Source organism: Prochlorococcus marinus str. SB, assembly GCF_000760115.1.
Lineage (GTDB): Bacteria > Cyanobacteriota > Cyanobacteriia > PCC-6307 > Cyanobiaceae > Prochlorococcus_A > Prochlorococcus_A marinus_D.
Genome location: NZ_JNAS01000002.1, coordinates 861225 through 1237529, shown reverse-complemented (window position 1 = coordinate 1237529; position 376305 = coordinate 861225). Strand labels below are relative to the sequence as shown.

Here is a 376305-nt window from a genome sequence, read left to right as displayed (position 1 = left end):
CATGACATCATCAACAGCTGTTGTACCTGCGTTACCACCAATGACAGCTACAGCCAATGAATCTTCACCAGTGAATGATGTACTCAAATCCATTGCGAAATCATAGGTGAATGTTGTTACTCCACCATCATCTCCTTCGTCAATAGTACCTACGTAGAATGTAGAACCGAATTCTGCTGTGGTTGTATCAGAGAAAGAACCAGCTTCAATATTGTTGAATCTAGCTTCTAAACCGTCTATACGGCTGTTTGTAACTGCAATTTCTTCTGCAGCATTGAAGTCATTAATAGTGACTTCGTTCGCAGTTACTGCCATAGGCGCTAAAAGGCCTAATGATGCAGGAGCTACGAGCAAGCTCTTAAAAAGCTTCATAAATTTCCTCACACGAAATTTAAAGGACACTTTAAGATAGTGTATTTAGGCATACAAAATCAAGTATCAATGAATACATTTTTGTATAATTTGTGCCAGTTTCTAAAGTTATACAATCAGTTTTTCTTTAAGGAAAATAAATTATTCAGCTTTTACCTGCATTATTAATTATGTGATTTAAATTTTTTTTGAAATTTTGAAAGAAACTTTTTGTGTTTTATATTTTTTCTTTTTTTTACTATCAACTGCATCAACGTACCATCCAGAAGCCAACCTAGTATCAATTTCCTCGTAACTTTCTTTTTGATTTAATTTGTTTAAGGATTTCTTTTTATAATCCATAAATTATCAAATTTTGACATCAATAAAAAAAATATAGCATTTAAATACAATTTGAGCAGTAAATTAATTGGCTGAAAATTTTAATAGAGTTTTAAAAATTATTTATGGTGGTTTTTCCTTTCCCGAAATCTTTAGAAAAAAGAAAAAAAAACTTTTATTTCCCTCGACGGAAAAAATAATTAGTTATATTTTTAAAAATTAAAAACCTGAGGAGCACAAGGTCAAATGACTCACTTAAATCTTATCGTCAATTCTCTACCTAGAGATTTACTCGAATTTGTTTTTTTTCTTGCAGTAGGTTTCACGGCAGGATCAGTAGGAATAATTTAAATTTACTTTTAATAAATATCTTCTTAATTCACTCAAATTAGAACTTGAAAAAAAATTAAAATAAAAAACAAACGAAATTTTTTTTCAACAATTATTTTTTTCAAATAGAAATAATTGAATGAACGGGAAAACCAATTTTTGATCTGCCTTTCAATTTATTCAGTTCAACAACGGTTATTAAACCCATAACCTCCTTCCTTTGTTCTTGTAGCAACCTCGAGACACAATTAACTGTACCTCCTGTAGCTAACAAGTCATCTATAATTACGAAAGAATTGAATTTTTTCAGGGCTTTTTTTTGTATTGAAAGAGAATTTTTTCCATATTCCAAATCATATTCTCTAGTTAATATATTTCCTGGCAGTTTTCCTGGTTTTCTTGCGACAATCATGGGTTTTGATGATTCTAGAGCAACTGCAGAACCAAAAATAAATCCCCTCGCATCTATTGAAATTATTGCTTCAGCATTTTTTAACAATTGATTTGAAGACATTTTTAAAATAAGTTCCTTAAAAATATATGGATATTGAAGAATTTCTAGAATGTCTTTAAAATCGATACCTTTTTTTGGAAAATCCTCATAGGTGATAATCAAATCTTCTAATTTTTTCATACTTCTAAGTCTCGAAAGCAATTCAGATGGAAATCCTTTTGGAATTCAATTTATATTATAGATATGTCGTAATTTAAAAAATTTCAAACTCACTCTAGGTAATTTCTTGGTTTGGATAAATTAATTTTTAAAATTCATAAAACTTTTTTTTCTGAAAATACTAAGATCATTTTCTGGCCTAAAAAGCGATTTTTTTGTGAATTATAAGAATTTGTTCTTTTTAGATGACTGTTATGAAGTAAGTTATGAGCGCAGCTTGATAGCAACGGTACTTTAGGTGCACTTTTTGATTGAGTTCAGAAGTATTACAAAATCTTGAAATTACTATCTTAAAAAAAACAAATCTTGTTCTCTTAGTGTTTCTGTGACAACAGCAAAGGTGCTAAAACTGGTGCTAATACCTTTCTTATTTGAATCATAAAAGTGCACTTTTCTTAAATTACTAATCAATAAAATATAAATTTTTGAAATTCTTGTAGCAATGTAGAAAAATTCCTGTGGATAACAAAAATTCAAAAATCTCTTGATCATTTCTAATTTGTTGAGTAGTGGAAGCCCAAGAAATATCAAAGTAAAAATAAAAAAGTGCCACAAATAAAAAGTATAAAGATAAATCTTTACTTGGAAAAGCCTTTATATTTTTAAATTTCCTCCATCCAAACCATCCAAGAAATATACAGCTTATTTCAAAAATTGGATCCAACAAATAATTGTGAAAAAAAGGTAAGTTATGAAAATTAGTTTCCCCTTGAACATTTATGTAAGAAATAGAGTTGATTCCAATCCCAGTTATTCGCTCTCCCCAACTAATTTCTTCGCCTGCTATTACAAATGACAAAAAAGCAATCAAAAGCCAAATAATTGAATTTATGTTTTTCTTTCTTTTTGTTCTTGCATAGATCGATAATGCCAGAATAGAGGATATTGCATATTCAATAAACTGAATCCATTCTAATGGGCCATCTTCACTTCTTAGCCAGTCAAACCAACTTATACCAATTAAATCCCTACCATATGGAAGAATATAAACAAAACCATAAATAAATAGTAAGTAAAGAATTGGGAAAAGGCTTACTTGAGGAAAAATAACTCCCCAAGGAGTTTTGATCTCTTTATTCATTTAAGATATAAATTAAAAAGTTTAATATAAATTTAATATAAGTTGAAAAATAATATCGAACCTCAAATGTCTAGGCTTTAGTAAATTTTTTTAAATTCGAAAAAAATTATTTAATTAGTTCTTTTATAGATGACTACTATGAGTTAAGATCTTATGTGCGGGGCGTGGCGCAGCTTGGTAGCGCGGGTGCTTTGGGAGCACTAGGTCGCAGGTTCGAATCCTGTCGCCCCGACTCTTAAAAACCAAGTCATACTAGAGAGTTACCCAAACTCTCTTTTTTTATGTTTATGTCTCAAAGTGAGAAAGGGGAGCTGTAGGGGGAGCTCACAGGATGTACTTTGATGTATTTAGTGCCTAGAAATAGCTCCTGAAGATACTTGTTTTCTTCCAACCCTCATCCAGTAGTTGTTTGTATTCCTTCCGAGCTGCTTCGATAGTTTCAACTCTGCTTCCTTTCATAACTGGTTTACTACTTCTCTTATAAACACAACCATAACTAATCATCATTGCATCAATACTAGGACTAGGCTTCGATACATCTTCAAATGGTTCAAATACTTTTATCCTATTTCTTTCATTATTTATAAGAATAAATCTCTCCATTACTTGCCTTTAGATAAAAGATAATTTAAAAAAATACCTCCTGAAACTAATAAACATCCCATAGCAACAAATCCAAGTAAATCTATTAATGATTTATCAGTATTTATTTTTAAAAAAGTTAAAGCAAAAGCTATTGGAGGGAATAATAATATTGCTTTTGGAATGAGCGCCTGATTCCATTTCTTTATATTTGTATCTTCTTCGTTTAGCTCTTGATACATCTTTTCCAGTTTTTTTCTTTCTTCTTCCATTAAATAAGCAATAACCACATGATTGCTCCCATACTAAAAATTAAGCTCCACCCTTGCGAGTTAATTTTCACTGATAAATATCGAGTAATTTTATATAAATTCCTAACAGTACTAATATTGCTAAACCTCCTCCAATAAGTATATTTGGTTGATTATTCCAAAGATTAGTTAAATATTCCATAAAAAAATTACTCATTATACATAAAGTAATTTATTTGAAATATTCAATCAGTGCTGATTTTAATCTCTTCTTTTTCTTCGGTTAACTCCTTTAATTCCTCTTTAGGTTCTTCAGGCCATGCAATATCAAATCTCGCAATCTCTTCCGTCTCGAAGCCCTCAGGATGACGAGTACAAATTTTCTTTCTTCTTACAAAAATATGATCAACTCTTTTTTCTTCATCAGGAGTTACTATCCTTTCTAGTTCTATCACTTCTGTGAAGGGAGTTGATTTAAGTTCGTTAGTGGGTTTTGCCATTTTTTTGCGGGATGTAAAAGCTTTTTACCTGATTCTGCGTAATTTCTCGTGTTCCATAACAAGATATCTTGAAGAAATTAAAGATGAATATTTTAAATAACTCCAGGAACGATTTGTCCAGTTGTTATGTATGCTCCCACTAAAGCAATTAGACCGACGAGAGCAAATCTGCCATTTAAATTCTCTGCTCTTATTTTTTGAGGATCAATATTTCTTGATTGATTTTTATTTTCCATTTAAAAAACTCCTGGGATAAGCTGACCTGTTGTTAAATATGTCCCCACTAAGATCATGAAAGCCATCATTGCTGGTCTTCCAATAGCTCTGTTGAGAATATCTTTATTTGAATCCATTGTTAATTAAAGAACTGGTTTCTAAATATTACTTAATGTAAACAGATGCCGAGATATGGTTGTATCAAATGATTCACCTGACACAGAAATGCGTTAAAAATGTTGCAAGCTTTAGTTATTCAAACTATTGAGTTACGTTTTTGAGATTTTTTTAGTTTAAATTTATTGCTTTGTAAAAATGGCATTTTGATTAGTCAACCAAAATAATAGAAAAATAAAGAATGATAATAATGCTCCAGGAAGGATTGCTATGAAGAAGAATTCTGTTGTTAATTCTGCATCAAAAAAATATAAATACATTTATATCTACTCAGTGAATATGTTCTGCCTCATTATGGTTGTGATGATTGTGACCATGAGCAATACCTAATTCATGCATCCTTGCATGCTCTTTAATGGTGTCTCTTAACTTATAAGATGATGGTCCAACTGTTGTATAAATCCCATATCCAATTGAGCCAAATAGTAAAATTCCAACACTACTCAAAAGTAGAAATAAAGTTGGATCTTTGATTGTTCCTAGCATTTTCAATAAATCAATTACTAAATAACCCTAAATATCTTGAAAGATTTATTCAAGTTCAAAATTTATAAAATAAAGCAGAAAAAAGCATTCTTAAATATAAAGATTAAATGGCTAGATTGTATATAAAACAATAAAAATCAAAATTTTTAATCACAAAATAATACTTATTAAATATTTGCCAAAGTAAAAAAATAACACTTTAAGGTTATTATCTTTTGAAATAGATTGATATAAAAGGATTTTATATTTTAAATTTAATCGCACGAAATTTACCGTGACTTGTATTATTTGATATTGATTAAAATTAGACCTCTAAACTAGTTTGGATTTAATTAAATGGTATTAGCATATGGAAGTTTTGCTTTTTGCACTTTTTTTTATTAGTGCTCTTATTTTTTTTATTTCAGGTAAGGATGATTTTGGAAGAACCAAAAATAAATTAATTATTCAGGAAAAGGAAACGTTTAAAAAAGAGGAAAGCATCGAACCCTCTTTAGAAGTCAAAAAAGAAGCATAATAAAAGCAAATTAATCAAGTTATTTATGATTTATGGGTTTGCCTATTTAATGATGGTTCTTGCTATTAGTGCAGGTTGGATTATTCTTGCAGTCTTAAAAAAACCTGGTTTTATTGAAAAACCACTTAATGAAGTGAAGAATAAAATAAGACCTTTTCTAAATCCAAAAGATGATCAATGAAATCATTTCATCGACCTACTTCATAAGAGGCACTAGGTCGGATAGGGGGGAGCTACAGGGGGAGCTGAGCATATGTATTAAGTATGTAGGAGTATGTACTTTGTACAACATTGAGACTCAAACTCATTTGTACCACTAACCTAAACCCTAGTTATAGCAGGAAAATATTGATAAATCTCATTTAATAGATCGAGTGCTTTGGGAGCACTAGGTCGCAGGTTCGAATCCTGTCGCCCGAACTCTTAAAAACCGTGTCATACTTAGGAGTTACCCAGACTCTCTTTTTATTGGATGTAGTCTCATATTGCGAAAGGGTAGCTAGAAGTGTAGCTCGTGGTAAATACTTTGATGTATTTAGTGCCCACTTTTGCAGAAATAATTATCCCCAAAAAATTTTATTTTTAAGTAATTACGAGTCCTACAGCTCTAGAAAGTGTTAATCCAAAAATATCAAGAACGACAAACCCGTTGAGAATTCTAATAGCTCTAGCAACATCTGTTTCGCAAACACCATGCTCTGTCGTATCACTTACAACAACTGAGGCAGTTTTTGCAAAATAACTAAATGGAGTTGGCTTTTTATCAAAAGTGATTGCTTCTTTACCTATACCTATTCTTGATAAGTGATTTAATCTCCAATACCACCATGAAAATCCAATTAATACTATTGGTACAAATAAAACTAATTCAACTAATAGTAACACTGGATCTTTAAGCGGAGAAACTAAAAGCAAATTCATCGATACAAGTTCCAAAAACCATGCAAAACTCAAGATGATGCCATAAATATCACTTGCTCGTCTTGATTCCTTGCCCAGAAGACCCCAAATTATTAACCCAATAATAAAAATTAAAAATATAGCACCTAAGGGATGTTCATAATTAGTAAATGAATCCAAAATTAGATGAATATTTTCCAACAGTTTTTTAACTGGAGATTCTTCAACATCTTCAAGATTTAAATTTCTGTCAAAAGAGACTGAAAAGAAGAAAGCTACAGTGAGGATATATATCTCAAGAGGTTTAAGTATTCTTTTTATCATTATTTAATGCACTATTATCAAACTATCTTAAAGAAAAGGTTTTAATAATTAGAGTAAATTTATACAATTTAGAATTGCCATATAGAACCTCCACCGTTGGAGTTCTCATCACCATATGTTGCTAAGCCATATTCGGCATTTAAATTAAAAATACAATATTTATAAATTATTAAAAATACCTCCTTTAAGGTCTACCATCATCAGCAGTATGTTCAATATATCTTGCAACTCTTGATGAAATGATCAAAGAAAATATTACAAGTATAAGGAATAATACTAATAAGCTTTCTAAGGAAGAAAAATTTTATACATAAATGGATTATCCATGAAGTATTTACATAAAAGAAGCTGATTGTTTCAGAGTTTTAATCAACTCTATAAATTATACTTACCTATATAAATTTTATATCTAAGGTGTTAATTACAAAATTTAAAAACTTTTCACAATTTTAAATTCTTAATAAAGACAATCTTTTATAGTAATTTTATTTTTAATTATTCAGTATGCGTTATAAAATTTTTGCTGCATTGACTTTTTTAATTGTATTTTCAGGCAGCAATGCAACTTTTGCAAGGAGTCAGCTTTATCAAGGAAAATGTGGCTTCCTTTTATCTAACTCTTTTACGGATAGATGTAGTGCTCTTTTTAGTAAGGGTATATTGACACTAATGCCAAGTGGAGGACCACAAGAAAGAATTTATCCTACCCAAGTCGAGAGTTACTCTCTTTCTAGCGAAGAAACAATAAAAGTAAATGAAGATATTGATAAATGGCAAAAGCTATTCCCTGAGCAAACTAGGGGATTCTTATTCTTTAAAAAAAAGACTGGAATACCGAAATGGGTAGTCGATGCCACCTCAAAAAAAGTGACTCAACATAAATTTATAATAAATTACATAGACAGTAATCTTCTACCTAGAAAAGCATTATTTGTTTTAAATGATGAGGGTCAAGCAGCATCAATGCAGTTGTCCTTAAGAAAGACCACAAGTTTATATTTGGGACAAAAAAGGGTCCCAGGAGGACCTTTAAGTCCTGCTTTTTCAAGAAAAATTACTAGAGAAGTAGAGAGAAAATCTGAAAGATTAACTGGGCTTTGTGCAGCGGGTATGTATGAGGATTCCCTACCAATCATTTCAGAACTAAATTCTTATGTGGATAATACAATTAATGAAATTTCAATTTTTGAAAATTATGAAATAGTTGCTGATAAAATTGAAGGAGATGCAAACGTTGCTGTTGCTTTTTGTGAAAATAAAAAAGTTCAAGACATAGCTGATGCAAAAGAAGCCGAGAGGATAGCAAGAGAAGCAAAGATTGAAGAAGAAAAAGAGAAAAGAATATCAGCCTTTGAGATGTTAAGTTCTTACTAAATTTAGAAAATTATAACTTTTAAAATCATTATGAGATTATCAATTTTAAAACTTAAATTCCTATTCTCTATTAAGTCTTATGTATAAGAAATTTTCTTTAGTTTCATTATTTCTTTTGTTTCCTTTGGTCGCCATCGCCAATACGCACAAGTCTGAAACAATTAATATCAATTCTCGTTCTAATGATATTAATATCAAATCTGGTTCAAATAACATCCAGTTATATGATAATGGAATGGTTGATCAAGGGACTAAGGATATAATTAGTTCTGAATATAATTTTCAAGGAAATTTAATTAACTGTACTATTGGTAAATCTTCAAAAAGAAGAGATTTACCTTCTTGTAATGAAGTAATAGAAAAAAGGACAAAAGAAGAAGAAAGAATTAGGAGAGCTGAAGAAAAAAAATTTGAAAAGCAAAGACAAGAAAAAGAAAGATCTAATAAGTTATTTGCTAAAAAAAAGTCAACAACCAAATCTTTCACATTTCCAGATGGATTAAAAATTAATACTGTTACTCAAATAAGATTTAATCCTGAAACGAGTGAGATTATTGTTAATAGTGAAGTTTTGAAGCAGTCAGGACAACGTGAAGAATTTATGAAAATTTTTATAGAAGGAAACTCAAAACTAGAAATTGCTTTCTTTGATAAAGAAAATTTTGAATTAGTAGATCCTATGATTTTTCCATTAAATATTTACGAAGGTCAAAATGAAGGTTTTAATTATAGAAAAAAGGTTGGCAAAGATACTTCCGATTTCAAAGGTATAAAAATGGTGGGCAGAGCCAGAATTGAAGGATTATCTGAATTTAAAAAAATAAGCTCTATTGGTGTTGCTTTAAAAATATAGTTCTAAAACATTTCAAGAGCATCATTACTTCTTTTTCTTCTTTCTTCTTTTGCTTCGTATTCTCCAATGCATTCATCTTTTAAATAGAGAACACAGTCAAGATATTCAGCAATTTCAGTAATTGCTGCTCTTATAGCTCGAGTAGGAACCGTTTTTTTTACAGTTACTTGTTGTTCACGAAATTTAAAATTGTTTGTATTAATGGATGTATTTTCAGTTTTAATTTCATTTGATATGGTTCCTTCAATGGACCGACTATAAGCTATTGCAGAGGTTTTTGTACTGATAACTTTTAAGTCAAATGATACATAATTATCCTCATAATCACTTAGATAAGCCCTAATAATATATTTTGGTTTTGCCATCTGAATATATGGGTCCTCTCCTCCTTCTCCAGTTATAAGTGATTCATTTCTTATATCAGCTAAAGCTTCACTATCTCTTTCTATAACAAGGAAATGTCCCGCACTTGAAAGTTCAGTGGATAGAATTGTCTTTAGCTTTTCCTCAAAACGCTCTTTCCACCATGGTGCTCCAGACCTATCAGTAACTTTTGTAACAGCAACAGAAACAGGACCCGCTTGATAAGCATAAACCTTAGTTCTAATTCCGATATCGAAAAAACTTATTCCACAAATAAAAAAAATTGTGGAGAATTTTAATTTATTTAAAAGTTTCATATTTCGGAAAAATCTTTAGAACAGATCTAAGGAGTCATTACTCTGTTTTCTTTTCTCATCTTTAGCTTCATACTCAGCAATGCATTCGTCTTTAACATAAAGAACACAATCAAGATATTCTGCAGTTTCAACCATAGCAGCCCTAACGGCTCTTGTAACAGGCAGTTTAGTTTTCTTCGTTTCAGATTGACCCAAAGAGATGCCTTTCACATTCCCACTAATTGCAGAGCTTTCTGATTCTTCTTTAGCACTACCTTCAATAGAACGACTGTAAGCAATAGCTCCTGTTTTTACATTTATAACTTTTAAATCAAAAGAAACATAATACTCTCTTTTAGACTTTTTCTTACCCATTTTAAAGCCTTTAAAGCCAATACCACCCCCAGAACTTTCGTCTGAGACTTCAGCAAAATCACTTAAAGCAGCAGAGATATAGTACTTAGCTCTTGTCAAAGCTTTTTGGTCTTCGTCTTTCCAGATTCCAAAATTTTTGACTTCTTGTTTTAGTTCTTTTAAAGTTGATGCATCTCTCTCTAGAACAGTAAAGTGACCTGCGCTAGCAAGTTCAGTAGATAATATTGTTCTCAATTTATCTTCATAACTAGGTTTAAACCAAGGTGCATTTGAATTATCTTTCACTTTAATAACGGCTACTGTTATTGGCGATGGGGCCGCATAAGCTGAAGGATTTTGAAGCAGAGAGGAAGTTGATAATGCTAAGGCTGTACCCAAAAATGCAGATTTTTTTTAGAAGATTTAAATTTTTCACTTTTTATTATTAATTTTTGATAATTTAGCTAGTCACGGGTACGGTTAATCTATTTACCTAAAATAATTATTTGAATTGTATTAAAACTTAATTGAGTTAAGGCACTATTAAGGCACTAAGTCTACTTTCAACGATTATTTAGCGATTTAATGTACATTATTAATAACCGTGTATACCTATAGTGTAATACTGAGACTCATATTAATCCCTGTCATGCTAACTAATAAGCTATAGCCTCACTTGATTATTTAACCTACTGTCCCAAATTGGAGTACGGATGCTTTGGGAGCACTATCGCAGATTCGAATCCTGTCGCCCCGTTTCAATCAAATCCAAGTCATAGGCAGCCATCCCAAGGTTGCCTTTTTTATTTCTTATTTGTCTCAAAAACGTTGCGGACGAGGAATGGGCGAGGATTTGTATAGCTTTGGATAACTTTGGAGGTTAGCTCGCCCGTTATAACTCCCATTTTGACTCAGTAACCTTATCTATAGTCTGTATGCAAATCAAAAAATAATATCAGATAGTTCTACGTCGGATAAATTTTGGCCATAGACTATTGCCAGCAAATCATTTTTCTCTTGATCTAAATAAACTTTTAGATTCTTGCCACTGTCAAAGGCTCCGAGTTGCAATATATCAAAGTTTCCAAGAAAAATTCTATCTTCTCCCTTTTCAAAATCTCTAATTCTGTCATAACCACTTCCTGCAGTTAATACAAAAATATCATTTCCACTTCCACCATATAAATCATCTTTACCTAAACCTCCAGTTAAAATGTCGTCTCCATCTTCTCCTTTTAATAAGTCATCGCCACTTTCTCCATATAAATAATCTCCATCATCTCCGCCTCTTAGATAATCATCGTCTTCTCCACCATATAGATAGTCAATTCCAGAATGTCCTTTCAGGTAATCATCTCCACTTTCTCCTTCTAAAAGATCAGACCCAGCACCGCCATAAAGTTTATCTGCACTTGTTCCTCCATACAGATCATCATTACCATTACCTCCATAAAGTGTATCTTTACTACTTTCACCTTCTAAATAATCATCTCCATCTCCGCCATAAAGTTTATCTGCACTTGTACCTCCCCAGAGAATGTCATTTCCTGCTCCGCCATAAAGTTTATCGGCACTGGATCCGCCATCTAAATAATCATTACCATCTTCTCCATATAATTTGTCGGCACTGGATTCTCCATATAATCTGTCATCATCATCTCCTCCTCTTAGATAATCTTTACCACTTCCTCCCCAGAGGATGTCATTACCAGAATGTGCTTTTAGATAATCATTACCGCTTTCTCCATAAAGAGTATCTGCTCCTTCTGAGCCATATAATCTGTCATTACCTTTTCCTCCATATAATGTGTCATCACCACTTTTACCGTAAAGTTTATTCGCTTTGTCATTTCCAGTAAGCGTATTATCTAAATCATTACCAGATCCGGAGATATTGCCTTTACCAGTAAGGGTTAGATTCTCTACATTGGCAGAGGCTGTAAATGTAACTGATGAATAAATTAAATCAGTTCCTTCATTCTCTTCTTCTGTGACACTGTCACTTTTGCTGCTGACATAAAAAGTGTCATTATCATCTCCTCCATACATTTTATCGCTACCGGATTCTCCTTTTAACCGGTCATCTCCAGCACCTCCATAAAGTTCATCAGAACTGGATCCTCCTCTTAAATAATCATTACCATTACCACCATAAAGTTTATCGGCACTGGAATGTCCTTTCAGGTAATCATCGCCATCTTCTCCATAAAGAAGGTCAGAACTGCTGCCGCCATAAAGCTTGTCATTATCATCTCCTCCATAAAGAATATCTGTACTTGTTCCTCCATATAAAATATCTGCTCCCGCATCTCCATACAATTTATCAGCACTAGATTCTCCATATAATTCATCATCACCATCTCCTCCATAGAGCTCGTCGGAACTTGTGCCACCCAATAAAGTATCATCGCCAGCTCCTCCATATAATTTATCTTTGCTGTAATGACCTTTTAAATAATCATCTCCATCTTCTCCGTAAATAATATCTTCTCCTTTCCAGCCATAAATTTTATCATTACCATCTCCTCCATATAGTTCGTCATCTCCATCTTTTCCATAAAGTTTATTGTCTCCAGTATTTCCTCTAAGCGTGTTATCTAAATCGTTACCAGATCCATTGATATTGGATGATCCCGTAAGAGTAAGATCTTCTACATAGGAAGAAGCAGTATATGTAACTGAGGAATAAATTAGATCAATACCTTCTCCTGATTTTTCTGTAACACGATCATCTTTGCTATCAACGTAATAAGTATCATGTCCTTTACCTCCAGTTAGAACGTCATCTTTTAAGCCTCCATTTATAAAATCATTACCATCTTCACCAGTTAATATATCTTTTCCCTCAGTTCCAAGATAAGTTTTACCTATAAAATCAGATGCAGTAGGTGTTTCTGACCATCCATTAGCAAGCATTGCATCTGATTCTTCGAACATCGAAGAAAAATCAGTTACGTTACTTGCGTTCCAAACGCTTATATCTTGATTAAATGAATCTGCTTTAGAAAACATATTAGAGAAATTAGTTCCATTACTTACGTCCCAACTACTAATATCTTGATTAAAAGCAGATGCACCAGTAAACATATACCTAAAATTAGTTCCACTACTTACGTCCCAACTACTAATATCTTGATTAAACTCATCTGTCCCAAGGAACATAAATTCAAAATTAGTTCCATTCCTTACGTCCCAATGACTAATATCTTGATTAAATGCTTCTGAGTATAAAAACATAAAGCCAAAAGAAATTCCATTACTTACATCCCAACTACTAATATCTTGGTTAAAAACATAGGCGTTAGAAAACATATTAGAAAAATAAGTTCCATTACTTACATCCCAACTACTAATATCTTGATTAAAAACATGGGCGCTAGAAAACATATTAGAAAAATAAGTTCCATTACTTAAATCCCAATCTCCAATATCTTGATTAAATGCTGACGCGCCATAAAACATACTTGAGAAATCAGTTCCATTACTTACATCCCAGTTACTTACATCTGAGTTAAAGGTAGACTTATCGCGAAAGAGGCTAGAAAAATCTGTTATTGCACTCACATCCCATTGATTAATATCTCCATAAAGTTCTTTCGCCGCATCTTGATCATCTATCCATGCATCAACGGCAGTTTGAAGAGTGGTTTTATCTGGGAAGGGATTAAAATAATAAATAGATGGAGTATCGCCAACCCCCTGTTTAGATTGCATGAGATCGGCGCCTTTAAATATCTCTTCAAAATAGGCATTCTCATTTAGTGTCCAGTTTCTCAAGTCTTGATTAAATGAATCTGCATCTTTAAACATTTGCTTGAAATAAGTTCCATTACTTACATCCCAATCACCTATATCTTGATTAAATGAATCTGCATCTTTAAACATCCCTGCGAAATATATTCCATTACTTACATCCCAATCACTAATATCTTGATTAAATAAATCTGCCTCATAAAACATATCTGAGAAATTAGTTCCGCTACTTACATCCCAATTACCTATATCTTGATTAAATGAATCTGCCTCATAAAACATCAACCTGAAATCAGTTCCATTACTTACATCCCAATCACCTATATCTTGATTAAATGAATCTGCGTGATAAAACATCTCCATGAAATTATTTCCCTTACTTACATCCCAACCGCCAATACCTTGATTAAATGAATTTGAATCCAAGAACATTTGAGAAAAGTCGATTCCGTTACTTACATCCCAATCCCCAATATCTTGATCAAACACATATGCTGACCTGAACATGTAGCTAAAGTCAGTTCCATTACTTACATCCCAATTACCTATATCTTGATTAAAGTTTGGAGTATCATGAAACATCTTCGAGAAATCAGTTCCCTTACTTACATCCCAATCACCAATATCTTGATTAAAAAATCTTGCACGATAGAACATCCATGAGAAATCAGTTCCCTTACTTACATCCCAATCCCCAATATCTTGATTAAATGCCTCTGTGTTGTAAAACATTTCAGAAAAGTCAGTTCCGGCACTTACATCCCAATCACCAATATCAGAATTAAATGATCTTTTGTCTTTAAATAATTCAGAAAAATCAGTTATTTGACTTACATCCCATTTATTAATATCTCCATAAGTTTCTCTGGCGGCATCTTGATCATCTATCCATTCATCAACAGCAGTTTGAAGAGTAGTCTTATTCGTAAATACATAGGGATAAAAGTAGTAAATTGAAGGTGTATTGCCAACCCCTTGGTTAGATTGCATGAGATCTGCGCCCTCAAACATGGATGTAAGAGAGGCATTTTCACTCGGTGTCCAGCTGCTTAAATCTTGATCAAAACCCGAGGCATAGGCAAACATAAATTTTAAATCACTTCCACTACTTACATCCCAATCACCTATATCTTGATTAAATGAATCTGCCTCATAAAACATCTGCGCGAAGCTAGTTCCATTGCTTACATCCCAACCGCCAATGTCTTGATTAAATTCAGGGGTATAAGCAAACATCAATGAGAAATCATTTCCTTTACTTACATCCCAATCACCTATATCTTGATTAAATGAATCTGCCCCAGTAAACATTGCCCCAAACTTCTTCCCGTTACTTACATCCCAACTGCCAATATCCTGATTAAATGAATCTGCGTTGAAAAACATTCTAGAAAAATTAGTTCCATTACTTACATCCCAACCTCCAATATTCTGATTAAAAGAACTTGCAGATCTGAACATGTAACTAAAATCAGTTCCATTACTTACATCCCAATTACCTATCTCTTGATTGAAGTCTTCTGTCTTATCAAACATATATGAAAAATCATTTCCTTTACTTACATCCCAATCACCTATATCTTGATTAAATGAATCTGCCTCATAAAACATCTGCGAGAAGTTAGTTCCGTTGCTTACATCCCAGCTGCCAATATCTTGATTGAAATCAGAGGCAAGAGCGAACATATCTAAAAAATTAGTTCCATTACTTACATTCCAATTACTTATATCTTGATTAAATTCAGTAGCGCCTTCGAACATTGAATTAAAAAATATTCCATTACTTACATCCCAATTACTTATATCTGAATTAAATGTATCTTCATCTTCAAAAAGACTAGAGAAATCTGTTATTTGACTTACATCCCATTTGTTAATATCTCCATAAAGTTCTTTTGCAGAATTTTGATCATTTATCCATGCATCTATAGCAGTTTGAAGAGTGGCCTTATCTGGGAAAGGATTAAAATAGTAGATAGATGGAGTATCTCCAACCCCCTGATTAGATTGCATGAGGTCAGCACCTGCAAATATGTTTAGAAAATAGACATTCTCATTTACTGTCCAGTTACTTAAATCTTGATTAAATGCAGAGAGAGCAAACATTCTATACAAACTAGTTGCATTACTCACATCCCAATCACCAATATCTTGATTAAAGGAATTCGCATATTGGAACATCCATGCAAAATCTGTTCCTTTGCTTACATCCCATTTGCTTATATCTTGGTTAAATTCCCTTGTGGAATAAAACATAACAGAAAAGTCAGTTCCATTACTTACATCCCAGTTACCAATATCTTGATTAAAATCTTTGGCCCCACTAAACATCCATGAAAAATTATTTCCTTTACTTACATCCCAAGTGCCGATATCTTGATTAAATTCAGATGCATTATGGAACATCTGCGAGAAGTTATTTCCCTTGCTTACATCCCAATTGCTTATGTCAGAATTAAATGATGTTTTGTCTTTAAATAATTCTGAAAAATCAGTTATTGCTCTTACATCCCAAGTATTTATGTCGCCATAAGTTGCTGTCGCAGCATCTTGATCATCTATCCATGCATCTACTGCAGTATCAAGTTCTGATCTATTAGTAAATATATGAGGATCCCAATTATCAATATTAAAACTAGATTGCATACTTGAATGAGCAGTGCAATAAAAGGTTAATTCGCTGATTTCTGTCTGTTCTTTATTAAAAGTTATCGTGAATGTTTCATCTCCTCTAATACCTGAGGTGGCGCTCCCATCACCACTAATTGATATTGATGAACTTGAATTATTTCCAACACCACTATCACTTACATAAAATGGATGTGAATTAACACTATTTAATCTTCTAAAAGTATAAGTTAAATTTGAATTTAAATTTAAAGATGATATTTCATTATTTCCACTTGAATCTGAATAAAATTGATAATAAGGATTAGAAAAATTACCTCCTGAAACATAAATTTCAATGTTAGAGGCCATTCTGATATAAATTTACTACTTAGAAATATAGAATTATCTTATCAAAATAAAAAAAACATTCGAGGCATTTAGTGGTAACTGCAGGAGATTTGAGTGAGATTTTGCTTATTTATGCCACACCTTGCTATTTCTTACAAAATTCTGAGACTCAAATATTTTTCTTTTATACCAACTAATAAGCTATAGCCTCACTTGTTTCTCATAGGGGCTGTCGCATTTTGCTTAGCAGGTGCTTTGGGAGCACTAGGTCGCAGGTTCGAATCCTGCCACCCCGACTCTTAAAAACCAAGTAATCCTAGCAAGTCTCCCAACTCGCTTTTTTATTGTCTGCATTCTCAAATGAGAAAGGGGCTCTAGGGGAGGCTCTAGGATCTTCGGAGATTCTGAAAAGGTGCACAATCTTTAAAAGCCCTTTAAGTTATAAGCGCTTGATTAAATGATTAATAATCTCCTTTTTCATTCTCTGGAATACCTAATCTAATTTAAAAAATAAAATCAGATATTAATCCATCGTCTATGTTGTTGTTATAAATTATTGCCAGCAAATCACTTTTATTTTCATCTATATAGACCTTCATATTTTTACCACTGTCAAAAACTCCTAATTCCCTAAGATTAAAGTCCGCTTTATCGATTTTATCTTCTCCTTTTTTAAAATCTCTAATTCTGTCATAACCACTTCCTGCAGTTAATACAAAAATATCATTTCCACTTCCACCATAAAGATCATCTTTACCTAAACCTCCAACTAAAATATCATCGCCATCTTCTCCTTTTAATAAGTCATCTCCACTTTCTCCAAATAAATAATCTCCATCATCTCCACCTCTTAGATAATCATCATCTTCTCCACCATATAGATAATCAATTCCAGAATGTCCTTTCAGGTAATCATCTCCATCTTCTCCTTCTAACAGATCAGACCCAGCACCGCCATAAAGTTTATCTGCACTTGTCCCTCCATATAAATCATCATCACCATTACCTCCATAAAGTGTATCTTTACTACTTTCACCTTCTAAATAATCATCTCCATCTCCTCCATAAAGTTTATCTGCACTTGTCCCTCCCCAGAGTTCATCATTTCCTGCTCCGCCATAAAGTTTATCGGCACTGGATCCTCCATCTAAATAATCGTCACCATCTTCTCCATATAATTTGTCGGAACTGGATCCTCCATATAATTCGTCATCATCTTCTCCTCCTCTTAGATAATCCTTACCACTTCCTCCCCAGAGAATATCATTACCAGAATGTGCTTTTAAATAATCGTTACCACTTTCTCCATAAAGAGTATCTACTCCCTCTGAGCCATATAATCTGTCATTACCTTTTCCTCCATATAATTTGTCATCACCACTTTTGCCATAAAGCTTGTTAGCTTTGTCATTTCCAGTAAGCGTATTATCTAATTCATTACCAGATCCTGAGATATTGCCTTTACCAGTAAGGGTTAAATTTTCTACATTGGCAGAGGCCGTAAATGTAACTGATGAATAAATTAAATCAGTTCCTTCATTCTCTTCTTCTGTGACACTGTCACTTTTACTGCTCACATAATAAGTATCATCTCCATCTCCGCCATACATTTTGTCACTGCCGGATTCTCCTTTTAACCGATCATCTCCAGCTCCACCATAAAGTTCATCAGAACTGGAGCCTCCTCTTAAATAATCATTACCATTACCACCATAAAGTATGTCGGCACTGGAATGACCTTTTAAATAATCATCGCCATCTTCTCCATAAAGAAGGTCAGAACTGCTACCGCCATAAAGCTTGTCATTATCATCTCCTCCAAAAAGAATATCTGTACTTGTTCCACCAGATAAGGTATCTTCTCCAGCACCACCATAAAGAATATCAGCGCTGGATTCTCCATATAGTTTGTCATTACCTTCTCCTCCATAAAGCATGTCGGAGCTTGTTCCACCCAATAAAGTATCATCGCCATCTCCTCCATATAATTTATCTTTACTGTAATGACCTTTTAAGTAATCATCTCCATCTCCTCCGTAAATTATATCTTCTCCCTTCCAGCCATATATCCTATCTTTACCATCTCCTCCATAGAAAATATCATCTCCATCTTTTCCATAAAGTTTATTATCACCAGAATTTCCTCTAATCGTATTATCTAAATCATTACCAGAACCATTGATATTAGATGTACCTGTAAGAGTAAGATCTTCCACATAAGAAGAAGCAGTATATGTAACTGAGGAATAAATTAGATCAATACCTTCTCCTGATTTTTCTGTAACGAGATCATCTTTGCTATCAACATAATAAGTGTCATGACCTTTACCTCCTCTTAAAACATCATCTTCTGAACCTCCATTAAAAACATCATTACCATCTTCACCAGTTAATATATCTTTTCCCTCAGTTCCAAGATAAGTTTTACCTGAAAAGTCAGATTCAATAGGGGTTTCTGACCATCCAGCTGCAATCATTGCATCTGCCCTCAGGAACATATCCCTGAAATCAATTCCGCTACTAACGTTCCAAACGCTTATATCTTGGTTAAATGAGCTTGCATCATCAAACATATAAACAAAATCATTTCCAGAACTTACATCCCAAGAAGAAATATCTTGATTAAATGCTGATGCACGATAGAACATATCTACGAAATTCGTTCCTTTACTTACATCCCAGCTTCCAATATCTTGATTAAAAACTTCTGCTCCAGCGAACATCGAATTAAAACCAATTCCATTCCCTACACCCCAGCTACCAATATCTTGATTAAATGCTGATGCGCCATAAAACATACTTGAGAAATCAGTTCCATTACTTAAATCCCAATCTCCAATATCTTGATTAAATGCTGATGCGCCATAAAACATACTTGAGAAATCAGTTCCATTACTTACATCCCAATCACCAATATTTTGATTAAATTCTGATGCACCACTAAACATCCCGCCAAAATCAGTTCCATTACTTACATCCCAATAGCTTAAATCTCGATTAAATTCTGATGCATTAAAGAACATTCTTGAAAAGTCAGTTCCATTACTTACATCCCAATTACTAATATATCCGTTAAATGTTGCTTTATTTTCGAATAAACCAGAGAAATCAGTTATTGCACTTACATCCCAAAGACTTATAACTCCATAATTATCTATCGCAGCATCTTGATCATTTATCCATTCATCGACAGCAGTTTGAAGAGTAGTTTTATCTTTAAATACGTAAGGATAAAAGTAGTTAATTGAGGGCGTATCACCAACCAATTGAGAATCAAGAACTGGTATAAAAGAATCTGCAAACATATTTGTAAAATTCGCATTCTCATCTGGTGTCCAGCCAAAATGAAATGAATTAAATTGAGTGAATGAAGTTGCCCCCTGAAACATTCCTACAAAGTCAGTTCCATTACTTACATCCCAATCACCAATATTTTGATTAAATACTGATGCGTTATTAAACATATACGAGAAACTAGTCCCATTGCTAACATCCCAATCTCCAATATCTTGATTAAATCTCCGTGTGTTACCAAACATACTATAAAAATTAGTTCCATTCCCTACATCCCAGCTACCAATATCTTGATTAAAATCTTCTGCTTTATAGAACATATAAGCAAAATAAGTTCCATTACTTACATCCCAATCACCAATATCTTGATTAAATGATTCTGCATATCCAAACATCGAATGAAAATCAGTTCCATTGCTTACATCCCAATAACCAATATCTTGATTAAATGAGGATGCATTCCTAAACATATATGAGAAATCAATTCCATTGCTTACATCCCAATCACCAATATCTTGATTAAATGATTCTGCATATCCAAACATCGAATGAAAATCAGTTCCATTGCTTACATCCCAATAACCAATATCTTGATTAAATGATTCTGCATATCCAAACATCGAATGAAAATCAGTTCCATTGCTTACATCCCAATAACCAATATCTTGATTAAAATCTTCTGCTGCATAAAACATATAAGAAAAATCAGTTCCATTACTTACATCCCAATCACCAATATCTTGATTAAATGCGCTTGCGGCATCAAACATATGAGAGAAATCAGTTCCACTACTCACGTCCCAGTTACTTATGTCGGAATTAAATGTTGTTTTATTTAGGAATAAACTAGAGAAATCAGTTATTGCACTTACATCCCAAGTATTTATATCTCCATAAGTATCTATCGCAGTATCTTGATCATTTATCCATTCATCGACAGCAGTTTGAAGAGATGCCTTATCTTCAAAAGGATTAAAATATGCTATTGATGGTGTCGCGTCAACACCCTGGTATGATTGCATAAGATCGGCACCATAAAACATATCTGTCAAATTCGCTTCATCATCTATTGTCCAGGTACTTATATCTTGATTAAAATATTTCACTCCAAAAAACATCCCACCAAAATTAGTTCCATTACTTACATCCCAGCTACCAATATCTTGATTAAATGCGTCTGCCTTCTCAAACATCCCATCAAAATTAGTTCCATTACTTACATCCCAGCTACCAATATCTTGATTAAAATCTTCTGCTGCATAAAACATCCCATCGAAATAAATTCCATTAACTACATTCCAATCACCAATATCTTGATTAAAATCTTCTGCTGCATAAAACATAAGCCCAAAATCAGTTCCACTGCCTACATTCCAACCTCCAATATCTTGATTAAATGAGGATGCATTCCTAAACATCCCATCGAAATAAAGTCCATTAACTACATTCCAATCACCAATATCTTGATTAAAATCTTCTGCTGCATAAAACATAAGCCCAAAATCAGTTCCACTGCCTACATTCCAACCTCCAATATCTTGATTAAATTCTGATGCACCATAGAACATCGCATAAAAATCAGTTCCATTTCTTACATCCCAGCTACCAATATCTTGATTAAATGAGGATGCCTCCCTAAACATTCCTGGAAAGTCAGTTCCATTAACTACATTCCAATCACCAATATCTTGATTAAATGAGGATGCATTCCTAAACATCCCATCGAAATAAATTCCATTAACTACATTCCAATCACCAATATCTTGATTAAATGAGGATGCATTCCTAAACATTCCTGTAAAGTCAGTTCCATTACTTACATCCCAATTGCTTATATCAGAATTAAATGATGTTCTGTCTACAAATAATTCTGAAAAATCAGTTATTTGACTAACATCCCAAGTATTTATATCTCCATAAGTATCTATCGCAGTATCTTGATCATTTATCCATTCATCGACAGCAGTTTCTAGAGATGTTTTATTTCCGAAGACATGAGCACCCGTTTTGAAATTTAAAGTTTTTTTATCATTTATACCTGCAAATGAATTACCGAAACTATCATCAAAGGCATTGGAATCAATCTTGACATAATATTCACTAAAAGCCTCAAAATTTTTGCTGGGATTTATTGTTATTTGAGTAGAACCACTTCCTGATATAAGACCACTAGATGCAACATTAAAAGTTTCTACTTCAGAATCATCTGAGGATTTATAAATAACGATATTTCCAGTTCCTACATCTACTGCTTCTGAAAAATTGAGCACGATATTACTATCTGTCGCTACTGCCGTGGCATTATCTGCTGGAGATACTGATGAAATTATTGGATCTATAGTATCAACCTGTTGATAGATACGCGCATGACCACTGTTGTCTCCATTCCCATCATTTCCATAAGCCCCAATGGCAACTATTGATCCGTCAGCAGAGAGACTAACAGAATATCCCGAGAAATCGTTAGCAGCTTCCCCATCAATATCAGTGCCAAGTTTAGTCCATGTCTCATTTGCATATTGATAGATACGCGTATGACCACTGTAATTTCCATTCCCATTATTTCTATAAGCACCAATTGCAACTATTGATCCGTCTGCAGAGAGACTAACAGAATATCCCGAGTAATCGTAAGAAGCTTCCCCATCAATATCAGTGCCAAGTTGAGTCCATGTCTCATTTGCATATTGATAGATACGCGTATGACCACTGTAAGTTCCATTCCCATTATTTCCAAAAGCACCAATTGCAACTATTGATCCGTCACCAGAAAGACTAACAGAATATCCCGAGTAATCGTTAGCAGCTTCCCCATCAATATCAGTGCCAAGTTGAGTCCATTTCCCAATTGCATATTGATAGATACGCGTATGACCACTGTAACTTCCATTCCCATTATTTCCATCATTTCCAAAAGCACCAATTGCAACTATTGATCCGTCATCAGAAAGACTTACTGATCTACCCGAGTAATCGTAAGCGGCTTCCCCATCAATATCAGTGCCAAGTTGAGTCCATGTCTCATTTGCATATTGATAGATACGCGTATGACCACTGTAAGTTCCATTCCCATTATTATAATCAGCCCCAATGGCAACTATTGATCCGTCAGCAGAAAGACTTACTGATCTACCCGAGTAATCGTAAGCGGCTTCCCCATCAATATCAGTGCCAAGTTGAGTCCATGTCTCATTTGCATATTGATAGATACGCGTATGACCACTGAGACTTCCATTCCCATCATTTCCATTAGCCCCAATGGCAACTATTGATCCGTCTGCAGAGAGACTAACAGAATATCCCGAGTAATCGTTAGCAGCTTCCCCATCAATATCAGTGCCAAGTTTAGTCCATGTCTCATTTGCATATTGATAGATACGCGTATGACCACTGTAACTTCCATTCCCATTATTTCTATTAGCACCAATTGCAACTATTGATCCATCATCAGAAAGACTTACTGATCTACCCGAGTAATCGTTAGCAGCTTCCCCATTAATATCCGTGCCAAGTTGAGTAAAACCAATTTCGCTGTAACTACTGGACATTAGATGATTTCTGCTTAAGATAATAGTAATTTATTTTTAAAGATAGAACATAATTTTTTGTTCAGATTCATAAAAAATTACTTATGGGCGTTAACCTCATTGGGCAATAGCTATTAAGTATTACAAGAATATTAGAGGAGATTTAGCAGAATCATCATGATTCAGCCCATGCAACTTTTGGAATAGTTGGAGTAATAGTATTGTTGGTATTACATAGTCTCTTACTCAATAAATATCAGTAACAAGAAACCCCTCCAGAAATTCCAACTACTGAAAGGGTTATTAAATCGACTCGCAACTATATTGAATCAATCTATGTCTTGCAGCAAACGTAGAGTGTGCTGACGAGGTTTGGCCTCAATTGATTTATAGCAAAAATTTTTAAACTCCCGCTACTTTTCGTTCCGCTCGTCGTTTTTTTAGAATTGAATAAGTTTTTGCAGCCCATTTTCGAGAAATATCAAATTCAGCATCTAACTTCTCTCTAAGTAATCTGCCAATTTTAAATACTTCTACGAAGCCTAGATAAATTATTACCAGCACCTTAGTTATGTTTACTGCAACAGCTGCTATCTTTTCAATTTTTTGATCTTGCATTTGAACTTATCCAGGTCCACTAAAATTACCAGCTGTAAGAAATTATGCAAATGCAATGGCCTAGAGATTAATATTGACAGTAGATTTAAATTAGAGGTTATAACTACCCTCTTTTTTAATGTCCATCAATACAATTCTTCTGCTGTTATTAGTTGTCGCAAATTACACAAACTTATTTTTAAATATAAAAAACAGAAGAGGATAGGATGCTTATCTACTTGCACTACTAGCTGCTATCGCTTTACCTACTGCTGTTAATGCAGGTGATTTAGAAGCCACAGATTTTGAAACTCCTGAAGCTAACAGTTATGAAATTACAGAAAAAACTGAGCGAGCTTTGAGCGAGATTCTGATTTACCTTGCATAACCTTGCCGGATGGTATCGCTCAAAATGATTATGACAATCACAAAATAATCACAAAAATTCCTATGATTAAAGAAACAATAATCATAATGAAATCCCTTCTTTCAAATAAAAGAACAAATGCAATATTAGGAATTGGAGTAATAGCTATTGTTATTGGTGCAATTTCAAAAAAGGTTATTAGCTATCCAACTGGAGGATGTATGAAAGGTACTCAAGAATTGACTTTAAATAAAGAGATAAAAAACAAAATCTTTATTTAATTAGTAAGTGTTTTACTTACATAAGTAATTACTATGCCTTAAAAATTCTGACTATTTATTACTATCTAATCCCACAGAGACAGATCTGAATCACCTGTTGATCTTTGCATCCAATGGATTTTCCAAATCCCATTGATCTTTTTGAAGATAGAAGTCACGGTTGGCAAATCATCATTAGGAGTTCCTTTGTAGGAGAATTTTGCCCCAAGAGTAAAAACACACATTGCGACATCGGCAGAGAGAAATTCAAACTTATGAATTTTTGTAATTTCTGCTTTTTCCTGAACAACATCGCCTGAATTCATCATTTCCTCAAATCCCTTTGCACTTATTGGATTCCCACTAGGTCTGATAAATAAAAAATCTGAAGTGGCATTATTAACAAAAAATGAACCCATTTTCTGCGGTGTTGCCAACTCATACAACATCGATTCAATTGTTTCTCTATCTGTCATAAAAATAAGAGTTTTATTCCTCTCAGTTTAGATCGGCTGTCAATCAATAAATAAATTTATAAATTCTACAATTTAGTGCTCATAGGGCACTAAGTTGCTTGCGAGAGAGATTTGAGCGAGGATTTGCTATGCCTAGCATAAGCTTGCCTCCTAAAATAGTTCATTATTTTAATAATTTTATTAAAAACATAGAATCTATGAATAGAAATTCTTATAAAAAGTATTAATAAATTTAAGAGAAGAGTTATCAAATACTAGTCTATAGATCCATTCAAGAATTAAGGTTAAGAATAGGTTAAAATCTTAAAAATAAAAAATTATGATTAAATTTCCAAATAAATTATTTTATTTTTCAATATTACCTTCCACAATTTTATATCTAGCAATTTTATTTATATCGAACCTTTATGATATCAAACTTAGTCTAGTAGTTCGAGACCTTGCTCAAACCTGTGGATATCCAATTGGAGTTGGAATGATTTCAAATATAGGAATTTTGTTATGGGGAGCGGCTGCATCTATTTGTTTTTTTACAACATTCTTAGAGCGCATTAATAAAGAATCATCTAAATTACTTCTACTTGGGGGCATATTCTCAAGCCTGCTTTGTATTGATGATTTATTCCTACTTCATGATCGGTATATAGGGCCAGACTTTCTGAATTTAACATACATAGCAATTTCTATTTTTTTATTAGTAAGATTTCGAAGGATATTAAAAATAATTGGACTTTTTAACTTGTTAATTTCAATTTTATTTCTTGGCTTATCTGTTTTTTTTGATGGAGTAATACAACAGATATTTAATCAAAATTATGAATTTACTCAGTTATTTGAAGAAGGGTTTAAATTTATAGGTATTGCATGTTGGTTGAATTTTTGGTGTAAAGCTTCATCTAATGCATTGAAATTTGGAAACTCTTAAAGTAAAAGAGATTTTATTAAAAAAATTTTTCAAAAATCTTATTTTTTTTCATAAAGAATTCTTAAACAATAAAGAAAAATAATTAATTTCCAAAATTATTAAAATCATTAGCCTTAATAAGTTTTTTGATCATACTATTTTCTTTTGAGGAAGATTTTGCTTATTTATGCATAACGTTGCTGTATCTATCTACTTTTTGAGACTTATAAATATTCAAGTAGTAATAATTAATAACTATTATTTAGACTACTGTCGCAATTTCGTAGCGGGTGCTTTGGGAGTAATTGTTGGATTTACTCCTATCAAATAGCCCTAAAAAGATAAAAAAGATTTGATTGATGAAAAACCTTTTAACCTATTTAGCTTTTTTATTTTTTAAAGTATATAGGAAATTAATTTCTAACCAAAATGAGTAAATTTAAAGATAACTTTTCGAGTGAAAGCTTTTACCCAGATAGTAATTATTATCTTGAACAAGAAAATACTACTAAAGAGGAAACTATTTCAGAAGATCAAAAATCCAATATGGGCGGAAATTTTGAATGGCCAAATACTTATTGGTTTATTGCTGAAAGAACAAATGGAAGGCTCGCAATGATAGGTTTCATGGCTGTCGTTATTAACTACACCTTATTTGGATGGATAGCTTATCCAATCCTTTAAATGACTAATTCTAATTTTGACAAAAATGGTTTAGATAAGTCTGGAACACATTGGCTTCAATATGCTGCGTTTGTAGTAACTGCATTTGCTATTTATTTTGGATGGGCATTTTTCAATGATGCTAATTTCCATCATTTCGCTGCAAAAATATTCAAGTTCTGGAATTGTAATGGATATAACCCATTAAGTTATTGCGTGATGCGTTGGAAAGTAGACTTTTACCCTTAAAAAAGTAATAGCTAGATTTTTTTAGTTGGTTAATTCAAATAAATCAGGCATAAAAGGTTTATCGAAAATACAAATAATAAAAATCAATTTATTAAATATATGTTCATTGATTCTGGGAGGGTTACTTCTACATAGGGCGAAGAACCACCTTTCATGACAACTAAAGAAGAATTAAAGATAGATCCAGCTAGAGAAGAATGGTAAAAATTAATTGCTCAAGGTTAGAGAAGAACTCAGGAAAATTGGACCAAAAAAAGAGAGCTAGGGTTGCTAATCTTAATAGTTGATCTAATAATACTCAATAACTAACTAATAGCCTTGCAGTTAAAAAGCGTTTCGCGCTATTTAAATTATTTCTTCCAAAGTCGAAACGTATAAATCTCGCATTTTTGCGAGCAAATTCACTTTAACTTCCCAATTACTTTTCTGGTTTTTGATTAGTCATATGTTTTTGAGGAGTTTTCAAGTAATCCATTTAATTCTAAGAGTTCTTCTTTACTAAGTTCTCTATATTCTCCTGTTGGCACGTCTAACTTAATATTCATAATTCTTGTACGCTTTAATGACCGTACTTTATATCCTAAAGCCTCACACATTCTTCTAATCTGGCGATTAAGTCCCTGTGTGAGAATTATTTTAAAATTTCTTGGTCCCAATTGTTTTACGAAACAATTTTTAGTTATTGTGCCTAATATTTCAACTCCATTACTCATGCTTTGAATAAAATCGCTATTAATAGGACGATTAACTTTTACAATATATTCTTTTTCATGATTATTTCTTGCTCTAAGAATCTTATTTACGATATCTCCATCATTGGTTAAAAAAATCAATCCCTCACTGAGCTTATCTAATCTTCCGATGGGAAAAATTCTTTTAGGATATTTAATAAAATCTATTACATTATTGGGTTCTACTTTTCTATCTGTTGTGCAAACAATTCCCACAGGTTTATTAAAGGCTAAGTATATGTTTTTTTGTTTCTTTGATTTTTCTATTCTTTGACCTTTAACTTCAACTTGGTCACTATCTTCTACTTTAGTTCCAATTTCTGGAATTTTGCCATTAATGGTTACCTTTCCTTTTAGGATTAATCTATCAGCTTCTCTTCTAGAACAATAACCTACTTCACTTAAATATTTATTTATTCTGGTAGCCATTTTGGATGTTTAATTTTTATCTGCACTAAAAAAAAATTTACTAATCTCCTAATATTTTAGATCGGATGTCAATTTTCGTTAATATTCTCATTATTGAATTTCAGATTATTTTCATCAATAATTTATACCCCAGAGATCTATCTCTCTTTTTAATTCCAATTTTTTTCAATTTTCCTCCATCCCTTAGAAAGTAATCTTTCATAAATTTCTCTAGCTAAATCTATTTCAACAGAAACTGTATTTGTCATTACTGGTGGTTTGTTTCCTAATACCCCCACTATTTTTCCAGTATCTATAAACATATATTCAAAAACTCCATCAATACTCTTATCGTTTTTCATAAATCTTTTAACTTCTGAGCTATTTGAATTAATCAACCAATAAGATTTAGCCATTAATCTAACCTTGGAATTAGTAAGCGTTCCATTTAAAACAAACTCATTTGACCAGTTTCTTTTTTCTTTACATCCTCTACTAGCCAACCATCAGGGGACCAACTCATCATGATTGCAAATAGTCCTTTTAATTCATCTGCATCTTTAACTTGCTCTGTCCATTGTTCCTCATATCCATTAGGAATGATCACAGGCATGCGGTGATGTAAAGGTTTAATTAAATCATTTGGTTCAGTTGTTAAAACGCAGCAACTCTCAAGTTCTGCACCATCTGGTGAAGTCCACTTACTCCAAATTCCGCCCAACCAAAAAGTCTCATAATTCGATTTTCGAACACGATATTTTTTTTCAAAAAAACCGCTCGCAGGTATTAGGCATCTTTTATGTTTCCAACTTCCACTAAATAATTTTTTTTCTTCTACGGTTTCTGATCTTGCATTAAATGGTCTTGGTTTCCCTTTATCAAATGGGTCTCTGGCCCAAGGAGAAATAAAACCCCATGTCATAAAAGTAGTTTTAATTCTTCCTTCGTTTTTAATTACAAGAACAGGATCATTAGGTCTTATTAGACTTTGAGTATCATATTTAGAATCAAGTCCAATTGGATAGTCTTGTTTCAAAACCTTTGGCAACTTCTCAAATTTAGTTTTCAGCTCAAATCTTCCGCACATTGATTTTTAAAACTCACTTAAAAAAACAGTAAATTTACCTTATTTTAGATCTACTTTCAGTTTTCTCAAATAAAAAACAATTTTTTGAAGGTAGAAAGTTTTTTATCCAAATAATTAAAAGAAAATATAGATATTAAAAAGCTTCCTCAAATTTAATTTGAATGTTTCAAACTTAAGTTATGACAGATCCAATTCTCTATATATCGATATTGCTAGGACTTGGAGGAGTTTATGTATTAATCTCTTCCTTCCATGATGATGACGATGGTGATGATGATGGAGAAAAATACATTTATAATCTCGAACACACTAATTTAGCAAGATAGTTGATGTGTTTATAAAGTCAAATTATCTGCAAAAAGTTTCTGTAAAATAAGCTTATACTGAAAATAGTTTTATAGAATTAACGGAAATATTGTCTTTCACTGCGAAGTCTATTTGAGCATTATATTTATTTTTAAATTAAGTTGTTGGTCCTCTATCCGTATATGTTTGTGCCTTAAACCGTACATTTTTATAAGTCGATTGATAAGCATGCCTAGTTAGAAATTAGTGGTACTGTAGATAAATTAAATGCCTTCAACACCAATAAAATCTTGTAATAAATATCTGTTGAGTTACAAAGATTCAACAAATAAGACACATGAAGTTGGCTTCTACGCGCGCGATGCATACGATTGCCTAATGCTTGCGAGAGAATTCAACACTTACGTACATGACAATCCAGGATCTGTAATCAGAATCCAACAAAAATTTTGAGGAAATTAATTATGAATTTAAAAAGATCACCATTCGCAATTCAAGATAAAAATGCAAGAGATCTTGATAATGCAAAAGATTATCCAACAATCGCAGATTTAATGAGAGAACAGAAAGTTCCACAAGATTACCCAAATACAGTTCACCATCGTAGAGATTTAGACTCTCTCGGTTAGTTTACGAGAATGGCTATTTACTAATTTTATAAATTAACGATTATGATGATAGCCATTTAAGATTTATTCATAAGATAATATTTTCTTCCTTAAGTTTTTTTTTAAGCTCTATAGGCATATATGCAATATCTTTTTTTATTGCATCAATGGCATCTCTCTACTTATCAGGTTCAGCTAAAAGCATTTTTATTAAATTGTATTGACTTTCAATTTCTTCAGAAGAAAATTTTCCCATAAAAAATAACAAATACCATTTTATTTTAGATCAACATTCAAACACCAAAAAAAATTAACTATTAGTTAGAGGCTGCTGCAATTTCTTTATGGACGGAAAGAAATTCTTTATCCGTTAGAACTGGTGTAACTTCAATTTCTACGCCAAAGTTATCGACCCAGATACTACTCCATTTCCAAATGTTCTGATGGTTTGAAGATTCAACTATTGCCCAACCATTAGCTCCCTCGGGATTCACTACTCGATTAAGAACTTTAAACCCATCAAATTCATCACCTTCGCATCCACCTTCAACGAAACCTGCAAAAGCTTCGGCCCCTTGCATATGACTTTCTTGATCTGGAAATTGCCAGTGAACGATGTAAGTTTGCATGAATAAAAATATTTTTTTAATTATTAATTATCGAATTTAAAAATTAAATAAAAAGTCTTTAAACACTAATTAAAAAGGGCTTAAGCCTAAAAGGAAAAATAGCAAAAAAAAAAGACTCTTACGAGCCTAGGTGATGGGGACTCCTATAATGACAAATTAAACAGAAACAAACAACCCCATCAATAGGTAATTTTAAATACTTACAAACACCATATGTAGTGCTAAGATTTTAAAAAGGCTGGGTGATGGGGATTATCCCGCTTTTTGATTGGGGCGAAGCTAACGCCCTTTTTTTATGGAAAAATTTACTTTAATCAATAAAACCAGATCAAGGATTAAAGTATTTGAACCTTTTGAAGAAAGTTCTAAGAACCCTTCTATGGTTAATGCAATTTTAATCTCTTATGGTTGTGTGCTTAAGCGATCAAGTAAGCCAGTTTTGAAAGGCTCTAGGGTTGAATCTATCGAAGAAGCGAGACAAGAATATAAAAAACTATTAGAGGAAGGGTGGGAAAAAACTTATAGATTCAACAGTTTTTTTTAAAAAAATGGTGAATAGGTACTTTACCTAAAATTTGACATTATTAAAAATTAATTGCTAGATAAGCTTCAGAATGGAAGTTTAACCATGCATAAAGAAATTTATTCAAATATTAATGATTCCGATGCTTTGGAAAGTTTTTTTGAATGTATAACTTCTTGTAGCATCAATAGTGAGGGAGTAGATTGCACAACAGCTTGTTATTTAAAACATTTAGAACCAAACAATATCGATTACCCCTTAAAATTTTCATAAGCAAAGCTTATTGATAATTGTTATATTTCATTGATGTTATTTCCTCCTCCTCAAGTTATTTTTGGTCTATTGCTTTTATCTATAGCGGTCGTTCTAATCTGAGATATTAGATACAATCCTTTTGGAGAAGACGAAGACGGAATTTAATTTTCAACTAGGAAGCTGATTTGTAGGTGGTGCGTGAAATTGCCGTTTCTTTCTTTTGAGTCTTTTGTAAGCAACTAAAGAGCCTAATAATAACAATGTAATAGCTATTGAGTTAATCATATAAAGTAGTTTTATATATATAAAAACAAATATGTTCTAAATATCAATGACTAAAGTTATTTTTTTTAAGTAACTAATTATGGATTAATTTTTAATATTTAGCTTTTTATTAGGTAGCTAAAACAACCAAAAGAGAATGCTTACCTGACCAAAAGTAATCGCTATACAATACTAATCACTTTTTATTATTTCTCATTTGATACTGCAGAACAGCTTTTAGATGTTGTACTTCTTTTTCTAAAGTCTTAATTCTTTTTTCTAGTTCTTCATTAGTTGCCATTTTTTTTAAAGATAAATTCCTTGATATTTATACTATTAAAAAACGACTTGCTACTAATGGTAAATGTCTAATAAGTAATAGAACCTATTGATGTGCATAATCTCTCTAGATAAATTATGCAGAGTATAAATTTAGGGGTAATTTATGAGTGGAGATTATGAGACACTAGAAATAAATCAACCTAAAATTTCATATTTTCAGAAAAGATCCGAAAATAATACAGAATGGTTAGATGAATTAATAAATCAAATTGAAGATATGAAAAATAATATATCCAAATCTGCTTAATGAAAGAAAAAGAGTTGAAGGAACTAGAGAAATTTGCAGAAGAAAATGGATACAATGATGAGCTAAAAGATATATATTTAAGGGAAGTTATTGACAGAAATAAAGAATACGAATGAGATCTAATTTTCGACCAAACATTCGACTAGCCACAAACATTCTTTTAGTTATTGGTACTTTTGCTATTGCTTTAAAGATTGCTCCAATAGCAGAGGTATATCAGGAAAAAATTTATGTATTAATTATTTAAAACATCAAATAGATCGAGACAAACTTATCAAAAGACTAAAAATAATTAAACAAGCAAATCCATCTAGTATTTGTGACTCCATCCTTAAAAGTTAAAAATGAAGATTAAGTCATTTACCCCGTTAATTGCAGTCTTTGGTACTTCATTTCTGATAACTATTTCATTTCTTAAAAGTTTCCAAATTTTTATGGGGATATCAATTTGCCTTTTAGCTATGCTCAAGCTTATGGATATTGAAGCTTTTGGAACAAGTTATAAGAAATATGATTTAATATCTTCTAAATTTGATGGCTGGATATATATTTATCCTTTTTGCGAAATATTAATTGGAATAAGTTTTCTTAATTCTTCTCCACCCTCTTTAATTATTTTTATTGCTCTAATTTTAGGAATTTCTGGCATGATTTCGGTATTTAAGGCTGTTTATTTGGATAAATTAAAATTAAATTGTGCATGTATTGGTGGATATGCAAAAACTCCTTTGGGAATTATTAGTTTTATCGAAAATCTTTTAATGGCAATTATGAGTGTCTTAATTCTTATTAAATAGCGATTTAATAAATTTTCATTTATGGTTAATTTAAATATTAAATTTAATCGTCGTAATTAGTATGGCACTTAATAAAATATTTATTAAAAGAGGATTTTTAAATTATCTAATTTTTTCTGGAATTCTTTTTACAAATATAATTAATCCATATAAGAGTATTGCTTTAACTCAAGAAAATATAGATATCCCAAAAGTTGTTTCTTACAGATCAGCATCATGTGGTTGTTGCAAAAAATGGATCAATCATTTAAGAGCTAATGGATTAGAAGTTGTTGATAATATAGTTGAGGATGTTTCAGTAATTAAAAACCAATATCAAATTCCCAATAACCTGAGATCATGTCACTCTGCTCAAATAGCTAACTATACGATTGAGGGACATGTCCCGATTGAATCAATAAACAAACTTTTTAGAGAAAAACCAAATATCAATGGGATAGCAGTTCCGGGCATGCCACTTGGCTCTCCAGGTATGGAAATACATTCTCACGACTCTCACTCTCATGATTATGAGAACTACAAAGTAGTTTCATTTAGTAGTACTGGCAAAACAAAAATATTTGATAAAATTTCTCCTTAATACAAATACTTATTTGAAATAATGCATATTTTTCTTAGAAATTATAAATTTTTATTTTTTTTATTTTTCTTATCTCTAAATTTAAATAGTTATTCGCATGCACATATGAGGGGTACATTTCATTCTGAAGAGGAGGCCGAAAATAGATCTTTAGAACTTGGTTGCGAAGGAATACATAAGAATCAAGATAAATGGATGCCATGCAAAAACGAAAAAGAATTACATATCTATTTGAGGAAATAAATGGAAAAATTAAAAACAACTCAAAGAAAAATTCACAGAAAAATAACCGCGATTTCAGCAATCCCCTTACTAATTACTATTGTATCTGGGACTATTTATAGTATTCTTCAACCATTAGGAGTAGATGCTTTTTGGTTAATAAAATGGCATACGGGTAATTTTGGCATTATTAATATGCAACCTTTTTACTCGATATTTCTTGGTATATCTTCAATAATCTCAATAATATCTGGCGTTAAACTATTACAAAAAAAATCTTAGATATATTCTAAGCCAAGCCAAAATCAAACTAATTAATACTATTTGCGCCTCCACTTACTAAGAAAATTATCGCTCCCAGTGCCATTGTTGCTACACCCATGTAAGGGTATTTCTTAATTCTTGATTTAGTAATTGGAAGCCATGAAAAGTACCTATCAGATTTATTTAATTCATTTTTTTGTCTAGGTGGCAATCCTAATTCTTCTCTTCTTTTAGCTTCGCCCATAATCTTAAATTTGTATATGTATCAATATTAAAAATTATGTTCTACACCTGCGAGTTAACTTTTTTCAAAACAGAGGTCCTTTATAGATAAACAAATTATTTAAAATTTATTTTGCCTTCTTTAAATATAGATTTTTTGTATTTGCCTGATCTGATGTAAATAACAAAATCAAGATAGTTCCAACTAGAAATGAAAAAATCATTGTCAAACCAACAACTTCAACCATTTCACTAGGCAGATAATTTAGAAACATTAATGAATAGATCTCTTATCTTAAACTTAGCAATTGTATTTTTTATGTAAAGTAAGTATTCCTCCTTAAATTTCGAAAAGAACTTTCTGAGACTTTTTAATCTTTAATTATTTTTATTTGCGGGATAAATCTAGTTCTAGCCGATCACAATTTTCTTACTTAGCTATTCCTATTTTCTTAAGCAATTTCAGATAAGGCAAGGCCCAATTACCAAAGGTAAAAGAGATTGTCGTATTTTTTGTAGTTGGTAATAATGTTTTAGAACGTGTAGAGGCTAATTTTGAAAATATCTTAATAGTCTCTTCTTCTAGATTATCTATATACAATTTTTTTTGAACCCCTTTATCTTTCTTTTGGGGCAAATAATTTTCTATAAACCATAAAACTTGATCTAAATTTGATTTATTGGGTGAGGTTTTAATTTGTTTATTTTTCTTTTTAAACATATTTATTTACCTCTTAATTACTGAATTAAATTTGCCATTTATATAAATTTAATCAATAGTAAAAGCATCAAAATTATGTAATTTTTAATAATCCATAATCTAAAAAATAAATAAATAATTACGTTAATTTTATAAATAAAAAGAGAGGGATTAAACCCCCTCTTAATTGATCAGTTTCAAAAAAGAATCTAATTTTTTGAATCTTCCAATTTGATTTCTTTTTGTGTTTTCCTGATTCTTTCTTCAAAGACGGATCTTCTGTATTGGGTAATTTCTCCACTTTTAGTTGCCAAAAGTTGGGCTTCATGTAGCCTATTGGCTCTTTTAATTTTTTCTCTTATTTGTAAGAGGTTATTCATAGTCTTTTGCAGTTAATGAGAATCCCGTTCCCTACTCCCATATCATGCGTCCAGAGAAATAAACTTGGATGAACGTTAATGAACGATAACATCTTCAAAAAAATTCCGCGAGAGTAATTTTTACTAATTTTTCACAAAAAAATTTGCATAAATTGTATAAATAAGCTTTTAATAATACGCAAATTAAGATAAGAAAATTGTTTGCGACCCATCATTATTATGATGAATCATTATTTTTTTATTTGGGAATATATCTGATAATATTCTTTTCAAATTTGAATTATCTGAAGGAATAATATTACTCATATTTTTTGAATTAATTTTCCAATTTTCATCTAAAATAGTTCTTTATCATCACCTTTTTTATACTCCAGTGATCTCTTATTTAGAATCTTAAGTAGCAGTTCTGAATCATAATCTTCAAATTCTTCAGGGCTATCTTTTAAATTTTCAATCATTATTTAGAAATCTAATGTTTCTAAATCTTGCATTAGAAATTTGAAGAATACAAGGTATTAATTACCTAAAAATTTCTCTCAGGATAAAAAAATCCGAGTTCTATTATAATAATTTTTTTTAGAAAATTTAATTCCAAAATAGCCAAAGAATTCTATTTAAAAAGATTAATTAATCATTTACACCATTTATTTACTTGTTAAGTTGCAATTAAGGGATTTAGAAAAGATGCCAAGAGTAATTAACAAAAAAATTAGACTTTTAAGATGGTTAAACTCAGGCATGATACTACCATTTATCATTATGGCAGCATCCTCATCAATCATTCTTTATGGTGTTTTATTTATCCTAATAAAATAGTTTTCTAACTTAAGCAGCTAAGTTTTCCTCAGATTTAGACATTATCATTGCAGCTTTTTTTAATAAACTAACTACTTCTTTTCTTCCAACTGCATTATCAGCTTGACGCATTAATTCAGCATATTTTTTATTTATTTTTTTCATAAATATTTTTAATTTAATCTAAAATTACTGCACCTCAAGATGGTGTCAATCGTAAATAATTATCATCTATTATTTTTCATAATTCATTACACATTTATTTTTGATAATTTAATATCCTTAAAAATTTTTTTTATAATGGTTACAAAGAGTCTTCAATATCAAAATTCACAACCCTATCAATTAAGCAATATTAAAGGATTTAAAAACATAAAATAAACCTCCGATTAGGATCACTACGGCGACTCCATAAAAAAGAAAAGGTATTATTGGATATTTATATAGTGTGGACCTAACTTTTTGCTGTATGGCTTTTTTATCGAGTTGAGGAAACTTTATGTCTTCATTTTTTTCTCTAGGCGGAATACCTAAATTTTTTCTTCTCTTTGCCTCTCCCATAATTAATACAGAGGTATTCCCATACATTTTAAATAATTGTTATCAGCTAAATCTAAAATTTGATTCCATTCTTCATGAGATGTTTCCAAATGATTTTTAAAATCTTTTTCAAATTTAAGAATACATCTTTTTTCTATATTTTCTGGAGAATTATAATTTCTTAAAAATGTAATACACAAATAAGATAATGATGAAAAAATTATAATTATTTTAGCAATTCTAAACTGATTCATATCCAAGATGACTCTTCCATGCTTGAGAAATCAACTTTGTGACTTTTTATCCATTCACTATTTGCTTGAACAAACTTTTGAATATTTCCTTCAGGAGCCTGCTTTATACAAATAACTTTTTTAGGATCATCTTTACTGAATCCTCTAAATAGTGGCTTAATATCAAATTCAGAATGTCTTAGATCTGCTTCTTTACTATCAAAAATTTTTACCCATTCTTCAAATGTACTTTCAATTTTAAAAGAAATTACTTTTGTTATTTGCCTAGACATAAAGAATGAACTACTTTTTCTATATTAAGAGGTATGTCAAGCATTCTCAATTATTGAAACTATCTAATTTTAAATAGAAATAATTCTAATATAAACAATTTCATCTTAATCTTTTAAGTAATTATAAATAGAACTTTAGAAGAAAAATAATATAATTTTAGTTATTCTAAAAATTAAATAATAGATTTTAGAAATAATTAATTAAAAGGTGTAGTGTTATTCGTAGGAGCTATTAATAATATTTCAAAAACTATCCCAGTTAGGGCAATTGGTAAAACCCAAATACCAATAAATCTATGATCAAAAAATCTCAAATGATCTTCACCCTTAAAAACATTCCTCAAAGCAGTAAATAGTGTTTCTGGTTGCTTATATGATGGACCATTTTCAGAGGGAGAATATGGTTTAACAAAAGCGGATGAGGAAGAAAACTTTGCAAACTTTCTAATGAAATAAATTGGTAAAACCCATATAGCAACAAATCTACCTCCTAACCATTGCCTAGCATTAGGAAGGGCATACTCCTTTATAGATTTATTCTCTGGCATCCCAGATTCTAAATCTCTATAAATATTTTCTAAAGTACCTTTTTTATTTAATTCATTAATCATTAAATTCTCCTATTAATGAGATAAATTCTCTAAAATTTAAATATTTAATAAAAATATTCCTAACTACTAAAATAACTAAAACGTAGTTAGGAATATTTTTTTGGCTAGGTTCATAAAGACGGATTGTAAACCGTTGCAGATGCGCCAAATATCTACATATTCTTTATAAATAAAAAACTATTTTTTTAAAAGTAAATAATATACAAAGGCATAGATATTTTTTTAATTGAAAGAGTTTATTTTTGATACTGACCTCTAACCTAATATTATTTTCTATTCTAAAAATATTTAAACCTCATTTTCTAAGATTGCGAAAAAGAAAATGAGGTTAAAGGAAGGTTCTCATTACAAACCGTACTTATCAAAGCTAACGGCTAGTAGATTGCCCTAATATCTACTTCTATATTTATATAATAGTTTTCTTAATTTAGAAAGATTAATTTTATACAAATAAATGTTTTATATTTTATGTAATTTTATTTAGGAAAAGCTAATTAAGGCACTTACTATTCTTATTGAAAGATGAAAAAAAGCGTAAAGAGAAACTGCAAAAAATAAATACTGTTCTATTGGAATCATGACAATTTAGTAAATAAAATAAATGAATTTAATTTAATTTTTTGTTAAAAAGATATTTTGCAAAATATAACTTTGCTCTGCTGATTGATTTTTTAAAGTCATTTTTTTTGACAAAATATCATGAGACAATTTAAAAGCACCCCATTTTCTGAGCCAAAATAAGGTATAGAAAAAGGCAATTACGAAGGGGGCTCCAACAATAAAGAATCTTATATCCATCAAAGTACCTAATTAATAAGATTTGAACTGCATTGCCAAAATTGCTCCTAGAAAGAAAACAGTTGGGATTCCTAAAGCGTTTACAGCTGCAGTTCTTACTGTAAATACAGGATAACCTTCTGCTGGTCTGCCTGTATCAGGAACTAGTGCAGAATCTTCCCAAACTTGAAAGTTTTTGAAAGGAGCAACTCCCTTCTTAGGTAGTCCAAGTGGTGTCAATCTAAATACATCCCATCTACCTAACCAAAAAACTGTAAATATCCATGAAAATACTATTGGTGTAATAACAAGTAAAACTCTAAAATCCATTTCTATAAAGTAATAATAAATTTGGTAATTATTTTGACCTTTTAAAATTAATAATTGATTAAATCATTAACTTATATTTATACAAAAACACTTAATAACATTATTTTTAATCATTAATCACAACCAATTATGATTAATTGATTTTTTTTAAGTATATTTTTTAAATAAAAATATTTGAATATTTAGTTTGATGTAGATTTAATTTAATTAAAAAATTAAAAAAATATGGAAAATTTTAGATTTTTACTTTTTGGAATAGCAGGTGTAAGCCTTCTTTTTTGGTTTGCAGTAATAACATTGTGGCATACTTATATGTTCCCAAAATTCTTTAATGAAGATAAAGGTTTAAATTCAGTTATCAATCAAGAATTGAATATTTCAACCGAACCCATTTTAGGCAGCTTGGTTAAAAGTAATAATTTCAAAAGTAGGGATAAATATTCAATGAAAAATTTAGTTGTGGCAGATTTTTCATCAAGCAATAATTTCACATTAAATAAACTCTATACAACAGTAATGATTGGAGTAACATTTGCAAGTTTTATATTTCTCACTTATGGATTAAGTAGTTCTATTACATCGATTAGTTAGTTAAATGGATTCTATATATGTAATTGTTTTCTTAATTTGCTTTCTTTATTTTATTTTCGACTCTTTAAAAAATACATTTATCAAATAAATTACTAATGCTTTTCACCCTTCAACAAAATTTTTCTCCTTATATAAAAGAAAACTAATGTAGTTATTATCATCACCGGGGGATGAAATGAGATTGAATTAAGATATTCATAATAACTAAAGTTTTCCAAATTCTTAAAAACAAACTCTTAAAACTATATCTTTTTTCCCAATCTCAAATTGATATAAATAAATCATTCTCGTGTATAAATTGTTTATTTAATTTATATATTTATTTAAAGTTTTTAGTAAATAAAGATTTTTAAATAGGATGATAATCTAATCCTTCTCTTAAAAGAACTCAAAGTAAGTAAAAACCAATAAGTAAATAATTCTGTATGTGGGTTTATAATTTTTAATCTATTATTTACAATGATAAAATGATTAGTTCTATTAATTTAAAAGATTTGCCTATTCAGGATTTGGCTATCGCAGGGCTAATAATATTTATTATGTCGACAATTATTGCCAATATTTATGACCCATTATTAGGAATAAGTTATGCATTTGGTAATATACTTACTCTTACTTTTTTGAGCTGGTTATACAAAGAGACATGGAGTGATCCAAGGAAATAAATCTAATTAAGACAAAAGATAAATAAGAAACTACTTCTGTATTTTTAGTTTTGATGAATACTTTAAATTAACAATGTAAGTTGCAACAAGAGAAAGTATCAAAAAAAATAATAAGCTTTCCAAGGTAGATTGGGGCATAACCATGAGTAGTACTAAAAATGATATATCTTTAAAGAAACGAATTCTGAAAAAAAAATCAACCCTTTCATTATTTATATTTTCAAAATTATAAATTTGAATTGTCTTATAAAAACTCTTAGTTTTATATTGATTTTAATTTGAAAAATATTTTTCTGCCCTTCTAAAGGCTTTTATTGCTCCTTTATAATCAAGAATTTTTAATTTTTTCTTACTTTTTTGTTCAAGCATTTTTACTATTTGATTTCTCTTTATTTCATCAATTTTCAGCTTATGATCGAATATAAGATCAAATTTTGAGGAATACAATCTAGATAATTCTTCTCTATATTTTTCAATAATTTTTTCATTACAAGATTTGGATTTCAATATTGCATTAGCCTCCATTCTGTCATCTATTGCACCTTTAAAATTTCCTAGTTTAAATTTCGTTTCACTTGATCTGGTTAGCTTAATAATATTTCCCAATATCAATTCAGTAGAATCTTTCATTTATTTAACTGACCCTAGATTAATGCTATCAGAATAAAGAAAAAACAACTTATTTTTTTAATACTCAAATAATTAAATAATTATCCAATAACAAGTCCTTTTTCAAGAAGTAAATCGAAAACCTCAACACTTTTCGTTTTCCCAAATTTGGGGGGCTTGTGTAAATCTAATATTTCAGCAAGGCACATTATCCAGTAAGTATCTTTTTTTAAATTAAGACCTTCGCAAATATGGGAGGGAGCCGAATTAAAACAACCAAATTGTGTTGATATATTAATGTTCATTATTTGAGTTTCAAGTTCAAGACTTAAAAGTTCTATTTCTTGATCAGAAAGGGATGTCCCAAAAGAATATGATTCAATTAAAAGTTGATAATTCATAAAAGATTTATTTTCTCAAGAAATCCAACGAGATATTTTTGTACCCTTATAAATATGGCCTGAAGCTTCAACAATAGGTTTTGTTTCAGGATTCATAAAAATATCATATAGAACATTTTCTGGTCCTTGAAAAATTACAGTTGCCCTTTGAGGATCATCTAATGATTTACCAATATAAAATGTTTTAACTCCCATTTCTTTAAACATAGACTGTTGTTCCTCAGCATTCATATGAGATTCATATTGTTCAAACGTATTACTTATTTGAAAATCAAGAATAGTCGTTTCAATAGTCATAGTAGAAATAAGATGTTTTTTAGATTTTAAATCTTTTTCCTAAAAATGTTTTACTGCAGACTTTTTTTGGCAAATATTAATTTTTCATTTCTATCTAATCTCAAAATTATAGCCAAAAAGCCATCCCTAATAAAATCTATATAAGATACAATTAGGTGTTTAATTTAAAGAAATTAGAACGCCTATAAGAATAAATAACAAATTTGATGCCAACAAAATCTGATTCATCAAAAGGAAAGCTTACAGAAAATTTTTATGAATTTTCTCAACTATCTGACTATTCTTTTATGAATTCTCTTAAAGCAGATCCTCAATCAACAGAAGATGGAAATGATCATAAGCCGCGTTCAGTATATTCAGGTCATTACGTACCAGTTGTTCCAACTGCTATTCCAGAACCAGAATATATTTCCCATAGCGACAAACTTTTTAAAGAACTAAGACTAAGCTCAGATCTTACTAAAGACAAGAATTTTTGTCGTTTTTTCTCAGGTGATATTTCTGTTGCTAATTATCCAATGAGACCTTTTGGTTGGGCAACAGGTTATGCATTATCAATTTACGGGACTGAATATACCCAACAATGTCCCTTTGGTACTGGTAATGGTTATGGAGATGGCAGAGCAATTTCTGTTTTTGAAGGTTTATTCAATGGTAAAAGAATGGAAATGCAACTTAAAGGAGGAGGTACAACTCCCTACTGTCGTGGAGGAGATGGTAGAGCTGTCTTAAGGTCTAGCGTTCGAGAATTTCTTGCACAGGAATTAATGGATTCCTTGGGAATCCCTACCACAAGATCTTTAACACTTTTTGTCTCACGTTCAGAAATAGTTAGAAGACCGTGGTATTCCAAAGGGTCCAGATATTTTGAACCTGACATCATGATTGATAATCAAGCGGCAATAACTACGAGAGTCGCTCCATCATTTTTACGTGTAGGCCAGATTGAACTTTTTGCAAGACGCGTTCGTAACAATGCGCATGATAAGGCCCTCAATGAACTAAAGATGATAGTTCAACATCTTATTGATAGAAATTATAAAAATGAAATTGAATATGAGATTTCAATTGAAAGTAAGGTAATAAAACTGGCTTCTTTATACAGATCAAGACTTATATCACTTATAGCCAACTGGATGCGGGTTGGTTATTGCCAGGGTAACTTCAATAGTGATAATTGTGCTGCTGGAGGTTATACCTTGGATTATGGACCCTTTGGATTCTGTGAATTATTTGATCCAAGATTTCAACCTTGGACAGGTGGAGGTGAACATTTCTCATTTTTTAACCAACCCTCTGCTGGGGCAATCAACTTTAAAACATTTTGTTCTTCTCTTAGTCCGTTACTTTCAGAAAGCACTCAAGATCAAGAAGAGTTAGAACAAATCGAAAAGGATTTTTCAGAATTTATGAACAAAGAATTGAAGAAAATGTGGGCAAACAAGCTTGGTTTAGAACATTACAGCGAAACTTTAATAAATGAATTTTTTAATCTTATGGTCATTTCAAAAGCAGACTATACAATTTTGTTCCGTAAACTCTCTGAAATACCTGATAACTTAGATTCTTTAAAAAACAGTTTCTATTTTCCAATTAATGATGAGCTCAATAATAGGTGGGAAGTATGGCTTGAAAACTGGCGATCAATCTTGAATAAAGAGGGGAATATCAAAGCGAAATCGGCTTCAATGAAATCCCTTAATCCAGTCTATACTTGGCGCGAATGGATGGTCGTTCACGCATATGATGATGCTGAAAAAGGAAATTATAAAAAAATAAAAGAGTTACAAGATGTCTTTAGCAATCCATATTTAGAACAACCCTCTGAAATAGATCAAAAATATAATCGACTAAAGCCAAGCAAGTATTTTAACTATGGAGGCGTATCTCACTACAGCTGTTCTTCATAAAAGTTCAATCCTCCTGCAGACTGAACCACTTTGAGAAAAATCATAGTTATTTTTTATATAATTTTTCTAATTGCTTAATTTCCTCTCTTAGATCCTTACCTCTCTTATTTAATTTATTATTCTTATTAACTATTGGGATAATCCACCAAGCTTGAAGACCTAAAAAGATAAATACTAGAATCAATAATTCAAAAGTTCCAGGCTGCATTTGATAGATAAACCTTCTTTGTAAATACCAATATTCTAAAAGTTATTAAATATTCACGAGATATGCAATATTTCTAGGCTGCTTCTAAATCAATATGAAGTTCAATACCTTTTGATATTATTGATTCTTTAAAGTCAATCAGTTTGCCAATAATTTTTTGCTTTTCTTGTTCGGTTTTATAGACATCCTCTACAACCTCCTGTATCGCAAGTGTTACTTTTTGTAGTTTGATTTCTAAATCTTCCCTGTAATTCATAAGCTCCACAAGATTATCTTTATTTATTAAAAAACAAAATAATTATTAGTAAATAAGTACATTGCCCTAAAATGATTGACAACAAAACATAAAGAATCTAATTTATAGTACAAATGTATTAACGCTCAAATAGTCTTTTAATGTGAAAGCATGAAGCCTAATTACTCATTTGGTTGTAGCACTAGCATGCCAAACGGATGTCTATTAAATCCCGAAGGCAGCAGAATGATCTTTTTCGAAGAATGCAAAAATTCTCCTAAACCTAATTTAAAAATTCATACTCATCTTTTCTACACAAATCATCTTGGAGAACCAGGGGGGTACAAATCCTCTGAAAAACTCAACATTGAGTCAGCCTGGGAAAAGTGGCACGAACTTCACCAAAAAGGTTGGACAGAAGTATCTCATAATTACGGATAAGTGCTCCGGCCAAGAAAAAGCCTTTATGTTTTTATGAGCTTAAGAGTTTCCTAAAATATGGAATTCGGTTTCAAAAATAAATAATCAATATTTATTGACATTTGTATATGAGGAAACATTAAATTGTCTAAAATTTTAGAGAAATAAATGAATAAAAATTAATATGCAATATTATTTAAATGATAAAAAATTAAATAAGATTGAAAAGCAAAAGGCGGAGAAAGATGGTCTGAAAATTTTTGAAGAGTTAGATGATTATGCTCTTAAAGGGTGGGAAGAGATGGATGAAGTAGATTTGCAAATGCGCTTAAAGTGGTATGGCCTTTTTTGGAGACCAAAAACTCCTGGAAGATTTATGATGAGGCTTAGAGTTCCCAATGGAATTTTAAACTCTAATCAGTTGAGAGTAATCGCGTCGATAGTTGCTAGATACGGAGAAGACGGTTCTGCAGATATAACAACTAGGCAAAATATTCAATTAAGGGGGGTTTTGATAAATGATCTACCAGATATTATTAAAAGACTTAGAGAGGTTGATATTACATCCGTTCAGTCTGGAATGGATAATCCAAGAAATGTTACTGGCAATCCACTAGCGGGAATTGATCCTGAAGAAATTATAGATACAAGAAAATATACTTCTGAATTAGAAAATTACTTAACAAATTTTGGTAATGGGAACCCGGAATTCTCGAATTTACCCAGGAAGTGGAATACTGCAGTTGCAGGAGCAAAAGATAATTTTCTTCTACATAATGATCTTATCTTTCATCCTGTTTTTAAAAATGGAATATTAGGCTTTGGTGTCTGGGTAGGAGGAATATTGTCAGCAACTTTGAATGCTTATGCTCTACCTCTAGATGTCTGGGTAGAAGAAAAAGATATTTGCAAAATAACTGGAATTATTTGTTCCCTTTGGCGAGATAATGGAGATAGATTTCTAAGAAATAAAGGAAGATTTAGATATTATTTGAACTCTATAGGTATCGAAAAATTTAGAGAACTTGTAGAAGAAAAATTTGGAACTTTGTCGAACGATCCAGGCTCAATTTTCAACGAAAAACAAAGAAGTTTATTTGGGATTAATAAACAAAAACAAAATAATCTTTACTTTGCTGGATTACATATTCCTGTAGGGAGGTTATGTGTAGAAGACATACAAGAAATTGCAAGACTAAGTGAAAAATATGGACAAAGTGAAGTAAGACTAACCGAAGATCAAAATCTAATTATTGTTGGCCTGAAAGATAATATTTTAGAAGAATTTGGTGATGAAGAAATTATTAATAAATTCAAATTAAATCCATCCCATTTTTCAGCGAGTACAGTTTCATGTACAGGGAGTAGATATTGTAGCTTTGCTCTCGCAAATACCAAAGATATAGCAAGGAATATTTCTGAAAAATTAGATCGAGAACTTGAATTATCAGAGGAGGTTAAAATTCATTGGACAGGTTGTCCAAATAATTGTGGACAAGCTCATATGGGTGGTATTGGCATGACTGGTACAAAGGTAAAAAAAGAGGGAGGTGGAACTGAGGATGGCTATAATGTCAGTATTGGAGGGAGACAAGATCACCTGCAAACCTTAGGCGAAACTGAATTTAAAAAAGTTAGTAAACATGAAATTTATAATTTAATCAAAGAAATTTTAATCAACAAGTTTAATGCAAAGTTAAAAACCTAAAAATATATTAATGAGCAAAAGTGAAACTGAAATATTAGAAGTTTTAAATGGATTAGGTTCAAAAAAATTAGATCTTGATATTCTATTTTCCTACTATTCATTGGAATTATCTTTTGAGATTCGTAAAGTTATTGCGGAAAAGATAGGAATGCAAGAAAGGAAAGGATATTTTTTACTGGAAAAGATGATAAAAAAATTTGGCCTTAAAGTTGAATTTATTGAGGCCCTTAAATTAACAAATGAAAAAAATGCAAAAGATCTTTTACTAAAAAATCTTTATCTTAATAATAAGTTAAATATTCATATAATTAATGCTTTAGAGCCCTGGGGAGGAGAAATCGAACTTACATTAATTAGAGAAATATTCGATATTTGCGAAATAGATTTTTGGATTGCAGGTCTTAATATTCTTCATTTCAAAGCTCATCAATTAACTGATCAAATATTATTATCTTTTATTGATCAAATAAAAATTTACGATGATTTCAAAATCAACTACAAGATAATCTCTATTTTAAAAAGAAGAGAAAGCGAAATAGTTTGCAAATTACTCTATAAATATTCTTTAAATAAAGAATTAGAAATCGCTAAATATGCAATTTTTTCTTTAGGGAGCATTTGGAATGATAATAGTTTTGAACAATTATCAAAATTAGAAAATGAGATAAAAGATCCTTCTCTACTTAAATGCATAAAAAATCAAAAATTGATCTCAAATCAATTTCTAATAAATAAATAAACCAGAGAATTATTTTTTTAACTTATCAATGAGATTTATTAAATTACAAGGTTTTGTATTTTCATTAAGTTGATAAGAAATTATATCTTGCCAACCTGTCATAACAGCATCCTTAGATCCTGGCAAAACGAATAAAAACTTACCATTTGCAGACCCCGCAATACACCTACTTTGTAAAGTACTAGTTCCTATCTTTTTAAATGATAAAAATCTAAAAGTCTCCCCAAAACCATCAATCTCTTTATCCAATAAAGGTCTAATAGCTTCAGGAGTAACGTCCCTGACTGTAATTCCTGTACCACCTGTAGTAATAATCACATCAATATTTGGATCTGAGATCCAATCGCTTGTATATTTTCTAATTAAATAAATATCATCTTTGCAAATTCTCTTATCAACGACATTGTGTCCTGATCTCTCAGCCTCGTGAAGGAGATAATTTCCACTCTCATCATTTTTTGTGTTACGAGTATCAGAAACAGTAAGCAAAGCTATAGAAACCACTTAAAATTAAACTATTAGTTACTAGATCACTATAGATGGAAACTGAAAAATCTAACAAAATTAAGGTGGTTTTATTATCTAGTATCGCTGAAGATCTAGGTTGGAATGAAAAATTTCTTACAATTGAAGGGTCTCAAATGAAGGTTTTTTCTTTATGGAATTTAATTAACTCTAATTTACCGCAAGATAATATTATCGTTTCTATTAATCAAGAAATTACAGATATGGATGCGATGATTAATCCGGATGATGAGGTGGCATTTATGCCAATGTTTACCGGTGGATAATTTAAGAATAAAATTTAAAATCCTAGAAGAGACTTTTAATCCTTATAAAGAATTCGAACTTTGGGAAAAGGTAAATAAAAATTCAGCAAACTCATTTTTTATTGGTAGAGTAAGGCCCTTTGATCAATTTGGAAATGATTTAAAGAAACTAGAAATTGTTCATTATAAAGGAATGACCGAAAATTATATTAAAAAATATTTAATGAAAATTGCTGAAAAAGAGGATGATTTATCTATTTTTCTCTTGCACAGGATAGGTTTCATTTACCCTTACGAGCCTATTATTTTTATAGCAGTAAGTGCTAATCATAGAGGCATTGCTAATAAATATCTCCAAGAAATACTTGAATTTACAAAATACAAAGTTCCTTTTTGGAAAAAAGAATGGACTTTCAAAGGATCCTCATGGGTAAAAAAGAATACTGACTTAGGCTTTGAATTATAAAAAATTATTTTTTAAAAGTTGTGCCCATAATAAATTTCCTTTTTGACAAAAATCAATTTCAGAGGGTATTTCTATTAATAAATCTGAATTAGATATTGAACTAATCTTTGATGAGGATTGTTCTTCAGAAATATCTGCAATTAATTCACCTTCTTCATTAACGATAAGTTTTCCTCTAAGCAATTCAGGTCTCCCTTTTCTTCTTTTCAAATCAGAATTCAGCTTAACCTTAATCCTAAGAGGGAATTCAACATTAGTAATTCCTTCAAGTTTCTGAAGTGCGGGCCAAACAAGTTGAATGAAAGTAATAGCTGCCGAAACGGGATTCCCAGGTAATCCAAAATAAGGAATTTTTTTGTTTATCAATCCAAAAGCAAAGGGTTTTCCTGGCTTTAAAAATAGTTTCCAAAATTTAATCTCTCCTATCTCGTTAATAATATCTTTTAAAAAATCTTTTTTGCCCACTGATATCCCACCAACTGAAATAACCACATCATTAAATTCAGAAATATTTCTAAGAGAATTTTTAATATTTTGATAATTATCTTTTTCTATATGAATTTCATTAATTTCAAATCCAAGATTTTTTGCAATTGATTTTATCAAAATACTATTACTTTCCCATATTTCTCCTTTCTTTCTTGCAGTTCCTGATTTGATAAGTTCATCTCCAGTAATTAGTAAACCTAATTTAGAAATTTTACTAACTTTTATAGTTTTTATCCCACAACTTGCTAATTTACTTAAAATCCCAGGTGTAATCTTTACCCCCTTCTTGATTAATATTTCACCTTTAAATACTTGATCATTTTTTTCTCTAATCCAAGAGTTATTAGATGATGTTTCTTTTTTAACAATATACTCATTTCCGTTTAAAAATTCTAATGAAACTTGTTCTTGAGGTATCACAGAAAAACAATTATCTGGCACAAATGAACCTGTACTAATAGTTAAAGCTTCACCTTTTTTAAGAAGTTCATTAAATGGCTTTCCGGGAAAAGACTCTCCGACAATTTTCCATTTATTCCCTTTAGTTGATTCACCTAACGCATATCCATCCATAACTGATGATCTATAACCTGGCATATCTTCCTCAGATAAGATTTCCTCCATAGAAACTTTTCCAAGTGCTTCTTCTAAATTGATCTCTTCCTTATGTAAAATTTCATTATTCACTATTAAAGTATCCATCTCTTCCAAGATTTTTTTAATAGCATCGTTTAAATGAAGACCCTGATTATTGATATCAATTCCCATTATTGTGAGTACTTAACTTCTTTTTAATATTCCATTTTTACCACCTTTTTTTTCTAAAAGGCGAATATTATCAATAGTCATAAAAGGATCTAAAGCTTTGAGCATGTCATATAGAGTGAGAAGACCAACTGAAACTGATGTAAGAGCCTCCATCTCAACACCTGTTTTAGAATGAGATTTGCAAAAAGCAATAATTTTAATTGCTTTCATTGATTCACAAATTTCAAAATCAATTGTGATTTTATTCAATGATAAATTATGACAGAGAGGAATAAGTTCTGAGGTTTTTTTTGCACCATTTATTGCAGAAAATCTAGCCGCTGCAAAAATATCACCTTTTTTAATTTTTTCATTTTTTATTTTTTCTAATATTTCTTTGTTTAAAGAAATATATCCTTCTGCTAAAGCCTCTCTTTTAGTTTCTACTTTATCTGAAATATCAACTATGTTCATTTCTCCCCTTTTATTAATATGAGTTAAAGATTTATCCATTTCCATTAAGCAATTTATTCAATAATACAAAAAATAAAATTTTTAATAAAGCTAATATCAATTTTTTATACTTAGCATTAATTTATTAATAAAATATCAATTTAATTTTGGTTAACAGTCAATCAAATCATTATTTTAATTTCGAGGATGATTTTATTAAAGACTTAAGATGCATTCCTTTATGTGTAAGAAGGAAACTTGATTTAATTGGAATAAAATTAAAACTTACTCATTGGCAAGATTTTAATTTAATTGAAAAAAATAAGATAGTTGATTGGCCAGATTCAAAAAACGATCTCATTGATTTAAAAACTTTTTTAAAAGAAATTACATCTAATTCAAAATATGGAGAAGCAAAAGAAATAGAAATTTCAATTAATCAACCTTGGCAAAATAAAAATAAAGTTCCTGATCAAGTTTTAAAATCGGCACTAGCAAGGGGAATTAATATTTCAGTTGAAAAATGGAGAAATTTAAACGAATTAGATAGATTTGCTTTTTGCAAATTAGTTAGACCAAGTCATGAACACAACAATTTGGATAGAGCATTTGATGAGATTCTGAAATAAGATTATTGCCTAGTTTGGAACAATTATTACTGAGCATGCTTTTAATTCCGGTTGTTTTGATATCGGGCATGACTTTTCATGCATCAAAGAGTTTACTTCACACATATTTTTTTGACTAAAACCCCAATGCATTGGTAAAAAAACTGTACCTGCTTTAATTTTGTCAGTAATCTGAACTTTTGCTTGAACTTCCCCTCTTTTGGATTTAATTTTTACTATTTCATCATTTTTGATTTTTAAAGATAAAGCATCTTTAGAATTAATTTCCAATAACGGTTCTGAATTCTTTTTTGTAAGTTTTTGAACTTTAGAAGTTCTTGTCATAGTATGCCATTGACTTAGATATCTTCCAATTGTCAAAATTAGCGGGAACTCATCTGAAGGGGGTTCAGCCAACCCTATAGGATCATCAATACAAAAATTTGCTTTGCCAGTCTCAGTTGGGAAATAACCATCTTCATATAATCTTTTTGAAGATGTACTAGGTACGCTGCCTTTAGGATAAGGCCATTGTTGAGGACCATGATTTTTTAATAATTGATATGATAATCCGCTCATATCGCATAATCTTTTTGTAGTAGTTTTTAAAAATTCATCATAAACTTCCGATGAAGATTCATATTCAAATTGTTTGAAATAGCCTATCTTCTGTCCTAATTCAGCAAATATTTGCCAATCTGGTTTTGAATTTTTATTCGATTCTCTGAAAGATGGGCAAAGGGTTACTCTTCTTTCTGAATTTGTCATAACACCATCTTTTTCGCTCCATTGAGCTGCCGGCAACACTAGATGAGCATATTTAATTGATTCACTTTGTTCATAAGATTCGTTGAGGATAATTAAAGGACATTTTAAAAGTGCTTTTTTTACAAAGTTTAAATTAGGCATGCTAACCAAAGGGTTCGTAGCTGCAATCCACCAAATTTTCACAGATCCTTTTTTTATAGCTTCTATTTGTTCAAATGCAGATAGACCCTGTTTTTCAGATATCTTTCCCTCAGGGAACCCCCATATTTTTTCAATTTCATTCCTATCTATTTTATTTTTTACAAACCTATATCCTGGAAGAAGGTGCGATAGTCCTCCTGCTTCTCTCCCACCCATAGCGTTTGGTTGGCCAGTTAAGGAAAAAGGACCAGAACCTTCTTTGCCTATTTGGCCGGTCATTAAATGAAGATTTATTAGCCCATTTACTGCTGCTGTACCCTCTTGCCTTTGATTCAAACCCATCGACCAAAGACTTAGAACATTTTTGCTTGCTCCCCATAATTTTGCAATATCAATAATTGTTTTCTCGGATATATTGCAAATTTCACTTATTTTTTTTAAATCCCATTTTTGTATATGTTTTACAAAATCAAAATAGCTTTCGGTCGACTTATCAATGAAATTTTGATCAGTTAATTGATTCTTATAAAGATAATTCGCAATCCCAATGAATAAAAATAGATCTGTTCCAGAAGAAATTTGTAAGTAAAAATCTGCTATGGATGAAGTTTCAGTTTCTCTTGGATCAATTACTATTACTTTTAAATTATCATTTACATTTCTTTTACGTTTTTTAATTCGATCAAAAAGAACGGGATGACATTCTGCAGTATTTGTCCCTATTAATAAAATTAAAGAGCAATGATCAATATCTTCATAACAACAAGGTGGGCCATCAGAGCCAAAACTTCTGTTATATCCAGCTACTGCTGAGCTCATGCATAGTCTTGAATTAGCATCAAAATTATTTGTGCCTATTGCTCCCTTGAGAAGCTTTTGGGCTACGTAATAATCTTCAGTATGAAATTGACCTGAGCCATACATAGCTATTGAATCAGGTCCATAATTTTTTATAGAACTCAAAATATTCTCTTTCAGAATTTCGTATGATTCGTCCCAGGAAATTTCTTTAAATTCTTCATTTAAATTTTTCCTATAAAGTGGTTCTTTTAATCTCCCATCTTTTAGAGTCTCACATACTGTTGCTCCTTTTACGCATAATTTACCTTGAGTTGAAGGACTATCCCTATCTCCACTTACTAACCATTTATCATCAGAAACCGAACTTTTAGACTTCATTTTTAAACCACAACCAACACCGCAATATGGGCATTGACTTTTAGTAAAATTCATAAAATTTCTTTTATAAATATCTAAATAGTTATTGGTTAAACATAATTTTCAGCTTTTTCGCCTTCATAAGCATCCGCGAATGATCCTTGAGGTTCCTTTAAAAAGAAATAACAGAAGAATCCAACTATTAATCCTGCTATACCTAAAACTTGGAAGAAGGCACTATTTGAAGCAGCAATTATTTCTGGAGAAGGATCTTTACCTCCACCCATCCATAAAGGTAAAAGGCTATAAATATTTAAATAAGTTACCGCACCAACATTTCCATAAGCCCCAACCAATCCAGCTATTTGTCCTGTTACTCTTTTTTTAACTAAGGGTACTAAAGCAAAAGTTGAACCTTCTCCAGATTGTACAAAAAATGAACAAAGCATCGTTAAAAATACAGCCATAAGAATTCCTGCTGATCCTGTAAAAGTTCCGGGTTTTATTAAAGACATCAATAGATATCCAAACCCTAATCCCATAGTTAGGAAACCCATTGTATTTTTTCTATTGCCTGTTCTGTCAGATATCAATCCTCCGGCAGGTCTAGCTATTAAATTCACAAATGCATAACATGATGCAAGAATTCCGGCTATAGCTTTAGGTAAATCAAATGTAAATTCAAAGAAACTAGGAAGCATTGAAACTACTGCCAATTCTGATCCAAAATTTACGATGTAAGTTAATTCCAAGATCGCTACTTGTTTGAATTCATATCTATCTTCTTTAGGGTAAATTTTAGTTCCATTTAATAATTCAATATTCGTTCTTATAATTCCCCAAGTTTGGAAAATAAACCAAGCTAAAACTGCGATTAAGGCTATTGGATAAGTAGATGAAGTAAGGAAACCTACTTTTTGAAGTCTCCAACATAGGACTGAAAGAATTGCTGCGAATGGGACATTCATTCCAATTAAACCCCAGAAATCTCTTATACTAGTTACTTCTAAACCAGCTGTTTTTGCAGGCCTTTGATAAGGTTTTCCTGGAGGTGTATCAGTCACACTAAAGAAATAAATAATTCCATAAACGAAAGAAATAATTCCTGTAAGAGCAATAGCTCCCCTCCAATTAAGTACAGCTCCAGTAGGTAACTCAAACCCTCCTGAAAAAGACAAGAATCCAGCTACGGCAACAAGAGAAAGAGCAGAAAAAGCAGATCCAAAATTTCCCCATCCTCCATATATCCCCTCAGCCAAACCAATTTCTTTCGGAGGGAACCACTCAGAGACCATTCTTATTCCGATAACAAAACCTGCTCCTACTATTGATAAAAGCAATCTCGCAATAACAAGTTGATTGAAGTCTTGAGCACTAGCAAATAGTAAACATGGCACGACAGAAAATATCAAAATTGTTGAGTAAGTTTTTCTTGGGCCAAATTTATCCAATAACATTCCAATCAAAACTCTTGCAGGGATAGTCAAAGCGACATTACATATTGCTACTGTTCTAATTTGAGCAACAGATAAACCTAAATCGGCTTTAACAGTAGTTGCAAGAGGTGCGAGGTTAAACCAAACAACAAAAGTAAGGAAAAAGGCAAACCAGGTGAGGTGAAGAGTTCTATATCTGCCGTTTAAAGACCAAACATCACTTAACATGAAAATTTTCTAGATTAATTTTTAAGCAATTTATATTTCGATCAATGCATTCATTTGTATTATTTAATACGAAATCTGGATTTTAAGAAATGCAACTTTTTTAAAAGGCTAGAATTAATAGTCAGCACTAATAAAATCAAAATTGGGGGAAATTAGTAATCTGATTATTGGTATTATCCGATACATAAAGTTCTCGTGGAAAAATATTGCATAAGTTATGGAAATAAAACTTAAAAAATTTAAAGCATTCATTTTGGCTGGTGGCAAGAGTTCAAGGATGGGATCTGATAAAGCACTAATTAAACATCATGAAGGAGGAAATTGGCTGACTCACAAAATAAAAATATTAAATAACCTTAATTTAGAGACTTTTGTAATAACAAATTATACTTCTCATTTAAAAGAAGTTGATAAAAGGAATAATGTTGAGTTTATTTCAGATGCCCAACCATTTGATGGACCCTTAACTTGTATAGAACAAATTTTTTCATCGTTTAAAAAAACAACTCAAAATATCCTAATTATCCCAGTCGATATGCCTAATTTGAATACAAAATTAATTTATTCACTTTTTAAATCGTGGGAAGGAAATCAAAATTTTGCGGTAATATCTCATGATGGAAATTTTGCACAACCATTATTCGGAATTTATCCCATCAATGAAGAAAATCATTTTAAATTAAAAAAAAAGTTATCCTCTGGGAAGAAAAATTTTCTCGGATGGGTTGATCAAATTCCCCATAAATATTTCTATGCAAAAAATGGAGATTTAATTAATATAAATTCCAAGGGAGAATTCTTAAATATGAATAATGAGATTTAAGCAATTGGAGGATAATAGAAAAAGAAAGTTAAAAGTTTTAAGGTTATCTCTTAAACAAAATTGCAATTTTTCGTGTATTTACTGTAAGCCTGAGAACTATAGTTTGGATGTTTTAAATATTGAACAATTTAAAAAGTTAATTTTAGTCAGTTGTCGATTAGGGGTAAATTCTTTAAGAATCACTGGAGGAGAACCTTTATTGAGTTCTCAATTAGATGAACTTCTTTATGAAATTAAATCGCAAAGATTAGAAGAATCAAATCCAGTAGCTAATTTACAGGATATTTCTTTAACCACAAATGGATATTTGCTCTCTAAGAATAAAGCTAATGAGCTTTTTAAAAATGGTTTAGACCGCATAACAGTAAGTTTAGATGCGATTGATCCTGATATTTTTTCAAACATGATTGGAGAGGAAAATAAAATCATTGGCAAAGAAAAATTATTTACTGTCCTTGAAGGAATAGATCATGCAATTAATGCTGGATTTAATCCAAAGGCGGGAAAATTAAAAATAAATGCAGTTATAAAAAAAGAGATTAATGATAATCAAATTTTTGAATTAGTTGATTTTGCAAAAAAAAGGTCTATAGAGATTCGTTTCATTGAATATATGGACGTAGGGATATCTAATGATTGGCAGCCATCAGATGTTTTTTTCTCTGAAAGAATTATTAGACTATTAAAGAAGAAACATCGATTAAAAGACTACGGAAGAAAGGAGGGCCAAACTGCTAATAGATGGTACATGAGTGATTCAAATAGTTTTGTAAGTACAATCTCTTCAATAAGTAATCCTTTTTGTTCAGATTGTAATAGATTGAGGATAACTAGCGATGGTTATGCTTATACGTGTCTTTTTTCTAATGAAGGTATAAATCTAAACCCATGGTTGTCTCTACCAATTAATCTCACTGAATTGGAAAATAAAATAAAGAGCATTTGGGAAGCCCGAGAAGATAACTATAGTGAAGATCGATTTAAAGTATTAGATAAAACAACTGACAAAAATCAAAAAATTCACCCATCAATGTCATATCTTGGGGGATAAAAAATTATTTAGTATAAATAACAACATCATATATTCTTAATTTAAGGGAAATTAGCTTAAATTTATATTCTTGGATGCGTTTAGCTATCTTGCTTGGTTTTATTTTTGGGGTAACTCACGGAACTGTTGTTTCCGAAAGTTATTCTGCAAACAATTATGAAAATAATCAATTATTTTTTTCTCAAAAAAACTCAAATATATTTTCTTCACTTTAAAATTTAATTTCTTATTTTTTAACAAGTTTTTGTATTGCCATTAACATCTTGTAAATTAAATTGTACTTATAGTTAAAATGTAGCGTAGACTACATAAACGTTCATCTCGTTTTACGAGCCGCATTAAGATTGAAGCCAAGGAACGGGGACTTCAGTCAAAAATGAAATTTAGTCACATAACTATTATGTCTAATAACGTATCTACCTCAGTAAGTAGTAACAGTATTACTGCTGTATTTGCAGGTTTTCTTGGAGCATTTATTGTTGGTTCTCTTGGAGTCCAACTTGTAAGAACCCAAAAGCCTTCCTATCAACCTCAACCATTAAAAGTTCAACCAGTTATCGCTCATCAATCAACTATATGGGCGGCTCTAGGAGAACAAGATACTCCTATTGTTAAAAATAAAGTTTCTAATGCAAAAACTACAGGAGTTGTCCCTGTTATAGGTTCTGAAGCAACTCTTTGGGCTCCTCTAGGTTTAGGTAATTAGTAAATTAGGTCTTTTAATAAACCGAAGGGGGTGTTTACCCCCTTTTTTTATTAATTTAATTAAAAAGATAATTGAAAATATAAATCCAATTCATGGATAACTATAAATTAAATCAGGGTTTGAAAACAATGTAATCGTAGATACCAACAACTTTTTTATTAATTGATTATAAATTAAAGGCACGAGTTAACCCGTTCCAATTTGTTGACTCTGAGGTTTAAACCGTTGACTCCTTATCTACTTCTAGTTGCGACTCGCTAGTTGCAAGATTCAAAAACGGTATTTATATTCCTTAAATTATGGAAAAAAAAATTGCAAAGAAATACTCTGATCTTATAGTTCAGGCTAATAATTCGACTGGCAGAAAAGAAGTTTTGTCATTGATTAAACAAGCAACAAAATTAAAAACCAAACTTGATCAATACGAAATGATGTAGTCTCTTAATATCGTTAGGAGATTCAAGATGAGATAGAAACTAGCTCCTTTTTTTTATCCATTTATACAAGTACTAAGATATGATTTAACTTCTTCTGTTTCATTAAAATTTGTGGAATTAACTGAGCTAATTAAGGATTACGTTGCCACAGAATTATTATCAAGTACTGAAATTGACTTTCTAGAAGGAGAATTATGGGAAACTACTCAACATATCGCAGAAATAAATACAGTTATCAAAGCTCCAAAAAATATATGTAAGAAATTAGAACTAGATGAAAATTCTTGTTGGCAATTATGTTGTGCAGCCGTTCTTGACTCCTCAAGGCCATTAAAGAATGGACAAAATAGAGTTGATGATTTTAAAAAATTAATTAATCGATATGAAATTAGCTACATTTAAAAAAAAAGACTCAATGATACGTTTACTTTTTGCATTAATTCTTTTTTTAATTCCACTAGGAGGTTTTGCTGATGAAAAGCAAAGAGAAATTGAGAATGAAGCTATAAATCTTGTTATTAAAAAATATGGAAAAGGATTAGAAAATAGATTAAAAGGAACGGGAGTAACTCCCAGTTATCGAAGTTGGTATGAAAATGATTGTTTTGTGAGTATTGCAGCAGGTACATACCAAAAAGATACTTGGTCGGCAATGAAGTGGTTTAGCGTTAATGTCTGTTCTGAATCAGCTGAAATAATGGAAAGTGAATGAAGGAAATAAAACGCCTATTAGTTTTGCAGCATTTAGAAATAGAGGGGCCTGGTCTTTTTGAACAATTTGCTAAAGAAAGAGATTTAAAAATAGAAATTATTCGTTTAGATAATAAAGTTGCTCTGCCGCTAACAAAAAAAGGTGACTTAATTTTAATTATGGGTGGACCAATGGGCGTTAAAGATATTGGAAGCGGAAAATATCCATGGCTCAAGTTAGAAAGAGATTTTATAAAAAAAGAATTAGAAAATGAGAGACCTATAGTCGGTGTTTGCTTAGGTGCTCAGTTGCTTGCGAGTGCTGCTGGGGGAGATGTAGAAATTCTTAAATATGGATCACCTCCAAAAGCATTACCAGAAATTGGATGGTCTCAAATTTTTATAGACAAATCGAATAAAGACTTTAAAGAAGTGTTTGAAGACCCTTTTCATGTACTGCATTGGCATGGAGATAGGATTTTATTACCTAATAAAGCAGTACTCATTGCTAGTAGTGCACGTTGTAAGGAACAGTTTTTTAGAATTGGTAATTTTGCTTACGGATTACAATTCCATGTAGAGACGACGGGGGGAATGATAAATAACTGGATTAAAGAAGATAAAGAGTTTGTCCTTAAAGGATTAGGCTTAAATGGTCAGGAAATTTTAAAAGAAGAGAATAAAAAATATATTGATAAAACTTTTTCAAAAAGAAAGCTTCTAATAAGTAAATTATTTGAATTATTAGATAATTAAAAAGGTCATAATCCAGTAAAAAAGGGCTTGATAAAGCCCTGAAAAAATTTAAAAAGGATTTTTATTAGAAAATACCTGGAAGAATTTGACCAGTAAAATAGTAGGCTCCTACAAGAGCAAACATTCCAATCATTGCTGCTTTACCATTAAGATTTTCAGCTTTTTCGGTCATAATTTTTTTTGCGAATTCCATAATAAAGTGAAGTAAATTATATCTAAAAACTAATTATTTAAATTTAAGAATGATGTAGTTTTTTCTACCAAATTGATATCTTTCTAAGGATTTAAAAATAAATACTTAAACAACAAATTGAACTCTCAATAGTTTTCGAGCCAATCTGTAAAGCGTAGCAAGCCTAAAAAACAACTATTTAAATGCTTATGTCACGATTCTGTAACAGTTATGTAGTAAATATCTTGAAAATAACTTAATTTCGGCCTAATACTTTACATTTATTAATAGTAGTGTTACATTAATTAACAATTACACAACTACAATGGCTAATTCAAACGTTACCACTGAATCAGGCGGCAGGCAGAACATGTTCCCTACTGAAACACGTCCTTACATAGATGAGTCTGTTTCATACGACAGCTACCCACAAAATGCAGAAAAAGTTAATGGTCGTTGGGCAATGATTGGCCTTGTTGCATTAGTAGGTGCTTACGTTTCAACTGGACAAATTATTCCTGGCATTTTTTAATGAGTCCACTTTCAGGTTTTTTAGCTGTAATTGTATTTTTTACAGCCATCCTCGTTGCTTATTTAACCAAGCAATTTCAAAACGAAAATTTAAACAATTCATCTTCTAATCAAATGAAAAACACAAACAAAAAAGTCAAAACAATCGAGAAAGAAAAAGTTGTTGCTGAGACTCTTAACGGCAGATTTGCAATGCTTGGATTAATTGCTGCTGTTGGAGCATACCTAACAACAGGTCAAATAATTCCTGGTTTCGTTTAAAAACCTACTATTTAACAATTCTTTAAATCAGAAAAATGGAAAATTCAAAAACAACTTATTGGCAAAACGCCGAAAGAACCAATGGAAGAATGGCAATGATGGGCTTATTCGCATTAGTTGTAAATTATGGCTTATTCGGCTGGATAATCCCAGGAATTTTTTAAAATGAACTTAGGCTTACTTTTTCTTAAAGTAAATACTTTGGGAGTAATAACTCTTTCTGAACTTGATTGGATAACTAACCATCAATCTGAATTTTCAAGGCTAGATATGGCTTTAGTTATCAAAATCGGCCGTCTTATGGATTCTGGAGTTGTGGAAATTGATCATAGATTGCCTGTTTAGTTTGTAAAAAATTGATCGTCATGAGTGTTTGTCAATAGGGATACTGACAAGCACTTTTTTGTTCGAAAAATGAAATATTAAAAAAAGAGATTTTTTCTTACCTAAAAACAATCTCTCAATCACCTCATTCTTACGTGAAAATTTCAAGTAATCTCATAGATTCGAACTGATTTTTTTATGGTAAATACGTAAAAATGCTTTTGATGTTTATCTTCCTAAACCACCTCTTTTTATCCATAGAAACCATGTAATCCAAATAGGAGGGAGAAATCTGATTAAAAAAGAAATTTTGTATATATAAAATGGGGCATTTTCACTTTTAAATAAATTTATCAAAAAAGTAGAGATAGATACCCAGAGTAAAATTATCAATATATTGGCTCCCAATAAAGCGAACTTATTTTGTTTGAATATTTTTGGCATAAGGGAATTTTTTATTTTCTTGATTTTAAATAATCACAGGAAATTAATCATACTTTTCAAAAAAACTTTAAATTTAAAATCCATATCCAAATAAAAAAAACACTAAATTTTAATCCCTCTCCAAATAACATTCCAAAAGCAATAGGAGGTGAAAATATAAAAAAAAGAATAGATAATAAACTAAATAAAGCGAATGATCCTCTTAGGAAAAAATTCTTTCTTTTTGTTCTTCTTAAAATTTTTAAGGTATTCCATTCCCATTCGATAAACCTATAGAACTTTTCTGATAATAAAAATAAATACTTCATTGAAAATATTAGTTTCTAATATCTTTTTCTATTTATAAAATTAATTTCTTTAGTTAGCAATAAACTTTTTTTCCTTTGTCAGAAAGATAATAAATCCTATTTTCTGAACTCACAAAAAAGGTTAATCCCTTATATTGTGATCTTCTAAATTTATCTAATCTAATTTTGTGTAAATCCCAATTATCTGTACTTATATCAGGATTAAATTCTTGTTCTTTTAAAAAAGATATTGGAGATGAAATATTTTTTGTTTTTAATGATCTCTTATTTTGTTTTGAATGAAAAAAGCTAAGAGATAAAAAAAGAACAACAACAAAGAGAGAAATTAATAATATGCTTGTCATTGACACCTGCTCTAAATTGAAAAACCTTAATTTACAAAAATCAAGAAAATTACACAATTCCTTTTTAAAGTAAGTAAAAAATCCTATTTTTATATTCTTGTATTTTTCAATACTTATCAAGGGTACATTTAAATCAGATTATAAAATGAGTCGCATTTTCTACATGACTCAAAATTCAATGAATACCCCTTATGCAAAAAGAGTTGCTGAAAAGTTTAGAGAAGCCCAAAACTACCTAAAAACTAATGGGTTTAGTAGATCAACTAAACATTTGCTTGAAGATATTGAAAATGCAGTTGAGAAATAATGCCAATACCTCCTCATTTTCCTCAAATTCAATATGGAGTTGACGATGGGTTTACTACCATTATCTTTGGCTTATTAGGGAGTTGTATTGGATGTGTTTTGATATTATTGATTTCATTTTTTGAATTTAAATTTAGAAAGCAAAATAGTAAATCGTAGTTTATAGAGACAATTAGTCCTTTAATTGATAATATTATCAATTAATTTTATTCAATATCAAAGTTTAAGATTTACTAAATCAAATAAGAATTATCTGATAAAGAAATTTCGTCCTCATTATAGATAATTGCTAATAAATCCTTAGAGCCTTTATACACCCTTGTATGTTTACCAGTATCAACAATTCTTAGAGATCCTAAATCAAAATCTGAGATATCAATTTTATCTTCACCTTTTTTAAAGTCTCTTATTCTGTCATATCCCTTACCAGCATTTAATTTAAAAATATCATTTCCACTTCCACCATATAAATCATTTTTACCTACCCCTCCCCAGAGAATATCATTACCAGTACTGCCATAAAGTTTGTCATTTCCAGAATGTCCTTTAAGATAATCATCTCCACTTTGTCCATAAAGTTTATCTGAACTGGACCCTCCATAAAGTTTGTCATCATCATCCCCTCCATAAAGTTTATCGGCACTAGATCCTCCAAATAAAATATCTTGGCCACTGCCCCCATAAAGTTTATCTTTACTACTACCACCTTCTAAATAATCATCACCATCTTCTCCTTTAAGCTTATCTTTACTAGATCCTCCGTATAGTTCATCATTTCCATCTCCTCCTCTGAGATAATCTTTTCCAGAACCGCCATAAAGTTTGTCATCCCCTGAATGTCCTTTAAGATAATCATCCCCACTTTCTCCATACAATATATCTTTACCTGATCCTCCATAGAGTTTGTCTGCGCTAGTTCCCCCTTTTAAATAGTCATCTCCATCCTCTCCAAATAATGTATCCTTTCCAGAACCGCCATAGAGCTTGTCAGAATTAGATCCTCCTTTCAAATAATCATTACCACTCTCACCATATAGTTTATCTTTACCTGATCCTCCATATAATTTGTCATTACCTGATTTTCCCTCAAGAAAATAATCTTTAATATCTTTAGTTAATTTTTCTTCGCCAGAATAAATTCTAAATGATGAACTTGAAGAAGTTGCTGAAATATCAACAGTAGAAGCTGTACTTAATGTTTGATGCAATGAAACATCTAATGCATGATTATCACCAACAGCAACCTTAATTGTTTTATCTACAGAGGTATTTTCATCTTCTGTTGATCTAATAACAACTACATATTCATTATCACCATCAAAACTAGTAGTATTTTCTAGAGTTGGGTTAGCAAAGAATAATTCACCACTGGAACTATCAATTCTAAATCTTGAGATATCATCTCCACTTGGTAATGACCAAGTAACTTCTTTTGCAGATAAAAATGTTGCGATAGATGTTTCATGAGCCGTTTTGAAAGAAAGACTTATTTTATCACTGATACCAGAATAAGAATTACCATTTACATCATTAAAAGCAGTATCTGCAATTTGTACATAATAAGAAGTAAGTTCTGCAAATTCTTTACTAGGTTTAGCTGTTATCTCAGTTGTCCCATCACCAGTTACCTTTGATCCTGTAACATCAATTGTCTCAAAAATATTATCCGAAGAATCATAGATAATAATATTTCCACTTTCTACATTTACAATTTCAGAGAAAGTAAATTTTATTTCAGAGTTAATAAAAATATCTATTTCATCATCTATTGGATTACTGCCACTCAAAGTAGGGAGAACGGTATCAACAGATAAAGTTAAGGTGTTATTACTATCAGATCCATCTGCATTTTCATTCCCTGCAGAATCAGAGAATTTTGATGAGTCTACACTTATTACTCCATCAGTTGTACTGTCTGCAGTCGGGGTGAATGTTGCTGTATAAACGGTGCTGGATGATGACGCAAAACTTGATAACTCTCCTCCAGAAACACTGATATCATCTTCTATAAAATCGCTTGATGCTTCAGAAAGGGTAAAGGTTACTGTTGTTGTCTCACCTGCCTTCAATGATGAGGCATCAGATGTTATCGCTATCGTTGGGGCTGTAGTATCAGAACCTATCGCATCAGATTCAGTGAGGTACATATCCCCGATAGGAATAGTTTCACTTACGCCATTTTTCGTCCAATGGAGTCTTGCAGTCGCCCCTCCCCTATTTTCAAAAAAATCAAATCTAAGAAATACTACATCTCCTGCAGTAAGTGAAATCGAACTAGTAGATCTAGTTTGGGTTCCGTGAAGATTCCAGTCAGTGAAAGAACGTAGAAGCGTTCCGCTTTGATTATTTTCATAAACTTTAAGTATTTGTCCATCATCGGTAGAAGTACTAAAGATATAAGTTCCAGTTTCTGGAATTCTTATATAAGTCTCCCAACGTATACGAAAATAGTCAATGAGCGCCGGGCTATAATTGTTGGCAAAGGTAGTATTGTTTTCATTTATAGACTTCGTGTAAGTAATAGGTGTTCCAAGAACGCTACTGTCATCACCGGGAATCCCTGAAGAGCTATTGGAAAGAGTATAGTTTCTAGTTATGTATTGATATAAACCATTAGTTAAATACTCAGGTAAATTACTTGTAAGTTTAGTTAATTTTGAATGCGTTATTCCTTCTAAACTTTTACCTTTACCTAATAGTCCATTAATTGCATTAACTTTTAGATTCAGGCATCTTTCTAAACTATCTCTAATGCCATTAACGGAGCCGCCATAACAGCTCCAAAGATTTATTTCATGTTCATTTAATTTTCTAGAGTTTTTTAATAAAGAAAGTTCTTTCTCCAAAGTTAAAGAATTATATCCATTACCAATATCAATAAAACCGGGACTTCCATGAGCAACAATATTGATTCTCTTTGGTTCATCTTCTTCTAAAAGATTATTTATTGCATCTATTAAAGTGTTCGCATAAAATTTTCTACCAACAGTATTCTTAAAATAATTAATTAATGATTTTGATGTAATTATCCATTCAGACTCTTCATTTAAGGTTTTTGCAAATATAATATCGTTCTTTGAATTCCAATTTGATAAGCTATTTCTTTTTAATAAATTGGAAAACATTATTGATTAAATAAATAGATTGAATTTCAATCTATTGGTTGTATATCTTTAAGGATATTTTTCATATCATTGAGCATAGAATTTTTACTTACCTTCAAAAGATTTATTGTATCTCCATACATCTTTAATTGAAGATCTACAGTTTGAAGCCCATTTAAAAGTGACTTTGCATTTTCCGGTAAATCATCAAAGTTATATTCATTATTGTCAAACTTAAGCTTTTTTATTTTGTTTTCTAGATTAGCCAAAATTTTTTTTAAACTATAAATATCATAATCATTAAATTTTCAAAAAACTATTATATGGTAATTCAACAATAAATTTATCTTATTTTTTAGGTATTAATTATTATTTGACAGAATATAAGTACTAATAAATAGAAAGATTAATTACTTAAAATCATGATTAATTTTGTATTAACTCCAGATTGGGTAGAAGCTATTTTGGGAACTATAGAAGGTCTTTCTTTCATTTGTTCCTCTCTCATAATTTTAAGGTTTATTATAGTAGCGCTCTCGATAGCGAATTTCTTTTTTTGTTATTGGGTTGGACTTGGAACAGCTGAGAACGTTTCTATTTTATTACTAGCAATACTTCATTTTTCCTTAAATATTTATATGATTTCTCTTTTTTATTATTCAAGATCTATAAGATGCGTACCAATAGGTTGGAGAGATACATATAAAAATTACTTTTTCTTATTTCTGCCATTTGAATTTAAAAACATGCTTAAATTTGGAGATATTATTAAACATAAAAACAAAAAGTCTTTGAAACTTGTTAGTAAAAATAGCGAATTTGAGAATCTCGCATTTGTAGTAGATGGTGAAGCTTCCATAACAATAGAAAATGACGTGGAGGTCGCAAAACTAAAGAAAGGAGATTGGATTTCAGAATTTTCTTTTATTACAGGGGATAAAACATCAGCCAATGTAATTTCTAATAATATCTTTGCTATCAGTTGGAGTAAGGCTACCCTTGAAAATTTAAAAATTAAAAAGCCTGAATTATTTGAAAAGATAAATTCTCTTATAGCCAGAAATTTATGTGAGAAGTTAATTAGATCAAATAAAAAATAGCTTAACTATTTTCTCTAAAGTATCTCAAAAACTTCTACTAAACTTTCTCTACCTTTTACTTTACAAGGTCCCCACTCCTCTAACTTATATTCTGAACCATTAGCGTAATTAAGACTTTCTTTAGAAACTAAAATTCTACAATTATTTTTCATATTATCTTTATTCAAAGATTCCAACCTTGCAGCAACGTTTACACTATCGCCAATCAGAGCATACTCAATTTTTTCAGAACCTCCCATTGATCCTGTAATAATTTTCCCACTATGAATTCCAATTCGTAATTTTATTAAAGGTAGTCCCTCAGCCTCTAAATCATCCTTAAGTTTTTCAATGGCATTTCTAATTTCCATTGCAGTTTTAATTGCTTCATTAGATGATTGCTCATAATTTTTTTTAACCGGAGCACCAAATACAGCAAGAAAACCATCACCTGTGAATTTATTTACCATGCCACCATTTTCAGAAATAATCTTTACAAATTTTTCCATACCTCGATTTAACCAATCCAATAATTCAGTAGGATTCATATTCTCTGAAACAGAACTAAAACTTACTGTGTCGCTAAATAATATTGTCACTGGAAGTTCAGTTCCAGGAAATCTTCCATTTTCTAGTAAAGAATCTTTCTGATTCCATAATTCCTTGGCTACTTCTGGAGATGTTGTTTGACCTAATAACTTTTGCATTAAAGCTTTTTGCTTCTGCTGTTCAGATGCTTTTTTAAGCCAAGATACACTTGAAAAAGTTATTGCTCCAATTACAGGCATTGCAAATTCAATCCAATATCCACTTATGAATGCTAAATAAACAGCTAAAGATAAAAATCCTAAAGCTGATACAAATACAATTAATCCAATACTTATTTTCTTTGTTTTTTCTATAAAAATACTTAAAAGAAAAACAAAAAAGATAATCCCTATAAGCTCAAAAAAAGGATTTATTGTTTTTATTTTTAGTGGTAAATCATTTTGAAGTGCTAGTAATTGATTAGCCCTATGGGCGTGAATTTCAGCACCACTTATTAATAGGCTTTTACTATCTGTTTCAAATCTGCTTGAGGGTATAGCAAAAACATCTTTTAAAGAAGGTGCAGTGGCACCTATAACAACCATCTTATTTTTTAATTTTTCTATAGAAATTTTATCTTCTAAGATTTCACTCAAACTGTATACAGGAATATAGTTTTTTTCGGGATAATTTATAAATATCTGAAAACCATTTGAATCAACATTGGTATATCCTCCCGAATAATTTTGGATTACAGAAATTTCATTTTTATAAAATTTTTCATCTAAATTAAAAATCTTTTTATTCAAGGATTGATGTATTTCTAACATTCTCATAGGCACACTTACAAACTCTTTTCCTAATTTAAATTTTCTTCTATTAACACCCACTAAATCTCTTCTAACAACGTTATCTATATCTATTGGCATATCATTAAAAGCAATTCTTTCTAAGGGGAAATCAGGTATTGATGAGATTCCTTCTGCAACATTGAAAATACTAATTACTTTTTTATTTGATATGGAATAATTAGCCAATGATTTAGCTCCTTTTCCAACTCCTACATTTCTATATAAATCTAGAACTATTGCTGAAGAATCTGCTTTATCTAGTTTTTGAATTGTATTTAAAAGATATTTATCATCAATTGGCCAACCATATTTCTCTATATCACTTTCAGAAACTCCAACTACTACCGATGGTGAATCGTATAAATATTTTTTAGGAAATCTAGTTTTTAGACTATCAAAAATTAATAAGTCTATATTTTGAGAAACTCCACTTAAACCAATAAAAGTACATCCACCTAAAGCAAAAATATAAAAAGAACTATCTATTATTTTTTTTAAAAAATTTTTAAACATTTTTTATAGACATAAATTTTTTATTATTAAAAAATTGGACAATCAACGGAAATCTCTTCCGACCAACTTTCATCAAATAACTCATTAATTTTAAATTTTTTATTAAGTTCTTGTTGAGAAATATTTTTACCACAATATTTTGACAACCATGAAATTTTATCTTCACTATTGTTACTCTTCTCAAATGATTCTGGAGCGATTAATGATATTGCAGGTGGAGAATTATCTTGTATGAAATTAAACCCAAAGCCATCAAAACTATCTTCATTATCATCACTACATTCAAATGCTGACTCCCAAGTAAAAGGGAATTGCTTCTTTGGAATATTTAAAAATATTATTTTTTCTGATGAATTCGAAATAAATAGGTCATCAATTTCTGGAGGAGGGCCGTTATAGGTTCCGTCTGGAGAAGAATATGGTTTAAAAGCAATTTTGACATCCTTTGGAGAACTTGAAGGTCCTATTATTAAAGCAATTTGTCCTTTGGAATTATGAAAGAGAATATTATTTTCAGGAACTAAATGCATTATTTTTCTTGCACTACATTCTCCTCGAGTTCCTCCTCCTAATCTCCTTCCAGGGAATGCTGAACCAATATTTATTTGATCTTGTGAAAACAAATTTGTAGGGGAAATGATAGTCGTTAAGAAAAAAAATGGAATTAATAAATTTTTCATTTTTAAGTTTCCAAAATAATGTGACGCAGGACTTACCAAGGAGAGCCCATTAGTTGAATGCCAGCCCAAAAGAAAGCATTACTTAAGCCATTTCTAACTATTCTTTTTTGTGAATTATTTAAATCAGATAGAAGTATTTTATCATCAATGCCAATAAGAGAATCATTTTCTAATCTTATTTTTTCTTGAATAAACGCCTTTCTTGTCATTTGCATCGCTTCTGCTTTTGGTATTCCCTGATCAAGAAAATTGTACATCTGAATGAAATATGCGGAGGTCATAACATCATCTACGTACCATAAAGTTCCAATAGCACTTTTGCTCCCTGACTGAAGAGCGAGACCACTAAAACCTAATTCCGTTTCTTGATCACCAACTGCTGTTCTACAAGCACTTAATACAATTAAATCAAGTGGGTTATCAATTCTTCCTTTCCTCAAAATTGAAAACTTATCTAAACTAATTGGATTAGTTCCAGAAAATAATTGTGAAGATTTAGGTCCTCCTGGTTTAAATTCAGCATGAGTAGCAATATGAATTTTACTATATTTTTCCTGTATAGCTTTCTCAAAAAAACTTTCTGGAGTGAACTCTTTATTAACAAAAATATCTTTATTAATAGGATTACTAATATTATTCAATTCTTGATTTACTAAAGGAAGAGGAGCTAATTCTTTAAATTGAGATGCTCCTATGGCTAATATTTTTTTATCTTTATTGTTAGATATATCTAAATTTGTTAGGGATAAAGATGGAGTTATAGAAAAAGCATATTTTTCACCAAAATACTTTTTACCATCATTTAGAGCTGCAAAAGGTATTGCTTGCAAACCTCTATCAGCAGAAATAAGCAGAGTCGTTATTTCCTCTTTATCCAATATTTTTTCAACGCTTTTTATTATAGTTTCATACAAAAGCCTTGATGGAGAGCTCTCGCTTTCAACCTTTAGATCTTCCTGACGAGATAATTGAGAATATAAAGATCTTAAGTTTTTCGCGAATGTCTTAGTCAATAATTCAACCCTTTTACCTGATACATTTCCATTAGCGGAAATAACTGTTATATCTAAAAAAGCATCTGCATCTTTATTTATAGTTTTACCTTTTGCATTTGTAAATCTAATATCTATTATTGCTGGATTATATTTTTGATTTTCAAAAATATAATCAGAATTTTGTAAATTTGAGTTACCTAAAAAAGCAATAAGATTTTTATTATCTATATGTCTTGAAATATTATCTTTAGTACGAATTTTTTCTCTAGCATTAATTATTGCTTGAAGTAAATCAGTAGTTGATTTTGATTTACTTTGAAATGAGCTTCCAAGATTTAATAAATTAATAGCTCTATCAGAAGAACCTAATTGAGATTTATTTAAATTCTCAATGATACTTCTCCTTTTGAGTTCAATAATATTTGAAATACCTGCAAGAGATTGTGATGCTGTAATTTTAATTTCTGGTCTTTTTTTTCTATCAACAGTATTAGCATTTTTATTAGATTTACTTGAATTCCCCTTATCGGACTTTTCAGATTCTTCTTCAGAGGAACTTTCTTCAGAGGAACTTTCTTCAGAGGAACTTTCTTCAGATGAACTTTCACTTGTTGAACTTTCTTCAGAAGAAGATGAACTTTCAGAAGAAGAATCAGAATTACTATTTTCAGTACTAGAACTTGAATTACTCTCAGAACTAGAAGTGGAAGAAGATGAACTTTCAGATGAAGAGCTACCTCCTGAGGAAGAAGAGCCTCCCCCTGTTGAAGAGGAAGATGAACCTGAAGAAGACATTGCAATCCTTGATCCCCCGCCTCCAGCATTTCCTCCGCCCCCTGTTGCTGGTGAACTAACAGGAGAAACTGCTGGAGTTTTAATTACAATTTTTGGAGGGACAAATTCTGTTCCACTCAATTTTTCCTCTAATTGCGCTTGTAAAGAAATTATTAATCCTGCATTTGAACCATAAATAACAGGACCTTTAAAATCTTTTAATTTATTAGAAAGGGATAATTCTCCTTGGCCGTTCTTATAAATTTTTGATGATTTATTACCAATAATTTCTCCTGCAAATTGTGAATCATCACTTTGATCAATAAGAAGAAAATTTGATAATTTATCTGGATTATTTTCATTTTCAATAAATTCTTTTTTAAGTGGATTTATAGAAATTGAACCTTTACCTTTTATCCCACCTGGAGCTCTAATAAGCAGGCCTCCTGGACCAGAAACAATATCTGCTTTAACTTCAATTTCATCATCAGCAAGTAAATTTAAAGTTCCTTGGCCTTTCGAGAAATTTATATTACTTAAAACTTTTATATCACCGTCCTCACTGTCTCTATCATCAGAATAATTTTTAAAAAAAGTAATTTGATCTTCCACAGGGGATAAATCAAAATTCAACTTATTGGAAGTTGTAATTATTACGTTTGTGCCATTATTTAGGGCCTCTTCAATACTTATTTTAGTAGATTTATTAATTACGAAATCAAATGGATCTAATAGCCATAAACCCTCATCACCATCTTTATTTTTAAGGCTAAGTTTTATATCTTTTACATCTAAATTTGCACCAGAAGTTTCAATACTTCCTGCTTTATTTCCGTTACTAATTAATGTACCCTTGACTCTGGTTAAACCTTTTTTATTGTTTATATCACTCCAAATAACTATAATTCCGCCATCTCCATTTTTGCTAGACACATCAATAACAGCTTTATCTTCAACGATAGTTTTATTAGATTGACTTATTTGTTTATTGGAATTTTGCCAGCTACCTCCAATTTGTATTAATCCTCCAACTTTTTCTCCCGAACTTACCAAGTGCGTATTTCCTTTGAGAAAAACATTTTTGCCTGTAATTGTTATTTCACCATTATTGATAGAAGAGGTTTTTAATTTTGAATTATCTATTTTTACTGAGCCATTTGGAGAATCAAAATATAACTTTTCATCAGCAACAATATTAGTGCCAGAGATTTCTATTTTAGATAAATCATAATTATTACCTTTACTAATTGGATTATTAATAAAACTAGGTTCTGAACTGAAATCTTTTAGGTGGTATTTATTATCTTTGAAAACATTAAAAATATTTCCTGAGAAACGTAATGAATCAGAAGTAGAAAAATTTAAATTTTTTGCATTAACAAAATTTGCTCCTTTTTCAATTTTTAATCCATATGGAGAAACCCAAAAAAGATTAGCTTTATTTTCAAATTGTATAGGCTTATTTATAAAAGTTCCTTTGCTTGAAGAAACTCCAACAATAATATTTTTTTGTTTTTTGTTAAAGAAATTAACTTCTTTAATTTCACCTCTGGTGTCAAAAGAATGAAATTTGTGAAAAAGATTTTTTCCAGATTTAGTTCCTCCATAAATATTGCATGATCCAATAGTGCAACTTTGAAGATCAGATTTATTTATTATTGTTTTTGTATCATTAATTTGATTTAAATTTATTTCTGCTTTGGAATTATTTGAAAAAAAAGAAAACCAAGTTAAGTAGATAGAAATAAAAATATATTTAATTTTTCTATTTAAAGGCATTTATTCCAAATTCAAGAAATAACTAATAATTTATTCATTATTTAACTATTATGTTAATAACTTAGGGTAAACCATTGTTAAAGGGTGTGAAAAATAAAACATTAAGTTTTAAACAATAAAAATTTTAAATTATGTTTTTCTTACCTATATTGTTATCCTATGAACCAAATAATATAGATTTACCTCTTAAATCACCCTTTGAATTAAAAGAAGATAAAAAATCAAAAACAAAGATTGAAGATAAAGATAATAATTTAAAAAATTATAATCTTGATAGCGATTTGCTTGATAAGTATATTTCAAAGTGGCTGCCAAGAATCCAAGGCGAGATACCATATTCTTCTAGTAAAATTAATAGATTACTTACCTCGTGTAAGAAGACGAGTAGGGAAGAAACATTAAATTCATGCGCAGCAAAGTTAAATGCCCAACTAATAAGTGATGGTTATACAAATAGCAGAGTCTATACATTGCTTGAAGGCAAAAATGGAACTCTTGATGTGATCATGGGTAAAATTGTTGAATTAAAAATAAGAAGTAGTAATAAAGTCATCCAACAAAAAGTATATGAAAAGCTTAAGGATTTAAATGGACAAATCCTACATCAACCCACTCTACAAGCAAAAATTTCAGAAGCTAAAGAGATAAAAAATGTAGGACAAATTTCTGGAGATATTGGAAGATTAGGTAGTGATCCGACAAAAGCAATTGTCAAAATAAATGCAACTTATATGCCATCTGATTGGCAAAGACAAATAAATATTAGAAATGATGGTAGTCCTGGAACGGGACAATTTCGAAATATTGGTACTTTCGTTAAAACAGATATTTTTACAAAGAATGATATGTATATTGGAATGATTGAATTAAATACTGACCAAGATGTAGAAGTAGGTTCTCAACTTTATTCATCGACTTATGTGCTTCCTATTAATCAAAAATTAAATCTTACAAATTCATTCGCATACAGCCGTAGTGACATGGTTGAATTTGATGGGGATTTAAAAAGTTTGAGATTTGATGCTTTGCAATTCAACTTTCAACTTGATAGAGCAATAATGAATAATGAGAATGGGACCTTAAGTACATTTGCAAGTCTAAGCAATGGCAAAACTGAAAGTTTTTTTGGAGGGGTATTAACTCCTTTAGTCACTGGAGCAAATACAGATGGATTTGTTAACACTGGTTCTATAAAGGCTGGTATAAATTTCACTAAAATTAAAAATAATAAATCTTGGAGTGGAAGTTTTTTTGGTAACCAAGGATTAGCATTTTTTAGTAAAGATATACAATTGGATGATTTTGCCCTTAACGGAATATATCCAGGAGAATCAAAGGCAATAGGATCTAATATTAATTTTTCATGGACATTAAAGCCAGGAATTGGATTGAACTTATCATCTTCAGCACAATTAGCTCTAAATCCCTTAACTAGTGGTATGAGCTTTTCATTAGGAGGGTCTTCAGGTCTCAAAGGATTGCCTAGTAGTCTGACAAGTGGAGATAGTGGATGGCAACAAACAATTGAAGCTGTTTTTACACCCTATCAAAAGGGGGTTAATGCTTTTCAATTAGTTCCTTTCTTGGGATATGGCGAAGTAAATACAAAAGTAAATAATATATCTACAGATGATTCTGCAGGATCTGGTGGGATTTTGTTAAGATCTATAAATTCCAATAAAATTTATGAATTAGGTTTTTACAAATTTATTAATACTAAGGATAACTCTGGAATATGGAATAACTGGATGTTAGGAGATGGCATATTTTCAAGCTTCACAATCAATTTTTAAATAGACTTTTTTTATTAATTTATAGTTAATGTATTTCCTAGAAAAACTTGTACCCTTAGTTTTAGGTCATTTTGTAGCTGATTTTGCTATACAAACTGATACTGTCGCAATAAATAAATGTCCAAATAATAATTCAAAAATTAATATTAACTGGTCCTGGTGGATGACAGGTCATGTATCTCTTCATGGATTAATTGTTTTTTTTGTAACTGGTAATTCATACTTAGCTTTTGCTGAGGCAATAATTCATTTCTATATTGATTATTTGAAATGCATGGGTAAGTTTAATTTGCTTATTGATCAAACACTTCATATTATTTGCAAAATGATTTGGGTTTTATTTATCATCTCAACTTAAAAAGTTTTAATCAAATACCATCTAAAATTTAGAATTGATTTTTTAAAAAGAAATTTTTAGTATCCATTATTACCATAATAAATGGTTTAAAAATTTTATTCTGTATAGATTTAGAATAAAGAAAACAAAGTTGTGAAATTATCAAGAACCAAACCTGGTTTCTTTAGGCCAGGTTCTTCAGATTTTTCTTCTATACAAACTTTATTAGGAGACTTTATAAATGATAGAACTTCTTCAAGTCTTCTAAAAAAATTACACGAAGCTAAATCAAAAGAACTGACAAAAAATTCTTGGAGTAGTGGTGAACCTTTTGAAAGAGTTATAGAAAATAATGATGATATTAAAGAAATTCTAAAAAATCCTGCAATTTATAAAAATTCAGTCTGCATTATCGAGCCAGCTGACCATGTTGGAAAAAATTTAATTGGGGAAGATGTAAGAGCTTCAAGTAATATTTCTTCTTTATGTCAATACATAGCAGACTGCGACTCAATACTTATACCTCTCTGGAAAACAGGAAAACTTAAAAAAGAATTATTAATTGAATTACTAAAAAATTCATTAGCAGTATTTGTCGAAGGTGGTCATCCTACAGTCAAGGATCACAAAAGTTTTGAAGATTTAAATATAACACTAAATGAATTACAAGAATTCACTGAAGAATTATTACTATCAAGAGGACTAAAAACTGCTCCATCAATTTTTATATGTCTTGGGCATCAATTGGCAGCGCAAGCTCATATAAAACTTATTAAAAAGGCTACAAGTGAAATATTAAATTCATTAAAACCAGAGATAATAGATTCTTCATATCATTATGAAAATCTATTAGTTACATGTAAGGAAATAATAAATACTGGAGAAAATTTATCTATATATAAAGACGATGATACTTCAGACGATATACCTGCAAAAGAGGTTGCTAAAGGTTGGGATGATCCTTGTTTCGCAGTTGCTTTAAATGAAGTACCTGAAGTTGGTAAAGTTGAATTATTACATTATTCGCATAATGGTATTCACCCAAGTAAAGATTTTTCTAAATTACTTTTACATCATGAGGTAACAAGTGAACAAAATATTGGAATAGTTGAACAATCAGTGACTTTTGAGAAAGATTTAAATATTGTTATGTTTCATAGTGATGAGGTAAATGAAGAAGCAATATTGTTTTCAAATTGGGCATATGGATTACTTCAAAAAGCAATTGCACCAATAAGAAAGATCATTTCAGTTTCTGAATATTCTTGGCTTTTAAACTTACCTGATTCAATTGAAATTGTATGCTCTACAAGTGCTGAAGGTAAGTTATGCACTGAAGTTTCAGCTACTTGTATTAACTATACAGATTATGAAACCCAGCACAAAAGAAGATCTTTTACTTTCCAATTTCATCCTGAATTGCTTGATGATCTAAGAGAATTTAATAAATCAGGAATGCCATCCTACGAGAAATTAAAAAATGATGATGGAGTTAGAATGTTGATGAGAGTTATATACGAATCCATAACTGATTAATTTTATTTTAATAATTAAAAATATATTTACTCTAAATATTCCATCGTTAATTAAAAATTTTTTTATCCTAATAAAAAAATGCTACTTTTTTACCTCCATACAAGATAACAATTGATTCGCAGACATGATGTCATACAAAAAATAAAGAAGACTTTTTTTTAATTTACTGATAATTTTTTGCAATCAATTTTGTCAAATATCAAAGTCCAAGATTTACTAAATAAGATAAGAATTATCTGATAAAGAAATTTCGTCCTCATTATAGATAATTGCTAATAAATCTTTGGAGCCTTTATACACCCTTGTATGTTTACCAGTATCAACAATTCTTAGAGATTCTAAATCAAAATCTGAGATATCAATTTTATCTTCTCCTTTTTTAAAGTCTCTTATTCTGTCATAACCCTTACCTGCATTTAATTTAAAAATATCATTTCCACTTCCACCATATAAATCATTTTTGCCTACCCCTCCCCAGAGAATATCATTACCAGTACTGCCATAAAGTTTGTCATTTCCAGAATGTCCTTTTATATAGTCATCACCACTTTGTCCATAAAGTTTATCTGAACTGGACCCTCCATAAAGTTTGTCATTATCATCACCTCCATAAAGTTTATCTGCACTAGATCCTCCAAATAAAATATCTTGGCCACTGCCTCCATAAAGTTTATCTTTACTACTGCCACCTTCTAAATAATCATCACCAATTTCCCCATACAATTTATCTTTACCAGAATTACCATATATTTCATCATCGCCTTCTTTCCCGTAAAGCTTATCCTTTCCTTTTAAACCTCTAATAATATCTTTAAAATTTGTTCCAACAAGAATATCATTTTTATTAGTACCTGAAATAGTTAAAGGTTCTTTAGTTGTAATATCTTCTGAAATAAAATTGGCAAAATCAAAATCTTGGTCAGTAAATCTTAGTACTTCTATATTTTCAAAAATGTCAGTCCCGTCATTACCCTTATTATCAATAATTTGGTATTTATTATCATTTGTTTCTGTTATGGCGTAGTTACTTTTTATTGAAGAAAAGATCGCGACATCATACCCAGATCCACCATCAATAATGTCGTCACCTTTGCCGCTATTAATTACATCATCACCATCATTACCAAATATTTGATTATCAGAACTATTACCATTGATTAAATCTGATCCATTACCACCAATAGCATTTTCGATTGTTGTTCCAGAAGCAATAGTTAAGTTCCCAATCTTACCTCCAATATTAGATGCATATAAAGTATTGGAGTTGAGATCGGTTTCTCTTAAATCAATTAATTGATCAGATATAAAACCACTGAAATCAACTGTATCAATGCCTGAACCATCTACCAAAGTATATGAAGTTTGATCTATCCAATTACTCATCTCTGCATAAATAGCACTTGTCGATAAAGAAATATTGGTATTGAAACCGAAAGTAGTATCTCCTAAAAAAGCATTTTCAGTAGAAATACCTTCTGAAGAATAAATATTATCTAAAGCAATCCAATCTACACTCATATAGGTAGATAGATATGTAAAACTTGAGTCGATTGATGTATTTTGCGTCTGCGAAAAATAAGACATAATTGACGATTGCCAACTATCGTTCCTGAAAAGAGAATTTTGAAAGTACCTTTCTGAACCGTTATATAAACCCTGATGCCCTAGGCCTAGGGAGTGACCTATTTCATGTAATATTGTTTGAAAAGTATAATCTCCAAAATTACTTTCACTTCTATTCCAGTTTGCACCAATGTTTATATTTACAAAATCCAATCCTGAAGAATAACTTCTTCCGTCAGCATAGGCAAAAGCGCTATTAATATATTTATCTCCAAAATTTATATCTGCTTGAAGATCTGTTTCTTGAAAATCAAAACCCATTGTAACTTCAAGAAGTTTAAAAGCTTCATTGACCAAGAAGGATCTTTCTGTCGATATCCCATCAGCATCAAAACTATTACCAACGGTGTTATATGTGATAGTTCCATCTTTAGGGTTTAAACCATTTTCAGAAAGGTTAAATTTTCTTGATACTGTCCCGCTATTTTCCCAAAAACCTCTTGTTAAAAAATTTGCTAGATCTTGATTAGTTCCAAGTACGGAACTAGTTAAATTATCAGAAAGATCTACCGAATGGTCATAGTCTTTGAAGTAATATCCACATTTTATGCACATATAAGTTTAGTTATCTTTAGGAAGTTTTTAATAAAAGACTATAAAGTATCTTATATTGATCTTAATTAATTTTTAAAGAAAGATATGCTATTCACTTCTTTAATTAATGAATTATGAATAATAAATATTGTAGACAAGATGTTCTTATTTATTAAAAAAAAATCAGATATTGATCCATATTTAATTTGGTCATCTTATTTAAGACATAGAAACTTAAAATAAATTACTAGTTAACTTTCCTTTGAGAATGTAATATTAAAAATATATTTCATTTTTCTTTTTGAAATAAATTATAAATTTTATTTTTGATTAAATATTTAATTTTTTATGGATAAAATATTTAATTTTGCTATCCAAGATTTGGACTATGATTTTTCTTCTCCATCATTTGATCAATTAAGGAAAGGAAATTTACTCAGAATTTATATAAAAGAACTTGTTGTTAATGAAATAACTAAAAATATTTCCATAGAAAAAAAACAACTTGAAAATGCAAAAAGTAATTTTTATAAAGAAAAAAATATAAAAGACAGTTCTCAATTGAATGAATTTCTTTTATTTAATGGAATAAATGAAAAAGATTTAGATTATCAAATAAGCTTACCTTTGAAAATAGAAAAATTATCTAAAAATGTACTTGAAGTTAAAATTGAAAATCACTTTCTTAAGAGAAAGGATGAACTTGATTTATATAAATATAATGCAATTCGGGTAAAGGATAGTGATTTAGCCCATGAAATTTATTTTCAATTAGAAAACGGAGAATCTGATTTCTTCGAGTTATCTAGAAAATATTCGCTAGATAAAAAGATATTCCCTGAAGGTATTGTTGGCCCAAAAAATTCAGTTGGCTTACACCCTGTAATAAGGGAAAAATTAAGAAACTATGGTATTGGAAATTTAATTAAACCTTTTCAAATTGATAATTGGTGGTTGATAATAAAGTTATTGGAAAAGAGAGAGGCAAGTCTTGATCAAAATACTTCTAAGCAAATGGCACTTGAATTATGTGAAATTTTTGTCCATGATAAAGTTAACGAACTTATAAAAAATAATTTTAGAAATTTATAGATAGACTTAAAAATGATAGAAGCAAAAAATTATAAGGAATTAGACTTCATAAGAAATATTTTTGAAGAATATGGCGAAGAGTTTAAATTTTCAATTGGTCAAATTATTAGTACTGAAAAATATTTACCAGGAAAAATTTATTTTATAAAAAAAGGAAAAGCTAGATTAATAACAAATTTTGATGGCTTAGATACTACTCTTAAAAAATTATTACCCAATGATTTAATTGGTATAGCTTCTCTTCTAAAGGGAAAGTCTTGTGAAGAGGTAAGAGCCTCTGAAGAATTAATTTCCTTGGGTATTTCTGATGAAAAATTTTTAAGTCTTTACAAAAAAAATTTAAATTTTAGGAAATTCTGTGATAAAAAAATTTGGGATCCAGAATTAATATTTTTTACCAAAAGATTTTTAGAGAATAAAAAAATTAAAAAAGGCGGAATACAAAAAATTTATGAAAAAATTTATAAAGAAGTTGAAATCATCCCAAGTAATTTAACAGGAATTCAAAAAGCTCTTAAAAATAAAAAAAGAATATTTCTTAGCTCATTTAAAAGTACATTTGAAGAAGGAATAGAAATTGTTTCTACAAATCAATTTAGGACAATTAAAAATACTAAAAACAATTTTTCTTTAAGGATCATTTCAATACCAGATTACTATATTGATTTTGACTACGAAGAAGATAAAAATTCTTCTGAAAAAGAAGATATATCAAAAGAAAATTTCATATCTCAAACTAATTCAAATAAATTACCGCCGGTAAGTGCTTTTAATGATTTTGATGAAGATGAGAATATTTTAGTTAGAGGCGAAGGACCAATTGATGGAACACTTGCATGTTTTAAAATGCTCTCTAATTTAATGGATTTTCCATTTAGAAAGGATTCTGTAGAAAAAGTTTTAAAAGAGTTTTACGAGGAAAACAATTTTATATCTCTACAACTATGTGCAAAGATTGGCTCTTATCACGCCCTCCAAGTAAGTATTGCAAAATTAGATCCCACTTTTATTACAAATATAAAAACTCCAGCATTAATAAAATGGAAAAACACATTTGCGATAATTATAAATAGCAATCAAAAAGGAATTAAACTTGCAACTCCAAATGAAGGATATATAAAAATTAGTTCATCTGAAATTAAAAATTTTTTTACTGAGGATATTGAAATTCTTCTTTTAGAAAGAACAAATATTACTCAAAATAAGTCTTTTGGACCTAGCTGGTTTTTACCTGCAATTAAAAAATATAAGGGCGTTCTCATTCAAGTTTTAGTAGCCAGTTTTGTGGTACAACTTTTCACTTTGGCAAATCCATTATTAATTCAGGTAATTATTGATAAAGTTATTTCGCAAAGGAGTCTCGATACTCTTCAAGTACTTGGTTTTGCACTTCTTGTAGTGACTCTATTAGAGGGTATTCTTTCAGCTTTAAAAACATTTCTTTTATCGGAAACCACCAATAGAATTGATCAAAAACTTGCCTCTGAAGTTATAGATCATCTTTTAGGTTTGCCTTTATATTATTTCCAGATGCGTCCAACTGGAGAACTTTCTTCTAGGGTTAGTGAGCTTGAAAAAATTCGTAATTTTCTAACTGGACAAGCTTTTACAACAATTTTAGATGCAACATTTTCAGTTATTTATATTTTAGTAATGCTGCTTTATAGCATAAGCCTTACTTTAATTTCGTTACTTGTTTTGCCAATTCAGATTTTTATAACATTAGTTGGAGCCCCACTATTTAGAAGACAATTTAGAGGAGTAGCAGAAGCAAATGCTAAGACAGAGAGCCACCTAGTAGAGGTGCTTAATGGAATAGAGACTGTTAAATCTCAAAATGTAGAGATCAAAACTAGATGGAAATGGCAGGAACTTTATAGTAAATATATTAATCGTAATTTCGAAAAAACTATCACAGGGACAACCTTAGTACAAACAAGTCAAGTTTTACAAAAGATTTCTCAATTATTTGTCCTATGGGTGGGTGCCAGAATGGTATTAAATGGATCTTTAACTTTAGGACAACTTATTGCATTTAGAATTATTTCTGGATATGTAACCCAACCTATTTTAAGACTTTCAACTATATGGCAGGATATACAAGAATTAAAAGTAAGTTTCGATAGATTAGCTGATGTAATAGATACTCCAAAAGAAAATAATGATCTTGAAAAAAGTAAAATTTCAATCCCAAAAATAAAAGGATCAATAGTTTTTGAAAGAGTTAAATTTAATTTCTTTAAAGAAAGCAAACCTATTTTAAATAACATTAATATTTCTATTGATTCTAAAAGATTAGTAGGAATAGTTGGCCAAAGCGGTAGTGGCAAAAGTACCTTGATGAAACTTTTGCCAAGATTATATATACCTAATGAAGGAAAGATTTTAATTGATGGATATGATATTCAAAAAGTTGAACTAGATTCATTAAGAAAACAAATTGGAATAGTCCCGCAAGACTCCTTACTATTTAGAGGGACAATTAGAGAAAATATATCTCTTACAAATTCTGAGATTAGCGAAGAGGAAATAATAAATGTAGCAAAATTGGCCAATGCTCACGATTTTATAATGGAACTTCCAAATGGATATAGTACTGAAGTAAGGGAAAGGGGAAGTTCTCTAAGTGGTGGCCAACGCCAAAGAATCACTATTGCAAGAACTCTATTAAGCAAACCAAGAATTCTAATTTTAGATGAAGCCACTAGCGCTCTTGATTATGAAAGTGAAAGAAAAGTATGTGATAATTTATCTAATAGTCTGGACGAATGTACTGTTTTTTTTATTACACATAGACTTTCCAATGTAAAAAAAGCGAATTTAATAATAATGATGCATCAAGGGATGATAGATGAAGTAGGCACACACGAAGAATTAATTGATAAGAAAGGCAGATACTATGCACTATATAGACAACAGGGAGATAACTAATTTGAGCAAGCGTAAAATATTTATATCATTTCTTAGAAATCTTCAAGATAAGGTTGAGAGAAGTTTTCCATCCTTAAAGTTAGATCAAAACTTTCTTAAGCAAAGTAATTTTTTCATAAGGACATTAACTTGGGGTTTAATCACTTCCACAGGTTTTGCAATAACTTGGCTCATATTTGCCTATACTGATGAAGTTGTATTAGTTAATGGCAAATTAGAACCTATCGGAGATGTAAAAAAGATACAAATTCCAGTCGGAGGTGTTATTAAAGAGATCTCAGTTAAAGCTGGTGATAAAGTTTCTAAAGGCCAGATTTTAATAGTTCTAGACAAAGAAATATCACAACAAAATCTCAAATCACTAGAAGACCAACTTTATCAAAAAAATATCCAATTAGAACTTAAAAAAGAAGAAAAGAATAAAACAACTGAACTTTATCTAGAGCGAATTAATATATTGCAAAAAAGATTAAATATTCAAAGAAATATTCTTGCAAAGTTTGAATCTCTTTTAGAAGAAGGAGCTGTTCCTGAATTGAGGTATCTCGAAGAGATAAACAGAGAAAACGAAATATCAGGAAAAATAATTGATAATCAGAACGATTTACAAAGACAGTCATTAATTCTAGATCAACAAATAAAAGTTATTGATTCAGAATTATCAGAACTTCTCGCAAGGAACACAGAAGCAAGAGTTCTTCTTGGATACAAATCTTTAAGAGCACCAGTTGAAGGATTAGTTTTCGATTTAAAACCTACAATATCAGGATTTGTTGCACAATCTAGTGAACCTATTATGAAAATTGTACCTTTTAATAATTTAGAGGCTGATGTTAAAATTCCAAGCAGTAAAATTGGATTTGTAAAATTAGGTATGCCTGTAGAAATTAGTATTGATTCTTTCCCTGCAAATGATTTTGGATCATTAAAAGGTGAAATAGAATCTATAGGATCTGATGTGCTTGAATCGAATAATAATTCAGATCAATTGGGGCTTTATTTTCCAGGAAGAATAAAACTTGATAGTCAAACTCTAAAATTAAAAAATGGTCGTACACTACCTTTGCAAGTAGGTATGTCTCTAAAGGCAAATATAAAACTAAGAAGAGTAAGTTATTTGAAATTATTATTAGGAACTTTTAAAGATAAATCAGATTCTTTGAAAGAAATTTAAGTTTTTAAAACCTTTAAAAAATAAAATCAGATATTGATCCATCTTTAATTTAAACAAGAATATCTGTTATTCCTACACCATTTAAATCCGATAAATTGTAGCCATAAACTATCGCCAGCAAATCGCTTTTCTCTTGATCTAAATAAACTTTTAGATTCTTGCCACTATCAAAGACTCCGATTTGATTATTATCAATACCATTTAAATTTACTTTATCTCCTTCTTCAAAATCTCTGATTCTGTCGTAACCACTTCCTGCCGTTAATTTAAATACATCATTTCCACTACCACCATATAAATCATCTTTACCTAAACCTCCAACAAGAATATCGTCTCCATCTTCTCCTTTTAATAAATCATCACCACTCTCTCCATATAAATAATCCCCATCATCTCCGCCTCTTAGGTAATCATCATCTTCTCCACCATATAGATAATCAACTCCAGAATGTCCTTTAAGGTAATCATCTCCATCTTCTCCTTCTAACAGATCAGACCCAGCACCGCCATAAAGTTTATCGTCACTTGTTCCTCCATATAGATCATCATTACCCTTACCTCCATAAAGTTTATCTTTACTACTTTCACCTTCTAAATAATCATTACCATCTCCGCCAGAAAGAGTATCAGCCCCAGTGCCACCTTTTAGATGATCATCACCATCACCGCCAGAAAGTCTATCTTTGCCAGAATGTCCTTTTAGATAATCATCGCCTCCTTCTCCATAAAGTTTGTCGGCACTAGAACCTCCATAAAGTTTATCTGCATCATCCCCTCCATAAAGTTCGTCGGCACTAGATCTGCCAAATAAAATGTCTGCTCCTGCACCTCCATAAAGTTTGTCGGCACTAGAACCTCCATCTAAATAATCGTCACCATCTTCTCCATAAAGTTTGTCAGCACTAGATTCTCCATAAAGAATGTCATTATCTTCTCCACCTCTTAGCCAATCTTTACCAGTACCTCCCCAAAGAGTATCATTTCCAGAATGGCCTTTTAGGTAATCATCTCCACTCTCTCCAAGTAATTCATCTACTCCAGAACCACCATAAAGTTTATCGGCCCCAGTACCACCTTTTAGACGATCATCACCATCACCTCCAGAAAGTCTATCGTTGCCAGAATGTCCTTTTAGATAATCATCACCTTCTTGTCCATAAAGTTTGTCGGCACTAGAACCTCCATAAAGTTTATCTGCATCATCCCCGCCATAAAGTTTATCGGCACTTGATCCGCCAAATAAAATGTCTTCGCCCGCATCCCCATAAAGTTTATCTTTACCAGATCCACCTTTTAAATAATCATCACCATTTCCTCCAATTATCTCATCATTACCACCTTTTGAATCGATAAAGTCATCATAATTACTACCAGTTATATAATCTTCTTTACTGAGTAATAGATCCTCAAAATCGTATGGATCATTGAGAAAATCCCTTACCTTAAGGCTTATATCTCTTACACTATATCCACCTAATCCATCAATTGTTAAATAAAAAGAGGTTACTTTTGATTTTTCATAAGAGGAAATAGAGCTGAAACTGAATTTACCGTAACAAATAAAACTTGCCCAATATTGTTCGTTATTAATTTCAACTAAACCTCTTCCAGATAAACTTCTACTTGAATATGACAACGAACTTTCATCAAAAATCACTGCAGGTAAATAAGTGGATTTTTCCCCTATACTTATAGCCTCAAGTAACTCTGAACAGTTGATAGTAGCCATATTTTTGGTTAACTCATATCTATGTTCAAATATTTTAATTCAAATTCTAAGTCTCAGGTAATTTTTAAACATTAAACAAAAACTCCATAACATCCCCCTCATTAACTACATATTCCTTACCTTCACTTCTAAGTAATCCTTTGGTTTTTGCATTGGCAATCGATCCTGAATCTATTAAATTTTGATATGAAATTGTCTGAGCTCTAATAAATCCTTTTTCAAAATCTGTATGAATTACACCCGCTGCTTGTGGTGCAGTCATCCCATCTTTAATTGTCCAAGCCTTTGTCTCTTTTTCACCAGTAGTGAAATAAGTTTTTAATCCAAGTAATTTATATGTTGATCTAATAAGAGAACTTAATCCCCCTTCTTCTACTCCTAATCCCATGAGGTAGTCTTTTTTATCTTCTGGTTCTAACTCTATTAATTCAGATTCAACCTGTGCTGATATTTTTATACATTCTGTATTTTCATTACTTGCAAAACTTTGAACTTTTGATGAGAAATCATTACCTTCAGCTAAATCATTTTCATTCAAATTTGTTGCATAAATAATTGGTTTTGCGGTAAGGAATCCTAATTGCTTAATTATAAAATTTTCATCTTCATTCAAAGATATTGATCTAACTGAAAGTCCTTTCTCCAGCTCTTCTTCAATTTTTTCTAATAAAGAATCTTCTTTTGCTGCATCTTTACTAGTTCTAACCTGTTTTTTAATTCTTTCCCTTCTTTTTTGTAGTTGGGATAAATCAGCTAAATTCAATTCCAAATTAATTATCTCAATATCATCCAAGGGATCTACCTTTCCGGATACATGAATTACATCACTATCTTCAAAGCACCTTACGACATGCACTATTGCATCAACCTCCCTAATATTTGATAAAAATTTATTTCCCAAACCTTCGCCTTTACTGGCTCCCTTTACTAGTCCTGCGATATCTACAAATTCAATTTTTGTTGGGATAATATTTTGGCTAGAACTTAAATCACCTAACTCTTGCAACCTTTGATCTGGGACAGAAACTATACCTTTATTAGGTTCTATTGTACAAAAGGGAAAATTAGCCGCTTGTGCTTTAGCATTTTCTACAAGTGCATTAAATAAAGTTGATTTTCCAACATTTGGTAATCCAATAATACCTGCTTTTAACATTTGAAAAAATTTATGGAGAAATTATCAAGAAAACATCTTCTAGTAATATAGTATTTACTTAACCAATCTTGGATAAGTTAATTATAATCGTCTTGATTATTTATTTAGTTTCTAAATATTATCTACTCCTGTTTTTCAAAAGATATGCTTGATTTAATAAAAAAAAATATAAATGTAAGAAGTGGAATTATATTGCTTTCTCTAGCTATATTTTTTGTTTTTATAACCAATTCCTTCAAAAAAAATAAGTCAAAAGATATTTCTGATTTTGTCGTTCAAGTAGAAAAAGGAATCCTCTCAGATTCAATTAATACTAGTGGTGAAGTAAAAGCAATAAGGACAAGCAATATTGGGCCTCGGAAGCAAGGCGTAATAAAAGAAATCAAAGTAGATGAGGGAGATCTTGTAAACAAAGATCAGGTTTTAGCTTCTCTTGATGATGAAGACTTTATCTATAAAATTGAAGAACTTGAATTAAATGTAGAAAAACAAAAATCTGAATTTTTAAGAAGGGAATATTTATATCAAGAAGGTGCGGTAAGTAAAGAAGACTATGAAAGTTATAAAAATAACTACAACATTAGTAGCGCCAAACTTAATGATGCAAAAGCTGAAAAAAGTTTCTATCTAATTAAAGCTCCTTATGGAGGAAAGATAACTGCAAAATATGCTGAGATAGGATCTTATGTCACACCAAGTACAAACTTAAGTTCAGACTCAAAAACCAAAAACTTTATTTTTGAACTATCAGAGGGCCTAGAAATTGTTGCTAAAGTTCCTGAGAGTGACATTGGCAGAATAAAAATAGGTCAAGAAGCCTCAGTAAGAATCGAGGCTTATCCCTCAAAAAAATATAGTGCCATAGTAAAAAAAATAGCTACAAGAGCTGTAAAAGATAATAACGTAACATCATTTGAAGTAACTTTAAATTTTAAAGATATTTCTGAAGAAATTAAAATAGGAATGACTGCTGATCTTGAATTTAGAGTCGAAGGTAATGAAGAAAAAATCTTAGTGCCAACAGTTTCTATTGTCACTGAAAAAGGTGAAAAGGGAATTTTGAAAGTCGATAAAAACAATTCTCCCAAATTTGAAAAAATTGAAATTGGTATTAGTAGTGGAAGTAAAACATCAGTTATTGATGGATTAGAAGCTGGCGAGCAAATCTTTATTGATATTCCCCCTTGGGCTAAGAAAAGAAAATGAGTTTAAAATCAGAAAACTCTAAAAAACCAATTTTACTTTTAGTCGATGGCCACTCACTTGCTTTTAGAAGCTTCTATGCATTTAGCAAAGGTATTGATGGAGGTTTAACTACTAAAGAGGGATTCCCAACAAGTGTCACATATGGATTTCTAAAAAGCCTTCTGGATAATTGCAAAAATATAAGTCCTGAGGGTGTTTGTATTACTTTTGATACAGAAAAACCTACTTTTAGGCATGAATTAGATCCGAATTATAAGGCTAATAGAGATGTAGCACCTGACGTTTTTTTTCAGGATATTGAACAACTAGAAATCATTTTAGAAGAAAGCCTTAATTTACCAATTTTTAAATCTCCAGGATACGAAGCAGATGATCTCCTTGGCACAATTGCAAATGATGCTTCTTCTAAAGGATGGTGCGTGAATATTCTTTCTGGGGATCGGGACTTATTTCAATTAGTAGATGATCAAAAAGATATTTATGTACTTTATATGGGTGGTGGTCCATATGCAAAAAGTGGTAAACCAACTCTTATGAATGAAAATGGAGTTAAAGAAAAATTAGGTGTTGCGCCAGAAAGAGTAGTTGATCTTAAAGCTCTAACTGGGGATAGTTCTGATAATATTCCTGGTATTAAAGGGGTCGGTCCAAAAACTGCAATTAATCTACTAAAAGAAAACGATACACTTGATGGGATATATCAAACTTTAGACAAGATTCAGGAGAAAAATGATAAAAAATATAAAGGATTCATCAAAGGTTCGGTTATAGAAAAGCTCAGAAACGATAAGCATAACGCTTTTCTTTCTAGGGATTTAGCAAAAATAAATACTGAAGTACCTTTGATATTAAGTGATAGTTATGAATTAAAAAATATAAACCAAGAACTTCTCTCAGAGTCACTACAAAAACTTGAATTATCAACACTACTTCGGCAAATTGATATTTTCAATTCAACTTTTAGTAAAGGTGGTTTTGACAAAAATAACGTGACTAAAGAGGAGGAGAAACATCCAAAGGTCTCTAATAAAATCGAATTAGAAAATAGTGAAAATAAAATCCCTAAAATCAAAGTAAATGTTGTAAATGATTTTGAATTACTTGATAAATTAATTCAAAGATTAGAAAAGACCAATGAGATAGTTTCTTTAGATACAGAGACTAATAGTTTAAATCCAATCGATGCGGAACTTGTTGGGATAGGACTATGTCTCGGAGAAGAAACTGATGATTTATTTTATATACCTCTTGGTCATCAAACAAAAAAAGAGACCCAAAATCAATTATCGATTGAAGATGTTTTCTCAAAACTAAGAACTTGGATAGAAGATCCAAAAAAGGAAAAAGCACTCCAAAATTCTAAATTTGACAGGCAAATATTTTTTAATCACGGACTTGATCTTAAAGGCGTAACCTTTGACACCTTATTAGCAGACTATCTTCTAAATAATCAGGAGAAGCATGGGTTGAGTGAAATTAGTTTTAGATTATTTGGATTTAAGCCTCCTTCATTTAAGGAAACAGTTGGAAAAAACAAAGACTTTTCATTTGTTGATATTGATGAAGCCAGTATTTACTGCGGTTATGATGTATTTCTAACTTTTAAAATTGTCAAAATTTTTAAAGAAAGATTTTCAACAGAAAATGAATTAATCAAATTGTTCGAAGAAATAGAGCTACCCTTAGAGCCGGTATTGTCTCAAATGGAAATGAATGGAATAACCATCGACACTCCTTATTTAGATAAACTCTCAAAAGAACTAAAAAGTACCTTAGAAGATATTGAGAGTAAAGTTTATGAATTAGGAGGTGAGTTTTTTAATCTATCTTCACCAAAACAACTTGGTGATATCTTGTTTGAAAAATTAAATTTGGATAAGAAAAAATCACGGAAAACAAAAACAGGATGGAGTACAGATGCAGTAGTTCTTGACCGATTAGTCGACGAACATGAAATAATCCAACATTTAATAAAACACAGAACTCTTAGCAAATTACTTAGCACCTATATTGATGCTCTTCCAAATCTTATCAACGAAAAGACAGGAAGAGTTCATACAAACTTTAATCAAGCGGCCACAGCGACTGGGAGACTAAGTAGTAGCAATCCTAATCTTCAAAATATCCCGGTTAGGACTGAATTTAGTAGGAGAATAAGAAAAGCATTTTTGCCTGAAAAAAATTGGAAACTTTTATCAGCTGATTATTCTCAGATCGAATTAAGAATACTTGCTCACTTAGCGGATGAAGAAATACTAATTAATGCGTTTCATAAAAATGATGATATTCATTCTTTAACTGCAAGATTAATTTTCGAGAAAGAAAAAATTTCTTCTGATGAGAGGAGAGTTGGGAAAACAATAAATTTCGGAGTTATCTATGGTATGGGAATTAAAAAGTTTGCACGTTCTACAGGAGTAAGTACTCCAGAAGCAAAAGAATTCCTAATAAAATACAAAGAAAGATATTCAAAAATTTTCAAATTTCTTGAACTTCAAGAAAGGCTTGCCTTATCAAAAGGTTATGTAAAAACAATTTTTGGTAGAAAGAGAGTATTTAAGTTTGATAAAAATGGACTTGGAAGACTAATAGGAAAAGATCCTTATGAAATTGACTTGCAATCCGCAAGAAGAGCAGGCATGGAAGCACAGTCACTAAGAGCCGCAGCCAATGCTCCAATTCAGGGTTCAAGTGCAGATATTATTAAAATTGCAATGGTTCAACTAAATAAAAAATTCATAGAAATGAATGTTCCAGCAAAAATGCTTTTACAAGTACATGATGAATTATTGTTTGAAGTTGAACAAGATTCTTTGGAAATTACGACGAAATTAGTAAAGAAGACTATGGAAGATTGTGTAAAATTAAATGTGCCTCTTTTAGTTGATATTGGAATTGGAGACAATTGGATGGAGACAAAATAAACCTTATGAAATACTTATTTTAAGATGATCAAACTTTTTAATACTTTAAGCAAAAAAGTTGAGGTTTTTAAGCCTATTAATGATGTAGTAAAAATTTATTGTTGTGGGGTAACTGTTTATGATTTATGTCATCTCGGTCATGCAAGAAGTTATATCGCTTGGGATGTATTGAGAAGATTTTTAATTTACAGCGATTTCAAAGTGAAGTATGTTCAAAATTTTACAGATATTGATGACAAGATCTTAAAAAGAGCGAAAGAAGAAAGCAGTTCAATGAAGGAAGTTTCTGAAAAGAATATCATTGAATTTCATAAAGATATGGATTCTTTAGGGATAATGCGTCCGGATAGCATGCCAAGAGCAACGAATCATATATGCAATATCTGCTCCTTCATAACAATTCTTGAGGACAAAGGTTATGCATACTCTAGGGATGGAGACGTTTATTATTCTGTTCTCAAAAATAAAAATTATGGAAAGCTAAGTAATCAAAATTTACAACAACAAAATATCAATCAGCAAGGAAGAATGGTTAATGAGGAAAATAGTAAAAAACTCAATCCGCAAGATTTTGCGCTATGGAAAAAAGCCAAAGATAATGAACCATTTTTTGATTCGCCCTGGGGTAAAGGTAGGCCAGGATGGCATATTGAATGTTCGGCGATGGTTAAAGATGAATTAGGAGATACTATCGATATCCATTTAGGTGGTTCTGATTTGATTTTTCCACATCATGAGAATGAAATCGCCCAATCAGAAGCAGCCAATGGCAAAAAGCTAGCGAACTATTGGTTACACAATGGGATGGTCAATGTAAATGGACAAAAGATGAGTAAATCCCTTAAAAATTTTACAACTATCAGAGAACTAATTAAGTCAGGTATAAGCCCTATGACTTTGCGATATTTTATTATGACAGTGAATTATAGAAAACCACTTGATTTTACTGAAGAAGCTTTAAGGAGTGCTTCAGAAGCTTGGAAAAATATTAATGTAGCCCTTTCTTTTATGGATCTTACAAAAGGTGTTTTTAGATCTATTGATAAAGATGAATCTATAGAAGAAGAATATAAAGAGAAAATAAGTTTTGAATTATCTCAAAAAAAGCTTAAATTTTCTGAGGCTCTGGGAAATGACCTCAATACAGCAGGTGCTATTGCAATTATTTATGATTTAGCGAAACCATTAAAAAACTTTTTAAACCAATTTCAAAGGGTTGAAGGTTTTAAAATAGACCTAAATCAAAAATTCTTTCTACTTGAAAATTTTAAAACTCTTGAAAAGTTGACTGAGGTACTTGGTCTTAAAAAAGAAGTTTTAGTAAAAGAAAGTAAGATAAAAGAAGAAGAGATATCATCTCTTATTAATGAAAGATTGAAAGCAAAAATGGAAAAGAATTTTGCGAAGGCCGATGAAATAAGAAATTTGTTAAAAGAAAAAGGTATTGAACTTATTGATCAATCAAAGGAAATAACAACATGGATAAGGGTCTAAATTTTAAGAAAAAAACCAATTTGAAATTTTTGTTTTTTAAATACACCTTTAAATGGGAAGATATTAAAAATATCAGAGAAAATTGAAATACATTACTGTGCTCGGCTCTACTGGTTCAATAGGGACTCAAACTCTCGAAATAGCTAGTGAGCAGCCTGATAAGTTTAAAGCCGTAGCTCTTTCTGCAGGAAGAAATATTAATTTATTAACTGAACAAGTTAAAACACATAAACCAGAAGTAGTTGCAATTGAGGATGAAAGTCTTATAGAAGATTTAAAAGATAATATTAATAACTTAGATTTGGATGATGCTCCCTTGGTTTTAGGTGGGAAGCAGGGGATTAACGCAGTTGCAGCATGGGATAAGGCAGATACTGTGATAACAGGGATAGTAGGCTGTGCAGGCCTAATTCCAACAATGTCAGCAATTAATGCGGGAAAAAATATTGCACTTGCTAATAAAGAAACTTTAATTGCGGCAGGACCAATTGTTATTCCTGCATTAAAGAAAAATAATAGTAGGCTTTTACCTGCTGATTCAGAACACTCTGCTATCTTTCAATGTCTACAAGGATTACCTAATTATGAAAATGCAGATTTTTCAACAGGAGATATGCCTAAAGGTTTAAAAGCCATACACTTAACAGCTTCTGGTGGTGCTTTCAGAGATTGGGCCGTTGAGGATTTAAAGCATGTCACAGTGGAAGATGCAACTTCACATCCTAATTGGGATATGGGGAAAAAAATAACTGTAGATTCTGCAACTCTTATGAATAAAGGATTAGAAGTTATAGAAGCACATTATTTATTTGGGACCTCTTACGAAAATATCGAAATAGTTATCCACCCTCAAAGTATTATTCATTCAATGATTGAGATGGAAGATTCTTCAGTATTAGCTCAATTAGGATGGCCAGATATGAAACTACCCATTTTATATGCGATGAGTTGGCCTGAAAGATTTAAAACACATTGGAAAAGATTAAACCTAAGTGAAATTGGAAAATTAACTTTTAAAGAACCAGATGAGTTTAAATATCCATGCATGGGACTTGCTTATGCTGCAGGAAAATCTTCTGGGACTATGCCTGCAGTCTTAAATGCTGCTAATGAAATGGCTGTTGAACAATTCCTCAAAGAAAAAATTTCTTTTCAAGAAATTCCAACATTTATAAGTAAAGCTTGTGAATCACATATGGAGAATTTGAATTTGAGTCCCGAATTGGAGGATATTCTTGAAGTGGACAATTGGGCCAGACTTTTTGTTAAGCAAGAAATTAAAAAAGGGAAAAAATACGTAAGTATTGGATAAAAGTGAATATAAAAAAACATCTTCTACTATGCGCAACACCCACAAAACAGAAATGCTTTAAAGGCAATGAAGGTCAAAAAGCATGGGAATGTCTGAAAAAGACTTTAAAAAAATTTGAGAATGATCCCTCTACAAAAAACATTCATATATTAAGATCAAAAGCTGACTGTTTAAGGATATGTAAGAACGGCCCAATTCTTCTTATTTGGCCTGATGGTATTTGGTATGAGAAAGTTTCTCCAGAAAAAATTTCTGAAATTTTTACCTCTCATATTATTAACGGTAAGCCAATAGAAAAATGGATTTTCAAAAAAACACCATTTCTAAATAGTCCTAGATACTCATAAACCAGTTCTTTACGACTTCGTCTGACCAGCAGCCATTAATCGAATGAAAACCATTATGACCTCCTTTTTCAGTTATAAAAATAGTGAATTTATCAATAGATTCTTTTCTTAAATTCAAAGTATCCTTATATGGAACCCAGGGATCATCCTTGGAATGAATAAAAAGCATTGGAGGTAATTTTTTTATTGAATTTTGGATTCTAAATATTGGAGAAGCTTTAATATAATAATCCTCTAAAGAATTAAAACCCCAACTAGGAGCTGTAAATTTCTGATCAAATTCTCTTATACTTTTTAAATTTCTAATTTTTATTCTTAATTTCTCGTTATCAAGGAGTTTGCCTTCATCATTAAATCCGTCCCATAACTGATTTTTTAAGCGGTGGAGTAACCATTTTTGATAGATAGAATTTCTAGGTTTTTCAATACAGAGACTGCATGAAGATAAATCTAAAGGGGTACTCACACAGGCAAGGCCATCTAAAAGTTTTTCTCCTTTGATTCCATCGTAATCTAGGCAGGCATTTAAAAGAATTGTTCCGCCTAAGGATAATCCAACTCCGTAAATTGGAAGATTATTATTCCTTTTCATTAGATCTTTGAACTCTAAATTAATTAATTTTTTAAAATAATTAATTGCTGAAATAACATCACTGGAGCATCTAGCACAATAATTTCCTTTAGCTAAATATCTCGCCGATCCAGATCCTCTTAGATTTAATTTAAGAACTCCAAAACCATTATTTGCTAATTTCCTAGATATTCTTCTTAAACCAAACCGTTTAGTTGAGCCCCCTAAACCATGTGTAAGGATTACAAAAGCCCTAAGTGAGTTTAAGTTTTCAGGTAATTCTAAAAAACCTAAAAGATAATCACATTCAAATTTTTTAGAAAGAATTTTATTAATCGGAAAGAATATTTTTTTATTTTTTTTTGATTTACCAAAATCAATAACAAAAGTATCTCTCAAAGTTTGTAAGTCTCCACCTATCCAAGGTAAGACTTCTCGAAATGGCTTATTTTTTACGTAATCTGAAAAACTAAAAGATATACTATTATTTCTCCCCAACTCCAAGATCCTTTAATTCTCCAATCAAATCATTAAGTACCTTTTTTGCATCACCAAAGACCATTGAGGTATTTGGTAGATCAAATAAATCATTTTTTATTCCGGAGTAACCTGCGCTCATACCACGTTTAATTACAAATACCGTTCTTGCTTCCTGCACATCAAGTACTGGCATGCCATATAAAGGAGAAGAGCTATCATTTTTAGCTTGAGGATTAACCACATCATTTGCTCCTAAAACTAAAACAACATCCGTTGCTGGAAAATCAGGATTTACAACGTCCATCTCTTTAAGTTGTTCGTAAGGAACATCTGCTTCTGCTAAAAGTACATTCATATGTCCAGGCATCCTCCCTGCTACAGGATGAATTGCGTAAACAACTTCAATACCATTTTGCTCTAGTTTTTTTGTCACTTCCCTTAAAGTATGTTGAGCTTGAGCTACTGCCAGACCATAACCAGGAACAATAATTACCTTGTTGGCTGCCTCTAAAGTCAATGCGCATTCTTCAACACTGCAAGAAGTTATATTTGTATATTCTCCTGAACCAGAAGAGGCTGTACTTTGTGCCGATAAAGATCCTCCAAAAAGAACTGAGACCAATGATCTATTCATACCCTTGCACATTACTTGAGTAAGTATTAGACCTGCCGCTCCAACCATTGCTCCTGATACTATCAAAAGCTGACTATCTACAACAAAACCTGCTGCTGCTGCTGCAATCCCTGAATAGCTATTTAATAAAGATATGACGACTGGCATATCAGCTCCACCAATTGGCAAAGTAACTCCAATACCTAATAAAGAAGAAACTATAACTAAAAGCCAAATAGAACTTGTATTGCCGTTTATCAAATCAAAAAAGGCTATCAAGGAAGCAACTGCAAAAACAATATTTACAAAATGTCTAACTTTGCTCTGAGTCCATCCTGGAGTTGACAACCAACCCTGTAACTTTGCCATCGCCACAATTGAACCTGTGAAAGTTATGGCACCAACAAATATAGAAACAGATATTGAAACTTCGTTAATCAGTGACTTAAAAAAATCAAGATTTTCTACACTATTAGAAATAGGAAAAATAGCTACTCCTAAGGCCACCAAAAGTGATGACATTCCTCCACAACCATTGAACAATGCCACTGTTTCAGGCATGGAGGTCATAGGTACTTTTTTTGCAAGAATTGCTCCGAATAAACTACCTATTATTGATCCAATTATTATCCAAATCCAAGACTGAATTGCAATTCCAGAAGTGCCTAAATAATAAGAAAGTAATCCTACTACTGATAGCGACATTGCAAATGCAGCTAATCTATTGGCATCCCTTGCTGATTTTACTTTTGACAATCCTTTTATTCCCAAAGCCAGTAAAAGTACTGCTAGAAGGTCAATAACAAATTTAATGATTACAGGTAGATTCATTTTAATAATTACTTCTTATTTGATGGTTTACGACTAAACATCGCGAGCATTCGATCAGTTACAAAGAAACCTCCTACAACGTTGAAAAGAGCAAATCCAAGAGAAACTGAACCAATGATTAAAAGTGGTATGTTACCTTCTGCTTTTACAATTAAAGTCAAGGCTGCAAGCATTGTTATTCCCGAAATTGCATTTGCTCCACTCATTAAAGGTGTGTGAAGAGTAGGAGGAACTTTTCCAATTAACTCGAGGCCTAATAAACTACCAAGTAAAAGAACCCAAAGAAGATTTATAAAAGACATAATTTTAAAACCTCAATTTTCAAAAACTTTATTTTGAAGAACAACTCCTTCATCGCTTAATAAACATCCAGAAATGAGTTCATCCTCTTTATCTAATTTAATTAGACCATCTTTTATAAATGGTGTAATCAAAGATGTTAAGTTTTTAGCATAAAGTGAACTTGCATCATAAGGAACTGAAGAGGGTAATTCCCCCGCTCCTATAAGTTTTACCCCATCTTTGATAATAGTTTCATTTGATTTTGTTCCTTCGCAGTTCCCTCCCTGAGAAACTGCTAAATCAATAACTACTGCTCCTGACCTCATTTTTTTAATCATGGGTGAGTCTATTAAAACTGGGGCCTTTTTACCTAGAACTTGCGCAGTACATATAGCAACATCAGCTTCAGATAAATATTTAGTTAAAGTTGCCTTCTGTTTTGAGAGGAATTCGGGTGTTACAGCTTTTGCATAACCACCTGCCTCTCCTGGCTTTTCCTCAACTTCAGGAAGTTCTATAAATCTTGCTCCGAGGGACTCTACTTGTTCTTTAACAGCAGGTCTAATATCAGATACAAATACTATTGCTCCAAGTCTTTTTGCTGTCGCAACTGCCTGTAATCCTGCAACGCCTCCACCAAGAACCACTACTTTGGCAGGTTGAACTGTCCCAGCTGCAGTCATAAGCATTGGAAAATATCTATCTAACTCACTTGCAGCCAAAAGAACTGCTTTATATCCAGCAATATTAGCCTGTGAAGAAAGAACATCAGAAGATTGAGCTCTACTGATCCTCGGAAGCAACTCTAGTGATAAAGCTGATATTTTATTACTATTTATAATCCTTAGAAGCTCCTTATTGCCATAAGGGTTAAGAAGTCCGAGAAGAACAGCGCCTTTCTTTAACTTAGTTAAATTATCCTCTGATGGAGTTTGAACACAAAATATTAAGTCCGCTTCACCCCAAATTTTTTGATCTAAGTTGTTTATTATTGTTCCGCCCGATTTTTCATATGATAAGTCACTAAATCCTGATAATTTCCCTGCTGAACTTTCAATATAAACATCACATCCAAGACTTTTTAATTTCTTTACCGCTTCTGGTGTAGCTGAAACTCTCCTTTCACCAGAGCTTGTTTCGGAAGGAATAAGTATCTTTGTCAATTTATTTATTTTTTTAACATACTAAATATAAATTGAAGAAAGTCAAAAGTCTTGGATTTTTGTTAAAAATATATTTTCTTTTCTATAAAAAATAGCTATCTAGAATATATAAGTACTAAATAATCTAATGAGTATAAAAGCAATCGAATGTCCTGATGGAGTATGCCATAGTCATCATGGTGGTCATGCTGTTCCAAGGCAAACTATGCAGAAAAATCTAGAAAAGCATGGTAAAGACTGGTGCGAGAAATTAGCAGAGAGAATTTATGAAATGTCAGTTGATACTTATTCACAGACAGTCATGCCCAGTCTCCACTCGGCAGGTTGGCAAAGAAGACATTTAGATTGGGAATTTAAGCTGGCAGAAAATGATTCTGAACCTGATGAAGCTCTTGTTGAAGGAATTATTAATGCCACAGAAAGTTTTCTAAGGAGTAGTGAGGTTCATAGATTATTTATTCAAGAATTAGTTCAGGGCACATTCGAGGAAGCAAATGATAAAAAAATAATTTCTAAAGCAATAAAATCTATCATTGAAGAAGAAATTGTTAGTTCACTAAGAGAAAAGAAAGAAACTCTTTTAAAGAAAATATCCGCAAAATTAATATCAGAAGAAAAAGTTAGCGAGGAACTTGCAATAAATTCAGCTAAAGAGGGTTTTGAGGAAGTTGAAAGGTTACTTGCAAACCACAGCGAGGCAGTCTAACTCTAATTCTTTATATTTTATTTATAATTCCCCCAAAATTTGGCTCAAATATAAATTAAAGATTAAATTATTGTTTGGAAGTACAAAGTTGTAACTTATTAGACAATACATAGGTTCTCTCATGTGTTTATCTATATACAAATTAAATCTTTCAATGGACAATTTCATTAGAAAAAGAATCGACATAGCGACCTGTTGGGCAACCAATAGAATTTCTGCAATGGACACTTTAGAAAGGTATGAAGACAGTTATGCAATCGCAGAAGAATTTAGAGAGTGGATATTACATATTGGAGAAAAGAACGAAAATTTAAAAGATTCTGTTTTAAATTTCCCCAAGGAATTAAAAAAGTTATTAGACCATAAATTCAACGATTAAGTAATAAATCTATCAAGTGAAATCCGCCCTACATTATTTGGGTTAGTTTATTATTATTAATATTGAAATTAGCAAATAAATGGAAAATAAAGAGAAGATTTCAAACATAGAAAATGTTGTAATTATAGGTTCGGGACCTGCAGGTTACACCGCTGCAATATATGCCGCACGAGCAAATCTTCAACCATTACTTGTAACAGGATTTAATTCTGGTGGAATTCCTGGTGGGCAATTAATGACTACAACATTTGTTGAAAATTATCCAGGTTTCCCAGATGGAGTACTGGGTCCTGAATTGATGGATCTAATGAAGGCTCAAGCAGAAAGGTGGGGTACGAATTTATACGAAAGTGATGTTTTATCAATAAATACTGATTTACATCCCTTCGAATTAAAAACTTTAGAAGGAACTATAAAATCCAACTCAATTATTATTGCAACTGGAGCAAGTGCAAATAGATTAGGCGTTATAAATGAAGATAAATTTTGGAGTAAAGGAATAAGTGCTTGTGCAATTTGTGATGGAGCCACCCCACAATTTAGAGATGAAGAATTAGCTGTTATTGGAGGGGGCGACTCTGCATGTGAAGAAGCAGCATATCTCACAAAGTATGGAAGCAAAGTACATTTGATTGTTCGATCAGAAAAATTAAGGGCTAGCGCAGCAATGGTTGATAGAGTAAAAGCTAATCCAAAGATAGAAATACATTGGAATACAAAAGTTGATAAAGCGGATGGTACTGAATGGCTTGAGAGAATAGAAACTATTAACTCTCAAGAAGGTAAAGGGGAAATCAATATAAAAGGTCTTTTTTATGCGATAGGGCACACACCTAATACGAAATTCTTGGGCAACAAAATTGATTTAGATAATAAAGGCTATATTGCTTGCAAATCAGGAAGGCCAGAAACATCTATTGAAGGCATCTTCGCAGCAGGTGATGTTGTTGATTCTGAGTGGAGACAAGGAGTTACCGCTGCAGGAACTGGATGTATGGCAGCATTAGCTACCGAAAGATGGTTAGCCGAGAAAAACTTAGCAAATACTATAGTCAGAAAAACTCCCGAGCCAGAAAAGAAACTTAATTCATCAGATTTTAATGAGGAAGAAGTTAATGAAGATACTTTCGATTCAAATTCTGAATGGCAAAAAGGCAGTTATGCATTGAGGAAACTTTATCACGAAAGCAAAAAACCTATCTTAGTAATTTTTAGTTCCCCAAGCTGCGGCCCATGTCATGTTTTGAAACCTCAGTTAAAAAGAGTAATTAAGGAACTTAATGGTGCAGTTCTTGGCGTTGAAATAGATATTGATAAAGATCAAGACATTGCAAAACAAGCTGGTATTAACGGCACGCCAACGGTTCAACTCTTTAAAGAAAAGCTTTTAAAAAAACAATGGCAAGGAGTCAAGCAAAGAAGTGAGTTCAAAGATGCTATAAAAAATATCCTCTAAAGAAACTTTTTACTTATTATTCCTTTTAGGATTATTTTTATTAGTTGTTGGTCTAGCATTTCCTGCGTTTCTTTCTCTATAAGTTATCCTCCCCCTAGAAAGATCATAAGGACTTATCTCAACTAAAACTTTATCTCCAGCTAATAATTTAATTCTAAATTTAGTCAATTTTCCTGCGGCTCTGCATAAACATTGATGTCCTTCAGGTTGTTCTAAGGTAACCAAATAAAATCCATTCCCCTGCTCTTTTTCTATTACACCTGAAGTTTCAATCATTAAATAATCTTTTACTAAGTACATATTATCAGAAAAAGATTGGCCAAAATTAATTTAAAAAAAATTACATACGTAAAAATATGCAATTCAATTCAAATTGAAAATTTAATTTCATTAATTATTTGAAGTTGTCCATAGTAAAAATTTGCTTTCGCAATTTTTTCAGAATCTTCTATTTGATCAAAAAAAACAAACCCCAGGCTTTCCCATAATGAAGATCCGCAAACATTATTCAATTCATTTTTTGCTTCTTTTGCAAAATTATCTAGTTTTCGTTCAAGGTTTTTAGACTTAGAAACAGACATAGGTCAAAAATGTTTAATATAGTACAAATATACTATATGGCTCTAAAATTGCAATATTAAAAAGGTAATCTCTTTTTTTCTTCAATATTAAGATCTGCTTCCATTTCCCTTAATCTTTTAAGTATTTGTTGATAGTACTCCTTTATATAACTCTCTAGTGAGGTCATATCCTCTTTTTTAAGTTCCAATATTTCGTACGTTTTGCTCATGTCTGCATCTAATGATTCACCACTACTAGTTACTTCAGCAAAAGCCAATCGCTCAGCAACATTAAGAGAATCTTGGAAAAAGGAAACTACTTTTTGAGTGACACTAATAAGGAAGGGGGAAACTCTAAAAATTTTCGCCTTTTTTTCACTAAATTTTTCACATAAAGATATAACTTCATTTGAATCCCATGCTTTGGGGCCTACTAATGGCAATGATGTTCTGTGAGTTTTTGGATTATTTACTGCTGCTACAACAACTTTCGCCATATCTTGAGTATTCATATAAGCAATTTTAGTTGGAGTCCCACTCATCCACACTGCTTGACTATCCAAGATTGGGATTGCGAATTGACCAATAACTCCTTGCATAAAAGCTGCACATTTGAAGATTGTATAGTCTAAATCAGATTTTTCAAGAAGTTTTTCAGTACAAAATTTAATGTCCATTAAAGGAACATTTCTAAACTTTTCTGTTAAGAGGATAGAGAGGAATATTACCCTTTTTACGTTTAAAGATTCGCAAGCATTGAATAAGTTAAGTTTTCCATCCCAATCAATTTCATAAATACTTTTAGGATCATCTGGCCTACTAGTCGCTGCATCAATAACTACTTCAATATCTTGCAATGCATATTCGATATCAGAAGAATTTAATAAATTTCCTTTTGTTAGCTCACAACCCCATTCTTGTAGAAAGGAAGCTTTTCTTGGATTTCTTACAAAGCATCTTACTACGTGTCCCTCTTCTATAGCTTGCTTTGCTATTTGTCTACCAAGTGTTCCTGTTGCTCCTACTAAAAGAATCTTCATACTTAAGATTTACTTAACTTTAAGACCATAACTCAAATTGTAATGTATCCGTGAGAATCAGTCTCCCTGAAACTTTAATAACAAAGCACCACCAACTAATCCTATTGGTATAAGTATCCAAAAAACTGCTGCAATACTAAAAATTTCTTTAGCCATAGTAAAATTTAATGATTACTATAATTTACATTCAAAATACATTTATTTGTTAAAAATGTAGATAATTCAAATATCTTGAAAATTTTTTAATACATGAATAATAATTTTAAAAAAAAAATAAACATTCCTAATTACTGGAATTGGAATGGTTTTAAAATTTGTTGGAGTGTTACAGGCGAAGAAAATGAGATTCCAATTATCTTTCTCCATGGATTTGGAGCAAGTCGAAAACATTGGAGAAACAATTTAGAGTATTTTGCGAAAAAGAATTTTGCCTCTTATTCTTTGGATTTAATAGGATTTGGGGATTCAGATCAGCCTGGGATTAGACAAATTGGAAAATTAAATAATGAGATTTGGTGTGATCAAGTGAAAGACTTTATTGCACAGGTAATAAGACCAAAGAATTCTGGGAAAGTAATTCTTATTGGCAATTCCCTTGGATCACTAGTTGCTTTAACATGTGCTGTTTCATTAGAGGAGCAGATTGCAACAGTTATTGCATCGCCTTTGCCAGATCAAATTCAAGAAAATAAAAAGTCCATAACAAAAAAATCATCATTTAAGAAATTTCAAGATAAATTCATAAGAATATTTTTTTTGTTTTTCCCTTTGGAGATTATTTTATTTTTAATAACTAAATTAGGGGTTATTAAACTGGGACTAAATTCTGCCTATTTCAAAAAAGATAATATTGATCGCGAACTAATAGATTTGGTAACAAAACCAGTTTTAAGGAGATCTTCAGCTAGATCATTAAGAGCAATGTGTATTGGAATGTCTTCTAGAGATGAAAAATTTAAAGCTTCTCACCTTTTAAGAAAACTTAGCGCCTCAAAAAAAGTTCCTTTTTTATTGATTTGGGGCGAAAAAGATAATTTCATACCTTTGTTTGTTGGTAAAAAGATTGCAAATTTCCATAGATGGGTAAAATTAAAAATAGTATCCAATTCAGGGCATTGCATCCATGATGAAGACCCTTCAGTATTCAATAGAATTTCTTATGAATGGATTAGAGATTTAAAAACCTTTTAAAACATGAAACATACATTATCAGTTCTTGTAGAAGATGAATCTGGAGCATTGAGTAGAATCTCAGGTCTCTTCGCTAGAAGGGGATTCAACATAGATAGCCTTGCAGTAGGGCCTGCAGAATCTAAAGGGATTTCAAGGTTAACAATGGTGGTAGAGGGTGATGATGAAACTCTTCAACAAATGACTAAGCAACTTAATAAGTTATTTAATGTCCTGGGAGTTGTAGATTTTACTAATCTCGCAGCTGTTGAAAGGGAATTGATGTTACTAAAAGTTTCATCGAAAGAAGATACTAGGAGTAATATCCTTGATATAGTACAGATTTTCCGTGCAAAAGTTGTTGATGTATCTGATATGGCCTTAACTCTCGAGGTAGTTGGAGATCCTGGGAAGTTAGTTGCTCTAGAGAAATTACTCGAGCCATACGGCATCCTTGAAATAGCAAGGACTGGTAAGGTAGCTCTTAAACGCTCTTCAGGAGTTAATACAGAAATGTTGAAAATAAATAAATATTCTCTAGAAATTTAATTAGATACCTGAACTGCCTTGATGTAGTCTTCTTTATTGATTTTTTCGAGTACGTCTAATCCTTTAATAATCTTTCCAAAAATCGAATATCTTCCATCTAGTTCTGGGATATTAGTCGTTACAAAAAAAAATTCCGTAGATGAAGACTTATTCTTACCGCTTTTAACCATAGCGATCGATCCACTCTCAAAAGTATTAACTAAATTTTCTGTTTCACTAAGATTTTTTATTTGATAGTTATATCTTGGTTTTATTTCTTCTTTGAATTTTATTTCTAAAGGTATTGTTGGACTTGTCTTATTCAGGTTTAGTTTTCGTTCTATATAAGATTTATTTTCTGGATTAATGCCGCCATGTATAAAACTTATTTGGGGATAATTTATTATTTTATAAAATTTTTGATTTACATAAATATTATTGTTTATGTTTTCCAGAAAATTTGATACTGTTACTGGGTTATCTTTACCAAATAATTTTACCTCAAAATCACCTTTTGAAGTTTTAAAATTAACTACTTTATTACTCTGAATACAACTAAATTTAAGTTTTTGGCAGTAATAATTTGAATCAATCTTATTTTTATAACTACAAGCTTGAACCAAAAACAAAACCTGTATAAAAGATAATGTTTTTAAAAAATATTTTTTTTTTATTTTAGGCCCTCCAAATTAACATCTAAAAATTTAGCTAGACGAGCTCCTTCTTCTTCAACCTGAAGCAGTGGTTTAAGTTCACCTGCTCCGCTTAAGGGGAGAGGTTTTTTTCTACCTTTTAATACTAAAGCAATTCTTCTTCTTGGATTAAATCCCTCACTTATATCCAACTTAACAGACTTAATTTCATCAAAATTTAATTTAACTTCAACATCTTTAAACAATCCCTTTCTTTTTATTTCTACAGATTTTGAGGATTTATCAAAATAATTACTGCCTGAACCAAAGTTTATATAAACCAGATACCACAAGTAAAAATTTAATAAATTAGCTATTAATCCGTATGCTCCCATTATTATTCCTTGAGGGATAAACAACAATGTTGAAGGATTTCCTAAAGGTAATAAATCTCTTCCTGTGTAGCTTGATATAGAGGCCAATAGAAAACCAATACCTCCTATAGTCAACATTCCTCCAATAATATAATTTGAAATTTTTCTTGATCCACCAATTTTTTGTTCGATTTTATCGAAAGACGTGAGGTCTGAATTCATTTTTATCTTTTTTTAGAGCCTAATTCAGATAATTTTACAAACTAAAGGAGTATTCTTACCTATTTTTTAATAAAAAAGTCAGGAAAGCTTTACAAGGCATTTCAGATATACAAATATTTCCCCACATTACTCTCAATCTTTGTTACAGTCACTGCGTATCCCGAAGCTAAAAACGATTTCTCATGACGATCGCAGTTGGTAGCGCCCCACAAAGAGGATGGTTTGATGTCCTCGATGATTGGTTGAAGCGCGACCGCTTTGTATTTATTGGTTGGTCCGGACTACTTCTACTCCCTTGTGCATATCTTGCTATAGGTGGTTGGTTTGTTGGAACAACATTTGTTACCTCTTGGTACACACACGGAGTTGCAAGCTCATACCTTGAAGGTTGTAACTTTTTAACAGCAGCTGTAAGTACCCCTGGTGATGCCATGGGACACAGTCTTCTATTTTTATGGGGTCCTGAAGCCCAAGGTAGCTTCGTAAGATGGCTACAACTTGGTGGTCTTTGGAACTTCGTTGCATTACATGGAGTATTTGGCCTAATTGGTTTTATGCTTCGTCAATTTGAAATTGCAGGCCTTGTTGGAATTAGACCATATAACGCACTTGCTTTTTCAGCTGTAATTGCAGTATTTACAAGTATTTTCCTTATTTATCCTTTAGGACAGCATAGTTGGTTCTTTGCACCTTCATTCGGTGTAGCAGCAATCTTCCGTTACATTCTGTTCATTCAAGGTTTTCACAATATCACGTTAAATCCATTTCATATGATGGGAGTTGCTGGAATTCTTGGTGGTGCTCTACTTTGCGCTATTCATGGAGCTACAGTACAAAATACTTTATATGAAGATACAAGTATTTACACAGATGGCAAAGTTCAAAGTTCAACATTTAGAGCTTTTGACCCAACTCAAGAAGAAGAAACTTATTCATTGATTACAGCGAATAGATTCTGGAGTCAAATCTTCGGTATTGCTTTCTCAAACAAGCGTTTCTTACATTTCTTGATGCTATTTGTACCTGTTATGGGTATGTGGACATCTTCAATAGGTATTGTTGGCTTAGCACTAAACCTAAGAGCTTATGATTTCGTAAGCCAAGAAATTCGTGCAGCAGAAGATCCAGAATTTGAAACTTTCTATACAAAAAATATACTTTTGAACGAAGGTATGAGAGCATGGATGTCTTCTGTGGATCAACCACACGAAAACTTTGTATTCCCTGAGGAGGTTCTTCCACGTGGAAACGCCCTTTAATAATTTATTAAGAGCTCCAAACCAGAGTATTGAGGAAACTGGTTATGCCTGGTATGTGGGTAACGCTAGATTAATCAACTTATCGGGTCGTTTATTAGGAGCTCACATTGCTCACTCTGGACTAATAGTCTTTTGGGCAGGAGCAATGATGCTCTTTGAGGTTAATCATTTTACTTTTGATAAGCCAATGTGGGAGCAAGGCTTAATCTGTATGCCACACGTTGCAATGTTTGGCTATGGAATAGGCCCCGGTGGTGAAGTTACTGATATCATGCCTTTCTTCCAAGCAGGCGTGGTTCACTTGATAGCTTCAGCTGTTCTTGGTTTTGGTGGTATTTACCATTCATTAGCAGGACCTGAAAAACTCGAAGAAGATTTTCCATTTTTCTCCACAGATTGGAGAGATAAAAATCAAATGACAAATATCCTTGGATATCATTTGATTGTTCTAGGTGTAGGCGCACTAGCATGGTCAGTAAACTGGTGTTTTATTGGTGGTGCATATGACACATGGGCACCTGGTGGTGGTGAAGTCAGACTTGTAAACCCAACACTTGATCCAAGAGTTATTCTTGGTTATCTATTCAGATCTCCATGGGGAGGAGCCGGTTCAATAATCGGTGTTAACTCCATTGAAGATATTGTTGGTGGGCATGTTTACGTGGGTATTACTGCAATCATTGGAGGAATATTCCATATCTTTACCAAACCTTTCGGATGGGCAAGAAGAGCATTTATCTGGAATGGTGAAGGACTATTAAGTTACGCTCTTGGTGGAATTTGTGTAGCAAGTTTTATTGCTTCAACGTTCATCTGGTTTAACAACACTGCTTACCCTTCAGAGTTTTATGGCCCAACAAATGCTGAAGCTTCACAGGCTCAAAGCTTTACTTTCCTAGTGAGAGATCAAAGAATTGGAGCTAACGTAGGTTCAACAATGGGACCAACAGGTCTAGGTAAGTATCTCATGAGATCTCCTACTGGTGAAATTATATTTGGTGGTGAAACAATGAGATTTTGGGATTTCAGAGGTCCATGGTTAGAGCCTCTAAGAGGACCTAATGGGTTGAGCCTTGAGAAAATCCAAAATGATATTCAGCCTTGGCAGGTAAGAAGAGCAGCTGAATACATGACTCATGCTCCAAACGCTTCTATTAACTCTGTTGGTGGAATCATTACAGAGCCTAATGCTGTTAACTTCGTTAACTTAAGACAATGGTTAGCTGCAGCTCAATTCTTCCTAGGATGGTTTACATTCATTGGTCATCTTTGGCATGCTGGACGTGCTAGAGCAGCCGCTGCTGGTTTCGAAAAAGGAATCGACAGAAAGAGTGAACCAGCTCTAGAAATGCCTGATTTAGATTAATTTCTATCTCAACTAAAAAAGCCCTATCCTCGGATAGGGTTTTTTTTTGCTCAATTTTATTATCTATATAAATTTTCTCTAAGCCATGGCAAACTTAATCCCATTACATTACTGAAGCAACCCTCTATTTTTTCTATATATTTACCCCCTATGCCTTCTAAGGCAAATCCTCCGGCGCAATATAAAGGTTCATTTGTATCTACATAACTCTTAATTTCCCAATCTTCCAAATTAGAAAAATAAACTCTTGAACTTACTGTTTTTTTTATTATTTCAGTAATTTTTAAAATTTTGGAAGTTGAATCAAAATTCCCAATTATTAGAGTATGACCAGTATGTAAAAATCCAAATTCTCCAGACATTTTTTTCCATCTATTAAATGCTTCCTCTTTATTAGATGGTTTTCCATAAGCTTCTCCTTTAAATTCAAAAATTGAATCGCACCCAAGTATTTCCAAAGGTCCATAATTAAATTCTTCGGGCAATGATATGTTTTGAATATTTTCAGATATATTATTAGCCTTTTGAAAAGATAATTCCAAAGCTAAATTAAATATATTTTTCTCTTGAATAGTAGTTTCATCAAAGTCACTTGATATTTGGATAAATTCGATTTGACAATTTTCTAGTAATTTCTTTCTAGATTGAGAAGCAGAGGCTAGAATTAACACAAATTTTTTATCAAATTATAATTCAATTTAATAATTAATAAATTTTAAAATTAATATAAATTACTAATGGAATTAGAAGCAAAATTACATGAAATAAAGAGACCAATAATGGTCCTAGGCACTTCCAGTGGAGCAGGGAAATCATTAACGGTTACTGCTATTTGCAGAATTCTTAAAAATTTAGGAGAAAAACCAATACCTTTTAAAGGGCAAAATATGAGTAACAATGCTTGGGTTGATTGGGAAGGTGGAGAAATGGCATATTCACAAGCACTTCAAGCTTTTGCTTGTGGTATTAATCCCTCTTCAGAGATGAATCCCATTTTATTAAAACCACAAGGAAACTCAATAAGCGAGGTTATTCACCTTGGCAAAAGCATAGGGACCACAACCGCACAAAATTACTACAAAGATTGGTTTATTCCAGGCTGGGAAGTAATTAAAAAAAGTTTAAAGTCTATTTACAAACGGAATCCGAATTGCCGTTTAATTATCGAAGGGGCAGGAAGTCCAGTAGAGATGAATTTGATTCATAGAGATCTGACTAATTTAAGAGTTGCTAAATATTTAAATGCAAATTGCATTTTGGTTACTGATATTGAAAGGGGAGGTGTATTTGCACAAATAATAGGGACTCTAGAATTAATGAAGCCTGAAGAAAAAAAGCTTATTAAGGGAATTATTATAAATAGATTCAGAGGAGACCTTTCATTATTTGAAGATGGGAAAAAATGGATAGAGAATAAGACTCAAATCCCTGTTATTGGAATCATTCCATGGTTAAATGATTCATTCCCTCCAGAGGATTCTTTAGATTTAATAGAAAAAAAATCACTTTCTAAAAATCCTGAAATCAAAGTTGGGATTATAAAATTACCATCTATTAGTAACTTCTCGGATTTTGATCCACTAGAAAATGAAGAAACAATATTACTTGAATGGATTAGAAAATCACAAAACCTAAGTAAGTATGACTTCATTATTGTGCCGGGCAGTAAACAAACGATTAAAGATCAAATATTTCTTGAAAATTCTGGCTTATCTCAGGACATAAGGGACTATTCAAATAACGAAGGAAATATTATTGGAATATGTGGAGGTTTACAAATGTTAGGTACTACACTTGAAGATCCTTATTTAAAAGAGGGTTCCAAAAATTATTCTGAACAAAAAATTAAAGGTATTGGATTACTACCATTAAAAACGACTTTCTTTAAAAAAAAATTAACACGTCAAATCAACTCTAAATCTATATGGCCATGCCAATCAGAAATTAATGGATTTGAAATTCATAATGGTCAAACTGTTTTAGATGACATCCAAAGTTCATTAAAGATTAATCCTATTTTTAAAGATTTAGATCTTGGTTGGTACCAAGAAAATAATAAAGGCGGAACTATTGCAGGAACGTACATTCATGGGATCTTTGAAAATGACAGTTGGAGAGAGCAATATATTAATTTAATAAGAAAGAATAAAAATCTACCAATATTAAATAAAAAATCAATATCTTATAAAGAGAAGAGACAATCCATTATTGATAATCTTGCAAATGAATTCCACAAACATTTAAATCTCAAATCATTTTTAAGTTGAAAGAAACAAAAAATATAAAAGTAATATGGCCAAACAATAAAGAAACATTTGTATCAGACGGAGATGACTGGTTTTCTTCTGCTAAAAAAGCAGGCTTAGAAATCCCTACTGGCTGTCTCACAGGGAGTTGTGGAGCCTGTGAAATAGATGTAAATGGTGAAACAGTAAGGGCTTGTATAAGTGAAATTAAAAATAATAAAAAATGTACGTTACAGGTTTCTTTAACTACAGACCCCTTTTGGGAAAAATAAATTTCACTAAACATTACCTATTACTAGATAAAGGAAAAAATAGTAAAAAATGATCCAAAAATGTATTTATTAAAATAACTGATTTAAAATTTAGATCTTTTTTATTAATATAAGATGAACATTAATAATGATTATCAAAAACGTAGAGGGCAAATAACTTCTTCTCCTGCAGGGGAGATTATAGAACCAAACAAGAAATATTTAGAAAGTAACTCATTTTCCACTATCAAATTTAATTTATAGGGAATACTTGGGGAGACACAGGAAAGTTAATAGAGGGAATGAATTTGCATAAAAAAAGACCCTAAATGGGGTCTTTTATGGTTGTACCAAAACAAGTGTTTCCTTGTTTCCACTGCTTCAGTAAAACTACTCTTTCACACACGTATAGAGTATGCCATTAAATTCTTTTTCGTGGAAGCGCCGGAAGGAATGTTTATTTACTGTCACATGTGACAGTTGCCCATTTCTGGAAATAAATAAAATAGTTGGATATCTGGTTAAATATCTATAATAATTTGATCAAATAATAGTCTTAATTAAATTAAGAATAAAAAACACCCTGCGATAAATCCACTTAAATGACCTAATAAACTTACCCCTGGCAAAAAAGAGAAAATCAAACCTATAAGGCATATTGTCTTTGACATTTTCTGAACTTCAAAATTGGACTTCAAACCGATTTCTTTACCTAAAAAATATTTCTTTCCACAAAAAGAAGTTAATAGTAAGAATCCAAATAAAGCATAAATTATTCCACTAAACCCTAAAGCGGCATATTTGGGAAAGATATTAAAATAGGATAAGATCTTTTCATAAACCCAGATAATAAAGAAATTTAAAAAAGAACAAATAAAAATAAATTTTAGATAAAAAAATCTGCTTTCGATTCCAAGTCTCATCAAAAAATATCTAGTGATGATTATTCCTCCAAGATTACTTAATAAATGATTTAGGTCTGCATGGATTAGAATTGAAGTAAAAATCCTATGGGGTTGATCACTAATTAATCTTGGTACAAAGTAAAAATATTCTTTATCAATAACGCCAATTAAATCTGTAAAAATAAAAACTGAAATTAAAAAAAATCCTGTTACAAAATACTGCCAATCATATTTAGATATTGAATTTTTAATAGACATATTTTCATTAGTTATATACTAAAAGAATATCTAATTACTTAGAAGAAAAGACCCACAAAAGGGTATTTTCAATGTCTTGGTTTATATTACCTTCAGTAAACTTTGCAATGAGAACTTGTTGGGTGATCTATGCATTCTTTTTCCCAATAATCTTGTCTTTGATCTTTTGGTAGTTGATAATTAAAATCATGCATTCTCCAAATATCTGAAGTTGCATTTCTTAGGGCAGTAAATGGAGTAGTGAGTCTCATAAACATAAAACCTCCAGTATCTTTATAATTATCCTCCTATTCAATTGAAATTAATAGAGTATTAATACCCGAACATTTTTGCTTTGTGGTTACCACGACTATCTTTTCCTATTCAGTAGGAGTAGAAATAATTCAGGAATCAAAACCACTTCATCGACTTTGTGGACAGCTGCATCAGACTCGAAGAGGGCAAATAAATGCCCTCTTATTTATTTTTAGGACTTCCAGAAACTATAAATTAACGGAGAGGGTGGGATTCGAACCCACGAATAGTTTCCTATTAAACGATTTCGAATCGTTCGCTTTCGACCACTCAGCCACCTCTCCGCCTCTTTATAAGTATGCACGTAATAAAGAGAAAATTATGAACTATATAATTATCTTAATTTTTAATTCCAACCTGCATCTTTCATCAATTTAATAGCTAAAGAATTTTTTTCTCCAAGGTCTTCAACAGTTACACTATCAGGAGTAAACTCTCCAAAGTTCTTAACTATTTCATTCTGATTAACTTCCTTTAAAGGATGTTCAAAAGTTGGATCAGCCAAACCCTTACTTCCTTCGGGAGATGCTAAGAATTCAAGCAACTGAATAGCTTCATTTTTATTTGTTGCATATTTTGCAACACCACCGGCACTAATGTTTACGTGTGCAGGATTTGGAGTTAGCACCTCTGTTTTTTTTGCATACAAAGCATCTCTTCTTCCATTAACACCAGCTAACATTCTTGCTACATAGTAATGATTAACAATTCCTACTCCACATTTTTTCTTTGAAACTGCCCTTATTATTGAAATATCCCCTGGGAAAAAAGGTTTTGAAACGTTTGAAATCATTCCGCTCAGCCAAGCTTTTGTTTCTGTTTCACCTTTGTTAATTATTTGATTAGCAACTAAAGATTGATTATATGGACTTTTTCTATTTCTTAAACATACTTTCCCTTTTAAAGAGGGATCAGCCAAATCTGTGTAATCATTAATCTTGCTAACATCTACAATTTTTGGATTGGCTATCATAACTCTAACTCTTCTTGTTAATGCATACCATTCCTTATTTGGATCTTTCAATCCAACAGGAACATCATTTTCTAAATTAGAGGATTCTATTGGTTGCAGTAATCCATCTTTAGCAGCATTAGTAATTCTTGCAGCGTCAACTAATAAAATCAAATCCGCTTGAGAATTCTTACCCTCTCTCTTCAATCTTTCAATTAAAGATATTCCAGCAGCTTCAATAAGCCTTACTTTAATCCCTGTTTCTTCTGCAAATTTTTTATAGACGCTTCTATCAGTGTTGTAGTGTCTACCAGAATAAACTTTGACTTCTTTCTCTGTTGAATTGACTGGGATATTTAGATTAATTAAAAATGTACATGTTAATGCCGTATAAAATAGTTTTTTGAGATTTTGCACTTTTTCAAATTAGTATCTATGGTTACTTTATACCCACCAAAAGAGTTCAAACTCTAAAAGCGATCTTCGATACATAAACATGTATCATTTTTTATATTCCATATGAATTATTTAACTCATCAGTTATTAAATGCTAAAGAAACAGACTATATAAAAAAAGAATTAGAAAAAGAAAATCAAAGTTGGGAGGATGGTAAAAATACTGCAGGAAGTCATGCTGCTCAAGTAAAAAATAATTTGCAACTAAAAAGAAAATCAGATATTTCGAAAAAATTATCTCTGTTAATTAAAGAAAAAATTTTAAATAATGCTTTAATAAAAAGTTTTACTTTAGCTAAACATATTCACGGTATCATGTTCACTAAATATTCAAAAGGAATGAGTTATGGGAGTCATATCGATAATGCATATATGTCATCCGGTAGGGCTGACTTGTCTTTCACAATTTTTCTTTCAGAAAAAAGCCAATACGAAGGTGGTGAACTATTAATAGAAAATCTAACTTTAGAAAAGAAATTTAGACTTGAGCGAGGGGGATTAATTATTTATCCAAGCACATATTTACATTCGGTTAAAGAAGTTCTCAATGGAGAAAGAATAGTATGCGTTGGATGGATTGAGAGCTATATAAAAAGTATTGAAGAGAGAGAGTATTTATTTGACTTAGATGCAGGTGCAAGGAGTCTACTTGCAAAGCATGGCAGATCAGACGAGCTTGATCTTATTTTTAAATCTTATTCAAATCTCTTAAGAATTATGGGTGATTGAAAAAGAATCATTTTATACATCAAAAAGAATATAGGTCTAAAATTGATTAGTATAAAAAAAAATATGGTTATCAAATGCCCAAAAAAAGTTCGATTTCAATTTTTATTGCAGCTACAAGTGCACTAGCTATTTCAACAGCAAATACCAACTCTGTTAAGTCAGGAGAAAAAGACTTGGGGGGATTAAAAGAATGGAATACCGATATGGCTTTAGATGCTGATTTTAAATTAGATAAAGATGCTCAAAGAATAGCTGATGAAGCTGCAAAATCAAGTACATGTATTCCTATTGGAGAGGGTGAAAACTGCTGGTAAATACTAAATAAAAAAATAAAAAAAAACGCCCTTTGATAGGGCGTTTTTTATTAATTTAAATCAAATTAGAATTTAAATGTTGTTTCTAGAACTGTACCAAAAACATCTCCACCTGAGACTCCATTTCTGTCAGATCCACCAAAAATAGCAGGAGTAACAGTTATAGAATCATTAGGCTTGAATGCATAATAAAGTTCGTATGCAAATGGCGTAACATCTGAGTCTTCATTTGATGTAGGCTGACCGAAAGCAGCACCTATTTTATCATCAGCATTAAAGATATCTTGCCAATTCAATCCAACAAACCAGGCATCCGCAGTTGAACTATCATAATCGGTAGTATCGTAACCAACCGAAATTGAAGGAGTAGCAGTACCAGCCGTATCAGGTCTCCACCATCCTCTTAAACCGATAGCAGTATACTCATCACCATCTTCTGCGTCACCATTGATATCCCCAGCTTTGTAGTAGCTATCACCCCAGCCATTGGACTTGACGTTCGCGATTGCTGAAACAGAGTATCTAGGTTGTGTATAACCAATTTGGGTTGCCCAACTAGTTTTTGACTCGTCGGTTAATAGACCTGTAATACCATTTGTAGTAGTTGATTTGGTTCCTATGTTTGAACTAAGGGCAAAACCATTATCAGCTTTGTAAGCCCAACCAAAACCAGTATCTGTACTTGCACCATATGCATTTCCATTACCACCTAAAGTAAATTGCTTAGTTACTGGTTTATATATAGATGGGCTAGTTCCGTGCATATAATAGTTTTCAATTTTTGGACCTACCCAAAATGTGTTGCTTTCACCAAGAGGGAATTGATACCAAATCTTGTCAATCTTAAGTACATCAGAATTGCCTTTTGCGGAACTGAGATAAGTTCCATAGTCCTTACTTGTTGTAAAATCCCCGCCATTTCCGGATTTTATTCTTACGTAAAGGTTATCGTCACCAGTGAAACTTGAATTAAGGTTCATTGTGTAACTGTAATAAGCCTGAACAGCCTCTGAATTACCAGAATCGTCGTCGTATTCAACTGCACCTATAGTGAAAATTGCTTTACCATCCATTGTTGTGGTGTCAGAGAAACCGCCAGCTTCTAATACGTTTTGCTTGGCTTCTAAGCCATCAACACGACCCTTTAGGTTCGCAATATCTTCACTAACTTCGTTAATGAATGTTTTACTGTCAATTATTGAAGAGTTTACTTGGCTACGGGTGTAGCTGTTCATTTCTTCTAAGTTGAGTACGTCGGAAGCTTGCGAAGCAACTGGAGCTAATAAGCTCAAAGATGCGCCTGCCACCAACATTTGTTGGAAGAGTTTCATTTTACCTCACACGAAAATAACCCATATAATTTGGGTATCTATACTGTATCGAGCGTAACAAAAAAGGAAAGAAATATAAGTTTCATCTCGATGTAACTTTTGATACTATTATTTTTTCTTATCTGAAATTTACTAATTTTTTATCAATGGGAAATTAAGGGATTCTCTTTCATCTACCCATGATGAAGCAACTTCTCTTGCTAATTTTCTAATTTTTTCTATATATTGTGCACGATCTGTAACTGATATTACGCCTCTAGCATCAAGAAGATTAAATGTATGACTACATTTCAGAACAAAATCAAGCGCAGGATAAATTAATTTCTTTTCTGTTAACGAAATTGCTTCAGCTTGATAAATTTCAAATAATTTCCTGAGATTATCAGCACTAGATTCAGAAAAATTATAAGAGCATTGACTTTTCTCAAATTGAAGCCAAATATCGCTATATTTCAAATCTTTGTTCCAATTTAAGTCCCAGATACTTTCTTTATCCTGCAAAAACATTGCAATCCTCTCTAATCCATAAGTGATTTCAATTGGGATTGGATTACAATCTATACCTCCGCATTGTTGGAAATAAGTAAATTGAGTAACTTCCATTCCGTCCAACCAAACTTCCCAACCTACACCCCAGGCGCCAAGTGTGGGAGACTCCCAATTATCTTCCACAAATCTTATATCATGATTTCTAGGATTGATTCCAAGAGATTCTAGAGATGTCAAATATTTTTCCTGTATTCCTACTGGTGAAGGTTTAATTATTACTTGATATTGAAAGTAATGTTGCGCCCTATTTGGATTATCGCCAAAACGCCCATCAGTAGGTCTTCTACATGGCTCTGTATATGCAACACTCCAAGGCTCAGGTCCAATGGCCCTTAAAAAAGTATGCGGATTCATTGTTCCAGCACCCTTTTCGGTGTCATATGGCTGCATAATCAAACAACCTTCTTCTGACCAAAAATTATTTAAATTTTGAATTATATTCTGAAAAAACATTAAATTAAAATAATGCAAAAATTTAGATCAATGCCAGTAACCATAATAACAAAGCTTTAAAATAAAGAATATTTTTTAATCCAAGTTTCTAAAAATGTCATCCTATAAAAAGATGTCAGTTAATTAGATCTTTACCAAAATAAATAAGGAATTAATTATGTAAAAAAATCTAATGGCATTGGTCCAAAAGTATTAGATTCTTTAGCACTATCGTCATACTGACATGTTATTAAAATTCCTTCTCCAAGTCCATTTTCAGATCTGACAAAAACATTACTAGTTTTTTGATTAGCTTTTAAAAAAACACCTCCATCAGCATGAAGGGAACCTAGATTCACAAATTCAATTGAGGAATATTTCTTAGAAATTGATTGTAATGCTTCAATAGCTTTACTATCACTAGGTGCCATGATGCCTATTGTTATCCAGTCTGCATTAAAAATATTTGCTTCTAGTTCCTCTAAAAGTTTTTTTTCTTGCCTATTACTTAATTGAGGTGCAGTTCTAAGATTATTTAAATCGACTAATTTATTTATTTCCATTAGCTCTTATCTAAAAAATTCTCAACCAAATGTTCTTCCATTCCAAGCCCACAATGAAGCTGGCACATCCTCAAAAGAAATATAAATTCTGTCTATTGGGATCCCCATTTTCTCATATACAAAATCTGATATTGGCTTTGCCATTTCTGAAGGATTTAGAGAACCTATTGATTTGATTTCTAAAAAGCAAGAAGGTGTTACATCATCAAAATACATATGGCAATTATCATCTATTTTTGCCATAACAAAACTTCTTGATTTTTTAGTTAAAGATGAAATAAGAATTGAAATTTCTTCGAGTAATTTGCCTTTATCATTTACTTTTGCGGAAGTCGAAACATTAATATAAGGCATCTCTATGCAGCAAGATAATCTTTCTTAGAATCATTTTCTAGATAAACAGTTTTATTTTTTAAATTTCTTTTTGATGAAAGATATGCCATATCGTATGAACTTATTCCGTTTTTATAAGGATTGAAAAGAGCATTTTTAGACCTGTTTTTTTTGCTCCTTTTTAACTCAATCATCATTATTAAATCATTTATTAATAATCTAACTTTTTTTGAATAGATGTCTAGGTTTTTTGAGAATTTTTAATTTTTTAAATGAAAAAATTCCTAATACACAATTAGAATTTCTTTTTACTAGATTTGAAATGTGGTTTCAAAATTAGTTGCTTTGGAAGTCTTAAATAATTATCAAAGGAAAAAACTCGATGAGAGGAATGATGAAGAATTTTATACTGATCCAAAATTTGTTTATCATCTAGATGCAAACTTCAGGCAAAATCTAACAGATTTATATGAAGGAGAAATTGATAATTATTCAACTGTTCTTGATTTAATGTCAAGTTGGGATAGTTATTTACCTAAAGGGAAAAAATATAAACAAGTTATTGGACATGGTTTAAACAAACAAGAACTTGAAAAAAACAAAATTTTAGATTCTTTTTGGATACAAAATTTTAATTTAAGTCAACAAATTCCCCTAGGGAAAGAAAGCGTTGACTATTGCTTGATGGTAGCCGCGTGGCAATATTTACAATATCCAGAGAATTTAACCAAAGAAATTGCAAGAATATTAAGCAGAAAGGGTAAAATTATTATTGCTTTTTCAAACAGAGCATTTTGGCATAAAGCTCCAAACATATGGACTTCATCTACTGAAGAAGAAAGGATCAAATATGTAAGAAAAGTATTAATCTCAAACGGATTTAATGAGCCAAAAATTATCAAAAAGTTTACTCAACCATCACTTAATATTTTTAATTTTTTAAATAAAGACCCATTTTATTGTTTGATCGCAACAAGAGAGTAATTTTTTAATTGCATTGCATTAAATAAGAACTATATGAAAAAGTTATTAACTATTTTTCATAGCCATACTTTTAAATTTTTACTAATATTGGGTAGTTAAAATTAATCATATGGGTTCTAAAAGAGAAAAATATCCTGAAAAATGTCCTTGGGATCTTGGCCCTAATCAACATTTAGCAAAAGAAGAGAATTGGACTTTAAGATTAGGAGAAGCAAATGTATGCTTTAGCAAAAATAAATTAGATAATAATTATTTTCATGTAATTAGTAATGAAAATGAAGAGCAAATTCTAGCTTTTAGAGCAAGACTCTTGTATCAAAAACTGCTTGATAAAGGGTTTAGATTGGTTGAATAAAAAACTAACTTAATAAATTTAGATCCTCGAATACAAACTTTTGTGTTTCTTCTTCTTTATTTTGGTTTAAGAATTTTATTGTCCTCGAATTTAATATCCAATAATCGTCTTTATCCATATTTAGAAATTCATCCTCATATTCCAATTTTTGAGAATCTATCTCAAATGTATCTGGATCAATTTGTTGACTACTATATTTTTTACTAAGGGAACCTGTTCCTGTATCTAAAAATTCTTCAACAAAAATTTCTATTATGGTTCCATGAATTTTTCTATAAACCATATTAATACAGTTATTTTTAACTCTATATTTATCACCTTGATTCTTACCTGAAACGCTCATTTCAATCCCACTTTCAGAATTTTTAAGAAAGTTAAAATTATTTTCTGAGTGCACTGATTCAAATTCTCTTTTTACCCTATGTATACAAACTTCAAATAACTGAGAAGCAATACTTTTAACAACTTTTTCATCTTCTATATTTTGAATATTTGCTTTAAAGTCTTTACCTAATACGAAGTCACCTTTATGAATATTATTATTATTCAAGAAAATACATTTACCTTGGTAACCATGAAAATCATTCTTCCAAGTGTAACGATTTTCATAAGCCTTTTTGAAAATCTCCTTACAATTAATTTCTTTTAGATTATCCATTAATTTTTTGAAAACGTTTAATAATTCTACAAAAAAAAACCTCCCTGTTATGAGGAGAGGTTTTTTATTTGATTAAACTAGTTTTGAGTAATTTTTGTATTTTCAATATTGTCAAAAGCTTGACCAATTTTCTTAAAGTCAAATCCCATTGCTCTTAGTGCGTGCCAAAGATGACCCTGTAAGAAAAAGAAACCCAAATAAAAATGAGTATTAGCAAGCCAAGCTCTTGAGCTATACGCTCCTGAACCTAAATCTACTGTATCAGTAAAATAAGGGGCGAATTCAAATTGTAGCTTTAAAGGTTCTCCATATAGATCAACTGGATATATGGTCGTATTTGAAGCACACCAAAAAGCAGCAACAAAAGCCATATAAGAAACACCCACAACTGAGTATGACAAAATTGCCTCAGCTCCAAGTAATCCTTTCCCTTTAAATTCAGTATATTCCCCAAATTGTTTAGTGCAAATATGGAAAACACCTCCAATAATTTCAAGGAAAGCTAGGAAAGCATGTCCTCCCATAACGTCTTCCAGACTATCTATTTTTAAAAAATCAAATTGATGATTCCAGATAGCGGCAATATCTAAATTGTAAATAACTTGTCTTGTAGATCCAATTGCTGGGTCGTAAATTCCATGAATACGAGCCCATTCAACGAACATAATTGCTCCAAGCCCAAGAAAGATTAGATGATGACCAAGAATAAAAGTTAATTTATCTGGGTCATCCCATTCGAAATCAAATTTTTGTGGCTTACTATTTTCTGGATAGTCTCCAAGATCACCTGCAAATTTGTTGGAATGTAATAATCCCCCAGCACCCAATACTGCTGAGAAAATAAGATGTAATGTGCAAATTACAACAATTCCATATGGTTCTGTAATAACACCATTTTCAACGCCACCAATTCCAATACCAGCAAGGTGAGGCAAAACAATTGCTTTCTGTGCACCCATTGGAATACTGGCGTCATAACGAGCCAATTCAAATAATCCAAAAGCTCCTGCCCAGAACATCATTAAGCCTGCATGGGCAGCGTGAGCAGCTATGAATTTACCTGAACGGCCAACAACACCAGAATTCCCTGCGTACCAGTCATAGGTGACATCAGATTTTCCGTAAGTTTGTAACACTTGATTTAAGTAAACAGCAAATTGAGCTTATTGCTTATCAGTATTGTTTTTACATATTCTTTACAGATTTAATTACTTATGTAAAAAAAACATATTTTGAAAGAACAAATGTTACAAACTAGGGAAGTAATATCTAAGAAAGCTTACGCCAAAGAAGGGATCTCACCCTTAAGTTGAGAAGCCCATGTTTCAAGACGCGAATCGGTCAAATCAGATTCACTATCCTCATCAAGAGGTAATCCACAAAAGCTTTCTCCAATAACACTTTTAGACTCATCAAATGTATAAGAAGATTTATCTACGTAACCGACCATTTCGGCTCCTGCTTTTGTGAAGTAGCTATGAAGTTCTTCCATCGCATCACAATAGTTTTCTGTATATGTAGAAGAATCTCCTAAACCGAAAATTGCAACTTTCTTTCCCGATAAACTTAGTTCACCAATATCCTCTAAGATTGAATCCCATGCAGTCCCCGATCTTTCTTCATCGGCACCAGTATTCCAAGTAGGTATCCCGCAGATAATTCCATCAAGACCTTCAAATTCTGAAAGATCATCCACATCAGATACATCTTTAGGTGCTTCTGCGGAAGAAATAAAGTTGTGAAGACGATCAGCTACGTCTTCAGTTTTTCCAGTTGTAGTTGCGTAATAAATTCCTACAGTCATAACTTCAAAATGTTTACATTAAAATAATAAAATCTAAAAACGTTAAATTAATTTCTTTAAAAACTTTTTCGTGTAAAATTTTATACTGATCAACGTAAGAAAAATTTTTTTTAGAATAATTTATAAAACATTTAAACGATCGTGACTGACAAATTCCAAAATGATATTAAAAATCTTATAGAAGAATTCAACTTTAATGGGCATAAAAAATTTAAATTAATTGTTTTATTTGGTTTATTGGGAGATTTTGATAGCTTTGAATATGCATTAAATTTGAAAAATTATATCGATAATAATCAAGATATAAATTTAGATATTTTTGCAATTGCTATTGGGAACCAAAATGGGAAAGAAAAATTTTGTAAATTTACTGGCTTTCGTAAAGAAAACTTAACAGTCGTTTCTAATAACCAAATTCATAACAATCTCAAAGTCTCAAGAGGATTAGATATTGGTTTAGGAGGTTGGATCAATATGCTTTTGATGTTATCAGGAATAAATTCTTTTAAAACAATCAAAGAAGTTATTAGAGGATATCTCGGAGACCGCAAAGCAAAGCAAATCTATTCAGAATTTGACAAAATTGTAGTTTTGAAATTTCTAAAATTTTCAGGTAATTCCTTTAAAAAGGTTTTTGGGGATGGTTATTTGAGACCATTTGAATTGGCAACATTTAGATTAAACAATATGAATGAAATAATCCAAAATTGGAGTGATTACATATTTAATGAAGAATACCTTCCACAAAGAGGCGCTTCATTCTTATTAAATGATCAAAATCAAGTAATTTATAAATTTTTTTCAAGTGATGTTCTTGGATATTCATCAAACATGAGAGATCCCTTAGGATTTTTATCTGATTTAATTAAAGAATAGTTCTTAAAAATATTTTTATGGATGTAGATATATTTGGATATTTTGCAGCGATTTTAACAACATCGGCATTTCTACCTCAATTGATAAAAACTTTAAAAACCAAAAAAGCAGAAGATGTTTCCTTGACAACATTAATAATGTTTATTATCGGTGTTTTGTCTTGGATTATTTATGGTTTTAAAATTTCGTCTACACCAATATTGATAGCAAATTTAATTACCCTGATCTTAAATCTATTGATATTAATTTCTAAAATATATTTTTCAAAAAAATAAAAATAAATAAAAAAATTTTCAAAGTAATAAATTTTTGATTTTTTTAAATCTTTATTAAAATAGAATAAAAAATTTTTAAATTTGAAAACTTCAAAATGCTGGGTTTGGTTTAAAGGTAGCTTTAATAATGGTGGATATTGGAAAGAAGGTTTTACTTGTACTTTTGATGAGAAACCAGGAGTTTTAATAGAAAGCCCTGCTTATGTAACTTGTCGGGTTCCTACATGGAGAGTTTTGACTAAAGAACCAGAAAATTTATATAAATCTCCTTTAATTCCTGACAAAGCAATTTGGAAAATAATTTAAATTCTAAATGAATTAGAAAAAACTTTTTCATTGCACTTCGGCAAGTTAATATTGCTTTAATAAATATTTAATTAATACCATTTATTCTCTTTTCATAAATATTATCCCCTTCTTGATCCTTGGTTTTCTTTTCGGAAAAAAGAATCCAAAGAATTCAAAATATATTGCAAGACCTCTAATAAGATTTGGCATTCCATTAAGTGTAATGGGTCTCCTATTAAAAGAAGGTATAGATATAAACCTAATTAAGAGTGCGTTTTTAGCATTCTCTGTAATTGGATTTTTAATAACGTTAATAAATATAGTTCCAATATTTAAAAAGAGGCTTCCTAACTATACATTGCAGCTAGCTGGTCTAATAGGTAATACATCATTTCTTGGGATACCAATTGCGATAGCTCTTCTACCTTCAACAACTATAAATTTCACTATTGGATTTGATTTAGGAACAACACTTTTCGCTTGGATATTTGGACCTTTTTTTCTTAAAGAAAAATCAAACAACGATAACATCCCGAACATCAACGGACTAATTAATGCATTGATAAATAGTCCTGCATCGAGAGGGATTATTGGAGTACTTCTTGCATATCTTTTCCAAATAAATGAAATCTTAGGAAATTATCTTTGGATTCCTGCAAGAATAGTTATTGCATTAGCAATAATAATTGTGGGAACAAGACTTGGAATAATAACAAATCAAAAGGGAGGGATTTTGGATATAAATAAAGAAATTAAATTTTCAATTTTGTTAAAATTATTTATTTTCCCTTTTATTGTTTTTTTAATGTGCAAAACTTTAAATTTTAATTTCTATCAATCATCAGCAGTAATTCTTCAGGCAGGAACCCCAACAGCAATATCAACAATACTAATGGCAGAAGCTTATGGCGTAAAACAACAAATAGCTTCAAAAATTCTTTTTACTACAACTTTAATTTCATTAATTACAATTCCTCTATTAAAAATATTTATGAGTTTATTTATTCAAACAACTTAAATGAAGCCTACAAAACGCATAATTGATGAATATTGTAAAGATTATATCCTGATAACTAAATAATGTCTTAAGATTTAGGGCATGAAGTCAGCAAACCCTGAAAATGAATATATCCCTTTAGAGCTAAGGATTTCTGTGAGGAGAGATACTCTAAGGCTTATCTCAGAAATGGCTCAAGATATGGGAATAAGCATTAATGATGTTTTTAGTTTTTTAGCCGAAGATTCTGTCATCGATCTCGAATTAATGGAAGATTTAAATAAAATCGATATCCCAAGCAAGTGCAGCATTGATGATTTAAAAAATGCTCTTCTTAAAAAAAGACTTTGTTAAAATTTTTCAACTTTTCTATTTTCCCAGTCAGATTTATAACCGCTATTCACAAGGATTTCCGAATATTTGTTCAAATCACTTTTTTGAATTCGCCATAAATTATAAATCCCAAATTTACCCAATTTTTGATGATTAATTTTTGACCATTCCTTTCGGCGAGAAGAGAATTCATCTATCACAACCAATAGAGATTTATACTCATAATCGGGTTTATCCTTATAATTTTCTCTTCTATCAGTATTTAGCCTTTCTGAAAGATTAATTAATCCCTCTTCAGTGTTTGGTTCATAAAGAACTATTTGCCTAGAATAATAGTGTAATGAAGGTTTTCTTATCCCGATCATTGCCAAAGTTTCCCTCCCCTCGCGAATATCTACAATTAATTTTGAGATATTCCTTAAAGGTAATTGTCTAGAGGTATCTGCTAATTTCCTTATTGGGGACATCAAAAAAGATTGTCCAATTAAAAGTAAAATTTGAAGATAAAGAAGGATATTTTTGGACTTTAAAGAAAATAAAATTATTGCAAGAAGTGTGAATGAAGAGAAGAATAATTTTGCTTTAAAAATTATCCCAGAGCTTATTAATTCAGATGCAAGATTAGGCATTTCAGGATCATTTATTGAACTTAACCAATTATTTGAGAAAAAGAATGCTATTGAAATACCAAACAAAATTAAAATATTTAAAATCCATAAATATGGATAACTTTTACTTGAATTTTTTAAGTTGATAAAGCTATTACTATTTAAAATTGCCGCTGCTGGAATTGCTGGCAACCAATAGCTTGGCAGTTTCGTAGCAGAAAGGCTGAAGAAAATTAAAACTGATGTTAACCAACAAAGAGAATAGGTATAAAGGGTCTCAGTGACATCGCAATTTTGTTTTGAACTTTTCAAGAAATCCTTAAAGGTTTTGAATATCCCATGGTACAAAAAAGGCGTGAATGGTAATGAAGCCAATATCATTATGTAAAGAAAAAACCAGAATGGTTCGGCATGGTTATTTACAACTGAGGTATATCTTTGGAAATTATGGTAACCAAAAAAATTTTCCCAAAAAGGCTTTCCCTCTTTTATGAGTTCTAATATGTACCATGGAAGACTTATAAGTACTGTTATTAAAAAACCTTTCTTTGGGTTTATCTTACATAGCAACGTTTTCCAATTCTTCTGACTAAACAAGAAAGATGTAATAGTCAATAATGCCAAAACAAATGCAACAGGTCCTTTAGTTAAGATTGCAAAACCTAAAAATACCCATGCTGAAATACATTGATGATTATTTTCACTTGCCATTCTTCTCCAAAATAAAAGAAGGCTTATCCCTAAGGTTCCAGTTAAAAGGGCATCACTCACGGCTGTTCTGCTCCAAATAATAATTAATGGAGACAAAGCAAAGCCTAATGATGCAACTATTGGAGTGAGGAATTTTCTATCACTATTTTGTGGCCAACAAAACAACGTATCTCCAATCATCAACATTAAGAATAATGATGCCAAAGCTGAAGGGAGTCTTGCTGAAAGAGTCCCTAAACTATCCCAAATCTCGTTTTTCGGTAATGAGTAAAAAAAACCCATTAGCCAATATATCAGTGGAGGCTTATCAAAGCGGAATATTCCATTAACTTTTGGAGTTAACCAATCACCAGATTCACTCATTGCCCGTGCTGCAGCGGCAAATAAAGGGGGAGTTTCATCTACCAAACCTGTAGTGCCTAAGCCTAAGATAAATATAATGATCCCACTAATTAAAACTATCAATAAGGTTAAAAGCCTTTTTTTTGAGTTAAGAAGAATCATTTAATATTATTTATATTCATGCATTACCTTATTAAGCCAGTTCACAACCTTGTAAGCAAATATATCTGCGGAGGCATTTTTTTCTACCCATTCTCTACATTTCTGACGCTTTATTTTTTCAATAATCTCTACATAAGAAAGCATATTTTTTTTGTCATCAGGGTCAGCAAGATAACCAGTTTGGCCATGCTGAATAATTTCACTAGGTCCTCCCCTTTTATAAGCTACAACAGGCACCCCACAGGCTAAAGCTTCAACAATAACGTTCCCATATGCCTCATTCCATTTAGGAGTATTTAGCAATCCTCTGCATTTACCAAGTTCTTTTTGTAATTCATCAGTTGATAAAAACCCCATCCAATCTATAGCTCCTTGAGGAAATGATTTTTCTATCTTTGAGGCATAATTCTCATCTTCTATAAATCCCCAAACTTTTAATTTTTCACCAAGTTGATTTGCTACATAAACTGCATCCTCCAAACCTTTCTCAGGAGCCACTCTTCCAACCCATGCCAAGGGTCCCTTAACTGAATCTTGAAAAATATAATTATCTAAATTAAACCCATTCCCAATAATTGTTGGTTTTTTTATGAATGGATAATCATTAGCTTGCATTTTTGAATGAAAAGCAAAATTATTTGGATATTTATCATATACCTTAGAGATTAAATTACTAATAACTGAACTTTCAGAACCCATACTAATAATATGTGCAATTGGGATCTCTAAATTTAGAGTCATCCAGATAGGCAGCCAATCATAGGACATGTTCAACAATACATCTGCATGTTTAGCGATATCTAATCCCTTTTCAAGCATTCCTGCTAAAAGAGAATTGTCTGGGATACTCACTGGAGAATTATAATTTTGATGCTGCCAACTAATTTGATCTTCACCTTCCACAAAATGTAATTTTACCTCTACATTACTTTGATGTAACTTAGAATTTTTTGGAGCTACAACCTCAACAGAATGACCTAAAGAAATTAAACCTGAAACTAAAGAATTTAACGTTAATTCTACTCCACCACCTTTGCCACTCCCTAGGAATCCTATTGGAGTACTAATCAAAACTATTCGCATTATTAGACTTTTTACAAAAAGAAACTAATTAAATAGTAGTATCAGAAAAATTTTTTTCCCATAAACTCTTTCTCTGGCTAACAAAAAATACTGAGATAAGAACAAACACCACTCCTATCCACTGCACAATAGTGAGTCTTTCATCTAACCAAACACCTCCACTGAGAAGAGCAAATACAGGGGTTAAAAATGCAAGTGTGCTAAATCCAGTTATTTCTTTATTATTAGCAAAGTAGAAAAATAATCCATACGCTATTGCTCCTCCAAAAATACTTGCAAATGACATAAGTCCCCAATCAAATAACGACCAATCTGGAATTATTTTGAAATTTGATTGTAAGCAGTGCTTAATAATTAAGGGCAAACTACCTAAAACCATATGCCAACCTGTAACTGCCACTGGATCACTTTTAGTGCAAGTGAATCTAATTAAAATTGTTCCTAATGCCATTGCTAAAGAAGCTGCAAGCATCCAAAGTTCTCCAAAATTAAAAGCAACATCATTTATAGACTTATCAGACATCAACCACCAATTCCCTAAAAATTCTTGTGGAACTCCTAAAAATACTATTCCTCCCAACCCAAAAAGTAGTCCTAACCATCCTATTGGATTAATTAAATTCCCAAAAATTGCCCTCGCTAAAATAGCTACCAAAAGCGGTTGAGAATCAATTAAGACAGAACCTAAACCTGCTCCAGTTTTTTCGATACCATAAGTTAAAAACAACTGAAAAAAAGTGGCATCTACAATCGTAAAAACTAAAAACCACTTCAAATCGCACTTATAAATTTTTAAATCTCTTTTAAACAAATATGTTGTTATTAGAACAAGAATCCCTGCAGGAAGTAATCTTAAAGAAGCTACAAAATCTGGCCCAGCACTAGACACTAAGGGAGTCATAGCCGCCATTGAAGTACCCCAAAGTGCAAAAGGGAGTATCATTAAAAACCAATTTAGGATTGAATTCATTAGGTCTGCTGATAGTCTTTTTAAAGTAGTTTTATGAATTTACCTTAAAAGAATGATTTGGCCTTTTAGACGAAAGTCAAAAAAAAGAATAGCTCGTATAGTAATTGATGAGCCTATTACAAGTTCAACAAGAGTTTCAGTCCTTAAAGCTCTTAAACAAATTGAGGATAGAGAATTTCCTGCTTTAATCGTGAGAATTGATTCTCCTGGGGGTACTGTTGGGGATAGCCAAGAAATATACTCTGCTATTAAAAGACTAAAAGATAAAGGATGTAAAGTCATTGCTAGTTTTGGGAACATCTCAGCATCAGGAGGTGTTTACATTGGTGTTGCATCTGACAAAATAGTTGCTAATCCAGGCACAATTACAGGGTCTATTGGTGTGATTATAAGAGGAAATAATTTATCTGAATTATTAGATAAAATCGGCATTAAATTTGAGACTGTTAAAAGTGGTGTATTTAAAGACATACTTTCTCCAGATAAACCTTTAAGTGAGGAAGGTAGAGCTCTACTACAAGGGCTTATAGATGAAAGTTACAAACAATTTACTGAAGCTGTTGCTGAAGGAAGAAATTTACCTGTTGAAGAAGTAAGAAAATTTGCTGATGGAAGAATTTTCACTGGAACACAAGCACTCGAACTTGGTCTTGTTGATAAGGTTGGAGATGAATTTGTTGCAAGGGAACTAGCTGCAGAAATGGTTAATATTGATCCTAAAATTCAGCCCTTAACATTTGGGAAGAAGAAGAAGAAAATACTTGGACTTATTCCTGGAAGTAGAATGATTGAGAAAATTATCAATATTATCTTTTTTGAGTTTGACTCATCTAATAAAGTACTTTGGTTATACAAGCCTTAAACATATATGTATAAAAAAATGGAAGATGATTATAAAATTACATTTATTCGTGGTGCTACAACAGCATCTGGGAATACTATTAGTGAAATAGAAGTTGCCGTAGTGGAATTAATTGATGAATTAATTTCACGCAACAAACTAATTAAGACGAACATATTATCCATTACATTCACAGCGACAAAAGATTTAAATGCATGTTTCCCCGCTTCAATTGCAAGGAAATTTAATGGTCTTGATTCAGTTGCGTTTTTAGACTGCCAACAAATGCACGTATCTAATGATGTTGATTTTTGTATAAGAATAATGGCTCAAGTTTTATTGCCACCAAATCATGTAATAAAGCACCCTTATTTAAAAGGAGCTGCAAAATTAAGGACAGATAGATGTTAACCTGAGTGAAAAATATTTTCCGCTTTAAACTACAGCAAGAACCAACCTTTTAATTTCCATCCTCTAAATGTTTAAAATTACAAAGAAAATCACTTTAAATCTTAAAATTTTAAGGTTTTTTATTCTACCCACAATCTTAGTCTCAACTCCTTTTTTTAATAATATTCAAGATGCTAAAGCGGGTTTGGAATTTCAATGGAACCAAGACGATAGTTTTAGACGATTAAAGTGGTTTCAAAAAGAAGATAAAAGGAAATTTAGAAATACAATTTATTTTTTCTTAAGGCCATCTGATAGAAGAACTGATCTCTTAAAAATTAATCTAGCAATTCCTAAGACCTTTAAATCCACGCTAAAAAATGAAAAAATTAGCTTTTGCAAAGTAAAAATTGGTGGTTTTGAGAGTAGAACTAAATGTTTAGAAGACATTCCAGCTGATTTCGAAATTAAGACTAATGAATCAGGTTTACGTTCACTAGATATTTATCCCTACAGCCCAATTCCCTATAACAAAGACAGTTATGCGATAGTCCTTAAAACCTTTAATCCAAAAAGATCAGGTTTATATCAATTTCATTCATATGGGCAACCTAAAGAAAAATCATTTTCAAGTTATTTAGGAAGCTGGACTATAGTGATCGATTAAATGATAAATTAAATAAGGATAAATAAACAAATGACTAAAAGAACTTTTGGCGGAACTTCAAGAAAAAGAAAACGTGTATCTGGTTTTAGAGTAAGAATGCGTTCTCATACAGGCAGAAGAGTTATTAAAAGCAGAAGACAAAAAGGTAGAGAAAAAATAGCTGTATAAATTTTAATTTAAATGGCCTTACCTAAGGATATGCGTTTAAAAGGTCATAGGACTTTTAATTATATTCACAAAAATTCCATAACATATCATGGGAAATTAATGACGTTTAAAGTTGCAAGATCAAATCCATCAATACTTTTAACCCATAAGTTCAAAATTAACTCAAACAATTTTAGGGTTGCAATTGCTATAAGCAAAAAAGTTTCAAAAAAAGCTGTAGAAAGAAATAAATTAAGAAGAATTCTTCAAGAGTGGTTATTAACAAACATCCAAAAAATTAATAACCACAAACCTTATTGGTTACTTGTTAACCTTAAATTTGGGGATTTCTGCAATGATAAGAGTAGACTTTTGGAGGAATTTCAAAACTTAATGTTCAAATCTCGTCTAATCAAATGATTAACATGAATGAAGAAACCTTTTATGAAGGTGGACCTGCTAAAAGTGATTTAATAATAAATCTACTAGCAGCAATAACTATACTTGGTTTGCCATTTACCTTTGCCGCAATAGTTAGAGCATTGTGGTTGAGATATAAAATTACAAACAAAAGAATTACAATCGATGGGGGCTGGTTTGGCAAAAACAAAACACAAGTCTCATTAAGTAACATTGAAGAAATCAGATCTATACCAAGGGGATTCGGTTCATATGGTGACATGGTGCTTATCCTTAACGATGGTTCAAAGGTTGAAATGAAATCATTACCTTTATTCAGAGAAAAGCAAAAATTTATTGAAGAGAATATAAATAAAAGATCTCAAATACCAAACCTCAACGAGGTAGAAGGATTTGCTACTAAATCCCAAATAAATTAATTACAAAAATCTTTTTTTCCTGTAAAATAAATGTTTAATAAAATTACACTCTCTTTAATATCGTGATAGGGTTCATTTCTGAAAAACTACTTATCCCGATTCTAGATTTTTTCTACGGTTTAGTCCCTAGTTATGGTTTAGCTATTGTTGCATTAACAGTTGTAATTAGAATTGCACTTTTCCCTCTAAGCGCTGGGTCTATTAGAAGCGCAAGGCGGATGAAGATCGCTCAACCAGTAATGCAAAAGAGGCAAGCAGAAATAAAATCTAAGTTTTCTGGTGATCCAAAGAAACAGCAAGAAGAACTTGGAAAATTAATGAATGAATTTGGCAGCCCCCTCGCAGGTTGCCTTCCCTTGATTGTCCAAATGCCCGTGCTATTTGCATTGTTTGCAACCCTAAGAGGCTCTCCATTCGCTGATGTCCCCTACAGCATAAATCTCAAAGTCGTCCCACAGGAGCAAGTAGCAGCAATTGATCCAAAACCTTACAAATCCCCAAGACATTCTATTTTTATTACAGAAAAATCACATTTTCCTGTAGTAGCCGAAATCCCTAGTGGAACAAAATTAGGAACAGAAGAATCCATAAAAGTAAATTTACAAACAACAAATGGCAATAGCTATTCGGAAGTTTTATCTAAATACGAAAATGGATCAAAATTCCTCCCCAGTTGGAAGGTTTCTAAAGGTTCCGAAAATCTTAAAGTTTCTCAAGACGGTACAGTAACAGCAATTAAACCTGGAGATGCAACAATCGAGGCTAAAATCCCCGGTCTAGCTGCTAAAAGTGGTTTTTTATTTATTAAAGCTCTTGGTCAAGTTGGTTTTTATGTAGATGGAGCAATTAATTGGGATATTGCTGCATTAGTAGGTGCCTTTGGATTAACCTTACTTCTTTCGCAAGTTTTATCAAGTCAAGGGATGCCTGCGAATCCACAGCAATCAACAGCAAATAAAATTACACCAGTTATGATAACTGGAATGTTTCTGTTTTTCCCACTACCTGCCGGAGTCTTACTCTACATGGTTGTTGCTAATATTTTCCAAGCATTTCAGACTTTTCTTCTTAATAAAGAAGCTCTTCCTGAGAATTTACAGAAAATTTTGGATCAACAATTATTAGCAAAAAATGAAGTAATAACAACTTCTGCTTCAACTATCTCAGATAAAAGATTACCTTTCGAACCTAACAGTAAAAAATAGTCTTAATCTAAATAATGAATTCTTGGTGCAGAAATTTAGAATTACTCATAAAATCAAGAAACTCATTAATTTGGATCAGGACTAAAGAAGAGGAAAGATTAGAAAAATTAGTTAATTTATCTTGTGAAAGACTAAATATAAAAAGATTCGTTTCCTGGGATTGTGTTAGCGGTATAAAAGGATTAATAAATGAAGAAGGTAAATTTCCTAACAATCCGTTAGGAGTACTTAATTGGCTTAAAGAACTAAATTCTGAAGTTTCAACAGCTTTATTAGTTAAGGATTTTCATAAATTTTATGATGACCCATCTATCATTAGAACTATTAAAGAACTATCACTAGTGCTTAAAAAAACTTGTCATAGTTTAATTATTAGTTCTCATTTATTTCCATCATCAGAAGAGTTGGACGAATTAATGGCAATAGTGAATTTACCTTTACCTGATCAAGGAGAATTGAAAAATCTAATCAAACAAATTGCTATCAATACCAATTCAAATTTAGAAGAACAAGACTTAAACGAACTTTCTATAGCTTCAAGTGGACTTACCGAAATAAAAGTAAAGCAAATCACTGCAAAGGCCCTTGCTCAAAGAGGGAAAATAAGTAAAGAAGATATTAAAGATATTCTGGAAGAGAAAAAACAAGTAATCGCCAGAAGTGAAATTTTAGAATTTTTCGAAGCTAAATCAAGTCAAGATGATATTGGTGGTTTAAATGTTCTAAAATTTTGGCTTAATCAAAGATACAGGGCCTTTTCTAAAGAAGCTAGAGACTATGGATTACCTATTCCCAAGGGAGTCTTACTCATTGGAGCTCAAGGAACAGGGAAATCGCTAACCGCAAAATCAATTTCTAAGAGTTGGTCGATGCCGCTGCTTAGGCTAGATGTTGGAAGACTATTTTCTAGCCTAGTTGGTTCAAGCGAAGCAAGAACAAGGGAAGCAATATTAAGAGCAGAGGCCATGTCTCCTTGTATCCTTTGGATCGATGAAATTGACAAGGGCTTTGGTGGCGATGCCAGAAGTGATGGAGGAACAAGTCAAAGGGTTTTGGCAAGTTTGCTAACGTGGATGGCTGAAAAAGAATCAGCTGTATTTGTCATTGCTACCGCTAATGCTATAGATAAACTTCCTGCTGAATTATTAAGAAAAGGTAGATTTGATGAGATATTTTTTCTTGATTTACCAAACTCTAAAGAAAGATTAAGTATTCTGGATTTGCACTTAAAAAAAAGAAGACCAAGTTACAGTTTTCCTCTTTCCACTATTATAGACAGAACAGATGGATTCTCAGGTGCAGAACTTGAACAAGCAGTGATAGAGGGGATGCATATTTCATTTTCTGAAAATAGAGAACTTATGGAGAAAGATTTAATAAAGGCGGTTTCTGAATTAGTTCCCTTATCTAGAACAGCTAAGGAGCAAATTAATTTACTAAAAGAATGGTCAACTACAGGGAGAGCTCGATCTGCATCATAGTTAAAAAATCTTATCTAAAAATACTTTGTAAGTTAGAAATCATTAATTTAGTTAATTTTTAGTCAAAAATCCCTAATATTGAATTTAGATTAACTATTTTAATTAAGGTATAAAAAAAAATAGTGTTAGATCAAAAATTAATAAGAGAAAATCCAACTTTAGTTGAAAAAAGTTTATCCCTAAGAGGAAAAGTTTTTAATATTTCCCATATACAAGAATTAACTCTTCAAAAAAAAGAAATTGATATAGAAATATCAAGTCTCCAATCTGAGAGTAAAAAGTTAAGTAAATTGATCGGTCAAGAAATCAGCAAATCTAAAAATAATGATTCTCCAGAAGTAAATACTTTAAAGAAGAAAGGAAATGCATACAGAACCAAAATTTCAGAATTTGAAGAGAAAAAAAGAACCTTAGATAAAAATATACATATTGAAATTTGCAATTTACCAAATTTACCTAGCAAAGATGCTCCTATTGGAAAAGATGAGAGTCATAATGTCCAAATAAAAACTTGGGGAGATCCGTTAAAAACAGAAAATCTTAAATCTCACTGGGAAATAGGCGAAAGTCTTAATCTTTTTGACTCTGTCAAATCAACTAAAATATCAAAAAGTCGTTTTATTACACTTATTGGGAATGGGGCCAGATTAGAGAGAGCATTAATAAATTTTATGCTCGATATGCATACTAGCAATGGTTATTTAGAGTTAATGCCTCCAGCTTTAGTGAATTCAGAAAGTCTTACCGGATCTGGTCAATTACCTAAATTTTCAAATGAAAGTTTTAAGTGTTCTAACGACGACCTATGGCTTTCTCCCACTGCTGAAGTTCCACTAACTGCTTTTCATAGAAATGATATTATTGATCTCAAGAAATTACCCCTTAAGTATGTTGCATATAGCCCATGTTTTAGGAGAGAAGCTGGTAGTTATGGAAAGGATACAAAAGGTTTAATAAGACTTCATCAATTTAATAAAGTTGAACTATATTGGTTTTGCGATCCAAGTAAATCTATAGAAGCTCATAAAAAGATCACCTCTGATGCAGAAAGTATTTTAAAAAAGCTCAATCTACCTTACAGACTAGTTGATATTTGTACTGGAGACTTAGGTTTTTCTTCAAGCAGAACTTTTGATCTTGAAGTCTGGCTACCAAGTAGTAAATGCTACAGGGAAATTTCAAGTTGTAGCAACTGTTTAGACTTTCAAGCTCGCAGATCCTCAATAAGAGCAAAAATTGATAAGAAAAATACATATCTGCACACTTTAAATGGTAGTGGGCTTGCTATTGGAAGAACTATGGCTGCTATTCTAGAGAATGGCCAACAAACAGATGGGAGCGTTAAAATTCCAGATGCTCTAGTTCCATATTTTGGATCAAATATTTTAAAAACTGCTTAAGATATTTAAATGAACGTTTTAACCTCAATTACAGTTCTGGGATTTCTCATATTTTTTCATGAGATGGGACATTTTCTTGCGGCAATATTGCAAGGTATATATGTTGATGGATTTTCAATTGGTTTTGGACCATCAATAATCCAGAAAAGATATAAAAACATAACCTATTCACTTAGAGCCTTTCCATTAGGGGGATTTGTTTCCTTCCCTGATGAAGAAATAAATAATATTGACCCTAAAGATCCAAATCTTTTAAAAAATAGACCAGTTGTTCAAAGAGTGATTGTTATATCCGCTGGGGTAATTGCTAACTTAATTCTTGCCTATACTATTCTGATCGTAAATTTAACTACTATTGGAATTCCATTTGATCCCGAGCCTGGTATTTTAGTTTTGGCTACTCAGCCCGAGAAGGCTGCTTCTCTTGCTGGATTACAAGCAGGAGATAAAATCTTAAAAATTGAAAGCAATACTTTAGGAGTTGGAGATCAAGCAGTTACTGCTTTAGTAAAGGAGATTCAAAATGCATCTGAGCGCCCTATTTCTATAACAATTGATAGAGATGGAGTTCTGAAAGATTTAACTTTGTTCCCAAAAAACATAAATGGAAAGGGTACAATAGGTGCTCAATTACAACCTAATATAAAAAAAGGGACTAAAAAGACAAAAAACATATTTGAACTTTTTAAATACACCAATAATGAGTTTTCATCACTTTTGATAAAAACAATACAAGGTTATAAAGGATTAATTACAAATTTCTCCTCTACAGCTCAACAATTAAGTGGGCCCGTAAAAATTGTTGAAATTGGTGCTCAACTATCACAACAAGGAGGAACTGGAATATTATTATTTGCAGCACTTATTTCTATAAACTTAGCAGTTCTAAATTCTTTACCTTTACCACTATTGGATGGGGGACAACTTGTTTTCACTTTGATTGAGGGCTTTAGAGGAAAACCAGTTCCAGTTAAGGTACAAATGGTAGTTACTCAATCAAGTTTCTTTCTTTTAGTTGGGCTAAGTGTTCTACTTATCATAAGGGATACTAGTCAACTTTTAATTGTACAAAGATTATTAAACCAATAAATAAATTTTTAAAATTGTTATCCAGGCTGTTAAAATAAGATTTAGTTAAAAAATTCTATTAAATGGCTAAAAAGTCCATGATTGCGAGAGAAGTCAAACGCAAAAAGCTTGTAAAGAAATATGCTGCAAAAAGAAAATCATTATTAGATGAATTCAATGCTGCAAAAGACCCAATGGAAAGATTAGAAATACATAGAAAGATACAGGGTCTGCCAAGAAACTCTGCCCCAAACAGAGTTAGAAATAGATGTTGGGCAACTGGCAAACCAAGAGGAGTCTACAGAGACTTTGGTCTTTGTAGGAATCAGTTAAGACAAAGAGCTCACAATGGTGAGCTTCCTGGGGTAGTTAAATCAAGTTGGTAGTACAAGTAATATTTTTGTATCTTTATTATCTACCGTAAGATACAAAATCTGCCCAATTAAAATTCATTTTGGAACAAATTTAAGAATTTTTATAGCTTATCTAAATAATTTACTCAATATGTCCCTATAAAATGTAAGAATAAGTCATGTATAGATTAATAATTTAAAAAGTGGAAGGACAAAATAAGTCGATCACGTTTGACGGACGAGAGATACGACTAACTACAGGACTATATGCTCCTCAAGCAAATGGATCAGTAATGATTGAGTGCGGTGACACCTCTCTATTAGTTACAGCAACAAAAAATATAAAAAAAGATCCTTCAGACTTTCTACCTCTAATTTGTGACTATGAGGAGAAACTATATGCTGCTGGAAGAATTCCTGGTGGTTTTATGAGGAGAGAAGGCCGCCCTCCAGAAAGAGCGACTTTAATAGCAAGATTAATTGACAGACCAATGAGGCCACTTTTCCCGTCATGGATGAGAGACGAGATACAAATTGTTGCCTCTTGTCTTTCTCTTGATGAAAGAGTTCCAGCAGATGTTTTAGCTGTTACTGGGGCTTCAATAGCAACTTTAGTTGGAGAGATTCCATTTTATGGGCCAATGGCTGCGGTTAGAGTTGGCCTAATAGGAGATGACTTTATCTTAAATCCAAGTTATAGAGAAATAGAAAAAGGAGATTTAGATATTGTTGTTGCAGGTTCACCTGAAGGCATTGTGATGATTGAGGCAGGTGCTAACCAATTATCGGAGCAAGATACTATTGAAGCTATAGATTTTGGTTATGAAGCAGTTACTGAACTTATTAAATCTCAAGAAGATTTATTAAAAGACTTAGGAATAAAACAAATTAAGCCATCTGCTCCTGAAGAAGATAAAACATTGCCCTCTTATTTAGAGAAAAATTGTACAAAACCGATTGAGTTAATTTTAAAGAAATTTGATCTTTCAAAGGAAGAGAGAGATCTTGAACTCGAAAAAATAAAAGTAGAGACGCAAGCCAAAATCGAATCTTTGAAAGAGGACAATCAATTAAAAGTTCTTTTATCAGAAAATGATAAGTCATTAAGTGTTGACTTTAAAAAACTTACCAAGAAATTAATGAGGTCGCAAATCATTAATAATGGGAAAAGAGTTGATGGAAGAGATCTCGATGAAGTAAGAAAAATATCTGCTTCAGCCGGAATTCTTCCCAAAAGAGTGCATGGATCGGCTTTATTTCAAAGAGGTTTAACCCAAGTTTTATCTACAACTACATTAGGTACTCCGAGTGATGCTCAAGAAATGGACGACCTCAATCCAAGCACAGAAAAAACTTATCTTCATCACTATAATTTCCCTCCATATTCAGTAGGAGAAACAAGGCCGATGAGAACTCCTGGAAGGAGAGAAATTGGCCATGGAGCATTAGCTGAGAGAGCAATAATACCTGTATTGCCTGGCAAAGAAACATTTCCTTATGTGCTTAGGGTAGTTAGCGAAGTTTTAAGTTCCAACGGATCAACTTCAATGGGTTCCGTATGTGGGAGCACGCTTTCATTATTGGATGCAGGCGTTCCTCTCAAAGCACTTGTAAGTGGTACTGCCATGGGCTTAATCAAGGAAGGTAAAGAAGTACGAATTCTTACAGATATTCAAGGCATTGAAGACTTTCTTGGAGATATGGACTTTAAAGTTGCAGGAACTGATAAGGGTATAACTGCTTTACAAATGGATATGAAAATTACAGGTTTACCAGTCTCTATTATTTCTGATGCGATTAAAAAAGCACGTCCTGCAAGATTACACATTTTAGAAAAGATGCAAGCAGCAATAGACAAGCCTCAAGAATCACTTTCTCCTCATGCTCCAAGACTATTAAGCTTTAGAATTGACCCTGAGCTTATAGGAACAGTTATTGGACCAGGGGGAAGAACTATTAAAGGAATCACTGAAAGAACTAATACAAAAATAGATATAGAAGATGGTGGGATTGTTACTATTGCTTCTCATGACGGAGCTGCTGCAGAAGAAGCTCAAAAGATAATAGAAGGATTAACCCGCAAGGTACATGAAGGTGAGATCTTCTCTGGAGTTGTAACAAGAATAATACCTATAGGTGCTTTCGTGGAAATATTGCCAGGTAAGGAAGGAATGGTTCACATATCCCAACTATCCGAAGCAAGAGTTGAGAGAGTCGAAGATGTAGTTAGACAAGGAGATGAGGTGACCGTAAGAGTTAGAGAAATTGATAGCAGAGGAAGAATTAATCTTACCTTAAGAGGTGTAGGACAAAATAATGGAATGTCTTATCCAGAACCAACCCCTACTCCAGTTGCTCCGCTCAATTAAAAACTAAAGAGGATAAATTCCGTTATCGTCGATAATTTTCTTTATTTCGAGACAGATACTCTCGTGGGTATTCCTATTACCTGTTGCGACTATAACGCCCCCTTGATGGAAACTTTTTTGCCCATAAGTAAGTTCTTGATTATTTAAATTTGTAATTGCGCCACCAGCTGCTTTCAGAATAGATTCTGGTGCAGCAAAATCCCAATCTTTTGGAGAGCTTTTCCCAAGTAAACTTAGACAAATATAAATATCACTTTCTCCATTAACTATAGATGCTATTTTGCAGCCAATGCTTCCCATTATTTCCACTTTGCAAAAATTAATTTTTTGAATTAATTTTCTCAGGATTTCATTTCTATGATTTTTACTTGTAACTAAAGTCATGTCTTTAAGATTCTTATTATTAAGAAGATTTGGTTTATGTTTTGAACCATCTCTTTTTTCGCACCATGTTTTTTCCCCATCTGTAATCCATAATTGATTTTTTTCTGGAATCAAAACAAATCCTAAATATGGTTTTTGTTTAAAGTTCAATGCCAAATGCATTGCATAGTTACCTGTTCCCTGGATAAAATCTTTCGTTCCATCAAGAGGATCAAAAACCCATATCCAATCATTTTTGGTAACAAAGTTATTTGAAGTTTTAACATTTTCTTCACTCAAAATATCCCAGTTAATATTTTTATATTTTTCATTTATTCTCTTGATAATCAATTCATTGACTTTCAAATCAGCTAATGTAACAGGATCATTTTCATTATTATTTTGGAGAATATTTCTTTTTGCCTGTGAATCTTCTAACAATTTAGAATAATAAAGCAAAATATCTGCCGCCTCCCAGCTGAAAATCCTCAGATCATCGATAAGATTATTAATATCTACACCAGAAGGTAAGTTAACCATAAAATGAAAAATAATTCCTCATTATCCCACAGAAAAGAAGAACCTGAAAACGGTACTTTATATATAGTAGGTACGCCAATAGGTAATTTAAACGATATATCACAAAGAGCATTAAATATTCTTAAAAACGTTTCTTTAGTTATTTGTGAGGATACACGACAAACAAAAAAATTAATGAATAAATTTAGTATTTCTAATAATTTAATAAGTTTTAATAAAGAAAATTCTCTAAATAAAATTTCAAAATTAATTGAGGAGTTAAAAACAGGAAAATCAATTGCACTTGTGAGTGATGCGGGTATGCCAGGAATTTGCGATCCTGGAGAAAATTTAGTAAGTGAAGTCAAATCAGAAGGAATAGGGGTTATTTGCATACCTGGAGCATGCGCTGCAATTACCGCACTAGTCTCTAGTGGCATACCATCTTCTAAATTTATATTTGAAGGTTTTCTTCCAAAGAAAAATATTGATAGAGAGAAAATTCTTTTTGAAATTAGTAAAAGTGAAAAAACTACTATAATTTACGAATCCCCCCATCGACTCAAAAAATTATTACTTGATTTATTAGAGTTTTGTGAAGGAGAAAGAGAAATCATGGTAGCTAGAGAATTAACTAAAAAATTCGAAGAACATATTGGGGACAATATTAATAATGCAATAATGTACTTTCAAGATAAAGAAGTAAAAGGTGAAATAACTCTTGTTATTAAAGGTAGAAAAAAAGAACAACAACAAGAACTTGACAAAGCTGATTTAAAAAGAGATCTCAAAGAGTTAATGAAGGCGGGGTTAAGTCTATCAGCTGCTTCAAAGTATTTGGCTAAAAAAAATGGCATAAAAAAAAGCATAATTTATAATTTAAATTAATGATTATTTATAAAAATAAATGTCCCTTACATTGAAAAAAATATTTTTTGCAATAACGTTCAATTCCTGTTTATTTTTTTTGTTGATGATTGGCATACAAAATAGTTCTAATAAAAGTAAAATTAACTTTTTAAAAAATGAGACAATTAAATTACCAATAAGTTTTATCATTGGTACCAATTTTATTTGCGGATCTTTAATAGGTACTTTTCTTAAAATTAATATAAATAAGAGAAATTTATAAATTAAAGAGCTATTAATTTCTCAGCACTTACAATTCTTGATATCCCTCTTGAAATAAGGATAGGAGATACAATTCTAAATACATCTGTATTAGGCACTTTAATAACCTTTTGTTCCTTACTACAAGCTCGTTTAGCTGATTTTGAATCAAAATGTATTTCTATTGCTTTTCTTTTTAAGTCTTCTTCTGGGAGGAATTCCCAATCAGGATAATCTTTTAATAATTTTATTTCTAATTCAATATTTTTACTAACGATCATATAGACAACATTAGGGAATTCAATTTCTTGAATTGGGACAGATGAAAGTTCCTTTCTTGAGAAATTCTCTATTTCATAATCTATAGGAGGTAATTCAACAAAATTGAATTCTTGCTTTTCAGAATTTAAAGATAACGTTTTATCTTGGTCGAATTTAATATCATTGTTGGAGTTTATTGAATTCCTTTTAGATATTCTCGAACCAATAATTTCTTGATACTTTTCATCACCTAGTTCTTTTTTTAAATTCCTAGTGATGGTTGCATTTGTACATTCAAATTTCTTAGATAATTGCTCAACACTTAATTTTTCATGAATGAACAAATTTGAGATTTCTTTTTTAATTTGGACTGAAAGACGTCTTGCCAATAATCTAATTAATGTACATTTTTTATTGTAGAAAAAAAAATTGTTAATCTCAATTAAAAAATTAAGTCTTAAAAATATTGATAAGAAATAACAACAAAAAAATAGCTTTATGAATAAATAAATCAGGTAAAATTGTAGAGAAAGTTTTTAAATTTATTGGTTAGGTGCACAGTACTGATATAAAATAGAAAAGTTATTGTTACAGTCTAGTTTTGGGCTAAAACCAAATGACAATTCTAGCTTCCTTAGCTCAGCTGGATAGAGCAACTGCCTTCTAAGCAGTGGGCCGCAGGTTCGAATCCTGCAGGAAGCGTTTAGAAAGTTTTATGAATAATAATAAATTGCAATTAAAAAAAGTTGGTAATTTTTGCTTCTCAGCCGGTCTATTTTTATTGCCAAGTGCACTTTTTTTTAGCTCAATTTTGCTTCTTATTTCTTCTTTTATAGGTTGTTTTATTTGTGAAAAAAATTATTTTAAATGCAATTGGAACAAATCATTTTTTATATGTGGTCTACTGATTATCTTTAGTAGCTTTACACATTCCTTAAACTTAAATCCTAGTTTCAAAGATTTATTAGATCCAAAACTTTCATTTATTGGGACTTTCAATTGGCTTCCATTTTTTTGGTTGTTTTGGAGTTTGCAGCCTTACTTAAATTCAGAACAAAAAAGAAAAAAATCAGCAATTATATTAATTGCAGCTACTTTTCCTGTGATTTTCAGCGGTTTTGGTCAATATTTTTTTGACTGGACAGGACCATTCGAGACATTAAATGGTTTAATAGTGTGGTATCAGCGTCCAATTACTAAGCATGGATTAACAGGTCTTTTCAATAACCAGAATTATGCTGGAGCTTGGTTAAGTTTAATTTGGCCATTTTGCATAGCAATCGTTATCGAAAAATCAAAATCCTTTTTGAGTAAGTTTTTCTCCATATCTTTTTTAATTACAGTTGGGATTGCGACATTATTAACCAACTCAAGGAATGCATGGGCATGTATATTGATTTCTATCCCTTTAGTTGTTGGAACAAGTAGCCTTTCATGGCTTTTACCTTTAGCTCTATTTGTGGGATTAATATTAGTAATAACCGTTTACCAAACTTTTTCTGGTAATGTTCAAGATATACTCAGGGAAATAATTCCAACTAAAATTTGGTTGGAATTTGCAAGTCAAGGGATTGGAAATCTTAAAGTTACAAGATTTGAAATCCTTTTAAGTGCTTTTGATATAAGTCTAATAAATCCAATATTTGGTATAGGTGCAGGAGCTTTTCCAATTATTTATGAATTACAACAAAACTTATGGAAAGGACACCCGCACAATATAATTCTTGAGTTGGCAATAAGTTATGGATATCCTGTCGCCCTATTATTTATTTCTACTATCGTTGCGTTATTGATTATGTCATACAAAAAAGTTTTTGATAAAAAAAACCAATCTAGTGAATTTAATAATTTTGAAAAAGCTTGGTGGACATCATTTTTTACTTTTTGTTTTACACAATTATTTGACATTCAATATTTTGATGCGAGATTAAGTATCGCCTCTTGGATATTATTATGTGGCCTTAAATTAATATTAGATGAAAATACTAAAAAGAAAACAAATCATGTTGAATGGGAAAACTGAATAAAAATTTATAGGTTAAAAACATCGCATATATCTTTCTTTGAAAATAAAACTGGATTATTTTTAAGTCTTTCTAGATTTACATTTTTTGCAATTTCCTGCCTTTTCTCTCTTGTAGATATTCCAAGTTTTTCCATACTAGGTTCTAGACCAAGTGCACAAACAAACTTTTTTAGATTATTAGCAATATCATTTTGACTTATGCCTAACAAATCAATTATTTCACTTATCGAAGTTTGTAAATCATCATAATTAACAATTTTTTCTTTCTCGAGAGACAAAGCATTTTTGTGAATTTCAAAAATTTTAGGTAAAGTCAACCATACAGCTTGACCATGAGGTATAAAGTATTTACTGGTAAATGCATAAGAGAATGCATGAGGAGAGGTAGTTTTAGAAATATTTATAGCTCTACCTGCCATATTAGATGCTTCGAAAAAATCCTGAAATTCATTGTTTTTTGCTTTACCAGAAACAATCTTAGGCAATTCTTTAAATAAAATTGGTATTGCTTTTCGCGAAAAAAATTTGCTTTCTTTTGTACTACCGCAAGCCCAATGGCTTTCAATTGCTTGAGCCAAAGCATCTAACCCATTGAATGCCTTTTGGCTAGGAGAATTACTTAAACAAAGTGTTCCATCTAGTATTACTGTTTTTGGAATCAAGAAATCAGCAGCGACTGAATATTTAATTTTATCAAGATAAACTACAGCGAATTTTGTTGATTCGCTTCCAGTCCCTGCAGTTGTTGGTATAGATATATGGTTTATCTGTGAAAATTTTGGTTTTTCAATCCCATTAATAATTTTTTTAAAATCCTGATCATAAGCAAAAAATGCCAAAATTAACTTTGCAATATCAATCACACTTCCACCACCAATAGAAATAATGGTGTCTATATTGTTAGTCCTAGCTATTTTAGTTCCTTTGATAGCATCCTCAATTTTTGGATTTATTTCAAAATCATTGAATTTAAAAACATTAAACTTATCAAATATGGGTTTTAGAGCTTCTGCAGAACCTGATTTAAAATAAGATTTTTTTCCAGTTACTACTAAAATATTTTTAGCATGCTCATCTTCTAAGATTTTCATCAATTTGGAAATCGAGCCTAAACCTGAAATTACATGCTGAGACATTTATAGATCTTGTTTTAGTGTTTTCATTAAAGAAATTTTATTTTGATTTGGGGTTGTAGTTGGCCTGCCAATATTAGATCTATGACCGGGACGAACTAAAATTTCGATAAAAGAAGAAGTCTTTCTTGATTGGGCTTCTCTAATAATTTTCTTAAGATTCTTCTTATCAGATACAGTTTCTGAAAACTTATATCCAATAGATTTAGCAATATTACTTAATCTAAATTTGCTAGCAACTGTTGGCTGCCCTCCAACCGATTCATGACAACCATTATTAAAAACAAGATGTATCAGATTAGATAAATTTTTAGTTCCAGTAATAGCCATTGATCCCATATGCATTAATGATGCCCCATCTCCATCAAAACAATAAACAGGTCTATGGGGTTGATTAATTGCGATCCCAGTAGCAATTTGAGAAGCATGACCCATTCCACCTACACATAAGAAATCCTTGCCATGGCCTAATTGATTATTAGCCCTAAATTCAAAAAGCTCTCTTGAAAGCATTCCAGTTGTACATACAATAACTGAATTTGTTTCGCACTCTTTAGTAGCAATTTCTACTGCTTCTTCTCTCTCTAATTCATAATTAGAGTTAATAGATTCATTATTCTTCTTTTTATAAGTCTCGAAAGTGCCTTTTCTAACTAAAATACATACGGGTTTTTTATTATCAAAAGAATCTTCAATTTGATTTTTTATCAATTCTAAAATTTGATTTTGACTTAAATTTTTGTCAATAATTGAATATGGAATACCCATCACATCCAACAAATCAGGAGTAATCCTTCCTTGATGTATATGCTGAGGCTCATCTTTAACACCTGGTTCGCCTCTCCACCCAATTACTAAGAGCATAGGAATTGAGTATACCTCTTCACTTGCTAAAGATAATAAGGGATTAACAGTATTACCAAGACCAGAATTTTGCAAATAAATTAAAGGTATTTCGCCGGTAGATAAATGATGTCCTATCCCAAGTCCAACTGCTGCTCCTTCGTTTGCTGCGATTATATGACGCGATTCTGGGAATTCGTCATCCACATAAGCACAAAAATCCTTTAATAAGGAATCAGGTACTCCAGAAAAAAAACTAATATTATTTTGTAAAAGAAAATCTACTAGGACCTTTGGGCTAAGCATTTTTTGTACCTGGAATAATTTCTAGAATATCTTTAATAGACATACAAAATTCTCTTGCTTCAAAAGCCCTTTTATTTTCTAAAATTGATTTTGCGGTTTTATACATTGCAGGATATGCTGCCCTCAGCATATGATTTGCATAAATTACTATATTAACCCCAGCATCTTCAAATTCTTTTTCAGTTATTTTATCAAATGATGAAGGAACTACTATAAGAGGTCTACCAGCTCCAAATTCTCTATAGTGACTGCAAAATTCAAGAATTTCTTTGCCATCTGATTTTCTTGAGTGAATCATTATTCCATCAGAGCCAGCCTCTAAATATGCTCTACATCTTGTTAAGGCATCATTCATACCTTGTTCCAAAATCAAACTTTCACAACGTGAAATTATCATAAAATCATCACTCACTTGTGCATTCTTACCAACTCTTATTTTATTGCAGAAATCTTCTATAGAATCTTGTTGTTGTGCTACATCTGTACCAAATAATGAATTCTTTTTTAATCCAATTTTATCTTCAATAACTACAGCGGAAACTCCTAATCTCTCCAAGTTTTTAACTGTATAAGAAAAGTGTTCTGGTTTACCTCCAGTATCGCTATCGTAGATCATAGGTTTAGTTGTGACGTTAAATATCTGATCTACTGAATTGGCTCTACTACTTGGGTCAACAGCTTCAATATCTGGCATCCCCTTAGCTGTAGAGTCTGTAAGACTACTAGACCATACTCCATCAAAACTATGTTTTCCTTTTTCATCTTCTATTTCAATATCCTCTGCTATTAAACTGGAAAGTCCATTATGAGTTTCGATTATCCGAATTAATGGTTTAGCGTTTAATAATCTACGAAGTTGAGACCTTCTTCTATCTGGAGTCGTTCCAAGATCTTTATGAGCATTAATTAGTTGAGTAGAAGAAATGCCAGGGGTATAAGCTACCTCTATAAGTTCACCATCCCAATTTGACAATGTTTCAAGAACTTGTTGCCTTACTTTTTTTTGAACACCTTCTTTCCAATCATCTCCATGTACAACTATGTCAGGTCTAATTTTTTCTAAATTTGGTCTATAATCGAGTGTTTCTTGTGGCACAACCTTATAAACCTGCTTCATATTTTCTATTACATCTTTTCTTTGTTCATATGTAAGGAAAGGAAGCCTTTTGTAGGAGGCAATAGCCTTATCAGTTAGTAAACCTACTATTACTCTCCCATGTTTAGAAGCTTGCTTTAATATATTGATATGACCCGGATGCATAATATCGGCACTTATACCAACATATACTATTTTTTCAGACATAAATTTGATCAGTACCCAATTAATTAAAGAATATATTACATATTTAGCTTTAAATGAAATTGTTTAGTACAGTAATCAAATTGATTTAATTTAATCCTAAAGTAAACAACTTAAACTAAATCAATAATTTTTCTATTTTTGTTAATTCTTCTTGATTATATTTGCCACAATATAGTTTTCTTCTTAACAAATATTCAAGCCCTAAAAAGTTATTTGTCCCGGTTAAAGAAATCATATCTCGATGAAAGTTATAATTTAATTTTTCTTTACGCCAATTACCATAAGTTTCTTTTAAATAAAGATTTGCATTTTTAGGTCCTTTCACTTTTAATCCATAAACCTCATATTCGTTTAATTCAAAAGGAGTATTTTTCCACAAAATACTAGATGTTCCATGATAAATTTTATTTCCCTCTAAAAAGTGCCAAAAAATATCTAGAGTAATACCATTTTTATGAATAATTCTGGCAAATGTTGGTTTATTTAAAAAGTTGTTAGCACTTAAAAAGTATTTTTGATATTCAATCTTAGAGATTTCAAAAAGGGGGCTTTTTCTCAAAACTTCTTTAATTTGTGCAAGAGATACATCCTCACTCATTAAGCCAATATCTATATCTAGATCATGCCTTAGAAAAGACTTTTCTCTAATAAAACCTAAAAAAGTGCCTGCCAATACAAACCACTTAATCTTATTTAATTCAAACAAACATGCCAGATCTAAAAGCACTTTTTTTGCCTTCAATGAATCAATGCCAATGTTTTTCTTAGATAATTTATTGTGGGGCTTTAATATTTTTTTAGCTGGCATTTTTTCTAAGTAATTTTTTACTTTTAAATATTGTGAAGTAAATTTTTTAGAGAGCTTTGATATGGATATATTATCTTTATTTTCTATTAAAAAATCGCATTCATAAGCTAATATTTTTAATAAATCAATTTCATAAAAAATATCTTTTTTAGAATTTTTAAGTCTTTTTAAAACATTCTTTATCTTGTTTAATTCATTTAAATTTAGCCCGCTACAAAAATCAAACATAATATCTGTTTTTAGTGAGATCGGTAAATAACTCTTCTTTAAGCACCAAATTAGTCTTCTTGATTCACTTTTCAGATCATTATTGATTAAAACTCTTATAAAAAAAAGATTCCCTAATCTAAAATCAAAAAATATAATTATACAAATAATAAAAAATAATAAACCTATGAAAAATCGACTAAATTTGCTGTAGGGCCTATTGAGTAACCAATGGAATAAACCTAATTTTTTAAAATAATTTTTCATTTATATATTCTAAATTCGGGAATTTATTTTATTAATTACTGTCATAAATAAATTGAGTTTTAGAAATGGTCTTTAAATATCTCTTCAATATAATATTTCTAAACAGAACAAGATAAAGGCCTAAGATCTCTTTAGAAATAACTAATAAAACCAAAATTAACCATAAAAATATCAAAATAATTGGAGGTATATTAATGAATTCCAGAAATACAAGAATAGTAATATAAAAAAGGTAGGTGACATGTCGAAAAAATTGTTTGCCAAATTTAAATAAACTTGATTTGATAATTTTCTTTATTTTTTTCTTTTTGTTAGGGATGAAAAACTCATCTTCAACAAATTCAATTTCATCAATTTCATTTTGAGAACTCTTATTTTTTTGATATTTTTCAAGATCATATTGTTTAAATTCTTTCTTTGTCATTAATTGCTGAACAATAGTTGTTATGAGTCTATTAACAGGATTAAAAGTACAGAGACTGGAAAAAAATGAAACAACTAAAAGTGGGAAACTTAAATTCATTGCAAATTCAGAATAGTGCAAAGTTACCGCCATAAAAATAGAAGGCATGGTTATTGCATGAGCAAACTTATCAAGAAATAGACCTTCTAAACTATCCATCTGCTTTGCTCTTGCAATCTCGCCATCTACGCAATCAAGTAAATAAGCAAAATGTAAAACTAAAACGCCAATCAGCATAGCTTCTTTAGATAAATTTACTGAGATAAATAGACAACTTAATAACCCTATGATTATTTGCAATATGGTTACGAAATTAGGAGTTATTTTTGTTCTATAAAGAAACCAACTTAATCTAAGTGAAAAAGGTCTATAGAACCTACTTAAATATGGATCAATTAATAATTTTTCTGGAGGGAAAACTAAAGATTTAAATTGAGAAAAATTTTTAATATTTCTAATTCCCATTTCCTTAAAAGTACTTTCATTAATATATATTACCAAACTTGTTTTCTAGTAAAAACTATCCTAGATGTATATATTTTTTGAATTCATGATTTGATATAGTGGAAATAAGATTTTTCAAAAAGCTATACAATCACGAAATATTTATTTTTAAAACTAAATCAATTTAAATAAGGTTTATTATAGTGAACAATTTTATTAAGAATATAAATGCATTAATAAATTTTTACTGCAAAAAGGAATCATTACCTTTCTTTATACCAGTACTAATAGGAGTACTTTACAAGCTTAATACAATTATCCTTTTTATCGTCCCTATTCAGGCAATTCAGTCTGTATCAAAGGGTAGGTTATCAAAACAAATGCAAGAAGTATTTAAAACTTTTCATTTGCCAGTTGTAAATGGGGATGGTGTATTTTTTGCATTTTCTTTAATAATTTTATTATCTGTAATTTCGCTTCTCATATTAGATAAACTCAAAATCAAATACACAATAAAAATTAAATCAATTCATTTTCCCCAAAAAGAATCTGATAAAAACCTGTTAAATAATAAAGAATTTTCTAATAAATTAAATGCAAATAAAAAAATTGATAATTTTATAAAAAACTCTGAAAATATATTTTTTTGTTTAATACTTAGCATATTTATATTTATATATGATTTTCAAATAGCTCTAATAATCCTTTTCGGGTGTTTACTTTATATAAAATTCATAAACACTTTAAATTCCAAGATTGTATATGGAGAAAAAATTAACAAAAAAAATAATCTATCGGAGCATTCAATTCTTAAGAATCAATCAGCAAATTCAAATTTTAAAAAGACAAAAATTAATTATAATTTAGTAAAGCCGATAGCAAGTTCAATAATTATGTTCTCAATAATGGCTTTAATTTATCTAAGATCAAATTCATCAATCTCAATAATATTTATCTTTCTAGTAAGAATATTTCAAAATAATATGCTGAATAGCATTAAAAGTATTAGCCAAAGTAAAAAAATAACTCTTTAAGAAAAAATTAATGCTGAGAGTAATTTTTTATAAAAATATAGTTATAAATTTTACTATTTTTATAAACTCAAAAATACGTAACTTGATATGAATCTTATATTATAAATTCAAGAAGTATTATAAATACTTAATTGTTATTTATCTGGAGTAAGAATCTTTTTTATTTATTTACATTTAACTTTATTTAGTTGATGAAGTTTGTAGTTTAAAATTAATAAATGAATATTCCTATTAAAAACATTTGTTGCATTGGCGCTGGTTACGTTGGAGGACCAACTATGACTATGATGGCAAGCAAATGTCCCGATTTAATTTTTCATGTTGTTGATATCAATAAAAAAAGGATAGAATCTTGGAATAATAAAGATCTATCAAAATTACCAATTTTCGAACCTGGTTTAGAAGAATTAATTGCAAAGACAAGAAATAAAAACTTATTTTTTTCAACAAATATTAAAGAAGCTATTGAATCATCTGAAATTATTTTCATATCTGTAAATACTCCCACTAAAAACAAAGGACTTGGAGCAGGTAAGTTAAGTGATTTAAAGTATGTTGAGGCCTGTGCTAGAGAAGTTGCTAGATACTCTAAAGGATATACAATAGTCGTTGAAAAAAGTACCTTACCTGTAAGAACTGCTGAGGTAATAAAAAATATATTGAATTCATCAGAATCAAATTCTAAAAGAGAGGAAATAAGTTTTGACGTATTATCTAATCCAGAGTTTTTGGCAGAAGGAACCGCAATAAAAGATCTAGATAGTCCTGATAGAGTTTTAATAGGGGGGGATAATAAAAAGGCAATGATTGCATTAAGTGACATATATAAAGCATGGGTTCCAGAAGAAAAAATTCTTTTCACCAATATATGGAGTAGTGAGCTTGCTAAATTAACTTCGAATGCCTTTTTAGCTCAGCGTATTAGTTCTATAAATTCCATAAGTGCTATTTGTGAAGTCACTGGAGCAGATGTAAGAGAAGTTTCAAGAGCAATTGGTAAAGACACTAGAATTGGTTCGAAATTTTTAGATTCAGGACCAGGGTTTGGCGGGAGCTGCTTTAAAAAAGACATATTAAATCTTGTATATTTAGCTGAATATTTTGATCTCCATGATGTCGCTTCATTTTGGGAAGGAGTAGTAAATATTAATAATTGGCATCAAAGACGAATTGCAGAAATTGTGATAAGAAAACTTTTTGGAACAATTACAGGGAAAAAAATTATAGTTCTAGGATTTGCTTTTAAAGCTAATACAAATGATACAAGAGAATCTGCAGCTATAAGAATTTGCCAGGATTTAATTGAGGAAGGTGCAGACCTGATAATTCATGACCCTAAAGTAAGTCCTGATCAAATTGAAAAAGACTTAAAAATTAAGCAAATTTCGGAAACAAATACTAATCCAGACAGTCTCCTCAAAAGTCAAATTGGCCAATGGAAATTTAGTAAAAATATCGACATTTTTGATGATGCTCATGCAATTTTAGTTTTAACAGAATGGGAAGAATACAAACATATAGAATGGCAAAAAGCATCAAAAAAAATGGTCAAACCATCTTGGGTTTTTGATTCAAGATCAATTGTCAATGCAGAAGAGGTTATTAAATCAGGTTTAAAATTGTGGAGATTAGGAGATGGTAGTAAAACAAAGAAATGAGAAATTACTAATAAAATTATCTCCCATATTTGTCTTCGAATCTTTTAATATCATCTTCTCCAAGATAATTACCGCTCTGAACCTCTATTAATGTCAAAGGAAATTTTGTTGGATTAGATAATCTATGTTTTACTCCTAAAGGTATATATACACTTTCATTAGGTCCAATAACTTTTTCAAAACCCCCTATTTCTGTCTTAGCTGTACCACTTACAACGACCCAATGTTCAGATCTATGAAAATGCATTTGAAGAGATAATGATGCTCCTGGATTAACCTCAATCTTCTTTATTTGCCAAGTATTGCCTTGTTCTATAGATAAAAAAGAGCCCCAAGGTCTATAAACTAGTTTATGATTCTCAGCCTCATTAAGTCTGTTTTTTTTCATTATTGATAGCGCATTTTTAAGAGCTTCAGAAGAATCCTTCTTAGCTACTAAAACAGCATCTTTTGTTTCTATAACAATCAAATTTTCTAAACCAATGCTTACAATTAATTTTTCTTCACTTCTTATTAAAGAATCTTTAGTATCTTGAATCAATACTCTACCCTTCTTACAATTTCCATCCTGATCTTTTTTAGAAATTTTCCAGAGAGATTCCCAAGTGCCAATATCTTCCCAGCCGCAATCTAGGGGCATTACAAATGCTTTTTTTGTTTTCTCAAATACTGCGATATCTATTGAGATATTTTCACAATTAAAAAATGAATTTTTATCTAGTCTTAAAAAATCTAAATCTCTAGTACTATTTTTAAGACATTTTTCACAATCTTTCAATATATCTGGATGAAAATCACTTACTTCATTTAAGATGGAGGATGCTTTGAATAAAAACATACCACTATTCCAGGAGTATTTTTTATCTTTAATCAATTTTGAGGCAGTTGAAAAATCGGGTTTCTCTATAAAACGATCAACTCTACTTGTAAGATTTTTATTAGAATTATTATTCTCTGCAGATTTAATGTATCCGTAACCAGTCGCTGGATATTTTGGGGTTACTCCAAAAATAACTAGATCACCATTTATAGCGATCTCAATACTATTTTTAATAGCATTATGAAACTTGTTAATTTCTTTAATCTGATGATCTGCTGAGAGAATTAAAAGAATAGGATCTATATTTTTGTCACTAAATATTTCTAATGCTTTTAATGCAGCAATTGTAATAGCTGGGGCAGTATTTCTACCCTCAGGTTCCAAGATAATCTCAGATGGAACAACACTTATTTTTTTCATTTGTTCCCCAACTATAAATCTATGCTCTTCATTACATATGATGATTGGCTTACTCATACCATCAAGATTCTCAATTCTTTTATAAGTTTTTTGCAACATCGTATATTCTTCATCATTTAATAAATTTAAAAATTGTTTAGGGAAACTTCTTCTAGATAAAGGCCAAAGTCTTGTACCAGATCCACCTGCAAGAATAATTGGAACGATAATATTGGTACTTTTTTTGCTCATCATTCTTTAGCAGAATGTATTGAAAAACCTTTACTTTTTAGCAAATATTCTTTTTTTGCTTCTTTAGAATCTTCTTTAATCATTTCAGAGATTAATTCATTTAAAGAAGTCTTAGGTTCCCAACCTAATTTTTTTCTAGCTTTTGATGCATCTCCTAATAACTGCTCAACTTCGGTTGGTCTAAAATATCTGGGATCAATTCTGACAACTACATCATCAGTGTCTGCTCTTATTCCTACTTCATCTAAACCACTATTTTTCCAAATGATCCCTTTTTCTCCGTTTTCTTTATTCCAACCTAGCTCCAACGCACACATCTCTATAAATTCACGAACACTTTTCATTTGCCCAGACGCTATGACAAAATCTTCTGGTTTTTCTTGCTGAAGCATAAGCCATTGAATATATACATAATCTTTTGCATGTCCCCAATCCCTTTTTGCATCAAGATTACCCATATAAATACATTTTTCTAATCCATAGTTTACTCTCGATAGTCCTCTCGTAATTTTTCTTGTTACGAAAGTTTCTCCTCTTCTAGGACTTTCGTGGTTAAAAAGGATTCCATTACATGCAAAAATATCATATGCTTCTCTGTAGTTAACTATTATCCAATATGCATATAATTTTGCTACCGCATATGGACTTCTAGGATAGAAAGGAGTTGTTTCTTTTTGTGGGACTTCTTGTACGAGCCCATACAATTCACTTGTACTAGCTTGGTATATTTTTGTTTTTTTTGTTAAATTTAGATTTTTTACAGCCTCAAGGATCCTAAGAATTCCTAATGCATCACAATTTGCTGTGTATTCTGGAGTCTCAAAACTCACTGCAACGTGACTTTGAGCTCCCAAGTTATAAATTTCATCGGGCTGAATTTTTTGTATTAATTTGATTATATTTGAACTATCAATCAAATCCCCATAATGTAGAAAAAACCTTGCATCTTTTTCATGAGGGTCTTGGTATAAATAGTCAATCCTAGAAGTATTAAAAGAACTTGAGCGTCTTTTTAGACCATGCACAATATAACCTTTATCTAATAGCATTTCAGCTAAATAACTTCCATCTTGTCCTGTAATGCCTGTTATAAGGGCTACTTTTTCATTTATAGTCATTTATTCTGTTATCATCCTTAAATTTTATATTAAAACTGGTTATTATCAATTTTAAAATTACTTATAAAAACTTTTATACCACTTAACAAATTTCTTTACCCCAATATCTAATGGTGTTTCTTGGATATCTCCCAACCAATTAATTATTTTAGAATTATCCGCTGAAGTATCCTTTACATCCCCTTGCTGCATTTCTGCAAACTCTTTAATTGCCTTTTTATTTAACTCTTTTTCGAGAGATAAAATAAAGTCCATTAGATTAATAGATTTTTGATTACCTATGTTAAAAACTCTATAAGGACTCCAACTTGTAGAAGGTTTTGGATCGTCCTTTTTAAAATCTTTATTAATTGAGGCAGGTTTCTCAATTAATTTTTCTAATGCTTTAATTACATCATCAATATAAGTAAAGCTTCTAGACATCTCACCAAAATTGAATATTTTTATTGGTTTTTCATTAATAATCGCATCAGCAAATATCATCGGAGCCATATCTGGTCTGCCCCATGGGCCATATACTGTAAAAAATCGCAACCCCGTAGTTGGAATATTGTAAAGATGGCTATAAGTATGAGCAATAAGTTCATTTGTTTTTTTTGTAGCTCCGTAAATACTTACTGGATGATCTACTCTATCTTCTTCGGAAAAAGGGATTTTAGTATTTCCTCCATAAACAGAGCTACTACTTCCATATAAAAAATTTTTCACTTCCAATTCCTTACAACACTCCATAAGATTAGTAAAACCAACAATATTCGAATTTATATATTCGCAGGGGTTTATAAGTGAATAACGGACCCCTGCTTGTGCAGCAAGATTAATTACAATTTCTGGTTTATGTTGATTAAATATAGACGTCAGATTAGTCTTATTAATTAAATCAGCTTTAATAAATTCCCAATTACTTGAATTTGGAATTAATTCTTTTAATATCTCTAACCTTTTATATTTCAAATTAACATCATAATAATCATTTATATTATCGATTCCTATAACTCTATAGCCTTTTTTTAATAAATTTTGGCAAGCATGAAATCCAATAAAGCCAGCTGCGCCCGTAATAATAATTTTTTTCATATTGAAAAAACTTAACTTTTTAATCTTACTAATAATTAGTTAAATAAATTGCTGTATTTAATTAAATATTTCTTCAAGAAAATGCATAATTTTTTTTATTCAGAATAACCATTAGGATTTTGCAATTGCCATTTCCATCCATCTCTACAAATATCCTCAATATTTCTTTTTGGCTTCCAATCTAAAATTGATTTAGCTAAAGAATTATCTGCCACAACAAATGCATTATCCCCTTGTCTCCTTTCATGAAAACTAAAGGGGACTTTCACTTTATTAGTATTCTCAAAAATCTTTATAAATTCTAAAACACTCGTCCCTTTGCCAGTTCCAAGATTAATAGTCAACATTTGAGGTTTTTGATTAGAAAGATATTCCAGTGCACAAAGGTGACCCTCTGCAAGATCAATAACATGTATATAATCTCTTATGCCTGTTCCATCATGAGTCGGCCAGTCTGAGCCAAAGATTTTAATTTCAGGTAATTTACCTATAGCTACTCGCGTTATTTGAGGATATATATTATTTGGTTTGCCCGTGGGGTCTTCCCCTATTAGTCCAGATTCATGCGCTCCAACAGGATTAAAGTACCTTAAAGAAGCAATCCTCCATTGATCATTATTTTTATTTAGATCACTTAAAATCCTTTCAATAGTTAATTTTGTAAATCCATATGGATTAACTGGTTCGCAAAAATCACCCTCCGTAAGTAATTTATCTGATTTCGCCTTATAAACAGTCGCACTACTACTAAAAACAATAGTTCTGCAATCATATTTCTCCATTACTTTTAAAAGATTTATTGTTCCAATAACATTATTTTCCCAATAACTAAGAGGGTCCATAACTGAATCAAAAACTGATTTCAAACCTGCAAAATGAATAACACCTTCAACTTTTTTAAATTGTTTAAGGCAATTTTTAAAAATTTTTTCAATGTCACTTATATTTTTTAAGTCCCCCTTTATCAAGTGTAGTTTATCTTTTAAATCATTATTAAATCTCAATAAAATCATTAAAACTTTCTCTAATGATTTTGCAGAAGAATTACAAAATGAATCTATTACAAAAATTTCATATCCTCTTTCTAAAAGTAAAAGGCATGTATGTGATCCTATAAAACCAGCCCCACCAGTCACAATTATCGTACTCATTTTTTATCAATTAACTTTTATGTATACAGGATTTGGTTGCGAAATTTTTCAAAATTTTAAATTATTAAAATTTAAAAGTCAACAAAGTTCTACTTGAAAAACTCTACTTTGGTAAGTTTTTTTTCGGTTTTTATTAATTCCAAAAGAATGTTTGAAAGTGCGAATTATTTATTTATAGATAACAAAGTTTAATACTATAAAATTAATAACAGAGACAAATTTAGTCTACTTACCAATATTCTTGCAATTTAGAAAATCCATCTTAAAAGAATTTAGAGTGTTCTTAAACTTTGTTTAAATACTTTTAATAATTTGAATATATGATTTATTATCAAATAAATTCAGATTTATTTTATTATTTGATGTTTTTTTAAATTTCCCCCTTTCTTGAAGTAAATAATATGACAAAAGAATTAAACATAAATGAAAGAATATTTGTTGCTGGGAGCGGAGGTATGGCGGGGAGTGCCATTTGTAGAGCTTTATATAAATATAATTATGGCAAAACTAATAAAGGTAAAATTCTTTCACCTACAAGAGAAGAACTTGATCTATTCGATTTAAATGCTATTAAAGCTTGGTTCAAACTACATAAACCTACTGTTTTAATAATAGCGGCAGCAAAAGTAGGAGGAATAATTGCGAATTCAAATTTTCCAGCTACTTTCTTACTAGAAAATTTAAAAATCCAATTAAATTTATTCGAGGCATGCAGAGAATTTAAAATTAAAAAAGTTTTATTTTTAGGTAGTAGCTGCATATATCCCAAATTTGCTCAACAACCTATTAAGGAAGAATATTTATTAAGTGGATTCCTCGAGCCATCAAATCAATGGTACGCGCTAGCAAAAATTGCAGGCATAAAATCTTGCGAAGCCCTAAGATTAGAACATAATATTGATGCTATTTCCTTGATGCCTACAAATCTTTATGGCCCAGGAGACAATTATCATAATTCCAATAGTCATGTTTTAGCAGCATTTATAAGAAGGTTTTATGAGGCAAGAATTAATAAAAAAAAAGAAGTCATATGTTGGGGAACTGGCTCACCTCTAAGAGAATTTCTTCATGTAGATGACTTGGGAGAAGCTGTTGTTTTCGCTTTAAATAATTGGGATCCAGATTCCCTTAATAGTCCAAGAGATAAAAATGGTGAGAAACTATTTTTCCTAAATATTGGAACTGGTAAAGAAATATCAATAAAAGATTTAGCTTATTTAATAAAAAATGAGCTGAATTATACTGGCCGAATTATATGGGATCACTCTAAACCCGATGGTACTCCAAGAAAATTACTTAATATTGATAGAATTAAAAGCCTTGGTTGGTATCCAAAAATTAAGCTTGATGAGGGGATAAGGCAAACAATTAAGGATTTTATTGATAAATATGATTCAAATGAACTTAGGTTAAATTAATTAATTTCATTCTTATTAATAATTTACTTTTAAAGTTTCAAGAAAAAATAAACCTTATCTAAGGTAAAGGGTTAACTATAATATCAAAAGAATTTATTAATTCTTTTAAAGTGTCTAATTCAAATAAATACAAATCTCGTCCTAAGTTAACCATAATTACCATATGCAAAAACTCTGAAAAAACAATTAGTGATGCAGTAAAATCTGTATTAGATATTTTAAACATAGCAGAAGGAATAGAATATATTATTCAGGATGGCAAATCAAGAGACGACACTAATCAAATAATAAAAGAACTAACCAAGGATAATAATAAAGTCAAAATTTATAGAGAGACAGATAAAGGTATATATGATGCTATGAATAAAGCTTTAGATAAAGCAAAAGGTGAGTTTATATTATTCTTGAATTCTGATGATATTTTATTAAATAATTTCTTAAAGAAATCATATGTGGATATTTTTAAAAGTGATTTTGATTGTTTAATAGCACCCGTTATGTTTTTTAAAAGGCCCTCAAAAAGAATTTTGCGTTATTGGTTAGTAAAGGAAGGAAATTTAAATTTTATTTCTTCGCTAATTTATTCTCCTTATCCTCCTCATCCTGGATTTATTTGCAAAAGAAAAATCCTTTCAAAATATAAATTCAATTTAAAATATAATATAGCTTCTGATTATTTGCAGATGAACTCTATCCTTAAAGATAGTTCTGTAAAAAGAAAATATTTAGAAAGACCAATTGTAGCGATGGCTATGAATGGAGAATCTAATAGAATTAGATCTATAATCAAGTCTAAAAAAGAAATTAATCAAATTAATAAAAAAATCAAATTTAGTGAAAATATAGCTTTAAGATACATTAGAAATTTAATTCAACATATTATTCCGCTAATAAAGCAAAAAAAACTTATGGATTTTTATTAAAAAGAATGTCTTTATTTTTTAAAATTTTTTTATTATATAGATTCTGAGCCTGCCATATTAATGACACTTTTAACTGTTTTAAAAAATATTAAAAAATCTAAAAACAAAGATTGATGTTTGATGTAAAACAAGTCATATCCAAGTTTTATAGATGAGTCAGATACAGATGCTCCATATCTATAACTGACTTGTGCATGTCCACTGATACCAGGTTTTATAAGATGTTTTAAATTATAAAAATGAATTTTTAATTTTAAATCTTCTTCTATCTCAGGCCTCTCAGGCCTTGGTCCTATTAAACTCATTTTGCCTTGAATAACAGAAATTAATTGGGGGATTTCATCCAGTCTCATTTTTCTTAAATATTTTCCAATAAAAAGAACTCGTTTATCATTTTTTGTTGACCATTGAGCCCCGTTTTTCTCAGCCTTTTTAATCATTGTTCTTATTTTATAAATATTAAAAAGGGAACCATGCTTGCCAACCCTTATTTGTTTATAAATAGTTGGGAAACCATCATTAATCAAAACTAAGAAATTGATAATTATAAAAATTGGAAATATAGTAACGAATAATAAAACGCTAAATGCAATATCAAATATCCTTTTAACTGAAACGTTTATTTTATTAAAAAGAGAATTTTTTTCTGATAAATTAAGAGTTAATTTAAATTCATTGATTCCATTAATATAAATATCATGAGGTAATATTTTAATTTCCTTTTCTAGCCACTCTTCTAAATTTAAGGTATTCCAATATCTATTTATAGTATTTTTTTGAATAGAGTAGTTTTTATAGTTCACACCATCGCTTTTAATTATACCCAGACATAAACGATAGTCTATTTTGTTTATTTCGTCGCTTGAATATATGTATTTAATTTTTATTTTCCTTTTTAAAAGACTTAATAAGTTCTTGAGATATTCAACTTCATCCCTATTGCCCCAAAAAACCCAATAAAACTTATCAATAAAAAATTTTTTATAAATTCCAAAAGAAACCGTTTTTACGAGTGACATCACTAAAGTAAGTTTCAACAATGATGAAATTAAATAAAAATAATCTGGAGAAGCAAGGATGGATGAATCAAAGGAAAAAGGTATAAAAGAAATTAGAATAAATAGTAATGAAAAAGACGAAAACTTAATTTCTGCAAGACATGTCGAAAAGAAGCCTTTTGTTGATAACTGATCATACCTTTTAAAAAGATAACTAAACAAAATCCAAGAAGAATAAATATATAACAAGATTGGAATTTCAAAAACAACATTACCGATGTCTTTACAGATCCAAATAAAGTACTTAAATAAAAATAAATCTAGGAATAGAAATATCAAAAAGAAAACAACTTTTCGATAAGTAGGTTTTATTGATTTTAAATTTGTATAGATCATACTTTGAATGAATAAAATAATTCCTTTTAAAACATTAATAAATCTATATAATCCATAAAATGTAATAAGTAAATAAAGCCTTTAATTATTAAACCAATACAAATTTACAAAACTTATATAAAGTGTGATATTATAATGTGAAATTCTTATTTTATCCAGTGTCAAGTAAATTTTGGCAAAAATTAATTTTTTTAGGAAGTTGTTTATATCTGACTAGTAATAGTCCTGCAAGGGCGTTAGTTACTTATCCTCTACAATATTCTGACAGTGGATCTATGACACTTTCTGGCTCAATAACAATTGATGAAACTAATCCGGAGGCACAACAATCTAATACATTTTTAGTTATGCCTTCATGGGTTACATCTTTAACAATTAGTTTCTTTGATGGAAGTAGTACCACTAACTTTTCAAAAAGTGATTACGCTGCTATCAGATGGGTACCCAATAATCCTAATAATGTTAATTACTCAGCAGATTTACTTCCTCAGTTTACTAACATAAACTTTATTGCTATCGACAGTGATACAACTCCTGATGACTCAGGTACTCCTAACGAAATGAATATGACTACCGGCGAATTTACATTACAATCTACACCTGGACCTCTACCGATACTTGGTTTTATACCTTTCATAACTTACTCACGCAAAATTAAACGTAAAATACAATTTCATAAAGAAATTACTGCAACAATTTAAGATTTGAGAAGTTATTTAGTTGATTTAACCTACAAGACTTTAATTTTAGCTTTTATAATAGTCAATTTCTTTAATTTTTTTCCCATAAACATTTTTAATCCAATATGGATAAATAAAATAACAAGTAATTTTGTTGATACTGCTTCTTTACCATTCCTAGGTTTAATCATTAAGGTTTTTTTCACCATAAATCAAAAAAAACAACTCGATGCAGAAGGAAAAACTGATTCTGATTCTAGTGAAATTTATTACTTAAAGATTAGAAAAATTATTAATAAATTAATTATATTTTTTATTTTGAGTTTAACTATATGTCTAATACAAGCACTAAACATCTTTAGGGGTATTACATTTATTGATTATCAAAATAATCAAGCTATAAAAGAAATCAATTCTCAAATTGACAATATGTCTGAGAAAGCAAAGCAGAACAATGAAACAAATTCTCTTAATCCTGATTATGAAACCTATTCATTTGAAATTGAAACAGTACCGGAAAAAATAGAGATTGCACGAATAAAAGCTAATAGGATGTTATCTATTAAAAGTAATGAAGCGAAAATAAAACTTTTTCAGATAACCATAAGAAATATAATTTTATCTATTTTATGGAGTACCGCTTTCTTCTTAACATATAGGAAATTAAATAGTTATGAATGAAATTAAATATTTTCTTAAAAAAAATTGAAACCTATTTTATTGCTTGGTTTCTTTTATACGCTTTTCTTGTAGGGGTGAACATTTTAATAAATTATAAACTCAAAACAACAGGTGATACCCAATTATTTAACTTATTAATTTGGATTAGCATTTTTTTATCATTAGAAGATCAAAAACGTAATCTTTATCCAGATATTTCTAAAATCAATTTTGCAATTTCACTGTTTTTTTTAGTCATAATTATTTTTCAGTTGAATTCTATAAGTATAGAAAATAACAATTATCTATATTTGCTACCTTTGGAAATAAGTTTTATGATGGCTTTTCTTAATAAAAAAATTAACAATTTAAGAATCTTTATCCCATCTTTTATTTTTACTTTTCTATATGCATTAAGGCCAGTAATTCTAAAATTATTTGATCCTATTTTTGTAAACATGACTTCATGGTCTAGTTGGATAGGATTAAATATGGTTGGATTTAAGGGGGTTTTTTTAAATAATTCAAATGAAATAATTCTAAAAACAAGCGGAGTAAAAATCTATAACGGATGCAGCGGAGTTGATATGATAGTATTCACTTTGAGTATTTTGATTGTTTGTTCAATAATATATCCTTTTCCAAAACCAAAGATTAATATTTTAATTTTTGGTTTTGGAGCAATTCTTTCATTTTTTATAAATGTAATCAGAATTTGCTTATTAGCTTTTTTTAATAACTTAGATTCAAATTTAGGTTCAAAGGCTTTTGAATTCTTTCATATATCTTATGGAAGTCAAATTTTTCATATAATTTCCATAATTTTATCTTTAACAACATATATGTTTTTTTTAGAAAGACAGCTTTCTAAAAGCTAAACTACATACCTGAAATTAAATAAATTTTTTCAACTTGCTAATGCAGTATCTTTTGCAATTCCTAAGGATAAGTTTATTAATATATTAAGCAATAATTGAACCAAAAAAGTTATAAAAGTTGCAATCGCCGCTCCTTCCGCATATAAAAATGAACATAAAATAAAAGTTAGTAAAATATTTAGAACTGATATAATTGAATAAATTTTAGAAATATAATTTGTTTTATTACTCTTTAACAAAAATGATTCGAAGATTAAACTTGTTCCATAAAAAATATATCCCAGTATTAGCCAGATAATATATTCAGATCCGCCTTGGAAATTAGAACCTAAAAAAATCCTTGTTATGGTTGAACCGTAAAAATTAATAAAAATACTAATTCCAATTAAAGAAAAAATGTAAATTGGGAGAATATATTTTATATTTTTTTTAAAATATGAAATATATGTATTATTTTTTGACTTAAAAAATTTAGGGTAGAGAATTGTAGTTAATGTCCCAGCCAAAACCAAAATAGGGAAACTGCATATCGCATAGTTTGCAGAATATTTGCCGACAATTGCAGTGTCTGAATATAAACCGAGAATAATTCTATCACTAATATTTATTATCCAAAGCATAAAACCAGAGATGTATAAGGGCTTTATGAAGTTTTTAATATCACTGTTAAATTTTACATTCAAAGAATTTTTTGTTTTAGTATAACCCTTCCTTAATTTCTGTAATATTACAATAATCAACAAAAAACCTAGAGTATAACCAATAAGAATTGATTCAACAGATTTAGCAAAAATAAAAAATAGTAATCCCGCAAACGAAAATTTAAGAACCTCTTCTAAAAGTCTTAATTCCGATGAAAGAATAAAATTTTCTTCTGAATCTATTACTGTCAATTCTAAACCTCTATCAGCAGTTAATTTGTAAAGAATAAATGAAAAGAAAAAGAGATGAATTCTAAATTCCAATATATTAGCGAAATCTAAAACTAAAAGAAAAGCTAATATTATGAAAAATGCTTTAATATTTGATTCTTTTTTAAGAGTATATAAAGTCGATTTCAGGACGTTCTTTTTAGCATTATTAACCTGTTGAGGTATCAAGCTTAGGCTTGATTGATAAAGAGGGTTTAAAAATAAATTTGTTAATAATGAAATAACTACCATTATTAAAGAAAATTTACCGTATTCAATTGGTTTTAAAATAGTAGTAAAAACCTTAGTACTAAGAACCCTTACAAAACCCAATAAAAGACGAAAGATATATAAAAGTATTGTATTTTTTAATAATTTCAATTATTCGATATATACTTTTACAATCATAAAATATATTAAATTATTAACCATTAATTTAATTATTATCCCTTAATTTATGAATAATCTTTCTATTAAAAAATTTTATTAACCAAAAAAATAAAGAAACATATAACATCATTCTTATTGCTCCCCTAGGTTCCCCGTGCATCATTGTGTAAGCAAACCCGGCTATAGCTATAGGATAAATTATACTCGGCACAATAAAAAGCAAATTTTTATTTATCTTTTGGCTTGCAATAATACGATTATAAATCAATCCAAAAAAGATCCCAGCAAAAATAAAAATAAAAAATCCAAATGAACCAAAACAATCATAAGAAAAAGGAACTAATGGAACAGGAATGCCTGAATATCCAATTGTATTGAAGTAATTTTCAAAGAAGAAATTGGGTTTGAAAGTTTTTGGGAGCAAAAATGATGGTATTGGATTTATTTGATATAAATAATCAGAGATTGGTCTTTTTACTCCTTTAAATTTCAAATTTATAACCTGAGTAGTCATAGGCATTGGTCCTCCAGTTTCCATTGTCAAAGAATATGGATTTTTCATTTTGTTTTTTATTCCATAACTTACGGCGGAAGGAATATTTAATAAGCCTGTTTTATTATAAATTCTTCCACTAGAGTTAATATTTAAGAAAAATATTAAAATCATAGGAAGTATTAATAACTTTAAAGATTTTCTAATAGAAAAATTTGACGAAAGAATAAATGATAAAAAGATTATCACAGCAATTTCTATAAACTTTCCCCTGTCAAAATAAAGTAAATTACCTATGTAGGAAATTATTAATATTATCTTGGATTGAACAGGTAATTTAAGATTATTTCTCTTATAAAAAATAGCAATTGATAAGAATCCACTTCCTATACCTGCAAATCTGGAAATTAATATAAGATTTACTTGAATATAATCAAGAGCAAATTGATTGGCAAATCTGCTTGTATCACTATATAAAATTGCAACAGGGCCACCCAGATAATAAATATACGAGAAAATCCATATTACAAAAACCGCATAGAATATCCATCTACCAAAACTATATTTTGAAAACTTTAAATACTCAAGCCTGTAATATGATTTACGAAAATATCTTGAAATAAATAAACCCAAATTAAGTGATACATAACAAAGTAAGCTGTATGCTAATGCTACGGGGATTAAGTATTGAATGTTTCTTACATAGAAAACCTGCTTATTCAATATAAAAGACTGGAAATATGGCCCAAAAATCGATGTGTAAATGAACAATAATCCTGATATTAGAGGGAAAGACCATAATTTAAGACGATTTAAAGATTTTTCTCTCCATATAGATAAAGTAAAAACTGATAAAATTAAAATTGCATAAATATGAGGACCTAAAGATAAAGCTATTTGCAATCTTACTGTACTCAATAAAGAAAAAAAGAATATTCCGAGATAAGCAATAATTATCATTTTAATCAATTAAATTTTTGTAGTATTTTTCAAAATTTCTTATTGAAAAAAGTTTTTTAAATATTAAATAGGCATTTTCGCTACAATTTTCAAAATTCTGATCAAGGTATCTAGCTGCAGAACTTAGGGCATTATTATCAAAATCATAAGGCAACAAAAGTTCTTCATTATCAATGAATTGAGAAAAGGCTTCAATTCTTCTAGCTATGACAGGGGTTCTATAAGAATAAGCCAACGGTAATACTCCTGATTGGCTAGAAGTTTTGTGAAGAATTAATATTGCTTTACTTTTAAGAATTGCAGACTTAATATGCATCTCATTCAAATTATTTTTTTTAATTATCAACAAATAATCTTCCCAACCTTCCTCAAGTAAATCAATATATCTTTTAATTGGAGATCTTGTAATTATGCAAAACTGAATTGGCCTTACTAATCCATTAATAGAGGCGTTAACATACCTTATTATTTCATTAGGATTTTTATCTTCATTAATATTACCAACAAAAGTTAAATATTTTCTTTCAGAAGATTTTACATTTTCAAGTTTATCTTCCAGTAGTATGTTTGCCTCGATATTTTTTTTTAAATGTTTCTTAAAATTTTTCCTAAGTATCTTTGTTCCATTAGGAGATACAGTTATTAATTGGTCACTTATATAGATGTTTAGAAATTGAATAATATTAGAAATTCCATAATAAAAGAACCCTAAAAAGCCATAATTCTTTAGTTCAGAGAGGGTTTTGCAAGGTTCATGCAAAACAACTGCGGTTTTAGAACTGCAAAAATATTTCACAAACAATAATAAGGGCACATTCACTGGATGACAGTTATAAATAAGATAAATAGAATTTGCATACTTGTTATTAATCTCATTTTTTATAATAAATAAAAACAATTTTGCTGGAAGTAAAAATTCAAAAATTATTCTGAGTTTACTATTACCATTTGTTAATCTGAAAATAGGAAAATTTCTTAAATAAGAAAGATCAAAAAATTTTGAAATTAAAAATGTTACATTAAAATTCTTTTTTTTAAATTCTCTTCCAATTAAAGTAAACTCTTTTTCTAATCCTGGGCTATATTTTAAGGAACAAATAAAAATTCTTTTCATAAATAATTTTTTTTAATTTGCTGATACATGATAATAGTTTTTTTTGCTACGTTTTTTATTTCATAAAGATCTTTGAACAGTTTTATACTATTAACACTCAATTCTTGAAGTAATTCTCTATTTAATATATATTCTTCCAATTTCTTTGCAATTGAAGGTGGATCCAATTCGCAAATAATACCAGCTCTATAAGCAATTATTTCTCTGAAATTAGCTAACCCGTATGAACCTAATATTGGAAGCCTTTCAGATAACGCTTCAATAACACTCATACTTACACCCTCGGTAGAACTGTTTAAAATTAAAATATCAGCCAAGTTATAGTAAAAATAAACATTATGGTGAGGAACACCCTCTAGCCAAATTATATTTGAATTCAAATTAAATTTTTTTATTAAAATCTTAACTCTTGTAGCATATTCAGAATCTTCAATATTACCTACAATTAAGAGTTTAACTTTTAGTTTCTTTTTTATTAATAAGGCAAGTGTTTTAACTGTTATGTCTAGATTTTTCTTAGGATGAATTCTTCCTAAATAAAGCAGAATCAACTCATCATTAAGAAGTTTATAATTTGACTTAAAGTTTTCAATTTCAATTTTTCTTTTAGGATCTTTATAACTAAAACAACTAGTTGTTCCATTTGATATTACAAAACTATCCCATTTCTTAATTTTATCAGATTCTATTTTTTCTCCCTCTGATAAGTAATGAATCTTAGTGGCATTCTTTATACTATTTTTTAAAAAAGTATAATAGAAAAAAATCTTAACTAATTTATTACCTACTAACCTTAGAGAATCGGCCATCAAACTTGAATGAGGAGTAATAATATAGGGAATAGAATTCTTTTTACATACTCTGGAAGCTATATAACCCGTCAACTGCCAACAAGCTGAAATATTTACAATGTCAAACTCAGAAATTGAAATTTCTAATTGCTCTATAAGATCACTAGAATAAAATGCTTTTCTATTTAAAATTGAGTTTTTGAAGTACATAATATTTATGCCATCCTTTGAAATTAATCTTTTTAAATCAACATCTGTACAACCTTTATTTCCATCAAAATTTGTAGTATAAATTGTTATTTTACTTCCTTGCCTTGCTAACTCAATACATAAATTTTTTGTTGATGTAACAACACCCCCTGCTGACCATGCAGGTTCAAAACAAGGCGTAATAAACAAAATATTCATTAAAAAATTAAATCTAATACTTTTTTTATAGTATTCTCAATTTCTTCACTAGAACTAATAATATATACATTCTCGCAAAGATAATTTTGAATAATTAATTTTTCTATACTTTGTTGCTGATATTTTATTTCTTCAAAAGATAGCTCATTTTTTCTTGATTTTATGACTTCAGGATTTGATTTTAGAAAAAATAAATAATCCGGTTTAGATAATAAATTTTTATATAAAAACTTAAAAATTTTAAAATGCTTTAAATAATATTTTTGTATGAAAAAGTCATACCAAAACCTGTCAGCAATAAGAATTGTATTTGTTCTTCTCACAAAAAAGAGAAAGAAATTTCCTAATAAGAAATCAAATAAATAATATAAAAGATAAATATTAGTCCTTAATTTTCCAATTTTATTCTTTTTTAAATGATCATTTATCTTTAAAGTGAAATCATATTTTTCATCTTTAAAAATATTGTTATTTCTTTTAAGAAAAACCTTAAGATCTGGCAAGAAAGAGTATCTTCCATGAAAATACTTCTTTTTTTTGTAAATAGTTTCAATAAAGAATGATTTATCAAGTAAATATTCTGAAATAGTGGTTTTACCAGAACCATCAGGTCCAATAAAAACTATAAACTTTCCCTTCTTTGAAATTGAAAATTTAATTTGGTAAAAAAGATACTTAGAAAACAAAATTATAGTATTAAAGACATTTTTCTTTAAATAAAAAAAGAAAAATAATCTTATTAACTTATTTGAATTTAAACTTTGATAACTTCTTGTCTTTAAAATTTCTTGAATCATATTGGATATATGACTTATCAAACATGATTGGGTAATGTTAATATCAACATTTTTTAATTTTTCTCTGAATAATGAAAATTTATCCTTTTTCAAAATCCCATTGTGCAATAATTCTTTTGTTAAGGTCACCTCTAACTCATGTAAAGGTTTCGCAATTTTTATTCCTCTATACTCAATAAAATTATTAATTATTTTTTCTAAATGAGCAAATCTTAGGCCCTTATAATCAAGTTCTGTCCATATATCAATCTTAATTACGTCAATAATTGCATTAGAAGTAAAAATTAACTGTAAAAAATTATATTTTTCATTAAATTGAATTAGTTTAAAATTAGAATTATTAGCAGCCTTATAAATTTGATCCAAAGATATATTTTTATCTCTCTTTACAATTCCTAAATCAATATCATTACTTATTGCATTTGGTAATTGTTCATATCCTCTTAGAACAACATATCCTATTTTTTTTTGGTTGAAAGAGGAAAAAATATTATTTACAAATAATTTCCCTTCCCCAGATAATTCTCTAAACTTATATTTTGTTTTCATAAACAATTTTTATTAAAGTTATTAAATGAATAAATAATTTTTTCAGATATTATTGAAGTTCTATATTTATTTCCAACTTCTAAAATAGAATTGCTTTGATTAATGTTAAATAAAATTTTTTTTATTAAATTTAAAGAAATTATAAATTCATTGCGAAAAAAATCATTGTAATAAATATTTTCCAATTTGAGATCTTTTATGCATTCAAGATTAGAAGTTAAGATAAATTTTTTGCGAGCATTAATCTCCAAAGGAACTAATGGACAATCAACAGTATTTTCTAAACTTCTGTATGGCAAAATAAACAAATCTACCGAGTCAATTAAAATCTTCAAATCATTATCTATTTCTTCAACATTCTGATTATGAATATTTGCCCTTATATATTTAATATATTCATCTTTTTTTAATTCCTCCTCTAGCTGTAGTGAAAAATTATCATTTTCCCATGGATAAGAATACATAAAAGTCTCAATATTTTTGAAGTCCGGAGAAGTGTTTATTTCTTTAAATAATTTGTATGCAATATCTGCACCTTTTGAGTAATCAAGTCTTCCTAAATAAGCGATTCTTTTTTTATTTGATTTTTTTTTCTTTGAAATTGAAGAATAAAAAGAATCATCAACTGGTAGATTTATTTCTATTGCTCTTGAAAATTCTTTTGGGAAGGATTTTCTTATCCTTTTTGATACACAAAAACACAACCCATTAAAAAAAAAGCGATTACTTACAAAAGTTAGAAATCTTTTTACATCACTTGTGATGTAATTGAACTGTACCAAATGATAGTACGTCTTTAAAAATTTTAAATTTTTTTTTATTAGTAGGCTAACTCTATCTCTTTTTTTTAAATAGATACATAAGCAATGTTTTATATTATTACTAGAAAGAAAGTCTATGGTTTCTCCAAAATCACAGAAACCATAATTTACAATTTTTTCTGAGAGATATTTACTAAAATTATACTTGCTTCCATAACTTAATAAATAGACTTTATGGCCCATTCTCTCAAACTCATAGGATATTCTTCTAATAAATGCATCTGTTCCTCCAACACCATTAAAAGATCCAGCCTCAATATGAAATAACATCGCTATATTCATTTTAATTTGTCGTTAACTTAATCAGAGACCATAAAGAAATTATTCCTGTCGCTGGTTTTGTTATTTCTGTAATTGAATCAGTTGTTTTTGCTAAAAGATTTTTAGATACCATTACTACATCTCCATTTTGAAGAGATGGATTTTGTTTTAAAGATAATCCATTAGAGTAGTTAAATTTATATCTATTTTTACTGACAGTACCGTTCCTGTTAACTCGTACAATTTCAATACCTCCTTTATTAGATCTAAAATCTTTTAACCCACCTGCATTCAATATTCCTTGAGCAAGAGGAGTTCCTCTTTTTAGTTCTATTTGACCAGTATTATTAAATTCACCAACAAATGTAACTTTTATAAATGGAGAAGAAAGATTAACAGAAGCAATTTCTAGAGATTCACTATCAATTACTTTTGCTTTACTAATTAAAATAGAATCTCCGTCAAATAAAAGAGGATTATTTTCTTGATTTCCATTAAAAATTAAGTCGTATAAATTAACTTCAGTTTCTTTAAATCCTCCTATATTGTGAGGCAATTTTCGCCTTATTTTTACATTTGTTATGTTTGCAGAATCTGTGATCCCCCCAGACACTCTTATTGCATCAACGACTGTAGGTAGTAATGAGGATTGACTATTACTTTTATTAATTAAATTGCCCGTCAAAGTATATAGGCCAGGATTATCAACTTCACCAATTAATGTTACTTTAATTGGTCTTTTTTGAATTAACATCAAGTCAACCAAAGGGTTTATTAATTGATTTTTGAGAGATTCAGTAATTAAGTTTCTTGCCTCAGGAATTGTGAGCCCTTCTAATTTAATTTTTCCAATAATTGGAATATAAATATTACCATCATTAAGAATTTGAGTAATCAAATTATCCTCAGGTGTATCAATATAAGTCAATTGAATTTGATCTCCTGGACCAAGTATATAGTAACTTTCTTGGAGAATTGAGATATCTTTTCTTACCTCTTCAAGATCAATATTTTTTTTATTTAGAGTATTAATTTCAGAAGCAATAGAGCCATTAATTATTATGAAAAAGATGCTAAAAAGAAATATTTTTATAAACTTTATTTTATAATTAAAAAAGTTAATCATTATGTTATGAATCGTAAATCAATAATAATAAATCTTTAAGATGAGTAAAATTTGACAGTATGATTAGAATAACATGATAGAAGTTGAATTTTGGAAAATATAAATAATAACTATTCTAAATATACAAAATCAAAAAATTCATATGGTAACGATTACGATAACTCTATAAGAAATAAGGAATACGAATTTAAAGATTTTCTAAAGGCTATTAATAGACGAAAAAAAATAGTTATTAGTATTTCAATAGCAGTTTTTACGTCAACATTATCAATTAGTATATTTCAAAGAATTTTTTTTCCTATTTATATAGGTGACTTTTCTATGTTGATATCTGATCCCTTAAACAATAATAAAAATAATAGTGCTAATTCAATTGGTGGTGTTTTTGAGCAACTAGCTTTAAATTCTACAGACAACGATCTTCCAACTCTCATAGAATTACTAAAAAGTCCAATATTATTAAATCCTATATCTAAAGATTATGGAATACCTTTCAACAAGTTTTCAAAAAGTTTAAAAATTTCCACTCCTGGAGGATTAAGAACGCAATCTATGGCTCAAGGAGTATTAAGAATAAGTTTTAAAGGCGAAAATCCAAGGATTGTTAATAGTATGTTAGTCAGTATCAGTAAAGCATATTTAAAATCAGCTCTAGACCAAAAGCAACAAAGATTATCTGATGGACTAATTTTTCTTAACAATCAATCTCCTAAACTAGAAGGAAAGAACAAACAAGTTCAAAAAGAACTCTCTGATTTTCGAGAAAGAAATCAACTTATAGAACCCACTGTAGAAGGACAAGAACTGAAAACAAGATTAGATTATTTAGAAAATGAATTAGATAATATTAAAAACGAAAGGGTTAAATTAAATAATCTTTTAAATAGCATTGAAAATGGATCACTTACAGCTTATGGATTTAAACAAGCAATTACAACAGACTTAAATTTAAACGAAAGGATACCCACGGAGGGAGTATCATTCATTAACCTTGATTTAGAGTTATTGGATCAATATATACTTGTGAAACAAAAACTTGCAATTGCTAGAACAAAATATTTAGAAGATTCCGAAATAGTTAAAGGTTTAAAATACAGAGTTGAACAAATAGAGCCAACTTTAAAATCTAACCAAATATCTGCACTTATTTCGGCACGAGAAATAATAGATAAAAACATACAAAATGCAAAAATAAAAATCAAATCCTTAAAAGAAAAATTTGAAAAACAACCTAAGTTAATAAGTGAATACAAAACACTGCAGCAAAAGGCTTTGTTGGCAGCAAAGAATTTAGAGGGTTTGTCATCTGCAAAAGAAAAGTTTCAACTTGAAATTGCTCAACGATCCGTACCATGGTCAATTATTGCTCCTCCAAAAGTTTATCCAGTCCCAGTTTCTCCAGATATACCTTTAAACCTATCTCTTAGCTTAATCTTTGGTCCCGTTCTCGGCCTAATAGTAGGTTTAATCAGAGATAAAGTTGATCATGTTTATCATTCACCAGATGAAGTAAAGGAAAATCTAAATTTACCGCTTCTAGCTGAACTACCTTATATTGAATCATTTGTTAATCTAAGGGAAAATAATGAATCTATATTTAACGTTGAAGATAAATTAAATGCAACTAAAAATGAGAAATCATCTGAATCATATTTAGGATATCAACGATTTTTTTATCAAGAAGCATTCAGAGGAATGTATACCTCTATTAAGTTTATAAATACTCAAAACTCATTAAAAATTTTATCTATATCAAGTTGTATACCTTCTGAGGGTAAATCACTTATAAGTACTATGTTTGCTAAAACCATATCTGAATTAGGATTAAGCGTGTTATTAATTGATACTGATCTTAGGAAACCTCAAGTTCACGCTAGATTGGGTCTTGATAATTTAATTGGCTTTTCTAATTTATTAATTGATTCCTCAGATAACTATAAAAAATATATACAATCTGTTCCAACTCAAGATAATTTTGATGTCATAACTTCAGGTTCAATTCCTCCTGATCCTACAAGGCTTCTAGGTTCTGATTCAATGAAAAAATTTATTGAGACAATTAGATCAGAAAATAAATATGATTATGTAATTTTAGATACCTCCCCCATCCTAAGCATTTCAGATTCAACTCTTATTGCTCAATATTGTGATTCATTATTAATGGTTGTAAGTTTAAATAATGTTGACATGGACTTACCATTACTTGCAAAAAACAAGCTAAAGAAAACTAACAGACCACTTATTGGTTTCGTTTCTAATCAAATCAAAAAACCAAAAACATTTTCTAAAAATAGGTATTACGGTTATTCTAATTATTCAAATAATTATGGATATAATTCAAACTACATTTCCTACTACGCTGACAATAAAATCAGAGATAAATTTACTAAAAGAAATTTAACTTTTGAAAATAGTAAAGATAATTTTTTAATCTCAAAAATTAAAAAGTTTCGTAATAAAGTTTTAGATTTCATTTCTTGGCTTGATAGATAATGGAAACTATTAAAAGAGAGTTTATATTCAATTGGCTTTTACAAAATGAGATAGCTTTGGGTAATGCTCCACTTAATAAAAAAAATATAGATTTCCTTAAAGAAAAAGGTATAAAAGCAATCTTGAATTTATGTTATTCGATTGAATATGTACATCCAACAGATATTTTTGTGGATTTTGAATATAAGCATTTAGAATTACCTGATCATAGATCAAGTCATAAAATTTCAAAAAAACAAATTTTTGAATCGATTGAAATAATAAAAGAAATAAAAAAAAAAGGGCCTACCTTTATACACTGTATGCAATCTATAGAAAGATCTCCTTTGATTTGCATGGCATGGCTTATTTGCGAAAAGAAATTACCTTTAGATAATGCTTTAGAGTATTTAATGAGAATACATAAAACAACAAATCCAACCAACGAACAATTACTATTGCTTAGAGAAATATCATTAAACAATAAAATTTGATGCAGAAAAAAATAAAACATACTGAAGCTTCAGCAAATAAATTAGTTGTTACAATTACTGATTACATATTCTTTAAATCAAATATTGAAGACCTTTTTTCATCTGAATTAAATTCAGAAGTCTTTACATCGAATAGATATTTAATTTAAATCAGATCAATGAATCAAAATTTATTTTTTAAACTTTTAAAAAATTTTAAAATATTCTTTGTATTTTTTTTATTTACTCTATCTACTTTGGTTGAATTAAAATCAAAAAATAAGTGGGAATATAATATGGAAAATTTAAAACAGCCAGTATTAAAATGGAAATATTCTGAAGATAATTTTGATAAAACCATCAATAAAAAAAATTTATCTAAAAAAACACACAAATATTCTGTTATTAAGGGAATTGGACAGGGTATAACTGTGAATAATTATCCTTACCCAGAAATTTCTAATTATGTGCCACATGGTTTTGTTGAGGATAATTTTAAATCATCTACTATTAGCATTCGTACATTGAATAAAACAAGAGGATGTCATGGTGACCTGAGCCATTGTGCGGACGCAATTTTAAATATTGATTACTTCCCTATTAAAAAAGAGAATTATAGTTTAGGTTTTAAACATACAACACAAAGCTTATCAAGTAGAGGAATAGAAAATGATAAAGGAACAAAATTTGGCGAAGCTCAAAGTCTTGGATTTAAATCTGCTTGGAAACTAAATCAAAATTGGTCTTTTGCAATTGGGGGAGAAAATGTCATTCATTTTGATAAAAAGACAGATTTAGGCAGAAATTACTACTTAATTTTTAGTACTTATAGAGAATTAAATGATTCTCAAACTCCATCTATATTATTTTTTAATTCAGGATTTGGATCTGATTTCTACGGATACAGAGGTAATGGTTTTTTGGGAAGAAGTAGTTGCCTTGGTAGTAATACTTTAACTGGTAATGAGACAAATAAATGTCAGTGGGGTCCAATTAGCTCTATTAGTCTTGCTTTTAACGATAGAATCTCAGTAAATTCTGAATGGTTTGGATACGGTTATGGGATAGGCCTAGGAATAAGACCTTTTAAAGATTCAAGCGTTTCAATTTCTATTTATGCCACTGATTTTATTCCTGGATTTCCAGACTATAATCAGAAATCATGCATAGATAACAGTTGTGATACGCGTTTATATAGCAGCTTAAGTATTTCTTTTTAAGAAAAAAAACTTCAATATCTATCTTTTATATTGTTAATAACTTAAATTAAATTTCATTAAAATAATAATAAATTATTTTTACTACATTTTTATAAACAATTAAAAAATAGACCAGTAATATTAATTACATCATTTGAATCAGAGGTCTTAGATCCATAACCTAAATTTAAAAATTTCAAGCATAGATAAGAAAAATATGTTTAAAAAAACAATTTGAAAGTTACTTTTATACATTTAATTTCAAACAATTGGATTAATAGAAATTTGATTTAAAAAAAATCTATAAGTTTTAAAAAATGCTAGAGGGATTATTATTTTCAAATTTTAAATAAAAGCAAAAATTTTATAGTTATCTAGAAATTTGTAAAATAGAATACTTAATTAGTTTTAAAAAAAATAAAATTTTCTTATTTTATATTTTGTGTTAATATTTCTTTAATTACAAAATTACAATAATGAACCTAAATAAAATTATTTTTGCTTCATTTCTTTCCTTAATACCATTCCAACAAGTATCAATTTATGCTTCGGAATTATTATTAGCAAATGGTGATGACACAATTGAAGAAGTTAAAGTAAAAAAAGTTAACAAAAGAGGTAGTTTAGTAATTAAATTTTGTAATTCCTTAACTGATTATTCTGGATACGTAGAAGTTCAAAATCAAAAATTCTTAATTTCAGATGCTGATGTAATTAAAAGAAAAAAAATAGTTTGGAAAAATACAAATTTGTCCAAAACAAAGGGTGATAGTATCAAGACAGATAATCTGTTATCTGAAGGTAAAGTTATTACAGATGGAGATTGTCCAGTTGGTATCTTACCTCTATTAGTTATAGGGGCAGGTATTGCTATTGGAGGATCTGGAGGTGGATCAGGAAGTAGTTCAAGTAACTAATCTAATTAATTTAAAGTCTCTTGCTGATAATCTTATTAAATAAGAAGATATCCAAAATCAGTTAATTGAAGGTCTATTAGGATCTTTAAATTAACCCTAATTTTTATTAAAAAAATAAATATTATTTACGAAATTTTAATTATTACATATAGTTTGTAGATTTTCTCAATACATCCTCTTTAAATTTTTTTAATCCAGCTTCCAAAAAAATTTATTGTTAGATACAGTCCTTTTATATATTTATTTCTAGCAAAATAATTATACTTTAATAAAATTTTTATAAAAGATTTTTAAGCATACTCTTTTCAATTACCTTCTATATCCACTTTGATTAATGCATTTACATTTTGTTTATATAAAGATATAAAACTTTCCATTCTTATAGATTCTACTTTACAAAAATTATTTGTGGTTTTGAATATATTTTTATGATGTGAGCCATGACTATTTTCGTGGTTTCCATATTTATTATTTTGGTATTCTGGAATGAAAAAAGTTACTTTTGGAAGCTAAGCAGTAAGCTTTTTTAAGATATTAATTTTCTTTTTTAAATATTTCTAAAAAAGAAGTATTTGCAGGATTTGCCTCAAGGATAATTGATTTTTTGGATTTTCTACCCATTAATAAATTACATTTAAAAATAAATGATCTTTTTATAGACCAAAAATCTTATTGAATATATTTGATTTTGTCAAAATATTGGCAAGTCTTTCAGCGCCAGCATAACTAAGATGCATCCCATCAAATGTATAGACTTGGCCATCCTGAGATGTTAGAATTTTTCATTCCATTTTCATCATTAAATGCACATTGAGAATCAATAAAAACTAATGGATTATTGTTTGATTTAAATTTAGTTGTTAGGACATCATTTTCTTTGCAATAATAAGAATCTATATTTTCTATTTTAAAGTTAGCTCTTTCACTCAATTGCTTTTTAAAAATTACTGGAGTTATATTCTTAGCAAATAATTCCCTAGTCTTATACCATATTATTTTATTTGAAAAGTTTTTGTATTTACCCAAAAGCTGCTCATCAACTTTGAAATCTAAATTACCTTTATTTTCTAATTGAATGATAATTATATCTGCTTCATTTAAAATCTCTTTTTCTTCAATTAATGAACGATGATAAGAATAATTAAAGTTTATTTCATCATTCCTAGAATCTATTATTTCTAATGAGTTAATCAAATCTCTAGTTATGCTATTCCCAAATAACAAAATATTTACTTGATGAACTTCATTTTTAATTTGTTCGTCATTATTAAATTTTGGAAACTTTTTTTCAAGATAAATATATGGATGATCTGTATATCCTTTCCCCCCCAGAAATCCAGCTGGAGGTTTTCCATCCAACAGCATATAAGGAAATCTCAAAACAAAATAACCTTTGTTAAAAAAAATTGGTACATTTATTAGTAAAATTATTCCTGATATTAAAAGAAGAATTTTAGGGTTAAATATAAAAATTTTTCCTTTTTTTAAAGTATAAAATATCCTTCCTTTCTCTATGAGCTCATACATCTAAAATCCTATTAAAAATGATCCAAGAACCAAGTAGAAGGTTTCTAAAGTATTTAGACCATTGAAGGAGTTTAGCCTTGTAAATGCAAGCAATGGTTGATGATAAAGATATATCGCATAACTTGATAAACCAATATAAACAAATACTTTTGAAGAGAGTAAGTATGTAGATACTGATTTGTTTTCACTAGCGCAAATAACTAAGACCCCAATCAGTGGAATTAATAAAAAAGGATTAGGTGCATATCTAGAAGTTTCTATTGGTATTGCTATTGGAATAATTACTATCAATAAAAAGCAAATATTAGTAATTGAATTTGTAATCCACTTTAAATTTTTCTTTGCTAGATAAGCAGCATATATACCAATTGCAAATTCCCAAAATCTACCTATGAGAAGTAGATAATTAGCACTTTGGAAATATATTGCACCAAAACCACTTGCAATTAAACTTATAAAAAAAGATAATAAAAAAACTTTTTTTATAAATTCTTTAGATATTTTGAAGCGTTGAAAAAAAGAAAAAGTTATAGCTATTAGAAAATAAAATTGTTCTTCAAGTCCTAAACTCCATGTATTAAATAATGGCTTAAATTCGTTGGAGAAATTCCAATATCCACCTGCCAAGTAAAGTAAGAAATTATTAGCTCCAATTAATGTTGCAATAGAACTCTGGCTAAAATTTTGAGATGATCAGGATGCATAGTCATCCATGCTACTGGTAGGCAAACCCCAACTCAAGCTAGCATTTGAGGGTATAGTCTAGTTATTCTTTTAGACCAAAATTCCTTGAAAGAAAATTTATCTTCGTCTAAAAAATATTTTTTTGATATTACAAAACCACTAATGGCAAGAAAGTAATCAACTCCTAAGTATCCATTTGGGAATGTTTTTGGAAAGGCATGATAAAACACTACTGCTATTATTGCAATTGCACGAAGACCATCAATATGTTTAATTCTTGTCAACTTATTTAATTTTTAATAACTTTACCATTAATTTTAATTACTGTATCTAATTCAGCGAAACAAATTAATTTATGAAATATTTATTTAATAATATTTATAAATTGGTTTTTCTTTAAAAAATAAAGTGTCAATTTGAAGAAGTTTTCCTTTAATGTTACCAGTTAACCCTGGATAAAATAACCAAATTTTAAATCCTTTATTTTAAAAAAAATTTTTGATTTCAATCTAATTTTTTGGGCATTATAAAGTTCTTCAATCAATAATTCGCATTAAATTCTCTTACAAATTGGCAGACTTATTACTGAATCTTCACCCCAAGGATATCCCATTCTTACCCTTGAGTATCTATTTTGACAATAAAGTTATCCTTTAAATTTAAGTCTCAAAAAATTTTTTAATCTATTTATCTTTACTTTTTCCTTATCAACATTTGATGATTCTTAAGCTGCTTTAATGTGGGCCAGTATGATAAGGAAAACTAAAGAAGAATATAAGTTTTCTGAAACGTTTATTTCAATAGTTCCCTCAAAAGCTCCAACTGTCGTCCTTGGAAAATAGTCCGTAATTTGTCAATTTTTGAATTTTGTTTTAGGAGTTTGTAGGCATTAGATATTTTTCAAAACTTTAGATTGTTCCATGGGATCCTTTTCTTTTAATTTTTATTTTTCTACTCTGATTTCTTTTAAAACTTTATCAATTATTATCTAATGAATTAAGTTTATTAATTTCCTTTTTGCTTATGATTCATTTTCAATTCTAACTCAACTTTATCTAGTTCATCTTTGTTTATACTACTTATTTACTAATTTATTTTATTCAAGTTATTAAAAATAATATTATATTTAAAAAATTTTTCTGGCCTCCATATAAAGTGAATTTGGCTTATATTCCTCACCTTGATTATTTAGGTCCAAACCATATCTTCCCCAATCAGCAATATCACTTGTTAGGAAGGAATGAACTTTAATTTCCTGAAAACTAGCATCTAACAAAAGATTTTTTAAATTAAATTGATCGTACATCCATTGATGAGTTTCTCCTCTCTTTCTTGCATCTCCAAAAAATAAATTTTCAATTTTTCTTGGAAATTTTTTCTGTTTTGAGGTGCCTGAACACTCTCTCCTAACTGATTGCTCTATTATGTCTGCTACAAAATTATCATGCAATATTCTTGAGTTGTTGCATTCAAAACATTTATTATAATTTTTGATATATTCAGAACATAAATAAGAAAAGTTCGGTACCACAATCCTGATTATACCCTGAGGTTTTAGAACCCTAAAAATTTCGTTTAAAAAACGAGGTACATCTTGCCTGTCTATATGTTCTAAAACGTGGGAAGAATAAACAGCGTCAACACTGAATTCCTTGAAAGGGATGCCTTTTCTTAAATCATGGACTTGAATATTATTAGGTAATTCTTTAAGCCTTTTTATACGATTTTCTCCTAAAAAAAATGATGCAAATCTCATAAGATTATTTTTTCTCAATCTTAATAAAATAGACCAGTCTATATTAACTATATCTTCTGAATCTGAAGTTTTAGCTCCACAACCTAAATTAAGGATCTTCATAACTTAAACTTTATAGAGACTATAAATTATTATAGATACATCTTAATTTTGCACAATGAAAAATCTTACTAATATTTTTATAGTTGTTCTTTTCTTTTAGAAATTAGAAAAAAGTTGGATAGATATTGACCTATAGATTTTTTTAAAATATTGTTCAAAAACTTAACCTTTATTTCAGTAATGGAACAAGCAAGGAGTTATTCGTGCTTTATATCTTCTCGCAATTTCTTTTTCTAAATTAGCTTTGTATAGACCGTAAGAATTAAAATACTAAATACCCCTTTTACCTATACGCAAGGGTTAAAGCTCACAGAGTTCCTCGCAGAGAACACATATTGATACATATTTAGGCACTAAGATAAATATTGTATTCTTGTTTATTTTCATAGAAACAAATTGACATAGCTAGCGTAAATCCTAATGGAGCCAAGCGGACTCGAACCGCTGACACCCTGCATGCCATGCAGGTGCTCTACCAACTGAGCTATGGCCCCACGACTTCAAATATACCAATTTAAACTTTGATATTTATATTTTCAAAATATGAATTTACCTAAAATTAAACTTTTCGCCAGACAGCTAATAATTTTCCTTGAAAAACAACTTCATCTAAATTTAACTCGATTGGTTCATACTCTGGATTTGCTGCTTCAAGAAATATTTTTCCTCCTCTCTTAACAAAATACTTTAAAGTTGTACCTAATCCTGGAACCATTGCACTAACAATAGTTCCATTCCTAAGAGAATATGAATCTTTAATAGGCTCCATCAAAACCATATCTCCATCTGCAATATATGCATCTATCATAGAATCTCCATTAACGGTAAGTGCAAAAACATTTTTCTTTTTTAAAACATCAGAAATATCCAAATTATCTTGAACATCAGAATAAGTTTCAATTAGTCCTCCTGCTGCCACAGAACCCATAATTGGTACTCCTTCTATAATTTCATCTACTATCTGCATAGTTCTTGCTTTACCCTCTTGCCAAGAGATATATCCCTTTTCCTGCAAATGTTTTAAGCGACTTTGAATTGGAGCAGGAGATTTTAATCCCATAGCTTGCATCATCTGCCTAATGGATGGGCTATGTTGAAAGTTTTTCATATAATCTTTTATCCATCCATAGAGCTCATTCTGAGCTTGGGTAAGATCGTCCTCTGAACAAGTTTCCATAAAACAAATGTACTCTAATACATTTGTACCCTTTTATTAATTTGTTCGCAAGTATTCCTACTGGAGAATGCAAGATAAAAGAGCTTGTTGAGCATGCAATCTATTTTCAGCTTGATCAAAAATTCTACTTTTATGACTTTCGAATATTTCATCAGTTATCTCTTTGGATCTATACGCAGGAAGGCAATGAAGAATAATTGCATCTTTATCAGCCTTACTAACTAAATCACTGTCAATAGTAAAACCATTAAAAACTTTTTCTTTTTCATCTTTTTGATTTTCTTCTCCCATAGATGACCAAACATCTGTATAAAGAACATTTGCTCCTGAAACAGCAGTATTGGGATCATCAGTAATCGTCAATAAATTCTTATTTTTATATATTTCATATGCTTTGTCTATCAACAACGAGTTAGGTTCATAACCTTTAGGACATGCAATCCTAATTTCAACACCTAATAAAGCTCCACAAAGAATAAGAGAATTAGCGACGTTATTCCCATCTCCAATAAATGTCAAAACTACATTCTTAATATCAATAAACTCTTCTTTAATAGTTAGAAAGTCCGCTAAAGCTTGGCAGGGATGTTCCAAATCTGTAAGGGCGTTAATAACTGGTTTTGAAGACCATTTTGCATACTCCTCCAAATCAGATTGTTTATAAGTTCTAATCGCAAGAACATCACAATATCTACTTAAAACTCTTGCTGTATCTTTAATTGGCTCTCCCCTCCCAATTTGGGAAGTAGTGGGATTCAGATCAACTGTAGTGCCACCAAGCCTTGACATTGCCACTTGAAAACTAACCCTTGTACGAGTAGAGGCCTTATCAAAAATCAGTCCTAAAACTTTATTTTTTAATTCGATATTTAAATCTTTATTTTTAAAGTTATTAGCGATTTCTAAAATATGTAAAAATTCCTCACTTGAAGTATCCAAGCTTGATAAAAAATTTTTGTTAGCAAGCTTGATTGGCTTTAGCATCTAACTTTCCATGAAAACGTAAATTCTACTATGCAGGCATTTTACTTTCTGCCAAAAGAGTTTTGAGTTCATCCCCTTCTATGACTTCTTCTTGAAGAATTTTTTGAGAAATCGATTCAAGAAGAGATAAATTATTCCTCAAAATATTAAGTGCTGTTTCGTGTGCATCATCAACTAAATCTCTAACCTCTTTGTCTATTGCTTGAGCAGTAGCATCACTTACAGATCTTCTTGGGTTGTTTCCATTCCCTAAAAACTGACCTCCACCTTGTTTGTCATAAGCAAGGGGTCCAAGAATATCACTCATTCCGAATGTACCAACCATTTGTTCTGCTATGTCAGTTGCTCTTTGTAAGTCATTTGAGGCTCCAGTAGTAATCTTTCCAAAAACAACCTCTTCAGCTGATCTTCCTCCAAGAAGTGTAGCTATTTGTCCTTTTAATTCCTCTTTAGAATTCAAAAATCTTTCTTCTGTTGGCAATTGAAGAGTATAACCAAGTGCACTCATACCTCTTGGTACAATTGAAATCTTGGCAACTTTTGAACCTCCTGGCATTAGATGACCAACTATTGCATGACCGACTTCGTGATAGGCAACAACTTTCTTTTCATCATCTTGCAAAACACGACTCTTCTTTTCCAATCCCGCCACAACTCTTTCAATAGCTTCGCTAAGGTCTTGTTGTTCTACACTTTTCCTTTTAGCTCTAGCCGCAAGTAAAGCAGCCTCATTTACCATGTTGGCTAAATCGGCTCCAGCGAACCCGCTAGTAGCTTGTGCAATAGAGTCCAAGTCAATTGAATCAGCTAGTTTAACCTTTTTGGTATATATCTCCAATATAGTTTTTCTACCAGACAAATCTGGTCTATCAACTAAAACTTGTCTGTCAAATCTTCCTGGTCTAAGAAGTGCAGCATCGAGGACTTCAGGCTGGTTAGTAGCAGCAAGTACTATAACTGGCTTATCAGCTGAAGCAAATCCATCCATTTCAGTAAGAAGCTGATTTAAAGTTTGTTCTCTTTCATCATTACCGCCAACGACCCCCATAGATCCAGAACGACTTTTACCAATAGCATCCAATTCATCAATAAAGATAATACATGGAGCTTTTTTCTTTGCTTGTTCGAATAAATCTCTTACTCTTGCAGCACCTGCACCAACAAAAAGCTCGACAAATTCAGAACCTGAAATTATAAAGAAAGGAACTTCTGCTTCTCCCGCAACAGCTTTCGAAAGAAGAGTTTTACCTGTTCCTGGAGGTCCCACAAGAAGTACCCCTTTTGGTATTCGCGCACCGATATCTGTGTATCTCTCAGGTTTTTTTAGAAAATCAACTATTTCCGTTAATTCATCCTTAGCTTCATCAACCCCAGCTACATCAGCAAATGTCACTTTTGATTCATCATCAGGCACGTAAACTTTTGCTTTACTTTTAGTAAAACTAAGAGCACCCTGAGCACCTCCTCCACCCATACTTCTTCTGGCGAAGAATTGTAAAACAAGAATAAAAATTAAAGGAGGAACAACCCAACTCAATATGGTTGAGAAAAAATTAGGTTTTTTGGGAGGTGCGGCAGCGAATTCCACCCCTTTACTCTCTAACCTTTGTGGAAGGTCCATATCAAAAATTGGGGTTGTTGCTAAAACAGAGGGTGCACCTTCTTCAGCTCCATTTAACTCATATCTAATTTGTTCTTGAGTGATATAGGCACGCTTAACCTCCCCATCATTAACCTGATCAATAAATAATGAGTAAGGGACTCTTGGTATTTGCATATTTTGGTTAGGGAACAGGCTACTAAAAAGAAGTAATGCTCCAACTCCTATCAAAATAATATTTACAATTCCAAATCTTCTATTAGGTTGATTATCATCCTGTCTTATTGGCATAGTTGTTAACAAATTTGCTTTTATTATAAACTAAACGATGAATTTCCGTATCTGTATTTTTTTTTGGGGTAAGAACCGTACGGTACTTTGACGCATAGAAATTATTGTAAAAATTAATTTTTGAATGAGCTCTTTATACATATATCACTTCCAATCAAACTAAACTGTGAATCACTTAATTTAATAATTTCATGCATATCTTCAAATTTAAAATCACCAAAAGGATTCATACTATTTTCTCCGCCCAAAATTTTTGGAGCAATAAAAGTTATAAATTCCTGAATACAATTAGATTTAATAGCGGCGGTAGCCAATCTAGGGCCACATTCCCACAAAACTTTGTTACATCCCCTTTTAGCTAGTATTTTTGAAATTAACTCTGGATTATCTGATGATACCTTTTCAACATCCACACATTTTGGAATCCTTGAGAGGTAGCTTTCATTTGCTGTTGAAGAATCATAAATAAGTAATGTTTTTGCCTTATTACAATCCCAAAGATTAGATTTTGTTGGCAAGTCTAAACTTTTTGTAAACACAACCCGCAAAGGCTCAGGATTTTTGGAACCTCTGGAAGTTAAGAGTGGATTATCTCTTCTTAATGTGTTTCCACCAATGATTATTGCATCAAATTCTGATCTAAAAGAGTGTACTAATGCCCGTGATTCTTCATTAGTAATCCATTTACTTTTTCCATTTTTTAAAGCTATTCTTCCATCAATACTCATTGCCCATTTAAAAACACCAAATGCCTTTTTAGTAATATTCCTATGAATGAAAGCCCTATTTAAATCTAGGGATTCCTTTTTACATAATCCTAAGTGAACTTGTATTCCAGCTTCTTTTAGCAGCTTTATACCTTTACCAGCGACTCTTATATCAGGGTCTTCGATAGATATGTAAGCCTTTTTTATCCCCGAGGATATCACCTTATCTACACATGGAGGTGTTCTACCCTGGTGGCAACAAGGTTCGAGATTTACATAAATTGACCCACCTCTAGCATCTTTTTTTAAATTATTAAAAGCCATTGCCTCTGCATGAGGCATCCCTGCCTTGAAATGAAACCCTTCTGAAATAAGGTTTCCATTCTTATCAATTATCACTGCTCCCACCCTTGGGTTTGGACTCGTTGTATTTTTACCTAAAGAAGCTAAAAAAATTGCTCTTTTCATCCATTTTGTATGGCTCACATTTTTATCAGTCATCTCCAAAAATCAAATTCAATTTATTGATCTCCACTCTTTAACAACAAAGGGAGGAACAGGTAACTCAGAAAAAACTCCCGACAAAGATAATCTTAATGGTCTATTTTTATCTAAATTTTTAATCAATTCATTAAGATCGAATTCTGCTGCAGCTTGTCTTCCATCATTTGCTAATTCAACATTAAGTAATGTTTTGTCATCTAAAAGCCACTGTTTTCTCCCTGATTCAACCCTCAATTGAGTGGGATGATCAATCCTAAGATTCCCTGGATATCCTATTACTCTCAAGATCAATTTATCTTCAAAAAGAGGTGATTTATAAGCTACTAATTGCCAAGTCTCAAAGTCCAAATCCCTTAAAAACTCACTGCTAGCATTCATTAATTCCCCATTTATTTCTGTTTCTGCAACTTCTGCGGATACTTTTATTGGGTTAAAAATGAAGGATAGTAGTAAAAGTAAAGGTAATATTCCTTTTAAAAATATATTTTTATTTGATTTTGTAATTTTCTTCATTTTCCGAATCCATCAGGGCATCAAGAGTAACAGCTGTTCTTACAATAGCTTGATATCTTTTGATTATTTTACGATTTTTTTTTATAACTCGAGATAAATTCAAAGAGTCTTTTTCAGAATAGTTAGATGTTAAATCGTTAGAATCTTCTTCAATAAACTCGAATTCACTATCTTTTTTTATTAAAGTTAATAATAAATCATGTAATCTCTTTCTTCTTTCAGACAATTGATTTATTATTAAAGCTCGAACAATCATAAGATAATTTAATAAAACATTCAAATAGATAAGTTTCTTTTAATTAAATATTCATGACTGAAAAAAGAAAAATTCATGTAGTAGGAATTAATTCTTATAAATTTGAGGATTTACCCCTTAAATTACAAAATCTATTTCAAGAGACAGTTTCAATTGCAGTTCCAAATTTATATTTTGAAGAAATAAAATCCTGGAGCGAAAATTGTTTAGAAAAAAAGAAATTATTTTTTTCGAGCAACAGTAATAAGGAACTTTTTCACTGGCTTAGATCACAAAAAAAAGATGTAATTTTAATTTCCAGAGGAGATCCACTTTGGTTTGGCATTGGGAGAATACTACTAGAAAATTTTTCAAAAGATGAATTAAGTTTCTACCCTTCAAATACTTGCATTCAATTAGCATTTAGTAAATTAAAGATCCCATGGCAAGATACTGTTAATGTGAGTATTCACGGCAGAGATTCAAATAGGTTAGTAGAGGCTCTTAAAACAAGGCCATCAACTTTGGCTATTATTACAGATTCAAATAACAAAAGTTTAGAAATAATCAAAAAAAACTTATCAGAATTAAATCTTATTGATTTTTATGATTTTTGGCTCTGTGAAGAGATTGGCTTCGAGAATGAAAAGATAAGAAAATTAAATCTTAAAGATTCATTACCATCTGATATATCAAGTTTGAACATTGTTGTTCTTAAAAATAAAAAGAAAAATTACTCAAATAATAATCTCCCTCTTTTCGGAATCAGTGACCATATTTTTAAGACTTTTGATGATAGACCAAACTTATTAACTAAAAGGGAGGTTCGCGTTCAAATATTAGCTGCTTTAGAGCTCCCAAGAAATGGTGTCATCTGGGATATAGGAGCAGGTTGTGGGTCAATTGGTTTAGAGGCACTAAAGTTAAGGCCTAATTTGGATTTGTTTTGTATAGATAAAAGGATTGGCTCAAAAGAATTAATACTAGAAAACTCTAAAAGGCTTGACGTCAAACCAAAATTTATTTTTGAGGAAGACATAAATTACACCTTGAATGTGAATAATTTAAGTTCTCTTGAAAAACCTAATAGATTAATAATTGGAGGATGTGACAAAAAAACTAAACTCAAGATTATTAATAAACTAGCTCAAGATATGGATATTGGAGACATTATCGTTATCCCAATAATTAATATTCAAACTATTAAAGAATTGGAAGAGGAATTAGAAGATAAAAATTTCAAAACAAATTTAAATTTAATTCAGACCTATAAAAGCTTAAGTATTACGGAGGGAATGAGACTAGAACCCAATAATCCTGTTTTTCTATTAAAAGGGAAAAAATAAATTCAAGTAATTGTTATTTATCAGGTTTAGCCACATGAGGTAAACCCCAACCTAGTTTATTTCTTAAAACCTGAAAAAATTCGTGATCTTCAAGTCTAATAAATTTTACTGAGTGTTTACTTTTTCTTATTAGAACCCTATCTTCAGGCCAAACATAACAACCGGCATTGCCATCAACAACCATTACTAACCTTTCAGGAGTTGCAGGAAAAACAGTTACTGGCTCTGAATCATTAAAAACCAATGCCCTAGATGCCAATGAATGTGGAGCAATTGGAGTTAATTGCACGACTGGACAATCAGGTGTGATAACTGGTCCTCCTGCACTTAGAGAATAGGCGGTAGAACCAGTTGGAGTAGATAAAATTACTCCATCAGCTGAAATATCCACAGGAGCATGTCGACCTATAGAAATTTCAAAGTGACACATACTTGTTAGAGGCTCTCTATGAAGAGCCATCTCATTAAGGCAAAGAGACTCCCATCTCCTCTGATCATTCCTCATTACACTAATTATAAAGCAAGTTCTTTCTTCAATATCCCAATTTCCTGCAATTATTTTATTTATAGCCTCATCTAGATTAGATAAGTAAGCTTCCGCAAGAAATCCTAAATGACCAGTATTTATTGTAAGAATTGGAATTTTAGCAGGTGCCGTTTGCCTTGCAGCAGAAAGTACAGTCCCATCTCCGCCAAGAACAATTGCAAATTCCATTGATGAATCAAACCCTTCAGGAACACAATTCGTATATCCCAAAGGACGAACATGTTGATCAGGATTTGCGAAACCAACCATCCCCCCAGAGCTACTAACTCTTACAACTTCAAAATTAGATTTTTCCAATTTTTTTTGAACAGAAGTTGCAGTTTGAACAGCTAGTTCCTTTCCATCATTAACGATTAGTCCTGCTTTACGTACCAATCAAAAAATTAAAACTAGGACTATCTTAAACTAATTTGTTGGACAATCCTAATTTAAAAATTAAATACTATTAGAACTGTTCTAAGAATCTAATATCATTTGTATAAAATTTTCTGATGTCGTCGATCTGATGTCTCACCATACAAAATCTCTCAACTCCTAATCCTGCTGCAAAACCAGTCCATTTCTCAGAATCTATTCCTAATTTTTCTAAGACCTTTGGATCAACCATTCCGCAACCCATTACTTCTAACCATTTACCTTTCCACTGGACGTCTACTTCTGCAGAAGGTTCAGTAAATGGGAAATAACTAGCTCTGAATCTTACAGGAATATCTCCAAAAAAGGCCTTTAAAAATGTTAGAACTGTTCCTCTTAAATGACTAAAATTAATGTCTTGATCGATACATAAAACCTCAATCTGATTAAATACAGGGGAATGAGTAGCATCTACTGCATCTCTCCTGTAAACTCTCCCGGGAGCAATAATTCTTACTGGAGGAGGATTATTCTCTAAGTACCTTATCTGAACAGGAGAAGTATGGGTCCTTAAAAGTCGATTTTCATCTAAGTAAAAGGTATCCTGCATATCTCTTGCGGGATGATTTTTGGGTATGTTGAGAGACTCAAAATTATAAAAATCAGTTTCTATTTCAGGGCCACTTTCAACTGAATATCCTAAACCACAAAATATATCTATTATTTCGTCTTGAGTTGAAATCAAAGGATGTTTATTCCCAGGAGGTGTTCCAATTGAAGGGATAGTTACATCAATTTTTTCTTTTTTAATCTTTTTATCTAAGGCTTCACTATTTAGTTGATTTTTTCTTTCAGTTATTAATTCCTGCAAATTTATTTTTATTAAATTTGCCTTCTGTCCAACAACTGGTCTATCAGTAGCGGATAATTGACCCATTGTTTTCAAGATAATTGATAAATCACCTTTTTTACCTAGCAAGGAAACTCTTAATTGATCCAGTTCTTCATGAGTACTAGCATTACTTATATTATTTTTTGCTGTTAGAGAAAGATTATTTAGTTTTTCCTCAATTTGACTTAATGATTCAATCTGACTCACTGATATAGTAAAAATAAGTATTGCTTTATCTTACTTAAATATCGTCCATAAATAAAATTTATTGATTAATGAAACCGTTAAATATATTAATTAGCAATGATGATGGTGTTTTTGCAGCGGGGATAAGAGCTTTAGCAAAATCAGCGCAAAAAAGAGGGCATAAGGTAAAAGTAGTTTGTCCTGACCAAGAAAGGTCAGCTACCGGGCATGGTCTTACTTTACAATCTCCATTAAGAGTTGAAAAAGCTGACGAATTATTTGGGGAAGGAATTGAAGCTTGGGGATGTTCTGGCACTCCTGCTGATTGCGTCAAATTAGCACTATCTGAACTCTTGGATAATAAACCTGATCTAGTACTATCTGGAATAAATCACGGGCCAAATTTAGGGACAGATATTTTTTGTTCAGGTACAGTCGCTGCAGCTATGGAAGGCACTTTAGAAAATGTTCCCTCCATGGCAATAAGTGTTGCTAGTTTTAAATGGAAGAATTTTGAATTTGCAGGAGAAATTGCAATGAATATTGCCGAACAAGCAATTAATGATAGTTGGCCTGCTTCACTTTTATTAAACTTGAATATACCCCCTTGCGAAAAAAGCAAAATAAAAGAATTATCCTGGACAAGATTATCAGTAAGAAAATATAAAAATCAATTTTCCAAAAGAGAAGACCCAAGGGGGGATGATTATTATTGGCTCGCTGGTGAGGTAGTTCTAGATCTTAAATCAAAAGGTTATGGTCCAAAGAAATGGCCAAGTGACGTATCGCAAATACAAGAAAATAAAATATCTCTTACACCTGTAGAACCAGATTTATTTTGGAGAGGTAACTTAGATGACTTACCTAAAATTAATAATTCATTTGTAAATCCTTCTTAAAAGCCATAAAGAAAAGCAAAGTCCAAAAAAATGAGCCGCGATAACTTGCGTGTTACTAAGAACTGATAATATTTCAAGACCAGTAATTGGGATATCAGATGTCGCTGTTATCAATTGTCCAGTTGTTTGAGAAGATGCTTGGATAAATAAGGCACCCATAAGAGCTTGATATCCAATTAATCCAAACAAAATTCCTAATAAATCAACTATTAGTCCTCGTTTTATCAATTTACTTGTTTGTCCTCTTGAGGGTCTTGCGTTACTTGCGATTGCTCTTCCTGTTCTAACTATTAACCAACCTTGCCAAAGACTAAAAAGTAGTAAAATCAAGGATACTGTTGTAAGTGATAGACCAGGCGCTAAGCTAAGCTGCCCTTCGCTATTATTCACAACATTTGAAAAAAGCAAAACAGCTGCAACAACAACACCTAAAATGGACTGAACCCAAAAGCGTATCCATCCAATGCGTCGCATTCCAAATGAAAGGGACTGAAAATCAATTTTGTCAGACATTCATTTGATCTAATAAACTATAATCTAATCAAATTTGCCATCAAAGTCATAAAATTGCACGTAATCTTTTGATCTCTTTAATATCGCCATCTGAAGTTAAGAATCCTACTTCAATAGCTATTGGAAGTTTTGATGGCCTTCATGCTGGCCACAGACAATTAATAAAAAGTGTAGTTGAAGAGAATCAATATACCCCAACAATTGCAAGCTTCTGGCCTCATCCCCGAGAAGTTCTTTATAAAGAGACTCGTCTGAGACTTGATCTCCCTTATGAAAAACTATCTATTCTTGAAGATCTAGGAATTGAACAATTAGTTCTGATTCCCTTTGATATGAAACTATCCAAATTAAGTGCAGAAAGATTCGTAAAAGATATTTTGATAAATCAATTACAAGCAAAAAACATTTCTGTAGGTGCTAATTTTAAATTTGGTTTCAGAAGAAGTGGAGACATAAATACAATAAAAAATTTGATTAAGGATACTGAAATTAAACTAAAAATTACTCCAATCTTAGAAGACAAGGAAGGTAGAATCAGCAGCAGCAGAATAAGAGATCTATTAGAGAAAAGTGATCTGAAAAATGCTTTCAAAATTCTCAATAGGCCTTATAGTTTTAATGGAAAGGTTGTTAAAGGTAAAGGAATTGGGAAAAGTATAGGATGGCCTACCGCAAACCTTGAAATAGATGGCAGAAAATTTTTACCTGGAGAAGGAGTTTACGCATCTTGGACAATCATAGAAAATTCTAACCAAAAAATTGAATCTGTTATGAATCTTGGCTCTCAACCAACAATAAATCCTTTATTGCCATCTGCAGTTGAAGTTCATTTAATAAATAAAGATATCGATCTTTATGGTTTCAATCTATCTGTAGAACCAGTTGAAAAACTTAGATCTCAAATCAAGTTTAAAAATATAGATCAACTTTCTAATCAAATTAAAAAAGATAGAGATAATGCTCTAGAAATTTTAAAAAACTACAAAAAATAAATTACAAATGCTTAATTCCAATAGTAAAGACGCTGAAGATTTAAGAATTTATCAAATTATTGATGCTAATTTAGATAGAGCTAGAGAAGGATTAAGAGTATTAGAGGATTGGGCTAGATTTGGTCTAGGAAAAGAAAAATATGTTGAAAAGATTAAAAACTTTAGACAAATTTTAGGGAAAAATCATTTAGAAGTTTATAAACAATCTAGAAATCACATAGAAGACAAATGTAAAGGATTGACTCATAAAGAGCAAATCAACAGAAAAACTTCTGAGCAAATTATAAGTTCTAATTCAGCTAGGGTTCAAGAAGCATTAAGAGTCATAGAAGAATTCTCAAGGCTGCAGAATAATGAGCTTTCAAAAATCGCTTCTGAAATTAGATATGAAATTTATACTATTGAAATTGACTTATTAAGTTATAGCAAGTGTAAGAAGTCGGAGAAAATATTAAAAGAAAATGACTTATATGTAATCACAGATCAAAAGGACAATTTATTAGAAATAGTAGAAGAGATTTTAATTGCGGGAGTAAAAATTATTCAGCATAGATTTAAAACGGGAACTGATCAAGATCATCTTCAAGAAGCAATTCAGATTAAAAATCTATGTAAAAGATATAATTCTTTGTTTATCGTTAACGACAGACTTGATATAGCTCTAGCATCTAAAGCGGATGGAATTCATCTTGGACAAGGCGATTTAGACTTTAAAACGGCAAGAAAACTTTTAGGATATTCAAAAATAATCGGCATAAGTGCAAATAATGCAATTGATATTTCAAATGCTATTAGTGAGGGTTGTGACTACATAGGAATAGGTCCAGTATTTGAAACTACAACAAAAAAGAATAAAAAACCTTTAGGTATTGAAAATATCAAAACATTGACAAAGGATTTAAATATTCCTTGGTTTGCTATCGGAGGAATCAAGTCAAGTAATATTTCATATTTAAAAAGAAATGGGTTTAAAAAAGTTGCCTTAGTTTCGGAATTAATGAATTCTGAAGATCCTAAAGAAGTCGCTATTATGATTCTAAAAGAGTTATCTCATGAAAATTAGGGTAAATGGAGAAGAAAAAAAAATAGAACTTGATCAAGAAAATGCTCTACTATCTAAAGTTCTTAACCATATGGGATATAAACCAAACACAATTGTAGTGGAATTAAATAATTTAATTATAAATTCAATGAAATGGGAAAAAGTGAAGCTTAAAGATGGTGATAATTTAGAAATCGTTTCAATAGTTGGCGGTGGTTAAAAGATAAATTCTTAAAAATTAAAAATCTTCATATTATTTTAAGTTTAGGCTTGAAACAATAACCAAATTTCTTCTTTTTTCGTTTTATATTTTTAATACTTAAATTTAACAATGAAAGAAAAAATTGATAGCAACTCAAGATCTCTAAAATGGGAGCAAAATGGGGAGTTGGCTCATAAAGATCTCTCCGAGCTGATTGAAAGATTAAAAAATGTAGAAAGTGAACATACCTCATCTGAGCTGTCTAGATTAGGTACAAAATCAAACATAAAAGATTAAATTTGTTACTTAGACCTTGTTTTTATAAAAATTTGTACCAAATTAAAAATACTGAACATAAAAATAAATGCCGAAAAGATTTCCAGAGTGGGTAAATACAGAAGTCGTGATAAAAGCAATCAAAATGAGAGAAGAAGGAATGCTATCAAAACAACTAAATTTATGGATAGAAACCTTATTAGAAATAGAAAAAAAGTGATTATTTAGGAAATACTTTTAATAATTCTGAGAGCCGCCATTGCTGCTCCATAACCATTATCTATATTCATAACTGCAATACCTGGAGAACAGCTTGATAACATACTATTTAAAGCAGTTTCTCCATCCTTGCTAACGCCATATCCTACTGAGACAGGTACTGCAATTATCGGTTGAGCTAACAATCCGCCCACAACTGTTGCCAAAGCTCCTTCCATTCCAGCACAAACTATTAATACATCATATTTATTAATTTCTTCTAACTGACTCATCAATCGATGAAGTCCCGCTACTCCAACATCTATAAAAGATTGACAATTCACTCCATAAATTTCAAGCGCTAATTGTGCTTCAAGTGTTACGGCCAAATCGCTAGATCCGCCTGAAATTATAGCAACTTTTTTATTTGTAATTATTTTATTAAAATTTTCCCCAATTGTTAGGCAATTTGCTTCTTTATAGAATCGTGCATCATCATACAAATCTAAAAGATAATTAGCTTTTTCACTATTAATCCTAGTAATGAAAACAACCTCATTTTTACTTAATACATTTTCAGATAATCTTTCTAATTGGTCGATACTCTTATCTTGCCCCCAAATAGCCTCAATGAGTCCAATCCTATCTCTTCTTTGAAAATCAAACTTGATATCAAAATTCATCTTTGTTTGTCTAACTCTCCCACATAAATCAATTCAAAAGGATTATCGCCTACATTTAGAGCAGCTTTAACATTATCTTCAAATTTTTGTTGAACTACATTTACTTCTGAGATTGGTATGCTTTTCCATAATTTCTTACTTTTCCAATTTACCAATATTAAAGCTTCTTCTTTTTCTTTATCCCAAAATAATTGTCTACCCAAAAAACCATCTTGAGAAGATAACCATGGCTCCCATATTTCTTTTTCCGCATTTAGCCAAGCTGCTTTTACATCAGCAGGTACTTTAAGTCTTAATTCCTCTATGACCATTTCACTTTGAAAATTATCCATTGTAAGAGCTTTTAAATTGGGAATATCAGATTGAAAAATTAAAACTACTAAGCAAATTAATAATAAACAAAATCTTTGAATTTTTTTTTTCAAATTTAAATTAAATCTCATTTTTTCACAAGAAGAACTACTGAATGGCAACTTATACCCTCTTCTCTCCCTTCTGGACCCAATTTTTCATTCGTGGTTGCTTTAATCCCAATTAAATTTTCATCAATATTTAAAATTTCAGAAATATTTTTTTTCATTAGTTTTATATGTGGCATGATTTTTGGCCTTTCAGCAACAAGAACACTATCAATATTATTTATTTCCCAACTATCTTGTCTTATCAAGTCAATTACTTTTGATAACAAAAACAAGCTATCAGCATTTTTCCATTTTTCATCAGATGGGGGAAAATACTTTCCTATGTCGCCCAACGAAAGAGCTCCCAATAATGCATCCATTATTGAGTGACTTAAAACATCAGCATCACTATGCCCATCTAATCCTAAACTTTCAGGGTGATGTAATTTTACACCTCCAATAATTAAATCTCTATCCTCTACTAATCTGTGAATATCGTATCCATTACCTATTCTAAATTTCATTAATTGATTATTTTCTTTTATTATTCTCTTACTTTGTGGGGATTTTTTGTAGTTTTCATTTGAAATTAAGTCACTTCTTCTCTCCAATGTTCTTTCAAAACTTTTTTTTCTTCTCCACGATTTAATCTCTTCATGATTACCGCTTACTAAAATATCTGGCACTTTCATATCTTTAAAAGTTAAAGGCCTTGTGTATTGAGGATATTCTAATAAAGAGGAATTATGACTCTCATCGACTAAGGAGTCTGGATCACCAAGAGTCCCTGGTAATAACCTAGTCAAACCATTAATTATTGATATAGCAGGAATTTCACCTCCAGAAAGGACATAATCGCCTATCGATATCTCTTCATCAGCTAAACATCTAATCCTTTCATCAAAACCTTCATATTGGCCACAAATAATTATTATTTGATCAAAAGTGGACCATCTCGCAAGATCCTTTTGCTTTAAAACTTTACCCTGAGGGGTCATCAGCAAAGTTTTACTTTTAGGTGATTTTCTAATTGATTCATATGCCTTATAAATAGGTTCAGGTTTTAATACCATTCCTGCTCCTCCTCCATAAGGCTTATCGTCTACTTGTCTGTAAGAACCTTCTCCATATTCTCTTAAATCATATAAATTTACATCGATCAAATTCTTATCTAGAGCTCTTGTTATGACCCCTAAATTATTTATTAATTCAAAAGCTTTAGGGAACAATGTAATTACATCAAAATTAAAACCACTCATCTAGAATTCTTCCTCAAAACCAAACTCAATTAACCTTGATTCTTTTTTTCTCCAATTTGGAACAACTTTCACAAACAACTCTAGGTGAATTGAACCATCAATTAATTTTGACATATTTGATCTTGCTGACTGACCAATCATTTTTAACATTGAACCTTTCTTTCCAATAAGAATTATTTTTTGAGTTGATCTTTCAACAATAATAGTAGCCAAAATAGCTGTAAAAACTTTGCCATTTTTTCTTTTCATTTCCTCTCTCTTTTCTATCTTTACTGCGACACTATGAGGTACCTCTTCTCTTGTATTTATTAATACCTGTTCTCTTACTAAATCAGATAATAATTTATCTAATGGTTGATCACAAATGGTTTCTTCGCCATAAAGTTTTGGTCCCTCTGGAAGAAAATTAAGTGCCATATCCACTAGTTCAGGACATCCTTCTCCTTTAAAAGCACTTACAATTTGAAAGTTTCTATTAATTCCAAAAAATCTTCTATATTGATCTAATCGTAAATTCCTAAATTCTTTATTAACCAAATCCCACTTATTTAATGCAACAATAAACTCAGTTTTATTTGCGAGTAGAAAGTTCAAAATATATTCATCACCTCTACCAGGTTCTTTACTTGAATCAATTACAAAAATTACCATATCAACTCCATTAATTGCAGATTTTGCGTTCTTTACTAATATCTCTCCAAGTCGATGATGAGGTTTATGAACACCTGGCGTATCAACAAAAATTATTTGCCCATTGTCTGTAGTAAGTATTCCTTTTAATTTATTTCTAGTAGTTTGCGCTATTGGAGAAGTAATTGTTATTTTTTCTCCAATCAATTTATTTATTAACGTAGATTTACCCACATTTGGCCTTCCTAGTAAAGTTACAAACCCAGATCTATAATTGGCCAAAGACTTTTAATGCATCAATAATAAAATTCTGATCAAAAATGGAAAAAAAAACCATAAATTTAAAAGAAGCTTCGTTCACGCAAGCAATAAACATATCCGCACAATGGTGCAAAGAGTGGAGTGAAGATTTACTCAGCGAAGAGGTTTTAGCAGATAGAATCGCAGAGCTAACTAAAACAAAAAATGGACTTAGAGGATTTTTTGCATACGCTTTGTCAGATAAAGATTGTTTTTTGTTAGATAAACTTCCTTTTTCACTAATTTACAAACTGAACGAAGGTGGTGATGCCGTAACAGAAATAGTAGTAAAAAATTTAATAATGAGTTCCGCTCAAATTATTATTCATCGAAGAGATGATAATCATGAATATGAGATAACATCAGAAAATATTTCAGATAGATGTAAGGCTATTTTAAGACTGCTAGAAACCAAGTCAGTTACAAAGTCTGTCAATCAAGTCCTTAGAGACTTAGATGATATGGGCAATAGTTTTGATAATTCAGTAAAATATGACTTAGAGCAAAAGGAATTTATAAAAAAACAAATTCTTGATATCGCCCATTAAACTTGATATCGCCCATTAAAAAAGCGTAGAAACAAATCTACGCTTTATGTTAGTTCTATACGTAACGTGTTTAATCTCTTCTTCCACCACCTTGTAGTGCAATCATTAATCTCAATATAAAAACAAAAAGATTTATATAAGTAAGATACATACCTAAAGCCCCTGCAAGATATTGATCATCATTATATCTTCTTGGCATTGTATAAAAATCAACAAAAGACATCGCAACAAATAAGACAGTTCCAAAACCTGCAATTATCAATTCAAGACCTGAACCTCCAAAAACTCCTGGAGCAAAGAATCCTCCAATTAATTGGACAAACATTGCTATAAGCAGACCTATCAATCCAAGACCAACTACTCCGCTTAGTGCTTGACCAACACTATCACTCATTCTTTGGCCAGTGTAAGAGGCGATAACGAAAGTTATACCAGTGGCTAAGGCAGCTGTTCCAACCGAACCAATACCAATTGTTCCTATTGCTAAAGCAACTATTCCACTTAAGGTGAATCCAGTTAACAAACTAAATCCTGTCAACAAGGGTAGGGCCTTCGCATTATTAGCATTATTTGCAGCACTTGTGGCTATAAAAAACAAAATCAATTCTGCAATTAATGCAACTATTGAAAGAGGCTGGAAAAGCCCAGGATTTGTCGCGATGAGTGAGATACCTGCTAAGACGCCTAAAGAAGTTAGAACCATTCCTCCACCTACGTAAGGTAAAGCTTTTTGAACAACATTAGGTCCAACAATTGAACTAGTTTGTGCTTCACGAATAGCTTGATTGAAATTACTACTTGCTGGCATTTTTTTTTTAAATAATAATCTTATTCTACTCGATTTTTAAAATTTCAGGGTACGGATCTCCAGAGTTATGAAGTTACTGATAAGCTGCAATAATTTTCTGAACTAAAGGATGACGAACTACATCTTCAACAGTTAAATAACAAAATTTTATACCTTGAGTTTCAGAGAAAATTCTAGATGCTTCGATGAGGCCGCTTTCCTGATCTTTTTTTAAATCAATTTGTGTAATATCTCCATTTACAACCATTTTTGATCTCTCTCCTAATCTGGTCAAAAACATTCTCATTTGAGAGCAAGTAGTATTTTGTGCTTCATCTAGGATAACTATGGAGTTGTCTAAGGTTCTGCCTCTCATAAATGCTAAAGGAGCAACTTCAATAATCCCCTTATCAATTAACGAATTTGTTCTGTCAATCCCGAAAATACTATGTAAAGAATCAAATAGGGGTCTTAAATATGGATCTACTTTTTGTTGCAAATCACCAGGTAGGAATCCCAAACTTTCACCAGCTTCTACAGCTGGTCTGGTTAAAACAATTTTTTCAATTTTTTTTTCGTTCAATAGTCGTGCCGCGCAAACAGTTGCTAAAAATGTCTTACCAGTTCCAGCTGGACCAATCGCAAAGGTAAGATCAAAGTTTTCAATTGATTCAACATATTCTTTTTGCCTTATAGTTCTTGGTCTCAAATATCTTCCTTCTTTGGAACGCGCAAGTATTTTTTTTCCTAGTTCAGCATGTGAAGATGATTCGCCTATATTTAAAGAACTTAAAGCCGCTTTAAGATCTACCTCAGGGACTTCTAACCCTTGTTCCCAAATGGGTCTTGTTAGTTCTACTAATGCTGATGCTCTCTCAATTTTAGATATGACACCGTTCATCTCCAGTTGTAAGCCTCTTATAGTTAAAGAAACTCCAGTAAGAGACTCAAATTTTTTTAAGAAAGAATTACCAGGTCCAGATAATGCAGTAGCGGCATCAGAGCTTGGCAAATCTATTTTGAAGTGACCAGTTTTGGAAACTTCCTTCATCTAGTTATTGAATAAGAATAAAAATTTATCAACTCACTAGCGTTAAGCTTCATTACCCTCGCTTTCAACTTTGCTACTATCATTTTCTTCTTCTTTAGTTTTAGCCTTAGCTAATTTTTCCTTCTCTAACTTTGCTTTACCAATTGAGATAGAGGGTCTTTCTGTTTTTTCTAATAACCCTCCCTTTTCTAATAAAGTTCTCACAACACCAGTTGGCTGAGCACCCTGAGTAAGTCTTGTTCTTAAAGCTTCTGTGTCAAGCCTAGTTTCCTTAGTTCTTGGATTATAAAAACCTAGTTCCTGCAGAGGTCTACCATCTCTTCTGGAAGTGCTGTTGCATGCAACAATTCTGAAACTTGCCTCTTTTTTCTTTCCAAAGCGCTTAAGGCGCAATTTAATCATTTTAAATTAATGCGTTTTTAATAATAATATCATTTAAAGGTAAAAATATAGAAACTACAAATCGGCAAAACCTTTTTTCTTTTTATTATTTTTTTGTTTTTTCATTGGCTTATTACCACTCATACCTCCCATTCCTGGCATTGCTGGCATTCCTCCCATCCCTGGCATACCTCCCATTCCTGGCATTCCTCCCATTCCTGGCATTCCTCCGTTAGACATTTGTTTCATAAAACCTCTCATTCTTTGAAAATCGGCTAAAACTTTATCTACATCTTTTGCTTCATAACCGCTACCTTGAGCGATTCTTTGTCTTCTTGAGGGGTGAGCCGCAAGAACTTCGGGTTTTTGTTTCTCCTCAAGAGTCATTGACGAGATCATAGATTCTATTTTCTTAAGTTGATCTTCTCCATCTTTTATCATCCCATCATCTATTTTATTCATTCCAGGAATCAATTTAATCAATCCACCAAGTGAACCCATTCTTTTAATTAATCTCATTTGCTTTACAAAATCATTAAAATCAAAAGTCGCTTCTTGAAGTTTCTTTTGCATCGCTTCTGCATCAGCAAGTTCAACTTCTTTTTGTGCTTTTTCAACAAGTGTCAACACATCCCCCATACCTAAAATTCTGCTGGCCATTCTTTCTGGATGAAATGGTTGCAATGCCTCTATTTTTTCACCTACACCTATAAATTTGATTGGTTTACCGCTTATTTTTCTTATCGATAAAGCAGCTCCACCTCTTGAGTCACCATCCAACTTAGTTAATATCGCCCCTGTGATTCCTACTTTTTCATGAAATGATTTTGTTAAGTCTGCAGCTTCTTGCCCAATCATTGAATCAACAACAAGCAAAACCTCATCAGGATTAGAAACTTCTTTAATTCGAACCATTTCACTCATCATGGAATCATCAATTTGGAGTCTTCCTGCGGTATCAATAATTATCGAATTAAAATCATTTTCCCTAGCAAAATTCAATGCTTCTTTTGCTATTTCTTCTGGCTTGCTATTTTTTTCTTTAGCTGAAAAAACTTCCAATTCATATTGACTTCCCAATGTTTTAAGCTGCTCTACAGCTGCCGGTCGATAAATATCTGCAGCCACCAAAAGAACTTTTTTATCTTTTTCCTTTAAATAAAGTCCTAATTTTCCTGTTGCAGTTGTTTTACCCGCTCCCTGAAGTCCAGCCATCAAAATGACTGTAGGACTATTTTCATTTTCGTTTAATGGAGAATTTTCATTCCCCATAATGTTAATCAATTCTTTATTTACAACTTCAATAAATTTTTGACCTGGGTTTACGCCCCTAACTACTTCTTCCCCAATAGCTTTATCTTTGACATCTGATATAAACTCTTTTACTACAGACAAACTAACATCTGCATCAAGGAGTGCTCTTTTAACCTCCTTCAAGGCATCGTTTATGTTATTTTCACTAATTTTTGCTTCGCCTCTTAAACCCTTTACTGCGTCTTCAAAGCGTGAAGAGAGTTCATCAAACATTATTAAAAAGTAATTTTAATTATTATAGATGATCTTGAAGTTTGTAATTACAAGCCGCTCACGAAATCAACCAATTTCCACGATTTATTTGAAAACCCCAAAATATATTTAACTTTAAGGGGATTTAAAGATGTTTCATTAATAAATTCTCCAGAATTCTTTACTAGCCTCTCTATATAATTCAATTCTACTAAAACAACTATCCGAGATGAAGTTTGCGATTCCAAATCAATTTTACGTATTTGGGAATTAATCTCCTTATAAATTCCTTTCTTGATATCGTTCTGTCTTTCTTCGATTGTTCGATCAATTAGACCTTTACTAACAATCTTATAAAGATTAATTTCTCCCTTTCCCGCTAAGTAATTACTTTTATTAAGAAGCCATCCATTAATTAAATTCCTTATTTCTTCTAAAGAAGGTGAAGCAGTATTAAGTTCTTTGAATTCATAGGAAATAATTGAAGTAGATTTCTCAGAAATAGAATTCAATTTACTTGAAGGATTTTTTTTTATTTCTTGAAAAATATCTTTCTCAGTAAGCTTTTGATTTTTATCTTTTGCAATTAAGGGTTTTTCAGCAATAGATTCGTCCTGAATTGATTTTTTTAAATTATTTCTTAAAAATCCAATACCAATACCAAATGCAAATAATATCAAAAACGCATAGATATAAATTAAATACGGCGACCGATTAATTATCTCTTTATCCTTTAAGAATTCCCCAAAACTAAACTTTAATTCAGCAATTTTTTCGATTAAAAAATTATAAAACTCAATTGGTTTGTTCTTAAAGTATTCCTCATTGAATTCTATCTCTTTGGCCTCAACCTTTTCATAGCCTTGTTTTATGCCACCAGGCCAAGGTAATCTTCTTTCATCAATACTCCCCAATATATTATCAAAATCTTCAGTCGTTTTTGTGGATAATTCCTTCTCAGTTTTTTGGTTTTGAAGATTTGATCTAATTACAATTTTTTTTGATTTCTTTTCTAATTTTTCAATAAATTCTTGAATTTCCCTATCTTCAAACCAAGAATCTAAATCCACCTCTTTTGAGTCAATGTCTCTATACCCAACTAAAACATCATTTTCTAACCAATTTTTACAGAAAATACATATCGCTTCTAATTTATTTCCAGGATAATTATTAAGCCAATCACGTAAATTTTCATCAGAACTACTTGAAAACCTTGCAGAGGCTTGGTCAATGTCAGCTAAAAGCAAGTCTAAACAACCCACTAGAGGCATTGAATCAAGACCTGATAAATTTAGTTTTTTTAAAATTCTCCTCGCTTCAAATAATTTTTCTGGCTTTCTTCTAGAGAAACCAATAGCTGTTAAGGATAGAAATGCTAAAAATCCTGCTTCTAATGATCCTCTTTTTTGTAATTCAAGAAACAAATCAATCTGTTCTTGCACTGTCAAAAATGGCTTAATTTGTTGAAAAAAAGCTTCAAACTCTTGCTGATTTAAATAATCTTTATATTCAGATTTATTATTACCTTCCAAACCTCCTCTTTTGATTATTAAATTTTCCAACATACTAAAGCCTTTTTTATGAGACTCTTGATCATTTAGATCTCTACTAAGTAGATCTAGAATTCTGTAAGGAAGCAAAGCAACCAAATCTTCTTCAAGTTCTTTTCTTAATTCTCCAAGCTTTCCCATTCTTTGTAGAAGTTGTATACCTTCATGTAAAAAGTCTGCCGCGTTCGAATAGGATCTAAGCTGTTGTTCTTGAATTGCAGAATCTCTAGCTGTTAAAGCAGCCAATAATGTTAAATCAGCTTCTCTACTACTTCCTAAAGCTGGAGTTTGTGGGGGTTGCAATGCTTTTCTCGTAATTTTAAAAGCTTCTTTTGGTGAACCTGATTCCCAAAGAAGTATTAATCCTGCTACTTCTCTATTTGAGGAGAAATCCAATCCAGAATTCCCATTTAATAACAAATTTTCGTACTCTCTTCTGCTTTCTGGATCTGTAAGAAGATCGGCAGTGAGCCGAAGCAGCTCAGATCTTTGGGTTAAAACTTCATAAGTAAAACCTTCATCAGGTGTTTTATCTAACCGCAATTGAAACGCCCTTAATATTTCCTCAGAAGTTGCAGAGGGGCTTACGCCAATTAAACGAAAATGGTCTAAAGGAAGTTCCAAACAAATATCCTATTGAAAATTCTTAGACAAATTTTATCAAGTTAAAAATTTTTTTCACAAGGTCTTACAGAGTTATTAAAAAAAATCATGAAAATCGCCCATCACGGCTTAGAATGTTAACAAATCAAAACTTCGTTAAGGTATTTTTCTTGGAAACACACGTAGAGAGAATCTCAAATCTTCAAGACATAAAAAAAGCCGAATTAGATCGAGAAACCGGATTATTCCTTTATGAAGACATGACGCTTGGTCGTAGGTTTGAAGATAAGTGTGCAGAAATGTATTACAGGGGAAAAATGTTTGGTTTCGTTCATTTATATAACGGTCAAGAGGCTATAAGCACGGGAGTAATTGGCGCTATGAAAAAGAAACATGATTGGTTTTGTAGTACCTATCGCGATCATGTTCATGCACTAAGTGCGGGTGTCCCCTCATTTGAAGTAATGAGTGAACTTTTTGGTAAATCCACTGGTTGTAGCAAAGGCCGAGGTGGATCCATGCACCTATTTTCAAGAGAGCATCACCTACTCGGAGGATATGCATTTATTGGAGAGGGAATTCCAGTTGCCTTAGGGGCAGCCTTTTCAAGTAAATACAGAAAGGAAGTTGCTGGAAATAGTAATAGTGATGCTGTAACTGCAGCATTTTTTGGGGATGGGACTTGCAATAATGGGCAGTTTTTTGAATGTTTAAATATGGCCCAGTTATGGAAATTACCAATAATTTTTGTTGTTGAGAATAATAAATGGGCTATTGGTATGGCTCATGATAGAGCTACTAGTAATCCTGAAATCTGGAGAAAAGCGTCTGCTTTTGGCATGCACGGCGAGGAAGTTGATGGAATGGATGTATTAGCAGTAAGAGGGGCCGCACAAAGAGCAATTGAGCGAGCTAGGGCAGGAGAAGGTCCTACACTTTTAGAATGTTTAACCTATAGATATAGAGGGCATTCTCTTGCAGATCCAGATGAATTAAGGTCTGAAAAAGAGAAGGAGTTTTGGGGGAAAAGAGATCCTATTAAGAAATTAGCTCAAGAAATTATTGACGGTAAATTCGCTACGGAAGAAGAATTAAAAATTATTGAAAAGAAAATTGATGCAGAAATATCGGAGTCAGTTAAAAATGCAATTGAAGCTCCTGAACCTCCTTCAGAAGAATTAATCAAATATATTTGGGCAGAAGATTAGATCAAATACCGCTAGGTAATTTTCTGGTTAAATTCCTTAATTTTCTTAGTGCCTTAAGTTCAACTTGTCTTACTCTTTCTCTAGAAACTTCTAATAATCTTCCAATTTCTGCAAGCGTATGCCTCTCATTGGCATCAAGTCCAAACCTTAGTTTAAGAACATGTTGTTCTTGCTCGCTTAAATGACTTAACCACTTACCGAGTTGTTCTTGATGCATTTTCTGTTCCACTTGATCTAAAGGCTCTTCATTATTACTATCTGCAATTAAATCACCTAAAAAGCTCCTGCCATCATCACCATTTACTGGAGCATCTAAACTACTTGTCGATAAAGCTTGTCTTAAAACAGAATCCAATTCTTCAACATCAATCTCCATTGCCTCTGCAATTTCAATTCTGCTTGGCATAGCACCAAGTTTATGAGCCAAATCTCTACTAACTTTTCTAATAGAAGCTAACCTCTCACTTAAGTGAACAGGTAAACGGATTGTTCTTGATTGACAAGCAATTGCTCTTGTCATACTTTGCCTAATCCACCAAAAGGCGTAAGTAGAAAACTTATAACCTCTTGTCGGATCAAATTTTTCAACAGCCCTCTCTAACCCAAGAGAACCTTCTTGTACTAAATCAAGTAATTCTAGTCCTTTACCTTGATATTTTTTGGCCACGCTGACAACTAATCTTAAATTAGCTTTCATCATTCTTTCTTTAGCTCTTCGGCCAATTTTTATAGTTCTTTTTTGCTGGGTTGTAAAATCATTAATCTTTTCATTTAATTGTCCATCTTCTGTAAGAATCATCATCTTCTGGACTTGGTTTCCCAATTCAATCTCTTCGGCAGGTGTTAATAAAGGAACTCTACCGATATTCTGCAAATACCAACTAATTGGATCATTACTTCTCCTTTTGGGTGGTTCTGCTTGTGTTGGTAATGATGAAACCATTTTTGACCTAATTTAGGTAATAAAACTCTCCTACACTTTTAAAGAAATAGCCAAATATTTAATGCGCGCTTCAGATTTCAAGTTATATTTGTACACTTATGTGTTTAAAACTATAAATAACTCTCTTAAATTGTTTCTTTCAAGATATTTGTCTCATTTTTTTATTTCTCATTAATTTTGATAATTCGTCACCAATAACAGAAGCATTTGACCCTTTTTTGCACTTTGATGCAGCAAATGAATGCAAAAGCACGTATTTAGCAAAAAAATCTGTTTTTATGTTTCTACAAAAGGTTAAATCAATCGCAGAACTACCAGCTATAAATCCAGATAAAAGATCACCCAATCCAGCTCGAGCTGTGTGTGAATCAGTCCCAAAAAGTTGCCAAGCCTTTTTATTTTCAGCGACTATGCTATTAGCTCCCTTTAACAAAACACTTATGTTAAATTCTTTAGCAGCATTAAGAGCTTTTTCAACATTAGTCTCGCATTTGATATTAGGGAATAACCTCGAAAATTCTTTGCTATGAGGTGTTATCCATGTCTTAAATCTTCTCTCTAAGAAGAATTTTGAACATAATTTAGATTCTGAAATTCTATTGAGTGCATCCGCATCCAAGATCAATAATCCTTCAAAACCAGTGAGAATGTCTTTTGCTTTTTGCCAATCATCATTATCAATTCCTATTCCTGGGCCAACAGCTACTGAATCAAATGCACTTAAATCAATATTTTTTAATGCACTAAATAAAGATGCATTTCCATTTTGATTACATTGCATAGTACCCTTTAAAACTATTTCTGGAGCAACTTGCCAAATAGATTCAGCAACTAACTCAGGCAGGACAGCCGAGATATAGCCTGCTCCACTTGATATCGCCCCTTTTAATGCTAAGTATGCAGCACCAGGATATTTTTCACTTCCAGCTATTAATAATGTTCTACCTCTTTTATATTTGTTGGAATTTCTTGGTAAAGAAGGTAAATCAATATTTTTTAAATCTTTGTAAGTAACCTTAAAAATCTTTTTATCAACTTTGGAAAGTTTACTAATAGGCACCCCAACATCTATATGGTGCAATTCTCCAATAAAAGGTAATGCAAAATCTTGCATCAATCCAATCTTATTAAGACCAATTGCCAAGGTATGGTCTGCCTTTACTGCGTCATCTAAAAAAGGCTCTCCTTTATCAGGACATAATCCTGTTGGAATATCAATACTTATTACCTTGCCATATTTGTTATGAAATTTTTTATTAAAAAGTTTAATTAATTTATTATCAACTTTTCTCGTTTGATTATTACCAAAAACAGCATCAATCCAAAGTTCTCTACCATTTGCATCAGGGGGCTCTACTAATTTTGTGACACCAATAGATGTAAGATAATTAAGGTGGTTATTTGTTAATGTTTTTTTTATAGGAAATGGACACCATACCTTTACTAAAAAACCTTTCAAAAAAAGCTCTCTAGCTATTACTGCACCATCCCCACCATTATGCCCTGGACCTATAAAAACAGTTGTTCCATACTTTAGAAGAGGTTTCCTTTTCAAGAGCCATTTACTAATTTGAATACCTGCTTTTTCCATCAATGCTTCTTGAGGCATTCCATCAGAAAACATTTCTTTCTCTAATATCAACATTTGCTTTGAATCAACAATTAAATGTTTAGAGTCAATTGTTGGCCATACAATTTCGTTCATAATTAGTACAAAGCACTTGGAGAACTGTTCAAAAATTTAAACTTCCATGTTAAAGACACAAAAGGATAAAAAATTAGAGAACTTTTTTTCTTCTAATGATAAAACTAAGAAGAAGAAAAATATTATTGTAGGTCTTTCTGGTGGCGTAGATAGTTCCCTTTCAGCTGCTCTTCTTGTAGAAAGAGGCTGGAATGTTGAGGGACTAACTCTTTGGCTAATGAAAGGACAAGGCTCCTGTTGTTCTGAAGGATTAGTAGATGCTGCCGGCCTTTGTGAAGATTTGGGAATTAACCATAAAATAATAGACTCAAGAGAAATTTTCAAAAAAGAGGTAATTAAAAAAACTACTGAAAGCTATGAGAAAGGATTCACTCCACTTCCATGTTCGATGTGCAACAAGAATGTGAAGTTTGAAGAGATGCTTAATTACGCAATAAACAAAAAAGACTTTACTTATATTGCGACCGGACATTACGCAAGGATAAAAAAATCATCTTATGCTGAAAAACTTGATTGCAAGAGCTTTGTATTTGAGGACTTTCTTCTTCTAAGAGGTGCTGACGAAAACAAGGACCAAAGTTATTTTCTTTATTCTCTCTCACAAGAAGTACTAAGCAGATTAGAATTTCCCCTTGGTGAAATGAAAAAAGAAGAAACAAGAAAGGAAGCCCTTAGATTAGGTCTTAGAACTGCTCAAAAACCAGAAAGTCAAGATTTATGTTTAGTTGAGCATTATGGATCAATGCAGAGATTTATCGACAAACACATTGAACCCAATGAAGGAGAAATTGTGCATGTAAATGGGAAAGTCCTAGGAAAACACAATGGTATTCAGCACTTTACGGTAGGTCAAAGAAAAGGTTTGGGCATCGCTTGGCCTGAACCATTGTATGTAAAAAGTTTAGACAGGGTAAAAAACGTAGTTTATGTAGCAGATAAAAGTGATCTATTTAGTAAAGAAGCAATAATTACTAAGGTTAACTGGGTTTCAATCGAAGAACCTAAGCAAGAGATACAAGTAGAAGCACAAATCAGATATAGAAGTCATCCAGTAAAAGGAACTTTAATCCCTTTGAAAAATTTAGATAATCCAACTAAAACATTTAAATTAATTTTTGAAGAAAGTCAAAGTTCAGTAACGCCCGGACAAGCAGCAGTTTTTTATAAAGGAGAAATTTTATTAGGTGGTGGATTAATTAATTAATTTTCCAAAAGATATTTAATCCCATAAAAAATAAAAACAAACACAAAATAGGTTTATCTCCAAATTTTGTGTAGAAAGTCTTTTCGGATGAAAAATTAGGAAACACTATTTTATTTTGCTCCACTTTTAAATCTAGAAGTTGAATTATTTTTCCATCATCTTGAACTAAACCCGAAGGGCCGGTATTTGATACTAGTAAATTATTTTTCTTATTTTCAATACTTCTTAATCTAGCCAAAGATAGGAATTGATTATAAAGCTTAGCTGGATATGGGTCTAAATTTGCTGAAGTTACTATTAGTTTTGCACCGCTATTAACAGCCTTTCTTATTTTTAGTCCATCACTAATTTCGTAACATATAGCTACTGCTAGTGGGGGTGTAAATTTAGGATCAAACAATCTTGAATCAGAGCCTGGTTGAATTCCTCCTACTGCAGATAATCCTCTTGAAAAACTATTTAGAAATCTAGGTATTTTTTCACCTATTGGAACAAGTCTGTTTTTATCTATAAATGAAGTAAAAGATTTATCTCCAATTTGAAATCCGAGTAAAGAACTTCTTAACTCATTATTTGAATTTCTGAAACCTCCTGCCAAGGTATTAACCTTAATGCCTTGAGATAAATAAAAATTATTAGATAGAGTTCCTTCAGGCGCAACAAGAATTTTTGCTTTGTTTGATAAAGCATATTGTTGAGCGATAGATAGTTTTTCTTTAATAAATTCATCATTTATTTTTAACTTCTCTCTTGTTGGTATATTAGTTTGCCAAATAGCTACTGGATATTCGTAATTTCTTTTTATTGGAGTTATTAAACCTCCAAATAAATGCAAGAAAATAATAACCAAAAGTCCTAAAAGAAATATTTTTTTAAAATGAAGTTTTCTTTCCCATCTACCTTGACTAAAAAAAATCCAAAATCCAATCAATATTTGTAAAACGCATAAACCACTTGCGCCAATCCATCTTGCCAAACCAGCAAGATAAATATCACCTGGGATAAGACTCTCTCCTAAACCTATCCAAAAAAAAGGTGTTTGAGAAAGTATCAATTCACCAATCCCCCAAATCAAAGATAAAAAAAATACTTTTACAGTTAAAGGCAATATTTTAATTTTAAAAACATCCTCTTTCCAGAGAATAATTTCAACTAACAAACCCCATAAATAAACTAATATCCCACCCAAAAAAGCGCAAAATAATAATATTGAAAGGGCGATTATTAAACTTGCAAGCCATGAAAACCCAAGCCATGTCAATGGATGAAGATCAAATAACCATGAATGACTTATCAAAACAAAGAAAAAACCCCACAAAAAATTTGCTATTTTTCTCTCACTTCCTTTCCACAAAATAAATAAGGATATTGGCATAAAAACCAGCCAAAAGTGAGTTGAAACAGAAATTCCTCCTAAAATTCCTCCTAAACAAGGGTAAAAATATTGTCTTAAACTTTTAACTTGAGTTGGGATTAACAATCTAAAATTACGAAATTAAATTTATAATCACTCATTTATTGTACCTTCATTCTGTAGACTTAGTTTTAGTAACTTTCAAAATTTAAGTGAAAGAAGTCTTTATTAGTTTTGCAGTTTTTGTTTTTTGTGTTTCATTAACTCTGTTCAGTCAATTTAATTCACCACAAGTTGTCAATGCTGCCGAATCAGAAATTCAGTCAGCACAAAAACCACCTGTTGCTAAATCATTAAATGTCTCAAATAATAATTTATTTGAATTAGACCCATCAGATCCAAATCCTATACTTTTCGCTATGGCAGAAGAAACATCATCAGACAGCAATTCAAGGACTACAGAAAGTGGTCTAATTATTGCAGATATCATAAATGGGGAAGGAGATGAAGCTAGTACTGGGCAAACAGTTACTGTTAATTACACAGGTACTCTAGAAGACGGGACACAATTTGATACCAGTATCGGAAGAGCTCCATTCAGCTTTCCCCTAGGTGCAGGACGTGTTATAAAAGGTTGGGACGAAGGTGTAGCAGGCATGAAAGTTGGAGGTAAAAGAAAATTAACAATACCTCCGGAGCTTGGATACGGATCGAGAGGCGCAGGAAATGTAATACCTGCTAATGCGACTTTAATATTTGAAGTTGAATTATTAAAAGTCAATTAAATTAAGTAAGAAAAATATCTAAGACTTTTCAATTTAGTTAATCTCCAAGTAGTATATATACAACATCAAATAATTGAAATGTTAAGTAAATTCATCAATTCTTTTCTAGATAAAAAATCACCTATTACTGTCCATGCTCATTGTGACGGTCCTTGTGGTGTTTACGACCCAGCATCTACGAGAGTTGCAGCTGAAGCAGTTTTATCAATGACAAAAAAACTTATTGCGTTAGAAGCTCCTTCTAGCACTGATTCAGCAGAGTGGGCTGCATACAGTAATACTTTCTCTAGATATGTCGCAGTTAAAGAAGAGCAAGCAAAAGAAACTAAGAAAGAAATTCTAATTTTATGGACAGATTACTTTAAACCTGTTCACTTAGAAACTTATCCAGACTTACATGAAACCATTTGGAAGGCAGCCAAATTATGCAGTGCATGCAAAGTTAATATTGACTTGGCTCAAGCTGAGGAACTCATGGTTTATGTAGAAAAAATTCATAGTATTTTCTGGGCTTCAAAAGGAAGATCAGACGCTTTTGTAAAAGCTAGTTAACCAGAATTATTTTCAAAAGTTTTTTTAATCTTATTTTATTTTTTTTAGGTTTAAGAAAAACTGCCATTATTAGTGGTGAGTCGATGTTACCTTACCTAAAGGAAGGGGATATTGTATTTTTTAAAAATTATAAAAAAAATAAATCAATACTTAAAAATCGACAAATAGTTATTTTTAATCATCCACTTAAAAATAAAAAAATAATAAAAAGAATAAATTCAGTGAATCAAAACAATATTGAGGTTATTGGCGACAATCTTGAATTTAGCGAAGATAGTAATAAATTTGGATTAATCAATAATGAAAAAATAATTGGGATTGTCACCTCTAAATTAATTATTCCTAAATTAAAAAATTTTTTAATTCAAAAAAATAGAAGCACTTCTTTGAATCCAAAATAATCCCAAAGAAAAGGAAAGCCCTCCTGCTACAGCTATCAATCTTTTAATAAATTTTTGACTGGCTTTAAAGGTGGTAAAAGATATTAAACAAGTAAAAAGATTCATACTTACTAGTGAACCAATCAAATATGAAATCAAATATAAGCAAGCGCTTGTTAAAGGTAGTGCTAAAGCAGGAAGGACTGCAAGAAAATGAGAACCTCCAGCTATACCGTGTAGCAAACCTAAACCTGTCAAAGCATGTGAGTGCTTATAATTTTTTTTTTGTTCCTTAACATGAAAGTGAAAGTGACGATGGGCAATTCCATTCTCATGCTTATGGGAATGCGAATGGATGCTTAATTGAAAAGAATTTTTTATAGCAAATAATCCAACAATTAGGAGAGAAATTCCAACTAGAAATTCGGCAATATTTGAAAATTTGTTTAATGGCGTAATATCCTTTATAAAAATCGCTAGAAAAGCTAACAAGAGGACACCTGAAGAGTGTCCTAAGCCCCATGAGAAACTATTTTTAAGAGCTTTTTGGGGATTATTAATTGCTGCTGGTACCATTGCAATCAGATGATCAGCGCCACTAACTACATGCACAAATCCAGCAACTATACCTGTTAAAATTACAGCCTGCATATATATTCAGTACAACTCTGTCTATTTAATTTTATAGCACGATTTAAGTCAATATTAAATCGAGTTAAATAATTTATTGAACGATTGTTCAATATCAGTTTCTCTCATAAAAGTTTCACCAATTAATACTCCCTTGATTCCAATAGATCTAAGCAATTCTAAATCTTCGGCACAATTAATTCCAGATTCACTTATAGGAATAATTTTTTGTTTTAAAAATATATCTGCATATGTATGCATCAATTCTATTGATGTTTTTAAATCCGTTTTAAAAGTCTTTAAGTCCCTATTATTTATTCCAATCAAATTAAAAGATTTTAATTTTAGAATCCTTTCTAATTCATTAGAGTTATGGACTTCAACAAGAACACTCATCTTTAAATTGTCAGCAATTTTCTTTAAATAAATTAAATCGTCATCACTTAAAATCGCAGCGATTAATAATATTGCATCAGCGCCAGATACCCTTGCTTTATAAATTTGATAAGCAGAAATAATAAAATCTTTGCAGAGTAGAGGGAGATTAGTTGATCTCCTTACAGTTTCGAGTATTGCATAACTACCTTGAAAAAATCTTTTATCGGTAAGTACTGAGATACATGATGCACCTAATCCTTCATAACAAATTGCTATGTTTTCAGGATTAAAAATTTTTCTAATAACTCCTTTACTCGGACTAGCTTTTTTTATTTCAGCAATAACTCCTGGTTTTATTTTTGATTCCAAAATATTTTTATAAAAATCTTTGGGAGTAGGAAGTTTTTCAATCTTTTTGATGAGATCTTCTAAAGAAACTATTTTTTTAAAATTTTTAATTTCAATATCCTTGTGCCATACAATTTCTTCCAGAATATTTTTTGCTTGTGCTTCTCGATGAGGTACAGCATATTCTAAATTTTCTACCCTTACTGTTGGATTTGGTGGCCTGCGTCTTATCTCCATTATTTCTAGATATTATTTTATTTGAGAAGCCGCTTGTTTATATGCGACCTCAACTACTTCACTAAGAGTAGGATGAGTATGAACTTCTTTAGATAATTCAATTACATCTTGGTTCCTTGAAATTGCGTTCGAAATTTCTTGAATTAAATCAGCTGCATGTAACCCAAAAATATGAGCACCTAATACTTTCCCATTATCTTTATTGAAAATCAACTTTAGCAATCCATCACTCTCCAATTCAGCCAATGCTTTTGAATTTGCCTTAAAGAAACTTTTGACAACTCCCAAAGTAAAATTTTCTTTTGCAGATATCTCTTTAGCTTCAACTTCTGAGAGACCAACTGAACTTATCTCTGGGTGAGTAAAGGTTGCTGCAGGGATACTTTTATAGTTAATTTCGACATTACCACCGCAAATATTATCAACAGCAATAGTACCCTGCGCTGCAGCTGTATGGGCAAGCATTAGTTTGCCCGTTACATCTCCAACAGCCCAAATGTTAGGTATTATTTTATCACCATTCTTAACTCTCATGTGATCATCGACAGGAATGAAACCTTTTACTGTTTCGATACCAACCGACTCAAGATTTAAGTTATTACTATTAGGACTTCTGCCAGTTGCAACTAGTACAGCGTCAACTTCTAATGTTTCTACAACTTCCTTAGATTTTGCATCCGTCAGTTCTATTTTTACAGGACATCCAGGATTTATTTTTGTCGCAAAGACATTTGATTTTGTATCTATATCTCTCGCTTGAATAAGGTTCTTCTTAGCAATTTTAGTGATGTCTGGATCAAATGTTGGCATAATATTCTCCAAAGCCTCGATCATGGTAACTTCAGAACCAAGAGCGGTATAAACATCCGCAAATTCTAGACCTATATATCCGCTTCCAATAATTGCTATCCATCTTGGAAGCCACTCAAGTTTAACCGCATCATCACTAGTAAATACGGTCCTATTATCCAAAGTTATTCCACGGGGCACAAATGGAGAAGAGCCTGTTGCTATAACAATATTTTGACATGTGAAAATTTTATCAATTCCGTTTTTATCTCTTATGCCTACTTTTTGATTTCCTTCAATTCTTCCAATGCCCAAAATAATTTCAACTCCACTCCTTTTCAGAGTCTTTGTTAAATTTTCTCTAACATTTAAAACTAAATTATTTGCATGATCTGCAATTTTTGATCTCTCAAACCTTACTGGTGAAGCATGTATACCAAATTTAGCTAAATGTTCATAATTAGCTATTTCTCTAACTTTTCCACTTGCAGCCAAAAGAGCTTTAGATGGAACACAACCCTTATTAACACAAGTGCCTCCCATATCAGAAGATTCTACTATTGCGACTTTCAGTCCCTTACCAGCAGCATGTTTAGCGGCATCAAAACCTCCATATCCTGCTCCTATTACGATTAAATCAAAATCAAAACTTGAATCAGTCACTTTTTATTTATTTATTTAGAGTTGTATGCGACTCTTTTTCGTTCTAGTAATAACGGAACTGCAACACAAGCCACATTCAATGATTCTACAATCTCACTATGCGGAATTGTAATAGTTTCATTATAAGCCTCTTGAATTTTTTTATTAATACCTTGACCTTCATTACCCAAAATTAATGCGGTACGTCTAGACCAATCAACTTCCCAGTAAGGTTTTGAAGGTTTTTTTGAACTCTCATTATGGCTACTAGTAGAGAAAATCTTAAATCCTACATTTGATAATTCAGACAAAGACTTAAGTAAAGAATTTAATATTTCTTCTTCAATTCCATCAAATCTTAAAAATGGCAGATGAAAAACTGCACCTGAGGATGCTCTTAATACCTTTTGGCCTAATGGGTGCGCACCTCCAGCTAAAAAAATTGCATTAACACCCGCAGCTAAAGCGGTTCTAAATAGATTACCCATATTCCCAGGATCTTGAATTCTGTCGAGAACAAGAACAAAATCATCTTTTCTATTAAATTGATAATTAGGTATTGCTGAAATCTCTACTAAAGCTGCTATCCCATCTGGATTAATTGTTGAAATCGCAGATGCCAAGACTTCCTCTGAGACAATATTTATTAATGACTCATGAAATTTTTTGCTTAGATTTTGATTCTTTCTTAGCCATTTTTCGGTAAGTAAAATCTTAGAGGGATTTTTTCCAGACTTCAGCAATTCTTCAATGAGATGTGTACCCTCTATGCAAAAAAAGTCTTGATCTTTTGGAGATGATCCTCTTTTAAATGATCTAAATCTTTTAACTAGATTATTGTTTTTACTAGTTATTTTTAAAAAAGTATTTTCTATGAGTAATTTGAAAAATTTGTTATCAACTATATCTTAATTAAATAAATATTTTGATCAATTATTTATTAAATTTTTATTTTCCAAGAAATCAAAAAATACATTTTCACTTTTAATTAATATTCATGACGTTACATAGGGTGGACTTAATATTATTAGTTTGTCATGATGAACCTAATAAATTAAGTCTGAATGATTTGCGGAAGCAAAACAAAGTCATATCTTAAATCGCAAAATTTAAAGATTCTTGGCCAAGGCAAGTTAAATGGAATAGTTGAAATAAGTGGTGCAAAGAATTCCGCCTTAGTTTTATTAGCCTCATCATTACTAACTAATGAAAAAATAATTCTTGAAAATGTACCTTTTCTCACTGATATTGAAAAAATGGGTAATATCCTAAAGAATTTAGGAGTTAATTTAGTTCGTAAAAACAACCAACTAGAAATAGATCCAACAACTATTTCGATTAAAGAACTTCCATATGAACTTGTTAAAGGATTAAGAGCTAGTTTCTTTTGTATAGGTGCACTATTAACAAAATTTGGGGAGGCTCAAGTACCGTTACCAGGTGGATGTAATATTGGTTCAAGGCCAATAGACGAGCACATTAATGGATTAATCGCACTAGGAGCAGACATTATTATTGAAGAGGGAATTGTCAAGGCAAAAACAAGGGGAAACAAGAATAGACTTCATGGCACTCATATTAAATTAAATTGTCCAAGTGTAGGTGCGACTGAAACTTTAATAATGGCAGCATCTTTAGCCAAAGGAAGAACTACTATTGAAAATGCTGCTAGAGAACCTGAAGTTCAAGATTTATGCCAAATGCTTAATAAAATGGGGGCAAAGATTTATGACTCCGGTAAAGAAACAATTATTATTGATGGTGTTAATAAGCTTTACGGATGTACCCATAAAGTAATTCCAGACCGAATAGAAGCTGGAACTTTTCTAATAGCTGCTGCTGCAACTTCTTCTTCAATAACAATTTATCCAGTAATTCCACATCATCTTGAAGCTGTTACTAATAAGCTTCAAGAGAGTGGGAGTAAAATTACGATTAAAGGTAATTCGATTTCTATCAAGAGTAAAGAGATTAAAGGAGTAGATATTGAAACAGCTCCTTTTCCAGGCTTTCCTACTGATTTGCAGGCACCATTTACAGTTCTAATGACAATCGCAAATGGTCAATCAAAGATAACCGAAACAATTTTCGAAAACAGAATGAATCATATTTATTTACTTAACGAAATGGGTGCCCGCATAAAACTAAACAAAAACGTAGCTTACATCAAAGGCGTTAAAACAATTAATGGGATGAATCTAGTTGGCTCAGATTTAAGATCATCAGCTGCTTTAATAATTGCAGGAATCATCGCAAAAGGTAGTAGTAAGATCTATGGATTAGAACATTTAGATAGAGGTTATGAAAATTTTGAATTAAAATTAAAAAATTCAGGTATCAAAATTATCAGAGAGATTAGTAAAACTACTTTTGAAGAAAATGGGTATAAAATTGAACCTAAATCTGAGAATCTTTCTAAACTCGAAGCAGCTTAAATATTTGCCAATAATATTCTAAAACTAAAAAAAGTTCATTCAAACATAAGCAATATTGATTAGTGAAATACAACCCAGAAATAATATAAACAAAACTAAAAAGCGATTAGACCAAATTTTATTTAAACCAGCAAATTTGAATTCTTTCATGCCCAAGTTCCACTATTAGATCCGAATGTTGTCAATATAGTTACTGCTATAAAAAGATAAGGGACAAATTTAAGAGATAATTTTTTGGCTTGAGAGTTAGACATTTTTGTTTTTTTAGCAAATATAACACAATATTACTATTTATGAAGCTTTCGCCTCAAAAAAAAGAGTTTTAACAGTATTTAATCACAAAAATGTATCATAAATGTTTAAATACTCTTTTTTTCCTTATTTCTTGTCAGCAAATGCAATAAATATAATTCTATGTTTTTATCAAAAAGATTAACTATTAACAAACTTAATCTTGATCACTGTTCCTTGACCAAAACAATAGTCAATAAGTTGATTTTTGTTATAATGAAAAAGTTCATTTTTTCAAAAGCCTTGGGAGCGTGGTGGAATTGGTAGACGCACCGCACTCAAAATGCGGCACCTTCGGGTATGTCGGTTCAAGTCCGACCGCTCCCACTTTGATGAAAACCTATAGTCGATTCGATATATCTTTTAAAAAAGGAAAGGGTTGTTGGTTGTGGGATAAAACAGGTAAAAAATATCTTGATGCAGTAGCTGGTATAGCAACTTGCAGTCTTGGACATAGCGATAGAGTTTTAGGAAGAAGATTATCAAGTCAACTTAAAAAGATTCAGCACATTTCCAATCTTTACAACATTGAAGAACAAGAACAATTAAGCAGAACTTTAACGAATATAAGTTGTGCCAAAAGCGTCTTCTTCTGCAACAGTGGTGCAGAAGCAATTGAATCAGCAATTAAATTAATTAAAAAATACGGGAATACAACAAATAAAGGTAAAGAATCAATTATTCTCGCAGCAGAATCAAGCTTTCATGGAAGGACGCTGGCAGCCTTAAGTGCTACTGGACAGCCTAAATATCAAAAAGGTTTCGAACCAATGATTCAAGGATTCAAATTTTTTAAATTTAATAATTTTGGTTCGGTAAAAAAATTATTTGAAGAGTGTGAAAATAATGATCAAAAAATTTCCGGCGTTTTAGTTGAACCAATACAAGGAGAAGGTGGCGTAATTCCAGGAAGTAAAATATTTTTTAAAAGCCTGAGAGATATATGTGATAAATATAATTCTCTTCTTATTTTAGATGAAGTCCAAAGTGGAGTAGGTCGAACTGGAAAAATGTGGGGTTATGAGAATTTAGGAATTGAACCTGATGGATTCACCCTTGCAAAAGGATTAGGAGGAGGTCATGCAATTGGAGCATTATTGGTAAAAGAAAAAGCTAACATTTTTTCTCCAGGAGATCATGCAAGCACTTTTGGGGGTAACCCTTTCGCCTGTAAAGCTGCCCTAACTGTATTAGAAGAAATAAATAGAAGAAATCTTATCAATAATGTTTATCTAAGAGGGGTACAATTAAGTGCTGGGTTTGAAGCATTGTCAAAAAAATTTCCAAAAATTATTACCGGAAAAAGAGGTTTAGGTTTAATACAAGGTCTTGTGATCAATGATGATTATGCTGATGCAAAAAAAATTACATTAAAAGCTTTTGATAAAGGATTACTGGTAGTTCCCGCAGGAGGGAACGTTGTAAGGATTGTCCCACCATTAGTTATATCGCGAAGAGAAATAAATATTCTTTTGGATAAGCTAAATTCAATTTTTGAAGATTTATAGCAATTTAAATTTTGAAAAATGCAAATTTAAAATTTTTTGAATTATCACCCAAATATGAAAGGGATAATATCAAATTAGGTTTATCACGAATTAAAAAAGCACTTCAAGATCTTGGTAATCCTTGCGAGAATATCCCTGCGATACAAATTATTGGAACTAATGGGAAAGGATCAATCGCGGCATATTTAGAAAATATACTTTTTGAAGCTAAAAGAAATTTTGGTGTAACGACATCTCCCCACCTTTTGGACGTATGCGAGAGGATTAGAGTTAATAAAAAAAATATTAACAAGACTGATTTTGAAAAAATCTATAGATTAATAGAAGAGAAAGTTTCAACATTTGAATTAACTCCTTTTGAAAAAATCATTTGCTGCGCACTAAATTTCTTTGACAATAAAAAAGTTGAATTGCTCATTCTTGAAGCTGGCTTAGGGGGACGATTAGACGCGACAACAGCCCATAAATCTAGACCAATAATTGCTATTGGGAATATTGGCTTAGACCACAAAGAATTTCTTGGAGATACTATTGAAAAAATTGCCGAAGAAAAATTAGCAGTTATTGAAAAAAACTCAATTGTCATCTCATGCAAACAAAATAGTCAAGTTGAAAATTTAATAACCAAAAAAGTTAAAGAGGTTGGAGCAGAAATTATCTGGAAAGATTCAATTTCGAAAAGCTATGAGCTTGGCTTAAAAGGAATTTTTCAAAAGCAAAATGCTTCAGTAGCTATTGGAGCAATAGAAGCGTTGAATAATTTGGGATTTAATATTAAGGGAACACACATATCTGAAGGTCTTAAAAAGACATCTTGGAAGGGAAGGCTAGAAATAATAAATTTTTTGAACAAAGAAATTCTTGTAGATTGTGCGCATAATTATCCTGCTGCAAAAGCTCTCTCTCATGAGCGAAATAATTGGGAGAATGAAGATAAAGGAATTTATTGGATTTTAGGTGTCCAAAGACAAAAAGATTTTTACGCAATATTAAAAACGCTTCTAAAGAAAAATGATCACTTATTACTTGTGCCAGTGCCAAACCAACCTAGTTGGCAATTAAAAGATCTTTCTCAGATTAAAGAAATTGACCTTCAAAAAACAATTGAATTTAAAAAATTTGAACTTGCCATTGATTATTTATTTTCCCTAGAAAAATGGCCAGCTAATCATCCTGTCCTAACGGGTTCTATTTTTTTAGTTGCTGAATTTATTAAATTTACAAATAAACAGAAATATTAAGTATTAAATTGTTCCTTTACTTCCCAACCTTCCAATTTCCCAGGATTTAATAGCCCTTTAGGATCAAATTTTAATTTCGCTTTTACTTGATCCGCGTCAACCACTCCTAGGCCTCCGCCTTCGACAGTTAAAACATGGGGATTAAAAATAAACGCACCAAGTTTCTTGCAATCTTCAATTATTTCATTCAATTCATCTATCCCATTCCACCTTAATACAGGCAAAGCAGCTAATCTTGGTGATCCTTGTTGAGAAACTGCCTCTAAATGCCAAAGAACTTTTCTTCCCCATTTTTTTCTCAAAAAATTAATCAATTTTAGTTCATCATTAAGTGGCAAAAGCATCTGTAAATAGGTCCAATTTTTATCCTTAGACCTCATATGAAGAGTTGTATGATTCCATACGACTTCAGAAATTCCATTGACGAGTTTTTCTTCTTCCCCAAGGAGGGTAGATTGAACTTTGAATTTTTTACAAATTAGCTCGATAGTTTTTATTCCTCCAAGACTAGATTGAATTAGTATCTTGTGAGTTCTAGAATTAGTTTTAAACCATTTTGGCATTTGATCTACAATTTCTTCTTCAAGAATTGCTCCTAGTTTCAGATCAATTGCTGCGCTGGTGAGATTTTTTAATATTTCTATTGTTTCTTCAAATTCAATACAGTCGATAACTATTGAATACCACTTACGTTTGATATCAGTAGCAAGTAGTAAAGAAGTAATTATTCCATTAGTCCCATAAGCATGATTAAGAGGTTCGGATTCTTCAGCATCAAATTTTAATAATTCAGGTTTTTCATTCATCGTTACTGCTTCTAAACCAATAAGATTTCCTGGATCTCTTAAAAATCCCCACCTAATTGAACCAATACCTCCTGATCCACCTGCAATAAAACCTCCAATTGTTGCAGTTTTCCAAGTACTAGGAAGCAACCTCAATTCCCTCCCATATTTCTCTAATTGTTTATTCAAATCTCCCATAACACAGCCAGACTGTACTTTTACAAAACCTGTATCAGGATCAAATTCTTCTAACTTATTAAAGTGACTCATATGCATTACAACTCCTTTAAACAATGGGACAGCTTGTCCATAATTACCTGTACCTGAACCCCTTAAAGTAAGTGGGATAGAAAATTCCCAACAAATTTCTGCTACTTCCTTTACTGCGTTATGATCACTAGGTCTTACCACTAAATCAGCAATACATTTGTCTAATTTTTCAGTAAGGACTGGAGAGTAGTTATAAAAATCTTTTGAAAGTCTTACTATGTCAGATTGACTTTCAATAATCTCTAAGTTTTTAACTTCCCTAAATTTTTCTATAAATTTAAGAGTATTTGATGTCATCAATTAGATTCTTATTGTTTTGTATATAAATTAGCGGATTAGCAATATAAATCGCCTTTTATAAACACTTTTCTTTTTAAGGAACTCGAAAAAACATCTGCCCATCTTTGTGCATCTAAAATCACAAAATCAGCAGGGCATCCCTTCTTAATTAAACCATCCCACTTTAAGTTTAATAATCTGCTTGGAGCTAAAAAAATAGAAGATAGAGTCATTCTCTCCCAGGGATTTAATTGAAGCATAGGTATCGAGCAAGACAACATATAAAAAGGATCAAAATTACCAAATGGGTACCAGGGATCTTGAACATTATCACTACCTAGAGATACATCCACGTGTGATTTTTGTAATTGCTTTATTGGAGCAACTGGTCTTTTTAATGAGGTACTTTGATTACTTCGATTGAGCAGCCAAAAATTTGTTAGAGGTAAAGCAACAACTTTAATATTTTTCTCAGACATTTTTTCTCCTAAATTTAAAATCTCTCTATGACTTAGAGAAATAAGACTACTCAAATGACTACAAGTTATTGGAATACTATTAATTTTTAAATTTTCGATTGTCTCCAATAAAACTTTTATTCCCGCTCCAGGCTCAATGATCGATTCGTCTATGTGCAAATCAATTTCTAATTTATATTTACTAGCTAGACGAAGCATCTTTGCGAGAAATTTACTTGTATCTTTTTTATTGAAAGGAGGAACAATTACACCTCCTAAAATACCTCCATTAGAGGAAAACATTTTTGCCAAATCTTCTCCATTAGTTGTATCCCAGAATTCCAATGGTGCTAGAGCAACGAATTGTAACGTTAACTCAGATGAAAATTTTTTTTGTAATTTAAAAAGTTCAATCCAAATATCAAAAGACTGACTTTTGTAAGTATCAATATGACTTCTAATAGCTCGGTATCCATTTTGTATTGCAAGTTTTAATGATTTCTCAACTCTTTCAAGAACCTTATCAGTAGTTCTAGTTTTATGTTCTTCAAGATTTACTGATAATGCTCCTCCATAGTTTGATTCCAGATTAGGAAAGTCTGCCCATGTAAAAGATTTATCAAAATGCGAATGCGTTTCAATAAATCTTGGGAATAAAATATTTTTTGGTTTTGTAACTTTATTTTTTAAAGGCTTTAACTCAGAAACAAATCCATACTCCCAACTAATGGAAACTGAACATAAATCCTCTAAATCGATAATGAGGTTATCTATATCTTCTATTAAACAAAGGCTTCTGGGAATAAGAACCTCAGCTGTGCCGGAATTACTCAAGTTTTTAAATTTTCTTTTATTTTAAATCATAAGAAAACTTTACTGAATTAGAAAATAATTCAAATTTCGCTAAAAGATAAAAATAACTATGAAAAATTCCCCTTGAGTTGTTAAATTTATAAATGTGAGGCGGGCGTCGCCAAGTGGTTAAGGCAGCGGCTTGTGGCGCCGCTATTCGGGGGTTCGAATCCCCTCGCTCGCCCTCAAAAATATTGCAGCAAAATTATTTAACTTGTATTTTTTAATTAAAGAATCATAAAAAATTCCTAGCAAAGTGCTAACAAAAACAAAATCAGACGAAAAAAAAACTCAAAATAACTCAACTACTGGCAGTTATTGGATAACCACATTTGGATGCCAAATGAACAAGGCTGATTCTGAGAGAATGGCTGGGACATTAGAGAAAATGGGATACACCAGAGCAGATAATGAATTAAATGCCGATTTGGTCTTGTACAATACATGCACTATTAGAGATAATGCAGAGCAAAAAGTTTATAGCTTTCTAGGAAGACAAGCAAAAAGAAAGCACAAAACACCTAGCTTAAAACTTGTTGTTGCAGGTTGTCTTGCTCAGCAAGAAGGAGAATCCTTACTAAGAAGAGTCCCAGAACTTGATTTGGTTATGGGGCCTCAACACGTAAATAATCTTGAGAATCTTCTGGAGAAAGTTGATTTAGGAAATCAAGTTGCTGCTACAGAAGAAACCTTCATTTCTGAAGATATAACAAGTGCCAGAAGAGAAAGCTCTATTTGTGGCTGGGTTAATATCATTTATGGATGTAATGAAAGATGTTCATATTGTGTAGTCCCCTCTGTCAGAGGAAAAGAGCAATCAAGATATCCAATTGCGATAAAAAGTGAGATACAAAAATTAGCTGATGATAATTTTAAAGAAATTACTCTTTTGGGTCAGAACATTGATGCTTATGGTAGAGACCTTCCAGGAACTACAAAAGAGGGGAGAAAAGAGAATACCCTAACTGATCTTTTGTATTATATTCATGATGTTAAAGGAATTCGCAGGATAAGATTTGCTACTAGTCATCCAAGATATTTTTCAAAAAGGTTGATTCAAGCTTGTTATGAACTGGATAAAGTCTGTGAACATTTCCATATCCCCTTCCAAAGTGGAAATGATGAAATTTTAAAGCAAATGTCCAGAGGATATTCTATTAAAAAGTATAAAAATATTATCGAGAACATAAGGTCATTAATGCCAGATGCTTCAATTACAGCTGACGCAATAGTTGCTTTCCCGGGAGAAACCGAACAACAATATCAAGATACTTTAAAACTAATATCAGAAATTGGCTTTGATCAGGTAAATACAGCAGCATACTCTCCAAGACCAAATACGCCTGCAGCAGTTTGGACTAATCAACTTTCCGAAGAGGTAAAAAAAGCTAGATTACAGGAAATTAATGATTTAGTCGAGAAAACTGCTAAGAGTAGAAATCAAAGATATATCAATAATATCGAAAGCGTTTTAATTGAGGGTTTAAATCCAAAAAATTCCTCTCAAATGATGGGTAGAACTAGAACAAATAGATTAACTTTCGTAGAGATTCCCAAAAACACTAACTTTAATTTTTCGTTGGGAGATGAGATAAATGTCAGGATAAATGAAGCAAGACCTTTTTCTTTAACAGGAGAACTTTCTTTATAAATTTTTTTAAATGATCGGGGGAAAGAAAAAATTTATTGGGTTAATATTTGGCGGAGATTCCAATGAACATGAAGTATCGATATCCTCTGCAAAAACAGTTTTTCAAGCATTTAATGCACAAATAAACAAAGAACGTTTTACAGTTAAAGCCTTTTACATAAACAAATATGGAGATTGGCTTGATAGTGATATTTCAGAAAAAATCCTAATTGGTAAAATTGAAGACTATAAAACAAAAAAACAAGAAATTTTTAATCAAGAAAAAATTAACTTCCTTGACGGAATTGAATTTCAAAATATTGATATTTGGTTTCCTCTTTTACATGGATTTAATGGTGAAGACGGATCAATTCATGGCTTAATTAGATTTACTAAGAAACCTTTAGTCGGGTGCGGAATTATTGGCTCTGCACTTGGAATGGATAAAATATTGATGAAAACAATTTTCTCAAATCTCAATCTTCCACAAGTTAATTATCTAGTTTTTCAAAATAAAGATCTCAACGATAAGCAAGTAAAAAATAAAATAATTAATGAAATTTTAAAAAAATTAAAATTTCCTATTTTTGTTAAACCATCGAACTCTGGATCATCTCTTGGCATCTCCAAAGTCAAAAATGAATCGGAAATATTACTAGCATTAGAAAAGGCTCGGGAAATAGATCCAAGAATCTTAATAGAGGAAGGTTTAGAGGTAAGGGAGATTGAATGCGGAATAATTGGGAATTCAAAACTCTTAACCTCTGAGATAGGCGAGATAAATTACGAAAGTGATTGGTATGATTACGATTCAAAATATAACTCAAATAATAAAATAATTATCCCAGCCGAAATAGATTCTAAAATCGCAAAAGAAATTAAAGACATTGCTATTAAAAGTTGTAGAGCACTAAATATTTTCGGTTTTGCAAGAGTAGATTTCTTTATAGAAAGATCCTCAAATAAAATTTTAATAAATGAAATAAATACAATTCCTGGTTTTACAAAAAACAGTATGTTTCCAATGCTTTGGGAAGCTTCAGGTTTAAAAATTGAACAACTTGTGGCTAAACTGGTAGATATATCTTTAGATTTGTAATTTAAATAAAATGTTGCATGGACTACTTTGGTTACCATTACTTTTAATCTTCATTTTATTAACTGCACTTGGATGGTTAGAAAGAAGGAGGCAAAATCTTTTTAGAAGTTGGGCAAGTGATTCTGAATTGTGCAAGTTAGATAGTTCAGGTGCAGCGTCCTTAAAAGATGGTGAGTTAAAGTGGAGCGCATTTGAAGCTGGTAAATTTGAAGAAAAAGATTGTTTTATAATCAAGAAACTGGAATTAGTTGAATTAATGGCTCTAACTTCAGGGGAAGCTCCTCTAACAAGTGAATCTCAAGGTAAATGCAGGTTGAGATTAGTAGGGGATGGTAAAGAGATGGATGTACCATTTTCAGATGCAGAGCGAGCGAGAGAATGGATGGATCAACTGATGGAAAAAGCTCGATGTGATTTGTGAAAAACCAAAAAAGGATCAAAAATAAAAGTTTTTTTTTTCTAATTTTATTTTTATTTTTAACAAGCATATTAAGCATAAAAACTTTCAAAAAAGTTGGTACCAAGGATATTAGGATTTCTGGTAGTGAATTTTTTTCGCAGAGTGATTTGGTAAAAAATTCATCTTTAAATTTTCCAATTAGATTAATTTTTGTTGAAACTAATTTGTTAGAAAGGGAGTTAAAACAAAATTTATCTCTTAAATATGTTTCGGTAAACAGAGAATTATTTCCTTTTGGTTTGAAAGTTTATATTACTTCAAGAATTCCAATAGCTTACGGTGAGAGGATATTGAACGACGAAACAATATTAGGCTTCATTGATAGAGATGGTTTTTTTATAAATAACCAAAATGTAGATAAAAAAAATTTGAATAAATTAACAATACAAGTTTTTGGATGGAAAGAAAAATTTAAGAAAATATTATCTAAAATTTTTATCGCTATAGAGAATTATGAATTAGAAATAGTTAAAATAACTTTTTCATCCGATGGTTTTCTAACTGTTGAGGAAGAAGATTTAAAAACGATATTCTTAGGATTTAAGCCAAATTTAATCAACTATCAACTACAAATAATCAATAATCTTAAAAATGAATTTAAGAAAAATAGCTTTTCAAAAAAAATAGATAATATTGATCTTACTAATCCAGATAAACCAAAAATAAAAGTGTTCAAACCCTAATATTTGAAAAAGTATTTTGAGTAATTTTTTTTAATTATTGTAGTGTTGATATGGGTTTTGCATTAAAAACAAAATATTTAATAAATAAATATTTTTAGGATTTTCTTCAACAAATTCCTACATATGAGCGCAGTAAGTTCATAATGCACCCAATACTAGTAAAAGATTCCTATTAAGAGATGAGCTTCGGTAACAATCCAAACTTTGATCAATCGAGAGAAATCCTTCCAAGCCAAAATGCCAAAATAGAAGTTATTGGTGTAGGTGGTGGTGGAAGTAATGCAGTCAATAGAATGATAAATAGTGATTTAGAAGGTGTTTCGTTTAGAGTCCTCAATACCGATGCCCAAGCCCTCCTACAATCTTCTGCAGAAAGTAGAGTTCAACTTGGACAAAACCTTACTAGAGGTTTAGGTGCAGGCGGGAATCCAAGTATTGGTCAAAAAGCAGCCGAAGAATCCAAAGAAGAGCTTCAACAAGCTTTAGAAGGATCTGATCTAGTTTTTATAGCCGCTGGAATGGGTGGAGGAACTGGTACAGGTGCTGCTCCTGTTGTTGCAGAAGTAGCCAAACAAAGTGGGGCTCTAACAGTAGGTATAGTAACCAAACCTTTTTCTTTTGAAGGGAAAAGAAGAATGCGTCAAGCAGAGGAGGGGATCGCAAGACTAGCTGAAAACGTTGATACTCTTATAGTTATTCCAAATGACCGATTAAAAGACGTTATAGCAGGAGCTCCTCTTCAAGAAGCATTTAGGAATGCTGATGATGTTCTAAGGATGGGAGTCAAAGGCATTAGTGACATAATTACTTGCCCGGGATTAGTTAATGTTGATTTTGCAGACGTTAGATCAGTTATGACTGAGGCCGGCACTGCACTTCTCGGAATAGGTATAGGTTCAGGAAGATCGAGAGCTATAGAGGCAGCACAGGCAGCAATGAATAGTCCTTTATTAGAAGCAGCAAGAATTGATGGAGCCAAAGGCTGCGTTATAAATATTACTGGAGGCAAAGACATGACTTTAGAAGACATGACCTCTGCATCTGAAATTATTTATGATGTTGTTGATCAAGAAGCGAATATTATTGTTGGTGCAGTGGTCGATGAGGCAATGGAAGGTGAGATACAAGTTACTGTAATTGCTACAGGATTTGAAACAACCCAACCATTAAACCAGCAAAGAATAAAAAACAGATTATCTAATCAACCCTTATATAATTATTCCGACAATAAAGAATCTGGAGCGAGTATTCCTGAGTTTTTGAGGTTAAGGCAAAATAAAAAAGATATAGGTTAAAAGGTAAAATAGAGTGACTCGGTTATCTCGCCTGCCTCAAGCATCCCTTGTGGCTGCTACCTTCCGGTCCTGACCAGGTTTAGGCGTTAAAACCGCGAAAGGCCGAGTCAGGAATATCTTAGCAATTCTTGATTAAAAAAGATACATAAATTTGTTATGTTACCTTCAGACCTAGTTAATTATAAAAAAAAATCTCGCAAAATCATTGCACTAACTGCTTGGGACTCCATATCAGGATCTATTGCAGAACAAGCAAATGTAGATCTCGTACTAGTAGGGGATTCATTAGCAATGGTCTGCTTAGGATACAAATCGACATTGCCAATAACTTTAGAAAATATAATTTATCATACTAATGCTGTTTCAAGAGGATTTAAGAAAAGAATTGAGGAACAACCTCTAGTCGTTTCAGATATGCCTTTTCTGACTTACCAATGTGGTGAGGATAAGGCTGTTGAGTATGCAGGGAAAATCATTCAGAGCACTTATGCAAAAGCTGTAAAAGTGGAGGGAGCTGAACCAGAAATACAAAAAGTTATTTCTAGATTAATAAGAATGGGAATCCCTGTTATGGGTCATATAGGTCTTACACCACAAAGCTATCTAAATATTGGATTAAGAAAACAAGGAGAAAGCAAAGCAAGCCAAGAAAAAATTAAGAAAGAGGCTTCAATTCTTGAAGAATTAGGATGTTTTTCAATAGTTCTAGAACATATTCCTGATTTGCTTGCTAAGGAAATACAAAATTCTTTAACAATTCCCACAATAGGTATCGGCGCAGGTAATTACTGCGATGGGCAAGTAAGAGTTACTGCAGATTTGTTAGGCCTCAATGATAATCAACCCCCATTTTGCCAACCAATTATCCAAGGGAAGAAACTATTGAAGGACAAATTAAAAGAATGGGTAGTCTCTGAAAGACTTAGTTAATCTCATCCCACCACTTAAACATAGAAACAAGAACTTGATTACTAAGTTCCATGCCATTAGGCTCACTTAAAAAGAATCTATTCCCCTTTCTTACAAGAAGTCCACTTTCAAGAAATTTTTCCCATTCTTCAAACAATTTACTTAAGTTGCTTTCAAATTTTTTGTTTTCCCAGTTTTGTTCTTTAAACACTTTTTTGATATCTACACCCTCTTTGAGTCTTAATCCCAACATTATTTTCTCATCAAGTTCTTTATAAACAAACTCCTTATTAGTTAAGGATGAATCTAAATTAAATTCGTCTTGTTTAGTTACCCATTCTTTATATTCCTTACTAACTCTTGGTCGAGTAAACTTTTCCCCCCAAGGTGAACTAGTGGAACCTTGACCAAAACTCCACCAGCCTAAACCACTCCAATAAACTCTATTATGTCTCGACTGATGTCGAGGAAGGCAATAGTTTGAGATTTCATATCTTGAATACCCTGATTTTTTTAAAATTAAATGGGTTGATTCACTATTCCTAAAAGCTTCTTCATCACTTGGGAGTTTTAATTTGCCTAAATTAATTAATTTTTTAAAAACAGTGCCATTTTCAATATTTAAATCGTAAATAGATAGATGAGGTGGTGAAAATGTAATTGCTTTTTTTAAATCATCTTGCCATTCTTTAAATCCACTTAGTGGCAAGTTTTGAATTAAGTCTAAACTCCAGCTTTTTATTAACCCAGAATCATATTCTCTCTTCAACCATAAACAAGATTTCTCTGCATCTTCTTTCAAATGACGCCTTCCCGACTTTTGAAGTATCTGATTATTAAAACTTTGTACTCCAAGACTAAATCTATTTATCCCAGCATTTATGAATCCGAAAAGATCATCTTCAGTAAAACTTGCTGGATCAACCTCCATAGTGATTTCAGCACCATAGTCAATTCCATAATTTTCTTTAAAAAGATCAACTAATTCTTTGATTTGAGCAGGATCTAAAATTGATGGAGTTCCACCTCCTATATAAATTGTCGATAGAGGTGATTTATGCTTAATCGACAATATTTCTTTATATAAAAATTGCAAATACTCATTAACTGTTTTGCTTCCATAACCTTTTAAAGTTTCAACTTCGTTTCCTAGTGGAATAACTGCAAAATCACAATAAAAACACCTTCTGTGGCAAAAAGGAATGTGCACATAAGCACTTTTTGGAAACTTATTCATAATCTAAATTCATTTTTAAGCGCCAAAAAAGTATTAAGGATCGAAAAAAATAAAATCCTTATTTACTCAATTAATAAATCCTAGTAGATTATAGATATGACAGATATCTTAGTATTAATTTTATTTGTATTGTCTGGGGCTGCTTCAGGGTGGCTTGGTGTTGATTTATTGCCAGTAGACATACTTAAACAGGTATCTAATGTAGAAGGTTTTAGAATTGTTTTAGCAATAATTGGCTTTTTTGTAGGTTTAGCAGCAGGTTTTGTATTCCTTCAACTTAGAAAGACTTTTCTTGATCAAATAAGAACAATGCCTACGGACTTACTAATAAGTAGGTCAGTTGGATTAATTTTAGGATTACTTGTTGCTAATCTCCTACTAGCTCCAATACTATTAATACCCTTCCCTAGAGAAGTTTTTTTCGCAAAACCATTAGCAGCAATATTAAGTAACATTTTCTTTGGAGTGCTTGGTTATAAGTTGGCAGATACCCATGGGAGGACATTATTGAGATTATTCAATCCAAATAACACTGATGCATATCTAATCAATGAAGGAATTCTCCCTGCTGCAAGTCCAAAAATTTTAGATACTAGCGTAATTATTGATGGAAGAATCAATGGTCTATTAAGTTGCGGCTTATTGGAGGGACAATTAATTGTTGCTCAAAGTGTAATTGATGAATTACAAACTTTAGCTGACTCAAGCAGTAATGAAAAAAGGTCGAAAGGCAGAAGAGGTCTCAAGTTATTAAAAGAATTAAGAGATTTATATGGTAGAAGACTTGTAATAAACCCAACAAAGTATGAAGGTAATGGGGTAGATGAAAAACTCCTTAAAATTACTGAGGATATGACAGGAACTTTAATTACGGCTGATTATAATCTTTCTCAGATCGCTGAAGTTAAAGAATTAAAAGTTATGAATTTGAGTGATTTGGTTATTGCTTTAAGGCCAGAAGTACAACCAGGAGAGTCACTTAATATAAAAATCGTGAGAGAAGGCAAAGAAAAAATGCAAGGTATTGGATATTTAGATGACGGCACAATGGTTGTTATTGATGAGGCAAAGAATTTTGTTGGAAGCAGATTAGATATTGTCATCACAGGAGCATTACAAACTCCTACTGGAAGAATGGTCTTTGGAAAACTAATAAATAATCCTGAGTCAAACAAATCTTTTAAATCACCAGCGACACAGGGCTAAATCTAGCTAGAATCAGTTCAATCTTAATTTCGTGATACAAATGACTGTATCTGCTCCTTATTACGGCGAAAACACCGTCATGAGGACCCCTCCCCCAGATCTACCCTCTCTTTTACTGAAAGAGCGAATTGTTTATCTTGGCTTACCATTATTTTCAGATGATGATGCGAAAAGACAACTAGGAATGGATGTCACTGAGCTAATCATTGCTCAACTTCTTTATTTAGAGTTTGAGGATCCAGAAAAACCAATCTATTTCTATATCAATTCAACTGGGACAAGTTGGTACACTGGTGACGCTGTAGGTTTTGAAACAGAAGCTTTCGCTATCTGCGATACAATAAGCTACATTAAGCCTCCAGTTCACACGATATGTATCGGACAAGCAATGGGGACTGCTGCAGTTATTCTTTCATCTGGCACTAAAGGACAAAGAGCCGCTCTTCCACATGCTTCTATTGTTTTGCATCAACCTATAAGCGGAGCAAGAGGTCAAGCAACCGATATCCAAATAAGAGCTGAGGAAGTTTTGAAAAATAAAAAATCAATGTTGGAGATTTTATCTCGTAATACTGGAAAGACCATCGAAGAACTCTCAAAAGACTCTGACAGGATGAGTTATCTCAACCCACAAGAAGCACTAGATTATGGAGTTATCGATAGAATACTCACAAGTCAAAAAGATCTACCAAATAAAATTTAACACTCACAAAACTATTTTAAAATCATGCCAATAGGAACTCCAAGCGTGCCTTACAGACTTCCAGGAAGTCAATACGAAAGATGGGTCGACATATATACAAGACTAGGTGTTGAAAGAATTCTTTTTCTTGGACAAGAAGTGAACGATGGTATTGCTAATAGCCTTGTTGCACAAATGCTTTATTTAGATTCTGATGATAATTCCAAACCTATCTATCTGTATATAAATAGCCCAGGAGGATCAGTAACTGCTGGCTTGGCAATTTATGACACTATTAAATACGTAAAAAGTGATGTGGTAACTATATGCGTAGGCCTTGCAGCTTCCATGGGAGCGTTTTTATTAGCAGCTGGTACAAAAGGTAAAAGAGTTGCTTTGCCCCACAGCAGAATAATGATTCATCAACCCTTAGGAGGGACGTCTCAACGCCAAGCAAGTGATATTGAAATAGAAGCTAAGGAAATTTTAAGAATTAAAGATATGTTAAACATGTCTATGGCAGATATGACAGGCCAATCATTTGAGAAAGTTGAAAAGGATACTGATAGAGATTATTTTCTAAGTGCGGAAGAAGCAAAAAATTATGGATTAATTGATAGAGTTATTACACATCCAAGTGAAGCAAATCAGTATTAAACTTTCTAAATTAATATTTTAATTTTAATTTTTTAAATTAATAATTTTTTTGGTTTATTTCCACCTTAATGTCTAAAATATTAATTATCAAATGCAAAGAAGCTACAACTAATGACCCAACTCTTTTACGACACAGATGCAGATCTAAGTCTTTTAAATAATAAAACAATAGCGATTATTGGATATGGATCACAAGGTCATGCACATGCCCTAAATCTTAAAGATAGCGGTATGGATGTAATTGTTGGATTATATAAAGGGAGTAAGTCTGAAAGCAAAGCTATTAGCGATGGTCTACAAGTCTTTAGCGTTTCTGAAGCTTGCGAAAAAGCAGACTGGATTATGATTCTCCTTCCAGATGAGTTTCAGAAAGATGTTTATCTTAAAGAAATAGAACCAAACTTAAAAGAAGGAAAGATATTAAGTTTTGCTCATGGCTTCAATATAAGATTCGGACTTATCAAACCTCCTAGTTTTGTGGATGTTGTAATGATTGCCCCAAAAGGACCTGGACACACTGTTCGTTGGGAATATCAAAATGGTCAAGGAGTCCCAGCATTGTTTGCAGTAGAGCAAGATTCTTCTGGGAGTGCAAGATCATTGGCTATGGCTTACGCTAAAGGGATTGGCGGAACGAGAGCAGGAATTCTTGAAACAAACTTCAAAGAAGAAACAGAAACTGATTTATTTGGCGAACAAGCTGTCTTATGCGGAGGATTATCAGAACTTGTCAAATCAGGCTTCGAAACTCTTGTAGAGGCAGGATATCAACCTGAACTTGCTTACTTCGAATGCTTACATGAAGTTAAACTTATTGTTGATTTAATGGTGAAGGGAGGCTTATCTCAAATGAGAGATTCCATTTCAAATACTGCAGAATATGGAGATTATGTAAGTGGTAAAAGACTAATCAATAGTGATACAAAAAAAGAAATGCAGAAAATTCTAAAAGATATTCAAGATGGAACTTTCGCTAAGAATTTTGTGGAAGAATGCGATAAAAACAAACCCTTAATGACAAAATTAAGAGAAGAGAACTCAAAACATGAAATTGAGAAAGTAGGTAAAGGTTTGCGCTCGATGTTCAGTTGGCTGAAATAAATTTATTTTTAATATTCCTTGGATCGATTGGTTTTGATTTATTAATCGGCGATCCAAGATTCTTAATCCACCCTGTTCAAGCAATTGGCTTTTACATAAAAAAAATATCTGATTACCTCATAAATAATTTTGGGGAAAATAAAAATATATTGTTTTGGGGAGGTTTAATAGTAGCTATATCCACCATAGGAATGAGTTTTGGTTTAGGTAAATTGATAGAACTCAGTTATGTGCATTCAAGAAATAATTTTTTGGGTGGATTGCTAATTTTTTTTGGACTTTCAAGTTGCATTGCGACTAAGGGACTTATTTCAAGTGTGAAAGAGATTGCAGAGCTAATAGAATGCGAAGAAATTAATGACCAAAATAAGAGAATAATCAAAGAGAAGGTACAAAGGATAGTTAGTAGGGATGTAAGTTCATCTACTTTAGAACATCTTTTGAGATCAAGTACGGAGAGTCTTACCGAGAATTCAGTTGATGGAATATTTGGGCCATTATTTTGGATTTTTATTGGAATTTTTTTTATGAAATTTTCAATTTTTCTGCCAGGGCCTTTATCACTTGGTTTTTCTTATAAAGCCATAAGTACTTTAGATTCAATGATAGGTTACAGATATGATTATTTTAGATATTTAGGTTTTTTCAGTGCAAAAATCGAAGATATTTTCACGTTTGTTCCTTCAAGATTAGTTTTAATTACATTACCTTTAGTTAGTCCCAAAATTAATGAGTATGGATCAATCATAAAAAAAAGCTATCTTGATGGTAAAAAATATGATTCGCCTAATGCTGGGATTTCAGAAGCTATATTTGCTTATATTTCTGGAATAACATTGGGTGGAAAAAGTAAATATAAAAATGAGATTATTAAAAAGCCAAAGATCAATGCGAATGGAGATAATTGCACTGGAGAAAAAATTAAATTAATTTGTCAATTAATCTTGAGATTACAATTATTATGGATAATAATTTTTGTCTTAATTTTTTTTATAATTTCAACTTTAATTTAATAATAAACTAGTTTTAAAATTACTAGAATAAAGTATAAAGACTCTATGCAAGAAAACGGCTCTCCAATAGAAAATCAAAATGATGATTTTACTGCTGATACATCATCAACTGATAATGAATACTCAAAATGGGTAGACAATCAGGGTGATGAAGTAAAGAATGTTTTTGGATTTAATAGCAGTGCTGAACTTGTAAATGGTAGAGCAGCAATGATCGGATTCTTAATGCTCATATTAACCGAGTTAGTTTTTAGCGGCAGACCTGTCACTTCTTCAATTTTTGGTATTAATTAAAAATGGAAGCAAAAAAATCTAATCCAATAAAAGTATTCTTATACATATCTGTTTGGGTTATTATTTGGGGTACTATAGGATCTTTAGTCGATTTTCCTCTATATAAAAATAAAATCTACTTAGAAGGAAGCATATATCAATATCTTACTTTCACAATTACGGCTGTTATTTCTATTATATCTGCAAAGTTTTTTTATAAGAAAATTGATTTATAAAAACTTGTACCTAAATTTCTTAATAATTTTTGCTGGTTCTTTACTTTCATTGGACTCGTAAAGTATCCACTGATGAGTCTCAGTATCATGGTCACAACCATAATTTCCAGATGGGTTATCGTAACTTGAAAGATACGAATGACAATTTTGGTCTGCCTCAAAAGCAGAGTCATAACCTGTTAGAAAATATATCGAAAATAGAACAGTTATAAACAAAAAAAATACTTTAAAAACTAAATTAACTACCTTCATGAGATATTCCAAAATTTAAATATATCATCTAATAAAATCTTTCGATCTAAAAATATAGCTAACGTCCAACATTAAACACAAAGTCATGGAATTCTTGATTCTTTAAATAAAGGATGACTAGCAATACTAAAATGATATTTAAGCCTATTACTATTGATCCAAAAATATTAATTTGTTTTTTGCCTGGCAAAGTGTAAGTAAATTTCTTTCCTTTAAGAAAACCTGCTAAGCCTTTTTTTTCTTTTATTTGAGTATTTTGAGTATTATTCTTAACTTCATTATCAGAAAAACCTTTTACCATTACAAATTAAATAACAAATTTATAATATTCCAAAAAAATAAATTATTTTAATAATTAACAATTTTTAATCACATATGGAATCATTAATGAAATTCTCTCATTTGAGAAATTATTAAAAAAATAAGCTTCAATAATTTCCGTTTGCAGCCCCAATAAACTTGACTGACATTTGAATCTATTTTGGTCAAACACTACTAATTGAAGTTTTTCTATTTCAGAAACTAATTCTTTACATATTTGGGTTCGAGAATCTTTAAAACAATCACTAGTTTGTTTTAAAATTTTAGAATTTGTTGGTATTGTTTCAGCCATAACAAAATTAGATAACAACAAAAATTTAAGGAATAAAATAGTTAAACATTTCATTACTTCTAAAGATTTCAAAATTTTGGATACATCATTAAGAGTATTGGGCATCGAGCAAATTACATCTTTTTGCGATTAAAAAAAAAGATGCCCTATAAGAGCACCCTTTTATTAAAGGAAGAAATAGATTAAAAAAATTACCCTTGAACTCTATCCTTAAAAAGTTTACCTGCAGAGAATGTTGGAACTCTTTTAGCGGGTATTGCTATTTTTTCGCCTGTCTTAGGGTTTAAACCCTGTCTTGCAGAACGATCTCTTGGTTCAAAAGAACCAAATCCTAGTAAAGAGACTTTTTTGCCTTCCACTACTGAATCAACAATAGTTTCAATAGCTGCATCAACAACTAAAGAAACATCAGTTTTTGTGAGCTCTGTACGAGCTGCTACAAGATTTACTAAATCAGCTTTGTTCATTGAAATTTAAATTAAAGCTAGGGGTTAAAAAAAGATTTAAATCGAGTTTAAACCTCGAACTTTCACATCATATGGAGCAAATTCAAATACGGCAACCGAAAATGCCGGCGGCGCAAAGCTTTATACAAATTTTAGGGACATTTTTAGCAACATTATTTATTTCTTATAACCGCGCTTTTTCATTTATAAAAAATAGCCTTTCCATTTAGAAAACAGCAAAAAGCATTGGTGGCACTAGATTTATCATTAAAAATTTAACTACATTTAGCAAATAGGGAAAATGTCAAAGGGGGGTGAATTTAAGAATTTGAGCTATTTATTATGTTTTATTAATTTTCAGATATATTTCCTTCTCATCACAGGAAAAGACACAATTTGTATTTTGAAATCAAGAAAAATCTAGTTTTCTCATAATTAAACTTTCTCTATAAATCGTTTTATTCACTGAGCAGATGGATGCATCAATTGTAATTAATTAGAAAATTAATACTCTCCAAGATCTAATAAAGTTGATTAGTGAAGCCTTAAATTTGAGTTTTTTTTTAAATTTTGCATATATTATTCAAATATCAGTAATTTAAATAAATTATCTCAATATTTAACTAATCAATGATAAAGAAAAAGTGATTCATCTCAATAAAGGTAAACCATTTCCTTTAGGGAGTTCTCTAACTTCACAAGGGATTAATTTTTCCTTAGTAGCCACAAATGCAGAATATGTAGAAATCTTATTGTTTGAGAAAGGGGACTCTATTTCACCCAAAAGCACATTCAAATTAGATCAGACTCATAATACAGGCCCATATTGGCATGCGGAAATAAAAAATCTAGATGAAGGTTGTATTTATGCTTTTAGAGTGAAACAAAAAAATAATGGGATTAATAATAACTATGAAAAAAAAGTATTACTTGATCCATGTTCAAGGGGTATTACCGGATGGAGAAGTTATAAAAGAGAAAATGCATTAAAAAATCAAGAAAATACTAATTCTTGCCTTAAAAGTGTTGTTTGCAATAGAAAATTATTTAATTTTAAAGATTATCCAAGACCGAAACATTCTTGGGAAGAAACAATTATTTATGAACTCCATATCAAAGCTTTCACTGAATCAACTGATAAAGATGAAAGTTGTTTTAAGAAATTTTTTAAAAAAATTCCTTATCTCAAAGAACTGGGTATTACAACAATTGAATTACTTCCAATTTTTTGTTTTGATCCTACTGATGCCCCAAATGGTCTAAAAAATTTTTGGGGATATAGTCCAATTAATTGGTTTACTCCGCATTTTGAATATCTTTCGAATGAATCCCCCGAAAAGAATAGAGAGGAATTCAGAAGTTTTGTAGAGGAATGTCATAAAGCAGACATTGAAGTCATCTTAGATGTTGTATACAATCACACTTGCGAAGGTGATTCAAAAGGGCCTGCAATATCTTGGAAAGGTATAGATGAAAATCTTTATTACTTTATTGGAAAAGATAAAAATTATCAGGACGTCTCAGGATGTGGTAATACTATTGCAGCAAACAGAGGATTAGTTAGAAAACTTATAATTGAATCTTTAAAATGTTGGGCGAGTGAATTAGGAGTTGATGGTTTTAGATTTGATTTAGGAATTGCCCTATCAAGAGGAGAAAATCTTTCACCGCTTGATAATCCTCCAATTTTTGAAGATATAGAATGTGAACCAGAACTTATCGATATCAAGTTCATAAGTGAGCCATGGGATTGTGGCGGTTTATATAAATTAGGTGATTTCCCATCTAAGAATACTTTCACTTGGAATGGTCATTTTAGAGATGACTTGAGGAGATTTTGGAAGGGAGATAAAGATACAGCTTGGAATATGAGCGACAAAATAAAAGGGACGCCATCTATTTATAAAGAAGATAATATTTTTCCAAAGTCGATAAATTTTATTACTTCACATGATGGATTCACTCTAAAAGACTTAGTAACTTTCAATAGAAAACATAACTTTGCCAATAGAGAACAAAATAGAGATGGAGATAACCATAACAATTCATGGAATCATGGTACTGAGGGACCAACTACGAACTTATTAATCAATGATTTAAGAAAAAGACAACAAAAAAATCTTGTTCTTAGTTTACTTATCTCTAAAGGTGTTCCAATGATACTTATGGGTGATGAAATAGGAAGATCACAAGGCGGGAACAACAATTCTTGGTGCCAAAATAATTTATTGGGCTGGATGAATTGGGAACATGGTCAAAAAGATTTGGAATTATTAGAATATTTTAAATACGTTATAAAAATTCGAAAAAAACTAATAAACATTTTCAATCCATCATTCTTCCCTGATAATCAAACCAATGAAAATATTCCAACATATCATTGGCATGGGACAAAGTTAGATAGCCCCGATTGGAGTAGTTGGTCTCACACAGTTGCCTTTAGCATTAATAAAGGCAATACTAGTCCACTGGTTTGGATAGGTTTAAATGCATATTCAAAAAGTATCGATTTCCCCTTGCCGAAATGTAAATATAATTGGTTAAAAGTTATTGACACTAGCATGTCTGAGATTTTTGAACCCTTAACTATTAATGAAAAATCTGTTTCAATAAAGAGTAGAAGCTCTTTATTAATCATTTCAGAAGAAGTATTTGGGGCAAAAAATAATTTATTCTAAAAGCGGGCGGCGGGAATCGAACCCGCATCTTCAGCTTGGAAGGCTGAGGTTTTACCACTAAACCACGCCCGCATTAAGTAATAGAATTACCATTGCAATAATACATTATCAAACAATAAACAAAGTAAAAAGATTGGAAAATTCACACTCGAAAAAAAATATTTATAGATCAACAACAAGATTAATGTTCTCTTATGGGCTAGGAGATGCAGGCACAGGTTTAGTCGCGACACAATTTGGTTTTTTTCTTTTCAAATTCTTTATTTCTGCAGGTTTACCAGTAATAATTGCAGGATCATTATTAATGTTAATAAAGATATGGGATGCAGTAAATGATCCGTTAATTGGATGGTTAAGTGATCGTACTAAATCAAGATGGGGGCCTAGAATCCCTTGGATGGTAGCAGCATCTGTTCCCCTTGGTTTCTCTTTGGCTGCGATATGGTGGACACCCACTGGTTCAGTACTAACCAAGACTATTTACTATGCCATAATTTCTATAATCGTAATGACTGCTTACACAAGTATTAATCTTCCTTTCGCAGCTCTTTCTACTGAAATTTCTGAAAAAACAGCAATAAGAACAAGACTAAACGCATCTAGATTTACTGGCTCAATAATCGCAGGACTAACTGGTTTAATAATTGCTGGAGTAGTATTAGGTTCCGAAGGATCAGCAAATAATGAATATTTTTTAATGGGTAAAATAAGCGGATGTATTGCAGTTGCTGCAACATTAATTTCTTGTTGGGGATTAGCTCCATTCGCAAAAAAAGCAAGAAGGCCTTCAGGAAAAGTTGAAGCTATAACACTTCAATTCAAAAGGATCTTCAGAAATAAAAAATTTCTAAAAGTTATTACGCTCTATATTCTTCTCTGGTGCGCCTTACAATTAATGCAAACAGTAGCGTTAATTTATGTCGAGGATGTACTGAACGTACCAACATATATTGCGAAGTGGATCCCGATACCTTTCCAAATTAGCGCTTTAGTGGGTTTACAAATATGGACCAGGGTATCAAATAAATTGAACAGGATTTCAGCGTTAAACTATGGAGCGATTATGTGGATTATTTCATGTACAGCATCTTTATTTTTACCCTCATTATCAAAAATTTCAGGAGCTGAAGATAGTTTATTCCTAAATGCCAGCAACATATTTTTGTTCATTCTTTTAATTTTCATAATCTGTCTTATTGGCATTGGAGCTTCAACCGCTTTTCTTATCCCTTGGTCACTACTTCCTGATGCAATAGACGAAGACCCAGAGAAACCAGCAGGATTATATACTGCTTGGATGGTACTTATTCAGAAGATTGGTATCGCGTTTAGTGTTCAATTATTAGGATTTTTATTGTATTTATCAGGTTATCAATCATGCTTTGTTGATAAAGATGGCCTAAATATTATTGAACAATGCTACTCAGCACAATTAACTATTAGATTATGTATTGGTTTTATACCCTCAATATTGGTAATCATTGGTCTTTTAATAATGAGAAAATGGGATCGAAAATTAATTACAAACTAATATAAAGATATGTACTATCTTGATTTTTTCAAAAGACTTCTAAGCAGCCTAGTCATTGGCGGGCAAGCAATTAATTTTATCTTTAAGGGTAAAATTTCCAAAAATGATCTCTTTGAGCAACTTATGGAGTCAGGTCCTGGCAGTTTATTAATTGTATTAATTACGGGAATTGCCGCAGGTACAGTTTTTAATATTCAAGTTGCATCACAACTTACGAGTATGGGGGTTTCAAGTGAAATTGGAGGTTTATTAGCAGTAGGCATGGCAAGAGAAATGGCTCCTCTTCTAACTGCTACTTTAATGACTGGAAAGGTTGCAACTGCCTATGCTGCTCAACTTGGTACTATGAAAGTCACAGAACAAATTGAGGCAATAACCATGTTAAGGACCGAACCAGTCCAATATTTGGTAGTCCCAAGGTTACTATCGATGGTAATAATGTCTCCAATACAGTGTCTTTTGTTTTTATCTGTAGCTTTATGGAGTGGACAAATTTGGAGCACAATTTTTTATAAAGTTCCTCCAATAGTTTTTTGGACATCTGTAAGATCAGGCAATGTGAGTTTAACCAGTGCAGACTTAACTTCAATGTTAATAAAATCTGTAGTGTTCGGATTAATTATTTCAATCATTGCTTGTGGATATGGACTTACAACTAAAGGAGGTCCAAAAGAAGTTGGAACAAGTACAACAGGTGCAGTTGTAATGACTCTCGTTACTGTATCTTTAATGGATGTATTACTAACACAAATTTTATTTGGATGATCCTATGTTTAATACTAAATCAAAAAAAGAGGAGCCAGTAATAATATCTCCTTCATTTCAATTGCCAATCATTCTAATAGTTTTAAGTTTTATGCTTTTGTTTTTGAATATTGGTTCTATGCCAACAATAGTTTTTGCTTCTTTTAGCTTTTTTTTATTACTTCAGTCATTCACCTTAAGAATAAAAATAACAAATGATGATTTTATCGTTTTACAATTAGGGAAAGAGATTAGAACTTTTCCATTCAAGAACTGGATATCATGGAAATTCTTTTTTCCTATTATCCCAGGTATTTTTTATTTTAGAGAAAAGTCCAGTCCTCATTTATTACCAATTTTATTTAATCCAAAGCAATTAAAAGATGAGCTCATAAAAAAAGTTGACTCCCTGGAAATTAAAAATTCTTAAAATTCAGACTTTGCCTAATCATCAAAATTATTTAAATGACCAATACAGAAATTTCCGACAATAATCCTGAAAAGGAATTAAAAATAGATAAGTCAATTTCAGATGATAAAACAAAACAAATTAGTAAGAAAAATACAACTCAAAATAAAAAAATTACACTGAAAAACGATAAATCAACTAAATCTTTTGATGAAATTTCTAATGAAATTTTTAGAGATCTCTTTTCAAAAAAAGATTCTTTAGTTAAAGAAATAAAAGAGTTAGAAACAAAAAAAAATGAAATAGAAAAAGATATTGAGTCTAATTTTAAAGGACAGTCAGATAATATTGCTAAAAGAGTTAAAGGCTTTCAAGAGTACTTAACTGGAGCTTTGCAGAATCTTTCACAAAACGTAGAGAAACTTGAATTAGTTTCTCAACCAATAATCGTAAAGCCTTCTCCCCTTGATGAGAAAAAGCAAGACAATAGCACAAATAATGTCGTTAATGTTCCTGCTCTTTCGGAGACATTTAAGCCAGATGAAGAGATTATAAAAAGTTGCTTTTCAAGTTTTACAGAACAACCCGACTTTTATGCAGAACCTTGGAAATTAAGACGGAGTCTTGATTCCTCAGATATAGAAATTATGGATGATTGGTTCTTTAACATGGGTGGAAGAGGTTCTCTTGAAAGTAGAGGATCTCGACAAAAAAATGCCTTGTTATCAGCTGGCTTAATATCTATTCTAGGCGAATTATATGGAGATCAATTTCAGACTCTTATTTTAGCTTCGCAGCCTGAACGATTAGGTGAATGGAGAAGAATTCTTCAAGATTCACTTGGTCTAACAAGGGATGACTTTGGACCTAATAGTGGGATTGTTCTTTTTGAAAGGCCTGAAGGTGTCATCGAGAGAGCTGATAGATTAGAAGCGAATGAAGAATTGCCATTTATTATCATTGATGCAGCAGAAACCTCTGTTGAAATTCCAATACTTCAATTCCCATTATGGGTTGCATTTGCTGGTTCAGATAATGAAATTTTCAATGATCTTGAACTAAACTAAGCTTTATGAATATCTTAATAATTTTTGCAAGTTATCTTTTAGGATCACTTCCGACAGGTTTTTTAATTGGAAAATATCTCAAAAATATAGATCTAAGAACTATAGGTTCTGGATCTACAGGTGCCACAAATGTCTTAAGAAATGTTGGGAAATGGCCAGCACTTTTTGTATTTATCATTGACGTTGGGAAAGGCCTTATTGCAGTAAAAATTGCTCAATATTACACAGATCAAGGATTAATAGAAGTTATAGCAGGGATATCCGCTATCTCAGGACATATTTGGCCAATATGGCTTAGAGGTAAAGGAGGGAAAGCTGTTGCAACTGGATTAGGTATGTTTTTAGCTCTTTCTTGGAAAGTTGGACTCGCATCTCTTGGCATTTTTTTAATAGTTCTAACAAAAACTAAATTTGTTTCTTTATCAAGTATTTCAGCTGCAATCTTACTTCCTATTTTTATGTTTTTTTTCCTAGGTAAATTTATGCACTCTTACTTTTTTATAAGTTTAATTGTTGCATTATTAGTAATCTGGAGACATAGAACAAACATAACGAGATTGCTTAAGGGAGAAGAATCCAAAATTAATCAGAATTAATAGATTTAAATATTTCTATTAGAGCTTTATCAGGATCTATAGCTTTTGAAATTGATCTACCAATGACCAACTTAGAAGCGCCATTATCTATAGCTTCATAGGGAGTCATAATTCTATTTTGATCATCTTTATTGTCAATATTTAATCTGATACCTGGTGTAATAAGTTCAAAATTATCCTTATAAATAGATCTCAACATTTTTACCTCCCAAGGGGAACAAACACATCCATCTAATCCAGCATCAAAAGACAACTTGGCAAGTCTCAATACATTTTCTTCAATTGAATTATTTCGATCAAGATCAGTTTGAAAATCTTTAAGAGAAAAGCTTGTTAAAACAGTTATTCCTAAAACCAATGGAGGTTTTACACTTACTGAGGTGGCCCCTTCTAAAGATGCTTTTTTCGAATCCTTAAGAGCTTTTAAACCTGCTGAAGCATGAATAGAAATTATATCAACCCCTAATGTTGAAACTTGGAAACATGCTGCACGCATGGTATTTGGAATATCATGAAATTTTAAGTCTAAAAAAATTTTTTTATTTAAACCTTTTAATATTTCAATAACTCCTGGACCTTCCCTAACAAAAAGTTCTAAACCAACCTTAACCCACTTAATACTAGGACATTTTCTCAAAAGTAATTTTGCTTGACTTAAATCTAATCCATCAATTGCCAATATTATTTTATCTTCTGAATTAAATCTGTTATTCATCAATTTTCAGTTTTCAAACCTCTTAATTATTTTTTTTCCAATTTGCAAAATTTTTCCTTCCAAATCATTTTTTGAATTAAAAACTAAATCGGGATTTATTAATTTTTGACTATCAATTTTTACACCCCCACCTTTAATAGATCTTTTAGATTCGCTACTAGATTTGAAAAGTTTTAGAGTACTCAATAAATAGAAAAACTTTACTGGAAAAACTACTTCTTTTAAAGAAATCTCTGGAATTTCTCCAACTTTTTCTTTGTGTCCAAGGAATAATTTTTCGCAGTTTGATTGCGCCTTTAATGCTTCTTCGGCCCCATGGAATAAAGAAGTAACTTCTAAAGCCATTCTTCTCTGTAATTCACGAGGATTTGAGTTTTCCAGAAAACTTAAATCTAATTCAGTAAGTAATTCAAAATAGGTGGGTATTATATTATCGGGTACTTTTTCTAATTTTGAATACATTGAAAGAGGATCTTCAGTTAAACCGACGGTGTTAAATTCAGATTTACTCATCTTCTTAACTCCATCTAAACCTGTCAAAATTGGCAGCAGAACACCAAATTGAGGGACTTGTTTAAAATGCTTTTGAAGGTCTCTTCCTATTGCAATATTAAATTTCTGATCTGTGCCTCCAAGCTCAATATCTGATTGAACAACAACCGAATCGTAACCTTGTAATAGTGGATATAAGAATTCGTGCAAAGAAATTGGAACTTGCGCATTATACCTTTTATTAAATTCTTCCTTAGCTAGCATTTGACTAACTGTTGCACTCCCCATTAAGTCAATTATGAAATTAAGATTTAATCCTTTTAACCATTCACTGTTATATCTAATTTCAATTCTATCTTTTGTATCAAAATCTAAAATAGATTCATTGGCTGGCTTTCCCATCCCTAGTTGGGTTAAGTATGTTTTTGCATTATCCTTAACTTGTTTTTCCGATAACTGAACTCTTGTTTTATTTTTTCCGGTTGGATCTCCAATTTGAGCAGTAAAATCCCCAATAATTAAAACTGCAATATGTCCATTATCTTGGAATGCCCTAAGTTTTTTAAACAATATGCTGTGCCCAAGATGAATATCGGTTCCAGTTGGATCGATGCCGAGTTTAACCCTTAATTTTTTATTATTTTTTTTCGCATGATCAATTATCTCCGAAAAGGTTTGATCTGTTCCCTTAATTGGAAAATATTCTTCTATTCCTCTTGACAGCCATGATGGCAATTTTAAATTATCTGTCATAAAGCTTTAACCGTTAACTTTAAGAAGTTTTATCAAGTTCATCCTTCATTCTTATTAAGGTTTTATTCATTTGATCGAACATTTGATCAGGAGTAATCCCAAATTGACTTAACTGTGTCTTTAATTGTTCTACTGTCATTTTTGCTTGAAAATCTTCAGACAATTCAAATCTCTTCATAAAAACCTTATAACGATCCATCAGAGATTCCATTTTTTTTATAAACATTTTTTTCCCTTCTCTGTCAAATTTTCCATAATCAGAGCCAAGTTTCATAAGTTCTTGGTAATCTGTAAAAAGCTTTTTAGCTTCTTCTTGAACGATGTCTGACTCAAAGAATCCCATTTCTATTTTTTTACTTCGCAGATTAAGGCTCAATTACAAGATAACAAGAATCTTTTAAATTGATTAGAAGATTAATAAATTTTAGTTTATAAATAATTCTTTGATTTATATTTTTTCAGAATTAAATTTAGTAAACATGTTTTTTAAATATTGGAAAAATTTAACGTAAATAATATTTCAAACCAAAATAGACAATTTGAATTATTTGGTTCAAATGTAAATACATCAATAAATTTTCAACACTCAAATAATCTAAAAATCAAAGGCGAAATCCTAACTGAATGGAGAAATAGAATATATAATCACCAATTCAAAATTTCAAAAGATACGAACAATAAAAATCTGCACCAAACAAGTCTTCCTATAAATACAATTTCCTATGAAAGAAAAATTGATCCGTTTTCCTTGCAACCATTATCATTGAACTTTTGGAGAACCAATCAATATATACACAATGGGCCAGCAATGTATTTTGTAATTGACTCGATGGAGAGTTCTAAAATAATCCTTTATATAGGAGAAACAAATTCAGCAAATAAAAGATGGAAGGGAGAACATGACTGTAAAAATTACCTCATGAACTATAAAGAAGCTCTAGCTCATAACAAATTCTCAAGTCACCAAGATATTCGTTTCTTCTTAGATGTACCTAAAGAATTAAAATTAAGACGTAAATTAGAACAGCAACTGATATATTTATGGTTACCACCATTTAATAAAGAAACTCGAGATAGGTGGGCAACTACTTTCACAAACAATTAAAAGTTAATTAAATCCATTTAAAAAATGCAATTTTCCACATTCCAAACAAATCTAGATAACTGGCAAGGGGCTTCATTAATTTTTGGAGTTTTAGAGGAAGAAATTGCAAGCCAACTTGAAAACATAAAATTTGTGATTGACCCAAAATTATTACTAAAAAAAGTTACTCAAAAAAAGTTTAAAGGGGAAAAAGGAAAAACTTTAAGCTTTGAATTTTTAGATCAAAAATTAGAAACTTTAATCATAGTTGGTCTTGGCAAATCAAAAGACCTTAATAAAGGTGATATAGAAAACACTATAGGAAATCTAGTTAGGAAAACTGTTGATAAAAATGAAAAAATCAGCATCTTGCTCCCTTGGGAATTTATAAATTCACAACTAGAAATAAATCAATTAGCAGAGTCAGCTAGATTATCTGCCTATAAGGACAATAGATTCAATAAGAAAAAAGATGAAAAGAAAGTTCTTAAAGAAGTTGAGTTTTTGAATTCAAAAAAATTTGAGAATATTAGCTTTGAAGAGACAGCACAAATATGTGAAGGTGTAGAACTAGCTAGAAGACTTGTAGCCGCCCCTCCAAATAGTCTTACGCCTCAGGAAATGTCTATGCAAGCTTCTCAAATAGCTAATGATCATGGCATGGAAGTAAAAATTTTAGAAGCAAAAGATTGTGAAGATTTAGGAATGGGTGCATATTTAGCTGTAGCAAAAGGATCTGATCTAGATCCTAAATTTATACATCTTACTTTAAAGTCAGAGGGGCCTATCAAAGAAAAAATTGCACTTGTTGGGAAGGGTTTAACCTTTGATTCTGGAGGATACAATCTGAAAGTAGGCGCATCTCAAATTGAAATGATGAAATATGATATGGGCGGAAGCGCTGCAGTTTTAGGTGCAGCAAAAGCACTTGGAGCAATAAAACCGAAGGGATTAGAAATTCATTTTATTGTGGCATCTTGCGAAAACATGATAAATGGATCTGCAGTACATCCTGGAGATGTAGTTAAAGCATCTAATGGTAAGACAATTGAAATAAATAACACTGATGCAGAAGGTAGACTCACATTAGCTGATGCTTTAACTTACGCATCAAATTTAAAACCGGATTCAATAATTGATCTCGCAACTTTAACAGGAGCTATTGTTATCGCATTAGGGAATGATGTAGCTGGATTCTGGAGCAATAATGATGATCTAGCAAATGACCTAAAAGCTGCATCAGCCCAATCTGGAGAAGAATTATGGCAAATGCCTTTACAAAAATCTTATAAAGAAGGTTTAAAGTCTCATATAGCTGACATGAAAAATACAGGTCCTAGAGCAGGCGGCTCAATAACTGCTGCTTTGTTTTTAGAAGAATTCTTTGATAAAGAGATTAAATGGGCTCATATTGATATTGCTGGGACTTGTTGGACTGACAAGAATAAGGGAATTAACCCATCAGGTGCAACCGGATTTGGAGTGAAAACTCTTGTTCAATGGATTAAAAATAAATAACTATATTTAAATCATTCATTCCAAATATTTTTTGATCTAGCGTTTTGGCCCCATAATTTATCCAACTTCTGATCTCTTCCACAAGAGAATCTATAAAACTTATATTTTAATTCATTTCTCTCAGCAAAATCTTGATGATATTCTTCAGCCAACCAAAATTGACCTCTAGATTTTAGTTCTACAGATATTTTTTCTAATGGCACACGCAATTCATTAGAAGCCGAAACAATTGCATCTATGGCATCACTTTCCTCAGTTGCATCTTTGAAAAAAATCACTGGCCTATAAGAATCTCCACGATCACAAAATTGACCCTTGCCATCCAGAGGATCAATATTTCTGAAATAGAGCCTAAGTATCTCGGGTAAAGTTACCAATTTAGGTTCATAGTTCACCAAAACCACTTCCTGATGTCCTTCATGATTTTCGTATGAAGGATTTTGTAAATCCCCGCCTGAATAGCCACTTTGCACAAAATTTATCCCCTTTAATGACTCTAAATCATGTTCTAAACACCAAAAACAACCTCCCCCAAGAATCAATTCCTCTGCAAAAGCGTTTAGAGGGTTAATAAATATTGAAAGAGCAATTATTAGAGGAAATAAATATTTCATTTTTTTATTATAAAGTTCAAATAATAGAATTAATTATCTCTTTAGCAGCTCTCTGGATTACGCCCTTTTCTCCTAATTCTTTTTTTAAGAAAGCATAACCTTTTTTAATTTTTATATTTTCTGACTTTCCCTCAAGAATACTACAAGATTTATAGAAAATTTTCTTATCATCAAACTCCTTTTGTACAAACTCAGGGATTATAAATTTATTAACTAACAAATTTACAGGAGAAATAAATTTTACTTTGAAATTGAGAATTTTTTTTGCAATAAAAGCAGTTACCCTACTTACTCTATAACCAACAATCTGTGGGATTCCATATAAAGCTAATTCCATATTAACTGTCCCTGATTTACAAAGAGCAATTTTTGTGAGGGAATAAATATAAGGCTTTAATTTTGCACTATCTTTTTGAGAAATCACAAGTCCTTTAACTTGATATTTTCTAAAGGATTTTTTGAATATTTCATCAAAAGCATCTCGACAGGAGGGAATATAGACAACCAAACTTGGATATTTTTTTTGTAATTTTTTAGCAGCCCTCATAAAAGTAGGTAATATATATCTCAATTCTTGAGGTCTTGATGCGGGCATTAAAAGTATAATATTTTGATCCGGGCGAAGGTTTAAAATATTTCTGGCATCCCTCTTTAATGGAAGTTTTTTTGTTAAATCAATCATTGGATGTCCAACCCAAAAGACATTTCCGCCCCTCTTTTTGTAAAATGCCGCTTCTTTCTTGAAAATTGCAAAAATCTTATCAGAAAACTTTATTAGATTTGTTGTAGTATTATTGCCAACCCTCCAAGCCCACTCTTGAGGAGCAATATAGTAAAAAATTGGAATTTTAGTGTTAGACCTTTTTAATTTAGTACCAATTTTTATATTGGGCCCCATATAGTCAATTAAAATTAAGCAATCAGGTGGATATTTTTTTAGTAACTTGTAGAACCTTTTTTGAATTATTATTGTTGGAATAATTAGAGGTAAAGCCTCCCAAATTCCTATTGCACTAATTGAAGTAGTATCTTGAAGAATTTTTACACCTTCTTTCTTCATCCTTTCCCCGCCTAATCCGCAAATTTCTAAATCTATAGATTTTTTTTTAGCTTCATCTAATAATGCTTTTGATAAAAAACTTCCGTGCAAATCTCCAGAGACTTCTCCAGTACTTATAAATATCTTTTTATTCATATATTCAATACAGGCATTGGTCCTCGTCTTTCTTTAGATATTGACTCTTTTAAAAAACTACATAATCTTGAAGATGAAATATCTAATTCACCTTTCATTACTTTTTCTAATGAATTTGAAATCGCATCATTAGATTTAAAAAGTAGATTCCAATTTCCTTGAAGTAACTTTAAGTCAAAATCTTTATTTTCAATTAAACCACTTCTCTTAATTCCAATTCTATTTAAACCTCTCAATCTTCCTGGATGCCCTTCGGCCAAACAAAAAGGAGGTACATCTCTATCTACTCTAGTCATCCCCCCAATCATTGCTAAATATCCAATATGTACAAACTGGTGAATACCTAAACAACCGCCAATAATAGCTTTATCTTCAATCTTTACATGGCCTGCAACTTGAACACTATTCGATAAAACTATCCTATTACCAAGTTCACAATTATGGCCAATATGAGTGTAAGCCATCAACAAATTATTATTTCCAATAATTGTTTTTTCTCCTTCATCAGTTGCCTTATTAATAGTTACACATTCTCTGAAAGTATTATTATCTCCAATAATTACTTCAGTTTGGGCTCCTTTATATTTAAGGTCCTGGGGATCAAGACCTATAAAAACATTTGGGAAAACTCTATTATTAATACCAATTCGAGTTCTTCCTGAAATAACAGCATTCGGTCCTATTTCGGTTCCTTTCCCGATAGTCACATCAGGACCGATAATAGCTCCTTGAGAGACAATTACCCCATCATGCAATTCGGCACTTGGATCTACAAAAGCATTTGGATGAACTTTGACTCCGCAAAAGCTTGAGTTTAATTCAGTATTTATTTGATCCATATCCCTAATCAACTAATGAAAACATTAATTCTCCTGCACAAACCAACTTTCCATCAACATGCGCCTCACCTTTAACCTTTCCAAATCTTTGTCTTTTAATAGACAATAACTCACAAGAAATTATCAATTGATCTCCTGGTACAACAGGTTTTCTGAATTTAACATTATTGATTCCAGCAAAGACGAAAAGTCCTTTAGGGAGATCAGGCATTTGCGTTACTATTATTCCACCAACTTGAGCCATTGATTCAACAATAAGAACCCCAGGCATCAAGGGTCTCTCAGGAAAATGTCCCTGAAATTGCGGCTCATTTATAGTTACATTTTTTATTGCAACCGCTTTCTCCCCAGGAATATGCTCTATGACTTTGTCCACAAGAGCGAAAGGATATCTATGAGGTAACAAACCTAGTATTTGCTCAGAGGAAAGTTGATTATTTTCACTGGATAATTTATTTTCCAAAACAATTAAAGATAAGGTTAATTTTTTAGCGATGAGGCCAACAAAGCATTTAAAGAATGTGATCCTTTATAAACTAAAATTTGTGCCTTAGGTAACCCTACCAAAGCCAAGTCCCCAATTAAGTCTAAAATTTTATGTCTTATTGGTTCATTATCAAATCTTAATGGTGGATTAACCCATTTATCACCATCACAAACTAAGGCATTTTCCAAACTTCCGCCTTTTATTAATCCAAGTTCACTTAACTCTTGAAATTGATCTTTAAAACCAAATGTTCTAGCAGGAGCAATCATTTCAACAAAACTTTTTGGATTTAAGTCAATCACAAAAGTTTGATTTCCAATTGCTTTATAAGCAAAATTTATTGTAGATATAATTGTAGTTTTTTCAGAAGGGATAGCTGCTATTACTGAGTCTTCTTTATTAAGAATTATTGATTTATTAATCTCTTGAAAGAAATTATCTGGTCTAGGTGCCTTTTTTATCCCTACTTTTTCAAAATCTTTAACCCACTGGATTGCTGATCCATCTAAAAGAGGGATCTCTTTCCCATCAACCTCAATATGAATATAACTTAACCCACACCCTGCCATTGATGATAGTAGATGCTCAATAGTATATAAATTTCGCCCTCCCAATTTAACTGCCGTACAGAGCATGGTACTACCAATTAAATCCTGAGTTAACTTAAAAATCTGGCCAGGTTTATCCCTGAAAGAGACATAATATCCTTCTTTTTCATACGGAGAAATTCTAACTCTTGTTTTTTCTCCACTATGAAGGCCTATACCTTCTCTGGAGATAACACCAGCCAAGGTAAAGCAGAAATCATAATTAGCAGGCCAAGAAAACACTTAAAACTTCCATCCAACTCCAAGGGTATATCTCCAATCTCCACTTAGGTCCTTACTAGCAATATCTAATCTTAATGGCCCAATTGGCGTTTTTACTCCAACCCCTCCTCCAAGCGAAAAACCAGAACCTGATTTCTGTAATAATTTGCCTGGTTTTCCTGGAACATCATTTTGAGATCCTAAATCACTTCCAGCATCAACGAATAAAGCTCCTGATAGCATTCTCCAAACAGGGAATCTATATTCTGCAGTACCTTCAACAAAACTTTTACTTACAGCTAAATCACAAGATCCCCACCCTCTCACTGAGGATGTTCCTCCCATACAAAATGATTCATAAGGAGGCAGTTCCCCAAGAATAGTTCCAGCCTTAAATTGAAAACCAATAGCTTGAGGACAATCTTCACTAGTAGCTTTACTAGATTTACATGCTTTGGTTAGATTGATCAGTTTTGTCGGTATAAAATAAGAATATGATGCTCTCATTCTATTAAAAGTTGGAGAATTTTTTCCTATTGAAAAAAACTGTTCAGTACCAAAGGTAAATTTATTTCCTGCAGTTGGGTTAATGGAACTGTTCAAATTATTTCTAGAAGTACTCGCGATAATACTCACTAATGTATTTTCTTCAGGGCATGAACCATCATTTGGAGTAAATCCAATACAGATAATATCATTTATATTTCCAGTTGTTGGAGTCTTATCACCGTAAGGTTTTATGTTTCCATCACCATCAATCATCTTTACTTTCTTAAAATTCATTCCTGCAAGAACTCTCCATTTACTGATCTTAAATGGATCTCCACCATTTAATGGCCTTGAGAAGGAAAATCCACCTCCTGTTTTTTCTAAAACTATTGATGAGAAAGTATCAGAAGTTGAAGTACTAGTATCATCTACTGCATATATGCGCCCATTATTTTCGCTTTTAAATTCTTGTGGATAGTCTCTACTTAAAAAAATATTTGTTCTAAAAGATGTTTTATGATTATCTCCTTTAATCCATGGATCAGATAAAGAAAAATTATAAGTAGTTGAATATTCTCCGAAATTTAAATTTAATTTTGTAGACCATGCTCTTCCTAGTGCATTTGTTTCCTGCAAACCAATTGATGCGAAGATCCCTGAACCATTGCTATAACCAAGTCCACCTGTTAACGATCCTGTTCTTTGCTCACTCAAGTCTAAAAAAATTATGACTTGACCAGGATTTAAATTATCCGGGCCAAGAGAAACCTTTACATCATCAAATAATGAGGTGGCATAGAGTCTACCGATATCAGCTTCTAAAATTTTTCTATTAAAAATGGTACCAGGTTGTGTTTTTAATTCTCTCTTTATAACCCAGTCTTTTGTTTTCCCTTTTCTAGGTTTTCCATCAATAATAAATTCACCATCAGAATTTGGGAATCTTATTTTTACGTCAGATATAATCCCCTCAGAAACTTTTAATCTTACTACTCCGTTCTCAGAGATTCTATCTGGGGGACTAATTCTAGCTAGAGAATATCCGGCTTTTTTATAACGATCTTTTATTATTTCTATCTTATTTTGAAATTCCTTTAGGTTAAGAGTTGTCCCATAATAATTTTTAAAAATATCATCTATGTTTTCATTAGAAATAAAAGAGTTTTTTGGTTTAAGTTCAACTTTCTTCAAGATTGGATTAGGCACTACTTTTACTATTAGCCTCACACCTAGTGGCCCATCTTGAGGGCTTATTTTAACTCCTGAGAACCAACCACTAGCATATATTGCATTAAGGTCTTGATTTAAAATTCGATTATCAACAATACTTCCAGGCTTTATGCTCATGGAATCATATGCAGCCAATTCAAGTTTTCTACCCTCAGGATGATTTTCCCAACCTTCAATAATTATTTCTGAGATAAGAACACTTTCTTCACTAATATCATTATTATTTTCTGCAAGAAGAAATTTTTTCTCCTTTTTAATTTCAATCCCTTGAAATAAAAAATTATTAGTATTTTGTATTTCTAAGGTTCTTTTGGATTGATCAACGTCATTTGGCAAATATTTAGCAGCCAGATCTGAATTATTTGATATCAAAATCAAGGGAGAACAGGCAACATTTACGAAAACCTTTCCAAACTTTAAAAAATGTTTTTGCATAGTACTTGTGATTAAGATAAATAATTCATTATTTGTTCAATTAGGTTTAAGAAAATCGTTTATTCTTCGGTGGATTTCACTATAAGCTTCAATTAGACCACCTAAATCATTTCTAAATATATCCTTATCAAGACTTACGATTATATCATTTTTTTGATTTAGATCCCACAATCTACAATTATCAGGACTTATTTCATCCCCAAGAATAATATTATTCCTAAAATCATAACCAAATTCCAATTTAAAATCCACGAGTTGAAGTTGAATATTTTCAAAAAAACTTTTCAAGATAACATTAATTTTTAGGGTTAAATTTATTATTAACTCTAAATCATGAGAGCTAATTATATTCATTAATTCAATTCTATCTTTTGTAATAAGGGGATCATTAAGTTCATCATTTTTTAGATAGATATCAATTAATGGTTTTGGTAACAAAGTTTTAGGTTTAATAGTGGTTTGTTTGCACAAAGAACCATAAGCAGTATTTCTTAGAACAATTTCTAATGGGATTACTTGCATTTTTTTTGCAATCATTGTGTTTTCATTTTCAAGCTCAATAAAGTGAGTTGGAATATTTTTCTTAATGAGAATCTCAAAAATTCTTGCACTTATTAAGCAATTGAGTTTGCCTTTACCTTCAAACTTTTCTTTTTTCAACGCATTAAACGCTGTAGCATCATCTTTAAATTCAATTTTTACTTTATTTGCATCATCATGAGTAAATACTTTTTTCGCTTTGCCTTCATATATCAACTCATATTTATTATTCATTAATTTAAAACCTCATTATGATTACTAAAGTGCTTTTTGTAATTAACATAATTATTAGAGATCAACTTCAAATGATTTTATTTCATTTTAACTGATTATTCATCGAAACCTCATAACCTTTAAAACAAATATATGGGAATTCATTCACCAAGTTCTAGGAGTTTAATTAGATTAGAAAATATCTTAATTATTGGAAATGGCGGAAGAGAAAACTCTTTAGCCTGGGCTATTCAAAAAAATGAATTAGTTAAAAAAGTTTATTTAATACCTGGTAACGCTGGTTCAGAAAGAATAAATAAATGTGAAAGAATAAAAATTGATGTAAATAATAAAAATGAACTTTTAGAAAAGCTTGATTATCTTAAGATAGATTTAGTTGTAATTGGACCAGAAATACCTCTAGCAAATGGATTAGCTGATTTTCTTCGCCAAAAAGATTTTAAAGTATTTGGTCCTAATAAAGATGGAGCAAAATTAGAATTTAGTAAATCTTGGGCAAAGGAATTTATGCAAGACGCAAATATTCCAACTGCAAACTTTTGGAAAGTCAATTCTGTTGAAGAAGCAAAAAAAATCATCAATTCAGCATCAATTCCACTGGTAGTAAAAGCTGATGGTCTAGCTTCAGGTAAAGGTGTTTTTATTCCTAATTCAAAAGATGAATGCTTTAAAGCAGCAGAGTCAATTTTTAATGGTAGATTTGGAAACTCTGGGAATGTAGTTGTTCTAGAAGAAAGAATTCAAGGACCAGAAGTTTCAGTTTTTGCTTTATGCGATGGAAAGAGATACACATTACTTCCCACCGCCCAAGATCACAAACGACTTAATGAGAAAGATAAAGGACCGAATACAGGAGGTATGGGGGCTTATTCTCCTGCCCCATTATTAACAGAAGATTACCTTAATAGAATTATCAAAGAGATAATTGAACCCACAATAAATGAACTAAATAGAAGAAATATTGACTATAGAGGCGTAATTTACTTTGGATTAATGATCACAGAATCTGGGCCCAAAGTTATAGAATATAATTGCAGATTTGGTGATCCAGAATGCCAAACAATAATGCCCTTGATGGATCAAAATTTTGTATTTCTTTTAGAAAAATGCTCAATGGGAAACTTAACTGGTGATGAAATAATTAATACTTTTGATAAAGTTAGTGGTTGTGTAATAGCTACCTCTAAAGGTTACCCATACGAATATAAAACTGGCTTTCAAATAAATATAGATAACATTGACACAAATGATTGCCAAATTTTTGACTCAGGTACTTCTTTAAGTGAAGATGGAAAATTATTAACTAATGGAGGAAGAGTCTTAAGCATTGTCTGCCAAGATAATGATTTCGATATGGTTTTTGAAAAAGCATATAAGAATTTAAAAAAAATTCATTTTGAAGGGATTTACTTCAGAAATGACATAGGTTATCAAGTCAGAAAAAAATTTTCTAAGGAGAATTAAGCTAATGTTAGATAGCAATAATCGAGAAAATAGAAAATATAACATCACTGAAAACGAAGGTATAAATAGTAACTATTGGATTAATGGACTCATAGCTTGGTGGGGTGGATTCAGTTTAAGAACAAAGTTGTTAGCTATAGCCACTCTTGTCGTAAGCCTCCTAATGACAGGAATAACTTTTTTTGCATTAAATAGTATCCAAAGAGATGCAGGAATGAATGATACTAGATATGCTCGAGATCTTGGCTTATTGTTATCTGGGAATGTTACAGAATTAGTCGCTAATAACCAGAAAAAAGAAATTTCAAATGTCGCTGAAAAGTTTTGGAGATCAAGTCGAAACCTCCGTTATATATTCTTTACTGATGCTGATGATGTTGTGCAACTTGGGATACCGATCAGTGCGACACCTTCAAGCTCAGATAGTCAGTTTCAGCTCACGCGAAGACTAAAACTACCTTCAGAATTAAAAAAAAGACCACAATTCCCATTAGTTAGGCAGCATGCGACACCTCAAGGTCAAGTAACAGATGTTTTTGTCCCAATGTTGTGGAAAGGCAAATATCTTGGAACTTTAGCTTTGGGAGTCACCCCCAATAAAAAAGCACTAGCCAGTGCTGCCTTAACTAGAGAGGTAACCATTGCAGTTTTTATCTCTATTTGGGTTTTAGTAATACTTGGAGCAGTATTTAATGCACTAACTATTACAAGACCTGTCAGAGAATTAGTAAGAGGTGTTAGAGAAATTTCAAAAGGAAATTTTAAATCGAGAATTTCTTTGCCTATGACGGGTGATCTAGGAGAGCTCTTAAATGGATTTAACCGAATGGCCACTCAGTTAGAAAATTATGACGAGGCTAATATAGAAGAATTAAAAGCTGCACAAATCAAACAACAATCCCTTATAGCTACAATGGCTGATGGTGCTATATTATTGGACTCACAAGGCAAGATAGTACTAACTAATCCAACAGCTAAGAGACTATTTCGTTGGGAAGGAAGATTCTTAGAGGGTAAGTATTTTTTAAATGAAATACCAGAAATTTTATCTAACGACTTACATACGAATATAGAATCTATTTTAAACAGAGAAAAGGAGAAGGACGATTTAAGATTTAGTTTAGGAGAACCAGCAAGAACCTTAAGAATTGTCTTGCAATCAGTTTTAGATACAAATAAAGTTGAATTAAAAGGAATTGCTGTAACAATCCAAGACTTAACTAGAGAAGTAGAACTGAACGCAGCACAAAATAGATTTATTAGTAATGTTTCGCACGAATTAAGGACACCACTTTTTAATATCAAAAGTTATGTAGAAACCTTACACGATTTAAAAGATCAGCTTTCTGATGAAGAACAAATAGAATTTTTAGGTATTGCAAATTCAGAGACTGATAGGTTAACAAGACTTGTAAATGATGTATTAGATTTATCAAGATTGGAGTCTGGGAAAATTGTTCAACTGGAGCAAATGGACATTAAACCAGCAATAGAACAAACTCTTAGAAATTATAGACTTAATGCTACAGAAAAAAATGTTTCATTAGCTCATGATATAGAGGAGACTATTCCTCCAATTCTTGGAAATTTTGATTTACTTTTACAGGTTCTTGATAATTTACTGGGTAATGGATTGAAATTTAGTCCAAAAAACAGCTCCCTTATTATAAGAGCTTATACTTGGCCAGATTCCTGTCCAGCTTTCCCCCCAAGTATTACTAATGATGCAGCCCCTCAATGTGAATTGGTTTCGCCACTTCCAAAAGTAAGAATTGAGATTGCTGATACTGGCTCAGGAATATCGCAGGCTGATCAAGAAAAGATATTTGATCGTTTTTATAGAGTAGAAAATTCTGTTCATACTGAGCAAGGTACCGGTTTAGGTTTATCTATAGTTCGGGGAATAATAGAAAAACACGGTGGGGAAATTCGCATGGCTAGTGAATTAGGAGTAGGAACAACTTTCTGGTTTGATTTAGCCTTAGCTCAATCTGATAAAGATGAACTACTGACAAAAGCTATAAATAATTCCGATTCTTTTTCAGGTTCTGAAATTAAAGAAATTATCTAATTATTATCTAATCCTTTAAAAACATTTTGAACATTTTGATCAGGCACAACTCTGTGAGGCGCACCACTAAATATTTGTTCAAAATTAGAAAAAGAATCCCTTATTTCTGGACCACTATTTGTAATGATAAATTCTCTTATTCGTTTATCATGCCATGATCCCCGCATTTTAAAAACATTTAAAGCTCGTGCCATCTCACCTTTTATTTCTACATATTGAAGCAACAATATGGTGTCTGTAATTGTTGAGATATGAGAATCAGTTATTGAATGACTTCCCATAAATTCCTCTGCAGTATTAGTAAAAAAGCCTGCTATTTCTTCTTGTTTTGTATAACCGGTAACAGCAATTACAAACTGTCTAAATGCATTCAAACTTACACCTCTAGCTAGTGCAGAGAGAGAATCAATTGCCATTCTTTTTGGTTTAAATTGATTAATTTGCGTTTTTATAATCTGTAAGTGATCCTCTAAACCAGTTGATTCAGGATATGCACAAATAATTTTTAATAATCCATCACTTTCCATTTTTTCAAAATCAATACCCCAGCTAGTAGCATTTCTAAGCAATTGAGCCCTAGATTCTTCATATGCAAAAAGTATTGCTCTTTCATTATTGTTATAAGCATCCTCAACAAATTTCGATACAAGCATTGTTTTACCAGTACCAGTTGCTCCAGTGGCGAGAATAATGGAATCTTGAAAATATCCTCCACCACACATATCATCAAGATCTTTAACTCCAGAGCTAATCCTAATATTTGAAGATCGCTGAGTTAATCTCATTGCTCCTAAGGCAAACACACTTATTCCATCCATTCCCATAGTGAATGGATATTCACCTTTCATATGTATAGTACCTCTTAACTTCAGAACTTCTAAAGTTCTTCTTCTCTTCTCTGACTCAAGAACATTTCTTAATAAGACAACATTATCAGATACAAATTCTTCTACACCATATCTAGCAATTGGTCCGTAATCATCAACCCTTTCTGTAGTCATAACTGTTGTCACACCTATTTCTTTTAATCTTGCTATCAATCTAAATATTTCCCTTCTAACTACGTAAATAGCATCATACTGTTGAAAGACAGCAGTTATTGAATCTATTGCAACTCTTTTAGCTTTATATTTTCTAATTGCATAACTAATTCTCTCAATAAGACCAGACAAGTCAAAGTTACCAGCCACATCTTGACCATCAGGATCAGGAGATGCGTCCAAAATAAAAAGTTTATTTTGATCAATTAATTCTTGTAAATCCCAACCAAAACTTGCGGCATTTCTAATAATATCTAAGGGTGATTCCTCAAATGTTACAAAGATTCCAGGCTCATCAAAATTACAAATTCCATGGTGTAAATATTGAAGAGAAAAAACAGTTTTACCAGTTCCTGAGGTACCACTAACGAGAGTACTTCGAGATACAGGCAATCCACCCCTACAAACATCATCAAAACCCTCTATTCCAGTTGGTAATTTTTGTACTTGCATTTTATTTGATTTGCCAATTTTCTTATCATTCATAGTTTTGTACTAGTTAAACAAAAATAAAATAAATTTTGAATTTATTTTTAATTTTAAAAGTTTTATATATATTATTTATCTCCACTATATTCAGTTTCAGTTAATTCATCAAAAAGTAGATCTAAACCAATTAAAACTTTCTCTCTATCTGAAAGATCACCTATTATTTTTCTAACTGGTGGCGGTAAAATTTTAGCTAAAGTTGGAGTTGCTAAAATTTTATCTTCTTCTGCAAGTTGTGGTTGCTTAAGTACATCGATAACCTTCAAAGCATAAACTCCTTTGAATTCATTATCTAAAATTTCTCTTAAAGTATTTAAAGCTCTCATTGAATTAGGAGTATTGCCAGCAACATACAGTTTTAAAATATATGTTTTCCTTGCTGCCATCGTTATAGTTCCTGAATTGATATAAAGGATTTAAAACAACCCTTGACTAATTACACTACAAAATAAGAAAATAAACAAATAATTATGATTGCTTATTGGGCTTAATCAAATTATTAATTTGAGCCTAGTAGTGTCTTTAAGATATGACAAATTCTAAAAACTCCTCAAACAATTCTTCTGAGAATAATGAATTGTATGCAATAGCAGAAACTTCAGGTCAACAATTTTGGTTCGAAGTTGATAGATACTATGACATAGACAGGTTAAATGCAAAAGAGAAAGACAAGATAACACTTGAAAAAGTTTTACTTTTGAAGGATAAAGACTCAATAAGTGTTGGTAAACCTTACGTTAAAGACGCCAAAATTGAATTAGAAGTGGTCTCTCATAAAAGAGATAAGAAGATTCTTGTTTACAAGATGCGTCCGAAAAAAAAGACAAGAAGGAAGATGGGACACAGACAAGAACTTACAAGAGTTATGGTAAAATCTATTACAATAGGTAAAAGCGCTCCTAAGTCTTCTTCTAAAAAGGAAACTGTCAAAAAGGAAACTAAACCAAAATCCGAAAAATCTACAAATTAAACAATTCTAATGGCACATAAAAAAGGAACAGGTTCTACTAGAAACGGAAGAGATTCAAATTCCAAAAGATTAGGTGTGAAAGCTTATGGCGGAGAAAAAGTAACTGCTGGATCAATTTTAATTCGCCAAAGAGGTACATCCTTTTTGCCTGGTATTAATGTCGGAAAAGGTAAAGATGACACCCTTTTTGCACTCAAAGAAGGAACCGTAAGTTTCGAAAGCATTAAAAGAAATTTAAGAAATAGAAAAAGAGTTAATATAGTTATCTAATTTTCTTATAAGCTCTTGTAGTTATAAGAATAGGATGAAAAACTTCTAAAAAATTTGATTGAAGAGTCTCAAAAAATTTTTCAACAATTTGAATGTCGTCGATATGAAACGGATATTCATTTTTTTCTCCTTTGAAAAAATACCAATTAAATAAAGCAATAGAATTAGGATCCATAAACTCATTGAAAATCTCAATTTATGAAGCTGGATCAGCAAGATGTTCCAAAACATCAAGGCAAATTATCGTATCAAATTTAGATATTTGTGTATCTTGAATTGTCTTGCAAAAAGTAAGTTTTTTTTCGACTCCTAATTTCTTCGCCCTGTATTCAACAAAGTTTCTATTTGTCTCATTAATATCTACAAAAAAAACATGCTCAACTTTTGAAGACATAGCGTTAGCTAAGGCATGCGTTCCAATTCCTCCTCCAAAATCTAAAACCAAATCTCTAGAAAATCTCTGCTGAAGTTTTAAAGTATCAGCGATGTATTCTCTACTCGTGAGATGCCAAGCAGCTAAATCAGCTACATGCCGATCTCCAACTATTTCAGTATAAAAATCCGAAACATCATTCAAAGCATCTCCAGGATGTGAATTTGCCAAATTCATCTTTGCATTTGCAAGGAATCCATCTAAATCACATTCTCTAATAGATAAGTATTCCATTAAATGTGATTTCAAATTAAAAGCATTGTCTAAAAACTCTTTTAAAATAAAATTATTGTTTTTCAATTTCTTTCTCTAAATTTCCAATATCAAAATCATAGGATGGTTATAAATCTTTCTCAAAGTATTCTTAATATTAAAAATGGAAACTAAAGATGGATTCTTAGTAATTAATAAAGATAAAGGATGTACTTCACATGATTGTGTTAAACAAATAAGGAAGTTACTAAATACAAAAAAGGTCGGTCACACAGGAACTCTTGACCCAGAAGTTATAGGAATATTACCAATCGCGATAGGCAGTGCAACAAGATTTATTCAATATCTACCTCAGGGTAAAACTTACATAGGACAAATTAAATTAGGGATAAGAACTAACACTGATGATATTCACGGAGAAATAATTAATCAAAAAAGTTGGCCTAAAATCAGTGATGAAAAATTAGATCAATACTTAAATAGATTTAGGGGAATTATTAAACAAATTCCGCCGAAAGTATCTAGTGTGCACATCAATGGTGAGAGGGCTTATAAAAAATCTTTCAGGAATGAAGTTTTTGAATTAGCACCAAGAGAAGTAAAAATAGACGAACTTACTTTAATGAAATGGGACCAAATAAACGGAATATTAGAAATAAAAGTTAAATGTTCAGCTGGCACATACATAAGAGCAATTGCAAGAGATTTAGGAGAAATTCTTAATTCCGAGGGTTGCCTTCTACAGCTAAAAAGAATTTCAGCTTGTGGCTTTGATGAACAAAACTCGATAAAAATATCTGATATCGAAAAAGATAAAAAAAACTCGAAAAATTTCATTATTCCAACAATTTCTGCTCTTAATCACATTTCATCATTTGTCTTAAGTACCGAAGAACAAATCAATTTTTGGCAAACAGGAAGAGCAATTAGAGTTGATATTAATTACTTTCAGGAAAATAAATCTTTTGACTACAAAAAACCCATAAAAGTAATAGATAAAAAACAAATACTACTTGGGATAGGTTTCTTAAATGAAGAGCAATCTAATATAAATCCAAAATTAGTCCTTAATGCTAAATAACTTCTATAGGTAATCTTTTCTAAAAGGTTTAACCTGCACACCCTTATAAAAATGCTTTAATATTCTTTCAGCTTTTTGGCCTCTAGACGCCAGATATTTAGCCCCCCACTGACTCATTCCGACTCCATGACCTGATCCTTGTCCAAAAACTATCAACCCTCTCTTTTGAGGAGTATTGTTGTTTAATTCTTCCTCAAAAAATTTAAATCTGATAAAATTACTTTTCAGGCCTACTCTTTTTCTAAAATCTACCCCAGATATTTGATCAGAACCATAAGCCCCAATAAGTTTTATATTTTTTACCCTCCCTGTACTAGTAATATCTAGAATCTCTATATTTTTTAAACTTCCAATCTTTGGAAATAAATTTATTAATTCATTACTCGAAATTTTTTTTTGCCATCTAAATTTTGGATTATTTTTATCAAAATCTTTCACACTTGATAAATATGGATATTTATTTTTCCATACATCTTGACTATTTTCTGTCATTCCACCTGAGCTGCTATGAAACAAAGCATTAATTAATTTATTTTTATAAGTTAAAACCAAAGATCTTGTACTTTTAACGGCTCTGATAGTTTTATAAGTTCTTGATTCCAAGCCATTATAGACTTGATTTTTCTGAGTTGAATCTATATCAAATAAATTATTTCCCTTTTGCTTTAAAGCATAAGTTCTCGAGGCAATTGCTTGTGCCTTTAATGCTTCAATAGGCCATTTTGTTGGCATTTCTGAACCCACTACGCTATTAAGGTATTTTTCTATTCCTAAAACATTTACTACCAATATTTCAGAATCAAGTACAAAGAGATTAAGCTTACCAGCAAATCTCTTCTGACCTACCCAAATACCTCTTCCATCGGAAGAACTCACTTGAAATTTTTGATTACTTTTTAAGTCATATTTTTTTTGTTTATTTCTATCAAAATATAAAATTTTTTTATTTTTCTCATTTTTCAAAGTTAGACCTTTTATTCTTTTGCGTGAAAAAAATTTACCCTCTATTGTTAAAGGAATTGATCTATCTGATCTGATCCTTAAATTGTTATTTTTTGATATCAAAACTCTAATGATTGGTTCTCTGGATGCAAAAACACTTTCACTCTGAAAAATACAAATAAATAAAATACTTATCAGGCAACATTTTCTATAGTTATTTTTAAATTTAAGTATCACTTTGTTTAAAAACAAATGCTTAATTTGCCTAAGTTTGACTAAAAGTCTAAATTTAATCCAGATATAACAATAAAAATATCATAAATAAGTGAATATCACCTTCTTAGGAACAAGCTCAGGTGTCCCATCCTTAACGAGAAATGTTTCTTCCCTAGCACTTAAATTATCACAGTCATCAGAAGTTTGGCTTTTTGATTGCGGAGAAGGAACGCAACATCAAATAATGAAAAGCAATATTAAATCTTCGCAAATCAAGAAAATATTTATTACTCATATGCATGGCGATCATATTTATGGTTTGCCTGGACTTTTAGCTACCTTAGGTTTATCAGGAAATAGTGAGGGTATTCAAATTTACGGTCCTTCAGGGTTGCGAAGTTTTATAAATTCATCACTTAAAAGTAGTTTTTGCAAATTGTCTTTTCCATTAAATTTTGTGGAAGTTGAAAATTTTGCATCAGAAAATAAAATCCTATTTGAAAACAACAAAATAAAAGTAAATTGTGCCTGCCTTAAACATAAAATACCTGCTTATGGTTATAGGGTGAGTGAAAAAGATAAACCAGGTATATTTGATATCAAAAAAGCAGAGTCTCTAAAAATAGCACCTGGACCAATTTATTCAGAACTTCAACAAGGTAAAAAAGTCGTATTAGCGGATGGTAGGACATTCGATGGGAAAGAATTCTGTGGACCTCCTAGAAAAGGTGAAAGTTTTGTTTATTGCACAGATACAGTGTTTAGCGAATCAGCTGTTTCACTATCAAAAAATGCCGATTTACTCGTACATGAATCGACTTTTTCAGTGGAGGATGAAAGTATGGCATACGAAAAATTACATTCCACAACAATCATGGCTGCCAAAACAGCATTATTATCTAACACAAAAAAATTAATTATTACTCATTTAAGTCCAAGATATACTAATAAAAACGCAATTACTCCAAGCGATTTGCTTAAAGAGGCTCAAAAAGTTTTTCCAAATACTTACCTTGCCAAAGATTTTCTAACGGCAGAAATAAAATAAACTGCAACAGTTCGTTAGCAGGAGCGTTGTAAATGACCAACCCATGAAATAATAGTCTTAGGTTTATCTATTTGATGTCGATCGAAATGGTCTCTATTTTTTCATCACTACATAAGTCTTGTAAAAGACTATTTATTTTTCTTCCATTAATTATTGGGTTACTTATTAATCCAATATCTGCAAATGCACTCTATCCTAGTGATCCTTCATCAGTTGACGTTCTAAAAGATGATCTTCACGGTGCTGACCTTCATAATACTGAATATGTTAAATATGATTTATCTAATCAAGATTTAGGAGAAGCTAATCTTCAAGGTGCATATATGAGTGTGACGACTGCAAAAAACTCTAGTTTTAAAGGAGCCAATATGACGGACCTTATTGCATATGCAACACGCTTTGATAATGCCGATTTTACAGATGCAAATCTTACCAATGGCGAGCTAATGAAAAGTGTTTTTGATGGGGCAATTATTGATGGGGCAGACTTTACAGATGCAAATCTTGATCTTTCTCAGAGAAAATCATTATGTGAAAGAGCTAGTGGAACTAACTCACAAACTGGAGTTAATACAATTGATAGTCTTGAATGCACTGGCTTAAAAGGTTACATGCCACCAAAGCCAAAAGCATAATATTTAAAGCTAACCAATTTCAGAAGGGAAGATATTACCAGGTTCTTTTGAGCCTGGTTTTTTGCTATACCACCATTCTTGTATATCAGAAGAAAATTTCTTTGAAAAAAGAGTTATTACTGTCTCAACAGGTTTTGATCCAGGCTCCAAAATCTGAACTGAGTAAGATGGACATTTTCTTGAAGCCATATCAGCAACGAACCTAGACCCTATTCTCCTCCAACTAGGCTCCTTACTTCTCCAAGCAAGCCTAGAGCAGGGCCATGGTAACTCTTCCCTATCATAAAGTCTGCAACATGGGCCAATTACCTTATAACTGTACTGACCACCATAACTTGATTGAACACTGCCAGTCTTGAAAAATTCAAATTTATCCATTCACAAAAAAAAAGCCACCTTCATAAAGGGTGGCAGAGAAATTATCAATAATCAACTTAGAAAAGTTAAATTTTTATAATTAGTACAATTCTTCCTCAGCATGAGTTGTAATTGTTACGTCAGATGTTGGATAAGCAACACAAGTAAGAACAAAACCAGCTTCTAGTTGGTCGTCATCCAAGAAACTTTGATCAGACTGATCAACACTACCTGAAGTAACTTTTCCAGCACATGTTGAACATGCACCAGCTCTGCAGGAATAAGGAAGGTCGATACCTTGTTCTTCAGCCGCATCGAGGATGTATTGGTCATCAGGTACTTCAATAGTTGAATTGAGACCTTCACCTTCGTTGATGAGAGTAACTTTGTAAGAAGCCATTTAAATAAAAAATTGTTGGTAATTAATACCTATCAAATACATTTTTAACATCGATTAGGTCGATATGTGAGATTTTGAAGTAAAAAATGACACAATAAAATGTATGAAAGAGTATCTATAAGAAAAACTTATACTTAGGTTGAATTGCTGGCTTTTTGCGCAGAAATGCATGCCCAATCTTTTCTAGTTGATACATCCAATAATTTCAAGTCATGCTGAATTAATATTTTTATAATTTCATCCTTTTGTGAATTCAGAATTCCACTGAAAATGACTTCCCCATTGTTTCTCAAGCACTTATAGATATTTGGAATCATTCCTTTTATTACTTCAGCAAGAATATTGCATAAAACAAAATCAAATTGTTCGAGTTGATTTTTTAAAATTACCTCATTAAAAGATCCCAAATATGTATTTAATTTGTTTAAATTACCGAAATTTAGTTGGAAATTAGATTTTGTTGAATTTATAGCTAAATAATCATTATCCACGGCACAAACCTCTTTAGCACCAAGTAATCTTGCGGCGACACTCAAAATCCCGCTACCGCTCCCAATATCTAATACCTTTTTATCAGAAAATAAAATATTCTCCATTTTTTCCAAGCAAAGATAAGTTGAAGGGTGACTTCCTGTACCAAAAGCTGCTCCGGGATCAATTTTTATGATTTGTTTATCTTTAAATTTTTTATTTAGATTTATCCAACAAGGCAATATTAAAAAATGATTTCCTACTAATTCAGGAGCCCAATATTTCTTCCAACTTGTTAACCAATCCTCCTCTTTGATAATACTCCATTCAAAAAATTTATTCTTAGGGGGATTAATGTTTAAAAGTTTGATAATTATTTTTTCAAAACTACTTCTAGAACTCTCATCCCAATCATCAATTGGAAGCCATATATTAACTTCTTTTTTATTTTCATTTTTAATTAAATATTCAAATGAAAAACTAAATATTCCCAGCTCATTTAATTTCCAAATAATAATTTCTTCAGAATCACTTTCTATCAGAAAAGTTAGTTTATACCAATCTTTAGTTTCCATTAACTAGTTAAAGCCACTTCATAGAGTAACTGGATTAGCGTTGGTAATCCCATCCACTTCAATAATGGTATCAAGCAACTTATTAGGTATTGGATCATCAATACTTAGAACCATAACAGCTTCCCCTCTTACAATTTTGCGCCCAACTTGCATTGAGGCAATATTTACATTATTGCTACCTAATAAAGACCCCAGCTTGCCAATAATACCAGGCATATCCCTGTGCCTAGTAACCAACATATATCTGCTTGGTGATACATTAACTGGGTATTGATCAATACTAATAATTCTTAATTCCCCATCAGCAAAAATGCTTCCCGCTACGCTATGGTCGCCGTTATCTCCATAAGTGGTTAACTGAAGCGAACCACTAGCAAATTCAGGTCTTGCCTCATCTTTATTCTCGACTACTGAAATACCTCTTGAATCTGCTTCTAGCGAAGCATTCACATAATTAATCCTATCTCCCAAAGCTTTACTTAGAAGGCCTTTTAGACTAGCTATTATTAATGGCTGAGAAGGATGTTGAACAAATTCACCTTGAAGCTTTACTTCTAGTTTCTGTATCTGTCCACCTGAAAGCTGGCTTATAAGCAGACCCATGGTTTCAGCTAACTGCAAATGAGGTTTCAGACTATCCATAATATCAGGGCTCAAACCTGGAATATTTACTGCAGTTCTAGCAGATAAACCAAGCAAGACATCCCTTATTTGTTCCGCAACATCAACAGCTACATTTTCTTGTGCTTCCCGAGTAGATGCTCCTAAGTGGGGGGTAAGAATAAGATTCTTTTCAACCTTCAAAAGTGGTGAATTAGATTCCAAAGGTTCTTTAGAAAAGACATCTATTGCAGCACCTGCAATCAATGATTGATTTAAAGCTTGTGCTAATGCCTCTTCATCAATCAAGCCTCCTCGAGCACAATTAATTAATTTTGCGCTACTTTTCATATTTTTAAGCACATCCATATTGACTAAATTCTCTGTCTCTGGTGTGCGAGGTAAATGCAAAGTTACATAATCGGATTGTTGGAATAAATCTTCTAGATCAGATAGTTTAACTTGGATTTGTTGAGCTCTTTCAGTTGAAACAAATGGATCATATCCGCAAACTTCCATCCCTAATGCATTAGCAACTTTTGCTACATGAGCACCAATTTTCCCTAAACCTACTACACCTAATTTTTTCTTATAAAGCTCATTCCCAACGAATTTCTTTCTCTCCCATTTACCTAACAAAGTACTACTATTAGCAATTGGAATATGCCTAGATAAGGCCAACATCATAGCTATAGTATGTTCAGCCGCTGCTATTGTGTTACCCCCTGGAGAATTAACAACAAGGACTCCTTTTTGCGTAGCAGCTTTAACATCTACATTATCGACTCCAACTCCTGCTCTCCCAATGATTCTCAGTTTACTTGAAGAGTTAATAATTTCTTCGGTCACTTGAGTACCAGAGCGAATCATTAAGGCATCATAATCTTCAATAATGGAAGCTAACTCAGAGTCTGAGATCCCTATCTTCTGATCAACCTGAGCAACTTGTGAAAGAATATCGATTCCTTTTTTATCAATTGGATCTGTAATGAGAACTTTTGTCATTTAAGATTGGTTCTTTAATCTTTTACTTTAACTTAATCTATAGTGTATGTATCTTATTTTATTAATTTGAATAACACACAAACATTTGAGGATTGAAATTTGACTAAAAGTATTGTGATATTTGAAGACATTAATAAATGTATCCAGCTATTTGATGTTTTCAACGAAAAATCAGTAATGCTCTCTGAAGCTATTTTGATCCCACCAATAAGTGAGAAAATATCATCAGACGAAACAGAATTGCTAAATGCGAAAGCAAATATCTTATTCAAATCTCAAAATTTTGAAGATATAAGAATCTTAAATCCTAAACTTGATAGGAAGATCAGGCAAAAAGATATGAGCAGATGGCTAATGCCGTTTGGGTTTATAGCAGGAATAGCTTTTTCTAATATGACAAATTTATCTACCTTCAGCTTTCTTGGTTTAAATAACATCGGGGAATCTCTCATTGGAGGAGTATTAGGAATGGGTTCAGGATATTTAGGAAGCATTGTCTCTTCTGCAAGTATCAACATTAATAGAAATAAAGAGTTAAGATCAATCATTAATTTTAATAAAGAGGGTAAATGGCTTGTTCTACTTGAAAATCAAATTGGAACTGAATTACCTTGGGCTTTGATAAAACAATCAGAAGCAAAAGATATAATTTTTTTAGAAGGCTAAATGATTGACTTAAAAGAAATCTTAATAAATTCAAACTACAAAAAAGAAACTGAGGAATTAATAAATATTGCTAACTTAGCTTACAAACACTGGGAAACTTATTGGACTGGGTTTAATTCAACCTATGTTTGCGAAGAGATTTTAAAAGATTTTGAAAATTTAAATGATTTCAAATTTTTTATTTATGGAGGATTCTCCTCTTCTCAAAGATCTAGGATAGCTTGCTTTAGAGGGGATAATATTCCTGAGGAGGATGCGCTAAAAAGTAATTTTCCAGCTCAAGGAATAAAAATTAATGGGAATTTTTTATTTGATAATGCTACTCAAGACGATTTTAGATCCCTCTTAATTAAAAATGGGGTTAATCAATTAAAAGTTGGGGATATATGGACTATTGGCGATAGGGGAGCACAAGGGATAATTGATAATTTAGATATTGAGCATCTAGATGAAAAGATTTTTTATTTAAGAGACGTAAAAGTAAAAATTAATGTAGTAGGTATAGATGAATTACAAATACCTTCTGGAAGATCAAAAAAACTTGTCAATACAGTAGAAGCCTCAACAAGATTAGATGCTATAGCTTCAGCGGGCTTTAGGGTATCACGAACCAAAATCATTGAAAGGATAGAAAATGGAATGCTCAGATTAAATGGAAGCAAAGTTAATAAACCAACAATTAATCTAAAAATTGGCGACAAACTAGAACTTGAAAATAAAGGATTTATTGAAATTTTAAATTTAGAAATAACCAAAAGAGAACGATGGAAAGTTAAATTACTTAGAAAATGAAACGCAACCTGCTATTTTCTTATAAGGGGAATAAAAAATTTCTTCAATTTGGGCGATTAGCTCAGTGGTAGAGCACTACCTCGACACGGTAGTGGCCACTGGTTCGAATCCAGTATCGCCCATTAAAACTTTTGACGACTTAGGTTAGATCCACAGAAAATAATTTCATTTTTTAGATTATTCAAAAAGATGAAACTTAATCAAATAATTAATCTCCATAAGGGTCTCACTGCATTTGTAGTGATAGGTCTTATGATTTTTTTTGATAATTTTACGATCGCTCCCTACGTTTATTTAGCTCTGCATGGTACTTATGGACTACTTTGGCTTTTAAAAGAAAAGATATTCCCAGATCCTTATTTTAAAGAAAAAATCAATTTTTTAACTTCAGTTACTGGTTTTATTTTCCTTGGTAGTTACTGGGTAGCTCCCTATATTCTTATCTCATCTGAGAAATCTGTTCCAAATATTGTAATAGCTGCTTCTGTATCTATAAATATAATTGGTGTGTTTCTACACTTTGCTAGTGATGCCCAAAAATATTTTTCTCTTAAATTAAAAAAAGATCTAATTAAAGAAGGATTTTTCGAAAATATAAGAAATACAAATTATTTAGGAGAAATACTAATTTATCTATCATTCGCCATCCTCTCAATGAGTTTCGTTCCATTAGTAATTCTTGCAATATTTTTCTCTATAGTTTTTCTACCAAGAATGATAAAAAAAGATAAATCGCTCTCAAAATATGATTCATTCGAAGAATACAAAAAGAAAAGTGGTCTAATATTGCCTAAATTAAATGCCTGATAACAACTTACCCAGTTGGAGGCAAGATTTAAAATCTTCTAGAAACAAAGAGGGCAAATCACCCTCTAATAAATGGATACAGCTTGCAACAGTCAGCGAAAAAAATGAGCCAAGAGTAAGAACAGTTGTTTTCAGAGGATGGCATAAAGATAGTTCAATGATAATTTTCACAGATAGAAGAAGTGAAAAAATTGGGCATTTAAAATCCAACCCTAATGCAGAAATATTATGGTTCTTTTTGAAAACCAAATCACAATATAGATTTAAAGGAAAAATACGTGAATTAAGTGATAACAAAAATTATTGGGATTCATTATCAGAAAAATCAAAATCTTCTTGGTTTTGGGGGTCTCCTGGAGAGAAAATAAACCCAAAAGTCCAATCTACTCATGAAAGATTATCCAATCTACCGAAGTCAGAAAATTTTGTGGTTCTTAATTTTGAAATATATTCAGTAGATCTTCTTAAATTAGAACAGCCTGTTCATAAACGATATCTTTGGGAAAAGGTTAAAAAATGGGAGAAAGTTGAAATTAATCCTTAAATATTTCTAAATTGTATATTTAGGTTGAAATACATATAGTGATCAGTCAGTTTAAAAAAAGAAGTAATATTTATATGAATTTCTCAGAAATTCCTGAAAACCCTTTCATTTTTCTATCTTGGGTAACTGCTATAGGGCTTTTTATAAGTCTTTGTGAAGCAACGATTAAGATAAAAATTGAGAAGAGAAACAGTTATAGAAAAAGGTTAGAACTAATAAATAGTCTTTATCCTAAAAAATTAGCTTGAAGTATCTGAGAGTATGTTCGCTTGCAGAAATTGAAATAAACCACCTTTGTTTGTTTCTTCTTTAACTTCAATTTGCTTGGAAGGTTTTGCTTTTGTTGAGGGTATAATTTCTTCCTCATCTTCAGATTTCAAAATTCTGATAATGACTTCATCTAAGGAAAAATTACCGGGACCTGTTAATGCAATTGAAGTTGCTGAAGCGAAATATAAAAGTAAAAGCTCTAGTAAGAAAATATTAAAACCTGAAGTAACAAGTGCATGATATATCGCAACAGAAATTGTTCCAACAATTGCCAAAGCTCCGAATCTTGTTGCTAAGCCGATAATTAATAACCAACTACCTCCTATTTCTGAGAATGCCGCTATGTATGATAAAAATATTGGGAATGGGAGATGTAATGGTCTTACAAAAGCATCAGCGAAATTTTCTATGTTTGCTAATTTCTCATAACCGTGATGTATAAGAACAGTTCCAGTTATAACTCTAAGAATTAATAAAGCAGTATCTTTGCTGAACGACTTGGTAAGAATTGTTGAAAGCACTATAAAAAAATTATCCTTAAGTAAAAATAACTAGTCACAGTATCCATCGTGGATTAAAGAGCAAAAGTCGCACCTAAATAAGTATTTATACTTACTTACCAAAGAGGTTATTTTTTCTGATTAGGAATTCAACTAAGTTAAAAATTATTTTTTTGAAAAATTTTCTAATATTCTCTGATTTATTTTTGGAATATTTTCTTTAAATTTAAAAAACCCTCTTTTAGCAAATTTCCAAGCAAATAAATCTTCATCCCTCACAAGATTAAAAATTTTTTTATGGTGTAAATTTTTAAACTCAGTTATGAAATCATAGTTTTCTCCCACTCCAGGATAAATAATGTCTATTTCGTTAGTATTTTTAAAAGTATTTTCCAGTGAATAAGGATCAATCTGTTCAACATTATCAAATTGCTCTAAAAATTCAGAGACCAAATCTTGTTTAAATTTCAATACAGATTCAGACAATTTAATTTGTCTTTGTTCATTTTTTAAAAGGATAATAAATACTTTTTTATAGCTTGGAAGTAAATTTTTAAGGGTTGCAAGGTGTAGATCATTTTCAAACATAATCAGATTATCTGATTTAGGATCCATATCATTTTTATAAATCTCATCTTCAAATGGTATTTGATTAGATTCTTCAAGAAAAATTTGTTGATTACTTATTTTTTCTACTTTAAATCTATTATTTGAAAACTTTCTGAGGTTTGATGATGAAAAAAGATATTGTTTTCCCTTCGTTTGCAATCCTCCGACCCATCTCCAGCTAAGGAGATTAGATGAAGCATCTCCATCAAAAAGATATTTAAAGAAAAACTTTGCTCCTAATTGCCATGGGAGGCCTAAATTAAATATCCAAGTACTCGCAAACCACATTCTTGTATGATTATGCAAATAGTTGTACTGCTTTAATTCATGTACCCAAGAATTAAAATAATCTAATTCTGTATTGCCATTAATTGCACTTTCATATAACTCATAATCAAAATCGAGATTGTTTTCTGAAATAAAATTTCTCCAAACTTTAGGTCTATTTTCCATCCACCCTTTCCAGTAAACTCTCCAAAATATTTCTTCAACAAATTTAGTTGAATTTTTGATTTTGTACTTACTTTTAATATCATGAATCAGCTCATATTCCGACAATATTCTATGAGTAATGAAAGGCGATAATTTTGAAACTGAACTTTCGTTATTTGGCCCAAAATCAAAATTCCTTAATTTTGCATAATCATTGATTTTGTATTTCGCAAAATTTTCCCAGGTATTTTGAGCTTTTAATAAAAATGACATTTTCTCATAACTTTAAAAAATTTTTTTTGTATTGATGGGAATTCTAAAAATTTGGCTTTAAATTAATCCTTAAAATTTTCTATTTCACTTTTGAGTAAATATGTTTGATTAAAGTATTTAATTTAAACGTCTTATAAGTACATTTTATACTCTTAAATTGCTCTCTGCGTAGGAGGATATTTAGTGGTCAATTACTTTTTAGATCTAATTTTAATTTCAAATCTTTATTTAAATGATTTTTTCTAAAAGATTTTTAAATATTTGTCAAAATTATTATGAATAATTTATTAGTGAGAGATGTTAAGTATCTTGATGAACAATACAGGATAGGTGAAGGCATAATTTCGGATGATGCATTTAAGCAACTTGAAAAGCTCTTTATTCCTGTTGATCAAGAGCCTAACTATTTTAATCAAAAAAATAATAAACTTTTGCCAAAATTAGCCAAAGAAAACTATAAAGAATTTTTGGAAAGTTTGTTAACGAAAACAAGATTAAGCATTCAACCAAAAATTGATGGCTGTGCTATTGCAATTAGATATCTAGATGGCAAGTTTAATAAAGCTATTACAAAAAAAGGATTTGATGTCTCAAGCAAAATTAAACAAATTAAAAACGTCCCCGATTATATTCCTATCAAACGAGATTTTCAAATTAGAGGTGAACTATATGCTACAAACCAAGTTGCCGGCATTTCCCAAAGAATTACAAGAAAATACCTCAATGATAAGAAAGGGATTGGAGAAAGTCTCCGCTTTTGCTGTTTCCAAATACTTAATGGAAGACTTAATCAATACGAAACCCTTAACTATCTTAAAAAATGTGGCTTCAGCACCCCTGAAAGTTACTTCACAAATCATACAAGCGAAATCCATATATATAAAAAAAATTGGTTAGAGAAAAAAATATTTGCGAAATATCCAACTAATGGGATAGTTGTAAAAATAAATAGTAGGAAATTACAGTTACTTAGGGAGAAAAGTTTATCTCAAAATAACGAATGGCAATATGCAATTGAAAAATAATATTAAATAGTACCTTCAATAAGAGCTCACGATAGTGACTTCCAGTATTTACAGTAGAAAAGTAATTAAATTTTGGTTAAATTCCAAAGCGATTTGCAGGATTACTAATGACTGCCACTATTTCAAGACCTAAAATCTCTAACTGGGAAACATCTAATATTCCAAACCTTACAGGCAAAACAGCGCTAATTACTGGTGCAAATAGTGGTCTTGGATACTACACTGCAAAGGCTTTAGCAGAAAAAAATGCTCATGTTGTTATAGCTTGTAGATCACTTGAAAAAGCTAATCAAACTATCAAAAAACTTAAAGGTCTTAATCCTGAAGGATTATTTACCCCTTTAGAATTAGATTTGTCAGATTTAAAAAATATTGTTGAAGTTCAGTCCAAAATTTTTGATAATTTTGAAAATTTGGATTTACTAATCAATAATGCAGGCATTATGCATCCGCCTAAAACTCTTAGTGCCCAAGGATATGAAATACAATTTGCAGTTAATCATCTAGCTCATATGCTTTTGACTCTAAAGCTACTTCCAATTATTGAAAAAAAAGAAGAATCTAGAATAGTGACGGTGACTTCAGGAGCACAATTTTTTGGCAAAGTCGGTTGGAAAAATCTGAAAGCCGAGAACTATTACAACAAATGGGAATCTTACTCCAATAGCAAATTGGCAAATGTAATGTTTGCTTTGGAACTAAATGAGAACTTAAAGCACAAAAATATACTTTCTTTAGCTGCTCACCCAGGAATTGCAAAAACAAATCTCTTTACTGCTCAAAAACCTAACCCTGGACCATTAGAAACATTCTCATTGGAATTATTTAGTCCTATTTTTCAAACTGCTGAGATGGGTGCTTTACCTCAGCTTTTTGCAGCTACTTCACCAGACGCAAGAGGCGGTGATCATTATGGTCCTAGATTTAATTTCAGAGGTCATCCAAAACTATCCCCTACTTCTCCTTTCGCTATGAATAAAAAAGAAAGAAAAAATTTATGGGAAAAAAGCCTCGAAATACTTAATAACTTTTTATAAATTTTTCATTTTTACTAACTTTAGAAAATACTTCAAGATATGTAATTCACTCTCTGAGAGTTTCATAAATTCAGTTAAAGCATCATAATTTTTTTCATCAATTTTTTTTGACAATTGAATAAAACTATCATGGTTTTCATTAACAAAGCGCTCAGCAATCTGAGACGGAGTTAAACCTTGTTCAATTAATTCACCTGGAGCATTTTTCTCCCACTTTTCATAAAACCAAGAGAACCAATATTTTGCAGTATTATCTTCCATTAATTAACTTTTCTTTGGCGAATACTATAAATACTGAAGAAAGATCTCATGATTGAATTACCCTTTAAACACAATTAATATAAATGCAATTATAAATTTAATGATAGATAATCATTCAAGTAAAAGAAATATTAATCTTGTAATTGGATTAGGTAAATCTGGATTTTGGGCTGCCAAGTATTTGAGAAGCATAAATAAGAGAGTAATTGTTTGGGAAAGTAAAGATGGGATAGAATTCTTAGAAAGAAAAACAGCATTAGAAGAGCTTAATATCATAGTTTCTCTAAATAAAGAATTTGTATTTGAAGAAATTCAACCTTTTTTGAAAGAGATCGAATCTGTTGTTGTTAGTCCATCAATACCTTATGACCATATAACTATTATTGAATTAAAAAAAAAGGGAATTAAAGTAATTGGAGAAATTAATGTTGCATGGGAAATTTTAAAAGACACAAATTGGATAGGTATTACTGGCACTAATGGCAAGACTACTGTTACTCATCTACTAAGCCATATACTCTGTGATACTGGATTATATGCGCCTTTTGCTGGAAATATTGGTACACCTTTATGTAAGTATGCTCACTCCAAAAAACATGAAAAAATTGATTGGGTTGTAGCTGAATTAAGCAGTTATCAAATAGAAATATCTCCAGAAGTAAAACCTAATATTGGAATATGGACAACCTTCACAGAAGATCATCTTGAAAGACATAAAACACTTGAAAACTATTTCAACATAAAAAAAAGCTTGCTAGAAAAATCTGATTTTAGAATTTATAATTATGACGATAAAAACTTAAGAAATCACTACAGTGCGCTATCAAGAGGTGTTTGGATAACAACTAGTTTCGATAAATCTAGTTTTATTCAATGCGATTATTGGATAGATGATCAAGCATACATAATTGAGAGAGGCAAGAGACTATTCAAACTTGAACATTTTGCGTTAAAAGGAAAGCATAATCTTCAAAATCTTTTATTGGTAATTGCAGCAGCAAGAAAAGTTGGATTATCTGGAAAGAAGATTAAAGATTCTTTATCTAATTACAAACAATTACCCCATAGGATGGAAACAATTTATAAAAATAATGATCTGGAAATAATTAATGATAGTAAAGCTACAAATTTTGATTCATCTATTGCAGGAATAAGTTCAATTGAAGGTCAAATAATAATTATTGCTGGGGGTAGATTAAAAGGCAATGAATATAGTGAGTGGATAAAAGTTTTAAAGAAAAAAGTTAAATGTGTTTTCCTTTTTGGAGAAAGCTCAAAAGTCCTAAAAATGGCGCTTATTAATGAAGGATTTAAAAAAAATATTTTTGAATTTTCAGAACTGAAAGAGCTTTTAAATTTTGTTTTTCATTATTTACAAAATAATAGGGTTGAAACATTATTATTCTCACCTTCATGCTCTAGTTTTGATCAATTTAAAAATTATGAAGAGCGTGGAGATTATTTTAAGAAACTAATAAGTGAAAAATTAAAGGTAAATAAATCCATTTTTTGTTCAAGTATCATTTCGTAATTTCAGGTCGGTCATCACAACCGTCTCCCCACTAGCAAATATTCACTTAATTAGTTAGATTTTGACTATAAATTAACTACTAGCAATGAGTGAATCTAACAATTTACCTCAAGCGATAAGCCATAAAAAATTAAGTTACTTGATGCTTAAGGCACAAAAAGATCTTCATTCTTCCGATGAATTAGCAAAAATAGAAAGCCCCGAAAAAAGAGAATTTGAAGAGTTAATAAATAATTGGGAAGCTTCAACTAGGAAAGTAGTTAATGAGTTATCAAAAAGAAAAGAGAATTTACTAAAAGATAAATCACCAAATTCTTTAATTGCTCTTGGTGCTATGGAAGTTCACCTTAATATGGCTTTGCAAGCCTTAAATGCATTTAATAAAGGAGTTGATGGTTAAAAAAGTAACAAATAAACTATAAGGAAGGCATCGAAAATAAGAGAAAATCTAGGTCTGTATCAGTATCTATAGAGACATCATCATAATAATTAACTTCAAAACCCAAGCCATCTCCAGATTCGATACATAAATTCAAATTAGAGTCTTTACTTTTTAATAAAAGATTACCTTCTATTATTTGTATCCAATTATATTTATCGATTTTTAATGGCAATTTTTTTTCTTTAATTGGCTTATATTTACAACGCCATAAAGATATACTTTGATTTAGAAAAAGCTTATTATTTTTACCGTCTTTGTAATTAAAAATAATATTGTCACACGACTTTTCATTTAATGTAATTTGATCATATCGAGGTTTGATATTTTCTTTTTGAGGGTATATCCAAATCTGGAACAACTTACAACTCTCATTTTCTTCATTCTTCTCGCTATGAGAGATCCCAGTACCTGCAGACATAACTTGTACTTCATCTTTATAAATTTTTCCAAGATTATTTAACGAGTCTCTATGAGTTATTGCTCCTTTTGTTACGACAGTAATTATTTCCATATTTGCATGAGAATGCATATTAAATCCTGCATTAGGAGAAATAATATCTTCGTTTATAACTCTAATTTTCCCAAAATTATCCCATTTTGGATCTCTATGCTCTGCGAAAGAAAATGAATGCATCGATTTTAGCCATTCTTTAGTCGTTCTAAATCTTTCGTGGGATTTTCTTACTTTAATTATTTTTAAAGACATAAATACTAAGAAATAAATATTGTGTATTTGTGTAAATTAAATATTTTTGAAAATTATAAATAAGTGAAATTACTTTTTATTTATTTGTTAATTTTACTTTGAGCTTTATTTGCTTTATCAATTATTTTTTTTGCCTCTTCTCTTGTAGAACATTTTTCTGCCTCAACATTTAAGTTTTTTAGTTTATTTAATTGCTTTGAAATTTTCATATAAGTTTAACTCAACAAATAGAAATTAACACATATTTAATGGAATAGCTAAAAATGCCGGTTTGCATTTAAGCCTTACTACCTAAAAATAAGATTGGAGGATGGAATTATCAGAACAATATAGAGGGTGTATTGGATTATCTTTGATTGTTTTCTTAATTAAAAGCGGTCCAATAGGATCATAAAAATTATTTTTCCTAATTAAGTTATATTGCATTATTTTTTTTGATATTTTTTTATTTCTATTTAAAAATTTACCTTTGTTACCCCAACCTAACCATAAATCACAATTTTTATTTTCAGACCAGTGTTTTAAGTTTTTATAAATATGATTATTGTTTAGATACCCCACAGGGTTTTTATGATTAAAAAGTTTTTCTGGTTTGCTTGAAATAAGAGCAAATAGATTGATTAATTTTACTTTGCCGTAATTATTTTTTTTCGAAATTTTGATTATCTTTTTTGTTGTATTGTCCAAGAAAACTTCATCCGATAATGAGGGATTTAAACCAATAAAGATAATCTCTTTTTTAGATTTAGAAATCTTATAACTTAAACTCCATCTATATAGTTTGTTAGCACTTATTAAACAATTTCTTTCTAGAAATAAATTTTTCAACCTAAACCTACACCTCTAGCCATGAGAGTGGCAAACAAAGGTATTGTTGCAAAGCCCACTAATTCGGTAGTAATGATTAGTCTGAACCTCTTAACTAGATTTTCAGATATTTCAGGTAATTTATTCTTACTTAATGGAATCGCCCATAAGATATAAGTTGTTGTTGGATATAAAGAAAGTAATCCCACCAGAATGTAAAGAGAAACTTTTATCCAAAAAACAGGATTACCTGTATAAAAATCACCGCCTTGACCAAAATACTTAACACGCAAAATCCCAGTAACCAATATTGCAACTCCTGCCAAGCCATAAACCACATCAGCAATTATCATTGAAATCGTCTCATTTCTATTAAGACCTACTTTGAGAGTCAATCTTTCAAATAAAAGAGAACCGAAACACAATATAATTCCTAAATAATGAACATATGCTACTAATGCACTTTTAGCAATTTCACCTGTTAATAAAGTTCCTAATAACATTTTCTAGTCAAAATTTATACAATACTAACCACCAAATAAAGAATTTGTTTAGAAAATAGATTGAACAATAAAAAGAAAGTAATTGATTCTAGGACTTTAAAAACCTTTTTTGACCATCTTCAAAAAAATCCCTTTTATTCCACACTTCGATTACATCTGGGAAATGTTTTTCCATACAATTATCACAAACCCCATGACTGAATCTAATATCACTAATTTTCGAAAGATATTTTTCTAAATGCATCCAATCTCCCTCCTTATTTTTCACTTCTCTGCAATATGAACATACAGATAAAATCCCTTCCTGTTTATGCAAATTAGATAAAGCATCTAGCAAATTTAATGACTTTTTTCTAAGCTCTAAAAATGAAACTATTTGCTTGGATAATAATTCCATAATATTAAATTGTTGTGTAGTTAGATTTCCTGGCTTTCTGTCTATTACACACAGAGTTCCAAGCTTATTACCATCACTATTTCTAAGGGGAAAACCTGCATAAAAACGAATCTTTGGATCTCCAGTTACCAATGGATTATTTATAAATCTTTCATCTTGGTAAGCATCATGAATAATTAATGGACTATTTTCTTTTATTGCATGTGTACAAAAAGACCAATCTCTTCTAGTTTCTGATATTTGAAGTCCAATTTTGGATTTAAACCATTGTTTATCTTTGTCTATCAAAGTCATTAAAGAAATAGGCACATTACAGGTTGTAGCAGCAATTTTTGTAATATCGTCATAACATGATTCTGGCTTGGTTCCCAAAATCCTATATTCTGCTAAAGCTTTTAATCTTCTTTGCTCTTCTTCTTTTTTTGATACAAGATTCTGCATTAATCTTCACCAATAATTAAAACTTTAAAATTAAAGTTTCTCCAAAAAACTTTTTCCGTTTAATACTTAATAAAAAAAGATAAACTTATTGAATTGTTACTTACTGATTTATTACTTATTAATTTATAAATGATTGATTTAACTTTGAGACTGCCATCCCAGCGATCCATCCACTTGTCCAACAATGTTGAAAATTAAATCCACCAGTAATCCCATCAACATCCAAAACTTCTCCAGAAAAAAATAACCCTGGACAAATTAAGCTCTCCATACTTTTAAAATTAACCTCATTAATTTTTACGCCCCCGGAAGTAACAAATTCCTCTCCAAATGGACCTTTGCCCGAAATTATATATTTATCCCTCATTAGAGTATTTATCATTTTCTCTCTTTCATCCGCCAGTAAATCAGCCCACTTTTTCTCTTTATTAATACCTATTTTCTTTAATATAAAAATCCATAATCTTTTTGTTAAAAGTGGAACAGGTCTACTGTTAATAAGATTCACCTTGCCTTTATTTAATCTTAAATAATTAATTTTATCTTTTAACTCCTCATAACTTAAAGAAGACCATTTAATGATTAAATTAAATTTATATTTTTGGCTATAAAGTTCCCTTGCTGCAATTGATGAAAGTTTTAATACTGCTGGCCCACTAAACCCCCAATGCGTTATTAGTAAATCGCCTCTATTTTGAAAATTCTTATTTTTTAAATTAATTTCTATATCAATGCCCTTTATCGATACCCCACTACATTCATCCAAATTTGGTTCTTTTGTAGAAAAAGTAAAAAGCGATGGTACAGGTTTAACAATGGTGTGTCCCAGATTTTGAGCTAATTTATATCCGCTTGGATTACCTCCAGTTGAAAGAATAATATTTTTTGCAGTTACCTTTGCTTTTTTAAGACTACAAATATTGAATATATTATCTGGATTTTTTGAAATTTCTTTTACAAAAAATTTTGTTAATATTTCTACGTTTTTTGATAAAGCACTTTTTCTCAAACAATCAATAACATCTGAAGAAGAATTAGACACTGGGAATACTCTTAGATCTTCCTCAATTTTTAATTTTAACCCTTTTTTCTCAAACCAATCGTATATATCTCCAGCAGCAAAACGATTAAATGATTCCAATAGCCGAATTCCACCTCTGGGGTAGTTCTCAATTAGTTCATTCGGTATCCATGTCGCATTAGTGACGTTACATCTTCCCCCTCCACTAATCCTTACTTTCTCCATAAGTTTTGAAGTTCCTTCAAGAATTATTATTCTTTTTACTCCATTTTCAGCAGCAGTTATTGCTGTCATAAAACCGGCTGCACCGCCTCCAACAACTGCTAAATCAAAAGGTTCCAAAAACTTATTATTTAATATGCTTCAATCTGATAATAGCAAGTAGTTATAAAGAAAAATTTGTCCAAAAAATATAAAAAATAAAAATAAAACTTTAAAACTACATAATAAATAGCTACGATTTGCTAATTTTTAAATTTCTAGAAAAATCAACACGGTCGTTATTTTTATGCTTTAAGTTAATTAAATGGGTTTGTTATTTTCTTACGTTAAATATTCTGAGGCCAGTTTTCCTATGACTGGGCAATATACTGCTCTTCTTTTAATAACTTCTGCTATTTGGGTTCTACTTTGGTTTGGATATAGACAAAATAAGATAAATGATGAGATCAAGAAAAAAGAAAAAGAAGAAAGAATTAATGCGAAAGTTCAAAGAAGAAAGAAGTTAGAGAGTTTGTACCCTACTAATAAAAAAACTGTTTAAGATAAACTATTTTAGAAAATATGAAAAAAAATAATTTTAAATCACTAATTCAGTACTTACCAGGGATTTTGATTCTTATTTATGTATTCTTTTTAGCATTTACTCAATTTATAAAATAAAATTTTTAAAAATTATTCGTTTTGATTGGAATCCTTTCTGCTTTTGGAGCTGCTACATCTTGGACATATGCGTGCTTTATTTGGCGCTCGCAAACTCAAAAATATAAATCAATAGATATTAATTTAATAAAAAATATAATAGCTTTTTTAATTTTTATACCTGCTTTTATCAATCTAAACTCTACAACTGAATTAAAAAACATATTTATTCTACTAATTAGTGGAATAATAGGTATAGGTTTAGGTGATACTTTCTATTTAAAATCACTGCAAACAATTGGCACAAGAAAAACGTTATCTATAGAAACTCTTTCTCCGTTAATGGCAGCTTTGTCAGGGGAATTTTTTATTAATGAAAATTTAACAACTAAATCATGGGTTGGAATAATTATAGTAACAATTTCGCTATTCATAATTCTAAGAAAAGATAACGATTTTAAAGAGGAAAACTCCTCTTTCTCAAAAAAAAATAACTTTAAGATTTTTGCTTTTCCTTTTTTATCAGTTTTATGTGCTGTTCTTGGAGGTCTTTTATCAAGGATGGCTTTCCTTCAAAGCAATTTATCTCCTTTCCTTACAACTGAAATAAGATTATTAGGAGCAATAATTTTTTTGATTAGTCTAAAAGGATTTAAGATTAATTTTTTCTTAAAAAACATAGACAAAAAACAACAAAAAAGATTTTTTATTTCAATACTTCTTGGAACAAATATAGGAATATTTCTACAACAAGTTGTGTTTAAAACCCTTCCCATAGGAGTAGGGTGGGCTTTATTAAGCATATCTCCAGTAATTTCCTTATTTTTTGCTAAGACTGAGGAAAGAGAAATTACCCAAAAAATAACATTTTTTACTTGTTTTTTATTTTTTGGCTTGACATTAATAATTCTTTAATCTCTGAGTTAATGTAAAAAATACTCATGTTAATAAAAATCAAATTAAATAAAATTACCCTATAAACACTCAAAAAAATGAAAACATTAAAGAAAAAAAGACTCGGTACATTAGAAGTTTATGTTATTTTTTTAAGTTGCATTTATGCAGGCTTTATAGGTTATAAATCACTATTAAATTTTTTATTTACTTGGAATTAATTAATTCTTTCTAGTGATTTAATCAATTTACCTCCATCTTGATCATCATCATCATTTGAAGCGAAAAATAAAAAAAATATTCCTAAAGAAGCTATAGATAGCGAAATTGACAATACAGAAAGCTCATCCATAAATTAGAAATTTTTTTTATGATAAACGAAAAAAAATAAAAGACAGTAAAGAAATACACATTCTCGAAAATAAATATTTCTTTTATTTGTAAAATGAAAAAACAAATCCGAACTATTTCGTGAAAGTTCTAATAACTTCCCCCTGTAGTGCAAGCGTAATAATTCAGTATGGAATAAAAAGTTGGCCTATTTGGGAATGTGAGCCAAGCAAATTTCAATGGAATTACGATGATAAAGAAATTTGCTTAATTATTGAAGGTCAAGCGAAAATAAGTACCCAAAACGGTGACATTTACGTGATTAAAGCTGGAGATCTAGTTGAGTTTCCTGCTGGACTTAACTGCGAATGGGAAGTAACCAAAAGTATTAAAAAACATTATCGATTAGGTAGCTAAATTTAAGAAAAAAGATTTTTTCTTCTTTACTGTTAAGTCAATGTAGATAAAATATGGTTAATAAATAATTTTCGAGAAGGAAACTAATATTATGCCTTTTACTGATGAGGAATATTTTGAGGTTATTGAAAAAAATGAAATAGTAAAAAAGGCCTTTGAAAATATTAAGCAAATTTGCATTGATTTACAAAAACAAACAAATTGTCCTGAAGAGGATCTAAAAGATTTTCTTGAATTTATTTCTAAACAATGGAATAAGTAATAATTAAAAATCCTTTTAAATACTTTATCTAAAATTTCAATTTAGTTTTCTGAGACAATAAGTTCTAATCTAATTCCTTTTTTGGTTTTGTATTGATACTAGAAGTTCCCTTAGCAGCAGAAACGAAGAAAAAGAAGCCTACGATTCCTGATATACCAAATATCGCAGCCAATGGATCAAAAGTGAAAGAAAACATAGAATTTATAAAATCAAGATAAATAATAGTTTTTGAATCAAAATTGTACAATTATTGTTAAGTATAAAAAATAACAATCGTGCGATTCATTATGTCATTATTAGTTTCACAGTAGGTTCAAAAAAATTATTATTCAAATTGATTTTAAGAATAAAATATCAACACATATCAAAGATCTATTCGTGCAAAAGAGAAAAGTTTTAAAAAAATATTTATAGAAATATTGAATAAAGCACTACCCAGAGGATCCACATTTGTTATTTCTTTAGATTATTATCTATGAATGACAGAATTTTACTCAGTTTCTTCCTCAGTAAGTCCTTTTACAGCTTTATTATGGTGTCTTTATCCAGTAACTGTACTTGTAATTATTGAATTACTTCTGGGGGGTGGGTTTGACGATGACAATAATGATGATCAAGATGGTGGAATGCTAATACCTGCTTACTCTAGATCAGACATTTGAATTTTTTGAATTTTTTAAATTAAAGTCTCATAAATAATTTAATTAAATTGGCCAACAATATTGATTCAACTCATATTTCTCTAATTACCCTTACCATCCTTATGATTTCCTTTCTAATCTGGCTCGTCTTAAGAACCCTTAAGGAAGGTAGAAAAGCTTTAACAGAAATAAATAAGGATAGATCTTTAAATAGAAAAAACATTTAAAAATGTAGAATTTGATTAGTTTTATAAAACTTTTAGATTTATAAGTTTAACTAACTAAATAGATATATTCCAAAAATTTAAAAATTTTTCCTTCTCAAAGTTTGTGAAAGCATAAAAAACTTAAATAAATACTAGAATTTATTTGATTGCTCAGTCAAAAAATTACCAATCTGTTGAAATCCCATTTTTATGAAAGGCCCTCTTTGTTATTACTTTAATAAATAAAAATGCATCTAAATTCTTTACTTTATATTTTTTCTATATCTTTATTCATTTATATAATGGCGCTGTTTTGGAGAGACTTGCCAAATCAAAAAAAGTAAATAAATAATTAATATTAAATTTATTGCTTATCAAAATAAATTGAGTTATTAATTTAATATTGGACTTAATTTTTTTATATAAATGCTGAAAGAATCTTCAAATAACAATAATAAAAATATATTCTCAGAAACTACAAGTATTGAAAAAGAAAAGATGATTTGCAAAGACGGCTTCTGTTCATTACCAAATCGAGATGAGCGCCAAAAACAAGATTCAAATGATATGAATTTATTTGATCCTATTTAGTAAATAAAAAACATTTTGAGAAATTGAAGATTAAATTGATAGTATTAAATTCTTTGAATTTTTAATATATGCTTAATAACTTTTTTAATGCATATAAAGAGTTTTGGATTAAAGCTACAGAATTCAAAGGATTCACATCTCAATCGGACTGGTGGTTAGTTCAATTAGCGAATCTTATAATTTCTTTACTGACTATCCCAATATTTTTAAAAACGTTTGGTTTCAATGCTTATGGATTAGTTTGTGTCATTCCTCAAATAGCTATTGATATAAGAAGAATCAGAGACTTTGGAAAAGATTGGAAATGGATCTTTATTAATTTAATACCTATCTTCGGATGGATCTTATGGTTCATCTGGCTAGGCTTTGGTAAGACTGGTAATGGGAAAAATAAACTTATATAGAAATTAACTCCTCATTTTTTTCTTTGTTTAAAATCTACAAATGTTACCTTATTTCTTAACTCTATTTGTTTTTCAAGAATTCTAAACACATGCATCTCGCATTCGGTTAATTTAAGAAACTGATCGAGTGTATCTTTATCTTCTTCATCAAAATTCTCGAAAACTTCTGAAATAGCAGTACTATTTCTAGAAATAAAATCTTCTGCTACATCTTGTGGATTCTTGCCTGATTCGAAATCCTGAAAAGCTTCATAAGAATTAAGTTCTCTTGTTAACCATTTAAACCATGGTTCATTTTTATTATGTTTTTTACTTATGATTTTCTTCATGAAAAATTTTTTATTAGTTTTATCATTATTAGTTATTCATTCTTTGACAGCTGTACAAATACTTATTTTTAAAAAAATTTAATTAAAAATCAACTTTATTTATTTTTTACAAAATAACTAGCATAATTCCCATAAAGCTTATTAAAGAATAAGTATTTATTACTCATTTTTTTGTTTATGAGATAGCTAGAATTTATTTTTAGTAAATTACATTGTCAATTCCATTTTACGACTTTCCTTCATCTCCAATTTTAATAATTGGTGCTCTTGGCATTACAGTAGCGATAGCAGTTTTTTTTATCTCTTACCAAAAATATTTCAATTCTCCTTTCAACAAAGAGCTGGCAGAAAAGAAAAAAGCCTTAATTAAGGAGCGAAAAGAATTAAAAGAAAGATTAGAAAAAATAGAACAAGATTTAAAAAATTTATAAAAATTTACTCTTAATAGAAATGAGTTAATGATCTCGAATTCAAGACCTTAATTTTTTAAACAGGAATTTTGGTCTATAAGGAATTATGGATAAAGATCATCTTATTGAGTTAATTTCTAATAGTCTTCTTCACGAGAGTAAAAATTCTGACTCTTACAAGAATCATAGTGACTTTAAAAATTACTTAGAAAGATTAAATCTAGATCAATTGAGAACTATGTCTAAAGAATTTATTCTTTAGTAGAATTTTAAAATTTTTTATTGTTTATTAAATAATCAATACTTTTTAAAAATTGTTAATATCAAAAAAATAACAGAACTATGCTTAAAGTAAATAGAGGTGATTTTTTAATAAAGCCATTTTTAAAAAGAAATAATATTAGAGCTTCTTATCAAATTATTTCTACCATCTTCCCAATAATTTCTATTTGGTTAATCATCTACCACATAATAAATCAACCATTTACATTGTTTTTTAAAGGATTTCTATTGATACCTTTTATAGTTCTCCTAACACTATTGTCTTCTAGAACATTCTCATTAATGCATGATTGTGGTCATAATTCTCTTTTTACAAAACGGAAATTAAACCGCTTATTTGGATTTTTACTTGGCTTGGTTAATGGTATTCCTCAGAAGTCATGGTCAATTGATCATGCATTTCATCATAGAAATAATGGAAATTGGGAAATTTACAAAGGGCCTATAGATGTTTTAAGTATTGAAGATTATGAATCCCTTACAAAAAGAGAGCAAATATTTTATAAAGCAAGTCGAAACTGGATGATGCTTTTCCCTGGTGGTTTTTTTTACTTAGTTTTAAAACCTAGATTAGGACTGGCCATTATTATTTTTAATTTCAGTAAAGATATATTAGAGGAGACTTTTATCAAAATAAAAAATAGAGAAATATCTCAACTTCTAGCTATTAATTCAAGAGTCAAACCACCTTTTTCTGATTATGGAGATAATTTCAGTGAATTATGTGAATTAATAATCAATAATATAGTAGTAATAATAGGATGGATTTTTATGTGTAAATGGTTGGGGTTTGTTTTTTTCGTTTCATTCTATTCCATTGTATTAACCTTATCAGCAGCAATTTTAATATGTGTTTTTTTCGTACAACATAACTATGAGAATACATATGCTAAAAATACAAAAAATTGGGATCTTATTGATGGAGCGATTTTAGGTAGTAGCAATTTAGATATACCTAATTGGCTAAATTGGTTTTTAGCAGACATATCCTTCCATAGTATCCATCATCTCTCTGAGAGAATACCAAATTACAACTTGAGAGCCTGTCATAAAGCAAATATTCATTTGCTCCAACAATCAAAGTTCTTAAAATTAAGCGATTTTTCAAACTGCTTCAAATATATTATTTGGGATAATAAAAATGAAAAATTAATTCCTATAAATTAATACCTAATTCAACCTTCTTCTCAATTTTCTTTTTAGAGGAATACTGCTATATGCATGAGTACCAATAGCTGGAGGCAAGTCATTCTTTAAAGGATGCATAAAAGCATTTGCCATACTCTCTAACATTTTCGAAAGCCAATTAATTACTGATTTCATTTGAAAATCTAAAGGTGTACTTTTTTATCTTCTAACTAAATTACTGAAAAGTAAATCAGTCTTTATGCTGATTTTTTTGGAAGATTACCTTATAAAAGGTATTAAATAGTCAAAATTATTTTTTCCTTTTGTGTTTTAAAAGAAGGATTTTACTATCTTTTTTTAAGGCAAACTAGCTGCAAAATAAATGTAGTAAATAATACTTATTTTTTCTAATTAACTTAATAAATTAAATTATTTAACATAATTTCGTGCTATATCTCTATTCCAAATAAATTTAACAATATTATGAATGATTCATTTGTTTCTACAAATCAGAATACAGAAATAGATTCTATTAATTCGTATTTCGAGTGTATTACTGAATGCAGTATTGTGGATGGTCATCAAGAATGTATTACTCGTTGTTTAGAAGTTCATTTAAAGGGAGGTGATCAAAATGAATAAAAAAAATTCACCTCAAAGGAAAACAACTTTAAAATGGAACTCGAATGGAGAGCTTTCCGAAATTGATATGTTAAGAATTTTAGAAAAGATATCATCGCAAAATCTTAATCAATGTGAATTAACATGCGATTATGATACAAATTAAGATATGTTTTTCAATATATTTCTAATACTGCCGATAAAAAATAAGCTTATGGGATTTTTGTAGGATTTTAATTAATAAGATTTCAATCAAGAATTAGAACATTTTCATAAAAATATAGTTTGATTCTAAAAATTAATTTTTAGAACTCCTACCTTTTTTTAAGAATGTTTTACTAATTTCTTTTTTTGTTAGTTGAATCGGTTTTACTAATCCTAAATCACCATGAGTTGGACAATAATAAGTCATAAGCATCCAATTTTTTTCTTGATCCATAACCAATCACTATTTAAATAATAATTAAGTAAATAGGATGAATTTTGAAAAAATTGCTTTTTTTTAAGCTTTTTTTCTTTTTTACTTAATAATTTATAAAAATTTTAATCTATTCACACAAAATAGATATAAATACGCATGACTTTAAAAAAAAATCCTGCTATCAATTAATAAATTCAAAATTATTCATGTCTCTAGAATCTATATTGATGGTAGTTGCTCCAATCTGCCTTTTCGCAGTAGGAGTTATTGTTTTACCTATCCTAGTAAAGCCACGTAAACAATCTGGTTTACCTAAGAGGTATATACGCGATCTTTAAATTAATTAAGCTTTAAATAAGAGCAAAGACAATCAGCATAAAAAAGAAATAAAAAATTAATAAGATTGCAAAAAAAATAATAAAATAATAAATGTTTGGCAAAGATTTTTTTATTTGAAGATGAAATTTAAATCTTAAAAACTTTATCGAAAAAAAATTTATAAATTCTTTTCATTATGAGATCCTGTGATGGATAATAGAGCATATAAATTCACTTTTATTTAACAAAATTATCAACCAACAAAAATTTGAGTAATATAAAATTTTCTGGTCTTAAAGGCCAAGCGCTTGTAATAAAGGATAAAGATATTCCAAGCATAAAAGAATTTCAGGATGTTATCCCAGATAACTACTTTAGGTGCAATACCAAAACTTCTTTGAGGTATCTTTTACAATCAGTTTTCATTCAATCATTAGTAGTTGCAATAGGGTTATCTATTCCATTTACCCCAAAAATGATCCCAATTTGGATAATTTACGCATTAATATCAGGTACCACTGCAATGGGATTCTGGGTAATTGCCCATGAATGTGGGCATGGAGCATTCTCTAAAAACAAAAAATTGGAATCTGTAACTGGTTATTTACTACATTCATTACTTCTGGTGCCTTATTTTTCTTGGCAACGTTCTCATGCAGTTCATCATCGATTCACAAATAACATAACTAATGGAGAAACTCACGTCCCTTTAGTCATTAAAGGGAACGGAGTTACAGAAAAAGTTGGCGGAGAAAAAGAATTACATTTTTCAAATACCTTAGGTAAGAAAAAATATGGAATTCTTCAACTTGTTTTACATCTAATATTTGGCTGGCCTGCTTATTTACTTACTGGAAGTACAGGAGGTGTTAAATATGGCACTTCAAATCATTTTTGGCCAATTAAACCATTTTCTAAAGCATTATGGCCATCAGTATGGGCCAAGAAAGTTTGGATATCAGATATTGGCGTAGGTTTGACATTAGTGGGCATTATTTATTTAGTTTTCAAGTATGGATTGTTTCCAGTAATTGCTCTGTATTTTGGCCCTTTATTAGTGATTAATTGTTGGTTAGTAGTTTATACATGGCTTCATCATACAGATTCAGATGTACCTCATCTTTCAAATACGGAATTTTCCTTCATGAGAGGAGCATTTCTATCGATTGACAGGCCTTACGGTAGAGTCCTTAATTTTCTTCACCATAATATAGGTTCTAGCCATGTCGTTCATCATGTATGTCCAACAATACCTCATTATCACGCAAAAAAGGCAACTGTCTTAATTAAAAAAGCCTTTAAAAAAGCATATCTTTTTAATCCTGATCCAATACACAAAGCTTTATGGAATATTGCCTGCAATTGCGTTGCTGTTGAGTCAGACATCAAGAGAGGAAGATATATATGGCAATCTTCATACAAAAATGGTGGATTAAAAACACAATAAGCATTGATTCTTTATCACTTTAATTTACGCAAATCTGAAAAAAATATAAAAGAATTAGCAATAACAAATTTTTCATCTTAGAAAATACTTACAAATTTAGTAATTCTATGAGTGGCGACAATTTACATGGTAAACAGCCTATTAAATTTTATTCGGAAAAAATAACACTTACAAAAGTTGAATTATTAGAAAGACAGTTGAGTTTAGGTGAAAAAATTTCAGATTTAGATCAAAAGCATAAAGAATGGAGCAAAAAACTATCAGGTTGATCATCTAATAAGATTAATTTACAAACTTATTGATACTTGTATTTGCCTTATCAAGAAACTTTTCTGTAAATTATTGAAAAATTATTTGCAGGCATTTCAATAATATCCTCTTGAGAAAAACCATTTTTCCTACTCTCATCACAAACTTCCTCAAGATTTTTAATACCCCATAGATCATTTTGCATTTTTAATGAATTATCGAAAAAATAATTACTTTCACTTGTATACTTATTACAAATTTTAAATGGCCCATACAAAATCAAAAATTGTCCCTTATTCAGTAGTTTTCCTGACTCTCTAAAGAGTGCTACAGTACAAGACCACTCTGCTACATGAATCATATTTATAGAGACTATTCCTTGCAAAGAATTAGCTAATATCAATGGAATTTTCCAAGGAATTTTTTCTACATCAATATCAAGAGGCTGGGGCATTTTCTTAGATAGGTCTTCATACTCAATCCAAGAACTTATACTTTTTCTATGCACTAACTCTGGGTCACTTGTTTGCCAAATTATTTCAGGAAATCGTTTCTGAAAAAACACTCCATGTTCACCACTGCCACTCCCGATTTCCAATACTGAACCTTTTTTTATAATTCGGGATAGTACATCACCAATACAGTCTCTATTTCTTAGAGTTGCCGAAAAAAAAAGTCTATTTTCCAAAATTAAAAAATTGGCGCTTCAGTAAAAATAATAATTTATAAATCCTTAATTATTTAACCTTTCTCAATTTAGGAGTCTTGAAAAACATTACTTTAAGGCTAAAAAATAATATTGAAATTGTAAGAGCAGGCAAGATATAAAGTATTAAATCAGAATTCACTACAGAAGGAATCCTGCCAAAAATTAAATGCATGTAGTAGGTCGCGAATGACATAAATTCATATATATTTATCTAATTTATTAATAGCAATTATTTGAATTCTAAAAACGTCTTTTAGTCAAAAACTAAAATTTCAAAAAAAAAAAAAAAAGAGTCAGCCTGTATCCCTACTAGCTGACTCTATTAACATATTAATTTAAATTACCTCTAAATGAGGATATAACTCTAAAAAAAACAAGGTGAAAAGCTTATATTTTTTTTTAAAATTTAAAAAATCACAATAAAAGTAATAATACCTATAAGATATATTTCGACACATATATGTAGCAATATTTTGAATTTTTTCTGAAAAAGCGATGAATAATCCCTAATTTTCTTTACATTATTAAATATTTATGTTATATTTGTTAACAAATTACATAAACAAAATGACTCCAGAAGCAGAACGTTTTAATGGATTGGCAGCAATGTTAGGTTTCGTTGCAGCAGTTGGCGCATATGTCACAACAGGCCAGATTATTCCAGGTTGGTTCTAATGAAAAAAAACGAACCAAAAATAGTTGAAAAAGAAAAAATCGTTGCTGAAAAGCTTAACGGCAGATTCGCAATGTTGGGTTTTGTTGCTCTAGTTGGAGCATATTTAACTACAGGTCAAATCATTCCAGGTTTTATCTAATTTAATTTTTTTTCATAAAAAGTCTAATTTAAAATTAAATTAGGCTATTTTTTTATGCATTTTTTGTATTTTGATAATTTTTATTGTCGAAAAACACTAAACCTGAGATAGGTAAATGATAATATTTACTAACTTTTTGAGAATAAAACATTAATTTGATTATTCTTCTTCTTTAAAACCTAAATTTACTTGTTAAATAATGTTATCTTTATCGAAATAATTCAAGAATTTAATGAGAGTAAAGCTTGAACCGGAGACAGCATTCATTGGAAAAAAGTTTGCCTACATATTTCTAGGAATAATATTTAGCCTAAATGCAATAACTTTTATTTGGTTTTTCTTATTTTCAAATTTAAAATAAAAAACTAAATTTTTTTCTAAATAGCAAAATAATTTAGCTTAAAAAAAGAGTTTATAAAAAAAGTTATTTGGGTACTAAAAAATTCCTGGAATGATCTGTCCTGTTGTGACATAGGCACCTAATAATGCAACGAAACCAACCATAGCCCATCTACCATTTACTTTTTCTGCATTTTGAGGATATCCATCGTAAGACACAGTTTCATCAATATAAGGCCTAGTTTCTGATGGGAACATATTCTGTCTTCCACCTGATTCTGTAGTAACTCCAGATTTTGTCATTAAAAATATAATAATTGTTAATTAAAGTAACATAAATATTAACTTATGTAAACTAAATTCTCCAATTATTTACCTTTGAGCATTCATGTTATGAGTCAATATGTGACATTTATGTTTAAAAATTTAACAATTCTCATTTTTAAAAATCACATTTTTTTATTATAAAATTCGAAACAATTTTAAAAAATAAGCATTTATACTCACGGTAAGTATTTTTACTTAGTAAGATGATTAAAGCATTTAGGAAGTGCTTAGCTGGTTAAGTCAGAAAATCTGAATTAACTAGGTCGTCATGAGCTTGCCTGTGGGATACTTGCAGGCTCTTTCAATTTTAAAAGCAAGCAAATATACAAAGCATACAGATAATTATTTGAACTATTGAATGAAATCTTGAATATAACTAAAAGATGTCAAGGATTTATTTATTTGCTAAATAGATATTAGACTGAACAAAATGTATGTCTTTAGATTTTATTTTAATACCATCTTGTATTTTGATTATCCTTTTTCTATTAAATCGAGAAAATATGATCTACAAAAAAAATCAAAAGGTTAAATAATATCGTTATTCTCTAAAAGTTTAATAATTAAGATCTAGAAATCGTACAGCATATTTTTTTTCTAAAAATAATAAATTTTTAAAAACTACTTTAATGTCATAAAATTTCAAAAACTTAGAGAATTTAGGAGAGAAACTGTACAAACTTTTTTTTTGAAATAAATTTGTCCCAATATAGTTTTGCATTATTAATTTGATTTAGTTTTTGTTGGCAGTGTATGCAATTGCATTCGTATACGAAAGTTTTATTTTTCATTCCTAACCCCTTTCTTTTTAAGAAACCAAATTATTTGTTTTACTGCAAGTAAAAAACTATTTTTTTGAACATTGGTAAATTAAAATTATCTTTTAGTAGAAATTTTATTTTGGTTTATACAACATTCATATTTTATAATGCGGGAAAAGACAGTACAAATTAAATAAATTTCTTTTGAAACTTTCAAATCAACTAGTAATTAAAAAAGCTTTAAATAAAATCATTGCTCCTTGGTATTCAATACCTTTAATAGATAGGTGGTTATTAGGTCAAATAATCCCGCCTATGATATTTGCAATTTCTGCATTTACTGTTATTTCATTATCTGTTGGGGTAATGTTTGATCTCATAAGAAAAATTGTTGAATTTGGTTTACCTCTATTTTTAGCTTTAAAAGTTCTTTTTTTTAGTTTGCCTAGCTTTTTAGTTTTGTCATTCCCAATGGCAGTTTTGCTTTCTACATTATTAGCCTATGGGAAATTATCAAGCAATTCAGAATTGTTAGCTTTGAAATCTTTGGGGATAAAAACCTCAAGAATTATTTCTCCAGCCATTGCTCTTTCAATATTTATGACTGGGTTAACTTTTTACTTTAATGATAATTTAGTCCCTGCAAGTAATAAATTAGCCGAAGCAACATTAAGAGGAGGAATGGGAGGTTCTTTCAGCCTAGAAAAAGGTAAAAGTAATATTATGTTTTCAAGATATGGCTCTAGGATAAATTCCTCAACACAAAAAACAACGAAAAGAAATAATTACCTTACGCATATATTCTATGCTTCACGATATGAAAAAAACTTAATGAAAAAAGTTACTTTATTAGATTTTTCTAGACAAGATTTTCAACAAATCTTAAAGGCAAAAACAGGTAGATTTGATAAAAAAAACTCTTCTTGGATATTTTCCGAAGGCAGTATTTTATCTATTGATCCAAGCGGGCAAACTACAAATATTCAATTTAAAGAATATACATATCCTTTTGTAGAAGGTCCTTTGGAATTAGCAAAAGTCCCTAAAGATGCAAATGAAATGTCTCTGAAGCAGGCTTTAAAAGCAGAAACTATATACAGAAAAACTGGAAACATCAAAGAGATAAGAAGAATTCAAGTTCGTATTCAAGAAAAATTCACCCTACCTTGTGCATGTTTAGTATTTGGTTTAATAGGTAGCAGTTTAGGATCTAAATCTAATTTAAGATCATCTAAAAGTCAGGGATTTGGATTGAGCGTTATTCTTATACTAATTTACTATGTAATGTCATTTGTATTCAGTTCATTTGGAGTGAAAGGTTTAATAAATCCAATCTTTGCTGCTTGGTTACCTGTCTTAATTTCATTAGCAGGTGGAATTTATTTATTAAGAAAATCAAGTTCTTTTTAAGACTCTAAGAAAATTAATATGCAATTAATATGCATATGTATTTTTTCAGGTATAAGATTCTTGGATCTCTATGTCCCATCTATTTTTTGGTAACCATACCAATCAGGATAATTGTTTTCTTCAATAAAATTATTATTTGGAGTTAATTCTATTTGCCAATTACCTATCTTTTTTATAAGTTCACAATCATCACAACTTAATAAAATTTCCAGAGAAGCAATATCATCTTTATGCTTCTTTTTACAGCCAATAAGCCATTTAGATTTAGCTATATTTTTTGCCTCTAATTTAGTTGAAGCTGCAACCAATCCAAACTCATGTTTTTCTTGCATAGAAGTTGGATTGTAGCCTCCAATATTGACAAACCATAAATGTTTTTTGGACTTATTTTTTTTTACTAATTGCTTTGCATCTATTTTATAACTCTCAAAATTTATCAAATTAATCTTATAGCCATCTATATATTTTATTTTTTTATAGCTATCAATATGCAAACCTTTTGGAGATCCAAACCAATTCTTTCTTAAAGCATCATATGTATCTTCAATTTTAGATCCAACGACCCATCTAACATCATGTAGTTCAATATTTGCTTTCTTGGCTCTTCCCCCAAGCACTACCAAATAAAGAAAAATATTTTCTAATTCTTTCACTTTTATTTAATGAAGTTTATTAGTGAGAAATTAATTTAGATTATCAAGATTTATCTTGCAGATTATTTTTATTGATTGTTAGATTGACTTAATTTAACCAACTTTTTTTCTTTGCTTTAACTTTTGGCGAAGTCTGAATCTTAGGCTCTTCGTCTACTCTCCCTTTAATAATCATTAAGGGAACTATTGCCCATAGAGCTAAAAATAATATCCAGAATAGGTAAATGTTCATAGTATTAAAATTAATAAGAACATAATAAAATTAATTAAATATCATTCGCGAGTTTCTTTTTAAAGTTCTGATTTATGATGTATAGTGAGTAATTAATTTTTTGTTAAATATAAATAAACTGTCTATTAAATTTTATATAAAAATGAGAATTACTCAATATCTTTAAAAAGTAAAAAGTAGAAATTTTTATCAGGCAATTAAATAATCGCACTCAACAAAACCACTGCTTTACTTGAGGATGTGAAGAGTGCTTTTTTATAATGACACGATAAAATTTTTTTCGTGAATATTTTAAATTAAACTAATTTTTCTCTAAAATTGATTTAGCAATTTTAAAGATGATTGAAAAAATGTGATTTATGTCATCAGCAAGATAAAATTCACTACAGAGTAAAATCGATAATCCATAAAGACTGGATTTTTTGTTGTAAAGAATGTTGGAATGATGTTTCTAAACAAAATTTTTATACTTACGGTGGAACAAGAAAGTTAAAATAATAAATTTTACTTCAAACTAATATGAAAAAACAATTAAACAACTATTAGAAAAAAGATTTTAATTTTCTAAAAAAAATCATTAATTTCTTTTTTTATAGATTTATATTCTAAATTAATTCCTTTTATAAATTCATCTACTTCTTTTTTAGTATTCTTATATTCATTTATTTTTTGTTTGGTTTTCTCATAGAAAATTGATTCAAATTTTCCTGGACTTACCTCCTCTATCCAATATCCTGCTAAACAATAAATTTTGTTTGGAATAAAAGTAATAATGAATAATTTTTTGGAATTTTTATATTGATCAATTATCTTATTAGCTAAAGTGCCTTTAGTTTTTTTAGTACCAAATAGAGCAATATCTTTTGCTAAAAGTATAAAATTCTTTGATAGATTCTTATTTTTTTCTACTGTATTTCTAGAAATTATTTTTTCTAAAGAATAACAATAATCCAAAAAATTAGTATTTTCTTTTTTTGAAGGATATATAGTTATGAGGGAACTTAAAAGTAAAAAAGAAGTTAAAAGAAATTTTTTAATCATTTATATGATAATTAGATTTATTATTTCATAAATATAAAAAGACAATTCATGAATTTATATTAATTACCTTTATAAGATTCAAATTTATTAAAAAGATTTCTTTTAATTTAGCTAAACCTCTTTGAGAAAACTTTAAAAGTATTTCGGACTAATTAAGTATTTATCAAACGCATAAAATTTTTTTCTTATAGTTAGTTTATGAAAAATTCTTTTTTGAAAAATAAAAGTATCAAATCTTTTTTAGATTTTTTTTCAAGAGTATCAATTTCAACAATATTTATCTCAGGCATACTAGGCAAATTAAATGATTTTGAAAGAACAGTTGAATATATTTCTTCAACAGGCATCCCTGAAGCAATTTCATCGTCTTCTAGTAGGAGCAATTATATGTCTTATATTAGGTTCTGGATTTTTTATATTTGGAGAAAACCAAAAAATCGGTTCAATCTTTTTATTACTATTTCTCATTCCAACAAAAATAATTTTTCATGTATTCCCTTTCGATCAAAGAGCAGTATTTATTAATCTCGGATTGATAGTTGGATTAATTATTGCTGCAATAAGAGAACCAAAATAAATAACTTAGTTAAAGAAACTTAGATATTCCCCCTCTCTCTTAATTCTGGGAAGCAATTCGCAATATGAATTAATTCATAAACCTCTTTGCTATCATATTTTTTATTAGGAATTCCACTTCCTACCTCTAAACCTTTCTCTTTCATCTTCTTTAATATCAATTCTTTTCTTTGCGAACTTGACATAGACTTAAAACTTTTAATTCGTTCATTTTTATTCATTAGATCTTAATTTAGTTAAGCTTTGTTATTAATGTTATATCAATTAGCGATTCATTAAATAGGTAAGAAATCCAGTAAAAGTAAGTAATTTAAATCCAATAAAGAATGGCAAATATTTTTTGACTTTTTTGCTAACTGGCGATAATTTATTTAATGAATTGATCATGATTTACCTTCAAAATATGATTATTTAAATATCCTAACGAATTTTTATTAAAATTAATCCATTTCGATTTGAGATATATCTTTATGGGGTTAGCACAGTTAATAGCTATTTTTATGATGCTAATACTGATATGTAGTTCTTTTGTTGGTTAAATTTATTTTCAAAAAATAAATACATCAAATAAAGAATACCCAATAACTATTTCTTTTTTTTAAAAAAGTTGCCTCTTCTTATCTAAGTAATTTGATTTTCAGGTAAAAATAAAAACTTTAGACAAACTAACTCCTATATCTAAAGCTAATAAAGCAATAAGTAACTTACTCATTTTTTAGAACTCTCGACTATTTTTTTGTAAAGTTCTTCAGAAATAGGTTGCATAACTTTTTCAAAAATCTAATTATAAATTAGTTATTTTAAAAATAATTTCTCGTTACTAAATATACGAATATATGAATTTTTAAATAGGCAAAAAATATCTTCACAATAAGTTTTTCTTATAACGTATTAATTATTACTGAGTTCAAAAACTTCAATAAACTTCCTAACTTTTTTAAAAAAAGAATTAGAAATCCTATTTCAAGTAAATAGATCCTCTATAAGTAAGCTTTATAACCTTTTCTTCTTGTTTTCTACAATATACGAATGACTTTCCATTGAAATACATGTTTACCATGATGCAGCTCCTGAATTTGCTCAAGTCCCCGTCCTATGGCTTGAGTCGTACTGCGGTCTATCAGATGGTAGATCGGACGATTTTGTAGTATTCACTACAACCTATTTATAAAGTATTTATACTTAAATGTCAACAACTAATAGAAACTAAATTTCAATTTAAAATTAGATTCTGCTCCCAGAAATTCCCTTAAGAGAATATAGAACATATAACTACGAGTAACTCCCATAAAAACTGAAACAAATGCTAGAACTACACAAATAGGGCAATGTGGGAATCCCATTATTTATTTTCCAATAAAAATTTTAATTCAGCCTCTGCATTGATAATGTCGATTCTTCTCTTAAGTAGTTTAAAAAATTTAATTATTTTTTTCAAAATTAAACCTTCTCTAGGCATCAATAATAATATTATTCTAAGAATGAATATATCAATGAGCAAAAATACTGAATCCATTGATATAACTAAAGTTTTGTATATTTGTTATACAATAAACAACACCAAAATATGCTCAGATAATCTTGATAAATAAACCAATAAAGGCTTCATTTAGAATCAGATAAAATAGTTTGTTATCTAGTTATCTTGTAGTGTTATTTTTCTTTTGCAAAAAAATAGATCGGGCTAAAGTCCAATACCCTACGAGGATTTAGTCCGCTCCCTAAAGCCTTAGATTGCAAATTTTTCTTAATTAATATGCAACTATGCTTTATAAGATAAATATATTGATTGCTTGATAAATTTAATTTGTATATTGCTATTACTAAAATTATGAGTTTATTTAAATAAGTTACTAAATCCTCGTGGAGAAAGCTTTAGTAAATTTCTTTTACTTGTTACTAATAAGATCAGCCGAATCTCATTATGGAGAATCATTTGTATCTGTAGAAGTTTCATCTAATTCAATCAAAAGTTTTTCTTGATCTTAGAAAGTTTTTTATACTTAAATTCATGGCTTTCTGAACATTTAATAACTAATTTAAATTAGATTGGTTAATTATCTCTATTGCAAATAAAGATAAGATTGTTAATCTTGCACTTAAAGAAGAAACTTAATTTCTTAAACTGATGCAATTTGATCATTTAAATTTCAACGAAGATGATGGCCTCATGTCAATAGAAGATTTAAAAGCTTTACGTCTTCAAAAAAAGAAATTTGAAAATGATAAGAAAGCTAGGAAATATATCCTGGATATAAATCAAAGATATAGAAAAATGAGTGCCCGCAAAAGTAATAGTTTTTTAAAGAATATGAACCCTTTTAAAAAGGCCGTATAAATTGTTAATCTTGATTTTGTGAATTTGTTTAACTTTGCAACTTTCAGAGTAAGATTTTAATGGTGTTTCTTTGGAAGAGTTTCACCAAGAGGGGTCAATTTTTGGCCCCTTCTTTGCGGAGATATTTTTTAATTGAAAATCTTTCTAAAATAAAAGTAATACTTTCCTAGAGAAAAGTGATGTAAATCTTTTGTTTAAAGTTTTTTTTAACACTTCATGAAAACTCTATATCTTCAACTAAATCCTCTTATTAAAAAAACAAAAGTTTTGGCTTATGGACCACATACCAAAATTTATTGAATTTTTCAACAATTATAAATTATTTCATTTGCGATTTTTAATGGCTTCACCTACAAGTTGGGAATTCTACAAAGAAGTTAAAACTAAGATTCTATGGGTCAATATTTGTACCCAAAATTTAGAAGGAGTAGCTATCTCGATCAATAAATGGTGGAAGACAAGATATCCAGCATACAAAATCAGAATAGTTTCTAAAAAAGAATTTGAACTAGTAAAAATGCAAGCTGAGAAAAAGAAGCAATAAAATTATTCTTTGGTAAATATTGATGCTGAATATTTAAATTTTGCAGCTATTATAAAATCATTAAATTAATTAAAAATGAACTCTGCATTTGCAAAAGTATCAAATTTGAAAGTTAACAGGGCTTCTAAAATAGCTATTACTCTTGCATCATCAACTTTCTTTTTGTATGCCTTGGGTCAAGCGCCAATTTTTAAAAATATTCTTTCAGGTGCCTTCTCTTGCTCTGGCTAAATAAAATATTGTTTTTTTAAGAGAAACTAAAAAGCTACAATAGACTATGATTAACAGTCGATCTAAACTTAGAGGGTTAAAACCCCTCTTTTTTAATAATTAATAGATTTATTGATGTAAAGATAATGTCACTTCTTATTTTTCTTTTCAGCTGATGAATATTTCCCCGCACCTATTAATTGATGCTGTTATATTAAGCGCTGCCCTTACGATAACTTTGGTATTAAGAGCAAAAGGTAATGCTGCCAGAAAAGAAAAAGAAAATAAATGATTATTAAAGAAGAAGAAAAAGAATTTAAAAAACCTAAATTATATAGATTTTGGAATTTTCTTATTTATGGAACTTCCATAGCTATTGGAGTTTTCTTAGTTTATTTATATTCTGCTTATGTCTTTATAAATAAATGACTTACATGTACGGCATAGCGATTACTTATGGGGTTCTTAGTCTTTTATTGCTTGGTGGGTTTGCATACTTTACTTTTAAAATAAAACGCTAATTTTTATATTCTCTTCAATGAAATATTTCTTAGATAAATTTTTTAATTTTTGTAGAGAATATCAACAAGAAATTTCACCTCAAAAGATGGCTGAGGTTTCAAGAGAATATGCAGATAGATTAAATGAATGATAGATCCTATCAGACCTAAGAAGGTATTAAGAGAATAAAAATTCTTGCAAAATTTATACAAATTTTTTTTAAGTTGGAATAAATTTTTTGAAGATATTTTCCTTGCAATTATTCATAATTTGAGATTTTTTTTGATCCATAATCCGTATATTTTTGTTCCTCTAACCGCACACATAAAACTTGAAATTCACTATTCAAATGAATTAGAACATAGTTGTAGTCAAGGGATAAGTCTTATGGCACTAAATAACACATTTACTATCCAAGAAATTAATTTGGATAAAAAAGACATTTCATTTGATAATAAGCTCAAAAAAATTAAAGCTTATTGGAATAATGAATATAAAGAACATCCGAGTAACAACCATTGCAAGATTTTTTGTGATTAAAACTTTAACTTTTAGGTATTCTTACGCTTGATTTTTACATAAAACCCGTACTAAAGAATAATCAGATATAAAGGAGGCTAAGTAAATGACTAATTTAGGTATAGAAATTTTATTTTGGACAATTTTAATTTCTTATCTGGGATTAAGATTTTCTCAAACTTGGAATGGATTCAAAAAACAGTATTAATTAGGAGAATAGAAAATGAAACTTCAAACTCAGTTCACGGTTCCAATCAAAAAATTAAAAGATCTTGATTATGTTAAGAAAGTAGATTTATTAGAAGAAACTTTAAACAAGGAATGTATAGATTATCCAAATCAAGTAGATTGCTTGGTTTGTTGCAATTAAAAATCAAAAAATAGCTGTTTTTCAAAAGTAAATAAATTTTTATTAGTGTTTAAAAATTTTCTAAAAGGGGGTTACCACTATGGAATTAAGATTCTTCCCAATAAATGTTTTTAGAGAGACTCCAAAAGTCACATTCTTCGATGCAGGCTTAGATATTTCTAATGGTTCTGATGTTGTCATCCATTCTGGGGAAGCTATATCTCCTCCAGATGATTTAAAAGATGAGCAATATTACGTTCACAATCATCAAATTGACCACAATTTAGTTATCACCGGGGAAAGGACATTTGTTCTAATAAATCCTTCCTGGGATGAACCTCATCATGTGATTTTTTTAAATAGATCTATGGGAGCATTAGAAATTCCTATAGGCACTTATCACAGATCAATCTCAGGGAAAGAAGGTAGCATTGTTTTAAATCAACCTAAAAGAGATAAATTTTTTGAACCTGCTAGAGAATTTATCCCTCAAAAATTAGACAAAATTAATTTAATTAAGGCAAGAAAAAGTCCCCCTGTTTATTGGATTTTCGAAAATAGCAAAATAAAAAGAATCCATTTTAATCCTCTAGGAAGAAAAGTTAAAACTCTTATTTGAAATGAAAAAACATACATCTCCTAAAAATAATTTAAAAAACCTGAATTTAATTATTAATTCTGATACTTATAAATTGGCTCACGAAGATATAGGTCTACTAAGCCGAAATGAAATGCGTGGAGTTAGAATGCTTCTTGAAATTACTAAACCAGATTTAATTCTTGAAGAAAATAAAATTCTTTCAACCATAATTATTTTTGGTGGCGCAAGCATTACAGAAGAATCAAATACAAAAAAGAGAATTGAAAATATAGAAGAGTTAATTAAAAAAAATCCTAAATCGATACTTCTAAAACGAAATTTAAATAGATTAGAAAATTTGCTTCTAATGAGTCATTACTATCAATCCGCAAAGGAGTTTTCAAAACTTGCTTCAATTAGTAATCAAAATAAAAACTGTAATTCTCACGTGATTATGACGGGTGGGGGCCCCGGAATTATGGAGGCTGCTAATAGAGGTGCATTTGAAGCAAATTGTAAATCTATAGGATTAAATATCAGTCTCCCTAATGAACAAATCCCAAATGCTTTTATAACTCCAGGTCTTTGCTTTAAGTTTAATTATTTTGCATTAAGAAAGATTCATTTTGTCATGCGATCAGTAGCTGCTGTATTTTTCCCAGGAGGTTTTGGAACATTAAATGAATTATTTGAACTATTGACACTTTGTCAAACAGGAATGAAAACTAAAATCCCAATCATACTTTTTGGTAAAGAGTATTGGAATAAGGTAACTAACTTTGGTTATCTAGCTGATCTTGGATTGATTGAAGATAAAGATTTAAATCTTTTCCAATATGTAGACACTGCATTAGAAGCTTGGGAAATTATCAAATCATCAAAAATCTCAGATTAAAAGTAAGCTAGTTAATTTTAAATAACTTTTAATTACTTAATTTATAGTTTGTTTTAACAGTTTTTATTATTGAATCTTGTGGTTCTTCACTTGGGAAACAATTAATAATCCTATATTTTCCTCCTTTTTTGTCAGTCTCAACAACTGTAAATTCAACGTATTTACCAATTCCATCTCTTAAATCCTTCACTTCAGTATTTATAATCTCTTCGTTATCATTTTCGATGATACGAGATTTACCCCCGCAACTTAACAAAGCGTTCCCCTCAGTGAGAAAAAAATCTTTGTCATTACTGCAAGAAGATAGGAAAGATAAAGAGACTATTATTAGTATAAAATTTTTCATAATCAACTTTTTGTACTTAACTACATTATCGCAAAGGTCTATTAAATATATAATTAATTTCCTACCAAATTAAAAATTTAATTAAATAAATAATATCAGTGCAAAAAAGTACAGAAGATGTGATTAGTTAATAAGCATTAGATATTTTATTTTTCATATTTTCAATTTTATTGATTAATTCATCTAACCATTCTGTATTATTTTTCTCTTGTCTTTTATGACATTGACTTTTTTTAGCACTCATAAATTTCTTACTTTTATAGTTTATTTAATATATCTTCAGAAATTAAAGAGATCAATAAGCAATATTACCAAATCAATTGAAAAGATAAGCTTTAGTAGCATTTCATACATAGCTAACCATCAAAGATTAACAAAAAAAATCATAATTATTTTCATTAAGTATTTTCTACGATGTTTATATTTAAAATTTTGATTTGAATTAGTAAAGATTATAGATGTTCCTATGGAAAAATCATTTCTTAATTTTATTTATTGGATCCTATTAAAGTCAGCTGAAAGTTACTATGGAGATTCATTAAAAACAGAAGTACCATATACACCTTATTTTTAATTTTGATGGAACATAACTTTTAAAATTCAACATGTATTTGGTGTTTTATTTGATTTGTTAACAATTGAGAGGAAACTAACTGATGCTCAAATGGAATGTATTCAATTCGGAATTTGTGATTATGCTCAAAGACAAGTTGAGGAAGTTCCCTTTTTTCATTATTAATTTGAATTGATTTTAAACTAAGGGCAATTAGCTCCTCCTCACCCAATCAGGAGATCCACTAAACCAATCAGCAAGATCATCATTTTTGGGATCAAAATGATTTTCAGTTTCCAAACCATCAAGGCCAAGATTCTGTATGAGTCCATTTATTCCATCTGATTTTTGCTTGCCATATCTCCTCAAGCTATTAGCTTTCTTAAGCCATGTCCATATAGTTGAATTATGCTTTGCAAACTTTTCTACATAAATTCTTTCTTCCAATGCGACAGGTTCATCTAATGAAATCCTTTTTACAATATCCTTAATTTTTAAACGAGTCTTGTTGGTTAGAAACATATTCATAAAAGAAGTTAATGATTTATAAAAGTTTTTTTAATGAATGTCTTGTCTATCTTTATTTCAAGAAAAAGTATTTTTTAGGAGCTTTTCAAGGACAAATATATTTATTTAGCAACAGATATATTCAATTGGTAAAAAAGACTACTTAATTTGATTTATATAACTTATACAAAAATGATTTCTATATAAGTTTCTCTATATAATTTAATATTTAATTTATAAAATTGAATAAGAAAATTTACATTGATAATCGATCTAAACTAAATAATAAATAAGCCTCTTTTTTTTCTGAAACAAACTTTTTATGTAATCTTAAATGAAAGGTCAATGGACAAACATTTATAGTGGTGATTTACCTCTTAGATCTTGGTGGGTAGATTCAGGTGGTGAGTGTGAATATATATCTATAGTTTTACCAGAGGTGTTTGGGATAAATCACTGGATAAGGAGTTTTTCTGAAAAATTAGCAAAACAAAATGTACCTGTATTAGCCTTACCCCTTTACGGTAGAACAGCTCCAAAATTAGATTTAGCATACAGCGAAGAAGACTTGAAATTAGGCAGGCATCATAAAAATTTAACCACTTCAAAAAATATTATTAAAGATATTTCTGCAGCTCTAAATTGGGTTAAAGAAAAATACCCAAAAAAGAAAATCTCAATTGTTGGATTTTGTTTTGGGGGTCATGCAGCAGTTATAGCTTCTTCGTTAAAAGGAATAGATAGTACATTTTGTTTTTATGGGGCGGGGGTAACTTCGCCAAGAAAGGATACTAATCTTGCACCTATAGATTTACTGGAAAAAGTTTCCGGAAAATTAAACTTCATATGCGGCTCATCAGATGATTTAATTCCTTTACAAGATAGATTAGAAATTAAAAAAAGATTTAAAAAACTAGATCCTTTAGAAGAGAGGTTTATTTATGTCGAAGTTAAAGGAGCTGATCATGGTTTTATGTGCGAGGAAAGAGAGTCCTTCCATAAGGATGCATCATCAATTGGTTGGAATTTATTAATGAAAGAATTAAATTAATAAAATTCATAAGAATGATTTTGATAAGTGTCTGCAATAATAATTCATAAAAATTCAATACCTTTATAAAAAACTTTTAAAAAATAGCCTTAGATTAAATAACTTGAAAAGTTAAATCAAGTACTGCTAAAAATGAAAAAAATAAATACGATGAGTCTATATAATTTTCTAAAAATTCAAATTCATGATGAAAAATTTATTCATAGCATTTGTTTTTGCATTAATGCTTATCAACCCTAGTATTTCTATAGCTGCAGAATCTCCCGTTGATGTACAAGAAGTCTTTGTAGGTTCTGAGACTATGGATGGAGATGCTCTTAAATACCCAAAAGGAAAAGCAGAAATAAGATTGCAAAGAGTCGAGTTGGCTGAAGGAGGGATAGTTCCGCTTCACTCTCATCCAATTCCATTATTAGGAAATGTTGAGCAAGGTACGATAGTTGTCAAAAGACAAGGGATGGAAGATCTTATCTATACAGCAGGTGATACTTTTATAGTTGGTCCAAAGACACCAAAACATACAATGGGTAACGCAAAAACTGACAATGCAATTGTTTGGTTTGCAGCAATAGGAGCAAAAGATGTTCCAATTTTAATTCCCGCTGAGGGATAAAGTTGAACCTTGAATCAATTATTTTTGATTGTCAGTCAAACTACAATAAAGGGCAATTAGCTCCTTTTTTTAATAACAAAGTACGCTATCTGCTTTAATTGATTCTTCAACTAGAACATCTGGCATAACAAACTCTGCAGTATATCCATCTAGAAGCTTCTCATCGTAACCCCTAGATTTAGCAGACATTCCTGAGACATATATGGTAATTTTTGAACTCTTTAAATATTGAAGATGTTCGTATAAATCCCCAGTACCTTGACCAACTATTTCACCAGCTTTTTTGCAATTTAATATTTGTACTCCGTCTCCTGCTAGAAAAAGTGTTACTTTATGATCGTTTTTTTCTGCAGTAAGGGCAACCAATAAACCTAAAGTTATTTTATTTTTGGATTCTAAACCGCTGTAAATATGTACTAATACTGTATTGTCGGTAATGATAGACATTTAATCCTCCCTAAATTTTTTTATATCCTAAATAGAATCTATTTTCATTAGCTGTTTTTTTATGAAACGCTTACTACTTTCACCTCTTTCTTATTGGCAGATGGCTATTAAGTATTAAAAATAGCTCCTAAATATAGAAGTCTTCTTCAAACCTTTTCCATAAATGATTGCGAATACTAGATTTATACACCTCGATTTTATGCCAATTTTATTGCTTTTTCCTTAATTTTCCGTAAGAATGCATATATAGGCTCTAATTTTACTCTAAAAAACTGTTACAAAGGGGTTTACGATTATGGAAATTCCAGACGAAATGTTGAAAGAAATTAGAGAAAGTGGATACGATCAAGAGCTTTTATATAACTACATAAGAGAACTATTAAACAGCGATAAACAAATTAATGAAAATAACAATCTAGAGCTTATAGACAATTACTTATTAGACAAAGATCTACAAGAACCTGCTGCTGAGATACAGATGGCAGCAGAGCTTATTGACAATTACTTATTAGATAAAAGATTTATCAGAGAGCTTGAAGATTATAAAGAATATGATGCTGCTTAATTAGATAAAGTACCTATTTTTTCCTATTTATTTAAAGGTTATTCTTTTGAGTCATTTAAAAGGATTAAAACAATGATGAAACTTGCAATCATTTTTTTACCAATTTTATTTGCAGTTATTTGGGCTGCTTTTATAGGGTTAAGAATAAATAAAGTAGAAACTAGAGATGGAAAAAGAAAATTAATTAATTACTAATTGATTTACAGTCGATCTAACATAGACGTACAAAACCCCCTTTTTTTTATGAATACCTTAATAGTTTCTACTTTTGATTGTTCTTTTGAAGATTTCGATAAATTTGTAGCCGATTTCCATGAAAAGGAGGGACATAAATATGTCGAGGAATATGAACTCATCAAGGTAAATGAACATAAAAGTCACTTGATACTTAAAGTCAAAGATTTAGAAGGATTTGCTGCGGCTACAAGTACTCCAGAGATGAAAGATTGGGATAAAAAAAATGGTTATAAAGATATTTGCTATTCACTAACTCCACATGACTGACATAAATTACTGGCTAATGAACCATGTACCAGCTTGATATAACTAGGTTTTTTGAAATTTATAAAGTTTTATTCTAGCAAAATTCTAGCAAAACTAATAAATATAAAGCATCCATTGAGGTAAAGATTTAGGATAATTTGTGATTGACATTCTATCTAAACTTAGAGGGATAAAACCCTCTTTTTTTTGATGAGAAACAAATTTAAAAGATCAGCTTTTTTTGATATGTCTGATGACCTTTTCTATCGAATATCATTAATAGGATTTTTAGTTGTTTTTAGCTCAATGGTATTTTTCCTAACGAAATATAGAGACAAAAAGTTAATAATATAAGCCAGATTTCCATAACTGAACAAATTTAATTTTTAAAGCAGTAATGCAAAGATTTATAATTTCACCGTTATTTGCTTTATCTAGGTTTTTTATAAATATTTACGGAATATTTTTAAAGTTTTTTCTTCAATTAAATGGTGGTTATTGGTCAAGAATTGGTTTAGCCGAAAATATAACAGAGGAAAGAATAAAAAAAAGAAGATTATATATCCTGCCTTTTTATATTCTTCTAGCTTTATTGTTTGGATTACTATCTGCTCTATATTGGTATTTTGTTATTCTCCATGTGCCACTTTCAATAGAAAGATATTTAAGTACATTAAATAACAATATTGCTTTAATAATTGCTTTTGCTACTTTCTTTGGTTGGCTTTATATTCTTTGTAAAACAAACAAATAAAATGCTTACTGAGAGATGATGTGGTCCGAGGATTAAAGATTTAATTAATCATGATTAAATCATTCTTAAGGATTCATGCAAAATATTTGTGACCGATTAATTTATTTATACGACAGTTCTGGTGATCGACTCGACCAAGGTTGACCAACTAGATCTTCACTAATCCATGGTCTGCAATACCAAGGTAAATTAACTTATCTAACCTTTACGGAAAGTAAGTTAAGTGATCAGAAATTAAACTTTCGGGATTAATTCTGAACTATCTTAAAAATAAAGTCGTTTGTAAAGCATGAAGAAGTGAGTAATCACTTTTACTTTCAAAACTAATTTCTAAGAAAATTCTTAATCTGATTATTAAATAGATCTCCTTTCTGTCGTCACCATTTAAAAAAGACCTGTAAAAAGGTCTTTTTTTATGTCTTAAATTTTATTTATTGACTGTTAATCCACAAATAATTAAATATTTTTATCTCGCTCTTTCACGATCAGTTAATGCTTTTTCAAAAGTAAAAAAGAAAGTACAAATACTATTCAATGCAACCAACAAAAGAACTAATGATCTTCCATGTTGATTTAATTGAAGTGATCTTTGAGTCATACTCTTAATAATCTTCATTGTAATCGGATGGACTACCAGTTAAAGAACAAACAACTGATTCCTCTTTTTTCATTTCTTTTATTTCCATTATTGGTCTGCCCATTTTCTTAAGAACATTTATATCTTCTTTAGTCTGACAGCGAGCAATTATGTTTCCTCTTTGATCAAAGCAACTGTAGTAAGTCATTTTATTAAATGCAATTTAAAGTTTATGGTTGATTTCAGTTGTAGCAACGCAACCATCTCATGACAACCATATTTTTAATTTAGGTCAGCCATAGATTTAAATGGCTAAAAAAACATACCTCTTTCCGTACCTAAATGTTCCTCAAACCGCACACATTAGCTACGCAGTATTTTAGTCAAATCAATTAGAACAAAGAGGTAGTTAAACAAATATACAAAGGAGAATTTATGAGTGGAGATTTTGAGACTCTTGAAATTAATCAACCCAAAATTAAATATTTAAAACCAGAAGATAATACAGAATGGTTAGACAAATTAATTAATAATATTGAGGAGATGAAGAACAAGATATCAAAAGATTCTTAGAAATCTAAGAAAAAAACTTTTTTATTTGATCTTTAGTTTGAATGAAAAGAAATTCAAAAAAGAATCTAAATTTTGTATTTAAGGTAACCGCTTTTTTGTGAGCATTATTCAGAATAAGAGTCCGACTAATTTTTTATGCAAAAAAATTTAGATGAAAATTCTTATGAAAAAAGAATTGAAAATATAGAAAAAGGAAAATCTTATTTAAAAAGTAATGGATTTTTTAAATCAAAATCTAATTTATTCGAAGACATACAAAGATTTATCTATAAAAGATAATTTAAAAAATATTTTTTACTTTTGATTAATTAAATCTCTCCATAAGCAAGCCATCACATAAAAGAAAGAAAGACTTGAAAAGGTTAGGAGAAAAAAGAATTGGTCAATTTTCTATAACTAAATTAGACCAAATAATCCTGCAGTGAGACCAACAGCCGAAAAGAATGTGAACTCAATTAAATTTCTTGGGGCAGAGTTCATAAATAAACTGATTTGAGTCATGATTTTATGACTTGAGAGAATCTTTTAAATCAAATTTTTCAGCTTTTTCAGTTTGACATTCAGTATCATCTTCAGCTCATTTGATTTCAGCTTTTTTGTTCATGTGGCTACTACAACCGCCGGCTATAACTGGTAAAGCGGTTGTAGCCGTAAAACCAGTTAAACATGCAAAAGCGATATAAGGAAAAAGTCTTTTCATTTAATTGTTACTTTATGTAAACTTACTATGTTACATAAAAAGCTCAAGTGTGATTAGCTGATAATTCGCATGCACCCCATACCAACCATCGCTTCCCTAAATAGAAACTTTGATGGATAATAAACATATAAAAATTCTGATTCTAGCAAAATTCTAGCAGATAAATTACTCCAAATCCCTTGATATGACTGAAGAAAATTTTTGGCTAATGAAAAGTGAGCCAGATGCTTACAGCATAGATACTTTAAAAAATGACGGTGTAACTTTATGGGACGGAATAAGAAATTATCAGGCTCGAAACTTTATGAGAAAAATGAATAAAGGAGACAAAGTTTTTTTCTATCATTCGAACTGTAAACCTCCAGGCATTGTGGGTCTTATGGAGGTAATAGATCTAAATATTGTTGATCCTACTCAATTTGATAAAAATTCAAAGTATTTTGATCCAAAATCGAAACCTGATAATCCGAGATGGGATTGTGTAAAAGTAAAATATAAATCCAAGTCAAATAAGATTTTAAGTTTACCTGAATTAAAGATTTTATTTAATGAGGAAGAGTTATTAGTCGTAAAAAAAGGAAATAGATTATCTATATTACCTGTTAGAAATGACATTGCAAAAATACTACTAGAAAAAATATAAAAAATTTTTAATCCTTAAAATTCATTGAAAACATATTTCCGATGTAGAGTCTCGTTAAATCCCTATTTTGAAACCCTTTTTGCATCAAAAATCCCGCAATAGCGACTTGTAATATCCTGTATTGATCCCAGTTAGGATGCTCCTCAACGAATTCTCTCATAGCCTTTTGAAGATTTTCTTGAAGTTCACATTTAAAACTTATTACTTCATCTTTATAGTTGAAAACCGTTGAATTTTCGTCGTAATTTAACTCTTGCATGTTGAAAAAGAATTTTATAAATTTGAATCTACAAGATGTAGTTTTCTCCAAAATTGCTAAATCGTCAACAAGCATTATAAAGAGACAGTCTCAGGTTTTAGAATAATGAGAATTCTTTCATAAAGAGGGTAGTCATGGAAATTAATTTTGTAAAATTAAATGTTACTTAAATATAAAGATTTATATAAAATCAGAAGTTTTCCACATGCTTTTGATCACAAGATCTTTTTAAAAAAATTACTGTGGAAAAGTTGTGAAAAAATTTTTTTTGGAAGGGGAAACATTTTCTAAAATTTCCAATTTTATTTATCTTTTAATCCATTGATTCCCACATGTTTTTTATTTCATAAAATAAATTTTGTGCTATTGGTATCGGCCAATACATTTCGAAAGACCTTGTTTGATCTTGGCTTTCAAAAACAAACCTCAAACTCCATTCATTCTTTTTTCCCTCTAACTGTATATACCAAGGAAGTTTTTCTAATTCTAAAGTAATAGATTCTTCATCCATTAGTTGATCCTTGATGACTAATAATTGTTCATTAATTTTTAAAAGTAGAAGGTAAAGTGAATAAAATTCACTTTTTTGTAACTCGATTGACCAATTATCAACACTAATCAAAAAGCAAAATTTGCCTTTTTTAAAATCTCTAAGTAATCTCCATCCTTTTTGGTCTTTTACCAAGATTAACCTGGAAGTAAATCTGGTTGATCTTGTTCATCGCTTAGTTCAATAATTGACCTTTGAACAGGTTTAATAGTTGACTCCTCTAATAAGCCATCAAAATCATCGAAACGTCTTTGTTTAGCTCTGAAAGCAATTTTCACAGTAGTTAAATATCTATTAGTTGATTTTCTTATCAAGCTCTCACCTCTCTTTGCAAGATCATTAGAATTAATACCTGCGTTGTTAGATATGTTCATTAAAAAAATTTTTTACTATAAAATATATTTTACAGTCAATTCACCCGTTTCAAAACATAAATTACAAAAAGAACTTAATTGATTTAAATAATTTCATATGGAAGAAAGTTTATCTGGAACACTCGCTATTGATTTAGGGAACACTAATACTGTCGTAGCCTTTCAAGATCAAAAAGATAGTAATTCTGTTTTAGTTGAAATACCGAATATTACATCATCTCCAGGAATTATTCCTTCAGCAGTTTGGTTCGAGGAGTCTTCAAAGATTCCTAAGATTGGTATTAGTGCTCTAAAGATGAGGGATAACTCAAATTCTGATTTATTTTTTCATTCGAACTTTAAAAGATTAATTGGAAATTCTATTGAAAAAACTAACCAAAAAAATATTTTAAACCCTAATCAATGTGGCGAAAAATTTTTTCAAATTCTCTGGGCAAACATTCCTCACAAGTATGAGATCAAAAGACTTGTTTTAACTGCTCCTATAGATACATATAAGGGGTACAGAGAATGGTTAGTTAACCTTTGCCAGGAAATGTCCGTACATGAAATAGCCCTTGTTGATGAGCCTACTGCGGCAAGTTTAGGAATAAATATACCATTTGGTTCAAAAATTATGACAATAGATATTGGCGGAAGTACGATCGATATGAATATAGTCAAAATAGAAGGAGGGGAAGGAAAATCTGGCCCAATAGCTGAACTATTAAAATTTAAAGGTAATGATGTAAGCTCAATTTCAAAACAAAAAATAAGGTGTGCCGAAATAATTGGAAAAACCGGCTCAAAAATTGGTGGGAAAGATATTGATCAATGGATAGTTGATTATTTTATTCCAGGTGATTCTTATATTAATAATCTTTCAAAGGCAGAAAAAATAAAATGTAAACTCAGCTCATCTGCAATCAAATATGAAAATAAATATCCATTAAAATTACTTACTGAACAAAATAAAGAAAGCGAATTCTACCTAAATAAAGCAACATTTGAGAAAATACTAATTGACAATAATCTTCTTAATCACCTTAATTCTTTATTAAAAGATTTATTAAATCAAGCAAGAGGTAATTTTTGCACAGTTGACGACTTAAATGCAATTGTTTTGGTTGGTGGAGGAACTCAAATACCATTGATAAAAGAATGGATAACAAAAAAAATTCCAAAAATTCAAATAAAGTCGCCACCTCCTATTGAATCAATAGCTTTGGGAGCTTTAGCGATGACCCCGGGGGTAAAAATTAAAGACATATTAAGCAAAGGATTATCTATAAGATTATTTAATAAAAGAGAGCAAAAACACTTTTGGCATCCTATTTTTTGCAAAGGTCAAACATGGCCAACAGAAACACCATTTAAACTGATCCTTCAAGCTAGTCAAAAGAATCAGAAAATATTCGAAATAATAATTGGAGAAACACTAAAAGAAAGGTCATATGATGTAATTTTTGAAAATGGGTTACCAAAGTTATCAGAGATACAAAATGAAGAAGAAATTATAAAATGGGACAAAAAACCACTCAAAATAGTATTAAAAAATAAATCACATATTGGAGAAGACACCTTAAAACTTTTTTTTAAAATTACGAAAAATGCTGATTTATCAGTTAAGTGTTTTGATATTAAAGATGAATTTATTGGAGAATATAATTTAGGAAATATCTTCTGAAAGATAGCTATTCAAGAAAAACTCCTTCTTCATTATCAACATTATTTAAACGTAAACTAATACTTTCAATTTTACTAGTTGGCACTTTTTTGCCACAAAAATCTGGCTGAATAGGTAATTCTCTATGACCTCTATCTACCATTACTAATAACATGACTCTTTGAGGTCTGCCCCATGAATATAAAGCATCCATTGCCGCTCGAATTGTTCTACCTGTATAAATTACATCATCTATTAAAAGAATCTCTTTTTTCTCAATAGGAGTTGGAATATCAGCAGCTTGTATAAGGCGAGTTCCAACTCTATTTTGGTCATCTCTATAAAAAGTTGGATCAATTATTCCTTTGCTAACTCTTAAACCTGTTCTGGAGAATAATTCCTTTTCTAGCACTTCGGTCAGTTCAATTCCTCTAGTCGGGATGCCAACCAATAGAAGATTATCCAGTTTTTTTACTTTTTCGATAATTTCGCAAGTTAAACGCGAAATAGTTTTTCTAAGCTCAACTCCAGTTAATATTTCAATCTTTTTTGTTTTCTTAGACATGATTTATCAAGAAATAAAATTGATAAAGTTTTTTCATAAATTAGCAAAAGCTAACTATATTAAATATAAATTGTTAAAAAGTAACGTTTGAAGCTAGATTTAAGATTGGATCAGTTAACAATGAATTTGATCTAAATATGTCAAAGATTAGCAGCAAAAATATAAAAACATTAAGTGTTCGTCAGAGCCCTGTAGTACTCGCGATATTAGATGGATGGGGATATCGAAAAGAAGAATCAGATAATGCTATAAAAAATGCAAGTACACCAATCATGGACTCATTGTGGCATGCTTATCCCCACACCCTTATAAGTGCTAGTGGATCTGACGTAGGCCTTCCAGATGGTCAAATGGGTAATTCAGAGGTAGGGCACCTTACCATTGGTTCGGGAAGAATAATACAACAAGAACTTGTAAGGATTTCAAATATTGTAAAAAATAATCAATTAGGCTTGATAAATGAGTTAAAAGAGATGGCTGCTTCATTAAAGAAGAATAATTCTACTTTGCATATCACAGGATTATGTTCCGATGGAGGAGTTCATAGTCATATCGATCATTTATTAGGTTTAATAAAATGGGCATCTGATAATAAACTTAAAAAAGTTGCAATCCATATTATTACTGATGGAAGAGACACTCCTGCAAAAAGTGCCTCGAAATATCTTAATCAAATAGAGTCATGTATAAAAAAATTCAACGTAGGTGAAATAGCTTCCATATGTGGAAGATACTGGACAATGGATAGAAATCTTTTATGGGATAGAACAGAAAAAGCATACTCTAATTTGACTGATCCAGATATTCCAATTACAAATATTTCTCCCAAAGATTATATAGAAAAAAGTTATGCCAAAAATATAACCGATGAATTTATAGAACCCATACGAATATCTGAAAACTATCTTAAAGATGGTGACAGTTTTATTTGCTTTAACTTTCGTCCAGATAGAGCAAGACAAATAATCAAATCTCTTTCGGTCAATGAATTCTCAGACTTTGAAAGAAAAAATTATCCAAATCTAGATTTTATTACATTTACTCAATATGATCCGAATTTTCCCGTTAAAGTTGCATTTCCTCCTGAATCACTAAATAATTTTATTGGCCAAATAGTGTCAGAAAATGGACTTAAACAATACAGAACTGCGGAAACTGAAAAATATCCTCACGTAACATACTTTTTCAATGGAGGAGTTGAAATACCCTTACCTGGAGAAGAGAGACATTTGATTCCATCTCCAAGAGTCGCAACTTATGACTTGGAACCCGAAATGTCTGCAGAGGAATTAACTATTAGTTGCTCTAAAGCAATTAGAAGCGGCAATTATGCTTTTGTTGTGATCAATTTTGCCAATCCTGATATGGTTGGTCATACAGGCAACATGGATGCAACAATTAAAGCTATAGAAAAAGTAGATAAATGTATAGGTCAAATAGTTAATGCTACTGGAGAAATGGGCGGGAGCATTGTTATTACAGCCGATCATGGTAATGCAGAGGTAATGAAAGGATCTGAAGGAGAACCATGGACAGCACACACAATTAATAAAGTTCCATTAATTTTGATTGAAGGAGAAAAAAGAAAAATACCAAATATGGGAAATGAAATTAATTTAAGAGAAAACGCGGGTTTAGCAGATATTGCTCCCACTTTATTGCAATTATTAAATCTGCCAATACCAAGAGAAATGACAGGCAAATCGCTTATTCAAGAAATTGAATTAAAGGGTTATAATAAGGTGGTTCAACACGTTTAAAGTTAATAAAAGTTTTTAAGCAATGATTCAAATTATGAGTTGGATTTGGGTATTTTCTGGAGTTCTTCTGATTCTCTTAGTTTTACTTCATAGTCCTAAAGGTGATGGAATGGGAGGAATAGCCGCCAGCGGAAGCTCAATGTTCAACAGTGCAAGTAGTGCTGAAGACTCTCTAAACAAAATAACTTGGACTTTTTTAGTGATATTTTTGTCTCTCGCAATTATTCTCAGCGCTGGTTGGATTTCTTAAAAGTTCAAAAAAAAAGGGACCATTTGATAATCCCTTTTAAAAAATTTATTAAAAACAATTTTATCTAGTAATCGAAGTCGCCTCCCATACCAGGAGCGCCTGCTGGAGCAGCTGAATCTTTTTTCTCAGGTAGATCTGCAACTATACATTCGGTGGTTAGAACCATCCCTGCTATTGAAGCTGCATTTTGTAATCCTGAACGTGTAACTTTTGCAGGATCAACTATACCGGCAGAAGACATGTCTACATATTCTCCAGTAGCAGCATTGAATCCATCATTAAATGGTTTAGTTTTTACATTTTCGGCAATCACAGCTCCATTAGAACCTGCATTCTCTGCAATTCTCATAAGAGGAGCCGTAAGTGAAGCTTCAACAATGTTGGCTCCAATTAATTCTTCTCCTTCTAAATTTTTATCAGCCCATTCTTTTAGAATAGGAGATAAATGAGCGAGAGTTGTTCCACCTCCGGGTACAATTCCTTCTTCAACAGCTGCTTTTGTTGCGTTAATAGCATCCTCAAGGCGAAGCTTTTTATCCTTCATCTCAGTTTCAGTAGCAGCCCCAACCTTAATCACAGCTACACCTCCAGCTAATTTAGCGAGACGTTCTTGCAGCTTTTCTTTATCATAAGAAGAATCTGTTTCATCCATTTGCTTCTTAATTTGATCACATCTAGCTTTAACTGCTTGCTCATTACCTTCAGCTACAATAGTAGTAGTCTCTTTATTGATAGTTATTCTTCTACCAGTTCCGAGCATATCTAAGGTAGCATTCTCTAGTTTCAAGCCTGCATCTTCAGTGATAAGTTGTCCATTAGTTAAAACGGCCATATCTTCGAGCATGGCTTTTCTTCTATCGCCGAATCCAGGAGCTTTTACTGCAGCAACATTTAACACTCCTCTTAATCTATTTACAACAAGAGTTGCTAATGCCTCCTTTTCAATATCTTCTGCAATAATGACTAGTGGTTTACCAGTTTTAGCTATTTGTTCCAAAACGGGTACTAAATCTTGCACTAAGGCAATTTTTTTATCAGTCAGAAGAATATATGGTTCATCTAAAACAGCCTCCATTCTCTCTGTATCTGTTGCGAAATAAGGTGAGATATAACCTTTATCAAAGCGCATCCCCTCAGTAACTTCTAATTCAGTAGTCATTGATTTTCCTTCTTCTAGGGAGATAACACCTTCTTTACCAACTTTATCCATAGCATTGGCAATCATTTGACCAACTTCTTCATCGTTTCCAGCAGCAATAGTTCCGCATTGAGCTATAGCATTGCTATCGCTTATAGGTTTGGAATTATCTTGAATTTGACCAACTAGAAACTCAGTCGCTTTGTCAATTCCTTTTTTCAAAGTAATTGCATTAGCTCCAGCAGCAACGTTTCTTAACCCTGCTTTAACCATTGCATGAGCTAAAACAGTGGCTGTTGTGGTACCATCCCCAGCTGCATCATTAGTTTTTGAAGCAGCTTGTCGGATTAAAGCAACCCCTGTGTTTTCAATGTGGTCCTCTAATTCGATTTCTTTAGCGATTGTGACTCCATCATTGATAATTTGTGGAGCACCGAATTTTTTTTCTAGAACAACATTTCTTCCTTTTGGTCCAAGCGTTACAGCCACAGACTCTGCAAGGATATCAATTCCTCTCTCGAGCGCTCTTCGAGCTTGCTCATTGTAAATAATTCTTTTAGCCATGTTTAGGCAGTGATTTAGTAATAAGTTTTAATAATTTTTGAAACAAATATTCTAGCTTACTACAGCTAAAATATCTTTTTCCGAGAGCAAGACATATTCATCTCCTCCCAATTTAATGTCTGTGCCAGCATATTTGCTGTACAAAACTTTATCGCCAACACTCACTTCTGGAGTTTGTCGAGAGCCATCGTCATTAAGTTTGCCAGGGCCCACCTGAGCAACTTCTCCAACCTGAGGTTTTTCTTTAGCTGAATCAGGCAAAAGAATGCCGCCAGCAGTTTTTTCCTCAGATGCGGAAACTTTAATAAATATTCTATCTCCCAGTGGTTTTACTGTAGAGACTGTAAGTGAAACAGCTGCCATAGATTAATGGAGGATCATGATTGAGACGCTTTGCGTCATAAAAATGGAAAGAGAAGTTCTCCATCCGTATCATCAACAACATAATCTGCAAAGCGGCAATTAAACCATACTTAAACTGTGCGGGTGGCCGAACCCATTTAACGAATCTACCCATTAGATGGTAGTATTTTCGCATTATGAGCTGATTAAATCAGCTATTCATCACCAATCTATAAAAATGGTAGCAACTCCATCAACTTCTTCACAAACAAAAGGCGTAGTACGTCAGGTAATTGGTCCAGTTCTAGATGTAGAATTTCCTGCTGGGAAATTGCCCAAAATTTTAAATGCTTTAAGAATTGAAGCTAAAAATCCTGCTGGACAAGACATAGCGCTCACTGCAGAAGTCCAACAGCTCCTAGGTGACCATAGAGTAAGAGCAGTGGCAATGAGTGGCACAGACGGCCTTGTAAGAGGCATGGAGGCAATCGATACAGGAGCACCAATATCTGTGCCTGTAGGAGAAGCAACTTTAGGAAGAATATTTAATGTTTTAGGAGAACCAGTAGATGAACAAGGTCCAGTAAATACTAAAGATACTGCTCCAATTCATAGAGCTGCGCCAAAGTTAACTGACCTTGAAACTAAGCCAAAAGTTTTTGAAACAGGTATTAAAGTTATCGACCTTTTGGCTCCTTATAGACAAGGAGGAAAAGTTGGATTATTCGGAGGTGCTGGTGTTGGGAAGACAGTTCTTATTCAAGAATTAATTAATAACATCGCAAAGGAGCATGGTGGAGTTTCTGTTTTTGGAGGTGTAGGAGAAAGAACTAGAGAAGGGAACGATTTGTATGAAGAATTTAAAGAATCTGGAGTTATCAATGCGGATGATTTAACTCAATCAAAAGTTGCCTTGTGTTTTGGACAGATGAATGAGCCACCTGGTGCAAGAATGAGAGTAGGCTTATCAGCGCTTACAATGGCCGAACATTTTAGAGATGTGAATAAACAAGACGTCCTACTTTTTGTTGATAACATTTTTAGATTCGTTCAAGCTGGTTCTGAAGTATCTGCATTACTTGGAAGAATGCCCTCAGCTGTTGGATACCAACCGACTCTGGGAACTGATGTTGGTGAATTACAAGAAAGAATTACATCTACATTGGAAGGTTCAATAACATCTATCCAAGCTGTTTACGTACCTGCTGATGACCTAACAGACCCTGCTCCAGCTACAACCTTTGCCCATTTAGATGCTACTACCGTGCTTGCTAGAGCTCTCGCAGCTAAGGGAATTTACCCTGCAGTTGATCCATTAGACTCAACAAGTACTATGCTACAACCATCCGTTGTTGGCGATGAGCATTACAAAACAGCCAGAGCTGTCCAATCCACTCTACAAAGATACAAAGAACTTCAAGATATTATCGCAATTCTTGGTTTAGACGAGCTTTCTGAAGAAGATAGATTAACAGTGGACAGGGCCAGAAAAATTGAAAAATTCCTCTCACAGCCTTTCTTCGTAGCAGAAATATTTACAGGAATGTCTGGTAAATATGTGAAATTAGAAGATACCATTGCTGGCTTCAATATGATCTTATCAGGTGAATTAGATGATTTACCAGAGCAGGCATTTTACTTAGTTGGTAATATTGATGAAGTTAAAGCAAAGGCTGAAAAAATAAAATCAGAAAAATAAATATTTGAATATATACATTTAACCCTCAATAATTTCAAATTAATGGCAATTTCTCTAAAAGTTTTAGCTCCCAATAAAAATGTCTATCAAGGCGAAGCTGAAGAAGTAATCCTTCCTAGTACTACCGGTCAACTAGGTATACTACCAGGACATATCTCTTTAGTTACTGCTATAGATATTGGCGTTTTAAGGGTAAGAATGAATTCCCAGTGGAAATCAATAGCTCTTATGGGAGGCTTCGCTGAAATTGAATCTGATGAAGTTATAGTTTTAGTAAATAATGCTGAAATTGGTTCTGAAATTAATGTTCAAAATGCTGAACAAGATCTTAAAGAAGCAAAATTAGCAATTAGCAAATTTTCTGAAAATGAAAAAAATCCAGAAAAAATAAAAGCCTTGAAAGAGGTTTCAAAGGCTGAGGCTAGGATTCAAGCTGCAAAGAACTAATATTTAAGCAGTTCCACAAAAAGTTACTTCGGGAAACTTTAATTTGGCTTCTTCTAATTTTTTTGTCTTACCCTCTTCTTGCCAATAATTTATCACTTCAGTAGCTTTATTCAATATCTCTACTCTTTCGTTATCCGTAATCCAACCTTTATTCTCAAGTTCACTTTTTAATTTTTCCCAAGCATCATCTCTTGGCCAAAAATAATAGGCAGTAAGAGGGCTTGGGCCTCCACCTACTATTTGATCCACTGCTAAAGCCACATTATCAGGTAACCACAATACTTTAATTATGAATCTCCCTTCATCAGGTTTAGGGGTATAACCAGTAGGTACACCATCTTCATCAATTGTGGCAGCTGCCAACACAGCTGTGGCACCCATCATTCCTGCATTAGGAGAAGAATTTTTAGAGTTTGGTGCATCGCTGTTTTGTCCCTTTTTTTCTGTTGAATTTTGATTTAAATTATTTGATGAGGTCATTCACTTATTAATGTTTAATAAATAATTTATCAGTTTATGGTCACATTTTGATTGATTTATTCAAAATTTCTTGATTTTAGTTATTGAGGACTTCTTAAAAAGGATTGTTATCTATCATGAGATACTTCATAAAAATCATAAATAGTGGCTTCCAATGAATCCCAAAGATCTTTGGGGATATCGTTTTCTTCAGCGAACATCCCAAGCTGACTGGCTAAGCCTCTCGCTTGAGAGAGTTTCGAATCATATGAATCGGACTTATTCATTTTTGAGCTTTAAACTTAATAAAAATAAATCTATTAACTTAATAAGTCAAATATCAAAATTCTAAATCAGAAATTTCTTTTAGTGCAGCAATACTTAAAACATCTGGATTTGTATCTGTGACCAAGACATCGTCTTCTATTCTTATCCCTATGCCTTTCCATTTCTCATCTATATGGGGTTGTCCCTCAGGAACTGGGATCCTATCACTTATATAAATCCCAGGTTCTACCGTAAGAATCATTCCATTCTGTAATGGCACTTCATAGTCGCCCATTCTGTATGCTCCAACATCATGAACATCTAAGCCAAGCCAATGTCCAGTTCTATGCATGTAAAGATGTTTATAAGATTGATTCTCAATTATCTCCTCAGTACTCCCTGCTAATAAACCAATTTCTTTCAATCCTTCTATGAGAATTGTTAAAGCAACATTATGAACAACACTAGAATTCGATCCCTTTACAGCACTTTTAATTGCATTTTTCTGCGCACTCAATACAATTTCATAGATAACTTTTTGCTCATCAGAAAATTTACCACCTATTGGAATAGTTCTTGTTATGTCTCCATTGTAATAATCAATTAGTGCGCAGCCAGCATCTACCAACAATAAATCTTTTTTATTCAAGGGTGAATTATTTGAAGTGTAATGCAAAATGCAGGCATTATCTCCTGATGCGACAATTGAGTTATAAGCTGGTCCTCTCGCCCCTTTTTCTAAAAAGAATCCCTCTAAAAGACCCTGAATTTGTCTCTCATTTTTCTTTGATGAGATAGATTCTCTAACTAGTTCATGAGCTTCTGCTGAAATTTGTGTAGCCTCTCTCATTCTCTTAATCTCAAATTCACTTTTAATTAATCTCATCTCATTTAAATAAATTTCTGGAGATTTTATAGAATTTGCACCAATCCCTGATCTTGAGCGATTGTCAAGTTGTTGTGAAAAAATTTCCAGTATTATTTTCTCAACTGATGGATGCTTACCAATAGAAAAAACAATTTCATCAGAACCATTTATATAGACTGGCAGTAAATCTTTTAATTCGTTTATTGAATGAGCCTTGTCAGCATTAAACTCTTTTTCAGCGCCTTCTAAACCCCATCTAAAGCCATGCCAGACTTCGCTTATAACATCTTTAGGAGCAACAAACATAATAAATCTCTCTCCCTTTGGCTTATGCGATAAGAAAAGAGCGATTGCATCTGGCTCATCGAAACCAGTTAAATACCAAAAATTACTATCTTGTCTAAAAGGATATTCACAATCAGCATGATGCTTTACCAGACTAGCACCAGGGATAATAGCAGCTCTTCCATTTAATTTATTGAGGAAGATTTCTCTTCTTTCTTCAAAAACTTTGTTTTCAGGTTTAAACATAGATTATGTATTGGCGTGTTTTAAAAAAAAATGGAAGAATGAATTAATACAGATTTAGTAACTAATCTATTTTAATGGAACCAAGTGTTTACGGTTTAGTTGTTCTTATAATAATTATTTTAATTGGGTCAGCATGTTGTTCGGGAGTAGAAGCTGCTTTTTTAGCTGTAAATTCAATTCGAATTCTAGAGATAGCCTCAAAACAAAAACCAAAGAGTTCTGCAAATCAACTCCTTAAACTTAGAAAACATCTTGGAAGGACATTAACTGTAATTACTATTACTAATAATGGATTTAACATAATTGGAAGTCTTATTTTAGGTGTATATGGAGCATTGGTTATTAATAGTAGTTATGGCCTAACCCTGTTTTCAATTACTTTTTATATACTCGTTGTCTTAGTAGGAGAAGTTCTACCTAAGGCTCTGGGTACAAGATTCTCAGTTCAAATAGCACTATTATCAGTTCCCATCTTGAGAATATTAAATAATATAATGAGGCCATTCTTAATATTAATTGAACAGATTTTTCCTGTTATTACTGCAGAAAACGAAATTTCAACTGATGAAGAAGAAATTAGACAAATGGCAAAAATTGGAAGTCAAAAAGGTTTTATAGAGGCTGATGAGGCAGCAATGATATTTAAGGTTTTTCAATTAAATGATTTAAAAGCTAAAGACTTAATGACCCCTAGGGTATCGGCACCTTGTCTTGATGGTTCTTCAAATCTTGATGAAATTTCTAAACTTATAATGTCTAACAATTCTCCATGGTGGGTTATTTTGGGAGATAAAGTTGACAAAATACAAGGTGTCGTAAAACGTGAAAAAATGTTGGCAGAGTTAATTAATGGGGAGAATAAAAAATTATTATCAGAAATTTGCGAACCTGTGGACTACATTCCCGAAATGATAAAAGCAGATCAATTATTAACTAAATTTGACAAAAATCATAAAGGAGTGAAAGTAGTAGTAGATGAATTCGGGGGATTCGTTGGAATTATCGGTGCAGAAGCTGTTTTATCTGTATTAGCCGGTTGGTGGAAGAATAAATCATGAAACATTTTAAAATTCAAGAACATTATTTACTTTTAAACAAATGGTGGGAGACTCTTGATCTTACCAATTATGAAAAAAGTTTTCTTAATAGAGAAATAATTTCTTTTAATCAACAACTTTTAAGACTCAAAGAAAAAAAATTAAGAATTGGCGCATATGGTAAATCAGGTGTAGGAAAATCTTCTGTTTTAAATTCTTTATTAAAAAAAGACATATTCAAAACAGATATCATTAATGGGAGCACAAAAGAAATACAATCGGAAACGTGGACGCTTAAAGATCAAACACTCAATAGTTTAGAGCTGCTAGATTCTCCAGGATTTGATTTCTGCAATATTAAATTCCCAGATAAAGTTTACTCTTGTATAAATCATTCAGATCTTATTCTTTTTATAGTTTCGGGAGATTTAAATAGAAATGAGTTAAACGAAATCAGCTCTTTTATAAAAGATGGAAAAAAGATTATTTTAATTTTAAACAAAATCGATCTATTTAATAAAAATGAATTAAAAGAAGTAATTGAAAATATAAAGTTTAAGCTTCCAAAAGATTTAAATATTCCAATAATTATTAATAATGAAAACAATCTTAAAAATTACATCGCAAAATTAATCAATAAATATGGTGAGATACTATTAACACTAAATTCTATTCAATTAGCTGACAAATTATTTCTGAAAATAAAAGAGCAAAGATTGAAAAGGAGGCAGAAATTAGCTCAATCAACTATTGGTAAATTTTCGACTCTAAAGGCATCCGCAGTAGCTCTTAATCCTTTTATTTTTTTTGATGTTGCAGGTAGTTTTGCAATAGATACTGCATTGATTAACGAATTAAGTACGATTTATGGCTTAAAGTTGAAAGGCGAATCTACAAGAAAAATATTTAAAAATATATCCATTAATAATTTATGTTTGGGAATCACTCAAGTCGGAGTTAATACCTCTTTAAACCTTATTAAGAAACTAATTCTTTTAACAGCACCTTTTACTAACGGGCTTTCATTATTACCATATGGACCCATAGCAATTATTCAAGCAGCAATCGCGATATATTCCACAAAAATTCTAGGAAAATTAGCCGCAAAAGAGATATATGTTAGAAGCAAAGCTTCTTTTATAGATCCTGCTATTTTGATCCAAAATATGAATTTTAATGACCCAGAGATTTTTAACTACATAAATATTTATTTTTCAAATAGAAATTTAAATAATAATTTTATTAGTTTTCTACCTTAAAACTTAAAATGGGAAAAAGCATTGCTTTATTTGGTACAAGTGCTGATCCACCTACAATTGGACACAAAAAAATTCTTGAAGAATTATCCAAAATTTATGCTTTTACCATTAGCTATGTCAGCAACAACCCCAAAAAAAAGCACATAGAGGATATCTCAATTCGTAGCCATCTATTAAAAACTCTTATTGATGATTTAGATAATCCGAAAATTTTATTTAATCAAAAAATAAGTAGCCCATGGGCAATAGAGTCAATCAAAAAATGTAAAGAAATTTACAAATTTAATAATTTAGATTTTGTTATTGGGAGTGATTTAATTCAAGATATTTTCTACTGGAAAAATTTTGACAAAATTATTTTGGAGGTAAGTTTTTTTATAATTTTAAGAGAGGGATATCCTGTTGAATCAAATACTCTTAAAATGTTAGAAACTTATAGAGTGAAATTCAAGATTTCAAGCATCAAAACCCCAAACATTTCAAGTTCTAAGTTTAGATTAAATTTTAATTGTTCTAATTTACCGTCGTCGTTAATAGATATAGTTAAGAAGAATAATTTATATGAATCCATCAAATTAGTTGAATGAAATTTTTACTTGCCCAAATAAATCCAGTCGTTGGAGATTTAGAGGGCAATGCAAAAAAAATACTTAATATTGCTTCGAAAGCTAGCTCAATTTCTGCTGATTTTGTTCTTACTCCAGAATTGTCATTATGGGGATATCCCGCAAATGACTTACTTTTAAAAAAAAATTTAATCAAAAATCAATACCAAATTCTTGATCAATTAGCTTTAGATATTAATAAAAAATATGGAAACTTAAGCATCTCAATCGGAATAGCTGAGATAATAAATGATTCTTTTTTTCCTAATCTTTATAATTCTATTGCATTGGTTGAGGGCGGCGAATGGAAAATAATTGCTCGGAAAATTATTCTTCCCACTTATGAAGTATTTGATGAGAAAAGATACTTTAGATCAGAAGAAAAAGTTTCCGTTTTGATTAAACAAATTAAAAATAAAACTTGGCGACTTGGTTTTACTATATGTGAGGATTTATGGGTCAACAAAGATATCGAAGGAAGAGGAATCCATAGAAAAAATCCCATTATTGATTTAAAGAAAAAAAAAGTTGATATTTTAATAAATTTATCAGCCTCCCCATATACTCTGAAAAAGTTAGAGCTTAGATCCAAGGTTTCCAGTTTTGCTGCACAATATCTTCAAGTACCGCTGATTTATGTCAACCAGATTGGAGCAAATGATAATTTAATTTTTGATGGAAATAGTTTTATTCTTAATAAAAATGGATCTAAAATTAAGCAATTAAAATCTTTTTCGGAAGATCTCTCCAGCTGGGAAGTTGAGCAAACAAAACCTGCAAAAAATGAATTTAAAAACTCCGAAATGTCATCAATTTTTGATGCATTAGTCCTTGGTGTTAAAGATTATGCAAAAAAATGTGGATTTAAAACAGCTTTAGTTGGATTAAGTGGTGGTATTGATTCAGCACTTGTCTCAGCAATTGCTACAGCAGCTCTAGGAAGTGATAATGTTTATTGCGTTTCAATGCCCTCTAAGTGGAGCTCATCTCATTCAAAGAGTGATGCAAAAGATTTAGCAAGAAGATTAAAGATAAGTTTCAAGAGCATTCCAATTGAAAACTTGATGACCTCTTTTGAAGAATCATTTATAAAAACCATATCTTTCGAGATGGCTGAAATAACAAATCAAAATATTCAGTCAAGGATAAGAGGCACACTTCTTATGGCTTTAGCAAATCAAGAAAAGCATTTGTTACTCTCAACAGGCAATAAATCAGAACTAGCGGTAGGATATTGCACACTTTATGGTGATATGAATGGGGGATTATCTGTAATTGGGGATTTATATAAAACTAATGTTTTTAAATTATGCAATTGGCTTGATAGTGAAGATTCAATTAATAGTAGAAAGTTATATATGTTAGATACTAGTGGAGATATAATTGGGGTAAATATACGTCAAAAAGCTCCAAGTGCTGAATTAGGACCTAATCAATTAGATACTGATTCTCTCCCACCTTACTCTATTTTAGATAAAATCCTTAAAGGAATTATTGAAGAGAAAAAAGATTTACAACAACTAGAAGAAGATGGTTATAAAAAAGATTTAATTTTAAAAATTATCTCACTCATAAAAAAAGCGGAGTTTAAAAGAAAGCAGGCTCCTCCAATCCTAAAACTAAGCAGTCAATCATTAGGAAGTGACTGGAGAGTTCCCATAGCAATATCTTATTAATCACTATAAGAACACTCTTGGATTTTTTTTAAAGGCCGTTTAACTGAATCAAGGTTGATACCTTTTTTGATAGCAAGAATTATGCCTGCAGCTTCTAAATAATTATCAACTTCAAAAAGATTGGGATAATTATAAAACTCATTTGTCACTTTTAATGTATTTTGATTTTTTACAGAGATAATCTTTAAACCTTTTTCAATCCCTGCCAGTACTGCTTCTCCTCCTAATGCACCATTAGGAACAACAATCGATTCAATCTGATCAGGGTGCAGTGAGATTGATTCATTTTTAGCAGGCAATTCAACAATATCAGGTGCATTGCTTAACCCAATCAGTACAGATGGTAAAAAAGTGTATCCTATTTCTTCTGCAGCTGCACGAGGATCTAAATTTTCATTCAATTCAATTGGATTTAAAGCAGGTGCGTGAGCACAGGGAACTTTTAAAAATTTGCTTATTAAATGACTTATAAGTGCTTCGACTCCAGCAATAGGATCAACACCTTTTCCCTCTCGATAGATATTTGTTTCTAAAGAATCTGGATCATCTGGAAATTTTGCCACAATTGCTATGGCCGTAACTCCTTTTTCTATTAAAAATTTTCCAGCATCAATTAGAGTATCAGGATTTTCAATTGTGCCGCCACTGATTTTTGAAGAATCAGGATCAATAACTATGTTTAATGGCTTTCTTGTAATCACATAAGAATGAACATTAATTCCTAAAGTAGAAACGCATGCATCAGCAACTTGTAAATGTCTCACTAATATTTCTTTTTCAATGGCTGAATCAAAAATTATCCCAATTTTCTGTTGCTTTACCCTTTTTAAAGCGATTTCTCCTTTAGCAAGTCGGTCTAAACTATAACCCTCAACATAAAAAATATTTTTATCTTTTTCAGAAAGATTACCACCATTCATAACATTTGGATGAGTAATTAGACATCCACTTGCCGATGCTAATAATTTAGCGGTTGGAAGTGCATCTCCTGCAAAACCTCCTACTTCACAACCAATACCAGTTGGAACTATGAATATGGTTGGTGAATTTTCCATTATTAAAAATATTTCAATTTATATTTCTTAATTAGCTAAGACAGCTTTAATTTTAAGTTTTTTTGTTCCAAAAGAGTCAATAGAATTTTGAATATCAACAATTGACCACCGAATTAAATCACCTTTTTTTTCTAAATTTACAATGATGAATTCCCTTAAATTTTTTACTTTTATTGAAGCTGGCCAATCTAAATAGTAATCAACTGAACTTAATTTCATTTTTGATATTTACCAAATTGATCATTATACAAATCATCTTCGACTTCTTTACCAATAACAATATTCAAATCGGACTTGGGATATGCCACGCATAAAAGTGCAAAGCCCTTTCCCCTCAAATCATCATTTAATCCCATAGCATCTTCTTGATCTACAGATCCTTCTAATATCATGGATGCACAATCTGTACAAACTCCTGAACAACAACTACTTGGTAAATCTATTCCATTCATTTTTGCCGCTGAAATAATATCTTGATCTTCAGAACATAAAAATCTAAAAGTCTTTTGCTCAAATTGAACTTTGATATTGTATTCAGGCATATCCTAAATCTTATTGCTAAACTGCAGAACCTCCTACAACCTCTAATATTTCTTGAGTAATAGCTGCTTGCCTAGCTTTGTTATAGGTTAGATTTAAAGTACTTGCTAATTCTTTAGCATTATCACTCGCATTATTCATAGCAGTCATCCTGCAAGCAAGTTCTGAAGCTGCCGACTCTTGAAGAGCTCTTAGTACCTGATTCTGTAAATATAATGGTAATAAGGAATCTAATAGTTGATCAGGACTTTGTTCAAAAACAATATCTGATGGCAACTTCTCTGAATCACTTTTTTCCATATTTGATTTTTCAACAAGTAACTTACTATCTTTTGTAGTCAACCTAAAAATTTCATCGTTTTCCTCAGCAATTCCTTGAGGGTCAAGTGGCAATAGTGTTTGGACGACAGGAGCGCAGCTGACTAGAGTGATAAATTTCGTGTAAATAATTTCCACCCTATCAGAATTTTCTGAGAGAAATTCAGCTAAAATTTCATTTGTTATTCCTTCAGAGTCCTTGACTGTGGGTACCTGTTCTAGTTCTTTGAAAGAACTTTTAATTACATATTTATCCTTTCTATTTTGAAAATATCCAATAGCCTTTTTCCCTACCAAAATTAAATTTGGCTGATACCCTTGTTTGACTAATTCTGCGTATCTTATTTCTACCTTTTTTATTATATTTGTATTGTAACCACCGCATAAACCTCTATCTGCAGTTATGCAAACCAAAGTGATGCTTTTTACTTCTCTCTTGGATAATAGAGGAGAGTCGACAGCCTCAAATTGAACTCTAGATTGGATATTTTCTAAGACCCGTGCAAGTTTATCTGCAAAAGGTCTACTCTTAAGAACTTGATCTTGAGCTCTCCTAACTTTTGCAGCTGCAACAAGTCTCATGGCCTCCGTTATTTTCCTTGTATTTTTAACGGAAACGATTCGATCTCTAATCTCTTTAAGATTTGCCATAGTATCTCCTAAATAAATTTAAACTGTGGCAAGCATTGATGATTTAACTTCATTTATCACCTCTTTTAGTGTCGCTTCTAATCCATCATTTAATTTCTTTTCTTTAAGAATTTCTTCTATAAATTCTGATTTATTTAACTTTAGGTATTCCCTAAGTTCAGTTGCAAATTTAGTAACATCTTCAACAGGCACCTCATCAATAAGACCTTTAACTCCTGCGTAAACTACCGCAACTTGTTCTGCAAGGTTAAGTGGGGAGAATTGAGGTTGCTTTAATAACTCTCTTAGTCTTTTACCTCTTTCAAGTTGTTGCTGAGTTGCTTCATCAAGATCAGATGCAAATTGAGAAAAAGCAGCTAATTCATCAAACTGTGCGAGTTCTAATTTTAAAGTTCCTGCAATTTTTTTAATTGCTTTTGTCTGAGCGGCACCTCCAACACGGCTAACAGAAATACCTACATTAATAGCGGGTCTTAATCCTGAGTTAAATAAATCTGCACTCAAGAATATTTGTCCATCTGTAATTGAAATAACATTAGTTGGGATGTAAGCCGAAACGTCTCCTGCCTGAGTTTCTATAATTGGAAGAGCTGTCATAGAGCCTCCTCCCATAGCATCAGAAAGTTTTGCTGCTCTTTCTAGTAATCTACTATGTAAATAAAACACATCTCCAGGATAAGCTTCTCTTCCTGGTGGTCTTTTTAAAAGAAGAGACATTTGTCTATAAGCCTGAGCTTGTTTTGTTAAATCATCATAGATAACAAGTGTTGCTTTACCCTGATACATAAAATGTTCAGCAATTGCTGCACCGGTATAAGGTGCTAAGTACTGTAAAGCAGCAGGTTCTGAAGCTCCTGCACTAACTACGACTGTATAATCTAATGCTCCTCTCTCTCTTAATACCTCTACGATGTTTGCTACTGATGCTGACTTCTGACCAATAGCTACGTAAACGCAAACTACGTCTTGGCCTTTTTGGTTGATAATCGTATCGATAGCAATAGCAGATTTTCCAGTTTGTCTATCACCAATAATTAATTCTCTTTGACCTCTTCCAACAGGAATCATTGCATCAATAGATGTAATACCTGTTTGCATTGGTTCATGCACTGATCTTCTCTTGATTATTCCAGGAGCCATTTCTTCAATCAATCTAGTATCACTAGTAGGAATTTCCCCTTTCCCATCTATCGGTTGTCCTAGAGGATTAACAACTCTCCCCTGCATTGCTTCACCAACTGGAACAGATGCGATTTTACCTGTGGACTTAACGTTACTTCCTTCTTGGACACCAAGTGCCTCTCCCATCAAAACGGCTCCGACATTATCATCTTCAAGATTTAAAGCTATACCTTCGGTACCATCTTCAAATTCCAATAACTCACCTGCCATGACCTGATCTAAGCCATATATTCTTGCAATGCCATCACCGATTTGCAGAACAGTTCCTACATTGCTAACACTTACAGATTGGTCATAATCAGTTATTTGTTGTTTTAAGATTGAACTGATTTCATCAGGGCGTATAGATACCATGGATTTAAGAATTTAAGGTTGATTTAAAAGTTACTTGGAAAGGGACAAGCCAAGTTTTCTAATTTGTGAAGCAAGGGAAGCATCAATTACTTTTGATCCTACACTGGCGACGAAACCACCAATAAGAGATGGGTCGATTTTAGTTACAAGTTCTAATTTTTCTGTTCCAGCAATATTGATGATCTTTTTGGTAATTAAACCTTTCTGTTCATCAGTAAGCTCGACTGCAGAAGTAACAGTTGCCAAAGCAATATTACTATTTTCTCGGTAAATCTCTAAAAACCTATCAAGAATTGAAGTGAGGATTCCAATTCTTTGCCTATCGGCCAATAATTTTAAGAAATTCAGTAAAGAAGAATTAACCTTATTTGAAAAAATTTCAATAATGATTTTCTTCTTAGCATCTGTCTCTAAAATAGGAGAGGATAATGTCTTCTCCAATTCAGGGGAATCATTTATTAATTCCAAAAGTTGTTTAACCTCAGAAACCATCTCTTCAGTTTGAGAATTTTCATTTACAACTTGAAGTAATGCCTCTGCGTATGGTGTAGTAACTGAATTTAAAAGTGGCATTAGTTCACCTCAATATTGTTAATTGATTGAGTTACCAAATTTTCTTGAGTTGTTTTATCAAGTCGATTTGGGAGAGATTCTAAAGCTTTCTTAATTGCCAGTTCAACAGCTTCTTTTCGTAGTTGAGAAATTGCTCTAGATGCTTCAGAGCTCTCATCAGAAATTGCACTTTGTTTAATTCGTGCCATCTCCTCTATTGCTTTTTTCTCACTTTCCATTCTGATTGATTCAGATCTTTTAATAGAATCTGCTTTTATTTGAGAAGCTTTTTCTTCTGCTAAAGATAAATCTTTATTCGCCTTTTCTAAAGCTTGAGTTGCATTTAGAAGTCGATCTTCAGCATCTTTTAATTCAAGAAGGATTCCTTCTCTCCTTTTTTGAAGCATTTTACCTAAGAAACCAGGCAAAAATTTATAAAGACCGAAAACCACTACAGCCCAATTAAGGATATTAGTTTCGAATAAATTGAAGTTCAATCCAAAACCTTCTGTAGCTAAAAGAGTTAAATTCATTTTTCTAGAATCAATCTATTAACAATAAGTTCGCTTAGATCATCAGCCTGTTTAGAAAGTTGATCACGAGCAGCGGACGTTTGACTTTCAATTTCTAGTCTTGCCTTTTCTTTTGAAGCATTTGCTTCGTTATTAGCAAGTTCTAGTGCTTCTTTATAAAGCTTGTCAGACTCATTTTCAGCTTCGCTCACAATTCTTTGGGCTTCTGTACGAGCACTTTGAAGCTGGGTTAATAAATCAGCTTCTAATTTTTTAACCTCAGAAAGTTTATTTTTGGCCTCAATAATATTATTACTTACAAACTTTTCTCTTTTTTCTACAACTTTGCCAACAGGCTTAAAAAAGAGAGAATTTAATATGTAAGTAAGCGCAACTACTTGTATTGCCATTAGTGGCAAAGTGGCATTTATATCGAATAATCCACCTTCTGTAGCACCAAAAAAATTAAAGGCCAACATATGATTCAGTTGAAGTTAAAAAATTAAATTTAAATATTGCTAATAAGAATTAGAAGCAATATTAACTTTTAGGAAAAAGGATTCGCAAAAAGTAGTACCAAAGCCACAACTAATCCGTAAATTGTTAATGACTCCATGAAAGCGAAAGACAAAAGAAGAGTTCCTCTGATTTTACCTTCAGCTTCTGGCTGACGGGCAATACCCTCAACAGCACCTTGAGCTGCGTTACCTTGTCCAAGACCTGGGCCAATAGCACCTAGACCAACTGCTAAACCAGCAGCTACAACTGATGCAGCGGAAGTAATCGAATCCATAATTTTGAAATAAAGAGCTTAATACTTGTGATAATCTTTGTTGTCATACACGCTTGGACATCCTTTGTTTTAAGAATGGGTCTGATATTTTCAGACCTACGCGATTAGATATTTTGCCAGATTACAGACCCTTTGTAAAAGCGTCTGAATGTATCAGAAAACAGCTAATGATGTTCTTCAACAGCTTCTCCAATGTAGTAAGCTGCTAAAGTTGCAAAAATCAATGCCTGAATTGCACTAGTAAATAATCCTAGGAACATAACAGGTATTGGGAGAATTAGCGGAACTAAAAAGACTAGAACTCCAACAACAAGTTCATCAGCCAAAATATTTCCAAATAGCCTGAAAGAAAGTGATAATGGTTTCGTAAAGTCCTCTAGAATTTTGAAAGGAAGCATAATCGGAGTTGGGTGAACATAGTATTCGAAGTATCTCCAACCCTTATTGCTTAAACCTGCATAGAAATAAGAAAGTGAAACCAGTAAAGCCAAGGCTATAGTTGTATTGATATCTGCAGTAGGTGCTCCTAATTCTCCACTTGGTAACTTAATCAATCTCCAAGGAATTAAAGCCCCTCCCCAATTACTAACAAAGACGAATAAAAATAAAGTCCCTATAAATGGCATCCAATCTCTATAAACTTTTTCACCTATTTGCGTCCTAGCAAGATCTCTTATGTAATCCCAGAGGAACTCAAGCAGATTTTGAAGGCCTTTAGGATCATTTTCCATTTTTTTAGTTCCTAAAGAAATAAAAACTAATAACGCTCCTAATAAAATCCAAGATGTTAAAAATACCTGCCCATGAAGTCTGATATTTCCAATTTGCCAATAAAGATGTTGACCAACTTCTAATGCTGCAAAATTTGTTAGCAAGGAATTAAAAAACATTTGTTTTGAATAAAAAAATTTACTTAAGAACGTGAAAAATAAAGAATGAGTGAAGGCTTATAAATAAAAAAACCTATCATTGCAGGAAAAATATCCAAATATCCTAGCTTGCTCGCAAAAATAAAGAGACAAACTGGAACTAATAGTTGCAATTTTGATACACCTGATGATTCTTTACCAAGTTTCCCTATACTTTTGGCAAGCAAACGAAGGTAAAAAATTCCGGCAATTGCACCTATAAAAATACTAAAACCAAAAGTAAAGCCTAGAAAAATTCCTGTTATTGATGCTAATAAAATTGAAACAATAAAAGTAATTCCAAAAATTGTTAATTGCAATTTTGTGTATTCATCATTTTGGGAAAGCAAATGATCTATTTGATTGGCAATGCCAGATTTACTTTCTTTAATGATCGAATTATTCAGGGATTGAGGAAATTGAACATTCTCATTAGAAGGATGCTCAAGTTTTTTTCTATTTGAGTCCACTGATGTGAACATAGTTTAGAAACCCCTCTGAATGGTTTTAAGTAAGTATATAAACTCACGGAATCTATCACGGAGAGGTCCCTTTTAGCTAGTTTTTTTTTATAAAAAATTAATTCTTAAGATTTATAATGAATCTGTAGGCCATTTTTTACTTTATTCTTCAAAAATAAAATTTATGAAAAGTCATCTTTTGAATTGCTTTAACACTTTAATACCTTAATAAAAGACTTGGCAAAATCTCAATTAAACGTCTCAATAGTAAATATACATCTAAAAAATTGGAGATAAGTCAAGAAAAAATAAAATATAAAAGAATTTCTAAAAGAAAAAAAACCTTTAGTTCTAATTACAAAAAAAATTTCAGCAATTTAACAGAGTCTATATTTCCCTTACCTTGGTCGATATGGCCTTATGAAGCAAAAATCCTCATTGTCATCATTGGCATTTGGTCAATATTAGGAATATGCATACTAGGATCATCAAGTTGGTGGGTGGCTAGTAGGGAAATGGGAAATTGGGCTTACTTCTTGAAAAAACAAATCATTTGGACAATTCCCGGAATTGGTTTATTTTATTTCGTACTTAATACAGACATTAGAAATCTTTTAAAGTTTTCAAGAATTATTTTTTATATTTTATTCTTTTTGATTTTACTTACCAATCTTACTGGAATTACAGTTAATGGATCTTCAAGATGGCTAGTGCTTGGCAATTTACGTCTCCAGCCATCTGAATTAATTAAACCTTTTTTAATTCTAGAAGCTTCTAATCTTTTCGCACATTGGAATCTAGTAAAGAATGATAAAAAATTAATTTCAATTATAACCTTTGGTTTATTAATTTTTTTAATACTTAAACAGCCTAATTTAAGTACTGCATCATTAACTGGAATTCTTCTTTGGGTAATGGGTTTATGTGGAGAAGTAAAACTTAGCTCTCTTTGCTCATTTGCTTCAATGGGATTAATTACTGGATGTATCAGCATCCTTAATAACGAATATCAAAAACTGAGAGTTACTTCATTTATAAATCCTTGGAAAGATCAACAAGAAAATGGATTTCAATTGGTTCAAAGTTTATTAGCTATAGGTTCAGGTGGTCTATTTGGTCAAGGTTTTGGACTGTCGATACAAAAATTACAATATCTGCCGTTCATGTATACAGATTTTATTTTTGCAATTTTTGCGGAAGAATTTGGTTTATTGGGGTGTACTTTATTCTTAGGATTTTTAGCATTATTCTCTTATGTAAGCCTAAGAATTAGTCTTAAGTGCAGGAACAATTATACAAAATTAGTTGCTATGGGATGTGGTGTGTTGTTGACAGGTCAATCAATAATGCATATTGCTGTAGCAACAGGTTCAATGCCTACTACAGGGTTACCACTACCTTTCATTAGTTATGGTGGCAATTCATTAATAGCGTCTTTTTTTATTGCAGGGATGCTAGTTAGATGTTCATTAGAGTCAACAGGATTCATTGGAATGATTAGTACACGAAAGACTCTTAATTAGTTAGAATTTAAAGGATTAAATTCAAGCTATCGAATCATTTAATTTAGTTATTTCAGAATTATCTCAAAAGGGTAATCTGCTTATGCAGAATGGTCTTAATAGTCCTGGTCCATTTACTATATTTTTGGTTTTCAGCGCAGGACTTTTAACAAGTCTTGGGCCATGTTCATTATCATTACTGCCAGTGACTATTGCTTATATAGGCGGAACAGAGAAAAATAAATTTAAAATTATTAGTTTTTCAGGAGGTGTAGTTTTTTCGCTTGTTGCACTGGGGGCTGCGAGTGGATTCTTAGGTAAAATATATGGGCAAATTCCATCTTATTACACTTCATTTGTTGCCTTATTAGCAATAATAATGGGTTTAAATTTATTAGGAATTCTAAAGTTTCAATTTCCGAATGGACCTGATATAAAAATAATTGAAGATAAAATACCAACATTTATAGCACCTTTTGCCATAGGGACTACTTTTGGACTAGCTTCTTCACCTTGCATTACTCCAGTTTTGGCAACTCTTTTGGCTTGGGTATCGCAAGCTAAAAACCCGATAATATCTATTATTTTTTTATTTTTCTTTGGGATAGGCCAAGTAACTCCATTAATCATTGCAGGAGCAACTGCAGAAAACTTAAAGCAATTTTTAGCTCTTAGAAAATTTAGTCAAATAATTCCGACTTTAAGTGGGATATTTTTAGTTTCCCTAGGGCTATTAAATTTATTTTCAAATTGGATTTAAATGATTATTTTTAAGAATCTTATTTTAAAAATATCAAGTTTAAGATTCGCTATATCGCTGATAATCTTCATTGCTATTGCAAGTGGAATAGGTACTTTTATACCTCAAGGTAGTAATAATAAATTCTATATTAATAATTTCGATAGTGCTCCCATTTTTGGATTTTTAGATGGAGAAAAAGTCTTAAAACTTCAATTGGATCATATATATACAAGCTTTTGGTTTTTATTTACATTAATTCTTCTTTGCATTTCTCTTGCAGCTTGTAGTTTCAGGAGGCAAATTCCTTCATTAAAAGCTTCATTAAAATGGATTGAATATAATAGCGAAAAAAAATTTAGCAAACTGCAACTAACTACAAGTTATCCAATCAATCAAGATGGAGAACATATAGCAAAAGTAGATTTATTACTTAAAAAAAAAGGATGGAAAACATACAAATTTCATAGTCATATTTCTGCAAGAAAGGGTTTAATTGGAAAAATCGGTCCTTTAGTTGTACATATCGGATTAATAGTCTTACTTATAGGTTCAGCATATGGAAGTTTTACAAGTCAATCAAAAGAACAATATTTACTGCCTGGAGAAACTTTAGATCTTGTCAATGAGAGCACAAACTCAAAAGCGAATGTAAAATTAGTCGATTTTTCTATAGAACGTGAAAGTGATGGTGTGCCAAAACAGTTTATTTCAAAATTAAATTTTTCTTCTGAAGATCTTAATTTAAATGAAATAAAAACAACCAAAGTTAATCACCCAATCAGGTTTAAAGGATTAACTATTTATCAAGCAGATTGGGCAATATCAAATGTTGTTTTAGAAATAGATAATATCCTTTATCAATTACAATTAAAGGAGATTCCAGAAATCGGTAATCAAGTTTGGGGAGTTTTAGTTGAACTAGGATCGGAGACTAAAAAAAATTTCCTTTTAACAATAGATAATGAAAATGGTCCACTTAAAATTTCGAATATAGAAAATTTTTCCGGGAATAATCTCTTTATCAATGGCGATCCTTTAGAAGTTAACTCTTCAAAAGTATCTCTGAAAAAAATAATCCCCAGCAGTGGATTAATAATTAAAAATGATCCGTCTATACCATTTATTTATTTTTCTTTTATCTTAATAATTTTTGGAACAATAATAAGTCTTATACCAACTAACCAATTATGGATTCTGGTAAATAAAGAATCAAAAAAGTTATCTATTGGAGGCCTTAGTAATAAAAATCTAGTTGGTTTTAAAAAAGAATTTTTTAAGTTATCAGATGAAATAAAAAATTTTTAATTTCTTTTCTGCCCACTAAAAATATCTAACTGCATAGAAACATTCCCTCTTGGGTTAAATGCAGCATTTAAATGTATCCAGTGAGGTGAACCTTCATTCACTAAATCATCCATAATTCTATTCACAACTTCCTCATGTGATATTTTTATATCCCTAAAATTATTAATATAAAGCTTTAAAGACTTCAACTCATAAACTTTCAAATTAGGTTGATAAATAATATTTAGCTTTGCAAAATCTGGATAACCAGAAAAGGGGCACTTACATGTAAATTCAGGCAACTGAATAGAAATTTCATAAATTCTTTTCTTGTTTGGATTATCGAAACAAATTATTTTTGATTCTTCAATAATTCTTTCACCATATAGCGGTCTTTGAGTTGTATCTTCTAATTTAGCTGTACTCATTTTCAGTAGAACTTTTTTACTAAACCTATATAAAAACTATATACAATGATATAAATTCGCAAAAGTATCAACAAATCTAAGTATTACAATTGACTATGTCAAAAGCTGTTAAATCTTATTTTTGTATCAATAGCAACATTCATAATGTCAGTTAAAAGGGTTATATGTGTTTAGTTCAATTAAAAATTAATGGACATTTGTTTAATAACTATCGATAACAATTTAAATAAATCCCTTCAACCAAAAAGCGCAATTGGAATGTTATGGCTTCAAACACATTTTGAGAATGATCAGTGGGAATCACTGTCAAATAGTACAGTTATAATCTCTGAAGAAAATTCCCAATTATTAATTGAAGACGCCACGAGTGCAGGCCTTGATATTAAATGTTTTTCTGATATTTCAATGTTGGATGTTTTCCCAAAAAACGATTAAAATAATAATATTCAATCCTTAATCATGAAGAAAATTGAAGCAATCATACGTCCATTTAAGCTGGAGGATGTAAAAATTGCATTAGTAAACTCTGGTATTGTTGGAATGACAGTAAGTGAAGTCAGAGGTTTTGGAAGACAAAAAGGACAAGTTGAAAGATATAGAGGTTCAGAATTTACTGTTGAATTCCTGCAGAAACTTAAAGTAGAGGTTGTTGTGGAAGATGAAAAGGTTAATTCAGTCCTAGATGCGATTGCTCAAGCAGCAAAAACTGGAGAGATAGGCGACGGAAAAATATTCATCACATCAATTGATTCTGTTGTAAGAATTAGAACTGGCGACAAAGACGAAGAAGCTCTTTAATTCAAAGAGTTTCTTTTACTAAATTTTGTATATATTCACTATTAATCCTTTTATTTGATTGACTTCCTAAGGTCATCCAAGCTAAATATTCATGATTTCCAGCAGGACCTACTAGAGGAGAAGCTATCAAATTCTTTATATTCCATTGGAAATTGTTAGCAGCATAAATTACAGACTCTATAGCTTCAGTATGGAATTTAGGATTGCGAACAACGCCTCCTTTACTGACTTTATCTTTACCCACCTCAAATTGGGGTTTAATTAAAAATATTCCCTCAATACAATCACCTTTTAATAAATTACCAATTGATTTAAAAACTAATTTTAATGAAATAAAAGACAAATCAGCAACCGCAAAATTTGGTAATTCATTACTTCTAGATAAAAGATCATTAGGTTTTAAATTTCGAATATTAGTTCGTTCAAAAAGTATGACTTTTGGGTTATTTCTAATCTTCCATGCAGTCTGCCCATAACCAACATCTATCCCATAAACTAACTTTGCTCCTTGTTGCAATAAGCAATCAGTAAATCCCCCGGTAGAGATTCCTGCGTCAATACATATTTTATCTTTTACTTTAATTTCAAGTTTATTAAATGCCTCCATTAATTTTTCGCCACCCCTTGAAACAAACATAGGTTCGGAATCAATAAAAAATTCAGATCCAATTATTACTTGTTGTCCAGGTTTATCCCATACTTTTCCATTAATATCTCTTACCTTGCCAGCAAGAATTAAACCTTGGGCTTTTTGACGAGTTTCACATAAACCACTTTTTAGAAGATAAAGGTCTAATCTACTTTTTTTAATCATCTATTAATAAATAAAAAAAGACTGAATAATGAACTTCTTCAAGATTAAGATCCAAATTCTTTAATACCTTCCAATTTTAAGTAAGAACTAAAAAATTACCCATTATTAACGAAAGGAATAAAAACAAACATTTTTATATTTAAGCTTTCTAAATTAGCCGGAAAAATGTTACATAAGAAAATAATAGCCAGTCAAATATGTTCAATGGCAAGTACATCTTTAAGGTATAGAGCAATAATTCGATTTTGGTTATAAAGTTTAAGTTGATAATTAATAAAAATTGTGATCGAGCGTTACACATTACCCGAAATGGGGAAAATCTGGACTGATAGCGCAAAATTCCAGAGTTGGCTTAAGGTTGAAATAGCTGCATGTGAAGCAAATTTTTCCCTGGGGAAAATTCCTGAGAATGCCATGAAAGAGATACGTTCAAATGCAAAGTTTGATGAATCTAGAATTACAGAAATTGAGAAAGAAGTTAAACATGATGTCATAGCATTTCTTACAAGCGTTAATGAATTTGTAGGAGATTCTGGAAGATATATACATGTTGGTATGACCAGTAGTGATGTACTTGATACTGGCTTATCTCTTCAATTAAAAGATTCTTGCGAATTGTTATTAGAAGAAATTGAGAACCTAGAAAATGAAGTCAGATTATTAGCAAGGAAGCATAAAAATACATTAATGATTGGCAGATCTCATGCTATTCATGGGGAGCCAATTTCCTTCGGTTTTAAACTTGCTGGATGGTTAGCAGAAATAATAAGGAACAAAAAAAGATTGTTAACACTGAAAGAATCTGTAGCAATTGGACAAGTAAGTGGTGCAATGGGAACTTACGCTAATACAAATCCCAAAGTAGAACAAATAACTTGTGATTTACTCGGCTTAAAACCAGATACAGCAAGTACGCAGGTCATATCGAGAGACAGGCATGCAGAATATGTTCAAACTATTGCACTAGTTGGCGCTTCTCTAGATAGATTCGCAACTGAAATAAGAAATTTACAAAGAACTGACGTTTTAGAAGTTGAGGAGGGCTTTACAAAAGGTCAAAAAGGTAGTTCTGCCATGCCTCATAAAAGAAATCCTATTCGAAGTGAAAGAGTAAGCGGTTTAGCAAGAATTTTGAGGAGTTACGTCTTAACAGCACTGGAAAATGTTCCACTTTGGCACGAAAGAGATATAAGCCATAGTTCAAATGAACGTATCATGTTACCTGACGTATCAATCTGTTTGCATTTTATGCTCAGGGAAATGAAAGATATAGTAAGCAATTTGGAAGTTTATCCAAAAAATATGCTCAAAAATTTAAATATATATGGTGGTGTAATCTTTAGTCAGAAAGTTTTACTTTTGCTTGTAGATAAGGGGTTGTCTAGGGAAAAGGCTTATAGCTTAGTACAAAAAAATGCGCATCAGGCATGGAATACTGAAAATGGGAATTTCAAACAAAATATAGAGAGAGAAAGTGAAATAATGGATCTTATTGATCAAAGTGACTTAGAAGAATGTTTTAATCCTTCAATTCATCTCAATAATTTAAGTGTAATATGGGAGAAGTTAGGTATCTAGGATTACTGAAAACCTTATCTAAGTTAAACCAGTGTTTTCAGAGGAATAATGACAAAAAACTTTAGGATTGAAAAAGATAGTATGGGAACTATAGAGGTTCCCATTGAAGCTTTGTGGGGCGCTCAAACACAAAGATCGATAATAAATTTTTCTATTGGAGAAGAATTAATTCCAATTGAGTTAATTTATTCACTCACCATCATAAAAAAAGCTGCTTCAATTGCGAATTTCAATTTAGGGTTTATAGATAAAAGAAAAAAAGATTTGATTGTAGAGGCATGTACAGAAATACTTGATGGACTTCATGATTCACAGTTTCCCTTAAAGGTTTGGCAAACAGGTAGTGGCACGCAAACAAATATGAATGTTAATGAGGTAATTTCAAATATTGCAGCATTAAAAACAAATTCAGAGCTTGGCAGTCATCAACCAATTCATCCGAATGATGATGTAAATAAATCTCAGTCAACTAATGATACTTTTCCTGCTGCTATTCAAATATCTGTTGTTAATGAAATAATCAAAAATTTAGTTCCAACGATCAGAGAACTTACGAACATCCTTGATAAAAAAAGTGAAGAATGGAAAGACCTTATAAAGATAGGAAGAACTCATTTTCAAGATGCAGTGCCCCTTACTTTTGGGCAAGAAATATCAGCATGGTCAGAGCAACTTAAAGATGCTGAAAATGCAATAATCATAAGTCTGAATGAATTGTATTTCCTACCTCTTGGAGGAACTGCAGTTGGAACAGGGATTAATTGTCCGAAAGGATTTTGTGAAGAGTCTATAAAATCAATTTCCGATGACACTAATCTAATGTTCTATAAATCAAAAAATAATTTTTCTATCATGGCCTCGCATGATCGTTTAGCTCAAGTAATGAGTCAGATAAAAATATTAGCAGGTGTATTATTTAAAATTTCAAATGATATAAAAATTCTATCTTCTGGTCCAAGATCAGGAATATATGAATTAATTATCCCTCAAAATGAACCTGGTAGTTCCATCATGCCGGGTAAAGTTAATCCGACTCAATGTGAAGCCTTATCAATGGTTTGCACTCAGATAATGGGTCTTGAATATGCAGTTTCAATGGCAAATTCTAGCGGCACTTTACAGATGAATGAATATAAGCCTCTGATTGGATTTAATATTCTTACAAGTTTAAAATTACTTAAAAATGCGATAGGAAACTTCAGAATAAAATTAGTTGATGGAATGGAACCTAATCAAAAGAAAATGAAGTTAAATTTAAAAAATTCACTAATGTTGGTTACAGCCATAGTCCCAAAAGTTGGTTATGAAAAAGCAGCTGAAATTGCAAACCTTGCCTTCAAAGAATCATTAAATTTAAAAGAGGCAACACTTAAATTAGGTTATTTAAAGGAAGATGAATTTGATGAAGCAATGAATATCAATTCAATGATTTGATTAAAAAATTTAAGAATTATTATCAATTCTTTTAATTGCAGGATTAATATCTTCAGAGACTTTTATAAGATCATTGGATTCAGAAACAGGAAAACGATTAATAGCTTTTAATGCTAGCTTCGCTTTGCTTTTTAATTTATTACTAACACCAATACAGTATTGAACTTGAGAAAGGACATCAATTGATCTTCTAATAATCCTCACTACATCACCTTCATCTAATGAAGTATTAAAGACTAAATCTTTCCATTTTTTTCCTCTTGCCCATTCAGCAATAATTCCAGTCAACTCTGTTTCTAAATAGATAGGAATTTCAATATGAAACTTATTTTGTTGAAAAGAGACTAATTTTCTTAAACCATCTAATTCATTAAAAACATCTATTACCTTTAAAGAAGGTTTGAAATTACACCAAAGATTAGGCCTCCTTACATCAACACATATAGCTTGAATAATTGCAGCTAACTCAGGAGGATCTAAATCGTCCAAATAACCACTTACTAAAACAAGACCAATCCATAATTCATTTTCACTTCTTATTGCACCAACTGTTTGGCCAACTTCTGTCAATTCCAAATCATTTAAACAACCAAAATGATTCAAAATTTTAATCATATCGGTAAAAGTTCTCCAGTTATGATTTTCTTTATCCTCAAGAGATTTTTTTCTCATATTTATTTCTTGTTCAACATCAATAATTCTTTTTCTATATTTCTTTAATTTCTTGGAGTCTCCAAATCTATGTGCAGGATGATCAGTAACTGTTTCTGCTAAATTATTAATTTGTTGCTGTTGTGCCAAAACTTCCGTTGTCAAATCATATTGTGGAGTTTGTAAATCATTTTTTTTAGAAACTTCTAAAATTCGATCTGCATAACACTGCGACATATCATCTCCCCTAAATACCTCTCCAGAAAAATACATCTTTGGTATTTCAAGTCCTAAGATATTAATTGCATCCAAATCATTAAAAATATTTACTATGTATGAGGGTTTTATAAGAATAAATAAATTATCAATTGTCAAACACAATAAACTCTTAATTTTTTGGGATTCATATATTTTCTTACAAATTAATCCAGGAACAATTTTTCTTTTAATTTGAGGAGCTTTGATTGAAATTAAGCTTCCATCTTTAATATATGGGAGTGCATTAGTTATCTCTTCTGATAATTTTTCTGCTGCTTGTTTTTCTAAAATTTTCAAGAGTCTTCTCTCTTCTTTAAGACGATTTTTTAAGTTTTCGTAGGCATCAAAATCTTTCCAAGAAACATTAGATGTAATTTTTTTTAATTCAATTAAATCCTTATCTAAATTTTCAAGAATTATATTCTCCCCTGAGGATTCACCTAAATATAAAAAACTACCAAAACTTCTTTTGATTAATTCTTTAGACTTCTCTAAAGTATAACTTTGTAAAAGATTAAGTACCATTCCATAGCTAGGAGTGAATTGACTCTCTAAAGAATTCGGTTTGCTAATAGCCAGTGCACTTGCTTCTTTGGCACCTTCGAATCTTGTTTGTAAAGTAAGAACATATCCCTGGGTATCTTTTCCTCTTCTTCCAGCTCTTCCTGACATTTGCAAAAATTCACTGCTAAATAATAATCTATGCCCATCTTCAGTCCTTTTTGATAAAGAAGAAATAACAGTTGTTCTTGCGGGCATATTTATTCCGGCAGCAAGAGTTTCAGTTGCAAAAACAACTTTTATTAAACCTTGCTGAAATAATTCCTCAACCAATTCTTTCCATGCAGGTAATAATCCAGCATGATGGGATGCAATACCGCGTTTTAATGCCTCGCATTGAGATTTGTCTTTAATTGCTTCCTGATTATTTTTAAGATAAACATCTAATTTTTGGGATATCATACTTGCTTCTGAATAACTTACTAAAGTTAAATCTTTAATATTCTCAATAGCCTTGTCACATCCTCTTCTACTAAAAATAAAATAAATAGCTGGCAACATATTTCTTTCAGCTAGTTTCGAGATCACAAAGCCAATGGAGGGAGACTTTGGTTGCATTATCCTGCCCACTTTTCCTCTCATTTTCTGCCCTTTAGGAGCTCTCCAAATCTTACAGTTTGGATGGATTCCATTACCCTTATTATTTAAAAGTGGATGGAGGCCTTTAACACTACAAAAAATAAAATCAAGTGGGACTGGTCTCTTATTACTATTAATAAGTACTGTGGGCCCATGAACTTTTTCTATCCATTTTTGTAGTTGATCTGCATTGGCTATTGTTGCTGATAAAGCTATTATTTGAGTTCTAGTAGGGCAATGGATTATAGTTTCTTCCCAAACTGTGCCTCTTTGAGGGTCATTCATATAATGACATTCATCAAGAATAACAGATTCTAAATTTTCTAAAGGATCATCAAATTCATCAAATTCACCATAAAGCATGTTTCTAAAAATCTCAGTAGTCATGACTAAGATTGGTGCCTCTCTATTTATACTTATATCTCCAGTTAAAAGACCAACTTTATTCTCACCATATTGATTAGCAAAATCTCTAAACTTTTGGTTTGATAGGGCTTTTAAAGGTGTTGTATAAAAAACTCTGCTTTCATGAGATAAGCCTCTATATATAGCAAATTCACCTATCAATGTTTTACCTGAGCCTGTTGGTGCCGTTAAAACAACAGAATTTCCGCTATTAATAGCTCGTATTGCTTCTAATTGGAAATCATCTAGCGGAAAGGGAAAATATTCCTCTAAATTAAGCAATAATTGTGATTGAAGAGAGGATGAGTTAACTTCTTAATATAAGATCTATATAGATATTAATAAACAAAAAAAACCTTGCAAACTTTAATACTAAATCTTTTTAATTAAATCCACTATATTTTTTTTGCCAACATGAAAAAAATAAAAATTCCAAAAAATAGAATCCGTAAATTAAAAACATTTTCTTTAGGTAAAAAATCATTCGAACTTCTAAGTTTAAATTCGCAAAATAAAAAACTTATAGACTTATCCAGCAATGATTATTTTGGATTAAGTAGAGACAAGGATTTAATAAAAGCTGCTTACGAAATAAGCATGTTAGAAGGTATTGGTTCAGGAAGCTCTAGGTTTATTACAGGTTCAAGACCAATACATAAATTATTAGAAACAGAACTTGCCAAGTGGCTTGATCAAGAGAAAGTATTACTTTTCCCAAGCGGGTTTCAAGCAAATATAGCCGCTATACAGGCTTTGGCTAACAGAAATAGTATCGTAATAGCAGATAAATTGATCCATAACTCTCTATTGGTTGGAGTTAAAGCTGCTCAAGCAAAACTTGTTAGATTTTCACACAATAATTTAATAGATTTGGAAGATAAAATTATTAAATCTAACCCCACAAAAAATTCCATTTTAGTTGTTGTCGAATCTCTTTATAGCATGGAGGGATCAATCGCTCCGCTCAGAGAAATAACGGAAATTTGCAAAAAAAATAGTGTTCAATTATTAGTTGACGAAGCCCATGCAATTGGGATTTTGGGCCCTGAAGGCAGGGGTTTAAGTTTTAATTACCGTTCAGATGTAACTATGATTACTGGAACTTTTGGAAAAGCATTTGGGAGCGGTGGAGCGTTCATAGCTTCTAATTCAGAAATTGGTGAATATCTTATCCAAACAAGTGGTGCATTTAGGTACACAACTGCTCTTGCGCCATCTTTAGCGGCTGGAGCGTTAGAAGGTTTAAAAAGAATTTTAGAAAATAAAGAATGGGGAAATGATCTGTTATCGTCTGCGAAGATATGGAAAAAAGAAATTATTAAAAATTTTAGTTTTCCAGTTCAGGGAGATTCTCACATTTTATCAATTATTATTGGCCAAGAAGAGCAGGCAATTTATCTACAAAAATATCTCGAAGAAAATGGGTTTTTAGCAATTGCGATAAGACCTCCAACTGTTCCAGTGGGGCAATCAAGAATCAGAATAACAATACGAAGAAACTTAGATTTTAATCTGCTAAAAAATTTCATTGCAGTATTAAAAGAGTTTAAATGAAACAAATTATTACTCAACATGGCTGGGGACTAAATAAATATTTCTGGGATGATTATAAAGTTGATTTTTTAAATAATAATTGGCATTGGCAAGATAATGAAAGGGGCTATTTTTCAAAAAATAATTATCAAGCAGAATGGATTAAAAGCGAATCTAAAAAAGAAATCAGAATGACTTTATGCCATTCATTTGGTTTTCATTTAATGCAAAAAAAAATCTTAAAAGAAGCAACTCATATTGTTCTTATAAATTCTTTTAATAATTTTCTTCCTTTACATAATAAGAGAAACTTTATTTTGAGGTCTCTAAAAAGAATGGAAACAAAAATCATAAAAGATGAATCTAAGGATATGTTGAAAGAATTTATAAATAGATCATTTATGCCAAATCATATGAATAATAGTTTTAAAAATATCTTTTATAAAAGTTTAGAGAATTTAAATAAAACTCTTCTTTTAGACGATTTAAAACAACTTTACATTAATAGAGATTTTCCAGTATTTCTAGAAAACGATTGCAAAATTATTTTTATAAAATCAGAAAATGATATGATTCTTGACAGCGAATCAAATAATAACTTTTTAGATGCCTTAAATAAAACACTCGAAACGAAGCCAATTTTAATTAAATTAGCTCAACAAGGTCATTGCTTAAATAATTTAAATTTACACGAGATCTTACTTAAGATACTTAATGATTGAAATGGATAGTAAAAAGTGGAATAGGAAAATAAAAAATAATTTCGATGATGCTGCATATCGGTATTTCGAGCATTCAAATATTCAGAAATTTTTTGCAAAAAAGATTGTTCAATTTATCCAAGAATTAAATCCCCAAAAAAAAGGTGAATGGATAGATCTAGGATCAGGACCAGGAATATTAGCTGATGAAATAGAAAAAATTTTTTCTTCCCAAAAAGTAGCCAGAATTGATTTCAGCAAAAAAATGCTTTTTGAGAATAAATTATCTAGTAAAAAAATCTTATGGGATTTGAATAATGATTTACCTCCTGAAATCAATAACTGTTCTCTATTAACATCTAACTTTTGCATCCATTGGTTAAACAACCCAGAAAAAATTATAAAGAATTGGTTTAGTAAATTAATATCTGGAGGTTTTTTAATCATTTCATTTCCAACAAAAGATAGTTTTCCTGAATGGAAAGATACTTGTAGAAAAATTAATATTGAATACAGTGGTCTTAATTTCCTTTGCTCTAAAGAATTATTAAAAGATTTCAAATCAACTGAAATACATTATTCAGAAAAGTTTAATTATGTTGAAAATTTTGAAGATGTATTTAAGCTTTTTAGAAGCATTAAAAATGTGGGGGCACAATCAACAAATTGTAAACGCAAAACAATAAAGGAGTTAAAAACAATTCAAAAGTTTTGGCCAAAGAATTACAATAATACAGTGAACTTATCATGGCAAATTGAGATTCAAATCATAAAGAAATTATGAATAGTAATGATAGTATTTTCAAATTTATAATCTGCGGAACAGATACTGATATTGGAAAAACTTTAATAAGCTCTTTTTTCGTTAAAGGATTAAATTCCTTTTATTGGAAGCCTATTCAAAGTGGTATTGAATCGCAAACTGATAGTCAAACTGTTGAAAAACTCACACAAGTAAGTAAAGAGAAAATCATCAAAGAAGCTTATATCTTTACAAAACCTCTATCTCCTCATTGGGCTGCTGAAATAGATCAAAAAACTATTAACTTTGACAACTTGAAATTGCCAAAAGTGCGAGGCTCATTAATTGTAGAAACTGCAGGTGGATTAATGGTTCCAATAACACGTAATTTTTTGCAAATAGATCAAATAAAACAATGGAATCTTCCGGTAATACTTGTATGTAAGAGCTCACTGGGCACTCTTAACCATACTTTGCTTAGTATTGAGGCCTTACAACGAAGAAATATTGAGATTTTAGGTTTAGTAGTCAATGGCGAAAAACACCTAGATAATCCCAAAACTCTAGTTGATTTTAGTGGTATTCCGTTAATTGCTGAATTTCCTTACATCAAAAAAATGGACTCAAATAATTTAGATATACTATGGAAAGAACTAGACATCAAGAATAAGTTGATCTCCCTTTTAAACTCAAAAATAAGTTAAATGAAATCTTTGGATTCAAAAACTCCAAATCAAGATTGGCACCCAAATATTTGGCCACCTTTTACGCAAATCAATAACAGCAAACCGCAAATAGAAGTAACTCACGGTAAAGATGCCCTCCTATTTACTAAAGATCCTAAAAAAGAGCTAATAGATGCAATTAGTAGTTGGTGGGTAACTCTTCATGGTCATAGTAACGAATATATTGCGGATGCCATTTTCGATCAATCAAAAAAGCTTGAGCAAGTTATATTTGCTGATTTCTTACATCCTCAGGCAAAAAAATTGGCGGAAAGGCTTAGTGCATTAACAAAATTAGAAAGATTATTCTTTTCTGATAACGGTTCTACTGCAGTGGAAGTCGCTTTAAAAATTGCCTTCCAAACATGGCAAAATAGAGGAGAGACAAGATCTCAAATAGTAGCTTTTGATGGCGCCTATCATGGAGATACATTTGGAGCAATGGCTTTAGGGGAAAGAAATATTTTTAATGAAAATTTTGATAATCTTATGTTCCCAGTTAGGAGAGTCCCCTGGCCTTCAACTTGGATGAACGATGAAGAAGTAGAAAATAAAGAAAATGAGGCGATCCAAAAATTAGAAACTCTACTTAAAACTCCCACAGTTGCAGTAATCCTTGAGCCACTTGTTCAAGGAGCAGGAGGAATGAATATGGTTAGGCCTCATTTTATTAAAAAAGTTTCAGAAACAATAAAAAATAATAATTCTTTTTTAATTGCAGATGAAGTATTAACTGGTTTTGGAAGATGCGGAAGCCTTTTTGCATTTCAAAAAGCCAAAATCATGCCTGATTTAATAAGTATTTCAAAAGGCTTAACTGGTGGATTTTTACCGATGGGAATAACTTTATGTAAAGAAAAAATTTTTCAATCCTTTGTTGATGATTCCCCAATAAAAACTTTTTGGCATGGGCATAGTTTTACTGCTAATCCTTTAGGTTGTGCTGCGGCAAACGCTAGCCTTGATTTATTAGAAAAAGAACCACAGAAATACCTATCATTTGAAGAAAAACATCTATCTCATTTAATTAAATTTAAAAGCTTACCTTACATAAAAAAGATAAGGGTATCCGGCACAATTGCTGCCTTCGATTTAGATATTGGTAACAAAAAAGGTTATTTCAATAATATTGGAAAAAAAATAAAGAGTCTTGCAATGGATCAAGGTTTATTTATTAGGCCCCTTGGGAATGTAATTTACCTCTTGCCTCCACTTTGCATAACTGATGATCAATTAGAAAAAAGTTACTGGATAATAAAGCAAATCTTAGACAATCTGTAGATAGAAATTTAAGGTCCCTGGAGTATTGCGTTTTCCACATCTTCTCTATTAATGCAGTAGGAAAATAGTCTTTTAGTTTCTTGTCCTTCACTTTCCCACATAACACTTAAATCTTCTTGTTCAAAAATAATAGTTGCATTCCAATTAGAAAGTAACAGATACCATTTAGATGGATTTTTAACATCCTTCACAGCACCTAAATCAGTTAGCCACAATTCTAATGATTGAATTGAATGTTGGTTGATAGGTTTTTTAGGAAGATTCACAGATTTTTTTTAAAGTATCAATTTATTAACCAGATAGGCATAGTATCTAATTCTTTGCCAGTAAAAGAGGCAATAAAAATTGAACAAATCAAACTAATAGAAATGATAATAAATAATAGAAATAAAGAAAACAATTCCCCATTTGAGAAAGGTCTTCTATTACCTACTAAATTTTGATTATTTGAATCAATTATTAAATTATTTAAAACTTTATTATTATTTTTACTTCTAGATTTTTCCTTTAGTTTGTCATCATATATTTTCCTCAAATTACTATTATTTAAATTTTCATAAGCTTCCAATACATCTTGGAACTTACTTTTAGCTTCATCTATTTCCAAAGAAGTTGTATCAGGATGCAACTCAATGGAAAGTTTACAAAATGCCTTTCTTAATTCATGATTTGAGGCATTTTCATCTACACCTAAAATTTTGTAATAAGAAATTTCTCCTTTCAAAATAATCTTTTATTAATATTGTAATTCTAATAACTTTTTAATAAATAGAATGTATTACATGAATGGTAAAAATTTATATTTATAACGAAATGAAGAAACTAAACATTCCAGAAGAAATTTTTTCCTTAATAACTGAAGAAGAGATAATTATGTTTCAAGAATTGCAAATTAAAATTCAAGAATTAAATAATAAAACCAATTTAACAAGATTGATCAATGGTGATGATTATTGGGTATCTCAAGTTTTTGACAGCATTTGGCCATTTAAAACTTTCCCGAATATTAATTTTAATAATAAAAAATTTTTAGATATTGGATCCGGCTGTGGCTTCCCAGGTTTAGCCTATGCCATAACTCATCCTACTTCAGAAATATACTTAGTTGATTCTTCCAAAAAGAAAACAAATGCGCTAAAAGTCTTAATCAAAGAGATCAATCTCAAAAACAATATTCATGTAATCAATGATCGTATTGAAAACTTAGCTCATCAATCTTCAATGAGAAATAGTTTCAATATTGCTACCACCAGAGCGGTGAGTAATCCTTCAACAGTTTCAGAATATATACTACCAATGCTAAAAAAAGAGGGGTTAGGATTTTTATATTGTGGGAAATGGACTGATGAAGAAAGTAAAAATCTAGATAAAACTTTAGAAATATTAGAAGGAAAATTTAAGGAGAAAAAGAAGATTTTGTTACCAAGAAGTAAAGGGACCCGAAATATTATTCTTATTCAACCAAAAGATATTTGCCCAAAAATTTACCCAAGAAAAGTTGGCAAACCTGAGAAAAATCCATTATGAAATTATTTTTTTGATAGTCTTTTCGCACTCTTATCCCCAAATTTTTCTTTTAAAGTTCTCAATTTTCTTATGACTTTTTTTGGATTTATATGACCTTCTAATACTTTTAATAATTGTACTTCAGAAACATCAGTATCTAATAAATTAGAGTTATTTCCTGGGAACCAGTGACTTCCATTACCAAGCAATTGATATCTAGCTTTTGCGAAACCTTCCATATCCAACCAATCAATTAAATTTGAAAGCCAAAGAAGAACGGGAATATTAATATTTCCTGGCGTATATTCCCAACTCGGCAAATTTCTATTCCAATTTTGATGCCACTCTAAACCCAAAGAATTAATTGATTCCTGCCTTAATCTGTTTATTATCTTTGGAACATACTTCTCAGAGTCTGATAACAAAGAGACAGCTTCTAAGTGCAAATCAAAATCCGCCTCTTTTGCAATACCCACACTAAGAGTATGGACATTTTGATTTCTTAAGCAAAAAAGATCGTTAAAAACTATAGGATGAAGAGGCTTACAAAGTTCCAACATTTTGTTTGAGGGAGTATGAAGATGCCCCCCTTTATCTGTGGGACTTATTATGAAAATCCCAAGATCATACTTTTTTGCCAAACTTATAACCTTTGTATTTTCTTGATTGATAAAATACCAGTGCAAATTGACATAATCAAAAAAGTTTGTTGATATAGCCTTCTCAATGAGTGAAGATCTTCCATGAGTTGAAAATCCAATAGAGCCAATTAAATTTTCTTTTTGCAAATTTCTTAAAATGTCAATACAACCTCCTTCTTTAGTAGCATGATGTAAATGTTCATCTTTGTTGATGCCATGTATTGCTAGCAAATCAATTTTTTTGACTTTTAATTTTTCAATACTTGTCATAACATCTCTCTTAAAGATTTCTGGATCACTATCTGGAGGGATCTTAGTTTGTATAATATTAGGGACTTTATTTAAATTTTTAAAACCCATTCCTAATTGAACCTCAGAAGTTCCATAATACTTAGCAGTTTCGACATGACTTAAGCCATATTTGTTAGCTAGATTTAAAATATTTTCTACTTTATTTTGTTCTTCATTTGAAATCTCAGAAAAATCTAATTGTTCCCAACTTTTTTGAAATCTCATACCTCCTAGAGATAAAACAGGTATCTTCAAATTGGTTCGACCAAATCTCCGATATTGCATCTTTTTAAAAATTAATGCTTATTCATTCTTGGTGGTTTTCCAAATGATTGAAACATATCCCTATCAAGACTATTTTCTAGATCATCTAATTCTTCAAAATTGACCCAGTGAATACAATCAACAGGGCACGTATCTATCGCTTCTTGTATAAGGTCAGAACTATCTCCATCTTGCCTCAAAGCTCGACTTCTACCATGAAATTCATCAACTATGAAAGTGTTCGAAGCTACGTGTACACAATACTGGCAACCGATGCATTTAGCCTCATCAACCCAAACAGCTTTTTCGGCTAACTTACCTCCAAGTACAGGCTCCCAGCCTGTAATTTCAACAATCTCTTCAAAATTATCAAATGGATCTGTTAAATCCATAATCTGAGATTAATTCTCCCACTTGGTTAAAACCAATTCGATAGAGCCATCATTTTGGTTTTTTTGTTCTACGATTTGATATCCATCCTCTTTTGTTTTGGAAATAATTGTTTGATAAGCATACATTTGAGTAACTTTAGAGATAAATCTTTCGACAGGTAGCTCAAAATTCCACAAATCTAAATCAGTAACTAATTCATATGAATTTGAATTGTTATCCCATTTAAATCCAACTTTAGTATCACCAGGTAAATTCATGCTTATATCAACAGCTGTAAACCTACCTCTATAGCCTTTAATAAGTTTTTCTTCTTGGTTGATTATGTAACCAAGATTATTTAAGGCTTTAATTAATGGCTCTGCTTCTTTGAGCTGAGTTTTAATAGTACTAAAGTGTGACATTAGATTCGTGGTTAAATTGTTTTAGTTGTTCTTTTTTATTAGAGATGAAAGCATCAGAAGTTTTATTTTTAACTGTTACTTTACCAAGAGCATTTTCAAGCTTTCTAGTAGCATCATTACATGAGCTTCCAGTAAAACCTTCTAATGTCTCTTCAACTCTTCCGTCTTGATGAATTTTGAATCTCAATGTTTTTTGAGGCATTAAATTCAAGTACTAAGCACTTTTACTTTATACAGAATAACGAAAATTATTTGTTTCAGTTGGTACAAGTTAATTATTTTTAATTTATATATTGATTGTCTGATAAATTAACTTTCTCGGTAGTGTTTTGAAGTGGGAAATTTAATTGTTTAATTATAAAAGCCTTGCATCCCCATTGAATCCAAAGCAGTTTTTGCTTCTTCCATAACAGATGGTTCTTTATCGAAAAGGGCTATTTTAGTACATTCATCAACGAAACTTTCTTGAAATGTATTGTTTAATTTTTCGTACAGTCTACATAATGACCAGATGCAATTACTTCTTACACCTGATTCATTATCTATTTTTAAACTTATTAAAAGTTGTTCTGCTGCCAATTGAGCATTTTCCAAAGAAACATTTCCAATTTCAGCTAAAGAACTTGATGACCATAACCTTACTGCAGCTACATCGTTCTTCAAAGCATTTATTAATGGTTTCAAAACAATTTGATTATCATAATTAGCTAAACTCCATGCAGTCGCTCTTCTGACATAAGCATTATCGTCGGTCTCCAAAAGGGTGACAAGTTTCTCAACCGCACTAGGACATGGATTACGGCCCAAAGCGTATACAACACTCATTCTTTCAACAGGACAAGGTTGATCCAGTAAAGGTAACAAAAGAGGGAAAGATCTTGAATCTCTATATTCACAAAATATTCTCAAGCCCTGTATTCTTTCTTCTCTGTTACCTTTTAGCATTTTTAATGCTTCATTACATTCCTGAGTTATATTTAAACCTTTTTGAAAAGAATCTTCATCAATTTGCTCTAAAGGATCTATTTCAATTTCTAAGGCCAATTCTCTTGCTAAAATATCAGGATCAACAGCGATATCAACTAAGCTTTCTTTATTAGGATCCTTATTTATTGTCATTTTGAAAAACTAAAAATATTAATTAATGGGAGCAGGAGACATCATATCTCCAGGTAACCAAATTCTTGCACTAACGGCTAAGAAGGCAAAGCCAAAAAGTGAGACGATAGCGAAAGGCAAAATTTTTGTCTTAATAAAACCCAAAGATTTAAAATTAATTAACATAATAATAACCTGTTTAAGAGACTTTTAAAAAATTTTTATTAGGTAATATTATTTATTTTTTGCATTTTGTCTTAGCTGACCACAAGCAGCATTTTTATCTAGACCTCTGCTTTTTCTCAAGCTTACTGCTATGCCATTGTTAATAAGTCTAGATTGAAATAATTGGAGATTTTTTAAAGAGGTTCGTTTGAATTCAACCTCTTCAATTTGGTTATATTGTATTAAGTTTACGTGACATTGAAACCCTTTCAGCAAATTACTCAATTCAATAGCATGTTCTAATTTGTCATTCACTCCATTTAGCATTAGATATTCAAAACTTACCCTACGCCCAGTATCTCCTACAAATTTTTTACAGTCTTCGATTATATTTTTGATCTCATAGTTTTTTGCACTAGGTATTATCGTTTCTCTTATTTTTTGATTTGAAGCATGTAGGCTAATTGCTAATGTAAATTGACACTTACCTAAAATTTGAAAAGACTTTGCTGATAATCTACTTATCATTTTTGGAACAGCTACTGTGCTTACAGTTATTTTCCTCTGACTGATCTGAAAATCATTATCTATAGATCTAATTGACAAAAGTAAGTCATCAATATTCAATAAGGGCTCGCCCATACCCATGAAGACAATATTAGTCACTTTTCTATTCATTTCATGTTCGATAAATAAAATTTGATCTAAAATTTCACTAGCTTTTAAAGATCTCTTCAAACCTTCCTTGCCAGTTGCACAAAATTTGCAGTCCATTGGGCAACCAACTTGACTAGAAAGACAAGCAGTTAATCTTTTTTCAGTTGGAATACCAACGCACTCAATACTTTCATTATCTTTTGTAGAGAGTAACAACTTTAAAGTACCATCGTTAGCTAGGTTTCTTTCTCCAATAAGCAGCTCACTTACCTTAAAACCATCATCTTTTAACTTATTTCTAAAATCCAAGGGTAAAACTTCTATTTGATCAATATTTTTGTTCTTATTTCTATAGTTATAAATCCAATTATAGATTTGGCGACCCCTAAAAGCAGCCTCCCCATAATCTAAAGCTACAGTTTCTAGATCCTTAATACTACTTCCAAGAAGATTTTTCAAATTTAGTAGTCTTTATTTAAAAACTATTTTCACCATAACAGCAAACCATGTTTTAGAAAGAATTCTGTAAGAAGAAGGGCAATAAAACCAATCATGGCCATTCTTCCATTAAGTCTTTCATTATATAAATGGAATCCATAACGGGGCAATTTTCTTTTGGGTACAATCTCTGGCTTAATCATTACTTACAAATTTAAAAAATTCATTCTAGTCACTAAAAATAATAATAGATAATATTTATTCATCAGACAGGAGGCCCTCCTCCTGTAATCCCTCCAATGCGGCAGGGTCTGGTAATTGATCTTCAGAAAATTGATTTTCAGCATTAGGCCTTGCGAAGGCTGCAAAATTACTCGAAGTAGGATCGATTCCATGCCGACTTCTCGTTGTCTCCAAATCTTCATCACTAGGATCATCAAGAATTGCAGTAGAGCTTACGGCAGGTGATTGTGGCATATCAACTGTATAATCTGGCCGTAAATTCTGTGCTCTTCTGTAACCACCAGATTCTTCTGCAAGAATATCTGGATGAGGACCAGCCTCTGAGGATAATTCCTCCACAAAACCACTAAAACCTGTGCCTGCAGGTATTAATCTACCGATAATAACATTTTCTTTTAAACCTCTTAACCAATCAGATTTACCTTCAATCGCAGCTTCTGTAAGAACCCTAGTAGTTTCTTGGAACGATGCTGCTGAAATAAAGCTATCTGTATTAAGGGAGGCTTTAGTAATACCCAACAAAACAGGAGTAAATTCTGCTGGAGCTCCTCCTGTAATTGCCATTGCTTGGTTTGTATCTTCCACTTGCCTCAACTCTATGAGTTCGCCAGGCAAAAGAGTAGTATCCCCAGCATCTTCTATACGGACTTTACTTGTCATCTGTCTAACAATTACTTCAATATGCTTATCATCGATTGCTACACCCTGGGACTTATAAACATTTTGTACCTCACTTACCATACTTCTTTGTAGTTTTGATATGGATTCTCGAGCTGCATCTATCAGAGGTTTTTGATCTTTTAAATCATTGAAGTAGCAATCTAGTAGTTCATGTGGATTAATTGGACCATCAGTTAAAGATTCTCCACCTTTAACTTGTTGTCCATCACTAACCATTATATTTTTTCCAAGAAGAAGTTGATATTCATTAACTAAATCATCATTTTCAATAATTGATAAGGAAACTGATTCTTCATCATTACCTTGTTTGATCTGAACAATGCCAGATTTTTTACATAGAATTGCTGAATCTCTGGGTCTCCTAGCTTCTAATAACTCTTCAATGCGAGGTAGTCCTTGTACGATATCTCCAGTTTTCTGCCTTTCAAAAACAAGTAAAGCTAAGCCATCTCCCCTAAGAACCAAGTCTCCGTCTTTAACATGTAAAACTGAATCAGGTGAAACCATATAAGGCCTACCTAGTCTTAAGGTTACTGAACTATTGGAAATCTCCTCTATTTCTCCGCAAGAAGTTGATTTGACAGAAGCACTAATGGGATCACCATCGACTACACGATCACCAACTTTGACTATTCCTTCACCATTGATTTTAATTTTAATTTTATCTTCTTCTCTTACAACAATTAACCTTCTTATAGGCTCATCATCATCAACATTTGGTAATTTAACCAATCCCTTCTCCTTGCAAAGGATTTGAGTAGTAGCTATTACATCGCCTGCTTTTACTATTTGGTTATTATTGACTTGCAGTTCTGTATGTGTTGAGCCATGACTGGAGTCAGATATAGTATCTCTTCTTACAAGAATAGACTCCAATATTACTAAATTTAATCTATTGATTGATGCATCATTTTCATCTTCAATCGACTCGACGTCAATAGTCATTTGAGGAGTAGCATCAAAGCTTTCAATACTTAAATGTGTTCTAAGTAATTCAACCCCTTCAACTGATTTTATCAATTCACCGTCTTTATAAGTAAGCCTTTGGATAGCTTTTAAGCCTAACTGTGGACCTTTTTCTTGCTTAACATGTGATAATTGTGGTAAATCCGCCTGATCAGGAATAGTAAATTCTTCAACAGTTCTTAATAATAAGCCTCGACATTTTGGTGTTTCTAATTTTTGAACAAATAAAATTTCTTTATTATCAACACCATCTAAAATCTTTTCACCTGGATTCACAAGATTACCTTCTTCTGTATATCTATTCAAAATTTCTTCATCATCACACTCATGAAAAGTTCCATTTCTTACAGTTATTTCACGAAGGATATCATTTTTTTGCGTAACTGTAACAATGCCTGATGTTTGACTAAAAATATCTTTTACAACTTCTGTTCCAGCTTCAATCCATTTCATATCTTCAATCATTAGAAGAGATATATCCTTATTGATTTCATGTGTCTCTTGCGGAATCCAAAGCAATGTCCCTCCTTGACTTACTTCAAAACCATTTTTAGATGATCTCGCTTTTTTGACACTTAATCCCGGTGCATATTTTACTAAACCGCCAGTTTTTGTACGGAACCTTTCATCCGTTAAATCTGCTATTACCTCACCATTACTGATTTTATTTCCTGGAGAAATGTTTAAACGATAAGATGTACCATCACTTGATTCCAAATTATAAATTTGACCTGAGTGAGTAGATTCTTCAATTAATTTAAAATTAGTTAAAGACATAGAAGTAGTAACAATCTGAACTTCTCTTGAATCTCCTATTGATTCTCTTAGTCGAACTTGTCCGCCAAACTCACTTGATTGACTTGCTTCTGCCAAAACTGTCCCTTCATCTGCAGATTTTCCAGATGATATAACCGGTTTTGCATTTGGTGGCAAGTTATAAACATCTCCAGCTAAAACCCACAATCTACCTAATCTTTGAGCTTTTAAGGTAATATTACCCTGTCTATCTGTTACCTCCTTTGGTTGAATAACCTTGTCGTACCTAACTTGACCAGCCAAATCACAAATAACATCTTTTGTTGCTTTTTCAACACTCTTTTTCACCGCTCCAGCAGTAATCTGAGCAACAGTTATGTCAGAACTAATTTCTTCACCATCATCTACAAATAAAAGCGATCCACTAGAAACTTCAATTTTTTGAGCTTTGCCCGAATTATTTCCTTGAGGAACTATCTTGAGTATGAAATCAACTTCTGCTTGTTTAGCTTCTACGCCATGAGGAGTTCTATAACCTCGGACCTTTGCTTTTGAACTAAATTCAAACTTACCAGAAATTTTTGATCTTACAACTCCACTTTCGGCAGTTGATACACCTCCAGTATGGAAAGTTCTCATTGTCAATTGAGTTCCTGGCTCGCCAATAGATTGAGCAGCAATAATTCCTACTGCCTCGCCTAAATCAACTAAATGATTATGAGCCAACGCCCATCCGTAGCACCTCCTACAAACGGATCTGTTAGCTTCACATGTTAGTGGTGATCTTATTTTTACTTCACTAATAGATGCTTTCTCAATTTCTCCTGACAATGCTGGATCTATAGCAGTGTTTTGAGGCACAACAAGGTTTTCTTCAGCATCAAAAATATCCTCAGCTGTAAGCCTACCAAGAAGTCTTGCTCCAAATTTACCATCCTCAGCTGCAACAACTATTGATCGTTCTGTTCCACAATCTTCTTCTCTTACAATTACATCTTGAGCAACATCAACTAATCTTCTAGTCAAATAACCAGAATCAGCAGTTCTTAAGGCAGTATCCACCAAACCTTTCCTTGCTCCATAAGAAGAAATTACATATTCAGTAACAGTGAGTCCTTCTCTAAAATTAGTTCTTATTGGCAAATCAATGATTTCTCCTTGAGGATTAGCCATCAATCCCCTCATACCAACAAGTTGTCTTACCTGAGACATATTACCCCTTGCTCCTGAATTAGCCATCATCCAAACGGAATTTAGTGGATCATTTTGATTGAAATTATTCTTTACAGCATCTACCAATCTTTCATTAGTTTCTGTCCAGGTATCTATAACTTTTGTATGCCTTTCAACTTCAGTAATTTCACCAAGTCTATAGCATTCTTCTGTAGCAGATATTTGCTCTTCAGCTTGTCCAATTAAATCTTGTTTAGCTTCAGGAACTTTTAAGTCATCTACTGAGATGGAGACCGCAGCTTGGGTAGCATATTTAAATCCTAAATCCTTTAGATTATCTGCCATGGCTGCAGTTATAGCTGTTCCATGAGTTTTATAAGCCCAAGAGACTAAATTTTTTAAGGCTTTCTTATCAACTACCTTATTTTTGAATGATGGGGGTGTTTTAGCAAGAGCAGGCATTGTAACTGGATTGTTCTTTTTTGAGTTTTTAGTAGTTTTACGTACTTTGGATGTTTTTTTAGATTTAGATGAAGTCATGATTTTTAAGTGAATGAAAAATAGTTTTTAAAGATTACGTTCTAGATACAGAATCGATGATGGTATAGTTCATAACCACTCTCCCAACAGTTGTAAGCACAAATCTACTTATTAAATTATTATTAGAGTCAAATCTGTCCCTTCTTAAATTCCAGATTTCTAATCTTGAGCCATCTTCTAACTCTTGAGTTTTTTGTGGGCTACTCATTTCGTCTTCATCTTCAACTTCTCCATTAAATCTAACCCAAACCCATTCATGTAGGCTGAGTCTCTTATCTTCAAAGGCAAAAATGACATCTTCTAAGGAAGCAAAAGTAGTCTTATTATCTCCGAATTCTGGTTGTTGATAATTCGGTTGCAAAGCCGTCAGATAATAAGATCCTAAAACCATATCTTGTGATGGAGTCACAATTGGTTCCCCAGTGGCAGGAGAAAGAATATTATTACTAGCCAACATAAGCATGCGTGCTTCAGTTTGTGCCTCTAAAGCTAAAGGAACATGAACTGCCATTTGATCTCCATCAAAGTCAGCATTGAACGCAGGACAAACTAAAGGATGAAGTTGTATTGCTCTACCTCCAACTAATTTCGGTTCAAAAGCTTGAATTCCTAAACGATGGAGCGTAGGGGCTCTATTTAAGAGAATTGGATGCCCTTCAATAACTTCCTGAAGTACCTGCATAACTTCATCATCAGCTTTTTGTATTAATTTTTTTGCAGCTTTTATATTATTCACAATATTTTGTCGTATCAATCTATGGATTACAAAAGGCTGAAAAAGCTCTATTGCCATTTCTTTTGGTAGACCACACTGATGCATTTTTAATTTAGGGCCAACAACTATTACAGATCTTCCTGAATAGTCAACACGCTTTCCAAGAAGATTCTGTCTAAATCTTCCTTGTTTTCCTTCAATTATGTCACTTAGGGACTTAAGAGCTCTATTATTTGCTCCAACAACAGTCCTCCCTCTTCTTCCATTATCTATAAGGGCATCAACTGCCTCCTGAAGCATTCTTTTTTCATTTCTTACTATAATTTCAGGAGCTAAAATTTCTTGGAGCCTAGCTAGTCTATTATTTCGATTAATAACTCTTCTATATAAGTCATTTAAATCTGAAGTTGCAAATCTTCCTCCATCAAGCTGAACCATAGGTCTGAGATCAGGAGGAATAACTGGTATTGCATCTAAAACCATCCATTCTGGTTTTGCATTAGTTGCAATGAAATTATCAATAACTCTTATCCTTTTTATAAGTTTTGCCCTCTTTTGCCCTTTGCTATTAGTAATCTCTTCTCTAAGCTCCTCAGCAACCTGATTTAAATCAAGGTCCTCAAGTAATTGCTTCAGTGCCTCAGCACCAATTCCAACAAAAGGTTCATTTTCTATAGTTGAATCTTCAGCATAAATTTCATCTTCAATTTCCAGCCACTCATCCTCAGTGAGTAATTGCTTATATTTAAGTTCTTTGTGATCTCCGGGATCTAAAACGACATAACAATTAAAATAAACTATTTGCTCTACATCCCTAAGCGGAATATCCAAAAGTATTGCAACGTAACTAGGGATTCCTTTCAAATACCAAACATGGGAAACTGGCGCAGCGAGTTTTATGTAGCCCATCCTATGTCTTCTGACTCTACTTTCAGTTACTTCAACACCGCATCTCTCACAAACAATGCCGCGATGTCTAACCCTTTTGTACTTTCCACAGTGGCATTCCCAATCTTTAGATGGCCCAAAAATCTTTTCACAAAACAATCCATCCATTTCTGGTTTAAGTGTCCTGTAATTAATAGTTTCAGGTTTCGTAACTTCACCAACTACTTGTCCATTCGGCAATGTCCTCTGACCCCAATCCATTATTCTTTGTGGAGAAGCTATTGAAATTTTTACGTAATCAAAGTGATTTTCAGTTCTTAAGTTGCTGTTTGTCATTTTTGGCGAATTTAAATTAAAAGGTTTTAATTGAGTATTTAATCTTCCTCATATTCTGAGGTTCCGAGTGATTCGTAAGTAGGCCTTGATGGAGTATTTCTTCTCGGATTGATATCTTGCATTAAATCTACCTCTTTCCCTTCGTCTGTATAAACCCCTATATCCAAGCCTAGAGATTGTAATTCCCTCATAAGAACCTTGAATGACTCAGGAGTACCAGGCCTTGGGATTGGTTTACCTTTTACAATCGCATTAAGCGCTTCATTTCTTCCTTGCATATCATCAGATTTAACCGTTAACAACTCCTGAAGAGTATAAGCTGCTCCATAAGCTTCAAGAGCCCATACTTCCATTTCTCCAAGCCTTTGCCCACCTTGCTGAGCTTTACCGCCCAAGGGTTGCTGTGTAACCAAAGAGTAAGGACCAGTGGATCTTGCATGAATTTTATCATCCACCAAATGGACTAATTTAAGGAAGTGAGAGTATCCAACAGCAACTGGCTGATCGAAGGGTTCCCCTGTTCTACCATCTTTAAGTAATAACTTTCCAGGATCCTCAGGATTGTAAACCCATGCTTTACCAGGCTGTTTTGAAGCTTCCTCTAAAAATGCTTGAACAGTTTGATGTGATTTTTCAGCTCCATACATTTCATCAAATGGAACAACTTTAACCCGGCAATTTAAGTTGGAGGCTGCCCAGCCCATCAATAATTCAAAAACTTGACCTACATTCATCCTACTTGGAACTCCTAAAGGATTAAGAACTATGTCCACAGGGGTTCCATCAGGTAAATAAGGCATATCTTCTCTTGGCAAGATTCTGCTAATAATTCCTTTGTTCCCATGCCTCCCAGCCATTTTGTCACCTACTTGAATTTTCCTTCTCTGAGCCACATAAACTCTAACAACCATGTTGGCACCTGGAGGTAATTCATCACCTTGTTCTCTAGTATAAATTCGAACATCTAAAACCCTTCCCTTTTCAGTTTTGGGTACCCTTAGAGAATTATCTCTCACATCTCGAGCCTTTTCTCCGAAAATAGCTCTTAACAATTTTTCTTCAGGTGGTTGGTCAGATTCCCCTTTTGGAGTAACTTTTCCTACAAGAATATCTCCACTCTCGACAAAAGCACCAATCCTAATAATTCCCATCTCATCAAGATTATTCAAGCTTTCTTCCGAAATATTAGGAATCTCTCTTGTGATTTCTTCAGGTCCTAGCTTAGTTTGTCTTGCTTCAATTTCATATTTTTCAATGTGTACTGAGGTATATAAATCATCAGTTACCATCCTCTCGCTAACAAGTATGGCATCTTCATAGTTGTATCCCTCCCACGGCATGTAAGCAATTAAAACGTTTTGGCCAAGGGCTATTTCGCCTCCTTCACATGCGGAGCCATCTGCTAAAACCTGTCCAGATATAACTTTATCTCCAATTTTAACTATTGGTCTTTGGTTGAGGCAGGTATCTTGATTTGATCTTTGATATTTCTGAAGATAGTGAAAATGTTCATTACCCTGGTCATCCCTAACGACAATCTCATTAGCGTCTACATAAGATACAGTTCCATTAACTTTTGTTATAGGAACCATTCCCGAATCTCTGGCAACTTGAGATTCTAAACCCGTGCCAACTAAAGGACGTTCTGGCCTTAGCAATGGAACGGCTTGGCGTTGCATATTCGATCCCATGAGGGCTCTATTAGCATCATCATGTTCCAAGAAAGGAATAAGTGAAGTAGCAACTGAAATTACCTGAACCGGAGAAAGCTGCACGTAATCAACTTGATGAGGGGGAACTTTTTCAAAATCCTGTCTGTATCTTACTGGGATTAGATTTGCAATTATATTACCATCCTTGTCAGTTGCTACGTCTCCTGGTGCCACCCTACACTCATCTTCTAAGTCAGCAGAAAGATAAACCGGATTACCTTCCTTATTAACTTTACCGTTATTAACTTCCCAAAAAGGTGTTTCAATAAAACCGTACTCATTAACTCTTGCGTGAGTAGCTAAAGAATTTATAAGTCCTGCATTAGGACCTTCAGGAGTCTCGATAGGACATAATCTTCCATAATGTGATGGGTGAATATCTCGCACCGCAAAGCCTGCTCTTTCTCGAGTTAACCCCCCTGGACCTAATGCCGAGATTCTTCTCTTATGTGTTAATTCAGCTAGAGGATTAGTTTGATCCATGAACTGACTTAATTGACTGGAGCCAAAAAATTCTTTTATGGCAGCAACTAAGGGTTTGGGATTTACTAGTTGAGCAGGTGTTAAAGAATCTGTTTCGCCCACAGTCATTCTTTCTTTGATAATTCTCTCTAAACGATTAAGTCCAACCCGAACTTGATTTTGAAGAAGTTCTCCTACAGATCTAACCCTTCGATTACCAAGATGGTCAATATCATCCAAACTAGCGCCGCCGATATCCAATTCAAGATTAATTAAATAATCAATGGTAGAAAGAACATCTTCATGGGTAAGTGTTCTCACATCGTCTGGAACGGTGAGTCTCAATTTTTTATTTATTTTATATCTACCAACTCGGCCTAAGTCATATCTTTTGGGATCAAAGAATCTACTGTGCAATAGCTGCTGTCCGCCAGAAACGGAGGGTGGTTCACCAGGACGTAGCTTCTTGTATAGCTCAAGTAATGCCTGATCTTCTGAATTAATACCCTCGTCATTAGCTGAGTCAATTGAGTTTTGATAAAACTCAGGATGCCTAAGTTTATCGACCACATCATTATCTGAGAGACCCATCGCTCTCATAAGAACATGTGCATTAATTTTTCTAGTTTTATCAACTCTCACATAAAGCAAATTATTTTTGTCAGTCTCGAATTTTAACCATGCTCCTCTATTAGGAATAACACTAGCGTTATAAGTTCTTCGACCATTTTTATCCAGTTCATCTTTGAAATATACTCCAGGACTGCGAACAATTTGATTAACAATAACTCTTTCGGCTCCATTAATAATGAAAGTTCCTCTTTCAGTCATTAATGGTAGTTCGCCAATAAATACCTCTTGTTCTTTAATTTCCCCTGTCTCTTTATTAATTAACCTGCAAATTACATACATCTGGGATGCAAATGTAGCATCTCTTCTTTTAGCTTCCTCAACATCATGTCTAGGTCTTTTTAACTTGTACTCTTCACCAATAAAATGTAACTCTAACTTACCCGTGTAATCAGAAATCGGGGAGAAATTTTGTAATTCTTCTATTAAACCCTTTTCTAAAAACCATTTAAAGCTTGCTCTTTGTACTTCAACTAAATCTGGTAGATAAGTAGCTGTTTTTGCTACCTGTAAAGCGCTACTGCTCATCCAAGAAACCTGCGATTTTGTGAGATTTACTATTTACTTTTAATTTACTCAATAATTAGTTCTTTAACTTTTAACTTAAAATAAGATCAACCATTAAATCTCGATTTCAACAAAAAAACAATCTAATAAAGAATAATTAAATTTTGATTAATGCTGATAAATCATTAACTTTGTAAGTTAAAGTCAAAAAATTAAGAAAATTTTCCAGTAATTCCTTATCTTAACAGTTTCTAGGCCTACTTAACAAGTCAAATTTAAACAAATCTTCAGCATTCTTGTATGACTCTCTAGCAATTGTGGTTAATTCAGTAGATCTTAAATCTGCCATAAAATTGGCGACATTTTCAACAAATGCAGGTTCATTTCTTTTACCCCTATGAGGGACAGGAGCTAAAAATGGTGAATCAGTTTCAATTAAGTATTTATCATTTGGCACTATTTTGGCACACTCATGAATTTCATGTGCTTTTGGGAAAGTTACTATACCACTAAAACTTATGTAAAATCCAAGATCTAAAAATTGCTTCATTTCTTTTGGTGTTCCTGTCCAACAATGAAGTACACCATCAGGACATTTTCCTTTTTTAGAAAGATCACTACATATCTCAATCATTTCATTTGCAGCATCTCTGCAATGGATGATTACTGGTAATTGAAGTTCATGAGCTAACTCCATTTGCGGAATAAGTGCTTCAATCTGCTGAATTTTATTTTCATTTTTGAAAAAATCCAAGCCTAATTCTCCGATAGCTACAACTCGTTTATCTTCAAGAGCTGATTTTCTTAGAAGAGATTTTGAAGTTTGTTCCCATTTTTTCGCTTCTAGCGGATGCAAACCAACTGAATAGTAAATTTCATTAAATTCATTGGATATTTTTTTCAACTTTGGAATTTCTGTTAATTCACAACAAGCATGAACTAATTTTTTTACACCTCTTAAACGCAATCTTAAAACAACATCTTCAAGATCTCTCTCAAAATTTTCAAATATTAAATGACAGTGCGAGTCTATGAGTTCTATATCGCTCATAATTATAATCTGTCTTTTTACTAAGTGGTAAGAGTAGTTTTTACAAAATTATTGATTTTCGATTTTTTATTAGCACCGTTATTTTTGTGAAGAACATTTTTTTTAACTGCTTTATCAATTAAGCTAAAAGCTTTATTAAGACTTGTTTTCACTAAATTTTTATTCTCCTCATTAGGGTTCTTTTTATATTTTTCGCAATTCTCTAAGGTTTTTTTGGTTAAAGTCCTAACAGTAGATTTATATGACTTATTTATTAAACGATTTCTTTCGGCGATTTGTATTCTCTTTTTTGCTGATTTGTTATTGGCCACAGAGGGTGCATAAATAGAAGATTATTATCATAACAAATAAATCGACTACTAATCAATCATATATAATTTAAAAGTTATTAAATTGAGTTTTAAGCCTTTCTACTATTTGAAAAATTAAACAAATGAAGATCATAAATAATAAAAAAGAAGCTATTGAAGAATTAAAAAGGATTTCTACTCGAACTAATTCAGATAACAATAATAAAATAAATACAATTGTTGAAGAAATTCTTCAAGAGGTAAAAATTTCTGGAGATATAGCAGTAAAAAAATATACAAAAAAATTTGATGGTTTCGACCCTAACCCTATGCAAGTGAGTTCGGATCAAATAAAAAATGCATGGGATGAAATTGATAACAATTTGAAGCAGTCACTTATGGTAGCTCATAAAAGAATTCAAAAATTCCATGAAAAAGAAATTCCTCAATCTTTCACCATAAAAGGTAAATTTGGTGATACCGTCCAAAGAAGATGGAGACCAGTTAAATATGCAGGTATTTATATTCCTGGAGGTAGAGCTGCTTATCCAAGTACAGTTTTGATGAATGCAATACCTGCAAAAGTAGCAGGAGTAGATGAAATTATAATGGTATCTCCTGGAAATAAAGAAGGGAAAATAAACAAAACTGTTTTAGCTGCAGCCCACTTATCAGGAATCAATAAAGTATTTAGAATTGGAGGAGCTCAAGCGATTGGTGCTTTAGCATTTGGCACAAATCAAATCAATAAAGTTGACGTCATTTCAGGCCCAGGAAATATCTATGTTACGACTGCAAAAAAACTTATTTATGGCTCTACAGGGATTGATTCTTTAGCTGGTCCAAGTGAAATATTAATCATTGCAGATGAAACAGCTCAAAGCACTCATATAGCGTCTGATCTACTAGCGCAAGCAGAGCATGATCCTTTAGCTTCATCAATACTTCTTACTACATCAAAGAAACAGGCAAAAGAAGTTCTAGAAGAAGTCTATAAAAAAATAGATGATCATCCGAGAAAAGAAATTTGCATGCAATCAATAAAAAATTGGGGTTTAATTGTGATTTGCGAGAATTACGAATCATGTATTGAACTAAGCAATAACTTTGCCCCTGAGCACCTAGAAATTATTACTATAGATTCACAAAAAATTCTTGCAGGTATAGAGAATGCTGGAGCGATATTTTTAGGACAATGGACCCCAGAAGCTGTTGGAGATTATCTTGCTGGGCCAAATCATACTTTACCTACATCAGGAAATTCTAGATTTAGCGGTTCTTTGGGGGTTGAAACTTTTATGAAAAATACTTCAATAATAGAATTTAATGAAGAAAGTTTAAAAGTTAATTGTCTTGATATTATTAATCTTGCTAAAAGTGAGGGCTTACATAGCCACGCTAACTCTGTACAAATAAGATTTGAAGATTAGCTAGCTCTGGCGGGTGAGTAAACCAATGGAATGTTGTTTTCAATTTTGCCAACTAATACTTTGTCTGTAAGATCAACAAATAACCCATTTTCTAATACTCCTGGAATATTATTAATCTTCATTTCGATATCTTTTGGATTTTTAATACCATCATTAAATAATACATCTAAGATGAGATTGCCTTGGTCAGTAACAACTGGGCCAGCTTTTTTAGTAGCCATTCTTAAAGAAGAACTGCCATTCATTTCTGAAATCACTTCCTGAACTTGCTTCCAAGCATTTGGAAGGACTTCTACAGGTAAAGGGAAAGATTTATTTAGATTTTGTACAAGTTTAGTTTCATCAACAACAATCAACAATTGATTAGCTTTAGATGCCACTAACTTTTCTCTAACATGGCATGCTCCTCCTCCTTTTATTAATTGAAATCCTGGATCAACTTCATCTGCTCCATCAATAGCTAAATCAATTTGAGATACAGAAGCTAAATCGATAAGCGGAATATCCAACTCAAGCGCTAAAACTTCTGATTGAAAAGAAGTTGCAACACCTCTTATATTTTGAAGTTTGCCAGAACTTATTTCATCCGCAAGGCTTTTTATCATTAACGCAGCTGTAGATCCAGATCCTAATCCGAGAATCATGCCACTCTTTACTTCTCTTATTGATGCATCAGCAACAACTTTTTTCATTTGAGTTTGTAAATCCAAAATCTTTTCTCTAATGTTTATAAATTATTAAATTTCAATAGTTGCTTTATGTCAAACCAGGCAGAGGTTCAGGTTTTATATTTATCTGTATCTCTTTATTATCTCTCAAAATATCTAAAAGAAATACTTTTCCTATCTGAGCTTTTTCTACTTCATCCAGTAAAGCCTTAGGTTCTTTTATAGAGATATTTTCCGCTGCAATTACTAAATCACCTCTCCTTAAACCAGCTTTTTCAGCGGGGCTATTAGGCATTACTGATTGAATTAGAGCTCCATTTCTTTCAGGTAATTGAACTAACGAATTGGGGTCTCGATTATGTTCTTTAGCGATTCTAGGATTTAAAGAAACCAATTGTACCCCTAAATATGGATGAATAACTTCCCCATTCTCAAGAAGCTGATCAGAAACACTTTTAGCTAGATTAATGGGAATCGCAAAACCTAAACCTGCTCCAGGGCCACTTCTTACTAATGTATTAATTCCTATTACCTCACCATTGGAATTAATGAGTGGTCCCCCAGAATTGCCTGGATTTATTGCCGCATCAGTCTGGATAAGATCAAGCCTTTTATCTGAAAATCCTAAACTATTAATATCTCTATGCAAGCTGCTAACAATTCCTAAGGTAACTGTTTTTTCAAGGCCATAGGGAGTACCAAGAGCTATTGCCCAATCCCCAACTTCAAGATCTTCAGAATTTCCAAGTGGTGCAAAACCAGAATAAGCATCTTCATCAATTTTTACTAGAGCTAGATCAGTTACTGCATCTGTTCCTAAAACTTGACCTTCACAAATAGATCCATCTGCCAGAGTAACTGAAACATTATCTACTCTTTCTACGACATGAGCATTCGTAAGAACCAAACCATTCTCATTAATGATCACACCAGAACCTTGACCTCTCTCCCTTTCAGGAGTAATTCCTTGCTCGCCAAGTAAGTCCCTTAATAGTGGGTCAAGTAAAGTAGGATCAAATTGTTGCCTCTCTACCAACCGCTCAGTATCAATTTTTACAACTGCAGGGGCAATATTTTTAACTGCTGATGATACGAAATTATGACTTTCAAAAGAAGTCAAAGCTAAAACTTCAGCATTTTGAAAGAAATTGAGTATAAAAAAACAACTAATAATGAAAATTTGGATTAAATTAATAAATTTAATCTTGAGATACTTCATTTAATTAATAGTTTTTTTAATTTTATTGACAAATCTAATTGAAGAAAAAGATTATTGTTGTTTTTTTGTTTACATCCATAAAATACAAATTTTTGAATTTTTCTTTAGAAAAAACTTCTTTATGTGTGAAAATAAATTTTAAATAAATTTATGAATAAATTTGAATAAAGAAAACAAAAGTAAACTAGAGGTTCTATTAGAAAAAGTTGCTAATGAACGGGATTTAGAAATCTACAGTTTAAATATACAAACTAATCAAAATCCAATTGTTATTGAAATAACTATACGAAAAACTAATGGAGATGACATTTCATTAGATGATTGTGCGCTATTTAATACCCCAGCATCTGACGAAATAGAAAAATCAAATCTTTTGAATTGTTCATATGTGTTAGAAATTAGTAGTCAAGGGGTCAGTGATGAATTAACCTCAGAAAGAGACTTCAAAACTTTTAAGGGTTTTCCAGTTAATGTTGAGTTAAACCAAAAGAATTCAAAAATAAAATTCGTGAATGGTTTACTTTATGAAAAGTCTAATGATTATTTAGCTATTAACATTAAAGGTAGGATAAAGAAAATCCCTTTCGATGAAGTATTAAAAATTAGTCTTAGTACTTTACAAGATTAATTATTTTTCAACCATTATTCAATTTTCCCATCATAGATGGCATTAGTTATTCTCCCAGGTTTAAACAATCTTATTGAAGATATTAGTGAGGAAAAAAAGTTGCCTCCTAATGTCGTTGAAGTAGCCTTGCGCGAAGCTTTGTTGAAAGGATACGAAAAATATAGAAGAACTTTTTACATTGGAATTAACGAAGATCCATTTGATGAAGAATACTTTAGTAATTTTGATGTTGGATTAGATCTAGATGAAGAAGGTTATAGGATCTTATCAAGTAAAATCATTGTAGAAGAAGTTGAGAGCGAAGATCATCAAATATCATTAGTAGAAGTTAAACAAGTAGCTGATGATGCTCAAATAGGTGACACAGTTGTTTTAGACGTTACTCCAGAAAAAGAGGATTTTGGACGAATGGCTGCTTCAACAACAAAGCAAGTTTTAGCTCAAAAATTAAGAGATCAACAAAGAAAAATGATCCAAGAAGAATTTGCAGATTTGGAAGATCCTGTTTTAACTGCAAGAGTTATAAGATTTGAAAGACAATCAGTAATAATGGGAGTAAGTTCTGGTATTGGAAGGCCTGAAGTAGAAGCAGAACTTCCTAAAAGAGATCAATTACCAAATGATAATTATAGAGCTAATGCAACTTTCAAAGTATTCTTGAAAGAAGTTAGCGAGATAGCCAGAAAAGGACCACAACTTTTTGTAAGCAGAGCAAATGCTGGATTAGTCGTTTATTTATTTGAAAATGAAGTGCCGGAAATTCAAGAAGGCACGGTAAAAATTGTTGCCGTTTCAAGAGAAGCTAATCCTCCTTCAAGAGCTGTTGGGCCAAGAACAAAAGTAGCTGTTGATAGCGTCGAACAAGAAGTAGACCCTGTAGGTGCTTGTATTGGAGCAAGAGGAGCAAGAATCCAACAAGTAGTAAATGAATTAAGAGGAGAAAAAATTGATGTTATTAAATGGTCATCTGACCCAATACAATATATTTTAAATTCTTTAAGTCCTGCTAAAGTCGATCTCGTGAGACTTGTTGACCCAGAAGGTCAACACGCTCATGTACTAGTGCCTCCCGATCAATTAAGTCTAGCTATAGGTAGGGAAGGACAAAATGTAAGACTTGCAGCAAGATTAACTGGTTGGAAGATTGATGTTAAAAATTCTCATGAATACGATCAGGAAGCAGAAGATGCTGCAGTATCTGAATTAATCATTCAAAGAGAAGATGAAGAGAATCTCCAGCGAGAAGCTGAGCTTAGACTAGAAGCAGAACAAGCTGAGCGTGCTGCAGAAGATGCAAGATTAAGAGAGCTTTACCCTCTTCCTGAAGATGAAGAAGAATTCGCAGAAGAACAATACGGAGGAGATGAATTCACAGATAATGATCAATTAGAGACTGTTAAAGATACTGAGATATCTGCCAAAGAGGAGAAAAAACGGTGATACAACAACTCCCTGTTATGCGTGTATGCATTTCATGTAGAAAAACATATGATAGGAAAGATCTTTTAAGAATTACTAAAGATCATAAGCAAGGTACCATGCTTCAAAAGGGAATGGGGCGATCAGCTTACATTTGCAAGTCAAAAAAATGCTATTCAGATTCCAAGATCAAAAAAAAGCTTCAAAAAGCTTTAAAAACATTTTTAGAACCTGAATTTATTGAAATTTTTGAAAAAGAAATTACAAGCTACAATAACTATCCCCATTAAGGGAATATAATTAAATTAAATCCTCTTTAATTTAAAAAAGAGTACAAATCAGATTAAATGACTATCAGCGATAAAATCAGAATTTACGAACTTTCCAGAGACTTGAATCTGGAAAATAAAGATATACTGGATGCCGCTCAAAAACTTTCAATTTCAGTAAAAAGCCATAGCAGTTCTATTAGTGCAGAAGAGGCAAAAAAAATTAAAAATCTTATTAATAAAAAGAATTCAGATAAAACAATACTCTCCATTAATAAACCTTCAATTAAAAAAGATAATTTCAAACAAAATAAAGAAGATAAATCTTCTGTTATCTCTTCTAAAAAAGGGAAACCTCTCAAAGATAATTCAAACAAAAAACCATTATTGATAAAGCCACTTAACAAGCCTGAGAGTGTAAAAATAATTTCAAATCAATTTAAAAATCCAAATAAACCTAATATTATAAACAGTTCACAATCTCAACCAAATCTTATAAATACAAAAATAAATAGTAAACCTTCACAGAATTTCAACCAAGATAAAAAAACTTTCGGAAATAATACCACCCCACCTATCAAAAGTCCGGCAAAACCACCTATTCAGCTAATTGCAAAGCCTAAAAATATTAATAATAATATCAAATCTAATGAATCTTCCAAGAGCATCTACAATTCAAGGGATAAAAGACAACTATCAAACAAACCTAATCAAAATACGAGCAAACCAAAAACAAAAGATTTTAATAATAGAGTAAATACCCCTGAGCTCGTAGGAGCTCCAATAAGAAGAGAAGATCCAAAAATAAATCCTAATAAGCAAAACATTACTTTTAAACAAACTGCCTCTAACAGACCCGGTTCTCCCAGCAGACCTGGCATGCCCAATAAGCCTGGTTTAAGAAACAAACCTGCAGATCAAGGCAGACCTGGTTCATTTAATAGGCAAGGTAATCCCAATAGACCTAGTTCTCCCAACAGATCTGGCATGCCCAATAGGCCTGGTTTAAGAAACAAACCTTCAGATCAAGGCAGACCTGGTTCATTTAATAGGCAAGGTAATCCCAATAGACCTAGTTCTCCCAACAGATCTGGCATGCCCAATAATAGGCCTGGTTCTAAATTCAATGGCCAAAATTCCTCTAGGATTAGAAAGCCAGTATCACCTAACGAACTTTTACAACTTCAAAAAAATAATAACTCTGAGAAAGACAAATTAGGTATTAATAATAACGCAAAACAAAATATCGAGGTATCTCAGCAGAAGGTGAAAGCGCCTAATAGTCGTCCAAACACTGCTCCGGGTTCCAAAAAACTACCTCATAGAGCATTTACAAATAATTCTAAAAAACCTGGGAAGACAGACTGGGACGATAGCGCAAAACTTGAAGCATTAAGAAGCAAAAATCCCCAAAAACAAAGACAGAAAGTTCATATTATTGGCGATAATGATGATTCATTAACATCTGAGACTAGTGGATATTCAGGAGAAAAAATTTCAATCTTATCAGCCAGTTTAGCGCGTCCAAAGAAAGAAAAGTCAGATGAATCTAAATCTCAAAAAGCTATAAAACAATTTAAAAAGAAGAAAAAAGAGACTACTAGGCAAAGACAGAAAAGAAGAGCTATGGAGTTAAAGGCTGCCAAAGAAGCCAAACAAGTCAGGCCTGAGATGATAATAGTACCCGAAGATAATTTAACAGTTCAAGAATTAGCTGATAAATTAAGTCTTGAAAGCTCTGAAATAATCAAATCTCTTTTTTTCAAAGGAATAACTGCAACTGTTACTCAATCACTCGACTTAGCAACTATTGAGACAGTAGCTGAAGAATTTGGGGTCCCTGTTTTGCAAGATGATATCCAAGAAGCTGCTGAGAAAACAGTAGATATGATTGAATCTGAAGATATTGAGAACTTAATAAGAAGACCACCCGTTATTACGGTGATGGGTCATGTAGATCATGGGAAAACAAGTCTTTTAGATTCCATCAGAGAATCAAGAGTAGCTTCGGGGGAAGCAGGGGGCATCACTCAACACATAGGAGCTTATCAAGTTGAATTTGAACATGAATCTCAAAAGAAAAAATTAACTTTTCTTGATACCCCTGGTCATGAAGCCTTTACTGCAATGAGAGCAAGGGGTACAAAAGTTACAGATGTAGCAGTTCTTGTAGTTGCTGCAGATGATGGTTGCAGACCTCAAACGCTTGAAGCTATCAGTCATGCAAGAGCTGCAAAAGTGCCAATTGTTGTTGCAATAAATAAAATTGACAAAGAAGGGGCATCTCCAGACAGAGTAAAGCAGGAACTATCAGAAAAAGATTTGATTGCTGAAGATTGGGGCGGAGATACAGTGATGGTTCCAGTAAGCGCTATCAAAAAACAAAACATTGATAAATTACTCGAAATGATTTTATTAGTTTCAGAGGTAGAAGATTTACAAGCTAACCCTAATAGATTCGCAAAAGGTACTGTTATTGAAGCCCACCTAGACAAAGCAAAAGGGCCTGTTGCTACTTTGTTAGTACAAAATGGGACCTTGAAATCTGGGGATGTTTTGGCTGCGGGTTCAGTCCTTGGGAAAATTAGAGCAATGGTTGATGAAAATGGTAATAGAATTAAAGAAGCAGGACCATCATTCCCAGTGGAAGCGCTAGGATTCAGTGAGGTACCCACTGCAGGAGATGAATTTGAAGTCTACTCTGATGAGAAAACTGCTAGAGCCATTGTCGGAGACCGGGCAACAGATGCTAGAGCCATAAAATTAGCTCAGCAAATGGCCTCTAGAAGAGTCAGCTTATCATCCTTATCAACTCAAGCAAATGATGGAGAACTAAAAGAGTTAAACTTAATCCTCAAAGCTGATGTTCAAGGTAGTGTTGAAGCAATATTAGGATCACTAGAACAATTACCAAAAAATGAAGTTCAAGTCAGAGTCCTACTTTCTGCTCCTGGAGAAATAACTGAGACAGATATAGATCTCGCTGCTGCATCTGGGTCAGTAATCATTGGATTTAACACCTCATTGGCTTCTGGCGCGAAGAGGGCAGCTGATGCTAATGACGTTGATATAAGAGAATATGAAGTAATCTATAAACTCTTAGAAGATATTCAGTTGGCCATGGAAGGTCTACTTGAACCCGATCTTGTCGAAGAATCATTAGGACAAGCTGAAGTTAGAGCAACTTTTGCAGTCGGTAAAGGAGCTATTGCG

Annotated in this window: 423 protein-coding genes, 9 tRNA genes, 1 other RNA gene and 3 pseudogenes (1 of these 436 cut by a window edge); 217 read left to right on the top strand and 219 right to left on the bottom strand. The window is 31.1% G+C overall.

The genetic code is table 11. The annotated features are described in order from the left end of the window. From EV02_RS0109065 to EV02_RS00030, 4 genes and pseudogenes are all read right to left on the bottom strand, one after another. Positions 1-354, bottom strand: a pseudogene (locus tag EV02_RS0109065) (porin); the annotation flags it as partial. 195 nt (positions 355-549) lie between these two features. Beyond that, positions 550-714, bottom strand: a complete 165-nt coding sequence (locus EV02_RS09720) for a hypothetical protein (protein WP_193742664.1) — start codon at positions 712-714, stop codon at positions 550-552. A 430-nt stretch (positions 715-1144) separates the two neighbouring features. Continuing rightward, on the bottom strand, positions 1145-1657 hold the full coding sequence (locus EV02_RS00025; RefSeq protein ID WP_032520428.1) for an adenine phosphoribosyltransferase: 513 nt from the start codon (positions 1655-1657) through the stop codon (positions 1145-1147). Between the two features lie 442 nt (positions 1658-2099). Continuing rightward, positions 2100-2777: a hypothetical protein gene (locus EV02_RS00030; protein ID WP_032520427.1), complete on the bottom strand. Its 678-nt coding sequence runs from the start codon at positions 2775-2777 to the stop codon at positions 2100-2102. 158 nt (positions 2778-2935) lie between these two features. Here EV02_RS00030 and EV02_RS00035 point away from each other — a divergent pair. Continuing rightward, a tRNA-Pro gene (locus EV02_RS00035) sits at positions 2936-3009 on the top strand. Between the two features lie 122 nt (positions 3010-3131). On the opposite strand, the gene EV02_RS00040 is transcribed toward EV02_RS00035, so the two are convergent. The 6 genes from EV02_RS00040 to psbN all read right to left on the bottom strand — a co-directional run bounded on the left by EV02_RS00040 (position 3132) and on the right by psbN (position 4989). Continuing rightward, positions 3132-3380: a DUF1651 domain-containing protein gene (locus EV02_RS00040; protein ID WP_032520425.1), complete on the bottom strand. Its 249-nt coding sequence runs from the start codon at positions 3378-3380 to the stop codon at positions 3132-3134. Beyond that, positions 3380-3631, bottom strand: coding sequence for a hypothetical protein (locus EV02_RS00045; RefSeq protein ID WP_032520423.1), 252 nt, complete (start codon positions 3629-3631; stop codon positions 3380-3382). Before EV02_RS00045 ends, EV02_RS00040 begins: the two co-directional genes overlap by 1 nt. A 224-nt stretch (positions 3632-3855) precedes the next feature. After that, positions 3856-4110 (bottom strand): hypothetical protein, encoded by a 255-nt coding sequence (locus EV02_RS00050; RefSeq protein ID WP_032520422.1) that lies wholly within the window; start codon positions 4108-4110, stop codon positions 3856-3858. A gap of 92 nt (positions 4111-4202) precedes the next feature. Next, the gene (locus EV02_RS00055; protein ID WP_011818670.1) at positions 4203-4346 is read right to left on the bottom strand and encodes a high light inducible protein; all 144 of its coding nucleotides are present in this window, start codon (positions 4344-4346) and stop codon (positions 4203-4205) included. Then, the gene (locus EV02_RS00060) at positions 4347-4463 is read right to left on the bottom strand and encodes a high light inducible protein (protein WP_011818671.1); all 117 of its coding nucleotides are present in this window, start codon (positions 4461-4463) and stop codon (positions 4347-4349) included. A 310-nt stretch (positions 4464-4773) separates the two neighbouring features. Further along, positions 4774-4989 (bottom strand): photosystem II reaction center protein PsbN, encoded by a 216-nt coding sequence (gene psbN, locus EV02_RS00065; protein WP_011818673.1) that lies wholly within the window; start codon positions 4987-4989, stop codon positions 4774-4776. A gap of 349 nt (positions 4990-5338) precedes the next feature. Between psbN and EV02_RS09715 the strand changes: the two genes are divergently transcribed. Then, positions 5339-5506 carry a hypothetical protein gene (locus tag EV02_RS09715; protein ID WP_011818674.1) on the top strand — a complete coding sequence of 56 codons (168 nt, stop codon included), beginning with the start codon at positions 5339-5341 and terminating at the stop codon, positions 5504-5506. Positions 5507-5555: 49 nt separating this feature from the next. Then, the gene (locus tag EV02_RS09870; RefSeq protein ID WP_275040704.1) at positions 5556-5687 is read left to right on the top strand and encodes a hypothetical protein; all 132 of its coding nucleotides are present in this window, start codon (positions 5556-5558) and stop codon (positions 5685-5687) included. A gap of 401 nt (positions 5688-6088) precedes the next feature. Here EV02_RS09870 and EV02_RS00070 read toward each other — a convergent pair whose 3' ends face one another. Next, positions 6089-6730, bottom strand: coding sequence for a hypothetical protein (locus EV02_RS00070; protein ID WP_052043504.1), 642 nt, complete (start codon positions 6728-6730; stop codon positions 6089-6091). A 504-nt stretch (positions 6731-7234) separates the two neighbouring features. Here EV02_RS00070 and EV02_RS00075 point away from each other — a divergent pair. Further along, positions 7235-8104, top strand: a complete 870-nt coding sequence (locus tag EV02_RS00075) for a hypothetical protein (RefSeq protein WP_032520420.1) — start codon at positions 7235-7237, stop codon at positions 8102-8104. A 79-nt stretch (positions 8105-8183) separates the two neighbouring features. Further along, entirely contained in the window at positions 8184-8957 is a 774-nt protein-coding gene (locus tag EV02_RS0109060; RefSeq protein ID WP_032520418.1) for a hypothetical protein, read from the top strand. Between the two features lie 2 nt (positions 8958-8959). On the opposite strand, the gene EV02_RS00080 is transcribed toward EV02_RS0109060, so the two are convergent. The 3 genes from EV02_RS00080 to EV02_RS09140 all read right to left on the bottom strand — a co-directional run bounded on the left by EV02_RS00080 (position 8960) and on the right by EV02_RS09140 (position 16702). Next, a complete protein-coding gene (locus EV02_RS00080; protein ID WP_032520417.1) occupies positions 8960-9637 on the bottom strand; it encodes a CsgG/HfaB family protein in 678 nt (225 codons plus the stop codon). A gap of 15 nt (positions 9638-9652) precedes the next feature. Next, positions 9653-10369, bottom strand: a complete 717-nt coding sequence (locus EV02_RS00085) for a CsgG/HfaB family protein (protein ID WP_052043503.1) — start codon at positions 10367-10369, stop codon at positions 9653-9655. A gap of 543 nt (positions 10370-10912) precedes the next feature. After that, on the bottom strand, positions 10913-16702 hold the full coding sequence (locus tag EV02_RS09140; protein WP_052043502.1) for a BspA family leucine-rich repeat surface protein: 5790 nt from the start codon (positions 16700-16702) through the stop codon (positions 10913-10915). Between the two features lie 204 nt (positions 16703-16906). Between EV02_RS09140 and EV02_RS0109050 the strand changes: the two genes are divergently transcribed. Beyond that, positions 16907-16977 (top strand) — tRNA-Pro (locus tag EV02_RS0109050). 207 nt (positions 16978-17184) lie between these two features. Here the strand turns inward: EV02_RS0109050 and EV02_RS09135 are convergent. Both EV02_RS09135 and EV02_RS00090 read right to left on the bottom strand, forming a co-directional pair. Next, on the bottom strand, positions 17185-23523 hold the full coding sequence (locus tag EV02_RS09135) for a BspA family leucine-rich repeat surface protein (RefSeq protein WP_052043501.1): 6339 nt from the start codon (positions 23521-23523) through the stop codon (positions 17185-17187). Between the two features lie 381 nt (positions 23524-23904). Beyond that, a complete protein-coding gene (locus tag EV02_RS00090; protein ID WP_032520416.1) occupies positions 23905-24120 on the bottom strand; it encodes a hypothetical protein in 216 nt (71 codons plus the stop codon). A 453-nt stretch (positions 24121-24573) separates the two neighbouring features. Between EV02_RS00090 and EV02_RS0109040 the strand changes: the two genes are divergently transcribed. Continuing rightward, the gene (locus EV02_RS0109040) at positions 24574-24747 is read left to right on the top strand and encodes a hypothetical protein (protein ID WP_193742663.1); all 174 of its coding nucleotides are present in this window, start codon (positions 24574-24576) and stop codon (positions 24745-24747) included. 65 nt (positions 24748-24812) lie between these two features. Here the strand turns inward: EV02_RS0109040 and EV02_RS00095 are convergent, their stop codons facing one another. Further along, positions 24813-25202 (bottom strand): DUF3804 family protein, encoded by a 390-nt coding sequence (locus EV02_RS00095; protein WP_032520414.1) that lies wholly within the window; start codon positions 25200-25202, stop codon positions 24813-24815. Positions 25203-25521: 319 nt separating this feature from the next. Between EV02_RS00095 and EV02_RS00100 the strand changes: the two genes are divergently transcribed. The 4 genes from EV02_RS00100 to EV02_RS00110 all read left to right on the top strand — a co-directional run bounded on the left by EV02_RS00100 (position 25522) and on the right by EV02_RS00110 (position 27018). Continuing rightward, positions 25522-26127, top strand: coding sequence for a hypothetical protein (locus EV02_RS00100; protein WP_032520412.1), 606 nt, complete (start codon positions 25522-25524; stop codon positions 26125-26127). A 166-nt stretch (positions 26128-26293) separates the two neighbouring features. Next, a complete protein-coding gene (locus tag EV02_RS09710) occupies positions 26294-26437 on the top strand; it encodes a hypothetical protein (protein ID WP_193742662.1) in 144 nt (47 codons plus the stop codon). A 98-nt stretch (positions 26438-26535) separates the two neighbouring features. After that, on the top strand, positions 26536-26790 hold the full coding sequence (locus tag EV02_RS09705) for a high light inducible protein (RefSeq protein WP_032520411.1): 255 nt from the start codon (positions 26536-26538) through the stop codon (positions 26788-26790). Continuing rightward, positions 26791-27018 carry a hypothetical protein gene (locus EV02_RS00110; protein WP_032520410.1) on the top strand — a complete coding sequence of 76 codons (228 nt, stop codon included), beginning with the start codon at positions 26791-26793 and terminating at the stop codon, positions 27016-27018. It begins immediately after the preceding gene. Between the two features lie 437 nt (positions 27019-27455). Here the strand turns inward: EV02_RS00110 and rluF are convergent, their stop codons facing one another. The 3 genes from rluF to EV02_RS00125 form a co-directional block, all read right to left on the bottom strand. After that, a complete protein-coding gene (gene rluF, locus EV02_RS00115) occupies positions 27456-28178 on the bottom strand; it encodes a 23S rRNA pseudouridine(2604) synthase RluF (protein WP_032520409.1) in 723 nt (240 codons plus the stop codon). A 149-nt stretch (positions 28179-28327) separates the two neighbouring features. Then, positions 28328-28573, bottom strand: a complete 246-nt coding sequence (locus EV02_RS00120; protein WP_032520555.1) for a DUF1651 domain-containing protein — start codon at positions 28571-28573, stop codon at positions 28328-28330. Positions 28574-28605: 32 nt separating this feature from the next. Beyond that, positions 28606-29244 carry an SOS response-associated peptidase gene (locus EV02_RS00125; protein WP_032520408.1) on the bottom strand — a complete coding sequence of 213 codons (639 nt, stop codon included), beginning with the start codon at positions 29242-29244 and terminating at the stop codon, positions 28606-28608. Between the two features lie 179 nt (positions 29245-29423). Between EV02_RS00125 and EV02_RS09700 the strand changes: the two genes are divergently transcribed. The 3 genes from EV02_RS09700 to EV02_RS09695 all read left to right on the top strand — a co-directional run bounded on the left by EV02_RS09700 (position 29424) and on the right by EV02_RS09695 (position 30179). Next, positions 29424-29570: a hypothetical protein gene (locus EV02_RS09700; RefSeq protein WP_193742661.1), complete on the top strand. Its 147-nt coding sequence runs from the start codon at positions 29424-29426 to the stop codon at positions 29568-29570. Positions 29571-29817: 247 nt separating this feature from the next. Beyond that, positions 29818-30003 (top strand): hypothetical protein, encoded by a 186-nt coding sequence (locus EV02_RS09270; RefSeq protein WP_072014643.1) that lies wholly within the window; start codon positions 29818-29820, stop codon positions 30001-30003. A gap of 11 nt (positions 30004-30014) precedes the next feature. Further along, positions 30015-30179 carry a hypothetical protein gene (locus EV02_RS09695; protein WP_193742660.1) on the top strand — a complete coding sequence of 55 codons (165 nt, stop codon included), beginning with the start codon at positions 30015-30017 and terminating at the stop codon, positions 30177-30179. Positions 30180-30475: 296 nt separating this feature from the next. Here the strand turns inward: EV02_RS09695 and EV02_RS00130 are convergent, their stop codons facing one another. Next, entirely contained in the window at positions 30476-30787 is a 312-nt protein-coding gene (locus EV02_RS00130) for a DUF3303 domain-containing protein (protein ID WP_011818695.1), read from the bottom strand. Positions 30788-31082: 295 nt separating this feature from the next. Between EV02_RS00130 and EV02_RS0109030 the strand changes: the two genes are divergently transcribed. From EV02_RS0109030 to EV02_RS00145, 6 genes are all read left to right on the top strand, one after another. Continuing rightward, positions 31083-31331 carry a DUF1651 domain-containing protein gene (locus EV02_RS0109030; RefSeq protein ID WP_032520406.1) on the top strand — a complete coding sequence of 83 codons (249 nt, stop codon included), beginning with the start codon at positions 31083-31085 and terminating at the stop codon, positions 31329-31331. A gap of 943 nt (positions 31332-32274) precedes the next feature. Further along, positions 32275-32418, top strand: a complete 144-nt coding sequence (locus EV02_RS09690; protein WP_193742659.1) for a hypothetical protein — start codon at positions 32275-32277, stop codon at positions 32416-32418. Positions 32419-32762: 344 nt separating this feature from the next. Further along, the gene (locus EV02_RS0109020; protein WP_032520403.1) at positions 32763-33215 is read left to right on the top strand and encodes a MauE/DoxX family redox-associated membrane protein; all 453 of its coding nucleotides are present in this window, start codon (positions 32763-32765) and stop codon (positions 33213-33215) included. A 61-nt stretch (positions 33216-33276) separates the two neighbouring features. Then, the gene (locus EV02_RS00140) at positions 33277-33795 is read left to right on the top strand and encodes a DUF411 domain-containing protein (protein WP_032520402.1); all 519 of its coding nucleotides are present in this window, start codon (positions 33277-33279) and stop codon (positions 33793-33795) included. Between the two features lie 105 nt (positions 33796-33900). Then, positions 33901-34038 (top strand): DUF3721 domain-containing protein, encoded by a 138-nt coding sequence (locus EV02_RS0109015; RefSeq protein WP_032520554.1) that lies wholly within the window; start codon positions 33901-33903, stop codon positions 34036-34038. Then, on the top strand, positions 34039-34299 hold the full coding sequence (locus tag EV02_RS00145; protein WP_032520401.1) for a hypothetical protein: 261 nt from the start codon (positions 34039-34041) through the stop codon (positions 34297-34299). A gap of 28 nt (positions 34300-34327) precedes the next feature. Here the strand turns inward: EV02_RS00145 and EV02_RS00150 are convergent, their stop codons facing one another. The 11 genes from EV02_RS00150 to psbF all read right to left on the bottom strand — a co-directional run bounded on the left by EV02_RS00150 (position 34328) and on the right by psbF (position 39162). Further along, positions 34328-34525 (bottom strand): DUF2839 family protein, encoded by a 198-nt coding sequence (locus EV02_RS00150; RefSeq protein ID WP_025933764.1) that lies wholly within the window; start codon positions 34523-34525, stop codon positions 34328-34330. Between the two features lie 106 nt (positions 34526-34631). Further along, on the bottom strand, positions 34632-34778 hold the full coding sequence (locus EV02_RS09685; protein ID WP_187146050.1) for a hypothetical protein: 147 nt from the start codon (positions 34776-34778) through the stop codon (positions 34632-34634). A gap of 155 nt (positions 34779-34933) precedes the next feature. Further along, on the bottom strand, positions 34934-35224 hold the full coding sequence (locus EV02_RS00155) for a hypothetical protein (protein WP_032520400.1): 291 nt from the start codon (positions 35222-35224) through the stop codon (positions 34934-34936). Positions 35225-35412: 188 nt separating this feature from the next. Beyond that, entirely contained in the window at positions 35413-35583 is a 171-nt protein-coding gene (locus EV02_RS09680) for a hypothetical protein (RefSeq protein ID WP_193742658.1), read from the bottom strand. Between the two features lie 825 nt (positions 35584-36408). Next, complete coding sequence (locus EV02_RS09865) at positions 36409-36543, bottom strand: hypothetical protein (RefSeq protein ID WP_275040703.1); 135 nt, start codon at positions 36541-36543, stop codon at positions 36409-36411. Between the two features lie 180 nt (positions 36544-36723). Further along, positions 36724-36966: a DUF2839 domain-containing protein gene (locus EV02_RS00160; protein WP_080724876.1), complete on the bottom strand. Its 243-nt coding sequence runs from the start codon at positions 36964-36966 to the stop codon at positions 36724-36726. Then, positions 36942-37172, bottom strand: coding sequence for a hypothetical protein (locus EV02_RS00165; protein ID WP_032520398.1), 231 nt, complete (start codon positions 37170-37172; stop codon positions 36942-36944). Before EV02_RS00165 ends, EV02_RS00160 begins: the two co-directional genes overlap by 25 nt. Then, positions 37169-37444 carry a DUF3764 family protein gene (locus tag EV02_RS00170; RefSeq protein ID WP_032520397.1) on the bottom strand — a complete coding sequence of 92 codons (276 nt, stop codon included), beginning with the start codon at positions 37442-37444 and terminating at the stop codon, positions 37169-37171. The genes EV02_RS00165 and EV02_RS00170 overlap by 4 nt, the downstream gene beginning before the upstream one ends. A 197-nt stretch (positions 37445-37641) precedes the next feature. Next, the gene (locus EV02_RS00175) at positions 37642-38055 is read right to left on the bottom strand and encodes a hypothetical protein (protein ID WP_032520396.1); all 414 of its coding nucleotides are present in this window, start codon (positions 38053-38055) and stop codon (positions 37642-37644) included. Between the two features lie 612 nt (positions 38056-38667). Continuing rightward, entirely contained in the window at positions 38668-38853 is a 186-nt protein-coding gene (locus EV02_RS00180; protein WP_032520395.1) for a hypothetical protein, read from the bottom strand. 12 nt (positions 38854-38865) lie between these two features. Further along, positions 38866-39162: a cytochrome b559 subunit beta, long form gene (gene psbF / locus EV02_RS00185; RefSeq protein WP_032520394.1), complete on the bottom strand. Its 297-nt coding sequence runs from the start codon at positions 39160-39162 to the stop codon at positions 38866-38868. A 225-nt stretch (positions 39163-39387) separates the two neighbouring features. Here psbF and EV02_RS00190 point away from each other — a divergent pair, with 225 nt between their 5' ends. Next, entirely contained in the window at positions 39388-39753 is a 366-nt protein-coding gene (locus tag EV02_RS00190) for a hypothetical protein (RefSeq protein ID WP_032520393.1), read from the top strand. 467 nt (positions 39754-40220) lie between these two features. After that, positions 40221-40418 (top strand): hypothetical protein, encoded by a 198-nt coding sequence (locus EV02_RS00195; RefSeq protein WP_032520392.1) that lies wholly within the window; start codon positions 40221-40223, stop codon positions 40416-40418. 273 nt (positions 40419-40691) lie between these two features. Here EV02_RS00195 and EV02_RS00200 read toward each other — a convergent pair whose 3' ends face one another. From EV02_RS00200 to EV02_RS0109005, 3 genes are all read right to left on the bottom strand, one after another. Next, a complete protein-coding gene (locus EV02_RS00200) occupies positions 40692-41048 on the bottom strand; it encodes a hypothetical protein (protein WP_032520390.1) in 357 nt (118 codons plus the stop codon). Positions 41049-41128: 80 nt separating this feature from the next. Then, positions 41129-41428 (bottom strand): hypothetical protein, encoded by a 300-nt coding sequence (locus EV02_RS00205; protein WP_032520389.1) that lies wholly within the window; start codon positions 41426-41428, stop codon positions 41129-41131. Between the two features lie 15 nt (positions 41429-41443). Beyond that, the gene (locus EV02_RS0109005) at positions 41444-41725 is read right to left on the bottom strand and encodes a DUF3764 family protein (RefSeq protein ID WP_032520388.1); all 282 of its coding nucleotides are present in this window, start codon (positions 41723-41725) and stop codon (positions 41444-41446) included. 206 nt (positions 41726-41931) lie between these two features. Here EV02_RS0109005 and EV02_RS00210 point away from each other — a divergent pair, with 206 nt between their 5' ends. Then, positions 41932-43635 carry a protein adenylyltransferase SelO family protein gene (locus EV02_RS00210; protein ID WP_032520386.1) on the top strand — a complete coding sequence of 568 codons (1704 nt, stop codon included), beginning with the start codon at positions 41932-41934 and terminating at the stop codon, positions 43633-43635. A 46-nt stretch (positions 43636-43681) separates the two neighbouring features. Here EV02_RS00210 and EV02_RS09675 read toward each other — a convergent pair whose 3' ends face one another. Both EV02_RS09675 and EV02_RS00215 read right to left on the bottom strand, forming a co-directional pair. After that, positions 43682-43843, bottom strand: coding sequence for a hypothetical protein (locus EV02_RS09675; RefSeq protein ID WP_193742657.1), 162 nt, complete (start codon positions 43841-43843; stop codon positions 43682-43684). A gap of 73 nt (positions 43844-43916) precedes the next feature. Then, complete coding sequence (locus EV02_RS00215; protein ID WP_032520552.1) at positions 43917-44099, bottom strand: hypothetical protein; 183 nt, start codon at positions 44097-44099, stop codon at positions 43917-43919. A gap of 150 nt (positions 44100-44249) precedes the next feature. Here EV02_RS00215 and EV02_RS00220 point away from each other — a divergent pair, with 150 nt between their 5' ends. The 3 genes from EV02_RS00220 to EV02_RS00230 all read left to right on the top strand — a co-directional run bounded on the left by EV02_RS00220 (position 44250) and on the right by EV02_RS00230 (position 46945). Then, complete coding sequence (locus tag EV02_RS00220) at positions 44250-44519, top strand: DUF1651 domain-containing protein (RefSeq protein ID WP_032520385.1); 270 nt, start codon at positions 44250-44252, stop codon at positions 44517-44519. Positions 44520-44682: 163 nt separating this feature from the next. Then, entirely contained in the window at positions 44683-46206 is a 1524-nt protein-coding gene (locus tag EV02_RS00225; protein ID WP_032520384.1) for a ferredoxin--nitrite reductase, read from the top strand. Positions 46207-46216: 10 nt separating this feature from the next. Further along, positions 46217-46945 (top strand): hypothetical protein, encoded by a 729-nt coding sequence (locus EV02_RS00230; protein ID WP_032520383.1) that lies wholly within the window; start codon positions 46217-46219, stop codon positions 46943-46945. A gap of 9 nt (positions 46946-46954) precedes the next feature. On the opposite strand, the gene moaB is transcribed toward EV02_RS00230, so the two are convergent. After that, positions 46955-47449, bottom strand: coding sequence for a molybdenum cofactor biosynthesis protein B (moaB, locus tag EV02_RS00235; RefSeq protein ID WP_032520382.1), 495 nt, complete (start codon positions 47447-47449; stop codon positions 46955-46957). Positions 47450-47484: 35 nt separating this feature from the next. On the opposite strand from moaB, the gene EV02_RS00240 reads away from it, so the two are divergent. Both EV02_RS00240 and EV02_RS0109000 read left to right on the top strand, forming a co-directional pair. Further along, positions 47485-47736, top strand: a complete 252-nt coding sequence (locus EV02_RS00240; RefSeq protein WP_032520381.1) for a MoaD/ThiS family protein — start codon at positions 47485-47487, stop codon at positions 47734-47736. Next, the gene (locus tag EV02_RS0109000) at positions 47729-48181 is read left to right on the top strand and encodes a molybdenum cofactor biosynthesis protein MoaE (RefSeq protein WP_052043500.1); all 453 of its coding nucleotides are present in this window, start codon (positions 47729-47731) and stop codon (positions 48179-48181) included. The genes EV02_RS00240 and EV02_RS0109000 overlap by 8 nt, the downstream gene beginning before the upstream one ends. Here the strand turns inward: EV02_RS0109000 and EV02_RS00245 are convergent. After that, the gene (locus EV02_RS00245; protein WP_032520380.1) at positions 48176-49438 is read right to left on the bottom strand and encodes a molybdopterin molybdotransferase MoeA; all 1263 of its coding nucleotides are present in this window, start codon (positions 49436-49438) and stop codon (positions 48176-48178) included. The two genes, EV02_RS0109000 and EV02_RS00245, sit on opposite strands and share 6 nt — an antisense overlap. Before the next feature lie 12 nt (positions 49439-49450). Continuing rightward, a complete protein-coding gene (gene moaC / locus EV02_RS00250) occupies positions 49451-49930 on the bottom strand; it encodes a cyclic pyranopterin monophosphate synthase MoaC (protein ID WP_206537145.1) in 480 nt (159 codons plus the stop codon). Positions 49931-50037: 107 nt separating this feature from the next. Here moaC and EV02_RS00255 point away from each other — a divergent pair, with 107 nt between their 5' ends. Next, positions 50038-50499 (top strand): nitrate reductase associated protein, encoded by a 462-nt coding sequence (locus EV02_RS00255; RefSeq protein ID WP_025926746.1) that lies wholly within the window; start codon positions 50038-50040, stop codon positions 50497-50499. A gap of 9 nt (positions 50500-50508) precedes the next feature. Here EV02_RS00255 and EV02_RS00260 read toward each other — a convergent pair whose 3' ends face one another. Together EV02_RS00260 and EV02_RS00265 are read right to left on the bottom strand one after the other, a co-directional pair. After that, a complete protein-coding gene (locus tag EV02_RS00260; RefSeq protein ID WP_032520549.1) occupies positions 50509-52620 on the bottom strand; it encodes a molybdopterin oxidoreductase family protein in 2112 nt (703 codons plus the stop codon). A gap of 35 nt (positions 52621-52655) precedes the next feature. Further along, positions 52656-54209 carry a NarK family nitrate/nitrite MFS transporter gene (locus tag EV02_RS00265; protein ID WP_032520377.1) on the bottom strand — a complete coding sequence of 518 codons (1554 nt, stop codon included), beginning with the start codon at positions 54207-54209 and terminating at the stop codon, positions 52656-52658. Positions 54210-54426: 217 nt separating this feature from the next. Between EV02_RS00265 and EV02_RS00270 the strand changes: the two genes are divergently transcribed. From EV02_RS00270 to EV02_RS00295, 8 genes are all read left to right on the top strand, one after another. Next, positions 54427-55032, top strand: a complete 606-nt coding sequence (locus EV02_RS00270) for a molybdenum cofactor guanylyltransferase (RefSeq protein WP_032520376.1) — start codon at positions 54427-54429, stop codon at positions 55030-55032. A gap of 4 nt (positions 55033-55036) precedes the next feature. Continuing rightward, positions 55037-56083, top strand: coding sequence for a GTP 3',8-cyclase MoaA (locus tag EV02_RS00275; RefSeq protein ID WP_193742656.1), 1047 nt, complete (start codon positions 55037-55039; stop codon positions 56081-56083). A 74-nt stretch (positions 56084-56157) separates the two neighbouring features. Beyond that, a complete protein-coding gene (locus EV02_RS09670; protein ID WP_193742655.1) occupies positions 56158-56298 on the top strand; it encodes a hypothetical protein in 141 nt (46 codons plus the stop codon). Positions 56299-56483: 185 nt separating this feature from the next. Beyond that, positions 56484-56789 carry a hypothetical protein gene (locus EV02_RS09260; RefSeq protein WP_032520374.1) on the top strand — a complete coding sequence of 102 codons (306 nt, stop codon included), beginning with the start codon at positions 56484-56486 and terminating at the stop codon, positions 56787-56789. A 299-nt stretch (positions 56790-57088) separates the two neighbouring features. Next, complete coding sequence (locus EV02_RS09665) at positions 57089-57226, top strand: hypothetical protein (protein ID WP_193742654.1); 138 nt, start codon at positions 57089-57091, stop codon at positions 57224-57226. A 111-nt stretch (positions 57227-57337) separates the two neighbouring features. Beyond that, entirely contained in the window at positions 57338-57628 is a 291-nt protein-coding gene (locus tag EV02_RS00285) for a hypothetical protein (RefSeq protein WP_032520372.1), read from the top strand. Then, positions 57609-57938: a heat-labile enterotoxin alpha chain gene (locus tag EV02_RS00290; protein ID WP_241433722.1), complete on the top strand. Its 330-nt coding sequence runs from the start codon at positions 57609-57611 to the stop codon at positions 57936-57938. Before EV02_RS00285 ends, EV02_RS00290 begins: the two co-directional genes overlap by 20 nt. After that, positions 57935-58672: a type 1 glutamine amidotransferase gene (locus tag EV02_RS00295; RefSeq protein WP_080724872.1), complete on the top strand. Its 738-nt coding sequence runs from the start codon at positions 57935-57937 to the stop codon at positions 58670-58672. The genes EV02_RS00290 and EV02_RS00295 overlap by 4 nt, the downstream gene beginning before the upstream one ends. 64 nt (positions 58673-58736) lie before the next feature. Here EV02_RS00295 and EV02_RS00300 read toward each other — a convergent pair whose 3' ends face one another. After that, a complete protein-coding gene (locus tag EV02_RS00300; protein WP_032520371.1) occupies positions 58737-58865 on the bottom strand; it encodes a high light inducible protein in 129 nt (42 codons plus the stop codon). Between the two features lie 304 nt (positions 58866-59169). Between EV02_RS00300 and EV02_RS0108995 the strand changes: the two genes are divergently transcribed. The 4 genes and pseudogenes from EV02_RS0108995 to EV02_RS00315 all read left to right on the top strand — a co-directional run bounded on the left by EV02_RS0108995 (position 59170) and on the right by EV02_RS00315 (position 59981). Beyond that, the gene (locus EV02_RS0108995; protein WP_011376777.1) at positions 59170-59376 is read left to right on the top strand and encodes a high light inducible protein; all 207 of its coding nucleotides are present in this window, start codon (positions 59170-59172) and stop codon (positions 59374-59376) included. Next, on the top strand, positions 59376-59636 hold the full coding sequence (locus tag EV02_RS00305; RefSeq protein ID WP_032520370.1) for a chlorophyll a/b-binding protein: 261 nt from the start codon (positions 59376-59378) through the stop codon (positions 59634-59636). Before EV02_RS0108995 ends, EV02_RS00305 begins: the two co-directional genes overlap by 1 nt. Positions 59637-59689: 53 nt before the next feature. After that, a pseudogene (locus tag EV02_RS00310) lies at positions 59690-59800 on the top strand (chlorophyll a/b-binding protein); the annotation flags it as partial. Position 59801: 1 nt separating this feature from the next. Continuing rightward, positions 59802-59981, top strand: a complete 180-nt coding sequence (locus tag EV02_RS00315; RefSeq protein WP_032520369.1) for a hypothetical protein — start codon at positions 59802-59804, stop codon at positions 59979-59981. 784 nt (positions 59982-60765) lie between these two features. Here the strand turns inward: EV02_RS00315 and EV02_RS0108990 are convergent. Continuing rightward, positions 60766-61056, bottom strand: coding sequence for a hypothetical protein (locus EV02_RS0108990; RefSeq protein ID WP_032520542.1), 291 nt, complete (start codon positions 61054-61056; stop codon positions 60766-60768). 163 nt (positions 61057-61219) lie between these two features. Here EV02_RS0108990 and EV02_RS09660 point away from each other — a divergent pair, with 163 nt between their 5' ends. Continuing rightward, positions 61220-61363 (top strand): hypothetical protein, encoded by a 144-nt coding sequence (locus EV02_RS09660; RefSeq protein WP_193742669.1) that lies wholly within the window; start codon positions 61220-61222, stop codon positions 61361-61363. Positions 61364-61595: 232 nt separating this feature from the next. On the opposite strand, the gene EV02_RS09125 is transcribed toward EV02_RS09660, so the two are convergent. Beyond that, the gene (locus EV02_RS09125; RefSeq protein ID WP_052043499.1) at positions 61596-64487 is read right to left on the bottom strand and encodes an Ig-like domain-containing protein; all 2892 of its coding nucleotides are present in this window, start codon (positions 64485-64487) and stop codon (positions 61596-61598) included. A gap of 26 nt (positions 64488-64513) precedes the next feature. Then, positions 64514-64735 (bottom strand): DUF6447 family protein, encoded by a 222-nt coding sequence (locus tag EV02_RS00330; protein WP_241433721.1) that lies wholly within the window; start codon positions 64733-64735, stop codon positions 64514-64516. A 153-nt stretch (positions 64736-64888) separates the two neighbouring features. Here EV02_RS00330 and EV02_RS00335 point away from each other — a divergent pair, with 153 nt between their 5' ends. Further along, complete coding sequence (locus EV02_RS00335; protein ID WP_032520365.1) at positions 64889-65566, top strand: hypothetical protein; 678 nt, start codon at positions 64889-64891, stop codon at positions 65564-65566. A gap of 14 nt (positions 65567-65580) precedes the next feature. Here the strand turns inward: EV02_RS00335 and EV02_RS00340 are convergent, their stop codons facing one another. Genes EV02_RS00340 through EV02_RS00350 form a run of 3 tightly spaced genes read right to left on the bottom strand, consistent with a single transcriptional unit; the run spans position 65581 to position 71665 of the window. Then, entirely contained in the window at positions 65581-67437 is a 1857-nt protein-coding gene (locus EV02_RS00340; RefSeq protein WP_032520364.1) for a CHASE2 domain-containing protein, read from the bottom strand. Positions 67438-67463: 26 nt separating this feature from the next. Next, positions 67464-68117, bottom strand: coding sequence for a hypothetical protein (locus tag EV02_RS00345; protein ID WP_152556891.1), 654 nt, complete (start codon positions 68115-68117; stop codon positions 67464-67466). A gap of 32 nt (positions 68118-68149) precedes the next feature. Then, on the bottom strand, positions 68150-71665 hold the full coding sequence (locus EV02_RS00350) for a CHAT domain-containing protein (RefSeq protein WP_032520362.1): 3516 nt from the start codon (positions 71663-71665) through the stop codon (positions 68150-68152). Positions 71666-71796: 131 nt separating this feature from the next. Between EV02_RS00350 and EV02_RS00355 the strand changes: the two genes are divergently transcribed. From EV02_RS00355 to EV02_RS00365, 3 genes are all read left to right on the top strand, one after another. Beyond that, a complete protein-coding gene (locus EV02_RS00355; RefSeq protein WP_032520361.1) occupies positions 71797-73458 on the top strand; it encodes a ShlB/FhaC/HecB family hemolysin secretion/activation protein in 1662 nt (553 codons plus the stop codon). A 28-nt stretch (positions 73459-73486) separates the two neighbouring features. Further along, positions 73487-73816: a DUF3307 domain-containing protein gene (locus tag EV02_RS00360; RefSeq protein ID WP_032520360.1), complete on the top strand. Its 330-nt coding sequence runs from the start codon at positions 73487-73489 to the stop codon at positions 73814-73816. A gap of 132 nt (positions 73817-73948) precedes the next feature. Beyond that, on the top strand, positions 73949-75331 hold the full coding sequence (locus tag EV02_RS00365) for a hypothetical protein (RefSeq protein WP_032520359.1): 1383 nt from the start codon (positions 73949-73951) through the stop codon (positions 75329-75331). Positions 75332-75547: 216 nt separating this feature from the next. Here EV02_RS00365 and EV02_RS09120 read toward each other — a convergent pair whose 3' ends face one another. Then, a complete protein-coding gene (locus tag EV02_RS09120; RefSeq protein ID WP_052043498.1) occupies positions 75548-77509 on the bottom strand; it encodes a M10 family metallopeptidase C-terminal domain-containing protein in 1962 nt (653 codons plus the stop codon). A 327-nt stretch (positions 77510-77836) separates the two neighbouring features. Between EV02_RS09120 and EV02_RS00370 the strand changes: the two genes are divergently transcribed. Genes EV02_RS00370 through EV02_RS00380 form a run of 3 tightly spaced genes read left to right on the top strand, consistent with a single transcriptional unit; the run spans position 77837 to position 82685 of the window. After that, positions 77837-78580: a peptidylprolyl isomerase gene (locus tag EV02_RS00370; RefSeq protein ID WP_032520358.1), complete on the top strand. Its 744-nt coding sequence runs from the start codon at positions 77837-77839 to the stop codon at positions 78578-78580. Positions 78581-78592: 12 nt separating this feature from the next. Continuing rightward, positions 78593-81511: an ABC transporter transmembrane domain-containing protein gene (locus tag EV02_RS00375; protein ID WP_052043497.1), complete on the top strand. Its 2919-nt coding sequence runs from the start codon at positions 78593-78595 to the stop codon at positions 81509-81511. A 1-nt stretch (position 81512) separates the two neighbouring features. Beyond that, positions 81513-82685 carry an HlyD family secretion protein gene (locus EV02_RS00380; RefSeq protein WP_241433720.1) on the top strand — a complete coding sequence of 391 codons (1173 nt, stop codon included), beginning with the start codon at positions 81513-81515 and terminating at the stop codon, positions 82683-82685. A 49-nt stretch (positions 82686-82734) separates the two neighbouring features. Here EV02_RS00380 and EV02_RS0108970 read toward each other — a convergent pair whose 3' ends face one another. Continuing rightward, positions 82735-84414, bottom strand: a complete 1680-nt coding sequence (locus tag EV02_RS0108970) for a calcium-binding protein (protein WP_052043496.1) — start codon at positions 84412-84414, stop codon at positions 82735-82737. A 64-nt stretch (positions 84415-84478) separates the two neighbouring features. Next, positions 84479-85570, bottom strand: coding sequence for a redox-regulated ATPase YchF (gene ychF / locus EV02_RS00385; protein ID WP_032520357.1), 1092 nt, complete (start codon positions 85568-85570; stop codon positions 84479-84481). 144 nt (positions 85571-85714) lie between these two features. Between ychF and EV02_RS00390 the strand changes: the two genes are divergently transcribed. From EV02_RS00390 to EV02_RS00410, 5 genes are all read left to right on the top strand, one after another. Then, entirely contained in the window at positions 85715-86776 is a 1062-nt protein-coding gene (locus tag EV02_RS00390) for an efflux RND transporter periplasmic adaptor subunit (RefSeq protein ID WP_032520356.1), read from the top strand. Beyond that, positions 86773-89700: a DNA polymerase I gene (polA, locus tag EV02_RS00395; protein WP_032520355.1), complete on the top strand. Its 2928-nt coding sequence runs from the start codon at positions 86773-86775 to the stop codon at positions 89698-89700. The genes EV02_RS00390 and polA overlap by 4 nt, the downstream gene beginning before the upstream one ends. Positions 89701-89724: 24 nt before the next feature. Further along, positions 89725-91194, top strand: a complete 1470-nt coding sequence (cysS, locus tag EV02_RS00400; RefSeq protein WP_032520354.1) for a cysteine--tRNA ligase — start codon at positions 89725-89727, stop codon at positions 91192-91194. A gap of 82 nt (positions 91195-91276) precedes the next feature. Beyond that, the gene (locus EV02_RS00405; protein ID WP_032520353.1) at positions 91277-92506 is read left to right on the top strand and encodes a 1-deoxy-D-xylulose-5-phosphate reductoisomerase; all 1230 of its coding nucleotides are present in this window, start codon (positions 91277-91279) and stop codon (positions 92504-92506) included. A 2-nt stretch (positions 92507-92508) separates the two neighbouring features. Further along, positions 92509-92853: a (2Fe-2S) ferredoxin domain-containing protein gene (locus tag EV02_RS00410; RefSeq protein WP_032520352.1), complete on the top strand. Its 345-nt coding sequence runs from the start codon at positions 92509-92511 to the stop codon at positions 92851-92853. Here the strand turns inward: EV02_RS00410 and EV02_RS00415 are convergent. Genes EV02_RS00415 through EV02_RS00430 form a run of 4 tightly spaced genes read right to left on the bottom strand, consistent with a single transcriptional unit; the run spans position 92840 to position 96793 of the window. Beyond that, positions 92840-93928, bottom strand: coding sequence for a YheT family hydrolase (locus tag EV02_RS00415; RefSeq protein WP_032520351.1), 1089 nt, complete (start codon positions 93926-93928; stop codon positions 92840-92842). The genes EV02_RS00410 and EV02_RS00415 overlap by 14 nt on opposite strands. After that, positions 93909-95348: an NAD(P)(+) transhydrogenase (Re/Si-specific) subunit beta gene (locus tag EV02_RS00420; protein ID WP_032520349.1), complete on the bottom strand. Its 1440-nt coding sequence runs from the start codon at positions 95346-95348 to the stop codon at positions 93909-93911. The genes EV02_RS00415 and EV02_RS00420 overlap by 20 nt, the downstream gene beginning before the upstream one ends. An 8-nt stretch (positions 95349-95356) precedes the next feature. Continuing rightward, a complete protein-coding gene (locus tag EV02_RS00425; RefSeq protein ID WP_032520348.1) occupies positions 95357-95650 on the bottom strand; it encodes an NAD(P) transhydrogenase subunit alpha in 294 nt (97 codons plus the stop codon). Positions 95651-95662: 12 nt separating this feature from the next. Beyond that, positions 95663-96793 carry a Re/Si-specific NAD(P)(+) transhydrogenase subunit alpha gene (locus EV02_RS00430; RefSeq protein WP_032520347.1) on the bottom strand — a complete coding sequence of 377 codons (1131 nt, stop codon included), beginning with the start codon at positions 96791-96793 and terminating at the stop codon, positions 95663-95665. A gap of 127 nt (positions 96794-96920) precedes the next feature. Here EV02_RS00430 and EV02_RS00435 point away from each other — a divergent pair, with 127 nt between their 5' ends. From EV02_RS00435 to trxB, 3 genes are all read left to right on the top strand, one after another. Beyond that, positions 96921-97499, top strand: coding sequence for a hypothetical protein (locus tag EV02_RS00435; protein WP_032520346.1), 579 nt, complete (start codon positions 96921-96923; stop codon positions 97497-97499). A 154-nt stretch (positions 97500-97653) separates the two neighbouring features. Then, a complete protein-coding gene (locus EV02_RS00440) occupies positions 97654-97878 on the top strand; it encodes a hypothetical protein (protein WP_032520345.1) in 225 nt (74 codons plus the stop codon). A 79-nt stretch (positions 97879-97957) separates the two neighbouring features. Beyond that, the gene (gene trxB / locus EV02_RS00445; protein WP_032520344.1) at positions 97958-99334 is read left to right on the top strand and encodes a thioredoxin-disulfide reductase; all 1377 of its coding nucleotides are present in this window, start codon (positions 97958-97960) and stop codon (positions 99332-99334) included. Between the two features lie 9 nt (positions 99335-99343). Here the strand turns inward: trxB and infA are convergent, their stop codons facing one another. From infA to petM, 4 genes are all read right to left on the bottom strand, one after another. Continuing rightward, complete coding sequence (gene infA, locus EV02_RS00450; protein WP_025938552.1) at positions 99344-99610, bottom strand: translation initiation factor IF-1; 267 nt, start codon at positions 99608-99610, stop codon at positions 99344-99346. A gap of 92 nt (positions 99611-99702) precedes the next feature. Continuing rightward, the gene (locus tag EV02_RS00455) at positions 99703-99915 is read right to left on the bottom strand and encodes a hypothetical protein (protein ID WP_032520343.1); all 213 of its coding nucleotides are present in this window, start codon (positions 99913-99915) and stop codon (positions 99703-99705) included. Between the two features lie 56 nt (positions 99916-99971). Continuing rightward, a complete protein-coding gene (locus tag EV02_RS00460; RefSeq protein WP_032520342.1) occupies positions 99972-100934 on the bottom strand; it encodes an NAD(P)H-binding protein in 963 nt (320 codons plus the stop codon). Between the two features lie 57 nt (positions 100935-100991). Next, on the bottom strand, positions 100992-101090 hold the full coding sequence (gene petM / locus EV02_RS0108965; RefSeq protein WP_011132786.1) for a cytochrome b6-f complex subunit PetM: 99 nt from the start codon (positions 101088-101090) through the stop codon (positions 100992-100994). 93 nt (positions 101091-101183) lie between these two features. On the opposite strand from petM, the gene EV02_RS00465 reads away from it, so the two are divergent. Beyond that, entirely contained in the window at positions 101184-102125 is a 942-nt protein-coding gene (locus EV02_RS00465) for an alpha/beta fold hydrolase (RefSeq protein ID WP_032520341.1), read from the top strand. Positions 102126-102128: 3 nt separating this feature from the next. Next, on the top strand, positions 102129-102653 hold the full coding sequence (gene ilvN / locus EV02_RS00470; RefSeq protein ID WP_011818754.1) for an acetolactate synthase small subunit: 525 nt from the start codon (positions 102129-102131) through the stop codon (positions 102651-102653). Here ilvN and EV02_RS00475 read toward each other — a convergent pair. Beyond that, a complete protein-coding gene (locus EV02_RS00475; protein ID WP_032520340.1) occupies positions 102650-103255 on the bottom strand; it encodes a peptidylprolyl isomerase in 606 nt (201 codons plus the stop codon). The two genes, ilvN and EV02_RS00475, sit on opposite strands and share 4 nt — an antisense overlap. A 47-nt stretch (positions 103256-103302) precedes the next feature. Then, on the bottom strand, positions 103303-103860 hold the full coding sequence (locus EV02_RS00480; RefSeq protein WP_032520339.1) for a photosystem I assembly protein Ycf4: 558 nt from the start codon (positions 103858-103860) through the stop codon (positions 103303-103305). A gap of 182 nt (positions 103861-104042) precedes the next feature. Between EV02_RS00480 and psbD the strand changes: the two genes are divergently transcribed. Then, the gene (psbD, locus tag EV02_RS00485; RefSeq protein WP_032520338.1) at positions 104043-105119 is read left to right on the top strand and encodes a photosystem II D2 protein (photosystem q(a) protein); all 1077 of its coding nucleotides are present in this window, start codon (positions 104043-104045) and stop codon (positions 105117-105119) included. Continuing rightward, the gene (gene psbC / locus EV02_RS00490; RefSeq protein WP_011818757.1) at positions 105103-106485 is read left to right on the top strand and encodes a photosystem II reaction center protein CP43; all 1383 of its coding nucleotides are present in this window, start codon (positions 105103-105105) and stop codon (positions 106483-106485) included. Before psbD ends, psbC begins: the two co-directional genes overlap by 17 nt. Before the next feature lie 59 nt (positions 106486-106544). Here the strand turns inward: psbC and EV02_RS00495 are convergent, their stop codons facing one another. Then, positions 106545-107156: a nucleoside triphosphate pyrophosphatase gene (locus EV02_RS00495; RefSeq protein ID WP_032520337.1), complete on the bottom strand. Its 612-nt coding sequence runs from the start codon at positions 107154-107156 to the stop codon at positions 106545-106547. Positions 107157-107222: 66 nt separating this feature from the next. On the opposite strand from EV02_RS00495, the gene EV02_RS00500 reads away from it, so the two are divergent. Both EV02_RS00500 and EV02_RS00505 read left to right on the top strand, forming a co-directional pair. Further along, the gene (locus EV02_RS00500; RefSeq protein WP_032520336.1) at positions 107223-108752 is read left to right on the top strand and encodes a cobyric acid synthase; all 1530 of its coding nucleotides are present in this window, start codon (positions 107223-107225) and stop codon (positions 108750-108752) included. After that, positions 108749-109003 carry a 2Fe-2S iron-sulfur cluster-binding protein gene (locus EV02_RS00505; protein ID WP_032520335.1) on the top strand — a complete coding sequence of 85 codons (255 nt, stop codon included), beginning with the start codon at positions 108749-108751 and terminating at the stop codon, positions 109001-109003. The genes EV02_RS00500 and EV02_RS00505 overlap by 4 nt, the downstream gene beginning before the upstream one ends. A gap of 539 nt (positions 109004-109542) precedes the next feature. Here the strand turns inward: EV02_RS00505 and EV02_RS00510 are convergent. From EV02_RS00510 to EV02_RS00520, 4 genes are all read right to left on the bottom strand, one after another. Continuing rightward, positions 109543-110145, bottom strand: a complete 603-nt coding sequence (locus EV02_RS00510; protein WP_032520334.1) for a rhomboid family intramembrane serine protease — start codon at positions 110143-110145, stop codon at positions 109543-109545. A 92-nt stretch (positions 110146-110237) separates the two neighbouring features. Further along, positions 110238-110396 carry a hypothetical protein gene (locus EV02_RS09655; RefSeq protein WP_193742653.1) on the bottom strand — a complete coding sequence of 53 codons (159 nt, stop codon included), beginning with the start codon at positions 110394-110396 and terminating at the stop codon, positions 110238-110240. A 242-nt stretch (positions 110397-110638) separates the two neighbouring features. After that, positions 110639-110723 (bottom strand) — tRNA-Ser (locus EV02_RS00515). A gap of 62 nt (positions 110724-110785) precedes the next feature. Further along, positions 110786-111808, bottom strand: a complete 1023-nt coding sequence (locus EV02_RS00520) for an extracellular solute-binding protein (protein ID WP_032520333.1) — start codon at positions 111806-111808, stop codon at positions 110786-110788. 102 nt (positions 111809-111910) lie between these two features. On the opposite strand from EV02_RS00520, the gene EV02_RS00525 reads away from it, so the two are divergent. Both EV02_RS00525 and EV02_RS00530 read left to right on the top strand, forming a co-directional pair. Then, positions 111911-112576: a Fe2+-dependent dioxygenase gene (locus EV02_RS00525; protein WP_032520332.1), complete on the top strand. Its 666-nt coding sequence runs from the start codon at positions 111911-111913 to the stop codon at positions 112574-112576. Positions 112577-112650: 74 nt separating this feature from the next. Next, positions 112651-112890: a hypothetical protein gene (locus EV02_RS00530; RefSeq protein WP_032520331.1), complete on the top strand. Its 240-nt coding sequence runs from the start codon at positions 112651-112653 to the stop codon at positions 112888-112890. 65 nt (positions 112891-112955) lie between these two features. Here the strand turns inward: EV02_RS00530 and EV02_RS00535 are convergent, their stop codons facing one another. From EV02_RS00535 to EV02_RS09650, 5 genes are all read right to left on the bottom strand, one after another. Further along, on the bottom strand, positions 112956-114221 hold the full coding sequence (locus EV02_RS00535; RefSeq protein WP_032520330.1) for a carbohydrate porin: 1266 nt from the start codon (positions 114219-114221) through the stop codon (positions 112956-112958). A 132-nt stretch (positions 114222-114353) separates the two neighbouring features. Continuing rightward, entirely contained in the window at positions 114354-115223 is an 870-nt protein-coding gene (gene glyQ / locus EV02_RS00540; protein WP_032520328.1) for a glycine--tRNA ligase subunit alpha, read from the bottom strand. Positions 115224-115378: 155 nt separating this feature from the next. Next, entirely contained in the window at positions 115379-115765 is a 387-nt protein-coding gene (locus EV02_RS00545; RefSeq protein ID WP_032520327.1) for a DUF1824 family protein, read from the bottom strand. Between the two features lie 21 nt (positions 115766-115786). Then, positions 115787-116119, bottom strand: coding sequence for a phenylpyruvate tautomerase MIF-related protein (locus tag EV02_RS00550; protein ID WP_032520326.1), 333 nt, complete (start codon positions 116117-116119; stop codon positions 115787-115789). A gap of 2 nt (positions 116120-116121) precedes the next feature. After that, complete coding sequence (locus EV02_RS09650) at positions 116122-116295, bottom strand: hypothetical protein (RefSeq protein WP_193742652.1); 174 nt, start codon at positions 116293-116295, stop codon at positions 116122-116124. A gap of 148 nt (positions 116296-116443) precedes the next feature. Here EV02_RS09650 and EV02_RS00555 point away from each other — a divergent pair, with 148 nt between their 5' ends. Continuing rightward, complete coding sequence (locus EV02_RS00555) at positions 116444-117082, top strand: methyltransferase domain-containing protein (RefSeq protein ID WP_032520531.1); 639 nt, start codon at positions 116444-116446, stop codon at positions 117080-117082. 109 nt (positions 117083-117191) lie between these two features. Beyond that, positions 117192-117437: a hypothetical protein gene (locus tag EV02_RS00560; RefSeq protein ID WP_002807817.1), complete on the top strand. Its 246-nt coding sequence runs from the start codon at positions 117192-117194 to the stop codon at positions 117435-117437. Positions 117438-117441: 4 nt separating this feature from the next. Here EV02_RS00560 and EV02_RS00565 read toward each other — a convergent pair whose 3' ends face one another. From EV02_RS00565 to fldA, 3 genes are all read right to left on the bottom strand, one after another. Then, positions 117442-118095, bottom strand: a complete 654-nt coding sequence (locus EV02_RS00565; RefSeq protein WP_032520325.1) for a DUF3386 domain-containing protein — start codon at positions 118093-118095, stop codon at positions 117442-117444. Between the two features lie 77 nt (positions 118096-118172). Further along, positions 118173-119231 carry a chlorophyll a/b binding light-harvesting protein gene (locus EV02_RS00570; protein WP_025956826.1) on the bottom strand — a complete coding sequence of 353 codons (1059 nt, stop codon included), beginning with the start codon at positions 119229-119231 and terminating at the stop codon, positions 118173-118175. 143 nt (positions 119232-119374) lie between these two features. After that, positions 119375-119899, bottom strand: a complete 525-nt coding sequence (fldA, locus tag EV02_RS00575; RefSeq protein ID WP_011818786.1) for a flavodoxin FldA — start codon at positions 119897-119899, stop codon at positions 119375-119377. 141 nt (positions 119900-120040) lie between these two features. Here fldA and EV02_RS00580 point away from each other — a divergent pair, with 141 nt between their 5' ends. The 5 genes from EV02_RS00580 (at position 120041) to EV02_RS00595 (ending at position 122689) form a co-directional block, all read left to right on the top strand. Continuing rightward, positions 120041-120775, top strand: a complete 735-nt coding sequence (locus tag EV02_RS00580) for an AhpC/TSA family protein (RefSeq protein WP_032520324.1) — start codon at positions 120041-120043, stop codon at positions 120773-120775. Positions 120776-120792: 17 nt separating this feature from the next. After that, positions 120793-121050 (top strand): SemiSWEET family sugar transporter, encoded by a 258-nt coding sequence (locus EV02_RS00585; protein ID WP_032520323.1) that lies wholly within the window; start codon positions 120793-120795, stop codon positions 121048-121050. 81 nt (positions 121051-121131) lie between these two features. Beyond that, complete coding sequence (locus EV02_RS00590; protein WP_032520322.1) at positions 121132-121356, top strand: hypothetical protein; 225 nt, start codon at positions 121132-121134, stop codon at positions 121354-121356. A 205-nt stretch (positions 121357-121561) separates the two neighbouring features. Then, a complete protein-coding gene (locus EV02_RS0108960) occupies positions 121562-122356 on the top strand; it encodes an AEC family transporter (protein ID WP_032520530.1) in 795 nt (264 codons plus the stop codon). An 81-nt stretch (positions 122357-122437) separates the two neighbouring features. Beyond that, positions 122438-122689, top strand: coding sequence for a hypothetical protein (locus tag EV02_RS00595; RefSeq protein WP_032520321.1), 252 nt, complete (start codon positions 122438-122440; stop codon positions 122687-122689). On the opposite strand, the gene EV02_RS00600 is transcribed toward EV02_RS00595, so the two are convergent. Genes EV02_RS00600 through EV02_RS00610 form a run of 3 tightly spaced genes read right to left on the bottom strand, consistent with a single transcriptional unit; the run spans position 122686 to position 126544 of the window. Beyond that, the gene (locus EV02_RS00600) at positions 122686-124491 is read right to left on the bottom strand and encodes an ArnT family glycosyltransferase (protein WP_032520320.1); all 1806 of its coding nucleotides are present in this window, start codon (positions 124489-124491) and stop codon (positions 122686-122688) included. The genes EV02_RS00595 and EV02_RS00600 overlap by 4 nt on opposite strands. Positions 124492-124497: 6 nt before the next feature. Further along, entirely contained in the window at positions 124498-125574 is a 1077-nt protein-coding gene (locus EV02_RS00605; protein WP_032520319.1) for a glycosyltransferase family 4 protein, read from the bottom strand. 28 nt (positions 125575-125602) lie between these two features. Then, positions 125603-126544, bottom strand: a complete 942-nt coding sequence (locus EV02_RS00610) for a DMT family transporter (protein WP_032520318.1) — start codon at positions 126542-126544, stop codon at positions 125603-125605. Between the two features lie 52 nt (positions 126545-126596). Between EV02_RS00610 and sppA the strand changes: the two genes are divergently transcribed. From sppA to EV02_RS00670, 12 genes are all read left to right on the top strand, one after another. Continuing rightward, positions 126597-127406 carry a signal peptide peptidase SppA gene (gene sppA, locus EV02_RS00615; protein ID WP_032520317.1) on the top strand — a complete coding sequence of 270 codons (810 nt, stop codon included), beginning with the start codon at positions 126597-126599 and terminating at the stop codon, positions 127404-127406. A gap of 6 nt (positions 127407-127412) precedes the next feature. Then, positions 127413-127796 (top strand): chorismate mutase, encoded by a 384-nt coding sequence (aroH, locus tag EV02_RS00620; RefSeq protein ID WP_080724868.1) that lies wholly within the window; start codon positions 127413-127415, stop codon positions 127794-127796. 67 nt (positions 127797-127863) lie between these two features. Next, positions 127864-128442 (top strand): DUF2808 domain-containing protein, encoded by a 579-nt coding sequence (locus EV02_RS00625; RefSeq protein WP_032520316.1) that lies wholly within the window; start codon positions 127864-127866, stop codon positions 128440-128442. Positions 128443-128472: 30 nt separating this feature from the next. After that, positions 128473-128610, top strand: a complete 138-nt coding sequence (gene rpmH, locus EV02_RS00630) for a 50S ribosomal protein L34 (protein WP_025973407.1) — start codon at positions 128473-128475, stop codon at positions 128608-128610. Positions 128611-128622: 12 nt separating this feature from the next. After that, entirely contained in the window at positions 128623-129009 is a 387-nt protein-coding gene (locus EV02_RS00635) for a ribonuclease P protein component (protein ID WP_032520315.1), read from the top strand. Beyond that, positions 129006-129428 (top strand): PH domain-containing protein, encoded by a 423-nt coding sequence (locus EV02_RS00640; protein ID WP_032520314.1) that lies wholly within the window; start codon positions 129006-129008, stop codon positions 129426-129428. The genes EV02_RS00635 and EV02_RS00640 overlap by 4 nt, the downstream gene beginning before the upstream one ends. A gap of 62 nt (positions 129429-129490) precedes the next feature. Continuing rightward, positions 129491-130633 carry a membrane protein insertase YidC gene (gene yidC / locus EV02_RS00645; protein WP_032520313.1) on the top strand — a complete coding sequence of 381 codons (1143 nt, stop codon included), beginning with the start codon at positions 129491-129493 and terminating at the stop codon, positions 130631-130633. A 14-nt stretch (positions 130634-130647) separates the two neighbouring features. Continuing rightward, entirely contained in the window at positions 130648-132114 is a 1467-nt protein-coding gene (locus EV02_RS00650; protein ID WP_032520312.1) for an AAA family ATPase, read from the top strand. Between the two features lie 122 nt (positions 132115-132236). Next, entirely contained in the window at positions 132237-133514 is a 1278-nt protein-coding gene (gene serS, locus EV02_RS00655; RefSeq protein WP_032520311.1) for a serine--tRNA ligase, read from the top strand. 9 nt (positions 133515-133523) lie between these two features. Next, positions 133524-134603, top strand: a complete 1080-nt coding sequence (gene rseP / locus EV02_RS00660) for an RIP metalloprotease RseP (protein ID WP_032520310.1) — start codon at positions 133524-133526, stop codon at positions 134601-134603. 62 nt (positions 134604-134665) lie between these two features. Continuing rightward, complete coding sequence (gene rpsN / locus EV02_RS00665) at positions 134666-134968, top strand: 30S ribosomal protein S14 (RefSeq protein ID WP_012008067.1); 303 nt, start codon at positions 134666-134668, stop codon at positions 134966-134968. A gap of 170 nt (positions 134969-135138) precedes the next feature. Beyond that, complete coding sequence (locus EV02_RS00670; RefSeq protein WP_032520309.1) at positions 135139-137304, top strand: polyribonucleotide nucleotidyltransferase; 2166 nt, start codon at positions 135139-135141, stop codon at positions 137302-137304. 3 nt (positions 137305-137307) lie between these two features. On the opposite strand, the gene EV02_RS00675 is transcribed toward EV02_RS00670, so the two are convergent. After that, positions 137308-138207, bottom strand: coding sequence for a 3'(2'),5'-bisphosphate nucleotidase CysQ (locus EV02_RS00675; RefSeq protein WP_032520308.1), 900 nt, complete (start codon positions 138205-138207; stop codon positions 137308-137310). A 3-nt stretch (positions 138208-138210) separates the two neighbouring features. On the opposite strand from EV02_RS00675, the gene rsmI reads away from it, so the two are divergent. Next, complete coding sequence (gene rsmI / locus EV02_RS00680; RefSeq protein ID WP_032520307.1) at positions 138211-139074, top strand: 16S rRNA (cytidine(1402)-2'-O)-methyltransferase; 864 nt, start codon at positions 138211-138213, stop codon at positions 139072-139074. 245 nt (positions 139075-139319) lie between these two features. On the opposite strand, the gene EV02_RS00685 is transcribed toward rsmI, so the two are convergent. Continuing rightward, positions 139320-139946, bottom strand: a complete 627-nt coding sequence (locus EV02_RS00685) for a hypothetical protein (protein ID WP_032520305.1) — start codon at positions 139944-139946, stop codon at positions 139320-139322. A 239-nt stretch (positions 139947-140185) separates the two neighbouring features. Between EV02_RS00685 and EV02_RS00690 the strand changes: the two genes are divergently transcribed. After that, positions 140186-140259 (top strand) — tRNA-Arg (locus tag EV02_RS00690). Positions 140260-140272: 13 nt separating this feature from the next. Then, positions 140273-141580 carry an O-antigen ligase family protein gene (locus EV02_RS09255; protein WP_080724867.1) on the top strand — a complete coding sequence of 436 codons (1308 nt, stop codon included), beginning with the start codon at positions 140273-140275 and terminating at the stop codon, positions 141578-141580. Between the two features lie 8 nt (positions 141581-141588). On the opposite strand, the gene EV02_RS00700 is transcribed toward EV02_RS09255, so the two are convergent. The 5 genes from EV02_RS00700 to EV02_RS00715 form a co-directional block, all read right to left on the bottom strand. Next, positions 141589-142719 (bottom strand): phosphonoacetaldehyde reductase, encoded by a 1131-nt coding sequence (locus tag EV02_RS00700; protein WP_032520304.1) that lies wholly within the window; start codon positions 142717-142719, stop codon positions 141589-141591. Then, the gene (aepY, locus tag EV02_RS00705) at positions 142720-143865 is read right to left on the bottom strand and encodes a phosphonopyruvate decarboxylase (protein ID WP_032520303.1); all 1146 of its coding nucleotides are present in this window, start codon (positions 143863-143865) and stop codon (positions 142720-142722) included. It lies immediately after the preceding gene. Then, entirely contained in the window at positions 143858-145168 is a 1311-nt protein-coding gene (gene aepX, locus EV02_RS00710; protein WP_032520302.1) for a phosphoenolpyruvate mutase, read from the bottom strand. The genes aepY and aepX overlap by 8 nt, the downstream gene beginning before the upstream one ends. A 115-nt stretch (positions 145169-145283) precedes the next feature. After that, the gene (locus tag EV02_RS0108950; RefSeq protein WP_193742650.1) at positions 145284-146204 is read right to left on the bottom strand and encodes a LicD family protein; all 921 of its coding nucleotides are present in this window, start codon (positions 146202-146204) and stop codon (positions 145284-145286) included. A 277-nt stretch (positions 146205-146481) separates the two neighbouring features. Continuing rightward, entirely contained in the window at positions 146482-147378 is an 897-nt protein-coding gene (locus EV02_RS00715) for a CDP-alcohol phosphatidyltransferase family protein (RefSeq protein WP_152556890.1), read from the bottom strand. A gap of 182 nt (positions 147379-147560) precedes the next feature. Here EV02_RS00715 and EV02_RS00720 point away from each other — a divergent pair, with 182 nt between their 5' ends. After that, the gene (locus tag EV02_RS00720) at positions 147561-148391 is read left to right on the top strand and encodes a hypothetical protein (protein ID WP_032520299.1); all 831 of its coding nucleotides are present in this window, start codon (positions 147561-147563) and stop codon (positions 148389-148391) included. 218 nt (positions 148392-148609) lie between these two features. Next, positions 148610-150049: a nucleotide sugar dehydrogenase gene (locus EV02_RS00725; RefSeq protein WP_032520297.1), complete on the top strand. Its 1440-nt coding sequence runs from the start codon at positions 148610-148612 to the stop codon at positions 150047-150049. A 16-nt stretch (positions 150050-150065) separates the two neighbouring features. Here the strand turns inward: EV02_RS00725 and EV02_RS00730 are convergent, their stop codons facing one another. From EV02_RS00730 to galE, 4 genes are all read right to left on the bottom strand, one after another. Then, positions 150066-151523, bottom strand: a complete 1458-nt coding sequence (locus tag EV02_RS00730) for a mannose-1-phosphate guanylyltransferase/mannose-6-phosphate isomerase (RefSeq protein WP_342665567.1) — start codon at positions 151521-151523, stop codon at positions 150066-150068. After that, positions 151520-152638 (bottom strand): GDP-mannose 4,6-dehydratase, encoded by a 1119-nt coding sequence (gmd, locus tag EV02_RS00735; RefSeq protein WP_032520295.1) that lies wholly within the window; start codon positions 152636-152638, stop codon positions 151520-151522. Before gmd ends, EV02_RS00730 begins: the two co-directional genes overlap by 4 nt. A gap of 57 nt (positions 152639-152695) precedes the next feature. Further along, a complete protein-coding gene (locus EV02_RS0108945) occupies positions 152696-153715 on the bottom strand; it encodes an NAD-dependent epimerase/dehydratase family protein (protein ID WP_032520294.1) in 1020 nt (339 codons plus the stop codon). Positions 153716-153810: 95 nt separating this feature from the next. Continuing rightward, positions 153811-154866 (bottom strand): UDP-glucose 4-epimerase GalE, encoded by a 1056-nt coding sequence (galE, locus tag EV02_RS00740; RefSeq protein WP_032520293.1) that lies wholly within the window; start codon positions 154864-154866, stop codon positions 153811-153813. Positions 154867-155267: 401 nt separating this feature from the next. On the opposite strand from galE, the gene EV02_RS00745 reads away from it, so the two are divergent. Together EV02_RS00745 and EV02_RS00750 are read left to right on the top strand one after the other, a co-directional pair. Further along, the gene (locus tag EV02_RS00745) at positions 155268-156284 is read left to right on the top strand and encodes a GDP-L-fucose synthase family protein (protein WP_032520292.1); all 1017 of its coding nucleotides are present in this window, start codon (positions 155268-155270) and stop codon (positions 156282-156284) included. 110 nt (positions 156285-156394) lie between these two features. After that, entirely contained in the window at positions 156395-157207 is an 813-nt protein-coding gene (locus EV02_RS00750; protein ID WP_032520291.1) for a glycosyltransferase, read from the top strand. 32 nt (positions 157208-157239) lie between these two features. Here EV02_RS00750 and EV02_RS09115 read toward each other — a convergent pair whose 3' ends face one another. Further along, a complete protein-coding gene (locus EV02_RS09115) occupies positions 157240-158244 on the bottom strand; it encodes a sugar transferase (protein WP_193742649.1) in 1005 nt (334 codons plus the stop codon). A gap of 515 nt (positions 158245-158759) precedes the next feature. On the opposite strand from EV02_RS09115, the gene EV02_RS00755 reads away from it, so the two are divergent. From EV02_RS00755 to EV02_RS00765, 3 genes are all read left to right on the top strand, one after another. Then, complete coding sequence (locus EV02_RS00755) at positions 158760-159302, top strand: hypothetical protein (RefSeq protein WP_032520290.1); 543 nt, start codon at positions 158760-158762, stop codon at positions 159300-159302. Positions 159303-159305: 3 nt separating this feature from the next. Continuing rightward, a complete protein-coding gene (locus tag EV02_RS00760; protein WP_032520289.1) occupies positions 159306-159962 on the top strand; it encodes a hypothetical protein in 657 nt (218 codons plus the stop codon). Positions 159963-160036: 74 nt separating this feature from the next. Beyond that, positions 160037-160819 carry an archaeosortase/exosortase family protein gene (locus tag EV02_RS00765; protein ID WP_193742648.1) on the top strand — a complete coding sequence of 261 codons (783 nt, stop codon included), beginning with the start codon at positions 160037-160039 and terminating at the stop codon, positions 160817-160819. Positions 160820-160848: 29 nt separating this feature from the next. Here the strand turns inward: EV02_RS00765 and EV02_RS00770 are convergent, their stop codons facing one another. The 7 genes from EV02_RS00770 to EV02_RS00795 are packed head-to-tail and all read right to left on the bottom strand — an operon-like array spanning position 160849 to position 169440. Then, positions 160849-162111, bottom strand: coding sequence for a lipopolysaccharide biosynthesis protein (locus EV02_RS00770; RefSeq protein WP_072014641.1), 1263 nt, complete (start codon positions 162109-162111; stop codon positions 160849-160851). A 55-nt stretch (positions 162112-162166) separates the two neighbouring features. After that, positions 162167-163531 (bottom strand): hypothetical protein, encoded by a 1365-nt coding sequence (locus EV02_RS00775; protein WP_152556889.1) that lies wholly within the window; start codon positions 163529-163531, stop codon positions 162167-162169. 43 nt (positions 163532-163574) lie between these two features. Beyond that, positions 163575-164687 carry a hypothetical protein gene (locus tag EV02_RS00780; RefSeq protein ID WP_032520285.1) on the bottom strand — a complete coding sequence of 371 codons (1113 nt, stop codon included), beginning with the start codon at positions 164685-164687 and terminating at the stop codon, positions 163575-163577. After that, positions 164684-165886 carry a glycosyltransferase gene (locus EV02_RS00785; RefSeq protein ID WP_032520284.1) on the bottom strand — a complete coding sequence of 401 codons (1203 nt, stop codon included), beginning with the start codon at positions 165884-165886 and terminating at the stop codon, positions 164684-164686. Before EV02_RS00785 ends, EV02_RS00780 begins: the two co-directional genes overlap by 4 nt. After that, positions 165886-167232: a hypothetical protein gene (locus tag EV02_RS00790; protein WP_032520283.1), complete on the bottom strand. Its 1347-nt coding sequence runs from the start codon at positions 167230-167232 to the stop codon at positions 165886-165888. The genes EV02_RS00785 and EV02_RS00790 overlap by 1 nt, the downstream gene beginning before the upstream one ends. Next, positions 167229-168323, bottom strand: a complete 1095-nt coding sequence (locus EV02_RS0108935) for a glycosyltransferase (protein WP_152556888.1) — start codon at positions 168321-168323, stop codon at positions 167229-167231. The genes EV02_RS00790 and EV02_RS0108935 overlap by 4 nt, the downstream gene beginning before the upstream one ends. Before the next feature lie 13 nt (positions 168324-168336). Next, complete coding sequence (locus EV02_RS00795) at positions 168337-169440, bottom strand: polysaccharide biosynthesis/export family protein (protein WP_080724862.1); 1104 nt, start codon at positions 169438-169440, stop codon at positions 168337-168339. A gap of 90 nt (positions 169441-169530) precedes the next feature. Here EV02_RS00795 and EV02_RS00800 point away from each other — a divergent pair, with 90 nt between their 5' ends. The 5 genes from EV02_RS00800 to EV02_RS00815 all read left to right on the top strand — a co-directional run bounded on the left by EV02_RS00800 (position 169531) and on the right by EV02_RS00815 (position 174501). Next, entirely contained in the window at positions 169531-171933 is a 2403-nt protein-coding gene (locus EV02_RS00800) for a GumC family protein (protein WP_052043494.1), read from the top strand. Further along, complete coding sequence (locus EV02_RS00805; protein WP_032520281.1) at positions 171933-172406, top strand: dual specificity protein phosphatase family protein; 474 nt, start codon at positions 171933-171935, stop codon at positions 172404-172406. The genes EV02_RS00800 and EV02_RS00805 overlap by 1 nt, the downstream gene beginning before the upstream one ends. Next, on the top strand, positions 172406-172555 hold the full coding sequence (locus tag EV02_RS09645) for a hypothetical protein (RefSeq protein ID WP_193742647.1): 150 nt from the start codon (positions 172406-172408) through the stop codon (positions 172553-172555). Before EV02_RS00805 ends, EV02_RS09645 begins: the two co-directional genes overlap by 1 nt. A 126-nt stretch (positions 172556-172681) precedes the next feature. Next, positions 172682-173605, top strand: coding sequence for a hypothetical protein (locus EV02_RS00810; RefSeq protein ID WP_152556887.1), 924 nt, complete (start codon positions 172682-172684; stop codon positions 173603-173605). Positions 173606-174060: 455 nt separating this feature from the next. Then, on the top strand, positions 174061-174501 hold the full coding sequence (locus EV02_RS00815; RefSeq protein WP_032520279.1) for a hypothetical protein: 441 nt from the start codon (positions 174061-174063) through the stop codon (positions 174499-174501). 741 nt (positions 174502-175242) lie between these two features. On the opposite strand, the gene EV02_RS00820 is transcribed toward EV02_RS00815, so the two are convergent. The 11 genes from EV02_RS00820 to EV02_RS00865 form a co-directional block, all read right to left on the bottom strand. Beyond that, positions 175243-175881, bottom strand: coding sequence for a hypothetical protein (locus tag EV02_RS00820; protein ID WP_152556886.1), 639 nt, complete (start codon positions 175879-175881; stop codon positions 175243-175245). A 147-nt stretch (positions 175882-176028) separates the two neighbouring features. Then, the gene (locus EV02_RS00825) at positions 176029-176655 is read right to left on the bottom strand and encodes an acyltransferase family protein (protein WP_032520277.1); all 627 of its coding nucleotides are present in this window, start codon (positions 176653-176655) and stop codon (positions 176029-176031) included. 110 nt (positions 176656-176765) lie between these two features. Beyond that, positions 176766-176996, bottom strand: coding sequence for an acyltransferase family protein (locus EV02_RS09860; protein ID WP_032520276.1), 231 nt, complete (start codon positions 176994-176996; stop codon positions 176766-176768). Between the two features lie 842 nt (positions 176997-177838). Then, positions 177839-178570 carry a class I SAM-dependent methyltransferase gene (locus EV02_RS09110; protein WP_052043493.1) on the bottom strand — a complete coding sequence of 244 codons (732 nt, stop codon included), beginning with the start codon at positions 178568-178570 and terminating at the stop codon, positions 177839-177841. Positions 178571-178991: 421 nt separating this feature from the next. After that, a tRNA-Ala gene (locus EV02_RS00835) sits at positions 178992-179064 on the bottom strand. Between the two features lie 65 nt (positions 179065-179129). Beyond that, a complete protein-coding gene (gene lexA, locus EV02_RS00840; RefSeq protein WP_032520275.1) occupies positions 179130-179747 on the bottom strand; it encodes a transcriptional repressor LexA in 618 nt (205 codons plus the stop codon). Positions 179748-179804: 57 nt separating this feature from the next. Continuing rightward, positions 179805-180731 (bottom strand): ornithine carbamoyltransferase, encoded by a 927-nt coding sequence (gene argF / locus EV02_RS00845; RefSeq protein ID WP_032520274.1) that lies wholly within the window; start codon positions 180729-180731, stop codon positions 179805-179807. Positions 180732-180759: 28 nt separating this feature from the next. Beyond that, entirely contained in the window at positions 180760-182622 is a 1863-nt protein-coding gene (gene ftsH / locus EV02_RS00850) for an ATP-dependent zinc metalloprotease FtsH (protein ID WP_032520273.1), read from the bottom strand. A gap of 113 nt (positions 182623-182735) precedes the next feature. Then, a complete protein-coding gene (ribD, locus tag EV02_RS00855) occupies positions 182736-183830 on the bottom strand; it encodes a bifunctional diaminohydroxyphosphoribosylaminopyrimidine deaminase/5-amino-6-(5-phosphoribosylamino)uracil reductase RibD (protein WP_032520272.1) in 1095 nt (364 codons plus the stop codon). A 15-nt stretch (positions 183831-183845) separates the two neighbouring features. Then, positions 183846-184346: a DUF3122 domain-containing protein gene (locus EV02_RS00860; protein ID WP_032520271.1), complete on the bottom strand. Its 501-nt coding sequence runs from the start codon at positions 184344-184346 to the stop codon at positions 183846-183848. Further along, positions 184321-184572 (bottom strand): hypothetical protein, encoded by a 252-nt coding sequence (locus EV02_RS00865; protein WP_032520517.1) that lies wholly within the window; start codon positions 184570-184572, stop codon positions 184321-184323. The genes EV02_RS00860 and EV02_RS00865 overlap by 26 nt, the downstream gene beginning before the upstream one ends. Before the next feature lie 83 nt (positions 184573-184655). On the opposite strand from EV02_RS00865, the gene EV02_RS00870 reads away from it, so the two are divergent. Then, positions 184656-185927 carry a bifunctional cobalt-precorrin-7 (C(5))-methyltransferase/cobalt-precorrin-6B (C(15))-methyltransferase gene (locus tag EV02_RS00870; RefSeq protein WP_032520270.1) on the top strand — a complete coding sequence of 424 codons (1272 nt, stop codon included), beginning with the start codon at positions 184656-184658 and terminating at the stop codon, positions 185925-185927. Positions 185928-185940: 13 nt separating this feature from the next. On the opposite strand, the gene EV02_RS00875 is transcribed toward EV02_RS00870, so the two are convergent. Then, on the bottom strand, positions 185941-186849 hold the full coding sequence (locus tag EV02_RS00875; protein ID WP_032520269.1) for an NAD(+) kinase: 909 nt from the start codon (positions 186847-186849) through the stop codon (positions 185941-185943). 70 nt (positions 186850-186919) lie between these two features. Then, a complete protein-coding gene (gene pheS / locus EV02_RS00880; protein WP_032520268.1) occupies positions 186920-187927 on the bottom strand; it encodes a phenylalanine--tRNA ligase subunit alpha in 1008 nt (335 codons plus the stop codon). Positions 187928-187995: 68 nt separating this feature from the next. Between pheS and surE the strand changes: the two genes are divergently transcribed. Further along, positions 187996-188805, top strand: coding sequence for a 5'/3'-nucleotidase SurE (gene surE, locus EV02_RS00885; RefSeq protein ID WP_032520267.1), 810 nt, complete (start codon positions 187996-187998; stop codon positions 188803-188805). On the opposite strand, the gene EV02_RS00890 is transcribed toward surE, so the two are convergent. Then, positions 188785-189318, bottom strand: coding sequence for a DUF3611 family protein (locus tag EV02_RS00890; RefSeq protein ID WP_032520266.1), 534 nt, complete (start codon positions 189316-189318; stop codon positions 188785-188787). The genes surE and EV02_RS00890 overlap by 21 nt on opposite strands. Before the next feature lie 68 nt (positions 189319-189386). On the opposite strand from EV02_RS00890, the gene EV02_RS00895 reads away from it, so the two are divergent. From EV02_RS00895 to EV02_RS09855, 5 genes are all read left to right on the top strand, one after another. Then, positions 189387-190310, top strand: coding sequence for a bifunctional riboflavin kinase/FAD synthetase (locus tag EV02_RS00895; RefSeq protein ID WP_032520265.1), 924 nt, complete (start codon positions 189387-189389; stop codon positions 190308-190310). Positions 190311-190317: 7 nt separating this feature from the next. Continuing rightward, entirely contained in the window at positions 190318-191373 is a 1056-nt protein-coding gene (locus tag EV02_RS00900) for a thiamine phosphate synthase (RefSeq protein WP_032520264.1), read from the top strand. Next, positions 191363-191572 carry a sulfur carrier protein ThiS gene (gene thiS, locus EV02_RS00905; RefSeq protein ID WP_032520263.1) on the top strand — a complete coding sequence of 70 codons (210 nt, stop codon included), beginning with the start codon at positions 191363-191365 and terminating at the stop codon, positions 191570-191572. Before EV02_RS00900 ends, thiS begins: the two co-directional genes overlap by 11 nt. A 111-nt stretch (positions 191573-191683) precedes the next feature. After that, positions 191684-191851: a hypothetical protein gene (locus EV02_RS09640; RefSeq protein ID WP_011863393.1), complete on the top strand. Its 168-nt coding sequence runs from the start codon at positions 191684-191686 to the stop codon at positions 191849-191851. A gap of 67 nt (positions 191852-191918) precedes the next feature. Continuing rightward, positions 191919-192050, top strand: coding sequence for a hypothetical protein (locus EV02_RS09855; protein WP_275040701.1), 132 nt, complete (start codon positions 191919-191921; stop codon positions 192048-192050). Positions 192051-192054: 4 nt separating this feature from the next. Here the strand turns inward: EV02_RS09855 and larB are convergent, their stop codons facing one another. Genes larB through era form a run of 4 tightly spaced genes read right to left on the bottom strand, consistent with a single transcriptional unit; the run spans position 192055 to position 195283 of the window. Continuing rightward, positions 192055-192711, bottom strand: coding sequence for a nickel pincer cofactor biosynthesis protein LarB (gene larB, locus EV02_RS00910; protein WP_032520262.1), 657 nt, complete (start codon positions 192709-192711; stop codon positions 192055-192057). Then, positions 192708-193154 (bottom strand): TIGR03792 family protein, encoded by a 447-nt coding sequence (locus EV02_RS00915; protein ID WP_032520261.1) that lies wholly within the window; start codon positions 193152-193154, stop codon positions 192708-192710. The genes larB and EV02_RS00915 overlap by 4 nt, the downstream gene beginning before the upstream one ends. Beyond that, positions 193151-194371 (bottom strand): tRNA (guanosine(37)-N1)-methyltransferase TrmD, encoded by a 1221-nt coding sequence (gene trmD / locus EV02_RS09250; RefSeq protein ID WP_072014640.1) that lies wholly within the window; start codon positions 194369-194371, stop codon positions 193151-193153. Before trmD ends, EV02_RS00915 begins: the two co-directional genes overlap by 4 nt. Then, on the bottom strand, positions 194372-195283 hold the full coding sequence (era, locus tag EV02_RS00920) for a GTPase Era (protein ID WP_032520260.1): 912 nt from the start codon (positions 195281-195283) through the stop codon (positions 194372-194374). A gap of 38 nt (positions 195284-195321) precedes the next feature. On the opposite strand from era, the gene EV02_RS00925 reads away from it, so the two are divergent. Beyond that, the gene (locus tag EV02_RS00925) at positions 195322-195849 is read left to right on the top strand and encodes a hypothetical protein (protein WP_032520259.1); all 528 of its coding nucleotides are present in this window, start codon (positions 195322-195324) and stop codon (positions 195847-195849) included. A gap of 70 nt (positions 195850-195919) precedes the next feature. On the opposite strand, the gene EV02_RS00930 is transcribed toward EV02_RS00925, so the two are convergent. From EV02_RS00930 to EV02_RS00950, 5 genes are all read right to left on the bottom strand, one after another. Further along, a complete protein-coding gene (locus EV02_RS00930; protein ID WP_025961976.1) occupies positions 195920-196657 on the bottom strand; it encodes a Bax inhibitor-1/YccA family protein in 738 nt (245 codons plus the stop codon). Positions 196658-196730: 73 nt separating this feature from the next. Then, entirely contained in the window at positions 196731-197687 is a 957-nt protein-coding gene (locus EV02_RS00935; RefSeq protein ID WP_032520258.1) for a PhoH family protein, read from the bottom strand. A 42-nt stretch (positions 197688-197729) separates the two neighbouring features. Beyond that, positions 197730-198089 (bottom strand): 30S ribosomal protein S16, encoded by a 360-nt coding sequence (rpsP, locus tag EV02_RS00940; RefSeq protein ID WP_032520257.1) that lies wholly within the window; start codon positions 198087-198089, stop codon positions 197730-197732. A 54-nt stretch (positions 198090-198143) separates the two neighbouring features. Continuing rightward, positions 198144-199595 (bottom strand): signal recognition particle protein, encoded by a 1452-nt coding sequence (gene ffh, locus EV02_RS00945; RefSeq protein ID WP_032520256.1) that lies wholly within the window; start codon positions 199593-199595, stop codon positions 198144-198146. Between the two features lie 47 nt (positions 199596-199642). Next, a complete protein-coding gene (locus EV02_RS00950; RefSeq protein ID WP_032520255.1) occupies positions 199643-201748 on the bottom strand; it encodes an IMS domain-containing protein in 2106 nt (701 codons plus the stop codon). 113 nt (positions 201749-201861) lie between these two features. Here EV02_RS00950 and pdhA point away from each other — a divergent pair, with 113 nt between their 5' ends. Continuing rightward, positions 201862-202935 carry a pyruvate dehydrogenase (acetyl-transferring) E1 component subunit alpha gene (pdhA, locus tag EV02_RS00955; protein ID WP_032520254.1) on the top strand — a complete coding sequence of 358 codons (1074 nt, stop codon included), beginning with the start codon at positions 201862-201864 and terminating at the stop codon, positions 202933-202935. A 1-nt stretch (position 202936) separates the two neighbouring features. On the opposite strand, the gene EV02_RS00960 is transcribed toward pdhA, so the two are convergent. Beyond that, positions 202937-203878: an RpoD/SigA family RNA polymerase sigma factor gene (locus tag EV02_RS00960; protein WP_032520253.1), complete on the bottom strand. Its 942-nt coding sequence runs from the start codon at positions 203876-203878 to the stop codon at positions 202937-202939. A gap of 139 nt (positions 203879-204017) precedes the next feature. Beyond that, positions 204018-205583, bottom strand: coding sequence for a bifunctional ADP-dependent NAD(P)H-hydrate dehydratase/NAD(P)H-hydrate epimerase (locus EV02_RS00965; protein ID WP_032520252.1), 1566 nt, complete (start codon positions 205581-205583; stop codon positions 204018-204020). A gap of 46 nt (positions 205584-205629) precedes the next feature. Between EV02_RS00965 and mnmA the strand changes: the two genes are divergently transcribed. Next, entirely contained in the window at positions 205630-206787 is a 1158-nt protein-coding gene (gene mnmA, locus EV02_RS00970; RefSeq protein ID WP_032520251.1) for a tRNA 2-thiouridine(34) synthase MnmA, read from the top strand. On the opposite strand, the gene EV02_RS00975 is transcribed toward mnmA, so the two are convergent. Beyond that, on the bottom strand, positions 206780-208267 hold the full coding sequence (locus tag EV02_RS00975) for an acyltransferase (RefSeq protein ID WP_032520250.1): 1488 nt from the start codon (positions 208265-208267) through the stop codon (positions 206780-206782). The genes mnmA and EV02_RS00975 overlap by 8 nt on opposite strands. An 86-nt stretch (positions 208268-208353) precedes the next feature. Here EV02_RS00975 and EV02_RS00980 point away from each other — a divergent pair, with 86 nt between their 5' ends. From EV02_RS00980 to sodX, 3 genes are all read left to right on the top strand, one after another. Further along, entirely contained in the window at positions 208354-208926 is a 573-nt protein-coding gene (locus EV02_RS00980) for an FKBP-type peptidyl-prolyl cis-trans isomerase (protein WP_032520249.1), read from the top strand. A gap of 78 nt (positions 208927-209004) precedes the next feature. Further along, complete coding sequence (gene sodN / locus EV02_RS00985; protein WP_032520248.1) at positions 209005-209478, top strand: superoxide dismutase, Ni; 474 nt, start codon at positions 209005-209007, stop codon at positions 209476-209478. A 32-nt stretch (positions 209479-209510) separates the two neighbouring features. Next, positions 209511-209879, top strand: a complete 369-nt coding sequence (gene sodX / locus EV02_RS00990) for a nickel-type superoxide dismutase maturation protease (RefSeq protein ID WP_275040705.1) — start codon at positions 209511-209513, stop codon at positions 209877-209879. Here the strand turns inward: sodX and EV02_RS00995 are convergent. From EV02_RS00995 to EV02_RS01010, 4 genes are read right to left on the bottom strand one after another with little or no spacing between them, the layout of a single operon-like run. Next, the gene (locus EV02_RS00995; protein WP_032520246.1) at positions 209838-210509 is read right to left on the bottom strand and encodes a hydantoin utilization protein A; all 672 of its coding nucleotides are present in this window, start codon (positions 210507-210509) and stop codon (positions 209838-209840) included. The genes sodX and EV02_RS00995 overlap by 42 nt on opposite strands. Before the next feature lie 54 nt (positions 210510-210563). After that, the gene (trpC, locus tag EV02_RS01000; protein WP_032520245.1) at positions 210564-211451 is read right to left on the bottom strand and encodes an indole-3-glycerol phosphate synthase TrpC; all 888 of its coding nucleotides are present in this window, start codon (positions 211449-211451) and stop codon (positions 210564-210566) included. Between the two features lie 12 nt (positions 211452-211463). Beyond that, positions 211464-212903 carry a dihydrolipoyl dehydrogenase gene (gene lpdA / locus EV02_RS01005; RefSeq protein WP_032520244.1) on the bottom strand — a complete coding sequence of 480 codons (1440 nt, stop codon included), beginning with the start codon at positions 212901-212903 and terminating at the stop codon, positions 211464-211466. 11 nt (positions 212904-212914) lie between these two features. Continuing rightward, on the bottom strand, positions 212915-213787 hold the full coding sequence (locus EV02_RS01010; RefSeq protein ID WP_342665568.1) for an RNA methyltransferase: 873 nt from the start codon (positions 213785-213787) through the stop codon (positions 212915-212917). Between the two features lie 159 nt (positions 213788-213946). Between EV02_RS01010 and murA the strand changes: the two genes are divergently transcribed. The 4 genes from murA to EV02_RS01030 all read left to right on the top strand — a co-directional run bounded on the left by murA (position 213947) and on the right by EV02_RS01030 (position 218357). Then, positions 213947-215317, top strand: coding sequence for a UDP-N-acetylglucosamine 1-carboxyvinyltransferase (gene murA / locus EV02_RS01015; RefSeq protein WP_032520242.1), 1371 nt, complete (start codon positions 213947-213949; stop codon positions 215315-215317). Between the two features lie 536 nt (positions 215318-215853). After that, positions 215854-215935 (top strand) — tRNA-Leu (locus EV02_RS01020). Between the two features lie 5 nt (positions 215936-215940). After that, complete coding sequence (locus EV02_RS01025; RefSeq protein ID WP_032520514.1) at positions 215941-217116, top strand: aspartate aminotransferase family protein; 1176 nt, start codon at positions 215941-215943, stop codon at positions 217114-217116. An 11-nt stretch (positions 217117-217127) separates the two neighbouring features. Beyond that, on the top strand, positions 217128-218357 hold the full coding sequence (locus tag EV02_RS01030; RefSeq protein ID WP_032520241.1) for a bifunctional folylpolyglutamate synthase/dihydrofolate synthase: 1230 nt from the start codon (positions 217128-217130) through the stop codon (positions 218355-218357). Here EV02_RS01030 and EV02_RS01035 read toward each other — a convergent pair. Next, positions 218354-219709, bottom strand: a complete 1356-nt coding sequence (locus EV02_RS01035) for an FAD-binding oxidoreductase (RefSeq protein ID WP_032520240.1) — start codon at positions 219707-219709, stop codon at positions 218354-218356. The genes EV02_RS01030 and EV02_RS01035 overlap by 4 nt on opposite strands. Before the next feature lie 38 nt (positions 219710-219747). Next, a complete protein-coding gene (locus EV02_RS01040; protein ID WP_032520239.1) occupies positions 219748-220983 on the bottom strand; it encodes an amidohydrolase family protein in 1236 nt (411 codons plus the stop codon). Positions 220984-221112: 129 nt separating this feature from the next. Here EV02_RS01040 and EV02_RS01045 point away from each other — a divergent pair. The 6 genes from EV02_RS01045 to ftsZ all read left to right on the top strand — a co-directional run bounded on the left by EV02_RS01045 (position 221113) and on the right by ftsZ (position 226168). Then, positions 221113-221185 (top strand) — tRNA-His (locus EV02_RS01045). A 72-nt stretch (positions 221186-221257) separates the two neighbouring features. Further along, positions 221258-222652 (top strand): tRNA (N6-isopentenyl adenosine(37)-C2)-methylthiotransferase MiaB, encoded by a 1395-nt coding sequence (gene miaB / locus EV02_RS01050; RefSeq protein ID WP_032520238.1) that lies wholly within the window; start codon positions 221258-221260, stop codon positions 222650-222652. Positions 222653-222662: 10 nt separating this feature from the next. After that, entirely contained in the window at positions 222663-223730 is a 1068-nt protein-coding gene (locus EV02_RS01055) for a D-alanine--D-alanine ligase family protein (protein WP_032520237.1), read from the top strand. A gap of 10 nt (positions 223731-223740) precedes the next feature. After that, complete coding sequence (locus tag EV02_RS01060) at positions 223741-224151, top strand: hypothetical protein (RefSeq protein ID WP_032520236.1); 411 nt, start codon at positions 223741-223743, stop codon at positions 224149-224151. Beyond that, positions 224148-224873 carry a cell division protein FtsQ/DivIB gene (locus tag EV02_RS01065; RefSeq protein WP_032520235.1) on the top strand — a complete coding sequence of 242 codons (726 nt, stop codon included), beginning with the start codon at positions 224148-224150 and terminating at the stop codon, positions 224871-224873. Before EV02_RS01060 ends, EV02_RS01065 begins: the two co-directional genes overlap by 4 nt. A gap of 179 nt (positions 224874-225052) precedes the next feature. Continuing rightward, on the top strand, positions 225053-226168 hold the full coding sequence (gene ftsZ / locus EV02_RS01070) for a cell division protein FtsZ (RefSeq protein WP_011863425.1): 1116 nt from the start codon (positions 225053-225055) through the stop codon (positions 226166-226168). Between the two features lie 12 nt (positions 226169-226180). On the opposite strand, the gene ffs is transcribed toward ftsZ, so the two are convergent. Next, positions 226181-226277: signal recognition particle sRNA small type (gene ffs, locus EV02_RS09245), an RNA gene on the bottom strand. A 47-nt stretch (positions 226278-226324) separates the two neighbouring features. On the opposite strand from ffs, the gene panB reads away from it, so the two are divergent. Further along, entirely contained in the window at positions 226325-227098 is a 774-nt protein-coding gene (gene panB, locus EV02_RS01075; protein ID WP_032520234.1) for a 3-methyl-2-oxobutanoate hydroxymethyltransferase, read from the top strand. Here panB and hemW read toward each other — a convergent pair. Beyond that, positions 227091-228314 carry a radical SAM family heme chaperone HemW gene (hemW, locus tag EV02_RS01080; RefSeq protein WP_032520233.1) on the bottom strand — a complete coding sequence of 408 codons (1224 nt, stop codon included), beginning with the start codon at positions 228312-228314 and terminating at the stop codon, positions 227091-227093. The two genes, panB and hemW, sit on opposite strands and share 8 nt — an antisense overlap. A 96-nt stretch (positions 228315-228410) precedes the next feature. Between hemW and EV02_RS01085 the strand changes: the two genes are divergently transcribed. From EV02_RS01085 to EV02_RS09775, 7 genes are all read left to right on the top strand, one after another. After that, positions 228411-229520, top strand: coding sequence for a PIN/TRAM domain-containing protein (locus EV02_RS01085; RefSeq protein ID WP_025891142.1), 1110 nt, complete (start codon positions 228411-228413; stop codon positions 229518-229520). 40 nt (positions 229521-229560) lie between these two features. Continuing rightward, a complete protein-coding gene (locus EV02_RS01090; protein ID WP_011376956.1) occupies positions 229561-230223 on the top strand; it encodes an ATP-dependent Clp protease proteolytic subunit in 663 nt (220 codons plus the stop codon). 24 nt (positions 230224-230247) lie between these two features. Continuing rightward, positions 230248-230859, top strand: a complete 612-nt coding sequence (locus EV02_RS01095) for an ATP-dependent Clp protease proteolytic subunit (protein WP_032520232.1) — start codon at positions 230248-230250, stop codon at positions 230857-230859. A gap of 111 nt (positions 230860-230970) precedes the next feature. After that, complete coding sequence (gene ilvC / locus EV02_RS01100) at positions 230971-231960, top strand: ketol-acid reductoisomerase (protein ID WP_002807943.1); 990 nt, start codon at positions 230971-230973, stop codon at positions 231958-231960. Then, positions 231948-232973: an adenosylcobinamide-phosphate synthase CbiB gene (cbiB, locus tag EV02_RS01105; RefSeq protein ID WP_032520231.1), complete on the top strand. Its 1026-nt coding sequence runs from the start codon at positions 231948-231950 to the stop codon at positions 232971-232973. The genes ilvC and cbiB overlap by 13 nt, the downstream gene beginning before the upstream one ends. A gap of 45 nt (positions 232974-233018) precedes the next feature. Then, a complete protein-coding gene (locus tag EV02_RS01110) occupies positions 233019-233267 on the top strand; it encodes a chlorophyll a/b-binding protein (RefSeq protein ID WP_032520230.1) in 249 nt (82 codons plus the stop codon). A gap of 2 nt (positions 233268-233269) precedes the next feature. Next, positions 233270-233482 carry a hypothetical protein gene (locus EV02_RS09775; RefSeq protein WP_025941978.1) on the top strand — a complete coding sequence of 71 codons (213 nt, stop codon included), beginning with the start codon at positions 233270-233272 and terminating at the stop codon, positions 233480-233482. On the opposite strand, the gene EV02_RS0108915 is transcribed toward EV02_RS09775, so the two are convergent. From EV02_RS0108915 to EV02_RS01130, 4 genes are all read right to left on the bottom strand, one after another. Next, positions 233477-233698 carry a hypothetical protein gene (locus tag EV02_RS0108915; RefSeq protein ID WP_342665566.1) on the bottom strand — a complete coding sequence of 74 codons (222 nt, stop codon included), beginning with the start codon at positions 233696-233698 and terminating at the stop codon, positions 233477-233479. The genes EV02_RS09775 and EV02_RS0108915 overlap by 6 nt on opposite strands. A 94-nt stretch (positions 233699-233792) precedes the next feature. Then, positions 233793-234035, bottom strand: coding sequence for a hypothetical protein (locus EV02_RS01120; protein WP_025946293.1), 243 nt, complete (start codon positions 234033-234035; stop codon positions 233793-233795). A gap of 54 nt (positions 234036-234089) precedes the next feature. After that, positions 234090-234452 (bottom strand): hypothetical protein, encoded by a 363-nt coding sequence (locus tag EV02_RS01125; RefSeq protein WP_241433719.1) that lies wholly within the window; start codon positions 234450-234452, stop codon positions 234090-234092. An 86-nt stretch (positions 234453-234538) separates the two neighbouring features. Continuing rightward, positions 234539-234814, bottom strand: coding sequence for an HU family DNA-binding protein (locus tag EV02_RS01130; protein WP_002806330.1), 276 nt, complete (start codon positions 234812-234814; stop codon positions 234539-234541). Between the two features lie 623 nt (positions 234815-235437). Between EV02_RS01130 and EV02_RS01135 the strand changes: the two genes are divergently transcribed. Further along, the gene (locus tag EV02_RS01135) at positions 235438-237471 is read left to right on the top strand and encodes a glycogen debranching protein (RefSeq protein ID WP_032520228.1); all 2034 of its coding nucleotides are present in this window, start codon (positions 235438-235440) and stop codon (positions 237469-237471) included. Position 237472: 1 nt separating this feature from the next. Here the strand turns inward: EV02_RS01135 and EV02_RS01140 are convergent. After that, a tRNA-Gly gene (locus EV02_RS01140) sits at positions 237473-237543 on the bottom strand. A 112-nt stretch (positions 237544-237655) separates the two neighbouring features. On the opposite strand from EV02_RS01140, the gene EV02_RS01145 reads away from it, so the two are divergent. The 5 genes from EV02_RS01145 to plsY are packed head-to-tail and all read left to right on the top strand — an operon-like array spanning position 237656 to position 241818. After that, on the top strand, positions 237656-239002 hold the full coding sequence (locus EV02_RS01145) for an MFS transporter (RefSeq protein ID WP_032520511.1): 1347 nt from the start codon (positions 237656-237658) through the stop codon (positions 239000-239002). A 9-nt stretch (positions 239003-239011) separates the two neighbouring features. After that, complete coding sequence (locus tag EV02_RS01150) at positions 239012-239767, top strand: MlaE family ABC transporter permease (protein ID WP_032520227.1); 756 nt, start codon at positions 239012-239014, stop codon at positions 239765-239767. A gap of 4 nt (positions 239768-239771) precedes the next feature. Beyond that, a complete protein-coding gene (locus EV02_RS01155) occupies positions 239772-240176 on the top strand; it encodes a DUF3119 family protein (protein ID WP_032520510.1) in 405 nt (134 codons plus the stop codon). Positions 240177-240211: 35 nt separating this feature from the next. After that, positions 240212-241222, top strand: a complete 1011-nt coding sequence (locus EV02_RS01160) for a DUF3086 domain-containing protein (RefSeq protein WP_032520226.1) — start codon at positions 240212-240214, stop codon at positions 241220-241222. Between the two features lie 5 nt (positions 241223-241227). Then, positions 241228-241818: a glycerol-3-phosphate 1-O-acyltransferase PlsY gene (gene plsY / locus EV02_RS01165; protein ID WP_032520225.1), complete on the top strand. Its 591-nt coding sequence runs from the start codon at positions 241228-241230 to the stop codon at positions 241816-241818. Here the strand turns inward: plsY and pyrF are convergent. From pyrF to EV02_RS01180, 3 genes are read right to left on the bottom strand one after another with little or no spacing between them, the layout of a single operon-like run. Then, positions 241805-242533 carry an orotidine-5'-phosphate decarboxylase gene (gene pyrF, locus EV02_RS01170; protein WP_032520224.1) on the bottom strand — a complete coding sequence of 243 codons (729 nt, stop codon included), beginning with the start codon at positions 242531-242533 and terminating at the stop codon, positions 241805-241807. The two genes, plsY and pyrF, sit on opposite strands and share 14 nt — an antisense overlap. A gap of 6 nt (positions 242534-242539) precedes the next feature. Beyond that, on the bottom strand, positions 242540-243778 hold the full coding sequence (gene tyrS, locus EV02_RS01175) for a tyrosine--tRNA ligase (protein ID WP_032520223.1): 1239 nt from the start codon (positions 243776-243778) through the stop codon (positions 242540-242542). 19 nt (positions 243779-243797) lie between these two features. Continuing rightward, positions 243798-244121: a DUF1825 family protein gene (locus EV02_RS01180; protein ID WP_002807348.1), complete on the bottom strand. Its 324-nt coding sequence runs from the start codon at positions 244119-244121 to the stop codon at positions 243798-243800. A gap of 150 nt (positions 244122-244271) precedes the next feature. Between EV02_RS01180 and EV02_RS01185 the strand changes: the two genes are divergently transcribed. Beyond that, positions 244272-244883 carry a hypothetical protein gene (locus EV02_RS01185; RefSeq protein ID WP_032520222.1) on the top strand — a complete coding sequence of 204 codons (612 nt, stop codon included), beginning with the start codon at positions 244272-244274 and terminating at the stop codon, positions 244881-244883. A 24-nt stretch (positions 244884-244907) separates the two neighbouring features. Then, complete coding sequence (locus EV02_RS01190) at positions 244908-246380, top strand: leucyl aminopeptidase (RefSeq protein ID WP_032520221.1); 1473 nt, start codon at positions 244908-244910, stop codon at positions 246378-246380. An 11-nt stretch (positions 246381-246391) separates the two neighbouring features. Here EV02_RS01190 and msrA read toward each other — a convergent pair whose 3' ends face one another. The 7 genes from msrA to purC are packed head-to-tail and all read right to left on the bottom strand — an operon-like array spanning position 246392 to position 253252. Beyond that, positions 246392-246994, bottom strand: a complete 603-nt coding sequence (gene msrA, locus EV02_RS01195; protein WP_032520220.1) for a peptide-methionine (S)-S-oxide reductase MsrA — start codon at positions 246992-246994, stop codon at positions 246392-246394. A 16-nt stretch (positions 246995-247010) separates the two neighbouring features. Further along, positions 247011-248189: a lipid-A-disaccharide synthase gene (gene lpxB, locus EV02_RS01200; RefSeq protein WP_032520219.1), complete on the bottom strand. Its 1179-nt coding sequence runs from the start codon at positions 248187-248189 to the stop codon at positions 247011-247013. Continuing rightward, complete coding sequence (gene lpxA, locus EV02_RS01205; protein ID WP_032520509.1) at positions 248186-249028, bottom strand: acyl-ACP--UDP-N-acetylglucosamine O-acyltransferase; 843 nt, start codon at positions 249026-249028, stop codon at positions 248186-248188. Before lpxA ends, lpxB begins: the two co-directional genes overlap by 4 nt. Before the next feature lie 4 nt (positions 249029-249032). Further along, positions 249033-249491: a 3-hydroxyacyl-ACP dehydratase FabZ gene (gene fabZ, locus EV02_RS01210; protein ID WP_032520218.1), complete on the bottom strand. Its 459-nt coding sequence runs from the start codon at positions 249489-249491 to the stop codon at positions 249033-249035. A gap of 17 nt (positions 249492-249508) precedes the next feature. After that, a complete protein-coding gene (lpxC, locus tag EV02_RS01215) occupies positions 249509-250345 on the bottom strand; it encodes a UDP-3-O-acyl-N-acetylglucosamine deacetylase (RefSeq protein ID WP_032520217.1) in 837 nt (278 codons plus the stop codon). Then, complete coding sequence (locus EV02_RS01220; protein ID WP_032520216.1) at positions 250346-252478, bottom strand: BamA/TamA family outer membrane protein; 2133 nt, start codon at positions 252476-252478, stop codon at positions 250346-250348. Between the two features lie 36 nt (positions 252479-252514). Beyond that, complete coding sequence (gene purC, locus EV02_RS01225) at positions 252515-253252, bottom strand: phosphoribosylaminoimidazolesuccinocarboxamide synthase (RefSeq protein WP_032520215.1); 738 nt, start codon at positions 253250-253252, stop codon at positions 252515-252517. A gap of 132 nt (positions 253253-253384) precedes the next feature. Between purC and purD the strand changes: the two genes are divergently transcribed. Further along, the gene (purD, locus tag EV02_RS01230; RefSeq protein ID WP_032520214.1) at positions 253385-254716 is read left to right on the top strand and encodes a phosphoribosylamine--glycine ligase; all 1332 of its coding nucleotides are present in this window, start codon (positions 253385-253387) and stop codon (positions 254714-254716) included. Positions 254717-254720: 4 nt separating this feature from the next. Then, positions 254721-256787, top strand: coding sequence for a HAMP domain-containing sensor histidine kinase (locus EV02_RS01235; RefSeq protein ID WP_032520213.1), 2067 nt, complete (start codon positions 254721-254723; stop codon positions 256785-256787). On the opposite strand, the gene kaiC is transcribed toward EV02_RS01235, so the two are convergent. Together kaiC and kaiB are read right to left on the bottom strand one after the other, a co-directional pair. Then, on the bottom strand, positions 256784-258313 hold the full coding sequence (gene kaiC, locus EV02_RS01240; protein ID WP_032520212.1) for a circadian clock protein KaiC: 1530 nt from the start codon (positions 258311-258313) through the stop codon (positions 256784-256786). The two genes, EV02_RS01235 and kaiC, sit on opposite strands and share 4 nt — an antisense overlap. Positions 258314-258384: 71 nt before the next feature. Continuing rightward, positions 258385-258702, bottom strand: coding sequence for a circadian clock protein KaiB (gene kaiB, locus EV02_RS01245; RefSeq protein ID WP_025913788.1), 318 nt, complete (start codon positions 258700-258702; stop codon positions 258385-258387). A 143-nt stretch (positions 258703-258845) separates the two neighbouring features. Here kaiB and rplU point away from each other — a divergent pair, with 143 nt between their 5' ends. Then, positions 258846-259286: a 50S ribosomal protein L21 gene (rplU, locus tag EV02_RS01250; protein WP_032520211.1), complete on the top strand. Its 441-nt coding sequence runs from the start codon at positions 258846-258848 to the stop codon at positions 259284-259286. A gap of 9 nt (positions 259287-259295) precedes the next feature. Beyond that, positions 259296-259556 (top strand): 50S ribosomal protein L27, encoded by a 261-nt coding sequence (rpmA, locus tag EV02_RS01255; protein WP_011863458.1) that lies wholly within the window; start codon positions 259296-259298, stop codon positions 259554-259556. Here the strand turns inward: rpmA and EV02_RS0108905 are convergent. After that, positions 259549-260223: pseudogene (locus EV02_RS0108905) on the bottom strand (class I SAM-dependent methyltransferase). The gene rpmA and the pseudogene EV02_RS0108905 overlap by 8 nt on opposite strands. A gap of 142 nt (positions 260224-260365) precedes the next feature. On the opposite strand from EV02_RS0108905, the gene truB reads away from it, so the two are divergent. Further along, a complete protein-coding gene (gene truB / locus EV02_RS01260) occupies positions 260366-261283 on the top strand; it encodes a tRNA pseudouridine(55) synthase TruB (RefSeq protein ID WP_011863460.1) in 918 nt (305 codons plus the stop codon). A gap of 3 nt (positions 261284-261286) precedes the next feature. On the opposite strand, the gene EV02_RS01265 is transcribed toward truB, so the two are convergent. Beyond that, positions 261287-262462, bottom strand: a complete 1176-nt coding sequence (locus EV02_RS01265; protein WP_052043492.1) for a SpoIID/LytB domain-containing protein — start codon at positions 262460-262462, stop codon at positions 261287-261289. Between the two features lie 88 nt (positions 262463-262550). Between EV02_RS01265 and rnz the strand changes: the two genes are divergently transcribed. Continuing rightward, entirely contained in the window at positions 262551-263489 is a 939-nt protein-coding gene (gene rnz, locus EV02_RS01270) for a ribonuclease Z (RefSeq protein ID WP_011863462.1), read from the top strand. 74 nt (positions 263490-263563) lie between these two features. Beyond that, complete coding sequence (locus EV02_RS01275; protein ID WP_011863463.1) at positions 263564-264124, top strand: pentapeptide repeat-containing protein; 561 nt, start codon at positions 263564-263566, stop codon at positions 264122-264124. A 9-nt stretch (positions 264125-264133) separates the two neighbouring features. On the opposite strand, the gene EV02_RS01280 is transcribed toward EV02_RS01275, so the two are convergent. The 4 genes from EV02_RS01280 to serA all read right to left on the bottom strand — a co-directional run bounded on the left by EV02_RS01280 (position 264134) and on the right by serA (position 267532). Next, positions 264134-264502 (bottom strand): hypothetical protein, encoded by a 369-nt coding sequence (locus tag EV02_RS01280; RefSeq protein WP_011863464.1) that lies wholly within the window; start codon positions 264500-264502, stop codon positions 264134-264136. A gap of 79 nt (positions 264503-264581) precedes the next feature. Further along, positions 264582-264881, bottom strand: a complete 300-nt coding sequence (locus tag EV02_RS01285; RefSeq protein WP_032520210.1) for a ferredoxin — start codon at positions 264879-264881, stop codon at positions 264582-264584. A gap of 134 nt (positions 264882-265015) precedes the next feature. Next, positions 265016-265927 carry a 50S ribosomal protein L11 methyltransferase gene (gene prmA / locus EV02_RS01290; protein WP_032520209.1) on the bottom strand — a complete coding sequence of 304 codons (912 nt, stop codon included), beginning with the start codon at positions 265925-265927 and terminating at the stop codon, positions 265016-265018. An 18-nt stretch (positions 265928-265945) separates the two neighbouring features. After that, entirely contained in the window at positions 265946-267532 is a 1587-nt protein-coding gene (gene serA, locus EV02_RS01295) for a phosphoglycerate dehydrogenase (protein WP_032520208.1), read from the bottom strand. Positions 267533-267631: 99 nt separating this feature from the next. Between serA and EV02_RS01300 the strand changes: the two genes are divergently transcribed. The 6 genes from EV02_RS01300 (at position 267632) to EV02_RS09635 (ending at position 270589) form a co-directional block, all read left to right on the top strand. Beyond that, positions 267632-268198, top strand: a complete 567-nt coding sequence (locus EV02_RS01300) for a hypothetical protein (protein ID WP_032520207.1) — start codon at positions 267632-267634, stop codon at positions 268196-268198. Further along, positions 268199-268990, top strand: coding sequence for a photosystem II S4 domain protein (locus tag EV02_RS01305; protein WP_011863468.1), 792 nt, complete (start codon positions 268199-268201; stop codon positions 268988-268990). It begins immediately after the preceding gene. Between the two features lie 50 nt (positions 268991-269040). After that, a tRNA-Val gene (locus tag EV02_RS01310) sits at positions 269041-269112 on the top strand. Between the two features lie 67 nt (positions 269113-269179). Next, entirely contained in the window at positions 269180-269797 is a 618-nt protein-coding gene (locus EV02_RS01315) for a DUF1295 domain-containing protein (RefSeq protein ID WP_011863469.1), read from the top strand. Further along, positions 269790-270341, top strand: a complete 552-nt coding sequence (locus EV02_RS01320) for a pyridoxamine 5'-phosphate oxidase family protein (RefSeq protein ID WP_032520206.1) — start codon at positions 269790-269792, stop codon at positions 270339-270341. Before EV02_RS01315 ends, EV02_RS01320 begins: the two co-directional genes overlap by 8 nt. Before the next feature lie 74 nt (positions 270342-270415). Beyond that, positions 270416-270589 (top strand): hypothetical protein, encoded by a 174-nt coding sequence (locus tag EV02_RS09635; RefSeq protein WP_193742646.1) that lies wholly within the window; start codon positions 270416-270418, stop codon positions 270587-270589. Here EV02_RS09635 and EV02_RS01325 read toward each other — a convergent pair. Together EV02_RS01325 and EV02_RS01330 are read right to left on the bottom strand one after the other, a co-directional pair. Further along, positions 270581-271132, bottom strand: a complete 552-nt coding sequence (locus EV02_RS01325) for a DoxX family protein (RefSeq protein WP_032520205.1) — start codon at positions 271130-271132, stop codon at positions 270581-270583. The two genes, EV02_RS09635 and EV02_RS01325, sit on opposite strands and share 9 nt — an antisense overlap. Positions 271133-271276: 144 nt before the next feature. Further along, the gene (locus EV02_RS01330; RefSeq protein WP_032520204.1) at positions 271277-272425 is read right to left on the bottom strand and encodes an FAD-binding domain-containing protein; all 1149 of its coding nucleotides are present in this window, start codon (positions 272423-272425) and stop codon (positions 271277-271279) included. 275 nt (positions 272426-272700) lie between these two features. Here EV02_RS01330 and EV02_RS01335 point away from each other — a divergent pair, with 275 nt between their 5' ends. Together EV02_RS01335 and EV02_RS01340 are read left to right on the top strand one after the other, a co-directional pair. Beyond that, positions 272701-273450, top strand: a complete 750-nt coding sequence (locus tag EV02_RS01335; protein WP_032520203.1) for an NAD-dependent DNA ligase — start codon at positions 272701-272703, stop codon at positions 273448-273450. 107 nt (positions 273451-273557) lie between these two features. Beyond that, positions 273558-274487 carry an oxidoreductase gene (locus tag EV02_RS01340; RefSeq protein ID WP_025923470.1) on the top strand — a complete coding sequence of 310 codons (930 nt, stop codon included), beginning with the start codon at positions 273558-273560 and terminating at the stop codon, positions 274485-274487. Here EV02_RS01340 and EV02_RS01345 read toward each other — a convergent pair. After that, a complete protein-coding gene (locus EV02_RS01345; protein ID WP_025900824.1) occupies positions 274482-274748 on the bottom strand; it encodes a hypothetical protein in 267 nt (88 codons plus the stop codon). The genes EV02_RS01340 and EV02_RS01345 overlap by 6 nt on opposite strands. A gap of 100 nt (positions 274749-274848) precedes the next feature. Here EV02_RS01345 and murD point away from each other — a divergent pair, with 100 nt between their 5' ends. After that, a complete protein-coding gene (murD, locus tag EV02_RS01350) occupies positions 274849-276279 on the top strand; it encodes a UDP-N-acetylmuramoyl-L-alanine--D-glutamate ligase (RefSeq protein ID WP_032520202.1) in 1431 nt (476 codons plus the stop codon). A gap of 85 nt (positions 276280-276364) precedes the next feature. After that, entirely contained in the window at positions 276365-276679 is a 315-nt protein-coding gene (locus EV02_RS01355; protein WP_032520201.1) for a hypothetical protein, read from the top strand. Between the two features lie 16 nt (positions 276680-276695). Here the strand turns inward: EV02_RS01355 and EV02_RS01360 are convergent, their stop codons facing one another. From EV02_RS01360 to EV02_RS01380, 6 genes are all read right to left on the bottom strand, one after another. Next, entirely contained in the window at positions 276696-277427 is a 732-nt protein-coding gene (locus EV02_RS01360; protein WP_072014638.1) for a pirin family protein, read from the bottom strand. An 80-nt stretch (positions 277428-277507) separates the two neighbouring features. Further along, a complete protein-coding gene (locus EV02_RS09850) occupies positions 277508-277636 on the bottom strand; it encodes a hypothetical protein (RefSeq protein ID WP_275040700.1) in 129 nt (42 codons plus the stop codon). Positions 277637-277718: 82 nt separating this feature from the next. Then, complete coding sequence (locus EV02_RS01365; protein WP_032520200.1) at positions 277719-278255, bottom strand: DUF1643 domain-containing protein; 537 nt, start codon at positions 278253-278255, stop codon at positions 277719-277721. Then, a complete protein-coding gene (locus tag EV02_RS01370; RefSeq protein ID WP_011863482.1) occupies positions 278252-278737 on the bottom strand; it encodes a DUF2214 family protein in 486 nt (161 codons plus the stop codon). The genes EV02_RS01365 and EV02_RS01370 overlap by 4 nt, the downstream gene beginning before the upstream one ends. A gap of 88 nt (positions 278738-278825) precedes the next feature. Next, complete coding sequence (locus EV02_RS01375) at positions 278826-279575, bottom strand: GAF domain-containing protein (RefSeq protein ID WP_032520199.1); 750 nt, start codon at positions 279573-279575, stop codon at positions 278826-278828. Between the two features lie 118 nt (positions 279576-279693). Next, on the bottom strand, positions 279694-280938 hold the full coding sequence (locus tag EV02_RS01380) for an NAD(P)/FAD-dependent oxidoreductase (protein ID WP_032520198.1): 1245 nt from the start codon (positions 280936-280938) through the stop codon (positions 279694-279696). 184 nt (positions 280939-281122) lie between these two features. On the opposite strand from EV02_RS01380, the gene EV02_RS0108900 reads away from it, so the two are divergent. Together EV02_RS0108900 and EV02_RS01385 are read left to right on the top strand one after the other, a co-directional pair. Further along, positions 281123-281359, top strand: coding sequence for a hypothetical protein (locus EV02_RS0108900; RefSeq protein WP_032520197.1), 237 nt, complete (start codon positions 281123-281125; stop codon positions 281357-281359). Positions 281360-281499: 140 nt separating this feature from the next. Continuing rightward, positions 281500-282372: an EamA family transporter gene (locus tag EV02_RS01385; RefSeq protein WP_032520196.1), complete on the top strand. Its 873-nt coding sequence runs from the start codon at positions 281500-281502 to the stop codon at positions 282370-282372. A 196-nt stretch (positions 282373-282568) separates the two neighbouring features. Here the strand turns inward: EV02_RS01385 and EV02_RS09845 are convergent, their stop codons facing one another. Then, a complete protein-coding gene (locus tag EV02_RS09845; RefSeq protein WP_012008254.1) occupies positions 282569-282703 on the bottom strand; it encodes a hypothetical protein in 135 nt (44 codons plus the stop codon). Positions 282704-282822: 119 nt separating this feature from the next. On the opposite strand from EV02_RS09845, the gene EV02_RS01390 reads away from it, so the two are divergent. Beyond that, positions 282823-283098, top strand: coding sequence for a cupin domain-containing protein (locus EV02_RS01390; RefSeq protein ID WP_025923478.1), 276 nt, complete (start codon positions 282823-282825; stop codon positions 283096-283098). A 91-nt stretch (positions 283099-283189) separates the two neighbouring features. Next, positions 283190-283360: a hypothetical protein gene (locus EV02_RS09630; RefSeq protein WP_193742645.1), complete on the top strand. Its 171-nt coding sequence runs from the start codon at positions 283190-283192 to the stop codon at positions 283358-283360. A 64-nt stretch (positions 283361-283424) separates the two neighbouring features. Here EV02_RS09630 and EV02_RS09840 read toward each other — a convergent pair whose 3' ends face one another. After that, positions 283425-283556, bottom strand: a complete 132-nt coding sequence (locus EV02_RS09840) for a hypothetical protein (protein ID WP_257008698.1) — start codon at positions 283554-283556, stop codon at positions 283425-283427. Between the two features lie 283 nt (positions 283557-283839). Here EV02_RS09840 and EV02_RS01395 point away from each other — a divergent pair, with 283 nt between their 5' ends. The 3 genes from EV02_RS01395 to EV02_RS01400 all read left to right on the top strand — a co-directional run bounded on the left by EV02_RS01395 (position 283840) and on the right by EV02_RS01400 (position 285202). Next, on the top strand, positions 283840-284022 hold the full coding sequence (locus EV02_RS01395; RefSeq protein WP_032520195.1) for a hypothetical protein: 183 nt from the start codon (positions 283840-283842) through the stop codon (positions 284020-284022). A gap of 611 nt (positions 284023-284633) precedes the next feature. Next, the gene (locus EV02_RS09625) at positions 284634-284798 is read left to right on the top strand and encodes a hypothetical protein (RefSeq protein WP_193742644.1); all 165 of its coding nucleotides are present in this window, start codon (positions 284634-284636) and stop codon (positions 284796-284798) included. Between the two features lie 68 nt (positions 284799-284866). Beyond that, positions 284867-285202 carry a DUF805 domain-containing protein gene (locus EV02_RS01400; protein ID WP_032520194.1) on the top strand — a complete coding sequence of 112 codons (336 nt, stop codon included), beginning with the start codon at positions 284867-284869 and terminating at the stop codon, positions 285200-285202. Positions 285203-285213: 11 nt separating this feature from the next. Here EV02_RS01400 and EV02_RS01405 read toward each other — a convergent pair whose 3' ends face one another. Beyond that, a complete protein-coding gene (locus EV02_RS01405) occupies positions 285214-285531 on the bottom strand; it encodes a hypothetical protein (RefSeq protein ID WP_032520193.1) in 318 nt (105 codons plus the stop codon). Positions 285532-285743: 212 nt separating this feature from the next. Between EV02_RS01405 and EV02_RS01410 the strand changes: the two genes are divergently transcribed. The 3 genes from EV02_RS01410 (at position 285744) to EV02_RS01415 (ending at position 287390) form a co-directional block, all read left to right on the top strand. Beyond that, a complete protein-coding gene (locus tag EV02_RS01410; RefSeq protein WP_032520192.1) occupies positions 285744-285962 on the top strand; it encodes a M protein in 219 nt (72 codons plus the stop codon). An 85-nt stretch (positions 285963-286047) separates the two neighbouring features. Beyond that, positions 286048-286203: a hypothetical protein gene (locus EV02_RS09620; RefSeq protein ID WP_193742643.1), complete on the top strand. Its 156-nt coding sequence runs from the start codon at positions 286048-286050 to the stop codon at positions 286201-286203. Between the two features lie 80 nt (positions 286204-286283). Beyond that, positions 286284-287390, top strand: a complete 1107-nt coding sequence (locus EV02_RS01415) for a fatty acid desaturase (RefSeq protein WP_032520191.1) — start codon at positions 286284-286286, stop codon at positions 287388-287390. A 3-nt stretch (positions 287391-287393) separates the two neighbouring features. Here the strand turns inward: EV02_RS01415 and EV02_RS09615 are convergent, their stop codons facing one another. Beyond that, positions 287394-287546, bottom strand: coding sequence for a hypothetical protein (locus tag EV02_RS09615; RefSeq protein WP_193742642.1), 153 nt, complete (start codon positions 287544-287546; stop codon positions 287394-287396). A gap of 288 nt (positions 287547-287834) precedes the next feature. Between EV02_RS09615 and EV02_RS09610 the strand changes: the two genes are divergently transcribed. Then, a complete protein-coding gene (locus EV02_RS09610) occupies positions 287835-287993 on the top strand; it encodes a hypothetical protein (protein WP_179852248.1) in 159 nt (52 codons plus the stop codon). Between the two features lie 277 nt (positions 287994-288270). Here the strand turns inward: EV02_RS09610 and EV02_RS09605 are convergent, their stop codons facing one another. Next, the gene (locus tag EV02_RS09605; protein ID WP_193742641.1) at positions 288271-288411 is read right to left on the bottom strand and encodes a hypothetical protein; all 141 of its coding nucleotides are present in this window, start codon (positions 288409-288411) and stop codon (positions 288271-288273) included. A 188-nt stretch (positions 288412-288599) separates the two neighbouring features. On the opposite strand from EV02_RS09605, the gene EV02_RS09835 reads away from it, so the two are divergent. The 3 genes from EV02_RS09835 (at position 288600) to EV02_RS09600 (ending at position 290427) form a co-directional block, all read left to right on the top strand. Then, a complete protein-coding gene (locus EV02_RS09835; RefSeq protein WP_275040699.1) occupies positions 288600-288731 on the top strand; it encodes a hypothetical protein in 132 nt (43 codons plus the stop codon). A gap of 248 nt (positions 288732-288979) precedes the next feature. After that, on the top strand, positions 288980-290158 hold the full coding sequence (locus tag EV02_RS01420) for a fatty acid desaturase (protein WP_032520190.1): 1179 nt from the start codon (positions 288980-288982) through the stop codon (positions 290156-290158). A gap of 107 nt (positions 290159-290265) precedes the next feature. After that, positions 290266-290427, top strand: a complete 162-nt coding sequence (locus EV02_RS09600) for a hypothetical protein (protein WP_187149184.1) — start codon at positions 290266-290268, stop codon at positions 290425-290427. 50 nt (positions 290428-290477) lie between these two features. On the opposite strand, the gene EV02_RS01425 is transcribed toward EV02_RS09600, so the two are convergent. Continuing rightward, complete coding sequence (locus tag EV02_RS01425; protein WP_032520189.1) at positions 290478-291095, bottom strand: DUF938 domain-containing protein; 618 nt, start codon at positions 291093-291095, stop codon at positions 290478-290480. 588 nt (positions 291096-291683) lie between these two features. On the opposite strand from EV02_RS01425, the gene EV02_RS0108890 reads away from it, so the two are divergent. Both EV02_RS0108890 and EV02_RS01430 read left to right on the top strand, forming a co-directional pair. Further along, positions 291684-291791, top strand: a complete 108-nt coding sequence (locus tag EV02_RS0108890) for a high light inducible protein (protein WP_032520188.1) — start codon at positions 291684-291686, stop codon at positions 291789-291791. Then, on the top strand, positions 291791-291931 hold the full coding sequence (locus EV02_RS01430; protein WP_025924835.1) for a high light inducible protein: 141 nt from the start codon (positions 291791-291793) through the stop codon (positions 291929-291931). Before EV02_RS0108890 ends, EV02_RS01430 begins: the two co-directional genes overlap by 1 nt. A gap of 435 nt (positions 291932-292366) precedes the next feature. Here the strand turns inward: EV02_RS01430 and EV02_RS01435 are convergent, their stop codons facing one another. Next, positions 292367-292573, bottom strand: a complete 207-nt coding sequence (locus EV02_RS01435; RefSeq protein WP_025900842.1) for a high light inducible protein — start codon at positions 292571-292573, stop codon at positions 292367-292369. A 989-nt stretch (positions 292574-293562) separates the two neighbouring features. Here EV02_RS01435 and EV02_RS01440 point away from each other — a divergent pair. Next, on the top strand, positions 293563-294768 hold the full coding sequence (locus tag EV02_RS01440; RefSeq protein WP_032520187.1) for an LptF/LptG family permease: 1206 nt from the start codon (positions 293563-293565) through the stop codon (positions 294766-294768). 68 nt (positions 294769-294836) lie between these two features. Here the strand turns inward: EV02_RS01440 and EV02_RS01445 are convergent, their stop codons facing one another. From EV02_RS01445 to EV02_RS01450, 3 genes are all read right to left on the bottom strand, one after another. Then, positions 294837-295421, bottom strand: coding sequence for a DUF1543 domain-containing protein (locus tag EV02_RS01445; RefSeq protein ID WP_032520186.1), 585 nt, complete (start codon positions 295419-295421; stop codon positions 294837-294839). Positions 295422-295509: 88 nt separating this feature from the next. Continuing rightward, a complete protein-coding gene (locus EV02_RS09595; RefSeq protein ID WP_193742640.1) occupies positions 295510-295653 on the bottom strand; it encodes a hypothetical protein in 144 nt (47 codons plus the stop codon). Positions 295654-296217: 564 nt separating this feature from the next. Beyond that, positions 296218-296694, bottom strand: coding sequence for a hypothetical protein (locus EV02_RS01450; protein WP_032520185.1), 477 nt, complete (start codon positions 296692-296694; stop codon positions 296218-296220). 304 nt (positions 296695-296998) lie between these two features. Between EV02_RS01450 and EV02_RS0108885 the strand changes: the two genes are divergently transcribed. Next, positions 296999-297271 carry a hypothetical protein gene (locus EV02_RS0108885; RefSeq protein WP_241433718.1) on the top strand — a complete coding sequence of 91 codons (273 nt, stop codon included), beginning with the start codon at positions 296999-297001 and terminating at the stop codon, positions 297269-297271. A 19-nt stretch (positions 297272-297290) separates the two neighbouring features. On the opposite strand, the gene EV02_RS0108880 is transcribed toward EV02_RS0108885, so the two are convergent. Continuing rightward, entirely contained in the window at positions 297291-297491 is a 201-nt protein-coding gene (locus tag EV02_RS0108880) for a hypothetical protein (protein ID WP_032520184.1), read from the bottom strand. A gap of 1907 nt (positions 297492-299398) precedes the next feature. Between EV02_RS0108880 and EV02_RS01455 the strand changes: the two genes are divergently transcribed. From EV02_RS01455 to EV02_RS01475, 8 genes are all read left to right on the top strand, one after another. After that, positions 299399-299608: a hypothetical protein gene (locus EV02_RS01455; protein ID WP_032520183.1), complete on the top strand. Its 210-nt coding sequence runs from the start codon at positions 299399-299401 to the stop codon at positions 299606-299608. Between the two features lie 340 nt (positions 299609-299948). Beyond that, positions 299949-300152: a hypothetical protein gene (locus EV02_RS01460; RefSeq protein ID WP_032520505.1), complete on the top strand. Its 204-nt coding sequence runs from the start codon at positions 299949-299951 to the stop codon at positions 300150-300152. A 75-nt stretch (positions 300153-300227) separates the two neighbouring features. Then, complete coding sequence (locus EV02_RS09590) at positions 300228-300383, top strand: hypothetical protein (RefSeq protein WP_193742639.1); 156 nt, start codon at positions 300228-300230, stop codon at positions 300381-300383. Between the two features lie 267 nt (positions 300384-300650). Further along, the gene (locus EV02_RS09585) at positions 300651-300791 is read left to right on the top strand and encodes a hypothetical protein (protein WP_193742638.1); all 141 of its coding nucleotides are present in this window, start codon (positions 300651-300653) and stop codon (positions 300789-300791) included. Positions 300792-301145: 354 nt separating this feature from the next. Further along, positions 301146-301403, top strand: coding sequence for a hypothetical protein (locus tag EV02_RS01465; protein WP_152556885.1), 258 nt, complete (start codon positions 301146-301148; stop codon positions 301401-301403). 202 nt (positions 301404-301605) lie between these two features. Then, complete coding sequence (locus EV02_RS09580) at positions 301606-301752, top strand: hypothetical protein (protein WP_193742637.1); 147 nt, start codon at positions 301606-301608, stop codon at positions 301750-301752. Positions 301753-301831: 79 nt separating this feature from the next. Further along, on the top strand, positions 301832-302350 hold the full coding sequence (locus EV02_RS01470) for a hypothetical protein (RefSeq protein WP_032520181.1): 519 nt from the start codon (positions 301832-301834) through the stop codon (positions 302348-302350). 1 nt (position 302351) lies between these two features. Beyond that, entirely contained in the window at positions 302352-303206 is an 855-nt protein-coding gene (locus tag EV02_RS01475; protein WP_032520180.1) for an LOG family protein, read from the top strand. 28 nt (positions 303207-303234) lie between these two features. On the opposite strand, the gene EV02_RS01480 is transcribed toward EV02_RS01475, so the two are convergent. Together EV02_RS01480 and EV02_RS01485 are read right to left on the bottom strand one after the other, a co-directional pair. After that, positions 303235-303552 (bottom strand): hypothetical protein, encoded by a 318-nt coding sequence (locus tag EV02_RS01480; protein WP_032520179.1) that lies wholly within the window; start codon positions 303550-303552, stop codon positions 303235-303237. 766 nt (positions 303553-304318) lie between these two features. After that, positions 304319-304627 carry a hypothetical protein gene (locus EV02_RS01485; RefSeq protein ID WP_025932142.1) on the bottom strand — a complete coding sequence of 103 codons (309 nt, stop codon included), beginning with the start codon at positions 304625-304627 and terminating at the stop codon, positions 304319-304321. Positions 304628-304946: 319 nt separating this feature from the next. Between EV02_RS01485 and EV02_RS01490 the strand changes: the two genes are divergently transcribed. Further along, on the top strand, positions 304947-305663 hold the full coding sequence (locus EV02_RS01490) for a dienelactone hydrolase family protein (RefSeq protein WP_032520178.1): 717 nt from the start codon (positions 304947-304949) through the stop codon (positions 305661-305663). 184 nt (positions 305664-305847) lie between these two features. Then, positions 305848-306276 carry a cupin domain-containing protein gene (locus EV02_RS01495; RefSeq protein WP_032520177.1) on the top strand — a complete coding sequence of 143 codons (429 nt, stop codon included), beginning with the start codon at positions 305848-305850 and terminating at the stop codon, positions 306274-306276. 69 nt (positions 306277-306345) lie between these two features. Here the strand turns inward: EV02_RS01495 and EV02_RS01500 are convergent, their stop codons facing one another. Continuing rightward, positions 306346-306723, bottom strand: a complete 378-nt coding sequence (locus EV02_RS01500) for a DsrE family protein (RefSeq protein WP_032520176.1) — start codon at positions 306721-306723, stop codon at positions 306346-306348. A gap of 295 nt (positions 306724-307018) precedes the next feature. Here EV02_RS01500 and EV02_RS01505 point away from each other — a divergent pair, with 295 nt between their 5' ends. The 4 genes from EV02_RS01505 (at position 307019) to EV02_RS01515 (ending at position 308525) form a co-directional block, all read left to right on the top strand. Beyond that, entirely contained in the window at positions 307019-307288 is a 270-nt protein-coding gene (locus tag EV02_RS01505) for a hypothetical protein (protein WP_032520175.1), read from the top strand. Positions 307289-307360: 72 nt separating this feature from the next. Beyond that, entirely contained in the window at positions 307361-307483 is a 123-nt protein-coding gene (locus EV02_RS09830; RefSeq protein ID WP_257471681.1) for a hypothetical protein, read from the top strand. A gap of 48 nt (positions 307484-307531) precedes the next feature. After that, on the top strand, positions 307532-307792 hold the full coding sequence (locus EV02_RS01510; protein WP_032520174.1) for a hypothetical protein: 261 nt from the start codon (positions 307532-307534) through the stop codon (positions 307790-307792). A gap of 376 nt (positions 307793-308168) precedes the next feature. Beyond that, entirely contained in the window at positions 308169-308525 is a 357-nt protein-coding gene (locus tag EV02_RS01515; protein WP_032520173.1) for a hypothetical protein, read from the top strand. A 466-nt stretch (positions 308526-308991) separates the two neighbouring features. Here the strand turns inward: EV02_RS01515 and EV02_RS09825 are convergent, their stop codons facing one another. Both EV02_RS09825 and EV02_RS01520 read right to left on the bottom strand, forming a co-directional pair. Then, a complete protein-coding gene (locus EV02_RS09825) occupies positions 308992-309123 on the bottom strand; it encodes a hypothetical protein (protein WP_275040698.1) in 132 nt (43 codons plus the stop codon). A 4-nt stretch (positions 309124-309127) separates the two neighbouring features. Continuing rightward, positions 309128-309310: a hypothetical protein gene (locus EV02_RS01520; protein WP_032520172.1), complete on the bottom strand. Its 183-nt coding sequence runs from the start codon at positions 309308-309310 to the stop codon at positions 309128-309130. A 227-nt stretch (positions 309311-309537) separates the two neighbouring features. Here EV02_RS01520 and EV02_RS09575 point away from each other — a divergent pair, with 227 nt between their 5' ends. The 3 genes from EV02_RS09575 to EV02_RS01525 all read left to right on the top strand — a co-directional run bounded on the left by EV02_RS09575 (position 309538) and on the right by EV02_RS01525 (position 311018). After that, positions 309538-309675 (top strand): hypothetical protein, encoded by a 138-nt coding sequence (locus tag EV02_RS09575; RefSeq protein ID WP_193742636.1) that lies wholly within the window; start codon positions 309538-309540, stop codon positions 309673-309675. Positions 309676-309810: 135 nt separating this feature from the next. Further along, a complete protein-coding gene (locus EV02_RS09570) occupies positions 309811-309954 on the top strand; it encodes a hypothetical protein (RefSeq protein ID WP_158078868.1) in 144 nt (47 codons plus the stop codon). Between the two features lie 605 nt (positions 309955-310559). Next, complete coding sequence (locus EV02_RS01525; protein ID WP_032520171.1) at positions 310560-311018, top strand: EVE domain-containing protein; 459 nt, start codon at positions 310560-310562, stop codon at positions 311016-311018. A 7-nt stretch (positions 311019-311025) separates the two neighbouring features. Here the strand turns inward: EV02_RS01525 and EV02_RS01530 are convergent, their stop codons facing one another. From EV02_RS01530 to EV02_RS01540, 3 genes are all read right to left on the bottom strand, one after another. Then, complete coding sequence (locus tag EV02_RS01530; RefSeq protein ID WP_032520504.1) at positions 311026-311277, bottom strand: DUF2811 domain-containing protein; 252 nt, start codon at positions 311275-311277, stop codon at positions 311026-311028. A 313-nt stretch (positions 311278-311590) separates the two neighbouring features. Then, positions 311591-311962 (bottom strand): DUF1818 family protein, encoded by a 372-nt coding sequence (locus tag EV02_RS01535; protein ID WP_032520170.1) that lies wholly within the window; start codon positions 311960-311962, stop codon positions 311591-311593. A 2-nt stretch (positions 311963-311964) separates the two neighbouring features. Continuing rightward, a complete protein-coding gene (locus EV02_RS01540; protein ID WP_032520169.1) occupies positions 311965-312201 on the bottom strand; it encodes a DNA-directed RNA polymerase subunit omega in 237 nt (78 codons plus the stop codon). A gap of 97 nt (positions 312202-312298) precedes the next feature. Between EV02_RS01540 and EV02_RS01545 the strand changes: the two genes are divergently transcribed. Next, the gene (locus EV02_RS01545) at positions 312299-313867 is read left to right on the top strand and encodes an Hsp70 family protein (RefSeq protein WP_032520168.1); all 1569 of its coding nucleotides are present in this window, start codon (positions 312299-312301) and stop codon (positions 313865-313867) included. Positions 313868-313874: 7 nt separating this feature from the next. Here the strand turns inward: EV02_RS01545 and pyrR are convergent, their stop codons facing one another. Further along, complete coding sequence (pyrR, locus tag EV02_RS01550) at positions 313875-314411, bottom strand: bifunctional pyr operon transcriptional regulator/uracil phosphoribosyltransferase PyrR (RefSeq protein WP_032520167.1); 537 nt, start codon at positions 314409-314411, stop codon at positions 313875-313877. Between the two features lie 137 nt (positions 314412-314548). On the opposite strand from pyrR, the gene gpmI reads away from it, so the two are divergent. Both gpmI and secG read left to right on the top strand, forming a co-directional pair. Continuing rightward, the gene (gene gpmI / locus EV02_RS01555) at positions 314549-316171 is read left to right on the top strand and encodes a 2,3-bisphosphoglycerate-independent phosphoglycerate mutase (protein ID WP_032520166.1); all 1623 of its coding nucleotides are present in this window, start codon (positions 314549-314551) and stop codon (positions 316169-316171) included. 22 nt (positions 316172-316193) lie between these two features. Then, positions 316194-316421, top strand: coding sequence for a preprotein translocase subunit SecG (gene secG / locus EV02_RS01560; protein WP_032520165.1), 228 nt, complete (start codon positions 316194-316196; stop codon positions 316419-316421). Between the two features lie 64 nt (positions 316422-316485). Here secG and groL read toward each other — a convergent pair whose 3' ends face one another. After that, positions 316486-318123 (bottom strand): chaperonin GroEL, encoded by a 1638-nt coding sequence (groL, locus tag EV02_RS01565; RefSeq protein WP_032520163.1) that lies wholly within the window; start codon positions 318121-318123, stop codon positions 316486-316488. 51 nt (positions 318124-318174) lie between these two features. After that, on the bottom strand, positions 318175-318486 hold the full coding sequence (gene groES, locus EV02_RS01570; RefSeq protein WP_032520162.1) for a co-chaperone GroES: 312 nt from the start codon (positions 318484-318486) through the stop codon (positions 318175-318177). A 217-nt stretch (positions 318487-318703) separates the two neighbouring features. Here groES and atpD point away from each other — a divergent pair, with 217 nt between their 5' ends. Together atpD and atpC are read left to right on the top strand one after the other, a co-directional pair. Then, a complete protein-coding gene (gene atpD / locus EV02_RS01575; RefSeq protein WP_011863550.1) occupies positions 318704-320164 on the top strand; it encodes a F0F1 ATP synthase subunit beta in 1461 nt (486 codons plus the stop codon). Between the two features lie 42 nt (positions 320165-320206). Next, positions 320207-320611 carry an ATP synthase F1 subunit epsilon gene (gene atpC, locus EV02_RS01580; RefSeq protein ID WP_032520160.1) on the top strand — a complete coding sequence of 135 codons (405 nt, stop codon included), beginning with the start codon at positions 320207-320209 and terminating at the stop codon, positions 320609-320611. A gap of 3 nt (positions 320612-320614) precedes the next feature. On the opposite strand, the gene EV02_RS01585 is transcribed toward atpC, so the two are convergent. The 3 genes from EV02_RS01585 to EV02_RS01590 all read right to left on the bottom strand — a co-directional run bounded on the left by EV02_RS01585 (position 320615) and on the right by EV02_RS01590 (position 322736). Further along, positions 320615-321091, bottom strand: a complete 477-nt coding sequence (locus tag EV02_RS01585; protein ID WP_032520159.1) for a 30S ribosomal protein PSRP-3 — start codon at positions 321089-321091, stop codon at positions 320615-320617. Between the two features lie 107 nt (positions 321092-321198). Further along, a complete protein-coding gene (locus tag EV02_RS09565) occupies positions 321199-321357 on the bottom strand; it encodes a hypothetical protein (RefSeq protein ID WP_187151134.1) in 159 nt (52 codons plus the stop codon). Positions 321358-321410: 53 nt separating this feature from the next. Further along, the gene (locus tag EV02_RS01590; RefSeq protein ID WP_032520157.1) at positions 321411-322736 is read right to left on the bottom strand and encodes an aminopeptidase P N-terminal domain-containing protein; all 1326 of its coding nucleotides are present in this window, start codon (positions 322734-322736) and stop codon (positions 321411-321413) included. A gap of 74 nt (positions 322737-322810) precedes the next feature. Between EV02_RS01590 and EV02_RS01595 the strand changes: the two genes are divergently transcribed. From EV02_RS01595 to EV02_RS01610, 4 genes are read left to right on the top strand one after another with little or no spacing between them, the layout of a single operon-like run. Beyond that, on the top strand, positions 322811-323794 hold the full coding sequence (locus tag EV02_RS01595; RefSeq protein ID WP_032520156.1) for a CNNM domain-containing protein: 984 nt from the start codon (positions 322811-322813) through the stop codon (positions 323792-323794). Then, positions 323791-325032 (top strand): GTP-binding protein, encoded by a 1242-nt coding sequence (locus EV02_RS01600; RefSeq protein ID WP_032520155.1) that lies wholly within the window; start codon positions 323791-323793, stop codon positions 325030-325032. Before EV02_RS01595 ends, EV02_RS01600 begins: the two co-directional genes overlap by 4 nt. 8 nt (positions 325033-325040) lie before the next feature. After that, complete coding sequence (locus EV02_RS01605) at positions 325041-325619, top strand: nicotinate-nucleotide adenylyltransferase (protein WP_032520154.1); 579 nt, start codon at positions 325041-325043, stop codon at positions 325617-325619. Then, a complete protein-coding gene (locus tag EV02_RS01610) occupies positions 325616-327313 on the top strand; it encodes an NAD+ synthase (RefSeq protein WP_032520153.1) in 1698 nt (565 codons plus the stop codon). The genes EV02_RS01605 and EV02_RS01610 overlap by 4 nt, the downstream gene beginning before the upstream one ends. On the opposite strand, the gene EV02_RS01615 is transcribed toward EV02_RS01610, so the two are convergent. The 11 genes from EV02_RS01615 to EV02_RS01665 form a co-directional block, all read right to left on the bottom strand. Beyond that, positions 327310-328368, bottom strand: coding sequence for a DUF3326 domain-containing protein (locus tag EV02_RS01615; RefSeq protein WP_032520152.1), 1059 nt, complete (start codon positions 328366-328368; stop codon positions 327310-327312). The genes EV02_RS01610 and EV02_RS01615 overlap by 4 nt on opposite strands. A gap of 27 nt (positions 328369-328395) precedes the next feature. Further along, entirely contained in the window at positions 328396-328587 is a 192-nt protein-coding gene (locus EV02_RS01620) for a hypothetical protein (protein ID WP_032520151.1), read from the bottom strand. Continuing rightward, positions 328584-328910, bottom strand: a complete 327-nt coding sequence (locus tag EV02_RS01625; RefSeq protein WP_032520150.1) for a 2Fe-2S iron-sulfur cluster-binding protein — start codon at positions 328908-328910, stop codon at positions 328584-328586. Before EV02_RS01625 ends, EV02_RS01620 begins: the two co-directional genes overlap by 4 nt. 16 nt (positions 328911-328926) lie before the next feature. After that, a complete protein-coding gene (locus EV02_RS01630) occupies positions 328927-329877 on the bottom strand; it encodes a F0F1 ATP synthase subunit gamma (protein WP_032520149.1) in 951 nt (316 codons plus the stop codon). Between the two features lie 18 nt (positions 329878-329895). Then, entirely contained in the window at positions 329896-331413 is a 1518-nt protein-coding gene (gene atpA / locus EV02_RS01635) for a F0F1 ATP synthase subunit alpha (protein WP_011819066.1), read from the bottom strand. Between the two features lie 30 nt (positions 331414-331443). After that, the gene (gene atpH / locus EV02_RS01640; protein WP_032520148.1) at positions 331444-331986 is read right to left on the bottom strand and encodes an ATP synthase F1 subunit delta; all 543 of its coding nucleotides are present in this window, start codon (positions 331984-331986) and stop codon (positions 331444-331446) included. Continuing rightward, entirely contained in the window at positions 331986-332498 is a 513-nt protein-coding gene (locus EV02_RS01645) for a F0F1 ATP synthase subunit B (RefSeq protein WP_032520147.1), read from the bottom strand. The genes atpH and EV02_RS01645 overlap by 1 nt, the downstream gene beginning before the upstream one ends. Next, positions 332495-332956 (bottom strand): F0F1 ATP synthase subunit B', encoded by a 462-nt coding sequence (locus EV02_RS01650; RefSeq protein WP_032520146.1) that lies wholly within the window; start codon positions 332954-332956, stop codon positions 332495-332497. The genes EV02_RS01645 and EV02_RS01650 overlap by 4 nt, the downstream gene beginning before the upstream one ends. Positions 332957-333024: 68 nt before the next feature. After that, a complete protein-coding gene (gene atpE / locus EV02_RS01655; RefSeq protein WP_002805169.1) occupies positions 333025-333270 on the bottom strand; it encodes an ATP synthase F0 subunit C in 246 nt (81 codons plus the stop codon). A gap of 164 nt (positions 333271-333434) precedes the next feature. After that, entirely contained in the window at positions 333435-334160 is a 726-nt protein-coding gene (gene atpB, locus EV02_RS01660; protein WP_011863567.1) for a F0F1 ATP synthase subunit A, read from the bottom strand. A gap of 23 nt (positions 334161-334183) precedes the next feature. Beyond that, positions 334184-334660, bottom strand: a complete 477-nt coding sequence (locus EV02_RS01665) for an ATP synthase (protein WP_032520145.1) — start codon at positions 334658-334660, stop codon at positions 334184-334186. A 266-nt stretch (positions 334661-334926) separates the two neighbouring features. Between EV02_RS01665 and EV02_RS01670 the strand changes: the two genes are divergently transcribed. From EV02_RS01670 to EV02_RS01680, 3 genes are all read left to right on the top strand, one after another. Then, positions 334927-336162 carry an FtsW/RodA/SpoVE family cell cycle protein gene (locus EV02_RS01670; RefSeq protein ID WP_032520144.1) on the top strand — a complete coding sequence of 412 codons (1236 nt, stop codon included), beginning with the start codon at positions 334927-334929 and terminating at the stop codon, positions 336160-336162. Positions 336163-336244: 82 nt separating this feature from the next. Then, a complete protein-coding gene (locus EV02_RS01675) occupies positions 336245-336901 on the top strand; it encodes a cytochrome c biogenesis protein CcdA (protein ID WP_032520143.1) in 657 nt (218 codons plus the stop codon). Beyond that, a complete protein-coding gene (locus EV02_RS01680) occupies positions 336902-338188 on the top strand; it encodes a cytochrome c biogenesis protein ResB (protein ID WP_032520141.1) in 1287 nt (428 codons plus the stop codon). On the opposite strand, the gene queF is transcribed toward EV02_RS01680, so the two are convergent. Then, positions 338185-338595: a preQ(1) synthase gene (gene queF / locus EV02_RS01685; RefSeq protein ID WP_032520140.1), complete on the bottom strand. Its 411-nt coding sequence runs from the start codon at positions 338593-338595 to the stop codon at positions 338185-338187. The two genes, EV02_RS01680 and queF, sit on opposite strands and share 4 nt — an antisense overlap. Before the next feature lie 189 nt (positions 338596-338784). Here queF and EV02_RS01690 point away from each other — a divergent pair, with 189 nt between their 5' ends. Both EV02_RS01690 and EV02_RS01695 read left to right on the top strand, forming a co-directional pair. After that, positions 338785-339030 (top strand): hypothetical protein, encoded by a 246-nt coding sequence (locus tag EV02_RS01690; RefSeq protein WP_032520139.1) that lies wholly within the window; start codon positions 338785-338787, stop codon positions 339028-339030. Between the two features lie 24 nt (positions 339031-339054). Next, positions 339055-339393 carry a P-II family nitrogen regulator gene (locus EV02_RS01695; protein WP_032520138.1) on the top strand — a complete coding sequence of 113 codons (339 nt, stop codon included), beginning with the start codon at positions 339055-339057 and terminating at the stop codon, positions 339391-339393. Between the two features lies 1 nt (position 339394). On the opposite strand, the gene EV02_RS01700 is transcribed toward EV02_RS01695, so the two are convergent. Further along, complete coding sequence (locus EV02_RS01700) at positions 339395-340207, bottom strand: TlyA family RNA methyltransferase (RefSeq protein ID WP_032520137.1); 813 nt, start codon at positions 340205-340207, stop codon at positions 339395-339397. 282 nt (positions 340208-340489) lie between these two features. On the opposite strand from EV02_RS01700, the gene purB reads away from it, so the two are divergent. Together purB and EV02_RS01710 are read left to right on the top strand one after the other, a co-directional pair. Beyond that, positions 340490-341785 (top strand): adenylosuccinate lyase, encoded by a 1296-nt coding sequence (gene purB, locus EV02_RS01705; protein WP_032520136.1) that lies wholly within the window; start codon positions 340490-340492, stop codon positions 341783-341785. Between the two features lie 48 nt (positions 341786-341833). Further along, positions 341834-343219, top strand: coding sequence for a class II fumarate hydratase (locus EV02_RS01710; protein ID WP_032520135.1), 1386 nt, complete (start codon positions 341834-341836; stop codon positions 343217-343219). A 9-nt stretch (positions 343220-343228) separates the two neighbouring features. Here EV02_RS01710 and EV02_RS01715 read toward each other — a convergent pair whose 3' ends face one another. Continuing rightward, positions 343229-345955 carry a DEAD/DEAH box helicase gene (locus EV02_RS01715; RefSeq protein ID WP_032520134.1) on the bottom strand — a complete coding sequence of 909 codons (2727 nt, stop codon included), beginning with the start codon at positions 345953-345955 and terminating at the stop codon, positions 343229-343231. Between the two features lie 132 nt (positions 345956-346087). On the opposite strand from EV02_RS01715, the gene EV02_RS01720 reads away from it, so the two are divergent. From EV02_RS01720 to bioA, 5 genes are read left to right on the top strand one after another with little or no spacing between them, the layout of a single operon-like run. Further along, on the top strand, positions 346088-347227 hold the full coding sequence (locus EV02_RS01720; RefSeq protein WP_032520133.1) for an aminotransferase class I/II-fold pyridoxal phosphate-dependent enzyme: 1140 nt from the start codon (positions 346088-346090) through the stop codon (positions 347225-347227). Next, a complete protein-coding gene (locus EV02_RS01725) occupies positions 347224-347928 on the top strand; it encodes a hypothetical protein (protein WP_032520132.1) in 705 nt (234 codons plus the stop codon). The genes EV02_RS01720 and EV02_RS01725 overlap by 4 nt, the downstream gene beginning before the upstream one ends. After that, positions 347921-348691: a methyltransferase domain-containing protein gene (locus tag EV02_RS01730; protein WP_032520131.1), complete on the top strand. Its 771-nt coding sequence runs from the start codon at positions 347921-347923 to the stop codon at positions 348689-348691. The genes EV02_RS01725 and EV02_RS01730 overlap by 8 nt, the downstream gene beginning before the upstream one ends. Continuing rightward, positions 348688-349353: a dethiobiotin synthase gene (bioD, locus tag EV02_RS01735; RefSeq protein WP_032520130.1), complete on the top strand. Its 666-nt coding sequence runs from the start codon at positions 348688-348690 to the stop codon at positions 349351-349353. Before EV02_RS01730 ends, bioD begins: the two co-directional genes overlap by 4 nt. Continuing rightward, a complete protein-coding gene (bioA, locus tag EV02_RS01740; protein WP_032520129.1) occupies positions 349354-350655 on the top strand; it encodes an adenosylmethionine--8-amino-7-oxononanoate transaminase in 1302 nt (433 codons plus the stop codon). 8 nt (positions 350656-350663) lie between these two features. Here bioA and EV02_RS01745 read toward each other — a convergent pair whose 3' ends face one another. Beyond that, positions 350664-350921, bottom strand: a complete 258-nt coding sequence (locus EV02_RS01745) for a DUF3143 domain-containing protein (RefSeq protein ID WP_032520127.1) — start codon at positions 350919-350921, stop codon at positions 350664-350666. A 17-nt stretch (positions 350922-350938) separates the two neighbouring features. Beyond that, a complete protein-coding gene (locus EV02_RS01750) occupies positions 350939-351379 on the bottom strand; it encodes a J domain-containing protein (protein ID WP_032520126.1) in 441 nt (146 codons plus the stop codon). An 89-nt stretch (positions 351380-351468) separates the two neighbouring features. Between EV02_RS01750 and rsmG the strand changes: the two genes are divergently transcribed. Continuing rightward, positions 351469-352182 carry a 16S rRNA (guanine(527)-N(7))-methyltransferase RsmG gene (rsmG, locus tag EV02_RS01755; protein ID WP_032520503.1) on the top strand — a complete coding sequence of 238 codons (714 nt, stop codon included), beginning with the start codon at positions 351469-351471 and terminating at the stop codon, positions 352180-352182. Between the two features lie 2 nt (positions 352183-352184). On the opposite strand, the gene EV02_RS01760 is transcribed toward rsmG, so the two are convergent. The 13 genes from EV02_RS01760 to rpsT all read right to left on the bottom strand — a co-directional run bounded on the left by EV02_RS01760 (position 352185) and on the right by rpsT (position 367480). Next, positions 352185-353378, bottom strand: coding sequence for an aldo/keto reductase (locus EV02_RS01760; RefSeq protein ID WP_032520125.1), 1194 nt, complete (start codon positions 353376-353378; stop codon positions 352185-352187). An 11-nt stretch (positions 353379-353389) separates the two neighbouring features. Next, on the bottom strand, positions 353390-353749 hold the full coding sequence (locus tag EV02_RS01765; RefSeq protein ID WP_032520124.1) for a ferredoxin: 360 nt from the start codon (positions 353747-353749) through the stop codon (positions 353390-353392). 9 nt (positions 353750-353758) lie between these two features. Then, positions 353759-354151 carry a DUF1257 domain-containing protein gene (locus EV02_RS01770; RefSeq protein ID WP_032520123.1) on the bottom strand — a complete coding sequence of 131 codons (393 nt, stop codon included), beginning with the start codon at positions 354149-354151 and terminating at the stop codon, positions 353759-353761. Beyond that, a complete protein-coding gene (locus tag EV02_RS01775) occupies positions 354138-354353 on the bottom strand; it encodes a DUF2997 domain-containing protein (RefSeq protein ID WP_032520122.1) in 216 nt (71 codons plus the stop codon). The genes EV02_RS01770 and EV02_RS01775 overlap by 14 nt, the downstream gene beginning before the upstream one ends. A 149-nt stretch (positions 354354-354502) precedes the next feature. Beyond that, positions 354503-355270, bottom strand: coding sequence for a HEAT repeat domain-containing protein (locus tag EV02_RS01780; RefSeq protein WP_032520121.1), 768 nt, complete (start codon positions 355268-355270; stop codon positions 354503-354505). An 18-nt stretch (positions 355271-355288) separates the two neighbouring features. Then, complete coding sequence (locus EV02_RS09560; protein WP_193742635.1) at positions 355289-355435, bottom strand: hypothetical protein; 147 nt, start codon at positions 355433-355435, stop codon at positions 355289-355291. 48 nt (positions 355436-355483) lie between these two features. Beyond that, positions 355484-356530: a 23S rRNA (adenine(2503)-C(2))-methyltransferase RlmN gene (gene rlmN / locus EV02_RS01785; RefSeq protein ID WP_032520120.1), complete on the bottom strand. Its 1047-nt coding sequence runs from the start codon at positions 356528-356530 to the stop codon at positions 355484-355486. 29 nt (positions 356531-356559) lie between these two features. After that, complete coding sequence (locus EV02_RS01790) at positions 356560-356712, bottom strand: high light inducible protein (RefSeq protein WP_032520119.1); 153 nt, start codon at positions 356710-356712, stop codon at positions 356560-356562. Between the two features lie 55 nt (positions 356713-356767). Then, positions 356768-360868 carry a DNA-directed RNA polymerase subunit beta' gene (locus EV02_RS01795; RefSeq protein WP_032520118.1) on the bottom strand — a complete coding sequence of 1367 codons (4101 nt, stop codon included), beginning with the start codon at positions 360866-360868 and terminating at the stop codon, positions 356768-356770. 34 nt (positions 360869-360902) lie between these two features. Beyond that, positions 360903-362807, bottom strand: coding sequence for a DNA-directed RNA polymerase subunit gamma (locus EV02_RS01800; protein ID WP_032520117.1), 1905 nt, complete (start codon positions 362805-362807; stop codon positions 360903-360905). Positions 362808-362845: 38 nt separating this feature from the next. Then, the gene (gene rpoB, locus EV02_RS01805) at positions 362846-366139 is read right to left on the bottom strand and encodes a DNA-directed RNA polymerase subunit beta (protein WP_032520116.1); all 3294 of its coding nucleotides are present in this window, start codon (positions 366137-366139) and stop codon (positions 362846-362848) included. A gap of 220 nt (positions 366140-366359) precedes the next feature. Next, positions 366360-367169 (bottom strand): TatD family hydrolase, encoded by an 810-nt coding sequence (locus EV02_RS01810; RefSeq protein WP_032520115.1) that lies wholly within the window; start codon positions 367167-367169, stop codon positions 366360-366362. Between the two features lie 20 nt (positions 367170-367189). After that, on the bottom strand, positions 367190-367480 hold the full coding sequence (rpsT, locus tag EV02_RS01815) for a 30S ribosomal protein S20 (RefSeq protein WP_032520114.1): 291 nt from the start codon (positions 367478-367480) through the stop codon (positions 367190-367192). 122 nt (positions 367481-367602) lie between these two features. On the opposite strand from rpsT, the gene hisD reads away from it, so the two are divergent. Further along, entirely contained in the window at positions 367603-368889 is a 1287-nt protein-coding gene (gene hisD / locus EV02_RS01820) for a histidinol dehydrogenase (RefSeq protein WP_032520113.1), read from the top strand. On the opposite strand, the gene rpiA is transcribed toward hisD, so the two are convergent. Both rpiA and EV02_RS01830 read right to left on the bottom strand, forming a co-directional pair. Next, positions 368886-369599, bottom strand: a complete 714-nt coding sequence (gene rpiA / locus EV02_RS01825) for a ribose-5-phosphate isomerase RpiA (protein WP_342665565.1) — start codon at positions 369597-369599, stop codon at positions 368886-368888. The two genes, hisD and rpiA, sit on opposite strands and share 4 nt — an antisense overlap. Positions 369600-369645: 46 nt before the next feature. Beyond that, on the bottom strand, positions 369646-370776 hold the full coding sequence (locus EV02_RS01830) for a trypsin-like peptidase domain-containing protein (protein ID WP_032520112.1): 1131 nt from the start codon (positions 370774-370776) through the stop codon (positions 369646-369648). A gap of 160 nt (positions 370777-370936) precedes the next feature. Between EV02_RS01830 and rimP the strand changes: the two genes are divergently transcribed. The 4 genes in view from rimP to infB are tightly spaced (at most 57 nt apart) and all read left to right on the top strand, a layout consistent with a single transcriptional unit that may run on beyond the window. Further along, positions 370937-371404 (top strand): ribosome maturation factor RimP, encoded by a 468-nt coding sequence (gene rimP / locus EV02_RS01835; RefSeq protein ID WP_032520111.1) that lies wholly within the window; start codon positions 370937-370939, stop codon positions 371402-371404. 36 nt (positions 371405-371440) lie between these two features. Then, entirely contained in the window at positions 371441-372844 is a 1404-nt protein-coding gene (gene nusA / locus EV02_RS01840; protein ID WP_032520110.1) for a transcription termination factor NusA, read from the top strand. Next, positions 372841-373113, top strand: coding sequence for a YlxR family protein (locus tag EV02_RS0108875; RefSeq protein ID WP_080724858.1), 273 nt, complete (start codon positions 372841-372843; stop codon positions 373111-373113). Before nusA ends, EV02_RS0108875 begins: the two co-directional genes overlap by 4 nt. A 57-nt stretch (positions 373114-373170) precedes the next feature. Beyond that, on the top strand, positions 373171-376305 hold the 5' portion of the coding sequence (infB, locus tag EV02_RS01845) for a translation initiation factor IF-2 (protein WP_032520109.1). Its footprint extends 237 nt past the window's final position; only the first 3135 of its 3372 coding nucleotides appear in the window; the start codon lies at positions 373171-373173; its stop codon lies beyond the right edge, outside the window.

Bases quoted from the DNA above. Each gene is read 5' to 3' on its own strand.
- EV02_RS09720 (WP_193742664.1), bottom strand. From the start codon at position 714: ATGGATTATAAAAAGAAATCCTTAAACAAATTAAATCAAAAAGAAAGT.
- EV02_RS00025 (WP_032520428.1), bottom strand. From the start codon at position 1,657: ATGAAAAAATTAGAAGATTTGATTATCACCTATGAGGATTTTCCAAAA.
- EV02_RS00030 (WP_032520427.1), bottom strand. From the start codon at position 2,777: ATGAATAAAGAGATCAAAACTCCTTGGGGAGTTATTTTTCCTCAAGTA.
- EV02_RS00040 (WP_032520425.1), bottom strand. From the start codon at position 3,380: ATGGAGAGATTTATTCTTATAAATAATGAAAGAAATAGGATAAAAGTA.
- EV02_RS00045 (WP_032520423.1), bottom strand. From the start codon at position 3,631: ATGGAAGAAGAAAGAAAAAAACTGGAAAAGATGTATCAAGAGCTAAAC.
- EV02_RS00050 (WP_032520422.1), bottom strand. From the start codon at position 4,110: ATGGCAAAACCCACTAACGAACTTAAATCAACTCCCTTCACAGAAGTG.
- EV02_RS00055 (WP_011818670.1), bottom strand. From the start codon at position 4,346: ATGGAAAATAAAAATCAATCAAGAAATATTGATCCTCAAAAAATAAGA.
- EV02_RS00060 (WP_011818671.1), bottom strand. From the start codon at position 4,463: ATGGATTCAAATAAAGATATTCTCAACAGAGCTATTGGAAGACCAGCA.
- psbN (WP_011818673.1), bottom strand. From the start codon at position 4,989: ATGCTAGGAACAATCAAAGATCCAACTTTATTTCTACTTTTGAGTAGT.
- EV02_RS09715 (WP_011818674.1), top strand. From the start codon at position 5,339: ATGGAAGTTTTGCTTTTTGCACTTTTTTTTATTAGTGCTCTTATTTTT.
- EV02_RS09870 (WP_275040704.1), top strand. From the start codon at position 5,556: ATGATGGTTCTTGCTATTAGTGCAGGTTGGATTATTCTTGCAGTCTTA.
- EV02_RS00070 (WP_052043504.1), bottom strand. From the start codon at position 6,730: ATGATAAAAAGAATACTTAAACCTCTTGAGATATATATCCTCACTGTA.
- EV02_RS00075 (WP_032520420.1), top strand. From the start codon at position 7,235: ATGCGTTATAAAATTTTTGCTGCATTGACTTTTTTAATTGTATTTTCA.
- EV02_RS0109060 (WP_032520418.1), top strand. From the start codon at position 8,184: ATGTATAAGAAATTTTCTTTAGTTTCATTATTTCTTTTGTTTCCTTTG.
- EV02_RS00080 (WP_032520417.1), bottom strand. From the start codon at position 9,637: ATGAAACTTTTAAATAAATTAAAATTCTCCACAATTTTTTTTATTTGT.
- EV02_RS09140 (WP_052043502.1), bottom strand. From the start codon at position 16,702: ATGGCCTCTAACATTGAAATTTATGTTTCAGGAGGTAATTTTTCTAAT.
- EV02_RS09135 (WP_052043501.1), bottom strand. From the start codon at position 23,523: ATGTCCAGTAGTTACAGCGAAATTGGTTTTACTCAACTTGGCACGGAT.
- EV02_RS00090 (WP_032520416.1), bottom strand. From the start codon at position 24,120: ATGCAAGATCAAAAAATTGAAAAGATAGCAGCTGTTGCAGTAAACATA.
- EV02_RS0109040 (WP_193742663.1), top strand. From the start codon at position 24,574: ATGAAATCCCTTCTTTCAAATAAAAGAACAAATGCAATATTAGGAATT.
- EV02_RS00095 (WP_032520414.1), bottom strand. From the start codon at position 25,202: ATGACAGATAGAGAAACAATTGAATCGATGTTGTATGAGTTGGCAACA.
- EV02_RS00100 (WP_032520412.1), top strand. From the start codon at position 25,522: ATGATTAAATTTCCAAATAAATTATTTTATTTTTCAATATTACCTTCC.
- EV02_RS09710 (WP_193742662.1), top strand. From the start codon at position 26,294: ATGCATAACGTTGCTGTATCTATCTACTTTTTGAGACTTATAAATATT.
- EV02_RS09705 (WP_032520411.1), top strand. From the start codon at position 26,536: ATGAGTAAATTTAAAGATAACTTTTCGAGTGAAAGCTTTTACCCAGAT.
- EV02_RS00110 (WP_032520410.1), top strand. From the start codon at position 26,791: ATGACTAATTCTAATTTTGACAAAAATGGTTTAGATAAGTCTGGAACA.
- rluF (WP_032520409.1), bottom strand. From the start codon at position 28,178: ATGGCTACCAGAATAAATAAATATTTAAGTGAAGTAGGTTATTGTTCT.
- EV02_RS00120 (WP_032520555.1), bottom strand. From the start codon at position 28,573: ATGGCTAAATCTTATTGGTTGATTAATTCAAATAGCTCAGAAGTTAAA.
- EV02_RS00125 (WP_032520408.1), bottom strand. From the start codon at position 29,244: ATGTGCGGAAGATTTGAGCTGAAAACTAAATTTGAGAAGTTGCCAAAG.
- EV02_RS09700 (WP_193742661.1), top strand. From the start codon at position 29,424: ATGACAGATCCAATTCTCTATATATCGATATTGCTAGGACTTGGAGGA.
- EV02_RS09270 (WP_072014643.1), top strand. From the start codon at position 29,818: ATGCCTTCAACACCAATAAAATCTTGTAATAAATATCTGTTGAGTTAC.
- EV02_RS09695 (WP_193742660.1), top strand. From the start codon at position 30,015: ATGAATTTAAAAAGATCACCATTCGCAATTCAAGATAAAAATGCAAGA.
- EV02_RS00130 (WP_011818695.1), bottom strand. From the start codon at position 30,787: ATGCAAACTTACATCGTTCACTGGCAATTTCCAGATCAAGAAAGTCAT.
- EV02_RS0109030 (WP_032520406.1), top strand. From the start codon at position 31,083: ATGGAAAAATTTACTTTAATCAATAAAACCAGATCAAGGATTAAAGTA.
- EV02_RS09690 (WP_193742659.1), top strand. From the start codon at position 32,275: ATGAGTGGAGATTATGAGACACTAGAAATAAATCAACCTAAAATTTCA.
- EV02_RS0109020 (WP_032520403.1), top strand. From the start codon at position 32,763: ATGAAGATTAAGTCATTTACCCCGTTAATTGCAGTCTTTGGTACTTCA.
- EV02_RS00140 (WP_032520402.1), top strand. From the start codon at position 33,277: ATGGCACTTAATAAAATATTTATTAAAAGAGGATTTTTAAATTATCTA.
- EV02_RS0109015 (WP_032520554.1), top strand. From the start codon at position 33,901: ATGAGGGGTACATTTCATTCTGAAGAGGAGGCCGAAAATAGATCTTTA.
- EV02_RS00145 (WP_032520401.1), top strand. From the start codon at position 34,039: ATGGAAAAATTAAAAACAACTCAAAGAAAAATTCACAGAAAAATAACC.
- EV02_RS00150 (WP_025933764.1), bottom strand. From the start codon at position 34,525: ATGGGCGAAGCTAAAAGAAGAGAAGAATTAGGATTGCCACCTAGACAA.
- EV02_RS09685 (WP_187146050.1), bottom strand. From the start codon at position 34,778: ATGTTTCTAAATTATCTGCCTAGTGAAATGGTTGAAGTTGTTGGTTTG.
- EV02_RS00155 (WP_032520400.1), bottom strand. From the start codon at position 35,224: ATGTTTAAAAAGAAAAATAAACAAATTAAAACCTCACCCAATAAATCA.
- EV02_RS09680 (WP_193742658.1), bottom strand. From the start codon at position 35,583: ATGAATAACCTCTTACAAATAAGAGAAAAAATTAAAAGAGCCAATAGG.
- EV02_RS09865 (WP_275040703.1), bottom strand. From the start codon at position 36,543: ATGAAAAAAATAAATAAAAAATATGCTGAATTAATGCGTCAAGCTGAT.
- EV02_RS00160 (WP_080724876.1), bottom strand. From the start codon at position 36,966: ATGTATGGGAATACCTCTGTATTAATTATGGGAGAGGCAAAGAGAAGA.
- EV02_RS00165 (WP_032520398.1), bottom strand. From the start codon at position 37,172: ATGAATCAGTTTAGAATTGCTAAAATAATTATAATTTTTTCATCATTA.
- EV02_RS00170 (WP_032520397.1), bottom strand. From the start codon at position 37,444: ATGTCTAGGCAAATAACAAAAGTAATTTCTTTTAAAATTGAAAGTACA.
- EV02_RS00175 (WP_032520396.1), bottom strand. From the start codon at position 38,055: ATGATTAATGAATTAAATAAAAAAGGTACTTTAGAAAATATTTATAGA.
- EV02_RS00180 (WP_032520395.1), bottom strand. From the start codon at position 38,853: ATGGATATAAGATTCTTTATTGTTGGAGCCCCCTTCGTAATTGCCTTT.
- psbF (WP_032520394.1), bottom strand. From the start codon at position 39,162: ATGGATTTTAGAGTTTTACTTGTTATTACACCAATAGTATTTTCATGG.
- EV02_RS00190 (WP_032520393.1), top strand. From the start codon at position 39,388: ATGGAAAATTTTAGATTTTTACTTTTTGGAATAGCAGGTGTAAGCCTT.
- EV02_RS00195 (WP_032520392.1), top strand. From the start codon at position 40,221: ATGATTAGTTCTATTAATTTAAAAGATTTGCCTATTCAGGATTTGGCT.
- EV02_RS00200 (WP_032520390.1), bottom strand. From the start codon at position 41,048: ATGAAAGATTCTACTGAATTGATATTGGGAAATATTATTAAGCTAACC.
- EV02_RS00205 (WP_032520389.1), bottom strand. From the start codon at position 41,428: ATGAATTATCAACTTTTAATTGAATCATATTCTTTTGGGACATCCCTT.
- EV02_RS0109005 (WP_032520388.1), bottom strand. From the start codon at position 41,725: ATGACTATTGAAACGACTATTCTTGATTTTCAAATAAGTAATACGTTT.
- EV02_RS00210 (WP_032520386.1), top strand. From the start codon at position 41,932: ATGCCAACAAAATCTGATTCATCAAAAGGAAAGCTTACAGAAAATTTT.
- EV02_RS09675 (WP_193742657.1), bottom strand. From the start codon at position 43,843: ATGCAGCCTGGAACTTTTGAATTATTGATTCTAGTATTTATCTTTTTA.
- EV02_RS00215 (WP_032520552.1), bottom strand. From the start codon at position 44,099: ATGAATTACAGGGAAGATTTAGAAATCAAACTACAAAAAGTAACACTT.
- EV02_RS00220 (WP_032520385.1), top strand. From the start codon at position 44,250: ATGAAGCCTAATTACTCATTTGGTTGTAGCACTAGCATGCCAAACGGA.
- EV02_RS00225 (WP_032520384.1), top strand. From the start codon at position 44,683: ATGCAATATTATTTAAATGATAAAAAATTAAATAAGATTGAAAAGCAA.
- EV02_RS00230 (WP_032520383.1), top strand. From the start codon at position 46,217: ATGAGCAAAAGTGAAACTGAAATATTAGAAGTTTTAAATGGATTAGGT.
- EV02_RS00240 (WP_032520381.1), top strand. From the start codon at position 47,485: ATGGAAACTGAAAAATCTAACAAAATTAAGGTGGTTTTATTATCTAGT.
- EV02_RS00245 (WP_032520380.1), bottom strand. From the start codon at position 49,438: ATGGGAATTGATATCAATAATCAGGGTCTTCATTTAAACGATGCTATT.
- moaC (WP_206537145.1), bottom strand. From the start codon at position 49,930: ATGGATAAATCTTTAACTCATATTAATAAAAGGGGAGAAATGAACATA.
- EV02_RS00260 (WP_032520549.1), bottom strand. From the start codon at position 52,620: ATGAATTTTACTAAAAGTCAATGCCCATATTGCGGTGTTGGTTGTGGT.
- EV02_RS00265 (WP_032520377.1), bottom strand. From the start codon at position 54,209: ATGTTAAGTGATGTTTGGTCTTTAAACGGCAGATATAGAACTCTTCAC.
- EV02_RS00270 (WP_032520376.1), top strand. From the start codon at position 54,427: ATGGAAATAAAACTTAAAAAATTTAAAGCATTCATTTTGGCTGGTGGC.
- EV02_RS09670 (WP_193742655.1), top strand. From the start codon at position 56,158: ATGCGTTTAGCTATCTTGCTTGGTTTTATTTTTGGGGTAACTCACGGA.
- EV02_RS09260 (WP_032520374.1), top strand. From the start codon at position 56,484: ATGTCTAATAACGTATCTACCTCAGTAAGTAGTAACAGTATTACTGCT.
- EV02_RS09665 (WP_193742654.1), top strand. From the start codon at position 57,089: ATGGAAAAAAAAATTGCAAAGAAATACTCTGATCTTATAGTTCAGGCT.
- EV02_RS00290 (WP_241433722.1), top strand. From the start codon at position 57,609: ATGAAATTAGCTACATTTAAAAAAAAAGACTCAATGATACGTTTACTT.
- EV02_RS00295 (WP_080724872.1), top strand. From the start codon at position 57,935: ATGAAGGAAATAAAACGCCTATTAGTTTTGCAGCATTTAGAAATAGAG.
- EV02_RS00300 (WP_032520371.1), bottom strand. From the start codon at position 58,865: ATGGAATTCGCAAAAAAAATTATGACCGAAAAAGCTGAAAATCTTAAT.
- EV02_RS0108995 (WP_011376777.1), top strand. From the start codon at position 59,170: ATGGCTAATTCAAACGTTACCACTGAATCAGGCGGCAGGCAGAACATG.
- EV02_RS00305 (WP_032520370.1), top strand. From the start codon at position 59,376: ATGAGTCCACTTTCAGGTTTTTTAGCTGTAATTGTATTTTTTACAGCC.
- EV02_RS00315 (WP_032520369.1), top strand. From the start codon at position 59,802: ATGAACTTAGGCTTACTTTTTCTTAAAGTAAATACTTTGGGAGTAATA.
- EV02_RS0108990 (WP_032520542.1), bottom strand. From the start codon at position 61,056: ATGACAAGCATATTATTAATTTCTCTCTTTGTTGTTGTTCTTTTTTTA.
- EV02_RS09660 (WP_193742669.1), top strand. From the start codon at position 61,220: ATGACTCAAAATTCAATGAATACCCCTTATGCAAAAAGAGTTGCTGAA.
- EV02_RS09125 (WP_052043499.1), bottom strand. From the start codon at position 64,487: ATGTTTTCCAATTTATTAAAAAGAAATAGCTTATCAAATTGGAATTCA.
- EV02_RS00335 (WP_032520365.1), top strand. From the start codon at position 64,889: ATGATTAATTTTGTATTAACTCCAGATTGGGTAGAAGCTATTTTGGGA.
- EV02_RS00340 (WP_032520364.1), bottom strand. From the start codon at position 67,437: ATGTTTAAAAATTTTTTAAAAAAAATAATAGATAGTTCTTTTTATATT.
- EV02_RS00345 (WP_152556891.1), bottom strand. From the start codon at position 68,117: ATGAAAAATTTATTAATTCCATTTTTTTTCTTAACGACTATCATTTCC.
- EV02_RS00350 (WP_032520362.1), bottom strand. From the start codon at position 71,665: ATGCCTTTAAATAGAAAAATTAAATATATTTTTATTTCTATCTACTTA.
- EV02_RS00355 (WP_032520361.1), top strand. From the start codon at position 71,797: ATGTTTTTCTTACCTATATTGTTATCCTATGAACCAAATAATATAGAT.
- EV02_RS00360 (WP_032520360.1), top strand. From the start codon at position 73,487: ATGTATTTCCTAGAAAAACTTGTACCCTTAGTTTTAGGTCATTTTGTA.
- EV02_RS09120 (WP_052043498.1), bottom strand. From the start codon at position 77,509: ATGTGCATAAAATGTGGATATTACTTCAAAGACTATGACCATTCGGTA.
- EV02_RS00370 (WP_032520358.1), top strand. From the start codon at position 77,837: ATGGATAAAATATTTAATTTTGCTATCCAAGATTTGGACTATGATTTT.
- EV02_RS00375 (WP_052043497.1), top strand. From the start codon at position 78,593: ATGATAGAAGCAAAAAATTATAAGGAATTAGACTTCATAAGAAATATT.
- EV02_RS0108970 (WP_052043496.1), bottom strand. From the start codon at position 84,414: ATGGCTACTATCAACTGTTCAGAGTTACTTGAGGCTATAAGTATAGGG.
- ychF (WP_032520357.1), bottom strand. From the start codon at position 85,570: ATGTTAAAAGCAGGTATTATTGGATTACCAAATGTTGGAAAATCAACT.
- EV02_RS00390 (WP_032520356.1), top strand. From the start codon at position 85,715: ATGCTTGATTTAATAAAAAAAAATATAAATGTAAGAAGTGGAATTATA.
- polA (WP_032520355.1), top strand. From the start codon at position 86,773: ATGAGTTTAAAATCAGAAAACTCTAAAAAACCAATTTTACTTTTAGTC.
- cysS (WP_032520354.1), top strand. From the start codon at position 89,725: ATGATCAAACTTTTTAATACTTTAAGCAAAAAAGTTGAGGTTTTTAAG.
- EV02_RS00420 (WP_032520349.1), bottom strand. From the start codon at position 95,348: ATGAATCTACCTGTAATCATTAAATTTGTTATTGACCTTCTAGCAGTA.
- EV02_RS00425 (WP_032520348.1), bottom strand. From the start codon at position 95,650: ATGTCTTTTATAAATCTTCTTTGGGTTCTTTTACTTGGTAGTTTATTA.
- EV02_RS00435 (WP_032520346.1), top strand. From the start codon at position 96,921: ATGAGTATAAAAGCAATCGAATGTCCTGATGGAGTATGCCATAGTCAT.
- EV02_RS00440 (WP_032520345.1), top strand. From the start codon at position 97,654: ATGGACAATTTCATTAGAAAAAGAATCGACATAGCGACCTGTTGGGCA.
- trxB (WP_032520344.1), top strand. From the start codon at position 97,958: ATGGAAAATAAAGAGAAGATTTCAAACATAGAAAATGTTGTAATTATA.
- infA (WP_025938552.1), bottom strand. From the start codon at position 99,610: ATGATTGAAACTTCAGGTGTAATAGAAAAAGAGCAGGGGAATGGATTT.
- EV02_RS00455 (WP_032520343.1), bottom strand. From the start codon at position 99,915: ATGTCTGTTTCTAAGTCTAAAAACCTTGAACGAAAACTAGATAATTTT.
- EV02_RS00460 (WP_032520342.1), bottom strand. From the start codon at position 100,934: ATGAAGATTCTTTTAGTAGGAGCAACAGGAACACTTGGTAGACAAATA.
- petM (WP_011132786.1), bottom strand. From the start codon at position 101,090: ATGGCTAAAGAAATTTTTAGTATTGCAGCAGTTTTTTGGATACTTATA.
- EV02_RS00465 (WP_032520341.1), top strand. From the start codon at position 101,184: ATGAATAATAATTTTAAAAAAAAAATAAACATTCCTAATTACTGGAAT.
- ilvN (WP_011818754.1), top strand. From the start codon at position 102,129: ATGAAACATACATTATCAGTTCTTGTAGAAGATGAATCTGGAGCATTG.
- EV02_RS00480 (WP_032520339.1), bottom strand. From the start codon at position 103,860: ATGAATTCAGACCTCACGTCTTTCGATAAAATCGAACAAAAAATTGGT.
- psbD (WP_032520338.1), top strand. From the start codon at position 104,043: ATGACGATCGCAGTTGGTAGCGCCCCACAAAGAGGATGGTTTGATGTC.
- EV02_RS00500 (WP_032520336.1), top strand. From the start codon at position 107,223: ATGGAATTAGAAGCAAAATTACATGAAATAAAGAGACCAATAATGGTC.
- EV02_RS00510 (WP_032520334.1), bottom strand. From the start codon at position 110,145: ATGTCTATTAAAAATTCAATATCTAAATATGATTGGCAGTATTTTGTA.
- EV02_RS09655 (WP_193742653.1), bottom strand. From the start codon at position 110,396: ATGAGACTCACTACTCCATTTACTGCCCTAAGAAATGCAACTTCAGAT.
- EV02_RS00525 (WP_032520332.1), top strand. From the start codon at position 111,911: ATGAATTATTTAACTCATCAGTTATTAAATGCTAAAGAAACAGACTAT.
- EV02_RS00530 (WP_032520331.1), top strand. From the start codon at position 112,651: ATGCCCAAAAAAAGTTCGATTTCAATTTTTATTGCAGCTACAAGTGCA.
- EV02_RS00535 (WP_032520330.1), bottom strand. From the start codon at position 114,221: ATGAAACTCTTCCAACAAATGTTGGTGGCAGGCGCATCTTTGAGCTTA.
- glyQ (WP_032520328.1), bottom strand. From the start codon at position 115,223: ATGTTTTTTCAGAATATAATTCAAAATTTAAATAATTTTTGGTCAGAA.
- EV02_RS00545 (WP_032520327.1), bottom strand. From the start codon at position 115,765: ATGGAAATAAATAAATTAGTCGATTTAAATAATCTTAGAACTGCACCT.
- EV02_RS00550 (WP_032520326.1), bottom strand. From the start codon at position 116,119: ATGCCTTATATTAATGTTTCGACTTCCGCAAAAGTAAATGATAAAGGC.
- EV02_RS09650 (WP_193742652.1), bottom strand. From the start codon at position 116,295: ATGATGATTGAGTTAAAAAGGAGCAAAAAAAACAGGTCTAAAAATGCT.
- EV02_RS00560 (WP_002807817.1), top strand. From the start codon at position 117,192: ATGGGTTCTAAAAGAGAAAAATATCCTGAAAAATGTCCTTGGGATCTT.
- EV02_RS00565 (WP_032520325.1), bottom strand. From the start codon at position 118,095: ATGGATAATCTAAAAGAAATTAATTGTAAGGAGATTTTCAAAAAGGCT.
- fldA (WP_011818786.1), bottom strand. From the start codon at position 119,899: ATGACTGTAGGAATTTATTACGCAACTACAACTGGAAAAACTGAAGAC.
- EV02_RS00585 (WP_032520323.1), top strand. From the start codon at position 120,793: ATGGATGTAGATATATTTGGATATTTTGCAGCGATTTTAACAACATCG.
- EV02_RS0108960 (WP_032520530.1), top strand. From the start codon at position 121,562: ATGGGTCTCCTATTAAAAGAAGGTATAGATATAAACCTAATTAAGAGT.
- EV02_RS00595 (WP_032520321.1), top strand. From the start codon at position 122,438: ATGAAGTCAGCAAACCCTGAAAATGAATATATCCCTTTAGAGCTAAGG.
- EV02_RS00600 (WP_032520320.1), bottom strand. From the start codon at position 124,491: ATGATTCTTCTTAACTCAAAAAAAAGGCTTTTAACCTTATTGATAGTT.
- EV02_RS00605 (WP_032520319.1), bottom strand. From the start codon at position 125,574: ATGCGAATAGTTTTGATTAGTACTCCAATAGGATTCCTAGGGAGTGGC.
- EV02_RS00610 (WP_032520318.1), bottom strand. From the start codon at position 126,544: ATGAATTCAATCCTAAATTGGTTTTTAATGATACTCCCTTTTGCACTT.
- sppA (WP_032520317.1), top strand. From the start codon at position 126,597: ATGATTTGGCCTTTTAGACGAAAGTCAAAAAAAAGAATAGCTCGTATA.
- aroH (WP_080724868.1), top strand. From the start codon at position 127,413: ATGTATAAAAAAATGGAAGATGATTATAAAATTACATTTATTCGTGGT.
- EV02_RS00625 (WP_032520316.1), top strand. From the start codon at position 127,864: ATGTTTAAAATTACAAAGAAAATCACTTTAAATCTTAAAATTTTAAGG.
- rpmH (WP_025973407.1), top strand. From the start codon at position 128,473: ATGACTAAAAGAACTTTTGGCGGAACTTCAAGAAAAAGAAAACGTGTA.
- EV02_RS00635 (WP_032520315.1), top strand. From the start codon at position 128,623: ATGGCCTTACCTAAGGATATGCGTTTAAAAGGTCATAGGACTTTTAAT.
- EV02_RS00640 (WP_032520314.1), top strand. From the start codon at position 129,006: ATGATTAACATGAATGAAGAAACCTTTTATGAAGGTGGACCTGCTAAA.
- EV02_RS00650 (WP_032520312.1), top strand. From the start codon at position 130,648: ATGAATTCTTGGTGCAGAAATTTAGAATTACTCATAAAATCAAGAAAC.
- rseP (WP_032520310.1), top strand. From the start codon at position 133,524: ATGAACGTTTTAACCTCAATTACAGTTCTGGGATTTCTCATATTTTTT.
- rpsN (WP_012008067.1), top strand. From the start codon at position 134,666: ATGGCTAAAAAGTCCATGATTGCGAGAGAAGTCAAACGCAAAAAGCTT.
- EV02_RS00675 (WP_032520308.1), bottom strand. From the start codon at position 138,207: ATGGTTAACTTACCTTCTGGTGTAGATATTAATAATCTTATCGATGAT.
- rsmI (WP_032520307.1), top strand. From the start codon at position 138,211: ATGAAAAATAATTCCTCATTATCCCACAGAAAAGAAGAACCTGAAAAC.
- EV02_RS09255 (WP_080724867.1), top strand. From the start codon at position 140,273: ATGAATAATAATAAATTGCAATTAAAAAAAGTTGGTAATTTTTGCTTC.
- EV02_RS00700 (WP_032520304.1), bottom strand. From the start codon at position 142,719: ATGTCTCAGCATGTAATTTCAGGTTTAGGCTCGATTTCCAAATTGATG.
- aepY (WP_032520303.1), bottom strand. From the start codon at position 143,865: ATGCTTAGCCCAAAGGTCCTAGTAGATTTTCTTTTACAAAATAATATT.
- aepX (WP_032520302.1), bottom strand. From the start codon at position 145,168: ATGTCTGAAAAAATAGTATATGTTGGTATAAGTGCCGATATTATGCAT.
- EV02_RS0108950 (WP_193742650.1), bottom strand. From the start codon at position 146,204: ATGTTTGATTTTTGTAGCGGGCTAAATTTAAATGAATTAAACAAGATA.
- EV02_RS00715 (WP_152556890.1), bottom strand. From the start codon at position 147,378: ATGGGAATTAGAAATATTAAAAATTTTTCTCAATTTAAATCTTTAGTT.
- EV02_RS00725 (WP_032520297.1), top strand. From the start codon at position 148,610: ATGAATATTCCTATTAAAAACATTTGTTGCATTGGCGCTGGTTACGTT.
- EV02_RS00730 (WP_342665567.1), bottom strand. From the start codon at position 151,523: ATGATGAGCAAAAAAAGTACCAATATTATCGTTCCAATTATTCTTGCA.
- gmd (WP_032520295.1), bottom strand. From the start codon at position 152,638: ATGACTATAAATGAAAAAGTAGCCCTTATAACAGGCATTACAGGACAA.
- EV02_RS0108945 (WP_032520294.1), bottom strand. From the start codon at position 153,715: ATGAAAAAAATTATTATTACGGGCGCAGCTGGCTTTATTGGATTTCAT.
- galE (WP_032520293.1), bottom strand. From the start codon at position 154,866: ATGAGTACGATAATTGTGACTGGTGGGGCTGGTTTTATAGGATCACAT.
- EV02_RS00745 (WP_032520292.1), top strand. From the start codon at position 155,268: ATGACAAAAGAATTAAACATAAATGAAAGAATATTTGTTGCTGGGAGC.
- EV02_RS00780 (WP_032520285.1), bottom strand. From the start codon at position 164,687: ATGAAAAGAATTTTTATTTGTTCCTTAAAATATAGCCCAGGATTAGAA.
- EV02_RS00785 (WP_032520284.1), bottom strand. From the start codon at position 165,886: ATGAATATTTTGTTTATTACGCCTTGTTTTGAACCTGCATGGTCAGCA.
- EV02_RS00790 (WP_032520283.1), bottom strand. From the start codon at position 167,232: ATGAAAACAAAATATAAGTTTAGAGAATTATCTGGGGAAGGGAAATTA.
- EV02_RS0108935 (WP_152556888.1), bottom strand. From the start codon at position 168,323: ATGTTATTTCATATTGAGGCTGGATCTTTTAATGGTGTTGGAGGAACA.
- EV02_RS00795 (WP_080724862.1), bottom strand. From the start codon at position 169,440: ATGATTAACTTTTTTAATTATAAAATAAAGTTTATAAAAATATTTCTT.
- EV02_RS00805 (WP_032520281.1), top strand. From the start codon at position 171,933: ATGGAAACTATTAAAAGAGAGTTTATATTCAATTGGCTTTTACAAAAT.
- EV02_RS09645 (WP_193742647.1), top strand. From the start codon at position 172,406: ATGCAGAAAAAAATAAAACATACTGAAGCTTCAGCAAATAAATTAGTT.
- EV02_RS00810 (WP_152556887.1), top strand. From the start codon at position 172,682: ATGGAAAATTTAAAACAGCCAGTATTAAAATGGAAATATTCTGAAGAT.
- EV02_RS00815 (WP_032520279.1), top strand. From the start codon at position 174,061: ATGAACCTAAATAAAATTATTTTTGCTTCATTTCTTTCCTTAATACCA.
- EV02_RS09110 (WP_052043493.1), bottom strand. From the start codon at position 178,570: ATGAAGATCCTTAATTTAGGTTGTGGAGCTAAAACTTCAGATTCAGAA.
- lexA (WP_032520275.1), bottom strand. From the start codon at position 179,747: ATGGAAACTTGTTCAGAGGACGATCTTACCCAAGCTCAGAATGAGCTC.
- argF (WP_032520274.1), bottom strand. From the start codon at position 180,731: ATGCTAAAGCCAATCAAGCTTGCTAACAAAAATTTTTTATCAAGCTTG.
- ftsH (WP_032520273.1), bottom strand. From the start codon at position 182,622: ATGCCAATAAGACAGGATGATAATCAACCTAATAGAAGATTTGGAATT.
- ribD (WP_032520272.1), bottom strand. From the start codon at position 183,830: ATGACTGATAAAAATGTGAGCCATACAAAATGGATGAAAAGAGCAATT.
- EV02_RS00860 (WP_032520271.1), bottom strand. From the start codon at position 184,346: ATGAAGAAAATTACAAAATCAAATAAAAATATATTTTTAAAAGGAATA.
- EV02_RS00870 (WP_032520270.1), top strand. From the start codon at position 184,656: ATGACTGAAAAAAGAAAAATTCATGTAGTAGGAATTAATTCTTATAAA.
- surE (WP_032520267.1), top strand. From the start codon at position 187,996: ATGAAACCGTTAAATATATTAATTAGCAATGATGATGGTGTTTTTGCA.
- EV02_RS00890 (WP_032520266.1), bottom strand. From the start codon at position 189,318: ATGTCTGACAAAATTGATTTTCAGTCCCTTTCATTTGGAATGCGACGC.
- EV02_RS00900 (WP_032520264.1), top strand. From the start codon at position 190,318: ATGCTTAATTCCAATAGTAAAGACGCTGAAGATTTAAGAATTTATCAA.
- thiS (WP_032520263.1), top strand. From the start codon at position 191,363: ATGAAAATTAGGGTAAATGGAGAAGAAAAAAAAATAGAACTTGATCAA.
- EV02_RS09640 (WP_011863393.1), top strand. From the start codon at position 191,684: ATGAAAGAAAAAATTGATAGCAACTCAAGATCTCTAAAATGGGAGCAA.
- EV02_RS09855 (WP_275040701.1), top strand. From the start codon at position 191,919: ATGCCGAAAAGATTTCCAGAGTGGGTAAATACAGAAGTCGTGATAAAA.
- larB (WP_032520262.1), bottom strand. From the start codon at position 192,711: ATGAATTTTGATATCAAGTTTGATTTTCAAAGAAGAGATAGGATTGGA.
- EV02_RS00915 (WP_032520261.1), bottom strand. From the start codon at position 193,154: ATGAGATTTAATTTAAATTTGAAAAAAAAAATTCAAAGATTTTGTTTA.
- trmD (WP_072014640.1), bottom strand. From the start codon at position 194,371: ATGAGTGGTTTTAATTTTGATGTAATTACATTGTTCCCTAAAGCTTTT.
- EV02_RS00925 (WP_032520259.1), top strand. From the start codon at position 195,322: ATGGAAAAAAAAACCATAAATTTAAAAGAAGCTTCGTTCACGCAAGCA.
- EV02_RS00930 (WP_025961976.1), bottom strand. From the start codon at position 196,657: ATGCCAGCAAGTAGTAATTTCAATCAAGCTATTCGTGAAGCACAAACT.
- EV02_RS00935 (WP_032520258.1), bottom strand. From the start codon at position 197,687: ATGAAGGAAGTTTCCAAAACTGGTCACTTCAAAATAGATTTGCCAAGC.
- rpsP (WP_032520257.1), bottom strand. From the start codon at position 198,089: ATGATTAAATTGCGCCTTAAGCGCTTTGGAAAGAAAAAAGAGGCAAGT.
- ffh (WP_032520256.1), bottom strand. From the start codon at position 199,595: ATGTTTGATGAACTCTCTTCACGCTTTGAAGACGCAGTAAAGGGTTTA.
- pdhA (WP_032520254.1), top strand. From the start codon at position 201,862: ATGTTAACAAATCAAAACTTCGTTAAGGTATTTTTCTTGGAAACACAC.
- EV02_RS00960 (WP_032520253.1), bottom strand. From the start codon at position 203,878: ATGGTTTCATCATTACCAACACAAGCAGAACCACCCAAAAGGAGAAGT.
- EV02_RS00965 (WP_032520252.1), bottom strand. From the start codon at position 205,583: ATGAACGAAATTGTATGGCCAACAATTGACTCTAAACATTTAATTGTT.
- mnmA (WP_032520251.1), top strand. From the start codon at position 205,630: ATGTTAAAGACACAAAAGGATAAAAAATTAGAGAACTTTTTTTCTTCT.
- sodN (WP_032520248.1), top strand. From the start codon at position 209,005: ATGTTAAGTAAATTCATCAATTCTTTTCTAGATAAAAAATCACCTATT.
- EV02_RS00995 (WP_032520246.1), bottom strand. From the start codon at position 210,509: ATGCAGGCTGTAATTTTAACAGGTATAGTTGCTGGATTTGTGCATGTA.
- trpC (WP_032520245.1), bottom strand. From the start codon at position 211,451: ATGGAGATAAGACGCAGGCCACCAAATCCAACAGTAAGGGTAGAAAAT.
- murA (WP_032520242.1), top strand. From the start codon at position 213,947: ATGATTTGCGGAAGCAAAACAAAGTCATATCTTAAATCGCAAAATTTA.
- EV02_RS01025 (WP_032520514.1), top strand. From the start codon at position 215,941: ATGAAAACCTATAGTCGATTCGATATATCTTTTAAAAAAGGAAAGGGT.
- EV02_RS01035 (WP_032520240.1), bottom strand. From the start codon at position 219,709: ATGACATCAAATACTCTTAAATTTATAGAAAAATTTAGGGAAGTTAAA.
- EV02_RS01055 (WP_032520237.1), top strand. From the start codon at position 222,663: ATGATCGGGGGAAAGAAAAAATTTATTGGGTTAATATTTGGCGGAGAT.
- EV02_RS01060 (WP_032520236.1), top strand. From the start codon at position 223,741: ATGTTGCATGGACTACTTTGGTTACCATTACTTTTAATCTTCATTTTA.
- ftsZ (WP_011863425.1), top strand. From the start codon at position 225,053: ATGAGCTTCGGTAACAATCCAAACTTTGATCAATCGAGAGAAATCCTT.
- panB (WP_032520234.1), top strand. From the start codon at position 226,325: ATGTTACCTTCAGACCTAGTTAATTATAAAAAAAAATCTCGCAAAATC.
- hemW (WP_032520233.1), bottom strand. From the start codon at position 228,314: ATGAATAAGTTTCCAAAAAGTGCTTATGTGCACATTCCTTTTTGCCAC.
- EV02_RS01085 (WP_025891142.1), top strand. From the start codon at position 228,411: ATGACAGATATCTTAGTATTAATTTTATTTGTATTGTCTGGGGCTGCT.
- EV02_RS01090 (WP_011376956.1), top strand. From the start codon at position 229,561: ATGACTGTATCTGCTCCTTATTACGGCGAAAACACCGTCATGAGGACC.
- EV02_RS01095 (WP_032520232.1), top strand. From the start codon at position 230,248: ATGCCAATAGGAACTCCAAGCGTGCCTTACAGACTTCCAGGAAGTCAA.
- ilvC (WP_002807943.1), top strand. From the start codon at position 230,971: ATGACCCAACTCTTTTACGACACAGATGCAGATCTAAGTCTTTTAAAT.
- EV02_RS01110 (WP_032520230.1), top strand. From the start codon at position 233,019: ATGCAAGAAAACGGCTCTCCAATAGAAAATCAAAATGATGATTTTACT.
- EV02_RS09775 (WP_025941978.1), top strand. From the start codon at position 233,270: ATGGAAGCAAAAAAATCTAATCCAATAAAAGTATTCTTATACATATCT.
- EV02_RS01120 (WP_025946293.1), bottom strand. From the start codon at position 234,035: ATGGTAAAAGGTTTTTCTGATAATGAAGTTAAGAATAATACTCAAAAT.
- EV02_RS01125 (WP_241433719.1), bottom strand. From the start codon at position 234,452: ATGCCCAATACTCTTAATGATGTATCCAAAATTTTGAAATCTTTAGAA.
- EV02_RS01130 (WP_002806330.1), bottom strand. From the start codon at position 234,814: ATGAACAAAGCTGATTTAGTAAATCTTGTAGCAGCTCGTACAGAGCTC.
- EV02_RS01145 (WP_032520511.1), top strand. From the start codon at position 237,656: ATGTTCTCTTATGGGCTAGGAGATGCAGGCACAGGTTTAGTCGCGACA.
- EV02_RS01150 (WP_032520227.1), top strand. From the start codon at position 239,012: ATGTACTATCTTGATTTTTTCAAAAGACTTCTAAGCAGCCTAGTCATT.
- EV02_RS01155 (WP_032520510.1), top strand. From the start codon at position 239,772: ATGTTTAATACTAAATCAAAAAAAGAGGAGCCAGTAATAATATCTCCT.
- EV02_RS01160 (WP_032520226.1), top strand. From the start codon at position 240,212: ATGACCAATACAGAAATTTCCGACAATAATCCTGAAAAGGAATTAAAA.
- plsY (WP_032520225.1), top strand. From the start codon at position 241,228: ATGAATATCTTAATAATTTTTGCAAGTTATCTTTTAGGATCACTTCCG.
- pyrF (WP_032520224.1), bottom strand. From the start codon at position 242,533: ATGAATAACAGATTTAATTCAGAAGATAAAATAATATTGGCAATTGAT.
- tyrS (WP_032520223.1), bottom strand. From the start codon at position 243,778: ATGACAGATAATTTAAAATTGCCATCATGGCTGTCAAGAGGAATAGAA.
- EV02_RS01180 (WP_002807348.1), bottom strand. From the start codon at position 244,121: ATGGGATTCTTTGAGTCAGACATCGTTCAAGAAGAAGCTAAAAAGCTT.
- EV02_RS01190 (WP_032520221.1), top strand. From the start codon at position 244,908: ATGCAATTTTCCACATTCCAAACAAATCTAGATAACTGGCAAGGGGCT.
- msrA (WP_032520220.1), bottom strand. From the start codon at position 246,994: ATGAAATATTTATTTCCTCTAATAATTGCTCTTTCAATATTTATTAAC.
- lpxB (WP_032520219.1), bottom strand. From the start codon at position 248,189: ATGAATAAAAAGATATTTATAAGTACTGGAGAAGTCTCTGGAGATTTG.
- lpxA (WP_032520509.1), bottom strand. From the start codon at position 249,028: ATGGATCAAATAAATACTGAATTAAACTCAAGCTTTTGCGGAGTCAAA.
- EV02_RS01220 (WP_032520216.1), bottom strand. From the start codon at position 252,478: ATGCAAAAACATTTTTTAAAGTTTGGAAAGGTTTTCGTAAATGTTGCC.
- purC (WP_032520215.1), bottom strand. From the start codon at position 253,252: ATGAATAATAAATATGAGTTGATATATGAAGGCAAAGCGAAAAAAGTA.
- purD (WP_032520214.1), top strand. From the start codon at position 253,385: ATGGGAATTCATTCACCAAGTTCTAGGAGTTTAATTAGATTAGAAAAT.
- EV02_RS01235 (WP_032520213.1), top strand. From the start codon at position 254,721: ATGTTAGATAGCAATAATCGAGAAAATAGAAAATATAACATCACTGAA.
- kaiC (WP_032520212.1), bottom strand. From the start codon at position 258,313: ATGAATGATAAGAAAATTGGCAAATCAAATAAAATGCAAGTACAAAAA.
- kaiB (WP_025913788.1), bottom strand. From the start codon at position 258,702: ATGGCAGCAAGGAAAACATATATTTTAAAACTGTATGTTGCTGGCAAT.
- rplU (WP_032520211.1), top strand. From the start codon at position 258,846: ATGACAAATTCTAAAAACTCCTCAAACAATTCTTCTGAGAATAATGAA.
- rpmA (WP_011863458.1), top strand. From the start codon at position 259,296: ATGGCACATAAAAAAGGAACAGGTTCTACTAGAAACGGAAGAGATTCA.
- truB (WP_011863460.1), top strand. From the start codon at position 260,366: ATGGAAACTAAAGATGGATTCTTAGTAATTAATAAAGATAAAGGATGT.
- EV02_RS01275 (WP_011863463.1), top strand. From the start codon at position 263,564: ATGTCGATCGAAATGGTCTCTATTTTTTCATCACTACATAAGTCTTGT.
- EV02_RS01280 (WP_011863464.1), bottom strand. From the start codon at position 264,502: ATGGATAAATTTGAATTTTTCAAGACTGGCAGTGTTCAATCAAGTTAT.
- EV02_RS01285 (WP_032520210.1), bottom strand. From the start codon at position 264,881: ATGGCTTCTTACAAAGTTACTCTCATCAACGAAGGTGAAGGTCTCAAT.
- prmA (WP_032520209.1), bottom strand. From the start codon at position 265,927: ATGGAAACTAAAGATTGGTATAAACTAACTTTTCTGATAGAAAGTGAT.
- serA (WP_032520208.1), bottom strand. From the start codon at position 267,532: ATGACAAAAGTTCTCATTACAGATCCAATTGATAAAAAAGGAATCGAT.
- EV02_RS01305 (WP_011863468.1), top strand. From the start codon at position 268,199: ATGATTGACTTAAAAGAAATCTTAATAAATTCAAACTACAAAAAAGAA.
- EV02_RS01315 (WP_011863469.1), top strand. From the start codon at position 269,180: ATGAAACTTAATCAAATAATTAATCTCCATAAGGGTCTCACTGCATTT.
- EV02_RS01320 (WP_032520206.1), top strand. From the start codon at position 269,790: ATGCCTGATAACAACTTACCCAGTTGGAGGCAAGATTTAAAATCTTCT.
- EV02_RS09635 (WP_193742646.1), top strand. From the start codon at position 270,416: ATGAATTTCTCAGAAATTCCTGAAAACCCTTTCATTTTTCTATCTTGG.
- EV02_RS01330 (WP_032520204.1), bottom strand. From the start codon at position 272,425: ATGTCATTTTTATTAAAAGCTCAAAATACCTGGGAAAATTTTGCGAAA.
- EV02_RS01335 (WP_032520203.1), top strand. From the start codon at position 272,701: ATGAATAATTTATTAGTGAGAGATGTTAAGTATCTTGATGAACAATAC.
- EV02_RS01340 (WP_025923470.1), top strand. From the start codon at position 273,558: ATGACTGCCACTATTTCAAGACCTAAAATCTCTAACTGGGAAACATCT.
- EV02_RS01345 (WP_025900824.1), bottom strand. From the start codon at position 274,748: ATGGAAGATAATACTGCAAAATATTGGTTCTCTTGGTTTTATGAAAAG.
- murD (WP_032520202.1), top strand. From the start codon at position 274,849: ATGATAGATAATCATTCAAGTAAAAGAAATATTAATCTTGTAATTGGA.
- EV02_RS01355 (WP_032520201.1), top strand. From the start codon at position 276,365: ATGAGTGAATCTAACAATTTACCTCAAGCGATAAGCCATAAAAAATTA.
- EV02_RS01360 (WP_072014638.1), bottom strand. From the start codon at position 277,427: ATGTCTTTAAAAATAATTAAAGTAAGAAAATCCCACGAAAGATTTAGA.
- EV02_RS09850 (WP_275040700.1), bottom strand. From the start codon at position 277,636: ATGAAAATTTCAAAGCAATTAAATAAACTAAAAAACTTAAATGTTGAG.
- EV02_RS01370 (WP_011863482.1), bottom strand. From the start codon at position 278,737: ATGTTATTAGGAACTTTATTAACAGGTGAAATTGCTAAAAGTGCATTA.
- EV02_RS01375 (WP_032520199.1), bottom strand. From the start codon at position 279,575: ATGCAGAATCTTGTATCAAAAAAAGAAGAAGAGCAAAGAAGATTAAAA.
- EV02_RS0108900 (WP_032520197.1), top strand. From the start codon at position 281,123: ATGGGTTTGTTATTTTCTTACGTTAAATATTCTGAGGCCAGTTTTCCT.
- EV02_RS09845 (WP_012008254.1), bottom strand. From the start codon at position 282,703: ATGGATGAGCTTTCTGTATTGTCAATTTCGCTATCTATAGCTTCTTTA.
- EV02_RS09630 (WP_193742645.1), top strand. From the start codon at position 283,190: ATGCCTTTTACTGATGAGGAATATTTTGAGGTTATTGAAAAAAATGAA.
- EV02_RS09840 (WP_257008698.1), bottom strand. From the start codon at position 283,556: ATGTTTTCTTTCACTTTTGATCCATTGGCTGCGATATTTGGTATATCA.
- EV02_RS01395 (WP_032520195.1), top strand. From the start codon at position 283,840: ATGACAGAATTTTACTCAGTTTCTTCCTCAGTAAGTCCTTTTACAGCT.
- EV02_RS09625 (WP_193742644.1), top strand. From the start codon at position 284,634: ATGCTGAAAGAATCTTCAAATAACAATAATAAAAATATATTCTCAGAA.
- EV02_RS01400 (WP_032520194.1), top strand. From the start codon at position 284,867: ATGCTTAATAACTTTTTTAATGCATATAAAGAGTTTTGGATTAAAGCT.
- EV02_RS01405 (WP_032520193.1), bottom strand. From the start codon at position 285,531: ATGAAGAAAATCATAAGTAAAAAACATAATAAAAATGAACCATGGTTT.
- EV02_RS09620 (WP_193742643.1), top strand. From the start codon at position 286,048: ATGGATAAAGATCATCTTATTGAGTTAATTTCTAATAGTCTTCTTCAC.
- EV02_RS01415 (WP_032520191.1), top strand. From the start codon at position 286,284: ATGCTTAAAGTAAATAGAGGTGATTTTTTAATAAAGCCATTTTTAAAA.
- EV02_RS09615 (WP_193742642.1), bottom strand. From the start codon at position 287,546: ATGAAATCAGTAATTAATTGGCTTTCGAAAATGTTAGAGAGTATGGCA.
- EV02_RS09610 (WP_179852248.1), top strand. From the start codon at position 287,835: ATGAATGATTCATTTGTTTCTACAAATCAGAATACAGAAATAGATTCT.
- EV02_RS09605 (WP_193742641.1), bottom strand. From the start codon at position 288,411: ATGGATCAAGAAAAAAATTGGATGCTTATGACTTATTATTGTCCAACT.
- EV02_RS09835 (WP_275040699.1), top strand. From the start codon at position 288,600: ATGTCTCTAGAATCTATATTGATGGTAGTTGCTCCAATCTGCCTTTTC.
- EV02_RS09600 (WP_187149184.1), top strand. From the start codon at position 290,266: ATGAGTGGCGACAATTTACATGGTAAACAGCCTATTAAATTTTATTCG.
- EV02_RS0108890 (WP_032520188.1), top strand. From the start codon at position 291,684: ATGACTCCAGAAGCAGAACGTTTTAATGGATTGGCAGCAATGTTAGGT.
- EV02_RS01430 (WP_025924835.1), top strand. From the start codon at position 291,791: ATGAAAAAAAACGAACCAAAAATAGTTGAAAAAGAAAAAATCGTTGCT.
- EV02_RS01435 (WP_025900842.1), bottom strand. From the start codon at position 292,573: ATGACAAAATCTGGAGTTACTACAGAATCAGGTGGAAGACAGAATATG.
- EV02_RS09595 (WP_193742640.1), bottom strand. From the start codon at position 295,653: ATGAACATTTACCTATTCTGGATATTATTTTTAGCTCTATGGGCAATA.
- EV02_RS01450 (WP_032520185.1), bottom strand. From the start codon at position 296,694: ATGATTAAAAAATTTCTTTTAACTTCTTTTTTACTTTTAAGTTCCCTC.
- EV02_RS0108885 (WP_241433718.1), top strand. From the start codon at position 296,999: ATGATTTTGAAAGAACAGTTGAATATATTTCTTCAACAGGCATCCCTG.
- EV02_RS0108880 (WP_032520184.1), bottom strand. From the start codon at position 297,491: ATGAATAAAAATGAACGAATTAAAAGTTTTAAGTCTATGTCAAGTTCG.
- EV02_RS01455 (WP_032520183.1), top strand. From the start codon at position 299,399: ATGCAATTTGATCATTTAAATTTCAACGAAGATGATGGCCTCATGTCA.
- EV02_RS01460 (WP_032520505.1), top strand. From the start codon at position 299,949: ATGGCTTCACCTACAAGTTGGGAATTCTACAAAGAAGTTAAAACTAAG.
- EV02_RS09590 (WP_193742639.1), top strand. From the start codon at position 300,228: ATGAACTCTGCATTTGCAAAAGTATCAAATTTGAAAGTTAACAGGGCT.
- EV02_RS09585 (WP_193742638.1), top strand. From the start codon at position 300,651: ATGATTATTAAAGAAGAAGAAAAAGAATTTAAAAAACCTAAATTATAT.
- EV02_RS09580 (WP_193742637.1), top strand. From the start codon at position 301,606: ATGAAACTTCAAACTCAGTTCACGGTTCCAATCAAAAAATTAAAAGAT.
- EV02_RS01470 (WP_032520181.1), top strand. From the start codon at position 301,832: ATGGAATTAAGATTCTTCCCAATAAATGTTTTTAGAGAGACTCCAAAA.
- EV02_RS01475 (WP_032520180.1), top strand. From the start codon at position 302,352: ATGAAAAAACATACATCTCCTAAAAATAATTTAAAAAACCTGAATTTA.
- EV02_RS01480 (WP_032520179.1), bottom strand. From the start codon at position 303,552: ATGAAAAATTTTATACTAATAATAGTCTCTTTATCTTTCCTATCTTCT.
- EV02_RS01485 (WP_025932142.1), bottom strand. From the start codon at position 304,627: ATGTTTCTAACCAACAAGACTCGTTTAAAAATTAAGGATATTGTAAAA.
- EV02_RS01490 (WP_032520178.1), top strand. From the start codon at position 304,947: ATGAAAGGTCAATGGACAAACATTTATAGTGGTGATTTACCTCTTAGA.
- EV02_RS01495 (WP_032520177.1), top strand. From the start codon at position 305,848: ATGATGAAAAATTTATTCATAGCATTTGTTTTTGCATTAATGCTTATC.
- EV02_RS01500 (WP_032520176.1), bottom strand. From the start codon at position 306,723: ATGTCTATCATTACCGACAATACAGTATTAGTACATATTTACAGCGGT.
- EV02_RS01505 (WP_032520175.1), top strand. From the start codon at position 307,019: ATGGAAATTCCAGACGAAATGTTGAAAGAAATTAGAGAAAGTGGATAC.
- EV02_RS09830 (WP_257471681.1), top strand. From the start codon at position 307,361: ATGATGAAACTTGCAATCATTTTTTTACCAATTTTATTTGCAGTTATT.
- EV02_RS01510 (WP_032520174.1), top strand. From the start codon at position 307,532: ATGAATACCTTAATAGTTTCTACTTTTGATTGTTCTTTTGAAGATTTC.
- EV02_RS01515 (WP_032520173.1), top strand. From the start codon at position 308,169: ATGCAAAGATTTATAATTTCACCGTTATTTGCTTTATCTAGGTTTTTT.
- EV02_RS09825 (WP_275040698.1), bottom strand. From the start codon at position 309,123: ATGACTCAAAGATCACTTCAATTAAATCAACATGGAAGATCATTAGTT.
- EV02_RS01520 (WP_032520172.1), bottom strand. From the start codon at position 309,310: ATGACTTACTACAGTTGCTTTGATCAAAGAGGAAACATAATTGCTCGC.
- EV02_RS09575 (WP_193742636.1), top strand. From the start codon at position 309,538: ATGAGTGGAGATTTTGAGACTCTTGAAATTAATCAACCCAAAATTAAA.
- EV02_RS09570 (WP_158078868.1), top strand. From the start codon at position 309,811: ATGCAAAAAAATTTAGATGAAAATTCTTATGAAAAAAGAATTGAAAAT.
- EV02_RS01525 (WP_032520171.1), top strand. From the start codon at position 310,560: ATGACTGAAGAAAATTTTTGGCTAATGAAAAGTGAGCCAGATGCTTAC.
- EV02_RS01530 (WP_032520504.1), bottom strand. From the start codon at position 311,277: ATGCAAGAGTTAAATTACGACGAAAATTCAACGGTTTTCAACTATAAA.
- EV02_RS01540 (WP_032520169.1), bottom strand. From the start codon at position 312,201: ATGAACATATCTAACAACGCAGGTATTAATTCTAATGATCTTGCAAAG.
- EV02_RS01545 (WP_032520168.1), top strand. From the start codon at position 312,299: ATGGAAGAAAGTTTATCTGGAACACTCGCTATTGATTTAGGGAACACT.
- pyrR (WP_032520167.1), bottom strand. From the start codon at position 314,411: ATGTCTAAGAAAACAAAAAAGATTGAAATATTAACTGGAGTTGAGCTT.
- gpmI (WP_032520166.1), top strand. From the start codon at position 314,549: ATGTCAAAGATTAGCAGCAAAAATATAAAAACATTAAGTGTTCGTCAG.
- secG (WP_032520165.1), top strand. From the start codon at position 316,194: ATGATTCAAATTATGAGTTGGATTTGGGTATTTTCTGGAGTTCTTCTG.
- groL (WP_032520163.1), bottom strand. From the start codon at position 318,123: ATGGCTAAAAGAATTATTTACAATGAGCAAGCTCGAAGAGCGCTCGAG.
- groES (WP_032520162.1), bottom strand. From the start codon at position 318,486: ATGGCAGCTGTTTCACTTACAGTCTCTACAGTAAAACCACTGGGAGAT.
- atpD (WP_011863550.1), top strand. From the start codon at position 318,704: ATGGTAGCAACTCCATCAACTTCTTCACAAACAAAAGGCGTAGTACGT.
- atpC (WP_032520160.1), top strand. From the start codon at position 320,207: ATGGCAATTTCTCTAAAAGTTTTAGCTCCCAATAAAAATGTCTATCAA.
- EV02_RS01585 (WP_032520159.1), bottom strand. From the start codon at position 321,091: ATGACCTCATCAAATAATTTAAATCAAAATTCAACAGAAAAAAAGGGA.
- EV02_RS09565 (WP_187151134.1), bottom strand. From the start codon at position 321,357: ATGAATAAGTCCGATTCATATGATTCGAAACTCTCTCAAGCGAGAGGC.
- EV02_RS01590 (WP_032520157.1), bottom strand. From the start codon at position 322,736: ATGTTTAAACCTGAAAACAAAGTTTTTGAAGAAAGAAGAGAAATCTTC.
- EV02_RS01595 (WP_032520156.1), top strand. From the start codon at position 322,811: ATGGAACCAAGTGTTTACGGTTTAGTTGTTCTTATAATAATTATTTTA.
- EV02_RS01600 (WP_032520155.1), top strand. From the start codon at position 323,791: ATGAAACATTTTAAAATTCAAGAACATTATTTACTTTTAAACAAATGG.
- EV02_RS01605 (WP_032520154.1), top strand. From the start codon at position 325,041: ATGGGAAAAAGCATTGCTTTATTTGGTACAAGTGCTGATCCACCTACA.
- EV02_RS01610 (WP_032520153.1), top strand. From the start codon at position 325,616: ATGAAATTTTTACTTGCCCAAATAAATCCAGTCGTTGGAGATTTAGAG.
- EV02_RS01615 (WP_032520152.1), bottom strand. From the start codon at position 328,368: ATGGAAAATTCACCAACCATATTCATAGTTCCAACTGGTATTGGTTGT.
- EV02_RS01620 (WP_032520151.1), bottom strand. From the start codon at position 328,587: ATGAAATTAAGTTCAGTTGATTACTATTTAGATTGGCCAGCTTCAATA.
- EV02_RS01625 (WP_032520150.1), bottom strand. From the start codon at position 328,910: ATGCCTGAATACAATATCAAAGTTCAATTTGAGCAAAAGACTTTTAGA.
- EV02_RS01630 (WP_032520149.1), bottom strand. From the start codon at position 329,877: ATGGCAAATCTTAAAGAGATTAGAGATCGAATCGTTTCCGTTAAAAAT.
- atpA (WP_011819066.1), bottom strand. From the start codon at position 331,413: ATGGTATCTATACGCCCTGATGAAATCAGTTCAATCTTAAAACAACAA.
- atpH (WP_032520148.1), bottom strand. From the start codon at position 331,986: ATGCCACTTTTAAATTCAGTTACTACACCATACGCAGAGGCATTACTT.
- EV02_RS01645 (WP_032520147.1), bottom strand. From the start codon at position 332,498: ATGAATTTAACTCTTTTAGCTACAGAAGGTTTTGGATTGAACTTCAAT.
- EV02_RS01650 (WP_032520146.1), bottom strand. From the start codon at position 332,956: ATGTTGGCCTTTAATTTTTTTGGTGCTACAGAAGGTGGATTATTCGAT.
- atpE (WP_002805169.1), bottom strand. From the start codon at position 333,270: ATGGATTCGATTACTTCCGCTGCATCAGTTGTAGCTGCTGGTTTAGCA.
- atpB (WP_011863567.1), bottom strand. From the start codon at position 334,160: ATGTTTTTTAATTCCTTGCTAACAAATTTTGCAGCATTAGAAGTTGGT.
- EV02_RS01665 (WP_032520145.1), bottom strand. From the start codon at position 334,660: ATGTTCACATCAGTGGACTCAAATAGAAAAAAACTTGAGCATCCTTCT.
- EV02_RS01675 (WP_032520143.1), top strand. From the start codon at position 336,245: ATGCAGAATGGTCTTAATAGTCCTGGTCCATTTACTATATTTTTGGTT.
- EV02_RS01680 (WP_032520141.1), top strand. From the start codon at position 336,902: ATGATTATTTTTAAGAATCTTATTTTAAAAATATCAAGTTTAAGATTC.
- queF (WP_032520140.1), bottom strand. From the start codon at position 338,595: ATGAGTACAGCTAAATTAGAAGATACAACTCAAAGACCGCTATATGGT.
- EV02_RS01690 (WP_032520139.1), top strand. From the start codon at position 338,785: ATGGACATTTGTTTAATAACTATCGATAACAATTTAAATAAATCCCTT.
- EV02_RS01695 (WP_032520138.1), top strand. From the start codon at position 339,055: ATGAAGAAAATTGAAGCAATCATACGTCCATTTAAGCTGGAGGATGTA.
- EV02_RS01700 (WP_032520137.1), bottom strand. From the start codon at position 340,207: ATGATTAAAAAAAGTAGATTAGACCTTTATCTTCTAAAAAGTGGTTTA.
- EV02_RS01710 (WP_032520135.1), top strand. From the start codon at position 341,834: ATGACAAAAAACTTTAGGATTGAAAAAGATAGTATGGGAACTATAGAG.
- EV02_RS01720 (WP_032520133.1), top strand. From the start codon at position 346,088: ATGAAAAAAATAAAAATTCCAAAAAATAGAATCCGTAAATTAAAAACA.
- EV02_RS01725 (WP_032520132.1), top strand. From the start codon at position 347,224: ATGAAACAAATTATTACTCAACATGGCTGGGGACTAAATAAATATTTC.
- EV02_RS01730 (WP_032520131.1), top strand. From the start codon at position 347,921: ATGATTGAAATGGATAGTAAAAAGTGGAATAGGAAAATAAAAAATAAT.
- bioD (WP_032520130.1), top strand. From the start codon at position 348,688: ATGAATAGTAATGATAGTATTTTCAAATTTATAATCTGCGGAACAGAT.
- bioA (WP_032520129.1), top strand. From the start codon at position 349,354: ATGAAATCTTTGGATTCAAAAACTCCAAATCAAGATTGGCACCCAAAT.
- rsmG (WP_032520503.1), top strand. From the start codon at position 351,469: ATGAAGAAACTAAACATTCCAGAAGAAATTTTTTCCTTAATAACTGAA.
- EV02_RS01760 (WP_032520125.1), bottom strand. From the start codon at position 353,378: ATGCAATATCGGAGATTTGGTCGAACCAATTTGAAGATACCTGTTTTA.
- EV02_RS01765 (WP_032520124.1), bottom strand. From the start codon at position 353,749: ATGGATTTAACAGATCCATTTGATAATTTTGAAGAGATTGTTGAAATT.
- EV02_RS01770 (WP_032520123.1), bottom strand. From the start codon at position 354,151: ATGTCACACTTTAGTACTATTAAAACTCAGCTCAAAGAAGCAGAGCCA.
- EV02_RS01775 (WP_032520122.1), bottom strand. From the start codon at position 354,353: ATGCCTCAAAAAACATTGAGATTCAAAATTCATCAAGACGGAAGAGTT.
- EV02_RS01780 (WP_032520121.1), bottom strand. From the start codon at position 355,270: ATGACAATAAATAAGGATCCTAATAAAGAAAGCTTAGTTGATATCGCT.
- EV02_RS09560 (WP_193742635.1), bottom strand. From the start codon at position 355,435: ATGTTAATTAATTTTAAATCTTTGGGTTTTATTAAGACAAAAATTTTG.
- EV02_RS01790 (WP_032520119.1), bottom strand. From the start codon at position 356,712: ATGATTAAGCCAGAGATTGTACCCAAAAGAAAATTGCCCCGTTATGGA.
- EV02_RS01795 (WP_032520118.1), bottom strand. From the start codon at position 360,868: ATGACTTCATCTAAATCTAAAAAAACATCCAAAGTACGTAAAACTACT.
- EV02_RS01800 (WP_032520117.1), bottom strand. From the start codon at position 362,807: ATGACAAACAGCAACTTAAGAACTGAAAATCACTTTGATTACGTAAAA.
- rpoB (WP_032520116.1), bottom strand. From the start codon at position 366,139: ATGAGCAGTAGCGCTTTACAGGTAGCAAAAACAGCTACTTATCTACCA.
- EV02_RS01810 (WP_032520115.1), bottom strand. From the start codon at position 367,169: ATGAGCGATATAGAACTCATAGACTCGCACTGTCATTTAATATTTGAA.
- hisD (WP_032520113.1), top strand. From the start codon at position 367,603: ATGAAGATCATAAATAATAAAAAAGAAGCTATTGAAGAATTAAAAAGG.
- EV02_RS01830 (WP_032520112.1), bottom strand. From the start codon at position 370,776: ATGAAGTATCTCAAGATTAAATTTATTAATTTAATCCAAATTTTCATT.
- nusA (WP_032520110.1), top strand. From the start codon at position 371,441: ATGGCATTAGTTATTCTCCCAGGTTTAAACAATCTTATTGAAGATATT.